General features: G+C 61.0%; 431 protein-coding genes, 8 tRNA genes, 6 pseudogenes and 2 riboswitches (2 of these 447 running past the window's edge). Of the genes and pseudogenes, 197 read left to right on the top strand and 248 right to left on the bottom strand.

What is annotated here, in order from left to right; genetic code table 11:
• A protein-coding gene (locus P7C00_RS22615) for a non-ribosomal peptide synthetase (protein ID WP_404937417.1) crosses the window boundary here: on the bottom strand, positions 1–1115 show its beginning. It extends 11902 nt beyond the left edge of the window; 1115 of the gene's 13017 nt are visible here — the first part of the coding sequence; its start codon is at positions 1113–1115; its stop codon lies off the left edge, out of view.
• A 374-nt stretch (positions 1116–1489) separates the two neighbouring features.
• Between P7C00_RS22615 and P7C00_RS22620 the strand changes: the two genes are divergently transcribed.
• Positions 1490–2038, top strand: coding sequence for an RNA polymerase factor sigma-70 (locus tag P7C00_RS22620; RefSeq protein ID WP_011062465.1), 549 nt, complete (start codon positions 1490–1492; stop codon positions 2036–2038).
• Positions 2039–2078: 40 nt separating this feature from the next.
• On the opposite strand, the gene P7C00_RS22625 is transcribed toward P7C00_RS22620, so the two are convergent.
• From P7C00_RS22625 to P7C00_RS22635, 3 genes are all read right to left on the bottom strand, one after another.
• Positions 2079–2432, bottom strand: a complete 354-nt coding sequence (locus P7C00_RS22625) for a hypothetical protein (RefSeq protein WP_404937418.1) — start codon at positions 2430–2432, stop codon at positions 2079–2081.
• 95 nt (positions 2433–2527) lie between these two features.
• Positions 2528–3322 carry a PhnD/SsuA/transferrin family substrate-binding protein gene (locus tag P7C00_RS22630; protein WP_346632119.1) on the bottom strand — a complete coding sequence of 265 codons (795 nt, stop codon included), beginning with the start codon at positions 3320–3322 and terminating at the stop codon, positions 2528–2530.
• Positions 3323–3418: 96 nt separating this feature from the next.
• The gene (locus tag P7C00_RS22635; RefSeq protein ID WP_346632120.1) at positions 3419–4042 is read right to left on the bottom strand and encodes a TetR/AcrR family transcriptional regulator; all 624 of its coding nucleotides are present in this window, start codon (positions 4040–4042) and stop codon (positions 3419–3421) included.
• 178 nt (positions 4043–4220) lie between these two features.
• On the opposite strand from P7C00_RS22635, the gene P7C00_RS22640 reads away from it, so the two are divergent.
• The 8 genes from P7C00_RS22640 (at position 4221) to P7C00_RS22675 (ending at position 13508) form a co-directional block, all read left to right on the top strand.
• Positions 4221–6011 carry an acyclic terpene utilization AtuA family protein gene (locus tag P7C00_RS22640; protein ID WP_404937419.1) on the top strand — a complete coding sequence of 597 codons (1791 nt, stop codon included), beginning with the start codon at positions 4221–4223 and terminating at the stop codon, positions 6009–6011.
• Positions 6012–6021: 10 nt separating this feature from the next.
• Complete coding sequence (locus tag P7C00_RS22645) at positions 6022–6891, top strand: SDR family oxidoreductase (protein ID WP_346632122.1); 870 nt, start codon at positions 6022–6024, stop codon at positions 6889–6891.
• A 3-nt stretch (positions 6892–6894) separates the two neighbouring features.
• Complete coding sequence (gene atuC / locus P7C00_RS22650; protein WP_404937420.1) at positions 6895–8511, top strand: geranyl-CoA carboxylase subunit beta; 1617 nt, start codon at positions 6895–6897, stop codon at positions 8509–8511.
• 41 nt (positions 8512–8552) lie between these two features.
• A complete protein-coding gene (atuD, locus tag P7C00_RS22655; protein WP_123727110.1) occupies positions 8553–9710 on the top strand; it encodes a citronellyl-CoA dehydrogenase in 1158 nt (385 codons plus the stop codon).
• Positions 9707–10504, top strand: a complete 798-nt coding sequence (locus P7C00_RS22660; RefSeq protein WP_404937421.1) for an enoyl-CoA hydratase/isomerase family protein — start codon at positions 9707–9709, stop codon at positions 10502–10504. The genes atuD and P7C00_RS22660 overlap by 4 nt, the downstream gene beginning before the upstream one ends.
• A gap of 57 nt (positions 10505–10561) precedes the next feature.
• Complete coding sequence (locus tag P7C00_RS22665) at positions 10562–12547, top strand: biotin carboxylase N-terminal domain-containing protein (RefSeq protein WP_404937422.1); 1986 nt, start codon at positions 10562–10564, stop codon at positions 12545–12547.
• 62 nt (positions 12548–12609) lie between these two features.
• A complete protein-coding gene (locus P7C00_RS22670; RefSeq protein ID WP_402894074.1) occupies positions 12610–13149 on the top strand; it encodes an exonuclease domain-containing protein in 540 nt (179 codons plus the stop codon).
• 74 nt (positions 13150–13223) lie between these two features.
• Entirely contained in the window at positions 13224–13508 is a 285-nt protein-coding gene (locus P7C00_RS22675; RefSeq protein ID WP_011062476.1) for a pyrimidine/purine nucleoside phosphorylase, read from the top strand.
• Between the two features lie 80 nt (positions 13509–13588).
• On the opposite strand, the gene P7C00_RS22680 is transcribed toward P7C00_RS22675, so the two are convergent.
• Complete coding sequence (locus P7C00_RS22680) at positions 13589–14392, bottom strand: MOSC domain-containing protein (RefSeq protein WP_346632126.1); 804 nt, start codon at positions 14390–14392, stop codon at positions 13589–13591.
• A 93-nt stretch (positions 14393–14485) separates the two neighbouring features.
• Positions 14486–15421, bottom strand: coding sequence for a chemotaxis protein CheV (locus P7C00_RS22685; RefSeq protein ID WP_102860937.1), 936 nt, complete (start codon positions 15419–15421; stop codon positions 14486–14488).
• 563 nt (positions 15422–15984) lie between these two features.
• Between P7C00_RS22685 and P7C00_RS22690 the strand changes: the two genes are divergently transcribed.
• From P7C00_RS22690 to P7C00_RS22700, 3 genes are all read left to right on the top strand, one after another.
• On the top strand, positions 15985–16422 hold the full coding sequence (locus P7C00_RS22690; RefSeq protein ID WP_346632128.1) for a hypothetical protein: 438 nt from the start codon (positions 15985–15987) through the stop codon (positions 16420–16422).
• Between the two features lie 535 nt (positions 16423–16957).
• Positions 16958–17851: a sensor histidine kinase gene (locus P7C00_RS22695; protein WP_404940070.1), complete on the top strand. Its 894-nt coding sequence runs from the start codon at positions 16958–16960 to the stop codon at positions 17849–17851.
• Positions 17848–18507 (top strand): response regulator, encoded by a 660-nt coding sequence (locus P7C00_RS22700; RefSeq protein ID WP_404937423.1) that lies wholly within the window; start codon positions 17848–17850, stop codon positions 18505–18507. The genes P7C00_RS22695 and P7C00_RS22700 overlap by 4 nt, the downstream gene beginning before the upstream one ends.
• Before the next feature lies 1 nt (position 18508).
• On the opposite strand, the gene yegS is transcribed toward P7C00_RS22700, so the two are convergent.
• On the bottom strand, positions 18509–19408 hold the full coding sequence (gene yegS / locus P7C00_RS22705; RefSeq protein ID WP_346632130.1) for a lipid kinase YegS: 900 nt from the start codon (positions 19406–19408) through the stop codon (positions 18509–18511).
• 435 nt (positions 19409–19843) lie between these two features.
• Here yegS and P7C00_RS22710 point away from each other — a divergent pair, with 435 nt between their 5' ends.
• From P7C00_RS22710 to P7C00_RS22770, 13 genes are all read left to right on the top strand, one after another.
• Positions 19844–21277, top strand: coding sequence for an undecaprenyl-phosphate glucose phosphotransferase (locus tag P7C00_RS22710; protein ID WP_404937424.1), 1434 nt, complete (start codon positions 19844–19846; stop codon positions 21275–21277).
• Positions 21278–22735, top strand: a complete 1458-nt coding sequence (locus tag P7C00_RS22715; RefSeq protein WP_404937425.1) for a mannose-1-phosphate guanylyltransferase/mannose-6-phosphate isomerase — start codon at positions 21278–21280, stop codon at positions 22733–22735.
• Positions 22736–22803: 68 nt separating this feature from the next.
• Positions 22804–23580 (top strand): polysaccharide biosynthesis/export family protein, encoded by a 777-nt coding sequence (locus P7C00_RS22720; RefSeq protein WP_346632133.1) that lies wholly within the window; start codon positions 22804–22806, stop codon positions 23578–23580.
• An 18-nt stretch (positions 23581–23598) separates the two neighbouring features.
• Positions 23599–25593, top strand: coding sequence for a lipopolysaccharide biosynthesis protein (locus P7C00_RS22725; RefSeq protein ID WP_346632134.1), 1995 nt, complete (start codon positions 23599–23601; stop codon positions 25591–25593).
• Positions 25593–26789: a glycosyltransferase gene (locus P7C00_RS22730; RefSeq protein ID WP_346632135.1), complete on the top strand. Its 1197-nt coding sequence runs from the start codon at positions 25593–25595 to the stop codon at positions 26787–26789. The genes P7C00_RS22725 and P7C00_RS22730 overlap by 1 nt, the downstream gene beginning before the upstream one ends.
• The gene (locus P7C00_RS22735; RefSeq protein WP_404937426.1) at positions 26773–28074 is read left to right on the top strand and encodes a cellulase family glycosylhydrolase; all 1302 of its coding nucleotides are present in this window, start codon (positions 26773–26775) and stop codon (positions 28072–28074) included. The genes P7C00_RS22730 and P7C00_RS22735 overlap by 17 nt, the downstream gene beginning before the upstream one ends.
• A gap of 2 nt (positions 28075–28076) precedes the next feature.
• Positions 28077–29294: a glycosyltransferase family 4 protein gene (locus tag P7C00_RS22740; RefSeq protein WP_346632137.1), complete on the top strand. Its 1218-nt coding sequence runs from the start codon at positions 28077–28079 to the stop codon at positions 29292–29294.
• Positions 29285–30385 carry a glycosyltransferase family 1 protein gene (locus tag P7C00_RS22745; protein WP_346632138.1) on the top strand — a complete coding sequence of 367 codons (1101 nt, stop codon included), beginning with the start codon at positions 29285–29287 and terminating at the stop codon, positions 30383–30385. Before P7C00_RS22740 ends, P7C00_RS22745 begins: the two co-directional genes overlap by 10 nt.
• Positions 30385–31803 (top strand): O-antigen ligase family protein, encoded by a 1419-nt coding sequence (locus P7C00_RS22750; RefSeq protein ID WP_404937427.1) that lies wholly within the window; start codon positions 30385–30387, stop codon positions 31801–31803. Before P7C00_RS22745 ends, P7C00_RS22750 begins: the two co-directional genes overlap by 1 nt.
• Positions 31800–32621, top strand: a complete 822-nt coding sequence (locus P7C00_RS22755; RefSeq protein ID WP_346632140.1) for an acyltransferase — start codon at positions 31800–31802, stop codon at positions 32619–32621. Before P7C00_RS22750 ends, P7C00_RS22755 begins: the two co-directional genes overlap by 4 nt.
• Positions 32622–32630: 9 nt before the next feature.
• A complete protein-coding gene (locus P7C00_RS22760) occupies positions 32631–34046 on the top strand; it encodes a lipid II flippase MurJ (RefSeq protein WP_346632141.1) in 1416 nt (471 codons plus the stop codon).
• A 16-nt stretch (positions 34047–34062) separates the two neighbouring features.
• Positions 34063–34989, top strand: coding sequence for a glycosyltransferase family 2 protein (locus P7C00_RS22765; protein ID WP_346632142.1), 927 nt, complete (start codon positions 34063–34065; stop codon positions 34987–34989).
• A 128-nt stretch (positions 34990–35117) separates the two neighbouring features.
• Positions 35118–35372 (top strand): hypothetical protein, encoded by a 255-nt coding sequence (locus P7C00_RS22770; protein ID WP_346632143.1) that lies wholly within the window; start codon positions 35118–35120, stop codon positions 35370–35372.
• 43 nt (positions 35373–35415) lie between these two features.
• Here the strand turns inward: P7C00_RS22770 and glp are convergent, their stop codons facing one another.
• Both glp and moaB read right to left on the bottom strand, forming a co-directional pair.
• Positions 35416–36603 carry a gephyrin-like molybdotransferase Glp gene (glp, locus tag P7C00_RS22775; protein WP_346632554.1) on the bottom strand — a complete coding sequence of 396 codons (1188 nt, stop codon included), beginning with the start codon at positions 36601–36603 and terminating at the stop codon, positions 35416–35418.
• 22 nt (positions 36604–36625) lie between these two features.
• Positions 36626–37165 (bottom strand): molybdenum cofactor biosynthesis protein B, encoded by a 540-nt coding sequence (gene moaB / locus P7C00_RS22780; protein ID WP_404937428.1) that lies wholly within the window; start codon positions 37163–37165, stop codon positions 36626–36628.
• Between the two features lie 284 nt (positions 37166–37449).
• Between moaB and P7C00_RS22785 the strand changes: the two genes are divergently transcribed.
• A complete protein-coding gene (locus P7C00_RS22785; protein ID WP_015636515.1) occupies positions 37450–37671 on the top strand; it encodes a YgdI/YgdR family lipoprotein in 222 nt (73 codons plus the stop codon).
• A 72-nt stretch (positions 37672–37743) separates the two neighbouring features.
• Here the strand turns inward: P7C00_RS22785 and P7C00_RS22790 are convergent, their stop codons facing one another.
• From P7C00_RS22790 to P7C00_RS22815, 6 genes are all read right to left on the bottom strand, one after another.
• Complete coding sequence (locus tag P7C00_RS22790) at positions 37744–38634, bottom strand: pseudouridine synthase (RefSeq protein ID WP_404937429.1); 891 nt, start codon at positions 38632–38634, stop codon at positions 37744–37746.
• A gap of 77 nt (positions 38635–38711) precedes the next feature.
• Positions 38712–39032 (bottom strand): transcriptional regulator, encoded by a 321-nt coding sequence (locus P7C00_RS22795; RefSeq protein ID WP_102860926.1) that lies wholly within the window; start codon positions 39030–39032, stop codon positions 38712–38714.
• A 40-nt stretch (positions 39033–39072) separates the two neighbouring features.
• Positions 39073–39519: a S24 family peptidase gene (locus tag P7C00_RS22800; RefSeq protein WP_404937430.1), complete on the bottom strand. Its 447-nt coding sequence runs from the start codon at positions 39517–39519 to the stop codon at positions 39073–39075.
• A gap of 111 nt (positions 39520–39630) precedes the next feature.
• Entirely contained in the window at positions 39631–39867 is a 237-nt protein-coding gene (locus tag P7C00_RS22805; protein ID WP_102860924.1) for a glutaredoxin family protein, read from the bottom strand.
• 69 nt (positions 39868–39936) lie between these two features.
• Positions 39937–40908 (bottom strand): acyltransferase, encoded by a 972-nt coding sequence (locus tag P7C00_RS22810; protein WP_346632147.1) that lies wholly within the window; start codon positions 40906–40908, stop codon positions 39937–39939.
• Positions 40909–40945: 37 nt separating this feature from the next.
• Positions 40946–42040 carry an acyltransferase family protein gene (locus P7C00_RS22815; protein WP_404937431.1) on the bottom strand — a complete coding sequence of 365 codons (1095 nt, stop codon included), beginning with the start codon at positions 42038–42040 and terminating at the stop codon, positions 40946–40948.
• Between the two features lie 212 nt (positions 42041–42252).
• Here P7C00_RS22815 and P7C00_RS22820 point away from each other — a divergent pair, with 212 nt between their 5' ends.
• Positions 42253–44208, top strand: coding sequence for a monovalent cation:proton antiporter-2 (CPA2) family protein (locus P7C00_RS22820; protein WP_404937432.1), 1956 nt, complete (start codon positions 42253–42255; stop codon positions 44206–44208).
• Between the two features lie 50 nt (positions 44209–44258).
• On the opposite strand, the gene P7C00_RS22825 is transcribed toward P7C00_RS22820, so the two are convergent.
• Positions 44259–45467, bottom strand: a complete 1209-nt coding sequence (locus P7C00_RS22825) for an ammonium transporter (RefSeq protein WP_346632555.1) — start codon at positions 45465–45467, stop codon at positions 44259–44261.
• A gap of 333 nt (positions 45468–45800) precedes the next feature.
• On the opposite strand from P7C00_RS22825, the gene P7C00_RS22830 reads away from it, so the two are divergent.
• The 10 genes from P7C00_RS22830 (at position 45801) to P7C00_RS22875 (ending at position 63112) form a co-directional block, all read left to right on the top strand.
• The gene (locus P7C00_RS22830; protein WP_011062506.1) at positions 45801–46115 is read left to right on the top strand and encodes a YqjD family protein; all 315 of its coding nucleotides are present in this window, start codon (positions 45801–45803) and stop codon (positions 46113–46115) included.
• Between the two features lies 1 nt (position 46116).
• Entirely contained in the window at positions 46117–46506 is a 390-nt protein-coding gene (locus tag P7C00_RS22835) for a phage holin family protein (RefSeq protein WP_123727081.1), read from the top strand.
• A complete protein-coding gene (locus tag P7C00_RS22840) occupies positions 46503–46844 on the top strand; it encodes a hypothetical protein (RefSeq protein ID WP_346632150.1) in 342 nt (113 codons plus the stop codon). The genes P7C00_RS22835 and P7C00_RS22840 overlap by 4 nt, the downstream gene beginning before the upstream one ends.
• Before the next feature lie 212 nt (positions 46845–47056).
• Positions 47057–48220: an EAL domain-containing protein gene (locus tag P7C00_RS22845; RefSeq protein WP_346632151.1), complete on the top strand. Its 1164-nt coding sequence runs from the start codon at positions 47057–47059 to the stop codon at positions 48218–48220.
• Positions 48221–48457: 237 nt separating this feature from the next.
• Complete coding sequence (locus P7C00_RS22850; RefSeq protein ID WP_123727079.1) at positions 48458–49789, top strand: deoxyguanosinetriphosphate triphosphohydrolase; 1332 nt, start codon at positions 48458–48460, stop codon at positions 49787–49789.
• Positions 49790–50556: 767 nt separating this feature from the next.
• Positions 50557–52278: a ShlB/FhaC/HecB family hemolysin secretion/activation protein gene (locus tag P7C00_RS22855; protein WP_404937433.1), complete on the top strand. Its 1722-nt coding sequence runs from the start codon at positions 50557–50559 to the stop codon at positions 52276–52278.
• Positions 52279–52379: 101 nt separating this feature from the next.
• The gene (locus P7C00_RS22860) at positions 52380–57338 is read left to right on the top strand and encodes a hemagglutinin repeat-containing protein (RefSeq protein WP_404937434.1); all 4959 of its coding nucleotides are present in this window, start codon (positions 52380–52382) and stop codon (positions 57336–57338) included.
• Positions 57339–57587: 249 nt separating this feature from the next.
• Positions 57588–58214 carry a response regulator gene (locus P7C00_RS22865; protein WP_404937435.1) on the top strand — a complete coding sequence of 209 codons (627 nt, stop codon included), beginning with the start codon at positions 57588–57590 and terminating at the stop codon, positions 58212–58214.
• Between the two features lie 43 nt (positions 58215–58257).
• Positions 58258–59976 (top strand): response regulator, encoded by a 1719-nt coding sequence (locus P7C00_RS22870; RefSeq protein ID WP_346632154.1) that lies wholly within the window; start codon positions 58258–58260, stop codon positions 59974–59976.
• A gap of 184 nt (positions 59977–60160) precedes the next feature.
• The gene (locus tag P7C00_RS22875; RefSeq protein WP_404937436.1) at positions 60161–63112 is read left to right on the top strand and encodes an HD domain-containing phosphohydrolase; all 2952 of its coding nucleotides are present in this window, start codon (positions 60161–60163) and stop codon (positions 63110–63112) included.
• Between the two features lie 3 nt (positions 63113–63115).
• Here the strand turns inward: P7C00_RS22875 and P7C00_RS22880 are convergent, their stop codons facing one another.
• Together P7C00_RS22880 and P7C00_RS22885 are read right to left on the bottom strand one after the other, a co-directional pair.
• A complete protein-coding gene (locus tag P7C00_RS22880; protein ID WP_346632156.1) occupies positions 63116–63598 on the bottom strand; it encodes a GAF domain-containing protein in 483 nt (160 codons plus the stop codon).
• The gene (locus P7C00_RS22885) at positions 63595–64485 is read right to left on the bottom strand and encodes an ATP-binding protein (protein ID WP_123727072.1); all 891 of its coding nucleotides are present in this window, start codon (positions 64483–64485) and stop codon (positions 63595–63597) included. The genes P7C00_RS22880 and P7C00_RS22885 overlap by 4 nt, the downstream gene beginning before the upstream one ends.
• 165 nt (positions 64486–64650) lie before the next feature.
• On the opposite strand from P7C00_RS22885, the gene P7C00_RS22890 reads away from it, so the two are divergent.
• Positions 64651–66972: a response regulator gene (locus P7C00_RS22890; protein ID WP_346632157.1), complete on the top strand. Its 2322-nt coding sequence runs from the start codon at positions 64651–64653 to the stop codon at positions 66970–66972.
• Here the strand turns inward: P7C00_RS22890 and P7C00_RS22895 are convergent.
• From P7C00_RS22895 to msrB, 3 genes are all read right to left on the bottom strand, one after another.
• On the bottom strand, positions 66956–67417 hold the full coding sequence (locus P7C00_RS22895) for a MarR family winged helix-turn-helix transcriptional regulator (protein ID WP_404937437.1): 462 nt from the start codon (positions 67415–67417) through the stop codon (positions 66956–66958). The genes P7C00_RS22890 and P7C00_RS22895 overlap by 17 nt on opposite strands.
• On the bottom strand, positions 67414–67899 hold the full coding sequence (locus tag P7C00_RS22900; protein WP_404937438.1) for a glutathione peroxidase: 486 nt from the start codon (positions 67897–67899) through the stop codon (positions 67414–67416). Before P7C00_RS22900 ends, P7C00_RS22895 begins: the two co-directional genes overlap by 4 nt.
• Before the next feature lie 102 nt (positions 67900–68001).
• Positions 68002–68394, bottom strand: a complete 393-nt coding sequence (msrB, locus tag P7C00_RS22905) for a peptide-methionine (R)-S-oxide reductase MsrB (RefSeq protein WP_123727068.1) — start codon at positions 68392–68394, stop codon at positions 68002–68004.
• 224 nt (positions 68395–68618) lie between these two features.
• On the opposite strand from msrB, the gene P7C00_RS22910 reads away from it, so the two are divergent.
• Positions 68619–69830, top strand: coding sequence for a pyridoxal phosphate-dependent aminotransferase (locus P7C00_RS22910; protein ID WP_123727067.1), 1212 nt, complete (start codon positions 68619–68621; stop codon positions 69828–69830).
• A 316-nt stretch (positions 69831–70146) separates the two neighbouring features.
• Positions 70147–71034 (top strand): protease HtpX, encoded by an 888-nt coding sequence (gene htpX, locus P7C00_RS22915; protein WP_016965069.1) that lies wholly within the window; start codon positions 70147–70149, stop codon positions 71032–71034.
• Positions 71035–71102: 68 nt separating this feature from the next.
• On the opposite strand, the gene P7C00_RS22920 is transcribed toward htpX, so the two are convergent.
• A complete protein-coding gene (locus tag P7C00_RS22920) occupies positions 71103–71768 on the bottom strand; it encodes a thiopurine S-methyltransferase (RefSeq protein WP_346632159.1) in 666 nt (221 codons plus the stop codon).
• Between the two features lie 102 nt (positions 71769–71870).
• On the opposite strand from P7C00_RS22920, the gene P7C00_RS22925 reads away from it, so the two are divergent.
• Complete coding sequence (locus tag P7C00_RS22925) at positions 71871–72638, top strand: class III extradiol ring-cleavage dioxygenase (protein WP_346632160.1); 768 nt, start codon at positions 71871–71873, stop codon at positions 72636–72638.
• A 98-nt stretch (positions 72639–72736) separates the two neighbouring features.
• On the opposite strand, the pseudogene P7C00_RS22930 reads toward P7C00_RS22925, so the two are convergent.
• Positions 72737–74444 (bottom strand): annotated as a pseudogene (locus tag P7C00_RS22930) (DEAD/DEAH box helicase).
• A gap of 386 nt (positions 74445–74830) precedes the next feature.
• Here P7C00_RS22930 and P7C00_RS22935 point away from each other — a divergent pair.
• Positions 74831–75622, top strand: coding sequence for a crotonase/enoyl-CoA hydratase family protein (locus P7C00_RS22935; protein WP_346632161.1), 792 nt, complete (start codon positions 74831–74833; stop codon positions 75620–75622).
• Between the two features lie 52 nt (positions 75623–75674).
• Here P7C00_RS22935 and P7C00_RS22940 read toward each other — a convergent pair whose 3' ends face one another.
• The gene (locus tag P7C00_RS22940; RefSeq protein WP_102860905.1) at positions 75675–76430 is read right to left on the bottom strand and encodes a spermidine synthase; all 756 of its coding nucleotides are present in this window, start codon (positions 76428–76430) and stop codon (positions 75675–75677) included.
• Positions 76431–76590: 160 nt separating this feature from the next.
• On the opposite strand from P7C00_RS22940, the gene P7C00_RS22945 reads away from it, so the two are divergent.
• Positions 76591–77937: a class II 3-deoxy-7-phosphoheptulonate synthase gene (locus P7C00_RS22945; protein ID WP_346632162.1), complete on the top strand. Its 1347-nt coding sequence runs from the start codon at positions 76591–76593 to the stop codon at positions 77935–77937.
• Positions 77938–78004: 67 nt separating this feature from the next.
• On the opposite strand, the gene P7C00_RS22950 is transcribed toward P7C00_RS22945, so the two are convergent.
• The gene (locus tag P7C00_RS22950; protein ID WP_404937439.1) at positions 78005–79219 is read right to left on the bottom strand and encodes a winged helix-turn-helix domain-containing protein; all 1215 of its coding nucleotides are present in this window, start codon (positions 79217–79219) and stop codon (positions 78005–78007) included.
• A 65-nt stretch (positions 79220–79284) separates the two neighbouring features.
• Complete coding sequence (locus tag P7C00_RS22955) at positions 79285–79506, bottom strand: DUF1127 domain-containing protein (protein ID WP_346632557.1); 222 nt, start codon at positions 79504–79506, stop codon at positions 79285–79287.
• 97 nt (positions 79507–79603) lie between these two features.
• On the opposite strand from P7C00_RS22955, the gene P7C00_RS22960 reads away from it, so the two are divergent.
• Positions 79604–80458, top strand: coding sequence for a LysR substrate-binding domain-containing protein (locus P7C00_RS22960; RefSeq protein ID WP_346632164.1), 855 nt, complete (start codon positions 79604–79606; stop codon positions 80456–80458).
• Here P7C00_RS22960 and P7C00_RS22965 read toward each other — a convergent pair.
• Entirely contained in the window at positions 80448–81197 is a 750-nt protein-coding gene (locus P7C00_RS22965) for a sulfite exporter TauE/SafE family protein (protein WP_346632165.1), read from the bottom strand. The genes P7C00_RS22960 and P7C00_RS22965 overlap by 11 nt on opposite strands.
• A gap of 105 nt (positions 81198–81302) precedes the next feature.
• Between P7C00_RS22965 and P7C00_RS22970 the strand changes: the two genes are divergently transcribed.
• From P7C00_RS22970 to P7C00_RS22980, 3 genes are all read left to right on the top strand, one after another.
• Positions 81303–82253, top strand: coding sequence for a LysR family transcriptional regulator (locus P7C00_RS22970; RefSeq protein ID WP_346632166.1), 951 nt, complete (start codon positions 81303–81305; stop codon positions 82251–82253).
• A gap of 75 nt (positions 82254–82328) precedes the next feature.
• Positions 82329–82790, top strand: a complete 462-nt coding sequence (locus P7C00_RS22975) for a MarR family winged helix-turn-helix transcriptional regulator (protein ID WP_404937440.1) — start codon at positions 82329–82331, stop codon at positions 82788–82790.
• Between the two features lie 214 nt (positions 82791–83004).
• On the top strand, positions 83005–83424 hold the full coding sequence (locus P7C00_RS22980; RefSeq protein WP_102880441.1) for an organic hydroperoxide resistance protein: 420 nt from the start codon (positions 83005–83007) through the stop codon (positions 83422–83424).
• 71 nt (positions 83425–83495) lie between these two features.
• Here the strand turns inward: P7C00_RS22980 and P7C00_RS22985 are convergent, their stop codons facing one another.
• Both P7C00_RS22985 and earP read right to left on the bottom strand, forming a co-directional pair.
• Positions 83496–84068, bottom strand: a complete 573-nt coding sequence (locus tag P7C00_RS22985; protein ID WP_007931398.1) for an elongation factor P — start codon at positions 84066–84068, stop codon at positions 83496–83498.
• Between the two features lie 48 nt (positions 84069–84116).
• A complete protein-coding gene (gene earP, locus P7C00_RS22990; RefSeq protein ID WP_404937441.1) occupies positions 84117–85250 on the bottom strand; it encodes an elongation factor P maturation arginine rhamnosyltransferase EarP in 1134 nt (377 codons plus the stop codon).
• Positions 85251–85374: 124 nt separating this feature from the next.
• Here earP and P7C00_RS22995 point away from each other — a divergent pair, with 124 nt between their 5' ends.
• Positions 85375–85770: a hypothetical protein gene (locus tag P7C00_RS22995; RefSeq protein WP_102860896.1), complete on the top strand. Its 396-nt coding sequence runs from the start codon at positions 85375–85377 to the stop codon at positions 85768–85770.
• Positions 85771–85772: 2 nt separating this feature from the next.
• Positions 85773–86255, top strand: a complete 483-nt coding sequence (locus P7C00_RS23000; protein WP_404937442.1) for a GreA/GreB family elongation factor — start codon at positions 85773–85775, stop codon at positions 86253–86255.
• A 6-nt stretch (positions 86256–86261) separates the two neighbouring features.
• On the opposite strand, the gene cysB is transcribed toward P7C00_RS23000, so the two are convergent.
• The 5 genes from cysB to P7C00_RS23025 all read right to left on the bottom strand — a co-directional run bounded on the left by cysB (position 86262) and on the right by P7C00_RS23025 (position 90217).
• Positions 86262–87236 (bottom strand): HTH-type transcriptional regulator CysB, encoded by a 975-nt coding sequence (cysB, locus tag P7C00_RS23005; protein ID WP_102860894.1) that lies wholly within the window; start codon positions 87234–87236, stop codon positions 86262–86264.
• 111 nt (positions 87237–87347) lie between these two features.
• A complete protein-coding gene (locus P7C00_RS23010; RefSeq protein ID WP_102860893.1) occupies positions 87348–87848 on the bottom strand; it encodes a universal stress protein in 501 nt (166 codons plus the stop codon).
• Between the two features lie 95 nt (positions 87849–87943).
• Complete coding sequence (locus P7C00_RS23015; protein ID WP_346632170.1) at positions 87944–88849, bottom strand: 5'-nucleotidase; 906 nt, start codon at positions 88847–88849, stop codon at positions 87944–87946.
• A 25-nt stretch (positions 88850–88874) separates the two neighbouring features.
• Positions 88875–89831 carry a putative 2-dehydropantoate 2-reductase gene (locus P7C00_RS23020; protein WP_346632171.1) on the bottom strand — a complete coding sequence of 319 codons (957 nt, stop codon included), beginning with the start codon at positions 89829–89831 and terminating at the stop codon, positions 88875–88877.
• Entirely contained in the window at positions 89831–90217 is a 387-nt protein-coding gene (locus P7C00_RS23025) for a thioredoxin (RefSeq protein ID WP_346632172.1), read from the bottom strand. Before P7C00_RS23025 ends, P7C00_RS23020 begins: the two co-directional genes overlap by 1 nt.
• Between P7C00_RS23025 and P7C00_RS23030 the strand changes: the two genes are divergently transcribed.
• Both P7C00_RS23030 and P7C00_RS23035 read left to right on the top strand, forming a co-directional pair.
• Positions 90216–90650: a PilZ domain-containing protein gene (locus tag P7C00_RS23030; protein WP_102860889.1), complete on the top strand. Its 435-nt coding sequence runs from the start codon at positions 90216–90218 to the stop codon at positions 90648–90650. The genes P7C00_RS23025 and P7C00_RS23030 overlap by 2 nt on opposite strands.
• A 140-nt stretch (positions 90651–90790) precedes the next feature.
• The gene (locus P7C00_RS23035) at positions 90791–91867 is read left to right on the top strand and encodes a 3-deoxy-7-phosphoheptulonate synthase (RefSeq protein WP_016967428.1); all 1077 of its coding nucleotides are present in this window, start codon (positions 90791–90793) and stop codon (positions 91865–91867) included.
• Between the two features lie 61 nt (positions 91868–91928).
• Here P7C00_RS23035 and P7C00_RS23040 read toward each other — a convergent pair whose 3' ends face one another.
• On the bottom strand, positions 91929–92210 hold the full coding sequence (locus tag P7C00_RS23040; RefSeq protein ID WP_011062548.1) for a GNAT family N-acetyltransferase: 282 nt from the start codon (positions 92208–92210) through the stop codon (positions 91929–91931).
• Positions 92211–92855: 645 nt separating this feature from the next.
• Between P7C00_RS23040 and oprI the strand changes: the two genes are divergently transcribed.
• On the top strand, positions 92856–93107 hold the full coding sequence (gene oprI, locus P7C00_RS23045; protein ID WP_003448337.1) for an outer membrane lipoprotei OprI: 252 nt from the start codon (positions 92856–92858) through the stop codon (positions 93105–93107).
• A gap of 127 nt (positions 93108–93234) precedes the next feature.
• Here oprI and P7C00_RS23050 read toward each other — a convergent pair whose 3' ends face one another.
• The 3 genes from P7C00_RS23050 to P7C00_RS23060 form a co-directional block, all read right to left on the bottom strand.
• The gene (locus tag P7C00_RS23050; protein WP_404937443.1) at positions 93235–94209 is read right to left on the bottom strand and encodes a L,D-transpeptidase family protein; all 975 of its coding nucleotides are present in this window, start codon (positions 94207–94209) and stop codon (positions 93235–93237) included.
• Between the two features lie 134 nt (positions 94210–94343).
• Entirely contained in the window at positions 94344–94637 is a 294-nt protein-coding gene (locus tag P7C00_RS23055) for a hypothetical protein (RefSeq protein ID WP_007931378.1), read from the bottom strand.
• Between the two features lie 56 nt (positions 94638–94693).
• Positions 94694–95299 (bottom strand): arylesterase, encoded by a 606-nt coding sequence (locus tag P7C00_RS23060; RefSeq protein WP_346632174.1) that lies wholly within the window; start codon positions 95297–95299, stop codon positions 94694–94696.
• Positions 95300–95309: 10 nt separating this feature from the next.
• On the opposite strand from P7C00_RS23060, the gene P7C00_RS23065 reads away from it, so the two are divergent.
• Together P7C00_RS23065 and P7C00_RS23070 are read left to right on the top strand one after the other, a co-directional pair.
• Positions 95310–95993, top strand: a complete 684-nt coding sequence (locus tag P7C00_RS23065; RefSeq protein WP_102860886.1) for an ABC transporter ATP-binding protein — start codon at positions 95310–95312, stop codon at positions 95991–95993.
• On the top strand, positions 95993–98497 hold the full coding sequence (locus P7C00_RS23070) for an ABC transporter permease (protein ID WP_404937444.1): 2505 nt from the start codon (positions 95993–95995) through the stop codon (positions 98495–98497). Before P7C00_RS23065 ends, P7C00_RS23070 begins: the two co-directional genes overlap by 1 nt.
• 33 nt (positions 98498–98530) lie before the next feature.
• Here the strand turns inward: P7C00_RS23070 and greB are convergent, their stop codons facing one another.
• The gene (gene greB / locus P7C00_RS23075; RefSeq protein WP_346632176.1) at positions 98531–99004 is read right to left on the bottom strand and encodes a transcription elongation factor GreB; all 474 of its coding nucleotides are present in this window, start codon (positions 99002–99004) and stop codon (positions 98531–98533) included.
• Positions 99005–99304: 300 nt separating this feature from the next.
• Here greB and P7C00_RS23080 point away from each other — a divergent pair, with 300 nt between their 5' ends.
• Complete coding sequence (locus P7C00_RS23080; RefSeq protein ID WP_317069484.1) at positions 99305–99934, top strand: response regulator transcription factor; 630 nt, start codon at positions 99305–99307, stop codon at positions 99932–99934.
• A 145-nt stretch (positions 99935–100079) separates the two neighbouring features.
• Here P7C00_RS23080 and P7C00_RS23085 read toward each other — a convergent pair whose 3' ends face one another.
• The 3 genes from P7C00_RS23085 to P7C00_RS23095 all read right to left on the bottom strand — a co-directional run bounded on the left by P7C00_RS23085 (position 100080) and on the right by P7C00_RS23095 (position 102645).
• A complete protein-coding gene (locus tag P7C00_RS23085; RefSeq protein WP_346632177.1) occupies positions 100080–100388 on the bottom strand; it encodes a class I SAM-dependent methyltransferase in 309 nt (102 codons plus the stop codon).
• A gap of 298 nt (positions 100389–100686) precedes the next feature.
• Positions 100687–101121: a DoxX family protein gene (locus tag P7C00_RS23090; RefSeq protein WP_346632178.1), complete on the bottom strand. Its 435-nt coding sequence runs from the start codon at positions 101119–101121 to the stop codon at positions 100687–100689.
• A gap of 102 nt (positions 101122–101223) precedes the next feature.
• A complete protein-coding gene (locus P7C00_RS23095) occupies positions 101224–102645 on the bottom strand; it encodes a transglycosylase SLT domain-containing protein (protein ID WP_346632179.1) in 1422 nt (473 codons plus the stop codon).
• Positions 102646–102880: 235 nt separating this feature from the next.
• On the opposite strand from P7C00_RS23095, the gene P7C00_RS23100 reads away from it, so the two are divergent.
• The 3 genes from P7C00_RS23100 (at position 102881) to P7C00_RS23110 (ending at position 105762) form a co-directional block, all read left to right on the top strand.
• Entirely contained in the window at positions 102881–103687 is an 807-nt protein-coding gene (locus P7C00_RS23100) for a TatD family hydrolase (protein ID WP_346632180.1), read from the top strand.
• A gap of 85 nt (positions 103688–103772) precedes the next feature.
• A complete protein-coding gene (locus P7C00_RS23105) occupies positions 103773–105254 on the top strand; it encodes a methyl-accepting chemotaxis protein (protein WP_404937445.1) in 1482 nt (493 codons plus the stop codon).
• A gap of 145 nt (positions 105255–105399) precedes the next feature.
• Positions 105400–105762, top strand: a complete 363-nt coding sequence (locus P7C00_RS23110; protein WP_346632182.1) for a terminase — start codon at positions 105400–105402, stop codon at positions 105760–105762.
• A 4-nt stretch (positions 105763–105766) separates the two neighbouring features.
• On the opposite strand, the gene P7C00_RS23115 is transcribed toward P7C00_RS23110, so the two are convergent.
• The 3 genes from P7C00_RS23115 to P7C00_RS23125 form a co-directional block, all read right to left on the bottom strand.
• The gene (locus tag P7C00_RS23115) at positions 105767–106564 is read right to left on the bottom strand and encodes an acyl-CoA thioesterase (RefSeq protein ID WP_404937446.1); all 798 of its coding nucleotides are present in this window, start codon (positions 106562–106564) and stop codon (positions 105767–105769) included.
• 111 nt (positions 106565–106675) lie between these two features.
• Positions 106676–107443 carry a CHAD domain-containing protein gene (locus P7C00_RS23120; RefSeq protein WP_404937447.1) on the bottom strand — a complete coding sequence of 256 codons (768 nt, stop codon included), beginning with the start codon at positions 107441–107443 and terminating at the stop codon, positions 106676–106678.
• Positions 107444–107586: 143 nt separating this feature from the next.
• Complete coding sequence (locus P7C00_RS23125) at positions 107587–107865, bottom strand: hypothetical protein (protein WP_213665776.1); 279 nt, start codon at positions 107863–107865, stop codon at positions 107587–107589.
• 221 nt (positions 107866–108086) lie between these two features.
• On the opposite strand from P7C00_RS23125, the gene P7C00_RS23130 reads away from it, so the two are divergent.
• Complete coding sequence (locus tag P7C00_RS23130) at positions 108087–109121, top strand: patatin-like phospholipase family protein (protein WP_404937448.1); 1035 nt, start codon at positions 108087–108089, stop codon at positions 109119–109121.
• Positions 109122–109149: 28 nt separating this feature from the next.
• Here the strand turns inward: P7C00_RS23130 and P7C00_RS23135 are convergent, their stop codons facing one another.
• The 6 genes from P7C00_RS23135 to kdpF (P7C00_RS23160) all read right to left on the bottom strand — a co-directional run bounded on the left by P7C00_RS23135 (position 109150) and on the right by kdpF (P7C00_RS23160) (position 117146).
• Complete coding sequence (locus tag P7C00_RS23135) at positions 109150–109845, bottom strand: response regulator (protein WP_404937449.1); 696 nt, start codon at positions 109843–109845, stop codon at positions 109150–109152.
• A gap of 103 nt (positions 109846–109948) precedes the next feature.
• Complete coding sequence (locus P7C00_RS23140) at positions 109949–112600, bottom strand: DUF4118 domain-containing protein (RefSeq protein WP_404937450.1); 2652 nt, start codon at positions 112598–112600, stop codon at positions 109949–109951.
• 74 nt (positions 112601–112674) lie between these two features.
• On the bottom strand, positions 112675–113220 hold the full coding sequence (kdpC, locus tag P7C00_RS23145) for a potassium-transporting ATPase subunit KdpC (protein ID WP_404937451.1): 546 nt from the start codon (positions 113218–113220) through the stop codon (positions 112675–112677).
• Complete coding sequence (kdpB, locus tag P7C00_RS23150; RefSeq protein ID WP_404940072.1) at positions 113217–115334, bottom strand: potassium-transporting ATPase subunit KdpB; 2118 nt, start codon at positions 115332–115334, stop codon at positions 113217–113219. The genes kdpC (P7C00_RS23145) and kdpB (P7C00_RS23150) overlap by 4 nt, the downstream gene beginning before the upstream one ends.
• 16 nt (positions 115335–115350) lie before the next feature.
• Positions 115351–117045, bottom strand: coding sequence for a potassium-transporting ATPase subunit KdpA (gene kdpA / locus P7C00_RS23155; RefSeq protein ID WP_404937452.1), 1695 nt, complete (start codon positions 117043–117045; stop codon positions 115351–115353).
• 11 nt (positions 117046–117056) lie between these two features.
• A complete protein-coding gene (gene kdpF, locus P7C00_RS23160; protein ID WP_016964080.1) occupies positions 117057–117146 on the bottom strand; it encodes a K(+)-transporting ATPase subunit F in 90 nt (29 codons plus the stop codon).
• Between the two features lie 343 nt (positions 117147–117489).
• Here kdpF (P7C00_RS23160) and eat point away from each other — a divergent pair, with 343 nt between their 5' ends.
• Both eat and P7C00_RS23170 read left to right on the top strand, forming a co-directional pair.
• Positions 117490–118854 (top strand): ethanolamine permease, encoded by a 1365-nt coding sequence (gene eat, locus P7C00_RS23165; protein WP_346632189.1) that lies wholly within the window; start codon positions 117490–117492, stop codon positions 118852–118854.
• 132 nt (positions 118855–118986) lie between these two features.
• Complete coding sequence (locus tag P7C00_RS23170) at positions 118987–119154, top strand: DUF2897 family protein (protein ID WP_016964082.1); 168 nt, start codon at positions 118987–118989, stop codon at positions 119152–119154.
• Positions 119155–119199: 45 nt separating this feature from the next.
• Here the strand turns inward: P7C00_RS23170 and P7C00_RS23175 are convergent, their stop codons facing one another.
• Together P7C00_RS23175 and P7C00_RS23180 are read right to left on the bottom strand one after the other, a co-directional pair.
• Complete coding sequence (locus tag P7C00_RS23175) at positions 119200–120051, bottom strand: urea carboxylase-associated family protein (RefSeq protein ID WP_404937453.1); 852 nt, start codon at positions 120049–120051, stop codon at positions 119200–119202.
• Positions 120052–120066: 15 nt separating this feature from the next.
• Positions 120067–120720 (bottom strand): GntR family transcriptional regulator, encoded by a 654-nt coding sequence (locus P7C00_RS23180; protein ID WP_404937454.1) that lies wholly within the window; start codon positions 120718–120720, stop codon positions 120067–120069.
• Positions 120721–120913: 193 nt separating this feature from the next.
• Here P7C00_RS23180 and P7C00_RS23185 point away from each other — a divergent pair, with 193 nt between their 5' ends.
• Positions 120914–121474: a TetR/AcrR family transcriptional regulator gene (locus P7C00_RS23185; RefSeq protein ID WP_346632192.1), complete on the top strand. Its 561-nt coding sequence runs from the start codon at positions 120914–120916 to the stop codon at positions 121472–121474.
• A 23-nt stretch (positions 121475–121497) separates the two neighbouring features.
• Here P7C00_RS23185 and P7C00_RS23190 read toward each other — a convergent pair whose 3' ends face one another.
• The 15 genes from P7C00_RS23190 to mtnA all read right to left on the bottom strand — a co-directional run bounded on the left by P7C00_RS23190 (position 121498) and on the right by mtnA (position 140630).
• Positions 121498–122292, bottom strand: coding sequence for an SDR family NAD(P)-dependent oxidoreductase (locus tag P7C00_RS23190; protein ID WP_404937455.1), 795 nt, complete (start codon positions 122290–122292; stop codon positions 121498–121500).
• A 203-nt stretch (positions 122293–122495) separates the two neighbouring features.
• Positions 122496–122825 carry a helix-hairpin-helix domain-containing protein gene (locus tag P7C00_RS23195; protein WP_346632194.1) on the bottom strand — a complete coding sequence of 110 codons (330 nt, stop codon included), beginning with the start codon at positions 122823–122825 and terminating at the stop codon, positions 122496–122498.
• A gap of 111 nt (positions 122826–122936) precedes the next feature.
• Positions 122937–124931, bottom strand: a complete 1995-nt coding sequence (locus P7C00_RS23200; protein WP_404937456.1) for a polysaccharide biosynthesis protein — start codon at positions 124929–124931, stop codon at positions 122937–122939.
• Between the two features lie 92 nt (positions 124932–125023).
• Entirely contained in the window at positions 125024–126043 is a 1020-nt protein-coding gene (locus tag P7C00_RS23205; RefSeq protein ID WP_404937457.1) for an MraY family glycosyltransferase, read from the bottom strand.
• A gap of 112 nt (positions 126044–126155) precedes the next feature.
• On the bottom strand, positions 126156–127118 hold the full coding sequence (locus P7C00_RS23210) for a UDP-glucose 4-epimerase family protein (protein ID WP_404937458.1): 963 nt from the start codon (positions 127116–127118) through the stop codon (positions 126156–126158).
• A gap of 376 nt (positions 127119–127494) precedes the next feature.
• Entirely contained in the window at positions 127495–127791 is a 297-nt protein-coding gene (gene ihfB / locus P7C00_RS23215; protein ID WP_072442827.1) for an integration host factor subunit beta, read from the bottom strand.
• A gap of 146 nt (positions 127792–127937) precedes the next feature.
• Entirely contained in the window at positions 127938–128219 is a 282-nt protein-coding gene (locus P7C00_RS23220; RefSeq protein ID WP_346632197.1) for a hypothetical protein, read from the bottom strand.
• A 205-nt stretch (positions 128220–128424) separates the two neighbouring features.
• Positions 128425–130119, bottom strand: coding sequence for a 30S ribosomal protein S1 (gene rpsA, locus P7C00_RS23225; RefSeq protein WP_007931318.1), 1695 nt, complete (start codon positions 130117–130119; stop codon positions 128425–128427).
• 121 nt (positions 130120–130240) lie between these two features.
• Positions 130241–130930, bottom strand: a complete 690-nt coding sequence (gene cmk, locus P7C00_RS23230) for a (d)CMP kinase (protein ID WP_011062580.1) — start codon at positions 130928–130930, stop codon at positions 130241–130243.
• A complete protein-coding gene (locus tag P7C00_RS23235; RefSeq protein ID WP_404940074.1) occupies positions 130927–133134 on the bottom strand; it encodes a bifunctional prephenate dehydrogenase/3-phosphoshikimate 1-carboxyvinyltransferase in 2208 nt (735 codons plus the stop codon). The genes cmk and P7C00_RS23235 overlap by 4 nt, the downstream gene beginning before the upstream one ends.
• Before the next feature lie 28 nt (positions 133135–133162).
• The gene (gene hisC / locus P7C00_RS23240) at positions 133163–134275 is read right to left on the bottom strand and encodes a histidinol-phosphate transaminase (protein WP_404937459.1); all 1113 of its coding nucleotides are present in this window, start codon (positions 134273–134275) and stop codon (positions 133163–133165) included.
• 10 nt (positions 134276–134285) lie between these two features.
• Positions 134286–135380: a prephenate dehydratase gene (pheA, locus tag P7C00_RS23245; RefSeq protein ID WP_007939916.1), complete on the bottom strand. Its 1095-nt coding sequence runs from the start codon at positions 135378–135380 to the stop codon at positions 134286–134288.
• Positions 135380–136465 carry a 3-phosphoserine/phosphohydroxythreonine transaminase gene (gene serC, locus P7C00_RS23250; RefSeq protein ID WP_346632199.1) on the bottom strand — a complete coding sequence of 362 codons (1086 nt, stop codon included), beginning with the start codon at positions 136463–136465 and terminating at the stop codon, positions 135380–135382. Before serC ends, pheA begins: the two co-directional genes overlap by 1 nt.
• A gap of 64 nt (positions 136466–136529) precedes the next feature.
• Positions 136530–139199: a DNA gyrase subunit A gene (gene gyrA, locus P7C00_RS23255; RefSeq protein ID WP_346632200.1), complete on the bottom strand. Its 2670-nt coding sequence runs from the start codon at positions 139197–139199 to the stop codon at positions 136530–136532.
• A gap of 354 nt (positions 139200–139553) precedes the next feature.
• Entirely contained in the window at positions 139554–140630 is a 1077-nt protein-coding gene (mtnA, locus tag P7C00_RS23260; RefSeq protein ID WP_346632201.1) for an S-methyl-5-thioribose-1-phosphate isomerase, read from the bottom strand.
• Between the two features lie 108 nt (positions 140631–140738).
• Here mtnA and P7C00_RS23265 point away from each other — a divergent pair, with 108 nt between their 5' ends.
• The 5 genes from P7C00_RS23265 (at position 140739) to P7C00_RS23285 (ending at position 145599) form a co-directional block, all read left to right on the top strand.
• The gene (locus P7C00_RS23265; RefSeq protein ID WP_404937460.1) at positions 140739–142070 is read left to right on the top strand and encodes a TRZ/ATZ family hydrolase; all 1332 of its coding nucleotides are present in this window, start codon (positions 140739–140741) and stop codon (positions 142068–142070) included.
• A 62-nt stretch (positions 142071–142132) separates the two neighbouring features.
• Positions 142133–142831, top strand: a complete 699-nt coding sequence (gene ubiG, locus P7C00_RS23270; protein ID WP_016964097.1) for a bifunctional 2-polyprenyl-6-hydroxyphenol methylase/3-demethylubiquinol 3-O-methyltransferase UbiG — start codon at positions 142133–142135, stop codon at positions 142829–142831.
• Positions 142832–142834: 3 nt separating this feature from the next.
• The gene (gene mupP, locus P7C00_RS23275) at positions 142835–143506 is read left to right on the top strand and encodes an N-acetylmuramic acid 6-phosphate phosphatase MupP (protein ID WP_346632203.1); all 672 of its coding nucleotides are present in this window, start codon (positions 142835–142837) and stop codon (positions 143504–143506) included.
• A gap of 56 nt (positions 143507–143562) precedes the next feature.
• Positions 143563–144303, top strand: coding sequence for a YciK family oxidoreductase (locus P7C00_RS23280; RefSeq protein ID WP_015636577.1), 741 nt, complete (start codon positions 143563–143565; stop codon positions 144301–144303).
• 369 nt (positions 144304–144672) lie between these two features.
• Positions 144673–145599, top strand: a complete 927-nt coding sequence (locus P7C00_RS23285; RefSeq protein ID WP_346632204.1) for a GGDEF domain-containing protein — start codon at positions 144673–144675, stop codon at positions 145597–145599.
• A 96-nt stretch (positions 145600–145695) separates the two neighbouring features.
• Here P7C00_RS23285 and P7C00_RS23290 read toward each other — a convergent pair whose 3' ends face one another.
• From P7C00_RS23290 to P7C00_RS23320, 7 genes are all read right to left on the bottom strand, one after another.
• Positions 145696–146448 (bottom strand): TenA family transcriptional regulator, encoded by a 753-nt coding sequence (locus P7C00_RS23290; RefSeq protein WP_371261283.1) that lies wholly within the window; start codon positions 146446–146448, stop codon positions 145696–145698.
• 77 nt (positions 146449–146525) lie between these two features.
• Complete coding sequence (locus P7C00_RS23295; RefSeq protein ID WP_404937461.1) at positions 146526–148985, bottom strand: EAL domain-containing protein; 2460 nt, start codon at positions 148983–148985, stop codon at positions 146526–146528.
• A gap of 207 nt (positions 148986–149192) precedes the next feature.
• On the bottom strand, positions 149193–151013 hold the full coding sequence (locus tag P7C00_RS23300; RefSeq protein WP_404937462.1) for an ABC transporter ATP-binding protein: 1821 nt from the start codon (positions 151011–151013) through the stop codon (positions 149193–149195).
• Positions 151006–151608 carry a DsbA family protein gene (locus P7C00_RS23305; RefSeq protein ID WP_346632561.1) on the bottom strand — a complete coding sequence of 201 codons (603 nt, stop codon included), beginning with the start codon at positions 151606–151608 and terminating at the stop codon, positions 151006–151008. The genes P7C00_RS23300 and P7C00_RS23305 overlap by 8 nt, the downstream gene beginning before the upstream one ends.
• A gap of 36 nt (positions 151609–151644) precedes the next feature.
• Entirely contained in the window at positions 151645–152586 is a 942-nt protein-coding gene (locus tag P7C00_RS23310; protein WP_346632208.1) for a rhodanese-related sulfurtransferase, read from the bottom strand.
• 102 nt (positions 152587–152688) lie between these two features.
• Positions 152689–152988: a BolA family protein gene (locus P7C00_RS23315; RefSeq protein WP_346632209.1), complete on the bottom strand. Its 300-nt coding sequence runs from the start codon at positions 152986–152988 to the stop codon at positions 152689–152691.
• 12 nt (positions 152989–153000) lie between these two features.
• Positions 153001–153516 (bottom strand): DUF2059 domain-containing protein, encoded by a 516-nt coding sequence (locus tag P7C00_RS23320; protein ID WP_042940787.1) that lies wholly within the window; start codon positions 153514–153516, stop codon positions 153001–153003.
• Between the two features lie 192 nt (positions 153517–153708).
• On the opposite strand from P7C00_RS23320, the gene P7C00_RS23325 reads away from it, so the two are divergent.
• Positions 153709–155103, top strand: coding sequence for a class II fumarate hydratase (locus P7C00_RS23325; protein WP_346632210.1), 1395 nt, complete (start codon positions 153709–153711; stop codon positions 155101–155103).
• 72 nt (positions 155104–155175) lie between these two features.
• Here the strand turns inward: P7C00_RS23325 and P7C00_RS23330 are convergent, their stop codons facing one another.
• The 3 genes from P7C00_RS23330 to pap all read right to left on the bottom strand — a co-directional run bounded on the left by P7C00_RS23330 (position 155176) and on the right by pap (position 159105).
• Positions 155176–156135 (bottom strand): DMT family transporter, encoded by a 960-nt coding sequence (locus P7C00_RS23330; protein ID WP_404937463.1) that lies wholly within the window; start codon positions 156133–156135, stop codon positions 155176–155178.
• A gap of 159 nt (positions 156136–156294) precedes the next feature.
• On the bottom strand, positions 156295–157479 hold the full coding sequence (locus tag P7C00_RS23335) for a thiolase family protein (RefSeq protein ID WP_102860833.1): 1185 nt from the start codon (positions 157477–157479) through the stop codon (positions 156295–156297).
• Positions 157480–157581: 102 nt separating this feature from the next.
• Positions 157582–159105, bottom strand: coding sequence for a polyphosphate:AMP phosphotransferase (gene pap / locus P7C00_RS23340; RefSeq protein WP_402893675.1), 1524 nt, complete (start codon positions 159103–159105; stop codon positions 157582–157584).
• A 148-nt stretch (positions 159106–159253) separates the two neighbouring features.
• Between pap and mnmC the strand changes: the two genes are divergently transcribed.
• From mnmC to P7C00_RS23365, 5 genes are all read left to right on the top strand, one after another.
• A complete protein-coding gene (gene mnmC, locus P7C00_RS23345; RefSeq protein WP_404937464.1) occupies positions 159254–161230 on the top strand; it encodes a bifunctional tRNA (5-methylaminomethyl-2-thiouridine)(34)-methyltransferase MnmD/FAD-dependent 5-carboxymethylaminomethyl-2-thiouridine(34) oxidoreductase MnmC in 1977 nt (658 codons plus the stop codon).
• Between the two features lie 202 nt (positions 161231–161432).
• Positions 161433–163205 carry an N-acetylglutaminylglutamine amidotransferase gene (locus P7C00_RS23350; protein ID WP_404937465.1) on the top strand — a complete coding sequence of 591 codons (1773 nt, stop codon included), beginning with the start codon at positions 161433–161435 and terminating at the stop codon, positions 163203–163205.
• 3 nt (positions 163206–163208) lie between these two features.
• Positions 163209–164954 (top strand): N-acetylglutaminylglutamine synthetase, encoded by a 1746-nt coding sequence (gene ngg, locus P7C00_RS23355; protein ID WP_402893682.1) that lies wholly within the window; start codon positions 163209–163211, stop codon positions 164952–164954.
• 121 nt (positions 164955–165075) lie between these two features.
• Positions 165076–166260, top strand: a complete 1185-nt coding sequence (locus P7C00_RS23360) for an osmoprotectant NAGGN system M42 family peptidase (RefSeq protein ID WP_402893685.1) — start codon at positions 165076–165078, stop codon at positions 166258–166260.
• Positions 166261–166345: 85 nt separating this feature from the next.
• Positions 166346–166573 (top strand): YheU family protein, encoded by a 228-nt coding sequence (locus P7C00_RS23365; RefSeq protein ID WP_025127101.1) that lies wholly within the window; start codon positions 166346–166348, stop codon positions 166571–166573.
• Positions 166574–166608: 35 nt separating this feature from the next.
• On the opposite strand, the gene P7C00_RS23370 is transcribed toward P7C00_RS23365, so the two are convergent.
• The gene (locus P7C00_RS23370) at positions 166609–166941 is read right to left on the bottom strand and encodes a YnfA family protein (protein WP_102860827.1); all 333 of its coding nucleotides are present in this window, start codon (positions 166939–166941) and stop codon (positions 166609–166611) included.
• A 64-nt stretch (positions 166942–167005) separates the two neighbouring features.
• A complete protein-coding gene (locus tag P7C00_RS23375; RefSeq protein ID WP_185073759.1) occupies positions 167006–167821 on the bottom strand; it encodes an SDR family oxidoreductase in 816 nt (271 codons plus the stop codon).
• A gap of 306 nt (positions 167822–168127) precedes the next feature.
• Between P7C00_RS23375 and P7C00_RS23380 the strand changes: the two genes are divergently transcribed.
• On the top strand, positions 168128–168280 hold the full coding sequence (locus tag P7C00_RS23380) for a DUF3309 family protein (RefSeq protein ID WP_003226960.1): 153 nt from the start codon (positions 168128–168130) through the stop codon (positions 168278–168280).
• A 61-nt stretch (positions 168281–168341) separates the two neighbouring features.
• On the opposite strand, the gene P7C00_RS23385 is transcribed toward P7C00_RS23380, so the two are convergent.
• From P7C00_RS23385 to P7C00_RS23430, 10 genes are all read right to left on the bottom strand, one after another.
• Positions 168342–169322, bottom strand: a complete 981-nt coding sequence (locus P7C00_RS23385; protein WP_404937466.1) for a fimbrial protein — start codon at positions 169320–169322, stop codon at positions 168342–168344.
• A 120-nt stretch (positions 169323–169442) separates the two neighbouring features.
• Positions 169443–169817, bottom strand: coding sequence for a hypothetical protein (locus P7C00_RS23390; RefSeq protein WP_404937467.1), 375 nt, complete (start codon positions 169815–169817; stop codon positions 169443–169445).
• A gap of 338 nt (positions 169818–170155) precedes the next feature.
• A complete protein-coding gene (locus P7C00_RS23395; RefSeq protein ID WP_404940076.1) occupies positions 170156–172657 on the bottom strand; it encodes a fimbria/pilus outer membrane usher protein in 2502 nt (833 codons plus the stop codon).
• A gap of 226 nt (positions 172658–172883) precedes the next feature.
• Positions 172884–173579, bottom strand: coding sequence for a fimbria/pilus periplasmic chaperone (locus P7C00_RS23400; RefSeq protein ID WP_404937468.1), 696 nt, complete (start codon positions 173577–173579; stop codon positions 172884–172886).
• A 102-nt stretch (positions 173580–173681) separates the two neighbouring features.
• The gene (locus P7C00_RS23405; protein WP_404937469.1) at positions 173682–174239 is read right to left on the bottom strand and encodes a fimbrial protein; all 558 of its coding nucleotides are present in this window, start codon (positions 174237–174239) and stop codon (positions 173682–173684) included.
• A 421-nt stretch (positions 174240–174660) separates the two neighbouring features.
• Positions 174661–176748 (bottom strand): LTA synthase family protein, encoded by a 2088-nt coding sequence (locus P7C00_RS23410; RefSeq protein ID WP_346632224.1) that lies wholly within the window; start codon positions 176746–176748, stop codon positions 174661–174663.
• 497 nt (positions 176749–177245) lie between these two features.
• Positions 177246–177437 carry a PLDc N-terminal domain-containing protein gene (locus P7C00_RS23415; protein ID WP_404937470.1) on the bottom strand — a complete coding sequence of 64 codons (192 nt, stop codon included), beginning with the start codon at positions 177435–177437 and terminating at the stop codon, positions 177246–177248.
• Positions 177438–177521: 84 nt separating this feature from the next.
• Positions 177522–178052, bottom strand: coding sequence for a hypothetical protein (locus P7C00_RS23420; protein WP_346632226.1), 531 nt, complete (start codon positions 178050–178052; stop codon positions 177522–177524).
• Between the two features lie 113 nt (positions 178053–178165).
• The gene (locus P7C00_RS23425) at positions 178166–178684 is read right to left on the bottom strand and encodes an ankyrin repeat domain-containing protein (protein WP_123726999.1); all 519 of its coding nucleotides are present in this window, start codon (positions 178682–178684) and stop codon (positions 178166–178168) included.
• Positions 178685–178781: 97 nt separating this feature from the next.
• Positions 178782–180620, bottom strand: a complete 1839-nt coding sequence (locus P7C00_RS23430) for a long-chain-acyl-CoA synthetase (protein ID WP_346632227.1) — start codon at positions 180618–180620, stop codon at positions 178782–178784.
• Positions 180621–181307: 687 nt separating this feature from the next.
• On the opposite strand from P7C00_RS23430, the gene P7C00_RS23435 reads away from it, so the two are divergent.
• Positions 181308–181586, top strand: coding sequence for a DUF3509 domain-containing protein (locus P7C00_RS23435; RefSeq protein WP_019093389.1), 279 nt, complete (start codon positions 181308–181310; stop codon positions 181584–181586).
• A 72-nt stretch (positions 181587–181658) separates the two neighbouring features.
• Here the strand turns inward: P7C00_RS23435 and P7C00_RS23440 are convergent, their stop codons facing one another.
• From P7C00_RS23440 to aroC, 3 genes are read right to left on the bottom strand one after another with little or no spacing between them, the layout of a single operon-like run.
• Positions 181659–182204 carry an acireductone dioxygenase gene (locus P7C00_RS23440; protein ID WP_346632228.1) on the bottom strand — a complete coding sequence of 182 codons (546 nt, stop codon included), beginning with the start codon at positions 182202–182204 and terminating at the stop codon, positions 181659–181661.
• Positions 182201–183358 (bottom strand): MFS transporter, encoded by a 1158-nt coding sequence (locus P7C00_RS23445; RefSeq protein WP_346632562.1) that lies wholly within the window; start codon positions 183356–183358, stop codon positions 182201–182203. Before P7C00_RS23445 ends, P7C00_RS23440 begins: the two co-directional genes overlap by 4 nt.
• Before the next feature lie 28 nt (positions 183359–183386).
• On the bottom strand, positions 183387–184478 hold the full coding sequence (gene aroC / locus P7C00_RS23450) for a chorismate synthase (protein ID WP_123726996.1): 1092 nt from the start codon (positions 184476–184478) through the stop codon (positions 183387–183389).
• Positions 184479–184620: 142 nt separating this feature from the next.
• On the opposite strand from aroC, the gene P7C00_RS23455 reads away from it, so the two are divergent.
• The gene (locus P7C00_RS23455; RefSeq protein WP_346632229.1) at positions 184621–185574 is read left to right on the top strand and encodes an alpha/beta fold hydrolase; all 954 of its coding nucleotides are present in this window, start codon (positions 184621–184623) and stop codon (positions 185572–185574) included.
• A gap of 98 nt (positions 185575–185672) precedes the next feature.
• Complete coding sequence (locus P7C00_RS23460; protein WP_346632230.1) at positions 185673–186464, top strand: hypothetical protein; 792 nt, start codon at positions 185673–185675, stop codon at positions 186462–186464.
• 52 nt (positions 186465–186516) lie between these two features.
• Here the strand turns inward: P7C00_RS23460 and prmB are convergent, their stop codons facing one another.
• Positions 186517–187425, bottom strand: a complete 909-nt coding sequence (prmB, locus tag P7C00_RS23465; protein WP_346632231.1) for a 50S ribosomal protein L3 N(5)-glutamine methyltransferase — start codon at positions 187423–187425, stop codon at positions 186517–186519.
• A gap of 240 nt (positions 187426–187665) precedes the next feature.
• Here prmB and P7C00_RS23470 point away from each other — a divergent pair, with 240 nt between their 5' ends.
• From P7C00_RS23470 to P7C00_RS23495, 6 genes and pseudogenes are all read left to right on the top strand, one after another.
• Positions 187666–188256 carry a cysteine hydrolase family protein gene (locus tag P7C00_RS23470; protein ID WP_346632232.1) on the top strand — a complete coding sequence of 197 codons (591 nt, stop codon included), beginning with the start codon at positions 187666–187668 and terminating at the stop codon, positions 188254–188256.
• Between the two features lie 129 nt (positions 188257–188385).
• Complete coding sequence (locus tag P7C00_RS23475; RefSeq protein WP_346632233.1) at positions 188386–188706, top strand: hypothetical protein; 321 nt, start codon at positions 188386–188388, stop codon at positions 188704–188706.
• A gap of 74 nt (positions 188707–188780) precedes the next feature.
• The gene (locus tag P7C00_RS23480) at positions 188781–189338 is read left to right on the top strand and encodes a Smr/MutS family protein (protein WP_103739899.1); all 558 of its coding nucleotides are present in this window, start codon (positions 188781–188783) and stop codon (positions 189336–189338) included.
• 77 nt (positions 189339–189415) lie between these two features.
• A complete protein-coding gene (gene folE, locus P7C00_RS23485; RefSeq protein ID WP_011062625.1) occupies positions 189416–189961 on the top strand; it encodes a GTP cyclohydrolase I FolE in 546 nt (181 codons plus the stop codon).
• 102 nt (positions 189962–190063) lie between these two features.
• On the top strand, positions 190064–190435 hold the full coding sequence (locus P7C00_RS23490) for a glutathione S-transferase N-terminal domain-containing protein (protein ID WP_404937471.1): 372 nt from the start codon (positions 190064–190066) through the stop codon (positions 190433–190435).
• A 42-nt stretch (positions 190436–190477) separates the two neighbouring features.
• A pseudogene (locus tag P7C00_RS23495) lies at positions 190478–190585 on the top strand (LysR family transcriptional regulator); the annotation flags it as partial.
• Between the two features lie 58 nt (positions 190586–190643).
• Here the strand turns inward: P7C00_RS23495 and P7C00_RS23500 are convergent.
• Both P7C00_RS23500 and P7C00_RS23505 read right to left on the bottom strand, forming a co-directional pair.
• On the bottom strand, positions 190644–191246 hold the full coding sequence (locus P7C00_RS23500; RefSeq protein WP_404937472.1) for a glutathione S-transferase family protein: 603 nt from the start codon (positions 191244–191246) through the stop codon (positions 190644–190646).
• A 10-nt stretch (positions 191247–191256) separates the two neighbouring features.
• Positions 191257–192423 (bottom strand): PLP-dependent aminotransferase family protein, encoded by a 1167-nt coding sequence (locus P7C00_RS23505; RefSeq protein ID WP_404937473.1) that lies wholly within the window; start codon positions 192421–192423, stop codon positions 191257–191259.
• 82 nt (positions 192424–192505) lie between these two features.
• Between P7C00_RS23505 and P7C00_RS23510 the strand changes: the two genes are divergently transcribed.
• The 3 genes from P7C00_RS23510 (at position 192506) to P7C00_RS23520 (ending at position 195280) form a co-directional block, all read left to right on the top strand.
• Positions 192506–192949, top strand: a complete 444-nt coding sequence (locus tag P7C00_RS23510; RefSeq protein ID WP_346632237.1) for a MarR family transcriptional regulator — start codon at positions 192506–192508, stop codon at positions 192947–192949.
• A gap of 291 nt (positions 192950–193240) precedes the next feature.
• Complete coding sequence (locus P7C00_RS23515; RefSeq protein ID WP_404937474.1) at positions 193241–194590, top strand: NCS2 family permease; 1350 nt, start codon at positions 193241–193243, stop codon at positions 194588–194590.
• Between the two features lie 63 nt (positions 194591–194653).
• Positions 194654–195280 carry a LysE family translocator gene (locus P7C00_RS23520; RefSeq protein WP_346632239.1) on the top strand — a complete coding sequence of 209 codons (627 nt, stop codon included), beginning with the start codon at positions 194654–194656 and terminating at the stop codon, positions 195278–195280.
• 146 nt (positions 195281–195426) lie between these two features.
• On the opposite strand, the gene uraH is transcribed toward P7C00_RS23520, so the two are convergent.
• On the bottom strand, positions 195427–195780 hold the full coding sequence (gene uraH, locus P7C00_RS23525; protein ID WP_221811274.1) for a hydroxyisourate hydrolase: 354 nt from the start codon (positions 195778–195780) through the stop codon (positions 195427–195429).
• A 425-nt stretch (positions 195781–196205) separates the two neighbouring features.
• Here uraH and puuE point away from each other — a divergent pair, with 425 nt between their 5' ends.
• The 7 genes from puuE to P7C00_RS23560 all read left to right on the top strand — a co-directional run bounded on the left by puuE (position 196206) and on the right by P7C00_RS23560 (position 203675).
• Positions 196206–197132: an allantoinase PuuE gene (puuE, locus tag P7C00_RS23530; protein WP_346632240.1), complete on the top strand. Its 927-nt coding sequence runs from the start codon at positions 196206–196208 to the stop codon at positions 197130–197132.
• Positions 197129–197644 carry a 2-oxo-4-hydroxy-4-carboxy-5-ureidoimidazoline decarboxylase gene (uraD, locus tag P7C00_RS23535; RefSeq protein WP_102860803.1) on the top strand — a complete coding sequence of 172 codons (516 nt, stop codon included), beginning with the start codon at positions 197129–197131 and terminating at the stop codon, positions 197642–197644. The genes puuE and uraD overlap by 4 nt, the downstream gene beginning before the upstream one ends.
• Before the next feature lie 99 nt (positions 197645–197743).
• The gene (gene alc / locus P7C00_RS23540) at positions 197744–198739 is read left to right on the top strand and encodes an allantoicase (protein WP_404937475.1); all 996 of its coding nucleotides are present in this window, start codon (positions 197744–197746) and stop codon (positions 198737–198739) included.
• A gap of 99 nt (positions 198740–198838) precedes the next feature.
• A complete protein-coding gene (locus P7C00_RS23545) occupies positions 198839–199342 on the top strand; it encodes an ureidoglycolate lyase (protein ID WP_102880511.1) in 504 nt (167 codons plus the stop codon).
• A 51-nt stretch (positions 199343–199393) separates the two neighbouring features.
• Positions 199394–200716: a urate hydroxylase PuuD gene (locus P7C00_RS23550; protein WP_346632242.1), complete on the top strand. Its 1323-nt coding sequence runs from the start codon at positions 199394–199396 to the stop codon at positions 200714–200716.
• 173 nt (positions 200717–200889) lie between these two features.
• The gene (locus P7C00_RS23555) at positions 200890–202248 is read left to right on the top strand and encodes a nucleobase:cation symporter-2 family protein (protein WP_346632243.1); all 1359 of its coding nucleotides are present in this window, start codon (positions 200890–200892) and stop codon (positions 202246–202248) included.
• A 641-nt stretch (positions 202249–202889) separates the two neighbouring features.
• Positions 202890–203675 (top strand): outer membrane protein OmpK, encoded by a 786-nt coding sequence (locus P7C00_RS23560; protein WP_346632244.1) that lies wholly within the window; start codon positions 202890–202892, stop codon positions 203673–203675.
• A 78-nt stretch (positions 203676–203753) separates the two neighbouring features.
• On the opposite strand, the gene P7C00_RS23565 is transcribed toward P7C00_RS23560, so the two are convergent.
• Positions 203754–204533, bottom strand: coding sequence for a FadR/GntR family transcriptional regulator (locus P7C00_RS23565; RefSeq protein ID WP_404937476.1), 780 nt, complete (start codon positions 204531–204533; stop codon positions 203754–203756).
• Between the two features lie 167 nt (positions 204534–204700).
• Here P7C00_RS23565 and P7C00_RS23570 point away from each other — a divergent pair, with 167 nt between their 5' ends.
• Both P7C00_RS23570 and denD read left to right on the top strand, forming a co-directional pair.
• Positions 204701–206011, top strand: coding sequence for an MFS transporter (locus P7C00_RS23570; protein WP_346632245.1), 1311 nt, complete (start codon positions 204701–204703; stop codon positions 206009–206011).
• 16 nt (positions 206012–206027) lie between these two features.
• Entirely contained in the window at positions 206028–207002 is a 975-nt protein-coding gene (gene denD / locus P7C00_RS23575; RefSeq protein ID WP_404937477.1) for a D-erythronate dehydrogenase, read from the top strand.
• Between the two features lie 44 nt (positions 207003–207046).
• Here the strand turns inward: denD and P7C00_RS23580 are convergent, their stop codons facing one another.
• Together P7C00_RS23580 and P7C00_RS23585 are read right to left on the bottom strand one after the other, a co-directional pair.
• On the bottom strand, positions 207047–208204 hold the full coding sequence (locus P7C00_RS23580; RefSeq protein ID WP_346632247.1) for a patatin-like phospholipase family protein: 1158 nt from the start codon (positions 208202–208204) through the stop codon (positions 207047–207049).
• Positions 208205–208254: 50 nt separating this feature from the next.
• Positions 208255–209187, bottom strand: coding sequence for a lipid A biosynthesis lauroyl acyltransferase (locus tag P7C00_RS23585; RefSeq protein WP_346632248.1), 933 nt, complete (start codon positions 209185–209187; stop codon positions 208255–208257).
• 122 nt (positions 209188–209309) lie between these two features.
• Between P7C00_RS23585 and minC the strand changes: the two genes are divergently transcribed.
• From minC to P7C00_RS23620, 7 genes are all read left to right on the top strand, one after another.
• Positions 209310–210047: a septum site-determining protein MinC gene (gene minC, locus P7C00_RS23590; RefSeq protein ID WP_102860793.1), complete on the top strand. Its 738-nt coding sequence runs from the start codon at positions 209310–209312 to the stop codon at positions 210045–210047.
• A gap of 200 nt (positions 210048–210247) precedes the next feature.
• Entirely contained in the window at positions 210248–211060 is an 813-nt protein-coding gene (gene minD, locus P7C00_RS23595) for a septum site-determining protein MinD (protein ID WP_011062650.1), read from the top strand.
• Positions 211060–211314 (top strand): cell division topological specificity factor MinE, encoded by a 255-nt coding sequence (minE, locus tag P7C00_RS23600; RefSeq protein ID WP_007898843.1) that lies wholly within the window; start codon positions 211060–211062, stop codon positions 211312–211314. The genes minD and minE overlap by 1 nt, the downstream gene beginning before the upstream one ends.
• 92 nt (positions 211315–211406) lie before the next feature.
• On the top strand, positions 211407–212042 hold the full coding sequence (locus P7C00_RS23605) for an RluA family pseudouridine synthase (RefSeq protein ID WP_015636609.1): 636 nt from the start codon (positions 211407–211409) through the stop codon (positions 212040–212042).
• 125 nt (positions 212043–212167) lie between these two features.
• Positions 212168–213457, top strand: a complete 1290-nt coding sequence (locus P7C00_RS23610; protein ID WP_077934615.1) for a M18 family aminopeptidase — start codon at positions 212168–212170, stop codon at positions 213455–213457.
• Between the two features lie 82 nt (positions 213458–213539).
• Complete coding sequence (locus P7C00_RS23615) at positions 213540–213746, top strand: hypothetical protein (RefSeq protein WP_346632574.1); 207 nt, start codon at positions 213540–213542, stop codon at positions 213744–213746.
• 79 nt (positions 213747–213825) lie between these two features.
• Positions 213826–215982: a mechanosensitive ion channel family protein gene (locus P7C00_RS23620; RefSeq protein ID WP_346632249.1), complete on the top strand. Its 2157-nt coding sequence runs from the start codon at positions 213826–213828 to the stop codon at positions 215980–215982.
• Between the two features lie 40 nt (positions 215983–216022).
• Here P7C00_RS23620 and P7C00_RS23625 read toward each other — a convergent pair whose 3' ends face one another.
• Positions 216023–216736 carry a UTRA domain-containing protein gene (locus P7C00_RS23625; protein ID WP_346632250.1) on the bottom strand — a complete coding sequence of 238 codons (714 nt, stop codon included), beginning with the start codon at positions 216734–216736 and terminating at the stop codon, positions 216023–216025.
• Positions 216737–217099: 363 nt separating this feature from the next.
• Here P7C00_RS23625 and P7C00_RS23630 point away from each other — a divergent pair, with 363 nt between their 5' ends.
• The 6 genes from P7C00_RS23630 (at position 217100) to P7C00_RS23655 (ending at position 222419) form a co-directional block, all read left to right on the top strand.
• Positions 217100–218167 carry an ABC transporter substrate-binding protein gene (locus P7C00_RS23630; protein WP_346632251.1) on the top strand — a complete coding sequence of 356 codons (1068 nt, stop codon included), beginning with the start codon at positions 217100–217102 and terminating at the stop codon, positions 218165–218167.
• A gap of 136 nt (positions 218168–218303) precedes the next feature.
• Entirely contained in the window at positions 218304–219110 is an 807-nt protein-coding gene (locus tag P7C00_RS23635; RefSeq protein ID WP_346632252.1) for an alkaline phosphatase family protein, read from the top strand.
• Entirely contained in the window at positions 219107–219952 is an 846-nt protein-coding gene (locus P7C00_RS23640) for an ABC transporter permease subunit (protein ID WP_346632253.1), read from the top strand. Before P7C00_RS23635 ends, P7C00_RS23640 begins: the two co-directional genes overlap by 4 nt.
• The gene (locus P7C00_RS23645) at positions 219939–220739 is read left to right on the top strand and encodes an ABC transporter permease (protein WP_123726966.1); all 801 of its coding nucleotides are present in this window, start codon (positions 219939–219941) and stop codon (positions 220737–220739) included. The genes P7C00_RS23640 and P7C00_RS23645 overlap by 14 nt, the downstream gene beginning before the upstream one ends.
• A complete protein-coding gene (locus P7C00_RS23650) occupies positions 220736–221725 on the top strand; it encodes an ABC transporter ATP-binding protein (protein WP_346632254.1) in 990 nt (329 codons plus the stop codon). Before P7C00_RS23645 ends, P7C00_RS23650 begins: the two co-directional genes overlap by 4 nt.
• A 40-nt stretch (positions 221726–221765) precedes the next feature.
• Positions 221766–222419 carry an HAD family phosphatase gene (locus tag P7C00_RS23655; protein WP_123726964.1) on the top strand — a complete coding sequence of 218 codons (654 nt, stop codon included), beginning with the start codon at positions 221766–221768 and terminating at the stop codon, positions 222417–222419.
• Positions 222420–222531: 112 nt separating this feature from the next.
• Here the strand turns inward: P7C00_RS23655 and P7C00_RS23660 are convergent, their stop codons facing one another.
• The gene (locus P7C00_RS23660; protein WP_346632255.1) at positions 222532–223494 is read right to left on the bottom strand and encodes an NAD(P)H-quinone oxidoreductase; all 963 of its coding nucleotides are present in this window, start codon (positions 223492–223494) and stop codon (positions 222532–222534) included.
• 138 nt (positions 223495–223632) lie between these two features.
• Between P7C00_RS23660 and P7C00_RS23665 the strand changes: the two genes are divergently transcribed.
• Both P7C00_RS23665 and P7C00_RS23670 read left to right on the top strand, forming a co-directional pair.
• Positions 223633–225717, top strand: coding sequence for a carboxy terminal-processing peptidase (locus P7C00_RS23665; RefSeq protein ID WP_346632256.1), 2085 nt, complete (start codon positions 223633–223635; stop codon positions 225715–225717).
• A 135-nt stretch (positions 225718–225852) separates the two neighbouring features.
• Positions 225853–227685, top strand: coding sequence for a bifunctional diguanylate cyclase/phosphodiesterase (locus P7C00_RS23670; protein WP_346632257.1), 1833 nt, complete (start codon positions 225853–225855; stop codon positions 227683–227685).
• Here P7C00_RS23670 and P7C00_RS23675 read toward each other — a convergent pair.
• The 5 genes and pseudogenes from P7C00_RS23675 to P7C00_RS23695 all read right to left on the bottom strand — a co-directional run bounded on the left by P7C00_RS23675 (position 227630) and on the right by P7C00_RS23695 (position 230337).
• Positions 227630–228052 carry a sel1 repeat family protein gene (locus tag P7C00_RS23675; RefSeq protein WP_346632258.1) on the bottom strand — a complete coding sequence of 141 codons (423 nt, stop codon included), beginning with the start codon at positions 228050–228052 and terminating at the stop codon, positions 227630–227632. The two genes, P7C00_RS23670 and P7C00_RS23675, sit on opposite strands and share 56 nt — an antisense overlap.
• The gene (locus P7C00_RS23680) at positions 228053–228424 is read right to left on the bottom strand and encodes a hypothetical protein (protein ID WP_003179080.1); all 372 of its coding nucleotides are present in this window, start codon (positions 228422–228424) and stop codon (positions 228053–228055) included.
• Positions 228421–228762 carry a helix-turn-helix transcriptional regulator gene (locus P7C00_RS23685; RefSeq protein ID WP_346632259.1) on the bottom strand — a complete coding sequence of 114 codons (342 nt, stop codon included), beginning with the start codon at positions 228760–228762 and terminating at the stop codon, positions 228421–228423. The genes P7C00_RS23680 and P7C00_RS23685 overlap by 4 nt, the downstream gene beginning before the upstream one ends.
• 114 nt (positions 228763–228876) lie before the next feature.
• Positions 228877–229332, bottom strand: a pseudogene (locus P7C00_RS23690) (YkvA family protein).
• 291 nt (positions 229333–229623) lie between these two features.
• On the bottom strand, positions 229624–230337 hold the full coding sequence (locus P7C00_RS23695) for an FKBP-type peptidyl-prolyl cis-trans isomerase (protein ID WP_346632261.1): 714 nt from the start codon (positions 230335–230337) through the stop codon (positions 229624–229626).
• A gap of 268 nt (positions 230338–230605) precedes the next feature.
• Between P7C00_RS23695 and P7C00_RS23700 the strand changes: the two genes are divergently transcribed.
• Together P7C00_RS23700 and P7C00_RS23705 are read left to right on the top strand one after the other, a co-directional pair.
• Complete coding sequence (locus P7C00_RS23700) at positions 230606–232414, top strand: di-heme-cytochrome C peroxidase (protein ID WP_404937478.1); 1809 nt, start codon at positions 230606–230608, stop codon at positions 232412–232414.
• On the top strand, positions 232411–233580 hold the full coding sequence (locus P7C00_RS23705; protein ID WP_404937479.1) for a catalase family protein: 1170 nt from the start codon (positions 232411–232413) through the stop codon (positions 233578–233580). The genes P7C00_RS23700 and P7C00_RS23705 overlap by 4 nt, the downstream gene beginning before the upstream one ends.
• 141 nt (positions 233581–233721) lie before the next feature.
• Here the strand turns inward: P7C00_RS23705 and P7C00_RS23710 are convergent.
• The 4 genes from P7C00_RS23710 to P7C00_RS23725 form a co-directional block, all read right to left on the bottom strand.
• Positions 233722–233798: transfer RNA gene (locus tag P7C00_RS23710), tRNA-Asp, on the bottom strand.
• Between the two features lie 19 nt (positions 233799–233817).
• Positions 233818–233893, bottom strand: a tRNA-Val gene (locus tag P7C00_RS23715).
• Between the two features lie 187 nt (positions 233894–234080).
• Positions 234081–234157 (bottom strand) — tRNA-Asp (locus tag P7C00_RS23720).
• A gap of 19 nt (positions 234158–234176) precedes the next feature.
• A tRNA-Val gene (locus tag P7C00_RS23725) sits at positions 234177–234252 on the bottom strand.
• Between the two features lie 160 nt (positions 234253–234412).
• Between P7C00_RS23725 and rdgC the strand changes: the two genes are divergently transcribed.
• The 3 genes from rdgC to sugE all read left to right on the top strand — a co-directional run bounded on the left by rdgC (position 234413) and on the right by sugE (position 236809).
• The gene (gene rdgC, locus P7C00_RS23730; RefSeq protein WP_404937480.1) at positions 234413–235333 is read left to right on the top strand and encodes a recombination-associated protein RdgC; all 921 of its coding nucleotides are present in this window, start codon (positions 234413–234415) and stop codon (positions 235331–235333) included.
• A 75-nt stretch (positions 235334–235408) separates the two neighbouring features.
• Positions 235409–236374, top strand: coding sequence for a bile acid:sodium symporter family protein (locus P7C00_RS23735; protein WP_346632264.1), 966 nt, complete (start codon positions 235409–235411; stop codon positions 236372–236374).
• A 117-nt stretch (positions 236375–236491) separates the two neighbouring features.
• The gene (gene sugE, locus P7C00_RS23740) at positions 236492–236809 is read left to right on the top strand and encodes a quaternary ammonium compound efflux SMR transporter SugE (RefSeq protein ID WP_016967450.1); all 318 of its coding nucleotides are present in this window, start codon (positions 236492–236494) and stop codon (positions 236807–236809) included.
• A gap of 63 nt (positions 236810–236872) precedes the next feature.
• On the opposite strand, the gene P7C00_RS23745 is transcribed toward sugE, so the two are convergent.
• The 3 genes from P7C00_RS23745 to P7C00_RS23755 all read right to left on the bottom strand — a co-directional run bounded on the left by P7C00_RS23745 (position 236873) and on the right by P7C00_RS23755 (position 241362).
• Positions 236873–238747, bottom strand: coding sequence for an MFS transporter (locus P7C00_RS23745; protein ID WP_404937481.1), 1875 nt, complete (start codon positions 238745–238747; stop codon positions 236873–236875).
• Between the two features lie 83 nt (positions 238748–238830).
• Complete coding sequence (locus tag P7C00_RS23750) at positions 238831–239982, bottom strand: TDT family transporter (protein WP_404937482.1); 1152 nt, start codon at positions 239980–239982, stop codon at positions 238831–238833.
• A 174-nt stretch (positions 239983–240156) separates the two neighbouring features.
• Positions 240157–241362, bottom strand: a complete 1206-nt coding sequence (locus tag P7C00_RS23755) for an MFS transporter (RefSeq protein ID WP_346632267.1) — start codon at positions 241360–241362, stop codon at positions 240157–240159.
• 92 nt (positions 241363–241454) lie between these two features.
• Here P7C00_RS23755 and P7C00_RS23760 point away from each other — a divergent pair, with 92 nt between their 5' ends.
• Positions 241455–242000 carry a TetR/AcrR family transcriptional regulator gene (locus tag P7C00_RS23760; RefSeq protein ID WP_346632268.1) on the top strand — a complete coding sequence of 182 codons (546 nt, stop codon included), beginning with the start codon at positions 241455–241457 and terminating at the stop codon, positions 241998–242000.
• 133 nt (positions 242001–242133) lie between these two features.
• Entirely contained in the window at positions 242134–245607 is a 3474-nt protein-coding gene (locus P7C00_RS23765) for a NahK/ErcS family hybrid sensor histidine kinase/response regulator (RefSeq protein ID WP_346632269.1), read from the top strand.
• Between the two features lie 12 nt (positions 245608–245619).
• Here the strand turns inward: P7C00_RS23765 and rmuC are convergent, their stop codons facing one another.
• On the bottom strand, positions 245620–246987 hold the full coding sequence (gene rmuC, locus P7C00_RS23770; protein WP_404940078.1) for a DNA recombination protein RmuC: 1368 nt from the start codon (positions 246985–246987) through the stop codon (positions 245620–245622).
• A gap of 175 nt (positions 246988–247162) precedes the next feature.
• Positions 247163–247486, bottom strand: a complete 324-nt coding sequence (locus P7C00_RS23775; RefSeq protein WP_404937483.1) for a sel1 repeat family protein — start codon at positions 247484–247486, stop codon at positions 247163–247165.
• A gap of 881 nt (positions 247487–248367) precedes the next feature.
• On the opposite strand from P7C00_RS23775, the gene P7C00_RS23780 reads away from it, so the two are divergent.
• From P7C00_RS23780 to P7C00_RS23790, 3 genes are all read left to right on the top strand, one after another.
• Positions 248368–248592, top strand: coding sequence for a hypothetical protein (locus tag P7C00_RS23780; RefSeq protein ID WP_123726946.1), 225 nt, complete (start codon positions 248368–248370; stop codon positions 248590–248592).
• A gap of 271 nt (positions 248593–248863) precedes the next feature.
• Entirely contained in the window at positions 248864–249346 is a 483-nt protein-coding gene (locus tag P7C00_RS23785; RefSeq protein ID WP_346632270.1) for a hypothetical protein, read from the top strand.
• A gap of 144 nt (positions 249347–249490) precedes the next feature.
• On the top strand, positions 249491–250771 hold the full coding sequence (locus P7C00_RS23790) for an outer membrane protein transport protein (protein ID WP_346632271.1): 1281 nt from the start codon (positions 249491–249493) through the stop codon (positions 250769–250771).
• 77 nt (positions 250772–250848) lie between these two features.
• Here P7C00_RS23790 and P7C00_RS23795 read toward each other — a convergent pair whose 3' ends face one another.
• The 14 genes from P7C00_RS23795 to cobO all read right to left on the bottom strand — a co-directional run bounded on the left by P7C00_RS23795 (position 250849) and on the right by cobO (position 262146).
• On the bottom strand, positions 250849–251400 hold the full coding sequence (locus P7C00_RS23795; protein WP_404937484.1) for a glutathione peroxidase: 552 nt from the start codon (positions 251398–251400) through the stop codon (positions 250849–250851).
• Positions 251401–251455: 55 nt separating this feature from the next.
• A complete protein-coding gene (locus P7C00_RS23800; protein WP_404937485.1) occupies positions 251456–251578 on the bottom strand; it encodes a hypothetical protein in 123 nt (40 codons plus the stop codon).
• Complete coding sequence (locus P7C00_RS23805; protein ID WP_404937486.1) at positions 251575–252777, bottom strand: MFS transporter; 1203 nt, start codon at positions 252775–252777, stop codon at positions 251575–251577. Before P7C00_RS23805 ends, P7C00_RS23800 begins: the two co-directional genes overlap by 4 nt.
• Positions 252778–252829: 52 nt before the next feature.
• Positions 252830–253234, bottom strand: coding sequence for a MarR family winged helix-turn-helix transcriptional regulator (locus tag P7C00_RS23810; RefSeq protein WP_123726941.1), 405 nt, complete (start codon positions 253232–253234; stop codon positions 252830–252832).
• A 71-nt stretch (positions 253235–253305) separates the two neighbouring features.
• Positions 253306–254037, bottom strand: a complete 732-nt coding sequence (locus P7C00_RS23815; protein ID WP_346632274.1) for an adenosylcobinamide-GDP ribazoletransferase — start codon at positions 254035–254037, stop codon at positions 253306–253308.
• A gap of 1 nt (position 254038) precedes the next feature.
• Positions 254039–254614 (bottom strand): histidine phosphatase family protein, encoded by a 576-nt coding sequence (locus tag P7C00_RS23820; RefSeq protein ID WP_404937487.1) that lies wholly within the window; start codon positions 254612–254614, stop codon positions 254039–254041.
• Positions 254611–255666 carry a nicotinate-nucleotide--dimethylbenzimidazole phosphoribosyltransferase gene (gene cobT / locus P7C00_RS23825; protein WP_404937488.1) on the bottom strand — a complete coding sequence of 352 codons (1056 nt, stop codon included), beginning with the start codon at positions 255664–255666 and terminating at the stop codon, positions 254611–254613. Before cobT ends, P7C00_RS23820 begins: the two co-directional genes overlap by 4 nt.
• On the bottom strand, positions 255663–256184 hold the full coding sequence (gene cobU / locus P7C00_RS23830; RefSeq protein WP_404937489.1) for a bifunctional adenosylcobinamide kinase/adenosylcobinamide-phosphate guanylyltransferase: 522 nt from the start codon (positions 256182–256184) through the stop codon (positions 255663–255665). The genes cobT and cobU overlap by 4 nt, the downstream gene beginning before the upstream one ends.
• A gap of 36 nt (positions 256185–256220) precedes the next feature.
• Positions 256221–257672: a cobyric acid synthase gene (locus tag P7C00_RS23835; protein ID WP_404937490.1), complete on the bottom strand. Its 1452-nt coding sequence runs from the start codon at positions 257670–257672 to the stop codon at positions 256221–256223.
• Complete coding sequence (gene cobD, locus P7C00_RS23840) at positions 257669–258661, bottom strand: threonine-phosphate decarboxylase CobD (protein WP_346632279.1); 993 nt, start codon at positions 258659–258661, stop codon at positions 257669–257671. Before cobD ends, P7C00_RS23835 begins: the two co-directional genes overlap by 4 nt.
• Complete coding sequence (cbiB, locus tag P7C00_RS23845; protein ID WP_404937491.1) at positions 258654–259562, bottom strand: adenosylcobinamide-phosphate synthase CbiB; 909 nt, start codon at positions 259560–259562, stop codon at positions 258654–258656. Before cbiB ends, cobD begins: the two co-directional genes overlap by 8 nt.
• Positions 259559–260209 (bottom strand): 5,6-dimethylbenzimidazole synthase, encoded by a 651-nt coding sequence (gene bluB / locus P7C00_RS23850; protein ID WP_123726934.1) that lies wholly within the window; start codon positions 260207–260209, stop codon positions 259559–259561. Before bluB ends, cbiB begins: the two co-directional genes overlap by 4 nt.
• Positions 260202–261524: a cobyrinate a,c-diamide synthase gene (locus P7C00_RS23855; protein ID WP_404937492.1), complete on the bottom strand. Its 1323-nt coding sequence runs from the start codon at positions 261522–261524 to the stop codon at positions 260202–260204. The genes bluB and P7C00_RS23855 overlap by 8 nt, the downstream gene beginning before the upstream one ends.
• A gap of 10 nt (positions 261525–261534) precedes the next feature.
• Positions 261535–262146 carry a cob(I)yrinic acid a,c-diamide adenosyltransferase gene (gene cobO / locus P7C00_RS23860; RefSeq protein WP_346632282.1) on the bottom strand — a complete coding sequence of 204 codons (612 nt, stop codon included), beginning with the start codon at positions 262144–262146 and terminating at the stop codon, positions 261535–261537.
• A gap of 79 nt (positions 262147–262225) precedes the next feature.
• Positions 262226–262459: riboswitch (cobalamin riboswitch) on the bottom strand.
• Positions 262460–262628: 169 nt separating this feature from the next.
• Here cobO and P7C00_RS23865 point away from each other — a divergent pair.
• Together P7C00_RS23865 and P7C00_RS23870 are read left to right on the top strand one after the other, a co-directional pair.
• On the top strand, positions 262629–263210 hold the full coding sequence (locus P7C00_RS23865; protein ID WP_346632283.1) for a hypothetical protein: 582 nt from the start codon (positions 262629–262631) through the stop codon (positions 263208–263210).
• Positions 263211–263280: 70 nt separating this feature from the next.
• Positions 263281–264600 carry a sorbosone dehydrogenase family protein gene (locus P7C00_RS23870; protein WP_346632284.1) on the top strand — a complete coding sequence of 440 codons (1320 nt, stop codon included), beginning with the start codon at positions 263281–263283 and terminating at the stop codon, positions 264598–264600.
• A 2-nt stretch (positions 264601–264602) separates the two neighbouring features.
• Here P7C00_RS23870 and P7C00_RS23875 read toward each other — a convergent pair whose 3' ends face one another.
• From P7C00_RS23875 to P7C00_RS23900, 6 genes are all read right to left on the bottom strand, one after another.
• Positions 264603–265265 (bottom strand): class I SAM-dependent methyltransferase, encoded by a 663-nt coding sequence (locus tag P7C00_RS23875; protein ID WP_404937493.1) that lies wholly within the window; start codon positions 265263–265265, stop codon positions 264603–264605.
• A 21-nt stretch (positions 265266–265286) separates the two neighbouring features.
• Positions 265287–265820: a C40 family peptidase gene (locus P7C00_RS23880; RefSeq protein WP_092311761.1), complete on the bottom strand. Its 534-nt coding sequence runs from the start codon at positions 265818–265820 to the stop codon at positions 265287–265289.
• Positions 265821–265984: 164 nt separating this feature from the next.
• Positions 265985–266605, bottom strand: coding sequence for a C40 family peptidase (locus P7C00_RS23885; protein ID WP_102860746.1), 621 nt, complete (start codon positions 266603–266605; stop codon positions 265985–265987).
• A 223-nt stretch (positions 266606–266828) separates the two neighbouring features.
• Positions 266829–267533, bottom strand: a complete 705-nt coding sequence (gene hda, locus P7C00_RS23890; RefSeq protein ID WP_007898944.1) for a DnaA regulatory inactivator Hda — start codon at positions 267531–267533, stop codon at positions 266829–266831.
• Positions 267534–267762: 229 nt separating this feature from the next.
• The gene (locus P7C00_RS23895; RefSeq protein ID WP_346632286.1) at positions 267763–268836 is read right to left on the bottom strand and encodes an AI-2E family transporter; all 1074 of its coding nucleotides are present in this window, start codon (positions 268834–268836) and stop codon (positions 267763–267765) included.
• Positions 268837–268874: 38 nt separating this feature from the next.
• Positions 268875–269924: a DUF2066 domain-containing protein gene (locus P7C00_RS23900; RefSeq protein ID WP_346632287.1), complete on the bottom strand. Its 1050-nt coding sequence runs from the start codon at positions 269922–269924 to the stop codon at positions 268875–268877.
• Between the two features lie 369 nt (positions 269925–270293).
• Between P7C00_RS23900 and purM the strand changes: the two genes are divergently transcribed.
• The 4 genes from purM (at position 270294) to P7C00_RS23920 (ending at position 273208) form a co-directional block, all read left to right on the top strand.
• Positions 270294–271352 carry a phosphoribosylformylglycinamidine cyclo-ligase gene (gene purM / locus P7C00_RS23905; protein ID WP_123726926.1) on the top strand — a complete coding sequence of 353 codons (1059 nt, stop codon included), beginning with the start codon at positions 270294–270296 and terminating at the stop codon, positions 271350–271352.
• 11 nt (positions 271353–271363) lie between these two features.
• Positions 271364–272014, top strand: a complete 651-nt coding sequence (purN, locus tag P7C00_RS23910) for a phosphoribosylglycinamide formyltransferase (protein ID WP_346632288.1) — start codon at positions 271364–271366, stop codon at positions 272012–272014.
• A gap of 8 nt (positions 272015–272022) precedes the next feature.
• Positions 272023–272736, top strand: coding sequence for a DUF3108 domain-containing protein (locus P7C00_RS23915; protein WP_346632289.1), 714 nt, complete (start codon positions 272023–272025; stop codon positions 272734–272736).
• A 283-nt stretch (positions 272737–273019) separates the two neighbouring features.
• The gene (locus P7C00_RS23920; protein ID WP_011062706.1) at positions 273020–273208 is read left to right on the top strand and encodes a hypothetical protein; all 189 of its coding nucleotides are present in this window, start codon (positions 273020–273022) and stop codon (positions 273206–273208) included.
• 102 nt (positions 273209–273310) lie between these two features.
• On the opposite strand, the gene P7C00_RS23925 is transcribed toward P7C00_RS23920, so the two are convergent.
• The 7 genes from P7C00_RS23925 to P7C00_RS23955 all read right to left on the bottom strand — a co-directional run bounded on the left by P7C00_RS23925 (position 273311) and on the right by P7C00_RS23955 (position 281536).
• Positions 273311–273850, bottom strand: a complete 540-nt coding sequence (locus P7C00_RS23925; RefSeq protein WP_025127007.1) for a DUF2058 domain-containing protein — start codon at positions 273848–273850, stop codon at positions 273311–273313.
• 26 nt (positions 273851–273876) lie between these two features.
• The gene (gene mazG / locus P7C00_RS23930) at positions 273877–274710 is read right to left on the bottom strand and encodes a nucleoside triphosphate pyrophosphohydrolase (protein WP_346632290.1); all 834 of its coding nucleotides are present in this window, start codon (positions 274708–274710) and stop codon (positions 273877–273879) included.
• 24 nt (positions 274711–274734) lie between these two features.
• Positions 274735–276978: a GTP diphosphokinase gene (gene relA / locus P7C00_RS23935; RefSeq protein ID WP_346632291.1), complete on the bottom strand. Its 2244-nt coding sequence runs from the start codon at positions 276976–276978 to the stop codon at positions 274735–274737.
• Positions 276979–277100: 122 nt separating this feature from the next.
• Complete coding sequence (gene rlmD, locus P7C00_RS23940; protein ID WP_346632292.1) at positions 277101–278453, bottom strand: 23S rRNA (uracil(1939)-C(5))-methyltransferase RlmD; 1353 nt, start codon at positions 278451–278453, stop codon at positions 277101–277103.
• Positions 278453–279355, bottom strand: a complete 903-nt coding sequence (cysM, locus tag P7C00_RS23945; protein WP_404937494.1) for a cysteine synthase CysM — start codon at positions 279353–279355, stop codon at positions 278453–278455. Before cysM ends, rlmD begins: the two co-directional genes overlap by 1 nt.
• Positions 279356–279471: 116 nt before the next feature.
• Positions 279472–280827: a histidine kinase sensor domain-containing protein gene (locus tag P7C00_RS23950; protein WP_404937495.1), complete on the bottom strand. Its 1356-nt coding sequence runs from the start codon at positions 280825–280827 to the stop codon at positions 279472–279474.
• Positions 280814–281536 carry a response regulator transcription factor gene (locus P7C00_RS23955; RefSeq protein ID WP_404937496.1) on the bottom strand — a complete coding sequence of 241 codons (723 nt, stop codon included), beginning with the start codon at positions 281534–281536 and terminating at the stop codon, positions 280814–280816. The genes P7C00_RS23950 and P7C00_RS23955 overlap by 14 nt, the downstream gene beginning before the upstream one ends.
• A 219-nt stretch (positions 281537–281755) precedes the next feature.
• On the opposite strand from P7C00_RS23955, the gene P7C00_RS23960 reads away from it, so the two are divergent.
• The 4 genes from P7C00_RS23960 to P7C00_RS23975 all read left to right on the top strand — a co-directional run bounded on the left by P7C00_RS23960 (position 281756) and on the right by P7C00_RS23975 (position 286491).
• Positions 281756–284509, top strand: coding sequence for a response regulator (locus P7C00_RS23960; RefSeq protein WP_346632295.1), 2754 nt, complete (start codon positions 281756–281758; stop codon positions 284507–284509).
• A gap of 63 nt (positions 284510–284572) precedes the next feature.
• Positions 284573–285562, top strand: a complete 990-nt coding sequence (locus P7C00_RS23965; RefSeq protein ID WP_346632296.1) for a 2-hydroxyacid dehydrogenase — start codon at positions 284573–284575, stop codon at positions 285560–285562.
• Positions 285563–285652: 90 nt separating this feature from the next.
• Positions 285653–286090 carry a hypothetical protein gene (locus P7C00_RS23970; RefSeq protein WP_110594717.1) on the top strand — a complete coding sequence of 146 codons (438 nt, stop codon included), beginning with the start codon at positions 285653–285655 and terminating at the stop codon, positions 286088–286090.
• A complete protein-coding gene (locus P7C00_RS23975; RefSeq protein WP_346632297.1) occupies positions 286087–286491 on the top strand; it encodes an META domain-containing protein in 405 nt (134 codons plus the stop codon). Before P7C00_RS23970 ends, P7C00_RS23975 begins: the two co-directional genes overlap by 4 nt.
• A gap of 74 nt (positions 286492–286565) precedes the next feature.
• On the opposite strand, the gene P7C00_RS23980 is transcribed toward P7C00_RS23975, so the two are convergent.
• Complete coding sequence (locus P7C00_RS23980) at positions 286566–287030, bottom strand: TlpA disulfide reductase family protein (protein ID WP_346632298.1); 465 nt, start codon at positions 287028–287030, stop codon at positions 286566–286568.
• Positions 287031–287169: 139 nt separating this feature from the next.
• Between P7C00_RS23980 and arsC the strand changes: the two genes are divergently transcribed.
• From arsC to P7C00_RS24015, 7 genes are all read left to right on the top strand, one after another.
• Positions 287170–287523 carry an arsenate reductase (glutaredoxin) gene (arsC, locus tag P7C00_RS23985; RefSeq protein WP_404937497.1) on the top strand — a complete coding sequence of 118 codons (354 nt, stop codon included), beginning with the start codon at positions 287170–287172 and terminating at the stop codon, positions 287521–287523.
• Positions 287520–288125, top strand: coding sequence for an NAD(P)H:quinone oxidoreductase (gene wrbA, locus P7C00_RS23990; RefSeq protein ID WP_123726916.1), 606 nt, complete (start codon positions 287520–287522; stop codon positions 288123–288125). Before arsC ends, wrbA begins: the two co-directional genes overlap by 4 nt.
• On the top strand, positions 288118–288540 hold the full coding sequence (locus P7C00_RS23995) for a DUF2069 domain-containing protein (protein WP_346632300.1): 423 nt from the start codon (positions 288118–288120) through the stop codon (positions 288538–288540). The genes wrbA and P7C00_RS23995 overlap by 8 nt, the downstream gene beginning before the upstream one ends.
• A 125-nt stretch (positions 288541–288665) precedes the next feature.
• Complete coding sequence (locus P7C00_RS24000; protein WP_346632301.1) at positions 288666–289337, top strand: DNA-3-methyladenine glycosylase I; 672 nt, start codon at positions 288666–288668, stop codon at positions 289335–289337.
• Between the two features lie 434 nt (positions 289338–289771).
• Positions 289772–290437 (top strand): histidine phosphatase family protein, encoded by a 666-nt coding sequence (locus P7C00_RS24005; protein WP_346632302.1) that lies wholly within the window; start codon positions 289772–289774, stop codon positions 290435–290437.
• A gap of 262 nt (positions 290438–290699) precedes the next feature.
• Positions 290700–292433, top strand: a complete 1734-nt coding sequence (gene arnT / locus P7C00_RS24010; protein WP_404937498.1) for a lipid IV(A) 4-amino-4-deoxy-L-arabinosyltransferase — start codon at positions 290700–290702, stop codon at positions 292431–292433.
• A 102-nt stretch (positions 292434–292535) separates the two neighbouring features.
• Positions 292536–294071, top strand: a complete 1536-nt coding sequence (locus tag P7C00_RS24015; protein ID WP_346632304.1) for a glycosyltransferase family 39 protein — start codon at positions 292536–292538, stop codon at positions 294069–294071.
• Between the two features lie 58 nt (positions 294072–294129).
• On the opposite strand, the gene ttcA is transcribed toward P7C00_RS24015, so the two are convergent.
• The gene (gene ttcA, locus P7C00_RS24020; RefSeq protein ID WP_346632305.1) at positions 294130–294954 is read right to left on the bottom strand and encodes a tRNA 2-thiocytidine(32) synthetase TtcA; all 825 of its coding nucleotides are present in this window, start codon (positions 294952–294954) and stop codon (positions 294130–294132) included.
• A 292-nt stretch (positions 294955–295246) separates the two neighbouring features.
• On the opposite strand from ttcA, the gene P7C00_RS24025 reads away from it, so the two are divergent.
• Together P7C00_RS24025 and P7C00_RS24030 are read left to right on the top strand one after the other, a co-directional pair.
• Positions 295247–295849, top strand: coding sequence for a Yip1 family protein (locus P7C00_RS24025; RefSeq protein WP_123726910.1), 603 nt, complete (start codon positions 295247–295249; stop codon positions 295847–295849).
• A gap of 151 nt (positions 295850–296000) precedes the next feature.
• Positions 296001–296495, top strand: coding sequence for a SprT family zinc-dependent metalloprotease (locus P7C00_RS24030; protein ID WP_346632306.1), 495 nt, complete (start codon positions 296001–296003; stop codon positions 296493–296495).
• A gap of 33 nt (positions 296496–296528) precedes the next feature.
• Here P7C00_RS24030 and P7C00_RS24035 read toward each other — a convergent pair whose 3' ends face one another.
• Both P7C00_RS24035 and P7C00_RS24040 read right to left on the bottom strand, forming a co-directional pair.
• Entirely contained in the window at positions 296529–297710 is a 1182-nt protein-coding gene (locus tag P7C00_RS24035) for a CaiB/BaiF CoA-transferase family protein (protein WP_346632307.1), read from the bottom strand.
• A 147-nt stretch (positions 297711–297857) separates the two neighbouring features.
• Entirely contained in the window at positions 297858–299189 is a 1332-nt protein-coding gene (locus P7C00_RS24040) for a dicarboxylate/amino acid:cation symporter (protein ID WP_346632308.1), read from the bottom strand.
• A gap of 332 nt (positions 299190–299521) precedes the next feature.
• Here P7C00_RS24040 and P7C00_RS24045 point away from each other — a divergent pair, with 332 nt between their 5' ends.
• Positions 299522–300520, top strand: coding sequence for an AraC family transcriptional regulator (locus P7C00_RS24045; protein WP_346632309.1), 999 nt, complete (start codon positions 299522–299524; stop codon positions 300518–300520).
• Between the two features lie 12 nt (positions 300521–300532).
• Here P7C00_RS24045 and P7C00_RS24050 read toward each other — a convergent pair whose 3' ends face one another.
• The 3 genes from P7C00_RS24050 to P7C00_RS24060 form a co-directional block, all read right to left on the bottom strand.
• Positions 300533–301879 carry an ATP-binding protein gene (locus P7C00_RS24050; protein WP_346632310.1) on the bottom strand — a complete coding sequence of 449 codons (1347 nt, stop codon included), beginning with the start codon at positions 301877–301879 and terminating at the stop codon, positions 300533–300535.
• The gene (locus tag P7C00_RS24055) at positions 301876–302553 is read right to left on the bottom strand and encodes a response regulator (RefSeq protein ID WP_123726906.1); all 678 of its coding nucleotides are present in this window, start codon (positions 302551–302553) and stop codon (positions 301876–301878) included. The genes P7C00_RS24050 and P7C00_RS24055 overlap by 4 nt, the downstream gene beginning before the upstream one ends.
• 120 nt (positions 302554–302673) lie before the next feature.
• Positions 302674–303276, bottom strand: a complete 603-nt coding sequence (locus P7C00_RS24060; RefSeq protein ID WP_102860716.1) for a hypothetical protein — start codon at positions 303274–303276, stop codon at positions 302674–302676.
• A 221-nt stretch (positions 303277–303497) separates the two neighbouring features.
• Between P7C00_RS24060 and P7C00_RS24065 the strand changes: the two genes are divergently transcribed.
• Entirely contained in the window at positions 303498–304274 is a 777-nt protein-coding gene (locus P7C00_RS24065) for a 4'-phosphopantetheinyl transferase (RefSeq protein WP_404937499.1), read from the top strand.
• Here P7C00_RS24065 and P7C00_RS24070 read toward each other — a convergent pair.
• Complete coding sequence (locus P7C00_RS24070; protein ID WP_404937500.1) at positions 304237–305847, bottom strand: ATP-binding protein; 1611 nt, start codon at positions 305845–305847, stop codon at positions 304237–304239. The two genes, P7C00_RS24065 and P7C00_RS24070, sit on opposite strands and share 38 nt — an antisense overlap.
• Positions 305844–306566: a response regulator gene (locus P7C00_RS24075; protein WP_346632313.1), complete on the bottom strand. Its 723-nt coding sequence runs from the start codon at positions 306564–306566 to the stop codon at positions 305844–305846. Before P7C00_RS24075 ends, P7C00_RS24070 begins: the two co-directional genes overlap by 4 nt.
• Positions 306567–307321: 755 nt before the next feature.
• Between P7C00_RS24075 and P7C00_RS24080 the strand changes: the two genes are divergently transcribed.
• Positions 307322–310216 (top strand): ribonucleoside-diphosphate reductase subunit alpha, encoded by a 2895-nt coding sequence (locus tag P7C00_RS24080; protein ID WP_346632314.1) that lies wholly within the window; start codon positions 307322–307324, stop codon positions 310214–310216.
• Between the two features lie 322 nt (positions 310217–310538).
• Here P7C00_RS24080 and flgE read toward each other — a convergent pair whose 3' ends face one another.
• From flgE to P7C00_RS24110, 6 genes are all read right to left on the bottom strand, one after another.
• On the bottom strand, positions 310539–311882 hold the full coding sequence (gene flgE / locus P7C00_RS24085) for a flagellar hook protein FlgE (RefSeq protein WP_346632315.1): 1344 nt from the start codon (positions 311880–311882) through the stop codon (positions 310539–310541).
• A gap of 29 nt (positions 311883–311911) precedes the next feature.
• Positions 311912–312643: a flagellar hook assembly protein FlgD gene (gene flgD, locus P7C00_RS24090; RefSeq protein WP_346632316.1), complete on the bottom strand. Its 732-nt coding sequence runs from the start codon at positions 312641–312643 to the stop codon at positions 311912–311914.
• Positions 312644–312658: 15 nt separating this feature from the next.
• Positions 312659–313102 (bottom strand): flagellar basal body rod protein FlgC, encoded by a 444-nt coding sequence (flgC, locus tag P7C00_RS24095; RefSeq protein ID WP_011062742.1) that lies wholly within the window; start codon positions 313100–313102, stop codon positions 312659–312661.
• 3 nt (positions 313103–313105) lie between these two features.
• The gene (gene flgB, locus P7C00_RS24100; protein ID WP_346632317.1) at positions 313106–313513 is read right to left on the bottom strand and encodes a flagellar basal body rod protein FlgB; all 408 of its coding nucleotides are present in this window, start codon (positions 313511–313513) and stop codon (positions 313106–313108) included.
• A 252-nt stretch (positions 313514–313765) separates the two neighbouring features.
• Positions 313766–314593: a protein-glutamate O-methyltransferase CheR gene (cheR, locus tag P7C00_RS24105; RefSeq protein ID WP_011062744.1), complete on the bottom strand. Its 828-nt coding sequence runs from the start codon at positions 314591–314593 to the stop codon at positions 313766–313768.
• Positions 314594–314637: 44 nt separating this feature from the next.
• Entirely contained in the window at positions 314638–315570 is a 933-nt protein-coding gene (locus tag P7C00_RS24110) for a chemotaxis protein CheV (RefSeq protein WP_102860707.1), read from the bottom strand.
• Between the two features lie 75 nt (positions 315571–315645).
• Between P7C00_RS24110 and flgA the strand changes: the two genes are divergently transcribed.
• From flgA to P7C00_RS24130, 4 genes are all read left to right on the top strand, one after another.
• Positions 315646–316407, top strand: a complete 762-nt coding sequence (gene flgA, locus P7C00_RS24115; protein WP_346632318.1) for a flagellar basal body P-ring formation chaperone FlgA — start codon at positions 315646–315648, stop codon at positions 316405–316407.
• Between the two features lie 151 nt (positions 316408–316558).
• Positions 316559–316876 carry a flagellar biosynthesis anti-sigma factor FlgM gene (gene flgM / locus P7C00_RS24120; protein WP_346632319.1) on the top strand — a complete coding sequence of 106 codons (318 nt, stop codon included), beginning with the start codon at positions 316559–316561 and terminating at the stop codon, positions 316874–316876.
• A 48-nt stretch (positions 316877–316924) separates the two neighbouring features.
• Complete coding sequence (locus P7C00_RS24125; protein WP_123726894.1) at positions 316925–317392, top strand: flagella synthesis protein FlgN; 468 nt, start codon at positions 316925–316927, stop codon at positions 317390–317392.
• A 96-nt stretch (positions 317393–317488) separates the two neighbouring features.
• A complete protein-coding gene (locus P7C00_RS24130) occupies positions 317489–318235 on the top strand; it encodes a flagellar brake protein (protein WP_265073600.1) in 747 nt (248 codons plus the stop codon).
• A gap of 57 nt (positions 318236–318292) precedes the next feature.
• On the opposite strand, the gene P7C00_RS24135 is transcribed toward P7C00_RS24130, so the two are convergent.
• From P7C00_RS24135 to P7C00_RS24150, 4 genes are all read right to left on the bottom strand, one after another.
• Complete coding sequence (locus P7C00_RS24135) at positions 318293–319663, bottom strand: MFS transporter (protein ID WP_346632320.1); 1371 nt, start codon at positions 319661–319663, stop codon at positions 318293–318295.
• Positions 319664–319736: 73 nt separating this feature from the next.
• Positions 319737–320978, bottom strand: coding sequence for a glutamine synthetase family protein (locus P7C00_RS24140; protein ID WP_404940080.1), 1242 nt, complete (start codon positions 320976–320978; stop codon positions 319737–319739).
• Positions 320979–321322: 344 nt separating this feature from the next.
• On the bottom strand, positions 321323–322012 hold the full coding sequence (locus P7C00_RS24145) for a sensor histidine kinase (protein WP_404937501.1): 690 nt from the start codon (positions 322010–322012) through the stop codon (positions 321323–321325).
• Positions 322009–323613 (bottom strand): response regulator, encoded by a 1605-nt coding sequence (locus tag P7C00_RS24150; protein WP_346632322.1) that lies wholly within the window; start codon positions 323611–323613, stop codon positions 322009–322011. The genes P7C00_RS24145 and P7C00_RS24150 overlap by 4 nt, the downstream gene beginning before the upstream one ends.
• A gap of 527 nt (positions 323614–324140) precedes the next feature.
• On the opposite strand from P7C00_RS24150, the gene P7C00_RS24155 reads away from it, so the two are divergent.
• The 3 genes from P7C00_RS24155 to P7C00_RS24165 are packed head-to-tail and all read left to right on the top strand — an operon-like array spanning position 324141 to position 328367.
• Positions 324141–326468 (top strand): hypothetical protein, encoded by a 2328-nt coding sequence (locus P7C00_RS24155; protein WP_404937502.1) that lies wholly within the window; start codon positions 324141–324143, stop codon positions 326466–326468.
• Positions 326459–327700: a hypothetical protein gene (locus P7C00_RS24160; protein ID WP_346632324.1), complete on the top strand. Its 1242-nt coding sequence runs from the start codon at positions 326459–326461 to the stop codon at positions 327698–327700. The genes P7C00_RS24155 and P7C00_RS24160 overlap by 10 nt, the downstream gene beginning before the upstream one ends.
• A 7-nt stretch (positions 327701–327707) precedes the next feature.
• Positions 327708–328367, top strand: coding sequence for a DUF1266 domain-containing protein (locus P7C00_RS24165; protein ID WP_404937503.1), 660 nt, complete (start codon positions 327708–327710; stop codon positions 328365–328367).
• A 13-nt stretch (positions 328368–328380) separates the two neighbouring features.
• Here P7C00_RS24165 and P7C00_RS24170 read toward each other — a convergent pair.
• Positions 328381–328457: transfer RNA gene (locus P7C00_RS24170), tRNA-Arg, on the bottom strand.
• Between the two features lie 295 nt (positions 328458–328752).
• On the opposite strand from P7C00_RS24170, the gene P7C00_RS24175 reads away from it, so the two are divergent.
• Positions 328753–328992, top strand: a complete 240-nt coding sequence (locus P7C00_RS24175) for a hypothetical protein (RefSeq protein ID WP_404937504.1) — start codon at positions 328753–328755, stop codon at positions 328990–328992.
• 23 nt (positions 328993–329015) lie between these two features.
• Positions 329016–329195 (top strand): PA3371 family protein, encoded by a 180-nt coding sequence (locus tag P7C00_RS24180; protein WP_346632327.1) that lies wholly within the window; start codon positions 329016–329018, stop codon positions 329193–329195.
• Here the strand turns inward: P7C00_RS24180 and phnN are convergent.
• Entirely contained in the window at positions 329170–329751 is a 582-nt protein-coding gene (phnN, locus tag P7C00_RS24185) for a phosphonate metabolism protein/1,5-bisphosphokinase (PRPP-forming) PhnN (RefSeq protein ID WP_346632328.1), read from the bottom strand. The two genes, P7C00_RS24180 and phnN, sit on opposite strands and share 26 nt — an antisense overlap.
• 378 nt (positions 329752–330129) lie before the next feature.
• Here phnN and P7C00_RS24190 point away from each other — a divergent pair, with 378 nt between their 5' ends.
• Positions 330130–330456, top strand: coding sequence for an Arc family DNA-binding protein (locus P7C00_RS24190; RefSeq protein WP_016968184.1), 327 nt, complete (start codon positions 330130–330132; stop codon positions 330454–330456).
• Positions 330457–330567: 111 nt separating this feature from the next.
• Here P7C00_RS24190 and mgtE read toward each other — a convergent pair whose 3' ends face one another.
• From mgtE to ltaE, 8 genes are all read right to left on the bottom strand, one after another.
• Complete coding sequence (gene mgtE, locus P7C00_RS24195) at positions 330568–332010, bottom strand: magnesium transporter (protein WP_346632329.1); 1443 nt, start codon at positions 332008–332010, stop codon at positions 330568–330570.
• A 410-nt stretch (positions 332011–332420) separates the two neighbouring features.
• Positions 332421–332497: transfer RNA gene (locus P7C00_RS24200), tRNA-Arg, on the bottom strand.
• 72 nt (positions 332498–332569) lie between these two features.
• Positions 332570–332646, bottom strand: a tRNA-Arg gene (locus P7C00_RS24205).
• Between the two features lie 107 nt (positions 332647–332753).
• A tRNA-Ser gene (locus tag P7C00_RS24210) sits at positions 332754–332844 on the bottom strand.
• Between the two features lie 62 nt (positions 332845–332906).
• Positions 332907–333095 carry a carbon storage regulator CsrA gene (gene csrA, locus P7C00_RS24215; protein ID WP_002554426.1) on the bottom strand — a complete coding sequence of 63 codons (189 nt, stop codon included), beginning with the start codon at positions 333093–333095 and terminating at the stop codon, positions 332907–332909.
• A 187-nt stretch (positions 333096–333282) separates the two neighbouring features.
• Positions 333283–334524: an aspartate kinase gene (locus P7C00_RS24220; RefSeq protein ID WP_102860691.1), complete on the bottom strand. Its 1242-nt coding sequence runs from the start codon at positions 334522–334524 to the stop codon at positions 333283–333285.
• A 97-nt stretch (positions 334525–334621) separates the two neighbouring features.
• Positions 334622–337246, bottom strand: a complete 2625-nt coding sequence (gene alaS, locus P7C00_RS24225) for an alanine--tRNA ligase (protein WP_346632330.1) — start codon at positions 337244–337246, stop codon at positions 334622–334624.
• A 146-nt stretch (positions 337247–337392) separates the two neighbouring features.
• Positions 337393–338397: a low-specificity L-threonine aldolase gene (ltaE, locus tag P7C00_RS24230; RefSeq protein ID WP_404937505.1), complete on the bottom strand. Its 1005-nt coding sequence runs from the start codon at positions 338395–338397 to the stop codon at positions 337393–337395.
• A gap of 221 nt (positions 338398–338618) precedes the next feature.
• Positions 338619–338789, top strand: a riboswitch (FMN riboswitch).
• A 121-nt stretch (positions 338790–338910) separates the two neighbouring features.
• On the opposite strand from ltaE, the gene P7C00_RS24235 reads away from it, so the two are divergent.
• The gene (locus P7C00_RS24235) at positions 338911–339420 is read left to right on the top strand and encodes a 6,7-dimethyl-8-ribityllumazine synthase (RefSeq protein WP_404937506.1); all 510 of its coding nucleotides are present in this window, start codon (positions 338911–338913) and stop codon (positions 339418–339420) included.
• 67 nt (positions 339421–339487) lie between these two features.
• Here the strand turns inward: P7C00_RS24235 and astE are convergent, their stop codons facing one another.
• The 14 genes from astE to acs form a co-directional block, all read right to left on the bottom strand.
• On the bottom strand, positions 339488–340498 hold the full coding sequence (astE, locus tag P7C00_RS24240; RefSeq protein ID WP_346632332.1) for a succinylglutamate desuccinylase: 1011 nt from the start codon (positions 340496–340498) through the stop codon (positions 339488–339490).
• Between the two features lie 12 nt (positions 340499–340510).
• Positions 340511–340798 (bottom strand): topoisomerase II, encoded by a 288-nt coding sequence (locus P7C00_RS24245; protein WP_102860686.1) that lies wholly within the window; start codon positions 340796–340798, stop codon positions 340511–340513.
• A 56-nt stretch (positions 340799–340854) separates the two neighbouring features.
• A complete protein-coding gene (gene astB, locus P7C00_RS24250; protein WP_346632333.1) occupies positions 340855–342201 on the bottom strand; it encodes an N-succinylarginine dihydrolase in 1347 nt (448 codons plus the stop codon).
• Between the two features lie 143 nt (positions 342202–342344).
• Positions 342345–343814: a succinylglutamate-semialdehyde dehydrogenase gene (gene astD, locus P7C00_RS24255; protein ID WP_346632567.1), complete on the bottom strand. Its 1470-nt coding sequence runs from the start codon at positions 343812–343814 to the stop codon at positions 342345–342347.
• Complete coding sequence (gene astA, locus P7C00_RS24260; protein WP_346632334.1) at positions 343811–344836, bottom strand: arginine N-succinyltransferase; 1026 nt, start codon at positions 344834–344836, stop codon at positions 343811–343813. Before astA ends, astD begins: the two co-directional genes overlap by 4 nt.
• Before the next feature lie 85 nt (positions 344837–344921).
• Positions 344922–345941: an arginine/ornithine succinyltransferase subunit alpha gene (gene aruF / locus P7C00_RS24265; protein ID WP_346632335.1), complete on the bottom strand. Its 1020-nt coding sequence runs from the start codon at positions 345939–345941 to the stop codon at positions 344922–344924.
• Positions 345942–346073: 132 nt separating this feature from the next.
• Positions 346074–347294, bottom strand: a complete 1221-nt coding sequence (locus tag P7C00_RS24270; RefSeq protein WP_404937507.1) for an aspartate aminotransferase family protein — start codon at positions 347292–347294, stop codon at positions 346074–346076.
• Between the two features lie 370 nt (positions 347295–347664).
• Complete coding sequence (gene argR / locus P7C00_RS24275) at positions 347665–348645, bottom strand: transcriptional regulator ArgR (RefSeq protein WP_102860681.1); 981 nt, start codon at positions 348643–348645, stop codon at positions 347665–347667.
• Between the two features lie 112 nt (positions 348646–348757).
• Complete coding sequence (locus tag P7C00_RS24280; RefSeq protein WP_011062773.1) at positions 348758–349522, bottom strand: ABC transporter ATP-binding protein; 765 nt, start codon at positions 349520–349522, stop codon at positions 348758–348760.
• Positions 349523–349545: 23 nt separating this feature from the next.
• Positions 349546–350658, bottom strand: coding sequence for a succinylglutamate desuccinylase/aspartoacylase family protein (locus tag P7C00_RS24285; protein ID WP_346632337.1), 1113 nt, complete (start codon positions 350656–350658; stop codon positions 349546–349548).
• A gap of 1 nt (position 350659) precedes the next feature.
• Complete coding sequence (locus P7C00_RS24290; RefSeq protein WP_404937508.1) at positions 350660–351358, bottom strand: ABC transporter permease; 699 nt, start codon at positions 351356–351358, stop codon at positions 350660–350662.
• Positions 351355–352044, bottom strand: a complete 690-nt coding sequence (locus P7C00_RS24295; RefSeq protein ID WP_016968104.1) for an ABC transporter permease — start codon at positions 352042–352044, stop codon at positions 351355–351357. The genes P7C00_RS24290 and P7C00_RS24295 overlap by 4 nt, the downstream gene beginning before the upstream one ends.
• Before the next feature lie 92 nt (positions 352045–352136).
• A complete protein-coding gene (locus tag P7C00_RS24300) occupies positions 352137–352913 on the bottom strand; it encodes an ABC transporter substrate-binding protein (protein ID WP_404937509.1) in 777 nt (258 codons plus the stop codon).
• A 612-nt stretch (positions 352914–353525) separates the two neighbouring features.
• Entirely contained in the window at positions 353526–355481 is a 1956-nt protein-coding gene (acs, locus tag P7C00_RS24305; RefSeq protein WP_346632338.1) for an acetate--CoA ligase, read from the bottom strand.
• Between the two features lie 411 nt (positions 355482–355892).
• Between acs and P7C00_RS24310 the strand changes: the two genes are divergently transcribed.
• The 3 genes from P7C00_RS24310 (at position 355893) to P7C00_RS24320 (ending at position 359304) form a co-directional block, all read left to right on the top strand.
• On the top strand, positions 355893–356156 hold the full coding sequence (locus P7C00_RS24310) for a DUF2790 domain-containing protein (protein WP_016968107.1): 264 nt from the start codon (positions 355893–355895) through the stop codon (positions 356154–356156).
• Between the two features lie 750 nt (positions 356157–356906).
• Positions 356907–358154, top strand: a complete 1248-nt coding sequence (locus P7C00_RS24315; RefSeq protein WP_011062780.1) for a ribonucleotide-diphosphate reductase subunit beta — start codon at positions 356907–356909, stop codon at positions 358152–358154.
• Positions 358155–358323: 169 nt separating this feature from the next.
• Positions 358324–359304, top strand: a complete 981-nt coding sequence (locus P7C00_RS24320; protein ID WP_404937510.1) for a hypothetical protein — start codon at positions 358324–358326, stop codon at positions 359302–359304.
• A 440-nt stretch (positions 359305–359744) separates the two neighbouring features.
• Here the strand turns inward: P7C00_RS24320 and P7C00_RS24325 are convergent, their stop codons facing one another.
• Entirely contained in the window at positions 359745–360560 is an 816-nt protein-coding gene (locus tag P7C00_RS24325; RefSeq protein WP_404937511.1) for a sulfite exporter TauE/SafE family protein, read from the bottom strand.
• A 113-nt stretch (positions 360561–360673) separates the two neighbouring features.
• On the opposite strand from P7C00_RS24325, the gene P7C00_RS24330 reads away from it, so the two are divergent.
• Both P7C00_RS24330 and P7C00_RS24335 read left to right on the top strand, forming a co-directional pair.
• Entirely contained in the window at positions 360674–361465 is a 792-nt protein-coding gene (locus P7C00_RS24330) for a helix-turn-helix transcriptional regulator (protein ID WP_346632341.1), read from the top strand.
• 106 nt (positions 361466–361571) lie between these two features.
• Positions 361572–361889, top strand: coding sequence for an XRE family transcriptional regulator (locus P7C00_RS24335; protein ID WP_346632342.1), 318 nt, complete (start codon positions 361572–361574; stop codon positions 361887–361889).
• On the opposite strand, the gene P7C00_RS24340 is transcribed toward P7C00_RS24335, so the two are convergent.
• Both P7C00_RS24340 and P7C00_RS24345 read right to left on the bottom strand, forming a co-directional pair.
• Complete coding sequence (locus tag P7C00_RS24340; protein ID WP_404937512.1) at positions 361871–362221, bottom strand: hypothetical protein; 351 nt, start codon at positions 362219–362221, stop codon at positions 361871–361873. The two genes, P7C00_RS24335 and P7C00_RS24340, sit on opposite strands and share 19 nt — an antisense overlap.
• A 14-nt stretch (positions 362222–362235) precedes the next feature.
• Entirely contained in the window at positions 362236–363294 is a 1059-nt protein-coding gene (locus P7C00_RS24345) for an MBL fold metallo-hydrolase (protein WP_346632343.1), read from the bottom strand.
• A 203-nt stretch (positions 363295–363497) separates the two neighbouring features.
• Here P7C00_RS24345 and P7C00_RS24350 point away from each other — a divergent pair, with 203 nt between their 5' ends.
• The 5 genes and pseudogenes from P7C00_RS24350 (at position 363498) to P7C00_RS24370 (ending at position 367654) form a co-directional block, all read left to right on the top strand.
• Positions 363498–364106: a TetR/AcrR family transcriptional regulator gene (locus P7C00_RS24350; RefSeq protein ID WP_346632344.1), complete on the top strand. Its 609-nt coding sequence runs from the start codon at positions 363498–363500 to the stop codon at positions 364104–364106.
• A gap of 172 nt (positions 364107–364278) precedes the next feature.
• Complete coding sequence (locus tag P7C00_RS24355; RefSeq protein WP_346632345.1) at positions 364279–365349, top strand: diguanylate cyclase; 1071 nt, start codon at positions 364279–364281, stop codon at positions 365347–365349.
• Positions 365350–365796: 447 nt separating this feature from the next.
• Positions 365797–366432 (top strand): annotated as a pseudogene (locus P7C00_RS24360) (PAS domain-containing protein); the annotation flags it as partial.
• 156 nt (positions 366433–366588) lie between these two features.
• A pseudogene (locus P7C00_RS24365) lies at positions 366589–367026 on the top strand (methyl-accepting chemotaxis protein); the annotation flags it as partial.
• Positions 367027–367114: 88 nt separating this feature from the next.
• Positions 367115–367654, top strand: coding sequence for a DUF1003 domain-containing protein (locus P7C00_RS24370; RefSeq protein WP_346632347.1), 540 nt, complete (start codon positions 367115–367117; stop codon positions 367652–367654).
• 7 nt (positions 367655–367661) lie between these two features.
• On the opposite strand, the gene P7C00_RS24375 is transcribed toward P7C00_RS24370, so the two are convergent.
• Positions 367662–368525, bottom strand: a complete 864-nt coding sequence (locus P7C00_RS24375; protein WP_346632348.1) for a LysR family transcriptional regulator — start codon at positions 368523–368525, stop codon at positions 367662–367664.
• 104 nt (positions 368526–368629) lie between these two features.
• Between P7C00_RS24375 and P7C00_RS24380 the strand changes: the two genes are divergently transcribed.
• Both P7C00_RS24380 and P7C00_RS24385 read left to right on the top strand, forming a co-directional pair.
• Complete coding sequence (locus P7C00_RS24380; RefSeq protein ID WP_346632349.1) at positions 368630–369343, top strand: CTP synthase; 714 nt, start codon at positions 368630–368632, stop codon at positions 369341–369343.
• Between the two features lie 2 nt (positions 369344–369345).
• Positions 369346–369669 (top strand): antibiotic biosynthesis monooxygenase, encoded by a 324-nt coding sequence (locus P7C00_RS24385; RefSeq protein ID WP_346632350.1) that lies wholly within the window; start codon positions 369346–369348, stop codon positions 369667–369669.
• Between the two features lie 46 nt (positions 369670–369715).
• Here the strand turns inward: P7C00_RS24385 and P7C00_RS24390 are convergent, their stop codons facing one another.
• Positions 369716–370051 (bottom strand): DUF2025 family protein, encoded by a 336-nt coding sequence (locus P7C00_RS24390; protein WP_102860665.1) that lies wholly within the window; start codon positions 370049–370051, stop codon positions 369716–369718.
• Positions 370052–370296: 245 nt separating this feature from the next.
• On the opposite strand from P7C00_RS24390, the gene P7C00_RS24395 reads away from it, so the two are divergent.
• Positions 370297–371424, top strand: a complete 1128-nt coding sequence (locus tag P7C00_RS24395; RefSeq protein ID WP_346632351.1) for a glycerophosphodiester phosphodiesterase — start codon at positions 370297–370299, stop codon at positions 371422–371424.
• Positions 371425–372105, top strand: a complete 681-nt coding sequence (locus P7C00_RS24400) for a helix-turn-helix domain-containing protein (RefSeq protein WP_404937513.1) — start codon at positions 371425–371427, stop codon at positions 372103–372105.
• On the opposite strand, the gene P7C00_RS24405 is transcribed toward P7C00_RS24400, so the two are convergent.
• On the bottom strand, positions 372083–372994 hold the full coding sequence (locus tag P7C00_RS24405) for a sterol desaturase family protein (protein WP_346632353.1): 912 nt from the start codon (positions 372992–372994) through the stop codon (positions 372083–372085). The two genes, P7C00_RS24400 and P7C00_RS24405, sit on opposite strands and share 23 nt — an antisense overlap.
• Before the next feature lie 155 nt (positions 372995–373149).
• Between P7C00_RS24405 and P7C00_RS24410 the strand changes: the two genes are divergently transcribed.
• Positions 373150–373467: a PepSY domain-containing protein gene (locus tag P7C00_RS24410; RefSeq protein WP_011062798.1), complete on the top strand. Its 318-nt coding sequence runs from the start codon at positions 373150–373152 to the stop codon at positions 373465–373467.
• Positions 373468–373549: 82 nt separating this feature from the next.
• Here the strand turns inward: P7C00_RS24410 and P7C00_RS24415 are convergent, their stop codons facing one another.
• A complete protein-coding gene (locus P7C00_RS24415) occupies positions 373550–375175 on the bottom strand; it encodes a HAMP domain-containing methyl-accepting chemotaxis protein (protein WP_346632568.1) in 1626 nt (541 codons plus the stop codon).
• Between the two features lie 273 nt (positions 375176–375448).
• On the opposite strand from P7C00_RS24415, the gene P7C00_RS24420 reads away from it, so the two are divergent.
• Entirely contained in the window at positions 375449–376471 is a 1023-nt protein-coding gene (locus P7C00_RS24420) for a transporter (protein ID WP_346632355.1), read from the top strand.
• Positions 376472–376714: 243 nt separating this feature from the next.
• Positions 376715–378325: an inorganic phosphate transporter gene (locus P7C00_RS24425; RefSeq protein WP_346632356.1), complete on the top strand. Its 1611-nt coding sequence runs from the start codon at positions 376715–376717 to the stop codon at positions 378323–378325.
• Between the two features lie 26 nt (positions 378326–378351).
• On the opposite strand, the gene P7C00_RS24430 is transcribed toward P7C00_RS24425, so the two are convergent.
• The 6 genes from P7C00_RS24430 to P7C00_RS24455 form a co-directional block, all read right to left on the bottom strand.
• On the bottom strand, positions 378352–379602 hold the full coding sequence (locus P7C00_RS24430) for a purine-cytosine permease family protein (protein WP_404937514.1): 1251 nt from the start codon (positions 379600–379602) through the stop codon (positions 378352–378354).
• Between the two features lie 183 nt (positions 379603–379785).
• Positions 379786–380760: a biotin-dependent carboxyltransferase family protein gene (locus P7C00_RS24435; RefSeq protein WP_404937515.1), complete on the bottom strand. Its 975-nt coding sequence runs from the start codon at positions 380758–380760 to the stop codon at positions 379786–379788.
• Positions 380757–381629, bottom strand: a complete 873-nt coding sequence (locus P7C00_RS24440; RefSeq protein ID WP_404937516.1) for an allophanate hydrolase subunit 1 — start codon at positions 381627–381629, stop codon at positions 380757–380759. Before P7C00_RS24440 ends, P7C00_RS24435 begins: the two co-directional genes overlap by 4 nt.
• Entirely contained in the window at positions 381626–382999 is a 1374-nt protein-coding gene (locus tag P7C00_RS24445; protein WP_404937517.1) for an acetyl-CoA carboxylase biotin carboxylase subunit, read from the bottom strand. Before P7C00_RS24445 ends, P7C00_RS24440 begins: the two co-directional genes overlap by 4 nt.
• Positions 383000–383009: 10 nt before the next feature.
• Positions 383010–383252, bottom strand: coding sequence for an acetyl-CoA carboxylase (locus P7C00_RS24450; RefSeq protein ID WP_011062806.1), 243 nt, complete (start codon positions 383250–383252; stop codon positions 383010–383012).
• A 95-nt stretch (positions 383253–383347) separates the two neighbouring features.
• The gene (locus P7C00_RS24455) at positions 383348–384106 is read right to left on the bottom strand and encodes a 5-oxoprolinase subunit PxpA (RefSeq protein ID WP_404937518.1); all 759 of its coding nucleotides are present in this window, start codon (positions 384104–384106) and stop codon (positions 383348–383350) included.
• Positions 384107–384293: 187 nt separating this feature from the next.
• Here P7C00_RS24455 and P7C00_RS24460 point away from each other — a divergent pair, with 187 nt between their 5' ends.
• Positions 384294–385211, top strand: a complete 918-nt coding sequence (locus P7C00_RS24460; protein WP_123726221.1) for a LysR family transcriptional regulator — start codon at positions 384294–384296, stop codon at positions 385209–385211.
• Positions 385212–385323: 112 nt separating this feature from the next.
• Here P7C00_RS24460 and P7C00_RS24465 read toward each other — a convergent pair whose 3' ends face one another.
• The 5 genes from P7C00_RS24465 to P7C00_RS24485 all read right to left on the bottom strand — a co-directional run bounded on the left by P7C00_RS24465 (position 385324) and on the right by P7C00_RS24485 (position 389435).
• Entirely contained in the window at positions 385324–385908 is a 585-nt protein-coding gene (locus P7C00_RS24465; RefSeq protein ID WP_346632362.1) for a PqiC family protein, read from the bottom strand.
• Positions 385905–387596, bottom strand: coding sequence for an intermembrane transport protein PqiB (locus tag P7C00_RS24470; RefSeq protein ID WP_404937519.1), 1692 nt, complete (start codon positions 387594–387596; stop codon positions 385905–385907). Before P7C00_RS24470 ends, P7C00_RS24465 begins: the two co-directional genes overlap by 4 nt.
• Positions 387589–388203 carry a paraquat-inducible protein A gene (locus P7C00_RS24475; RefSeq protein WP_346632364.1) on the bottom strand — a complete coding sequence of 205 codons (615 nt, stop codon included), beginning with the start codon at positions 388201–388203 and terminating at the stop codon, positions 387589–387591. Before P7C00_RS24475 ends, P7C00_RS24470 begins: the two co-directional genes overlap by 8 nt.
• Positions 388203–388811, bottom strand: coding sequence for a paraquat-inducible protein A (locus P7C00_RS24480; RefSeq protein ID WP_207166411.1), 609 nt, complete (start codon positions 388809–388811; stop codon positions 388203–388205). The genes P7C00_RS24475 and P7C00_RS24480 overlap by 1 nt, the downstream gene beginning before the upstream one ends.
• 189 nt (positions 388812–389000) lie before the next feature.
• Positions 389001–389435, bottom strand: a complete 435-nt coding sequence (locus tag P7C00_RS24485; RefSeq protein ID WP_346632365.1) for a multidrug/biocide efflux PACE transporter — start codon at positions 389433–389435, stop codon at positions 389001–389003.
• A gap of 89 nt (positions 389436–389524) precedes the next feature.
• Here P7C00_RS24485 and P7C00_RS24490 point away from each other — a divergent pair, with 89 nt between their 5' ends.
• Positions 389525–390379, top strand: a complete 855-nt coding sequence (locus P7C00_RS24490; RefSeq protein ID WP_346632366.1) for a LysR family transcriptional regulator — start codon at positions 389525–389527, stop codon at positions 390377–390379.
• Positions 390380–390420: 41 nt separating this feature from the next.
• On the opposite strand, the gene P7C00_RS24495 is transcribed toward P7C00_RS24490, so the two are convergent.
• From P7C00_RS24495 to P7C00_RS24510, 4 genes are all read right to left on the bottom strand, one after another.
• Complete coding sequence (locus P7C00_RS24495; RefSeq protein WP_346632367.1) at positions 390421–391677, bottom strand: RNA polymerase sigma factor; 1257 nt, start codon at positions 391675–391677, stop codon at positions 390421–390423.
• Positions 391677–392168, bottom strand: a complete 492-nt coding sequence (locus P7C00_RS24500) for an SRPBCC family protein (protein ID WP_346632368.1) — start codon at positions 392166–392168, stop codon at positions 391677–391679. The genes P7C00_RS24495 and P7C00_RS24500 overlap by 1 nt, the downstream gene beginning before the upstream one ends.
• A 26-nt stretch (positions 392169–392194) precedes the next feature.
• Positions 392195–392539 (bottom strand): YciI family protein, encoded by a 345-nt coding sequence (locus P7C00_RS24505; RefSeq protein WP_346632369.1) that lies wholly within the window; start codon positions 392537–392539, stop codon positions 392195–392197.
• 67 nt (positions 392540–392606) lie between these two features.
• Positions 392607–393041: a YybH family protein gene (locus P7C00_RS24510; protein ID WP_404937520.1), complete on the bottom strand. Its 435-nt coding sequence runs from the start codon at positions 393039–393041 to the stop codon at positions 392607–392609.
• A gap of 184 nt (positions 393042–393225) precedes the next feature.
• On the opposite strand from P7C00_RS24510, the gene P7C00_RS24515 reads away from it, so the two are divergent.
• Positions 393226–393711: a GNAT family N-acetyltransferase gene (locus P7C00_RS24515; RefSeq protein WP_404937521.1), complete on the top strand. Its 486-nt coding sequence runs from the start codon at positions 393226–393228 to the stop codon at positions 393709–393711.
• 94 nt (positions 393712–393805) lie between these two features.
• On the opposite strand, the gene P7C00_RS24520 is transcribed toward P7C00_RS24515, so the two are convergent.
• Complete coding sequence (locus P7C00_RS24520; protein ID WP_123726210.1) at positions 393806–394303, bottom strand: GNAT family N-acetyltransferase; 498 nt, start codon at positions 394301–394303, stop codon at positions 393806–393808.
• Between the two features lie 220 nt (positions 394304–394523).
• On the opposite strand from P7C00_RS24520, the gene P7C00_RS24525 reads away from it, so the two are divergent.
• Positions 394524–394676, top strand: coding sequence for a hypothetical protein (locus P7C00_RS24525; RefSeq protein WP_346632372.1), 153 nt, complete (start codon positions 394524–394526; stop codon positions 394674–394676).
• On the opposite strand, the gene P7C00_RS24530 is transcribed toward P7C00_RS24525, so the two are convergent.
• The 9 genes from P7C00_RS24530 to P7C00_RS24570 all read right to left on the bottom strand — a co-directional run bounded on the left by P7C00_RS24530 (position 394655) and on the right by P7C00_RS24570 (position 404322).
• The gene (locus P7C00_RS24530) at positions 394655–395347 is read right to left on the bottom strand and encodes a response regulator (RefSeq protein ID WP_123726209.1); all 693 of its coding nucleotides are present in this window, start codon (positions 395345–395347) and stop codon (positions 394655–394657) included. The two genes, P7C00_RS24525 and P7C00_RS24530, sit on opposite strands and share 22 nt — an antisense overlap.
• Positions 395344–398037, bottom strand: a complete 2694-nt coding sequence (locus P7C00_RS24535; RefSeq protein WP_404937522.1) for a DUF4118 domain-containing protein — start codon at positions 398035–398037, stop codon at positions 395344–395346. The genes P7C00_RS24530 and P7C00_RS24535 overlap by 4 nt, the downstream gene beginning before the upstream one ends.
• 60 nt (positions 398038–398097) lie before the next feature.
• Positions 398098–400170, bottom strand: coding sequence for a potassium-transporting ATPase subunit KdpB (gene kdpB / locus P7C00_RS24540; protein ID WP_346632374.1), 2073 nt, complete (start codon positions 400168–400170; stop codon positions 398098–398100).
• 12 nt (positions 400171–400182) lie between these two features.
• A complete protein-coding gene (gene kdpC / locus P7C00_RS24545) occupies positions 400183–400866 on the bottom strand; it encodes a potassium-transporting ATPase subunit KdpC (RefSeq protein WP_404937523.1) in 684 nt (227 codons plus the stop codon).
• A gap of 9 nt (positions 400867–400875) precedes the next feature.
• Positions 400876–402582, bottom strand: coding sequence for a potassium-transporting ATPase subunit KdpA (kdpA, locus tag P7C00_RS24550; RefSeq protein WP_346632376.1), 1707 nt, complete (start codon positions 402580–402582; stop codon positions 400876–400878).
• A gap of 13 nt (positions 402583–402595) precedes the next feature.
• Complete coding sequence (locus P7C00_RS24555; RefSeq protein ID WP_346632377.1) at positions 402596–402766, bottom strand: hypothetical protein; 171 nt, start codon at positions 402764–402766, stop codon at positions 402596–402598.
• Positions 402750–402848: a K(+)-transporting ATPase subunit F gene (gene kdpF, locus P7C00_RS24560; protein ID WP_016968152.1), complete on the bottom strand. Its 99-nt coding sequence runs from the start codon at positions 402846–402848 to the stop codon at positions 402750–402752. The genes P7C00_RS24555 and kdpF (P7C00_RS24560) overlap by 17 nt, the downstream gene beginning before the upstream one ends.
• Before the next feature lie 253 nt (positions 402849–403101).
• On the bottom strand, positions 403102–403590 hold the full coding sequence (locus P7C00_RS24565) for a GyrI-like domain-containing protein (protein WP_404937524.1): 489 nt from the start codon (positions 403588–403590) through the stop codon (positions 403102–403104).
• Between the two features lie 69 nt (positions 403591–403659).
• A complete protein-coding gene (locus tag P7C00_RS24570; protein ID WP_346632379.1) occupies positions 403660–404322 on the bottom strand; it encodes a LysE family transporter in 663 nt (220 codons plus the stop codon).
• Positions 404323–404600: 278 nt separating this feature from the next.
• Here P7C00_RS24570 and alaC point away from each other — a divergent pair, with 278 nt between their 5' ends.
• On the top strand, positions 404601–405812 hold the full coding sequence (alaC, locus tag P7C00_RS24575) for an alanine transaminase (RefSeq protein WP_123726204.1): 1212 nt from the start codon (positions 404601–404603) through the stop codon (positions 405810–405812).
• 102 nt (positions 405813–405914) lie between these two features.
• Here alaC and P7C00_RS24580 read toward each other — a convergent pair whose 3' ends face one another.
• Together P7C00_RS24580 and P7C00_RS24585 are read right to left on the bottom strand one after the other, a co-directional pair.
• Positions 405915–407267, bottom strand: a complete 1353-nt coding sequence (locus tag P7C00_RS24580; protein ID WP_047305702.1) for a GntP family permease — start codon at positions 407265–407267, stop codon at positions 405915–405917.
• A gap of 84 nt (positions 407268–407351) precedes the next feature.
• The gene (locus P7C00_RS24585) at positions 407352–407885 is read right to left on the bottom strand and encodes a gluconokinase (RefSeq protein WP_102860632.1); all 534 of its coding nucleotides are present in this window, start codon (positions 407883–407885) and stop codon (positions 407352–407354) included.
• A 215-nt stretch (positions 407886–408100) separates the two neighbouring features.
• Between P7C00_RS24585 and P7C00_RS24590 the strand changes: the two genes are divergently transcribed.
• Positions 408101–409132: a LacI family DNA-binding transcriptional regulator gene (locus P7C00_RS24590; RefSeq protein WP_148059758.1), complete on the top strand. Its 1032-nt coding sequence runs from the start codon at positions 408101–408103 to the stop codon at positions 409130–409132.
• 6 nt (positions 409133–409138) lie between these two features.
• Here P7C00_RS24590 and P7C00_RS24595 read toward each other — a convergent pair whose 3' ends face one another.
• Positions 409139–409759 (bottom strand): LysE family transporter, encoded by a 621-nt coding sequence (locus P7C00_RS24595; RefSeq protein WP_404937525.1) that lies wholly within the window; start codon positions 409757–409759, stop codon positions 409139–409141.
• A gap of 66 nt (positions 409760–409825) precedes the next feature.
• On the opposite strand from P7C00_RS24595, the gene P7C00_RS24600 reads away from it, so the two are divergent.
• Entirely contained in the window at positions 409826–410755 is a 930-nt protein-coding gene (locus P7C00_RS24600) for a LysR family transcriptional regulator (protein ID WP_346632381.1), read from the top strand.
• Here P7C00_RS24600 and P7C00_RS24605 read toward each other — a convergent pair.
• On the bottom strand, positions 410752–411669 hold the full coding sequence (locus P7C00_RS24605; protein WP_346632382.1) for a LysR family transcriptional regulator: 918 nt from the start codon (positions 411667–411669) through the stop codon (positions 410752–410754). The two genes, P7C00_RS24600 and P7C00_RS24605, sit on opposite strands and share 4 nt — an antisense overlap.
• Before the next feature lie 122 nt (positions 411670–411791).
• Here P7C00_RS24605 and P7C00_RS24610 point away from each other — a divergent pair, with 122 nt between their 5' ends.
• From P7C00_RS24610 to P7C00_RS24625, 4 genes are all read left to right on the top strand, one after another.
• Positions 411792–412223: a PACE efflux transporter gene (locus P7C00_RS24610; RefSeq protein WP_102860627.1), complete on the top strand. Its 432-nt coding sequence runs from the start codon at positions 411792–411794 to the stop codon at positions 412221–412223.
• Between the two features lie 100 nt (positions 412224–412323).
• Positions 412324–412956, top strand: a complete 633-nt coding sequence (locus P7C00_RS24615) for a glutathione S-transferase (RefSeq protein WP_346632383.1) — start codon at positions 412324–412326, stop codon at positions 412954–412956.
• A gap of 32 nt (positions 412957–412988) precedes the next feature.
• Positions 412989–413732 carry an NAD(P)-dependent oxidoreductase gene (locus P7C00_RS24620; RefSeq protein WP_346632384.1) on the top strand — a complete coding sequence of 248 codons (744 nt, stop codon included), beginning with the start codon at positions 412989–412991 and terminating at the stop codon, positions 413730–413732.
• A gap of 182 nt (positions 413733–413914) precedes the next feature.
• Positions 413915–414421, top strand: coding sequence for a hypothetical protein (locus P7C00_RS24625; protein ID WP_346632385.1), 507 nt, complete (start codon positions 413915–413917; stop codon positions 414419–414421).
• Positions 414422–414482: 61 nt separating this feature from the next.
• Here P7C00_RS24625 and P7C00_RS24630 read toward each other — a convergent pair whose 3' ends face one another.
• The 3 genes and pseudogenes from P7C00_RS24630 to P7C00_RS24640 all read right to left on the bottom strand — a co-directional run bounded on the left by P7C00_RS24630 (position 414483) and on the right by P7C00_RS24640 (position 417187).
• Positions 414483–415052, bottom strand: coding sequence for a methyl-accepting chemotaxis protein (locus P7C00_RS24630; RefSeq protein WP_404940082.1), 570 nt, complete (start codon positions 415050–415052; stop codon positions 414483–414485).
• Positions 415053–415070: 18 nt separating this feature from the next.
• A pseudogene (locus P7C00_RS24635) lies at positions 415071–415799 on the bottom strand (PAS domain-containing protein); the annotation flags it as partial.
• A 527-nt stretch (positions 415800–416326) separates the two neighbouring features.
• Positions 416327–417187 (bottom strand): LysR family transcriptional regulator, encoded by an 861-nt coding sequence (locus P7C00_RS24640; protein WP_346632387.1) that lies wholly within the window; start codon positions 417185–417187, stop codon positions 416327–416329.
• 97 nt (positions 417188–417284) lie between these two features.
• Between P7C00_RS24640 and gstA the strand changes: the two genes are divergently transcribed.
• Both gstA and P7C00_RS24650 read left to right on the top strand, forming a co-directional pair.
• The gene (gene gstA, locus P7C00_RS24645; protein WP_346632388.1) at positions 417285–417887 is read left to right on the top strand and encodes a glutathione transferase GstA; all 603 of its coding nucleotides are present in this window, start codon (positions 417285–417287) and stop codon (positions 417885–417887) included.
• Between the two features lie 324 nt (positions 417888–418211).
• Entirely contained in the window at positions 418212–418637 is a 426-nt protein-coding gene (locus tag P7C00_RS24650) for a GNAT family N-acetyltransferase (protein ID WP_346632389.1), read from the top strand.
• Between the two features lie 9 nt (positions 418638–418646).
• On the opposite strand, the gene def is transcribed toward P7C00_RS24650, so the two are convergent.
• The 3 genes from def to P7C00_RS24665 all read right to left on the bottom strand — a co-directional run bounded on the left by def (position 418647) and on the right by P7C00_RS24665 (position 420513).
• Positions 418647–419186, bottom strand: coding sequence for a peptide deformylase (def, locus tag P7C00_RS24655; RefSeq protein ID WP_346632390.1), 540 nt, complete (start codon positions 419184–419186; stop codon positions 418647–418649).
• A 2-nt stretch (positions 419187–419188) separates the two neighbouring features.
• The gene (locus P7C00_RS24660; RefSeq protein WP_346632391.1) at positions 419189–420133 is read right to left on the bottom strand and encodes a YihY/virulence factor BrkB family protein; all 945 of its coding nucleotides are present in this window, start codon (positions 420131–420133) and stop codon (positions 419189–419191) included.
• A gap of 188 nt (positions 420134–420321) precedes the next feature.
• Complete coding sequence (locus tag P7C00_RS24665; protein WP_102860617.1) at positions 420322–420513, bottom strand: CsbD family protein; 192 nt, start codon at positions 420511–420513, stop codon at positions 420322–420324.
• A gap of 212 nt (positions 420514–420725) precedes the next feature.
• On the opposite strand from P7C00_RS24665, the gene P7C00_RS24670 reads away from it, so the two are divergent.
• The gene (locus P7C00_RS24670) at positions 420726–421103 is read left to right on the top strand and encodes a hypothetical protein (protein ID WP_123726253.1); all 378 of its coding nucleotides are present in this window, start codon (positions 420726–420728) and stop codon (positions 421101–421103) included.
• Positions 421104–421169: 66 nt separating this feature from the next.
• Here P7C00_RS24670 and fadD1 read toward each other — a convergent pair whose 3' ends face one another.
• Complete coding sequence (gene fadD1 / locus P7C00_RS24675; protein ID WP_346632392.1) at positions 421170–422858, bottom strand: long-chain-fatty-acid--CoA ligase FadD1; 1689 nt, start codon at positions 422856–422858, stop codon at positions 421170–421172.
• Between the two features lie 338 nt (positions 422859–423196).
• On the bottom strand, positions 423197–424885 hold the full coding sequence (gene fadD2, locus P7C00_RS24680) for a long-chain-fatty-acid--CoA ligase FadD2 (RefSeq protein ID WP_346632393.1): 1689 nt from the start codon (positions 424883–424885) through the stop codon (positions 423197–423199).
• Positions 424886–425098: 213 nt separating this feature from the next.
• Here fadD2 and P7C00_RS24685 point away from each other — a divergent pair, with 213 nt between their 5' ends.
• Together P7C00_RS24685 and P7C00_RS24690 are read left to right on the top strand one after the other, a co-directional pair.
• The gene (locus tag P7C00_RS24685) at positions 425099–426043 is read left to right on the top strand and encodes an alpha/beta hydrolase (RefSeq protein WP_346632394.1); all 945 of its coding nucleotides are present in this window, start codon (positions 425099–425101) and stop codon (positions 426041–426043) included.
• A gap of 50 nt (positions 426044–426093) precedes the next feature.
• Positions 426094–426564 carry a MaoC family dehydratase gene (locus P7C00_RS24690; protein WP_011062855.1) on the top strand — a complete coding sequence of 157 codons (471 nt, stop codon included), beginning with the start codon at positions 426094–426096 and terminating at the stop codon, positions 426562–426564.
• 93 nt (positions 426565–426657) lie between these two features.
• On the opposite strand, the gene P7C00_RS24695 is transcribed toward P7C00_RS24690, so the two are convergent.
• From P7C00_RS24695 to P7C00_RS24710, 4 genes are all read right to left on the bottom strand, one after another.
• Complete coding sequence (locus tag P7C00_RS24695; protein ID WP_346632395.1) at positions 426658–427524, bottom strand: HlyD family secretion protein; 867 nt, start codon at positions 427522–427524, stop codon at positions 426658–426660.
• A gap of 10 nt (positions 427525–427534) precedes the next feature.
• The gene (locus tag P7C00_RS24700) at positions 427535–427741 is read right to left on the bottom strand and encodes a DUF1656 domain-containing protein (RefSeq protein ID WP_102860611.1); all 207 of its coding nucleotides are present in this window, start codon (positions 427739–427741) and stop codon (positions 427535–427537) included.
• Entirely contained in the window at positions 427728–429716 is a 1989-nt protein-coding gene (locus P7C00_RS24705) for an FUSC family protein (protein ID WP_404940084.1), read from the bottom strand. Before P7C00_RS24705 ends, P7C00_RS24700 begins: the two co-directional genes overlap by 14 nt.
• A 156-nt stretch (positions 429717–429872) precedes the next feature.
• A complete protein-coding gene (locus tag P7C00_RS24710) occupies positions 429873–430340 on the bottom strand; it encodes a PA2169 family four-helix-bundle protein (RefSeq protein ID WP_346632397.1) in 468 nt (155 codons plus the stop codon).
• A 216-nt stretch (positions 430341–430556) separates the two neighbouring features.
• On the opposite strand from P7C00_RS24710, the gene P7C00_RS24715 reads away from it, so the two are divergent.
• Positions 430557–430793, top strand: coding sequence for a DUF3820 family protein (locus P7C00_RS24715; RefSeq protein ID WP_025126856.1), 237 nt, complete (start codon positions 430557–430559; stop codon positions 430791–430793).
• 13 nt (positions 430794–430806) lie between these two features.
• The gene (locus P7C00_RS24720) at positions 430807–431997 is read left to right on the top strand and encodes an aminotransferase class V-fold PLP-dependent enzyme (RefSeq protein WP_404937526.1); all 1191 of its coding nucleotides are present in this window, start codon (positions 430807–430809) and stop codon (positions 431995–431997) included.
• Positions 431998–432107: 110 nt separating this feature from the next.
• Here the strand turns inward: P7C00_RS24720 and P7C00_RS24725 are convergent, their stop codons facing one another.
• From P7C00_RS24725 to zwf, 3 genes are read right to left on the bottom strand one after another with little or no spacing between them, the layout of a single operon-like run.
• Positions 432108–432773 (bottom strand): bifunctional 4-hydroxy-2-oxoglutarate aldolase/2-dehydro-3-deoxy-phosphogluconate aldolase, encoded by a 666-nt coding sequence (locus P7C00_RS24725; RefSeq protein WP_042940567.1) that lies wholly within the window; start codon positions 432771–432773, stop codon positions 432108–432110.
• 17 nt (positions 432774–432790) lie between these two features.
• Positions 432791–433504, bottom strand: a complete 714-nt coding sequence (gene pgl, locus P7C00_RS24730; protein WP_346632400.1) for a 6-phosphogluconolactonase — start codon at positions 433502–433504, stop codon at positions 432791–432793.
• Positions 433491–434960: a glucose-6-phosphate dehydrogenase gene (gene zwf / locus P7C00_RS24735; RefSeq protein WP_346632401.1), complete on the bottom strand. Its 1470-nt coding sequence runs from the start codon at positions 434958–434960 to the stop codon at positions 433491–433493. Before zwf ends, pgl begins: the two co-directional genes overlap by 14 nt.
• A 226-nt stretch (positions 434961–435186) precedes the next feature.
• On the opposite strand from zwf, the gene P7C00_RS24740 reads away from it, so the two are divergent.
• A complete protein-coding gene (locus P7C00_RS24740; RefSeq protein WP_170001736.1) occupies positions 435187–436047 on the top strand; it encodes a MurR/RpiR family transcriptional regulator in 861 nt (286 codons plus the stop codon).
• Positions 436048–436076: 29 nt separating this feature from the next.
• Here P7C00_RS24740 and P7C00_RS24745 read toward each other — a convergent pair whose 3' ends face one another.
• From P7C00_RS24745 to edd, 11 genes are all read right to left on the bottom strand, one after another.
• Complete coding sequence (locus tag P7C00_RS24745; protein WP_346632402.1) at positions 436077–436931, bottom strand: D-hexose-6-phosphate mutarotase; 855 nt, start codon at positions 436929–436931, stop codon at positions 436077–436079.
• A gap of 131 nt (positions 436932–437062) precedes the next feature.
• On the bottom strand, positions 437063–438412 hold the full coding sequence (locus P7C00_RS24750) for a carbohydrate porin (RefSeq protein ID WP_346632403.1): 1350 nt from the start codon (positions 438410–438412) through the stop codon (positions 437063–437065).
• 88 nt (positions 438413–438500) lie between these two features.
• Positions 438501–439661, bottom strand: a complete 1161-nt coding sequence (locus tag P7C00_RS24755) for a sn-glycerol-3-phosphate ABC transporter ATP-binding protein UgpC (RefSeq protein ID WP_346632404.1) — start codon at positions 439659–439661, stop codon at positions 438501–438503.
• 3 nt (positions 439662–439664) lie between these two features.
• Positions 439665–440510 (bottom strand): carbohydrate ABC transporter permease, encoded by an 846-nt coding sequence (locus P7C00_RS24760; protein WP_346632405.1) that lies wholly within the window; start codon positions 440508–440510, stop codon positions 439665–439667.
• Positions 440503–441411, bottom strand: a complete 909-nt coding sequence (locus P7C00_RS24765; protein ID WP_346632406.1) for a sugar ABC transporter permease — start codon at positions 441409–441411, stop codon at positions 440503–440505. The genes P7C00_RS24760 and P7C00_RS24765 overlap by 8 nt, the downstream gene beginning before the upstream one ends.
• Positions 441412–441572: 161 nt before the next feature.
• Positions 441573–442865: an ABC transporter substrate-binding protein gene (locus tag P7C00_RS24770; protein ID WP_346632407.1), complete on the bottom strand. Its 1293-nt coding sequence runs from the start codon at positions 442863–442865 to the stop codon at positions 441573–441575.
• A 116-nt stretch (positions 442866–442981) separates the two neighbouring features.
• Positions 442982–444241: an AGE family epimerase/isomerase gene (locus P7C00_RS24775; protein ID WP_346632408.1), complete on the bottom strand. Its 1260-nt coding sequence runs from the start codon at positions 444239–444241 to the stop codon at positions 442982–442984.
• Between the two features lie 225 nt (positions 444242–444466).
• Positions 444467–445936, bottom strand: coding sequence for an ATP-binding protein (locus tag P7C00_RS24780; protein WP_346632409.1), 1470 nt, complete (start codon positions 445934–445936; stop codon positions 444467–444469).
• The gene (locus tag P7C00_RS24785; protein WP_404937527.1) at positions 445926–446657 is read right to left on the bottom strand and encodes a response regulator; all 732 of its coding nucleotides are present in this window, start codon (positions 446655–446657) and stop codon (positions 445926–445928) included. Before P7C00_RS24785 ends, P7C00_RS24780 begins: the two co-directional genes overlap by 11 nt.
• 107 nt (positions 446658–446764) lie before the next feature.
• The gene (locus P7C00_RS24790) at positions 446765–447721 is read right to left on the bottom strand and encodes a glucokinase (RefSeq protein WP_346632411.1); all 957 of its coding nucleotides are present in this window, start codon (positions 447719–447721) and stop codon (positions 446765–446767) included.
• Complete coding sequence (gene edd / locus P7C00_RS24795; RefSeq protein ID WP_346632412.1) at positions 447718–449544, bottom strand: phosphogluconate dehydratase; 1827 nt, start codon at positions 449542–449544, stop codon at positions 447718–447720. The genes P7C00_RS24790 and edd overlap by 4 nt, the downstream gene beginning before the upstream one ends.
• A 223-nt stretch (positions 449545–449767) precedes the next feature.
• Between edd and gap the strand changes: the two genes are divergently transcribed.
• The 8 genes from gap to P7C00_RS24835 form a co-directional block, all read left to right on the top strand.
• A complete protein-coding gene (gap, locus tag P7C00_RS24800; RefSeq protein ID WP_102880664.1) occupies positions 449768–450772 on the top strand; it encodes a type I glyceraldehyde-3-phosphate dehydrogenase in 1005 nt (334 codons plus the stop codon).
• 15 nt (positions 450773–450787) lie between these two features.
• Positions 450788–451252, top strand: coding sequence for a methylglyoxal synthase (locus P7C00_RS24805; RefSeq protein ID WP_346632413.1), 465 nt, complete (start codon positions 450788–450790; stop codon positions 451250–451252).
• A gap of 75 nt (positions 451253–451327) precedes the next feature.
• A complete protein-coding gene (locus P7C00_RS24810) occupies positions 451328–451846 on the top strand; it encodes a sigma-70 family RNA polymerase sigma factor (protein ID WP_346632414.1) in 519 nt (172 codons plus the stop codon).
• A gap of 113 nt (positions 451847–451959) precedes the next feature.
• On the top strand, positions 451960–452931 hold the full coding sequence (locus P7C00_RS24815) for a FecR family protein (RefSeq protein WP_404937528.1): 972 nt from the start codon (positions 451960–451962) through the stop codon (positions 452929–452931).
• A gap of 119 nt (positions 452932–453050) precedes the next feature.
• The gene (locus P7C00_RS24820) at positions 453051–455669 is read left to right on the top strand and encodes a TonB-dependent receptor (protein WP_404937529.1); all 2619 of its coding nucleotides are present in this window, start codon (positions 453051–453053) and stop codon (positions 455667–455669) included.
• A 112-nt stretch (positions 455670–455781) separates the two neighbouring features.
• Positions 455782–456390 carry a biliverdin-producing heme oxygenase gene (locus P7C00_RS24825; protein WP_346632417.1) on the top strand — a complete coding sequence of 203 codons (609 nt, stop codon included), beginning with the start codon at positions 455782–455784 and terminating at the stop codon, positions 456388–456390.
• Between the two features lie 118 nt (positions 456391–456508).
• Positions 456509–456922, top strand: coding sequence for a YbaN family protein (locus tag P7C00_RS24830; protein WP_346632570.1), 414 nt, complete (start codon positions 456509–456511; stop codon positions 456920–456922).
• Positions 456923–457148: 226 nt separating this feature from the next.
• On the top strand, positions 457149–457517 hold the start of the coding sequence (locus P7C00_RS24835; RefSeq protein WP_346632418.1) for a methyl-accepting chemotaxis protein. The gene runs 1776 nt beyond the window's last position; 369 of the gene's 2145 nt are visible here — the first part of the coding sequence; it begins with the start codon at positions 457149–457151; its stop codon lies beyond the right edge, outside the window.

Raw genomic sequence — 457517 nt, forward strand, 5'->3', positions numbered from 1 at the left:
CAGCTCATCATCGCGCTGCCCTGCCCCGGCTCGGCACGGTTCTGCGCCAGGGCCTGGTCGTCCAGGTGCAGGGCCGGGATGCCCCGGCCGCGCACGCCACCGGCGACGAACAGAGTGGCTTCGGCCAGGCCGTAGGAAGCCAGGAAGTTGTCGCGACAAAAACCGCTGGCGCTGAATTTTTCGGCAAAGCGCTCCAGGGTGTCGAGGCGGATCGGCTCCGAACCGGAATAAGCCACGCGCCAGCCGCTGAGGTCGAGACGCTCCAGGGCCGATTCACTGACTCGCTCGCTGCACAGGCGGTAGGCGAAATCCGGGCCGCCGCTGATGGTGCCGCCGTATTCGCTGATCGCTTCCAGCCAGCGTACGGGCCGCGCCAGGAAGTAGGCCGGTGACATCAGCACACAGGGCACGCCGCTGAAAATCGGTTGCAGCAGGCCGCCGATCAAGCCCATGTCGTGGTACAGCGGCAGCCAGCTAACGATCACGTCGTCCGGGTTGAGGTCGATACCGAAACCGCGACGGATCAACAGCTCATTGGCCACCAGATTGCCGTGGCTGACCTGCACGCCCTTGGGCAGCGCAGTGGAACCGGAGGTGTATTGCAGGAAGGCGATGTCGTCGTCCTTAAGCTCAACCGCCTGCCAGTCTTCGGCCAGCCCGGCGTCCAGGGTGTCCACGCACAGCAGGTGTGGTGCGCCCGCGGCCTGCAGCGCGTCCATTTGCGCCAGCGACTCCCGCAGCCCGGCGCTGGTCAGCAGCAGACGCGGCTCGGCGTCGGCAAGGATCGAGATCAAGCGTTCCTGGTGATGACGACGGGTCGACTCCGGCGGATAGGCCGGCACCGCGATGACCCCGGCATACAGGCAGCCGAAAAACGCCGCGACGTAATCCGCACCACTGGGGAACAACAGGACCGCCCGATCCCCCTGCTCGGCATCGGCTTGCAGGGCGGCCGCAATGGTCCGCGCACGAAGGTCCAGATCCCGATAACTGAGGACCACGCTCTGCGCCTGCTCTTCGGCGAGGAAACGCAACGCCACTTGATCAGGTGCCAGGACTGCCCGGCGTTGAAGGGCTTGGGCCAGGGTACTGGGGAGTTCGAACGCGTCCGTCATGGGGTTTCCTGCCAGGATTATGCTTGCAATGGAGATCGGGCCTCGCTCTGCCATAACTTAAAAAACTATCTATAAATCAAATAGTTATAAGTAAATCATGGGCATCCGGAAGGCGCCGTGGCCGGGCCTGCTGCCCGGAATCTTTCTCCAATGAGAACGGATGACGTCTTGAAATAATTAGTCCGCATGCTGCCCTTCATGGCCCTGATCCACCCCATGAACGAGCAGCCGTTCTCAATCTGCACCGACAGAGAGCATTAGTTCTTTTTCTCAATTGACAATCATTATCATTCAGCCTAATTTGTCGCTCGATGTGTAGGACAGGTCGGATTTTTCTGACGTCCCACTTACCTCTTTGCAACAAGGTGATTTCCATGACGGAACAAGTATCCACAAGCAGGTGCGATTCACCGTTACTCCAGGCTTTTGTCGACAACCGTCTGATCCTGGTCAAGATCGCAGCCCGTATTACCGGCTGCCGATCCCGGGCTGAAGATGTGGTCCAGGATGCCTTTTTCCGCCTGCAGTCGGCGCCGCAAATCACCTCCTCGTTCAAGGCCCAGCTCAGTTACCTGTTCCAGATCGTGCGCAACCTGGCCATCGATCACTACCGCAAGCAGGCCTTGGAGCAGAAGTATTCAGGCACTGAAGAGGAAGGCTTGAATGTGGTCATTCATGGCGCTTCACCTGAAACCTCCCACATGAACTTTTCCACCCTGGAAAACATCGCCGAAGCCCTGACCGAGCTGCCCAGCCGCACGCGCTACGCCTTCGAGATGTATCGCCTGCACGGCGTCCCGCAAAAGGACATCGCCAAGGAGCTGGGGGTCTCGCCGACCCTGGTGAACTTCATGATTCGCGATGCCCTGGTGCATTGCCGCAAAGTCTCGGGCAACCGACCCGATACCTTCGCCCGCCGCTGACCTGCGACCAGCACCCTGCATCCCCTGGCTTGAGCCGTGTTCACACCTCAAGCAGGCCACTCTGGCCAAGCACCAGCAATGCCGCACGTTTGTGCAACAGATCGAATTCCTGCTGGCAGTACCGACAACGGTTATGCCCGGCACAGATGGGGGTGTGGGCGAATGCCGGGGGCGCTTGCGTGCCCGGCGGGTCCAGGTACAAAGCATGCACCTGCGCCGACAACCAGAATGCCAGCCGGTCCTGCCGGGCCTCCTCTACGGACTGGGCGTCGATGGGCGTCGGCCCCCGGGTACAGATCCACTCGAACAGCCGCTGCCGGCCGGCAACCTCGTCGATCACCGGCGCTCTGCCTGCGGATACAGCCTCGACACTCAGCGGATTCACAAGGGACATGGCAAGGCTCACCGTCAATGGGCATTCAACCAAGTGACGTGGGCCGTCAGGAGAAATTTAGGCGCGCTCCCCGCAGAACCGGGAAAACCCGGACCTCAGGCGTGGGGCACGGGCATCACGACGATGCGGTAGGGATCGAAGATTTTGCGCATCTGGCCGTTGTCCCGGAGTTTTTGCAGGAGCCCGGCAAAGTCTTCGGCGCTGATGGGCGCCTTGGGCCGGATCAGGGTGTAGTGGTGGTAGACCTGATCGATGCGCTGGGACACCAGCAACTGGCCGTTGCTCTGGGCATTGCGCGCCAGGAAGTCGCTGAGGTAGGAACGGGTCACCAGGGCGATGTCCGCCCTGCCCCGCAGCACCATCAGCAGGTTGCTGTCATGGGAATAGGTGAGCGTGGCGTTGTAGGTATCGGCCAGGTACTTGGGGTCGGCATTGAACTGGGCAAAGGCGTAGTGATAACCGCTGAACAGGGCCAGGCGCTTGCCCTTGAGGTCGGCAAAATACTCCTGGCCGCGGCCGGGCTCGCGCTGGGCAACAAAAATCTCCGCATCTTCCAGGCCCATGTCGACACTGGTATGGGCAATGTTCTGCCAGCCCCAGGCCGGATTCTCGAAGATCGCCAGGTCCACCCGACCTTGTTCGAAATCTCGGAAGCGCCGGGGAATCGAGGTGGGTACCAGAACGAACTGGTAGTCGTCCTGGGACTGGTTGAGGACTTCCACCAACTGCGGCAGCACACCGGTATCGGCACCGGTTTCAGGACGGACGGTATAGGGCGGAAAATGCGCCGCCGCGACCCGCACCAGCTGCGCCGAGGAGGCCGGACAGACCCAAAGTGTTGCCAGCGCCAGCAAGAGCATTCGCAAGGCTGACCGCAGCGGCAAGGACATCAAGGCAACACACCTCGGATAAAAGAAAGGGAATGCCGTAAAGCTAGGCGTTTTCGGGCGCTTCGACAATCTCGCGGCAGAGAATAAATCAGCGCCTCAATGATCCTTGAGCACCAACAGCAAGGCTTCCTGGGCCAATTGCTCCAAAGTCATGCTGCCCTGGGCGCGGAACCAGGTGGTGGTCCAGGACAACGCCCCGGTGAGGAAGCGCCGGGTGATGAACACATCTCCCTTGATGAATCCGGCGTCCTTGGCCTCGCCCAGCACCTGCAGCCAGATCTGTTCGTAGATGTCCCGCAATGCCAGGACCGCGGCCTGGCCTTGCGGAGACAGCGAGCGCCACTCATAGACCAGCACCGCCATGGCTTCGCCGCTGCCGCCCATGATCGATTGCAGTTCGCAGCGGATCAGCGCCAGCACTCGCTCGCGCACGCTGCCGGCCTCGGCCAGTTCGGCGCGCATCAAGGCAGTGTTGTAGTGGATGGTTTCCTGCATGACGGCGCGCAGGATGTCGTCCTTGCTCTTGAAGTGGTGGAAGATGCTGCCGGATTGAATGCCCACCGCGCCGGCCAGATCCCGCACCGTGGTGCGCTCGTAGCCCTTGTTGCGAAACAGGTGCGCGGCGGTCTGCAACAGCTTGCCCCGGGCGCTCTCGGGATCGGTCACTTGTCCGCTGGCGATCAGCTCGCGCACTACCTGCAAGGCTTTTTGCTCGTCCACCGGTGTTCTCCTACCGTCACTTCGTCAATAGCTCAGCCCGAAACCGGCTGTAGCGCGCGCAATTTAAGCCCCCTACTGCCACCAAGCAAGCGCTTGGGTCGAAGAATCCATTCGCCCATTTACAAACCAAGCGCTTGCTTGGTAGCCTCCTCGCAGTTCTTTTCTCGAGAGCCCTGCCATGACCAAGACCGTACGAATCGGCTGCGCCAGCGCCTTCTGGGGCGACACCAGCAGCGCCGCCGCGCAACTGGTGGAAGGTGGACGCCTGGATTACCTGGTGTTCGATTACCTGGCGGAGATCACCCTGTCGATCATGGCCGGGGCCCGCATGAAAGACCCGGACTCAGGTTACGCCACGGATTTCGTCGAGGTGCTCAAGCCGCTGCTGGCGTCGATCCATGAACAGCAGATCCGCGTGATCAGCAATGCCGGCGGGGTCAATCCCCACGCCTGCGCCAGGGCCTTGCGCACCGCCTGCGAACAGGCCGGGGTGCCGCTGAAGATCGCCGTGCTGCTGGGGGACGACCTGCAACCGCAGTTCAAGCAACTGGCCGGCGCCGGGATCAAGGAAATGTTCAGCGACGCCCCCTTACCACCGATGTGCGTCTCCACCAATGCCTACCTGGGTGCCCCGGGCATCGTCGAGGCCCTGGGCCTGGGGGCGGATATCGTGATCACCGGTCGCGGTGTCGACAGCGCGGTGGTCAGTGGCGCTCTGGTCCACGAGTTCGCCTGGTCCTGGCGGGACTACGACCGCCTGGCCCAGGCGGCCCTCGCCGGGCACATCATCGAGTGTGGCGCCCAGTGCAGCGGCGGTAACTTCACCGATTGGCGCGACGTGCCGGACTACGAACACATCGGTTTTCCCATTGTCGAGGTCGACGCCGACGGCGGGTTCGTGGTCAGCAAGGCCCCGGGCACCGGTGGGCTCATCAGTCCGCTGACGGTCGGTGAGCAGTTGCTGTACGAAATCGGCAATCCACGGGCATATCTGCTTCCCGATGTGGTGTGCGATTTCTCCCAGGTGCAGGTGCAGCAGTCAGCACCGAATGAAGTCCGGGTCCAGGGCGCCAAGGGCCTGCCCCCGAGCCACCAGTACAAGGTCAGCGCCACCTACCCGGACGGTTTCCGTTGCACCGCCAGTTGCCTGATGGCCGGGATCGACGCGGTGGCCAAGGCGCGCCGGGTCAGCCAGGCGATCATCGACAAGACCCGCGAAATGTTCAGCCAGCGCGGCTGGCCAGACTACAGCGAAGTCAACATCGAGCTGTTGGGCAGCGAGGCCACTTACGGCGCCCATGGCCGGCGCCAGGACAGCCGCGAAGTGGTGATCAAGCTGGCGGTGCGCCATCCGCACAAGGCGGCGCTGGTGCTGTTCTCCCGGGAGATTGCCCAGGCTGCCACCGGCATGGCTCCAGGGCTGACCGGCATCGTCGGCGGACGCCCCACGGTGTATCCGGTGATCCGGCTGTTTTCTTTCCTGCTGGACAAGGACACCTGCCACCTGGAAATCGACCTCGCCGGCCAGCGTCATCCCTGCGCCCTGCCCGAAGTCGACCGCCTGGACGCCAGCGCCCTGCCCGCCCCGCATTCACTGCCCAAACCCCAAGGCCGTCCCGACGCCAGCGTGCCCCTGGTCAAGCTGGCGGTGGCACGCTCGGGCGACAAGGGCAACCACAGCAACATCGGCGTGCTGGCGCGTCACCCCGACTACCTGCCGTGGATCGCTGAAGCCCTGACCCCCGAGGTGCTGGTGGACTGGATGGGGCATGTGCTGGACCCGGTCCACGGCCGTGTACAGCGCTGGTACCTGCCGGGCATCCATGGCCTCAACTTCCTGCTGGAAAACGCCCTGGGCGGCGGCGGTGTCGCCAGCCTGCGCATCGACCCACAAGGCAAGGCCTTCGCCCAGCAGTTGCTGGAAATCCAGATCCCGGTGCCCCAGCGCATCGCCGACGCCGTCAACTAAAGGAGCTGCCGTGGTGTACGACTCGATTTTCAAAGCGCAATTGTTCGCCGGCCAGACCATCATCGTCACCGGCGGCGGCAGCGGCATCGGCCGTTGCACGGCCCATGAGCTGGCGGCACTGGGCGCCCAGGTGCTGCTGGTGGGGCGCAAGGCGGAGAAACTGCAGAAGGTTGCCGGGGAGATTGCCGAGGACGGCGGCCAGGCTCATTGGCAAGCCTGTGACATTCGCGACGAGGAAGCAGTCAAGACCCTGGTGGGGCAGTTGATCGAGCGCTACGGGCCGATCCATGGCCTGGTGAACAATGCCGGCGGCCAATATCCGGCGCCCCTGGCTTCGATCAACCAGAAAGGTTTCGAAACCGTGCTGCGCACCAATCTGGTGGGCGGTTTCCTGATGGCCCGGGAAGTGTTCAACCAGTCTATGAGCCGCCACGGCGGCAGCATCGTCAATATGCTCGCCGACATGTGGGGCGGCATGCCCGGCATGGGCCACTCCGGCGCGGCGCGCTCGGGTATGGACAACTTCACCAAGACCGCCGCCTACGAATGGGGCCATGCCGGCGTCCGGGTCAACGCCGTGGCCCCGGGCTGGATCGCCTCCAGTGGCATGGACACTTACGAAGGCGCGTTCAAGGCCGTCATTCCCACCCTGCGCGAGCACGTGCCGCTCAAACGCATTGGCACGGAATCGGAAGTCAGCGCGGCCATCGTGTTTCTGCTCAGCCCCGGCGCGGCCTTTGTCAGTGGCAGCACCCTGCGCATCGACGGCGCCGCCAGCCTCGGCAGCCGCGCCTGGCCGTTGGCCAAGGCGCGCAACAGTGAGTCGTACAACGGTTTTCATCGGGCCTACCTGCCCGATGTGCTCAAAGGCGAGGACTGAGCCATGCCGGTGATCCTATCCCAGCTCGATCCCCACAGCCCGCAGTTCGCCCAGAACCGCGAGGCGATGCTGACAGGCCTGCAACAGTTGCAAACGCTGCAGCAGAACCTGCTGAACAAGGCGGCCGAGGCCAAGGCCAAGTTCGACAAGCGCGGCCAGTTGCTGCCCCGGGACCGCCTCAACTTGCTGCTGGACCCCGGAGCGCCCTTTCTTGAACTGGCCAGCCTCGCCGGCTACAAGCTGCACGACGACAAGGACGGCAGCCAGGCCGGCGGCGGCCTGATCGCCGGCATCGGTTATGTGTGCGGGGTGCGCATGCTGGTGGTGGCCAATAACAGTGCGATCAAGGGCGGGACCATTTCCCCCAGCGGCCTGAAGAAGTCCCTGCGCCTGCAACAGATCGCCATGGAGAACAAACTGCCAGTGGTGACCCTGGCGGAAAGCGGTGGCGCCAACCTTAACTACGCGGCAGAGATCTTCGTCGAAGGTGCGCGCAGCTTCGCCAATCAGGCGCGGATGTCGGCCATGGGCCTGCCACAGATCACCGTGGTCCACGGTTCGGCCACCGCCGGCGGCGCCTATCAGCCCGGGCTCTCGGATTACGTGGTGGTGGTGCGCGGCAAGGCCAAGCTGTTTCTCGCCGGGCCGCCACTGCTCAAGGCCGCCACCGGTGAAGTGGCCACCGATGAACAACTGGGCGGGGCCGAGATGCACGCCCAGGTCGCCGGCACTGCCGAGTACCTGGCGGAGAACGACGCCGACGGCATCCGCATCGTCCGCGAGATCGTCAGCTTGTTGCCCTGGAACGCCCAACTGCCGGTACAACCGGCCAGAACCTGGAGCGAGCCGCTGTACCCCATCGACGAACTGCTCGGCCTGATTCCCGACGATCCGAAAAAACCCTATGACGCCCGGGAAATCATCGCCCGCCTGGCGGACGGCTCGCAGTTCCTGGAGTTCAAGGGCGAGTTCGATGCCCAGACCCTGTGTGGCCACCTGCAGATCCAGGGCCAACCCTGCGGTTTTATCGGCAACAACGGCCCGATCACGCCCCAGGGTGCGAGCAAGGCGGCGCAGTTTATCCAGCTTTGCGACCAGAGCCGCACGCCCTTGCTGTTTTTCCACAACACCACCGGTTTCATGGTGGGTACCGAGTCGGAACAGCAAGGGGTGATCAAGCACGGCGCCAAGCTGATCCAGGCGGTGGCCAATGCCCGGGTGCCGAAGCTGACCATCGTCGTCGGCGGCTCCTATGGCGCCGGCAACTATGCGATGTGTGGCCGAGGCCTGGACCCGCGCTTCATCTTCGCCTGGCCCAACAGCCGTACCGCGGTGATGGGCGGCGCCCAGGCCGGCAAGGTGCTGCGCATCGTCACCGAGGCCAAGCATGCGAAGAGCGGCCAGGAGGCGGACCCGAAGATGCTCGACATGCTGGAACAGGTCACGGCGCAGAAGCTCGACAGCCAGTCCACCGCCTTGTACGGCAGCGCCAACCTGTGGGACGACGGCCTGATCGACCCCCGGGATACCCGCACGCTCCTGGGCTATCTGCTGGACATCTGCCATGAGGCCGATGCCCGGGTCTTGCAGCCCAACAGTTTCGGTGTGGCACGGTTTTGATAGGGCATTTCGCGGTCTGACCCCACTTGAGGAGAACAACAATGATCTTCACCCAGGAACACGAAGAGCTGCGGCGCACGGTGCGCCATTTTGTCGACCGCGAAATCAACCCCCATGTGGAGGAATGGGAGAAAGCCGGGCGCTTTCCCATCCACGAGATTTTCCGCAAGGCCGGCGAACTGGGGCTGCTGGGCATCTCCAAGCCGGAAAAGTTCGGCGGCATGGGCCTGGACTACAGCTATTCCATCGTCGCCGCCGAAGAGTTCGGCACCATCCATTGCGGCGGCATTCCCATGTCCATCGGCGTACAGACCGACATGTGCACCCCGGCCCTGGCGCGCTTCGGTTCCGATGAGCTGCGCGACGAGTTTCTGCGGCCGGCCATCACGGGCGAGCAGGTCGGCTGCATCGGCGTCTCCGAAGTCGGCGCCGGTTCCGATGTGGCCGGGCTCAAGACCCACGCCCGCAAGGACGGCGACGACTACGTGATCAACGGCAGCAAGATGTGGATCACCAACTCCCCCAGCGCCGACTTCATCTGCCTGCTGGCCAATACCTCGGACGACAAGCCCCACGTCAACAAGTCGCTGATCATGGTGCCGATGAACACCCCGGGCATCAGCCTCAGTTCGCACCTGGACAAGCTCGGCATGCGCAGCTCGGAAACCGCCCAGGTATTCTTCGACAACGTACGGGTGCCCCAGCGCAATCGTATCGGTCATGAAGGCGCCGGTTTCATGATGCAGATGCTGCAGTTCCAGGAGGAACGGCTGTTCGGCGCGGCGAACATGATCAAGGGCCTGGAGTACTGCGTGGACAGCACCATCGAGTACTGCAAGGAGCGCCGCACCTTTGGCAACCCGCTGATCGACAATCAGGTGATCCACTTCCGCCTGGCCGAACTGTCCACCGAGATCGAGTGCCTGCGGGCCCTGGTCTACCAGGCTACCGAGCAGTATGTGCGCGGCCAGGATGTGACTCGCCTGGCCTCCATGGCCAAACTCAAGGCCGGGCGCCTGGGCCGCGAGGTCAGCGACAGCTGCCTGCAGTACTGGGGCGGCATGGGCTTCATGTGGGACAACCCGGTGGCCCGCGCCTATCGCGATGTGCGCCTGGTTTCCATCGGCGGCGGCGCCGACGAGATCATGCTGGGGATCATCTGCAAACTCATGGGCATCCTGCCGGGGAAAAAGAAATGAACCCGCTCCCGGCCTGCCAGACCCTGCTGCTGGAACCGCGCAATGGTGTGCTGTTCATCACCCTCAACCGCCCCGAGAGCCGCAACGCCATGAGCCTGCAGATGGTGGCGGAACTGCGTACCGTGCTCGCCGCCGTGCGAGAGCGCCGGAGCATCCGCGCCCTGGTCCTGCGGGGTGCCGCTGGCCACTTCTGCGCCGGCGGCGACCTCAAGGACATGGCCGGCGCCCGCACCCGAGGCAGCGCTGCCTACCGTGAACTGAACCGGGCCTTCGGTGCGCTGCTCGAAGAAGCCCAGCAGACACCCCAGGTGCTGGTCTGCGTGCTGCAGGGCGCGGTGCTGGGCGGCGGCTTCGGCCTGGCGTGTGTCAGCGATATCGCCATCGCCGAACACAGTGCGCAGTTCGGCATGCCGGAAACCGGCCTCGGCCTGCTGCCGGCGCAGATCGCCCCCTTCGTGGTGCGGCGCATCGGCCTGACCCAGGCCCGACGCCTGACCCTGACCGCCGCTCGCTTCGACGGGGCCGAGGCCCTGCGCCTGGGCCTGGTGCACTTTGTCGAGGCTGATCCCCGAGCCCTGGAAGAACGCCTTGAACAGCAGTTGTCGCAGGTCCTGCGCTGCGCCCCCGGGGCCAACGCTGCAACCAAGGCCCTGCTACTGGCCAGCGTCGACCAGCCTCTGGGGCCCCTGCTGGATCAGGCCGCCGAAGACTTCGCCCAGGCCGTCACCGGAGCGGAAGGCCTCGAAGGCACCCTGGCCTTCGTGCAAAAACGCAAACCGGCCTGGGCCAGCTAACCCCTTGTAGGAGCCGGCTTGCCGGCGAACGCCCCCCACCGATTCCCGGGAGCCTGTATGCCCACCTTCAGCAAGATCCTGATCGCCAACCGTGGCGAAATCGCCTGCCGCATCCAGCGCACCGCACAGGCCCTGGGCTACCGCACCGTGGCCGTGTTCAGCGACGCCGACGCCGATGCCCTGCATGTGCACATGGCCGACGAAGCCATCCACATCGGCCCGTCCCCGGTGCAGCAGTCCTACCTCAACAGCGGCGCAATCCTCGACGCCGCCCGACGCAGCGGTGCCGACGCCATCCACCCTGGCTACGGCTTCCTCTCGGAAAACCCCGAGTTCGCCGCGGCCTGTGCAGCCGCGGGCATCACCTTCATTGGCCCCAGTGCCGCCGCCATCGAACTGATGGGCAGCAAGCGCCGCTCGAAGATCGCCATGCTCGAAGCCGGCGTGCCTTGTATCCAGGGTTACCAGGGCGAGGAGCAGGACGACGCCACTTTGCAGCGCGAGGCCGAGCGCATCGGCTATCCGCTGATGATCAAGGCCAGCGCCGGGGGCGGCGGACGCGGCATGCGCCTGGTGCAGCGTCACGAGCAACTGCTGGAACAGATCCGTACCGCTCGCTCGGAAGCCCTGCATGCCTTCGGCAGCGACGAGCTGATTCTGGAGCAGGCGCTGATCGAGCCCCGGCACGTGGAAATGCAGGTCTTCGGCGACCAGCACGGTCATTTGATCTATTTGGGTGAACGGGACTGCTCGATTCAGCGCCGCCATCAGAAGGTCATCGAAGAGGCCCCCTGCCCGGTAATGACCGAGGAACTGCGTCGGGCCATGGGCAAGGCGGCGCTCAAGGCCGGACGCGCGGTGAACTATGTCGGCGCCGGCACCGTGGAGTTCCTGCTGGACGCCCGCGGTCAGTTCTACTTCCTGGAAATGAACACCCGCCTGCAGGTGGAGCATCCGGTCACCGAACTGGTCACCGGCCTGGATCTGGTGGCCCTGCAGTTGCAAGTCGCTGCCGGCGAGCCGCTGCCCCTGACCCAGGAGCAAGTACAGCTCAACGGCCATGCCATTGAAGTGCGCCTGTACGCCGAGGACCCGGCGCAGAACTTCCTGCCCCAGACCGGCCAGGTTCTGCGCTGGGAGCCGGCGCCGGGGATACGCATCGACCACGGCTTGCAGGAAGGCCAATGGGTCAGTCCCTTCTACGACCCGATGCTGGGCAAGCTGATCGCCCACGGCGCCACCCGCGAGGAAGCCCGGCGCAAGCTGTTGCGCGGGGTCGAGGACTGTGTGTTGCTGGGGCTTGAGAGCAACCGTCGGCTGCTGGCCGGCTTGCTCAGGCACCCGGTATTTGCCAGTGGTCGGTTCAGCACCGGGTTCATCGCCGAACACTTTGCCGAGGACCCGAGCCTGCAACCGCAGCACCCCAGCCACGAGGAACTGGCCATTGCCGCTGCGCTCTTCTATCACCACAGCGCCAGCGCACACCGCTCAAACCTGAGCGCCTGGCGCAACAATGCCAGTGTGCCCCTGGGCTACCGCATCGGTCTGGATGACAGTCAATGGTCGTTGGAACTGAGTCCCTCGGCATCGGGCCTGCTGCACGTACAGCAGGGGGATGAGGTGTGGACAATCAAGGTCATGGCCGCCGATGGCCGCCGGGCCACACTGGAGGTCGCGGGCATTCGCCGGCACTACGCCTATCAACTGCACGACGGCGAACTCTGGCTGAGCAGCCGCCAGGGCAGCCTGCATCTGCAGGACCGCACCCATGCGCCGGTACAGGGTCAACTGGGCGCCGATTCCGGCACCCTCAAGGCGCCCATGGACGGGGCCATAGTCGACGTGCTGGTCAGTGAAGGCATGAGTGTCAGCAAGGGCCAACTGCTGCTGGTGCTGGAGGCAATGAAGATGGAACACCCGCTCAAGGCCGGGATCGACGGAGTGATCACCCGGGTCCAGGTCAACCTCGGGGACCAGGTGAAGAACCGGCAGATTCTGCTGGAGGTGGAGCAAGCCGGTCCCGCCTCGGAAATGGAGCACTAGGCGGATGCGTCAGCTTTGGCTACGCTCAAGCCTCATCAGGAGTTTGAAGGCTGGAATTTGCGATGCCCCACTGGCTGGTAATAGATCTGGAAGCCACGACGGATGAAGGGGGCTGGCCGGTAAGCGAGATGGAAATCATCGAAATCGGAGCCACCCTGGTCAATCGCCAGGGTCGGGAACAGGACCATTTCCAGCGTTTCGTCCGTCCCATGCGACGTCCGCGGCTGACGCCGTTCTGTCGCGAGCTGACCCATATCACTCAGGCCAATATCGACAGCGCAGCACCGTTGAGCGAAGTCTGGACCCTGTTCGAACGCTGGCTCGGCCAGCATCAGTCGCGCCTGGAGGGTTGGGCCAGTTGGGGCGACTATGACCGCAAGCAACTGCAACTGGAGTGGCACAACCAGCAACTGCACAGCCTGTTGAATGACGTCCCGCACATGAACCTCAAACAACGCTTTGCCAAGGCCCGGCGTCTGGAGCGCCCCCTGGGCCTGAATGCAGCCTTGCAACTGGCCGGCATGCAGTTCAACGGCCAGCAGCATCGAGCCCTGGAAGATGCACGCAATACAGCACGCTTATTGCCGCTGATTCTTCCATGATGGCGGCAGGTGACGGCCTTTGAGGCCTTGTGCATACTGGCCAACCTTTTTGACCCTTTCTTGAGGAATCGCCCATGTTTAAAGTCAACGAGTACTTCGACGGCACCGTCAAGTCGATTGCCTTCGGCACGGCCGAAGGTCCAGCCACCATTGGCGTCATGGCCCCGGGCGAATACGAGTTCGGTACAGCGCAACGGGAAATCATGCACGTGGTGTCCGGCGCCCTGACCGTGCGCCTGCCCGACAGCGCCGACTGGGAAACCTTTCCTGCCGGCAGCCAGTTCAACGTACCGGCCAACAGCAAGTTCCAGCTGAAAGTCGCCGTGGACACCGCCTACCTGTGCGAATACCGCGGTTGATTCACCTGCCACGGCTATCGCGCTGACAAAAAAAGCCCGTCTCCTAAAGAGACGGGCTTTTTTCATGGAGCCAAGAAACGCTATTCGAGGACGGTCACGGGCATCCCCACCTGCAATCGACCATTGCCGTCGTTGACCAGGTTCTGTCCGAACATCGCGCCGTCAGCCTGGGCGCGATACTTCTGCAAGGTGGCCAGGGGTTCGCGGTCGGCGCTGCGTTCACCAGTCTGTGGATCAATGGTGGTCAGGATGCAGCGCGAACACGGCTTGACCACACGAAACTCGACATCGCCAATCCGTATGCGCCGCCACTGGTCCTCGGCAAAGGCCTCGCTGCCTTCGATCACCAGATTGGGTCGAAAACGCAGCATCTCCAGAGGCCGACCCACCCGACCCGACAGGTCCTCCAGGGACGCCTGACCAATCAACAACAGCGGAAAACCATCGGCAAACGCCACTTGATCGTCGTCCCTGCCGTAACCGGCAGCGGTGCTCCGCGCCCGTTCCGCGGGCACCTGCACCAAGCGGGTAGGCTTGCCAATGAACTCACTGACCCAGGCGCCCGCCTCGTCCCCGGCATCGGGCACCCGCAGGCTGTCGTGCCAGATGGTGACGCCGCGCAGTGCGGCATCGGCCACCGGCAGGGGCACATCAAGGGTGGAAAACCCGGGAGCGCTGAGGGTCAGGCCACCCTGGTCATTGCACAGCGCCGAGAGCTGACTCATGCGCCCCACGGCACGCTGGGTGAGGAAGCGCCCGCTGGCCTCATCCACCAGCATCCAGCGGCGATCCCCCTCCAGACCGAGCTTGTCCAGGCCGATCTGTTGCAGGGTTTCGCCCCTGGCGGATTTCAACGGGTATCGATAAAGCGCGCTAAGACGCATGTCCAGCTCCCTGTGTGGGCAAAAAAGCTCACCCTATACCAGCGCTTCGACGAAACAAAGACGCAAGGGAAAAGCGGCCGGACATCCCCCGAATCAGACGCTGACTTCATCCAGCATCAAACGCTGACGGACCACGTCCACCAGTTTGTCCGGTTGAAACTTGGAGAGGAAGTTGTCGCAACCGACTTTCTTCACCATGGATTCGTTGAAGCTGCCGGACAAGGATGTATGCAGCACCACATAGAGCCCACGCAGTCGCGGGTCGTTGCGGATCTCGGTAGTCAGGCGATAGCCGTCCATCTCCGGCATTTCCGCATCGGTGAACACCATCAACAGCTTGTCGGTCATGTCGACCCCGGTATCGGCCCAGGCCTTGAGCATGTTCAGAGCCTTGAGGCCATCGCTGGCGATGTGCATCTTCACACCGAGCTGGCCGAGGGTATCGCGCAGTTGCGAGAGCGCCACATTGGAGTCGTCCACCAGCAGCACTTCGCGGCCGCGAGCACGCTCCAGCACGGGATCTTCCAGCTTGTCCCGGGAAACCTTGGCGTTGTAGGGCACGATTTCCGCCAGGACTTTCTCGACGTCGATGATTTCCACCAGCTGCTCGTCAACCTTGCTGATGGCCGTCAGGTAGTGCTGGCGTCCGGCGCTGGTAGGCGGCGGCATGATGGCTTCCCAGTTCATGTTGACGATGCGGTCCACGCCGCCCACCAGGAACGCCTGAACCGAACGGTTGTACTCGGTGACGATAATGGTGCTGTTGGGCCCCGGGACCAGCGGGCGCATGCCGATGGCCTGGGACAGGTCGATGACCGGCAGGGTCTGGCCACGCAGGTTGACCACACCGCAAACGAATGGATGGCGCTGCGGCATCAGGGTCAGCTTGGGCAGTTGCAGGACTTCCTGGACCTTGAAGACGTTGATCGCGAACAACTGCCGACCGGCCAGACGGAACATGAGGATTTCCAGGCGATTCTCACCCACCAGTTGCGTGCGTTGATCTACCGTGTCGAGAATGCCGGCCATTAATGACTCCTGGGCTTGTTCTGATGAATTCACTAAAGACTGATATCGGCGGGATTCGCCGTATCTTGACTCGCATGCAAATTGCCACACGAAAGCCATTGATGTCACATTAACATCATGCTTTACTGAGGCGGTCAATTCAGCAGCACGACTCTCCGACGACGCGACCTTGTTCGCGACGTGAAGTTCCCGCGCCTAAGGGTTTCCCCTAGCAACAATCAGGACCATCCTGATATTCGCAATATCCAATAGCCATTAATGTGACGCCATTCTCATTGCATGAACGGAGTCAGGCTTTTGTTTGTGATCGCAGAAAGGTGGCCCAGTACCCTTTCAAGCCCAAGCACCCACACCCATCAAGCCCCAGCGCACCTGCGCCGCATTGCTGTGGCCGGTATTCGGGCTGCTTGCGCAAGCGATGAACATCGGCTCTTACGGCCCCTTGCGAGCCCTGAAAAATATTCAGATTTATCTTATATACAAACGCAAAAAACGCGCCCTACCTTAAAACCGTTCAGCCAACGCCCTATCCCGTCATCGGACTCGAAGTCATGGAGATAAGCATGCTAAAGGACGGCCGCAAGTGCGCTCCCCCCCTGCCTGAGTTCCTGCTTGAAGCCCAGGCCCTGCTGGCTAAATCGGAAGATTGCCTGAGCCATCTGCACTTGATCAGGAATGACGAAGAGGCGATCAATTGCCTGCTCGCCAGCCTGCTGTGTCTGGCCCAGACAGCGGCTCGCCATTCCATCAGCCCGCTGGCCGAATTCGCCGTGCATATTCATGGCGTGCTGAAACCCACAGCACATCCGCTGGACCTTAACGACCCAATCCTCGACGCCTTGAAAAGCTGCCTGACCCTGATGGCCTGGCAACTGGAACTGATCGACCCGCACAACGGCCAACTCAATCTGGATGACAGCGAACAGGTCCTGCTGATCGATGAACTGACCGATCAAGTGGCGCAAAACTGCACCTGCGCTTATCCATCCTGCACCCATTGAAGTTGCACTTGTGCCGCTGGATGGCAGATAAAACCCGTAGTTACGATAGCCAGCCCGAAACATCAGTAAGACTTCAGGTTTCGGGTCAAATATCTGGTCGTTATTGAGTATTTCATACCCAAGAGCGACATCATCGATTCAATAACTTCAATTAGAGCCAGCCCCGGGACTTACTGTTCGGCCCCATATACGTGCCCGCAAAACCGTCCGCAACCCCCAATATCCTCGGCCTCTCCAAGGCCTATGGAGGACATGGAACAGACGTTCCGCAGGCCCATATTCCTGACTTTCAAGACATATATACCTGTGCGTATAAACGCGACCAACGATATCTTCGGTGGTATTATGTCGCCCATAAACGGACACAGTTAATGGCACTTTGATTCCAATGTCGGCAGTCACTACTCGGCTTGTACAAGACAAACAGACAAGGTTGATTGAAACCGGGTATTCAAATAGCACCGTTTCTCAAACAAGCCCCGTCATCCACCCCTGACCGGGCTCTCGCAGCGAACATTCATTGGCTCCATCCGCTATGTACGCCAGCCTCAAGTCACTCTTCTCTTGGCCCCTCTCCCGAGATCATCTGCGCTGGCTCAGCCTATTGCTGTGTTCCTGCTCGACCCTGGGCAATGTGCTGATCTATTGCCTGGGCCGGCCCCTGCCGCTGATCTTGCTGTTGCTCAATGTCGCGGCTCTGACCTGTATCTGGATGCAATACGGCTATTCGCGAAAGTCCATTCGCTTCCAGCCCCAGGAACTCGCCGAACGCCTGCTTGAGGTCAAGGAGAATGAGCGGCACCGCCTCAGCCGTGAACTGCACGATGACATCGGCCAGTTGCTGACAGCGGCAAAACTGCAGACCGACTGGCTCAAGCGGCGCCTGCCGGATGACCTGCAGGCATCCTGCGCGTTACTGGGCACCACCCTGGAAGAGACCCTGGCCAAGGTGCGTGACGTGTCCGCGATCCTCAATCCCCGGCAGTTGGCCAGCCTGGGACTGGAAGCCAGCCTGCGCGCCCACCTGCTCAAGACCCTGGAAAACACCTCGGTGCACTGGAGCCTGGAATGCCGCCAGCGCCTGTCGGGAATCCCGGAGGAAATGGCCGTCGCAGCGTTCCGCATCACTCAGGAGGCGGTCACCAACATGCTGCGCCACGCCCAGGCGAAAAACCTGCTGGTACGGGTGCAGCGACTGCCGGAAGGCCTTTCGCTGTTCATCAGCGACGATGGCCAGGGGTTCGCCCCGGCCAGCGATCCCGGCGCCCTGGGCCAGCGCGGCATGGCCGGGATGCAGGAACGAATCAGCCAGTTGGGCGGCCTGTTGCAGGTCACCAGCGAGGTCGACCAAGGCACCCAGATCGAAGCACTCTTTCCCTGGGCCCCTCGCACCCTGGAGCGGGCCAGCACGAATAAGGTTTCACATTGACCTGTAATTTACTCTTGGTGGATGACCACTCGCTTATCAGGGCTGGCGTGCGTGCCCTGGTCATGGACATTCCCGGATACGCGGTGATCGGTGAAGCCGATGATGGCGCACACCTGCTGGAGATGGTCGAGAAACTGCATCCGGACATCGTCCTGCTGGACCTGTCGATGAAACGCATTGGCGGTCTCGACGCCCTGCGCCGGCTCAAGGCGATGCGGCCCCAGAGCAAAGTCCTGATCCTGTCGATGCACACCGATCCCTCCCTGATCATGCAGGCCCTGGAATCCGGCGCCCACGGCTATTTGCTCAAGGACACCACTGCCACCGAACTCGAACATGCCCTGCAAGCGCTGCGCAACAACGAGCGCTACCTGAGCCCGGCCATTGCTCACACAGTGATCAACCAGGCGCTGACCCGGGCCCAGAAGCACCAGCCCCAGCCTGTGGAAAACCACAACCTGACGGCTCGCCAGCTGGAAATCCTGCGGCTGATCGTGCGCGGAAAATCCACCCGGGAGATCGCCCTGGGCCTGGGTTTGAGCATCAAGACCGTGGAAACCCACCGCTCACAGATCATGAAGCGCCTGCAGATCTTCGACGTCGCCGGGCTGGTGCTGTTCGCCGTGCGCGAGCGCATCATCAGCCTCGACGACTGACTCAGCGAGCGCCGCCGAGCAAAGGCGAATCTGCGGGCAAATGCACCTGCAAAGCCGCAGGGCGAGCAGTGAAACGCAAGGTGTCGCCCTGCAGCGGCTCGCCGTCGAGATTGATGTCCAGGCCTCTTGAGGCCTTGATCTCGACCCAGGGCAGGCGCGCGCGGACAAACATATTGTCGATCCCCAAGCCACCGGCCAGCAGGTTCTTCAGGGTACCTACCAGTTCCTGAGGCGCCGGCAGAATGCTGATATCCAGCAAGCCGTCGTCGGCCAGAGCTCCCGGGCAAAGCTCATGCCCGCCCCCCGCCTGCCGGCCATTGCCGATGCCCAGAGCCAGCAACTCACCACGCCAATGGAAATCCGGCCCCTGCAACTCGCCATAGGCCGCACTCAACTCGGCAAAGCGCGACAGCCCGGTGAACAGATAAGCGGCACCGCCAAGGACTTTCTTCAAGTCCTCAGAGGTGTTGGCGGTGACCTGGCTACCAAAGCCGCCGGTGGCCATATTGAGGAAAATCTGCCCGCCAACCTCCCCCAGGTCGACCGCCCGGGCCGGGACTTCCAGCAGGTCCAGGGCCGCTGCCGGGTCAAGGGGAACACCCGCAGCCCGGGCAAAGTCATTGGCCGTGCCCAATGGCAGCAGCACCAGACTGGCCGGGGCCGAGGCATTGGCCAGAGCTTCGGCAATGTCCCGCAACGTACCGTCGCCGCCTCCGGCAATCAGCCGGGTATGCCCCGCGTCCAGCGCCTCGTTCACCAGCCGCTGGGCATCTCCCGCCTCCCAGGTCAGGCGCACCGCAACCTCCCAACCGGCAGCGCGCTTGGCCTCGACCGCAGCGCGCACCTCATCGTTGAGAGCTTGTTTGCCGTGCAGTATCAACAGTGCCTTGCGCTCACTCATCAGCCATGACTCCGGTTATGGGTTCCTTGAAGGATGTTGACCTTGGGCACAGCGAAAAAAGTCTGTTCCATTGATTATTTTTTTGCCTAAGCCAGTCTGGTTCGTGCCTCCCGCTCATGACCGAGGTTAGCCTGACAACGAGGGAAATCTTCCATCGCTAGCCTGCTTTCGATTAGCCAGCCGCTGTTTCATGAGCTTTACTCAGCCAGGTCGTTTAGATGATGAAGTGCAGGCCATCGCGCTTACCGGTGCCCAGAGGCCCACCCGAGTACGCCGAAAACCCTGCCTGCGCCAATGAACACCTGCCACGACCATGGATGAGTCGGTGTGGTTTTTTCGGTGTCGGGAAGCACAACGGGAAGCAAGAAATAGTTTCGAACTTCCTGACGGTCCTTCCAGTCAACCGGTTTGCCTTGGATCGAGGGAATTGATCTTATGCGGTTGCAACCTGTAGACAGCCTGTTATTGACTCGTCCCAGCATGGTCGAGTACTTCCTGTTCGGCATACGCGTGGTCCATGGCGCAACCGCGATCATTCCGGGACTGTTGCTGCTCCTGCTGTCGAACACGGACCTCACCGTACTGAAAAGCGACCTGACCATCCTGCTGTTCTTCGGCGTCATCAGTGTCCTGATCTTCCAGGCCCTGGGAGTCTACGCCGAGTCGATTTTCAGCAACCGACTGCGCTTCCAACTCACCCTGTTTGCCTGGGCCTCTTCGTTTTGTGTGCTGCTGTTCATGCATCACTCGATGCAGATGTTCAAGGCCATCAATAGCCCCCAATTGCTCGCCTGGTTCATCGGCAGCTTTGTGTTGTTCGGAATCGAGCGCCTGGTTCTCCTGACCCTGTTCCAGCAACTGATGCTACGGGGGGTATTCCTGCAGAACGCGGTGATTCTCGGCGCCACGGAAAACGGCCAGCGCCTGGCGGAATACCTGGCCCAGCACCAGGACATCCGCTCGGGCGTCATCGGCTTCATCGATGACCGCATCGGCCGTCTGCCCAAGACCCTGTGCAATCTGCCGCTGCTGGGCAACTCCAGCGACCTGGAGCGCTTGATCCGCGAGGAAAAGGTCACCCAGGTCCTGGTGGCCCTGCCCTGGTCGGCGGAAAACCGCATGGCCTATGTCATCCGCGAGCTGCGCCGACTGCCGGTGAACGTGCTGCTGGTGCCCGACATGGTGGCCTTCCGACATGCCCACAACCGCATCACTGAAGTCGCCAACCTGCCGATGTTCAACGCTTCCGAAGTACCTCTGCGAGGCTGGTCACCCGTCTTCAAGCGCCTGGAAGACATGCTGCTGTCCACTCTGGCCCTGGTGCTGCTGTCTCCTGTGATGTTGCTGGTGGCCCTGGCGATCAAGCTGGACTCCAAGGGCCCGGTGCTGTTCAAGCAGAAGCGCTACGGCTACAACAACCGGCTGATCGAGGTCTACAAGTTCCGCTCGATGCACCAGCATTTGAGCGACGCCAACGCCGAGAAACAGACCACCCGTGGCGACCCGCGCATCACCCGGGTCGGACGAGTCATCCGCAAGACCAGCCTCGACGAGCTGCCCCAACTGTTCAATGTGTTCGCCGGCAGCATGTCCATGGTTGGCCCGCGGCCCCACGCTACGGCAACCAAGGCTGCCGGCATCCTCTTCGAAGAGGCGGTCAAGGAATACACCTCCCGCCACAGGGTGAAGCCGGGCATCACCGGGCTGGCGCAGATCAATGGTTACCGCGGCGAAACCGACACCCTGGAAAAGATCGAAAAACGTGTCGAATTCGACCTGGAATACATCGAAAACTGGTCAGTCTGGTTTGACCTGTACATCCTGTTCCGCACTATTCCGTCCGTCATCATGACCCGCGAGGCCTTCTGAATGAGCACACTCATTCCCTGCATCATTGCTGGCGGCGCCGGCACACGCCTGTGGCCGGTATCCCGCGAGGCGATGCCCAAACCCTTCATGCGCCTACCGGACGGCGAGAGCCTGCTGCAGAAGACCTTCGTGCGCGCCACGGCGCTCAAGGACGTCGGCCGCCTGCTGACGGTAACCAACCGCGAAGTGTTCTTTCGCACCCTGGATGATTACCGCCTGCTGAACAAAACCCGAGTCGATCTGGATTTCATCCTCGAACCCTTCGGGCGCAACACTGCGCCGGCCATTGCCGCAGCGGCCCTGCATGTCAGTCGCCTGTACGGCGATGATGCGCAGCTGCTGGTGCTGCCCGCCGACCACCTGATCAAGGACGTCCAGGCCTTTGCCGCGGCGGTGGACAGCGCCCGACAACTGGCCGAACAAGGTTGGCTGGTGACCTTCGGCATAGTGCCGACCCATGCTGAAACCGGCTTCGGCTACATCGAGAAAGGCCAGGGCCTGAACAGCGAGAGCTTCCAGGTCAGTCGCTTCGTCGAAAAGCCCGATGCCGCGACGGCCCAGCGTTACGTCGATGGCGGCCTGCACCTGTGGAACGGCGGGATGTTCTGCATGCGCACCGACGTGATCCTCCAGGAGCTGCGGGAATTTGTCCCGGAGGTGGTCAGCGCCGTCGAGCACTGCCTGGAGCTGAGCCATCGCAAGGAAGGCAAGCACGAACTGCAAGTGGAACTGGACGGCGAAAGCTTCGCCCTGGCCCCCGACATCTCCATCGACTACGCGGTGATGGAGCGCTCGAAGAAAGTGGCGGTGGTGCCTTGCCAACTGGGCTGGAGCGACATCGGCTCATGGCAGGCGGTGCGAGAACTGACCCCGGCGGACGAACACGGCAATCAGTGCAACGGCGAGACCGTGCTGCACGATGTCAGCAACTGCTACATCGACTCGCGCAAGCGTCTGGTGGGCGGGGTCGGCCTGAACAACCTGATCATCATCGACACCCCGGATGCACTGCTGGTGGCCGATGGCAACCGCAGCCAGGACGTCAAGCTGATCGCCCAGGAACTCAAGCGCCTGGGCCATGACGCCTACAAACTGCACCGCACCGTGACCCGGCCCTGGGGCACCTACACCGTGCTCGAGGAGGGACCACGCTTCAAGATCAAACGCATCATGGTCAAGCCCGAAGCCTCCCTGTCCCTGCAGATGCACCACCATCGCAGCGAGCACTGGATAGTGGTCAGCGGCATGGCCCGGGTGACCAATGGCGAGGATGAGTTCCTGCTCAACACCAACGAGTCGACCTTCATCAAGCCCGGTCGCACCCATCGGCTGGTCAATCCCGGAGTGATTGATCTGGTGATGATCGAAGTGCAGAGCGGGGAGTACCTCGGTGAAGACGACATCGTGCGCTTCAACGACATTTATGGACGCGCCCCCGCCGAACCCGGCAAAACCTGAAACAGCGCTTGACCCGTGAATCTGGCCCGACAGGGAGTTGTGACTATGCACGCCAGGAAGATCGCTCAATGAAGAGACTGCTGCTGATTTCCAGTATTTTCATGCTCTGTGCCTGCTCCATACCCGCGAAGGTGGAATTGCCTCCCAGTCAGGATCTGCAGGCTGCACACCGTGCCGGCGATGCCCTGGCCGGCCAGCCGCTGCCGCCCCAGCGGATTCGCCCGGGAGACACCCTGCGCATCGTCCGCAACACCGGCGAGGCGCCGTCGATCTCGGCCTTCACCGCCAACTCGATCTACGAACTGACCCTGTTCACCGTGCTCAACGACGGCACCTTTGCCTATCCCTACGCCGGGCAGATAAAAGCTGCGGGGCTGACCCCGCAACAGCTGACCCAGGTTCTGGAAAACAAGCTGAAGAACATCTACCAGGACTCGGCCCTGACGGTGAACATCAACCAGGCGCCGGGCAACACGGTGTTCGTCGGCGGCTCGGTGCGCAATCCGGCGTCCCTGCCGGTGACCGTGACCACCACCCTGGAACAGGCGATTGTGGGCGCTGGCGGCCTGCTGTCGGTGGGCGACAGCCGCAACATCGCGCTGCTGCGCGAGGGCGAGGACGGCCGCTACAAGACCTACTTTTTCGACTACCGAAAATTCATGATCGCCGGCAACGCCGGAGCCGCGCCGGTACTGCTGCAACGCGGCGACGTGGTCTTCGTGCCCAAGTCCAGCGTAGGCAACGGCATTGAATGGGTGGATGTGTACCTCAACCAGTTGATTCCGTTCACCAAGTCGATTGGTATCGGGGCGAGTTACGAAATCAATCGCCAGTCGGCCAACTGATCGCCAAGGACAGCACTCATGATCAATATCCGTTCCTTTCGCGATCTGCTGCGGTTGTTCTTCATCTTCAAGCGCGAGGTCAAGATCACCGTTCTGGTGACCTTCATCATCATCGTGCTGGGGGCTTTCTTGCTGCCCAACCGCTTCGAATCCACCGCCCTGCTGCTGGTCAAGCCCGGACGCGACACCAGCACCCTGCCGATCGAGATTGCCGACCGCCAGGCAGTAGTGGTTCCCAGCGCCCAGCGCGACCCGATCATCGATGAAGAGCGCATCCTCGCCGGCGAGCCCATTGCCCGCAAAGTGGCGCAGCAGTACCTCGACGACCTGTCCCGCCAGCCCCAGCCCGGCGGGTTCCTGGGCAGTGTGAAGAATGCCGTGAAAGGCGCGCTGGAAGGCCTGGTTGATCTGCTGCGAGGCACCCTGCAGTTGGTCGGTCTTGTGGAAAAGCAGACTCCGGTCGAACGCTTGACCGAACGCATGCTGAAAAACTTCAGCGTGACCCACGCCACAGGCTCTTCGGTGATGGAAGTGAGCTTCACCTGGAACGATCCGCAAGTGGCCCAGACGGTGGTCAAGAGCTGGATCGAGCATTACCAGCAGGAGCGTGCGCAAACCCTCGGCCGCAAAAGCCTGTACGCCTTCTATGAAACCGAAAGCGCCAGCACCAACCAGCGCATCCTCGGCTACAAGACGCAGATCGCCGACTACTTGAACCAACTGGGGGCGGTGAGCATCGACGAGCGCCTCAACGACATCTCGCGCAACCTCAATAACCTCAAGGGCGAGCACCTCAATACCACCCGGGCGGTGGCGTCCACCAAGAGCGGCCTGGACACCATCCAGAAACAGCTCAACAGCATGAAGAAAGAGATCAGCATCGGCCGCCAGATGAGTCTCAACCCCGATCGCCAGGATCTGCAGCAGCGGATCAACGCCAAACAGATCGAACGCCAGGAAATGCTCCGCACCTTCAAGGAAGGTGCGCCGCCGGTGCGGGCCATGGATACCGCCATTGCCAACCTGCAAGCCTTGCTGAAATCGGAAAACAGCACAGTGCAGCGCAGCGAGAACCTGGCGCCAAATCCGGTCTATACCCGCCTGCAGAACAGCTTCGCTGATCAACAGGCGAGCCTCAGCCGCCTGCAGACCCAGGCCGCCCAGCAACAGACCCAGTTGCTCAAGCTGGAACAGGACCGGCGCCAGGCCCTGGCCCTGGAGCCGGAACTGGCACGCCTGCAACGCGAACTCAGCGCGGCGGAAAAGAGCTTTGCGCTGTACAGCGACAGCACCGAGAAAGCGCGGATCGACCGCGAACTGGACCAGAGCCAGATCAGCAATATCGCGGTGATCGAAGAAGCCACTTTCAAGCCCAGCCGGGTCTTTCCCAAGAGCCTGAGCATGCTGCTGGCGGCCATTCCCCTGAGTCTGGCCGTGGGCCTGCTGGCGCTGTACTTCTTCTATCTGCTGGATCAGCGCATCCATGACGGCGACCAGATCGAAGAGCGCTTCGGGGTCAAGGTCTGGAGCAGCCTGCAGGACCTGGACAGCCACCTGCCGCAACGCAACAGCGCCTTTACCGCGAGCCTCTATCGGCTGTACGGCGTACTGCCCCTGGAGCGGGTCGCGGAACAGGGGCTGGTGATCGGCCTGACCTCGGCACGCCACGGCGAAGGGGTGAGTTTCGTCACCGGCCACCTGCGGGACCTGCTGCAGGAGCGCGGCCATCAGGTCCGGGTCAACGGCCCGGCCAAGGCCGCTCCCGGGGAAATCGTGCTGCTGGAAGCCTCCGGCTTCTTTTCCAACCAGGAGGCCTTTGTCAGCCTGCGGGAGGCCAACCTGATCGCTCTGATCGTCGAAGCCGAAACCACCACAGTGCCGGTGCTGCAGAACGCCCTGTCGATCCTCAATACCGCGTTCAAGCGGGTCGACGGCATCATCATCAACCGTCGACGCTTCGGCATCCCGGAGAACGTGCTGAATTTCATGGCGCGGATCAGGAGTCCAAGCTGATGCATATCGCCCTGCTGGCTCCCATGCCTCCCGAACAGAACGGCATCGCCGACTACGCCGCACACCTGCGCGCCGCCTTGGAGGGCCTGGGACTGCGGGTCAGCACGCCCCTGGCGGGAGTGGGCAACGACCCGGATCGGGCGGTGGAACGTGTGGCGCAAACGGACTGGCAGGGCATTGATCTGGTCCACGCCGAACTGGGGGGTGGCCGGCTGGCGGAGTTTCACGCCCTCAAGGCCTTGCGCCAGCGCTTTCCCAGCCTGCCGTTGAGCGCCACGGTGCACGACCCCGAGCGCCTGGTCTGGCGTCGGGCCCGCCTGCCCTGGCCACTGTCACTGGCGACACGGCTGCCCTCGCCCCTGCCGCAGATTGCCACGGTACTGACCGATCCGATCTGCCTGTACGAGGAACAGCAACTGGCCCGCAGCCTCAACCGGCTCATTACCCTGACCCACGCCGGTGGCGAGTGCCTGCGCCAGCGCATGGGGCTGCGAGCGGAGCAGATGGTGGTCATCCCCCACGGCAACCTGGCGATCCCCGCCCAGCCGCTGCCACCGCTGTCGCCCTTGAAGCTGCTGTATTTCGGTTTCATCTATCGCGGCAAGGGCATCGAGGACCTGCTGGACGCACTGGCCATGGCCTTCGCCCAGCAACCCGGGATGCGCCAGCGCCTGCGCCTGACCCTGGCCGGCGGCAGTGAGCCGGAAATGGCCTTCGGCAGTGCCGGCAGCTACCTCGAACAACTGCGCCAGCACATCCAGCGCCTGAACCTGCAGGACAACATCGATTGGCAGCTGGACCTGCCGGCCACGGATATCCCCAAGGTGATCCAGGCCCACCATGTGATGGTCCTGCCCTATCGGGAGTCGAGCAAGCTGAAGGTCCTGGGCAAGTTGCGCGGCACCAGCGGCGCCTTGTCCTGGGCGGTGGCATGCGGACGCGGGGCCATCACCTCCGACGCCCGCTCCTTCGCCGAAGAAGTGGCCCAGGACAACGGTGTGATCTTTCCCCAGGGCAACGTCGCGGCCCTGGCCGCCGAGCTCAGCCATTTGTGCACCAGCCCCGAGCGGGTGGAGCGCTGGGCCGAACACGCCGGGGTGATCGGTGCCCGACGGGTCTGGAGCCATACCGCCGAACGCTTTGCCCGAGTGTTCACGGATGCCTGTGGAGGCGCTGCACATGTATACGCTACGTAGATCGCGCAGCTTGCTGCTGGTACTGGCCTGCCTGGCCTGGCCAGCCCTGGCGGACAATAACCTGCGAGCACCGCGGCCGGTGGTGTGGAAGGACTTTCTCGGGGTCAACGCCCAGTTCCAGTACTTCTCTCCCAGCGTCTATCAGAAACAGATGGACCGTCTCGATGCCCTCGGCCTGAACTGGGTCCGCCTGTCGATTCACTGGGCAATGATCGAGCCCAGCGAGAACGACCTGCAACTCAACGCCCTGGATGGCGCGATGACGGCCATGCAGAGCCGCCACTACAACATCCTGGCCTACATGGTGGGCTCGGCCCCCTTCGCCGCCAACATTCCCCCTGGCGCCGCCCCTTCCGACCAGTACCCGCCCAAGGACTTCAATGTCTTCGCCCAGCGCATGCGCATGCTCGCCCAGCGCTATCCCCAGGTGAACACCTGGCAAGTGTGGAACGAGCCCAACATCGTCTGGCTGCCCAAGGAAGACCCGGCTGCCTACGACCGCCTGCTCGAAACCACCACCAGCGCAATCCGCTCAGCCATTCCCGGCAAGCCCGTGGCCACCGCCGGCATGGCCTATTACAGCCAGATGCGCAACACCCCGGGACTGATGCTCGAGGACCTGCTGGAGCAGGGCCTGGGTAACGAAAACCTGATCGCCGCCTACCACCCCTATTCCGAGTATCCGGAAGGCGATGACGCCACGGCCAAGGACTTCCTGGTGCGCGGCAACTTCCTCAATAGCGGCCTGCACAGCCAGGGCGTGCAACAGGTCTGGGCCACCGAATGGGGCTGGTCGAGCTACACCAGCGGCGAGCGCGAGATGCAGGCGATGATCGGCGTCAATGGCCAGGCCGACTACACACTACGACGCCTGGCGCTGATGGCGACCATGGACTATCAGCGAATCTTCCTGTTCAACCTCAGTGACCTCGATGCCCGCGCCAGCAACCGTGACCAGTCCTACGGCCTGGTGGACCTGGCGAGCGATCCCAAGCCGGTGTATGCCGCCCTCAAGCACTTTTTCGACGTCACCGGACCCAGCCTGGCCCCGGCCGACCCTCCGCAGTTGAACAATGCCCCGAGCGATCTGTACAGCATCGCCTGGACCCGGCCCGACGGCTCCCATGTCTGGATGTTCTGGAGTGCCAGCGGCGCCAGCCTGCAGATCCCCGGGCTCAATGCTGCTGCCCTGTACGACCCGCTGGCCGCAACCCGCACCGACTTGAGCGGGCAGCAAGGCGTCAGTGTGCCGTTGAAAACCAGCCTGCAACTCCTGGTGTGGTGAACATGAAGATCCTCTGGACCCTGCCCTACCTGCCCTGGCCCGCCACCAGCGGCGGCAAGACCCGGCAATACCACCTGCTGCGAGCCCTCGCGGCCCGAGGTCATCGCATTACTTTGCTGGTGCAGTCGAAAACCCCGCTGGACGAGGCCACCCGCGCCGCCCTGGAGCCCTGGCTGGAACGCCTGATCGTGCTGCCCCGGCGCCCCTTGCGCAGCCTCAAGACCCTGTTCTCGGTACTGTTCGCGCCCTATCCGATGCTGGCCGATATCAATGGCCTGGCGGGGCCGCTGCAACAGCGCTTTCGCCAACTGCTGGACGAGCACTGGGACGTGATCCAGATCGAGCACAGCTACAGTTTCCAGCCCTTTGAACAACCGCTGCAGCAACTGCAGCGGGACTTCGTCCTCACCGAGCACAATGTCGAATCGGCCCTGGGCGCCGCCAGCTATGACCGCCTGCCGGCCTGGTCGAAACCCTTCACCCTGTATGACCAGTGGCGCTACCGACGCTGGGAGCGTCGGGTGTTCCAACAGGCGACCCAGGTCATCGCGGTCACCGAACAGGATGCCCTGACCCTGGCCCGACTCAGCGGCAAGCCTGCCGCAGTGGTGGTCAATGGCGTCGACTGCGAACACTACGCCTCAGTCCAGCCGGACCTGACCAGCCAGCGCCTGCTGTTTATCGGCAACTACGAATACAGCCCCAACCTGGATGCCGTGGAATGGGCCCTGGAGGAGATCCTGCCGCGCCTCTGGGCGCTCAACCCGGACGTACGCTTCGCCATCTGTGGCTACGCCCTGCCGGACAGTTTTCGCCAGCGTTGGCCAGACCCGCGCATCGAGTGGCAAGGCTTCGTCCCCGACCTGCGGGACCTGCAACGACGCTCGACGCTGTTCTTCGCGCCCCTGCGCCAGGGCGGCGGCTCCAAGCTCAAGGTGCTGGAAGCCATGGCCGCCGGCTTGCCGGTGGTCACCACAGCCCAGGGCAGCTCGGGGTTGCAGGTGGAAAACGGCCGGCACTACCTGGGCAGCGAAGACCCCGGCGCCCTGGCGCAGATCCTCGCCGAAGCCCTCGCCGACCCCGAGCGCCTGCAACGCATAGGCGACGCCGGACGCGGCTACGTGTTGGCCGAACACGACTGGACCGTTGCCGCCGCCCAACTGGAAGCGGTCTACCAGCAACTCCCCTCAGCCAAGGAAGAAGTGTCCGTATGCGCATAGGTCTGGATTACCGCCCCGCCGCGGGCTACAGCAACACTGGAATCGGCCGGCAGAACCTGGCACTGGAAGAGGCCCTGCGAGCCAACCCCGAGGTCAGCCTGCAATTGTTCGGCGTGGCCCCCGAGGAGCATCCCCTGCGCCGTCGCGTGCACTGCCCCCGCTGGGGCGCGCCTTTGCAGGGGATCCATCGGCTGCCGGGGCGACTGCGCTTCGAGGGCGGCTTTCTCCCCGGCGCGCTGCGGGAGGCTGGCATCGAGCTGTACATCTGCAACTTCAACATGGGCCTGCCCCTGGGCAAGAAACCCCAGGAACTGCGCTATGTGCTGCAGCTGCATGACCTGTTCCAGCTGACCCTGAGCAACAGCCACGGTTCCCGGCTCAAGGAGCGGATCTACGGGCTCAGCGACGCGCTGTCCATCGCTCATTCGGTGAAGCAGGCGGATCGGATCTGGACGCCTTCGCAGTACACCGCCGACGCATTGGTGAAACGCTTCCCGGGAGCCCGGGACAAGGTCCGGGTATTGCCCAATCTGGTCACCGGCTTTCACGGTGAAGCCGCTGACATCAGCGACCTGCAGCTTCCCGAGCGCTACTGGCTGGCAGTCGGCACCCGCGAACCGCGCAAGAACATTCCCTGGTTCGTCGGTGCCTGGCAGGCCGCCCGCCAGCAGTCCCCCGAAGTGCCCGAACTGGTGCTGATCGGCGCTCCGGAGCACCTGCCCGGCGAGCTGCGAACGCTGCATGGCCTGCACTTTCTCAGCGATATCAGCGACCGCCAGCTACATGCCGTCTACCTCAAGGCTCTGCGACTGTGGCAGCCCTCCTACGCCGAGGGCTTCGGGCTGCCGGTGATCGAGGCCCTGAGCGTCGGCACCCCGGTGGCGGTGGCCAGCGGCTCGGCCCTGGACGAAATCACCCCGGCCACCAGCCCGCGCTTCTCCCCCACCGACAGCAACGCCTTGAGCCAGCTGATGGTGCAACTGGCCAGCGCCTCAACGGAAGATCCCGAGACACTCAAGGCCTGGGCCGACGGTTACGCCGAGAGCGCCTATCGCCAGCGCTTCGATGAACTGCTCGAGGAACTCAAGTAATGCCCATCGCTCTGCCAGTGGCGCTGACCTTCAGCCTGGTCTTCGGCGTGCTGATCTGGCTGCTGCCACCGTTGAAGGTACTGGTGCTGATGGTCGGCATCGCGGCAGCGGTGACGGTGCTCCGCCAGCCCATGCGCGGGCTGCTGCTGTTCGCCGTGCTGGCGACTTTCCTGCCTTACTCGACGGTGCAGATCGGCCTGCGCACAACGATCTCCGAAGCCCTGCTGCTATTGGTCTGGGCCAGTATTCTGCTGCATAGCCTGCTCTCCAATCTGCCGCCTGCCCCCAGGCTGCTGCGCACCGAAAAGCTGCTGCTGGCGCTGATGGCCTTCAGCGCCTTGCCGTTTGTCATCGGTCAACTGACGGTGCATGCCGACGGCAACGGGCCGGTGAACTGGGTGCGCTGGCTGCTCAACCTGTCGGCGCTGTTCCTGGTACGGCGCCTGCTGCAGGAACCCAAGGCTCGGGAGCAGTTGGTCGGCGGCTTGCTGCTAGGCACTCTGTTGCTTCTGCTGCTGTCGATTCCGATGTTTCTGAAAAACGGCAGCGCCACCGCCATGACCCCGATCCTGGAAAAGCTCGGCTACGGCGGTATCGAGGTGCTGGGGGACAGCCTCAGCGCCCTGGCCAATCGCATGGGCTCGCCCTGGATGCACCCCAACGTCACCGGCGGCGCCATGGCGCTGCTTCTGCCCCTGGCCTTCTGCTTCGGCCTGACCCGCAGCGGCTGGCAGCGCAACCTGGGGCTGGCCGTGGCCCTGCTTGGAGCGGCCGGGCTCTTGCTTTCCGGCTCCCGGGGCGCCTTGCTGAGTCTGTTGATCGTACTGATCTGGATGGCCCGTCAGCGCGTGCCCTATACCGGGCGCATGCTGATGGGCGGCTTGGTTCTCGGCGCCTTGCTGCTGATGTCCTACCCACCGCTGCAGGATCGCTTGCTGACCCTGTTCTCCTCCAACGATGCCAGTACCAGCGTGCGGGTCGACGAGTACTCGCACTTCCCCGCGGCCATGGCGATGTTCCCCTTCGGCATCGGCTTCAAGGTCGACCCTCCCGTGCCGGGCACTGGCCTGTGGGGCATCTCCAACCTGTGGCTGAACTTCATCTACAAGATCGGCGTACCCGGCATGCTGCTATTCGTCGCGGTGATCTGGAGCTGGTGGCGGGAAACCCGCGGCACCGGGCTGCAGGTCCGCTTGAACCGCGACAACGCTCTCTGGCTCGGCAGCGGCGCCGGTCTCAGCGCCGCCCTGATCAGCGGCCTGTTCGACCACTATTTCAGCTTTACCCAGGTGCTGATCGCTCTGTTCTGGCTGCTGCTGGGCCTCAATCTGCATGAAGCCAGGCGTTTGCGGCTCAAGGCCGGGGTACCCATGCCACGGGTTACTTCAGACTCCCTTCCCTCAGGAATCCGCCCATGAAACATCGCCTTTTCCACTCGCAGAACCTGAAGCAGGCACTGCCTGAATATGCGCACAAGATGGGCGTGAGCCTTGAGGAACTGGAGGCGGCCTATCAGTGGATGCTGGAAAACGACGTGGTGTTCGAACAACCGCTCAAGGGCAACGTGCTGACCTACATCAGCTACCTGAACATCGAGTCGAAGATCGAGCCGCCCTTGCCCCGGCGCTTCTATGCCTTGCTGGGCCGCGAGCTCAAAGGCGCATTGATCCCCATGTATGGCATCAACTGGCCGACCCTGCGCGACCGCATGCTGCGAGTCTGGGAGCAGGTCTACAACATCCTCATCTGCAAGATCCCCAGCCACACCCTGCGTCTGTTCTGGCTGCGCATGGGCGGCGCGAAGATCGGCAAGGGCTCCACCGTCTGGCGCAACACCGAGGTGCTTGGGGTCGACAGCCTGCGCATCGGCCAGGACAGCACCGTGGCCTGGCACTGCCAGCTGGATGCCCGAGGCGGGCTGATCATCGGCGACCATGTGACCATCGCCTCCCATGTACTGATCATCGCCGGCGGCCATGACCTCAAGGAGCCGGAATTCTGGGCCGTGGGCGGGCCGATCTATATCCATGACTACGCCTGGATCGCCAGCCGGGCCCTGCTGTCCTTCGGTGCCGAGATCGGTGAGGGCGCGGTGGTCGGCGGGCAGTCGGTGGTGTCCAAGCCAGTGCCGCCCTATGCCATCGTCAGTGGCCCGGACGCGGTCATCAAAGGCGAGCGCTGCCGCAACCTCAACTACAAAGTGGGCGGCAAAGGCCTGTTCACTTTGTTCCACTAGGCCACGCCCATGTTCGGCGCGACGCTGTGGCTGACTCTGGCAACGCTGACCGGACTGGCCGCCGGCTTTGCCCGGGAATGGCTGCTGGTGGCGGCCTGGGGCGCCGGGGGGCAGAGCGACGGATTCCTGGTGGCGATGTTCCTGCCCGAAGCCTTGCGCATGGCCCTGGCCGCAGGCCTGCTCAGCGCCGCCGCATTACCCCTGTATCAGCAACGCTCGGCCCCGGAACAGCAGGCCTGGCTCAGTGCCCTGACCCCGCGCCTGCTGCTGTGCGGGCTGTCACTGGCTGCGCTCCTGAGCCTCGGCGCGCCGTTGTGGGTCCGCCTGATCGGCCCCGGACTGGGCAGCGACGGCTACGCCCTGGCCAGCGGTGGCTTGCGCTGGCTGGCCTGGTGCGCTCCGGGGTTTGTCCTGCACAGCCTGTTCTGTGTGCCGCTGCAAGCCCGATCGCGCTTCGTCCTGGCCGGCCTGGGCTCGCTGCTTTTCAACGTGCCGCCGGTGATCTACCTGGCCAGCTTTCATCATGACTCGACCCCCGTCGGGCTGGCGGGCGCCTGCGTGCTGGGCAGCGTGCTGATGCCCACGGTGCTGCTGCCGAGCCTGCTGCGGGATGGCTGGCGCCCCTGGCGGATTCAGGGCGCTCCCGGCGCCGGTCGCGAACTGCTGCAACGGATCGGCCCACTGCTGAGCAGCAACCTGGCCAGCCAGGGCCTGGCCCTGCTGGAGCGCATGGCCGCATCGCTGCTGGGGGAAGGGGCGGTCACCTGGATCAACCTGGCGCGCAAGTTGATCAACCTGCCGCTGATTGCCCTGATGAGCCTCAACCAGGTGCTGCTCGGACTGATGAGCGGCAGCGCCGGCGAACAGCGCCTGGGCCTGCTGCGCAAGGGCCTGAGCAGCGCCACCCTGTTGACGATTCCGGCGGTGGTAGGGTTGATCGGCGCAGCGGCGGCACTGGTTCATCTGCTGCTGCCCAGCCAGGCCGCCGGCAGTCCCCTGCCGGAACTGCTGGCATGGTTTTCGGTGCCGCTGATGTTCGGCGCCTGGAACGCGCTGCTGGCCCGCTACGCCTACGCAGCGGGGGATACACGCATGCCACTGGCTTGCGAGCTCGCCGGCAGCCTGCTCAACGCCTTGCTGCTGGCCTTGCTGCCGTACTTCTTCGGCTTGATCGGCATCGCCCTGGCGGCCATCTGCGGCGTGATCCTCACCGGGTTGCTGCTGATGCGACGCCAGCAACTGCTGGGACTGGTGCCTTGGCGCAGCCATTGGCTGATCGGTATCGGCGGTATGGCACTGGCCGCGCTGTTCCTCCATCCGCTGACCTCGACCTGGTGGCAACTGGGATTGAGCAGCGCCTGTGGCCTGCTGCTGTTGCTGACCCTCGCGGCCTGGCTGCGGCCCTGGCGCCCGAACCTGATCTGAACCGGAGGGATGGACAATGTCGACACTGCGCGTGGCCTGTGTGATCCCGACCTACAACGGCCGTCAGGACCTGTCCCGGCTGCTGGACTCCCTGGACATCCAGAGCGCGGCGTTCGATACCCTGATCGTCGACTCCAGCTCCAGCGACGGCAGCTACGAGCTGGCGCTGGCACGCGGCCCCAGCGTGCTACGCATCGACAGCCGCGACTTCAACCATGGCGGCACCCGGCAACTGATGGTAGAGCGCAACGCCGACTACGACGTGTACGTGTTCATGACCCAGGACGCCTACCTGGAGGATGCCGAGGGCATCGCCCGCATCGTCGCGCCCTTCGCCGACCCGCAAGTGGGGGCGGTGTGCGGTCGCCAGCTGCCACACTTGAATGCCAGTCCCCTGGCCACCCACGCGCGGCTGTTCAACTACCCGCCGACCTCCCAGGTGAAAAGCCTGGCTGACGTGCCGACGCTGGGAATCAAGACCGCCTTCATGTCCAACTCTTTCTCCGCCTACCGGCGCGAGGCCCTGATGCAGGTCGGCGGCTTTCCCAAGCATGTGATCCTGTCCGAGGACATGTACGTGGGCGCCAGGATGCTCCTGGCGGGCTGGAAGGTTGCCTACGAAGGTCGAGCCTGTTGCCGCCACTCCCATAACTACAGCCTCAAGGAAGAGTTTCGCCGCTACTTCGACATCGGCGTGTTCCACGCCCGGGAGCCCTGGATTCGCCAGGCATTCGGCGGTGCCGGCGGCGAGGGCCTGCGCTACGTCAAGTCCGAGCTGCAGTTCCTCGGTCCGCGGCGCCTGCTGCAATGGCCGGGGTCGCTGCTGCGCAACGGGGTGAAACTGATCGCCTACAAACTCAGCCAGCAGGAACGCTATCTGCCCCTGGGCCTGAAGAAAAGACTCGGCATGTACAAGCGCTACTGGGACAGCCCCTACGCCTGAACTGCAGGTCCGAGTTTTAAAGCGAATTTCCTGACCGAAGAATGAGAATTGCCTGAATTGACCCTGCAGAGCCAATCAGTGACTGTGGATGCCAGGCGCTGACGCCTTACACAGGGAAGTGCACGGTCATGAACGACAAGGGGTTTTATCCACGAGGGCAATCACCGCTCAATCGCATCAAGGGCAGTTCCTGGCTGGCGGACCCACCGGCTCGGGACTTCGACTTGCCGCACTCGTCCGAGGCCTGCCCGACTCACTCCAGGCTGTTATCGATACTCAAGCGCCTGGCCTGGCTGACGCTCACGGCCTCGATACTGGCCGGCCTGGTGACCTGGGGTTTGCACAGCCGTTTCGGCCTGCTGCTGTTACTGCTACTGCGCTGAACCGCGGAGTGCGGGCCCGGTGCTGAACCGGGCCCGGGTCCGCTCAATCCAGCACTTCACTCAAGGGAATGAAGCTGACCCAATCGCCTTCCTCCAGGGTCCGCCCCTCCAGCACCTCTACCAAACCTTCGGCCCAGGCCGCACTACGCAGTACGCCCGAACTCTGGTTGCGATAGATGATCGCCCGCCCATTCTCCAGGCGTCCGCGCAAGTATTCGCGACGATTGCCAGGCTGGGGCCAGACAAAACCTGCCGGCACCTGGAAGCTCAATGGTTGCACCTGCTGCACGCCCTGGCGCCGCAACAGATAAGGCCGCGCCAACAGGGCGAAAGTCACCAGGGTCGATGCCGGATTGCCCGGCAGGCCAATCACCGGCACCCCACGAAAGTGTCCGAAGGTCAGGGGTTTACCGGGCTTGATTGCCAGTTTCCACAGGGCCAGCTCACCGGCTTCCCGCAGGGCGATGCCGAGAAAGTCCGCCTCCCCCACCGAGACCCCACCGGTGGAGAGGATCAGGTCCACATCCCCCAACTCCGCCAGGCGCTGACGGGTCGCGGGCAGGTCGTCGGGGAGGATTCCCGCATCCAGCACGTCACAACCCAGACGCTGCAACCAACTGCACAGCAGCACTCGATTGCTGTTGTAGATCTGCCCCGGACCAAGAGGCCGGCCAGGCTCCACCAGTTCGTCGCCGGTGGACAATACCGCCACCCGGACTCGACGCAGCACCTCCAGCTCGGCACATCCCAAGGACGCCGCCAGGCCCTGCTCGATGGGCCCCAAGCGCGTACCGGCCGCCAGGACCTGCTCACCCACGGTGGTTTCCTGGCCCTGGGGGCGGATGTTCTGGCCGACCTTCAGTGGCTCGGTAAAACGTACTCGCTGATCGTCCTGAACCTGGGCGTTTTCCTGCATCTCGACGCAATCCGCACCCGCCGGCAGCGGAGCGCCAGTGAAGATCCGGGCACAGGTTCCAGACTGCAAGGGTTCGGGGGACTGTCCGGCGAAAACTCGCTGGCTGACCGGCAAGGGCTCACCCTTCCAGTCCTCAAGGCGCAAAGCGTATCCATCCATGGCGCTGTTGGGCCAAGGCGGCAGATCCAGACTGGATACCAGCGCCTCAGCCAGTACCCGGCCTTCGGTGGCGGCCAACGGCAGCCGTTCACGCTCGACAATGGGCGCCGCCTCGGCCATGGCCAACAGGCGCTCCAAGGCCTCCTCCACTGGCATCAAGGCCCCCTGCTTGCCCGGCTTACCCACGGGATTCACAGGGCGCCGCCTGTTTCAGATGAGGGACGAAGTTGCACGGCCGATGCCGCGAGTCCAGTTGCTCGGCCAGTATCCCGTCCCAGCCGGTACGCACCGCATTGGTGGAGCCCGGCAGGCAGCACACCAGGGTGCCATTGGCCAGACCGGCCAAGGCACGGGACTGCACAGTGGAGGTGCCGATATCCGCCACCGATATCTGCCGGAACAGCTCGCCGAAACCATCGACCTGCTTGTCCAGCAGGCAGGCCACCGCTTCCGGAGTGCTGTCGCGACCGGTAAAACCGGTGCCGCCGGTGATCAACACCACCTGCACCACGTCATCGGCGATCCAGGTCGCGACCTGGGCGCGGATCTTGTACAGATCGTCCTTGAGCAACACCCGCGCAGCCAGACGATGGCCCGCGGCGCCCAGGCGCTCGACGAAGACCTGGCCGGAGGCGTCGGTTTCCAGGGTGCGGGTGTCACTGACGGTCAACACCGCAATGTTCAGGGCAGCAAAAGGTACATCAGCCTTGGCTTTCATAGGCTCGATCCAGAGGTAGGAGACACAGCCCGGTGTTATATCACAGCCCTTTGTTCCGACGCCGCTGCGGGGCCGGCATTCACCTTGCCCCGGACTTCCAGCGCAAACAGCCCAGGCATCGAGAAAGCCAGATCTCGGACGATCAGACACTGTGAGTTAAGCTGCAGCCGCCAACGCCTGCGATCCGCCCGGCAACGTGACAGAATGTCCCTGGCCAAGGAACTTGCAGGCGTTGTATACGTCTGAAGACCAGCACTCAAAAGTACTCATTTCGGAGACACACAATGACTCAACGGACCCTCGCCACTCTCATGCTCGCACTGGGCCTGGCCACTCTCGCCGGTTGCGCCTCGCCGACAGTGATCACCTTGAATGACGGTCGCGAAATCCAGGCCGTCGATACCCCTAAATACGACAAGGATTCCGGCTTCTACGAGTTTGAACAACTGGACGGCAAACAGACTCGCATCAACAAGGATCAGGTGCGCACTGTCAAGGAGCTGTAAGTCCGACAGTGGTTGTTTTGCTTCCATAAAACCCGCCTTTGGCGGGTTTTATTGTTTCTGCGAGACGGTTTTTCACCACTGCAGGCTGATGCGGCTTTCGAACTCGCGCTCCTGCCCGGTCAACGGATCGATGAAGCGCAAGCCCTGGGCCAGCAGCTTCAGTGGATTGTCATAGACGTCCTCGGCATCCTTGAGCACCTCGGGATAGAACGGGTCATTGCAGATCGCCGCTCCAAGGGCACTCATGTGTACCCGCAACTGGTGCTTCTTGCCCGTCACCGGGTACAAGGCATAACGCCACAGGTCGCCCTGCCTTTCCCTGACGTCGATGGCAGTTTCGGTATTGCTCGGCCCCTCTGCCTCCTGCATGCGGAAGAAGGGCTCCCCGTCCACCAATCGGCTTTTGTGCACCAGGGGGAAAGTCAGGTGTGGCAAGGCACCGGCAATGGCTTCATAGCGTTTCTCGATCTGCCGGGTGGGGAACAACGCCTGATAGGCCGAGCGACTGCCGGGATGGGCAGAAAAAAGCACCAGCCCCGCCGTGTGCCGGTCAATGCGATGCAGGGGCACCAGACTCGGGTTGTCCAGGTGGCGGATAAGGCGACGCAGCAAGGTCTGCTCGACGTACTCGCCCGCAGGGGTGACCGGAAGAAAATGCGGTTTATCCACCACCACCAGATGCTCGTCGGCATAGAGGATGGTCTCCTGCACCGGGATTACCTTCTCATCCGGCACCTCGCGAAAATAATGAATCCGCAAGCCTTCGCGATAGGCCAGGTCCAGACTGATGGGCTGGCCCTGCCCATCCAGCACCCGGCCGCGGGCAATACGATCCAGCCATTGTTCACGACTGATGGCCTTGAAGTGATCACACAGGCAATCCAGCACCGTCGGCCAGGAGCCGGGGGGCAGGTACAAGGTGCTGGCCTGGTGCTGTGCAGCGGAAAAGCTCGCGGAGGACATACAAAAGCTCGAAGGATCAATGCGAAGCGGCATTATCCAACAGCGACCCTCAGGAACCTAGAAGCAGTTTGCCCACCTCAGGCACAGGAGTGCTTGGCCTGGGCCGCTGCCTCGGTGAACTCCTTGAGCCAGCGCAGCACATCCACCGCCTCCCAGCGGCCCGGATCATAGAGGGCATAGAGCAAACCCTGATAACCCACCACATCCAACTGCCGGTGGTAACCCGCGCGCTGGAACAGCGCTTCGATCTCGGCAAAACAGGTATTGAAGTGCAGCTTGTTGAAAGGTGTCTTGCCCTCGGTGACCAACCCATCCAGGCGCAACTCAAGCACCGCCTCACGGAGCACATCGGTGGACATGCTGTTCACGCTGTTTTTCAGTTGTTCGACATTGACCATCATTTATTCCTTTAACGGTTTGAAGCGTCCGCCACATCCATCAGGGCTGCTTGCGCCCCACATAACTGACCACCCACAACACCACGCCCCAGATCTCGATCGAACCCAGGTCATCCAGCACCAGAGAAGGGATTGAAGGACGCGCCGCCTTGAGCAACAGACCACCACGAGGATCGGGGGCCAGCAGGCGCAGCGAATATTCATGGGCGCCTTGAGGACGTACCACAAGGTACTGGTCCACCACCGGGGTGGCCGAGCGATCAACAATCAGCCGGTCCCCAGGGTAGATGCCAAAGCCCAGCAGGTTGTCGTCGTCCACCAGCAGGCCGTGGATCTGAGGAGCCCCCAGACCCAGGGTCCGATCCAGGGAAAACCCGCTACCGGTGGGCTCATTGGCCAGGGAAGCGCAACCGCTGTCACCCAGTTCCAGAAAACAGGCTGGCAACGGCTGTGAGCGTTCGGTACCGGTCAGGAAAGTGAGAGACATGGCGAGACTCCTCGATAGCTGTATATGCATACAGTAAACGAATCGACGGATCTCGCCAATGAATTCCGACCACGGGCGACAGGCGGAAGCCCGGATGTTGCAAGCCAAGCGTCAGCGCAGGAACGCCACCACCTGCTCAGCGTCGAAGGGCCAGCCGAGCTCGGCGCCATTGTCCACCCGGCGCAGCACCGGGATGCGCAGGCCATAGCTTTCGAACAGCTCCTGACTCTCGGCAATGTCCACCAGCTCGACCATCAGGCCGTGCTCCACCAGAGGCATCAACTCGGCTTCGGCCAGCTCGCACAGATGGCAACCAAGGGTGCCGAACAATTGGCATTCAGGGGGCATGACAGTGCAACCGTAAAAGAACAGGCCATTATTCTAGGCCCGGTAGAAAAAGCCGTCGACCCGACATCTTCAGAGAATGAACCGTACCCGGCGGCTGGCCAGGATCAACAGCGGCGCCACGCCAAAAGCCAGTACCAGCACCAGCCCCGTCATCGGGTTGCCGTAAACCATTCCCAGCGCCAGGGCACCGTAGATGAACCAGGGGTGCACGTAGTACACCGCCGAAGACAGCTTTGCGGCGAAATTGCTTTCACTGCTCCGAACGTACACCAGCGGCAACAAAAACAGCGCCGGGGCGATCACCAGCAACGACAGGAGAAAATCGAAGTTCTGCTGGACGTCGGCCCGCAGGACAAAGTTCACCCCGGCCTCGGCCAGGATCACCCCCAGCCCCAGGATCAGCCAGCACCAGACGACGCGCCGGCTGAGGTGCTGCGCCAACTGATGCCGGGCACAGAGAAAGCCGATGGCCATGAACGGAAAGCCCATGAACAGGAAGTTGCGCGCGGTGTAGTCGTTCTGGTTGAAATGCTGGGCAAACTCGTTGGGCAACTGGAAGTACACCCGTGCGTACTGCAGGCACAGGCCGCTGAGGAAGGCCAGCAACGCCAGGCCGGCCAGGGGCGCAGAACGCCAGTTACGCAGCAACAGCAACACCACCCCGCCACCGAGCATGCCCAGCAGGTACCACAGGTGGAAATAGCCGATCAGCAACTTCTTCACTACTCCCAGTATCCCGCCCAGGCTGAGGATGGTCGCCGGATCGACGTATTGCGGGCTGTAGACCAGCATCCAGAACAAGTAGATCAACAGACCGCGCTTGAACCACTGAGCAAAGGAGTGACCGCCGCTAAGGGTCTGGTACAGGTAGTAACCGTTGATGATGAAGAAGGTCGGCACCGCCACCCGGAACAGGCCGTTGCACAGCACATAGCCCGCCCAGTTGTAGTTGCCCCCCAACAGTTTGCAGTGCAACGCCACCACCATCACCGCCAGCAGGACTTTCAGGGCATCAAGATTTGCATTGAGGACTTTCGGCATCGATGGCTACCCGAATAAGCAGGAACAACCCTGGCCGTTACACCGGATCGAAATGTTTACGCTGGGGCGCGGAGCTGAAGCGGCGTTTGCAGTAGGCCGTGGCGCGATCGAGGATCGGCTTCTCGTAGAACTGGTATCCCACCCAGCCATAACAGACCACTGCCGTCATCATCAGTACACAGAAGACCAGGTTGTCCACATAACTGGCAGGCCAGGAGCCGACCACCTGCCAGGCCCTGCCCACCACCCCCAACACCAGCAGATGAGATAGATAGATGGTGTAGGACATATCACCCGTAGCCGTCAGAAACCCAGGCATCCGGATCAACTGCCGCCGCTCCAGCAGCGCCAGGGACAGCACCAGCGTGCCAAACGTCAGCCCTACCGCCAGTACTCTTGGCAACCCCTCGGTGAAAAACAGCTGATAGCCATGGATCAGCGGCACCCCCACCAGCAACGCCGCGGCCAGCGCGCCCCAGACCAGCACCGTGGGCACCCTGGTGCTGTAGGGCCCATAGAAAAACAGCGCCAGGGCACTGCCGGCAATGAATTCCAGCGCATAGGGATGCAGCATGATCTTCAGCGCCGGGGAATAGTCCTGCCAGCTCTGCAACAGGTTGAAGACCACCAGCGCCAATGCCCACAGCAGCAGAATCAGCGGCAGGCGCCGCTCCTTGAAGAACAGGAACACCGTGAACATCAGGTAGAACCACAATTCGAACAGCAGCGACCAGGCCACCATCACCAGCAGCACCTTGTCATTGGGCAGCAGCAGGAACGACATCCATAGGTTCGAGCCGCCATGGCTGCTGTTCACCAGCCCCGGCTGCCACAGGTACACCCCCAGGGTGATGAAGAAATACAACCAATAGGTCGGGTAGATCCGTGACAGGCGATTGAACAGGAAGCGCTGGGTCTCGAGGCTCTTCTGGAAGCGTCCGCGGCTGACAATGACCATCACGAAACCGCTGATGACAAAGAACAGATCGACCCCGAGCTGGAAGAAGTCCAGCCATGCCGGCAACAGGATGTCGCCACCGGAATACTTGCTCTCCACCGACATCATGTGAAACAGCACCACGCCCAGTACCGCGATGCCCCGCAACCCTTGCAGCGAATACAGACGCTCCATAAATCTCTCCGGCTCCTCACTGGCAGGCACCTGCAGACCCGCCCGGGCGCAGCTTTTCTCAACAGGCCTTGAGCATAGCGAAGGCTCATGAATATGAGACATTCTCGATAAAGAATGACGTGAGTCAGAATCGTTTACCGCCAGCCGGGCGATCCTCGCGCCTTTTTGCCTCTAGGCTTTGCCCTGCCCGCCCCCTTGTCCGGAGATGCCCGTTGTTTGCCAATCTGCTGATCATTCTCGCTTCGTCACTGGTGGTCATTGCGCTGTTCCGGCGCCTGAGCCTGCCACCGGTCCTGGGCTATCTGTCGGTGGGACTGATGGTCGGACCCACCGCCCTGGACTGGGTCAATGACAGCGAGGACCTGCCGGACCTGGCGGAACTGGGGGTGGTCTTCCTGCTGTTTTCCCTGGGCCTGGAATTCTCCCTGTCGAAAATGCTCGCCCTGCGCCGCGTGGTGTTTGGCCTGGGCAGCCTGCAAGTGCTGTGCAGCGGCCTGATCCTCGGCGTGCTCCTGGCCTTGTTCGGCATGCCCCTGACCTCGGCGATGATGCTGGGTACCGGCCTGGCCCTATCGTCCACCGCCATCGTCAGCAAAGAGCTGACCAGCCTTGGCGAGATCTTCAGCAGCCACGGACAGAACGCCATCGGTGTGCTGCTGTTCCAGGACGTGGTGGCGGTGCTGTTGCTGACCCTGGTCCCGGTCTTCGCCGGCCACAGTGACCAGGCCTGGTACTGGGCCCTGCCCGCCACCCTGGGCAAGACCCTGGTGCTGTTCTTCGGCCTGCTGCTGGCCAGCCGCTGGCTGCTGCCCCGGCTGTTCCACGAAGTCGCCGCCTCCCACTCTGCCGAGCTGTTCGTGCTGCTGGCCCTGGTGATTGTGCTACTGACCGCCTGGCTCACCCACTTGCTGGGTCTGTCGCCGGCCCTGGGGGCCTTCCTGGCCGGCATGCTGCTGGGAGAAAGCCACTACCGGCACCAGATCGAAGCCGATATCCGTCCGTTCCGCGACATTCTCCTCGGGCTGTTCTTCGTCAGTATCGGCATGCTCATCGACCTGCAACTGTTCATCGACCACAGCCTGTTGATCCTCGGCCTGACCCTGGCCCTGCTGCTGATCAAGGGTTCGGTAGTGGCCGCCCTGCTCAAGCTGCGCGGCAGTGACGGCGAGACCGCCTGGCGCAGCGGCCTGGCCCTGGCCCAGGGTGGTGAGTTCTGCTTCGCCCTGATGGCGCAGATGCAACTGAGCCAGATGATCCCGTCGCAGATCAGCAGCCTGCTGCTGGCTGCCACCTTCTGCTCCATGCTGCTGACCCCGCTGCTGCTGCGCGCCGCCCCGGTAATCACTGCCCGCCTGCACCGCAAGCCCAACCAGGCCGCCCAACTGGAGGAAATCAGCGCGCAGAACGCCCAGTTGCAGGGCCACGTCCTGATCTGCGGTTATGGCCGGGTCGGCCAATCCATCGGACGTTTCCTGCGCCATGAGCAACTGCGCTACATCGCCCTGGACGATGATCCGGTGCGGGTCCAGGAAGCCTCGGCGGCGGAAAGCTGCGTGCATTACGGCGACTGCCGGCGAAGTGACCTGCTGGCGGCGGTTGGCCTGGAGCGGGCACGACTGCTGGTGATTGCGGTGGATAAGACCGACATCGCGCTGAATGTACTCAAGGCCGCGCGGCACCTGGACCGCAACGTGCCGATCCTGGTACGGACCCGGGATGACAGCCAGTTGGCGGAACTCAAGGCCGCCGGCGCCAATGAAGTGGTGCCCGAGCTGTTGGAGTCGAGCCTGATGCTGGCCTCCCACGCCCTGATCATGCTTGGCCTGCCAGAGCAACGGGTACAACGCACCGTGGACGAGGTGCGGCACAGCCGCTATCGCCTGCTGCACGGCTTCTACCATGGGGCGCAAAGCAGCACCCAGGACAATCACGAACCGCCCGCAGTACAGATGCACGCCGTGAACCTCGACGCCGACGCCCACGCCTGCAACCGGGTGCTGCAAGAGCTGGGGCTGGAAGCGCTGGGCGTGGATGTGCGCGGGATACAGCGCGATGGCCGCGATCTGCCCCTGGGCCAGACCTCGCGCCTGCAAGCCGGCGACCGGGTGCTGGTGTCCGGCACCCAGGCCGCGATCGAGGCCTGCGAAGCACGCCTGCTGGGCGGTTGAGGCCGTCCCGCCCTGGCCCCGAGCAGCTCGTTGCCAGGGCCCTTGGCCGCTCAGTCCTGGCTTACGGCACCGATCTTGTGCAGCGACAGGTCAGCGCCGTAGTACTCCTGCTCCTGGGTCAGGCGCAGCCCGCAGACGGCCTTGATCACGCCATACACGGCGAATCCGCCCAGCAGCGCCACCAGTACTCCGAGGCCGGTGCCCATCAACTGGCTGGCCAGGCTGACACCGCCCAATCCACCCAATGCACTCTGGCCAAAGATCCCGCAGGCAATCCCGCCCCACACACCGCACAGGCCATGCAGCGGCCAGACCCCGAGCACATCGTCGATCTTCCAGCGGCTCTGGGCGGCGATGAAGCACCAGACGAACAAGGCCCCGGCAATCGCCCCGGTGACCAAGGCGCCCACCGGATGCATCAGGTCCGAACCGGCACAGATCGCCACCAACCCGGCCAATGGCCCGTTGTGCAGGAAGCCCGGGTCATTGCGCCCAACGATCAACGCCGCTACGGTGCCGCCGACCATGGCCATCAGCGAGTTCACCGCCACCAGCCCGCTCACCCCTTGCAGAGTCTGGGCGCTCATCACGTTGAAACCGAACCAGCCGACAATCAGGATCCACGAGCCCAACGCCAGGAAGGGAATGCTCGACGGCGCGAACGCCACCAGCTTGCCGTCGCGATAACGGCCGTTGCGCGGCCCCAGCAACAGCACTGCCGCCAGCGCCAGCCAGCCGCCCATGGCGTGCACCACCACGGACCCGGCAAAATCATGGAAGCTGGCGCCAAAGCGCTGTTGCAACCAGGCTTGCACCCCGAAGTTGCCGTTCCACACCAGCCCCTCGAAGAACGGATAGACGAACGCCACGATCAGCACCGTGGCGCACAATTGCGGCACAAAACGCGCACGCTCGGCGATGCCACCGGAGATAATCGCCGGAATCGCCGCGGCGAAGGTCAGCAGGAAAAAGAACTTCACCAGACCGTAGCCGTGGTCGGCACTGATCACCGCCGCCGGTTGCAGGAAGCTCACGCCATAGGAGATCCAATAGCCTATAAAGAAATAGGCCAGGGTCGAGACGGCGAAGTCGCTGAGGATTTTCGACAGTGCATTGACTTGGTTCTTCTGCCGGACCGTGCCCACTTCAAGGAAGGCAAAACCGGCGTGCATGGCCAGGACCATGACCGCACCGAGCAGAATGAACAGGGTGTTGGAACCGTGGACCAGGGTGTCCACAGCGCTTTGCAGATTTTCCATGGAGTAGGCAGATCCGAAATCGGCCATCATCTCCCCGGCTCCACGGCCGGCCTTGCACCAAGTTGGCTCCGGGACGCGTCATCATGCGTAATCGGTGAACCGTTTTGGCGCGCCAGGGGCCGTACGCGAAACCACGGGAAGGCGATTGACCTGAGGTTGTGATTTTTTTGCCCAGGGTTTACGCGGGCTGCAGCGCCACCCTTGCTCGTTTTCGGCGCAAGCCTCACGTCTTGCGCACCAGGACAAAGCAAAAGCTGTACCAGACAATTACAGTGAACCTTCGCTCGGGGCTCACACTCATAGCTCACACACGCAATCAACGGAGAAACAACCATGGCCAGCAAAACGGCGAAGACGGCTCAAGAAGTACTAATGGCGGACTTTCAGGCACTGGTCAGTGACACGGAGCGTCTGCTGGAACACACCGCGACCCTGGCCGGCGACCAGGCCGATGAATTGCGCGAGCAGATCCACGACAGCCTGCTCAAGGCCCGGGAAACCCTGCAACTGACGGAGGACTCCCTGCGCCAGCGTGGCCAGGCTGCAGTCACCGCCGCTGAGGACTATGTGCAGAGCAACCCTTGGCAATCCGTCGGTATCGCTGCCGGCGTCGGCTTTCTCATCGGCCTGCTGGCGACGCGGCGCTGATATGGCTATCGGCGAATCCACTTCGTCCGGCAGCGGTCCAAGCGCGTCCTCGCGGCGCCTGGGGGCTGCTGTCCTGGGCCTGTTGCACAGCCACGTCGAATTGTTCGGCATCGAGTTGCAGGAACAGAAAGCGCGCACCGTAAGCCTGCTGCTGTTCGCCGGCCTGGCCCTGGTGTTTGCCCTGCTGTTGCTGGTGGGGTTGTCGGCGCTGGTGCTGATCCTGCTGTGGGACAGCTACCGCCTGGCCGGGATCATCGGCCTGTGCGTGTTCTATACCCTGGCGGCACTGTTCTGCGGCCTGCGCCTGAAGTCGGCGATCTTCGATGAATCCTCGCCCTTCCACGCCACGCTCGAAGAGCTGGCCAATGATCGGGAGCGCCTGCTGCCATGAAGTTGCCGGACATTCCGCAAAACACCTCACGCCGGGAAATGCGCAAGGTACTGATCCGCCTGCGCATGGAAATGCACCGCCAGGAAATCCGCCACGAGTCCCAGCAATTGCTGCAACCCCTGCAACGGGTCCGCGGCCTTGGGCAAAGCTGGCAGGAAGGCTTTGGCATCAAGCACGCGCCACTTTGGGGCGTGGCGGCGGTGACCCTGTTGGGGTTCATCACCGGCAAGGGTGCCAAGAGCGGCGGCACCAGCAGCCTCACCCGTCTGATACGCCTGGGCACCAGCCTGTTGCCACTGATCAGGCTGGCGCTGCAAGGCACCTCGCGCAAACCCTGAGCGACCAACAGCAACCGGCCTGCAAGCAGCCTCTGCTGATCTGGCTGCATTCTTGCTAAGCAACCCGGATCGGCCCCCTTACCCAGGGGCCGATCCAGGGTGTGTGAAAACGCCGTATTGCCGAAAACGGCAGTGTTCACACAGCCTGGAAGCCTGTCTGTCTACCCGACAGCCTCAGCTCCCTACCAACAAGACTCTGATAAGGAGGCCCTGTGATCGACGGGCAACCGCTCGCCTGCTTCCAGCCATTTATCGATACCGCTACCGGGCGCATCGCCGGGGTCGAAGCCCTGGGCCGCCTGCGCCAGGGCAATGGGCAACTGGCGTCGGTGGGGCCGCTGTTCGCCGATCCCCGCACCCCTTCCAGCGCCTTGCGCCGTCTTGATCGCCTGGTCCGCGACGACGCTTTGCGCCGCCTCCACGAAGCCCCGGCGGACTGGTTCCTGAGCCTGAACATTTCCCCACGCTGGATCAGTCGATTGCGGCCAGGCCAGCCATTGCCCAGCCTCAAGCAGTTGCAGCAAAACGATGTCGATCCACGGCGCATCGTCTTCGAGATCACCGAGCTGGGGGGCAACAGCCAGCGCCTGACGGAGGTGGTGGCGCGCTATCGCCAGGCGGGGGCGCGAATCGCCATCGACGATTTCGGCGCCGGCTACTCGCAACTGGACCGGGTACTGGCGCTGCAACCGGACATCCTCAAGCTCGACATGCGCCTGTTTCAGGCCGCTGCCCGGGGCGGGCCCAGCAGCGATGTGGTCAAGGCCCTGGCACAGATGGCGGAAAAAACCGGCTGCTGGATCATCGCCGAAGGAGTGGAAACCGAGGCCGAACTGGATTTCGCCCTGGAGTGCGGTTCCCGTTATGTACAGGGCTTCCTGTTTGCCCGGGCCGAGGAACAGCTGTTCGCCAGCGATGCCTTTGTCCAGCCCTTCGCCCGCCTGCGGGAGCGCTATGTGCGGCACAAGCTGGCCGAACGCAACCGCCTGATGCGCATGCGCCAGCAACTGGCAGAGCTGATGAACCTGTTGCAGGCCTGGGCCCAGGCTCAGGCCCCCATCAGCCAACTGCCCGCAGTGGAGGCCTTTCCCTGGCTGCTGCGTTTCTACCAGTGCGACCGTCACGGCACCCAACTGACGCCCAACCTGGAATGGCGCCACAACCGCTGGCAGGCCGACAGCAGCTACGTGGGCCACAACTGGTCCTGGCGCCCGTACTTCTATCACCTGCTGGCCGAAGGCTGGGAAGAGCGCCGCCTGACCCTGTCCAACACCTACCGCGACGCCACCAGCAACCAGTATTGCCTGACTGCCGGCCAGTTCTTCGACAACGGCCAGCGCCTGTTGCTGATCGATATCGACGCTGCCGGCCTGTAACCCCACCCCATCTGCCGGCGAGCGCGGCGACGTGATGGATGCACGACCTACGGGCCCTTTCGCCGGCAGCCGGCTCCTACAGGTGAGGCGCAGGCCAGGCCATTGCCGTGCAGGAGCTGGCTTGCCAGCGAAGGCGTCCGCCAGATGGATACATGAGCGCAGGCCATGCGCCTCTTGCGGCCACGCCCGGGAACCCGGAAGCTGGGCGCCTCAGTTTTTTTTCGGAGAGACCCCGCCTTGGATTGGCAGACCCTGCTCACCCGCGAACGCCTCGGAAAGCCAGTGCACAGCCCAGAAGAACTCGGCCGTAGCCCTTTCCATAAAGACCATGACCGCATCATCTTCTCCGGCGCCTTCCGCCGCCTGGGGCGCAAGACCCAGGTGCACCCGGTGTCCAGCAACGACCATATCCATACCCGCCTGACCCACTCCCTGGAAGTCAGTTGCGTCGGTCGTTCCCTGGGCATGCGCGTGGGCGAGACTCTACGTGGCGCCCTGCCCGACTGGTGCGAACCCAGCGACCTGGGGATGGTGGTGCAATCCGCCTGCCTGGCCCACGACATCGGCAACCCGCCCTTCGGCCATTCCGGCGAAGACGCCATCCGCCACTGGTTCCAGCAGGCCGCCGGACGCGGCTGGCTTGACGCCATGAGCGAGGCGGAGCGCCTGGACTTCCTCAATTTCGAAGGCAATGCCCAGGGTTTCCGGGTCCTGACTCAGCTGGAGTATCACCAGTTCGACGGCGGCACCCGGCTGACCTACGCCACCCTCGGCACCTACCTCAAATACCCCTGGACCGCGCGCCACGCCGACTCCCTGGGCTACAAGAAACACAAGTTCGGCTGCTACCAGAGCGAACTGCCGCTGCTGGAACAGATCGCCCACAAGCTGGGCCTGCCGCAGTTGGAGGAACAGCGCTGGGCCCGGCATCCGCTGGTGTACCTGATGGAAGCGGCGGACGACATCTGCTACGCCCTGATCGACCTCGAAGACGGCCTGGAGATGGACCTGCTGGAGTACGCGGAGGTCGAGGCCCTGCTGTTGGGGCTGGTGGGCGACGACCTGCCAGAAACCTATCGCCAGCTGGGCCCGGGGGACTCTCGCCGACGGCGCCTGGCGATCTTGCGGGGCAAGGCCATCGAGCATTTGACCAACGCCGCCGCCCGGGCCTTTGTCGAACAGCAGGACGCCCTGCTGGCCGGCACCCTGCACGGCGACCTGGTGGAGCACATGCACGGCCCAGCCAAGCGCTGCGTGCTCAACGCCAAGGACGTAGCACGGCGCAAGATCTTCCAGGACAAGCGCAAGACCCTGCACGAGATCGGCGCCTACACCACCCTGGAAATACTCCTGAACTCCTTCTGCGGTGCCGCACTGGAGCAGCACGGCGGCAAGACTCCGTCGTTCAAGAACCGGCGGATTCTCGATCTGCTGGGCAACAATGCACCGGACCCGAACTGGCCGCTGCACAAGTCGTTCCTGCGGATGATCGACTTCATCGCTGGCATGACCGACAGCTATGCCAGTGAAATGGCCCGGGAAATGACCGGGCGCTCAAGCCCGCAATGACCCTCCTCCATCAAGTGCCTGGCTGCGGCGCCAGGCACTTGATATGACCTGCAACATCCAATCGACAACTAAGGGATTCCCCTAGACGGGCCATCACAACAACGACCCGTGAACTTCGAATATGCGCCGAGACAGGGGGCAGCACACTCGTGATTCCGGGCATCTCACTCTGGAGCTTCACTATAAGGAATTCCCTGACAATCATTACTTCAATTAAAAACAGGCGAGACTAGAGCAACTACTCGAATAGAAAGAGCAACTAGCCATAAACACTCACCGCAGTCGTTAACGTTATTGCCCCGTCATCACAGAATTACACACTTCACCTGGATTCAACCAAACATCCTACCTTTCAAAAAACCTCATAATTCGCTGCACCCCTTGCCGATCAAGGCCGACAGGAAAATTTTGTTAGCCTTCTATGCATTTACAATTTACGTACAAATCGAGTTTTTGCTTTCGGATAGTCTCAATTTCATCCAGTAATTTCCCCGCTGACCACCCCCGGAAAAATTAATTTCACACTGCGCTGTAACGTTTCGACCAGCACTCACTCAACCCTTTTGTCATAACCTGAATTTGCACTGAAGCACCCGGCTCTCACTCAGGATTTGTCACTCTCGAGCACTTGAAGATTGGCCCCCGATATAGATATCGACGGCGCCTCATATTCACAGTGCAGAACTTAAAGCGACGTCACTAGTTGAGCCTCACCGATCGGCTTTTCTGTTGTTCGTCACTTGGTCTTTTTACAGTAAGGATGCCAAGTGCCCTATTCATCACGCACTGACCGCTCCCTTCTCGCCCACACCGGCAGGTGCCTGGGACTGGTACTGGGTCTGACCTGCCTGACCCCGGCCTTGGCCGACGACCTGCAACCAGGCCAGGAAGCCCTGCGCCTGCAGCAGCAACAGCAACGGGACCTGCAGCAGTTGCAACTGGAGCAGCGCCAGCGGCAGATGCAGCGCGGCAGCTTCAGCAGCACCCCGGCCACGCCCACCCTGCCGGAACAGACCGCCAGCGACAGCCGCTGCTGGCCCCTGAGCGGCACCCGCATCGGTGGCGTCAGTCTGTTCGCCAAGACCCGGCTCAATGACTACATCAAGCCGTACGTAGCGCCGTGCATGGGGGTCAATCAGATCAACCAGCTGCTGGCAGCCATCACCCGTCTCTACGTCGAGGCCGGCTACATCGCCAGCCGCCCCTACCTGGCCAGCACCCCGGCTGCCGGCCACAGCCTGGATATCCTGGTGGAAGAAGGCTACGTCGAAGCCATCGAACTGGCCGACCAGAGCCTGCCAGTCTCCTTGGGCGGGGCTTTCCCGGGCATGCTCGGCAAGCCCCTGAACCTGCGAGACCTGGAGCAGGGCCTGGATCAACTGAACCGCCTGCGCTCCCTGGACCTGACCGCCGACATCGCCCCAGGCAGCCAGCCCGGTGCCTCGCGGATCATCCTGCGTTCGCGCAGCAGCGCCGCGCGCTGGGGCCTCGGGCTGGGTGTGGATAACCTCGGCAGTGCCGGCACCGGCCGCGACCGGCAGTCGATCAACCTCAATCTGGACAGCCCGTTGCAGATCAACGACGCGCTGAACCTGAACTACAGCGACACCCTCAACCACGGCCCGCGCTACAGCCGCAGCGGCAGCCTGTTCTACTCGGTGCCCTACGGTTACTGGACCTACAGCCTGTTCGCCAGCCACGCCGAATACCGCGCCCCGCTCAAGCTGGCCCGCACCACCCTGTACAACAGCGGCCGCACCGATATGGTCAGCGGCCGCGCCGACCGGGTGCTGTGGCGCGACCAGAGCCACCAGCTCAGCGCCAACCTGCAACTGGCCTACAAGGATGTGGACAGCTACCTGCAAAAAGCCCACCTGCAGATCCAGAGCCCGACCCTGACCGTGGCCGAGGCGGGGCTCAACCTGTTCTGGCTCAACAGCGCGGTATGGAACCTGGATGTCAATTACGCCCAGGGCCTGACCTGGTTCGGCGCCGATCGCGACTCGCAACAGCTGCAACGCAACCTGCCCCAGGCGCAGTTCCGCAAGTACCGCGCCGGCCTCAGCCAATGGCGCAACGGCCAGTGGGGCGAGCAGCGCTGGCAATGGCAGAGCCAGCTCTCGGCCCAGTACAGCCCGGACCCGCTGCCGGCCATCGAGCAACTGCTGGGCACCGACGATTCTGCGGTGCGCGGCTACCGCATCAACAGTGCCTCCGGCGCCATCGGCGCGGTCTGGCGCAACACCCTGCGCCTACCCCTGAACAGCGACCTGCCGGTCAAGATCACCCCACGCCTGGGCCTGGACAACGGCTGGATCAAGGCCGAGCACGGTGCCCAGAGCCGCCATCTCGGCGGTGCCAACCTGGGCCTCAACCTGGCGTGGAAAAAACTCCAGGTCGACCTGGATTACCAACGCAGCCTCACCACCCCGCAGGGCTTTCGCACGGAGCCGGAAGTCTGGCTGGCCAGGTTCAGCCTGCAGATTTGATCAACCGCCGATTAGCCTGAAACACCCGATGAACCTGAGCACCACGCGCCGTTGCACCCAAGAAAGCAACGCCCGGCTCACCCACTCAGCACGAGGTTCTCATGCCTGACAACACTCATAGATTCAACCTTTCACCCCAGGGCACACTGCGCTGGACCATCGCCGGCCTGCTGCTGGTGTCCCATCTGCCCCTGGCCCTGGCCGGCGGAATCACCGTGGTCGAAGGCCCCGGCGGCACCCCACAGCTGCAAAACCAGGGTGGCGTACCCATCGTCAACATCGTCGCGCCCAATGCCGGCGGCCTGTCCCACAACCAGTTCCTCGACTACAACGTCGGGCAACAAGGCGTGGTCTTGAACAACGCCCTGCAAGCCGGGCAATCGCAACTGGCCGGGCAACTGGCAGCCAACGCACAGCTCCAGGGCCAGGCGGCCAGCGTGATCCTCAACGAAGTGATCAGTCGCAACGCCTCGCAACTCAATGGCGCCCAGGAAATCTTCGGCCGCGCCGCCGATTTCGTACTGGCCAACCCCAATGGCATCTCGGTCAATGGCGGCAGCTTCATCAACACCCCCAACGCCAGCCTGGTGGTGGGCCGCCCGGAACTGCAGGACGGCAAGCTGCAGGGTCTCGACACCCAGGGCGCCCGAGGCCAGCTGGATATCCACGGCGGCGGCCTGCGCAATGCCGAAGGCTCGATCAACCTGATCGCCCCGCGCATCGACAGCAAGGGCAGCCTCGCCGCCCGGGACCAGTTGAACGTGACCGTGGGCCGCAACCAGCTCGACTACCCCAGCGGCAAGGTGCTGAAGGTCGACCCGACCAGCCACACCCAGGATCAACGCATCGATGCCAGCCTGTTCGGCGCCATGCAGGCCGGACGGATCAACATCGTCAGCACCGCCGAAGGTGCTGGAGTCCGCGTGGGCGCCGTCCAGGTGGATGGCCGCGACGGAGTCAAGCTGAGCTCCGCCGGTGATCTGGACATCCGCGGCGAGGCCGTGGCCAACAGCCTCGACGCCACGCGCGCCGGCGTGCGCAGCCAGGGCGATATCGAACTCCACGGTGCCAAGGACCTGACCCTGGCCGCCACCGACGTCAGCGGCCGCAACGTCAAGCTCGATGCCGGGCGCAACCTTACCCTGAGCAGTATCGAAAGCCGCAAGCTCCAGGAAAAACGCCAGCAGTGGGACAAGAGCACCATCGGCATCACCTGGGAAACCTATGACCGTACCGAGACCGACAGCGATACGCGCCAGCACGGTAACAAGGTAGTGGCCCAGCATGACGCCGAGCTGAACTCCGGCGCCAATACCCAGATCCAGGGCAGCAGCGTCGAAGCCGGCAATCGCCTGAGTGCCCGCAGCGGCGGCGACATGCAACTGACTGCCGCCACCGAAACCCAGACCCAGCGCGACCAGGGCCAGCACCGCAAGCACCTGTGGAAGGAAAACTGGGACAGCGCCAGCAGCCAGCAGCGCAGCGTCACCAGCCAGCTCAAGAGCGGCAAGCAACTGCAACTCGACAGCCAGCAGAAATTGCGCCTTGAGGGCGCCGAGCTGCACAGCCAGGGCGACATCCAGCTGGCCGCCAAGGACGTCGACATCAACAGCGCCAGCCGTCGGCAGAGCCAAAGCAACCAGCAGTACTCCGGTGACCTGGTGGGCGGTGGTTTCTTCGGCAAGAACGCCGACGGCGACCAGGGCAAGACCGAGAACCAGGGCAGCAAGGTCAACGCCGACGGCAAGCTGATCGTGCGCGCCGACAGTGTGCGCATCAGCGGCAGCCAGGCCCGGGGCGGCACCCAGGCCAGCGTCATCAGTGAAAAGGGTTCGCTGACCATCGACGGCGTGCAGGACACCTCCCACCGCAACAGCCACAGCAAGGACAGCAAGTTCTTCGGTATCGCCAAGGATGAAAGCCGTCAGCAGCACAAGGACAGCACCACCGTCAGCAGCCAGGTGCGTTCGGACAGCAACCTCAAGCTGCAAAGTGCCGAGGACCTGACCATCAGCGGCTCCCAGGTCGCCGCTACGGGAGCACTGGACGCCAGCGCCAAGGGCACGATCAAGGTCGTCGCAGCCGAAGACACCCAGCACGACAGCAACAGCACCCAGAAGCGCGGCTTCGACGCTTACGCCAAGGAAAACGCACCGGGCACCGGCCAGTACCGGGCTGGGGTTCGCTACCAGGATGAGCAGCGCAACGACAGCAGCGACAGCACCCGGCAACAGGCCTCCAGCCTCACTGGCGGCACCCTGGCGGTCACTGCCGGCGAGGATCTCAAGGTGCAAGGCAGCGACCTTGCGGCCACGGCCGGCGATGCCAGCCTGAGCGGCAAGAATGTCCAGCTGCTGGCCGCGGACAATAAAACCCAGAAGCACAGCGACAGCACCACCACCGGTGGCGGCTTCTACTACACCGGCGGCCTGGATCGCGCCGGCAACGGCGTGGAAGTGGCCCACAACAGCAGCCAGGACAGCAGCAGCAAGAGCACTGCCCAGACCAGCAACATCGCTGCCAGCGGCAACCTGACCATCAATGCCGGCAACCGCCTGAGCACCGAAGGCGCCCAGGTCAAGGCCGGCGGCGCATTGCAGGTCAATGCCGCCGAGATCGACAATCAGGCCGCGCACAACAGCGAAAGCAGCAGCCACAAGGAGAACAACTGGGCGGTGGATGTCGGCGCCAACGTCGAATACAAGGGCGTCACCCGCCCCATCGAAAAGGCCATCCAGGGCGTGGCCCAGCGCAAGTTCCACCAGCCTGGGGTGCTCGATGCCCTGGAACAGCCCAATGTCGGGCTCGATGTGGATGTCAGCCACCAGAACCGCCAACGCAGCGAAAACGCCAGCACCGCAGTGGTCAGCCAGCTGAGCGGCGCCCAGGTCGCGGTCAAGGCCGACGGGCAACTCAAGGACCAGGGCACCCAGTACCGCGCCACCGACGGTGCCGTGCAGATCAGTGCCGGCAGCCTGGTAGCCAGTGCCGCCAGCGATACCCACAGCAGCAGCGAACAGGCCGTGGACGCCAAGGTTGGCGTGCGGGTCTACACCAACACCGGTGAAGACCTGAACATCCGCGCCAGTGGTGCCGGCGGCAGCAGCAACGTCACCAGCAGCACCGAGAAGGCCCAGGTCGGCAGCTACGCCGGCAGCCAGGGCGTGGACATCAAGGTCGGTGGCGATGCCAGCTTCGAAGGCAGCCAGTTCAATGGCGGCCTGGGCGGCGTCAACATCAAGACCGACGGCAAGCTGGCACTCAATCAGGCCAATGACCGCCAGAGCAGCAGCAACTCCAGTCTGCGTGGCGATGCCTCCCTGACCCTGGGCACCACTCCGGGTACCAGCGGCACCAACCTCAACGTCGGGGCCGGGTTGCAACTGGATCACAAGAGCCTCGAGCAGCAGGACAGCCAGGCGCGGGTCGCCAGCATCCAGGGCCAGGGACCGGTCAACCTCAAGAGTGCAACCGACCTGACGCTGCAAGGCACACAGATCGGCAACGCCGCACGTCCGGCCGGCGACATCACCCTGGACACCGGCGGCAAGCTCGACCTGCAAGCGGCGGTGGACACCCACCATAGCCAGGGCAGCAACCTCGGTGGCGGCTTCACCGCCGGTGGCAGCAAGACCAGCAGCGAGCAAAGCAGCGGCAAGAGCGTCAACCTCAGCGCCAACTTCAACATTGGCCGAGTCTCTGAAAACGACCAGAGCCAGCGCGGCGCCCAGCTCTACAGCCAAGGCCAGGTACTACTGGGCAGCGCAGCCGAGGGCGACAACGCCATTCACCTGCAGGGCACGCGGATCGACGCCGCCAAAGTGGTGCTGGATGCGGCCCAGGGCGGCATCTACCAGGAGTCGGCGCAATCCACCCAGGCTCACAACAACTGGGGCCTGACCCTGGGCGCCGGTGGCAGCATGGGCAAGACCACCCTGGCCGACGCCAGTGAGCACGACTCGCCGAAAGTCGATCGCGGGATCAATGCCCGGGTCAAGATCGACGTCGATCAGCGTCAGAGCACGACTCAGCACAACAGCCTGATCAAGGCCGATCAGGTGACCCTCAACAGTGCCGGCAACGTGCATCTGGCCGGCGCCAACATCGAGGCGCAGCGGCTCGACGGGGCCATAGGTGGCGACCTCAACATCGAAAGCCGTCAGGACCGGCTGCGTAACACCCAGGTCAACATCGACGCCAAACTGGACGTGGCGAAAAACCAGCCGGGGCTGGTGAGCAAGCTGGCCAAACCCGCCGGCCCACTCAAGGACAGCCTGCAGGCCAAGGCCGAAAAAGGCTTCGACAAGCACCGCGAAAAGCTGGAAAACGCCGTCGACAAAGGGGTGGAAAAGGTCAGTTCGGCCAAGGACAGCGTGGTCGCCAAGGCCAGCGACGCCAAGGAGCGCCTGGGGGAGAAACTCAGCCGCAGCGGCAGCTACGACGTCAACCCTGAACCACGCGGCGCCATTGGCAACGGCGTGGACAAGGCCAAGAACTACCTGGCCGACAAAGCCGACGCCGTGGGCAACCGTCTCTCCAGCCTGAAAGAGCGCTTCTGGCCAAAAACCAGCGACAGCTATTCGGTCAGCGAGAAGAACACCGCCGGCAGCAAGGTGGCCAATACCGCTGAAGGCGTGCTGTTTGGCGACAAGAGCGGTAATACCTCCTATACCCCGAGCTTGAAGCTGAACGTCAGCCACGAGAGCAAGAACCGCGTGGAACAGGCTTCGGGGATCAGCGCTCAACAGGGCGTCAACCTGAAGGTCGGCGGCGAAACCCAGCTCACCGGTGCCCGCATCGGGGCCAGCGAAGGTCGCGTCGAACTGGGGGGGTCCAAGGTCACCAGCACCGACCTGGCCGGCTCGGAATTACGCGTGGACGTCGGCGCCAATCTGTCCAAGTCACCGGTCAACGTTGCCCTGGGCAGCGCTGCCGAACTGACCCGTAAACAGGACGACGCCACCCAGAAGGACCAGTTGTTCAACCTCGGCCCGCTGCGTGTCGGCGGCCACAGTGACAGCCAGCTGCTGCAAGCCGGCATCGATCAGAAAACTCCATGAGGCCCAGGCCGCCCTCCTCGCGGGGGGCGGCCTGCGATGGCATTCACCAGCGCCTTTTAGCGGCCGTCCCCTACGGCCCGATGCACATCTATCCGACTTTAACTTCCCTTCACTGCCAACTGGCTGTAATACCTCCCCTTATTCGTTGTAGGACCCGTCTTAGATTGGGTTTTTCCACACTTTCGCAACTACTTCCACTCCCTCAGCTGGGCTACTGTTCGAACCTCCATTTACCGGCAGGAGACCAGCATGGGCTCAGTACTTATCGTTGATGATCACCCCGTCATACGCCTGGCCATTCGCATTCTGCTGGAACACGAGGGCTATAAAATCTTCGGGGAAACCGATAATGGAGTCGATGCCTTGCAAATGGTCCGCGAATGCGAACCGGATCTGGTCATACTCGATATCTGCATTCCAAAACTCGATGGCCTGGAGCTGCTGGAGCGCTTGAGCAACATGCCCAGGCCCTTGCGAATCCTGGTCCTCACAGCCCAGTCAGCGGCCTTGTTCGCCAATCGCTGCATGCGCGCCGGGGCCAGCGGCTATGTCTGCAAACAAGAAGATCTGAGTGAACTGCTCAGTGCCATCAAGGCCATCTGCAGTGGCTACAACTACTTCCCCAGCCAGGCGTTGCAAGTTGATCGGAGCGCTCTTGGTGCAACTTTGGAGTTGGCACAGTTCAATTCGCTGAATGATCGGGAGTTGATGGTGCTGAAACTTTTTGCAATGGGCCAAACCAATAAGGAAATTGCCACGGGCATGTTTCTCAGCAACAAGACTGTCAGTACTTACAAGAAGCGCATCATGCAAAAACTCGCCACCACTTCCATGAATGAACTGGTGGACATGGCCAAGCGCAATGAACTGATATGAAGCGCCAGATCCTGAAGCCCTGGCCTTGCCGAGCGCCCCGGCGATGATCGAAGTCCTGTGCTCGCCATTGGTCGTTATCACGCTGCTGGTCCTGCTGCTCGCGTCATGGCTGAACCAGGCCCGACTCCACCGACAACTGCGCAGGCTGCGGCAACAATCAGGGGCACTGGAACAGTCAGTGGCCGCCCTGGACACCGGCAAGCGCCAAGCTGAAGAAGCCAACCGGCGCAAAAGCCAGTTCCTGGGGCACATGGGCCATGAAATCCGCACTCCGCTGAACGCCTTCATCGGGCTGCTGGAGCTGATGCTGCAACGAACCGGGGCCCATTCGCGAAACCATGCCTCCCTGGAACTGGCCCTGGGCGCCGCCAGGGATTTGCGCGAGCTGCTCGGGGACCTGCTGGACATCAGCCGGATCGAATCCGGCCACCTGCAACTGAACCCAACCTGGAGCAGCCTGCGGGGCAGCGTCGATGGGGTGATGGGAGTGTTCCAGGCCCTGGCTCTCCAGAAGCACCTGGACCTCAACCTTGAGTTCAAGGCACCGGAGCCGGAACCCCTGGTGCTGATCGACGCCCTGCGTTTCAAGCAGGTGCTGGCGAATCTGCTGAGCAACGCGATCAAGTTCACCCACCAGGGTGCGGTGCAGGTCAGATTGCAACTGCAACCTGCGATGCGTGCGGGGCACTACGAGCTGAAACTGCAGGTGCTGGACACCGGCATAGGCATTCCCCGGGAGGAACGGCAACGGCTGTTGCAACCCTTTGCCCAGGTTGACCCGCACAGCCAGTCGCCCCGGGACAGTACCGGGCTCGGGCTGCCCATCAGCCATCAGCTGTGCCGGCAGATGGGCGGCAAACTGAGCCTGCACGGGCGCAGCGGCCCCGGCAGCGAAGCCCGGGTGGAGTTGCCCCTGGCCGGACGAGAGGGAGCTGCCGAGACCAGCCCGGCCAACGTGCCCCAGGCCAACCAGCTGCCTCTGGACATCCTGCTGGCGGACGACCATCGCGCCAGCCTGACACTGCTGCAGGAACAACTGGAATACCTCGGGCACCGGGTCACCTGCGCCGGGGATGGGCGGCAGGCTTATGAGCAATGGCAAAAAGGCGATTTCGACCTGCTGATCGTCGATTGCAACATGCCCTTGATGAACGGCTATCAACTGGCCGAGGCCATCCGCCGGAACGAAGCGCGGCAACAGCGGCCGGCGGTGACCCTGCTCGGTTGCAGCGCCAGCGACGATCCCCAGACAATCCAGCGCTGCCGCAATGCCGGCATGCACGACTGCCTGCTCAAGCCCCTGGACCTGAACCTGCTGGGCCAGAAGCTGGAGACACTCAAGGCGCTGCCCAGGGCGGACAGTTTCAGCATGTCGGTCCTGCGCACCCTGACCCGCAACCAGCCATTGTTTGTCTTGCGCATGCTCAAGGAGCTCCTGCAGTGCTGTCGCGAAGATCGCCTCGCCCTGGGGCTCATTCCGGCCGACGATCCCCAGGCGTTGCGGGCCCTGGCACACAAGGTCAAGGGCTCGGCGCAAATGGTCGGTGCCACCTCTTTGCAGGCCCGTTGCGAAGCCCTGGAGCGGGCCTGCCAGGACAATGCCGGGATCGATGCCAGCGCTGCAATCAACGCCCTGGACCTGGCCCTGCTGCGTTTTACCCAGTCCCTGCTGCAGCATCTGGATCAGCATCCGCAACAGGCGCCGGCCGCTTCCTCCCCTGCCGCGAATCCAGGGGGCTCAGACCTCGCGGATCGTCGATGATCAAGCCTCTTGCCAGGCACATATCAAAAGGCCAGTATTCCAGCGCCATGATTCACCTCCGCGAGGTCCGTGCCCACGGACTTCCCGACACCCTAATCTCCAGGCAGGGCCAAGGCAGAGAGTACCGGCCTTAACTATGCTTGGTTCCTGAGCCATGCCTGATGTGCCCTTGGAGAGAATTGGAATGCCGAGCACGCCACCGCCTGCACAACGTCGCTTTCCTCTTCATATCCATATCAGCGCGATGTTCACCCTGCTGCTGCTCCTGACTGGCGTAGTGCTGGGTATCTACAACTACCAACAGACCACCCGCATCATTCTGGGCAGCAGTGAAAAGCTCTTCCAGCGCATCGAACAGGATGTGCGCAGCGACCTGAAATCCACCTACAACCCCATACGCCACCTGCTCAGCCTGCTGGCGGACAGTCCGGCGGCCCAGGCTTCGAACCTGGAACAGCGCCTGGCGCTGCTCAGACCGTTCAGCCAGTCGTTGCTGGACAACCCGGACCTGGCCTCGCTGTACCTGGGATATGCCAATGGCGACTTCTTCATGGTGCGGCCACTGCGCAACGCCGAGATCAAGGACAAGCGCCATGCCCCGCCGGACAGTGCCTACGAAGTCTGGAGCATCGAGCGCAATGCCAGCAGCGGCCAGGTTCACTCCCAGTCGCTGTTCTATGACGCAGGGCTGTCCCTGATCGACCGCCTGGAACACTCCGACGAGCGCTACGACCCGCGAACCCGCGACTGGTTCTCCAGCGCCCGAAGCGATGCCGACCAGATCACCACCCGACCCTATGTGTTCTATTCCACCCTCAACGTCGGCACCACCCTGGCCCGGCGCAGCGGCAGAATGGCGGTGATCGCCGCCGATCTGACCCTCGAACAACTGTCGTCGACCCTGGCCAAGCACCGGGTCACACCGGCCACCGAGGTGGCGCTGCTGGATGACCAGGGCAACGTCGTGGCCTACCCCGAAAGCCACAAGCTGCTGCTGGAGCAACGCAGCGCGCGCCTGATCAAGGGCAACGACCTGAACCCGGTGCTCGATGCCCTGTTGCAGGGGCAGACCACTGACGGTCACTTGCAGGCCCTGGGACGCAACTGGATAGTCGCCAGCAGCCATATCGCCGAAGGCGGACCCGGCGGGCTGCAACTGGCGTTGCTGGTGCCCGAGGACGAACTGCTGGCCGATGCCTACCGCCTGCGCTGGCAAGGGGCCTTGATCACGCTGACCACCCTGCTGCTGTGCCTGCCCCTTGGCTGGCTGATCTCGCGCATTCTGGTGCGGCCACTGCACGCCCTGGTACAGGAGGCGGATGCCATCCGCAGCTTCAATTTCGACTACCCGGTGTCGCGGCGCTCGCCCGTGCTGGAGGTGGACCAACTGAGCCTGTCCATGGCCAGGATGAAGGAGACCCTGGCCAGTTTCTTCGAGATCAACGCCAGTCTGTCCGCCGAAACCCGCTTCGATCCCCTGTTGCAACGGGTGCTGTTCGAGACCGTGAAGATCGCCCAGGCCCAGGCCGGGCTGATCTACCTCTCGGAAAGCAAGGGTTCGCGCCTGGAGCCCTATGGCCTGATCATCGATGGGCAACTCCAGGACCTGCCGCGCTTCAATATCGCCACCAAGGACCTGACGGACCCGAGACTCCCGGACTGGCTGCATCAATTGACCGACAACGACAATGTGGTCACGACCCTGGGTTTCGAACAGGCCGGCAGCCTGCAAAGCGTGCTACTGGCCCTGGACAGTCCCAGCGCCCATCTGGTGGGCATCCGCTTGCGCAATCGGCACAACGAAACGGTGGGCATGCTCTTGCTGTTTCTGGTGGACAGCGGCACCGAGGCTGACCTGGACAAACTCAGCCCAGACCGTATCGCCTTTATCCAGGCCGTGTCCGCCACCGCCGCGCTGTGCATCGAGAGCCAGCGCCTGCAGAACAAGCAGAAGCAGTTGCTGGACGCTTTTATCCAGTTGCTGGCCGGTGCCATCGATGCCAAGAGTCCCTACACCGGCGGCCACTGCCAGCGCGTGCCGGCCCTGACCCTGATGCTGGCCGAAGCCGCTGCCGCCAGCCAGGACCCGAGGTTCGCCGCCTACCAACCCAGCGACGACGAGTGGGAAGCCTTGCATATCGCCGCCTGGCTGCATGACTGCGGCAAGGTCACGACCCCGGAATACGTGGTGGACAAGGCCACCAAGCTGGAAACCCTGAATGACCGGATTCATGAAATCCGCACCCGCTTCGAAGTGCTCAAGCGCGATGCCTGGATCGACTACTGGCGGGCCGTGGCCGAAGGCGCCGAGGCATCCACCCAGGCCGCCGAGCGCGACGCCCGCCTGCAGGTCCTGGATGAGGATTTCGCTTTTGTCGCGCGCTGCAATCTGGGGGCCGAGTTCATGGCCGAGGCCGACCAGCAGCGCTTGCAGAACATCGCCCAGCGCACCTGGAGCCGGACCCTGGATGATCGCCTGGGAGTTTCCTGGGAAGAGCAGCAACGCCAGGAGCGCACGCCAGCGCCCAGCCTGCCGGTGCAGGAGCGACTGCTGGCGGACAAGCCGGAACATCTGCTGGAGCGCAGTGCCGTGGAGATCATGGCGGCGGACAATCCCTGGGGCTTCAAGCTCCAGATGCCGGCCCACAAGTACAACCGTGGCGAGCTGTACAACCTGAGCATTCCCCGGGGCACGCTGACCGCCGAGGAGCGCTATGTGATCAACCACCACATCGTGCAGACCATCATCATGCTCGAGCACCTGCCCTTCCCCAGCCACTTGCAGAACGTGGCGGAGATCGCCGGCGGCCATCACGAGAAAATGGACGGCAGCGGCTACCCCAAACAGCTCAAGCGCGAGCAGATGAGCCTGCCGGCGCGGATGATGGCGATTGCCGATATTTTCGAGGCCCTGACTGCGGCAGACCGTCCCTACAAGAAGGGCAAGACCCTGAGTGAAGCGCTGAACATCATGGCCATGATGTGCCGCGACGCCCACATCGACCCGGAATTGTTCGAGTTGTTCATCCAGCAACGGATCTACCAGCGCTACGCCGAACGCTTCCTGGCGCCGCAGCAGGTGGACCCGGTGGATCAGGACGCACTGTTGCAGAAGGCGGGCTTGAGCGCCCGCTAGACGTCAGCAGTCGCTCAGGCGCAGGAAGATCGCTGCCAGTTGCTCGATCCCCGCCTGATCCGCCACGCTGAAGCGGGCCAGCTTGGGGCTGTCCAGGTCGAGCACGCCGATCAGCCGGCCATCCTTGAGCAACGGCACCACCAACTCGCTGTTGGAAGCACTGTCACAGGCGATGTGTCCGGCAAAGGCATGCACGTCTTCCACTCGTTGGGTCTGCAGGGTGGCCGCAGCAGTGCCGCACACCCCACGGCCAAAGGGAATCCGCACGCAGGCGATCTGGCCCTGGAACGGGCCGAGCACCAATTCCTGGTTGCGGTTGAGGTAGAACCCCGCCCAGTTCAGGTCATCCAACTGGCTGAACAGGAACGCCGAGAACTGCGCCGCATTGGCGATAAAGTCGCGTTCATCGGCCAACAGCGACTCCAGCTGTGCGCACAGCAACCCATAGCCATTGAGGCCTTGGCCGGCGCTTTGCAAATCGATCATGCTTTTTGCTCCAACAACTGCAAACCCACCCAATAGCGGGCAAATTGATAGGCACAACGGCCGTTACGGTTGCCCCGGCCCGTGGCCCAGCGCACCGCCAGAATGTCCAGGGCCTCGTCGCGCTGCCACTTCAGGCCCGCCTTGCTCGCCAGCTCGCCGATCCAGTGCTCCACCACATTGAGGAAGTGTTCCTGGGTGAAGGGGTAGAACGACAGCCACAGGCCAAAGCGGTCCGACAAGGCAATCTTGTCCTCCACCGCTTCGCTGGGGTGCAGTTCGCCGTCGACGCGCTTCCAGTTCTCGTTGTCGCTTTCCTTTTCCGGCACCAGGTGCCGACGGTTCGAGGTGGCGTACAACAGCACGTTTTCCGGAGCCTGCTCCAGGGAGCCATCGAGTACGCTCTTGAGCACCCGGTAGTCGCCCTCGCCGGCCTCGAACGACAGGTCGTCGCAGAACAGCACGAAACGCTGGGGCAGCTTGACCAGTTGCTCCACCACCCGCGGCAGGTCCGCCAGGTGATCGCGCTCGATCTCGATCAGCCGCAGACCGCCCTTGGCGTGCTCGGCCAGCAAGGCACGCACCAGGGAGGATTTACCGGTGCCACGGGAGCCCCAGAGCAAGGCATGGTTGGCCGGCAGGCCGTCGAGGAACTGCTGGGTATTGCGTGCCAACTGCTCGCGCTGCTTGTCGACCCCGATCAGATCGCTCAGGCGCATATCCAGGCTGACTTCCAGGGGCAGCAGGAAGCCGCTGCGGCCTTCACGCTGCCAACGGGCTGCCAGGCATTGGTTCCAGTCGATGCTCTGGCGCAAGGTGGGCAGCAGCGGTTCGATCCGGGCCAGGACAGCATCGGCACGTTCAAGAAATGCATTCAATCGGGCATCCACGACTTTTCCTCAGGCACGTTCAAGGTAATGATGCGTCACACAGACCAAACGCCGTCCTGATCAAAGGGTCTATCGCCTTATCAGCTGCTGCCAGGCCAGGCCGGCAACCAAAGATGATCAGCTATGCTTGCGCAGCGAAGGGAAACGAAAGTGGTTCAGCCCCCCATGGATATCAAGTTCACCAACCGCCTGTCCTATAAACAGGCACGGCTCACCGTGCTGGTGGGTTTCATTCTGGGGACCGCGCTCAGTCTGCTGCAAATCGGCATCGATTATGCCAGCGAAGATGCCTCCATCAATCGTGAAATTCAGTCACTGCTGGAAATCAGTCACAACCCGGCCTCACGCATTGCCTACAACATCGACTCCGAACTGGCCCAGGAACTGACCCTGGGCCTGCTGCGTTCCCCGGCGATCATTCGTGCGCAGCTCATCGACAACAACAATACCCTGTTGGCCAACGTCGAACGGCCCGCGCAACAGAGCCGTTACCGGGCCCTCAGCGACTTCCTGTTCGGTGCCGACCGGCAGTTCGAGGACCGTCTGTACCTCAGCCACCTGCCCGAGGAGTCTCTCGGCACCCTGCACCTGGACGTCGACACCTACGCCTTCGGCAGCCGCTTCCTGCGCCGTGCCGAGGTCACCCTGATCAACGGCTTCGCCCGTAGCCTGATCCTCACCGGGATTCTCCTGGCCCTGTTCTACGTGATGCTGACCAAACCCCTGGTGGGGGTAATCCGCGAGCTCAGCAGCCGTGACCCGCGCAGCCCGCAACAGACCAGACTGGAGTTTCCCCACGGCCACGAGAACGATGAAGTCGGGGTCTTGGTCAAGGTGGCCAACCAGCAGTTCGAGATCATGGCCACCGAGATCCAGCAACGACGCAATGCCGAGAACCGCCTGACCGAATACCTCGGACAGCTGGAAAACATCGTCTCGGCACGCACCACCGAACTCAAGGCCAGCAACGCCCGGCTCAGCCAGTCCAACGAGGAGCTGGAAGTCGCCCGGCGCACCGCCCTGGACATGGCCCAGGCCCGCGCTGCGTTCCTGGCCAACATGAGCCACGAGATCCGCACACCGCTCAACGGCCTGCTGGGAATGATCGCCCTGTCCCTGGACAGCCCGCTGAACCCCGAACAGCGCCAGCAACTGTCCATCGCCCACGACTCCGGCAAAGTCCTGGTGGAGCTGCTCAACGATATTCTCGACATGTCCAAGTTCGACGCTGGGCAGTTGGAGCTGGAGCGCATCCCCTTCGACCTCGGGGTGCTGGTGGAGGACACCGCCAACCTGTTGTCGCAGAACGCGGCAGCCAGCGTGGAACTGGCCTGCCTGATCGCCCCGGACTTTCCGGCCCTGGTGCTGGGGGACCCGATGCGGGTGCGGCAGATCGTCAGCAACCTGCTGTCCAATGCCCTCAAGTTCACCCGCTTCGGCCGGGTCGATGTACGCCTGAGCACCCTGGGCGACGGAGTGCGTATCGAGATCTGCGACACCGGCATCGGCATTGCCCAGGAAGCCCAGGTGCGGATCTTCCAGCCCTATACCCAAGCGGGCGCCGGTATCACTCGCCAATACGGCGGCACGGGGTTGGGACTGGCCCTGACCTACAACCTCTGCGAGGCCATGAACGGGCGCTTGAGCATCAGCTCGGAAGTGGGCTTCGGCAGTCAGTTCTGCGCCGATCTGCCGCTGCCGTGCCACACCCCGGCCGTTGCGCCACCGGCGCTGTCCGGCAAGATCATCGCCATCACCGACGCTGGCAGCGGCCTGGCTGAACTGCTGGGTTCCCTGCTGCCGACCTGGGGGCTCGACTACCAGCGCTACGACATCGAGGACTCGCTGGCCGGGCTCGACCCCGACCTGCTGATCACCGATTGCCCGGAATGCCTGTTCGGCCTGCGCCCGGCCATTACCGCGCCGATCCTGCTGGTGACCGCCTATGGCAGCTTCCTGCCCAGCGAAGAGGCCAGCGCCCTGGCGCCGCTGCAGCAACAGGCTCGCCCCCTGGCGCGCAATGCCTTGTATCAGACCCTGCGCCGCTCGTTGCTGGCGGAAACCATTACCCTCAATGACGCCCAGCTGGAAATGCCGGCGCAGATCCGCCGGGCAGACATCCTGCTGGTGGAGGACAACCCGGTGAACCAGCTGGTGGCTAAAGGCATGCTCAGCAAGCTCGGCTGCGCCGTGACCGTGGCCGCCCATGGCGCCGAGGCCCTCAACCAGCTGGAACACAACCGCTTCGACCTGGTGCTGATGGACTGCAACATGCCGGTCATGGACGGTTACGAGGCCAGCCGACAGATCCGTCGCAGCGGACGCTGGCCGGACTTGCCGATCATTGCCCTGACCGCCAATGCCATGCCCGAGGAGCGCGAACGCTGCCGGGTGGCGGGCATGAGTGACTACCTGGCCAAGCCATTCCGTCGCGAGGAACTGATCGCCCTGCTGGATCTGTGGGTGCCCACTACGACAAGGCTTTGATCTGCCGCAGCAAGTGATCGAGGCCGTCGCGCAACTGGTCCAGACTGTTGAGGTCGACCCCGCTGTCGCACAGCAGCGCCGCCTTGAGCGGCGGCACCTGATCCCGTAGCGCCAGGCCTGTTTCACTCAAGCTCAGGTGCACTTCCCGCTCATCACGCCCTGAGCGTTGACGCTGCACCAGTTGCAGCTGCTCAAGACGCTTGAGCAGCGGGGTCAGGGTGCCGGAATCCAGGGACAGACGCTCCCCCAGGGCCTTCACCGTTGGCTGCGGCACAGGCGCCGCCTGCCACTCCCACAGCACCAGCATCACCAGGTACTGCGGGTAGGTCAGGCCCAGACAGTCGAGCATCGGCTTGTAGCCACGAACCACCGCTCGCGAGGCAGCGTACAGTTTGAAGCACAGCTGGGAATCGAGTTTCAGTGAATCCACCGACAGGTCGTTCATTTGAGCAGGGCTTCAATCTCGCGGCTCAGGTCCTGAGGCTTGGTCGCTGGCGCGAAGCGCTTGACCAGCTTGCCGTCCTGGCCAATCAGGAACTTGGTGAAATTCCATTTGATGCCCTGGGAACCCAGGACCCCGGGTGCACGTTTCTTCAACTGGACGAACAGCGGGTGGGCGGCGGCGCCATTGACTTCGATCTTCTTGAACAGCGGGAAGCTGACGCCGTAGTTCAGCTCGCAGAACTCGAAAATCGCCCCTTCATTGCCCGGTTCCTGCTTGCCGAACTGGTTGCACGGGAAGCCCAGCACCACCAGGCCCTGGTCCTTGTAGGTCTGCCACAGCTCCTCCAGCCCCTTGTACTGGGGGGTGAAACCACACTTGCTGGCGGTGTTGACCACCAGCACAGCCTTGCCGGCGAAGTCCGCCAGGGTCTTCTGTTCACCCTTGATGGTGGTGCAGGGAATAGTCAGCAGCGAATCGGTCATGGCAGCAATTCCATTCAAGATAAGAGGCGGAAAAATAGCGCCCAATTAAATTGTGCGCAATTTAATTAATCGAAAGGCGACTCCGAAGAATCGCCCTGTTACTTAACGCGGAACCAGATCCAGGCACACCGAGTTGATGCAATAACGCAAGCCGGTGGGCGGCGGACCGTCCGGGAAAACATGGCCCAGGTGGGCATCGCATTTGGCACAGACCACTTCGGTCCGGATCATGCCGTGGCTCACGTCACGAATCTCGACCATGGCACTGTCGGCGATGGGTTCAAAGAAACTCGGCCAGCCACAACCGGAGTCGAATTTGGCCGTGGAGTCGAACAGCGGCTCATTGCAGCAGATGCAATGATAGACCCCATCGGTCTTGGTGCCGTTGTACTTGCCCGAGAAGGGGCGTTCGGTGCCCTTGAGCCGGCAGACGTTGTACTGCTCCGGATCGAGCATCGCCCGCCACTCTTCCAGGGTTTTTTCCAGCTTTTCCATGGTCCTTCCTCTGCAACGGAAAAAGCCCGATCTGTATCTTTTCCACGGATCGGGCGGCACGTATGATTGCGCCTCGTCAGACGCCAGTCTGGCAGCCGCGTTACACCCATTCAAACGGATTTTGCCGCAGCCGGTGCGGGCTACAGGCCGGTGTGACACGGCAGGATTCCCAGTACGGTAGTTCATCCTCCGCCTGGATCGTTCATTTTCGGGAACACATCGCCATGCAGGTCAGCAAATCGAACAAGCTCGCCAACGTCTGTTATGACATTCGCGGCCCAGTGCTCAAGCACGCCAAACGCCTGGAAGAGGAAGGCCATCGCATCCTCAAGCTGAATATCGGCAACCCGGCACCCTTTGGTTTCGAAGCGCCGGACGAAATTCTTCAGGATGTGATCCGCAACCTGCCCACCGCCCAGGGCTACAGCGACTCCAAGGGCCTGTTCAGTGCGCGCAAGGCGGTGATGCAGTACTACCAGCAGAAACAGGTGGAAGGCATTGGCATTGAAGACATCTACCTGGGCAACGGCGTCTCCGAGCTGATCGTGATGGCCATGCAGGCCCTGCTCAACAATGGCGACGAAGTGCTGGTCCCGGCGCCCGATTACCCGCTGTGGACCGCCGCGGTGAGCCTGGCCGGCGGCAACCCGGTGCACTACCTGTGCGACGAGCAGGCCAACTGGTGGCCGGACCTGGCCGACATCAAGGCCAAGATCACCCCGAACACCAAGGCCCTGGTGATCATCAACCCGAACAACCCCACCGGCGCCGTGTACCCCAAGGAAGTGCTGCTGGGCATGCTGGAACTGGCCCGTCAGCACAACCTGGTGGTGTTCTCGGACGAGATCTACGACAAGATCCTCTACGATGACGCTGTGCATATCTGCACCGCCTCCCTGGCGCCGGACCTGCTGTGCCTGACCTTCAACGGATTGTCCAAATCCTATCGGGTGGCGGGTTTCCGTTCCGGCTGGGTGGCCATTTCCGGTCCCAAGCAGCATGCGCTGAGCTATATCGAAGGCATCGACATGCTGGCCAACATGCGCCTATGCGCCAACGTGCCCAGCCAGCATGCGATCCAGACCGCCCTGGGCGGTTACCAGAGCATCAATGATCTGGTGCTACCGCCGGGCCGCCTGCTGGAACAGCGCAACCGCACCTGGGAGCTGCTCAACGACATTCCCGGTGTGAGCTGCGTGAAACCCATGGGCGCGCTGTACGCCTTCCCGCGGATCGATCCTAAGATCTGCCCGATCCACAATGACGAGAAGTTCGTCCTCGACCTGCTGCTCTCGGAAAAGCTCCTGGTAGTCCAGGGCACCGCGTTCAACTGGCCTTGGCCCGATCACTTCCGCGTGGTGACCCTGCCTCGGGTAGATGACCTGGAACAGGCCATCGGTCGGATCGGAAGTTTCCTCAAGTCCTACCGCCAGTAATCCGTACGACGCAGTGCGATCCTGACCCGATCGCACTGCGATTAATTCAGCAACACATCTTCACTGCCCTGCTCCACGCCCCTTCTATAAGCTTGCACTTTCCACCCTGCCCACTGTCACAAGGTCTGCGCCGAAGTCGGGGGTTGGCCGTGCCTGACAATCGCCTGTGACAATCCCCGATGAAGTTGCAAGGCGAGCGTCTAGCCCCGGGCCAAGCGACACAGTTTGAAATAGAAGCCGTATTGAATAGGCCGTTGCTGCACCTTATATACCCCGCAGTACGCTACATCTTTAGCTTGAGGAGATTTCTACAACCATGATGCGAATCCTGCTGTTTTTGGCCACTAACCTTGCGGTCGTGCTGATTGCCAGCATCACCCTGAGCCTTTTCGGCTTCAACGGGTTCATGGCGGCCAATGGGGTTGACCTGAACCTCAATCAGCTGCTGATTTTCTGTGCGGTCTTTGGTTTTGCCGGTTCGCTGTTCTCACTGTTCATCTCCAAGTGGATGGCGAAGATGAGCACCAGCACGCAGATCATCACTCAACCGCGCACCCGCCATGAGCAATGGTTGTTGCAAACCGTTGAGCAACTATCCCGCGAAGCCGGGATCAAGATGCCCGAAGTGGGTATTTTCCCGGCCTACGAGGCCAACGCCTTCGCCACCGGCTGGAACAAGAACGACGCCCTAGTGGCGGTCAGCCAAGGCCTGCTGGAGCGTTTCTCGCCCGATGAAGTCAAGGCCGTGCTGGCCCACGAGATCGGTCACGTTGCCAACGGCGACATGGTGACCCTGGCACTGATCCAGGGCGTGGTGAACACCTTCGTGATGTTCTTCGCGCGGATCATCGGCAACTTCGTCGACAAGGTGATCTTCAAGAACGAAGAAGGCCAGGGCATTGCCTACTACGTGGCGACCATCTTCGCCGAACTGGTTCTGGGCTTTCTCGCCAGCGCCATCGTCATGTGGTTCTCGCGCAAGCGGGAATACCGTGCCGACGAAGCCGGTGCCCGCCTGGCCGGCACCAACGCCATGATCGGCGCCCTGCAGCGCCTGCGCTCGGAACAGGGCCTGCCGGTGCATATGCCCGACACCCTGAACGCCTTCGGCATCAACGGCGGTATCAAGCAGGGCCTGGCTCGTATGTTCATGAGCCACCCGCCGCTGGAAGAGCGTATCGACGCCCTGCGTCGTCGCGGCTGATCAGCCAACCGGAAACACCCAAAAGGGCGACGCGAGTCGCCCTTTTGCATGGCGCGGGAAAATACCTGTCAGCGTCCGCCCTGCTTTTCCAGACGATAGACTCGCTCCACCAGCCGCGTGACTCCATTCTGGAGAAACTTCCAGCTCTCCCCAAGAATATCGCGCTCAACCTCTACCTCCAGCTGCCAAGTACTCCCGAGCCGCTGACGGACTTCATCGTCGAGTACCGCGAATGGTGGACCGTCCAACTGGGACTGATCGTAATCCATGGTAATCAACAGCCCCTTACAGCCCGCAGGTAGCAGAGCATTGAGGTGCGCGGCGTAGCGCTGACGCATTTCGGGGGGCAAGGCGATCATCGCGGCACGGTCGTACAGTGCGGTACAACCCGCCATATCCTCGGCAGCCAGGGTAAAGAAGTCGCCGCACCAGAGCTGGATCGGACCATGGGCATAGACCTTGAAGCCGCCTTGCTGGCTGAGCTGCGGTTCTAGATTGTGCTCGCGAAAGAAGTCCTCAACGGCCTTCTCCGCCAACTCGATGCCCAGCACCTGAAAACCCTGGTTGGCAAGCCAGATCAGGTCCAGGCTCTTGCCGCACAGGGGCACCAGCACCCGCGCGTCCGTGGGCAGGCCCAAACTCGGCCAGTACTGTTGCAGGTAGGGATTGACCTCTGCCAGGTGAAAGCCGATCTGATCGCGCTCCCAGCGCTTGTGCCAAAAGTCCGCGTGCATGAGAAGTCCTTAAAATTCGATCAAAAAGCGCTAAAACTTATATTAGATTTAGATCAATGATCTGATTGAAGATGGCGCATCTTAACCTTCAGGACCTTCTTCATGCTTCCCAGCCTGTTTATCTCCCACGGTTCCCCCATGCTGGCCCTGGAGCCCGGTGCCAGTGGTCCCGCCCTGGCCAACCTAGCGGCACAGCTGCCACGCCCCAAGGCGATCCTGGTGGTTTCAGCCCATTGGGAAAGCCAGGATCTGCGGGTCAGCGCCCACCCTCATCCGGAAACCTGGCATGACTTCGGCGGCTTCCCCGCCGCCCTGTTTGCCGTGCAATACCCGGCTCCCGGCGATCCTGAACTGGCGGCACAAGTGGTGGAGCTGCTCAAGGCCGACGGCCTGCCGGCGCAGCTGGACAACCAGCGCCCCTTCGACCACGGCGCCTGGGTGCCGCTGTCGCTGATGTACCCGCAAGCAGACATCCCGGTGATCCAATTGTCGCTGCCCAGTCGCCTGGGCCCCGCCCTGCAGACCCGCATCGGCCGTGCCTTGGCGAGCCTGCGGGAACAAGGCGTGTTGCTGATCGGCTCCGGCAGCATTACCCACAACCTGCGGGAACTGGACTGGCACGCTGGCCCGGAAAGTGTCGAACCCTGGGCCAAGGTCTTTCGTGACTGGATGATCGAAAAACTGGCGGCCAACGACGAAGCAGCCCTGCACGACTATCGGCAGCAGGCACCGAATGCCGTGCGCAGCCACCCGAGCGATGAACACCTGCTGCCGCTGTACTTCGCCCGAGGTGCCGGTGGCGAATTCAGCGTGGCCCACCAGGGGTTCACCATGGGCGCGCTGGGCATGGATATCTATCGCTTCGGCTGATAGCTCTCCGGCAAGCCGACGCCTGCAAATCCCAGGCAAAAAAAATCCCCGAACCAGTCGGGGATTTTTTATGCCTGATCAATCAGCCCGAGGGCGGATCAATCTTCGCGGTAGCGACGCAGCTTCAGCTGCTTGCCGGCAACGCGAGTGTCTTTGAGCTTGGTCAGCAGACGGTCCAGACCGTCTTCCGGCAGCTCTACCAGACTGAAGCTGTCGCGCACCTGGATGCGACCGATAGCCTCACGAGCCAGGCCACCTTCGTTGAGGATCGCGCCCAAGAGGTTCTTGGCGGCGATACCGTCACGAGCACCCAGTGCGGTACGGCAGCGCGCACGACCTTCGCCCAGAGGCATTGGCGCGCGACGCTCACGGTCACCACGATCTGGACGATCACCGGAACGCTCAGGACGATCACCACGTGGAGCGCTGTTGGGCACCAGTGGACGCTCTTTCTCGATGGCTGCCAGGTTCAGCGCTTGACCGTTGGTGGCCTTGCGCAGCAGGGCCGCGGCCAGGGCACGCGGGCTGCAACCGATATCGGCAGTCAGGCGATCCAGCAGCTCACCGTGGGTGGCTTCAGCGTCAGCTACCAGAGGCGACAGGCTGTTGGTCAGCTTCTTGATGCGAGCATCAAGAACAGCTTGGGCGTCCGGCAGGCGAACTTCGGCAACCTTCTGACCGGTCACACGCTCGATCACTTGCAGCATGCGGCGCTCACGCGGAGTCACCAGCAGCAGCGCACGACCTTCGCGACCGGCACGGCCGGTACGGCCAATACGGTGCACGTAGGATTCCGGGTCGTATGGCATGTCCACGTTGAATACGTGGGTGATGCGCGGTACGTCCAGACCACGAGCGGCTACGTCGGTCGCGACAACGATGTCCAGACGGCCATCCTTGAGGGAGTCGATGACGCGCTCACGCTGGTTCTGGGCAATGTCACCGTTCAGCGCAGCGGCCTTGTAGCCTTTGGCTTCCAGGGCACTGGCCAGATCCAGGGTCGCTTGCTTGGTGCGCACGAACATGATCAGGGCGTCGAAATCTTCAACTTCCAGCAGGCTCAGAACAGCAGAGGTCTTCTGGTCAGCGTGAACCAGCAGGTGAGCCTGCTCGATCGCGGTGACGGTCTGGGTCTTGCTCTGGATCTTGACGTGTTTCGGGTCCTTCAGGTGACGCTCGGCGATGGCCCGGATCGACTGCGGCAGAGTGGCCGAAAACAGTACGGTCTGGCGGGACTCAGGCATGGCCTTGAAGATGACTTCCAGGTCATCCATGAAGCCCAGCTTGAGCATTTCGTCGGCTTCGTCGAGAACCAGGTGGTTCACGGTGGCCAGGACTTTTTCGTCGCGACGCAGGTGGTCGCACAGACGGCCCGGAGTGGCGACAACGATCTGTGCGCCATTACGGATTGCTTTCAATTGTGGGCCCATCGGCGCACCGCCGTAGACGGCCACAACAGTCACGCCCGGCATTTGCTTGGCGTAGGTTTCGAAAGCGGTTGCAACTTGTAGCGCCAACTCACGGGTTGGGGCCAGGATCAGAGCTTGCGGCTCGCGCTTGGACGGATCAATGCGGTGCAGGATAGGCAGGGCAAAGGCAGCGGTTTTACCGGTACCGGTTTGCGCCTGACCAATCATATCGTGACCGGCAAGGATGATCGGGATCGACTGCTGCTGAATAGCCGAAGGCTCTTCATAGCCGGTAGCGACTACTGCAGCGACAATATTGGGATGAAGTTCAAGAGCGGCGAAGCCGCCGATTTCCTGGGTCATGGGTCTGCCTCTAAGTGCATCCGCAAAGACCCATGCTCCAAAGCTGCGCATGCCGTGTAAGACTCAAGAGTCACCCTGGCAGCTTTGTCGGCGGGGATTTGCGAAAACGATTGGATGAATGGATCGTCAAGGATAGTCCGCGCAGCGGACAAGCAGCCGAAGCTGACTTCGGGGAATTGCATTACCTAAACGTGGCCCGGCTAAAGGCCGGCGCGCACTATACCGGAATTACTCAAAAAAGGGAGTTTTTTTTATCGGAAAACTCCGCTGAACGCCCGATGGTCACGGGCTTTGCGCAGACTCGGACGGCGCGCTATTTTGCTCAGGCCCGCAGCTGTTGGTCGTAACGCTAAAACGATTCACCTTTGTGCTTGAAAGCCTTCCTGCACATTCCCTGCTTCCCCCATGAGGATCGCGCCCATGAATCAGCCCAGTGCCAGCCGTGTCAGCCGCGAACAACGCGGTCACCTGTTTCTAATCGGCCTGGACCGGGTCGCCAAGCGCAATGCCTTCGACCTTGAACTGCTCAACCAGTTGAGCCTGGCCTATGGTGAGTTCGAAGCCAGCAGCGAAGCCCGCATCGCCGTGGTATTCGGCCACGGCGAACACTTTACCGCGGGGCTGGACCTGGCCAATGTCGGCGCCACCCTGGCACAGGGCTGGCAGGCACCTCCCGGCGGCTGCGACCCTTGGGGGGTGTTCGCCGGACCGCGGGTAAGCAAGCCTGTGATAGTCGCTGTACAGGGTTACTGCCTGACCATCGGAATCGAACTGATGCTGGCGGCGGATATCAATCTGTGTGCCAGCAATACGCGCTTTGCCCAGATGGAAGTGCAGCGCGGCATCTTTCCCTTCGGCGGCGCGACCCTGCGCCTGCATCAACTGGCCGGCTGGGGCAATGCCATGCGCTGGTTGCTGACCGGTGACGAGTTCGACGCCCATGAAGCCCTGCGCCTGGGGCTGGTCCAGGAGGTGATGGCCAGTGAGGACCTGCTGCCCCGGGCCATTGAACTGGCCGAGCGGATTGCCCGGCAGGCGCCGCTGGGGGTGCAGGCAACGCTGATGTCAGCGCGTCAGGCCAGGCTTGAAGGCGAGACGGTGGCCGCTCAGGGCTTGCCGCCGCTGATACACAAACTGATGAACAGCGAGGACGCCAAGGAAGGCGTGCGGGCGATGATCGAGAAGCGGCCGGGGGTGTTCAAGGGGTGTTGAACAGGCCGGCCGGCAGATTGTCTTCGCCGGCGAGCCGGCTCCTGCAACAAGCTCATGTGGCGGGGCGAATGGCCTTGATCAGCGACTGCAGGGAATAGCCCAGGCGCGGGGCCAGGGCTTCGGCCCGAGCGGTCAGGCTCGGCAGGTCCAGGTCCTGCTCCAGGTCGGAGGGCACGATCAGGATCACATTGCCCTCCTTCACCGGCAGCTCCCAGTAGTGGCGGTGATAAAGGCCACGCAACAAGGCTGCCCCCAGGGGCTTGCCGTCATCGGTGGCCCACTGGTTGATCACCAGCCAGCCTCCGGGATTGAGGCGCTTCTGGCAGTTTTCCAGAAAGCCCCAGGCCAGATGGCCGACGCCCGGGCCGACATCGGTGTACAGGTCGACGAAGATCAGGTCGGCGGATTCGGCACTGTCCAGCAACTCCAGGGCGTCACCGACTCTTATATAAAGACGCGGATCATCGTCCAGGCCCAGGTACTCGATGGCCAGGCGTGGAACATCCGGGCGCAGTTCAATGGCTTCGACGTCTTCCAGAGGCAGGAACTTCAGGCAGGCCTGAGTCAGGGTGCCGGCGCCCAGGCCGAGAAACAGTGCGCTCTCCGGTGCCTCATGGCACAGGGCACCGATCAGCATGGCCCGGGTGTAGTCGTACTCCAGCCAGCTGGGATCGGCGGTGAACACGCAGCTTTGCTCGATGGCGTCGCCAAATTCGAGGAAGCGGTAGTCCGCCACTTCCAATACCCGAATCATGCCGAACTGGTCATGAACCTCGGCGAGCACACGCTCGACGCGCTCCTCAGTCATTTCATCTCCTAGTCGCGGGGCTCGCAATCGGGCCGGCGCGATAAACCAACCGCTCGGCAGCGAGCGGGAAAGGCGCGATTGTCGGCCAAGCGAGAGGAGCAGGTCACGCACTAATTTGCTGCTAACATGCCCCTCCCACCGTAAAGCACTCGAGTCCGCGATGAGCCAACCCTGGAGCCCCGACAGCTGGCGCGCCTTGCCGATCCAGCAACAACCCCAGTACCCCGACGCTGCGCATCTGCTGCAGGTCGAGCAAACCCTGGCCAGTTATCCACCGCTGGTGTTTGCCGGTGAAGCCCGGGAGTTGCGCCGCCAGTTTGCCGAAGTGACCCAGGGCCGCGCCTTCCTGCTCCAGGGCGGCGACTGCGCCGAAAGCTTTGCCGAATTCTCCGCCGCGAAGATCCGCGACACCTTCAAGGTGCTGCTGCAGATGGCCATTGTCATGACCTTTGCCGCCGGCTGCCCTGTGGTCAAGGTCGGACGCATGGCCGGCCAGTTCGCCAAGCCACGCTCGGCCAACGACGAAACCATCAATGGCGTGACCTTGCCGGCCTATCGCGGCGACATCGTCAACGGCATCGGCTTCGATGAAAAAAGCCGGGTGCCAGACCCGGACCGCCTGCTGCAGTCCTACCACCAGGCCACGGCCACCCTGAACCTGTTGCGGGCCTTCGCCCAAGGCGGCTTTGCCGACCTGCATCAAGTGCACAAGTGGAACCTGGACTTCATCGCCAACTCGGCCCTGGCCGAGAAGTACAGCCAGCTGGCGGACCGCATCGATGAAACCCTGGCCTTCATGCGTGCCTGCGGCATGGACAGCTCGCCGCAACTGCGCGAGACCAGCTTCTTCACCGCCCACGAAGCGCTGCTGCTCAATTACGAAGAGGCCTTTGTCCGCCGTGACAGCCTGACCAACGACTACTACGACTGCTCGGCGCACATGCTGTGGATCGGCGACCGTACCCGCCAGTTGGACGGTGCCCACGTCGAGTTCCTGCGGGGTGTGAATAACCCGATCGGGGTCAAGGTCGGCCCGAGCATGAACACCGAGGAACTGATCCGCCTGATCGACATTCTCAACCCGAGCAACGATCCAGGCCGTCTCAACCTGATCGTGCGCATGGGCGCCAACAAAGTCGGCGACCACCTGCCGCAACTGATCCGTGCGGTAGAGAGCGAAGGCAAGCAAGTGCTCTGGAGCTCGGACCCGATGCACGGCAACACCATCAAGGCCAGCAGCGGCTACAAGACCCGGGATTTCGCGCAGATCCTGACCGAGGTCAAGGAATTCTTCCAGGTGCATCAGGCGGAAGGCAGCTATGCCGGCGGCATTCATATCGAGATGACCGGGCAGAACGTCACCGAGTGCATCGGCGGCGCACGGCCGATTACCGAGGATGGCTTGTCGGATCGCTACCACACCCATTGCGATCCACGGATGAATGCCGACCAGTCCCTGGAATTGGCCTTCCTGATTGCCGAGACCTTGAAGCAGGTCAAACGCTAAGAGCGCTTTCGCAGGCGAGCCCGCTCCTACAAGGGCTGTGTAGGAGCGGGCTCGCCCGCGAAGCTCTTCACGCCAGCACCTCACGCAGTCGGCGCGCACCCTCACGCTGGCAATTGAGCTGAATCTGTTCCAACCCCAGCCAGTCGGCCATCTTTCGCAATTGCGCGGCCAATGCCCGGATTCCCTCTTCATCCAGACCGGGTTCCTCTTCATGCACCCCATGCACAGCCAGACGCCCCAGGGCCCGCTCCGCTCGCAGATCGACCCGAGCGGCAATCCGCTCGTGATGCAGGAACGGCAACACGTAATAGCCATAGACCCGCTTGTGCCGGGGCGTGTAGATCTCCAGCCGATAGCGGAAATCGAACAGCCGCTCGGTGCGGCTGCGCTCCCAGATCAGTGAATCGAACGGTGACAACAGCGCACTGGCCTCGACCTTGCGCGGCACCTTGACCTGCGGCAAGCAATAGGCCGGCTGACGCCAGCCCTGAACCTCGCAGACCAGCAACTCACCGGACTCCACCAGTTCGGCCAGTCGTGTACGGCTGTCGCCTGGATCGAGACGAAAATAATCCCGAAGGTCCTTTTCCGTGGCCACGCCCAAGGCGGTTGCGCCATGCAGCACCAGGCGGCGCTGGGCCTGAGCCTCATCCAGCAGCGGTTGCCGAAGGATCTGCGGTGCGATCACTCGCTCCGGCAAATCGTACAGGCGCTCGAAACCACGGCGCCCCGCCACCGTCACTTCACCGGCCGCGAACAGCCATTCCAGCGCATGCTTTTCATCGCTCCAATCCCACCAGGGCCCGGCACGTTCCTCACGGGTGGACAGACTGCCCGCGCCCAACGCTCCTTGCGCCTCAACCGCGGCCATTACCCGACGAACAGTGGCCTGGCGCTCCTGGCCAAAGCGCGTCAACTGGGAGTAGATGCCCTGCCCCTGCTTTGCCCTCTGCATCCGCCAGCGCATCAGCGGGTACATTGACATGGGCAGCAACGACGCCTCATGCCCCCAGTATTCAAACAACGTGCGTTGCCGGCCCTGACTCCAGGCGGCCTGGTCGAGCAACTGCTGTGGATAACTGCCAAGGCGGGAAAACAACGGCAAGTAATGCGCCCGCACCAACGCGTTGACCGAATCGATCTGCAGCAGGCCCAGGCGTTCTATTTGCTGATTGAGGCGTGCGGCCTTGATCGTTGCCGACGGCTGGCGCCCGCCGAACCCTTGGGCCGCCAGTGCCAGACGTCGAGCCTGCTTGAGAGAGAAAGAGCATTGTGCGGGCATGGGAGTTCTCCTTGTCTGCCCGCACGCTAGCGCACCGGGAACCAGCTTGTGTAGCGCTCTTGCGATTATTTATGCATGGGGTCGTCCCAGAACGGGCGGACCCTCTCGTGCTCGACATCGGCCCGAGTCAGCCCCATATCCTTCAACGCTTCATCGCTCAGCCTCGCCAGCATCCGGCGCTCGTGCCCGATCTCGTACCAGCGTACGGCCTTGTGCCATAACGCACTGGGCGAAAGCGCCTGAAATGACAGTTTGTGGACCAGCAAATAACCCTTTTGACCTTTCATCATCTTGCCCTCCAGTGGGGATGACGTCAGTGTCTGCTCGGGATTAAGATCAATCCAACGAATGTTTCTTATGTCATTCATCTCAGGATTTGATGGAATGTCCCAGTTCCCCAGCATCGACACCGAAGTTCTGCGCACCTTTGTCGCCATCGCCGATGAGGGCGGTTTTACCCGGGCCGGTGAACGGGTCAATCGCACTCAATCCGCGGTGAGCATGCAGATGAAACGTCTGGAAGAGGATGTGCTGCAACGCCAGTTGTTCCAACGTGACGGGCGCCAGGTCAAGCTCACCGCCGAGGGCCAGGTGCTGCTGGGCTATGCCCGGCGCATCCTGAAACTGCACAGCGAAGTGTTCAATACCCTGCGCGAACCGCACATGGTGGGCCTGGTTCGCATCGGCACTCCGGATGATTATGTGATGCGTTTTCTGCCGGGAATCCTGTCACGCTTTGCCCAAAGCTACCCGCTGATCCAGATCGAGGTGCATTGCGAATCGAGCAAACAGTTGCTGCAACGCCAGGATCTGGACCTGTCCATCGTCACCCGCGAGCCGGGCAGCGAGATCGGCCAGCTATTGCGCAAGGAGCGTTTTGTCTGGGCCGTTGCCCAGTGCTTCAATCCCCACGAGCAATCGCCATTGCCCCTGGCGATGTTCAACAGCGACTGTTTTTGCAGACTCTGGGCCTGCAACGCCCTGGACGCCGCCGGACTCGACTACCGGATTGCCTACAACAGCTCGAGCCTGGCGGCGCTGATGGCCGTGGTCAGTGCAGGGCTGGCGATCACCGCACAACTGGAAAGCCTGATCACCCCGGACATGCGCATTCTCGGTGAGGCCGAGGGGCTGCCCCAATTGCCCGAGGCGAGCATCATGCTGCTGCGCAACCTCAATACTCCCTCCCCCATCACCGAGTGCCTGGCGGAGCACATTGTCGAAGGCTTCAAACTTTAAAGGCCAGCATCACCGCGCACACCACCAGGAAACCGCAGAACAGCGCCCGCAGCAGACGCTCGGGCAACGCATGAGCCACCTTCACTCCCCAGCTGATGCTCAACAGGCCGCCTGCTGCCAATGGCAGACCGATCATCCAGTCCACTTGATGATGGAAGCCGTAGGTCACCAGGGTCACGCCGGTGCTCGGCAACGCCAGAGCCAGGGACAGCCCTTGTGCCACCACCTGGGTGGTGCCAAAGACGCTGGTCAGTATCGGTGTGGCCACAACCGCGCCACCGACCCCGAACAACCCGCCCATGGCGCCGGACGCTGCACCGAGAACGCCCAGCCACGGCCAGGAGTAGCGCATCCGGGCACCGGCCGGTGTGTCGGCCATGAACATCCGCAACAGGTTGTAGGCCGACAGCACCAGGAGAAAGGCGACAAAGCCAATACGCATCTTCTGGGCATCGATGCCCACCGCCCAGATCGAACCGAGCCAGGCGAAACAAAAGCCCATCACTGCCAGGGGCAAGGCATGGCGCAATTCAATCCGGTTGCGCTGGTGGTAACGCCACAGCGCCAGCATCACATTGGGCACCACCATCACCAGTGCCGTGCCCTGGGCAATCTGCTGATCCAGGCCGAACAACACCCCCAGCACGGGAATCGCGATCAAGCCGCCACCGATACCGAACAAACCGCCCACAGTGCCCAGAGCCGCGCCCAACAGCAGATACATCACTAACTCGATCAAAGCCGCTCTCCTCACCTGAGATCTGCATGCTACGCAGTCGGCCCTGGCACGGAAACGCACAGCAACGCACAATGGCTGTGCCGTTTCTGCATAAGCGCTCTGACCATGAATCCCAATACCCTCACCGACCAACTGGGGCTGTTTCTCGATGTGCTGGAAGCCGGCAGCTTTTCCGCCGCGGCTCGCCGTCATCCACTGACCCCCTCCGCCGTGGCCCGGCGTATCGACAGCCTGGAAAGTGCCGTGGGCACCACACTGTTCATGCGCACCACCCATGCAGTGGTTGCCACCGCCGCCGGCCTGGCCTTCGCCGAACGGGCCCGGCGCATCGTCGCTGAACTGCAACTGGCCCGGGCCGAGGCGGTGTCTCTGAGCCATGCGCCGGAAGGCCTGATCCGCATCGATGCCCCGGCCGCCTTCGGCCGCCGTCATCTGGCACCGGCGATCGCCGACTTCCTGGTGCGCTATCCCGGCCTGGATGTACAACTGCACCTGATCGACAGCTTCGTCGACATGCAGGGCTCGCACCTGGGCAAAGTGGACCTGGTCCTGCGGGCCGGGCAACGGGTGGATACCCGGATGGTGGCCACCTCCCTGGCCAGCATCGTACGCATTGCCTGCGCCAGTCCGTCCTACCTGAAGAGCCGTGGCACCCCGACTCACCCCGCTGAACTCAACCAGCACGACGGCCTCGACTGGGATGGCCTGGCACCGTTGTTCGCCTGGCGCTTTGAGTGGGACGGACAGGTGCAAAGTCATCGCCCGCAACGCATCCGCCTCAGCGCCAACAATGCCGAAGCCCTGCTTTCGGGAGCCTTGGCTGGGCTGGGTATTGCTCACTTGCCCACCTGGCTGGTGAGTGAATACCTGTTGCGCGGAGAGCTGGTGCCGTTGTTCTGTGATAACGGTCTGCCCAAGCCGGAAACCGCCGGCATCTATGCCTTACGCATGGAGCAGCATCCCAATGCCCGTAGCCGCCTGCTGTTGGAGTACCTGAAAAGTCGCTTCAGTCCGGTTCCGCCATGGGACCTGGCACTGCAGAGTGCAATGGGCTGACATCGACGAAAATTATCTGGCGCATTAAAGACTCGCCCGCTAGATTCAGGACCATTAACGACCAAGGCCCCCGACATGACCACCGATCGCTCTACCCCGGATACCTGCGAACAGTTGCTGTTGGACAACCAAGTGTGTTTCGCCCTGCACTCCACATCGCTGCTGCTGACCAAGGTCTACAAACCATTGCTGCAGCAACTGGGGCTGACCTACCCGCAGTACCTGGCAATGCTGGTGCTCTGGGAGCGCGATGGGCTGACCGTCGGCGAAATCAGCCAGCGCCTGCTGACCGACCCCGGCTCGCTGACGCCCTTACTCAAGCGCCTGGAAGCCGAGGGCCTGCTGAGCCGCACCCGCAGCCGGGAAGATGAGCGAGTGGTGATTGTCGAGCTGACCGAGCGGGGTCGTGCACTGCTGGGTCAGGCTCGGGAAATTCCCCAGTGCATCCTCGGCGCCAGCGGTCGGACGGTGCAGCAGTTGCGGCAGCTGCAGGAAGATTTGCAGGTGCTGAGGGGGCATTTGCAGAACAGTCTTTGAGGCTTCGCTGGCAAGCCAGCTCCTACAGTTGCGGCTGGTTTTTAGCAAAAATATATTTTTTTAAAATCAATGAGTTGAGCCGGAGCCAGAGCCTTAGGCAAAGGGCTGCGTAAAATTTATCTTGCGCACTAAATATTTGAGCGATACATTTATTTCGCACTTACTTAGCGCGCAAACAATTAGCGCAAAAATAACCCAGCACGAGGCTTTCACCATGCAGACTCTCTACACCGCAGTTGCAACCGCCACCGGTGGCCGTGATGGCCGCGCTGTTTCCAGCGACAACATCCTCGACGTCAAACTGGCCACCCCCAAAGAACTCGGCGGGGCCGGTGGGCAGGCGACCAACCCGGAACAGTTGTTCGCCGCCGGCTATTCGGCCTGTTTTATCGGCGCTCTGAAGTTCGTTGCCAGCCAGAGCAAGCGCAAGATCCCGGACAACGCCTCGATCACCGCCCATGTTGGCATCGGTCAGATCCCTGGTGGCTTTGGCTTGGATATCGATCTGCATGTCAGCCTTCCGGGCCTGGCTCAGGAAGAGGCGCAAAGCCTGGTGGATGCCGCACATCAGGTCTGCCCCTACTCCAACGCCACCCGTGGCAATGTTGATGTACGCCTGCACGTGAACGTCTGAAACGGTAAACGCCAGGCATAAAAAAGCCCGACTCAAGGTCGGGCTTTTTCATGTACAAGGTCGGGCCAGGATTAAACCTTGGCGCGGCCCTTGTAGGAACCGCCTTCGCGGGTATCGATCTCGATCATGTCGCCGATTTCGATGAAGTCCGCAACGCTCAGCTCGGTACCGTTTTTCAGTTTGGCAGGCTTCATCACCTTGCCCGAAGTGTCGCCGCGAGCGGAACCTTCGGTGTAGTCAACCTGGCGCACGATGGTGGTCGGCAGGTCAACGGAAACCAGACGGTCTTCGAAAAACACAGCTTCGCAAACGTCGGTCATGCCTTCTTCGATGAACGGCAGAACCGCTTCGATGTCTTCGGCGTTCAGCTCGTACATGGTGTAGTCGGTGGTGTCCATGAACGTGTAGGTGTCACCGCTGATGAACGACAGGGTCGCTTCTTTGCGATCCAGGATCACGTCGTCCAGTTTGTCGTCCGCACCGTAAACGGTTTCGGTCTTGTAACCGGTCAGCAGGTTCTTCAGTTTGGTCTTCATGATCGCGCTGTTACGACCGGACTTGGTGAATTCAGCTTTCTGAACCAGCCAAGGATCGTTGTCGATACGGATCACGGTACCGGGTTTGAGTTCTTTACCAGTTTTCATTGCGAATATCCGAATTTGGATGGGATTTACAAAAATCTAGGCCGCGTATCATATCCAATTTAGGTAAAACTGCACCAGCGCCGCAGCAAGATCGGCTTGCAAGCCTTGTTCCAGACACCATTGTTCGGCGTGCGCGGCGACTTCGGGCCAGTGTTGCAGCAGGTTTTTCCAGGCTTGGGCCATCGCCGCCTCGGTATTCCAGGCTTGCCACAGGGCCCGCACCGCCGCCTGGGCGTCAGGTGAAAGCGTCCGAGTGTACAAGGCGAGAAAGGCCTCGAGCTTGTCCAGGTGGATGTCTTCGTCCTGACGGTAGATATGCCAAAGCATCGGCCGCCCGGCCCATTGCGCCCGAACAAAGGAGTCCTCTCCACGCACCGCGTTGAAATCGCAGCACCACAGCAGACGGTCGTAATCTTCCTGGCGAACAAAAGGCAGGACCTGGACCGTCAGGGACTGCCGGATCTGCAGGCTGCCCACACTCAACGACACGTCTCCCAGCCAGCGCTGTACATCTCCCAGGATGCGCCCTTCGGGCACCAGCAAATGGGTCTGTTGCGTATCGAGTGCCAAGGCGTCGAGCCAGCTGCCAAGCCCGGCATTTTCATAGGCGAACAGCGATATCAAGCGACAATCAGTTGCAGGGGTCACCCCCAGCCCCTGGAGAAAATCCAGCTTGGCCTGACGATCCCGCTGGAAAGCCCGACGCCGCTCCAGCAATCCGGCTTCGCGCAGCAAACCACCCGTGCCGGCCTGGAACCCGGGAAAGAAGAAGTACTTCTGTACGCCACGAAACTTCACTGACGGCAAGCCGTGGCAGCCACTGACCCAGTCCTCGGCGCTCAGGTAATCCAGGTTCAGCCACAAGGGCGCACGCTGGCGCTCGGCCATCGCCTCCATATAGGCATGGGGCAACTGACAGGCAAACGCGGCGATCACCACATCGGCTGCAGCTTCAGGTTGCCACTGGGCCGGCCAGTGTCGTACCTCGACCCCATCCTGAATTTGGCTGTGTCGCTGGGAGTCGATCTCTGGACAGATCTTTTCAAAGGCCCGCAGATCATCGACCCACAAACGCACCGTGCATTGATGCTCGGCCACCAACTGTCGGGCCAGGCGCCAGGTCACGCCGATGTCGCCGTAGTTGTCGACCACGCTGCAAAAAATATCCCAGGAGGCTTTCATTCCAGTCCCCGATTGGCAAAGGCGCCGATTGTCCGCATAAATGCCCCTGCGCAGAAGAGCCAACCTCGATTAATCTTCATGCGACAATCAGCCCTCGCCCACTATCGCCCGCCAGGAGGCAACCATGTCCTATCGCCCGCCCGCTCGTCGCTCCTTGCGCATCAGCTTCAATGCCCTGGCGCTCAGCGGCAGCATTGCCCTGGGCCTGTGGCTGGGTTTTCTGGCGATTGCCCTGACCTGCTGGCTGGCCTCGCACTTTCTCTTCAGCCAGCAACTGGCCCCTGTAGCGCAAGCCGTGCAGCAATTGGCGAAGCCGCCGGTGGTTGCGCCGGAGCCGCCCAATCGGCTGTTCGAGCAGTATCAGGAAAACCTGCGCAAGAACGAAGAGTTGCAATCCCTGGATAACGCTCGTAGCAACCCGCGCAACCTGTCCAATCCCAAATGCCAGTTCTGGTTGCAACAGGACCAGACTGCCCCCAGCGAAAAGAGCCGGGCCAACGTCCTGCAGTTCTGTAATTGATCATGAATAAACAGTCTGTCTGCCAATTGATTCTGCAACAGCTCCGAGAGGATCTGGAGGTCGCGGTGCGCGCTGCGCAAACCGCCTACGAAACCGCCACTCACGAAGAGAATATCGCCGAGAACAAGTACGACACCCTGGGACTGGAAGCCTCCTACCTGGCGGCCGGCCAGGCTCGGCGGGTCGAGGAAATCCGTCAGGCATTGAATCTCTGGCAGAACCTGACTCTGCGATCCTACGACCCACAGGCCGGGATTCAGGTCGGTGCGTTGCTGGGACTAGAGGATGAAAACGGCCACGAACAATGGCTGTTTCTCGGCCCCGATGGGGCTGGCCTGAAAGTCTATGTGGTGGGTCAGCTGGTGACCGTCATCACCCCGCGGTCACCGCTGGGCAAGAGCCTGATGGGCAAGTTCGAGGGCGACGAGGTGGAGATCGTGGTGGCGGGCGCTCGGCAACAGTTCACTGTCACCGAGGTCCGCTAGCTGAAATCAGTGAACCGGCAGTTCGACGCCGTCGAACAGTTCTTCCAGTTCCTGCTTGTTATGGCATTGAATCGCCTTGGCCATGACTTCGCGCGTCAGGTGCGGGGCGAACTTCTCGATGAAGTCGCACATGAAGCCGCGCAGGAATGTACCGCGACGGAAACCGATCTTGGTGATGCTCGACTCGAACAGCTCGCTGGCGTCCAGTACCACCAGGTCATTGTCGAGCTTGGTATCGACCGCCATCTTGGCGACGATGCCCACCCCCAGCCCCAGGCGCACATAGGTCTTGATCACGTCGGCGTCAGCGGCGGTGAACACCACTTTTGGCGTCAGGCCACGATGGCTGAAGGCTTCATCGAGCTTGGAGCGGCCGGTGAAACCAAACACGTAGGTAACGATGGGGTATTCGGCCAGGGTTTCCAGGGTCAGCTTCGGCAGCTTGGTCAGTGGGTGGCCCTGAGGCACGACCACGCAACGGTTCCAGCGATAGCACGGCATCATCACCAGATCACCGAACAGCTCCAGAGCCTCGGTGGCGATGGCAAAATCCACGGTGCCGTCAGCGGCCATTTCAGCGATCTGCATCGGCGAGCCCTGGTGCATGTGCAGCGCCACATCGGGGTATTGCTTGATGAAGCTGCTGATCACTGGCGGCAGGGCGTAACGTGCCTGGGTGTGGGTGGTAGCGATGGACAGGGTGCCCTTCTTCTCGTTGGAGAACTCCTGGGCGATCTGCTTGATGCTTTCGACCTTGCGCAGGATCTCGCCGGCGGTGGTGATGATCCGCTCACCGGCCGGGGTCACGCGGGTCAGATGCTTGCCGCTGCGAGCGAAGACCTCAACCCCAAGCTCGTCTTCGAGCAGACGGATCTGCTTGCTGATACCCGGTTGTGAGGTGTAAAGGCTTTGGGCGGTAGCGGAGACGTTGAGGTCGTGGTGCGCCACTTCCCAGATGTAGCGCAATTGTTGAAGCTTCATATGAATCCCTCAAAGCAGGTAGACGCCACGGGTATCAGCGACGGTATATAACTATATTAATGGTCAGGAGAATAAATCTAGAACTTTTATTCAGAATTTTCCATTCCGCCCTCAGACATCCCCCTGACGCCGACGCTGCACCAGAGGCACCAGATAAACCGGCACTTTGGCCAGTTGCAAAACCCGTGCTGCCGTACGCCCCAAAGGGGTTTGCGCACCGCCCCCGTGGCTGTGACTTCCTACGATCAGCAAATCCACCGAGAGTTTCGCCGCCTGATCCAGAATCACCTGGGATGGGTCCCCTTGAAGCACTCGCACCGACTGGATCAAGGTCAGGTCCTGCATGCCCTCCCCCAACTCCTCGCGAAAACTGTCCAGCACCCGCTGCTCGATATTGGCCATTACCGTGCTCAAGCCCTGGCGGTGAAACTCGTTCAAGGACTGCTCATCCAGATAGCTCTGCAACACCGATTCGGCAAATAGCCCCATGGGTTCCACTGCGTGCACTACATGTAAGTCGGCATTGAACGTTCGAGCCAGCTCCAGGGCATGCTGCATGACAAAGGGCGCATACAGACCGAGGTCGGTGGCATACAGCATCGAACGAATCATATGACCTCCTCAACTGCCAAGATGGCGGAGATTGATTCAGCTTAGCAGTGCCTGGAACTGTGGGAGGTTCGACGCAAAACCGGGGATTTTAGGGCTCAATCCCTGGCTTCGTTGCTGATGCCGTGGGGCACGTGACCGGTGGCAACCACTTCGCGGGCCAACTCGCAGTGCCCCGCCTGGTCGTCGAAAAAAACATCGGCGGCAAAGGCTTCAAGAAAGGCGGCTTTCTCCAGGCCGCCCAGGAACAAGGACTCGTCCAGACGAATGTCCCACTCGCGCAAAGTGCGGATCACCCGCTCATGGGCCGGCGCCGAACGCGCAGTGACCAAGGCTGTGCGAATCGGGCAGGCATCGTTGGGAAACTCGCCCTGAAGCAGATTGAGTGCCGCTAGAAATCCCTTGAACGGGCCACCCGGCAATGGTTCCCGGGCCGACTGCTGCTCACTGGCCTGAAAGGCCTCCAGGCCACCGGCTTGATAGACCCGCTCCGAATCATCGGAAAACAGCACAGCGTCACCGTCGAAGGCGATGCGCAACTCGCCATTGGCGGCACGCCGAGCGCCGCCGGAGAGGATGGTCGCGGCAGCAAACCCAGCCTCCAGAGCACTGCGTACGTCGTCGGCATGGGTAGAGAGAAACAGATCGCTGCCAAAGGCCGCCAGATAAGGATAGGGACTGCGACCGCCGACGAACGCCGCACGAGAAATACCCAGACCGTAATGCTGGATCGAGTTGAACACCCGTAGACCCGTGTCGGCACTGTTGCGTGAAACCAGCACCACCTCGACCCGCGCACGCCCCAGACTGGCATTGAAACTGAGCAGCTTCTTCACCAGGGGGAAGGCATCGCCCGGCTCGAGGATCTCCTCCTCGTGTTCGATCTGGTACTGCCTGTAAGCCTCGACACCCTGGGCCAGATAGACCTTATGACTGTCGCTCAGATCGAATAGCGCCCGTGACGAAATCGCCACCACCAGCTTGCCATCCAGGCCCTTTGCCATATTCCGTCCCCTTCAGGTAATCCGCTCAAGCGTGATGCCGATCGATGAAACTCAAGGCCTGGTACAACGCCTGGATTTTCGGCAGCTCACAGCCAGCGGCCCTGGCTGCCGCCAAAGGTGCGGCATAAATGGCTGCCAACTCCAGAGGGCGCTGGTGCAGGAAATCATGGTACATGCTCGGCCAGTAATCGGGCATGTGCTCGGTGGACTTGAACAGTTGCTGAGCGTAGGCATCTGGAATGACATGGCCACAAGCCGCAGCCCCCTGCAGCACTTCCTGCATGAGGTCCTGAATCAACTCGCGACTGTCCGGATCGGCCATCAGCGGCGTAGTACTGGCCTTGAGCAGCACCGACAGACCGTTGTAAGGCACATTCCACACCAGCTTCTGCCAACGCGCCTGATGCAGGTTGCCCATGGCCTGGGAATCAAGCCCGGCTGCACGAAACAACGCCGCCCCTTCTTCGACAATAGTCTGGCTCAACGCCGGATCAGCGCTTGCCGGACCACTGTGGTAGCCCAAATTGACCGCACCGAGAGCCTGGTGCTCAATCTGGCCGGGACCCGCCCGATGAACACAGATAAAGCACAAGCCACCCAATAGATGCAGCGACTCAGGAAGCACGGCGCGCAGGCCATCTTCAACGTCCAGGCCGTTCTGCAGTAACAGAACCTTGGCATCAGGCGCCGCCGCTTGAATGATCGCCGGCGCCAACTGGACATTGCTGGTGGTCTTGGCCCCCACCAGCAGCCAATCACAAGGCGGCATCTCCTCAGCGCTGGCGTACGCCTGAACCGGTTTCAGGCTCAACGCCCCGTGCTGAGCGCTGTTGACCTGCAGCCCCTGCTCCACCACCGTCGAGAACTCGCTGCGTAATAGAAAGTGCACGTCGAAACCGGCGCGTGCCAGCATCACCCCGTAAAAACCTCCGATCGCTCCGGTCCCGATAATGCCCACACGCGGTTTACGACCTGCATCCATCAAGGCAACTCCTCTGGTATTCGATTAAGCGCCTGACGCAGGCCCTCAGAGAGCTCCTTGTACGTCAGCCGCGACTGCAACGCCCCATAAAACTCACCGTCGCTCACCACGAACAGGGCCGGCAGGTGAAACACCTGATAGCGCTCCACCGCGCCTCCGCTGTCAGCGGCATCGACCCAGCACAACCGATCGACCGGCAAGCCCAGCCCCGGCAGTTGCGCCCGCGCCCAACGGCAACTGGAGCAGCCGACGCTGGTGAAAAGCACCAGGGAAACGCCGTCCAGGCCCAGCAATTGCTGGTCGATATCGAAGTCTGTCAGTTCCAATTCGACCACTATACTGGGGGAAACAATGTCAATTGGACGACACTCGGAGTCTGCGGTCATGGGACGTTTTTTGCCTCATCCTGATGATGTTCCGGTTGAGCTGACCCTGCGTAAATACGCCTGCATTTCCCGTCAGCGTTTGCACACTATCAGCCTCGGTGGCATGGCGTGCAATTACCACCGTGCCTGGCGCCACGGCACCGCACTTGAAGTGTATATGCCGACGCTGGGGGAAAATGCGCGCTACAACGGCTATGTCGCCTGGTGCCTGAAGCGCAAGCGCGGCTACCTGGTGGGCATCGCTTTCGTCGATGAACAAACGCTGTTCGGCGCCCGCATGGGCGAACAGGTGTGCCAGATCGCCCGATACTGCCGCCTGCATGAACCTCAGAGCGAACAACAATGCATCGAGGCCCTGGCTCTGAATTGGGTCGAGCAGCACGCAGAGGACTATTCCGAGGACCGCGTGCACCAGGCTTTTGTACAGCCTTAGCCCAATAAAACCGCCGCCAGCCCATTGTAGAGTCACCGGGTAACGCGCTAAGGTTCCGCTCCCCGACGCGCCCAAATCCGCTGTGCTCCGCCGCGCGGGGATCGCTGGCGGCCGGCACCCGTGACCTGACGAGTAACACGATGGCTGATTTACCGATCAACGACCTTAACGTCGCCTCCAACGAGACCCTGATCACCCCTGATCAACTCAAACGAGACATCCCGCTGAGCGACACCGCCTTGCGCACAGTGACCAAGGGTCGCGAAGTGATTCGCAACATCCTCGACGGCACTGATCACCGTCTGTTCATCGTCATTGGGCCCTGCTCAATCCACGACATCAAGGCAGCACACGAGTACGCAGAACGTCTCAAGGCCTTAGCAGCGGAAGTCTCCGACACTCTCTATCTGGTAATGCGGGTGTACTTCGAGAAACCCCGTACTACTGTCGGCTGGAAAGGCCTGATCAACGACCCTTACCTGGATGACTCGTTCAAGATTCAGGACGGTTTGCATATCGGGCGGCAACTGTTGCTGGACCTGGCTGAAATGGGCCTTCCTACCGCCACTGAAGCCCTTGACCCGATCTCCCCGCAATATCTGCAGGACCTGATCAGTTGGTCGGCCATCGGTGCCCGCACCACCGAATCCCAGACCCACCGGGAAATGGCTTCCGGCCTGTCGTCGGCCGTGGGCTTCAAGAATGGCACCGACGGTGGCCTCACCGTGGCGATCAACGCGCTGCAATCGGTATCCAGCCCGCATCGTTTCCTGGGGATCAACCCACAAGGCGGCGTATCGATCGTCACCACCAAAGGCAATGCCTACGGCCACGTGGTGCTGCGTGGCGGCAATGGCAAGCCGAACTATGACTCGGTGAGTGTCGCTGTCTGCGAGCAAGCCCTGAGCAAGGCCAAGATCAAGCCGAACATCATGATCGACTGCAGCCATGCCAACTCCAACAAGGATCCGGCGCTGCAACCTCTGGTAATGGAGAACGTCGCCAACCAGATCTTGGAAGGCAACCAGTCGATCATCGGCCTGATGGTGGAAAGTCATCTGAACTGGGGTTGCCAGGCGATTCCCAAGGACCTGTCGGACCTGCAGTACGGCGTATCGATTACCGACGCCTGCATCGACTGGGAAAGCACCGAGAAAACCCTGCGCAGCATGCACGCCAAGCTCAAGGACGTACTGCCAAAACGCGATCGCAGCTGATCCTTTTCGCCAGATACAAAAACGCCGGGCCAAGCCCGGCGTTTTTCATGGTCGGCCCCGATCAGAGCTTTGCGGCGTGACGCTGATGGCGTTCCATGTAGCGTTCTACATAAGAGCAGGATGGAATCACTGTGTAGCCCATACGCTCGGCATACTCCAGCGCCTGCTCAGTCAGTGCCGCGGCAATGCCGCGCCCACGCAATGCGTTGGGCACGAAGGTGCGGTAGATATCCAGGGTTTGCTTACCCAGGTCCATATAGGTCAGGTAGGCACGATGACCGTCCACATTGGTCTCGAACTGATGACCAGCCTGGTCATGGTGGATGGACAACGCCTCGCTCATCACTACTCCTTGCGGGTCTGGAATGCTGACCCCTACCTTACCGATGTTTTTCCGGCGAAGGAACAACTTACGCCACCTCGTGCCTGTCGGACGCCGCGAAGAAGGCATCGCTCTTACATCACGAGCACGTTACAAAATAGTAGGCGCCCTTGGCATAAATGCTCAAGCCATGCTCGTCACAGATCAGCGCAAAATGCCCTCAGCAAGCCTTGCAGAAACCACCGTCAGGCCCAGTGCAAAAATGCGTTGAGGCTATACATCGCCGGATGCTGAAACTTAAGACGAGCGCCGCCTCTTAAAGTCACCGGCAAGATGGACAAAGATAGGTCAAGGCTAGGCAGATTCTGAAGAAAAGTGCCATCGACACAATATAGACCGACTTTAGCCTAGACTCCGAAACAGCGCATGGAAAAGTCCAAGACCAATGCTGGCAAACAACCAGCCCCCTCTGACAGAGCCTTGCCGCTGAATATTTTTTATACAACCGCTTCAAAAGTTGCTCGAAAAAGAATCACCGCCTAGAATTTTTTTTGCTTCTTGCGCTACGTCAGTTTACTTACTACAAGTAATGGGTAGTATGTACGCCGGCTATTTCCTCACTCTGAGGTGATAGCTACTAATAGAAAGTCCTTGAAGGGGAACACGATGAACAACGTTCTGAAATTCTCTGCTCTGGCTCTGGCCGCAGTTCTGGCTACCGGTTGCAGCAGCGTATCCAAAGAAACCGAAGCTCGTCTGACTGCTACTGAAGACGCAGCAGCTCGTGCTCAGGCTCGTGCAGACGAAGCCTATCGTAAAGCTGATGAAGCTCTGGCTGCTGCTCAAAAAGCACAACAGACTGCTGACGAAGCTAACGAGCGCGCTCTGCGTATGCTGGAAAAAGCTAGCCGCAAGTAATAGTCCCTCGGGATTGTTATCAAGCCGATCCATTTTTTGGATCGGCTTTTTTATTGCCTGGGATTTTCCACAGGCAATAAAAAACCCGTCGATACCGGCAGGTATCAACGGGTTGTTGTTCTATCCCTTACTGCTGCAGATCGAACGGAGCGCTGGACAACGATGTTGCAGGCGCCGTGGTCGGTATTGCGATCTCCACTGGCAAGCCATCTTCGGCCGCCACTACATCCCTGACCACATCCCAGTTCATGCGCAGGTTGTTGGCCAGATCTTCGCGCTTGAGCAAGGCATTGATCACCGCAGTGTGCTTGTCGACCACTGAAGGATTACCCTTGTCATCCAAAGGTGTATGCGCCTCCAGATAGACTTTGCCATCGCTGATACCGAACTTGTACGGATCGTTGATGATACGCACGGAAGTTCCTACCGGAACCATGCCGGCCATTTCCAGCACGTTGTTGTTGAGCATGCGGAAACAGCCATGGCTGGTGCGCATGCCGATGCCGAACTTCTTGTTCGAACCGTGGATCAGGTAACCGGGCGTACCCAGGGTGAACTTGAACGGCCCGAGCGGGTTGTCCGGCCCTGCCGGCACGACGCTCGGCAGCGGATCACCGTCCGCAGCATGTTCGGCTCGGATTGACGCCGGCGGAGTCCAGGTTGGATTCGGGGTTTTCGCAGTAATGCTGGTATGCGCGATCGGCGAGCCCCAGCCCTCACGTCCAATGCCCAACGGGAAGGTGTAAACCACATTCCGCCCCTTGGGGAAGTAGTAAAGACGATACTCCGCCAGGTTGATCACAATGCCCTCACGGGGCCCGGGGGGCAGGATGAAACGGGTGGGCAGGATGACCTCGGTGCCCGCACCGGGCAACCAGGGGTCGACTCCCGGGTTGGCCGCCACCATCTCCAGATACCCCAGGTCATAAGCAGTACCCAGGTCGGCGAAGGTGTCTTCGTACTTGGCCTTGATCACCTGCACCTGGCCGACGATGTCGTCACCGGGCGGTGGTAGAGGCAATTCCAATGCTGCAACGGGACCGACCACACACAATGCGGCAAGTGTCAGGCAGCGGGTGACGGCGGGGAGGCGCGGCAACATCCGGATAATCCTTCGCATGAACAACGAGTGATAGAAACGCGATTGTACACCCCGCCCTCTGGCTGCGGGAGCCAAGCGGGAGACACAAGCACAGACACATGAAATCCCTGTCGAAACGGTCCGCTATCGACCGCCTACAGCTCGAAGCGCAACTCAGGCCAGATCGGCGGGGTGCCACGCTTTTGCGACTCCAGGATTGCCCGACACAAAGGGCAGAGTCGCTGATCCTGGAAAATCGTCCGATCCACACTCGACCAGCGCGGCTGCGCGGGCAACAAAGTGCCGCACAACGTCCGGTCGGCGGAACCGCCCAACTCCAGCTGACGCGTCACCAGATGCACTCGAACTTCCTGGCAGGCGAACAGGTCAAGCTGTTCATCAGGCTCGATCAGTTGATAGGCAAACAGGGACCAGGCGGGACGCGGCATCGGGGGCTCCAAATCGGGGGCGCCACATTAGCCGAAACACTGCCGCTAGAAAAGCGTCAAAGCAGCGGTTTTAGCGTCGGCCAGACATTTTCCAGCAACTTGTCCTGAGCCGCTGCTGCAGGGTGCAGACCGTCTGCCTGCATCAGCTCGGGATGACCACCGACCCCATCAAGAAAAAACGGCACCAGCGCCACCTTCTTGTCACTGGCCAACTGGCTATAAACCTGGGCGAACGCCTGTGTGTAGCGCACACCATAGTTGGGCGGCAATTGCATGCCCAACAGCAGCACCTTGGCTCCACCGGCCTGGGCACTGTCGATCATCGACGCAAGATTTTGTTGCAATTGCTGAGGCGGCTGACCGCGCAGGCCATCGTTGCCGCCCAACTCGAGGATCACCACCTCAGGCTTATGCTCTGCAAGCAGCGCCGGCAGCCGCGCCAGGCCACCGGCACTGGTGTCGCCACTGACCGAGGCGTTGACCACTTTGTCGGTGAAACCCTGGTCCTTGAGCCGCTTATCCAACAGAGCCACCCACCCTTCGCGGGTATCCAGGCCGAAAGCCGCACTGATACTATCGCCCACGATCAGGACCGTACCCGCCGCTGCGTTCTGGGCCATGCACATCAAGGCCAGGCCGGCACTCAAAAACCATACACGCATCGGATTCTCCATGGGCGCAAGCATTCTCACTGCGCGGAACCTTAGCAAAGTGGTTCCCAGCGCGGAAGGTGAACTGACCATCCTTCATGAACTCAGTCTGGAGCTGAACCAGGGCGACAGTCTGGCCATAGTCGGCGCCTCAGGGTCTGGAAAATCCACACTGCTCGGTTTGCTGGCGGGACTCGACCTGCCCAGTAGTGGTGAGGTCACCCTCGCCGGCCAAGCCTTGAGTCGCCTGGATGAAGATCAGCGGGCACGGGTCAGGGCCGAGCACGTTGGGTTCGTGTTTCAATCCTTCCAGTTGCTCGACAGCCTCAACGCCCTGGAAAACGTCATGCTCCCTCTGGAGCTGGATGGCCGCCGCGACGCCCGTGAGCGCGCCACCGAGCTGCTGCGACGGGTCGGCCTCGGCCAGCGCCTGAGCCACTCGCCCCGCCAGCTTTCCGGCGGTGAGCAACAACGAGTGGCCATCGCCCGGGCCTTTGCCGCCGAACCCGACGTGCTGTTTGCCGACGAACCTACCGGCAACCTCGACAGCCACACCGGTGAACGCATCAGCGACCTGCTGTTCGAGCTCAACAAGGAGAGCGGCACGACCCTGGTGCTGGTGACCCATGATGAACGCCTGGCCCATCGTTGCCGGCGCCTGATCCGTCTTGAAGCGGGCTTGCTGGTCGCCCCTCTGGAGCCTTGATGGCACGTCTGCCGCTGTTGCGCCTGTTCAGCCTCGCCCTGCGTCAGCTGTTGCGCGATGCCCGCGCCGGGGAGTTAAGGGTGCTGTTCTTTGCCATGCTGGTGGCTGTGGCGGCAAGCACCGCCATTGGTTATTTCGGTGCCCGCCTGAACGGAGCCATGCTGCTGCGGGCTACTGAATTCCTCGGGGCTGACCTGCTTCTGGAGGGCAGCTCGCCGGCACGCCCGGAACAGACCGACAGCGGGCGGGCACTGGGACTCGATCATGCGCGCATCGTCGAATTCTCCAGCGTTATCGCCACCGACAATGGTATTCAACTGTCGAGTATCAAGGCAGTGGACAGTGCCTACCCACTACGCGGCCAGCTCAAGAGTGCGCCAGCGCCCTACGGCGTTGAAGAGCCCGGAGGAGGTCCAAAGGCCGGCGAAGCCTGGGTCGAATCACGCCTGCTGACCGCGCTGAATCTGAAGATCGGCGACAGCATCGACGTCGGTACGCAGCCCCTGCGCCTGGCGCGGGTCCTGACCTATGAGCCCGACCGAGCCGGCAACTTCTATAGCCTGACGCCTAGAGTGCTGATCAGCCTGGATGACCTGCAAGCCACTGGCGTCGTTCAGCCGGGCAGCCGGGTCAGCTACAAGGAGCTCTGGCGCGGCCCGGCGCCGGCTCTTGAGAGCTATCGCCAACTGATCAAGCCGGGCCTGGCGGCCAACCAGCGACTACAGGATGCCCGCGATGGCAACCAGCAGATTGGGGGGGCCTTGGGCAAGGCTGAGCGTTACCTGAACATGGCTAGTCTGGTGGCCGTGTTGCTATCCGGGGTCGCCGTCGCCCTATCGGCCAATCGTTTCGCAGCCCGGCGCTTCGATGCCAGCGCATTGCTACGCTGCCTCGGCCTATCGCGGCGGGAAACCATGCTGCTGTTCAGCGTGCAATTGGGACTTCTGGGGCTCCTGGCCAGCCTCTGCGGCGCACTGCTGGGGTGGTTGGCCCAACTTGGCCTGTTCTATCTGCTGCATGACCTGCTGCCCAGCGATGTGCCTCCAGGAGGCCTGTTCCCGGCCATCGCCGGCATCGGCACCGGGCTGGTAGCCCTGGCAGGGTTTGCCCTACCCCCTCTGGCCGCCTTGGGGCGGGTCCCGCCACTTCGAGTGTTACGCCGTGACCTGCTGCCCATTCCTTCCAGTACCTGGATGATCTACGGCACCGCACTTTTTGCCCTGGGCCTGATCATGTGGCGCCTGAGCCTGGATCTGATCCTGACCTTTGCCCTGCTCGGCGGCGGCCTGATAGCGGCGCTGGTACTGGGCGGGTTACTGCTTTTGGTGCTGCAAAGCCTGCGGCGCCTGCTGGCCCGTTCTTCCCTGCCCTGGCGACTGGGGCTTGGCCAGTTGCTGCGGCATCCCTTGGCGGCGGCCGGACAGTCCCTGGCCTTTGGACTGATTCTGCTGTCCATGGCACTGATCGCCCTGCTGCGGGGCGAACTGCTGGATACCTGGCAGAACCAGTTGCCGAAGAATGCCCCCAATTACTTTGCACTGAATATCCTTCCCGCCGAAAAACAGGCTTTTAGCGAACGCCTGGTACAACTTTCTGCCCCTTCAGCGCCGCTGTATCCGGTAGTTCCAGGACGCCTGGTGAGCATCAACGGTGAGCCTGTAAGGGAGATTGTCAGTAAGGACTCCAGTGGCGACCGTGCGGTACAGCGCGACCTGAGCCTGACCTGGGCCGCCGACCTGCCGGCCGGCAACCGCATCACCGAAGGCGACTGGTGGTCAGCGCAGCCCGCCGGTGATGTGCCCGGCGTATCGGTAGAGGCCAAGGTTGCACAAAGCCTGAAACTGAAACTGGGAGACCAACTGACCTTCACCGTCGCGGGCGTTAATCGGGAAGCCCGGGTTACCAGCCTGCGCAGCATCAACTGGGACAACTTCCAACCGAACTTCTTCATGATCTTCCAGCCAGGCACCCTGAAAGACCTGCCTGCCACCTATCTGACCAGCTTTTATCTAAGTCCGGGACACGACCAGCAGGTCATCGAGCTATCCAGGGCCTTTCCAGCGGTGACCATTCTTCAAGTGGAGGCCTTGCTGGAGCAACTGCGTAGCATCCTGGCCCAGGTCACTCTGGCGGTGGAGTATGTATTGCTGTTTGTCCTGGCGGCGGGAATGGCAGTGCTGTTTTCCGGCCTGCAGGCCACATTGGACGAGCGCATTCGCCAAGGCGCGCTGTTACGCGCCCTCGGTGCCGAGAGGCGGTTGCTGGTCAAGGCACGGCGGATCGAATTCGGTCTTCTAGGTGCAGTCAGCGGCCTGCTGGCGGCCCTGGGTAGCGAATTGGTCAGCCTGGTGCTTTACCGGTTCGCCTTCGACCTGCCCTGGCACCCACATCCCTGGCTGTTGCTGCTGCCGCTGATCGGTGCCCTGCTGGTGGGCGGGGCCGGCGTTTTTGGTACCCGCCGGGCGTTGAACGCCAGCCCATTGAGCGTCCTGCGCGAAGGATGAAGAGCAACAGCTCGCCAGTACAGGCTGGCGAGCCTACTTCACATAGTCGATCTGATTGATCCACCAGCAGGTCTCGCCTGCCGGGGTATGGACGATGGCCTCATCACCCACTTCCTTCTTCAACAGCGCCCTGGCCATTGGCGAGTCGATGGAAATGTAGTCCTTGCGCAGATAAATCTCGTCGTATCCGACGATACGAAAGCGCTTGATCTCCTCAGCCTCGTTTTCCACCTCCACCCAGGCACCAAAGAACACCCGCCCCTCTTGCTCTGGCGCGTAGGAAACCACCTTCATGTCTTCCAGCCGCTTGCGTATGTAACGCACCCGGCGATCAATCTCCCGCAAGAGTTTTTTGTTGTACTGATAGTCCGCGTTCTCACTGCGGTCACCCAGTGAAGCGGCCCAAGTGACCTTCTGGGTGATATCCGGGCGTTTCTCCCGCCACAGATAATCCAACTCCTGCTTCAGAGCGTCGTAACCATCCTGTGTGATGAGCTTGGTACTCAATTGGCTTGTCACCTTCCAGCCTTGTACATGCTGTTCTGTTTTTGAATGAACCAATGCACTCGGCCTGTCGTGGGAGGCTGTTGCGCCCCCCTCAACCAGCCCGGCAGCACTATCAGATTTGTCCGATTTAGATTTCAGAGAGGTCAGCCAATCATAGGGCCAAACAGCTGGGGCTTACGTCACAAGACACACTTCAAGCATCAGTGTTTGCACCCAGCGCACAGTACAACGTGAAACCTACTTATCCAAAGCACCCGCCAACACTGACCAACACCTCTAAAAACAAAGGGAACGCACTAAATGGGCAACATCATTATCGTCGATGACCACCCTCTGATTCGACTGGCCATCAGGTCGGTGCTGGAACCCCACCATCACACCATCGTCGCCGAAGCCGACAACGGTGCGGACGCAGTGCAACTGGTGCGAAAGCACATGCCGGACCTGTTGATCCTCGACCTGGGTATACCCAACCTGGACGGCTTTTCGGTCATCGCCCATATCAAGTCCGCGGACCTGCTTGTAAAAACCCTGGTCCTGACTTCCAGTGATTCGAAGAACTTCGCCCTGCGCTGCCTGCAAGCTGGAGCAGCGGGTTTTCTGTGCAAGACCGAAAACCTTCACGAACTGGCCAATGCAGTTAAAGCCATTCTGTCCGGGTACAGCTACTTTCCGGAAGACACCATCAATATCCTGCAGCAGAACACCAATGCCGCCAGCCAGGAAAGCGTGTTGATCTCGCGCCTGACCGATCGCGAGATCACGGTCCTGAAGCTCCTGGCCACCGGCCTCAACAACCAGCAGATTGCCGACGCTCTGTTGATCAGCCACAAGACCGTCAGTACCTACAAGGTTCGCTTGCTCAAGCGCTTCAACATTTCCAACCTCGTGGCGCTGGCCGACCTGGCAAAACGTAACGCCGTAGTTTGAACACCAAACCGTTGTCGCTTCATTAATAACCGGCCGTAGCTGCAACTGGGAACTTCCCAATCAGTGCCTGTGTAGGTGGAGTCACGATCTGAATACGGCGCAGTTCAGCAGCAGACTGTACAGCGCCGTCGGAACCGCTCTGCAACTAGCGGCGAATGATCAGCCCTTGACGGGCGACACGGGTCAGTTGCTTGATGACTTCAGCGGCATCCGCTGCACTGGGGGCCGGAATGACCGCCAGATCAAAGCTGTCGCTGGCAAAACGCGCCAATGACTCGCCCTCTTCGACAAACTGAATCAAAAAGGCAGACGGGCCCGGGGAACGCCGTGGCCAGCCGTCGAGATAACGCAACAATGTAGGTTGGTGTTTGCCGCCAAGAAGGATTTTCGGGTTGCGCTGGGAAAGACTCGCCGTGATCGGCGCAAGACGTACAAGGGGGCGTGGTGCATTCATCGTATTGTGTCTCTGCCTCAAGTTTCTGCCGGGCAGGTGAGAGGCAACACCGAACCAGCGCTTTAGCGGTATTTCGAAGCCAGACTATAGCTTCTATCAGTGATCTTTCGACTCACTTGGCGCCCCGCAAGTAGCTGTTTAAATCGGCGCATAGGCAGCATCCTAGAGAAGCCGACAGGTCAGTGTCAAGATTTCCCAGCAACGAAAAAGGCCTGCATTGGCAGGCCTTGAAAATTTTCCTGGCAGTTGATCCAGAGCCTCCGGAGACCGCCTTGGCAGATGAATCAAGCCCATCAGGTCACTTGGTTATTGCTGCATCCACAGACAACTTGCCAGCCCCTTCGAACAGGACCGCGACAGTACCGCCCAGCAGAGCCAGGGCGAACTCATAACCGTTATTGGCCATGAACAAACCGTTGCCGATATGCACCGAGAAGATCGCCACCAGCAAGGTGAAGGACAAGCCCAAGGCTGCCGGACGCGCAAGCAGACCAATCACCAGCGCCAAGCCAGCGAAGAACTCGGTACCACCTGCCAACAACGCCATCAGATAGCCAGGAGCCAGGCCTATGCTTTCCATCCACTGAGCCGTTCCCGCCAGACCACCACCCCCGAACCAGCCAAAGAGTTTCTGCGAACCGTGGGCCGCAAAGATGATGCCGACGAAGATCCGTAAAACGGTCAAGCCGTAACCGGCGCGAGTACTCAGTAGGTTTTTGATCAGTGTGCTCATGTTCTGTAGTCCTGTGTAAGGTGGGGAAGTTGGTCGCCATATTAATCAGTTTTTATCATGTTAAAAGCGCAAAAAACCCAAGATAAAAATCAGTTTTTTCGATCATTTTCGAGACACAACTTTTCGTTCCGGAGGCTCCAGAGAGTCTCGCTCGCGGTCAAACGCCAGATAGTATTTATTGACGCTATTAACATAGCTGACCGCGCCCATGCCCACCTGCTCCATGGCAATACGCTCAACCTGGAAGAACCATTGATTGGGATTCAATCCGCGGCGCCGGGCCTCGCTGCGCATTCCCTGTACCCGTTCCGGGCCCATATTGTAGGCCGCCAGGACGAACGCCATACGCTCGCGCTCGTTGAGCTTGGGGCTGGCGAAGAACTTGCGGCGGATCATCGCCAGGTACTTGGCCCCGGCCTGAACATTGTTGTCCAGCGACTGGATATTGTTGACCCCGACCCGCTGCGCCGCCGAAGGGGTGATCTGCATCAGTCCGGTTGGGCCGCTGCCGCTCCTGGCGTTGGGCTGCAACGCCGACTCCTTGAAGGCCAGGGCCGCCAGATTCAGCCAGTCCATACCCTGCTCCCCTGCATGCTTCTGCAGCACCGGCCGAAGCTTTTCCAGGCGCTGTCGATCGGCACGAGCCAGGGGGTAATGCACCTGGTATTGGCGGCGGTAGATGCGCAGGAAGGCTACATCCTGGTCCGCCGGGGTTTTATAGGTCTTGAGGAAACGATCGATGCTTGCCCGCAACATCGAGGCATCGCGCCGAACAAACCAATGCTCCTCTCCCGGTTCACTGATCTTCAATTGCTTGTCAAAACGCAACTTGGGCAGGATCTTGCTCCAACGCTCGGCAATCGGCTGCTCGACAATGGTCAGGTGAAAGATCCCGCCCTGGACCATTTCCAGCACATCCTCCACCGCCAGACTGGGGTCCACCCACTCGACCTTGATCGGCGCCAGCTTATGCAGTGCCAGTTTCTGATTGATCTGGCTCACCGCGTCCCCGGCGGCGCTGCCGGTGGTCAGGGTCAAGGTCTTGCCGGACAACTGTTCGATACGCGTATAACGACGCTCGCCCTTGATCCCCACCAACAGTAAGGGAACATTGCTGACGATCGGGTCGCTGGAACTGACCGCATGCCCTGGCTGGGCCTCCAACAATTCCCCGGGTGCTACCAGGTCCCCTTCTCCTCGCTGCAAGGCGCCCAGCAGTTGATCCTTGGCTTTGGGGATGATCTTGAGGCTGATTTCCTGGCCGTCACGGGCATGGCCGTTGAGATACTGCTCGAACGAGCGCAGACGATGGTACTCGACGCCAATGGCCTGGCCCTGGACTTCACCGGAACTATTGCGGCTCTGATTGACCAGTACCCGCAGCACACGACTGCTGCGGATCTCCGCCAGGTCGCGGACCTTTCCCGCAGTCTGGGTTTCCGACGGCCCGGCCAAGCGCGCCACGGCCGGCATTGGCAGCAACAACGTCAGGCACAGCGCGAGCAATATCGAGGGTCGGGTCATCCGTTCTCCGCAAAGAATACTGTTCAACCCTTCGTCGTTTTTTGAAGAATTGATCGACAGAAACAGAGCGCCATGAGCACTGGCAGGGTGCGAAAGACAAGCGCAATGACAGCAAAAAGCCTGGACATCACGTTCTTCCGGCAGCAAAAGACAGCGTTAACTCGTTGTAGTTCTTGGTTTTTCTTATAAATCTACAGCTCTGATATGCTTTCCGGCCGCAGGCGGAGATAGCACCATGCAACTCATCGATATCGGCGTCAACCTGACCAATCCCTGTTTTGCCGAAAAACACCAAGCTGTTCTCGATCGTGCTTATGAGGCTGGGGTCTGCCAATTAATCCTGACCGGAACCAGCGTCGAAGGCAGCGAACAGGCCCTGGAACTGTGCCAGCAACTGGACAGCAACGGGCAGCGGCTGTTCGCTACCGCGGGCCTGCACCCTCACTCTGCCAGTGACTGGAATACCGACAGCTCCCGGCGTCTGCGTGCACTGCTCAGCGAGCCACGGGTACGTGCAGTGGGCGAATGCGGACTGGACTTCAATCGCGATTTCTCCCCCCGCCCACAACAGGAAAAAGTCCTGGAAGAACACTTGGCCCTGGCGGCCGAGCTGCAACTGCCGGTGTTCCTCCACGAGCGCGACGCCAATCAGCGTCTGCTGGATATCCTGCGGGACTTTCGTGACCGTTTGCCAGCAGCCGTGGTGCATTGCTTCACCGGTGAACAACGGGCGCTGTTCAGTTACCTTGATCTTGACCTGCACATCGGCATTACCGGCTGGATCTGCGACGAACGCCGGGGCACCCACCTGCACCCACTGGTGCGCAACATCCCCCGCGGGCGTCTGATGCTGGAAAGCGATGCCCCCTATCTGCTGCCGCGCAGCCTGCGTCCAAAACCGAAGAACGGCCGTAACGAACCGGCCTACCTGACTGAAGTATTGAGGGAAGTGGCACTGCACCGGGAAGAGACCCCGACAGACCTGGCCAACCACAGCACCGCCTGCTCCAGAGCTTTCTTCCGCTTGCCAGAGATTGCTTGACTCATATCAAGATTTTTCCGAGATCATGGCGGCACAATACTGGCACCTTGCCAATACTGTTTCGCTCAATCAGAGAAGACCTTCTATGGGTGCCTGGCTTAGCAATATCTCGTTGAAATACAAATTCTGGGCGGTCAATGCGGTCGCCTTTGTGACCACCTTGTTATTGGTGCTGTACGCCGTGCAACTGGAGCAGCAGGCACGTAGCCAGACCGCCCAAGCCGCCGCCCATAGCCAGGCCCTGCTGCTCAATGCCTGGCCTGCAGGACAGCCCCTGGCCACCGATGAACACCTACTGACTTTCTCCCAGGGACAGACGCCCAGTTTCAACGACCAGGCGTTGCCCGAGCTGAACGGCGCCAACGGCTGGATCGAGATCAACCACATGCCGCTGTTCGGTGCCAACCCGTTGCTGGGCGCCGAAGTCGTCCATCGCGCCGACGGCCAGCAGGTCGCAGTACTGGCCCATGCTCCAAGCCTGGCCCAGGTTTTCAGCGACCGCTTCACCAACTATGCGGTGGCCGTATTCATCCTGATGTTCGCCATGCTCTGCGCCTCGCAGTTGCTGATTCGCTTTCTCCTCAGCCAGCTCAATACCCTCAAAGACGTCATGCTGCATGTTGAGAAGACCGGCGACCTGTCTGCCCGCGTACCGCTGTCCTGTAAGGACGAAGTGGGCCAGATGGCCAGCGCCTTCAACGCCATGCAGGCCGGTTATCAACGGGTGGTGAATACTGTGGCCAATACCGCTCGCCAGTTGGATCAGGGCGCCGCGCGCCTGGCCTCGAGCATGAATGATGTACGCCACGGCATGCTCGGCCAGCAGAGCGAAACCGATCAGGCCGCCACTGCCATCAACGAGATGTCCGCCACCGTCTACCACATTGCCCAGCATGCGGGTGCCACTCGGGACCTGTCGCAAACCGCAGACGCCCTGGCAGGCACCGGCCATGAAGTGGTCGGCCGAGTGCAAAAATCCATAGCCGGGCTGTCCAGTGGCGTGCAGCAAACCGCCGAGATGATTCAGAAACTCGCCGAGGACAGCCAGAAGATCAACGGCGTGGTCAACGTCATCCACAGCATCGCCGAACAAACCAACCTGCTGGCGCTCAACGCTGCCATCGAAGCCGCCCGAGCCGGTGAAATGGGCCGCGGCTTTGCCGTGGTGGCAGATGAAGTACGCAACCTGGCCAAGCGCGTACAGGCTTCCACCGACGAAATCACCGGCATGGTATCCGCCCTGCAAGCCGGCACCCGCGATGCGGTGGACTTCATGCAGGAAAGCTCGTTCAAGGCCGACGACTGCGTGCAGCAGGCACAGGAAGCCGGGGCGGCACTGGCGGAAATTACCGGTGCGGTGGCACAGATGCGCGAAAGCAACACTCAGATCGCCGTCGCCGCAGAACAACAAAGCCAGGTGGCCGAAGAAATGAACCGAGCGGTGGTCAGCATTCGCGATGTCACCGAAAACACCGTGCAACAGACCGTTGCTTCCGCCACCACCAGCAGTGAACTGGCGACCCTGGCCGGCGAATTGAGCAAGGCCATCGGCCAGTTGAAGCTCTGATCCGGCAGGATAAGCGACCGCCCCATCGCAACCACTTGCCCCCCAACCCACTGGCTATCGAACCGATAGCCAGTCTTGATTCGCCGCCAAACCGACTGCGCCCTATTCTTGGTTCATGAGTTTTCAAGCACTAAGGATGATCATCATGGGCAAACGTCACCCCAACCTCCCCGCCTGGCAATGGCGCGTCTACCCACAAAACCATCAGCATCCGACCAACCTGGTTTTGCACCTGATTGCCGTCCCCCTGTTTATCGTCGGTTTTCTGTTGATTGCTTCGGGAGTGTTCTCCCTGAGTTTCCTGAGCCTGGCCATTGGCGTGCTCGGAGTGCTGGCTGCCCTGGGTTTGCAGCGTCATGGCCATAGCCTGGAGGCACAAGCTTCCGAGCCCTTCAGTGATCGTAAAGATGCGGTACAACGCCTGCTGGTGGAGCAGTTCGTGACCTTTCCACGCTTTGTCCTCAGCGGTGCCTGGTGGCGTGCCTGGCGGCAACGCCACCGTCACTGAAGGCTCAGGCGAAGATGGTTACCGTCTGCCGGCTCAGGGCAATCAGTTGTCCCTCAGGACTCCACAACGCTGCGGCGGCGTGCCCGTAACCATCCCGGGCATGCTCGATTTCCACCCGGTACTTGCACCAGTCCAGGGTGCTGACTGACAACAACGGCTGGACGAATTCGATGGTCCAGGTCAGGGTGCTGCCCGCCGCAGGCTTGTTCAAATGCGGCAACAGGGCCGGCGGCCAGGCATCCACCAGCGCCAGGATATGCGCCTCGGTCACTGGTTCCTCCTTGACATCCCCACGCAGGCGTACCCAGCCCCCCATGTCCCGGGAGCGGTTGCCAGTGAAGGGCATGCCGCCGATGCTCCAACGCATTGCCAGATGACGCATGAATTCCGGCGTCACGCCCTTGATGTAGGGCAGTTCCTGGCACTCATCCCAATGCTTCATCTCAGGCGCCGGTAGGGCGCCAACACTGACCGCAGACTCACGGGAAGCGCCAAAACTGCCCTGCACCAAGGTCACCACTTGGCCGTCCTGCACGGCGCGTCCCAGCACCTGGCTGACAGCCTTGCCTTCGCGCAGCACATCCACTTCAAAACTGACCGGTACATCCGGTGACACTGGGCCGACAAAGGTGACCGCCAGGGAGCGTACCGGCCGGTCCTGCGGGACCTTTTCCCGCATCGCTTCGTACTGCAAGGCAACCACCAGGCCACCAAAACTGGCGCGCCCCTGAGCCCACTCGGCCGGAATGGTCAGCGCCTGGGGTTGGCCGCGTACGGCCTCAAGCAAATCGTAAAAACGCATGAAAACCTCGGGGGGGGCAAAAAATAGACTCAGGGATCTTAACCAGCGTCGTAGAGCCGCACAGCCACTATTCCGGCCAAAGCTGCGGACAGATAAGCCGCACAACAGCGATCAGTTCCTGAAGCAAGCGCCGTGAAGCTTGTCCAGCACCTGGTCGGCGCGGGCCTGGGACTGGAGCATGGTTTTACGCCAAGTGGCTACACAGGGCAGCAAGTCCATCTGCTGTTCGGCCTGAGCCAGCCATTGCCAGCAATCATGCCAATCGCCCAGTGCTCCCTGGGCTGCCTTGAGGCGTTTCATGGCTTGGGGTGGCAAACGATCCAGTTCCGGGTAGGCATCGGCGGCGTAGCGCACACGCTTGATCAACAGTCGCAGGCGATGACGATCATGGGCAGGATCGCGCAACGCCTCTCCCAGGACTTTCCACTGCTTGGACAAGCGCTTTTCAATCTTTCCCCGTAAACCACGCAGCAGCCCCTGCCGCTCGGAAGCCCGTAGAAACCGCGGAAACGCATCCAGTACCAGGAACAACTGCGCCAACTGCGGCCCTGCTGCTATCGCCGAATACTCCCCGTCCAACTGGGCAATGCGATGCTCGGCGGCAGCATGCAGACCATGCTGATGCAGATAGGCCGCCAGCACTTCACGGTCACGAATCGGCGTCGTCAGCTGTCCGACCGCACTGGCCGCGGCCTCCAACTGCTCGACACCGGGCAAACCGCGCAGTGGACGCAACAAGCTGCGCAAGCGGCGCACAGTAATACGCAAATCGTGCAGTGCCTCGGTATCGGTGACGGCAGACAATCGCGCCTGACAAGCCAGCAAGCTCACTTCCAGGCTCAGGATCTGAGCCACCAATCGATCAACCAAGGCAGACATCTGGCTTTCCCCAACACGGCTCACAAGCCCGACATGGGCTTATCCGACTCAAGAATGGCACCCCAGGCCCAAGAACGGCATTGCGCCAGGTCATTGGGGTCCGGGGTGGTGATTGACCGCTTCAGCGTAGCGGCTGGCGCGGCTCAGCGCCCGGCGCGGGACTCACGAATATAGAAACGCGCCTTCTCGGCTTTCTTGGTGCAACCTTCAAAGGCTTCGAATTGCTGCTGAGTCTTGGCGCCGGTCAGCAACGACAAGGCCTTGGAGTAACTCACAGTGCCGGCGAAGCCTTCGGCCTTGGCCAGGTCCAGTTCGTGCCAGGCGGCGTCCAGCTGAGTGCCGCAGCTGTCGCGGTAGGCGGTCTTGCCTGCACAACCGGTCAGTACCAATGCCATCAGGGGCAAGCAGATCCAGGCTTTCATCAATGACACCTCAAGAAAAGAAAACAGTCGTACAGGTTAAGACGATCACAGCGTAAAAAAGTGCCTGACTCATCCCTTGGAAAATATAGCCGCAGGAGCATAGCCGCACGGCCCGAGACCCCCTAGGAAAAAACACCGGGCAGGTCCGGCCTCGCATCAGCAATTGAACCCCGGGGCGCTATGGGTGCATTGTTGCAACCTGTTTGGCGAAGGGACGAATCATGAACAAACGTGTCGCTTTGGTCCTCGGCTCGGGGGGCGCTCGCGGGTACGCCCATATCGGGGTCATCGAGGAAATCGAAAGACGCGGGTATGACATCGCCTGCATCGCCGGTTGCTCCATGGGCGCCGTGGTGGGCGGCATCTACGCCGCAGGCAAGCTCGCCGAGTATCGGGAGTGGATCGAAAGCCTGGATTACCTCGATGTACTGCGCCTGGTGGACGTGAGCTTCCGCCTAGGGGCGATTCGCGGCGAGAAAGTCTTTGGCCAGATCCGCAAGATCGTCGGTGACGTGAATATCGAAGACCTGCGCATTCCCTACACTGCAGTAGCCACCGACCTGACCAACCAACAGGAAATCTGGTTCCAGGAAGGCTGCCTGCATCAAGCCATGCGCGCGTCCGCAGCCATCCCCAGCCTGTTCACCCCGGTGATGCAGGGCAACCGCATGCTGGTGGACGGCGGTCTGCTCAACCCGCTGCCGATCGTGCCGGTGGTCTCCAGCCATTGCGACCTGATCATCGCAGTCAACCTAAACTCCACCAACCAGCGCCATTATCAGTTGCCGGTGATCCAGCGCCCACCGGCGTTCAAAAGCCGCTTCGACAGCCTGATCAACTCCCTGGGTTCGCACTTGCCGTTCCGGCGCAAACAGGCCGAGCAACTGTTGCTGCTCGAACAGGAAGCCTTCAAGAGCAAAGCCGCCGAGATCAATCCCTGGGTCGAGGGTGCCGAACCGGAATCCCAGCAACCGGCGGCTGCACCAGAAACTGACGGTGCCCCAAAGTCCGCCAGCGGTTCGTTCATCATCGACAACGTCGGTCCGGCCTCGCTACTGGACTTGGTGAACCAGAGCTTCGAGGTGATGCAGACGTCCCTGGCCCAGTACAAGATCGCCGGCTACCCACCGGACATATTGATCAACGTGCCCAAGCGCGTGTGCCGGTTCTTCGAGTTCTACAAGGCCCCGGAACTGATCGCCCTGGGTCGGGAAATCGCCAGCGACACCCTGGACCGCTACGAACAGGAACAGTAGCAAGCCCCTATATTCCGGGCCCTGAGGCTCAGGGCTCTCCCCCCAAGAGACGGTAGCCAACCCCCGCCTCGGTAACGATGAACCGTGGCTGGGTCGGATCATCCGCCAGTTTCTGGCGCAAATGCCCGACCACGATCCGCAGGTAATGGCTGTCCTCAGTGTGGGTCGGCCCCCAGATGTCCTTGAGCAGCTGCTGCTGGGTGATCACCCGCCCGGGGTGTCGTGCCAGTTGCGCCAGCACGGCGTACTCCTTGCGCGTCAGGGCCACTTCCTGGCCATCCAGCAGTACCCGACGGTAGGCCAGGTCCACCGTCAGCGGCCCCACCTGCAATGCCGCTTCCTGTACCTCCCCCGCCGGCGCCTGGCGCAACAGGGCGCGGATGCGTGCCAGGAACTCCTGGATGCCGAAAGGCTTGGTCACATAATCGTTGGCGCCACCGTCCAGGGCTTCGACCTTCTGCACCTCGCTGGCACGTACCGAGAGCACCAGCACCGGTACCGTCGACCACTCGCGAAACTCGCGCAGTACCTGCTGGCCATCCATGTCCGGCAGCCCCAGGTCGAGCACCAGCAAGTCGGGCTTGTTCAGCGCCGCCTGGGCCAGGCCCTCGGTACCGGTACCGGCTTCAATCACTTTGTATCCTTGGGACGCCAAGCTGATGCGCAGGAACTTGCGGATCTGCGGCTCGTCGTCGATGACCAGGATGGTCGCGGTCTGGCTCATGGTTTCAATTCAAGACAAATAAGAGGCAAAAGAGTAGCGCAAGGCTGCTCCGGTAATCCGGGTAGCGCTTGCGGTGCGAGGCGTGACTGCGTTCTACAGGTATTCACAGATCCTGCTCAAGCTCCGGCTGGGTTTGCAATGGCAAGTGCAAGGCGATGCAAGTGCCATGGCCGTCAATACCGTCGGCGACACTGATATGCCCGCCGTGGGCGCCAACCATGCCCTGACAGATCGCCAGCCCCAGTCCCGTTCCGTGCCCGCCCCGATCGCCACGGGCAGCGGTGTAGAACATGTCGAAGATCTTCGCCCGCTCGTCCTCGGGAATCCCCGGGCCCTCATCGCTGACGGCAAAACTCAATTCGTGCTCATCGGCACTGACCTTGAGTTGCAGGCGACCCTGGTTTGGCGAAAAGCGCGCTGCGTTCTCCAGGACATTGACCAGTGCCTGCTCGATCAGGGCGGCATGCACATGGAGCAACGGCAGGTCTGGTGGCAATTCGGTGCTCACCTGCAGCGGCGCCAGCACCGCACGCAGGCGGTTCAGGGCACTGCCGACTATGTCCCCCGGCGCAACCCAGTCGCGAGCCAGTTTCAACGCGCCATGGCCGAGCCGGGTCATGTCCAGCAAGTTCTGGATGTAGCGATCCAGGCGCTCGGCCTCATCCCGGGTGCCTTCCAGGAGTTCTCGCCGGTCTTCCAGGGGAATCGCCTCCCCCAGCGCCAACAGGCTGTCGATGCTGCCGCGCATCGAGGTCAGCGGTGTGCGCAGATCGTGGGACACCGAGGCCAGCAAGGCACTGCGTAACTGCTCGGTTTCACCGTGCAGTCGCGCCGCCTCCAGATCCTCCGCCAGGCGCGCCCGGGCCAGCGCCTGGGCCAGGGGCTGGCTGAGGGCGGTGAGCAAGCGGCGCCGCTGGCCACTGAACTCTTCGCCTTCCCTGGGACACACACCCAACAAACCCAAGGGGCCGTCGTCCACCGACAATGGCCACCACCACCAGCGCCCGAAGGGCAAGGTCCCGGTTCCCAGCCCCGCGGGCTGATCGTGCTGCCAGGCCCAATCGGCCGCCGCACGTTCAGCCTCGGAGAACTGCGGCGAGCCACCGGTTTCGACTTTCCAGCCGCCTTGCCCGTCGCGATTGAGCAGACAGATACGCAACTCGTCACGCCCATTCAGGTGCTGAGCTGCAGCACTGATCACCGCTTGCCGGTCAGTGGCAGCGGTGAGCTTGCGCGACAGGTCCAGCAGTTCACCGGTTTCCTCCTGGGTCTCGCGCAGGGCCTGCAATTGCCGCCGCTGGCGCGCCGCAAGGTTGCCGGTGAGCGCGGCCATGAGCAGGAAAAACAGCAAAGTCAGCACATCCTCTTCACGCTGGATGGCAAAGGAGAAACTCGGCGGGATAAACAGAAAGTCATAGCTCAGGAACGACAGCGCCGCGCAAGCCAGGGCCGGCCCCAGGCTGCTGCGCACGGCCACCAGCAACACCGCGGCAAGAAACACCAGAGAGATGTTCGGCAACGGCAGCACACTGGCCACCCCCCAGGCCAGGGCACTGGCCAACACGGTCGCCAACAGCGCCAGGGCATAGTCGAACCACAGCAGCGAGTGCTTGGCCCGCAAGCCCGGCTGATGGGGTTGCGGCTCGCTGTCCAGGACATTGATTTCCAGGCCATCGGCATTACGCAAGAGGCGCGCCGCCAGGCCGCCACCAAACCAGCGCCGACGCCAGCGGCGGCTGGATTGCCCCACCAGCAACAAACTGGCGCGGCGTTCGCTGGCGTGCTGGATCAGGGTTTTGGCCACCTCGCCAGCCCGCAGCAGGACCACCTCCCCTCCCAGGCGCTCCGCCAGTTGCTGCGCCGCCTGCAAGCGCAGACGCGACTGCTCGTCCCGCAGCCGACCGTTGTCCACATGCACCAGGCTCCAGGGCAGATGCCGACGCTGAGCCACACGACTGGCATGCCGCACCAGGCGCTCGGCCTGGGCATCGCCGTCAATGCCCACCAGCAAACGTCCACGCACCGCCGGGGCCGCTTGCCCCAATTGGCGATAGCCCAGGGCCAGGTCGTTATCCACCTGAGCCGCAGCGGTCTGCATCGCCAACTCCCGCAACGCGGTGAGATTGGTCTGGGTGAAAAAGGCGTCGATGGCCGCCCGCGCCTGCTCCGGTACATAGACCTTGCCGTCCCGCAGGCGCTCCAGCAGCTCTCGCGGCGGCAGGTCCACCAGCAGCAATTCGTAGGCTTCCTGCAGCACCCAGTCGGGCAGCGTCTCGCGGACCTGGACTCCGGTGATGCCACGCACCTGATCGTTGAGGCTCTCCAGGTGCTGGACATTGACCGTGGTGAACACGTCGATACCCGCCGCCAGCAGCTCCTGGATATCCTGCCAGCGCTTGGCATGCCGGCTGCCCGGAGCATTGCTGTGGGCCAGTTCGTCCACCAGTACCAGCTTGGGCCTGGCCTTCAACAGGCCGTCCAGGTCCATCTCTTCGAGCAGCACCCCGCGGTATTCCGAGCGTACCAGGGGCTGCTGTGGCAAGCCGCTGAGCAGCGCTTCGGTTTCGGCACGACCATGGGTTTCCACCACCCCGGCGAGCACTTTGACCCCTTGGCGCATTTGCGTGTGGGCGGCCTGGAGCATGGCGTAGGTCTTGCCGACGCCGGGAGCGGCGCCAAGAAAGACCTTGAGCCGGCCGCGGCCATCCCGGGGCAGATCAGCAAGCAGCGCGTCGGCGCGGCCGGAATCACTCATGGGTTATCTCTCTGCAACAAAACATTCAGTTCAATCCGCACTCTAGACGCTGTCACCCATACCAACAGCAGCGGTTACAGATTCTCCAGGGCCTGATTCAGGGCCAGTACATTGACCACCGGCGGCCCCACCAGCGGCCGCTCGGTATGAGCCTGCACCAGCGCCTCTAGCTTGGCCGCCGGCAGATTGCGCGCCGCCGCGACCCGCGCCAGTTGATAGTCAATTGCCTCGGGTGGCAAGTGCGGATCAAGGCCACTGCCAGAGGTGGTCAGCAAGGCCAGTGGCACCGGCCCTTGACCTGGCACCTGGAGCTTTTGGGCATCGTCGATCACCCGCGTGGCCAAGGCCGGGTTGCTCGGCGCCAGGTTGCTGGCACCACTGGACACCGTGGCAAAGGCTCCCGCCGATGGGCGTGGATGAAACCAGGCATCGCCAACAAAATCCTGGGCGATCAGGGCCGAACCACGCACCTTGCCCTTGGCATCACGCACCAGGCTGCCATTGGCCTGGTCCGGGAATGCCACCTGGGCCACGCCGGTGACCACCAGTGGATAGGCCACGCCGGTAATCAGTGTCATCAACACAATCAGGCTCAAGGCCGGACGCAATACGCTAGTCATTTCTCTATCCTCGATTCATTCAATGCCGCAGGCGGGTTACACAGGTGCAAGGCGGTCAGCAGCATGTCGATCAGCTTGATCCCGACAAAGGGCACTACTATCCCGCCCACACCGTAGATCAGCAGGTTGCGCCGCAGCAGGTGGGCGGCACTGGCGGCCTGGACCCTGACCCCGCGCAACGCCAGAGGGATCAGCACCACGATGATCAGGGCGTTGAATACGATCGCCGAGAGAATCGCGCTCTGCGGGCTGGTCAGGTGCATGATGTTGAGCACACCCAGCTGTGGATAAATCGCCGCGAACAGCGCCGGCAGAATGGCAAAGTACTTGGCGACGTCGTTGGCGATGGAAAAGGTGGTCAAGGCGCCACGGGTCACCAGCAGCTCCTTGCCGATCTGCACCACGTCCAGCAGCTTGGTCGGATCACTGTCCAGGTCGACCATGTTGGCCGCCTCGCGGGCCGCCTGGGTGCCGTCGTTCATCGCCATGCCGACATCGGCCTGGGCCAGTGCCGGGGCGTCGTTGGCACCGTCGCCGCACATCGCCACCAGGCGCCCGTCGTTCTGCTCATGACGGATGCGCGCCAGTTTCTTTTCCGGCGTGGCTTCGGCCAGTACGTCGTCGACCCCGGCTTCGGCAGCGATGGCGGCAGCGGTCAGCGGGTTGTCGCCAGTCACCATGACAGTGCGAATCCCCAGCTTGCGCAACTCGGCGAAACGTTCGCGGATACCCGGCTTGACCACATCCTTGAGGTGAATGGCCCCGAGCATCCGGCCTTCGCCGCAGACCAGCAGTGGAGTACCCCCGCTCTGGGCGATCTTGTCGATTTCCCGGGACAGGGCCGGCGCCAGGTCGCTGCGTTTGAGGCCGACAAAGTTCAGCACCGAATCCACCGCCCCCTTGCGATAGATCCGGCCCTGGTAATCGACGCCGGACAGGCGGGTTTCCGCACTGAATGGCACAGCAGTCAAGACTTCACTGGCCGGTTCAGGCTGTGGATAAAGTTCACGCAGGTACTCGACGATGGATTTGCCTTCGGCGGTGTCATCCGCCAGGGAAGCCAGCAATGCCGCTTCGGCCAGTTCTCGTGCGTTCACGCCGGGAGCGGGATGAATGGCGCTGCAACGACGGTTGCCGAAGGTGATGGTGCCGGTCTTGTCCAGCAACAACACGTGCACATCCCCCGCGGCCTCCACTGCACGCCCGGATTTGGCGATCACATTGAGGCGTACCAGGCGATCCATCCCGGCAATACCGATGGCCGACAGCAGGCCGCCGATGGTGGTGGGAATCAGGGTCACCAATAGCGCCACCAGGAACACCAGCGGCAGGCTGCCATTGGCGAAGTGGGCGAAGGGCTGCAGGGTCACCACCACCAGCAGAAAGATCAGGGTCAGGCCGATCAGCAGGATATCCAGGGCCACTTCGTTGGGGGTCTTCTGGCGCTTGGCGCCTTCCACCAGGGCGATCATGCGATCCAGGGTCGACTCGCCGGGATTGCTGGTGATACGCACCAGCAGCCAATCGGAAACCAGCCGGGTGTTGCCGGTCACCGCTGAGCGATCGCCACCGGACTCGCGGATCACCGGCGCCGACTCACCAGTGATCGCCGCCTCGTTGACCGCGGCAATGCCCTCGATCACCTCGCCGTCTCCCGGGATCATTTCCCCGGCTTGGACCCGCACCACATCGCCTTTGCGCAGGTTGATCGCCGGCACCACCTGAAAGGTGCCTTCGCTGGTGCGACGACGAGCACTCAAGCCTTCGCTGCCGGCCTTGAGGCTGTCGGCCCGGGCCTTGCCACGACCCTCTGCCAGGGCTTCGGCAAAGTTGGCGAAGAGCACGGTGAACCACAGCCAGAGGGCAATCTGTGCCGCGACGAACGTCGGTACCGAAGTATCCGGCACGAAACACAGCACGGTGGTCAGGATCGCCGTCAACTCCACCACCAACATCACTGGCGAACGTTGCAACTGGCGAGGGTCGAGCTTGACGAAGGCCTGAATCAGCGCTGGGCGCCACAGGGCAGAGATCGCGGTACTCGAAGATTCGGCCTGGGTGCGCTTGGCCTTGGCGGCCGAATCAACAGCCTTGTTCGAGGCTGGAACATGCATATTCATCATCAGGTCCTCAGAAGCCCATGCTCAAGTGTTCAGCGATTGGGCCCAACGCCAGGGTCGGCAGGAAGGTCAGGCCGCCCACCAGCAAAATGGTCACGGTCAACAAAGCCACGAACAACGGGCCGTGGGTGGGAAAGCTGTTCTGGCCGATGGGTGCGGTTTTCTTCAGCCCCAGGCTGCCAGCCAGGGCCAGCACCGGCAGGATGTAGCCGAAACGTCCGATCAGCATGCCCAGGCCCAGCATCAGGTTATGGAAGGGGCTGTTGGCACTGAAGCCGCCAAAGGCCGAACCGTTGTTGGCGCTGGCCGAGGTGTAGGCGTACAGCAACTGGCTAAAACCGTGGGGTCCTGGGTTGCTGATGGCGGCGGCCGGGCCAGGCAGGCTGGCGGCCAGGGCACCGAGAACGAGAACGCCAATGGGCATCACCATCAGGGTCACCACCAGCAATTGCACTTCCTTGGCCTGAAGCTTCTTGCCCAGGTACTCCGGGGTGCGACCAATCATCAGCCCAGCCAGGAATACCGCGATCAACACGTTCAGCAACATGCCGTAGAGGCCGGCGCCAACCCCGCCGAAGATCACCTCACCCACCATCATGTTGATCAGCGCCACCATCCCGCTCAGGGGATTCAGGCTGTCATGCATGCCGTTCACCGAACCGTTGGACGCGGCCGTGGTGGTCACCGACCAGAGCACCGTGGCGGTCGTGCCGAAGCGCGCTTCCTTGCCTTCCAGAGGCGCCGCCTGCTCCACCGCAGCATTCTGCAGCGCCGGGTTGGGTTGATACTCCGCCCACAACGAGGTGGCGCCGCCAATCAGGAACAGGGCAAACATGCAGGCGATGATGGCGCGGCTCTGGCGCAGATCCTTGACGTAGTGGCCGAAAGTGAACACCAGGGCCACGGGAATCAGGATGATCGACACCAGTTCGAACAGATTGCTCCAGGCGCTGGGGTTCTCGAACGGGTGAGCCGAGTTGACACCGAAGAAGCCACCGCCGTTGGTACCCAACTGCTTGATGGCGATCTGGCTCGCCGCCGGACCCAGGGGAATCACCTGGTCGTTGCCTTGCAGGGTCAGGGCATCCACGTAGTGGGCAAAGGTCTGGGGCACGCCCTGCCAGACCAGGAACAGCGCCAGCAGCAAACACAGCGGCAGCAAGCCATAGAGGGTCGCACGAGTCATGTCGACCCAGAAGTTACCCAGGGTGCGCACCGAACGCCGGCCAATGCCGCGGCACAAGGCAACCAGCACCGCCAGCCCGGTGGCGGCGCTAACGAAGTTCTGCACGGTCAGGCCGACCATCTGGCTGAGGTAGCTCAGGGAAGCCTCACCGCTGTAGGACTGCCAGTTGGTGTTGGTCATGAAACTGACGGCGGTGTTGAATGCCAGGGTCCATTCCTGTCCCGGAAGATTCTGCGGGTTGAGCGGCAGATGATCCTGGAACAGCAGGATGGCAAACAGCAGGACAAAACCCGCCAGGTTGAAGGCCAGCAAGGCCAAGGTGTATTTCTGCCAGCTCTGCTCGTCCTGTGGATCGACCCCGGAAATCCGGTAGCACGCATGCTCCACCGGCCCCAGGACCGGGGTCAGCCAGGTGCGCTGGCCTTCCATGACCTTGTAGTAGAAACGTCCCAGCCAAGGCGCGGGCAATAGCACCAGGGCGAAGAAGGCGAGGAGCAGCCAATAGTCATAACTGTGCATAGCCGCAGCTCCTAGTTCCGATCCGCGCGCAGCAGCGCAACCAGTAGATAAACGAACAGGCCCACTGCCAGTAGCAGTGACACCGCATCCAGAATGTTCATGGAATGTCTCCGAGGTACGGCGATTGCCGCGAATGCAGCCATTGTCCGCAGGGTGCCTGTAAAGGAACGAGATCGACGGGGTGGGCGGCCCATAAAGAAAGCGTAAAGACTGGCTTTATGCGGCGTTTACCCGGGCGGCTGGAGGACGGTACCGGCAGCACCGATGCTCCCTTGCCCCAATGGGAGGCACCGGGATGCACCAGACTGATATCGATCGACGACAAAAAGCTGGGAAACATCCTCGATACGACAGCTTTCCTGGCTTTACGACGGCCGTCACGAGACTGGCATAGGCGCTGCACAGACCAGTCCCGAGCACTTCCAACCGTTCAGGGAGCAACCGATGAACACACAACTCAAGCCCACTTTGGGCACGTTGCATTTATGGGGTATTGCGGTCGGTCTGGTGATTTCCGGGGAATACTTCGGCTGGAGCTATGGCTGGGGCGTGGCCGGTACCCTTGGTTTCCTTGTGACCTCTTTACTGGTCGCCACCATGTATACCTGCTTTATATTCAGTTTCACCGAGCTGACCACGGCCATTCCCCATGCTGGAGGCCCCTTTGCCTACAGCCGGCGCGCCTTTGGTGAGAAAGGCGGCTTGATTGCCGGGTTGGCCACCCTGATCGAGTTCGTCTTTGCGCCTCCGGCCATTGCCCTGGCCATTGGCGCTTACCTGAATGTGCAGTTTCCGGCGCTGGACCCCAAGCATGCCGCGGTGGGTGCCTACCTCGTCTTCATGGGCCTGAACATTCTCGGGGTGAAACTGGCGGCCACCTTCGAACTGGTGGTCTGCGTACTGGCGGTGGCTGAGCTACTGGTATTCATGGGCGTGGTAGCACCGGCCTTCAGCTTCAGCAACTTCGCCCTCAATGGCTGGGCCGGAGCCGACACCTTCGGTGCCCCGGCGATTGCCGGGATGTTCGCCGCCATCCCCTTCGCTATCTGGTTCTTCCTGGCCATTGAGGGCGCGGCCATGGCCGCCGAAGAAGCCAAAGACCCCAAACGCACCATTCCCAAGGCCTATATCAGCGGCATCCTGACCCTGGTACTGCTGGCCATGGGGGTGATGTTCTTCGCGGGTGGCGTAGGTGATTGGCGTACCCTGTCAAATATCAACGACCCGCTGCCCCAGGCGATGAAAGCCGTGGTGGGTGACAGTTCCGGCTGGCTGCACATGCTGGTATGGATCGGCCTGTTTGGCCTCGTGGCCAGCTTCCACGGGATCATTCTCGGATATTCACGGCAGTTCTTTGCCCTGGCCCGTGCCGGTTATCTGCCTGCATCCCTGGCCAGGCTGTCACGTTTCCAGACGCCGCACCGGGCGATCATCGCCGGCGGCTTGATCGGTATCGCCGCGATCTACAGCGACGGCCTGATCAACCTGGGCGGCATGACCCTGACCGCCGCTATGATCACCATGGCGGTATTCGGCGCCATCGTGATGTACATCATGAGCATGCTCAGCCTGTTCAAATTGCGCCGGGCCGAACCGGACCTGCCACGCAGCTTCCGCGCCCCGGGCTACCCGCTGGTACCCGCCATCGCACTGGCCCTGGCGCTGGTGTGTCTGGTGGCCATGGCCTGGTTCAACGCACTGATTGGCCTGATCTTCCTCGGCTTCATGGTGCTGGGTTTCATTTACTTCCAGCTCACCGCACAACTGCGGGCCGATGCCCCGGCGGATGCCATGCTCACCGGTTTGTAAGCATAGAGCGCTACTGGCCAGAACAATCAGGCATACAATGGAACCAGTGCGAAACGCTTTAACTCAAAGCATTACAGGCAGTCCCGAGGGCGAACCTTCGCCCTCGGGAAACTGCCGTTCAAGGAGAGCCCTATGCCCTGGTATGCCTGGTTGATTCTGGTGGTTGCTATCGGTTCGATCGTCGGCGGCTTGATGATGCTGCGCGACACCGCCAACAAGGTGGAGCTGACTGATGAGCAACGTAAACGCGTAGCCGAACGCAACGCGGAAATGGATGCCAAGGAAGCGCGGGATCGTTGAGCCCGTCAGCCCCTTCGTCCAACGCTGAAGGGGCTGTTCAAGGCTCTACTTTTCCCATTCGGCCTTGGCGATGTGCAAGCCGTGCTGACCGTTGTAGGCCGCCCGTTCCGGCTGGCTCCAGCCTTCGAGCAGTAACTCTTCGAGACGATAGATTTCCACCCCCAGTGGACGGCACACACTCAAAGGGTCCTGAGCCTCGGGGCCCCACATAGGCAAGGAAAGATCGCCCCCCGGGCAGGTCGACAGTGCACACAGCAGGTCGATTTCGGCAAAGAACTCCAGATAGTCACCCTTCTGCGCCGGGCAGGCCTTCATGAAATACATGTCGTCATGATTAAGGCCGGTGCACTGAAAAATATTCAATACGTCATGTACGTCGAACTCGGTCAGGCCATGGGGCAGGACCGCCCGCGTCAGGTTGGAATGGCAGTGATGATGAAAATCCTCGCCTGTAAGCATTCGATTCACATAAGGATCGCAACGGGTGCCCAATAAATCGTGCAGGCGCCCGCCATGCTCGTCGATGCCATAATTCGCCAGGCTGTCATCGGTGATCGTGACCAGTGGCCGTAAGAAAGGCAGGTTCGACCAGAGCCGATCATGGGTGCTGACATGGGCTCCCTGGAGTTGCCGAGTACGTGCGGCCCATAGACGTTCCCGCGGGTCATTGGCATTCCAGACGTTGAAGTCACCCACTTGCGGGCCTGCCGGCGTGGTCACTCGAAACACATGACCGGCGGGCACCTTCCAGGCCCGGCCGGTACGGATCGGAACCTCGAACTGCTCAATCAGCGTACGTTGTGCCCGGTTATCACGGATACGTTCATAAAAGGTCGTATCCACCTGCAGCGCCGAACCTTTGCTGACCTGATAAGCCGCTGGATAGTCTTTGTACATGGGTATGGCCCTCACTCAGTGACGGAAGGATTGACTGAACATATTCAGCAGCAGGCGCTCGGAGTCATCCAGGTATGCCTCCATTGCCTCGCCGGCGCGGGCCTTGTCACCCTCCACCAGCCATTGGTAAATCTGCCGGTCACGAACCAGCCAGGGCGCCTGGAACAACGCTTCATCCGGCGCCGCACAAAACACCAGACGCAATTGCGCCACTACATTGGTGAAAAACTCATCGAACAGGGGGGAATCCAGTAGCCCCACCACCTGCTGATGAAAGCGCAAACCATGGGTACCGACAGCACGCCAGTCCTCACGCTCCCTGGCCAGTTCGGCCGCCTCGATGGCATCGAGCATCCGATCGGTCTGGCTCTCACTCAGCGGCCTTGCACTGGCGATCGCCTGCAACTCCAGAGTCCGACGCACTCGGAACAGATCCCTTACCTCATCACTGCTCAGGCGTCTGACCACAACGCCCTTATGACGGACATAGTGGGTCAACCCCTCCTGGCCCAAGCAGTGCAAAGCTTCACGTATGGTGTTGCGGGAAGCGTTGTAGATGTTGACCAACTCGCTCTCCACCAACGGCATGCCAGGCGACAGGCGACCACCGATAATGTCCCCACGCAGCTCCACCCTAATCTGGTCTGCCAGGGATAAACCGCTGCTCATGGAAATACCTCGAGTATTGTTCAACAATTCGTGATCAAACCTTAGTCACTTATCGTGCCAACTCCTGATAACCCTTCCACACCCTCCATACCTGTCGGAAAGCTGTAAATACGCAAAAAACCCCACTGATAAGTAGGGACAAGATCTGATGATCCTTGGTTAAAATAGCGCTCTAGTTGTGGAGGTTTCTCAAATGCGTTATTCAGCAGACCATAAAGCTCAGACACATCAACGCATTATCAAAGAAGCTTCGGAACGTTTTCGTCGTGATGGAATAGGGGGAACAGGTTTACAACCCCTGATGAAGGCCCTGGGCTTGACCCATGGTGGTTTCTACTCCCACTTCAAGTCCAAGGATGATCTGGTAGAAGAAGCCCTTTGCGCAGCAGCACAAGACCTTGACGCCCACTGCGCAGCACTGTTCGCACAAGAACAGCCTTTGCAAGCGTTTATCGACAACTATCTTTCCGAGTGGCACCGCAGCTCACCTCATCAAGGCTGCCCCCTACCAACCATGAGCTCGGAACTCGGTCAGCGCGGCCAACCCAGCCCCACAACCGATGCTGTGCTCAATGCCAGGCTCGCCCAAGTGGAAGCGACCCTGCAAGGTGGAGATAAGGCGCAACGCAGCCTGATGATCATGTCGACCCTGGTGGGAGCGTTGATGCTATCGCGCAGCGTGGAAAATCCTGAACTGGCGGTACAGATACTGGAGGTCGTCAGTGAGGGCCTGAAGAAACAGGAGCGGGAATAATACAATCCGCTCCAAGCTCCCCCTTACTTGTAACGCGCGGCGGCACTGTTCCTGGAAAGATTGGGAGCCAAGGCCAGTCGTGCGGCCACCAGCGCTTGCCAATCCGCCGGGTCGGGAAGCGAAGGCAGCGTGATCAACTCTCCCTGGTCGAAACCACTCAATGCCGCGTCCACCATCTCAGCCGCCTCCATCACCATCTCTGGCGGGATGGCCGTTGCATCCAGGCCTGAACGCTCCCAGATCTCGGTACGGGTAACCCCGGGCAAGACCGCCTGAACCTGAACGCCACTGTCTTTCAACTCAGTCTGCAGCGACTGAGTCAGACTGAGCACGTAAGCTTTGGTAGCACTGTAAGTTGCATTGAAGCGCTCAGGGATTAACGCCACCACCGAGGCAATATTGATGATCGCCCCTCGCCCAGCCGCGGAAAAACTCGTCGCGGCCACTCCAGCCAGACGAGTCAAGGCCAACACATTGAGCTGGATCATGCGCTCCATCTGATCCAGATCGGCGCCGGCCAAAGGCCCGTTGGCAGCCACGCCCGCATTGTTCAGCAGCAAGCTGATGCCTGGGTCTTCACGCAACCGTTGCTCTACCTTCAACAGGTCATCCTTGAGCGTCAGATCCGCCTTCAATACCTCAACCTGAACCTGATACCTAGTACTGAGGGCTGCGGCCGCCGCCCGCAAACGGCCCTCATCCCTGGCGACCAGTAGCAAACCGAAACCCCGCGCAGCCAAACGTTCAGCGTAAATTGCACCGATACCGGATGACGCACCGGTAACCACCGCCGTACCTTGGGATCGAACCGAACTCATAGCAGTACTCCTGACAATACTTGAAAGTAATGAACGCCTCCGATTGGAAGATCCGGCGAACGAAAAAACATTACACCTATAATATTTTTACGACACCATGAAAAAAATCTAACCCAGTGATACAGATTCACTGCAGGCTCCAAATCCACCCTGAAATGCAGAAGGCCGGTCAGTGACCGGCCTTCGACTGCTACTGGATCAGGTCAGTTGACGACGAGCTTGTCTCGATTGCGCTCCAGAATAGTCTTGCCGATACCTTTGACCTCCAGCAGTTCATCCACCGAAGCAAAGGGACCGTTCTCTTCACGATAAGCGACAATCGCCTTGGCCTTGGCCTCGCCAATACCAAAAAGCTCGCGCTGCAGGACAGCCATATCGGCAGTATTAAGGTTGATTTTGCTGACTTGAGGTGTTGCCTGCTCTACTGCCTCAGGAGCTGCAGCTTGCGCCTTGACGACAGGCGCTGCTTGAGCTGCGAGCGAAAGGCTGGCTAGAAAGGCAAAGATCAGCGAGAAGAAATAAGAGTTACGCATAGTGACGCTCCATGACATCGAGTAAGGAAAGCAGCTTTTCCGAAGCTGCCTTCCAAACCTAGGTGATGCCGCAGGCAAGTCAAAAGCAGGAGGGTTACCGGTTGTGTAGATTCAAGGCTTAAGACGCCGTTGTTGATAAACCCAGTCGACGATTTCACCGTCCGGTGTATAACCACTCACCGTCTCACGAAGCAGTTGTCGAACTCTTGCATAATCATCTGACTCAAGCGCAGCAAGGAGTTCGCTGAGCTTGGCCTTGAGCACATCCCAAGACAGATGATCCTCATTAGCGCTCATGATCATTGGGTGTTGCGTGGCCACTACGTTGTCACCAATCAGCAACTCTTCGTAAAGCTTTTCACCGGGACGAAGGCCGGTGAACTCGATGGCGATATCGCCGTGAGGATTTTTTTCCGAGCGGATGCTCAGCCCGGATAGATGAATCATTTTTTCTGCCAACTCGACAATTTTCACTGGCTCGCCCATATCCAGCACAAATACATCACCGCCCTGCCCCATCGATCCAGCCTGGATCACCAACTGAGCGGCCTCCGGAATAGTCATGAAATAACGCGTAATCTTCGGATGAGTAACCGTTAACGGACCACCTGATTTGATCTGTTTGTGGAACAGTGGAATGACCGAGCCTGAGGAGCCCAATACATTACCGAAGCGCACCATGGTGAAACGAGTTTTATTTACCCTCGAAATATTTGAAGAGTCATTGAACAACACTGGCGCCACTTCTTCGCTCAACGCCTGAAGAGTGAGTTCCGCCAAACGCTTGGTGCTACCCATTACGTTAGTTGGGCGAACAGCCTTATCAGTGGAAATCAGTACAAAGTTAGCTACGCCGGATTGCAACGCGGCCTGCGCGGTATTGAGCGTACCCATCACATTATTAAGCACGCCTTCGGCAATATTATGCTCCACCATAGGTACGTGCTTATAAGCAGCAGCATGATAAACCGTCTCGACACTCCAGGTTTTCATGACAGACAACAGCTTTTCGTAGTTACGCACAGAGCCTAAGATCGGGAGCAGTTTTACAATACGCGCCTCTCTCGACACACGCTGTTCAAGCTCAGACAAAATACTGTATAGATTGAACTCACTATGATCGAGCAGTATCAGAGTGGTGGGGCTCAAGGACAGAATCTGTCGACAAAGCTCGGATCCAATAGAGCCCCCCGCACCTGTCACCAGAACAGTTCTCCCTTTTATACAGTGCGCTAACAAATCGCCTTGAGCAGGCACAGAGTCACGTCCAAGCAAGTCCGCGATGTCTACCTCTTGAATGTCATCGACCTTCACTCGTCCGCTGGCCAAATCCATGAAACCAGGAACACTTCGAACATGAAGGGGGAAACCTTCCAGATAACCCAGAATCTCTCTGCGGCGACTACGAGTGGACGAAGGGATAGCCAGAAGTATCTCTTCCGCACCTGTTTCGTCGATCATCTGTTGCAAATGCTTGGGTTTGTATACTTGTAGTCCCGCGATCATCCGGTCAGCGATGCTGCTGTCATCGTCGATAAATGCCACCGGACGCATCAGTCGCCCCAATCGCAACGCTGCTACCAGCTGATTGCCCGCCGCGCCTGCACCATAAATGGCTACCTTGGGTAAACCATCATCCCGATTGGTGAACGGCACATGCTGGGCTGTAGTGAACCAATCCCCCAGAAAGTACTGGCGCATAGCAAGCCGAAGCCCACCGATCATTACCATACTCAACCACCAATAGTTGAACACGATTGAGCGTGGCACCACAGTTTGATGATTGCTATACAGATAAACGACCAAAGCAAGAACCAAGGCCGACAGCGTCACAGCCTTAACTATTGCAATAAGGGCATCGTTACCAAAATAGCGCATGACCGCACGATACATTCCGAACCGTACAAACAAAGGTATGGCAACGACGGGTGCGCTAGCAAAGAGCCAGAAATGCACAATAAAGGGATTGTTCAGGTCATCAAAGCCCAACCGAACGACAAACGCCATCCATAACGCAGTCCACACCAAAAAAATGTCGGTGATGACTTGCAGGACTCGCTTCTGTCGACGTGGAAGCCTTAACAGACATGTTCGTATTTTATCCATAATCTCTTTTTTCGAACCCCGGCCTCTTGCCTCGATCTATGTTACACACTGATGCGGAGCACTCACTTCCCTACCCCTGGCATCGAGCCTTATCAGCCGGTTTTCTCCAACTCCCCCGCATGAAACCGGATAGCAAGGACCACCAAAGGCGCATAAGCCAGCACCAGTCCAATACTACCATCCAAGTCGAAAAGCCCCACGCACATGGCAATTGGCAGCAGCCAAAGGACGTTGATGACCATGACTGCCAGAGTCACCGGCAGATGTCGACCAAACTGACGGGAGGCAAACTGATAAGCATGGCTACGATGAGCCTCATAAACTTTATCTCCACGTAACAATCTACGAATCAGAGTAAAAGTCGCATCAACGATGAATACTCCAAGAAGAATCAACCAAACCCAAAGAAAACGTGAGGAGGTCCAAGCAGCCTGTACTGAAAACACACCTAAAATAAGCCCGAGAAAACCACTGCCCGCATCTCCCATAAAAATGCGCGCGGGAGGAAAATTCCAATAAAGGAATCCCAATACTGCTACGGCTAATAGCAGTGGCATCCAGATCAACGATATGTCTCCGGCCAACCAATAGATAACGCATGCGCCAAGACATGCGCTCACTGCCTGCACGCTAGCTATTCCATCAATACCATCCATGAAGTTATATAGATTAAGCATCCAGACTAGATAGAAAACAGCGAAAAAATGACCAACCCATGAAAGGTTGAAGTCAACCCCCAGCAACTGTACAGGAGGCAAACCACCCAGCCAGGCCAACGCCCAAATCGAGGCAAAAAAATGAGCAAGTAGCCTCCAACGTGCGGCTATATGTCCATGATCATCCAGAAAACCAATCACAGCAGTCAGCGCACCCGCTCCCCATAGAGACCAAATATACGGCCAAGGCACATCAGCAATAAAAGTCAGAAGAGGACTGGCTACAAGAAAACTCAAGACAATTGCAACCCCGCCCCCTCTTGGGGTAGGCACCGAATGAGAGCTACGGTTATTGGGAATATCCATCAGGCTGCGGGCTAGCGCATAGCGCCGTAGCACCCAAGTCAACAAAAGCGAAATGCCGAGCACCGCCAACATCAACCACCAGATTGCCATGTATATTTTTTTCCCTAATTCAAAACAAGAGAGCAACTACAACTAGAACTAGAACTGCTCAATCTAAACAATGAAAAATCTCATGAATAACACTCTTGATATGCACGAAGAGTCAGGAGTGACTGTCAAGAAAATGCTTGGCCGTAAGACTAAGCGCGACATCTACAGATATAGGTGGAGTCCACCCCAGTAACTCGCGATTCTTAGCGATATCAACTTGAAGCGAGCCGCACAATCGTTGAGACAGGGCTTTTTTCCCAAAAATGGCCGCACCAAACTTCAAAAACCCACTCGGCACAGGCAACAAGCGAGCAGACCGCCCTAGTGCAGTTCCCATTTTTTCCAACAACACAGTTGTTGACAGATCATCACCGTCACTAACCAAAAATGTCTGATTTGCGGCTTTGGGATGGTCAATGCACGTAACAATCAGGTCTACCAAGTTACCCAGCGCAACTAAACTGCGGCGATTATGTATAGCACCAAAAGGTAAAGGAACACCTCTATACAACCATTGCATCATACTCAAGAAGTTCGCCTTAACCCCAGGACCATATACAAGCGTAGGGCGAATGATCACTACTTCCATTCCAGTTTGAGATGCGATGGTCATAAGCCCCTTTTCCGCTTCCATCTTGGAAATTCCGTAGGGATCCACCGGAGCTGGCTCAATATCTGCTGTGTAGGGAGCATCAAGCGAAGTCTCCTCACCGTTCACTTTTATGGAGCTAATGAATATCAAACGACGCACCCCTCTTTGCGCAGCTTGTCGCGCAAGATTCAGCGTTCCGTCAACATTAACTTTCCGAAATTCAGCGAGAGGATCAAGAGAGGAATCATGCATTACATGAACACGAGCAGCCGCGTGTATTACGACATCACAATCCAACAGGGCCTGAGCCCAGTCCGTAAAGCCATCAATCTGATCAATCTGAGCAGTGAGCGTAGTGGATAGCAGCCCTTGTACTGGCTTACGTACTGCCAAGGTTAGCTTCTGAGTTGAAATCTTAGACAAGCATTCATGAACAGCTCCTCCCACAAAACCGGATGCTCCTGTCAAAAGGATCCTGCTCATTTCCTACTATACCTTCTTAAACTGGCGCCACAGGATAGTATCTGAAGCACTCGAAAAGCGGCATTATGCGCTTATAGAGCCCTGACGATCCACATCCAGTAGCAAAAAATCCTCGCAACCTTATAAAAATTTAGCGAAGCACCAAGCTTTTACAAAACACACACCAACAAATCAAATAAAAGTTCTACTTAAAAACACACTAAAAAAACAACCCAACACATACATCAATCTATAAAACACCGAAATACTTTAGAAGAACCAGAGCTCCATATAACAACTTTCAAAAAACTTTATTCATTAAAAAACACCAATAAACGCACTAAAGAAGCTAACTTTAAGTAAAATCAGAATGGTGATGACTCCTTAGCCTACAGACTCAGAGCCCATCCCCCTCCTCTTCATTTACTCGATCTCGAAGCTCCTTACCCGGTTTAAAATGGGGCACAAACTTCCCATCCAAGCTAACTGACTGACCCGTTTTTGGGTTCCGACCTACCCGAGGAGCGCGATAGTGAAGCGAGAAGCTACCAAACCCTCGAATCTCAATCCGATCCCCAGTAGCCAAACACTGAGACATTTGCTCAAGCATCGTCTTGATGGCCAACTCGACATCCTTGGATGACAGCAGCCCTTGATGGGTGACAATTCGTTCGATCAACTCCGACTTCGTCATATTTTTCCCTTCTTTTTCAAGCAGCTAGGTCAGTGCTCAAAAGGTTTTAGCATGCCCTGAAGGTTTTGAACAGCCCAAGCGCTGAGTTGCTAACACAAACTTCTTTTGCCACTGGTAGAGACCCAGATACAAGAATCCAAGCCTCTCTATCGACACATCACGAGCATCGTACGTGTGAGGTACCCCGCTGGATTCCAGCCGAACGGATAATCTCCCTCCTCGTCCCTGGCGTCGCTCGACTTGGTGATAACTCTGTAACCACTAGCCTGACACTCACTCGCAGCACGTGCGTAGCACTTCTCCCAACCCGACCCCAAACCTGAACAATCGATCTCGATACCACTGCCCCCACGAACAGCATAGGTTTTTACATTGGCCGTACAGCCAACCAATAGAAGAACCAAAACAACCACACCCAGCCTGCTCATACTCTTCCTTATGCCATGCCAGCCCTTGCTACTCGAATGGTGCACTTCCAAAGTAAAGCCTAGCTCCAAATATGCAGCCGCCCCACTCAAGAAAGAGACAACTCACGGCATGTGTTGGTTTCCCACATGGAGAACTCTCAAACTAACGATTTTTGAGCAAAAAAAAGAGCGACCGAAGTCGCTCTTTTTTATGGTCTGACAGAACTTAGTTCTGCTTTTCCATCTGTGCACGCAGCAGGTCGCCCAGAGTGGTAGGACCAGCAGCGATATCAGAAGCAGCTGGCTTGTCGCGCAGGCTCTGGATAGCTTCTTTCTCGTCTTCAACGTCTTTCGACTTGATCGAGAGCTGGATTACACGGCTCTTACGGTCAACGCTGATGATCTTGGCTTCAACTTCTTCGCCTTCTTTCAGAACGTTACGAGCATCTTCGATGCGGTCACGGCTGATTTCGGAGGCTTTCAGAGTAGCTTCGATATCGTTAGCCAGGGTGATGATGGCGCCTTTGGCGTCAACTTCTTTTACAACACCCTTAACGATTGCGCCTTTGTCGTTCTCTTGTACGTACTCGGAGAACGGATCGCTTTCCAGTTGCTTGATACCCAGGGAGATACGCTCACGCTCTGGGTCAACAGACAGGATAACGGTGTCCAGCTCGTCGCCCTTCTTGAAGCGGCGTACGGCTTCTTCGCCCACTTCGTTCCAGGAGATGTCGGACAGATGAACCAGACCGTCGATGCCGCCGTCCAGACCAATGAAGATACCGAAATCGGTGATCGACTTGATGGTACCGGAGATTTTATCGCCCTTGTTGAACTGGCCAGAGAAGTCTTCCCATGGGTTGGACTTGCACTGCTTGATGCCGAGGGAGATACGACGACGCTCTTCGTCGATGTCCAGAACCATAACTTCCACTTCGTCGCCAACTTGTACGACTTTCGAAGGGTGGATGTTCTTGTTGGTCCAGTCCATTTCCGAAACGTGTACCAGACCTTCAACGCCTTCTTCCAGCTCAGCGAAGCAGCCGTAGTCGGTCAGGTTGGTTACACGAGCGGTAACGCGGGTGCTTTCTGGGTAACGAGCCTTGATAGCGACCCATGGATCTTCGCCCAGCTGCTTCAGGCCCAGGGAAACACGATTGCGCTCGCGATCGTATTTCAGAACCTTGACATCGATCTCGTCGCCAACGTTGACGATTTCGGAAGGATGCTTGATACGCTTCCAAGCCATGTCGGTGATGTGCAGCAGGCCATCGACGCCGCCCAGATCAACGAATGCGCCGTAATCGGTGAGGTTCTTGACGATACCTTTGACTTGCTGACCTTCCTGCAGGGATTCCAGCAGAGCTTCACGCTCAGCGGAGTTCTCGGCTTCGAGGACGCTACGACGGGAAACGACAACGTTGTTGCGCTTCTGGTCGAGTTTGATGACTTTAAACTCGAGCTCTTTGCCTTCCAGGTGCGTGGTGTCGCGCACTGGACGGACGTCAACCAGAGAACCTGGCAGGAACGCACGGATGCCGTTAACGTCGACAGTGAAGCCGCCTTTAACCTTACCGTTGATAACGCCCTTGACCACTTCTTCGGCTGCGAAGGCTGCTTCCAGAACGATCCAGCATTCAGCGCGCTTGGCTTTTTCACGGGAGAGCTTGGTTTCACCGAAGCCGTCTTCAACCGAGTCCAGAGCAACGTGAACTTCATCACCAACATTGATGGACAGTTCGCCAGCATCGTTGTAGAACTGCTCAAGCGGGATAAGCGCTTCAGACTTCAGACCAGCGTGAACGGTTACCCAACGCGCTTGGTAGTCGATGTCGACGATAACACCGGTGATGATGGAGCCTGCCTGAAGGTTCAGGGTTTTTAGGCTTTCTTCAAAGAGTTCCGCAAAGCTTTCGCTCATTTTAATTCCTGTTGATAAGGGCGAAGAATCCGCCCATCTGCCACATCCCAGACAATGTGGGTTACGTTCATATAAAAGAAAGATCGCAGGACTATGACTGGTCCCCCGCGATCTTCCTTGTTCACCCGGCGATATCGCGAATGGCGATCTCGCTCAAGATGCGTTGCAACACCTGATCGATGGACAACTCCGTGGAATCCAGCTGTATGGCGTCAGCCGCCGGCTTGAGCGGGGCTACCGCTCGCTGGGTGTCGCGCTCGTCGCGCGCACGTATCTCATCTAGCAGACTCGACAGACTAACACCATCGACTTTTCCCTTCAACTGCAAGTAGCGCCGACGAGCGCGCTCTTCGGCACTGGCAGTCAGGAAAATCTTCAATGGAGCATCAGGAAACACCACGGTGCCCATATCGCGACCATCCGCAACCAGGCCCGGCGGCTCCTGGAATGCGCGCTGGCGCTGCAACAAGGCATCACGCACAGCCGGCAGCGCTGCCACTTGAGACGCCCAGGCTCCAACCTGCTCATTGCGCAGGTCGTCGGTCACATCATCGCCCTCGAGGATGATCCGCTGTGGGTGATTTTCAGTGGCACCGAGAAACTGCACATCCAGATGAGCCGCCAACAGCTTCAGCGATTCTTCGTTAGTCAGGTCAACACCATGATTGCGTGCAGCGAAAGCCAGCAGCCGATAAAGAGCCCCGGAGTCCAGCAGACACCAACCCAGATGCTTGGCCAGCTTGCCAGCAATGGTGCCTTTACCTGAACCACTTGGCCCATCAATGGTGATCACGGGCGCCTTGATATTCACGACTGAGCCTCTTGCGCGACACGAATCCCCACCTGCGCGCACAACGCAAGAAAGTTCGGGAACGAGGTAGCAACGTTCGCACAGTCATGGATACGAATCGGCGCATTGGCGCGCAACGAAGCAACGCTGAATGCCATGGCGATACGGTGATCACCATGACCATGCACTTCACCACCGCCAATCTGGCCACCATCAATGATGATGCCGTCAGGAGTCGGCTCACACTTGACTCCCAAGGTCAGCAAACCATCAGCCATTACCTGGATACGATCGGACTCCTTGACCCGCAGCTCTTCCGCGCCACGCAGCACAGTACGCCCTTCGGCGCAGGCGGCAGCCACAAATAGCACAGGGAATTCGTCGATCGCCAATGGCACCAACTCTTCAGGAATCTCGATCCCCTTGAGCTTGGCGGCACGTACATGCAAATCGGCGACCGGCTCACCGCCGACTTCGCGCTGGTTTTCCAGACGAATATCAGCCCCCATCAGGCGCAGGATATCGATCACGCCAGTACGGGTCGGGTTGATGCCCACATGCTCCAGCACCAACTCGGAGCCTTCGGCGATGGAAGCAGCTACCAGAAAGAACGCCGCAGAAGAAATGTCCGCGGGGACTTCGATATGAGTCGCCTTGAGCTTACCGCCCGACTCAACGGAGGCGGTTGCGCCATCAACATTCACCGAGTAGCCAAAACCACGCAGCATACGCTCAGTATGGTCGCGGGTCGGCGCTGGCTCAGTGACTGTGGTCTTACCCTCAGCATACAAGCCAGCCAGCAGCAGACAGGACTTAACCTGAGCACTAGCCATTGGCAAGGTGTAGGTCAACCCTTTGAGCTGGTGACCACCACGAATCACCATCGGCGGGCGACCTTCGGCCGCCGTCTCGATCACCGCACCCATTTCCCGCAGCGGGTTGGCCACGCGATTCATCGGACGCTTGGAGAGCGAGGGGTCCCCTGTCAAGGTGCTATCGAAGCTCTGTGCAGCCAGCAGACCGGAGAGCAGGCGCATCGAAGTACCGGAGTTACCCAGATAGATCGGGCCCGGCGCCGGCTTCAAACCGTGTAGACCAACACCATGAATAGTCACACGCCCATGGTGCGGACCTTCGATGACCACTCCCATGTCGCGGAAGGCCTGCAGCGTCGCCAGAGCATCCTCACCCTCGAGGAACCCCTCGACTTCGGTGGTACCTTCAGCCAGGGAGCCAAGCATGATCGAACGGTGGGAAATCGATTTGTCGCCCGGTACACGAATCCGCCCAGACAGGCGGCCACCAGGATTTGCCAGGAAAATCAGATCGTTGGAGTTCATAGCGTCCACATAGGCCCGGCGGGCCAGGATTTTACCGAAATGCTCGCGGGCAACCCGGGCGCGAGTGAATACGCCCAATAACTGATGCCCGTCCCCTGCATCAACCGCGTCGCGCAAGGCGTCGAGGTCGTTGCGAAATGTATCGAGTGTGCGCAGAACTGCTTCGCGGTTGGCGAGAAAGATGTCATGCCACATGACCGGGTCGCTGCCGGCGATTCTCGTGAAATCGCGGAACCCGCCCGCAGCGTAACGGAAGATGTCGAGATTTTCACTGCGCTTGGCCAAGGAGTCGACCAGACCAAATGCCAGCAAGTGCGGCAGATGACTGGTCGCGGCCAGGACTTCGTCGTGGCGCTCGACCTGCATGTGCTCAACATCTGCTCCCAACTCACGCCAAAGCTTGTCGACAAGATCCAGCGCGGCAGGATCGGTTTGCTCCAGAGGCGTCAGAATCACTTTGTGACGACGGAACAACTGCGCATTGGAGGCCTCGACGCCGCTCTGCTCGGAGCCGGCAATCGGATGCCCCGGGACGAACCGCGTCGGCATGCCTGCAAAGGCCACCTGCGCCGCACGCACCACATTGCCCTTGGCACTGCCGACGTCAGTCAGCACAGCCGCCCCCAGATCCATTCTGGCCAACAGTGCCAGCAGTTTTTCCATGGCCAGGATCGGTACTGCGAGCTGAATCACATCGGCGCCCTGGCAAGCCAGAGCCAAGTCTTCTTCACAGCGATCCACTACCCCCAGTTCAACCGCCAACTGGCGAGACTGCGGGTCCAGATCGACACCAACCACTTCGCGGCATACACCACTTTCACGCAACCCCTTGGCAAAGGAGCCGCCAATCAACCCCAGGCCGATCACCACCAGGCGACCGATCATAGGCACAGCAGATTGCATTGGAATGACATCAACCACGAGCCAGAACCTTGGCCAAAGCCTCAAGGAAGCGAGTATTTTCCGCTGGCAAGCCAATAGTGACGCGCAGATGGTTCGGCATCCCGTAGTTAGCCACCGGACGCACGATCACACCTTCGCGCAACAACCCCTGGAACACTGGCGCGGCTTCACGCCCCAGGTCCACAGCGATGAAATTGCCCTTGGAAGGGATCCAGCTCAAACCCAGACCACGGAAACCCGCCTCCAGCTGCTGCATGCCCGACTCATTCAAACGACGGCTTTCAGCCAGATAATCCGCATCCTGCAGCGCGGCGCAGGCCGCCGCCAAAGCCAGGCTGTTGACGTTGAACGGCTGGCGGACTCGGTTCAGGACATCCGCCACCACCGAGGTCGAGAGTCCATAACCGACCCGCAGGGCCGCCAGGCCGTAGGCCTTGGAGAAGGTCCGCGATACCAGCAGGTTCGGGTAGGCCGCCAGGAAGTCCAGACCGTCCGGCAGGTCACTGCCTTCGGCATACTCGATATAGGCCTCATCCAGCACTACCAGCACATGGGCCGGCACGTCCTGAAGAAACTCATCCAGCTCCTCGGCACCGAACCAGGTCCCCGTCGGGTTGTTCGGATTGGCGATGAACACCACACGGGTCTGCTCATCGATAGCCTTGAGCATGGCCGGCAAGTCGTGCCCCCATTTGTTGGCGGGAACGACTTTTGCCTGAGCACCGACTGCTTGGGTAACGATGGGGTAGACGGCAAACGCGTGCTCACTGAACACCGCATTCAGGCCTGGCGCCAGATAGGCGCGAGCCACCAGCTCCAGAATGTCGTTGGAACCGTTACCCAGGGTCACCTGCTGGATCTCCACGCCGCAGCGCTCGGCCAACAGAGACTTGAGAGCAAAGCCGTTGCCATCGGGGTAACGAGTCAGTTCCGCCAACTCGTCGCGAATCGCCGCCAGCGCCTTGGGACTGGCGCCCAGCGGATTTTCATTGCTCGCCAGCTTGACGATGGTGGCCGGATCGATGTCCAGCTCACGGGCCAGTTCGTCCACGGGCTTGCCCGGAACGTAAGGCGAAAGTTGTTGCACGCCTGGTTGTGCCAGTGCGAGGAAGTCGCCACTCATTGTTAAAGCCTCAGAGAACCGCTTTCGGGTAGGAACCCAGCACCTTGAGTGCCACTGCTTCCTGACTGATCTTCTCCAGCACACCCTTGACCAACGGATCACGGTGGTGGCCGACGAAGTCGATGAAGAACACATAGGTCCATTTGCCACTGCGCGAAGGTCGGGTCTCGATTCGCGTCAGGTCGATACCGTTGTCGTGGAACGGCACCAGAAGCTCGTGCAATGCGCCCGGCTTGTTGCTCATGGACACGATGATGGAAGTCTTGTCGTCGCCGGTAGGCGGCACTTCCTGATTGCCGATCATCAAGAAGCGCGTGGAGTTGTCCGGACGATCTTCAATCTTCTCCGCCAGACGAGTCAGCCCATAAAGGCCTGCAGCCATGTCGCCGGCGATGGCTGCCGAATTCCACTCGCCCTTGACCCGCTTGGCCGCTTCGGCGTTGCTGGATACCGCCACACGCTCGACATTCGGATAGTGCGCGTCCAGCCACTTGCGGCACTGGGCCAATGATTGGGCGTGAGAGTAGATACGGCTGATGCTGTCAGTTTTAGTGTTTTCACCCACCAGCAAATGGTGGTGAATACGCAGCTCGACCTCTCCGCAGATCACCATGTCGTGCTCGAGGAAACTGTCGAGGGTGTGGTTGACCGCACCCTCAGTGGAGTTTTCCACCGGCACCACACCGAAGTTCACCGCACCAGCAGCCACTTCACGGAACACTTCGTCGATCGCAGCCATCGGCTTGCTGATCACCGCATGGCCGAAATGCTTCATCGCCGCGGCCTGAGTGAAGGTGCCTTCAGGACCGAGGTAGGCCACTTTCAGCGGCTGCTCCAGGGCCAGGCACGAAGACATGATTTCGCGAAACAAACGCGCCATCTCTTCATTGCCCAGCGGCCCCTGGTTGCGCTCCATCACCCGCTTGAGCACCTGAGCCTCACGCTCCGGACGATAGAATACCGGCACTTCGCCTTCTGCCAGGGAGGCCATCTTGACCCGGGCGACTTCCTGGGCGCACCGCGCACGCTCACTGATCAGTTCCAGGACCTTCTCGTCCAGGGCGTCAATGCGCAGGCGCAGGGCCTTGAGTTCTTGCTCAGACATCAGCCATGTTCCTTCTCGAACTCCGCCATGTAGGCCACCAGCGCATTGACTGCGTTGATGTCCACGGCGTTATAGATGGAGGCGCGCATGCCGCCCACCGAGCGATGCCCCTTGAGATTTAACAGGCCACGAGCCTCAGCACCCACCAGGAACGGCTTGTCCAGACGATCGTCCGCCAGGCGGAAAGGCACGTTCATCCATGAGCGATCGGACTTGTTGATCGGGTTGCTGTAAAGACCGCTGGCGTCGATGAAGTCATACAGAGTGCGCTGCTTGGCCTCGTTGAGCTTGGCAATGGCTTGCACCCCACCTTGCTCCTTGAGCCATTCGAACACCAGACCGGACAGGTACCAGGCCAGGGTCGGCGGCGTGTTGTACATCGAGCCGTTGTCTGCCGCGACCTTGTAGTCAAGCATGGTCGGGCACAGAGAACGGGCACGACCCAACAGGTCTTCGCGAATGATGTTCACCAGGATGCCGCTGGGGCCAATGTTCTTCTGCGCGCCGGCGTAGATCATGCCGAAACGGGAGATATCCACAGGGCGCGAGAGGATGTCCGAAGACATGTCGGCCACCAGGGGAACGTCGCCGGTTTCCGGGATCCAGTTGAACTCCAGGCCACCGATGGTTTCGTTCGGCGCGTAGTGCACGTAGGCGGCGTCTTTCGACAACTGCCATTCGTTCTGACCGGGAATCGCAAAGTAGTCATAAGGCTTGGCAGTGGCCGCAACATTGACCTGACCGTAACGAGAGGCCTCTTCAATGGCTTTCTGCGACCAGATACCGGTGTCGATATAGTCGGCCTTACCGCCTTCAGGCAACAGGTTCAGTGGAATCTGGGCAAATTGCTGACTGGCGCCGCCTTGCAGGAACAGCACTTTATAGTTCGAGGGGATATTCAGCAGGTCACGCAGATCCTGCTCCGCCTTGGTGGCGATGGAGACAAACTCATCGCTGCGATGACTCATCTCCATGACTGACAGGCCCTTGCCATGCCAATCCAGCAATTCGGCCTGGGCACGCAACAGGACAGCTTCAGGTAGCGCAGCGGGACCTGCGCAGAAGTTATAGGCTCGTTTGCTCACATCCACTCTCGCTATGCATTCACGGTAGCGGACAGAGCAAACACTCTGCCCTGCTACGATTTATTTAGTCTTTCGACTCTTCTTCGCCTGCGGCGTCTGCCTGTTGGCCATCGGTTGCATCATCCGGCTCGGCTACCGCATCCAGCACGGTGCCCTCGAATTCAGCGCCCTCTTCACCTTCGTACTCTTCGCCTTCGATCTCCGATGGCTCCTGCACCCGCTCCAGGCCCACCAGGGTTTCATCGCTGGCCAGCTTGATCAGAGTCACGCCCTGAGTGTTACGGCCCAGGCTCGATACTTCGTCGACACGGGTACGAACCAGGGTGCCCTGATCGGAAATCAACATGATCTCCTCACCGTCCAGTACCTGAACCGCGCCTACCAGGCGACCGTTACGCTCGTTACTGACCATGGCGATAACGCCCTGACCGCCACGCTTGTACTCAGGGAATTCGCTGATGGCGGTGCGCTTGCCGAAACCACGCTCGGAAGCGGTGAGGATCTGGCTGCCCTCCTCCGGAATCAGCATGGAGATCAGCTTCTGGCCTTCAGCCAAGCGCATGCCGCGAACACCGCGAGCGGTACGACCCATGGCGCGTACGTCGGACTCCTTGAAGCGAGTCACTTTGCCACCATCGGAGAACAGCATGACTTCACGCTCGCCATCGGTAATGGCAGCACTGATCAGCACGTCACCTTCGTCCAGCTCCAAAGCGATCAGACCGACGCTGCGCTGACGGCTGAAGGATTCCAGCGGGGTCTTCTTCACAGTGCCGTTGGCGGTAGCCATGAAGATGTAGTGACCTTCGGTGTATTCCTCTACCGGCAGCATGGTGGTGATGTACTCACCATCGTCCAGCGGCAGCAGGTTCACCAGCGGACGGCCGCGAGCAGCACGGGATGCTTCAGGAATCTCGTAAGTCTTGAGCCAGTACACCTTACCCTTGCTGGAGAACAGCAGCAGCGTGGTGTGGCTGTTGGCTACCAGCAGGTGAGCGATGTAGTCCTCATCCTTGACGCCAGTGGCCGATTTGCCTTTACCGCCACGACGCTGGGCCTGATAGGCAGCCAGCGGCTGGGTCTTGGCATAGCCGCCGTGGGAGATGGTCACTACACGCTCTTCTTCCGGGATCATGTCGCCCAGAGTCAGGTCCAGGCGCGCATCGAGGATCTCGGTGCGGCGCACATCGCCGTATTCGGCGCGGATCACTTCCAGCTCTTCGCGGATCACTTCCATCAGGCGCGTGGCGCTGTTGAGGATGCGGATCAGTTCACCGATCTGGTTGAGAATCTCCTGGTACTCGGCCAGCAGTTTTTCGTGCTCAAGGCCGGTCAGGCGGTGCAGACGCAGTTCCAGAATGGCTTGCGCCTGCTCCGGGGACAGGAAGTACTTGCCATCGCGCAGACCGTATTGAGGATCGAGGTTTTCCGGACGGCAGGAGTCTGCACCGGCACGCTCGACCATGGTCATCACCGCGCTGGACTCCCAAGGGGTGCTGATCAGCGCTTCCTTGGCTTCCGACGGCGTTGGCGAGGCCTTGATCAGGGCGATGACCGGGTCAATGTTGGACAGGGCAACGGCCTGACCTTCAAGGATATGGCCACGCTCACGCGCCTTGCGCAGCTCGAATACGGTACGACGGGTCACCACTTCGCGGCGGTGACGAACGAAGGCTTCCAGCAGATCCTTGAGATTGAGGATCCGCGGACGGCCGTCAATCAGCGCCACGATATTGATGCCGAACACGGCTTGCAGTTGGGTCTGGGCGTAGAGGTTGTTGAGGATCACCTCAGGCACTTCGCCGCGACGCAGCTCGATGACCACGCGCATACCGTCCTTGTCGGACTCGTCCCGCAGCTCGGTAATGCCTTCGAGCTTCTTCTCTTTCACCAGCTCGGCGATCTTCTCGATCAGACGGGCCTTGTTCAACTGGTACGGCAGCTCGGTGATGACGATCTGCTGGCGGCCACCGACTTTGTCGATGTCTTCGATGATCGAGCGGGCACGCATATAGATGCGTCCACGGCCAGTGCGGTAGGCCTCGATGATGCCTTCACGACCATTGATGATCGCCGCGGTCGGGAAGTCCGGACCGGGGATGTACTGCATCAGCTCGTCGACGGTCAGCTCGGGGTTGTCGATCAGCGCCAGGCAACCGTCGATGACTTCACCGAGGTTGTGCGGCGGAATGTTGGTCGCCATGCCCACGGCAATGCCGCTGGAGCCGTTGACCAGCAGGTTGGGGATCTTGGTCGGCATGACCGCCGGGATCATCTCGGTGCCGTCGTAGTTCGGCACCCAGTCCACGGTTTCCTTGTGCAGGTCGGCCAGCAGCTCGTGCGCCAGCTTGGTCATGCGCACTTCGGTGTATCGCATGGCCGCCGCGTTGTCGCCGTCGACCGAACCGAAGTTACCCTGGCCGTCTACCAGCAGGTAGCGCAGGGAGAATGGCTGGGCCATACGAACGATGGTGTCGTACACCGCGGTATCACCGTGAGGGTGATACTTACCGATCACGTCACCGACAACACGGGCAGATTTCTTGTACGGCTTGTTCCAGTCGTTACCGAGCTCGCTCATCGCGTACAGCACACGCCGGTGCACGGGCTTCAAGCCATCGCGCGCATCAGGCAGTGCCCGCCCGACGATTACGCTCATCGCGTAGTCGAGGTAGGACTGTTTCAGCTCGTCTTCGATATTGACCGGGAGGATTTCTTTGGCCAGTTCGCCCATGAGAAGCCTGATTCCTTTTTCTGGTGAAACTTCGTCACATCCATATGGGACGAACGAAGCTCGCCGCTGCAGGCCTAGTGCCATGCACCGACTTACGACAAATCAACAAGTTATGCCATGGATTTGCGCAGTGAAGGCAGTCGCATCGGACCGCCTTGGAAACCGCCGGATGTTATCACAATCGCCGCCACGCACCTATCCCCCTGACGCGCATGGAGCATAGTTAGTTGACCGGTGACAGCCTGATAAGAGACGAGAGAGGCTCAGAGGCCAAATTCGCACACATTTATGTGTTTTTTCTGACCCGACGGCCCGCCTCGGCGGGTCATAGAGAGCAACGTTCGAGGCCGCACATCAATGCAAGCGCTTACGACACATCAATTGCGCCATTTTTGCCGTGTCAGGACGCTCGACAATGCCCTTTTCGGTGACGATGGCGTCGATCAGGTCCGCAGGCGTCACATCGAATACCGGATTGAAGACCTCCACATCCGCCCCCACCCGCTTGCCAGCGAGCTCCAGCAACTCTGCGGCGTCGCGCTCCTCGATGGGAATGTCATCTCCACTCGCCAGATTCAAGTCGATGGTCGAACTGGACGCCACCACCATGAAGCGCACTCCGTGATGCATGGCATTGACCGCCAGTTGATAGGTGCCGATCTTGTTCGCCACATCGCCATTGGCGGCGATTCGGTCAGCACCGACAACGACCCAGGTCACACCTTTGGTCTTCATGATGTGGGCGGCGGCGGAGTCGGCGTTCAAGGTCACAGGAATGCCCTCACTGGCCAATTCCCAGGCCGTCAGGCGCGACCCTTGCAGCCAGGGACGAGTTTCATCGACATGAACTCGCTCCACCATGCCTTCCAGCCAAGCCGCACGAATCACCCCCAAAGCCGTACCGAAGCCGCCGGTCGCCAGAGCGCCTGTATTGCAGTGGGTCAACAAGGCTTGGGGATTGCCCTGATGCCGGCGAATCAAATCCACACCCAACTGGGCCATGGTCAGGTTGGCCTCACGATCACTCTCATGGATCGACATGGCTTCGGCTTCCAGCGCCGCCAGCGGCTCAGCCTGGTCCCTGACCCGACCCAGACGCTCGCGCATGCGATTCAAGGCCCAGAACAGATTGCCACCGGTCGGGCGAGACTCCGCCAACAGGGCGAAATCCGCCTCCAAAGCGGCGAGCCAATCGCCGCCTGCGACAAAGCGCGCACGAGCCGCCAAAACCAAACCATAAGCTGCGCTGATGCCAATGGCTGGAGCGCCGCGCACCACCATTGAACGAATCGCCTCGGCGACCCCGGCCACGCTGTCGCAGGCAACCCAGGTCTCCTCGAAGGGCAGGTTCCGCTGATCGAGCAGGTACAGAGTGTTATCCCGCCAATCAATGGCCTTGACCTTCTCCGCAGCCAACAGACGATCGCGCATCCCTCACCCCGCACTCATGAACAAAAGCCGCGGATTATAGCGATCCCCCCGCCAAGACGCTCGGGTATACTTCGCCATCCTTTATATGAAGCCTTGGACCGATATTCGATGCCGAACCGTGAGACTGCGCTCGACCTGCTGCTGTTACCGACCTGGTTGGTACCGGTGGAGCCAGCCGGCGTCGTCCTCAAGGAACACGGCCTGGGCATCCGCGACGGGCGCATCCTGTTCATCGGCCCGCGAGCCGAGGCGCTGAGGTATCGCGCCACCGAAGTCCGCGAACTGCCTGGCATGCTGCTCAGCCCGGGACTGATCAATGCCCACGGGCATGCAGCCATGACACTGTTTCGCGGTCTGGCCGACGATCTGCCGCTGATGACCTGGCTGGAAAAGCATATCTGGCCTGCCGAAGCCAAGTGGGTGGATGAAGCCTTCGTCCGAGACGGTACCGACCTGGCCATCGCCGAGCAGATCAAAGGCGGTATCACCTGTTTCTCTGACATGTACTTCTATCCGAAGGTTGCCAGCGAGCGCGCTCACAACAGCGGCATACGTGCCCAGATCGCCATCCCGATCCTCGACTTCCCCATTCCTGGTGCCCACGACGCCGACGAAGCCATTCGTCAGGGCGTCGAACTGTTTGGCGATCTCAAGCATCATCCAAGGATCAAGATCACCTTCGGCCCCCATGCGCCCTATACCGTAGGCGACGAGAATCTGGAAAAAGTCCGGATGATCGCCGAAGAACTCGACGCCCCGATCCACATGCATGTACATGAAACCGCGTTCGAAGTGCAGCAATCCCTGGAGCAGCGTGGCGAGCGCCCCCTGGCCCGCCTGGCTCGACTGGGCCTCCTGGGGCCGCGCTTCCAGGCCGTTCATATGACCCAAATCAGCGATGACGACCTGGCTTTACTGATAGAAACCAACACCAGCGTCATTCATTGCCCGGAATCCAACCTGAAACTGGCCAGCGGCTTTTGCCCGGTAGAGCGCCTGTGGCAGGCCGGGGTCAACGTCGCGGTGGGTACCGATGGTGCGGCCAGCAACAACGATCTGGACCTGCTGGGGGAAGTTCGTACCGCCGCCCTGCTGGCCAAAGCCGTGGCTGGTTCGGCAACCGCCCTGGATGCCCATCGCGCCCTGCGCATGGCCACCCTGAACGGCGCCAGAGCCATGGGACTGGAAAGCGAAGTAGGCTCTCTGGAAATCGGCAAGGCCGCAGACATGGTGGCCTTCGACCTGTCCGGCCTGGCCCAGCAACCGATTTACGACCCAGTGTCGCAACTGATCTACGCCACTGGCCGGGACTGCGTGAAACACCTGTGGGTCGCCGGCAAGCAACTGCTGGATGACCGGCGCCTCACCCGCCAGGACGAACAACAGCTGAGCGCCACTGCCCGCGGCTGGGGCCAGCGCATCAGCGGCCATACCCAATAACCCGGACCTTGAGCGGACGCTTGAGGCCCAACAGAGAATTTCTTAGCTTTGGAGTATCACTCATGAGCAACGTCGACCACGCTGAAATCGCCAAATTCGAAGCCCTGGCCCATCGCTGGTGGGACCGCGAAAGCGAATTCAAGCCCCTGCACGACATAAACCCGCTACGGGTCAACTGGATCGACGAACGGGTCGGACTGGCCGGCAAGAAGGTGCTCGACGTCGGCTGTGGTGGCGGCATCCTCAGCGAGGCCATGGCCCAGCGCGGTGCCACCGTGACCGGGATCGACATGGGCGAAGCCCCTCTGGCAGTTGCCCAGTTGCACCAGCTGGAATCCGGCGTGAATGTCGAGTACCGGCAGATCACCGCCGAAGCCCTGGCCGAGGAGATGCCCGAGCAGTTCGACGTGGTCACCTGCCTGGAAATGCTTGAGCACGTCCCCGACCCTTCGTCGGTGATCCGCGCCTGCTTCCGCATGGTCAAGCCCGGCGGTCAGGTGTTTTTCTCCACCATCAACCGCAACCCCAAGGCTTACCTGTTCGCCATCATCGGTGCGGAATACATCATGAAACTGCTGCCTCGCGGCACCCATGATTTCAAGAAATTCATCCGTCCTTCGGAGCTCGGCGCCTGGAGCCGCTCTGCCGGCCTGACCGTCAAGGACATCATCGGCCTGACCTACAACCCCCTGACCAAGCACTACAAACTGGCAGCGGACGTTGACGTCAACTACATGATCCAGACCCTGCGAGAGGAGTGAGACATGGCCATCAGAGCCGTTCTTTTCGATATGGATGGCACCCTGCTCGACACCGCGCCCGACTTCATCGCAGTCTGCCAGGGCATGCGCCGTGATCGCGGCCTGCCGCCGATTGCCGACCAACATATCCGCGACGAAGTCTCGGGCGGCGCCAAGGCCATGGTAGCCGTGACCTTTTCCATGGACCCGGAATCCCCGGGGTTCGAGGAGTTGCGCCTGGAGTTCCTTGAGCGCTACCTCAAGCATTGCGCCGTGCACAGCAAACTCTTCGACGGCATGGCCGAGCTGCTGGCCGATATCGAAAAGGCCAATCTGATCTGGGGGGTGGTGACCAACAAGCCGCTGCGCTTCGCCGAGCCGATCATGCAGCAACTGGGACTGGCCGAACGCTCGGCGCTGCTGATATGTCCCGACCATGTGAAAAACAGCAAGCCCGACCCCGAGCCGCTGATCCTGGCATGCAAGATGCTCGAGCTGGACCCGTCCACCGTGCTGTTCGTAGGCGACGATCTGCGGGATATCGAATCCGGCCGCGACGCGGGCACCAAGACCGCCGCCGTGACCTACGGCTACATCCATCCGGACGATAATCCCCGGCACTGGGGCGCCGACGTGGTGGTCAACCATCCGCTGGAGTTGCGCCAGGTTCTGGATAACGCATTGTGCAGCTGCTAAACGGCAGCATTCCCGGCTAAGCGCCGGAGACGATCGAATTTCTGTTGAGGCCTTTTATGTTTGATTATTCCGCTCGCCCCGAACTGCTCAAGGACCGGGTCATTCTGGTCACCGGCGCCGGGCGTGGTATCGGCGCTGCCGCCGCCAAGACCTTTGCCGCCCACGGCGCCACCGTACTCCTGCTGGGCAAGACCGAAGCCAACCTGACCGAGGTCTACGACGCCATCGAAGCGGCCGGCCATCCCCAGCCGGCAGTGATTCCGTTCAACCTGGAAACTGCCCTGCCGCACCAGTATGACGAACTGGCGGCGATGATCGAGACCGAGTTCGGCCACCTCGACGGCCTGCTGCACAACGCCTCGATCATTGGCCCACGCACACCGCTGGAGCAGCTGTCGGGGGAAAACTTCATGCGAGTGATGCAAGTCAACGTCAACGCCATGTTCATGCTGACCAGCACCCTGCTGCCGCTGCTCAAACTGTCCCAGGATGCTTCGGTGGTCTTCACCTCCAGCAGCGTCGGCCGCAAGGGACGGGCCTATTGGGGCGCCTACGGCGTGTCCAAATTCGCCACCGAAGGCCTGATGCAGACCCTGGCCGATGAGCTGGATACCGTGGCTCCGGTCCGGGCCAACAGCATCAACCCGGGCGCCACCCGCACCAGCATGCGTGCCCAGGCCTACCCGGGCGAAAACCCCAGCAATAACCCGACACCGGAAGAGATCATGCCGGTCTACCTGTATCTGATGGGCCCGGACAGCACCGGAATCAACGGCCAGGCTTTCGACGCGCAGTAATCCCCTCCCGTTCGTCGCGACAGAATACTGTCGCGACGTCTTGGCAAGCCCCGATCCCCGCGGGTTTCAAGCCAAACAAATGTCAATCAAGGTGAGCCGCTTTCTCGCAGACTCACCAACCAATTGAATTCAAACAAGTTTTATTCGTGTGAACCGAATGGCACGAGTTTCGCTCTAAGAACACTCAACCCACGGCGTATTGACACTGTGGAAAACGGCTTGTGCCGAGGGCTTTCTAGCCAAAGGTGAAGCGGCATAAAATATGCGCGATTGTCCTACGGGACTGAAGGAACAGTATGACGCGCAGCTCTGAGCCGCTCTCACCTAGGCAGAAACACCGTACATAGTGCTCAGGGGGCTCAAGCTCAGATGAAAACACCGACCCAGACCAACGCAATTGACTTCGATAGCGCCAAATTGCAACGCCTGGGCTTTGGCCAGCAGACGCCGCTGATCAAACAACCCGTCAGCCTCGGACAATTGCGCCAGCAACTGGGACTGCAACTGCAAACCAGCCTTGAGCCGCAACGCATCCTCGGCCTGTTCTTTCGCGAAGTGCAACGCCTGGTCCCCCTCGACGCCCTGCATTACCAGCATTCCCCCAGCGATCTGCGCCTGGAATTCGGCCAGCGCGGGCACCACTCCATCAGCTACAGCCTGAGCCACGAAGGCCAGCCCATGGGCGAGCTGGTCTTCCGCCGCAACCAACGCTTCAGCGATACCGAACAGGGTCACCTGGAGTCGTTGCTCTCTACCCTTTTGTACCCGATGCGCAACGCCTTGCTGTATCGCGCCGCAACCCGCAGCGCCCTGCGCGATCCGTTGACCGACACCGGCAACCGCATCGCCATGGACCAGACCCTGCAACGGGAAATCGAGATGGCTCGCCGCCACTCGCTTCCACTGTCCCTGCTGATGCTGGACATCGACCATTTCAAGCGCATCAACGACAGTTACGGCCACAGCACCGGCGACGAAGTGCTCAAGGCCGTTGCCGCCTCGATCAAGGGGCAATTGCGCAATGTGGACATGGTGTTTCGCTTTGGCGGGGAAGAGTTTCTGATCCTGCTTTCCAACACCGGGCGCGACGCGGCGGCAATGGTCGGAGAACGACTGAGAAATGCCGCCCAAGCCCAGGAGTACTGGGCTGATGGCAAACTGATCGAACTCACCGTCAGCCTGGGCTGTTCGACCCTGTTGCCGGGTGAGTCCGCAGAGAGCCTGCTGCGCCGCGCCGATAGCGCGCTGTACGTGGCCAAACGGGAAGGACGCAATCGACTGGCAATGGCGGGCTAGGTACCAGGCCCCGCCCCTGCCATATCAATCACGGGCAACTCCACCACCACGGGCCGCTATCGCCCGTGACAATCGACCTGCCCGCCAAGCCCCGACTTACCCCTCAGCCAGTGCGAGACGCTCGCGGGTCACCGTGGTCTTTTCCTGCTGCATGCAGCGCTCCAGGAACAGGTACATATAGTCATAGCTCTTGCAGATGGCCTGGCGCAGCTCAACCTGCAGGGCCTTGCTCGGATTCAAACCCGCCAGGGTGACGATAATTTCCAGGGCTTCCCAGGGATGGGCATCATCGTACTGGGCATGCATCTTCAGCCACTTCATAGCGCGCTTGCGGTCTTCTTCCGGGAACGCGGCGGCATAGATGCCGTTGGAACAGACCAGGGCCGACCATTCGCCCGTCGCCCCTTCGATGGCGTAATTGGTAGCGGCGATAGCCACGATCAGCGAATCCGCCGAACTGGTGTGCCAGCACCAGTGACTCAGGGCGTGCAGTTCCGGCGGCACTTGCTGAGCTTGCAAGTCCTCCAGGGTCACACCATGGGCTCGACTCCAATGCACCCAGTAATCGGCATGATTGAGCTCGACACGAATGTTGCGCATCAGCCAGCGCCGCGCCATGTCTTCGCCGGGATGACGGGCAAAGCGAGTCTTGGTCAGGTTCTGCGCCATATACAGGGCGAACTGTTCAACCACAGGCCAGCCGCCGATCAGGTACTGCCGCATGACTTTGGCACTGAGTTTGTTGTCGCGCATGCGCTGATACAGCTCATGCTCCACCACACGGCGCTTGCTCTCGCTGCAGTCCTGGATCAATTGCTGGGTCCAGGCGGGGTAGCTGGCAGCTTCCATGAGCGGACCGGTTCGGTTGAATGTGTCGATCACTGTCGGGCTCCTTTTGATTGTGATGTGCGGATCCAAAAGAGGTTTCAACGGAACGTGCCGGGCGCCTTGAACAACAAAGGCTGTGGCCGCACGGGTCGACACTGCAGGCTGTCACAGGTAAACAATTGCGGGCGTTCAATAATGTAGCCTTGAGCATAATCCACGCCGATCTCAAGCAGGGCCTGCTCGATCTGCGGTGTTTCAACAAACTCGGCAATCGTGCGCTTACCCATGACATGCCCGATGTGGTTGATCACCTCGACCATGGCGCGGTTAATCGGGTCGTCCAGCATATCCTTTACGAAACTTCCATCGATCTTGAGGAAGTCTACAGGCAAATGTTTGAGATAAGCGAACGACGACATTCCCGCACAAAAGTCATCCAGGGAAAAATGGCAGCCCAAACCCTTGAGTTCATTTATAAAACGGATCGCGCTGCCCAAATTGGCAATTGCGCTGGTTTCAGTAATTTCAAAACAGATCATCTTCGGCGGCACGCCATAGACAACGAACTGCTCTCGCAGGAAGTCGAGAAACTCGTCGTCGCCAATGGTGATGCCCGAGAGATTGATCGCACACATGGCCATCGGCCCTTCCCGGCCCTCGGCAATGCACTGAGCGATGATCTTGAAGACGTTCTGCACCACCCAGCGATCCAGGGAGGTCATCAGGCCGTAACGCTCCGCCGCAGGAATGAAGCTGTCCGGCAGGATCATCCGACCGGCCTCGTCGTGCAGACGCAGAAGAATCTCCACGTGGCCACCATCGTGCTCGGTACGACCTAGAGCGGTGATTTCCTGGGAATAGAGACAGAAGCGGTTTTCCTCAAGGGCCATATGCAGCCGCTGAACCCAGGCCATCTCGCCGAATCGCAGGGACAATTCCGAATCGTCGGCATGGTAGACCTGCACCCGGTTGCGACCTTTCTCCTTGGCCATGTAACAAGCCATATCCGCTGCCCGCAACGATGCCTCAAGCGTGGTGGGAGTCTGGGCGATATGCACCAGCCCAATGCTCACGGTGGTCACGAATGGCCGGCCCTTCCAGACGAAATGCAGGTTCTGCACAGTCTGGCGCAGCCCTTCGGCAATCTTCTCCGCGGCCTCCGGCGAGCAGTTCTCCAGGAGAATCCCGAACTCGTCCCCTCCCAATCGGGCCAGGGTGTCACCTTCGCGCAGCCCCGACTGCAGCAACGCACAGATGTGCCGCAGCAACTCATCCCCAGCAGCATGGCCACAGGTGTCGTTGACCAGCTTGAACTGGTCCAGATCCAGAAACATCAGCGCATGCCGGGCGGGCTGGCGGATCAGGCTGTGCAACGCCTGCTCCAGGCGGAATTCGAACTCCCGGCGATTGGCCAGACCGGTCAAGGCATCGTGGGTCGCCTGCCAGGATAGATTGGCGATGTACTGCCGCTCCTGGGTCATGTCGTGCAACACCAGTACCGTGCCACTGACCTTCCCGGCATTGCGGATCGGCGCCCCCACCAGAGTCACCGAAACCGTACTGCCATCCAGCCGCTGGATCAGCTTGGAATGCTCGCTGCCACCACTGAGCTGACCACTGAGGATGTGTTCGATCAGAGTGAAGCCGTCGGCCTGGGCGTTTTCGTCCAAGAGATTGAACAAGGCCGCCAGGGGCAGCCCCACCGCCTGCTCGGCCTTCCAGCGAGTCAGTTCTTCCGCCGCTGGGTTCATATAGGCAATGGCGCCCTCGACATCCGTGGTGATCACCCCGTCACCAATGGACTGCAAGGTGATCTGCGCGCGCTCCTTCTCCAGTTGCAACGCGTCGGCAAAGGCATGCCGTTGGGCCAGCAACTTGTGGGTGCGCAGCAACGCCAGGGCAATCAGGATCAGCGCCGTGGCCAGGTTGGTCACCAGCAACAGACGCAGGATGACCCGCGACCCCTCCCCCAAAGCATCGCTGAAAGCCTTTGCTGCGGGAGTGACGCCATCGTTGATGGCAAAGATCTGGCTCTTCCAGCGCTGCACATCGCCTTCACCGGCGCTGTTGCTGCTAATCCCCTGGTGCATCTCTCGGGCCACGGTATCGAGCTGCAGCAGGTAGCCGTCCCCCACAGTCCACAGATCGATGGCTTTTTCCAGGTAACTAAAATGACGGAAGTTGAGGTACAGCCAGATCAGGCTGGGGACGTCATCCGGGTGATTGCCCCCCTTGAGAATCCCCAGGCGCGCAGCCTCCAGGTCCGGCGGCTGGCGATCCAGGGCCACCCGCAGCTCATGCCCGCCCTGGGGTACGGCTATGGCGTTCTGGTACTTGAGGAAGGTGCCTTCGTCGCGGCTGTCGGCATACAGATTGAGGTAGTAGATGGCGTCTTTCTGGCCTTTGGACCACAGGCTCTCACCGGCAACATAGCCACGCACTGCCGACAGGACATACAGGCTGAGGCCGCCCAACAGCGCTTGAAATAACACCACGGCGATAAAGGGCCAGACGATGCCCAACAACCGCGGCGTTGCGAAAGTCCGCTTTTGCTTCATGAGGGTCCTTGCTTGCGCACTGCCAAATGAACACCCAGTAGTCCCGTCTCAGACAGCACAGATTAGGCTAATTTCCATGGATCCGACGCAGGCTGAGCAGCGTCCGGACCGAACCTTCACGGGGAAACGGCCGCTCTTTCACGCTGAAACGGTTATTCCACCAGGAAATTCAAGCACTAAACACAGAAACCCGGACAAAACTCAAGACTATCGAACCTGCTGCAAATGCCCGTATAGCTTGGCATAAAGACCACCATCGGCAATCAGCTGCTGATGGTCGCCATCTTCGGCAATCTGCCCGCCATCGAACACCAAAACCCGGTCAGCCTGTTTAACCGCCGAAAGGCGATGAGCAATGATCAGCGTAGTCCGCCCCCGCAGAAAACGCGTCAAGGCCTGATGCAGGTTGTACTCGGTGGCGGCGTCCAGGGCGGACGTGGCTTCGTCGAGAATCACCACCTTGGGTTCGGCCAGCACCATCCGCGCAATAGCCAGGCGCTGGCGCTGTCCACCGGAAAGGCGCACACCGGAACGCCCGACCACACTGTCCAGGCCCAGGGGCAGAGCCCTGACGGTGGGTTCCATCTGGGCAATTTCCAGGGCCTGCCAGCAAGCGCTGTCACTGCGCTCGCGGCCCATGGTCAGGTTGGCGCGAATCGTGTCGTTGAACAGCGCAGGATGCTGCAGCACCACCGCGACGTTATCCCGTACCGTCTCCAGGCCGATTTCCTGCTGAGTGGCACCGCCAAAGCGGATCACTCCGGTCTGCGGCGTATACAACCCCAGCAACAGCTGCACCAAAGTACTCTTGCCCCCGCCGCTGGCACCGACAATGGCCACTTTCTCGCCTGGGGCAATAGACAGGTTCAGGTTGTCCAGCACCCGCTCATCGCCATAACCGAAGCTCAGGCCGCGGACTTCGATGCCGACGGTTTCGCGCCCCTGGAACGGATCCACGCCACCGCTGTACTGCGGCTCATCGGCCCGCGCCAGCAACTCGTTGATCCGGGTCAGGGCCCCGCCCGCGGCGTAATAGGCGTATTGCAGATTCAGCAACTGTTCTACCGGGCCGATCATGAACCACAGGTAGCTGAACACCGCCAGCATCTGGCCGATGGACAGGTCGGAGAACAGCACTGTGAGCATTGCCGCCGCACGAAAAATGTCGATGCCGAACTGGAACAGCAAACCGCTGGCCCGGCCCGAGGCGTCGCTTTTCCACTGTGAGGCTACGGCGTAGTCCCGCACCTCCTCGGCACGCTGGCCCAAGCGTCCAAGAAAGTAGCCCTGGCGGTTGCCGGCGCGGATCTCCTGAATCGCCTCCAAGGTCTCGGTCAGGGCCTGGGTGAAGCGCGAAGTGCTGTCGTTTTCCAGCTTCTTCAGGTGTTTGACTCGCTTGCCCAGTTGCACCGTGGCAAAAATCACCAACGGGTTGAACAGCAGGATCAGCAGGGCCAGCTTCCAGTGCATCCACATCAGAATGCCGGCCGTGCCCACCAGGGTCAGCATGGCCACCAGGAATCGGCTCAGGGTTTCACCGACAAACTTGTCCACCGTGTCCAGGTCGGTGACCAGATGCGTGGTGACCGTGCCTCCCCCAAGGCTTTCGTACTCACCCAGGGAAATGCGCTTGAGCCGTTCAATCAGACGCACGCGGATCCGATAGACGATGTCCTTGGCCAAACCGGCAAACAACCGCGCCTGGACCACGTTGAACACCAGAGCGGAGCAACGCAGGATCAGGGTGACCAAAAGCATCAGCCCGATATAGCCCGCCGCACTTTGCCAGCCATCGGGCAGCAGGCGGTTCATCACTTGTAATGCGCCATCGCCATGGCCCAGCAGCACCTCGTCCACCAGCAACGGCAGCAACAGCGGAATCGGCACACTGCACAGGGTCGCCAGCACGGCCACACCATTGGCGATCCACAGCGACTTTCTGTGTTGCAGGGCCAGACGACGGATTTCCCCCCAGCTCAGACGATCTACGGTTTTAGCGGGGGCGCTTGAATCGACCGGATCAGGCACAGGCGGCGCGCTCCAGCCAGCGTCCCAGCAACGGCGACAACTCGCTCAGCGGCTGATAGCCGTTGGTCAGCAAGGCCAACTGGCCGTTGCGCTCCGCCAGCAAGGTGGGAAATCCGGCAATCCCCAGGTCCTGGACCCAAGTGAAATCCGCCGCCGTGGCAGCATGCTGCTCGGCGCGGTCGAAGGCTTCGGCGAACTCGATCCGCGGAACCCCAGCCTGCTCCGCCAACTCCACCAGCACGCTGGCCAGGGTGACATCGCGGCCTTCGACATAAAACGCCCGCTGGATCAGCCCCAGCAGTTTCCAGGCACAGTCCGGAGCCAGGCTGCGGGCGGTGACGATGGCCCGACAAGCCGGCTCGGTGTCATAGACAAAGCCATCGGGCAAGGCTGCGTCGAAGGTAAACGGCTGGCCGGTGGCCTGATGGACCGCCTGCCAGTGTTCAAGGATGTAGCGCCGGGTATTGGGCTCCAGTGCCGCGCCGCTGCCGGTGCGCAAGCCGCCCACCACCAGATGCAACTCGACTCCGGCAGCCTGGGCCTGCTCTGCCAGGGCCTGGGCCACGGGCGCAAAGCCCCAGCACCATGAACACATCGGGTCCATCACATAGAGCAGGCGGGCAGACATGGCTCAAGCCTCGGAAGGTGATTGCTTGTAGTTGTAACCAATCGGGTGCGGCATGTTGCGGGCCTTGGCCAATTCGATCTGTTTCTGCCGATCGATGGCGCTGCGGCGAGTCTTCTCGCTCAGCTTGTCCCAGCAATGAGGACAACTGATCCCCGGCACATAGTGTTCGCTAGCCCGATCCTCGACGCTCACCGGAGTGCGGCAGGCATGACATTGATCGTAGTCGCCTTCGCTCAGGTCGTGGCGCACCGTGACCCGGTTATCGAATACGAAGCAGTCGCCCTGCCATTTGCTCTCTTGCTGCGGCACCTCTTCGAGGTACTTGAGGATCCCGCCCTTGAGGTGGAACACCTCGTCGAACCCTTCGCTGAGCATATAGCTCGATGCCTTCTCGCAACGGATGCCACCGGTGCAGAACATCGCCACCTTCTTGTGCTTGCTCGGGTCGAAGTGGGCTTTGATGTAATCGGGGAACTCGCGAAAGCTGGTGGTCTTGGGGTCGATGGCGCCTTCGAAGGTGCCGATGGACACTTCGTAATCGTTACGGGTGTCGATCAGCAGCACTTCGGGGTCGCTGATCAGGGCGTTCCAGTCCTGTGGCTCGACATAGGTCCCGACTTTCTTGTTGGGATCGACGCCGGGCACACCCAAAGTAACGATCTCTTTCTTCAACTTGACCTTGGTGCGGTAGAACGGCTGCTCATCGCAGTACGACTCTTTGTGATCGATATCGATCATGCGCGGATCGTTCTTCAGCCAGGCCAGCAGCCCGTCGATGCCTTCGCGGCTGCCGGATACCGTGCCGTTGATGCCTTCTTCAGCGATCAGCAGGGTGCCCTTGATGCCGTTGTCCAGCATGGCCTGCAGCAGGGGCTCGCGCAGGCTGACGTAATCTTCGAGGGTGACGAACTTGTACAGTGCCGCCACGACAATGGGTTGTGTCATGGGAAATCTCCAGGTGGCTACCCTCGTAAAGGGTGAACCGGATGCAAAAAAAAACGCGCCGGCATAAGCGGCGCGTTGCGGATTCTATCAAAAAAACCGCGATTAATGCTGACTGCCTCCGGCGCAGGTAGGCGAAGCCGGAGCCACACCGATCTTCGACCACTCCTCGGGCGTGTAAGTGTGCAGCGCCAACGCATGGAACTGGCCCATCAGCTCACCCAGGGTGGCGTAGACCTTCTGATGGCGCTTGACGCTGTTGAGGCCGGCGAACTGCTCGCTGACCAGTACCGCCTTGAAGTGGGTTTCCAGGCCACGGCTGTGCATGTGGCTTTCATCCAGCACTTGCAGGTGCTCGGGCTGCAATGCCCCGAGCGCCGACTCGATACGTTGTTGCATGGTCATTGCGGACTCCGCTTACTTCTTCTTCGCCGGTGCTGCCTTAGGCTCGAGCTCGGCGGTCATGTCGGCCAGCAGCTTGTTCACCACTGGTACCGCGCTTTCCAGCTTGGCCTGGGTCATCTGCGCCGATTGCTGAGTCAGCTGGGGCATTTTCTCCAGGACTTTCTTGCCCAGTGGCGACTGGTAGAACGCCACCAGGTCCTTGAGCTCGGATTCGCTGAAGTTGCTGGTGTAGAGCTTGACCATGTCCGGCTTCAGCTTGTTCCAGCCAATGGCCTGATCCAGGGCGGCATTGGCTTTGGCCTGGTAGGTTTCCAGCAGGGCACGTTTGGATTCCGGGGCTTTGGTCTGCTCAAAGCGCTGGGCGAACATTTGCTGAACTTGCATGTACACCGGAGTACCGAGCTTGTCCGCATGGGCCAGGGTCAGGAAGGCCTCGGCACTGGCGTTGTGGCTGGCGGTATCGGCAAGAACCTGGCCGCTGGCACACACCAGAACAACCGCGGTACAGATGGCACGAAAACGGGTCATCGAGTTTCCTATCTAGCAGGCGAGGTAAAACCCCAAGGGCGACCATTCTGCGCCTATTAATCCGCGTCCCTCAACCCCACCCCCTGACGCCCCCTGGTTTTGCCCGGGTGGCGGGCGGAAAAACCCCATTCACGGAACCCGAGCCGCAGATCAGGGCCTAAACTGGCCAGTCAGACTTGGAGGAATGCCACGATGAATCGAATCGAAACCGACAGCCTGGGTCAGGTTGAAGTCCCGGAAGAAGCCTATTGGGGCGCACAGACCCAACGTTCGCTGGTCAATTTCGCCATCGGCAACGAGCGCATGCCTCTATCCGTGCTGCATGCCCTGGCCCTGATCAAGAAAGCCGCCGCCCGAGTCAACGATCGCAACGGCGACGTGCCCGCCGACATCGCCCGCCTGATCGAACAGGCCGCCGACGAGGTGCTGGCCGGCGAGCATGATGACCAGTTCCCCCTGGTGGTGTGGCAGACCGGCAGCGGTACCCAGAGCAACATGAACGTCAACGAGGTGCTGGCCGGCCGGGCCAACGAGCTGGCGGGCAACCCCCGGGGCGGCAAATCCCCGGTGCACCCCAACGATCACGTCAATCGCTCGCAAAGCTCCAACGACTGCTTTCCCACCGCCATGCACATCGCTGCCGCCCAGGCCGTGCAGTTCCAGTTGCTGCCGGCGATCAGCGAACTGTCCGGAGGCCTGGCCGAACTGTCGGCCCGACACATGAAGCTGGTGAAAACCGGCCGCACCCACATGATGGATGCCACCCCGATCACCTTTGGCCAGGAAATTTCCGCCTTTATCGCCCAACTGGGATACGCCGAACGAGCCATCCGCGGCGCCTTGCCTGCGGTGTGCGAGTTGGCCCAGGGCGGCACCGCCGTGGGCACCGGACTGAACTCGCCCCACGGCTTCGGTGAGGCCATCGCCGCCGAACTGGCCGCCCTTTCCGGCCTGCCCTTCGTCACCGCCCCCAACAAGTTCGCCGCCCTGGCCGGCCACGAACCGCTGACCAATCTGTCCGGCGCGCTGAAAACCCTCGCCGTGTGCCTGATGAAAATCGCCAACGACCTGCGCCTGCTGGGCTCGGGACCGCGAGCGGGACTGGCGGAGGTCAAACTGCCGGCCAACGAACCGGGCAGCTCGATCATGCCCGGCAAGGTCAATCCAACCCAATGCGAAGCGCTGTCGATGCTGGCCTGTCAGGTGATGGGCAATGACGTGGCAATCGGCTTTGCCGCCAGCCAGGGCCATCTGCAGCTGAACGTGTTCAAACCGGTGATCATTCACAACCTGCTGCAATCGATCCGTCTGCTGGCCGATGGCTGCAGCAACTTCCAGCATCACTGCATCGCCGGACTAGAGCCCGATCCACTGCAGATGGCCGAGCACCTGGAACGAGGCCTGATGCTGGTGACCGCGCTCAATACCCACATCGGCTATGACAAGTCCGCCGAAATCGCCAAGAAGGCCTATGCCGAGAACCTGACCCTGCGCGAAGCCGCACTGGAGCTGGGCTACCTGACCGATGAGCAGTTCGACGCCTGGGTGCGACCGGAAAACATGCTGGAGGCTGGGAAACAGGGTTAGCGCGGCGTATTTTTCGCTGGCAAGCCAGCTCCTACCGCCACACTTCTGTAGGAGCTGGCTTGCCGGCGAAGCTCACCCCGCAGCGATCCGCTGCCGCCGGGCGCGCAACCCTGCCATCAACGACGGCCCCAACGCCGTCAGCGCCGAACCCAGTACCACCAGCAGCGCCCCGCCATAACCCAGGCCATTGATCTCCTCGGCGTGCACATACTCCGGCCAGACCCAGGCCGCCCAGGCCACCGCGGCAAAAGTCACCAAAGGCGTAATGGCCAGAGTCGCACTGACCCGCGACGCCTCCCAATGGGCCAGGGCTTCGGCAAAGGCGCCATAGGCGATCAAGGTATTCAGGCAACAGGCCAGCAACAGCCAGCCCTGCAACGGACTCAGCTCCAAGGCCTCCAGCGGATGCACCCACGGGGTGAGCAACAGTGCGCAGAACAGGTAGATCACCATCATCACCTGCAATGAGCTCCACACGCTCAACAACTGCTTCTGGCCCAGGGCGTAAAAGGTCCAGACCGCCGAAGCCGCGAGAATGGTGAGAACGCCAGCGGTGTAGTCACTCAGGGAGGTCAACAGCTCGGTCAGTCGCTGATTGAAAAACAGCCCGAAACCGAGCAAGAGCACCAGCAGTCCCAGGCCTTGCCCCAGGCTGAAGCGTTCCTTGAACACAAAGACACTGGCGATCAGCAACAGGATCGGACCCATCTGCACCACCAGTTGCGCAGTGCCCGGGCTCAGCAGGTTCAGGCCCATCAGGTACAACACATAGTTGCCCACCAGACCGCAGACCGAAATCGGCACCAGCCACACACCCTTGGGACCGAGCGCGCGCCAGCGCGGCAAACGCCCCACCGCCGCCAGATAGAAAAACAGACAGCCGCCGGACACCAGCAGGCGAAACCAGGTCACGGTCACCGGGTCCATCACCAGCAGCACTTGCTTGAGCTTGATGGGCAGGATGCCCCACAACAACGCGGTCAATAAGGCGAGGAACAAGCCATAAACCCAACGACCGGACGAGACATGCATGCGAACCCCACAAAGCCTGACGAGCAAGGTCCACATTCTAGGCCCGGGCCAGGGGCCGACACAGAGACAGTTGGCAGCAAAGCGCAAACAAGATTGTGCAGGTCGTAAAAAGCACAGGCCGTCCCCCTTAGGAGCCGGCCTGCCGGCGAAGCTCGAAACCTAGCGCACGGCTTCGAACAGCCCCGTCGCCCCCATCCCGCCCCCCACACACATGGTGACGATGCCGTACCGCAGGTTGCGCCGCTGCAACTCACGCACCAGATGCCCCACCTGACGGGAACCGGTCATGCCAAACGGGTGGCCAATGGCAATCGAACCGCCATTGACGTTGTACTTGGCGTTATCGATCTCCAGCCGATCGCGGGCATACAGGCACTGGGACGCGAAGGCCTCGTTGAGTTCCCACAGGTCGATGTCATCCACTGTCAGGCCCTTGGCCTTGAGCAGCTTGGGCACCGAGAACACTGGGCCAATCCCCATCTCGTCCGGCTCGCAGCCGGCCACGGTAAAGCCGCGGAAGAACGCCTTGGGCTTGAGTCCCAGGGCCAGGGCTCGTTCCAGGCTCATCACCAGGGTCATTGAGGCACCATCGGACAGCTGCGAAGAGTTGCCCGCCGTCACCGAACCATCCTCGGCAAACACCGGCTTGAGCGCCGCGAGGTTCTCCAGAGTGGTGTCGGGGCGGTTGCAATCGTCACGATCCACCACGCCGTCAACCATCTGCACCTGCCCGGTGTTCTTGTCCTCGACCTTGTACTTGACCGTCATCGGCACGATCTCGTCGCTGAACAGTCCATCAGCCTGGGCCTGGGCAGTACGTTGCTGACTTTGCAGGGAGTAGAGGTCCTGAGCCTCGCGGCTGACGTTGTAGCGCCGAGCTACCACTTCGGCGGTCTGGCCCATGGGGAAGTAGATGCCCGGCACCTGCTCCTTGAGCAGCGGGTTGATCAGGTTGTCAGTATTGACGCTCTTCATGGTCAGGCTGATGGACTCGACGCCACCGGCAACGATGATGTCGCTGCAGCCGGAGGCAATCTGGTTGGCAGCGATGGCAATCGCCTGCAGGCCTGAAGAGCAGAAACGGTTGAGGGTCATGCCCGCAGTACCGGTGCCCAGAGCAGAGAGCACGGCGACATTACGACCGATATTGAAACCCTGGGCGCCTTCATTGGAGCCGGCACCGACGATGCAATCCTCGACACTGGCCGGGTCAATGCCGTTGCGGGCGAGCAGCGCATTGACGCAGTGAGCGGCCATGTCATCCGGACGGGTCTGGTTGAACTTGCCCCGAAAGGACTTGGCCAGGCCAGTCCGTACGCTGTCGACGATCACCACTTCACGCATGACGCACCTCATTGTTGTTGTCGGCTGGAAGAGCATCGAGCATAGATCCCCCTCCTCTCCCACCGCGACAATCATTCACTGGGCGTATGCGCGACCATCGGTCTACTTCTTGTCCTTCTTCTGTTTCTTGTCGTGCTTGTCGGAACGCTCGAACGCGGCCTCAAGTGCCCGGTTGATGGTGCGCAGAACCTTGACCCGGGCCCAGCGTTTGTCGTTGGCCTCCACCAGCGTCCAGGGCGCCACTTCGGTGCTGGTGCGGTCCACCATGTCGCCGACGGCAGCGCGATAGTCACCCCACTTGTCGCGGTTGCGCCAATCGTCCTCGGTGATCTTGAAGCGCTTGAAGGGAATCGCCTCCCGTGCCTGGAAACGCTCCAGTTGTGTGTCCTTGTCGATGGCCAGCCAGAACTTCACCACGATCACCCGGGCATCGGCCAACTGCTCCTCGAAGTCGTTGATCTCGCTGTAGGCCCGCAGCCAGTCAGCGGGCTGACAGAAGCCCTCGACCCGCTCCACCAGCACCCGGCCGTACCAGGAACGGTCGAAGATGGTGAACTTGCCGCGCGCCGGAATATGCCGCCAGAAACGCCAGAGGTAGGGCTGCGCACGTTCGTCTTCAGTGGGCGCGGCAATCGGCACGATGCTGTACTGGCGCGGGTCCAACGCCGCCGCGACCCGGCGAATGGCGCCGCCCTTGCCGGCAGCGTCATTGCCTTCGAACACCGCCACCAGGGCGTGCTTGCGCATGCGCTTGTCCCGCAGCAAACCGGCCAGACGCGCCTGTTCGGTAATCAACTGTTCCTCGTAGTCGTCCTTGTCCAGGTGCTGGGTCATGTCCAGGCTGTCCAGCAGACTGAGCTGATCCACCGCGGTCGGTAACGGTGCGGCGTTGACCTGCACCGGCATCAACGGCTGACGGCTCAAGGCATTCTGCAGCCCTTCCAGAAGGATCCGGCCCACGGTCAGGCTGCGGTAGTGAGGATCGACGCCCTCGATCACATGCCAGGGCGCATAGTCTCGACTGGTGCGGCGCAAGACCCGCTCGCCGTACTTGACGAACTTGTCGTAGGTTTGCGACTGCTGCCAATCCAGCGGGCTGATGCGCCAGCTGTGCAGCGGGTCATCCTGCAAGGACTTGAGGCGGTCCTTCATCTGTTTCTTGGACAGGTGAAACCAGAACTTGAAGATCAGCGCGCCTTCATCGCAGAGCATCTTTTCCAGGCGTTCGGCGCCATTGATTGCCTGGTCCAGGCGCGGGTCCTTGATCTCGCCATGTACCCGGCCCTGGAGCATCTGGCTGTACCAGTTGCCGAAAAACACCCCCATGCGCCCCTTGGCCGGAAGCATCCGCCAGTAGCGCCAGGCCGGAGGCCGGGCCAGTTCTTCATCGGTCTGCTGGTCGAAGGTGCGCACCTCGATCAGACGCGGGTCCATCCATTCGTTGAGCAACTTGACCGTCTCGCCCTTGCCCGCGCCCTCGACGCCGTTGATCAGCACTATCACTGGAAACTTGGCCTTCTGGCGTAGCTCGAACTGGGCTTCGAGCAAGGCCTCACGCAGGGCCGGCACCTCGGCGTCGTAGGTTTCTTTGTCGATGGCGTGACCGATTTCAGCGGATTCGAACATGGGCGGCTTCCTTCCAAGAATTGTCCAAGACTAGCGGATGGACCTCGGCCAAGGAAAACAAATCCCTGAACCCGCCACGGCTTGCCGTGGATCAGGCACGGGGCCGGTGATCGGCTAGAATGGCCGCCTTGCGCCAAACGAGCCGAACATGACACCTGAACAGCCCCACGCCCAGCTCGACTGGGACGACCAAGGACGCCCGCGCTCGCGGGTCTTCGATGATGTGTACTTCTCCAGCGAATCGGGCCTGGATGAAACCCGTCATGTGTTCATCGAACAGAACCGCCTGCGGGAGCGCTTTGCCGCGTTGAAGCCCGGCGAGAGATTTGTCATCGGTGAAACCGGCTTCGGTACCGGGCTGAATTTTCTCTGCGCCTGGCAGTTGTTCCAGGAGCAGGCACCGGCCACTGCCCGGCTGCATTTCGTCAGCGTCGAAAAGTACCCCTTGAACCCTGCAGATCTGCAACGGGCCCTGGCCCTGTGGCCGGAACTGGCGAACCTGACACAGCAACTGCTCAAGCACTACATCGCCGTGCACCAGGGCTTCCAGCGCATCGCCCTGGAGGGCGGCCGGGTCATCCTGACCTTGCTGATCGGCGATGCCCTGGAGCAGCTGCCGCAACTGGACGCCCAGATCGATGCCTGGTTTCTCGACGGCTTCGCCCCGGCAAAGAACCCCGACATGTGGACCCCGGAGCTGTTCGCGGAACTGGCGCGCTTGGCCGCACCGGGCTCCACCATCAGTACCTTCACCAGCACCGGCTGGGTACGACGCCTGTTGAACGGGGCGGGCTTCAAGATGAAGCGCACTCCGGGCATCGGCCACAAGTGGGAAGTGCTGCGGGGCGAGTTCCTCGGCTGGCCCGAAGACACCCCACCGCCGGCCCGGGCCAAGCCCTGGTTCGCGCGCCCGGAGCCCCAGACCAGGACCGCCCTGGTGATCGGCGGCGGACTGGCCGGTTGCGCCAGCGCCGCCAGCCTCGCCGCCCGTGGCTGGCAGGTGCAACTACTGGAGCGCCACGACCAACTGGCCCAGGAAGCCTCGGGCAATCCACAAGGGGTGCTCTATCTCAAGCTCTCCGCCCACGGCACCGCGCTGTCGCAAATGATCCTCAGCGGTTTCGGCTACACCCGGCGCCAGCTGGAACACTTGCAACGTGGCCTGGACTGGGATGGCTGCGGGGTCTTGCAACTGGCCTTCAACCCCAAGGAAGCCGAGCGCCAGGCGCAGTTGGCCGCAGCCTTCCCCAGCGACTTGCTGCATGCGCTCGACCAGCCACATGCCCAGGCCCTGGCCGGCATCGGCCTGGACCACGGCGGCCTGTTCTATCCCGAAGGTGGCTGGGTGCATCCGCCCGCCCTGTGCCAGTGGCAGGCCAAGCATTCGCAGATCCAGGTCATGACTCACCAGGAAGTGCTGGAGTTGCGGCGGGTCGACCAGCAATGGCAAGCCTGGGACGGCGAACGAATGCTGGCCAGTGCGGCAGTGGTGATCCTCGCCGGTGCCGCCGAAATCAAACGCTTCCCGGCCAGCACCGAATTGCCCCTCAAGCGCATCCGCGGGCAGATCACCCGCCTGCCACAAACCGAGCACAGTCAGAGCCTGGCCACGGTGGTCTGCGCTGAAGGCTATGTGGCCCCACCGCGACAAGGGGAACATACCCTGGGGGCCAGCTTCGACTTCAAGAGCCAGGACCTGACGCCGACCACTGCCGAACATGCCGGTAACCTTGCGATGCTGCGAGAAATTTCCAGCGACCTGCTGCAACGCCTGAACGCCGAACAGTTGCCCCTGGACAGCCTGCAAGGCCGCGCGGCCTTCCGTTGTACCAGCCCGGACTACCTGCCCATCGTCGGTCCTCTGGCGGACCCGCAAGCGTTCGCCGAAACCTACGCCGCCCTGGGCAAGGACGCACGTCAGGTGCCGGACCTGCCCTGCCCCTGGCTCGACGGCCTGTACATCAACAGTGGCCATGGTTCTCGCGGCTTGATTACCGCGCCGTTGTCCGGCGAACTGCTGGCCGCCTGGCTGGAAAACGAGCCGCTGCCACTGCCCAGGAGCGTGGCCGAAGCCTGCCATCCAAACCGCTTCGCCCTGCGTCGCCTGATTCGCGGCAAGGCCTGATCCTCTGCGACGGCCTTCATTGTTGAAGGCCGTCGATGACCATTGAATAGCACTCAGAATCACCTCCCGCCCCCATTACCACCCGTCGACTTATAACCGATCGGTCTAAAACTCCCGAGTTATGCACAGGTCAGTTTCCAGGTAGCCGCCCTTTTGGCGACTGCGGATTGACTCTCCCCAACGGAAAAACCGGTAAGGACTTATGTGCGGATTAGCTGGCGAATTACGCTTTGATCATCAACCTGCCGACCTGGCAGCGGTTGAACGAATCACTCACCACCTGGCCCCCCGTGGCCCCGACGCCTGGGGCTTTCACAGCCAGGGCCCGATCGCCCTCGGCCATCGACGCTTGAAAATCATGGACCTGTCGGATGGCTCGGCGCAGCCCATGATCGACAACCAGCTGGGGCTGTCCCTGGCCTTCAACGGCGCCATCTACAACTTCCCCGAATTGCGCGCCGAGCTGGAAGCCCAGGGCTATGCCTTCCATTCCGGCGGCGACACCGAAGTGCTGCTCAAGGGCTATCACGCCTGGGGTGCCGACCTGCTGCCCAAGCTCAACGGCATGTTCGCCTTCGCTATCTGGGAGCGTGATGCCCAGCGCCTGTTCATCGCCCGCGACCGCCTCGGGGTCAAGCCTTTGTACCTGTCGCGCACCGGCCAGCGGCTGCGCTTCGCCTCGGCCCTGCCGGCCTTGCTCAAGGGCGGCGATATCAAACCGATCCTCGACCCGGTGGCACTCAATCACTACCTGAACTTCCACGCCGTGGTCCCGGCACCGCGCACCTTGCTGGCGGGCATTGAAAAGCTGCCGCCGGCCACCTGGATGCGTATCGAGGCAGACGGCCGTACCGAACAGCAGACCTGGTGGGCCCTGCCTTACGGCCCCCACGCCGACGAGTGCAACCTGACCCTGGAAGACTGGCGCGACCGGGTACTGGACAGCACCCGTGATGCCGTGGCCATTCGGCAACGGGCGGCGGTAGACGTCGGTGTGCTGCTCTCTGGCGGTGTCGATTCCAGCCTGCTGGTAGGCCTGCTGCGGGAGGTGGGGGTGGACGATCTCTCGACCTTCTCCATCGGTTTCCAGGATGCCGGCGGCGAACGGGGCGACGAGTTCCAGTACTCGGACCTGATTGCCAAACACTACGGCACCCGACATCACCAATTGCGCATCGACGAGCACGAAATCATCGAGCAACTGCCCGCGGCTTTCCGTGCCATGAGCGAGCCGATGGTCAGCCACGACTGCATCGCTTTCTATCTGCTGTCCCGGGAAGTGGCCAAACACTGCAAGGTGGTGCAAAGCGGCCAGGGTGCCGACGAACTGTTCGCCGGCTATCACTGGTACCCGCAAGTGGACGGCGCCAGCGATCCCTATAGGGCGTATCGCGATGCCTTCTTCGACCGCAGCTACGACGACTATGCCGCCACCGTGCAACCCCAGTGGCTGATCGAGCATGACGCCGCCGGCGACTTCGTCCGCGAGCATTTCGCCAAGCCCGGCGCCGATGCGCCTGTGGATAAGGCCTTGCGCCTGGACAGTACGGTGATGCTGGTAGATGACCCGGTCAAGCGTGTGGATAACATGACCATGGCCTGGGGCCTGGAGGCGCGCACCCCCTTCCTCGACTACCGCCTGGTGGAGTTGTCGGCCCGGGTCCCGGCACGCTTCAAGCTGCCGGACGGCGGCAAGCAGGTACTCAAGGAGGCCGCACGCCTGGTGATCCCCAGCGAAGTGATCGATCGCAAAAAAGGCTACTTCCCGGTGCCGGGTCTGAAACACTTGCAGGGCGACACCCTGAACTGGGTGCGTGAACTGCTGCTGGACCCGAGCCAGGATCGCGGCCTGTTCAGCCCGGCCATGCTCGATCGCCTGCTGACCGATCCCCAGGGCCAGTTGACACCCCTGCGCGGCTCCAAGCTGTGGCAGTTGGCGGCCTTGAACCTGTGGCTCAGCGAACAAGGAATCTGACCGATGAAAGCTCACGCCACGGCTTACAGCCAACGTCTGCTGCGCGGTCAGGCGCCGTCCTATGAACGGCTGCAGGCACGCTTTGCCGAAGACGGCAGCGAACCCGGCGATGAACCCATCGCCGTGCATTGCGGCTGGGGCCGACTGCTGATCGGCCATACCTTTCCCAACCCCACCCGCCTTGCCGAGGAGTTGCTCAACGAGCGTCCCGGCGAGCGCGACATCGCCTTGTATGTGGCGGCGCCGCAACAGGTGCTCGGGCTGGAACCGGCGCAACTGTTCCTTGACCCTTCCGACACCCTGCGTCTGTGGTTCAGCGACTACCGCCAGGCCACCCGGGTGTTTCGCGGCTTCCGTATCCGCCGGGCCCAGAGCGAATCCGACTGGCAGGCCATCAATCAGCTGTATCAGGCACGCGCCATGCTGCCCATCGATCCGAAGCTGCTGACTCCGCGCCATCAGGGCGGTCCGGTGTACTGGCTGGCCGAGGACGAAGACAGCGGCGCGGTGATCGGTAGCGTCATGGGCCTGAACCACCACAAGGCCTACCAGGACCCGGAGCACGGCAGCAGCCTCTGGTGCCTGGCGGTGGACCCCGATTGCAGCCGCCCGGGGGTGGGTGAAGTGCTGGTGCGGCACCTGATCGAACACTTCATGAGCCGCGGCCTGAGCTACCTCGACCTGTCGGTGCTGCACGACAATCGCCAGGCCAAGAACCTCTACGCCAAGCTGGGTTTTCGCACCCTGTCGACCTTCGCCATCAAGCGCAAGAACGGCATCAACCAGCCGCTGTTTCTCGGCCCCGGCCCCCAGGCAGACTTCAACCCCTATGCCCGGATCATCGTCGAGGAGGCCCATCGCCGTGGTATCGACGTGCAAGTGGACGACGCCGACGCCGGACTGTTCACCCTCAGCCACGGCGGCCGCCGGGTGCGTTGCCGGGAATCGCTGAGCGACCTGACCAGTGCCATCAGCATGAGCCTGTGCCAGGACAAGAGCCTGACTCACAAGGTGCTCAAGGGTGCCGGTCTGAACCTGCCCGCCCAGCAATTGGCGGGCAACGCCGACGACAACCTGGAGTTTCTCGACGAGCACCAGCGGGTGGTGGTCAAACCGTTGGATGGCGAGCAGGGACAAGGCGTGGCCGTGGACCTGAGCACCATCGAAGAGGTGCAGCAAGCCATAGACAACGCCCGCCGCTTTGACAGCCGAGTGCTGCTGGAAAGCTTCCACGAAGGCCTGGACCTGCGCATCCTGGTGATCGGCTTTGAAGTGGTGGCCGCAGCCATCCGTCGTCCCGCCGAGATCATCGGCGACGGTCGGCATTCCATTGGCGCCTTGATCGAGGCCCGCAGCCGCCGACGCCAGGCGGCCACTGGCGGGGAAAGCAAGATCCCCCTGGACCAGGAAACCCAGCGCACCCTGCATGCCGCTGGTTACGACTACAACAGCGTGCTGCCGGCCGGCGAGCGGCTGTTCGTCCGGCGCACTGCCAACCTGCACACCGGCGGCACCCTGGAAGACGTCACCGGCATCCTCCACCCAACCCTGGCCGACGCCGCCATCCGCGCGGCCCGCGCCCTGGACATTCCGGTGGTCGGCCTGGACCTGATGGTGCCGGCAGCAGACCAGCCGGAATACGTGTTCATCGAAGCCAACGAGCGCGCCGGGCTGGCCAACCATGAACCCCAACCCACGGCCGAACGTTTCATCGACTTGCTGTTTCCCCACAGCCAACCCGCGCCCTGATCCTTCGCCGGCCAGCCGGCTCCTACCTTCTTGTAGGAGCTGGCTGGCCAGCGAAAGCCCTCTTCAGGCCCCTTACTCCCTCATCGAAACCATCGATGGCCTTTTCTCATCAGGAGTTTCCATGACCCGTCAGATTCCCGAACCGGACCTCGCCTACCTGCAGAAAGTCCTCCTGGAAATGCTCGCCATTCCCAGCCCCACCGGTTTTACCGACACCATTGTGCGCTACGTCGCCGAACGCCTGGAAGAGCTGGGCATCCCCTTCGAAATGACCCGGCGCGGCACCATCCGCGCCACCCTCAAGGGCCAGAAGAACAGCCCCGACCGGGCTGTCTCGGCGCACCTGGACACCATCGGCGCCAGCGTCCGTGCGGTGAAAGATAATGGCCGCCTGATCCTGGCACCCGTGGGCTGCTGGTCCAGCCGCTTTGCCGAGGGCAGCCGGGTCAGCCTGTTCACCGACAACGGCGTACTGCGTGGTAGCGTGCTGCCGTTGATGGCTTCCGGGCACGCCTTCAACACCGCGGTGGACGAGTTGCCTATCAGTTGGGACCACATCGAACTGCGCCTGGACGCCTACTGCACCACCCGCGCCGATTGCGAATCCTTAGGCATAGGCGTGGGTGACTTTGTCGCCTTCGACCCGTTGCCGGAGTTCACCGAAAGCGGCCACATCAGCGCCCGGCACCTGGATGACAAGGCCGGTGTCGCCGCCCTGCTGGCAGCGCTCAAGGCCATCGTCGACAGCGGCGAGGCGCTGATGATCGACTGCCACCCGCTGTTCACCATCACTGAGGAAACCGGCAGTGGTGCGGCGGCAGCCCTGCCTTGGGATGTCAGTGAGTTCGTCGGCATCGACATTGCTCCGGTCGCTCCAGGCCAGCACTCCAGCGAGCACGCAGTGAGCGTGGCGATGCAGGACTCCGGCGGCCCTTACGACTATCACCTGTCCCGCCACCTGCTGCGTCTGGCCGCCGAGCACGAACTGCCGGTGCGCCGCGACCTGTTCCGCTACTACTTCAGCGATGCCCATTCGGCAGTCACTGCCGGCCATGACATCCGCACCGCGCTGCTGGCCTTCGGTTGCGATGCTACCCACGGCTACGAACGAACCCACATCGATAGCCTGGCGGCACTCACTCGCTTGCTCAGTGCCTATATCCTCAGCCCGCCGGTATTCGCCAGCGATGCACAGCCGGCCCAGGGCTCCCTGGACCGCTTCAGTCATCAGCTGGAACACGACACACAGATGGAGAGCGACACTCGGGTGCCCTCGGTGGACAGCCTGGTGGGCAACAGGTCCTGAACCGCGATCAGGGGTTTGTGCGCGCTACAACTGGCGGCACGACCCCGGGCGCAGTAGCATCCGGGATTGTTTTTCGGAGGCCCCCATGCTGATTCCCCACGACCAACTTGAAGTCGACACCCTGACCCGTCTGATCGAAGACTTCGTCACCCGCGAGGGCACCGACAACGGCGATGAGACGCCTCTGGAAACCCGCGTGCTGCGGGTTCGTCAGGCCTTGAGCAAGGGCCAGGCAGTGATCGTTTTCGATCCGGACAGCGAGCAGTGCCAATTGATGCTCAAGCACGACGTGCCCAAGGAGTTGTTCGACTGAGGCCTGGACCGGCCCAAACCTTTGGGCCGGGATGCTCAACCATTGGAAAAGCGCGGGCCGAACAGAATCACACTGGCCCCGATCACGCATAGCAGCAGCCCCAGCCAGTCCGATCCCAGGGGCCGCACCCGCTCCACCACCGCCAGCCAGCCAATGGATGCCACGATGTAGATGCCTCCGTAGGCGGCATAGGCGCGCCCGGCATAAGTGGCTTCGACCTTGGTCAGCAACAGAGCGAACAGGGTCAGGCTGATCAGGGCGGGAATCACCCAGAGAGCACTCTTGCCCTGGCGCAACCACATCCAGAAGGCATAGCAGCCGGCGATTTCAAACAGCGCGGCGAGGAAGAACCACAGGTAGTTGAGCATGCAAGGTCTCGTCAGGATTGCCAGGTGCCGGCAACCCTAACGAGGCCGTGGTGGTGGGGCAAGCTTAGTTGGCGCCTTGTTTGGCCTTGGCGCGCATCTTGTCCGCCATCAGGGTCATTTCGTCGTACAGCGCCTGAGGGTTTTTCTGCTTCAGGGCCCAGGCCATGCGCCCCTGCTCGTGGGGCAGGATCATGAACTGGCCGGCGTTGACCTGAGTGTGGATGTAATCGGCAATCTCGGCGGCGGTAATGGGTGAGCTTTCCAGCAACTTGCCCACCTGGGCCTTCATCGCCGGGGTCGGGCCACGGAAGGAATCCAGCAGGTTGGTCTGGAAGAACGACGGGCAAACCACATGCACGCCGATTTCCTGTTGCGCCAGCTCCGCCAGCAGGCTCTCGGAAAGCGCCACCACGCCCGCCTTGGCCACGTTGTAGTTGCTCATGGCCGGCCCCTGCATCAAGGCGGCCATGGAGGCAATATTGATGATCTTGCCCTTGCTCTGCTCCAGCAACGGCAGGAAGGCCTTGCAGCCCTTGACCACCCCCATCAGATTGATCGCGATCTGCCAGTCCCAATCCTCCAGGGACAACTCACTGAAGAAACCGCCCGAAGCCACACCGGCGTTGTTGACGATGATGTCGATGCCGCCGAACTTGACCTCACAGGCCTGGGCAAAGGCCGTCAGCTGGCTGTAGTCACGCACATCACAACGCTGCACGAAGCCTTCGCCACCGGCTGCGCGTACCTGCTTCAGGGTTTCCTGCAGGCCCGCCTCGCTGACATCGGACAAGGCCAGCCGCCAGCCTTCACGGGCCCAGCGCAAAGCGATTTCGCGACCCAGGCCGGAGCCGGCGCCAGTGATCATCATGCGATTTTGCATAAGAGTTGCCTTGTTGTTCCGGGGAAGATGAGCCGCAGTGTAGCGAAGGCCCTGGCGCCACCCACGCACCATCAGGGTGCTGAATGCCCCAGGCAAACCAATGACTTGGTGAACACTACGGCGCCAGCAGCAGGCAACCTTGCCAGGTTTAAAGGAAATAACACTGGAAGCGGAAAACATTAAAAAAACTTGGAATTTTCTCGATAGGCGCGGAGTCGGATTTATTAAGCGGTTCGTTTTCTGCGTAAAACGAACTTGTCCTTGAACGACTCTGTTGTTCAACCGTACTCCAATAAGGAAACAGCCATGGGCACCATTCTGATCATCATTCTGATTCTGCTGCTGATTGGCGGCCTGCCAGTATTTCCGCACTCCAGAAGTTGGGGTTACGGACCTTCAGGGATTATTGGCGTGGTCCTGGTGGTGCTGTTGGTGTTGCTGCTGCTTGGCAGAATCTAAATAGCTGAATACAGCCACTAGAGTGAATACAGGCCGCTTTCACTAGCGCAACTGCAGCGGCCTATTCATAAATTAAAGTAACGACGGCATTGGCCTTGACATGCCCCCCCGTTACCAACGCATCGGTTTGCACGTAGCGAGCGGTCAGAGGAATGGCGACCCGCTCCTCGTCCTGATTGGTGGGTACCGCAGTGAGGTTGCTACGGACCCCGAGCGGCTGCGGGACGCTACTGCTGGTGTCGCCTTTAAACAACTGAATGCCAACACCCGTTGCCATCTCGGCGCCTGTGCCGTTGAGCAAAATGTCGGACTGCCTGTGTGGACTATCGATGAGATAAGCGACCTTTACGCCCTTGTCGCACTTGAGGTCAATCGAGAAGGCCTTGGCACCCGTAGCGCTGCCAATCTGGGTGAACGACTGCTGTCTGGCCGTGGGCAGCAAGATGTTGTCTACAGGCCTGTCGGGACGGCAGCCGATGTTTTTTTGCGTGAGGGTGAAGTTACTGAGATCGATCAGGTTACTTCTGAAATCGGAGTACCAGATCTCCATTTTCAGGTTTTTCGTGTTACCAGAGGTGATGGGGCCGGTTTTTATCAGCTCAAAGGTGAAACGGTGTGGAACATTAAACTTCTTGTTGAACTCGAAACCACGACTTAGCGACTCGATTCTTCTCCTGCCGATATAGGTCCCGTCTGGGGAATTGGCCTCCGGAGGGCTGAACCAAAACACCCGGACGCCGACACCAGGAATACCGGTTGAAAATACGTTGTTACCGGTATCCACCCCCACACCCATCAACTCCATGCTCATGTTGAAACTCGAGATGGATCCACATGTGACAACGAAGCTGCCCCCTTTGATCTCATCCTTGAAAATAGTGGTGCCTATAGGGGCATCACGGGGTATCGAGCGCTCCAAGAGCCTGTAAGGGGTTTCCTGAGCTGTTCCACTGCAGATTGCCGCCCAAGCTGTACATTGCCATAGCGAACAAGCGCTCAGCAGCGCAGCCGGCAATACCGCTGCTCGTCTCAACCGAGTCATAAACTGCCTCTCTGCCCCATATTTGCACACAGGGTAATCAGGGTTATAGGTGGCGCCATGACACAACGCCGGGGTTGACCAACTAATCACGCTTATCTGAAAACTCACCGTCACGATGACCTAGGGTTCTGCTATCGTCCCCACCGAAACGGTTATTGCCTTAGCGCTCCCCTGTAAAGGCACCTGTCTCTGCACGCCTGTCTGTTTGAGTTGCTGATCCGACACCTGACAAGCCAACTTCAACTGCTGGTAGTAGTCCTCTTTGCTGAAGACTCCAGCATCAATGCCGTAGGGTGCGATACAACTACAGTGGTTCTCAGCTTCACGTATTTCCTTTGTATAGATCTCCGTATCAACCGGTACATCCCAGGGGATCGTTTGGCTGATATCGCTGATTTCGGTCTTGCCCATTCCGGGAGTCGGCTCACTGCAGATAGCCGCCCAGACTGGACTGGCCATTAGCAACAAACTCAGCGGCAACAGCGCTCTTTTCATCCGAACATCTCTACTAATCAGAATAAAAAGCTTCAAGGAGCACACGAAGACTCCGCGGGCCGAGGACCGTGCCCGGGCGAGTGAACTCGGCCCGCTTGACCGTCGGCAATGGAATGGTGTCAATCGGCTTGTCCACTTTGCAGCCACTATTCATCGCGGTGTAGCCCATGCTCGGGAACACAATCTGGTTACTTAAATGGTTGTGGTAATAAATCGCGACCCGGTTCCTCCCTTACACGTTCCTGCCCAAGCCATTGCGTAAAACGATAACAACCCAATGCCCAAAACACTCTGGCACAAGGCTTTCCAAGGCCTGCATAGAATGCGCTGAGCCATGATCATCCTCCCGCCTGGCTTGTGCTCAAGAGCTTGCAAGGTAGTTTCAGTAATTCGTAGTACTCGTCCTTGGCCGATTTATCGGTGCTTATGTTGTAAGGCGCCAGACACTGCTGATCCGCCCCGCTCCCCCACTTGATCAACAGCTGTCCACTCCCCTCCAACCCTCGGAGAAAGGTCCGTCCACTCTGTCCAACTTGAGTCAGGGAGGCTCCCGCGGCATCGAGCACCTGCGCACCCATGGGGATAGGCTCGCCGTCGTCACGTACCAGCTTGATCAGGGTTGGCCGCCCCACCAGCGTCGGATAACGCAGCATGACCACGGCTCCCGCCCGGGGGGCCACTTGTTGCGAGGTCATTTCAAGCTCCACATCCCGTGAAGTGCCCTTGGGGTCCAGTGCCACTTCGTTGCGGCGATAAGGCGTCAGGCCGGCGACCACCGCGTAGCCGTTATCGGCGACTCGCGCATTGGTGCTGCTGAGCACCTGAGCGCCCTCGGCGCCGGTCGCTTCGAGCACCGCGATGGTTTCGCCCTGGTTCGCAGTGGCGTTCACCCCGCCTGGATGCGCCACTAACGTGCCCTGCATGCCGAGGTTGGCCTGACGATAGTTTTCCCCGCGGCTGGCCCCGAGGTTATAGCTGGCATGGGCAGTGTCATAACGCAGGTTGCCACCGTAGTTGTTGCTGCTCTGCCCCTCGTAGCTATCACGGGAGCCATACAGGCTGTAGCCAAGCTCGCCCTGGTCACCGGCACTGCCGCTCAGGGAGTTGTTGATGCCGTAGTTGCGATTACCGTCGTAGCGGATCGACGAACTCAGGTAAGGCGAGTACCGGGTGCGTCCCAGAGGCACGCTGAAGCTCAACAGGTATTGATTGTCCATGCGCCCGCTGCCACTGCGGGTACGACTGGCGCTGAGGTTGAAGCTGCCCCAGTTGAAACCGTTGGAGTAGCCCACCTGATAGGTGATGTCGCTGCCCTGATCACGGTTCCAGTAGTTCTGTGCCATACCGGAAAAAGCGAGGTAACCAAGACGCTCGCCCAGGGGTTGGTTGAGGTTCAATTGCACCCGGCTGCGTTGCTTGAACAGGTGGCTGGGTGTCTCGGTGCTGCGCAGGCGGGCAAACTCACCGAAGTTCAGATAGCCCTCGCTGGAAAACCGGTAGGCCGCCACGCTGAAGTTGGTGGACGTAGCTTCAATGAGCTTGTTGTAAGTCAACCGCAGGCTTTGCCCGCTCATCTGCGCCTGAGTGTCAGGCAGCGAATCGTTCAAGCCCGATGCCTGGGAATGAGTCACGTCAGCGGCCACAGCTCCCAGCGCAGTGCTCAAGGCGACTCCTCCCAACAAGGCTCGATAATCCTGCGCGACAATCCCGCCGCCATAGCCTGTCAGCAGGTTGGACAGGCCGCGCTGATAGCTGCCCTGAAGGAAGGTGGGAGGCGTGTCGAGACTCTGATCGCGATAGCGCCCGGCACTGAGGCTGAAACGCGAACTGTCGGGGCGCAGCAACTGCGCCACTGACGCGTAAGGCACGATAAAGTTCTTGGTCCGCCCATCGGCCTCGGTAATGGTGACGTTGAGGTCACCGGCATAACCGGAGTTGTACAGGTCGTCGATCGCAAATGGGCCAGGGGGCACCGTGGTTTCGTAGAGCAGGCTTTCACCCTGACGCACACTGACCTTTGCCGTAGTATCTGCAACGCCCCGCACCACAGGGGCAAAACCGCGCATGGAGTCGGGCAGCATTCGCTCATCACTGCTCAACTGCAATCCGGTGTAGGGCATGCTGTCGAAGAAGTTGCCAGGGGTGTAGAACTCCCCCAGGGTCAACTGCGCCTGGAGTGCCGTCATGTCCCGCTGTACATAGCTGCTCAGCGCGCTGTAATGACTGCGCCGGCCGCTGGCGGATGAATCGTTGTAGGTGTAGGAACCGTTGTGCCGCAAGCGCCAATCCCCCAGATTGACTCCTCCATTGAGGCTGCTATAGAACTGGCGACTGATCTGCCCACTGGAACGGTTGTCGTTCAAATTGCTGCTGTAACCGAGAAAAGCGGCATTGACCCCTGAGTCCCAGTCCTTGGGTGATACATAACCACGCTTGGTCTGGCTCAAGTACAGCTGGGAAATGGACAGATCGACCCGCAACTCCGACATATCCACATCGAAACGGCTATGGGCCGGCAGATCATCAGGACCCAGACATTCAGAGGAGAGGGCACGCGCCGCTTGCTCCACGGGCAGCCTGGCAAAGTCCATCCCCAACTGTTCCAGTACGCCTGGCGGCAGACAGGGCTGTACCTTCAAACCGTCAGTGGAGGTCCTGAACAGGATCTCCTGACGCCCCACCCAGTTCTGGTTCAGGTAAAGGTCAAGCCGGTAAGTGCCCGGTGTCAGGGGGTTGCCGCGCTCAAACTGCGACAGGTCCACAGACTGTCCCCGACTGTTATCAAAGAACGCAGGGTTGAACTGGATCAGTTCCTCTGCCTCACTGATTGCACTCAGCATTCCCGACAACAGCGTCGCACCTCCAAAAATGACTTCCGCGCGCAGAGCAAAACGGCCGCACCTCGTGCGCAGGAGGCGGCTAAGCGATAAGAATGGGGGGGGAGACAAAGCGCTCATTACACCTTTCCAGACGTTAAGCACCATGCGCCAGTGCTGACGAAATCACGGCTGTCGTAGTAGCGCGAAGGAAGTTGACCAATGCAGAACCAAGCGCCCGGAATGGCTCCTAGGGCTCAAGCGGGGTTTCGCGACGAACCGAAGTTCCGTAGTCGTTGATCCACTCGTAAACCACACTGCCCCGGCCCCCAGGAGGAGACGGTGTTTGCCCTAGCGTGAAGTCAGCAGAGGATTTCGGTGCCAGCATCCGGCTTTGTGCACTCAGACTTGGGCCACTCTTGAGCTTCACATCCACCGAGTTGAAGGAAACGTGAAAGGCCGAGTCATTGCGTACCCTCAGTACGGTCTCAGCACCTGACTTGACCAGGCTCCAACGGAGTTTTTCCGCCGCGTCCATGGCACTTCCCGACAGTTGTGCGGGACGAAAAAACAACTTCAAACGAGTACGAAACGCCAATTGCATGTGGTTGCTGACCTGCCCGGAAGCCAGTGGCGGAACATCCAGCAGGTTGAGCCAATACACCGATTCACGATCCTGTGGGATACCCGGTTGAGGGATGTAGGCGATGCGCAGGGTTTGCCCCTTTCCCTGGTTGATACGGGCCATTGGCGGCATGACCACAAACGGCACGTCCACATCATCAGGCTTGGAATCCGGATTGCCTTCGTCGATCCAGACTTGCACCAGTGCAGGTTGCTCACCCTTATTGCTGAGTCCAAGACTGACTTCACGCTCCTGAGCCGGATAGATGATCCGCGTTCCACTCACTACCACGTTGGCTTGCACCTTCAGGGGCAGCAACACAAGGGCACAGCAGAAACACAGCAGAAACAAAAAATGGCGGGGCATGGCTATCATCACTCGTTGCGCGGAGCCCCGGGGCCTGAACCCCGGGACGACCTTTCCTCACTCAAAAACCATGTCCAGTACAACGTTTGCAGCGACTGGACCACCGGTGGTGTTATCAACACCGGCCAGGTACTGGGCGTAGAAATTCAGCGTCGCGTCTTTGCTGTCCTTATCAACATTCACTTTCTGGATATCGTCAGGAGTGATGGTGTTCAGGTTGAGAGCCCGCTGTTGGCTGTCCAGCAATTGCACCTGAACGTTTGAAGCGGTTTCCTCGCCAGAGTAGGTGTTGATCAAAGCGCCGCTCAGCGCATCCACTTTCGTCAAGTCGGGCTTGAACCAGACCCCCACCGTACTGCCGGAGCAACCGGTGAACTTGAGCTTGAAGGGGGTCAACCCCGCAACAGTGCCCTTTTCAGCCAGTACACTTGAACCGACAGGGGGCAGATCGACCTTGTGAACGTAGGTACCACTTGCGGTGTTTTCGACGGAGCAGGTTTCGGTGCTGATAAACCCCGTAAATTCCAACCTCACGTCGACTCCATCAGCCCAAGCAGTCCCCGCAGCCGTCAAAAGACCCGAAGCGATACCCGCTGCCACAAATAGCTTTTTCATTCCTCTCTCCATTTACCAATCTTCGTGGCGCATTGCTGATCGCACCATTCAAGAACCGATGCTGCGTGCCTGATCTAGAGCGTTATCCGTATCTGTCTGGGCCGAAGCGGGAGGGATCATTACAGTCTGTTGGGATAGCCGATATGAGATGAATCCTAAAACCCGAGAAACTTCCCAAGTTCGACCAAGAAATCGGCTGTTAACGTAGGAATTTTTCCCAGGAAACATAAGGAAATTCTTAAAACTGGGCAGATGATCTCTTGCAAAACCGATGCGAAATCCTTGGACGGAACACGTCTGCGAACACCGCCTGTTTTCGCTGCAAAAAAAAACACCCCTCATTGAGGGGTGTTCAGTGTGCCGCGAGTCGGGCCCAGTCAGTCCGCCAGCCCTCTGAAAGGATTGGCGGGAGACCTGCGGATCAATCCGGCTTGCCGTTGACCACGCCAGCGGTATTGTCTATCAAGCTCTTGGTCGCGGTCTGCAGGAAAGACTCCAGCTTCTGCTTGAGCTGCGCTTCATCCGCGGCCTCGGGAATCAACTCGCCCCCTGGAGTGGCGCCCAGTTCGTATTTATACAGACGTGGCGGCATTTCCTTGGGCAGCACCAGCACTCGGTCAGCAGTCAGTAACGCTACGGTCTGATCACTGCCCGAAGGCTTGATCACGCCAAAACCCTTGTCGCCTTCCGGCAGATTGAGCAGGTCGCGCCCCCAGCACTGATGCAGCACATCGCCACCGAGACGGCCCATGATGGTGGGCACTATGTCGATCTGAGTGCCCACGGTGTGGTCACGCTGGCCGAATTTTTCCTGGATGCCCGGCGCAATCATCAGCAGCGGTACATTGAAACGCCCCAGGTCCATTTCGGTGATCTGCTGCTCATTGCCGAAACCGTGATCGCCGACCACGACGAACAGCGTCTCCTTGAAGTAGGGTTCCTTGCTCGCCTTCTCGAAGAACTGGCCCAATGCCCAGTCGGAGTAGCGCATGGCAGTCAAGTGCTCATTGAGGCTGCCGCGATCGGTCACCTTGTCCACCGGCAATGGCGTCGGCAACGCATACGGGGTGTGGTTGGACAGGGTCTGCAGCAGGGCGTAGAACGGCTCTTTGCCTTCACGAGCCTTCAGCTCTTCCAGACCACGGTTGAACATGTCCTGGTCGGACACGCCCCAGGTCGGGTCGGAGAACACCGGATTGACGAAGTCATTACGACCAATGAAGTTGGTCATGCCCTGGTTGCTGAAGAACCCCGACTGGTTGTCCCAGGCAAAATCACCGTTGTAGACATACACATCGTCATACTTGCGGGCGCTCAGCAGCTGCGGCAGTCCAGACAGCTTGTGGCTGCCTTCCGGGGTCTGCATCAGGTATTCGAAGCCTGGCAGGTTGGGGAAGCAAGCCATGGTGGCGAACATGCCCTGGTGGGTATGAGTGCCGTTGGAGAAGAAGCGGTCGAACAGCAAGCCTTGCTTCGACAGCTTGTCGAAGTACGGAGTGATCTCCCCTGGACGTCCCAGCGCGCCCACCGAATGCCCGGCGAAGCTTTCCATCAGGATCACCACGACGTTCTTGATCGGCAGGGTCTTGTCCGCATCCGGCGTGTAGTTACGGCGTACGGCGGCAATATCCCCATCCACCAGTTTGTCGCTCGGCACCAGCAGCATGTCGCGCACTGTCTGTTGAGCCAGAGGCTGGGGCAAGGTCGCCTTCCAGATATTGGTGCGATCCTCGGACATCCGATCCTTGGCCGCCGCCATCAACTGCAGCGTGCCATTAAGGCCCAACTGGTTGGCGAAGTTCGATTCGGTGGTGTAGACATCGCCCCAACGCATCGGCGGGCCCTGGCGCAGGGTGCCACGGGCAGCCACTACACAGATCAGCAGGCAGACCACGAATACCGCAATACGTGCATACCAGGGGGCAATCTGGCGTGTGCCGACATTGCCACCGCTGAACGGCCCACGAGGCCGAGTAGCACGGTCGGCACCCTTGAACGCCAGGCTGAGGATCCAGGTCCCCACGGCCCAGGCCAGCAGGTAGCGGACCACTGGGAAACCGTACCAGAGCATGCTCATCACGGTTTTCGGGTCTTCCTTCACATACTGGAAGACCAGACCGTTGAGACGCTGGTGGAACTCACGGTAGAAATCCATCTCCATCAGGCCGAGGAACAGCGCAATGCTGGAGGTCACCGTCAGCCAGAAGCGCAGCAACCCGCGAGCCGCCATAGCCCGGGCACTGAGCATGGCCAGCACCAGCGGTACGCTGAGGTAGACCACCAGCCGCAGGTCAAAACGCAGGCCATTGGCAAACGCTTCGAGGAACGTCGAAGCCGGGGTGTCGAGAATCATCTCGCGGTTGTAGATCAACAGCGCGACGCGCAACAAAGAAAACATCACCATCATGACCAGCGCGCACAGCAGCGTGTAGGCCAGATGGGATTTGACGGTCGGTTGCAGCAGGCGATTCGAGGATCGCTGCTGACTCAGGGCATCCGAGTTTGCCATGTCGTTTTAGGACCCATTGGAAGTTTAAGTTGCAAGAATACAGCTGCGTTCTGCCCTCTTATTGCCACCTGAGCGGCGGGGGAATACGCGGTGCGCAAATGGTGCACGATCACTGGAGGCATTGCCATTGATTAGTGGACAGTACCGCCAAACCCACCACCAATGGCTCTGGATCAACAGATTGCAGGGGGAGATGACAGGCTAAAAAGCGCCGGCGGATTGTCTTAGAGACTTTGTGAAAATTTCGTTCAACGCATGTTTAGTCACACAAAAAAGGGCCTGACCAGGCTGTGTGAAACGTCGCGAGTGAAGGCAAGACAAGGCAAAAACAGGCGAGGAACGGCCGGGGTCGCGTTCGACTTTAGGGGGCCTAAATGAGCTTCCGAGCCTGTTTTTAACGCAGTATTGCCAAACGCAGTAGTTTTCACACCGCCTGTGACGGCCCTTCTTTTCCCTCGCCCGCAATGACTCCGGGTCTGTTTGTCACACGTCCTGGTTCAGAGCCTGACGTTGCCTCGAGGACCGGCAATGGCCCAGATGATCAGCCCAAGGACGGGAAGGAAGATGATCAACAACACCCAGATAATCTTCATCCCGGTTTCGGCGCCGCTTTTCAGAACGTTGATGATGGCCCAGATATCCAGGGCCAGAATGATCAGGCCAATCAGGCCATTGAAGGTGGAACCCATGGTGTCGCTCCCAAATGAAGGTATGCCTCTTTAGGATAGTCGCGCTGAATCAGGGTTCCGCTTTATTCCACCGCAAATGCGGATTCAGACGTGCACAGCAATCTTCAGCGCTTCCAGAGCCGGCGCCGCGACAATGCCGACCTCGGCACAGAGTTCAAGCACTCGTGGCACATCATTGCCGTAGACCAGCACCATCTGCAGCTCGTCATCCAGCAACTGGCTGAAGTTCATCAGCACGTAACCGCCATTTTCCGGATTCATGCTGCCCATCTGGATCTGGATGCGGTTCAGGGCTGTCAGCGCTTCGATCTTGGCCAACTGCTTGGGCTTGATATTGAAGGTCACGTCCTTGCCGAAAGAGGCAACGATCTGGGCGAACAGGTCGACGTAGGTATCAGCCTGAAACAGCACGGTCTCCGGCAGGCTGCCCACCACCACCCATTCGCCCAGGGGAATGGGGAAGCTGTCGTCGTAGTTGATGTCCGGATTGGCCGCCAGGAACCCCTGGGGATCAGCATAGGCCTGGGCCGCTTCATCGGCGATCTGCTGAATCTCGGCGTCGCCCATGCACCCGGAGCTGATTTTGCTGATGAGTTCGATAAGGGCGGTTTTCATGGGCGCATCCTGAAGGCAAGGAAATTTCGAGGGCGCGAAGGATAGCCTAAAGTGGACGGCCAGACCTATCACCGAGACGAAGGCCCTGCGCCCTCGCCTCCTTCCCCTCGGCCTCAGGCCAGAAGTTTTTCCAGTTGTGCGGTGGTGTCCACGGCGCCCATGGTCTTGGCCGCCTCCAGGGCACTGACACCATTGGTATCCCGAGCCTTGGGATCGGCCCCCTGGCTGATCAGGTAGGTAACGATCTCCGTGCGGTTGAACATCGCCGCCATCATCAGCGCAGTACGACCGTCAAACGATGAGCCTTCCACTTGAGCTCCGCCTTCCACCAGAGCCTTGACCACTGCCAGGTCGCCCTTGAAGGCGGCGCCGGCAATCGGGCTCTGGCCATTGTCGTTGCGGATCTCAGGATCGGCCTTGTGCTTGAGCAGCACTTGCACTGCATCCACATGCCCGTGATAGGCGGCCAGCATCAGCAAGGTGTCACCCTTGTGATTGCGCAGGTTGACCGGCAGGCCACTGCCCGCCAGCTTGTCGAGCATCTGTGCATCGCCCTGGCGGGCCACGTTGAATACCTGCTCGACAAACTGGGCGGCCTCATCTTCAGTCATCTGGCGGCTTTTGTCGGTCATCGGAAACTCCAGGTTCGGTCAATCGGAAAGGCCCTAGTTTCCCCAAGCCGGCCGCGGCCTGTCATCCCTTTTTTCCCAAGAGCCGCCATAGGCAGAATCAATAACGCAGACGCCCGCCCTGGATCTCCGCAAAAATCTGCGGGGTCAATTGCACATAGGTGTCCGCCCCAGGAAGCCAGGCATAGACCGGATCGTCGCCGGTTCGTTCGAGGTCGAATGCCTGCTCCTTGAGTCGACTCTTCTGGTACTTGAAGGTGCCAGTAGTGTCCATTTTCACCTTGATCCGCAGGAACAGCGGCACCGCGTAAGCCGGAAGCTGCTGCCTGGCGAATTGCAGCAAGGCACTGAAATCCAGGGTCGCCAGAGACTCCGCCGGGGTAATGGCCACCATCCCCGCACGACCGTTGGTGTTGTGGATTTCGACGCCATAGGCCACCACCTCGGCAATTTGCGGGTGCCCCAGCAGAATGTTCTCCACCTCGGTGGTGGAGACGTTCTCGCCCTTCCAGCGATAGGTGTCTCCCAGCCGATCGACGAATTGCACATGGCCAAACCCGATGTCCCGCAGCAGGTCACCGGTATTGAAGTAGCAGTCGCCCTTCTCGAACACGTCCTTGAGGATCACCTTGAGGTTCTTTTCCGGATCGGTGTAACCGTCCAGCGGCGCCTTGTCGTCGATCTTCGCCAGTAGCAGGCCCTGTCCACCCTTGGCCACTTTCTGCATGAAACCCTGGCTGTTGCGCAACGGCGCCCCGGTATCGTGGGCGTACTCCACCAATGCCCAGGGGATCAGGGAAAAACCCACGGTGTTGTCGAAGTTGAGGATATTGCTGAAACCGATATTGCCGTCGCTGGCCGCATACAACTCACACACATGACCCACACCAAAACGTTGCTTGAACTCGCTCCAGACTCCCGGACGCAGGCCATTGCCGATCATCTTCAACACCCCATGCTCGGTATCCCGGGCAGTGCTGGGCTGATCGATCAGGTAGCGACACAACTCACCGACATAACCCACAGTCGTCGCCTTGAACCGACGCGCATCGTCCCAGAACTGACTGGCGCTGAACTTGCGGCGAATGGCGAACCCCGAGGCGCCGGTAATGGCCGAGCCCCAGCAGACGCACAGCCCGGTGGCGTGGTACAGCGGCAAGGTGCAATACACCACGTCGCCGGGCTGCATATCCAGGGCAATAGTGCCGAAGCCGGCAGAGGTGCGCATCCAGCGCCCATGCTTGAAAATCCCCGCCTTGGGCAGCCCCGTGGTGCCGGACGTATAGATGTAGAAGCAAGGGTCGTTGAAAAAGATGCGCTGGGCCTGTACCAGATTGTCCGCTGGATAACCGGCGCTCTCGGCCATCAGATTGACCAGGCCGTCCGGAGTCGGTCCGGGGTCGGCGAAGGTGTCCTGATCGGCCACGAACCAGGTGCGAGCCGGATCGATATCCACTTGATCGCGCACCGCGGAAAAAGCCGCCAGCAACTCAGCGCCGACCATGATTCCCACCGGTTTGACCAACTCCAGGCTGTGCACCAGCACGCTTTGGGTCTGAGCGGTGTTGAGCATCGCGCAGATCCCGCCAAGCTTGGCCACCGCCAGCACCGTGACCAGCAACTCAGGACGATTTTCGATGAAAATCGCCAGCACATCGCCCTTGCCGATGCCCTGTTCCCGCAGGTAGGCAGCGATGCGGTTGGCCCATTGATTGACCTGGGAATAACTGAGTACCCGATCGCCATACAACAAGGCCGGCCCCTCGGGATTGCGCAGGGTCGCCTGCTCGAAACTCCAACCCAGTCCGCAGGGTTGGTCAGGCTTGTCGATGTTCCCCGCCTTCATGCCTCGCACCACCCGAGGCAGCGCCTTGGCAATGGACGGCACCTTTCGCAGCATCATGCCCCAGGTAATCATGTCGCTCTTGTGCTTATTCATGGTTGCTCCGGTTCGACAGCAAAGGTCTGTGCCCAGCCAGGCCGGCCGGGTGTTGGCAACACAGCCGGCACAAGGCTCAACCGGGGTTGGCGACCCAGGGTTCGGCAACCGGCAAGCGAAGACTGCGGGGATAACCCGCAAAGGGATAAAGGCAGGGCAAGCACAGCGCTGCTGAGAGCACCGGCATTAATAATGCGGTGGGACCATTCATGGAGGGCGTCCTATGTTCTTATTATCCGTCGGGCAGGATCGCTGGATCACGCCACTACACATTCCATGTCGCAGAGACACCTTTCAAACCTGTTCGGCTGGGTCGCCGATGCAGCGTTGAAACAGCGTCACTGGCTGGAAAATACGTCAGCCGTTGCGGGCCTGTACACGGAGTTTTTGCAAACTTTTGTATCTCCCCACCGGTTATCTCCAAGGCCCTCCAGCCTCATCCATAAACGATTGAATTTTCTCTCAAGGCCAGCGGTCATAACACCGTAGCCACGCCCACGGCCAATCGCCGCCAACCTGCAAAATGCAGGATGCACGATGGCCATTCATGCAATTTGCACGAAACCGAAATATCCTTTAAATCATAACTAATTGATTTAAAAGGACTTTATAAAAAAACAATACTGGCACAATCGCTGCACCTATCACTCCACGCTTTCTCTTCAAGAGCTAACGGAGCTGATAGACATGAGCCTGATCCAAGAAAAATTTTCCTCCCTGTTCTCCAACTTCGAAGTGACCACCCAACCCCGTCCAGACGGTGGCATCCTGCTCACCCTGCGCAACAGCGAAGGCAAACAGTTCAAGCGTTCGATTTCCTACGCGCAGCTGCATGCCGCCGACCAGCTGTCCTGGGTCATCAGTGCAATTCGTCGTGATTTGGCCGAACAGGCCAGTGAGTTGCCGCAGATTTCCATGCTGCAAAGCCAAAACCGCTTTGCCTTGCCGACTTACCACTCCGCCTAAGCCACCTTCGGCTTCCTGCTCGGGCCGGCCCCACCTTGCGTGGGGCCGGCCCGTTGACGTTGAGCTTCCCGCTCAATCGTCCAGGCGTGGGAACTGACTGGCGATAGCGTCTCCGGTCAGGTTGGCCGCCCAGCCTTGGGGATTGTTGAACAGGCGGATGGCTACCAGGTGCGGCTCCTCCCCCATATCGAACCAATGAGCAGTGCCTGCCGGTACCGAAATCAGGTCGTTCCTTTCGCAAAGAACGGCATAGACATAGTCGTCGATGTGCAGAGAAAACAGCCCGCGTCCAGCGACGAAAAACCGCACTTCATCTTCGCCATGGCGATGCTCGTCGAGAAAGCTGGCACGCAGCTCGACTCGTTGTGGATGGTCACGGTTGAGGCTGATCACATCAACGCTGACATAACCCTGCTCGGTCATCAGCCGATCGATCTGCTCCTGATAGGCCGCTATCACCTCCTCCTGACTGACCCCCGGCTCGATCCGTGTCGAGGTTTGCCAACGATCGAAGCCAATCCCCTGTTCGGCCAGGGTCGCAGCGATATCGTCGAAGTGGGTCAGAACCTTGTTCGGCAGGTCCGGGCTGGATACGTGGTAGACGGACAGGCTGCTCATAACGGCAACTCCTCTTGCATGCGGGTGGCAATGATAACGGCTGCGGCCAGGGCGGCGACGCTAGCAATACTAAAGGTCAATGTGGCGCCCAGGGCGTTCCAGCTGTAGCCGGAATACAGGGCCCCCAAGGCGCCTCCGGTTCCAGCCAGGGCGGCGTACAACGCCTGGCCCTGACCCTGCTGACGAGCGCCGAAGCTGCGTTGCACGAAATGAATGGCTGCGGCGTGAAAACTGCCGAAGGTCGCCGCATGCAGCACCTGCGCCAACAACAGCACCCCGAGATGTTCCGCCAGGCCGCCCAACAGCAGCCAGCGCAAAGCCGCCAAGAGGAAACTCGCCAGCAACACCCGGCGCACGGAAAACCGCGCCAGAATCCGGCTCATGGCCAGGAACATCAGCACCTCGGCCACCACCCCCAGGGCCCAGAGCATGCCGATCAGGCCACGGGTATAGCCCAGGCGCTCCAGGTGCAGGGTCAGGAAGGTGTAGTAAGGGCCGTGGCTCATCTGCATCAATGCCACACACAGATAGAAGGCCAACACACCGGGACTGCGCAACTGCTTGATAAAGCCTTCCCCGGCCAGCCGCGGCCCCTGCACCGCAGGCTGGGCGTTGGGCACCCACAGGCTGCTGAGCACGATGCCGCCCATAATCGCCACCAACGCCGCCGGATAGATATCCAGGCTCAACCACTCGAACAGGCGCCCCAAAGCCACCACGGTAAGAATGAAACCGATGGAGCCCCAAAGACGGATCTGGCTGTAGCGTGAGGTCTGCCCCTGCAAGTGCGCCAGGGTGATCACTTCGAACTGCGGCAGGACTGCGTGCCAGAAAAACGCGTGCAGGGCCATGACCATGGCCAGCCAGGCGTAGCTCTTGTCGACGAAGATCAGGGAAAAACAGATCAGGGTGCAGATTGCACCAAAACGCACGATCGCCAGGCGCCGGCCGGTGTAGTCCCCCAGCCAGCCCCAAAGGTTGGGCGCCACGCAGCGCATGAGCATGGGAATGGCCACCAGTTCGCCGATCCGCGCGCTGGAAAAACCCAGGTGATCGAAATACAGCGCCAGAAACGGCGCCGTCGAGCCCAGCAGGGCGAAATAGAATAGGTAGAAACTGGAAAGCCGCCAGTACGGCAGCGCCGCCACGGTCATCAGACCGTAGCGACTGGCAGAACCGCCATTACAGCTGGCCCAGTACCGGCGTGCTGACGCGCACGTCGGCGTTCTGGCCGCGGTGACGCAGCAGGTGATCCATCAGCACGATGGCCATCATGGCTTCGGCAATGGGAGTGGCGCGAATGCCCACGCAAGGGTCGTGACGGCCCTTGGTGATCACGTCCACCGGATTGCCATCAACATCGATGGAGCGGCCTGGCGTGGTGATGCTGGACGTCGGCTTGAGCGCCAGGTGGGCAACGATCGGCTGCCCCGAGGAGATACCGCCAAGAATGCCACCGGCGTTATTGCTGAGGAAACCTTGCGGGGTCAGCTCGTCACGGTGCTCGGTGCCGCGCTGGGCGACGCTGGCGAAACCGGCGCCGATTTCCACGCCCTTGACCGCATTGATGCTCATCAACGCGTGGGCCAGTTCGGCATCCAGACGATCGAAGATCGGCTCGCCCAGGCCCGGCATCACGCCTTCGGCGACCACGGTGATCTTCGCTCCCACGGAATCCTGATCCCGGCGCAATTGGTCCATGTAGGCTTCCAGCTCTGGAACCTTATCCGGATCGGGGCTGAAGAACGCGTTGTCCTCCACCGAATCCCAAGTCTTGAACGGAATCTCGATCGGGCCCAACTGACTCATGTAGCCGCGCACCACGATGCCCTGGCTGGCCAGGTATTTCTTGGCGATGGCCCCGGCCGCCACGCGCATGGCGGTTTCCCGCGCCGAGCTGCGACCGCCGCCACGGTAATCACGAATGCCGTACTTGTGGTGGTAGGTGTAATCGGCGTGAGCCGGACGGAACAGATCCTTGATCGCCGAATAGTCCTTGGACTTCTGGTCGGTATTGCGGATCAACAGGCCAATGGAACAGCCAGTGGTCTTGCCCTCGAACACCCCGGAAAGGATCTCGACTTCATCGGGTTCCTGGCGCTGGGTGGTGTGACGGCTGGTGCCGGGCTTGCGCCGGTCCAGATCACGCTGCAGGTCTTCCAGGGACAGCTCGAGGCCCGGCGGGCAGCCGTCGACAATGGCGACCAACGCCGGACCATGGCTTTCGCCCGCGGTGGTGACAGTGAACAGCTTGCCGTAGGTATTGCCGGACATGCGGGGAGCTCCGTGAAATCAGCCGAAATAACTCAATCAGGATTACTGAAGGGCGCAAGTATACGCAGGCTACCCAACTAGTTCATCCTCGAACCTTCTGCCCCTGGCCGAGTCCAACCGGCACCTTATCCATGATGGCGTGATGATGCTGCGAGTCCTTCTCTTGAGCCTTTCCCTGTTCACCGGCCTGGTCAACGCGGCCGTCCTGCAACGCCCCGTAAGCCTGGAGACCGGCCACGGCGAGCTGTATGGCTCGATGCTGCTGCCCAAATCTGCGCAGCCGGTGCCGGTGGTGCTGATCATTTCCGGTTCCGGCCCCACCGACCGCGACGGCAACAACCCCGACGGCGGGCGCAACGACAGCCTCAAGCGCCTGGCCTGGGTGCTGGCCAAGCACAACATCGCCAGCGTGCGCTACGACAAGCGCGGTGTGGCTGCCAGCCTCGCGGCGACCCCGGATGAACGCAACCTGACCCTCGACGCCTATGTGGCCGACGCCGTGGCCTGGGGCAAGCAGCTCAAGGCCGACCCGCGCCTGGGCCAACTGATCGTGTTGGGACACAGCGAAGGTGCTCTGATCGCCAGCCTCGCCGCCCGCCAACTGGACGCCGCCGGGGTGATCTCCATCTCCGGCACCGCCCGGCCCGTGGATCAGGTGCTGCGCCAGCAACTGAGTTATCGCCTGCCGCCGGCGCTGATGGTGCGCAGCAATGAACTGCTGGACAGCCTCAAGGCCGGTCAGGTCGACAACGATGTGCCGCCGGCCCTGCAAGTGATCTTCCGCCCCAGCGTGCAACCCTATCTGATCACCCTGTTCCGCGAGGACCCGGCCGCCGCTTTCGCCCGCCTGAAAATGCCGGCGCTGATCATCCAGGGCAGCAACGATATCCAGGTCAGCATCGACGACGCCCGGGTGCTCAAGGCGGCGAAACCGGATGCTCAACTGACCTTGATCGATGGCATGAACCATGTCCTGCGTATCGTACCCAACGATCTCAAGCGCCAATTGGCGTCCTACAAGGACCCGCAATTGCCACTGGCGGCGGAGCTGGGCCGATCCATCATCAGTTTTATTGACGGACTTCACACCCGTTAGGCTGTTTTTACCCTCCAGTCCTGAAAAAAACGGCCGATAAGCCTTTGCCGGCCGTTCGATTGCTGTCGGCGCGCAGCGATTGGACAGGACTTGCCGTTATGACTGATACCTCGAATTCACCCGCCACCGAGCAGGAAGCCGCCGTACCGGAAGCGGCGCCGTTGCCGTGGGCGGATGTCCAGGCCGAACATCACAAGATGCTGCGCCTGGCGCCCCTGCAGACCGATCGCGCCACCGGCGGACGCCCTTTGCGTTTTGTCGAGTTCGGTTATGCCGAACGCAACAACAAAGAGCACAGCCTGCTGCGCATGACCATCAGCCTGCCCGGCCAGCGCGTGCGCAAGGAACAGAATCACCTGGATGTCTGGGTCGAGCACGACACCCACCGGGTGCATTTCGAGCCCGAAGGCGGACTGCAGATCGAACCGCTTAACCGTGGCATCGGGCGCTTCCTGCTGGCCCAGGCCGCGCAGTGGGCTCAGAAGAAGTGGCCGCACTACCGGGTGGACGGCTTCGACCTCGCCAACAAGGACGCCCTCAATGAGGACACTCGCCTGCGTCGCGATCATGTGCTGCGAACCCAGGGCTTCGACGTGGTGTATGCCGATGCCCAGCATCTCAAGGGCAGCGTCAAGGATGTTCAGGTGGGCGAGCTGCTGAGCCAGTGGAACACCGAGAAACTGCAGTTCGTGGAGATACTGGAAGCGGCGCAGATGCTCCAGCAGGCCGAGCAGAACCTGGAAGAGCTGGAAGTCAAACTGCGCAAGCAGGAAGAGAAAGTCACCAAGTACAAACGTGAAGACACCGGTCTGCGTTTCACCATCACCTGCCTGGTGGCCTTCGCGGTTTTCCAGGCGGGTCTGCTGATCTGGATTGCGACTCACCGCTGAGTCGCAACCTCTTCAAGACTCAAGGCCCGCCTTGCGCGGGCCGGCAAATGGCTCAGGCGCGAGCGACAAACAATGCCTGGTGCTCGCGGCACTGCTCCGCAGTGAGCATGAACACACCGTGACCGCCGCGTTCGAAGTCCAGCCAGGCGAAGTCGACTTCGGGGTACAGCGCCTCGACATGCACCTGGCTATTGCCCACTTCGACAATCAGCAAGCCTTTCTCGGTCAGGTGATCAGCAGCCTGGGCCAGCATGCGCCGCACCAGATTCAGACCATCATCGCCACAGGCCAGGCCCAGCTCGGGCTCATGCTGGTACTCGTCCGGCATGTCGGCAAAATCTTCGGCATCGACATAGGGCGGGTTGGAAACGATCAGGTCGAAGCGCTGCCCCGGCAAGCCATCGAAACCATCGCCCTGAACGGTGAACACCCGCTCATCGACACCGTGGCGCTCAATATTCTGGTTGGCCACTTCCAGGGCCTCGAAGGACAGGTCGGCCAGCACCACTTCGGCCTCGCGGAACTCATAGGCACAGGCGATGCCGATGCAACCGGAGCCGGTGCACAGATCGAGAATCCGCGCAGGCTCAGTGCCCAGCCAGGGTTCGAAGCGTTTCTCGATCAACTCGCCGATGGGCGAGCGAGGAATCAGCACACGCTCGTCAACGATGAACGACATGCCGCAGAACCAGGCCTCACCCAACAGATAGGCTGTGGGCACGCGCTCTTCGATACGGCGCTTGAGCAGGTGCTGAAGGTGGACCAGTTCATCGTCTTCCAACGCGCAGTCCAGGTAGCTGTCGGCGATTTCCCAGGGCAGGTGCAAGGCTCCTAGCACCAATTGGCGGGCCTCGTCCCAGGCGTTGTCGGTACCATGGCCGAAGAACAGATCCTCCCCATGAAAGCGGCTGACAGCCCAGCGGATATGGTCACGCAAGGTGCGAAGGCGGGAAGTGATCACGGGACAGACTCCTGAAAAAACGACCGGCAATTCTAACAGCCAAAGCGCCTGCCGACGACGAATGAAAAGCCACCCCCGTACAATCGCCCGACAGACCGCTTTTGGCCCGGGAAGCCCAATACCTTGCCCCTCTTGACAAGGCTGCAGGCCAACAACGGCGCACCTTACGTTAGTAGCGATTCACAGAAGCGCTCCGCCAGAGGACAATGTCGCAAAAGCCCCACTCACAGGAGCCCCAGAATGTCCGTTCCAAAGACGATGTTTCAACTCAGCGGTCGTGGTTATGCAGCGGCCAACTTGAGCCACGCGACCCTTGTGATCATCGACGCCCAGAAAGAGTACCTTAGCGGCCCCCTGGCCCTGTCCGGCATGGACAAGGCAGTGGCCAACATCGGCCAACTGCTGGCCGCCGCCCGGGCTGCCGGCCGGCCCATCGTGCATGTACGCCATCTCGGCACCGTCGGCGGCCTGTTCGACCCTCAGGGCGAGCGCGGCGAATTCATCCCCGGCCTTGAGCCCCAAGGCGACGAGACCATTATCGGCAAGCTGCTGCCCAGTGCCTTTCACGGCACCGAACTGGAAAAGCGCCTGCAGGATCTGGGCTCCCTGGACCTGATCGTCGCCGGCTTCATGAGCCACTCCAGCGTCAGCACCACCGTACGTGCAGCGAAGAACCTGGGATTCCGTTGCACCCTGGTGGAGGACGCCTGTGCCACCCGTGACCTGCCCTACAAGGGCGGCATTCTCAGCGCCGAGCATGTTCAGCAGACTGAAATGGCGATCATGGCCGACAACTTCGCCACTCTCGCCCAGACCGCAAGCCTGACCTGACCAGCCTTGGTGAGCGGCTGGCGGGCCGCTCATCCATAAACGCCTCGCATTTGCAGCAATTGCCTTAGCCTCAGGAACCACCCGGTCAACTCCCGGTCGAAGGGCCGATACCCATTGAGGAAGGTCGGAATGAAGATATCCGATGGTTTTGACGCACGCCGATTGCGGCCCAAAAGCCCGCGAAACTGGCGCCTGCGCCTGGGGGCTGGATTCTCTGCATTGCTGGCGACCTTCGGCGTGCTGCTGGCCCTGGCTGGGACCGCAAGCCTGCTGGGACGCGCTCCGGCGTTGGGAGAGCTCAACGCCAGCCCACTGGGCTCGGCGCTGATCCTGCTGATCGGCCTGGTACTGCTGTATGTCGGTGTGCGCCTGTGGCGGCGTTGCCGGCGCCGCATGCGCCAGCCCCTGGCGCTGAACATGGCGCCGCACCTGATGAAAAAACACGACTGACAATCCTGGGTGCGATTTGCGCGCCTTAAGGTGTTCCGAGTTGGGTAAACTAGCCGCCCTTCGCGGAGGCTGACATGCAAGACGACGATTTTTCCCTATTCAAAAACGAGATCCGCGGCGTCAAGCCGATCAAGCACGATCGGGCCGACACAGGCAAACCCAAGGCCGACCGGGCACAGATCGCCAAGCTGCGCCAAGCTGCCACTGTGCGTAGCGAGACCACGACCGTGGACGGGCTGTCCGATCAGTTTGTCATCGATGTGGGGCCTGAAGATGAGCTGATGTGGGCCCGCGACGGGGTCCAGGAAAGCCAGATGCGCAAGCTGAAAATCGGCCAGATTCCCTTTGAAGGCAGCCTCGACCTGCACGGCATGACCGTGGAAAAGGCCCGGGAAACCCTCTGGGCGTTTCTCGCCGAAGCCACCAAGTTCGAAATCCGCTGCGTGCGCGTTACCCACGGCAAGGCCGTGCGCCTGGACGGTAAGCGCCCCATGATCAAAAGCCACGTCAACACCTGGCTACGCCAGCATCCGCAGGTGCTGGGCTTCACCTCCTGCCAGGCCAAACATGGCGGCACCGGGGCGCTGTACGTGATGCTCAAACGCACCATGATGGAAGGCCGCGACGAATAAAGCCGCTGCGCCAAGCTTGCAGCGCCGTGTCCGCCACCGTACCCTTGCCCTTTGCGTAAAATCCCACAGGTAGTTTCATGTCCCTGGAACAGAATTACACCGCGATCCTCGGCCAACTGGGCGAGGACGTCTCCCGCGAGGGCCTGCTCGACACGCCGAAGCGTGCCGCCAAAGCCATGCAGTACCTTTGCCGCGGTTATGCCCAAACCCTGGAAGAGGTCACCAACGGTGCCTTGTTCAGCTCCGACAACAGCGAAATGGTGCTGGTCAAGGACATCGAGCTCTACTCGTTGTGCGAACACCATCTGCTGCCATTCATCGGCAAGGCTCATGTTGCCTACATTCCCAGCGGCAAGGTCCTGGGACTGTCGAAAGTCGCGCGCATCGTCGACATGTATGCTCGCCGCCTGCAGATCCAGGAAAACCTCAGCCGGCAGATCGCCGACGCCGTCCAGCAAGTGACCGGCGCCCTTGGGGTTGCCGTGGTGATCGAGGCCAAGCACATGTGCATGATGATGCGCGGTGTGGAGAAGCAGAATTCGTCGATGATCACTTCGGTGATGCTGGGTGAGTTCCGCGAAAATGCCGCGACCCGCAGCGAGTTCCTCAGCCTGATCAAGTAACAGGCCCTGAGCAGAAAAGCCGGCGTTGATCGCCGGTTTTTTTTCGTCTGGCAAAAATCAGGTAAGCTGCCGCCCCTTCATTCATGGGCAAGAGGCAATACCGTGATCGTCAAAGCGCTGCGAGTCGGCCTGGGCCAACTCATCATTTTCATCGACTTCATCACCCGCCCGCGCAAGCAGAAGCGCACTGCCGCTGCTCAAGCGCAAGTCGAACAGGCCGCCAAGGGCCTGACCCTGTATCAGTTCCACGCCTGCCCGTTCTGCGTGAAGACCCGCCGTACCCTGCACCGCCTGAACGTGCCAGTAGCGCTGCGCGACGCCAAGAACAATGAGCAGGATCGCCAGACCCTGCTGGAGCAGGGTGGCAAGATCAAGGTGCCGTGCCTGCGTATCGAAGAGAATGGGCAGACCACCTGGATGTATGAATCCAAAGTGATCATCGACTACCTGAACCAGCGCTTCTCGGCTGCTTGATGCCCTCCCCCGGGCTGTTGTCCCGGGCCGATGCAACAGCACGTCAACCGCGAGATCGGCCTGATCCGCCGCCGCGGCCAGCAACTGAGTCCTGCCGCGCAGCGCTGTTATGAACTGCTGGGCCAGTCTTTGACGAACAGCGCGAATTGATGCCCCCCATAAAGCACTGAACCGGCACAAGGCCGGTCCAGTGGGCAACGCCCCTCGCTCAATCGAACATCGCCACATGCCGAGGATGGCTTTGCACCCGTTGCATCCAGGCCTGGATGGCCGGGTAGCGAGTCAGGTCGAAGCCGCCTTCATGGGCCACGTGGGTATAGGCATAGAGTGCGATGTCGGCAATGGAATAGTGCTCGCCCACCAGATATGGCGTACGGCTCAATTGTTTCTCCATCACATCCAGCGCCTTGTAGCCACGCTTGTGCAGCTTCAGGTACTCGTCCCGGCGTTCTTCGGGCAGGCCCTCGTACTGTTCAATGAAGCGCGCCACGGCGATGTAGGGCTCGTGGCTGTACTGCTCGAAGAATTGCCATTGCAGGACCTGGGTACGCAGGCGCGGTTCGCTGGGAAGGAACTCGCTGCCGTCGGCCAGGAAGTTGAGAATCGCGTTGGACTCCCACAGGCAGGTACCGTCTTCCAGCTCCAGTACCGGAATCTTGCCGTTGGGATTCTTCGCCAGGAAAGCTTCGGTCTGGGTATCGCCTCCGAGAATGTCCACTGCCTGCCACTCATAAGGCAGCCCTAGAAGACTGAGCATCAGCTTGATCTTGTAGCAGTTGCCCGAACGGTAATCGCCATAAACCTTGTACATGGCCCTCCCCTTAGGCTGCCTCTGCAGCCTGTGCTTGACGTATTACGGTGGCCAGCCGCTTGAGGCCTTCGTCCAGCCGTGCCGGATCGATATGGCTGAAATTCAACCGCAGATGCCCATGATTGCGCTCCGGTTCAGAGAAGAACGGTTCGCCGGGCATGAAAGTCACGTCTTGTTCCAACGCTGACTTGAGCAAAGTGCGGGTATCCAGGGGTTGTTTCAAGCTCAACCAGAAAAACAGACCACCCTGGGGCACCTGCCAGTCAGCCAGATCGGCAAAATGAGTTTGCAGCGCGACCTGAAAGGCATCACGGCGCAGACGATAGAAACTGCGCAGTTCACCCAAGTGCTGCTGGAACTGATCGCTGCCTATCCACTGCATGGCCTGCCACTGGCCGACACGGTTGGTATGCAGGTCCGCGGACTGTTTCAGGCGCAGCAGATGGGGGAACAGGTCCGGACTGGCGATCAGATACCCAACCCGCAATCCCGGGAGCAGGGTTTTCGATACGGTGCCCGTGTAGATCCAACTGGCCTTTTTCAAGCGGCTGACAATGGGTGTCGCGCTGCCACCGTCGAAGGTCAGCTCGCGATAGGGCTCGTCCTCGATCAGGGTCACGCCGAACTCGTCCAGCAGGGCCGCCACCGCCTCACGCTTGGCTTCGCTATAGCGCACTGCCGAAGGATTCTGGAACGTCGGGATCAGGTAGACGAATGCTGGACGATACTGTTCCAGGCGGGTGCGCATCTGCGCCAGATCCGGACCATCGGCCTCCAGTGGCACCGTCAGGCAGTCGGCACCAAACAACTGGAAGATCTGCAGGGCGGCCAAATAGGTTGGAGCTTCCAACAGGATCTGGGTGCCCTTGTCGATGTACAGCTTGGCCGCCAGATCAAGAGTCTGCTGGGAGCCGCTGACCACCAGGACCTGGCTCGCTTCGCAAGGCACGCCGAGCTTGCGCGCCTCGCCAGCCAGGGCTTCACGCAACTGCGGCTCGCCTTCACTCATACCGTACTGGCCCATGGACAAGGGCATGTCTTGCCACTGCACCTTGGGCAGCATCACCTCGGCCGGCAGCCCTCCAGCGAACGACATCACTTCCGGGCGCTGGGCCGCGGCAAGGATTTCACGGATCAAGGAGCTTTTGAGGCGCGATACACGTTCGGAGAAGGCCATGGAGGTCACCGCTAGCAAAGGTCGGAGGAAATACGTCAAACTGCTTGACCGAAATTACGCCGGTTTTCGCAGATACGTCAATATGCTTGACCTTAAAAGCCAGACCTCGCAACAAGCCGCCATGGAAGCCTTCTTCTTTGGCTATCAGGCCTTTACCGCCAAGGCCGACGAAATGCTCGAGCGCCGCGGCTTGAGTCGCGTGCACCAGCGCATCGTGTTTTTCATTGCCCGCTACCCCGGCCTGAGCGTGAAAGAACTGCTCACGCTGCTGGGGGTGAGCAAGCAGGCGCTGAATACGCCCTTGCGCCAACTCATGGAAATGCACCTGGTAGACAGCGTCGCCCCGGCCAGCGACAAACGAAAACGCCTGTTGCAACTGACCGACGATGGCGTGCGCTTTGAACACTCCCTGCGTCGCGAACAAGTGAAACTGCTGCAACGGGCCTTCGCCGAAGCCGGAGAAAGTGCGGTCAATGGCTGGCTGGCAGTAAACCAGGCACTGGCGGGAAAACCTGTAGACGACTGATAACCCCTTCCTCTCGGCGCGCCCTCCCAGGCCGCCGAGCAGGCGCTGCCCACCTTCCGCGCTATCAGGCATAAAGACCTGACGTGATATAGCCAAGTCCTCAGATTTTTCGCACACAAAACCAAAAACATTATTTGCTTTCTTTGTATACAAAAGCATAATTCGCCACGTGTGAGTTCTTGACCCGCAGGTCAACAAACCCCACAAGCCCTGCCTGCCTCAAAGAGCCGCTGCCCACCCTCCCGTGCCCGGCTCTGGAAAAAACAATAAAACTCTTGAGGAGTACTCGCTGTGGAAAGCCGCAAATCCGAAGCCTCTCCGCTGGACCTCTCGCCCTCGCTGAACAGCGGCTGGCTGGAGCGCATCTTCAAACTCAGATTGCATGGCACCACGGTGAAGACCGAGCTGATTGCCGGTCTGACAACCTTCATCACCATGGCTTACATCATCTTCGTCAATCCCAACATCATGGCCGACGCCGGCATCGATCACGGCGCCGCCTTCGTTGCCACCTGCATCGCCGCCGCCCTGGGCTGCCTGCTGATGGGCCTGTACGCCAACTGGCCGGTGGGCCTGGCCCCGGGCATGGGCCTCAACGCCTTCTTCACTTACACCGTGGTCGGCACCATGGGCTACAACTGGGAAACCGCCCTCGGCGCGGTATTCATCTCCGGTGTGCTGTTCATGATCCTGACCTTGTCGCGGATTCGTGAATGGCTGCTCAACAGCATTCCGGTGAGCTTGCGCTTCGCCATGGGAGCCGGTGTCGGGCTGTTTCTCGGGCTGATCGGGCTGAAAACCGCCGGCATCATCGTCGATAGCCCGGCCACCCTGATCAAGCTTGGCTCCCTGCGTGAACCGGGCCCGCTGCTGGCGGCCATCTGCTTTCTGATGATCGCGGTGCTCAGCTACCACCGAGTATTCGGTGCAATCCTCATCAGCATCATTGCCGTGACCCTGGCCGGTTGGGGACTGGGGCTGGTGCACTACAACGGCATCCTGTCCACCCCGCCGAGCCTGGCGCCCACCTGGATGGCCATGGATATTGCCGGGGTGTTCAACGTCAGCATGATCAGCGTGGTCCTGGCCTTCCTCTTCGTGCACATGTTCGACACTGCCGGCACCCTGATGGGCGTGGCCCAGCGTGCCGGTCTGGTGAATGCCGACGGCAAGATCGAAAATCTCTCGCGCGCCCTCAAGGCTGACAGTGCTTCTAGCGTCTTCGGTGCAGTGGTCGGGGTGCCACCGGTGACCAGCTACGTGGAAAGTGCCGCCGGTGTGGCCGCTGGCGGTCGGACTGGCCTTACCGCCGTCACCGTGGGTGTGTTATTTATTGCCGCCATGTTCTTTGCTCCGCTGGCAGGCATGATCCCTGCTTACGCTACCGCGGGTGCCTTGATCTATGTCGCGATGCTGATGATGGGAGGCATGGCCCATATCAACTGGGACGAAGCCACTGACAGCATTCCGGCGATTGTCACGGCAATCATGATGCCGCTGACCTTTTCCGTCGCCGACGGCATTGCCCTGGGTTTCATCACCTATGTGGTACTGAAGGCCGGGACGGGCAAACACAAGGAAATCTCCATCAGCCTGTATGTGCTGTGTGCGATCTTCATCGCCAAGTTCATTTTCTTGTAAGTCGCACCTGGTCCTACCCGCCCCATCCCTTCGGATGGGGTTTTTGTGCATATGGAGAATCTAATGAGTGTGGAAACCTGGCTGCTGTTCAGTGGCGCTGCCTTGGTAGTGATCCTGATCCCGGGTCCCTTGTCGTTGCTGATGATCAGCAACAGCCTGAACTATGGCCTGCGCCGCTCATACCCGGCCTTTCTCGGCGGGGTCTTGGCCTCGATCTGCCTGTTGAGCGCATCAGCGTTGGGCCTGGGTGCACTGCTGCTGGCTTCGGAGCAACTGTTCAGCGCCCTGAAGATCGTCGGCGCCCTCTATCTGTTCTACCTCGCCTGGCAGAGCTGGCAGCAATCGCGGCAGCCGTCCCACGGCGCCGTGGTGCCGGAAGTCGCACCGAAACCGCGCTTTCACGCACTGTTCGGGCGCGCTTTTGTCCTGGGAGCCAGCAACCCTAAGGACATTCTGTTCTTTGCCGCATTCCTGCCGCAGTTTCTCAGTGCCCAGCAGCCTTTCCTGCCACAACTGCTGATCATGATCGCTACCTGGACCTTGCTGGACCTGACGTGCAAGCTGGCCTACGGCCTCGGTGCCCATGGCGCCGCGCGTTACTTGCGCAGCGGCAAGGGCCAAAGCTGGTTCAATCGCATCAGTGCCGGGCTGTTCACAGGGGCTGGAGCCGCATCCCTGTTGAGCCGTTAAGCGCTTCGCCGACAAGCCGGCTCCTGCAACGGTCAGCCAGGATCCGACGTGCCGGAGACGACTTTTTAACCGGCGAAAAAAAGCCCGCAGTGTGAGCGGGCAAGGACCAAAGAAGCTATTTGCGCAGGATTCTTGGGGGGAAAGTCCTAGCTTCCTCTGTAGGTCGAATAGCTGTAAGGCGAGATCAGCAGCGGCACGTGGTAATGCTCCTGCTCGGCACTGATACCGAACCGCAGTACTACTACATCAAGGAAAGCCGGCTGTGGCAGTTGTACACCCCGGGCGCGGTAGTAATCGCCAGCGTGGAAATGCAGTTGGTAAACCCCGGAACGGTAGTCATCGCCCTGCAGCAGCGGCGCATCGCAACGGCCATCGCTGTTGGTCAGGGTGCTGGCGACCAACTCCAACTGCGCCCCTTCAACCCGATACAGCTCGACCTTGATAGCGCTGCCGGGGCAGCCGTGTGCGGCATCCAAAACGTGTGTAGTCAAACGTCCCATTGATTCTGCGTGCCTGACGCAACTGCTGCGCCCAGGCCTCGCGCCTCCCGGAGTCAGTGATTGAAAGAGGACCGCGGCGTTTCGACGGGTGAAAGGCTGCGGCGAGGTCATGATTAAGACATTTTTCAAAAAAATTGTACACAATAATAATCGCAAATATTCACTCGCGCACTGCCCCACCCGGGAGCCTGTGGATTGACCTCAACACCACAGCAACAGACGACTTGCCATCCATTAGCTGACCATCCAGGCAAGTTTCTTGCAGGTGTAGGCCATAGCGATAAAAGCAGAAAAATGCAAAAAATCAGGCTTACAAAGTGAATATAAACTTGTATACAATCAGCCCATCGCAGTGACGCTCACCTGGGTTACCGGCTTCAGGTTCCGCCACGCCACCCTTATCACGAATAAGAAGGAAGACTGCAGTGAGCGCTGACTACCCTCGCGACCTGATCGGTTATGGCTCTACCCCCCCTCATCCTCACTGGCCGGGCAATGCCCGTGTCGCCCTGTCCTTCGTGCTCAATTACGAAGAGGGCGGCGAGCGCAACATTCTTCATGGCGATAAGGAATCGGAAGCTTTCCTGTCGGAAATGGTTTCAGCGCAGCCGCTGCAGGGCGAGCGCAACATGAGCATGGAATCGCTGTACGAGTATGGCAGCCGCGCCGGCGTCTGGCGGATCCTCAAGCTGTTCAAGGAATTCGACATTCCGCTGACCATCTTTGCCGTAGCCATGGCCGCTCAGCGCCATCCGGACGTGATCCGCGCCATGGTCGAGGCTGGCCATGAGATCTGCAGCCACGGCTACCGCTGGATCGACTACCAGTACATGGACGAAGCCCAGGAACGCGAGCACATGCTCGAAGCGATCCGCATCCTTACCGAAATCACCGGTGAACGCCCCCTGGGCTGGTACACCGGTCGTACCGGCCCGAACACCCGGCGCCTGGTAATGGAGGAAGGCGGCTTCCTCTATGACTGCGACACCTACGACGACGACCTGCCCTACTGGGAACCCAACAATCCCACTGGCAAGGCGCATCTGGTCATCCCTTACACCCTGGATACCAACGACATGCGTTTCACCCAGGTCCAGGGCTTCAACAAGGGCGACGACTTCTTCCATTACCTCAAAGATGCCTTCGATGTGCTCTACGCCGAAGGTGCCGAAGCCCCGAAGATGCTTTCCATCGGCCTGCACTGTCGTCTGATCGGCCGCCCGGCCCGCCTGGCATCCCTCAAGCGCTTCATCGAATACGTCAAAGGTCACGAGCAGGTCTGGTTCACCCGTCGTGTCGATATCGCCCGCCACTGGCAACAGACCCATCCTTACCAGGGAGCGGCGCAATGACTGCTTTCCAGAGCCTCAAGCCATCGACCCTGAGCCGTGAGGCCTTCGTCGAGGCTTTCGCCGACATCTATGAACATTCGCCATGGGTCGCTGAAAGAGCCTACGACCTGGGGGTTGACGCCTCCGTCGACCAGATTGAAGGCCTGCACCAGCGCATGAGCGATATCCTGCTGAGCGCCGATCACGCCAGCCAGTTGGCACTGATCAACGCTCACCCGGACCTGGCCGGCAAAGCCGCCGTCCAGGGCCAGTTGACCGAAGCCAGCACCAACGAACAGGCTGGCGCCGGCATTCACCAATGCACAGCCGAAGAGTTCCAACGGTTCACCGAGCTGAACGATGCCTACAAGGCCAAGTTCAAGTTTCCCTTCATCATGGCGGTGAAAGGCAGCAACCGGCACCAGATCCTCGCAGCGTTCGAAACCCGTATCCACAACTCGGTGGACACCGAGTTCAAGTGCGCGCTGGCAGAGATCAACAAAATCGCATTGTTCAGATTGCTGACCCTGTAGCGACTCGCTCCTGAGGATAGCCCCGAGAATCTGGATACCTCCTGCTACTCCCGGTTCTGCGTGCATCCCCAGCCACCTATTTCAAGGCAGACAAGAAGAATGAAAGCTTACGCCGTCCCTTTCGAGAAGTTCGTCAACCTGGCCGACGCCCGCCTGGGCACCAAGATCATCTCGGTCACCGATGACTGGTTCGCTGACGCGAACCGCCTGTTCCAGCCAACCCCGGCTGTATGGAAGGAAGGCGTGTTCGATGATAACGGCAAGTGGATGGATGGCTGGGAATCCCGTCGCAAGCGCTTCGAAGGTTACGACAGCGCAGTGATCCGCCTGGGCGTGCCGGGCTCGATCAAGGGCGTGGACATCGACACCTCATTCTTCACCGGCAACTTCCCGCCATCGGCATCTCTGGAGGCCTGTTTCCTGAGCGAAGGCGAACCTGGCGAAGACACCCAGTGGGTCGAAGTACTATCTGCTGTCGAGTTGCAAGGCGACAGCCATCACTACCACGAGATCAACAACGACCAGCCGTTCAGTCACCTGCGCTTCAACATCTATCCGGATGGCGGTGTAGCGCGTCTACGGGTCTACGGCACGCCGTACCGCGACTGGTCGGCCATCGCTGACAACGAACAAGTCGACCTGGCTGCGGCTCTCAACGGTGGTCGTGCCCTGGCCTGCTCCGACGAACACTTCGGACGCATGGGCAACCTTCTCAATCCGGGTCGCGGGATCAACATGGGCGACGGCTGGGAAACTGCTCGTCGTCGCACTCCCGGCAATGACTGGGTGATCGTCGCTCTGGGCCACGCCGGCGAAATCGAGAAGATCATCGTCGATACCCTGCACTTCAAGGGCAACTACCCGGACAGCTGCTCGATCCAGGGCGCATTCGTCAAGGGCGGCACCGACAGCCAGATCGAAACCCAGAGCCTGTTCTGGCGTGAACTGCTGCCCAGCCAGAAGTTGGAAATGCACGCCGAGCACAGCTTTGCCGAGCAGATCAAAGCCCTGGGCCCGATCACTCATATCCGTCTGAACGTGTTTCCAGACGGAGGCGTCAGCCGCTTGCGCCTCCTGGGCAAGGTCGCGAAATAAGGTAGCCCCTCCATCGCAGGCAAACCCGCGTCTTTAGGAGCGAGCTGGCTCGCGATGACCGCAGAACAGACAAAACAAACTCAAGATAAGAAGAACAGCATGCGCACATTGATGATTGAACCCCTGAGCAAAGAAGCCTTCGCCCCTTTCGGTGACGTGATCGAAACCGATGGCAGTGATCACTTCATGATCAACAATGGTTCGACCATGCGCTTCCACCGCCTGGCGACGGTTGAAACCGCCCAGCCGGAGGACCAGGCGATCATCAGCATCTTCCGCGCCGACGCGCTGGAAATGCCGTTGACCATCCGCATGCTGGAACGCCATCCGCTGGGCAGCCAGGCCTTCATTCCGCTGCTCGGCAACCCCTTTCTGATCGTGGTCGCGCCACTTGGCGATGAACCTGTATCAGGCTTGGTCCGCGCCTTCGTCAGTAATGGCAGGCAGGGCATCAATTACCATCGCGGCGTCTGGCACCACCCGGTGCTGACGATCGAAAAGCGGGATGACTTCCTGGTGGTTGATCGCAGTGGCAAAGGCAATAACTGCGATGAGCATTTCTTCAAAGAGGATGAGTGTTTGATCCTCGCCCCCCACCAATAAGAGAAGGTCTGATCACCCGACAACAAGGGTGACAGGCAAGAGGTAAAGACTGTGGAAGCACATCTGTTGGAATGGCTCAACCTGAGCGTGCGTTGGGTACATATGATCACTGGTGTGGCCTGGATCGGCGCATCGTTCTACTTCGTCTGGCTGGAGAACAACCTCAATCGCGTCAACCCCAAGGACGGCCTGTCCGGCGACCTCTGGGCGATTCACGGTGGCGGTATCTATCACCTGGAAAAATACAAACTGGCCCCGCCCTCGATGCCGGAGAACCTGCACTGGTTCAAGTGGGAAGCCTACTTCACCTGGATGTCGGGGATTGCCCTGCTGTGCCTGGTGTTCTACTACAACCCGATGCTCTATCTGGTTGCCCCCGGCAGCGGCCTGACCGGTCCTGAAGGCGTGGCCATCGGTATCGGTGCATTGATCGCCGGCTGGTTCGTCTACGACTTCCTCTGCGATTCGCCATTGGGCAAGAAACCCGCCCTGCTCGGCTTCATCCTGTTCGTTCTGCTGATTGCCGCCGCTTACGGCTTCAGCAAAGTGTTCAGCGGCCGTGGCGCATACCTGCATGTGGGCGCCATCATCGGCACCATCATGGTGGGCAACGTGTTCCGCATCATCATGCCGGCCCAGCGCGCACTGGTGGCGGCGATCGCGGAAAACCGCACACCGGACCCAACCCTGCCGGCCAAGGGTCTGCTGCGTTCGCGTCACAACAACTACTTCACCCTGCCTGTGCTGTTCATCATGATCAGCAACCACTTCCCGAGCACCTACGGCAGCCAGTACAACTGGTTGATCCTGGCCGGGATCGCGGTCCTGGCGGTGTTGGTCCGTCACTACTTCAACACCCGGCATGACAGCCACAAGTTCGCCTGGACCCTGCCCGTTGCTGCATTGGGCATGATCTGCCTGGCCTACGTGACCGGCCCGACGCCAGCCCCCAGTGCCCCTGAAGTAGCCAAGGCCGCCGGCCAGATCGAGTACCAGCCTCTGCCGGAAACCGCCCTGGGCGGTGGCGCCAAACCTGCGGCGCCAGCCAGCGCAGAAGCCCCGGCGGCTCCAGCGGCTCCAGCGGCAAGTCCGGCACAGGCATCCAGCGCCGGTCCGGCCTTTGACAAGGTGCACAGTGTGATCCAGGAGCGCTGCGCGGTTTGCCATTCGGCCAAGCCCACCAGCCCCCTGTTCAGTGCCGCACCAGCCGGGGTGATGTTCGATACCCCTGAACAGATCCGCCTGCAAGCCGCACGTATCCAGGCCCAGGCAGTCACCAGTCAGATCATGCCTTTGGGCAACATCACGCAGATGACCCAACAGGAACGTGAACTGATCGGTGCCTGGATTGCCCAGGGGGCCCAGACCAACTGATCAGCGCCTGTCGCCAGGCCGATTCGCGAGCAAGCTCGCCCCTACAGAACCGGACTCATCTGTAGAGGCGGGCTTGCTTGCCATCAGCCGATCAAGATTTGCCTGCTACAGACACGTTGCGCACCAAGATGCAGCGGTTAAATCACAAGAATAAAAAAGACCCGAGGTATTGCATGTCCGATTCATCCGAACAGTGCGTCCCCGATGCGCCCGCCATTGCGCGCTTGCCTTTCCTGCAACTGATCCTGGTAGGACTGCAACACGTTCTGCTGATGTATGGCGGTGCAATTGCGGTACCGCTGATCATCGGACAGGCCGCGGGCCTGAGTCGTGAAGAAATCGCCTTCCTGATCAACGCCGACCTGCTGGTAGCGGGGATCGCCACCATCGTCCAGTCCTTCGGTATCGGCCCCATGGGCATTCGCATGCCAGTGATGATGGGGGCCAGCTTCGCCGCCGTGGGCAGCATGGTGGCCATGGCCGAGATGCCTGGCATCGGCCTGCAGGGGATCTTCGGCGCCACCATTGCCGCAGGGTTCTTCGGCATGCTGATTGCGCCCTTCATGTCCAAGGTGGTGCGCTTCTTCCCGCCTCTGGTCACTGGGACGGTCATCACCTCGATCGGTCTGTCACTGTTTCCAGTGGCGGTGAACTGGGCCGGCGGCGGCAGCGCTGCCGCGCAATTCGGGTCCCCCATCTATCTGGCTATCGCCGCGCTGGTGCTGGGCACTATCTTGCTGATCCATCGCTTCATGCGGGGCTTCTGGGTCAATATTTCCGTGCTGATCGGCATGGGGCTGGGCTACGTACTCTGCGGTCTGATCGGCATGGTGGACCTCAGCGGCATGGCCCAGGCACCCTGGCTGCAGATCGTCACCCCGCTGCACTTCGGCATGCCCGAGTTCCATCTTGCCCCCATCCTGTCCATGTGCCTGGTGGTGGTGATCATCTTCGTCGAGTCCACCGGGATGTTCCTGGCCCTGGGCAAGATCACCGGCCAGGACGTCACTCCGCGCATGCTGCGTCGCGGTCTGCTCTGTGATGCCGGTGCGTCCTTCTTCGCCGGCTTCCTCAATACCTTTACCCACTCCTCCTTCGCCCAGAACATCGGCCTGGTGCAAATGACCGGAGTTCGCTGCCGTTCCGTGACCATCGTGGCCGGAGGCCTGCTGATTGTCCTCAGCCTGCTGCCCAAGGCGGCCTTCCTGGTGGCTTCGATTCCTCCGGCGGTGCTGGGCGGCGCAGCGATTGCGATGTTCGGCATGGTGGCGGCTACCGGAATCAAGATTCTCCAGGAGGCCGATATCGCCGACCGGCGCAATCAGTTGCTGGTGGCCGTGAGCATCGGCATGGGCCTGATCCCCGTGGTGCGTCCCGAGTTCTTTGCCCACCTGCCCCTGTGGATGAGCCCCATCACCCACAGTGGCATCGCCATGGCGACCTTGAGCGCCTTGCTGTTGAACCTGCTGTTCAACATCCTCGGTGGCACCGAACGGGCCGCCGGCAATGCCCGGGAAGCGCATCAGCACTGAGTGGCAACCGGGGCGTCAGATTGGCGCCCCGAGCCTGGTTTTACCGTTCATGCTTGAGTGCAGCGACTGCCCGGACCATGGCCGCCCCTGCCCAAAACACGCTGCGCCTTGAAAATAAAAACAAACAGGGAGCAACCATCATGCAGCCTGCACAGGCTAACCCCACCCTGACCGCTGGACGGTCATTGGCGCCCCGAAATGCCTCGAGTTGCCGGCGGCCTTCGCTCTGCTATTGCCTGCCGTCGCCGAGGCCTTGCTGAAATGATCGGCAAGCCTGCCCCAAAGTGGCTGCAAGTGCTCTGTTGCGGAGCACTTGAGCCCTGCCGTGGGAGCCAGTATTCTCCGCGGCCACGCAAATTCGGTCTAAAAAAAAGCCCGGATGAAAAACCTGACCTGAAGGCCAACTTATCCCGGTCCAGACAGGTAACAAGGCGCACGAAATCAATGTTGGAAATACTCTCGGACGACTGTATCTATACAGCCGGACGGGAGTTTTTTGCTTTTTTTCGGCCTTGGCTCAGCTCTTGCTAACAGCAACAAAGCTGACCGATCGGATGGTTTTTTACAGCAAAGAAAAAAGGCGCCAAACCAGAGCGCCGAGCCAAAAAAAACGTGGAACTACCTACTTTGGGAGCAACCGAATGAAACCGATGTGCACACGCCTGATGCTGGCTGCCGGCCTGCTGGCCGGGGGGCAGGCCATGGCTGGCGACCTGCTGCAATGGCAGAACAACAGCCTGACTTACTTGTACGGCAAGAACTTCGAGGTCAACCCGCAGATTCAACAGACGGTGACGTTCGAGCACGCCGACGCCTGGAAGTACGGGGACAACTTCTTTTTCCTCGACCGGATCTTCTACAACGGCAAGAAAGACGGCAACGTCGGCCCGGACACTTATTACGGCGAGTTCAGCCCACGCCTGTCGTTCGGCAAGATCTTTGACCAGAAGTTTGAGTTCGGTCCGATCAAGGATGTGCTGCTGGCCTTCACTTACGAATTCGGCGAAGGCGATAACGAGTCCTACCTGATAGGTCCGGGTTTCGATCTGGCAGTGCCGGGCTTCGACTACTTCCAGCTGAACTTCTACCAGCGCCACACCGAGGGCAGCCGCCCGGGTGACAACGTCTGGCAGATCACCCCAGTGTGGTCCTACACCATTCCCGTGGGCCGCTCGGACATCCTGATCGACGGTTTCATGGACTGGGTGGTGGACAACGACCAGAACGCCAAGGGCACCTACCACGCCAACCTACACTTCAACCCACAGGTCAAATACGACCTGGGCAAGGCACTGAACTGGGGCGCCAAGCAACTGTACGTCGGTTTCGAGTACGACTACTGGAAGAACAAGTACGGCATCGAGGATTCGCGCAACTTCGAGACCAACCAGGACACCGCCAGCCTGTTGGTCAAGTACCACTTCTGATACTCCGTGAGACGGCCGGCCCTCATGTTCCGATGAGCGCCGGCCACTCAGGCTGATGGGACAGCGCGATGCTACCTATCAGGCAAGACGTGATCCGGAGTCCCGCCAGAATGCCGGATCGGCACTCTTGAGCCGTTCCACCGCATTGTGGATGTGGCTCAGCGCTGCCTGCCGCGCCCCTTCGACATCACGAGCGGCAATGGCCCCATAGACCGCGAAATGCTCATCGCGCACCGAATGCGCCAGATCCCGGCGCCGCTCCTCGTTGGAACGGGTAATGCGAATCGCCTCCTTGATGAACTGAGCAATGAACTCATGCAATGAGGGATACAGCGGATTGCCGGTGGCCTGGGAAATCGACAAGTGAAAGGCCAGGTCCTGCTCCACGCCGTCCTGGCCGGCCTGCTCGGCCACATCGATGGCCAGCAGCGCCTGGTGGATCGCCTGCAGTTGCTCGGGGGTGTGCCGCTGCGCCGCCAGCGCCGCCGCCTCGCCCTCGATACCACGTCGCAACTCAGTGACTCGGAGCACGGCCTCAATCGACCCGCGTACATCCAGATCGATAGTGAAGGCCTTGATATGCGCGCCCTCACTGACCACGGTGCCGCTACCTTGGCGCACCTCCACCAGCCCGGCCGACTTCAAGCGCGAAATCGCCTCGCGGATGACTGTGCGACTGACACCGAAGCGCTCGCACATGACCGGCTCGGTGGGCAGCCGCGAACCGGGCAGGGCCTCGCCACTGGCGATATGTGCCTTGAGTGCCGCGGTCACTTGATCCGCCAGGGTGCCCTTGGCCGCATCCTTGAGCGTCGCCATGGAATCGACGGCGAGGGAAGAGTTGTCAGGCTTGGACATGGGTATCTCTGTATTCAAAGTGACTAACGGTACTGCATTTCATGCACGCCGTCCCGCTCGGTGTCGGGCCATTGAATTCGTATGATGTATTATGATATCTAAGACAACTCAGCAAGTCCGATAAAAACAAAATCACCCAAATACAAGAAACAAGGATGGGTAAAGACATGACTGAATCACTGTCGCAAACTGCCGCCCGCTCCCCCACCGCCTCGTTTGAAGACCTGGCCTATCGCAAAGTCGCCTGGCGCATCCTGCCGTTGCTGTTGCTGTGCTACCTGGTGGCCTATCTGGATCGGGTCAACGTCGGCTTCGCCAAGTTGCAGATGTCCGAAGACCTGCAATTTTCCGAAGCGGTCTACGGCCTGGGCGCGGGGATCTTCTTCATCGCCTACTTTCTGGTGGAAATTCCCAGCAACCTGATCCTGCATCGGGTTGGTGCGCGCCTGTGGATCGCTCGCATCATGATCAGCTGGGGCATCATTTCCTCATGCATGGCGTTCGTCAGCACCCCCACCTCCTTCTATGTCATGCGCTTTCTGCTGGGCATCGCCGAAGCCGGGTTCTATCCCGGTGTCATCCTGTATCTGTCCTATTGGTTCCCCTCCAACCGCCGCGGCAAGATGTACGCACTGTTCGCCACCGCAGTACCACTTTCGGGCTTGATTGGTGCACCTCTATCCGGTTGGATCATGAGCGCCCTCAATGGCCACCAGGGCTTCGCGGGGTGGCAATGGATGTTCTTCCTCGAAGGCCTGCCTTCGATTCTGGTGGGCGGCCTGGTGATCTATTGCCTCAGCGACCGTATCGCCGACGCCGGCTGGCTGACCCGCGAAGAAAAAAGCCTGCTGCAGACCCGGATCGAGGCCGAGACCGACGGCCACCAGGTTCACAGCGTCAGGCAAGTGTTCGGGCAACCCCGGATCTGGCTGCTGACCGCCATCTACTTCTGCATGATCGCCGGCTTCTACACCGTTGGTTTCTGGCTGCCCTCGCTGATTCGCCAGGCCGGGGTCAGCGACGTGTTCGAGGTCGGCATGCTCACGGCGATCCCCTATGCCGCTGCAGCGCTGACCATGGTGCTGATCTCCCGCAGCGCCGACCGCTTGCGCGAACGCCGCTGGCATTTGGCGCTGACCGCCGTACTTGGCGGCATCGGCTTGATGATTTCCGCCACCTGGAGCGACAACTTCACGGTATCGATGATCGGCCTGACCCTGGGTGCCATGGGCGCTTTCAGCACCCTGCCGCTGTTCTGGAGCCTGCCCACGGCCTTTCTCGGCGGCACGGCGGCCGCCGCCGGCATTGCCCTGATCAACTCCTGGGGCAACCTCGCCGGTTTCGTCTCGCCCTACCTGATGGGTTTTCTCAAGGACCTGACCCAAAGCACCACCATCGGCATGTACGTCATGGCCAGCGCGTTGTTCATCGGCGCCCTGCTGGTCTTCAAGATCCCCGGAAAACTCGTCAATCGCTGAACAGTTGGAGCCACTCATGAATATTCTTGTTACCGGCGCGGCCGGCTTTCTCGGACGGCGGCTGATCGAAGCCTTGCTGCAACGGGGCACACTCACCGACCGTCACGGCCAATTGCAACCCATCAAGCGCATTACCGCATTCGACCGGGAACCCCTGCAGGGCCTCGATGACCCACGGGTGCAGGTCAAAGGCGGAGACATTACCGATGAACAGGTGCTGGCCAAACTGATCGACGCCGACACCGATAGCATCTTTCATCTGGCCGCCGTGGTCTCCAGCCAGGCGGAAGGCGATTTCGAACTGGGCATGCGGGTCAACTTCAGCGCCACCCAAGGTCTGCTGGAACGGGCGCGCCAGCTGGGCTCCTGCCCAAAGTGGGTGATGACCAGTTCTGTGGCCGTCTTCGGTGGGCAACTGCCGGATAACGTAGACGATGATCAGGTCTGGGCTCCGCAAAGCTCCTATGGAACCCAGAAAGCCATGAATGACCTGCTGCTCGCCGATTACAGCCGACGCGGCTTCGTCGATGGCCGCAGCCTGCGCATGCCAACCATCGTGGTGCGGCCAGGCAAACCGAACCTGGCGGCGTCCAGCTTCGCCAGCGGTATCATCCGAGAACCCCTCAGCGGCCAGGCCAGCGTCTGCCCGGTGCCCCTGGATACCCGACTCTGGTTGATGTCTCCCGCCCAGGCCATTGCCAACATGATCCATGGCCATGAACTGGCCGCGCAGCACTTGAGTCAGGGCCGAGTGATCAACATGCCCGGCCTGTCGCTGACCGTGGCGCAGATGATCGACGCGCTGCGGGAAGTGGCGGGCGACGAGGTTGCCCAGCGTATTCAGCTACGCCCGGATGCCAACATCGAACGCATCGTCGGCTCCTGGCCGGGAGCGTTCAGTGCCGGATATGCCCGCGAACTGGGCTTCACCGCGGACGAGGATTTTGTCGGTGTGATCCGCCAGTTCATCCAGGATTACCTGCCTGACTGACCTCAAGCTGCGAAGGCCCCGGGCTCATCGGCTGGGTCCGGGCCTCAACCCTTCAGGCCCAGAAACCGCGCCAACTCCTCGCCCTTGGCCAGGGCGTCGCTGCGCCCCAGTTCGATCAGCTCGCTGCAATACGCCGCCTCGAACAGCAAATAGCTCAGGACCCCGGCACCACTGGTCCGAGTGGCCCCCGGCCCCCGCAGGAACAAGCGCAATGCTGCTGGCAACTCCTGCCGATGCCTTGCCGCGATCTCGTCGATCGGCTGACTCGGGGCGATCACCAGCACTTCCACCGGAGCAATACCCAAGCCACGATCCGCCGAACTTCCGGGTAACAGCCGACTGAAATGATTGAGCCGTTCCAGCAGTTCGATATCGCTTTCCAGGCTGTCAATGAAGGTGCTGTTGAGCATATGGCCACCGATCTGCGCCAGAGTCGGCTGCTGCCCGGTATAAGCACGCTGCAGGGTGGCGTCCGGATCGTTGCCCCGCGGGTTGCCACTGACCCCCACTACCAGCACGCGGCTGGCGCCCAGATGCAACGCCGGGCTGATGGGCGCCGACTGGCGCACAGCACCGTCGCCGAAATACTCCTGGTCGAGCTTCACTGGCGCGAACAGCAAGGGGATCGCCGCACTGGCCAGCAGGTGGTCCACCGTCAGATGCGTGGGAACGCCGATGCGCCGATGACGCAGCCAGGGATCGATCACCCCGCCACCTTGATAAAAAGTCACCGCCTGTCCGGATTCGTAGCCGAAGGCCGTCACCGCTACCGCATGTAACTGCCCTTGGGAAATGGCCTGATTGATGCCCGAAAGATGCATGTGCTGATTAAGCAGCTCGCGCAGCGGCGAGTTGTTGATCAGCGCCACTGGCACCTGTGCACCAAGCCCCAACAGACTGTGGCCGACAAAACGACTGGCCTGGCGAATCACTCCCGGCCAATCGCTGCGCATCACCTGATCGCTGCGGAAGCTGCGCCAGAATGCCGTGAGACGCTCGATGGCGGCGGGAAAGTCCGTGGCCCCACTGGCCAGACTGACCGCATTGATGGCCCCGGCAGAAGTGCCGACGATCACCGGGAACGGATTGCGCGCGCCGGGCCCCAGCAGCTCGGCAATCGCCGCCAGCACGCCCACCTGATAGGCGGCACGGGCACCGCCGCCGGAAAGAATCAAACCTGTGATCGGTTGCGCAACACTCATCAACTCACTCCATCCGTGGCGCACAAGATCCGGCAATCAATGCCAGGCGGTCAACCGCGCTTCTTGTAGAGCTTGGGCTCGCCCGGCGGCCGACTCTTGAAGCGTCGATGGGCCCAGAGGTACTGCTCGGGACAGGCGCGCAACGCACTTTCCACCCACTGGTTGATCCGCAGGCAATCCTCTTCTTCAGTGGCACCGGGAAAATCTGTCAGGGGTGCATGAATCACCAGGCGATAGCCACTGCCATCGGCCAGGCGCTCCTGGGTGAAAGGCACGACCAGTGCCTTGCCCAGGCGGGCGAACTTGCTGGTGGCGGTCACGGTAGCCGCCTGGATGCCGAACAGCGGCACGAACAGGCTCTGCTTGGCGCCGTAGTCCTGGTCCGGTGCATACCAGATGGCCCGACCGGAGCGCAGCAGCTTGAGCATGCCGCGCACGTCCTCTCGCTCCACGGCCAGGGAATCCAGGTTGTGCCGCTCGCGGCCACGACGCTGAATGAAATCGAACAGCGGGTTCTTGTGTTCGCGGTACATGCCGTCGATGGTGTGCAGCTGACCCAGCAGCGCCGCGCCAATTTCCAGGGTGGTGAAGTGCAGGGCCATGAGAATCACCCCATGACCTTCGCGTTGGGCCTGTTTGAGGTGCTCCAGCCCTTCGACATGGGCCAGGCGCGCCAGGCGCTGCCTGGACCACCACCAACTCATGGCCATTTCGAAGAAGGCGATCCCGGTGGAGGCGAAGTTCTCCTTGAGCAGGCGCTTGCGCTCCGCGGCGGATTTTTCCGGGAAACACAGCTCCAGATTGCGTCGGGCGATAGACCGTCGATCGCCGGCCACTCGATACATCAGCGCCCCCAGGGCACGGCCGATTTGCAGGAGCGCAGGATAGGGCAGCTGGACGATCAGCCATAACACGCCAAGCCCCAGCCACAGCGGCCAGAAACGTGGAGACAAGAATGCAGCTCGAAAACGCGGGCGATCCATTACAGATTCCGGGACAGACAACAAGGTCGCGCATTCTACATCGGTTCGACCTGGCTTGCGGGGCGCGGGCGATCTCGTTATAAGTCTCGGCACTTTTAGTGACAAGCCGCCTTCTGCAGACCATGAGCCAAACCGAATCGCTAGACCAAGATCCTGTGTTCCAGTTAAAGGGCAGCATGCTCGCCATCACGGTGCTGGAACTGGCCCGCAACGACCTTGAAGGCCTCGATCGCCAACTGGCCGCGAAGGTCGCCCAGGCGCCGAACTTCTTCAGCAACGCTCCACTGGTACTGGCGCTGGACAAGCTGCCTGCTGCCGAGGGTTCGGTGGATCTGCCAGGGCTGATGCGTGTCTGCCGCCAGCACGGTCTGCGCACCCTGGCGATTCGCGCCAGTCGGATTGAAGACATTGCAGCGGCCATTGCCGTCGATCTGCCAGTGCTGCCACCTTCCGGTGCCCGGGAGCGCCCTCTCGACCCACCGGAAAGCGAGGTCAAGAAAGTACCGGAAAAGCCGCCTGAACCGACCGTCAAGCCGACCCGCATCATCACTTCGCCAGTACGCGGCGGACAGCAGATTTATGCCCAGGGTGGCGATCTGGTAGTGGTGTCCTCGGTCAGCCCCGGCGCGGAACTTCTCGCCGATGGCAATATCCATGTATACGGCCCAATGCGTGGTCGGGCCCTGGCTGGCGTCAAAGGTGACACCAAGGCTCGGATTTTCTGTCAGCAATTGAGCGCTGAACTGATCTCCATCGCTGGTCAGTACAAGGTTTCCGAAGACCTGCGGCGCGACCCCTTGTGGGGCTCTGGAGTCCAGGTCAGCCTGTCGGGTGACGTGTTGAACATCACACGTCTTTAACGGATACTGCCGCATTTTCCAAACATCTCTAAAACGTAGCGATTACGGCTCAAACGAAGTAGGAAATTGGCAATCAGCAGTGTTTATCGACGATAAATGCTGCCGCTGACCGAGCTCCAGCCAAGGCTGTCCGACTGCAGTAGTTTTCAAGAGATGTTTTTCAGGGGCTAAAAGTCCTTTTTCCTTAGGGGTGAAACACCTTGGCCAAGATTCTCGTGGTTACATCCGGCAAGGGTGGTGTGGGTAAAACCACCACCAGCGCCGCTATCGGTACCGGCCTCGCTCTGCGCGGTCACAAAACAGTCATCGTCGACTTCGACGTCGGCCTGCGTAACCTCGACCTGATCATGGGTTGCGAGCGTCGCGTGGTGTATGACTTCGTCAACGTGGTGAATGGCGAAGCCAACCTGCAGCAAGCCCTGATCAAAGACAAGCGCCTGGAAAACCTCTACGTACTGGCCGCCAGCCAGACCCGCGACAAAGACGCACTGACCCTGGAAGGCGTAGAAAAAGTCCTGATGGAACTCAAGGAAACCTTCGAGTTCGTGGTCTGCGACTCCCCTGCCGGTATCGAGAAAGGCGCGCACCTGGCGATGTACTTCGCTGATGAAGCGATTGTCGTGACCAACCCTGAAGTGTCTTCGGTCCGTGACTCCGACCGTATGCTCGGCCTGCTGGCCAGCAAGTCCCGTCGCGCCGAAAAGGGCGAAGACGCGATCAAGGAACACCTGCTGCTGACCCGTTACAACCCGGAGCGCGTCAGCAACGGCGAAATGCTCGGTGTTGAAGACGTCAAAGAAATTCTCGCAGTGACCCTGCTGGGCGTGATTCCGGAATCCCAGGCCGTGCTCAAGGCTTCCAACCAGGGCGTGCCGGTGATTCTCGACGACCAGAGCGATGCGGGCCAGGCCTACAGCGACGCAGTCGACCGTTTGCTGGGCAAAACCGTGGAACACCGGTTCCTTGATGTCGAGAAGAAGGGATTCTTCGAGCGCCTGTTTGGAGGTAGATAATGAATCTTTTTGACTTCTTTCGTGCCAGCAAAAAGGTCAGCACCGCGTCGGTAGCGAAAGAGCGTCTACAGATCATCGTGGCGCATGAACGCGGCCAGCGCAGCACCCCTGATTACTTGCCCGCCTTGCAGAAGGAACTGGTGGAAGTGATCCGCAAGTACGTCAATATCGGGTCCGACGACGTGCACGTCGCTCTGGAAAACCAGGGCAGTTGCTCGATCCTGGAACTCAATATCACCCTGCCTGATCGCTGATTGATCCGACGGGAGCCACGGCGGCTCGCTGGCCTCATGCAGTGCATGGAGGTTGGCGAGCCGCCGTTGGCGTTTGTTACGAGGCTGTTTTAATGCCGTTGTCGAATATCCACATCCTGCATCAGGACCCCGCGGTTCTGGTGGTGAACAAACCCACCCTGCTGCTTTCAGTCCCCGGTCGCGCCGACGACAACAAGGACTGCCTGATCACTCGCCTGCAGGAAAACGGCTACCCCGAAGCCCGTATCGTCCACCGGCTGGATTGGGAAACCTCGGGCATCATTCTCCTGGCCCGGGACGCTGATACCCATCGCGAACTGTCGCGACAGTTTCATGACCGCGAAACCGAAAAAGCCTACACCGCCCTGTGCTGGGGCCAGCCGGAACTGGACAGCGGCAGCATCGATCTGCCCTTGCGTTATGACCCGCCAACCAAACCCCGGCATGTGGTGGACCACGAATTCGGCAAGCACGCCCTGACCTTCTGGCGAGTGCTGGAGCGCTGCGGCGACTGGTGCCGGGTCGAGTTGACCCCCATCACCGGCCGCTCTCATCAGTTGCGGGTACACATGCTGTCCATCGGCCATCCGCTGCTGGGTGACGGCCTTTATGCCCACCCACAGGCACTGGCGGCCTGGCCCCGCCTATGTCTGCACGCCAGCATGCTCAGCTTCACTCACCCGCAGACTGGCGAGCGCCTGCGCTTCGAGTGCCCCGCGCCGTTCTGACACTCCCCACTGTAGGAGCCGGCTTGCCGGTGATGTCGCCCCGGCGCCTGTTCTTCGCCGGCAAGCCGGCTCCTACAAGGCCCGCCTATACGTTAAACTCGCGCCACTGCTGTCTGGAGCTACTTATGCGCGAAGAGTTGAACCAAGGCCTGATCGACTTCCTCAAGGCCTCCCCTACCCCTTTCCATGCCACTGCCAGCCTTGTTCAACGCCTGGAAGCGGCGGGTTACCAGCGCCTAGACGAGCGCGAGCCGTGGACCACCGAAGCCAACGGCCGCTATTACGTCACCCGCAATGACTCCTCCATCGTCGCCTTCAAGCTGGGCCGGCATTCGCCACTGCAAGGTGGCATCCGCCTGGTGGGCGCCCACACCGACAGTCCCTGCCTGAGGGTCAAGCCCCAGCCTGAACTGCAGCGCCAGGGTTTCTGGCAGCTAGGTGTGGAAGTCTATGGCGGCGCACTGCTGGCCCCCTGGTTCGACCGTGACCTGTCGCTGGCCGGCCGCGTGACCTTCCGCCGCGATGGCAAGGTGGAAAGCCAACTGATCGACTTCAAGGCGCCGATCGCGATCATTCCCAACCTGGCCATCCACCTCAACCGTGAAGCCAATCAGGGCTGGGCGATCAACGCGCAGAACGAACTGCCGCCGATCCTGGCCCAGTTCGCCGGCGATGAGCGGGTGGATTTCCGCGCGGTCCTGACCGACCAACTGGCCCGCGAACACGGCCTGAACGCCGATGTGGTGCTGGACTACGAGCTGAGTTTCTACGACACCCAGAGCGCCGCGGTGATCGGCCTGCACGGTGACTTCATTGCCGGTGCTCGCCTGGACAACCTGCTGTCCTGCTACGCCGGGCTGCAGGCCCTGTTGACGGCCGACAGCGAGGAAACCTGCGTACTGGTGTGCAACGACCATGAAGAAGTCGGCTCCTGCTCGGCTTGCGGCGCTGATGGTCCGATGCTCGAACAGACCCTGCGCCGCCTGCTGCCCGAAGGCGACGAGTTCGTCCGCACCATCCAGAAGTCGCTGCTGATTTCCGCAGACAATGCCCACGGCGTACACCCCAACTACGCCGACAAGCACGACGCCAATCACGGCCCGAAACTCAATGCCGGCCCGGTGATCAAGGTCAACAGCAACCAACGCTACGCCACCAACAGCGAAACTGCCGGTTTCTTCCGCCATCTGTGCATGGCCGAGGAAGTCCCGGTGCAGAGTTTCGTGGTGCGCAGCGACATGGGTTGCGGTTCGACCATCGGCCCGATCACCGCCAGCCACCTGGGAGTGCGCACCGTGGACATCGGCCTGCCTACCTTCGCCATGCACTCCATCCGTGAACTCTGTGGCAGCCACGATCTGGCCCACCTGGTAAAGGTCCTGAGCGCCTTCTACGCCAGCCACGAACTGCCCTGAGTTGTAACCGCGGGGCCCCTCAGGGGGCCCCGCCGGTTTCTGATACACATCAACCCGGGTCGCGACAAAGCGACCTAGACTTATGAGTACTCTTCCTGACAAGGCCGTCGCCATGATCTCGATGTCTTCGTTCCACTCCATGCTCATCCCGATTCTCACGGGCATGATTCTCCTGGCCATCGGCTTCAACTTCCGGGACAAGAACCTCGGCGTGTTCAGCATGTGGATCGGCATGCTGCTGATTCTCGGCACCGTGGTTTACAAAATCCTCGCCAAACTGGCGGAATAAATGCAGCGCTCGCCCTCGCATTGAATTTGGCGGCCTCGTACACTCGGTCGATCCGACTTTCTCCGAGGTTGACCGCCCAGTGTTCGCTCGTCTTTTCGCCCTGCCCTGCTATGTGCTTGTCTGCCTGCTGACCTTCCTGCCCCTGAGCAGTGCGCAGGCGGTTGGCCTGCCGGGCCTGCTGGGCAACCAGAGCAAACCGCAACCACAAGCAGAAGAGCCGCTGGGGCAGTCTTTGGACGAGGTGATCAAGTCCCTGGAGAACGACCAGCAACGAGCCAAGCTGCTGGCTGATCTGAAAAAGCTCCGGGATGCCACGAAAAAAGCCCAGCCCGCCACTGAAGAAGGCGTGCTCGGCCTGATTGGCGGCACCCTGTCGAGCCTGGAGAAACAGTTCTCCGGCGCTGATAGCCCCTTGACCCGCTGGACCGACGAGTTCGATCAAGCCCAGGAAGAACTGTCGGCACTGATGCTGCCAGCCAGCCAATGGTTGCCGATCATCTTTGCCTTTGCCCTGATCCTCATGGTCTGGAGCCTGCTGGCCGCCGCGCTGATCTGGCTCAGCCATCGGGTACGCCTGCGTTTCGGTCTCACCGACGAACTGCCCCAGCACCCCAAGACCTGGGACTTGCTGCGTTTCGCCCTGCGCAAGCTCGGCCCCTGGCTGATCGCTCTGCTGATCACCGTCTACATGACCTACTCCCTGCCCTCGTCATTGGGCAAGGACCTGGCCATGGTTCTCGCCTACGCCCTGGTGGTGGGCACCTGTTTTTCGGCGATCTGCGTGGTGGCGTTTTCCGTGCTCGATGGTCCGCACCGTCATCGTGCCCTGTATATCCTGCGCCGCCAGGCGTTCCGGCCGCTGTGGTGGATCGGCAGCTTCGCCGCGTTCGGCGAGGCCCTGAGCGACCCACGGATGGTGGCCAGCCTTGGCCAGCACCTGGCCCACACAGCAGCGACTTTCGCCAATGTCATGGCGGCGCTGTCCACCGGGGTGTTCATCCTGCGCTTCCGCCGGCCGATCGCGCACCTGATCCGCAATCAGCCGCTATCCCGACGCCTGACACGCCGCGCCTTGAGCGACACCATCGAAATCATCGGCACCTTCTGGTATCTCCCCGCGCTGGTGCTGGTGGGCATTTCGCTGTTCGCCACCTTCGTTTCCGCCGGCGACACCAGCACGGCCCTTCGCCAGTCACTGTTGTGCACGGTGCTGCTGGTGCTGTGCATGGTGATCAACGGCCTGGTTCGGCGCCACGCCCTCAAGCCCCAGCGTGGGCACAAACGCCATGCGCTGTATTCCGAACGGCTGAAAAGCTTCTTCTATACCCTGGCCCACCTGGCGGTTTGGCTGGCATTCATCGAGCTGGGCCTGCGGGTCTGGGGCATGTCGCTGATCCGCTTCACCGAAGGCGACGGCCATGAAGTCAGCGTCAAGCTGTTCAGCCTCGGCGGCACCCTGATCTTTGCCTGGCTGATCTGGATTCTCAGCGACACCGCGGTGCATCACGCACTGACCCGCTCGCGCAAGGGCCTGGCCAACGCCCGCGCACAGACCATGATGCCGCTGATCCGCAACGTGCTGTTCGTGACGATTTTCATCATCGCCACCATCGTCGCCCTGGCCAACATGGGCATGAACGTCACGCCGCTGCTGGCCGGTGCCGGTGTCATCGGTCTGGCCATCGGCTTTGGCGCCCAGTCCCTGGTGGCAGACTTGATTACCGGTCTGTTCATCATCATCGAGGACTCCCTGGCCATCGATGACTACGTGGATGTCGGCGGTCATCTGGGCACCGTCGAGGGCCTGACCATACGCACCGTGCGCCTGCGGGACATCGACGGCATCGTGCACACCATCCCGTTCAGCGAAATCAAGAGCATCAAGAACTACTCCCGAGAGTTCGGCTACGCGATCTTTCGCGTGGCGATTCCCTACAACATGGAGATCGACGACGCGATCAAGCTGATGCGCGATGTTGGCCAGAAGATGCGTACCGATCCCTTGCAACGACGCAACATCTGGTCGCCGCTGGAGATCCAGGGAGTAGAGAGTTTCGAGTCCGGCAGCGCCATTCTCCGAGCCCGCTTCAAGACGGCTCCGATCAAGCAATGGGAAGTGTCACGGGCGTTCAACCTGTCCCTCAAGCGTCACCTGGACGAAGCCGGACTGGACCTGGCCACCCCGCGCATGAGCATCCAGGTGATTACCCCCGGAGGCACGCCGGAAACACAATGATTTGTGTAGGAGCCGGCTTGCCGGCGAACGGCACTGGCGTCTAAAGAACGTCAACGCCAACATGAATCGCGTCATGCCGCCAGAACTCCAGATCGCAATCGATCAGCCGCTCATGCTGGTCATAGTTGACCCGGGCGATGCGCAGCCCGGGGCTGCCCACCGAGACCTTCAAGGCCGCCGCCGCTTCCGGCTGCAATGACGTGGGCACGATCTCGAAGCGCACCCGTCCATAATGCAGGTCGTAATGCCGGGCATAGAGCTCGGTGATCGACTGGTTCAGGTCCAGCTCAAGAATCTTCGGAAAGTACTTGGGGTTCAGGTAGTGCTCGACATACAGCACCAGGCGCTCATCGATGCGCCGCGCCCGGCAGATCTGGATCACGCTGGACAGCGCCGGTAATTGCAGCCAGGCGCAGACTGCCGCCGAAGCCGGTTGCAGGCGCGCCGAGATCACCTCAGTGGAAGGCACTCGTCCCTGGGCACTGACCATGGCGTGGAAATGACTACGCTGCATCAGGTTGTAGGCCAGGCGCGGCGGCGAAACAAACCAGCCACGGCGCTCCTCACGGTAGATCTGCCCCTGGGCCTCCAGTTGCAGCAAGGCCTCGCGCACAGTGATGCGGGTAGTGGCGAACAACTCGCTGAGCTTGCGCTCGGCCGGCAGCTTGCTCCCGGGTGCCAACAGGCCATGGGCGATCTGCTCCTGCAGGACCTGGCCGATGGCTGTCACCGCTTTGGTTGCATCAATACGCATCAACGTTACCTATCTGGACTAGACCAGCACTGTTTCAGGGCAGCGCAGGGGCCGGGGCAGTGCTCTGCATCCGTGTCGAAAGCCTAGGCAATGCATATGACTGATAGATGACAAAGCCACTGAGCAGGTCTCTGACAAACTTGCAAATTACCCGCCAGAACCTTGCAGAACGGGTGTTTTGGCATGGTCTACGCTTATTTCGCAGCCCCGGACCTGCACACGAATCCAGGTGCCGACCGCAGGCACCGACATCAAAGTGTCATCCAACACGCCTAAATTGGCTCAGGTATTGCTGACCTAGACCAACCCATCGCAAGACTGTCGATAACAACGCAGCGTTGAACACACCCAAAGGAGCTTCGGATGAAACAGCTTTTCCTGGCATCACTGTTAGGCTCGACCATTGCCCTGTGCACCGCCGCCATGGCCGCTGATAACGACCTGAAAACCCTTGAAGCCGCTGCCAAAGCGGAAGGTGCCGTGAACAGCGTCGGCATGCCCGACGACTGGGCCAACTGGAAAGGCACCTGGGAGGACCTGGCGAAAAACTACGGCCTCAAGCACATCGACACCGACATGAGTTCGGCCCAGGAAATCGCCAAGTTCGCCGCGGAGAAAGACAACGCCAGCGCCGACATCGGCGACGTTGGCGCCGCCTTCGGCCCGATCGCAGTCAAACAGGGCGTAGCCCAACCTTACAAGCCGAGCACCTGGGCTCAGGTCCCGGATTGGGCCAAGGACAAGGACGGCAACTGGGCGCTGGCCTACACCGGTACCATCGCCTTCATCGTCAATAAAAAGCTGCTGCACGGCTCTGATGCACCGAAGAGCTGGGCCGACCTGGAAAAAGGCAAGTACAAGGTTTCCATAGGTGACGTGAGCACCGCCGCACAAGCCGCCAACGGCGTGCTGGCTGCCGCCATTGCCAAGGGCGGTGACGAGAAGAACATCCAGCCAGCGCTGCTGATGTTCGCCGAAATTGCCAAGCAAGGCCGCCTGTCCCTGGCCAACCCGACCATCGCCACCATGGAGAAAGGTGAGGTGGAAGTGGGCGTGGTCTGGGACTTCAACGGCCTCAGCTACCGCAACAAGATGGTCAACAAGGATGACTACGAAGTGCTGATCCCATCCGATGGCTCGGTCATCTCCGGCTACACCACCATCATCAACAAATACGCCAAGCATCCCAATGCCGCCAAACTGGCTCGCGAGTACATCTTCAGCGATGCCGGTCAGACCAACCTGGCACGCGGCAATGCGCGCCCGATCCGTGCCGAGCACCTGACCCTGCCGGCGGACGTCCAGGCCAACCTGCTGCCCAACGAACAGTACAAGCACGTGACCCCGATCAAGGACGCCGACGCCTGGGAGAAAACCTCCAAGTCCCTGCCGCAGAAGTGGCAGGAAGAAGTGATCATCAACATGCCGTAATGCTGCATCAGTCGTAGGAGCCGGCTTGCCGGCGAAGGCCTGTACGAGCGTGCAGATACCTTCGCCGGCAAGCGCAACGCCGCCCGGCCACTCCTACAGGTTCCATGCGTTGCCTGATCCCGGAGTTCTCCCGCTCATGAAGCACAACGTCATCCTTGTGGTGCTCGACGGCCTCAACCACGAAGTTGCCCGACACGCCATGGGCCACCTGCAAGCCTACGTCGGCGCAGGCCGCGCCGCCCTGTACAAGCTGCAATGCGAATTACCGGCCCTGTCCCGCCCCCTGTACGAATGTATCCTCACCGGTGTCACGCCGATCGACAGCGGTATCGTACACAACCAGGTCTCGCGCCTGTCCAACCAGCGCAGCATTTTCCACTATGCTCGCGATGCCGGCCGCTCCACTGCCGCCGCGGCCTATCACTGGGTCAGCGAGCTGTACAACCGCAGCCCGTTCAATGCACCACAGGACCGGCACACCGCCAACCCCGATCTGCCGATCCAGTACGGCCACTTCTACTGGAGCGATCACTACCCCGACGCCCACCTGTTCGCCGATGCGGAGAGCCTGCGCCTGCGGTACCAACCGGACTTTCTCCTGGTACACCCGATGAACATCGACGACGCCGGGCACAAGCACGGCCTCGACAGCACCCAGTACCGCAACAGCGCGCGTTCGGCTGACATCATTCTCGCCGACTACCTGCAAGGCTGGCTCGATGCCGGCTACCAGGTTTTGGTGACTGCCGACCACGGCATGAACAACGACCGCTCCCACAACGGCCTGCTGGCCGAGGAGCGGGAAGTCCCGCTGTTCGTTCTCGGCAATGCCTTCAGTCTCGATGCCAACGCCACGCCGAAACAGACCGAACTGTGCGGCACGATCTGCCAGTTGCTCGGCGTGCCCCATGACAAACCCTTCTGCCGGGAGCTGTTGCAGTGAATTCAGTCACCCGTGGCAAATGGCTGGCGGCCCTCTGTCTAGTGCCCTTTGCCCTGTTTTTCATCGTGTTCCAGATCGCCCCGCTGGTGTGGGTACTGATCAACAGCCTGCAGTCGGAAGAGTTCGGCTGGGGCCTGGCCAACTTCAGCAAGATCTTCAGCTCGAAGTTCTACCTGCAGGCGATCCAGTACAGCCTGGAGATCAGTTTCTGGTCCAGCGTGTTCGGCATCATCATCGCGGTACTGGGCAGCTACTCGCTGCGCCGGGTCGACTCCAGACTGCGCAACTTCGTCAACGCCTTCGCCAACATGACCAGCAACTTCGCCGGTGTGCCCCTGGCCTTTGCCTTCATCATCCTCCTGGGGTTCAACGGCACCATCACCATCATGCTCAAGCAGTCGGGGATCATTCAGGACTTCAACCTGTACTCCAAGACCGGGCTGATCATTCTCTACACCTACTTTCAGATTCCCCTGGGTGTGCTGCTGCTGTACCCGGCCTTCGACGCCCTGCGCGAAGACTGGCGTGAATCCGCCGCGCTGCTGGGGGCCAACGGCTGGCAGTTCTGGCGCCACATCGGTCTGCCCGTGCTGACCCCGGCATTGCTGGGCACCTTCGTGATCCTGCTGGCCAACGCCCTGGGCGCCTATGCCACGGTCTACGCCCTGACCACCGGCAACTTCAACGTGCTGCCGATCCGCATTGCCGCCATGGTTTCCGGGGATATCTCCCTGGACCCGAACATGGCCAGCGCCCTGGCGGTGGTGCTGGTGGCCCTGATGACCCTGGTAACCATCGTCCATCAGTTGCTGTTGAAGAGGAGCTACCATGTCTCGCGCTGAACCCGGCTCCGCCGCTCTGTACCACCGGGTGGTGGTCTACCTGCTGTTCGCCATCCTGTTGCTGCCACTGCTGGGGACCTTTGTCTACTCCATCGCCAGCAGTTGGTCAGCCACCATCCTGCCCAGCGGCTTGACCTTCAAGTGGTACCTGCAACTGTGGAGCGACCCGCGCTTCCTCAATGCCTTCGGCCAGTCGCTGCTGGTTTGCGTTGGGGCGCTGGTGCTTTCAGTGGTGCTGATCCTGCCGCTGCTGTTTGTGGTGCACTACCACTTTCCCAAGCTCGACGCGCTGATGAACATCCTGATCCTGCTGCCCTTCGCGGTGCCGCCCGTGGTGTCTTCAGTGGGCCTGCTGCAACTCTATGGCTCAGGCCCCTTCGCCATGGTTGGCACGCCTTGGATTCTCATCGGCTGTTATTTCACTGTCGCCCTGCCATTCATGTACCGGGCCATCACCAACAACCTGCAAGCGATCAACCTGCGGGACCTGATGGACGCCGCCCAACTGCTGGGCGCCAGTACCTGGCAGGCGGCCTTTCTGGTGGTGCTGCCAAACCTGCGCAAAGGTCTGATGGTGGCGCTGCTGCTGTCCTTCTCCTTCCTGTTCGGCGAATTCGTGTTTGCCAACATCCTGGTGGGCACCCGCTATGAAACCCTGCAGGTCTACCTGAACAACATGCGCAACAGCAGCGGCCACTTCACCAGCGCCCTGGTGATCTCCTACTTCTTCTTTGTGCTGGTTCTGACCTGGGCCGCCAACATCTTGAACAAGGACAAAAGCCAATGAGCTTCGTCAGCGTCCAACACCTGCAAAAGAACTACGCAGGCACCACGGTGTTCAGCGATATCAATTGCGAGATCCAGAAAGGTGAGTTCGTCACCCTGCTGGGCCCGTCCGGCTGCGGCAAGTCCACCCTGCTGCGCTGCATCGCCGGGCTGACCCCGGTGGACGGCGGCAAGATCTTTCTCGATGGCCAGGACATAGTGCCCTTGAGCCCGCAGAAACGCGGGATCGGCATGGTGTTTCAGAGCTACGCGCTGTTCCCCAACATGACCGTGGAACAGAACGTCGCCTTCGGCCTGCGCATGCAGAAGGTCAACGCCGATGACAGTCGCAAGCGGGTCCTTGAAGCCTTGCAACTGGTGGAGCTCAACGACTTCGCCAATCGTTATCCACATCAACTGTCCGGTGGCCAGTGCCAGCGGGTGGCCCTGGCCCGCTCACTGGTGACCCGGCCGCGCTTGCTGTTGCTGGACGAACCGCTGTCAGCCCTGGATGCGCGTATTCGCAAGCACCTGCGTGAACAGATCCGCAACATCCAGCGGGAACTGGGGCTGACCACGATTTTTGTCACCCATGATCAAGAGGAGGCCCTGACCATGTCCGATCGGATCTTCCTGATGAACCAGGGCAGGATTGTCCAGAGCGGCGATGCCGAGACGCTCTACACAGCGCCCGTGGATGTATTCGCAGCAGGTTTTATTGGCAACTACAACCTGCTGGACGCCGAAAGTGCCAGCAAGCTGCTGCAGCGCCCGGTCAGCGGGCGTATCGCCATTCGCCCGGAAGCCATCGAACTTGGCAGGGAGGGCCAGCTCGATGCACTGGTTCGCAGCCACAGCCTGCTGGGCAATGTGATTCGCTACCGGGTCGAGGCTCGCGGCGTGGAGCTGGTGGTGGATGTTCTCAACCGTTCGGCCGATGACCTGCACGCTGACGGCCAACGTCTGGCACTGACCATCGATCCTGCCGCCCTGTGTGAGGTAGCCTGACGGCTTTCACGCAATTGATCCTGAAGAGAGAGCTGCACTGATGGCCTTGGCAATTTTTGATCTGGACGAAACCCTGATTCACGGCGACTGCGCCACCCTCTGGAGCGCACAGATGGGCCGCCTTGGCTGGGTCGACAGCGAGTCGTTCATGCGTCGCAACAACGAACTGATGGACGCCTACAGTCATGGCAAGTTGGCCATGGAGGAGTTCATGAGCTTCAGCCTGGAACCCATGGCGGGACGCACCCCGGAAGAGGTAGCGCACCTGGTGGAGCCTTGGGTGGAAGAGGTGATCGAGCCGATCATTTTCAGTGAGGCGTGCACCACCATTGCGGCCCACCGCAAGGCCGGCGACCGGATTCTGGTGATTTCCGCCTCGGGCACCCATCTGGTGAAGCCGATTGCCGCTCGCCTGGGCATCGACGAAGTGCTGGGGATTGAGCTGGAAGTGCTGCACGGCGTGTACAGCGGTCACACCCTTGGCACCCTGACCTACCGCGAAGGCAAGATCACCCGCTTGCTGGAATGGCTGGACGCCGAAGAAGAAAACCTGGAAGGCGCAACGTTCTACTCCGATTCGCGCAATGACCTGCCGCTGCTGCTGCGGGTCGACCATCCCCAGGTAGTGAACCCCGACCCGGTACTACGCGAGCACGCACAAAAGGCCGGCTGGCCGATCCATCACTGGAAATAATCCCCCTCCCGAAATTCGTTGGCTGCCAGCTTGTGTAGGAGCTGGCTTGCCAGCGAACAGCCCCAAAAGCCTGGAGCAAGGTTCGCCAGCAAGCCGGCCCCTACCACAGCAATCACCTCAGGCTGGAGTCGATCACCAGCACCAGCTTGCCCGAGACCTGATTGGTCGCCAGCTCGGCAAAAGCCGCTTCCGCATCCTGAATCGGGAAGGTCTTGGCCAATTGCGGGCTCAGACGCCCTTCGCTGAACAGCGGCCAGACATTCTGCCCAAGGTCGCTCAACAGGTCGGCCTTGAACTGTTCATTGCGGCTGCGCAGGGTCGAACCCAGTAACTGGATACGCTTGGCCAGCACTTGAGCCAGGTCCAGTTGCGCTTCACGCCCCCCCATCAGGCCGATCAATACCCAGCGTCCATCCAGGGCCAGCAGTTTGAGATTGTTGGCTGCATAATTGGCACCCACCGGGTCGAGAATCACATCGAAAGGCGCAAAATCCCGCAGCGCCTCAAGGCCATCGGTACGCACCACACCGCCTTGGGCGCCCAAGCTCTCGCAGTAGGCCAGGCGATCCGCGGAACCAACGCTGACCCAGCACGGATTGCCGAATGCCTTGCACAGCTGGATGGCGGCCGAACCGACGCCGCTGGCCCCCGCGTGCAACAGCACCTTCTCGCCAGGCTTGAGCGCCGCCAGTTGGAACAGATTGAGCCAGGCCGTGCTGTAGACCTCGGGCAACGCCGCGGCCTCGGCCAGGGACAGCCCCTCGGGCACCGGCAGTACATGGCGTGCATCAACCACCACTTCCTCGGCCATGCCGCCACCGGCCAGCAGCGCACACACCCGATCACCGATCTGCCAGGAAGAACCCGGCCCCACTTCGCTGATAATCCCGGAGCACTCCAGGCCCAGGATCGGGCTGGCTCCCGGAGGGGGCGGATAGAGACCTGCACGCTGCAACAGGTCGGCCCGATTGAGCCCCGCAGCCGCCACCCGAATGCGAACTTGCCCTACATCACAGGCAGGACTTGGCTCTTCAACCCACTCCACATGACCTTCAACGCCTTGCAATGCTTTCACAGTGCCTCCATAGTGAGTCTGGACTGAGCCCGGAGCGGTAGCACCGGGCTTTTTGCATTATGCGACCGGTCCTTATGGAACCGGCGACTTCAAAGACGGCCTAATATGCGTTATCAATTGCCCCCGCGTCGAATCAGCATGAAGCATTTGTTCCCCAGCACCGCCCTCGCCCTATTCATTGGTTTCGGCCTTCTGCCGATGTCGACCAATACGTTCGCAGCCAATAGCTGGGATCAACTTCAGCCCGATCGCGATGAGGTAATTGCCAGCCTCAATGTTGTAGAACTGCTCAAACGCCACCATTACAGCAAACCGCCGCTGGATGATGCGCGCTCAGTGATCATCTACGACAGCTACCTGAAGCTGCTGGACCCATCGCGCAGCTACTTCATGGCCAGCGATATCGCGGAGTTCGACAAATGGAAAACCCAGTTTGACGACTTCCTCAAGAGCGGCGACCTGAATGCCGGTTTCACCATCTACAAGCGTTATCTGGACCGGGTCAAAGCGCGTCTGGACTTCGCCTTGGCGGAACTCAACAAAGGCGTCGACAAAATTGACTTCAACGCCAAGGAAACCTTGCTGATCGACCGCAAGGACGCCCCTTGGCTCAAGACCACCGCAGAGCTCGACGACCTGTGGCGCAAACGCGTCAAGGACGAAGTGCTGCGGATGAAAATCGCTGGCAAGGAGCCCAAGCAGATTCAGGAGACGCTGACCAAGCGTTACAAGAATCAGCTGGCGCGCCTGGACCAGACCCGGGCCGAAGACATCTTCCAGGCCTACATCAATACCTTCGCCATGTCTTACGACCCGCATACCAACTATCTTTCGCCGGATAACGCGGAAAACTTCGACATCAACATGAGCCTGTCGCTGGAAGGCATCGGCGCCGTGCTGCAGAGCGACAACGACCAGGTCAAGGTCGTGCGCCTGGTGCCAGCAGGCCCGGCGGACAAAACCAAGCAGGTAGCTCCCGCAGACAAGATCATCGGTGTCGCCCAGGGCGACAAGGAAATGGTCGACGTAGTGGGCTGGCGCCTGGACGAAGTGGTCAAACTGATCCGTGGCCCGAAAGGCACCCTGGTACGCCTGGAAGTGATTCCGGCCAGCAATGCGCCAAACGACCAGACCAGCAAGATCGTGCCTATCACCCGCGAAGCGGTGAAGCTCGAAGACCAGGCGGTGAAGAAGTCGATCCTCAACCTCAAGCAGGATGGGAAGGACTACAAGCTCGGGGTGATCGAGATCCCGGCCTTCTACCTGGACTTCAAGGCCTTCCGTGCTGGCGATCCGGACTACAAGAGCACCACCCGTGACGTGAAGAAACTGCTGACCGAGTTGCAGAAAGACAAGGTTGACGGTGTAGTCATCGACCTGCGCAACAACGGCGGCGGCTCTCTTCAGGAAGCCACCGAACTGACCAGCCTGTTCATCGACAAGGGCCCGACCGTGCTGGTACGCAACGCCGATGGCCGTGTGGATGTGCTCGAAGACGAAAACCCCGGCGCCTTCTACAAAGGCCCGATGGCACTGCTGGTCAACCGTCTCTCGGCCTCGGCCTCGGAGATCTTCGCCGGCGCCATGCAGGACTACCACCGGGCGCTGATCATCGGTGGCCAGACCTTCGGTAAAGGTACAGTGCAAACCATTCAGCCACTGAACCATGGCGAGCTGAAACTGACCCTGGCCAAGTTCTATCGGGTTTCCGGCCAGAGCACCCAGCATCAGGGCGTTCTTCCGGATATCGGTTACCCGTCGATCATCGACACCAAGGAAATCGGCGAGAGCGCACTGCCTGAAGCCATGCCATGGGACACCATTCGCCCGGCCATCAAACCGGCAGTGGATCCGTTCAAGCCGTTCCTGGCCCAGCTCAAGGCCGAACATGAAAATCGTTCGGCGAAGGATCCGGAGTTTGTGTTCATCCGCGACAAGCTGGCCCTGGCACAGAAGCTGATGGCGGAAAAAACCGTCAGCCTCAACGAAGCGGATCGTCGGGCACAGCATGCCGACATCGAAGCCAAGCAACTGGCTCTGGAAAATGCTCGTCGCAAAGCCAAGGGTGAAGAGCCGCTCAAAGAGCTGAAAAAAGAAGACGAGGATGCACTGGCTGCTGCCGAGCCGGACAAAACCAAGCCGGAAGACGATGCCTACCTGAGTGAGACCGGGCGCATTCTGCTGGACTATCTGAAGCTCAACACCTCGGTGGCCAAGCACTGAAGATGATGGCAATTTAATTCGATCGCTCCTCGGATCGTCATTAAACAGTCATCATTCTGTCGTGAAATGAAGGACCGGGCGCCGCTCTTGAATCAGGAGCGGTGCCCGGTCCTTTTTTTATCGATAGAGATCGCCATGACCACGACCGAACAGCTGAGTGCATTGAGTTCAATCCTGGCTCAAAGCGGTTTGCACAGCCTGTTCCAACCGATCATTTCTCTCTCGCAGCGACGCATCCTCGGATACGAAGCCTTGAGCCGCGGCCCCTCCAACAGCCCCCTGCACTCACCGGTCGCCTTGTTTGCCGTGGCCCGCCAGGCCGGGCGCCTGAGCGAACTGGAGATCGCTTGCCGCCACAGCGCCTGCAAACGCTTCAGCGAGCAGCAGTTACCCGGCAAGCTGTTCCTTAACGTATCTCCGGAGTCTCTGCTGGAGGCGGCCCACCAACCCGGCCGTACCCTGCAACTGCTGCAAGACTTTGGCATTCCTCCGAGCCAGGTGGTGATCGAACTCACCGAACAGACCCCCATCGACGACTTTCAGCTATTGCACAATGCCCTGCATCACTACCGGGACATGGGATTTTCCATCGCCCTGGATGACCTCGGCGCCGGTTACTCCAGCCTGCGCCTGTGGTCCGAGCTGCGGCCAGACTATGTAAAGATCGACCGGCACTTTATCGATGGCATCCATCAGGACGCGCTAAAACGCGAATTCGTCGGCTCGATCCTGCAGATTGCCAAGGCATCCCGCGCCCAGGTGATCGCCGAAGGGATTGAGATGCACGAGGAGCTGGCGGTGCTCAGTGAAATGGGTGTCGATCTGGTCCAGGGCTACTTGCTGTGCCGACCGCAGGAACAACCGCCCCGGGATGCCCGGGCGATGATGCCCAAGCATGACCACACCAGCGTGGCACTCAACGATGAAGGCAGTGACCTCAGCGCGCTGCTCAACGAACAGCCCGCCGTGGCCCGCAACACCCCGACAGCCAACGTGCTGGAAGCCTTTCGCCGGCAAGCCAACCTCAACTCTCTGGCGGTCCTCGACGAACAGGGCCAACCCTGCGGGATCGTCCACCGGCATTCGCTTTCGGATGCCCTGCTCAAGCCATTCGCCACCGATCTTTTTGCCCGCAAACCCATCAGCCGCCTGATGAATGACGACTTCCTCGCCGTCGAACTCAGCCAGTCCCTGCAACAGGTGAGCCGCCTGATCACCAGTCGCGCTCGGCAACGCATCGAGGAGGACTTCATCATCACCCTGAACGGGCACTACCTGGGGCTGGGACGGGTAATCGATGTGCTCAAACTGATCACCGAATTGAAAATCCAGCAGGCGCGCTATGCCAATCCCCTGACCCTGTTACCGGGCAATGTGCCCATCCAGCAATGCCTGACCCGCCTGCTGCAGCAAGGGCGCGAGTCAGTGATCTGTTACGTGGACATCGACAGCTTCAAGCCCTTCAACGATATCTACGGTTATGGCCGTGGCGATGAAGTGCTGCTGTGCCTGGCCCAATGCCTGAATGATCGGGTCGATCCGAGTCGTGACTTCGTCGGGCATATTGGCGGGGATGATTTCTTGCTGGTGCTCGGACCTGAAGACTGGCAAAGGCGCCTGAACCAGCTGCTGGACGACTTTCACAGTCAGTGCCGGCGCTTCTACCGCAGCGAACACCTGGAGGCTGGCTGTTTTGTCGCCCCCAACCGTCAAGGAGTGCGTCAGGAGTTCCCCCTGCTGTCACTGTCCATCGGCGTCGTGCACTTGTATCCACAGGCCTGTGGACAACTGGACTCCAGCCAATTGGCAGAGCTGGCGTCCCAGGCCAAGCATCATGCCAAGAATGTTCAGGGTTACAGCATCCACGTGATCGACAGCCTGGAAGCTGCAGCCCGCATGGGAAGCGAGGCGCTCAAGGAACCGATGCGGGATCAGGATGCGAAGACTGATTCAGCTGCGTCAGCTTGAGCTCCGCCAGGGGATGCCCGGCCTTGGCCGAGAGCGTCCACCAACGGCTCGCCTCGGCAGCATCAGGAGCCTTGCTGGCGGAGCCGGCGAGGCTGATCACCCCCAGTTGATAGGCGGCCTTACCGTCACCGGCCAACGCCGCCAGGCGCAGCAGACGAATGCCCTCCTCCCGCGCCCCAAGCCCCTGTCCACGAAAGGTCAGGATGTGTCCGTAGAAACTTTGCGCGTCGACATCCCCCAGATTGGCCATGCGCGCGAATTGCCCCTCCATCCAGCGCCAACTGCGGGGTTCACGGATAAACCACGGCCAATGAAACAACCGGCGCGCCAGCCAATAGCTGAGTCGTGCCTTGAGTCGCCAGAACATTCAAGCCTCCGCTGATTCGGGGTATTCGTACTCGAACACGCGCACCACTTCCGAAGCGTGCCATGAAGCAGCGGCCACGCCATCGGACGGCCCGGAAAAACGTCCCAAACGCTCCACACACTCAAAGAATCCGGTACGAGGCAAACGGCTGGCCCCTTGGCTGATCACCAATGAGCTGCGCAATGGCTGTTCGGCCCGGGCATCCAGGGCCGCCAGATGCTCCAGCGCGGCCGTCAGGGTTTGCATGGCCGGGCTAGGCAGCTGCAATCGCTCCAGCAATGCCCGGTAGGTTAAAAGATGGCGTTGACGACGGGCTTGATCCAGCTCACCCAACAGCCCATCCCAGTGCTGACGACTGATCCTTACACTCACGATTGCTCCCTCCACCCCGGCACCGTCAACTCCCAGGCCAGGCTGCGGCGAATCGCAGCGTCGGGTTGACGCTCGCCACTTTCAATGAGGGCCAGGTAAGACGGACTGATACCTACTTTGCGGGCCAGCGCCTCAATGGCGATGCCCTTCCCTTCGCGCAGATTGCGTAATTGATCCAGGCCCGGAAGACTCTGGGCTGGTGGCGCCGCCTGAGAGGTTGCAGCGGCGTACGGTAGTTGTTCGGTGAGACCTGCGGCTGTCAATAAAGCTTGATACTGAGCCCACGGCAGAACCGCATATTCGGGCTCGCCATCGCGTTCAATAATCTGAATATCCATTACTACCCCGTAGGACAACGACTCTTACCGAGTCGGACTTTTCCCTTGAAGTGTAATCCTAACAGCGGCGGCGGTCGCGGGGAGCATGATTGTTGAGGGAGCGAGTGAATCGCCTCAGTTTTTCCGTGGCCCTTCCAGTTGCAGCTGTTCCGGTGTATCCGGCAGGCGCTCGACCACAGCCAGCTTTTCCGGCATCTGGCGATTACGCCAGGCCCGGAAGGCGCCAAGCTCGTCGTCCAGGGTCTTCATCAACCACGCCAGCACGGCGATGTCGTCAAGCATGCCCAATACCGGGATGAAATCGGGGATCGCGTCCACCGGGCTGAGGAAATACATCAACCCCGCCACCACCGATAGCTAAGCCTTGGCGCTGACGGCGCGATACTCCCCTCGCCAGTAAGCCAGGCACAACGCCTGGAGCAGGCGCAGGTCCTCCTTGACCTTGCCCAGGCGACCACCTTGGCTAGCCCCCTTGCTGGCCACGGCGAACAACAGCGTCGGTAAACGGCCACGGCTCAGCAACCGACCAGCCAAAGGCAGGAAGCGGGCAAAACTCCAGGGTGCTTTCATCATCACTCCACTGAAATGTTATCCACACAAATTGTGGATAACCTTGTGAACAGAGCTATTTTTCACGGCTGAAAGCCCCGTTTCATAAGGGCTTAACTCAGATCGGGCGTTTTTTACTCACATAAAAAAACCCATAATTTCATTGACTTGGCAGCCCTCACAGACTACCCACCGCAGATACCCAGTTCTGACCGCCTACGATCGCGCCGGTTCGGACTATTTACCAGCAACGTCCCGCAGAAACGACAACGCCCCGTAAGAACGGGGCGTTGCTTCAGGCGCTGAGACAGGTTACTTGGCGGCGTCCTGCTTGGCTGGATCCTTGATACCCAGCAGCTCCAGTTCAAATACCAGAACCGAGTTGGCCGGGATCGACGGGCTTGGGCTTTGCGCGCCGTAGGCCAGGTCGCTAGGGATGTACAGCTTGTACTTCTCACCCACGTGCATCAATTGCAGGCCTTCAACCCAGCCTGGGATAACGCCGCTGACCGGCAGATCGATCGGGCTGCCACGCTCTACCGAGCTGTCGAATACAGTGCCGTTGGTCAAAGTACCGGTGTAGTGAACAGTGACCACGTCAGTCGGCTTGGGCTGAGGACCGTCAGCCTTCTTCAGCACTTCGTACTGCAGGCCGGAAGCGGTGGTAGTCACGCCGGTTTTCTTGCCGTTTTCCTCGAGGAATTTCTTGCCGGCAGCAGCCGACTCTTCGCTCATCTTGGCCATGCGCTCTTCAGCACGCTTTTGCAGCGCGGCGAAGGCTTCAACCAGTTCGTCATCCTTCAGCTTCTGTTCTTTCTTGCCGACGGCATCTTCAATGCCCTGGGCTACCGCTTTGGAATCCAGATCATCCATGCCTTCCTGGGCGAGACTCTTGCCCATGTTCAGGCCGATACCGTAGGAAGCTTTTTGCGCCGGGGTTTTCAGCTCTACGCTGGTCTGCGAATCACAACCCGCAAGTACCAGGCTAACCAGGGCCACCGCCGCCGCCAACCGATGCTGTTTCATGCTATTTCCTTGTTCATGCGCCTAAAGGGCAATCGAATAAAGCCGCGAGCTTATCAGGCGACCACGACCAATGGCTACCGGCGTAAGAGTAGTAAATGTCCGATAAGTTCACGTCTTTAAACACGTTTTGTACGTTGGGGAACACCCTGCCCATGCGGCTCCGTGAGGCACCGGAACGAGCGCGAATAACCATAGCGCAAGTAATGGCTACTTGCCGCGTCAGAGACGCTCAGGCATAAGGAAAGCAAATTCGACAAGGACGTACATCTTGCGCCTCATCTACCGTGTATTGCTGTTGATTGCCGTGTTGATCGGCATAATCCTGGCCGTAGTCCTGTACTACATCGCCAACCCCAGGCTTCCCGACTACGTGCCCGTCGAGCAGGTGCACTATCTGGAGCAGTGGGATGCCGCCGACCGCCAGACCTACTATTTCACTCCCCAAGGCACTCAGGTCAAAGGCCTGCGCTATGAATGGTTCACCGCCCTGGAGCTGCCCTTCTCCAAGCAGTCCTTCGCGGCGCCGGAGTACCTGGCGCGCTTCGGCTTCCTGGTGGAGCCTGGACAGAAAGCCACGACGCAGAATCCCGGCAACCTGCCAGTAGGGTTCGCCCGGCACCAGAACCCAGGCAGCCCGGAACAGTACCTAGACATCACCTGCGCCGCCTGCCACACCGGGGAACTGCGCTTCAACCATCAGGCACTGCGGATCGATGGTGGCTCGGCGCAACACGTCCTGCCCTCCAGCGTGCCAACCCTGCGTGGCGGCAGTTTCGGCCAAGCGCTGGTAGCCAGCCTGGCCACAACCTATTACAACCCATGGAAATTCGAACGTTTCGCCCGCAAAGTGCTGGGCGCAGACTATGACGCGCAACATGAACAACTGCGCAAGGACTTCAAGGCCTCGTTGGACACCTTCCTCCGAGTAGCCTGGAACGATACCCATCGAGGCCTCTATCCCACCGAGGAAGGCCCGGGTCGCACCGATGCCTTCGGCCGCATAGCCAACGCCAGTTTCGGCGACGCCATTTCTGCGCAGAACTATCGGGTCGCCAACGCCCCGGTGGATTACCCACAACTGTGGGACATCTGGACCTTCGATTGGGTGCAGTGGAACGGTTCGGCGCAGCAACCCATGGCCCGCAACATCGGCGAAGCCCTAGGGGTCGGCGCCACCCTCAATCTGTTCGACAGCGACGGCCAGCCACTCACCGGCGATGCCCGCTACCCGTCCAGTGTGCGGGTTCGCGACCTCAACCATATAGAAGAAACCTTGCAGCGTCTGAAGCCTCCCACTTGGCCGGAGGCACTGCTGGGCACTGTCGATAAACCCTTGGCTGCCAAGGGCCGCAGTCTGTTCGCCAGCCACTGTGCCGGTTGTCACCTACCAACCGTGAGCGAGAGCAATGGCCGACCAGTGCAGCAACTGAAGATGCTCCCGGTCTCGGTGATTGGCACCGATCCGAACTCCGCCAGCAATATCGCCGACCTGCGCTATGACCTGAGCGCCCTGCAATGGGATACCGCCGAACTGGCCAAGTCCAACGTCGAACTGCACCCGACACCCACTGAACCACTGGACCTGCGCCAACTCTCAGCCGCAAAGGGCCTGGCCTACATCACCGCCTTCGTCGAGGAACGTGCCTACCGCGATGCCAAGGTCTCCCCCGAGGAACGACCACGGCTGGATGGCTATGGCCTGCCGATCGGCGTGCGGGAGCTGCGTGCCTACAAGGCCCGGCCACTGGCTGGGGTCTGGGCAACACCGCCTTATCTGCACAACGGCTCGGTGCCCAACCTGTATCAACTGCTTTCGCCGCAATCTGAACGCTCCACCACCTTCTATCGAGGCACCTTCGAATACGATCCCAAGCACTTGGGCTATCGCCCGGAAGCCTTCAAGAACGGCTTTGAATTCGATACCCGCATCAGCGGCAACCACAACAGCGGCCACGAATTCCGTGCCGGGCAGCGTGGCAACGGCGTCATCGGCCCTCTGCTGCAACCTGAAGAACGCTGGGCACTACTGGAATACTTGAAAGTGCTGGGCGGACCGCTGGAGTCACAACTGCCATGAAACTCGATCTCGCAAGAAAACGACCGTCCCTGCTGGGCAGGCTCTGGCTACGCCTCGGCGCATTACTGGGCAAGACTCTGTTATTGCTGGCCGGTATCGGCCTGTTGGGCTGGGCCCTGGGCAGCGCCTGGTTTGCCTGGCAGCACCGTGGCCCGGTGGCGGTACAGGAGCAGATTCCCGCCGATGAAGCCGCACGCACCCAGGACATCATCCAGACCGCCGTACGCATCGTCGATCAGCATCGTGAAGGCACTCGCTACCTGCGCGATGCCCATGCCAAGGCTCATGGCTGCGTGAAAGCCGAGGTCCAGGTGCTCAAGGAGCTGAATTCGGAACTGCGCCAGGGCGTGTTCACCACCCCCGGCCAGACCTGGCAAGCGACTGTGCGTTTGTCCAACGGCAATGCCTATCCGCAGTTCGACAGCATTCGCGACGCCCGCGGCATGGCGATCAAACTGCTGGATGTTCCTGGGCAACAGCTGATCCCTGCGGAATCAGCGCGACGCGAGCAGGACTTCGTGATGTTCAATCATCCGAACTTCTTCGTCAGCGATGTAGCGGAATATCAACAGAACATTGCCGCCCAGGCGGATGGCAAGAAAGTCGGCGCCTTCTTCCCAGCCTGGGATCCTCGCAGTTGGCAGATCCGCCATCTGTTCATCGCCCTGGACACGCTGTCGCCAGCACCGACCAGCCCGACCCAGACCACCTACTTTTCGGTCTCGCCCTACAAGTTCGGTAACGCCAACGCCAAGTTTCGGGTCATGCCAGACCCGGACAGTTGCCCGGCCTACAGCCTGCCAGCGCAGAACCAGGACCTGCCCAACTTCCTGCGCAGCGCACTGATCCAGCAGCTCTCCAGCGATCGGATGCCCGCCTGCTTCGTGTTGCAGATCCAGCGCCAGGATCCGAGCCGGTTCATGCCGATCGAAGACACCAGCATCGAGTGGAAGGAAAGCGAAGCACCGTTTGAAACCGTGGCCCGATTGACGATCCCCGCCCAGGACTTCGACACTCCGGCGCAAAACCTGGCCTGCGACAATCAATCCTTCAATCCATGGTTCGGTATTGAGGCCCATCGCCCTATCGGTGGTATCAACCGCTTGCGCAAAGCGGTGTACGAAGCTGTCAGTGACTACCGGCACAGCCGTAACGCCGAGCAGTAAGCCCAGAAACAAGAAAAGCGGCCTGCGGGCCGCTTTTTTGGGTGCCGGATTTACCCATCGCCAAACCCCAGACAGCAAAAAGCCCGCGTTAGCGGGCTTTCTGTGGTGACCTGGCGTTCAGTGTTCCAGGTTACCTGGATATGGCGCAGCGGACGGGACTCGAACCCGCGACCCCCGGCGTGACAGGCCGGTATTCTAACCGACTGAACTACCGCTGCGCGTAGCGTTGAAAGTAAGTGGTGGGTGATGACGGGATCGAACCGCCGACATTCTGCTTGTAAGGCAGACGCTCTCCCAGCTGAGCTAATCACCCTTTACCTTCGTTGCGGGGCGCATTATGCCACAGAAATTCTTAAAGTGTTGATTTAGTTGATAATTTTATCAAAAAAATCTGAATTCCCATGAAATGCCGCATTACCCACAAACTCTTTACAGCAAAAAGCCCGCGCTAGCGGGCTTTCTGTGGTGACCTGGCGTTCAGTGTTCCAGGTTACCGAATATGGCGCAGCGGACGGGACTCGAACCCGCGACCCCCGGCGTGACAGGCCGGTATTCTAACCGACTGAACTACCGCTGCGCGTAACACTGAATGCGAATGGTGGGTGATGACGGGATCGAACCGCCGACATTCTGCTTGTAAGGCAGACGCTCTCCCAGCTGAGCTAATCACCCTTCACGTTCGGTGTGGCGCGCATTCTACGGAGCAGACCCCACTCTGGCAAGCACTTTTTATAATAATTTTTTCAGGCCTTCCAAAGGCTTAGCGAAGGGTTGGCCTGAGCAGCAGCGAAGAGAATAATGCCCTCCTTTGTATAAAGGAGAGATTCACCCCATGTGGTTCAAAAACCTGCTGATCTATCGCCTGACCCAAGATCTGCCTTTTGATGCTGAGGCGCTGGAAACTGCACTGGCGACCAAACTGGCGCGCCCCTGTGCAAGCCAGGAGTTGACCACTTACGGTTTCGTCGCCCCTTTCGGCAAAGGTGAAGAGGCCCCGCTGGTGCACGTCAGCCAGGACTTCATGCTGGTAGCAGCGCGCAAGGAAGAACGCATCCTGCCTGGCAGCGTGGTGCGCGACGCGGTAAAGGAAAAGGTCGAAGAGATCGAAGCCGAACAGATGCGCAAGGTCTATAAGAAGGAGCGCGACCAGATCAAGGATGAAATCATCCAAGCGTTCCTGCCCCGTGCCTTTATCCGCCGCTCCTCGACCTTCGCCGCCATCGCCCCGAAACAGGGGCTGATTCTGGTCAACTCCGCCAGCCCCAAACGTGCCGAAGACCTACTCTCCACGCTGCGTGAAGTCCTCGGCACCCTGCCGGTACGTCCACTGACCGTGAAGATTGCTCCGAGCGCGATCATGACCGACTGGGTCAAGACCCAGAAAGCCGCCGACGATTTCTTCGTCCTCGACGAGTGCGAGCTGCGCGACACCCACGAAGACGGCGGCATCGTGCGCTGCAAGCGCCAGGACCTGACCGGCGAGGAAATCCAGCTGCACTTGAGCACCGGCAAGGTGGTCACCCAACTGTCCCTGGCCTGGCAGGACAAACTGTCCTTCATGCTCGACGACAAGATGGTGGTCAAGCGCCTGAAGTTCGAAGACCTGCTGCAGGATCAGGCGGAACAGGACGGCGGCGATGAAGCCCTCGGCCAGCAGGACGCCAGCTTCACCCTGATGATGCTGACTTTCGGCGATTTCCTGCCGGCGTTGTTCGAAGCCCTGGGTGGCGAGGAAATTCCGCAAGGCATCTGACGCCTTGCCCGGATAACCGCTGCGCACTAGACGCCACCGCCTTCGGTGGCGTTTTCACATAATAAGGAACAGGTCATGCGCGCACTGGCTGCACTGAGCCGCTTTGTCGGCAACACCTTCGCTTACTGGGTACTGATCTTTGCCGTGTTGGCATTCCTCCAGCCGACCTGGTTCATCGACCTCAAAGGCGCGATTGTGCCCCTGCTGGGCCTGGTGATGTTTGGCATGGGACTGACCCTGAAGCTCGAAGACTTCGCCGAAGTGGCCCGTCATCCGTGGCGCGTCGCCCTGGGAGTAGTCGCGCACTTCGTAATCATGCCCGGGGTGGCCTGGCTACTCTGCCAGGCCTTCCATCTGCCGCCGGAAATCGCCGTCGGCGTGATTCTCGTGGGCTGCTGCCCCAGTGGCACCTCGTCCAACGTCATGACCTGGCTGGCCCGGGGCGACCTCGCCCTGTCGGTGGCCATCGCCGCAGTCACCACCCTGCTCGCGCCACTCTTGACCCCTGCGCTGATCTGGTTGCTGGCTTCGGCCTGGCTGCCGGTGTCCTTCATGGAGCTGTTCTGGTCGATTCTGCAAGTGGTGCTGCTGCCTATCGTGCTGGGCGTGCTTGCCCAGCGCCTACTGGGCCATCGGGTACAGCATGCGGTGGAAGTGCTGCCGCTGGTTTCGGTGGTCAGCATCGTCATTATCGTCACTGCCGTGGTGGCGGCCAGCCAGGCAAAAATCGCCGAATCCGGGCTGCTGATCATGGCGGTGGTGATGCTGCACAACAGCTTCGGCTACCTGCTGGGCTATTTCACCGGTCGACTCTTCAAGCTGCCACTAGCACAACGCAAATCCCTGGCACTGGAAGTCGGCATGCAGAACTCCGGACTGGGTGCCGCCCTGGCCAGCGCCCACTTCTCTCCCCTGGCGGCAGTGCCCAGTGCCCTGTTCAGTGTCTGGCATAACATTTCCGGGGCCTTGCTCTCGACCTACTTCCGCCGCATGAGTGACGAGAGCGAGCAAAAACTGGAAACACAACGGGTCGGCGACTGAGCCGAAAATTGATCGACCGATCAGTACTGAGCAGTATACTGCGCAGCGCGAGGACGACCTCGCACTCAATCGAGTGACTTATTCGTGGGGACGACCCCATCAACCGATGAGGTCAGCATGTCCTGGATCATTTTGTTGTTTGCCGGTTTGTTTGAAGTGGGCTGGGCTGTGGGCCTGAAATACACGGACGGCTTCAGCCGTCCGTTACCCACCGCCTTGACCATCCTCGCCATGGCCATCAGCCTGGGTCTGCTGGGTCTGGCCATGAAGGAGCTGCCTCTGGGCACGGCCTACGCTATTTGGACCGGGGTCGGTGCCATTGGCACGGTGATCGCCGGGATCATCCTGTTCGGCGAGTCCATGGCCCTGGTGCGCCTGGCCAGCGTAGCGCTGATCATTGCCGGTCTGGTGGGCTTGAAAGTCAGCGCCAGCTGATAGTCAGGTCGCAGAAATAAAAACGCCCGCAGCATTGCGGGCGTTTTTGTGTCCGTCAGAGCATTAACGACGGCTGCCGCGCAGTTGCCCCACCATGGCCTGTAGCTGCGCCGGTTCGGCGGCTTCCACCGCCACGCTCGACCCGGCCACCAGGGTCACTCGTGACCAGAAACGATGGAAGAAACCCTTGCTCGGGTCGCGGCTGAAGAAGCTGCCCCACAGCCCCTGCAAGGCCAGGGGAATCACCGGCACCGGGGTTTCTTCGAGAATCCGTGTCAGGCCGCCCTTGAACTCGTTGATCTCACCATCGGCAGTCAGCTTGCCCTCGGGGAAAATGCACACCAATTCGCCATCGCGAAGATACTGGGCAATCCGCTTGAAGGCTTTTTCATAGATTTCCAGGTCTTCATGCCGGCCGGCAATGGGGATGGTCCCGGCGGTACGGAAGATGAAGTTCAATACCGGCAGGTTGTAGATCTTGAAGTACATCACGAAGCGAATCGGCCGACGTACAGCGCCGCCAATCAACAAGGCGTCAACAAAGGACACGTGATTGCACACCAACAAGGCAGCCCCCTCATCGGGGATCTGCTCCAGATTGCGATGCTCGACGCGGTACATGGAATGGCTGAGCAGCCAGATCAAGAAACGCATGCTGAACTCGGGCACCACTTTGAAGATATAGACGTTGACCGCAACGTTCAGCAGCGACACCACCAGGAACAGGTGGGGAATGGTCAGCTTGACCATGCTCAGCATGACGATGGAAACAATCGCCGATACCACCATGAACAGCGCATTGAGAATATTGTTGGCGGCAATTACCCGGGCCCGCTCATTCTCCGGAGTGCGGGACTGGATCAGCGCGTACAGCGGCACTATATAGAAGCCGCCGAAAACCCCCAGTCCCAGCACGTCGAACAACACCCACCAGGCATGCCCAAAACCCAACACTTCAAGCCAGCCATGACCATTGACACTTTCCGGGATTCCACCGGAATGCCACCACAACAGCAGGCCGAACACCGTCAGGCCAAAGGAGCCGAACGGCACCAGGCCGATCTCTACCTTGCGCCCCGAAAGCTTCTCGCACAGCATCGAGCCCACCGCGATACCCACCGAGAATATGGTGAGAATCAGGGTCACCACCGTCTCGTCACCGTGCATCCATTCCTTGGCATAGGCAGGAATCTGAGTCAGGTAGATCGCCCCGACAAACCAGAACCAGGAGTTGCCGACAATCGACCGCGACACCGCCGGTGTCTGCCCCAAGCCTAGACGCAAGGTGGCCCAGGACTGACTGAAGATGTTCCAGTTCAGGCGCATATCGGGGGTTGCAGCAGCAGCCCGTGGAATGGCCCGACTCGCCAGGTACCCCAACACCGCGACGCCAATGATGGCGAACGAGACGATGGGGGCGTAATGAGCCGAGGACATCATGATCCCGGCGCCGATGGTCCCTGCCAGGATTGCCAGGAAAGTCCCCATTTCCACCAGGCCATTGCCACCCACCAGCTCCTCTTCACGCAAAGCCTGGGGCAGGATTGAATATTTCACCGGGCCAAACAGCGCCGAATGGGTGCCCATGGCAAATAGCGCCACCAGCATCAGCCAGAGATGGTCGAAGACGAACCCCACAGCCCCCACGGTCATGATCGCGATCTCCCCCAGCTTGATCAGGCGAATCAGAGCATCCTTGGCAAACTTCTCACCGAACTGCCCGGCCAGGGCCGAGAACAGAAAGAACGGCAGGATGAACAGCAAGGCACAAAGGTTGACCCAGATCGAGCGATCACCTTCGATGCTCAGCTTGTAGAGAATGGCCAGGATCAACGACTGCTTGAAGATGTTGTCGTTGAAGGCGCCAAGGGATTGCGTGATGAAGAACGGCAGGAACCGCCGCTTGCGGAGCAAGGTGAACTGCGAAGGGTGACTCATCTTCCATGTCCCTGAGTGGCGTGGATACTGTTATTGGAATGTCGAATATCGATCCAGGCCACAACCTTACCTATCTTTGGCGATTATTTCCGTAAGCCCGCAATGCATGGCGAAACAAACAGCTCGCCTTTATAGGCCCCCTGGACCGTGCGCCTGGCCACGATCAGCCACATCAACGCCAGGGCCGCTACCAATACCGCGCCGAATACGTTGAAGAATCCCAGGAGCAAAGTGCTACCCAACTTCAAGGTGGCCAGCGAATACACCCCCAGCGGGAAGGTGAACCCCCACCAGCCGAGGTTGAAGGGGATGCCTTCACGCAGGTAGCGTCGGGTGATCAACACCGCCATCAACATCCACCACAAACCAAACCCCCACAGCGTCAGCCCCGCCACCAGCCCCAGGCCGGCAGCAATCTCACCGACGCCGGGCAGGCCATTGGCGGCAAAGATCGCCGGTGCATCGCCCCCCAGCACCAGCATGCCCAGTGCACCGGTGCCGATCGGGCCCAGGGCCAACCAGCTCGAGGCTGCCATGCTTTCATGGGGCAGTTTATGCAGGGCCATGCGCAACAGCAGGATGGTCAGGATGCTGAACGCCACCGGCAGTGAAAAGGCCCACAACACGTAGCTGGTACTGAGCATCACCAACTGCGCGTGAGCATCCTGCAGATGCGGCGCCAGCAGGCCACCGCTGGCCGCAGCCACTTCGGCCGCCACCACAGGCAACAGCCAGACAGCGGTCATCTGATCGATGCTGTGCTCCTGACGAGTGAACATCATGTAGGGAATCAACACTCCACAGGCCAGGGACATGGCCACGTCCAGCCACCACAACACCTGCGCCAGGTGCACCACCGCCTCACCCCAGCGGGGAACACCGAACAACAGCAAGCCGTTGATGATGGTTGCCAACCCCATGGGAATGGTGCCGAAGAACATCGAGACCGTTGAGTGACCAAAGATTCGCCGCGCCTCATCGAAGAACAGCACCCAACGGGCGGCATACATCACCGTGAAGAGCACGAACAGGGCAATGGTCAGCCACCAGAATCCTTCGGCCACCTGATGCAGGCCTGGAACCTGAGCCGGCCACTGGGCCAGCGCCAGGGCCAGAACCCCGGTGCCCATGGTGGCGGCGAACCAGTTGGGGGTGAATTGGCGAATGGCTTCGCGGGGGTGTTGCAGATGACTCAAGGGCCGGCGGCCGGCTTTGACGCTGTGGGTGCATGGCATGACGTGTCTCCTGTCCTCTGATGAGGTGGAGCCCATGGTAGAACCTAATCGAATATCTATATAACGGGTAATTTCTCTATCTGTTATCTACTGAATAGATATTAAGTCCGAGGCGCTGCCTTCAAACTCGATCATCAGTACCCAGGATGCTCTTTCAGTGGATGGGCCACAGGCTCAATTCCCAGGTGCCGTGCAACAAGGCGGCACCGGGCGACGCAGCAGTACCAGAAGAGCGCCGAGGGATAGCAGGATCAGCACGGCCCCATAGCCATCGGTAGTCGCAATCAGGCCGAAGCTGCGGGTCAGGTTGCCCGCCAGCAATGCCGGCAGACAGAACGCCAGATAACTCAGCACATAAAACGCCGACATCAGGCCCGCGCGCTCGTGGGGCAAGGCCAGGGGCACCACGCTGCGCAGCGCGCCAAGAAATCCGGCGCCAAAACCGCTGCCCAGCACCAGGGTGCCAAGGAAGAACAGCATCAGGCTGGCACTGTGCACTGCGCCGAGGATCAGCATCATCCCCACCGCCAACAACCCGGCCCCCAGGCGCAGGACCTTGTCCGCCGGTCGCTGGCGCAGAGAAAAGATCATGACTGCACCACTGAGGGTCAGCACCGCCACCAGAGCGCCGCCGATCAGGTTCGAGGTAGACCCGGTAGCGGCGCGCACCAGGGATGGGGCCAAGGACAGATAAAAGCCACCCACAGCCCATACCGCCACATCCACCGGCAATGCCAGCCATAACGCGCGCCGCGCTTGCGGCGGTACATGCAATGTGGGCCGTAATGAGGCCCAGGCACCAGATTGCGGACTGACACTTTCCGGCAAGCGCCAGACATACAGGGCCTGGACCACGAACACCCCTAACAGCAACCAGTAACTGAGCTGCAGCGGCAACGGCGCGAACTCCACCAGCAAGCTGGCGCCCATGGCGCCGCACGCCATGCCCAGAAGGGGCGCAACACTATTGACCAATGGGCCTTGCTGGCGATCGGTATCCAGCAACGCGGCGCCGAGCACGCTGGTGGCCATGCCAGTGGCAAAGCCCTGCATCACCCTTGCAGCAATCAGCCACTGCACCCCGCTTTCATTGATAAACAGCAGCATCGCCAGGACATTGAGGAGCAAGGCGGCAAAGATCACCGGCCGCCGCCCCAGGTAGTCCGACACAGACCCCACCGTCAGCAGGGCGGCCAGCAGACTCAGGGCATAGACCCCGAACACCAGGGTCAGCATCGCCGGAGAAAAATGCAGGGTTTCCTGGTAAAGGTGATAGAGCGGTGTCGGCACGCTGGAGGCCGCCAGAAAACTGAGCAAGGTAATGGCCAGAAACACCAAACTGCGACGGCTGGACACACAGGTGTCGATAGCACCGGACATAAGCACGCTCCACTAAAGCTAATATTTTGCTTTTGTGCAGTGTGCTACCGCCCCGAGCTTAAAGCAAATTCTTTGTGTTAAGGTTCGTTCCCATGGCTATTAAAGAAGCTTTACGCCCAGGCGGCCGTAGCGCCAGGGTTCAGGAATCCATCCATACGGCAGTCCGCCAGCTCCTTGAAGAGCAGGACCGCTCGTCCTTGACCGTGCCGCAGATCGCCACTCGCGCCGGCGTCACCCCCTCGACCATCTACCGACGCTGGGGCGACCTGTCGACCCTGCTGGCCGATGTTGCACTGGCACGCATGCGTCCGGACAGCGAACCGGCCAACACCGGCAGCCTGCGGGGCGACCTGCGGGCCTGGGCCGAGCAGTATCTGGATGAAATGAGTTCGGAGCCCGGACGCAACATGATGCGCGATGTGCAATGCAGCGCGACTCCAGGCTATTGCGTGACTATCCTCAGCGCTCAATTGCAGACTCTCCTCGAACGCTATCAGGACAGTGAAGAACGCCTGCCGGACATCGATCGCCTGCTGAACCTGATCGTCGCGCCGACCGTGTTTCGCATCCTGTTCTCCGCCACGCCACTACCGGTGTCGGAACTCCATGAAATGATCGAGCTCGCCCTGCAACCCTAGCCCGCCCGAACGACCGTCCGGCCCTGCGACATCAGACCGCGCTGATACCTTGGTCGACACTGACGTCAACTCAACATCGTGCCAGACTGTCTGGCCGGGCTGACGTGCCCGGTGTCCTTGCTTCGGAGTTTCCATGTCGTTGTCCAGCGGGCTGATTGCCGCCGTTGCCCTGGCCTATATGGCCATCATGTTCGCCATCGCCTTCTACGGCGACCGTCGCAGCGCGCCCCTTCCGCCGCGAGTGCGGGCCTGGGTGTACAGCCTGTCGCTGGCCGTCTATTGCACCAGCTGGACCTTCTTTGGCGCCGTGGGCCAGGCCGCCGAACAGCTCTGGGCCTTCTTGCCGATTTATCTGGGGCCCATCTTGCTGCTGGTATTCGCCCCCTGGGTCCTGCAGAAGATGGTGATGATCAGCAAGCAGGAGAACATCACCTCCATTGCCGACTTCATTGCCGCCCGATACGGCAAGTCCCAGTCCCTGGCAGTGGTCGTAGCCCTGATCTGTCTGGTGGGGGTGCTGCCCTACATCGCCCTGCAACTCAAGGGCATCGTGCTCGGAGTCAACCTGCTGATCGGTGCCGGAGCCGACGCCATGGGCACTCGCGCCCAGGACACGGCGCTGATCGTGTCGCTGATCCTGGCGTTGTTCACCATTGTCTTCGGCACCCGCAACCTCGACGCCACCGAACACCACCGGGGCATGGTGCTGGCGATTGCCTTTGAATCCCTGGTCAAGCTGTTCGCCTTTCTCGCCGTCGGCGCCTTCGTGACCTTCGGCCTGTATGACGGCTTCGACGACCTGTTCAACCAGGCCATGCTGGCGCCGCGCCTGGAGCAGTACTGGAAGGAAACCATCAATTGGCCATCGATGGTGGTACAAACCGGGGTGGCGATGATGGCAATCATCTGCCTGCCACGACAGTTCCACGTCACCGTGGTGGAAAACATCGAGCCTCAGGACCTGCGCCTGGCCAAATGGGTATTTCCAGCCTACCTGGCCCTGGCCGCACTGTTTGTGGTGCCCATCGCCCTGGCCGGACAGATGCTCCTGCCCAGCAGCGTACTGCCGGACTCCTTCGTTATCAGCCTGCCTCTGGCCCAAGCTCATCCCGCCCTGGCCTTGCTGGCGTTCATCGGTGGCGCCTCGGCCGCCACCGGCATGGTGATCGTGGCCAGCGTGGCGCTGTCGACCATGGTCTCCAACGACATGTTGCTGCCCTGGTTGCTGCGACATAAAAACGCCGAGCGCCCCTTTGAAGTGTTCCGTCACTGGATGCTTTCGGTGCGCCGAGTCAGCATCGTGGTCATCCTGTTGTTGGCCTATGTCAGCTATCGCCTGCTGGGCTCCACCGCCAGTCTGGCCACCATCGGCCAGATTGCGTTCGCCGCCGTGACTCAACTGGCGCCGGCCATGCTCGGCGCGCTGTACTGGAAACAGGCCAACCGTCGAGGGGTGTTTGCCGGACTCGCCGCCGGCACCTTTATCTGGTTTTACACCCTGGTTCTGCCCATCGCTGCCCACAGCCTGGGTTGGTCCCTGAGCAGCTTCCCTGGCCTGGCCTGGCTGCATGGCAATCCGCTGTCCCTGCCGATCACACCGCTGACCCAGGGCGTGGTGCTGTCCCTGGCCGGCAACTTCACCCTGTTCGCCTGGGTCTCGGTGCTGTCACGCACCCGGGTTTCCGAACACTGGCAGGCCGGGCGCTTTATCGGCCAGGAAATCAGCGGTCGCCTCAGCTCACGTTCGATGCTGTCAGTGCAGATCGACGACCTGCTGAAACTGGCCGCGCGCTTTGTCGGTGAAGAGCGCGCCCGCCAAAGCTTCATCCGCTTCGCCTATCGTCAGGGCAAAGGCTTCAACCCGAACCAGAACGCCGACGGCGAATGGATCGCCCACACCGAACGCCTGCTGGCCGGTGTCCTCGGCGCCTCCTCGACCCGAGCCGTGGTCAAGGCCGCCATCGAAGGTCGGGAGATGCAACTCGAAGACGTGGTACGCATCGCTGACGAAGCTTCCGAAGTGCTGCAGTTCAACCGCGCGCTGTTGCAGGGCGCAATCGAAAACATCACCCAGGGCATCAGTGTGGTGGACCAGTCGTTGAAGCTGGTGGCCTGGAACCGTCGTTATCTGGAGCTGTTCAATTACCCCGAAGGCCTGATCAGCGTCGGCCGGCCGATTGCCGACATCATCCGCCACAATGCCGAGCGCGGCCTGTGCGGCCCCGGCGAAGCGGAGGTCCATGTCGCCCGACGCCTGCACTGGATGCGTCAGGGACGGGCCCATACCTCCGAGCGGTTGTTCCCCAATGGCCGGGTCATCGAGTTGATTGGCAACCCGATGCCCGGCGGCGGCTTCGTCATGAGTTTCACCGACATCACCCCGTTCCGCGAGGCCGAGCAGGCCCTGACAGAGGCCAACGAAGGCCTGGAACAACGGGTAGCCGAACGTACCCATGAACTGTCGCAACTCAACGCTGCGCTGACCGAAGCCAAGGGCACGGCGGAAGCGGCCAACCAGTCCAAGACGCGCTTTCTGGCGGCCGTCAGTCACGACCTGATGCAACCCTTGAACGCCGCGCGGCTGTTCTCCGCCGCCCTTTCTCACCAGGACGACGGACTCTCTGTCGAAGCCCAGCAGCTAGTACAGCACCTGGACAGCTCACTGCGCTCTGCCGAAGATCTGATCAGCGACCTGCTGGATATCTCGCGCCTGGAAAACGGCAAGATCACCCCCGATCGCAAACCCTTTGCCCTCAACGAGCTGTTCGACACCCTGGGGGCGGAATTCAAGGCGCTGGCCCAGGAACAGGGCCTGCAATTCCGGGTGCGTGGCAGTCATCTACGGATCGACAGTGACATCAAGTTACTGCGGCGGGTCCTGCAGAATTTCCTGACCAACGCCTTCCGTTATGCCAAGGGCCCGGTCCTGCTGGGAGTGCGTCGCCAGGGCGACTCATTGAGCCTGGAAGTCTGGGATCGAGGACCGGGTATTCCTCAGGACAAGCAGCAGGTGATCTTCGAAGAGTTCAAGCGCCTGGACAGCCACCAGACACGCGCCGAAAAAGGCCTGGGACTGGGCCTGGCAATCGCCGACGGCCTGTGCCGGGTCCTCGGCCATCCGTTGCAGGTACGCTCCTGGCCCGGCAAGGGCAGTGTATTCAGTGTCAACGTACCCCTGGCCCGCAGTAGCGTCGTCGTGCCGGGCAAGGCGGTCGAACTCAATGGGCAGTCCCTCAACGGCGGGCAGGTGCTCTGTGTGGACAACGAAGACAGCATCCTGATCGGCATGAACAGCCTGCTTACGCGCTGGGGGTGCCAGGTCTGGACCGCCCGCAACCGCGAGGAGTGCGCAGCGCTGCTCAAAGAAGGCATCCGCCCGCAATTGGCGCTAGTGGACTATCACCTGGACGATGGCGAAACCGGCACCCAGGTCATGGCCTGGCTACGCACCCAGTTGGGTGAGCCGGTGCCGGGAGTGGTGATCAGTGCCGACGGACGCCCGGAAATGGTCGCCCAAGTGCACGCGGCAGGATTGGACTATCTGGCCAAGCCCGTGAAACCGGCAGCCTTGCGTGCCCTGTTGAGTCGTCACCTACCTCTGGGCTGAGCCAATGCCGGGCTACTCCGGCAACTCCAACTCTCGCCCTTCGGCATCGGTCATGGCCCGTTCCAGCAAATCTGCCGGCAAGCTTTTGCTGGCCCTGGCCCCCAGCAACTTGAGCTGCTCACTGCGACTGACCAGATTGCCCCGACCTTCGGTGAGCTTGTTGCGCGCGGCGGAATAAGCCTTGTCCAGTTGCTGCAGACGGTTGCCGACTTCATCCAGATCCTGGATGAACAGCACGAACTTGTCATAGAGCCAGCCCGCGCGCTCGGCGATTTCCCGGGCATTCTGACTCTGACGTTCCTGCTTCCACAGGCTGTCGATCACCCGCAAAGTAGCGAGCAAGGTAGTCGGGCTGACAATGACGATGTGTCGGTCAAACGCTTCCTGAAACAGGTTGGGCTCGGCTTGCAGGGCTGCCGAGAATGCCGCTTCGATGGGTACGAACAGCAGCACGAAGTCGAGGCTGTGCAAGCCTTCCAGGCGCTTGTAATCCTTGCCGGCCAAGCCTTTGACGTGGTTGCGCAAGGACAGCACATGCTGCTTCAGGGCCGCCTGGGCAATCTGCGGATCGTCGCTACCGACATACTGCTGGTAGGCCGTAAGGCTGACCTTGGAATCCACCACCACCTGCTTGTCACCCGGCAGCATGATCAGCACATCGGGCTGGAAGCGCTCGCCGTCCGGCCCTTTGAGGCTGACCTGGGTCTGGTATTCGCGCCCCTTCTCCAGGCCGGCGTGCTCCAGTACCCGCTCAAGAATCAGCTCACCCCAATTGCCCTGGGTCTTCTGCCCCTTGAGGGCACGGGTCAGGTTGGTGGCCTCATCACTCAAGCGCAGGTTCAGTTGCTGCAAACGCTCCAGCTCCTTGGCCAGGGAAAAGCGCTCGCGGGCCTCGGCCTGATAACTCTCCTCGACCCGTTTTTCGAACGACTGGATGCGCTCCTTGAGCGGGTCCAGCAACTGCCCAAGCCGCTGCTGGCTGGTCTCGGCGAAACGCTGTTCGCGCTCATCGAAAATCTTGCCCGCCAGCTCGGCGAACTGGGCCCGAAGTTCGTCCCTGGAACCTTGCAGATCGGTAAGGCGCTGCTGGTGGCTCTCCTGCTGCTCCCGAAGTTCGGCCTGTAACGAAGCAGCCTGGGCGTCCAGACGCCGCAATTCGTTCTCTTTGGCGGCACGCTCCAGGTTCCAGGCGTGAGCAGCATCGCGGGCGTTGTCTCGCTCAATCTGCAGCAACTCGACCTCTCGACGCAGGGCCGCCAGGTCCGCTTGCTTCAGTGCATTGGCCTGGCTCAGGTCGCTGACTTCATCGCGGCTGGCATCCAGCTGCGCCATGAGCCCTTCCTGGGCCATCTGGGCCGTGGCCAGGCGCTCTTCCAGCAGGGATAGCTCGGACTGGCTGGAACTGGCGCGACGCTGCAGTTGCCAGGCCAGCACCAGTAACGGCAACGCCGCTCCCGCCAGGCCAAGCAGCAGGCTGGTCAAGTCCATAGCCATAACAATTCCTGTCAACGAAATAAGGAATGAAGGTTAACCAAGCCACCGAGCGTTGGACAGCTCAGTCTTCGATACGGCCCAGTTCCAGTTGAGCACGACGGTCACCGGCGCGGGCTGCCTGGCGCAACAGGTCGTGACCGATACGCCGATCCCGAGCGTTGCCACACTCGCGGCACATCAACTGACCCAGGCGACTTTGCGCCGCGACCACGCCTTCCCGGGCCGGCTGCTTGAGCAAACGTCCGGCAAAATGCTTGACGTTGGGGTTGCGCCCCAGGCGCGGGCTGTCCAGCAACCACAGAGCAACACGCAAGGAGAAGCGCTTGGGTTCGGTAACACTGTCAGGAGGGGCGGTAACAGAAGGTGATACTGAGCGAAACTTCATAAAGCACTGTGGGGCAGATCGGAAGGCGCGCCACTCTACTCCTTTTTTCGCTCGGGTAAAGTCCAAAAGAGCCAGCACGCCCGTCCTAGAGCAAGCGCTTGGGACAATCCACAGAAGCTGTGGATAAGTCAGTGGACAACCCCTCCACAACCCTCCCAAAGCCCCATGAGACGGGCCCTGCAGTCAAACTGACGATTTTTTCACCAGTAAAAAAATACGATGTTTATCATTGACTTAAATTCTCGAGACAGGCTATAGGGCAAGCCTTGGGGAAGGTGACAACAGGGTGACACGCTGCGCGACAAGTGTGCACAACCGGGCGAAAATTAACGCCAGTAACGCACCGTTTTCGTACACGCCACAAAGACAACGGTTACACAGTAGTCATGGAGCAGTTTCGCCACTCACCAAACATTTTTCCTAGCACACTTGCATTCCTCGCTTCAACTCAATAGAATCCTCGCCGTTAGTACCAAGCTGAAAGTCAATTCTGGTCGAACAAGTCCCGCCGACACCCTCTCCAATTGAGAGAACATTGTCGAATACCAAGGACCGACCACCTCGCTGGTTTCCAGGTAAAACTCATACTGACATCGCCCTTGAAACGAAATCAAAGGCAATGCCCGAGCCATTTACTCTGACCGAACCAACCTGCAAATTGATCAGGATCTCCACCCTGGGCCCAGAACCTTTGCCCCTGCTGTGTTGCCTGCCCTCCTAAGTACCTACCTGCCAGCCCTAGCGCAACCTTATTAAAGCGCTGCAACTGGCTGCTTTGTTCCAGTCAGGTTCTTCGTTTGACCAATGGTGGTCGACGTTACTGGAACGTTTTAACGTTGCACGGTTCTTAACCGTGTCATTTGTAGGAACACCTAATAATTATGTCTACTCAAATCCAGACTCAGGATGCCATTCGCACCCTCACCCACGCTTTTGCACCCTTGAACTGCCTGATCATGGCCGCTCGCAAAGGCTGCTTCAGTTTCACCCTGGTCAACGAACACGGCATCGCACGTCACAGCGAACGTCTGTACCCCGATCAGTATTCCAGCGCTGAACCGCTGCAGGCAGTGATCGAACGTACTCGTCAGGCCCTGGTGGCCTGATACACCAGAGCGCTAAAACCTCAAAAGCCTCGCTTGATAGCGGGGCTTTTTATTGCCTGTTATTTGCCCATTTGCCACTTCATCCAAAGTACCAATGGATATAAGGCTTATAACAAGAGAACGGAAATATTTTAAAAACAGTCCTTTACAGCATAGATATGACACTACACTTCAACTCAGGCGGCCTGAGCCGCTTCCGGCAAACCTGATCCTTTTATCGCTGCCAAGCTCCTTCAGGTTTAGCCGGTCACTTTCACTCTTCGAGGGCATTATGGGTATCGCCGCCAGCGAGTTGTGCCGCTATGTCATACGCCCGACCCTGATGTATCTGGGCAGTCATAGCAAAACCGCTGAAACCTTGTTGCTGGGCATTGCTGCCAGCCAGTCGGCGCTGGGCTCGGCCCTGCACGATCGCCGCGGCCACGGCCTGTATCGCATCACCGAACTGCGCCACCAGGACCTCTGGGATCACTACCTGGCGCTGGACCCGGAGCGGGCCAGCCTGGTTCGCGGACTGGCCAGCCAGCACGCTTTCCTCAGTGGCCCGCACCTCGAATTGACCGTCAACCTGCGTTACGCCACCGCAATCGCCTGGTTGCTGGTGGAGCAACAACACACCCCGCTCCCCGCTGCCGACGATCTGCTCGGCATGGCTCGTATATGGAGGAAGACCTTTCAACCACAAGGACGTTTGAGAGATTTCGCCTGCGCTTGGCAAACCTGTGTTTCACCGCTGAGCCAGGTCGCCTGCTGACAACGACCATTACAAAGTCGGAGAAAAACCCAAATCTTGGTCGGATTGTCCTACAAAACCGCTCTAAATCAACTGTTACAGCCTATAGCGCCCAGACCAAAATGTTGGTAATTTTCGCCTCGGTGATCATCAGGAGTTCTAATAATGAAAAAAGTAATGCTCAAATCCACCATAAGTCTCGCGGTTGCACTTGCCTCAACCCAACTCTTCGCCAGCGGCTTTGCTCTTAACGAACAAAGCATCAGTGGCATGGGGACCGGTTTCGCGGGTCGTTCTTCTTCTGCCGAAGATGCAAGCACTGTTTATGGCAACCCTGCCGGTATGTCCCTGCTGAAACGCGATCAAGTTACTGTCGGCGCAGCGGCAATCGATGCCAAGACCAACCTGAAAAACGTCAAGGGCGGCCCACCCGGCGGCACCAGCGACGGCGACATGGTTCCGTTCACCAGCGTTCCCATGGGGTTCTTCGTCAAACAACTGGGTAACGGCTGGGCATTGGGTCTGGGGGCCTATGCACCTTTCGGCCTCGTTACCAACTATGAGTCCAGCTCTGCCAGCCGTTATTACGGTGACAAGAGCGTAGTCAAGGTCGTGACTCTGCAACCGACCGTCAGCTACGCCTTCAATGACATGGTGTCGATTGGCTTTGGCCCGACCATCAACCGCCTGAGCGGTGAACTGACTTCTGCTACGCCATTTCCAAACCCTGCACTCTTCGGCCGCAATGACGGCAGCGTGAAGATCAAGGGAGACGATACCGCCATCGGTTACAACGTCGGCATTATCGTTCAGCCTACCGACACCACTCGTCTGGGTCTGACTTACCACTCGAAGGTCAAGTACAAGCTCGAAGGCCACACCAACATTGCCGGCCCTGGCTTCGGTCCTTTCAATGGCGGCCGTTACGATGCCTCGCTGGATATCACCACCCCGGAAGTCGTCGACTTCTCGGTCACCCAGAAACTGGATGACCAGTGGACTGTCTATGCAGGTAGCACCTGGACTCGCTGGAGCCGCCTGAAAGACATCACCGTGAACAACGAAGGCGTTCCTGCTCTGCTCGGCGGCTCTAGGGGCCCGATCGGCACCATCACCGAACCACAGAACTGGCACGACACCTGGGCCTCGGCTGTAGGTGTTTCCTACAAGGTCAACAAAGAGTGGGTCCTGCGCAGCGGCCTCTCGGTTGACCAGGCGCCAACCAACAACACGGATCGCTCCGTACGTATCCCTACCGGTGACCGTAAGGCGATCAGCTTTGGTGCTGGCTACAGCCCGACTGAAGACCTGACTCTCGACCTGGCGGTTTCGTACCTGAAGGAAGAGGACGTCAACGTTAACAGAACTGGCAAAGGCAATGCCTACAGCGCGACCTACCAGAACAGCGCATGGGGCTACGGCCTGGGCGCTACCTACAAGTTCTAACGAACTCTGGGGCACGCAGTTTCAAGCCAATAAAAAACCCGCCTCTGCGGGTTTTTTATTGGCCGATGAATGCGGAATCAGGACTTCGACGCCAAAGCCTTCTCCACCGCCTCGATGAATTCCGGGTTATCCGGCTTGGTCAGACTGGAAAAGCTGGCAATCACATTGCCCTGGCGATCCACCACGTACTTGTAGAAATTCCACTTCGGCGCATTGCTCTGCTGCGCCAGTACCTTGAACAGATGCACTGCATCCGTCCCTCGAACCTTCTGCGGCTCGGTCATGGTGAACGTCACGCCGTAATTGACGTAACAGACCTTGGCGGTTTCAGCGCCATCCTTGGACTCCTGCTTGAAATCATTGGACGGCACGCCCACCACTTCCAACCCCTGATCCTTGTAACGCTGATACAGCGCCTCAAGGCCTTTGAACTGAGGGGCGAACCCGCAGAAACTCGCGGTATTGACCACCACTAGCGGCTTGCCGGCAAAGCGCTGGCACAGATCGATGGATTCCTTGGCATGCAACTTGGGGACAGAGCCCTGCAACAACGCCGGGCAGTCTGCAGCCCAAGCCGAGCCTGCGAAGGTTGCGAGTAATGCCGGAACAACAAACCAGCCCTTAGCCATGTCCAGTGTCCTTGAATAGTGGTCAGGCAACGACGTTACTCGCCCCCTCGCCCGCCTAGCAAGCACCCATGCCCAACTGCATCAGCGCCAGCCCGCTGCGGTGCCAGCCCCACCAGGCCAGCAGCAACAACAGGATGCCAACTCCCAGGCCGGCCGCCCAACCCAGCCATGAGCTCATGCCGCACTTGCCTGCAAGCGCGCCACCGGACGCTCACGCACCGGCCAGTTGAGCGCCGCAGCCAGCAAACTGAGAAGAATCGCCACCTGCCAGATCAAGTCGTAACTCCCGGTACGGTCATACACCACTCCTCCCAGCCAACCGCCGAGGAAGGACCCCAACTGGTGGAACAGGAACACAATACCGCCGAGCATGGACAAGTTCCTGACCCCGAACAAGGTAGCCACTGTGCCATTGGTCAAAGGCACGGTGGACAACCAGAGAAAGCCCATGGCCATGCCGAACAGGTAGGCGCTGGCCTGCGTCACGGGCAACCACAGGAACAGACCAATCACCACCGCCCTCAACAAATACAGGCCGGTAAGCAGGCGTGGCTTGGACATCCGCCCTCCCAGCCAGCCGGCGGTATAGGTACCGAAGATATTGAACAGGCCGATCAGGGCCAGAACCGTTGTGCCGACAGTGGCCGGCAGGTGTTGATCCACCAGATAGGCCGGCAGATGCACACCAATGAACACCACCTGGAAGCCACAGACGAAAAAGCCGAACGCCAGCAGCCAGAACCCCGAATGAGAACAGGCCTCACGCAATGCCTCGGACAGGCTCTGCTCATGCCCCAGCACCGGTAGGGGCTTGTCCTTGAGCATGCTCACCAGCGGCACAATCAGTGCTACCAGCAATCCCAGTACCAGCAGCGCCATCGACCAACCCAGCCAGCCAATCAGGCCCAGGGTCCCCGGCAGCATGGCGAACTGACCGAAAGAGCCAGCGGCACTGGCGATCCCCATGCCCATGCTGCGCTTCTCCGGCGGTACTGCCCGGCCGACAACACCGAGAATCACCGAGAAGGAGGTGCCCGACAATCCAATGCCAATCAGCAACCCCGCACTCAAGGACAGCGTCAGGGCCGAATCAGACAGCCCCATGAACACCAGTCCCACGGCATACAGCACGCCACCGATCAACACCACCCTGGCGGCGCCAAAACGGTCGGCCAGGGCTCCGGTAAAGGGCTGCGCCAGGCCCCAGATCAGGTTCTGCAAGGCAATGGCAAAGGCGAATACTTCACGCCCCCAGCCGAACTTTGCACTCATGGGCGGCAGAAACAGGCCGAAACCATGCCGAACCCCCAGCGACAGCGCCAGGATCAATGCGCTGCCGAGAAGTACCCAGCCGCTGGTGCGCCACATCGATGACATTTTTATTCTCCAAGTACGGGTATATACCCGCTTATATTCGAACGAAGCACCGTCAGGCGAGTTCGTTCAGCAAGGCCAACAAGGTTTCACGCTTCTCCACCCCAAGCCGATCGATCAGCCGCTGCTGGGCTGCCTCCCAGGCCGGCAAGGCCGCCACCAAGCGCTCATGTCCGGCATCGGTCAGTTGCACCAGACGGTTGCGCTGGTCGTCACCTTCCATCAACCGGACCAGACCCGCAGCCTCCAGCACCCGCACATTACGCCCCAGCGTACTGCGGTCCAGGCCCATGGCATCCGCCAGGCTGGAAATGCTCGGCTGATCGAGGCGCAGCAGGTTGTTCAGCAAAGAATACTGGGCAACATTGATCCCGAAGCCGTCGAGGGCGCCGTCGTAATACCTGCTGACGCCACGAGCGGCACGACGCAGGTTGGTGCACAAACACTGAGAGGGAAGCATGATGCGTGTATATACCCGCGACTAATCCAAGGCAAGAAATTTCAGAAAAAAACAGCCACTGCAGGCCTTGCTCAAAGAACCACCAGCGCCAGCAGTACAGCCGTTTCCAGCAACTCCAACAGAGCCCCCGCTGTATCGCCGGTAGTGCCGCCCAGGCGCCGGATCATCAACTGACGCAACCAGAAGAACAGCACCACCGCCAGCAGCACGGCCCAAAGCCCGCTGTAGCCACCCAGCAGCAAACAGACCAGCACACTCAAGCCCAGCACCTGCCGCCCTGCCAGTGGCGGCAGATGATCGGCCAGGGCCTGCCCCAGGCCACCCGCACGCACATATGGCGTGGAGAGGAACAACCCCAGCAATGAGGCACGCCCAATCAGTGGCGCCAGCAACAAGGCAAAGCCCTGCTGCTGCTCGATCAACGCTACCAGCGCGGCGAACTTGAGCAACAGCACGAGCAACAGCGTCACCACCGCGATGGGCCCGCTTCGGGGGTCCTTCATGATGCTCAGGGTGCGCTCTCGATCACCGAAGCCCCCCAGCCAGGCATCGGCACTGTCTGCCAGTCCATCCAGGTGCAATCCCCCACTGAGCAAGACCCAAGCGCTCAGCAGCAACGCCGCGTGTACCAGCAAAGGGGTGCCAGCGAGCACGGCGTCCAGCAGCCACAACAGCACACCGAACAACAGACCCACCAAGGGATAGAACAGCAATGAGCGTCCCATTTCTTCAGGCTGGGGCATACCCGGCAGGCGAATGGGCAGGCTGCTGAGAAACTGCAGGGCAATCCAGAACGGCAGCATCTCAGCCCTCCTCGCTCAATTGCCCCGTGGAGGCAACTTTCAAGCTGAACAACGCACCGTGACCGACTTCCACATTCAGCAACTGCTCTCGGGGCAGCCCACGTGCCCGGGCCAGCAACAGGCGCATCACCCCGCCATGGCTGATCAACAGCACCCGCTGCCCGGCACAATCGCGCTGCAAGCCCTCGATCGCACCCAGCACCCGTCGGGAAAAGTCCACCACGGGTTCCCCCTGGGGCGGAGTAAAGCTATAGGGGTCGGACCAAAATAGGCCCAGATCATCGGCATTGGTTTCCATCAGCGCCGCTGCGCTCTGCCCCTCCCAAGCGCCAAAATGCAGTTCCTGTACATCAGGCTGCAGAAGCAGGGGCAACTGCAACTGCGCAGCCAGTTGCTCGGCAAAACGCGAGCACCGCTGCAAGGGTGAACTGACGATCAGATCCCAACCCCCGCGCCCCTGAACCCCATCACGCATCTGTTGCCAGCCCCGCGCTGTCAGGGCGTCGTCCAGACTGCCACGCAAACCACCGCCCAGCTCGGTTTCACCGTGGCGCAACAGGTCCAGATGCAGGGTCATGCCGGCCGGTCCGCCACGGCCGCCTCGGCGAAGGTCGCCATCTGCCCGTGCAGATCACAGGCCAGGCGCAGTAACGGCACCGCCAGCGCAGCACCGCTGCCCTCCCCCAGGCGCAAGCCCAGGTCCAGCAACGGGTCGGCTTGCAGAGCACTCAGCACATGCCGGTGTCCCGGCTCGGCTCCTTGATGCGCAAACAGCAGCCATGGACGGCACGCCGGATTCAGGCGCACCGCCACCAGCGCCGCGACACTGCAGATAAACCCATCAACCAGCACTGCGATTCCTTCCTGAGCGCAGGCCAGATAGGCCCCTACCAACGCAGCCACTTCAAAACCACCGAGATTGAACAGCGTCTGCAAGGCATCGTCGCGGGACCTTGCATGCAGGGCCAAGGCCCGCTCGATGACCTGAGCCTTGTGGTTGACCCCTTCGGCATTCAAACCCGTCCCCGGCCCGGCCAACTGCGCCACCGGAATGTCCAGCAACGCACAGGCAATGGCACTGGCTGCAGTGGTGTTGCCAATGCCCATTTCACCGCCGATAAACAGTTGGGCACCCTCGGCACGGGCGCGCAACGCACTGTCACGGCCCGCTTGCAGGGCCAGCTCACCCTGAGCCGGGGTCATGGCCGGCCCCTGGACAAAGTTCTGCGTACCGGCACCGAGATTAAGGTGGCGCACACCCGGCAGGCTCAATCCGAAGGCCACTGTCCCCAGGTCCACCACCTCCAGTTGCGCACCCAGTTGCCGTGCCAGCACGCTGATCGCTGCACCGCCGCTGACAAAGTTCAGCAGCATCTGCCCTGTCACTTCCTGTGGGTAGGCGGATACGCCCTCGGCGACCACCCCGTGATCCCCGGCGAAAATCGAAATCCACAACCGCTCAAGGCATGGCTTGAGCTGTCCTTGCAAACTGGCCAGACGCACCGCCAAGGGCTCCAGTTGACCAAGGGACCCGGCCGGCTTGGTCAATTGCTGCTGACGCTCCAGGGCTTGCTCGACCATCCGGGCATCGACCGCCTTACACGGGTTCAGCCACCAGGAGTTACTCATAACGCAGTTCCTTTCAAAGTCAGGGGCAGACCGGCCACCGTCAGCACCACACGCTGACAACGTTCGGCCAGGGCTTGATGCAGCCAACCGGCTTCATCCACGTAGCGGCGAGTCAATTCGCCCAGGGGCACGACACCCATTCCAGTTTCGTTGCTGACAAAAATGATCTCCCCCGGCAGCGTCGCCACACACTGCAACAAGGCCTCACGTTCGATGGCCAAGCGCTGCTCGTCCTCGAGCATCAGCAGATTGGTCAACCACAGGGTCAGGCAATCCACCAGCAGGCAACGCCCGGTGCCAGCGGCCTGCTGCAGCACCCGGGCCAGCTCCAGCGGCTCTTCGATCAATCTCCATTGGGACGGGCGGCGCTCACGATGATGGGCAATACGTTGATTCATCTCGCCATCCAGGGGCTGGCTGGTGGCGATGTAGATCACCTCAAGGGCGCTGTCAGTGGCCAGTTTTTCCGCCAGGCGACTCTTGCCGGAGCGGGCACCGCCGAGAATCAGTTGCAGCATGCTTGAGCACCTTTGAAAAGTAAGTCCACCGTGGCGCTACAGGCCACAGAGTTTGAGCAGTGCGGCGGTATCCAGATGATGCTCCACCAGGTCCGCCAGACGCTCGATATCGCGTTCGCGCAAGGCGTGGTAATCCACCTCCTGCACATCCTGCAGACCCGCCCAACGCAACAGTGCACCACAGGCTGTCGGAGCCTCGAACAGACCATGCAGATAGGTGCCGAGGATCTGCCCATCGACGCTGCAAGCGCCATCACTGCGATCGTCCTCCAACTGCACCGCAGGCTGCTCCAGGGCCGGGCCGCGAGTGACGCCGGCGTGAATTTCATAGCCACTGACCGGCGCAGTCTCCAGGGTCAAGCAGCCGCTGACGTTACGCAGCTGCTTCTCTGCTTCGAGCACGGTCTCAAAATCCAGCAAGCCCAGGCCCGGGCTGGAGCCCGCCGCGCCCTCCAAACCCAGTGGGTCGTGCAACTGCTTGCCAAGCATCTGCAGTCCACCGCAGATCCCCAGCAGCTTGCCGCCATAACGCAGGTGCCGGGCGATGGCCCGGTCCCAGCCGTTGGCTCGCAGATAGGCCAGATCGCCGCGTACGCTTTTCGAGCCGGGAAGAATGATCAGGTCCGCGGCGGGAATCACCTGCCCTGGGCCGATGAACTGCAAGTCCACCTGAGGATGCAGACGCAACGGATCGAAATCCGTGTGATTGCTGATGCGCGGCAGCACCGGCACCACCACCTTCAGCACTTGATCGACCTTGCCGGCCTGGCGCTGGTCGATGCCGTCCTCCGCCTCCAGATGCAGGTCCATGACATAGGGCAGCACGCCGATCACCGGCTTGCCGGTACGCGCCTCCAGCCAGTCCAGCCCAGGCTGCAAGAGCGCCAGGTCACCGCGAAAACGATTGATGATGAAGCCCTTGACCCGCGCCTGCTCGCTGGGCGAAAGCAGCTCCAGAGTTCCCACCAGATGGGCGAACACCCCACCACGATTGATATCGGCAATCAGCAGCACCGGACAGTCCACCGCTTCGGCAAACCCCATGTTGGCGATATCGCCAGCCCGCAGATTGATCTCGGCCGGAGAGCCGGCCCCCTCCACCATCACCACCTCATAAGCGCCTCGCAGACGCTCATGGGAAGCCAGAACCGCCTGCATGGCGATGGCCTTGTAGTCGTGATAGGCCACGGCATTCATGGTGGTGACGGCCCGGCCGTGAATGATCACCTGGGAACCGGTGTCGCTGTTGGGCTTGAGCAGCACCGGGTTCATATCGGTGTGGGGCGCCAGATTGGCCGCCTGGGCCTGGACCGCCTGGGCCCGTCCGATCTCACCACCATCGGCGGTCACCGCACTGTTGAGCGCCATGTTCTGCGGTTTGAACGGCACCACGCTGACGCCCCGGCGCAACAGCCAGCGACACAGGGCGGTCACTAACGTGCTCTTACCGGCATCCGAGGTGGTGCCCTGTACCATCAGCGTGCTCATGGATAGTCCTTGCGATAAGCCTGCAGCGCCTGTTCCAGGCGCGCCCAATCGGCATCGTCGGCGGGCAGGCCGAAGCGCAGACTGCTGTTGTGGGCAAACAGCCGCAGGAGAATGCCGCGCCGCGCCATGAATTGATAAAGCCGCTCGGCCTCGGCGGTGATCAGCCATTGGAACAGCGCACAGCCGCCTTGGGGCTTGAAGCCATGCTGCTCCAGGACTTCACTCAGACGCTCACTGGCCGCCTCACTGCGCAGACGTTGCCGGGCATGGCCCTCGACATCCCGCAGACAGGCCTGCCCCAGCACCCGGGTAGGCCCGCTGACCGCCCAGGGGCCAACCTGCTCCGCCAACAGCCTGAGCAACCGGCGCTCGGCCAGGACAAAGCCCAGGCGTACTCCGGCCAGCCCGAAGAACTTGCCGAATGAACGCAGGACAATCAGCCCCACCTGATGGGCATGCCGGGCCAGGCTCAGTTGCGGGGTGTTATCCATGAAGGCTTCATCCACCACCAACCAGCCACCGCGCTGGGCCAAGCGGGCGTGCCAATCCAGCAGGCGCTCCGGCGTCAGGCTCAAACCGGTGGGGTTGTTGGGGTTGACCACCACCAGCACATCGAGGCTGTCGAGAAAGAAATCCACTTCCTGCTCCAGTACCTCACGCACCCGATAGCCACTGCGCCGCCAGGCCTCGGCGTGCTCGGCATAACAGGGCGACAGGACCCCAACCTTGCCCGCCCGCCGCAGCCGCGGCAGCAGTTGGATCGCCGCCTGGGAACCGGCCACCGGCAACACCTCACTCGCGCCGTAGTAGGCGCAGGCCGCTTGCTCCAGGCCATCATCGGTTTCTGGCAGGCGCGCCCAGGCACGCAGGGGAATGGGCGGCAGAGGAAATGGCCAGGGCGCCAATCCGCTGGACAGATCCAGCCAGGCCTCTTCGGCGATTCCGTGTTCCTGGGCCGCCTTGCGCAACCTTCCACCGTGCTCAAGCATAGAATTCAGCCCCCAGGCACAGAAACAACAACCACAGCCAGACACCTCGCTGCACCAACTGCCAGCCGCGATCGATGGAGTCGGCACTCGCCGGCTCGCCTTCGCCCAGTTGCGGGCGCTGGTGCAACTCACCGTGATAAATCGCTGCGCCGCCCAACTCGACCCCCAGGGCACCCGCTCCAGCCGCCATCACCGGGCCGGCATTGGGACTGTCCCAGGTCGGGCCCTGGCGCCACCAGCATGTGAGCGCCAGGCGGGTCTTGCCCAGCAAGGCATAGGTCAGGGCCACCAGCCGTGCAGGAATGTAATTGAGCAGGTCGTCGATTCGCGCCGCCGCCCAGCCGAAACGCTCAAAACGCTCGTTGCGATAACCCCACATCGCATCCAGAGTGTTGCTCAGACGATAGAGCACCACCCCTGGCGCACCGGCCACGGCGAACCAGAACAAGGCGGCGAACACGGCATCGCTGCCGTTTTCCAGCACCGATTCAGTGGCTGCCCGCGCCACTTCGGTGGCGTCCAGCTCACGAGTCTCACGGCTCACCAGAAAGCCGACCCGATGCCGGGCTTCATCCAGGTCGTCACTGCGCAAAGCCTGAGCCACCGGCTCGACGTGCTCGCCGAGGCTGCGAAGACCCAGGGCGCAATACAGTGCAACGATCTCCACCAGCCAACCGATGTAGGGCAGCCAGGACAGGGCCGTGGCCAACAGGGTCAAGGGCAGCACCGCCAGTACCCAAGCCGTGACCCCATGGCTGCGCCAGCCTCGGCCGGCGGCGTTGAAACGTTGCTCGATACGATCCGCCACACGGCCAAAGGCCACCAGCGGATGCCAGCGCTTGGGTTCGCCCAGCAGCGCATCCAGCGCCACCCCGGCGACACTCAGCAACGCCACACTCATTGACTCACTCCCCAGTAATTCTCATACAGCAACTCACTCAATGGCCGGGGTTGCGCCCAGCCCTGCAGCGCCAGCATCGGCGCCGGATAGAACTCGGTAACCGGTCCCAGGCACAACACGGCCAAGGGTTTGGCGCCGGCGGGTAATCCCAGCAGGTCGGCCAGGGCCTGGGGCTCGAACAGCGAAACCCAGCCCATGCCCAGGCCTTCGCTGCGGGCCGCCAGCCAAAGGTTCTGAATGGCACAGGACAGCGAGGCCAGGTCCATTTCCGGCAGGGTCCGCCGTCCAAAGACATGCCGCTCGCGCCCATCCATCAACGCCGCCACCAGCACCTCGGCACAGTCATTGATGCCTTCGACCTTGAGCTTCATGAACTCGTCGGAACGCTCCCCCAACGCCTCGGCAGTGCGCACCCGCTCCTCCTCCACCAACTGCTGGATTCGTCCACGCAGTGGTCGATCGCTGATACGGATAAAGCGCCAGGGTTGCATCAACCCGACACTGGGCGCCTGATGCGCCGCTTCCAGCAAACGCTGCAGCAGCTCGGGCGCGACACTGCCACCGGCGAAGTGACGCATGTCCCGGCGTTCGGCAATGGCGCGATAAACCGCCTCACGCTCCGCCGCAGAAAACCCCTGCTCACTCACCTGCCACGCCCTCTGCAGAAGCCGGCACGAACAACGCCGCCACCGCCGCCGGATTGGACGGAAAGTAAAAGTGCACATAGGAGGCAGTCATCCGCCCATCGCGATACACCGCTTCCGCACCACGACCACCATTGGGACTGATGCCACGGGCAATCGGCTCGAGTTGCGTGCTGGTCAGGGAATGATGATAGGTGTGGCCACGCAAGCTGCCCTCCGGCAACTCCACCGCTTGCAAGGCCAGGGCCGCCAGGCGTTTTTGCATCACGGCATCGCCGGGCAGCAACCCCAAGAGATTGGCACGCAGCCCTTCGACGTCGGTCAGGGAGTCCAGCAAATACAGCATGCCACCACACTCCGCGAGCAACGGCTTGCCCGCACCATGGTGAGCACGAATAGCGCCCAGCATCGCGGTGTTTTGCGCCAGTGCCTGATGGTGCAATTCGGGGTAGCCACCGGGCAGGTACAAACTGTCCGCCTCCGGCAACTCGGTGTCATGAATCGGCGAGAAGAAGCTCAACTGCGCGCCCATGGCCCGCAACAGATCCAGGTTGGCGCCATAGGTAAAGGCAAACGCCTCATCCCGCGCTACGGCGATTCGCACACCCGCCAGCAAAGGCTCGCAGGGCTCCGGCGTGGGTGCGGCAAAGCTCACTGCCGGCGGCAGTGCCACTTGGCAACTGCTGGCCAGGGCTGCAGCGGCGGCATCAAGACGCAGGTCCAGATCATTCAGTTCGCTGGCCTGCACCAGCCCCAAATGGCGGCTGGGCAGCTCGATGTCAGTCTCCCGGGACAAGGCTCCATACCAGCGCAGTCCCTCGGTGAGGCTGCCTTCAAGCAACTGCGCGTGACGCAAGGTGCCTACCCGGTTGGCCAGCACCCCAGCGAACGGCAGGTCCGGCTGATAGCGGGCCAGTCCCAGGGCCAGCGCACCAAAGGTCTGGGCCATGGCGGTGCCATCGATCACCCCCAGCACCGGGACTCCGAAATGCCGTGCCAGATCCGCGCTGGAGGGCGTGCCGTCGAACAGCCCCATGACCCCCTCGATCAGAATCAGGTCCGCTTCGCCCGCAGCCTCCCAAAGCAAGCGGCGGCTTTCTTGCTCCCCGACCATCCACATGTCCAGCTGGTACACCGGAGCACCGCTGGCTCGCTCAAGAATCATTGGATCGAGAAAATCCGGACCGCACTTGAATACCCGTACCTTGCGCCCCTGGTTGCGGTGCAAACGGGCCAATGCCGCGGTCACGGTGGTCTTGCCCTGGCCGGAAGCCGGCGCGGCGATCAATACCGCCGGGCAATGACGAACATCGGTCATGAATTCACACTCACAGCTCAACACCTTTCTGCGCCTTGATACCGGCCTGGAACGCATGCTTGATCATGCCCATTTCAGTGACGGTATCCGCCAGCTCGATCATCTCCGGCTTGGCGCCGCGGCCGGTTACCACCACGTGCTGCATGGGGGGACGGGCCTGCAGGTCACTGAGCACCTGATCCAGATCCAGGTAGCCGTGCTTGAGGGCGATGTTCAACTCGTCGAGTACTACCAGGCCAATCTCCGGGTCGTTCAGCAGCTCCCTGGATACCGCCCAGGCCGCTTCGGCCGCAGCAATGTCGCGCTGGCGATCCTGGGTTTCCCAGGTGAAACCCTCACCCATCACGTGAAACCGCACCTGCTCTGGAAAACGCCGGAAGAACAACTCTTCGCCGGTGCTGTTACGGCCCTTGATGAACTGCACCACGCCGCACTGCATACCGTGGCCCATGGACCGCGCCAGCATGCCGAAGGCCGAACTGCTCTTGCCCTTGCCATTGCCGGTCAGCACCAGCAACAAGCCACATTCGTTGGGCGAGTTGGCGATGCGCTCATCGATCACGGCTTTTTTGCGCAACATGCGCGCCAGATGGCGTTCGTCACGATCGGGGGATTCACTCATGGGGCAGCTCTCCGTTGGGGCTGGGGAACGGCGGGCAGGAAAAGAAAGAGACGGCGCTAGCCTGGCATCGCCCACCGTGATGCCGTTGGATGGATCAGGCCGGTCTCCGGGCTCATGAGGGGCATCGCTGCCGGGCTGCGCGCCTTCCCATGTCATCGACACAGTGGCATCTGGCACAGCCTTGACTCATCTACCGTTGCGGGGGCAGCGCCGGAATCGTTGCCGTGTCCATCGCTGGAACAGGCACTGACCGGCTTCCCTGTTTCACTCTGTCGACCACGGGCCACAGAGCACCTGAAACAAGTCGCGAAGGTTAGAGGGTTGGGGGTGGAGCGTCAATTAAAGCCGGCCGTCGCACATCGCACAAAACTGCACTGCATCAACAAACTGGCGCCAATCTTGTGCCACACTCAGAGCAATGATATCAAATAGCCACATTCCGGGACCCAGGTCCTGCCACACAACAATAAGGGGTGAGTTCGATGCAAGGCATGATCATCAGCAATCCAAAGCTGGAATTCCTGCGCCCGATGCTGGAACGCTGGTTCGATTGCATTGACCGCTACAACGCAGTCCGCGGCGATAACGAAACCCCGTACTGGTTCGATGAAAAGGCCAACCTGGGATTACTCTCCGCGGCCGCCTGGATGGCGGAGATGATCAGCCTGGAACACAGCCCCAGCAAGAAGCAGCAGGAGGAAGGTGCTCGCAACGCTCGTACCGACCTGTATCTGGCCACCAAGGACGAACGCGCTTATATCCAGACCACTCAGCGCTGGCCACGGGTCAACAGCCTGCACCTGACCCAGCCATTGCTGGACATTGCCAGTGACGCCAAAAAGATCAGCTATCCCAGCGACCTGAGGCTCGGCTGCCTGTTTGTAGCCCCGCAAAAAGCCCAGCACAGCGCCTCTCCCGAAGAACTTCAGGACATGCTGGACGAGTTGCAAAAGGAGCACTGCTGCGCCGTAGCCTGGTACTTCCCCTACGCCTACCGCAAGCTGCATAACGAAAGCGGCCACTACCATCCGGGTATTGCCGTACTGTTCAAGGAGGCCCGCTGATCAGGCGGAACCATCGACTGGCTATGCTCCTCTATGACTACGACGTTCGTGCACTCATAGGGAAATCAGCATGCTCAAGCTTCAACACACCTTGCTTATCGTTATCGCCGCCGGCCTCACCGCCTGCGGCGAAACCTCCAGCCTGCAAGTCTCAGACGGCACCGGACCGAACCCCAAGCTGCCGGAACCCAATCCCACGCTGATCCCCACGGTCAATATTGCCCCTGCCATCGGCTGGCCCCAAGGCGCAAAACCCACGGCCGCAGCCGGCACCCAGGTTGCCGCCTTCGCCGAAAACCTCGACCACCCACGCTGGCTGTATGTATTGCCCAATGGCGATGTATTGGTAGCTGAAACCAATGCACCACCCAAGCCGGATGACAGTCAGGGCATTCGTGGCTGGATCGCCGGAAAAGTAATGGGCCGAGCCGGCGCAGCCGTCCCCAGCGCCAATCGCATTACCCTGTTGCGGGACCAGGATCACGACGGCGTGGCGGAAACCCGCAGCCTGTTCCTGGAGAACCTCAACTCCCCCTTCGGCATGACCCTGGTGGGCAATGATCTATATGTGGCGGACACCGACAAGCTGCTGCGCTTCCCCTATCAGAACGGTGACACCCACATCAGTGCAGCCCCCACCAAGGTGCTCGACCTCCCCGGCGGCACACTCAACCACCACTGGACCAAGAACGTCATCGCCAGCAAGGACGCAAGCAAGCTTTATGTCACCGTCGGCTCGAACAGTAACGTTGGGGAAAATGGCCTGGATAAAGAAGAAGGCCGTGCGGCCATCTGGGAAGTGGATCGGGCCAGTGGCAAGCATCGCCTGTTCGCCACCGGCCTGCGCAACCCCAATGGCCTGGCCTGGGAGCCGGTCAGCGGAGCGCTATGGACCGCAGTCAATGAGCGCGACGAAATCGGCAGCGATCTGGTTCCGGATTACATCACCTCGGTCAAGGACGGGGCTTTTTATGGCTGGCCCTTCAGTTACTACGGGCAACACGTGGACGTGCGGGTCAAGCCACAAAACCTCGAGCAGGTGACCAAGGCAATCGCTCCGGATTACGCCGTGGGCCCACATACGGCCTCACTGGGCCTGACCTTCGCCGAAGGCAGCAAACTTCCCGCCCCCTTTACAGAAGGCGCCTTCATCGGCCAGCACGGGTCCTGGAACCGCAAGCCCCACAGCGGCTACAAGGTGATATTCGTGCCTTTCAGCGCGGGCAAACCCCAGGGACAACCAATCGACGTACTCAGCGGCTTTCTCAATGCCGATGAAAAAGCCCTGGGGCGCCCGGTCGGGGTAGTCATCGATCAGCAAGGAGGCCTATTGGTCGCCGATGATGTCGGCAACAAGATCTGGCGGGTATCCGCCGCCAAGGCGCCCTGAGTTCAGCGCTTGCGGCACAGGGTCAGGCCATCCCCCAGGGGCAGCAGTGACAAGTCGATGCGCGAGTCATCCTTCAAGGCACGATTGAGCGCCTGGATGGCTCGGGTATCCTCACTGGCGGCATTCGCCTCCAGCACTCGCCCGCTCCATAGCGTGTTGTCGAACACCACCAGCCCCCCAACTCGCAGCAAACGCAGGGCGAACTCCAGGTAGGCCGGGTAATTGGCCTTGTCCGCATCGATAAAGATCAGATCGAAAGACTCAAGCGGGCCCGCCTGCTCCAGGCCAGCCAGGGTCTCTAGCGCAGGCGACAGGCGCAGGTCAATACGCTGGTCGACTCCCGCCTCCTTCCAGTAACGACGGGCGGTGGCATTGTAGTCACCGGGAATGTCACAACAGGTCAACGAACCGTCGTCGGGTAGCGCCTGAGCCATGCACAAGGCGCTATAGCCGGTGAAGGTCCCGACCTCGAGGATCCGGCGAGCACCGGTGAGCTTGATCAGCAGCGCGAGGAACTGCCCTTGTTCCGGCGCCACTTGCCAGCGCGCATTGGGCAGCGCCTGGGTTTCGTCACGCAAACGACGCAATAGGGGCGTCTCACGCAGTGAAACGTCCAGCAGGTACTGATAAAGGGCATCGTCGAGGTTGAGAGTACGAGCAGTCACGAGCACCTCGACAGGGAAGGCTTATGGATTGTGCGCCAGATGTTCCGGCTGCAGTACACGCTTGGCGCTCAGGTAGGCCTTCTGCCAATAGGCCTTGGACAGACTGTCGAGCTTAACGGTGCCACCTGTGGCCGGGGCGTGCACGAAACGTCCTTCGCCAACATAAATCCCGGCATGGCTGACCTGAGAACCGCCATTGGTGGCAAAGAAGATCAGGTCACCGGTCTGCAAGGCATTCTTGCCCACATCCGGCGCCTGCATGCCAATCATTTCCCGAGTCGAGCGCGGCAAGGAAATACCCGCCGCATCACGGTAGACATAACCAATCAGACCGCTGCAATCGAATCCGGAGTCCGGAGTATTGCCACCCCAGCGATAAGGCGTGCCTACCAGGCCCAAGGCGCGAAACAGCACGTCTTCGGCAACCGGAGAAAAAGCCTGGGAGGAGTTGAATACCGGAGCACGTACCACAGGCGCCGGAGGCGGTGTACGGCTGGCGCAGGCACTGAGCAGTGCAGCGAGGGCAATAAGCGCAAAACGGGCCGAGGTCGACATAAGCTGAACAATCCTGATCGGGATGCGGCTTTCTCTGCCGTGGTACTGAAAACAAAACCGCGTAAGCAGGGCTTACGCGGTTAGTTTCAACAATAGATCAGGATTCTAGCGTCTACACGCCAAACTTCAAGTAAGACTTTAACTTCGCCCTACAAATAGTCTGCTTATTTACGTGCAGTGACTACAGTCGGCGCCATGGCGAGGGCTCGCTTGGCTTCGATGAAGGTCTTGCTCCAGTAGCTGTCACCCAGGCTATCGACCCGCACGCCACCACTGCGACGACTGCTGGAGTGGATGAACTGATCATCCCCCAGGTAGATACCGGCGTGGCTGACGCGCCCACGGCCATTGGTGCTGAAGAACAGCAGATCACCCGGCTTGAGGTTGTTGCGTGCGACCAGAGGAGCCTTGACGTTGATCATTTCGCGAGTGGAACGCGGCAGGTTCATGCCCGCCTCTTCGCGAAACAGATAACCGATGAAACCGCTGCAATCGAAGCCGGCCTCCGAGGTACCGCCGAAACGGTAACGGGTACCGATCAAGGACATGCCGCGCTCGAGGATGCTGTCAGCCAGAACTGGCAACTGGTAAGGCTTGCTGTCAGAGAACTCTGCCAGTTCCTTTTCAGTTGCCAGCTCTTCCTGGTAAACAGCGGAAGACTGGTTTTTTGCGGAGACTTGAGCCTGTTGCACGGGCTGCTGCTGAGACACCGGAGTGTGAGAAGCGCAACCAAACAACAGGGTAACGAGTGCGAGAGGCACGAGGGGTGCGAAGCGATTTAGCATGGGCACGACCGTGGCTTGAAATAAAAGAAGACGCGACTATGCCTTCTATCGCCCTCATTTGCAAATTCAATCGATCAGAATGTGACTTATGAGTTTCTTCCGTACATCTAAGGCTTTAAGCCCATTTTAAGTTCGCCCGCCTCTGGAAACCCTTCCAAAGGTGCGTTTTCTGGCGCCTGAAATATGCCGAACGCATCCCAGGGAAACTCTGCAGGCCCCGGTTTTACCAGCCTAGGGTCTCTTTCAGGAAGGGAATGGTCAGTTTGCGCTGAGCTTGCAACGAGGCCTGATCAAGACGTTCGAGCAGCTCGAAAAGAGCACTCATGCTGCGAGTGCCGCGAGTCAGAATAAAATGCCCGACTTCATCGGTCAGGTGCAGTCCACGACGGGACGCACGCAGTTGCAGGGCACGCAATTTATCTTCATCGGAGAGCGGACGCATCTGGAAGATCAGCGCCAGGGTCAGACGGGACTTCAAGTCCGCCAGCTTCACTGGCAACTCTCGGGGCGAGGTCGAGGCCGCGATCAGCAAACGTCGACCACTGTCGCGCAAGCGATTGAACAGATGGAACAGTGCCTCTTCCCAATCCGCTTTGCCGGCCACCGCCTGCAGATCATCCAGGCAGACCAGTTCGTACTGTTCAAGGTTGTCGAGAATCTCGATACCACGATCCAGCAACTCTGCCAGCGGCAGATAAACCGCAGGCTCCCCCAACTGCTCGAAACGCAAACACGCCGCCTGCAGCAAGTGAGTACGGCCTACGCCGTCCTTGCCCCAGAGATAGATCAGGCTTTCGGTCCAGCCGGCGTCGGCTTCGCATAGGCGCTCGACGTAGCCGAGTGCAGCGGCATTGGCGCCTGGGTAGTAGTTGATGAAGGTGGCGTCATCACGCAGACGCACACCTAGGGGCAGCTGAATCGGTTTCATGCTGACTGAACAGTTCCAAAGGAACCGTTAGTGGCCTCTGTGTAAAGTTTGCAAAGTTTATACCCGTGACGCCGAGCGCACAATGCAGCAGACCACAAGCAAAATCAAAGGTTTGCGTCAGTCGAAACGGGCTGAAGGGGATTCTTTGACAGCCTGGACAGCAGCAGGTCGATAGTCATGAAGGAACGCCCGCCCGGGGCGCCCCTAATCATCTAGCCCTTCGCCACCCTTACAGTTCGGGGTCTTCAGCACCACTGTAGAGGTCCGAGTCCTTGTACAGGTCGTGCACATGGCGTACCAGCACCATGATCACTGCCGCCACTGGCAGAGCCAGCAGCACCCCGGTAAACCCGAACAGTTCGCCACCAGCGAGGATGGCGAAGATTACCGCCACTGGGTGCAGACCAATCCGGTCCCCCACCAGCAACGGCGTCAGCACCATCCCCTCCAGCGCCTGCCCCACCATGAATACCGCAACGATGCCGAGCATCGGGTACAGGTCGCCACCAAACTGGAACAGACCGGCAATCAGCGCCGCGCCAATACCTATGACAAAGCCCATATACGGCACGATCGCCGCCAAACCGGCAATCAGCCCAATCAACAAGCCCAATTCGAGCCCTACCAGCATCAGCCCTGCCGCATAGATCACCCCGAGAGCCAGCATCACCAGCAATTGCCCGCGGACAAACGCCCCCAGCACCTCGTGACATTCACCCGCCAGGGACATCACCCGCTCCTCGCGATTGCGCGGCAACAGGCTACGGATCTTGGCCATCATCAGGTCCCAGTCCCGCAACAGGTAGAAGCTGACCACCGGGATCAGCACCAGGTTGGCCAGCCAGCCGATCAGCGCCAGACCCGAAGCGGTGGCCTGGCTCAGCACCACACCCACAATGTCCGTGGTCTGCCCCATATGCTCGCTGATGGCAGCCTTGACCTTGTCGAACTTCCAGAAGCCATCCGCCAGCCCCAACCGGGACTGCACCCAGGGCATTGCCGAGTGCTGTACCCAGTCGAGCATCTGCGGCGCCAACTCATACAATCGCAGCAACTGCTTGGCCAGCATCGGCACCAGTACCAGCAGCAGTGTCATCACAATCAGAGTGAACAGCGCAAACACAGCCACCACGCCCCAGGTACGGGACAGCCCCCATTTTTCCAGGCGATCCACCAGCGGGTCGAACAGATAGGCCAACAACAGCGCCACCAGGAACGGACTCAGGATCGGGTGCAGCAGGTAGACCAACCCACAGACCAGGAGCACTCCACCCAACCAGACCCAACGACGCGTATCAGCCATAAACCACTCCTGCTTCTATATAGAAGGAAATCAACCTGCTACCAACGAAAGCGCAACTGCGCCTGTGTCGCCGCAGCAGCGGCTGGCGCCGAGCCTTGCGCACCTTGCACAGGCACCTGAGGCGCCAGCGCCTCACCAGCCGGAATCTCTTGCAGCTTGGCCAGGGACAACTGCGCCCGCAGTTGCTCCGCGCTGCCGTTGACCCGATAGACGACCCGGTCACCGTCGATACTCTGCAACTGCGCACCGAAAGGCTCCAAAAGGTGCCCCAAGGCTGCGTAGTGCTCCAGGGTCATGCCCTGCACTTCGAGCAACTGCTCGCTGGAAACACCAGGACGGGTAACGAAACGCGGCGCCAGACGCTGACTCACCGCAAGCAATACGCCATCCGCCAAAGCAGCGGTATCAGCCCCCTGAACGGTGCCCTGCTCTTTCTGATCGCCGAGCCACAACCGCCACTTGGCCTGCCATTGGCCGCCCTCTTCACGAGCATGTACCGCCAACAGCGCATCTGCACCATAGCGCTCAGAAGCTTCACGCAGCGGAGCCGGATCGGCGCCTTCAAGATTCGGCGCCGTCGCGACAATCTGCTCATCCAGGTCGCCAAGAGGCAAACGCAAAGGCAAGCCACGATGCTGAGCTGCTCGCCGCAGGGGCGCGGCACTGGCCTGTCCATCCCCGACCAGGCTGGAGCCCTCGGTTGAATCACTCAGCCACCAGCCAAGGATCGACGGCCGGTTGCTACCCCACAACGACAGCCCCGCCTGGCGCAGGGCACGATCGGTGCTGACCGGATCGAAGTCCACCTGCAAGCTTTCCGGCGGCCCGGCGTCATAACCATACTGGCTGATGATCTGCTGCGGGTCCTTGCGGATCGCAGCCAGACCGGGCCCTTGTGCAGCCTTGGCGTCGCCAGTGAGGCGCAGCACCAGGGTTTCAAGTGCTCGCTGGGTGGCCTGGTCGCGCTCTTCGGGCGACTGACTGCTCACCGGCTCACGCACCTGATACAAGCCATTGAGGGTTTCGGCATGACTCGCCAGGCTGACCAATGACAAACAGCCCACAAATAGAAATTTACCCAGACGCATGGAAGATTCCCGACGACAAAAAACGATTGAAACAGCACCCATGAACCGCTGCGAGCAAGGCTGTGACCACAAGCCCCGGCAAAACATTCACCCGTCGCCCGATTGTTTTCGCACTGTCATAACGATAGCCACTTGAGCGCTATACCTTATACAGGCATGGGCAGGAGCACCAACACGGCCAATCGCGGTTTTTTTAACAGGATATGCCTCTACCCGTCGGCCCGAGGATGGCCGCTGCCCCTCAAGCCTGATAAAATCGCGCGCCTTCGCAGACCGGCATCAGCTGGGCACCCTGAAACCCTTTTGCAGTGTTTCGGCAGGCTCTCTGGTTCGGTCGATACCCCTGAATCCCCCCTAAAGGCCTGGATCATGAGCAAGCAACCCTCCCTGAGCTACAAAGACGCCGGTGTAGACATCGACGCCGGTGAAGCATTGGTCGAACGCATCAAGAGCGTCGCCAAGCGCACTGCGCGCCCGGAAGTCATGGGCGGCCTGGGCGGTTTCGGCGCCCTCTGCGAAATCCCGGCCGGCTACAAACAACCTGTACTGGTTTCCGGTACTGACGGCGTCGGCACCAAGCTGCGCCTGGCCCTGAACCTGAACAAGCACGACAGCATCGGCATCGACCTGGTGGCCATGTGCGTCAACGATCTGGTGGTTTGCGGCGCCGAACCGCTGTTCTTCCTCGACTACTACGCCACCGGCAAGCTCAACGTCGACACCGCAGCCCAGGTAGTGACCGGCATCGGCGCCGGCTGCGAACTGTCCGGCTGCTCCCTGGTGGGCGGCGAAACCGCTGAAATGCCAGGCATGTACGAAGGCGAAGACTACGATCTGGCCGGCTTCTGCGTCGGTGTGGTGGAAAAGGCCGAGATCATCGATGGCTCGAAAGTCGCCGCCGGTGACGCCCTGCTGGCCCTGCCATCTTCCGGTCCGCACTCCAACGGCTACTCGCTGATCCGCAAGATCATCGAAGTTTCCGGTGCCGACATCGAAAGCATCCAACTGGACGGCAAGCCACTGACCGACCTGCTGATGGCCCCGACCCGCATCTACGTCAAACCACTGCTCAAACTGATCAAGGACACCGGCGCGGTCAAGGCCATGGCCCACATCACCGGCGGCGGTCTGCTGGACAACATTCCACGGGTACTGCCAAAAGGCGCCCAGGCAGTGGTCGACGTCGCGAGCTGGCAGCGTCCAGCGGTCTTCGACTGGCTGCAAGAGAAAGGCAACGTCGACGAGCACGAAATGCACCGCGTACTGAACTGCGGCGTGGGCATGGTCATCTGCGTCGCCCAGGACCAGGTCGAAAACGCCCTGAACGTTCTGCGTGAAGCCGGCGAGCAGCCTTGGGTCATCGGCCAGATCGCCACCGCAGCCGAAGGCGCGGCCCAGGTCGAGCTGAAGAACCTCAAGGCCCACTGATGCAAGAGCGGATGTCGCCGACCTGTGATGTTGTGGTGCTGCTGTCCGGCACCGGCAGTAACCTGCAAGCCCTGATCGACAACGCGCGGACCGACGACAGTCCGGTTCGCATCGCTGCCGTGATCTCCAACCGCGCTGACGCCTATGGCCTGCAGCGCGCCAAGGAAGCGGGTATTGCTACCCGCTTCCTCGATCACACCACCTTCGAAGGCCGCGAGGCCTTCGACCAGGGGTTGATCGAGCTGATCGATACCTTCCAACCGAAACTGGTGGTACTGGCCGGGTTCATGCGCATTCTCAGCGCTGGATTCGTCCGTCACTACCAGGGCCGTCTGTTGAATATCCACCCTTCGCTGCTACCCAAATACAAAGGGTTACACACTCATCAGCGGGCGCTGGAGGCCAAAGACACCGAGCACGGTTGCAGTGTGCACTTCGTCACCGAGGAACTCGATGGCGGGCCTCTGGTCGTACAGGCTGTGATCCCGGTAGAGTTGCACGACTCGCCGCAAAGCCTGGCGCAGCGAGTGCACGTCCAGGAACACCGGATTTACCCCATGGCCGTACGCTGGTTTGCCGAAGGTCGGCTGACGCTTGGCGATCAGGGTGCTTTACTGGATGGTCAATTACTGGCCGCCAGCGGCTATTTGATTCGAACCTAGGAGATTTTATGCGTCGCGCCCTGCTCTTCGCTTGTGCTCTGTTCGCCCTGCCGGTTGTGCAGGCAGCAGACCTTCACCCGTTCTCCGCCAGCTATACCGCCGACTGGAAGCAGTTGCCCATGAGCGGCACGGCTGAACGCAGCCTGGAAAAAACCGCCAATGGCGCGTGGAAACTCAGCTTCAAGGCATCGATGATGATCGCCAGCCTGAGTGAAGAAAGCACCCTGACCCTGGACAAGGACACTCTGGTGCCCCAGTCCTATCACTTCGAGCGTGGCGGTCTGGGCAAGGCCAAGAAAGCCGACTTGGACTTCGACTGGAACGCGAAGATGGTCACCGGCACCGATCGCGGCGATGCGGTCAAGCTGCCCCTGAACACCGGAATGGTGGATAAATCCACCTATCAACTGGCCCTGCAGCACGACGTGGCCGCCGGCAAGAAGACCATGAGCTATCAAGTGGTCGATGGCGGCGAAGTCGATACCTACGACTTCCGCGTCCTGGGCTCGGAGAAGGTCGACACCAAGGCTGGCCAGATCGATGCGATCAAGGTCGAGCGCGTACGCGACCCGACACAAAGCAAACGCATCACCGTGATGTGGTTCGCCAAGGACTGGGACTACCTCCTGGTACGCCTGCAACAAGTGGAAACCGACGGCAAGGAGTACAACATCATGCTCCTTAACGGCACGGTCAACGGCAAAACCGTCAAAGGCGGCTGAGTCACCACAGAATCAAAGCCCCGCACATGCGGGGCTTTTTTTGTCCTGGATCTACCTGTCAGCCCCACCCAGGGGCTCTGGCGCAATGCATCAAAGATGAAACTTTTGTCATGAAACTTCCGCCACTGCGGCGAAATGTCACGGTTTTCGCGGGCTGCAGGATTGTCGCCGATCCTGCAAGGGTCTGTTGCAGATCCAGGCAATTTACTTAGCAAGCTAACAAAATATATAACAGAGTCCTGCACACGCCTTGCTGCAGATCAACAGAGATTGGAGCTAGCAGATGACTGTAAAAGTAACTGAACGCGACGATTCACATATGTCCCATGAAGGCGTAGCCGCGGGTGTACGGATCTGGGATGTGCATCAACAAGACATGCTGGTGGGCATGTTCCATTCCGAGAGCGACGCCCACAGCTACAAGGCTGAGCTGGAAAAACTCGAGCAGAACCGCGCACCCCAGAGTTCCTGACTCAACGTCAGCGCAAGAGCGCCGGGATCTCCACGCGGATCCCCGCCCGCCCCCCATAAACGACAAACCCCGCCATGAGCGGGGTTTGTCGTTACTGGAGGCTTACCACATCAGATCATCAGGGATCTGATAGGCCGCGTACGGATCATCCTCATCCGGCGCCTCTGTAGGGGTATTGAGCTGCACGATACGCCGCGGGTCACGCTCCTGGATCTTCAGCGCCGCCTCCCGCGGAATCACCTCGTAACCGCCGCCATGGTGAACGATGGCCAGGGAGCCACTGCTGAGTTTGTTGCGCATCAGGGTGTTCACCGACAGACGCTTGACCTTCTTGTCGTCGACGAAGTTGTAGTAATCCTCGGTGGTCAGCTTGGGCAGACGCGAAACCTCGATCAGTTGCTTGACCTGGGCCGCACGAGCCTTCTGCTCGGCCTTCTCCTGCTGCTGACGATTGAGCTCCTGGTCGCGCTTGACCTTCTCGGCCATGGCTTCCTGAGCTGCACGCTGCTGGGAATCGTCAAGCTCGATCTGGCCTTTATGGGCCAGGCGCTGCTGCTTCTGCTTGTCTTTGCTGACCTGCTTGGCCTGCTTTTGGTTGACCAGCCCTGCTTTGAGCAACTGGTCGCGAAGGGAAAGGCTCATGGTGCTTACTCACTTAGGCAACGGCCTCAGCCGCAGCTGGGCAAATTCTTTTCCTGACGTTTGGCTTCGCCCCACAGGGCATCCAACTCTTCGAGGGTGCAATCTTCCACGGGACGACCGGTATCGCGCAATGCCTGCTCGATAAATCGAAAGCGTCTGTCGAACTTGGCATTGGCACCCCGCAGCGCGGTTTCCGGATCGACCTTGAGGTGCCTGGCCAGGTTAACCACGACAAATAGCAGGTCGCCAATTTCATCGGTGATCGCCGCAGGGTCGTTGTCAGCCATGGCCTCCAACACTTCATCCAGCTCTTCACGGACCTTGTCCACCACCGGCAGGGCTTGCGGCCAATCGAACCCGATCTGGGCCGCACGCTTCTGCAACTTGGCGGCGCGAGACAGAGCCGGCAAGGCCACTGGCACATCGTCCAGCAGAGACAGCTGCTGCGGAGCATCGGACTTCTCTGCACGCTCCTCGGCCTTGATCTGCTCCCAGCGCTCCTTGACCTGTTCTTCATCGAGCCGCGGGATGTCCAGCGGTGCATACAGGTCCCCAGTGGGAAACACATGGGGGTGACGACGGATCAGCTTGCGGGTGATGCTGTCCACCACCCCATCGAATTCAAAGCGCCCCTCTTCCCGGGCCAGTTGGCTGTAGTACACCACCTGGAACAGCAGGTCTCCCAACTCGCCCTGCAAGTGGTCGAAGTCGCCGCGCTCGATAGCGTCGGCCACTTCATAGGCCTCTTCCAGGGTATGAGGGACGATGCTGGCGTAGTTCTGCTTGATGTCCCAAGGGCAGCCGTATTGCGGGTCCCGCAGGCGCGCCATCAGGTGGAGCAGGTCTTCAAGGCTGTACATCAGTTCATCCATTTCATGCGGGCATCACGGGGTTCGATTGCGCCGGGTCTCGATGATGTTCGGCAACTGGGATATGCGCCCCAGCAAACGTCCCAATGCATCCAGGCCCGGAATCTCGATGGTCAAGGACATCAACGCCGTGTTGTCCTCCTTGTTCGACCGGGTGTTGACCGCCAGTACGTTGATGCGCTCATTGAGCAGTACCTGGGACACGTCACGCAGCAGACCGGAACGGTCGTAGGCACGAATGATGATATCCACCGGATAGGTGAGCACCGGCACCGGGCCCCAGCTGACCTGAATGATCCGCTCCGGCTCGCGACCAGCCAGCTGTAGCACCGAGGCGCAATCCTGACGGTGAATACTGACGCCTCGACCCTGGGTGATGTAACCGACGATCGCATCCCCCGGCAGCGGCTGGCAGCAACCTGCCATCTGCGTCATCAAGTTGCCCACGCCCTGGATCTGGATGTCGCCGCGCTTGCCCGGCTTGTAGCCGGCGGCCTTGCGCGGGATCAGCTCCAGCTGTTCATTGCCGCGCTCCGGCTCCACCAGTTGCTGAGCCAGGTTGACCAGTTGCGCCAGACGCAAGTCGCCCGCGCCCAAGGCGGCGAACATGTCCTCGGCAGTCTTCATGTTGGCCTTCTCGGCCAGTTTGTCGAAGTCCACCTGAGGCAGGCCGAGACGGTTCAGCTCGCGTTCCAGCAAGGTCTTGCCGGCGGCGACGTTCTGATCACGGGCCTGCAGCTTGAACCAATGGACGATCTTCGCCCGCGCCCGGGAAGTGGTGACGTAGCCCAGGTTCGGGTTCAGCCAATCGCGACTCGGGGTGCCGTGCTTGCTGGTGATGATCTCCACCTGCTCGCCGGTCTGCAGGCTGTAGTTGAGCGGCACGATGCGCCCATTGATCTTCGCGCCCCGGCAGTTGTGACCGATCTCGGTGTGCACCCGATAAGCGAAGTCCAGCGGCGTGGCGCCCTTGGGCAGGTCGATGGCGTGTCCGTCGGGAGTGAAGATGTACACCCGGTCCGGTTCGATATCCACGCGCAACTGTTCGGCCAGGCCACCGATATCCCCCAGTTCCTCGTGCCATTCCAGCACCTGACGCAGCCAGGAGATCTTCTCTTCGTAATGGTTGGAGCCGGACTTGACGTCGGTGCCCTTGTACTTCCAGTGGGCACAGACCCCCAGCTCCGCCTCCTCATGCATCGCATGGGTACGGATCTGCACTTCCAACACCTTGCCCTCGGGGCCGATCACCGCGGTGTGCAACGAGCGGTAGCCGTTCTCCTTGGGGTTGGCGATGTAGTCGTCGAATTCCTTGGGAATGTGCCGCCACAGGGTATGCACGATGCCCAGCGCGGTGTAGCAATCGCGCATTTCCGGCACCAGCACCCGTACTGCACGTACGTCGTAGATCTGGCTGAACTCCAGCCCCTTGCGCTGCATCTTGCGCCAGATGGAGTAGATGTGCTTGGCCCGCCCGCTGATGTCGGCGTTGACCCCGGTAGCCTTCAATTCGTTCTGCAGCTGGTTCATCACATCGCTGATGAAGCGCTCGCGATCCAAGCGCCGTTCATGCAGGAGCTTGGCGATCTGCTTGTATTGCTCGGGCTCCAGGTAACGGAAGGACAGGTCCTCCAGCTCCCACTTGATATGGCCGATGCCGAGGCGGTGAGCCAGCGGCGCATAGATATCGAAGACCTCCCGCGCAACTCGGTTGCGCTTCTCTTCGTCGGCGCTCTTCACCGCACGAATGGCGCAGGTCCGCTCGGCCAGCTTGATCAATGCCACTCGCACATCATCAACCATGGCCACCAGCATCTTGCGCAGGTTTTCCACCTGGGCCTGAGTACCGAGCACCAGGGATTGACGAGGGCTGAGACTGGCAGTGATGGCAGCCATGCGCAGCACGCCATCGATCAGTTTGGCCACCACCGGACCAAAACGCTGGCTGACCGCCGGCAGCTGGATCTGGCCCTCGCGGACGCCACGGTACAGTACCGCGGCGACCAGGGAGTCCTGATCCAGTTTGAGGTCGGCAAGGATCTCGGCGATCTCCAGGCCCGTACTGAAACTCGACACGTCCTCGGCGCTGAGATTCTTCGTCGCTATGTGTTGCAACTCAGCCTCGCGAGCGAACTCGCAGGCTTCTTTCAAGGCTTCACGGTCCAGTGCCATGTCGACGCTGACCGTATGATCGAGCCATGCCTCGAGATTGATACTGCCGTCGGTGTTGATCGGCTGGTGCGCTCTCACCTGTACCATCTTGCTTTACCTTCCCTACGACGCACATTCAATGCGTCAAATCGCTGACCTTCAACGCTCGGGCGCAGCTCGCAGGGCCAGCGAACCACACCTGAAAGATCAGTCGGATTAGACAAGCCATCCTAGCTCGCTTCGAATAACGCCATGGCCTCGACATGCGCCGTCTGAGGAAACATATCGAGGATCCCGGCACGTTTTAACCTATAGCCCTGCTTGATCAGTTCGACTGTGTCACGAGCCAAAGTTGCCGGATTGCATGACACGTACACCAACCGCTTGGCACCCAGGGTCGCCAACTGGCGGACCACCTCGAAAGCACCGTCGCGGGGTGGGTCCAAGAGTACCGCAGAAAAGCCTTCATCAGCCCACTCGGCAGCACTCAGAGGTTGGGATAAATCGGCTTGAAAAAAGCGCGTGTTATGCAAATTGTTGCTGGCAGCATTTTCAGCGGCCCGCGCCACCATGGTCGCCACGCCTTCCACTGCCACCACTTCCCGCACATGCCGGGCCAGCGGCAAGGCGAAGTTGCCCAGCCCGCAGAACAGATCCAGCACCCGCTCCTGAGCTTGCGGCGCGAGCCACTCCAGGGCCTGGGCGACCATCGCTTCATTGACTCGCGCATTGACCTGGACAAAGTCCCCCGGCCGATACGCCAGGTGCAGGTCCCAGGTCTCCAGGCGGTAGCCCAGAGCCTGCGATGGATCAAAGGGTTGCGGCTCGCCTTCACCGTGCAGCCACAATTGCGCCTGATGGAAATCGCAGAAGTCCTTGAGGATCCCAAGGTCGCTGTCGGACAACGGCGCCATGTGGCGCAACAGCACCGCCAGGGCCGAACCGCTGAACAACTCCACATGCCCCAGTGCCTGAGGCTTGCTCAAGCGTCGCAGCATGGCGGGCAAGCGGTTCATGACAGGTTGCAAGGCCGGTACCAGCACCGGGCAATCGTCGATGGCGACGATGTCCTGGCTACCCGCCGCGCGGAAACCCACCTCAAGTTGCTTGCCTTTGGCGTCCCAGCGCACCGCCACTCGGGCGCGGCGTCGATAGCCGAATTCGGGACCGCTCAAGGGGGCAGCCCAGGCCTCGGGCTCGACACCCGCGACTTTGGACAACTGCTCGGCGAGCATGCGCTGTTTCAGGGCAAGCTGTTCGGCATGAGGCAGGTGCTGGACACTGCAACCGCCGCAGCGCCCGGCATGGGCGCAGGCCGCCGGGCGACGCAGATCACTGGCGTTGAAGATGCGCTCGGCACGGGCCTCCACTACTTTGCCGTGGCTGCCCAACACCCGAGCTTCGACCTCTTCACCGGCCAGGGCACCGCTGACAAACCAGGTACGCCCTTCGACAAAGGCAATGCCACGGCCGTCGTTGGCCAGACGCTGAATCGTCAAACGCTGCTTCTTGCCCACCGGAATCTGCGGGGCCCGGCTACCGCCCGCAGGCTGGAAGCGCAGGCCTCTCTCGTGCTTAGCCATCAGTTGGGCGCATCGAAAATGCCGGTCGACAGGTAACGATCGCCACGGTCACAGATGATCGCGACCATGACCGCGTTTTCCACTTCCCGGGACAGGCGCAGCATCGCTGCCACCGCACCACCGGAAGACACGCCGCAGAAGATGCCCTCTTCCCGGGCCAGGCGCCGGGTCACGTCTTCAGCTTCGCTCTGAGCCATGTCGACGATGCGATCGACCCGATTGGCCTGATAGATCTTCGGCAGGTATTCCTCGGGCCAGCGGCGAATGCCGGGAATGGCCGAGCCTTCCATCGGCTGCAGACCCACGATCTGCACCTGAGGATTCTGTTCTTTCAGATAGCGCGAAGTGCCCATGATGGTGCCGGTGGTGCCCATCGAGCTGATGAAGTGAGTGATGCTGCCCTGGGTCTGGCGCCAGATTTCGGGACCGGTGCCGGTGTAGTGGGCTTCCGGATTGTCGCCGTTGGCGAACTGATCGAGCACCTTGCCACGGCCTTCAGCCTGCATCCGCTCGGCCAGGTCACGGGCGCCTTCCATGCCCTCTTCCTGACTGACCAGGATCAGCTCGGCACCATAGGCGGTCATCGCCGCCTTGCGCTCGGCGCTGGAGTTGTCGGGCATGATCAGGATCATCTTGTAACCCTTGATCGCCGCAGCCATGGCCAGGGCGATACCGGTGTTGCCCGAGGTCGCTTCGATCAGGGTATCCCCGGCCTGGATCTGCCCACGCAACTCGGCGCGGGTGATCATCGACAGTGCCGGACGGTCCTTGACCGAACCCGCCGGGTTATTGCCCTCGAGCTTGAGCAGCAGGGTATTGCTGGTGGCGCCGGGCAGGCGCTGCAAACGAACCAGCGGGGTGTTGCCGACGCAATCGGCGATGGTTGGGTACTGCAAGGTCATGGCGTATTCGCAATCCAGACTGCGGGGGCGCCTATCATACCGGCAAACGCCCAAGCGCCATATCACGCAAAGTGCGGGACTTATGGCTTATTGATATAAGGCGGCGCAGGGCCGGTTCAGGCCGCCAGCAACTGCATATGAATACGCAGGCCATGGGCCGTGTTTTGCGCCCACAGCCGACCTCCCTGGCGCCCCACCGCATTGCGCGCAATGCTCAGGCCGAGACCGAACCCCCCATCCCCCGGTCGCGATCCGTCCAGCCGGATAAAAGGCGCGAAGATCCGTTCCAGATCCTCTTCGGCCACACCGGGTCCCTGGTCGTCCAGCCACAAATGCCAATACTCAGCGTCACGTCGACCATCGAGGATGACCAGAGCCCCGGGCGGTGAATGTCGGATGGCGTTGCGCAAGATGTTTTCCAGGGCCTGGGCCAGGGTATTGAGATGCCCGCGCACCCAGCAATCAGCCGGTAGGTCACAGCGCAACTGCGCTGGGGACCAGCCGCTTTCAAAGCAGGCGTTCTCGCTGAGCATCTCCCACAAGGCCTGGACCTGAATCTGCTCCTCAGGCAGCGGCGCCCGCTCAGTGTCCAGCCAGGCCAATTGCAGGCTGTCCTCCACCAGACGCTGCATACCGTCGACTTCCCGAGACAGGCGTTCACGCAATGCCCCCAGGTTTTGCTCGCTGTCGCAAGCCACCCGCAGGCGACTCAAGGGAGTGCGCAACTCGTGGGACAGGTCCCGCAGCAACTGCTGCTGAACAGCCACGGTGCTTTGCAGCCGCTCGGACATCTGATCGAACGCTCGTCCCAATTCCCCCAACTCGTCCTTGCGCTCAGTGGTCTGGGTGGATAGCCGAACATTCAACTGCTCCGCACGCCAGGCATTGGCCTGCTCTCGCAACTGATTGAGCGGCACCACCAACAAACGGTACAGACCCACACACAGCAGCAGCGTGAACAGTCCGGGGATCACGCCATTGGTGATCACGCGCCAGAACACCCGGTATCGCCCGGGCATGAAGCGCTGTGGCAGCTCGATGACCAGGCTGCCAAGGAACGGATCATCGGGGAACGGAATTTTCAGCCAGGGCAACCCACGGCTGTGCCGGCTCACTGGCCAATCCGCCCCTCGCAGGAACGTCAGGCGCTGAGCCTCGGCCGGTGTCAACGGGTAGCTGCTCAGGGCTTGCAGATCGCTGCCGATGACGCCGACCCAAGTGCTCTCACGGCCGGCCATCTCCTGGATCCAGGCATCGACACCGGCATGCTGGCCAACCTTCCAGGCCTGTTCCGCTTCCTGTGCGTAATTGCGCAAGGTGGCCCGGGCTTCATCGGCGAGGTACAGGTTCTTCTGCTCCACATAACGCCCCCAGGACCAGCTCAGCCAGATCATCAACAGACAGAACGCCACCAGCAGGCAGGCCAGCTTCCAGAACAGCGAGTGCCGACCCGGCAGATCAGACCAGCTCATCGAAGGCACTCAGCACATAGCCCTTGCCCCACACCGTGCGCACTTCACGCTCGCTGTAGCCCAGCGCCTTGAGCTTGCGGCGTATCTGACTGACATGCATGTCCAGGCTGCGATCATGGGCCGCGTACCCGCGTTGCAGCACATGTTGATAAAGGAAGGCCTTGCTCAGCACCTCATCGACGTTGCGGTGCAGGGTTTCCAGCAGGCGGTATTCGCTACGGGTCAGACCCGCCCAGCGCTCGGCAAAAAACACGTCACACAGCTCGTCATCAAAACGCAGGCTCTGGATGCTGCTGCTGAGTTTCGGCGGTGTCGGCCGCTGATCCAGGGCCACTCGCCGCAGGATGGCTTCGATGCGTACCCGCAGCTCGGCCATGCTGAAGGGCTTGGGCAAATAGTCGTCGGCACCCAGGCGGAATCCACTGATGCGATCGGCCTCTGCTCCCAGGGCCGACATCAGCAGCACTGGCGTGGAGTGACTCTGGCGAAAGTGGGTCAGCACCGCCAGGCCGTCCATGCCCGGCAGCAGGATGTCCATCAACACCACATCAAAGGCTTGCCGACGCGCGATGCCCAAACCTTCCTGGCCGTTCTGGCACCAGGTCACGGCAAAGCCGCAGCGCCCCAGCTGCTCATGCACATAGGCACCGAGCACCGGGTCGTCTTCAATTGCCAGGATACGGGGAGGCTCAACAGCTACGGGAGTCATTAGCTTCTGCAAGTCATTCTCAGTTGGGCAATTATTCAAGATTGCCCGGATCGCGGCAACCAGCGCCTTGGTCGTAGCCCCTCTATCCACCCTCCGGCTGTCGGCTAACCGTCTGCAATTTGCCAAGATCAGCCTCCAGCAAATCGTTACACTGCGCAGGTGGCGCATCACGGACGTGCCCGTCGACCTTTCAAAACAGCGTGGAAGCAGGAGAGTTGCGTGCTCAAGAAACTGGGAATCAAAGGCCGCGTACTGTTGCTGACCTTGCTGCCCACCAGCCTGATGGCTTTGGTACTGGGCGGCTATTTCACCTGGATGCAGCTCTCCGACCTGCAGACCCAACTGCTGCAACGCGGCGAAATGATCGCCGAACAGCTGGCTTCCCTGGTGGCACCGGCAATGGGCAACCGCAACTCGCCGATGCTCGAACGCATCGCCACCCAAGCCCTGGAACAGCAGGACGTGCGCGCGGTGTCATTCCTTGCCCCCGATCGCACGCTCATGGCCCACGCCGGCCCCAGCATGCTCAATCCACCGCCCAGCGGTAACAGCACCCACATGATGCAGCGCAGTGGTAGTGACGCGACCCGCTACCAACTGCCGGTGTTCGGCCGCCACCGCAATCTGGCCGGTGATCTGATCCCCGATGAATCAGACCGCTTGCTGGGCTGGGTGGAACTGGAGCTGTCCCATAGCGGCATGCTGTTGCGCGGTTACCGCAGCCTGTTCGCCAGCCTGCTGTTGATCGCCGCTGGCCTGGCCGGTACTGCCCTGCTGGCGGTGCGCATGGGACGGACCATCAACAACCCACTGACTCAGATCAAGCAGGCCGTGGCGCAACTCAAGGACGGCAACCTGGAAACCCGGCTGCCGCCCCTGGGCAGCCAGGAGCTGGATGAGCTGGCTTCGGGTATCAATCGCATGGCCAGCACCCTGCAAAATGCTCAGGAAGAATTGCAACACAGCATCGATCAGGCCACCGAAGACGTGCGCCAGAACCTGGAAACCATCGAGATCCAGAACATCGAGCTGGATCTGGCACGCAAGGAGGCCCTGGAGGCCAGCCGTATCAAGTCGGAATTCCTGGCCAACATGAGCCATGAGATCCGCACGCCCCTCAACGGTATTCTCGGCTTCACCCACCTGCTGCAGAAAAGTGAGCTGACACCGCGCCAGCTGGATTACCTGGGTACCATCGAAAAGTCCGCCGACAGCCTACTGGGGATCATCAACGAAATCCTCGACTTCTCGAAAATCGAAGCGGGCAAACTGGTGCTCGACAGCATTCCGTTCAACCTGCGGGACTTGCTGCAGGACACCTTGACCATCCTCGCGCCAGCAGCCCACGCCAAGCAGCTGGAACTGGTGAGCCTGGTCTATCGGGATACGCCTTTGTCCCTGGTGGGTGATCCGCTGCGGCTCAAGCAGATCCTCACCAATCTGGTGAGCAACGCCATCAAGTTCACCCGCGAAGGCACCATCGTCGCCCGGGCGATGCTGGAAGAAGAACACGAAGACAGCGTGCAACTGCGCATCAGCATTCAAGACACCGGCATTGGCCTGTCGAACCAGGATGTTCGCGCTCTGTTCCAAGCCTTCAGCCAGGCCGACAACTCGCTGTCGCGGCAACCCGGTGGCACCGGGTTGGGGCTGGTGATCTCCAAGCGCCTGATCGAACAGATGGGCGGCGAAATCGGCGTCGACAGCACTCCGGGCGAAGGCTCGGAATTCTGGATCAGCCTGAACCTGCCGAAAACCCGCGACGACGCCGAGGACCTGCCTGGTCCCCCATTGCTGGGGCGACGCGTAGCGGTACTGGAGAATCACGAACTGGCCCGCCAGGCCCTGCAGCACCAACTGGAAGACTGCGGCCTGGAAGTGACCCCGTTCAACACCCTGGAAGCCCTGACCAACGGCATTACCGGCGTGCATCAAAGCGACCAGGCCATTGACCTGGCGGTGCTCGGCATCACCACCAACGACATGTCTCCCGAGCGCCTGAGCCAGCACATCTGGGACCTGGAGCACCTGGGATGCAAAGTCCTGGTGCTGTGCCCGACCACCGAACAGACGCTGTTTCACCTGTCGGTGCCCAACCCCCACAGCCAGTTGCAGGCCAAGCCGGCCTGCACCCGCAAACTGCGTCGTGCCCTGTCCGATCTGGTCACCCCGCGCCGGGCCCGCAGCGAGCCGGAGGAAAGCCTCTCCAGCCGTGCTCCGCGGGTCCTGTGTGTCGACGACAACCCGGCCAACCTGCTGCTGATCCAGACCTTGCTGGAGGACATGGGCGCCAAGGTGCTGGCAGTGGACAACGGTTACGCAGCGCTAAACGCGATCCAGAACGAACCGTTCGATCTGGTGATGATGGACGTGCAGATGCCGGGCATGGACGGCCGACAAAGTACCGAGGCGATCCGCCAATGGGAAAGCGAGCGCCATGGCACGCCACTGCCCATCGTGGCCCTGACCGCCCATGCCATGGCCAACGAAAAGCGCGCCCTGCTGCAAAGCGGCATGGACGATTACCTGACCAAGCCCATCAGTGAGCGGCAACTGGCCCAAGTGGTACTGAAGTGGACCGGACTGGCCTTGCGCAATCAGGGTCCGGAACGGGCCAATGAACGCTCGGAACTGAGCCTGGAGCTGCAAGTGCTGGATCAGGACGAAGGCCTGCGCCTGGCGGCCGGCAAGGCTGATCTGGCGGCGGACATGCTGGCCATGTTGCTGGCGTCCCTGGAGGCCGATCGCGAGGCGATCAACGCCGCTCGCGCAGCCAATGACCACAGTGCCCTGATCGAACGCGTCCACCGCCTGCACGGTGCCACCCGATATTGCGGAGTGCCACAGTTGCGCGCGGCCTGCCAGCGCAGCGAAACCCTGCTCAAGCAGGAAGACGTCAAAGCCTTTGCCGCTCTGGATGAACTGGACCACGCCATCGGACGTCTCGCCGTCGAAGCGCGGATCAACGCCTGATCCAGGGCAAGACCTGCCCGGCGCCTGGCCTGCATGCTGGGCGCCCCGACCAAGGATGCAAGCATGCGTACGATTCTTTTCAGCAGCCAGAACTACGACCGTGAAAGTTTTCTCGGCGCCCACTTGCCCACGGGTATCGAACTGCAATTCCAGGCCGCCCGCCTGAGCCTGGACACCGCAGCCCTGGCCGAGCGCCATGAAGTGGTCTGCGCCTTTATCAACGACGACCTGAGCGCCCCAGTGCTGGAGCAGCTGGCCGCCGGCGGTACCCGGCTGATCGCCCTGCGTTCAGCCGGCTACAACCATGTCGACCTGCCTGCCGCCAAGCGCCTGGGCCTGGATGTGGTCCGAGTTCCGGCCTACTCGCCCCATGCCGTGGCGGAACATGCGGTGGCCCTGATCCTGGCGCTGAACCGACGCCTGCATCGAGCCTACAATCGCACCCGTGAAGGCGATTTCACCCTTCACGGCCTGACCGGCTTCGATCTGGTGGGCAAGACCGTGGGCATTGTCGGCACCGGACAGATCGGCGCCACCTTCGCTCGCATCATGGCCGGCTTCGGCTGCCAGTTGCTGGCTTACGACCCCTTTCCCAATCCTGCCGTCGAGGCCCTCGGGGCCCGCTACCTGAGCCTGTCGGAGCTACTGGCCCAGGCGCAGATCATCAGCCTGCACTGCCCCCTCACCGACGACAGTCGCTACCTGATCAACCAGGACAGCCTGGCGCACATGCAGCCCGGGGCAATGCTGATCAATACCGGGCGCGGTGGACTGGTGGATACACCGGCGTTGATCGAAGCACTGAAGAGCGGTCAACTGGGCTATCTGGGCCTGGACGTCTATGAAGAGGAAGCCCAGCTGTTCTTCGAGGACCGTTCCGACCTGCCCTTGCAGGATGATGTGCTGGCCCGGCTGCTGACCTTCCCCAATGTGATAGTCACCGCGCACCAGGCCTTCCTGACCCACGAGGCTCTGGCGGCCATCGCCGACACCACCTTGCACAACATTGCCAGCTGGGCTGCGGGCCAGCCGCAGAATCAGGTCCATGGCTGAAATCCCGGCCACGGCCTGATCGAAGGTCGCCTGCCCGCAACCTGCGGCGCAGGGGCCCGTGCTAGCATACGCGGCAGATTTGGAGGACCCATGGTCGAACACGATTTCCGCTACAACCTGATGAACCCGCAACACACCCTGATCGAATGTCGCGCCCTGGTACCGGGTCGCTATCAAGTCACCGGCAACGGTGGTTCGATCCGTACCGACGACGTGCTGCTGGTCACGCTCAAGGGCAGCAAGGACCTGTCCATGCGCCTGACAGTGGACACAGTCCGCCACCTGATCAATCCGGTCGGCCAATGGGTCGCCGTGGCCCGTGGCCCGGTATTCGGCGAACTGGCGATTCATCAATGGCAAGTCAACTGCGACAGCTGCGCAGCAGAGCTGAACTTCGAGTTTGCAGTGGATGCCAAGCTCGGCACCAAGGCCCAGAAACCTGCCGCCAGCGCACGAATTGCCGAGCTGGGCTGGGCCAGTGAGGGCGAACGTCACCTCTGCCCGAAATGCCAGCAGGCCGGCCAATGAAACGCCTGGCGCTGACTGCGGCACTGGGGGCCGGCCTGATGGGCTGCGCCGCCGAGCCGCTGAAGCTGCAGCAGGATCGCAGTTACGTCCTGGAATGGATTGGCGAGCGGCCACTGATCGACTACAGCCACCTGACCATCACCTTGGGTGAAGACGGCCGCGCCTATGGCAATGGTGGCTGCAACCACTGGTTCGCGCCTTACACACTGGACGGCGAAAAGCTCAGTTTCGGCAAGGTCGGCAGCACCCGCAAACTCTGTGCTCCAGCATTGATGGAGCAGGAACGGCGCTTCCTCCAGGCCTTGGAAAGCGTAGAGCGCTGGGATGTTTCGCCGATCGAGCAAGTACGCTTCTGGCCTGCCGAAGGCAAGCCGCTGCGCTGGTGGCTGGAAGAAGGCTGATCCGACCCGGGACAGATTGCCCCCAATTCCTGCGGCCGCCGACACTATCAGCGGCTGCAGGCATCATTACCCCATCAATGACCGCGTAGAGCCTGCAGTTTTGCCAATACGCCCGCTGCGGTCTGCTCACCCAGCAGTTGCTCACGTACCTTGCCCTTGTCGTCGATGATGTAGGTCACCGGCAGCGCCTCGCTGCGTGGCAAATCGAAGAGTTGCTCAGGATTCTGCGCCAGCACCGTGAACTTGATCCCCAGTTTCTCGCTGGCGCTCTTGAGTTCCTCACCCTGTACATTGTCAAAATTGACCCCCAGTACAGTGGCCGACTGCCCTTTGAGCTGCTCGTTCAGGGCATTCAACTCGGGCACTTCAGTGCGACAAGGCCCGCACCACTCCGCCCAGTAGTTGAGCACCAGCCATTGCTTGTCGATGCGCTCGGCGGCGACTTTCTGGCCGTATTGGTCGACCCCGTAGTCATTGCCACAGCCGCCCAGCAGCAGGGTTGTAATGATCGCCAATGCTGCCGCCAATTGCCTTGCCATGCGCTGTTTCCTGTCTTGAAAGGTGTCTTGAAAAATAACTACCGACCCAGGGCCGATGCGACCTATCGACTCCCAAGGTTCAGGAGAGCCCGTCGCGCGGGTAGAATAGCCGCCACCTTACGCAAGATGCGACCCGCACATGACCGATCTGACGCTTTATCACAACCCGCGCTGCTCGAAATCCCGCGGTGCGCTGGAACTTCTGGAACAACGCGGCCTGGCGCCGACCGTGGTCCGCTACCTGGAAACCCCACTGGACGCCGCCCAGTTGCACCGCCTGCTGGGCAAGCTGGGCATCAGCGCGCGCCAGCTGTTGCGCACCGGCGAGGATGAGTACAAAGACCTCAACCTGGCGGACACCAGCCTTAGCGAAGAACAACTGATCGCTGCCATCGTCCAGCACCCGAAACTCATGGAACGGCCGATTCTCGAAACTGCCGACAAGGCCATCATCGGGCGCCCACCGGAAAATGTGCTGGAGATTCTGCCTTGAGCGCGCCGTACATCCTGATCCTGTATTACAGCCGCAACGGTTCGACCAACGAGATGGCCCGCCAGATCGCCCGAGGTGTCGAACAGGCCGGCCTGGAAGCGCGCCTGCGCACTGTCCCGGGAATTTCCACCGAGTGCGAAGCCGTGGCACCGAGCATTCCCGAAAGCGGAGCGCTGTATGCCAGTCTCGACGACCTGAAGCACTGCTCGGGCCTGGCCCTGGGCAGCCCGACCCGCTTCGGTAACATGGCAGCCCCGCTAAAGTACTTTCTCGACGGCACCAGCAACCTCTGGCTGACCGGTGCCCTGGTGGGCAAGCCCGCCGGCGTCTTCACCTCCACCGCCAGCCTGCATGGCGGCCAGGAAGCCACCCTGCTGTCGATGATGCTGCCGCTGTTGCATCACGGCATGTTGATCACCGGCCTGCCCTACAGCGAGTCAGCGTTGCTGGAAACCCGCGGCGGTGGCACCCCCTATGGCGCAAGCCATCATGCCGGGGCGGACGGCAAGAGCCCGCTGGACGAGCATGAAATTGCCCTGTGCCGGGCCTTGGGCCTGCGCCTGGCGAAAACCGCTCAGCAATTGGAGAACGGCCGTGGCTAAGAAGCCGAAGATCCTGCCTGCAGTGGAGTGGCTGGAACCTCGGGTCCGGATAGCCCGGATCCTCAGCCTGATCTGTTTTTTCGGCCTGGTAGGCCTGCTCTGCGTTTACTACCTGCTGGTAGCCGACCTCCACGGCGCCCGGCCCTGGGTGATCCTGCTGATCGAACTGGTGCCCCTGTTGCTGATGGCACCGGGCATGCTCAGCGGCAGTGCCCGCGGGCACTCGTGGATGTGCTTTGTGGTCAACCTGTACTTCATCAAGGGGGCACTGGCGGCCTACGACCCGAATCGTCAGCTGTTCGGCCTGCTGGAAATGTTCGCCAGCCTGGCGGTGTTCACCTCGGCACTGCTCTACGTACGCTGGCGCTTCCAGCTCAATCGCCGGCTCGCCGGCGAAGGTGCCGATCCGGCCTGACGCCCCGCAGCCCTCTGGCTCCCCCGGGCATGACATCGCCCGGGGAGCTTGCATCGCCGTTTCGGCGCCCCCACCTTGGTCAGCAGACTTTTTGACCGATACTCCCGAACCAACCCGGAGCAGGCATGCACGATTACAAATGGTTGAACGAATATTGTCTTAATCGCTTTGGCTCCGCCGCAGCCCTCGAAGCCCAGCTGCCGACGCCGGCGAGCCACGACTACCTGCGCTCGTTGAGCGCTGATCGCTACTTGTCGACCCTGGCCTTGCGAGTCTTTCGCGCCGGGTTGAAGCACAGCCTGGTAGATGCCAAATGGCCGGCGTTCGAACAAGTGTTCTTTGGCTTCGATCCGGACAAAGTGGTGCTCATGGGCGCCGAGCATCTGGAGCGACTGATGCAGGACACGCGGATCATTCGCCATCTGGGCAAACTCAAGAGTGTGCCGCGCAATGCCCAGATGATCCTCGATGTGGAAAAACAGCACGGCAGTTTCGGCGCCTTCATTGCCGACTGGCCAGTTCAGGACATCACGGGGCTATGGCAATACCTGGCCAAGCATGGCAACCAGATGGGAGGGCTTTCCGCCCCGCGCTTCTTGCGCATGGTGGGCAAGGACACGTTCATCCCCACTTGGGACGTCGTGGCGGCACTCAACGCCCAGAACATTGTCGACAAGGTGCCCAGCAGCAAGCGTGACCAGGCCCTGGTTCAGGAAGTGTTCAACCAGTGGCAGCAGGAAAGTGGCCGACCACTGTGCCAGCTGTCAGCGATGCTGGCCTACACCGTCAATCACTGATCCCCCCCCTTTCATCAACGTGGCTCTCTGCCCGGTACAACGGGCAGAGGAACACCCCGCTCTCAAGCGCCTCCATCTCAAGCTGACAATAAGCTGAACTAAACGCGGTTTTTTTCTTCCGCTGTTTTTTATCGGATAAAGTTCGCTGCGCACTTGCCACAACGATAAGAACGATAGATAGACGGTTTCTGTAGCCACACTCTGCTGGCCAATAGACGGGCATGGCCTGACAACAAAGCACTGATCAGGCCAACAACCTGAACAAAGGCTGTCAGGTTTAAAAGAACTGCCGCCATACATTCGTTTTTTTCACATTGCTTTCACTCTCCGCCCACTTGGCCCGACCTAAATTGGCCCCAGTTGCGGCGAGGATGCCGGTGAGCGCATGCCGTTCTTTTCAGAACACCTGGCAACAACCTAATCAGGTAAACGACGTGGTCAATACGGCTGAATCCGGTACTGGCGGCAAGACAATCCGCAGCTTGCGAATCTTGGCTGGCGCCTGTGGGGCAGCCCTGGTAACTCTCGTCTGCGGCTTTGTCCTGTGGCCAGCCACGCCACTGGACCTGGGTGTCGACAACCAGATGCAGCAAGCCGGCTTCTATCGCCACTGGCAAAGCGGCGAGGTAATTGCCCTGGTGCGGCATGCCGAGCGCTGCGACCGCTCCGCCAATCCCTGCCTGGGGCCTGTTGACGGCATCACCCTATCCGGAAGCCGCATAGCAAGCGACCTGGGCCGGGCGTTCCGCACCCTGGGCATGGCCTCCACCGATGTCATCAGCAGCCCGGCAACCCGAACCCGGCAAACTTCGGAGTTCATGTTCAACCGGCCGGTGCAGACCCAGGACTGGCTGAGCAACTGCGGCGAACACTTCGAAGAACAGATCAAGGCGCACAAGTTGTTCAAGCGCAACCTGATCCTGATTACCCACAGCGATTGCATCAGCGACCTGGAAAGCCAGTTGGGCTTTGAACATGCACTGGCCAGCAAGTACGCCAGCTCGCTATTTGTCACCCTGAACGTGGACGGAACCATGGAAGTAATGGGCATTATCAATGCCGCAAGCTGGCGAAAAACTCTTGAGCACCTTATCGAATAAGCTGTAACTATTTTTAACAACATCTCAACAGACTTTACTCGGGAAGTAGACACACTCTCTCGCTAACTATTTGACCTTATAAGTCCTTGCACTAAGAGAGCGCCCCTCTCACTTACAAGAAGCCCCATCAAACAGGCGCAGCCAAGTATATTTTTTTTAAGACTTGAGAAAACTGAGTATTCGACAACAATTTACCGTTCATCAGTGATACCTAATGAACGTAACAAGCCACCGCTTTCGACAAATGACTTAGAGGACACAAATGCAGCGCACTTTACCGCCCCAAGCTTATGGAACAAGCACCACGCCTTCCGGCTATACCCTGGGCGGGAGTGCAACCAGCGGCATCCAACGCTGGGCAATACCCTTCTTGCTGCTGGCCTTCGCACTGTTCTACCTGCTGCCACTGACCAGCCACGGCCTTTGGATTCCGGATGAAACCCGCTACGCACAGATCAGCCAGGAGATGCTGCTCAGCGGGGATTGGGTGTCTCCGCACTTCATGGGCATCCGCTACTTCGAAAAACCCATTGCCGGCTACTGGATGATCGCCATCGGCCAGGCAGTGTTCGGTGACAACCTGTTCGGGGTACGTGTTGCCTCGGCCCTGAGCACCGGCCTCAGCGTACTGCTGGCTTACCTGATCACTCGCCGGATCTGGAGCGACCCGCGCAAGAGTTTTGCCGCTGCCCTGCTTTATATGAGCTTCGGCCTGATCGCCGGGCAAGCCGGGTACTCCAATCTCGATCCCCAGTTCACCTTGTGGGTCAACCTCAGCCTGGTGGCACTCTGGTTCGCCCTGGGCAGCCAGACCCTGCGCGGCCGGTTGCTGGCTTGGGGCACCTTGGGCGCCGCCTGCGGCATGGGCTTCATGACCAAGGGGTTCCTGGCCTGGTTGCTGCCAGTGCTGATCGCCCTGCCCTACATGCTCTGGCAACGACGCTTCGGCGAGTTACTGCGTTATGGCCTGGTGGCGGTGCTGGTGGCGATTGCCATCAGCCTGCCCTGGGTGTTGAGCATCCATGCCCATGAACCCGATTTCTGGCGGTTTTTCTTCTGGCATGAACATATCCGTCGCTTTGCCGCCGAGAATGCCCAGCACACTCGCCCCTGGTGGTTCTACCTGCCGCTGCTGGTGGTCTCGAGCCTGCCCTGGGCCGCCTTGCTGCCCGGCACTCTGATTCAGGCCTGGAAGGACAAGCACCAGGCGGCCACCGGTTACCTGCTGCTGTGGTTGCTGCTGCCGTTGGCGTTCTTCAGCCTGAGCCGCGGCAAGCTGCCGACCTACATCATGCCCTGCCTGCTGCCCTTGGCCGTGCTCATGGGCCACGCACTGATCCAGTGGATCAGCGCAGGCAAGACCCGGACTGTTCGCCTCAACAGCCTGCTCAACCTGCTGATCGGCGTCGCTGCACTGGTAGCGCTGGTGGTGATCCAGATCACGCGGCCGGTGTACGGCCACGACGAAATGCTCAGCCTGTCCCTGGTGTTCATCATGCTCATGGGCTGGATCATCGCCAACCTGCTGCCGGCCTCCCGGCCGCTCAACTACTGGGCAGCACCGGCACTGGGCATCTGGCTGCTGGTGGCGCTGCTGCCTGCGGGAATGCCCGGCTTGATCGTGCACAACAAGATGCCGGACCAGTTCATCAAGGAGCACCTTGCGGAACTCAAGCAGACCGACCGCCTGCTGAGCAACGACCTGGGGGCTGCCTCAGCGCTGGCCTGGCGCCTGCAGCGCTCGGACGTGGCGCTGTACAACACCGAGGGCGAATTGAAATACGGTCTGGCCTATCCTGAGTCGGCCCAGCGCAAGGTCAGCATGGCCGACGTCGGCCAATGGGTCAGTGACGCGCGAAAACAGGGATCGGTGGGTGTGGTAATGCGGGTCAAGGACGTACTGGAGAACGAAGAAGTCGCCCTGCTTCCACCGGGGGGCAAGCGCTACGAACAAGGCAACATGCTGATCCTGATCCTACCGGCCGCTCAACCCTGACCTGCCTGCCTTGACACCTGCCTGAGAGCGTCAGCGTCGACCACCGTCGGCGCTGGCGCTTCTTGCACCTTCCTCCCACATACAGCCTGCAGAAATCCGCCCATGAAAAGCTGCAACAGCGAACGCAAGGCCCTGGCCCTGCTTCTGGGCGTCAGCGCCCTGATCCTGCTCCTCGGCCTGGGCTCCCGTGAGCTGTGGGGGGCGGAAACCCGCTGGGCCAACATTGCCTTGCAGATGCTGCAGAGTGGCGACTACTTCGACCCCTATCTCAAGGGCGCCCCCTATTACGACAAACCCCTGCCGTCCTACTGGCTGATCACCGCCAGCGCCTGGCTGACCGGAGGCCTGGGGCACTGGTCGCTGCGGCTGTCCTCGGTGCTCGCCGGATGGCTGAGCATCTGGCTGGTGTACCTGCTTGGCGAGCAACTGTTTCACAAGGGCACCGGGCTGATCGCCGGCTGGATGCTGGCCACCACCTTCTACTTTGCATTCTGGGCACGGGTGGCCACCGCGGACATTCTCACCGTGTGTGGAGTGCTGGCAGCGGTGTGGTGGTACTGGCGAGGACCCGAAGATACCCGCCTGAGTCGCTATTGCCTGTTCTTCCTGCTGTTGGCGGCGACTTCACTGCTCAAGGGATTGATCGGTTTCGTCCTGCCGGGGCTCATCCTGCTGCCACACCTGCTGAGCCAGGGACGCTGGAAGCGTCACCTCAATCCACGCCTGTGCCTGGCGTTGCTGATGGCTGCCCTGCTGTACATGGTGCCGTTCGTGCTCTCGCACCTGTATGGCGCCCCGACCTACGGTGAAAGCGGGCTGAGCTTGGTGTTCCGGGAAAATGTGCAGCGTTTCTTCGACCCTTTCGACCATGTCGGGCCGATCTATACCTACCTGATCTACCTGCCGGCCTACACCTTGCCCTGGGCACCCTGCTGGGTACTCGCCCTCTGGGTAGCGGCGCGTCACTGGCGCCAGCTACAACCCAATGAGCGCTGGCTGGTCTGGGCTCTGGGCTTGTTGTTTCTGTTTTTCACTGCCAGCGGCAGTCGGCGCAGCTATTACGTCCTGCCTCTGGTGCCCTTCGCCCAACTATTAGGAGGCTGGTGGCTGAACCGCCACCTGCTACAACGACGCGCCAGCGGCAAGCACAGCGAACGCAACTGGACCATAGGCTTTGCCAGCGCAGCGCTGGTCCTGCTGCTGGTGCTGGGGGTGGCCTATCCCTGGAGCAATGGCGGAGGCGGTGTCATCCAGTTCGGCACGCAGGTCAGGGCCGAGGCAAGCCGGATTGCCCCCTGGAATCAATGGCGGATGGTGATGGTCGAGGTGGATAACAAAGTGCCGCTGTACCTGCAGAATCAGGGAGCGCCCTTCTATTACGTCGCCGAAACCCAGGACTTCCCTCGTTCCGGCACCAGCGCGGACTTCATGGCCTGGCTGGACAGGACCAGCGGCCAGCATTGGGACCCCCAACGCACTCTGATCCTGGTGCGACAGAGTCAGAACGAACCGTCGATGCTCAGCTACTTGGGCAAGGATCATCAGCTGATCCGCACACTGCCGACCAACGGTGAGCGGCTGGCGAAAAAAAAATCCGAGGGCAGTGTCGCCTTCATTCCGCAGGCCCCCGGGGCCTGAAGCGCCTCGCCACGCCGGATAGCAACCGGCATGGAGATGGAAGCTCAGCGAGAACGGATCAGAGATTCACCACATTGACGAAACGCGGCGTGGCGCTGTCGTCGATGCGCAGGTTGGTGAAGTCGAACAGATTGCGATCCGCCAGTTGCGAAGGGATCACGTTCTGCAGGCCGCGGAAAATGCTCTCAGTACGCCCCGGGCTCTTGCGCTCCCACTCCTGGAGCATTTCCTTGACCACCTGACGTTGCAGGTTCTCCTGGGAACCGCAGAGATTGCAGGGAATGATCGGGAATTGCTTGAGGTCGGAGTAGGCCTGAATGTCCTTCTCGCTGCAGTAGGCCAGCGGGCGGATCACCACATTGCGCCCGTCATCGGCCAGCAGCTTGGGCGGCATGGCCTTGAGCGAACCGTTGTAGAACATGTTGAGGAAGAAGGTCTCGACGATGTCGTCACGATGGTGACCGAGGGCCATCTTGGTGGCACCAATCTCATCAGCGAAGGTGTACAGGGTGCCACGACGCAGGCGCGAGCACAGTGAGCAGGTGGTCTTGCCTTCCGGTATCAGTTCCTTGACCACCGAGTAAGTGTCCTTCTCGACGATGTGGTACTCGATCCCCAACTCCTTGAGGTAGGCCGGCAGTACATGCTCGGGGAAACCGGGTTGCTTCTGGTCCATGTTCACCGCGACGATCTCGAACTTGATCGGCGCCACCTTCTGCAGGTGCAACAGCACGTCGAGCATGGTGTAGCTGTCCTTGCCGCCGGACAGGCAGACCATGACCTTGTCGCCCTCTTCGATCATGTTGAAGTCGGCGACCGCTTCGCCCGCCTGTCGGCGAAGGCGTTTCTGCAGTTTGTTCTGGTTGACCGTAAGAGTGCCCATGGCGCTTGGAATCCGCGAGGTATGTGACGAAAAGCCGGACATTTTACGCAAAAACCCCGGTCCCTTGAAAGCGTCGCAACGCAGCGCTCCCCGGGGCTGCGGTGACAGACACACCCGCGATTACACTGGGGTTTTACAGCGCGATTTGCTCTAAAGGTGCGCACATCTGACGAAAACTCCTCCCTATACTGCGACATAAGGTCGCATGCATATATAGACCTATACTGACTGTGCCACTTGGCTGTAAGCGCTCCGTTGGGGGGCGATGGCAACAATAAAGGAGTGACTGACCATGATTCATCATGTCGTAGGACTCTTCACCCACCCCGATCAGGAATGGCGAGACATCCGTGGCGATGCAGAGGAAAGCATCAGCCACATGTACCTGACCCACACGCTGATTCTGGCAGCGATCCCCGCCATCTCGGCCTTTATCGGCACCACCCAGGTCGGCTGGGTCATCGGCAACCGCGCGCCGGTGATGCTGACCATGGAAAGCGCCCTGTGGATGACCATCATGTCGTACCTGGCCATGCTCGGCGGCGTGGCGGTGATGGGGGCCTTCATCCACTGGATGGCCCGGACCTATGACGCCAGCCCGAGCCTGGCGCGCTGCGTCGCTTTTGCCACCTACACCGCGACACCGCTGTTCGTCGGCGGCCTGGCGGCGCTGTATCCCCATATGTGGCTGGGGATGATCATCGGCACGGCGGCGATCTGCTACACGGTGTACCTGCTCTACGTCGGGCTCCCGACTTTCATGAACATCCCGTCGGACGAGGGATTCCTGTTTTCCAGCTCGGTCCTGGCGGTAGGACTGGTGGTGCTGGTAGCGATCATGGCCTTCACCGTGATTGTCTGGGGCCTGGGCGTCGGCCCCGTGTACACCAACTGACGCCGCACCAATAATAATCCTCCATCTGCCAACACAGGCCGCCGCAAGGCGGCCTTCTTAATGGACGCGATCCGACGACCATTCGGCGCCTGGACGATTCGGATTCGCCGGTCTTTGCGGCATACTCAGCCACTCTGGAGAGCCGTTAAGCATGCCCGAGCAACTCAATACCCGCGTCGAAGACTGTTTCCTACTCGCTGAATCCTTTTTCAAACGTCCTTTCAAACGCCCGGTGGTCAGCCTCAAATTACGAGGCCAGAAAGCCGGGGTCGCCCATTTGCACGAAAACCTGCTGCGCTTCAATCCGCAGCTGTACCGGGAAAACAGCGAAGACTTCCTCAAGCAGACCGTGGCCCACGAAGTCGCGCACCTGATCGCCCATCAGTTGTTTGGCGAACGCATTCAGCCCCACGGTGAGGAATGGCAACTGATCATGCGCGGGGTGTATGAACTGCCGCCCAATCGTTGCCACACCTATGACGTCAAACGCCGCAGCGTGACCCGCTACATCTACCGCTGCCCTTGCGCCGAAAGCGATTTTCCGTTTTCGGCGCAACGCCACAAGCTGGTGGCTCAGGGGCGTCGCTACTTGTGTCGACGCTGTCGGCACACCCTGGTCTACAGCGGAGAAACCAGGGTCGAGTGATGGCGCCAACGTGCTTCGCCGGCAAGCCGACGCCTACGCGATGATCTGGTTGCGCCGCAGCTCCTCGATACGCTCAGCGCTGTAACCAAGCTCCGCCAGCACCTGATCGGAATGGGCGCCCAGCCTGGCGCCGATATGCCGCGGCTCGGGCAAACCCTCGGAGAACTTCAGCGGACATGCCATCTGTGCCTGGAGGCTACCGTCTTCCCGGGGGACCTGGCTTACCAGTTGCCGGGCCTGCAATTGGGGATGCTCCACCGCCTCGGCCAAGCTCAGCACTGGTTCGACACAAGCGTCGAGCCCGGCGAACAACTGGCAAAGCTCGGCGAAGTCGTGTTTCTCGAACTCGATCTGCAAGGCCTGCTTGAGGGCCCTTTGCTGCTCGGGCAGGGGGGACAAGCCCTGGGCTGCCAGTTCCGGCCGCTCCAGGGCCTGACACAGCTGCTGCATGAACACCGGCTCCAGGCTGCCCACCGATAGCCAACGACCATCCCGGCTGCGGTAGTAGTCGTAGAAGCTGCCACCATTGAGCACCTGTTGCTCCATCCCCGGCTCAACCCCGCAGGCCAGGTAACCGGCTCCGGCCATGGCGTTCAGGCTGAACACGCAATCGGTCATGCTGATATCCAGGTGCTGGCCCTGCCCGCTGTGCTGCCGGGCGATCACCGCCGCCAGCAGGCCGATCACGCCGTGCAGCGAGCCCCCGGCGATATCCGCCGCCTGGATGCCCAGAGGCAACGGGCCCTGGTCGCGACGCCCGGTCTGGCTGGCGAGCCCGGCCAGGGCCAGGTAGTTGATGTCGTGGCCGGCGCGGTCCTTGTAGGGCCCGGTCTGACCATAGCCGGTAATGGAGACGTAGATCAGCCGCGGATTGATCGCCTTCAAGGCCTCGTACCCCAACCCCAGGCGCTCCATCACGCCCGGGCGAAACTGTTCGAGAACGATGTCATGATCCTGCAGCAGTTGCCGGATCACCTCCAGCGCCTCGGGCCGCTTGAGGTCCAGGGCCAGGCTGCGCTTATTGCGGTTGAGATAGGCGTGACTGGCGGATACGCCGTGATCGTGGGGCGGTAGCACCCGCAGCAGGTCCATGCGAGTCGGCGACTCGATGCGCAGCACCTCGGCCCCCATGTCCGCCAGCAGCAGCGAGGCGAACGGCCCCGGCAACAGGGTGGAGAAATCCAGTACCTTGAGTGACGCCAACGGCCCTTGCATGTGCCCTCTCCTCTTGATCGACTGCCTCAGAGTAGGCAGCCGCGAGCAGCGCAACAATTACCACAACGGTCAGCCGGACTGACCGTTGCGCTCAATCTCCAGGCAATAAAAAACCCGCCGCAGCGGGTTTCTTATATTCAGCAAGACTTACTTGATGCTCGGCGCCGGACCTTCGGCCACACCCAGATCGTCGGTTTCACGGGTGTCGGTGATCGCACGGCCACCAGACGCCAGCTCGACCTGCAGTTTGTCTTCGTCCAGCTCCTTGACCCACTTGGCGACTACCAGGGTAGCCACGGCATTGCCCACCAGGTTGGTCAGGGCACGGGCTTCGGACATGAAGCGGTCGATACCCAGAATCAGCGCCAGACCAGCCACCGGCAGGTGACCCACGGCCGACAGGGTAGCGGCCAGAACGATGAAGCCACTGCCGGTGACACCCGCAGCGCCTTTGGAGGACAGCAGCAGCACTAGCAGCAGGGTGATCTGGTGAGTGATGTCCATGTGGGTATCAGTTGCCTGGGCAATGAACACCGCGGCCATGGTCAGGTAGATCGAGGTACCGTCCAGGTTGAAGGAGTAACCGGTAGGAATCACCAGGCCGACCACCGACTTCTTGGCACCCAGGCGCTCCATCTTGATCAGCATGCGTGGCAGGGCCGATTCCGAGGACGAGGTGCCCAGCACGATCAGCAGTTCTTCGCGGATGTAGCGGATCAGCTTGATCACGCTAAAGCCGTGGGCGCGGCAGATGGCCCCCAGGACCACCAGCACGAACACCACGCAGGTGATGTAGAAGCAGATCATCAACTGGCCCAGTTGCACCAGGGAGCCGACGCCGTAGGCACCGATGGTGAAGGCCATGGCACCCAGCGCACCCAGGGGCGCGAGCTTCATGATCATGTTGATGATGTTGAACATCACGTGGGCGAAGCGGTCGATGAAGTCCAGCACCGGCTTGCCGTAGGCACCCAGGCGATGCAGGGCGAAACCGAAGATCACCGAGAACATCAGCACTTGCAGGATGTCGCCGTTGGCGAAGGCACCGACGATGGTCGACGGGATCACGTTGAGGATGAAGCCGACAATGCTCTGGTCATTGCCCGCAGTCACATAGGCCGCGACTTTCGAAGCATCCAGGGTCGAGGCGTCGATGTGCATGCCTGCACCCGGCTGCACCACGTTGACCACGATCAGGCCGATCAGCAGGGCAATGGTGGAGACGATTTCGAAGTACAGCAGCGCGTAGCCGCCAGTCTTGCCCACCGATTTCATGTTCTGCATGCCGGCGATACCACTCACCACGGTGCAGAAAATGATCGGCGCAATGACCATCTTGATCAGTTTGATGAACCCATCACCCAGGGGCTTGAGGGCCACGCCGGTCTGAGGATAGAAGTGACCGAGCAGGATGCCGATGGCGATGGCAACGATCACCTGGAAATACAGGGATTTGTACAGTGGCTGACGAGTCGTCATTGCAAAGTTCCTCAAGAGCCCCGGTATGCAGCGTCCGTCGATGCATGCGGTGCCTAAAGTGCGAACCCTCCTGCGCTGGAGGGATTTGTTGTGTCGAGCTGCGTGCTGGCAGATCTTCCGGCTCTATCGCAAAGCCCGTGCCACCTTGTAAAAAAGCCCTACAGGCCTTTAGACATCAGGGGTCGAGCCGATCTTTGCATCCCTTGCACCCGGCGCAGCTGGCGGATTTCCGCCCATCTACCGAGTCTCGTCCTACAATTTGGCGGATATCCGCCTTGTTCCCTCATGGGGGGCTGGCTAACATCCGCCACTCAATGGACGGACCAGCCTTCATGCGCGAACGCACCATCGCCAGCCACTTTGCCCGTGCCGCCTTAGGCGGTGCACGTCGTCGCGGCTACGATTACGGGCCGCTGCTGCAGCAGCTGGGCATTGGCCCCGAACTCCTGAGCCAGCCCAAGGCACGCATCGCCCCCGAGCAATTCACCTGTCTGCTGCAGCAACTGTGGCTGGCGTTGGACGATGAGTACCTGGGCTTCGGCCATGGCCCCAGTAAACGCGGAACCTTTGCCATGATGTGCCACGCGCTGATCCACTGCCGCACCTTGGAAAAAGCGCTCAATCGCGGCTTATTATTTTATAGCTTGTTTGCGCAAGCTCCGCGCCTTCGTCTGACGCGTGAAGGGGATATGGCTCGCCTGAGCCTGGATGATTCTGAGCTATGGGACCCAGAGCATTTTCTCAGCGAAAGCCTGCTGGTGATCTGGCATCGTCTGGGCAGCTGGTTGATCGGCCAGCGCATACGTCTTGAGCAAGCCTGCTTCAGCTACCCGAAACCCGAACACGGCGCGGAATACGATTTGCTGTTCCCCTGCCCACTGCTGTTCAGCCAGGAACACAGCAGCCTGCTGTTCCACAGTCGCTACCTGGGCATGCCGCTGTTACAGGATGAACGTACCCTCAAGCACTTCCTCGAGCGCTCCCCCGCCGACCTTTTGTCACGCCCGGACCAGGGCGACAGCCTCAGCAGCCAGTTGCGGCATCTGCTCAGCCGTGACCGGGAGCGCTGGCCCGACCTGGAAAGCGTTGCCCAGCACCTGCACGTCAGCCCACAGACATTGCGCCGCCATCTACGAGAAGAAGGTTCGAGCTTTCAGGAGCTGAAGGATGAACTGCGCCGCGACATCGCCATCTACCACCTGGGGCGGGCCGACCTGTCATTGCAACAGATCGCCGAGCAACTGGGCTTTTCCGAACCCTCGGCCTTTCATCGGGCATTCAAGAAATGGACTGGCCTGACCCCAGGCGCCTATCGCGCCCGGGAGCAGTAGCGAAAGCGCCCTTTACAGCGCCGGGAAGTGAATCCTGAAGGCCGCACCGCCCAGGGCAGAGTCCCCCAGGGTCAACTGTGCACCGTAACTTTCGATGATGTCCTTGACCACCGCCAGGCCTATGCCCTGCCCTGGATGCTGGCGATCAAGACGCTCACCACGCTGGAGAATCCGTGCCCGCTGATCCGGCGGCACGCCAGGACCATCGTCCTCAACACACAGCTCAGAACCGTCCAGAGTCTCGCGCACACTGATGCGCACCGAACTCAGGCACAGGCGGTAGGCGTTCTCCAGCAGGTTGCCAAGCAACTCCAGCAAGGCACCCTGCTCGATCGGCACATAGCAGCGCTCGGGCAAATCGAAGGACACGCGCACCTGCTTGTCGCGATAGACCTTGTCCAGGGTGTCGCACAAGCTTTGCAGAACCGGTCGCAGACGCACTTGATGGCGCACCAGGCCACTCTTGCGCAAGCTGGCACGCTGCAACTGGTAGCTGATCTGCTGGCTCATGCGTTCGATCTGCGTCTGCAGGACCCAGGCCTGCTCCCGATCCTGAGGCCGCTGCGCCATGTCCTCGCTGACCCCTTGCAACACCGTCAGCGGGGTTTTCAGGCTGTGGGCCAGATCATCCAGGGAGTCCCGGTAGCGACTGCGCTGCTCGCGCTCGCTTTGCAGCAGACGGTTCAAGGAACCGGTCAGGCGCAACAGCTCCCGCGGATGCTCCTCACTGAGACTTTGGCGGGTACCGCTCTCGATCTGGTCCAGCTCCTGACTCAAGCGCCGCAGGGCCTGCAAGCCCCAGGTCAGCCCCAGCCAGAGCAATGCCAGGAGCACCAGCAACGCCGCACCAAAGCCCAGATAGAGGTTTTCCCTGACCCCTTCCAGAGTCTGCTGGTACTCACGCACCGGCTGCAGTGCAACGATACTGAAGGCCGCGTTCTTGCCCCCCAGCAACTTGATCTCGACGTCGTAGACGAAGAACTCCTGGCCATTGGCTTCACGGATTCTGGCGAACTCGTTACCGCGCCCGTCGTACCGCGGTCGGTAATTGATGTTCTCTTCCTGAGTGGCCCGGGAACGCCAGACCAGGTGCCCCTCTCGGTCATAGATGTAGCCCAGCAAGCGACTGTCGGCGAGATTGAAGCGCTCGTCCGGCAGTTGCGCGGGCATCTGCAGGCGATTGTTTTCAATCCGCGCCGCTGAAATCAGGGTGGTGACATCGGAAGCCAGGCGCTGCTCGATGGAGTCCTGCAGCGCCAGGCTGAAGGCCCCCTGCATGGCCGGCAGCAACGCCAGCATGAACAGCACCGCCAGGGTGGTCGCCGCCAGCATCAGCCGCAGGCGCAGCGATCGAATCATCGGCAGCGCTCGTTGAACAAGTAGCCCAGGCCGCGCACCGTATCAATCGGCTTGAAGCCCGACGGACCTTCCAACTTGCGCCGCAGCCGCCCCACCAGCACCTCGATGACGTTCGGATCACGCTCGTCATCGTCCGGGTACAACTGCTCCATCAGCCGGTCCTTGGCCACCACCTGCTGGTGATGGCGCATCAGGTACTCGAGGATCCGATATTCGTAGGCGGTCAGGGCCAGGGGCTGCTCATCCAGGGACGCCTGCTTGCGGTTCAGGTCCAGCAGCAACGGGCCAGCAATGATGGTGGACTGGGTAAAACCACTGGAGCGCCGCAACAACGCATTGAGCCGTGCATCCAGCTCTTCGAACTGAAACGGCTTGACCACATAATCGTCGGCACCGGCGGCCAGGCCTTCAACCTTGTCCTGCCAGTTGCCGCGGGCGGTGAGGATGAGGATCGGAAACGTCTTGCCACGGGCACGTAGCTGGCGGATCAGATCCAGTCCGCCCATGCCGGGCAACCCCAGGTCGATCACCGCCAGATCGTGATTGAACTGCTCGGTCTGATACAACGCCTCTTCGGCGTTCGCCACAGACTCGACCACATGGCCACTGTCGGTGAGGCGGGTTTGCAGGTGATGGCGCAACAGCGCCTCATCTTCGACGACCAGCAACTTCATAACGCTCTCCCAGGCAAAATTCGACATCTCCAAGGGCGCCCCTGCGCCCTGACGATCAATGCGCCAGCGCCGGACCGTGCCCAAGGCACGATCCGGCGCGGTTCAGGCCAGGCCGCTTATTTAGAAAGCGTAGTTGGCCGACAGATAAGTCTGGGCGCTGCTGGTAAGGCTCAAAGAACCTTGCTTGCTGCCGCCCCGCTCGCTCATCTCGGTCCCGGCATTGCTGCGCAGGTAACGGTAGCCGAGCTCCACCGACGTGTTTTGTGAAACCTGCTGCAGGACACCAGCCTGCACTCCCACCGCGTAACCGATGTCACTGTCGCGGCTGAAGCCCGGGGACTCCTGGGTCAGCTTGGTCAAGCCGGCGGTAGCGCCGCCAAACAGCTTGGTGCTGCTGGTCACCGGCAGGAACATATCGTAACTGCCCAGCAGGTTTTGCTGACGCAGTTTAATGCCATTGTGAGAGCCGGAAACGTAATCGTAAGTGGCGTAGTAACGGCCCTGGTCATTCTGTTGACCGAAGCGCACACCCCAGGTGTTGTCCTTGCCGATCACACCATCGGCGTTCGGGTGGCCGAGATTGCTGTTGAGCTGGCTGGATTTTTTAACCTTGTCGCTGGTCTGGCCGTAGGTCAGGCTGGCGAAGTTGCTGTCAGCGGCTTGGACGGCGGCGCTGGCGCCGAGAACGGTAAAGGCCAGGATCAGTTTTTTCAATGAAGTCATAGGAAGTTTCCTTTGCGCTATTGGCTTTTTGGGTACGGGGCTAGAGTAAACAGCCCGCCCTGAACTCCCCCTGAACACACTCTTAACCTCACCTGAACCAGATCCATCTGGCTGTCTTGAGGCGTTTTACCTGCACAACGGCTCTCGCCTAGCCTTCTGAGTCCCCTCTCTGCGCCACACACCGCTACCCTCGAACTCTTCAACCCGGCAAACTAGCAGCCATGAATGCACTCCCCCCTCTCCCCGCTTGCTGTACCTCTCTGGATGCGTCCTGGCCCCTGCCGGAGGCATTGCCCCATACCCTTTGGCTGAGCACTCGGTTCAATCCCGGGCACTTGGCTGCAGATGATTTCCAGCGCAGCGGCATTGAAGCGCCACCAAGCATCCAGCGCTCGGTAGCCAAGCGCCAGGCCGAGTTCCTTGCCGGCCGCCTGTGTGCCCGGGCCGCCCTGTGGCAACTGCAGCGCATGGATTGGGTTCCCCCGATCGGGGCCGACCGGGCGCCGATCTGGCCCGAGCATATCTGCGGCTCTATCACCCATAGCACTGGACGCGCCGCCGCCATTGTCGCCGACAAACAGCACTGGCGAGCCTTGGGGCTGGATTTGGAAACACTGCTGAGCAATGAGCGCGCCGCCAATCTGGCGCAGCAGATCCTCACTCCGACGGAACTGCAACGCCTGGACCTGTTGCCCCCCGCATTGCACGCCCTGGCGGTGACCCTGACCTTCTCGATCAAGGAAAGCCTGTACAAGACCCTGTATCCGCTGGTGCAGAAAAACTTCTACTTCGAGCACGCCGAGGTACTGGAATGGTCCCCCGAGGGCCAGGTCCGAGTGCGTCTACTGACGGACCTGAACGAAGAATGGCACCACGGCAGTGAGCTACAGGGGCAGTTCGTGGTCGAGGGCGACCAGTTGCTCAGCCTGATCGCCATCAAGGCTGCTCCCCCGACAATTGTCAGCGGGGTTCCTGCTGCCGGGGCCAGCTCAGGCTGAAGCAGGCGCCCCCGAGGCTCTTGCTCTTGCTGATCAGGGCCCGGCCATCGTGCCAATGGATGATTCGCCGCACAATCGACAGCCCCAGCCCATGGCCGCCGGAAGCCCGGGTACGGCTGTCATCCAGGCGCAGAAAAGGCGTGAAGATCTTTTCCCAGGCACTTTCCGGTACGCCGGGACCGTCATCCTCCACATCCACCCGACAGCGCAACTGGCCCACCTGATAACTGACGGTGACCTGGGATTCCGCATGGCGCATGGCATTGCTCACCAGATTCTGCAGCGCTCGGTGCAGATAGCGCGGCTCAGCCTCGACCCAGGCGCCGTCGCACTCGGCCGCGGACAGGCACAGCCCACGCTGGACCTTGAGGTTGGCCCGCAAGGGCGCCAGCTCGCTGATCACTTGGTTGATCAGCGCATCCAGATCGATACGCTGGAAGTTCAAGGCCGGCGAGCCCTGTTCCAGGCGGGCATAGGTGAGCATCTCGTCCACCAGCCGATCCAGATCCTGAATATCGTTGTCCATGCCGTCCAGGTACTTCTGCCGTGCCTGATCGGTACTTGCCGAAGCAATCATCTCCAGGCCGAAACGCAACCGAGCCACCGGTGTACGCAACTCATGAGAGACCGCCCGCACCAGTTCGCGCTGGATCGCCAGCAAGCGCTGCAGATGCTCGGCCATGCCGTTGAATGCAGCCGCCAGGCGCCCCACCGAATCCACGCCACGAGCCGGCACGCGGGTTTCCAGGCTGCCCTTGGCAATCTTCGTGGCTGCCGATTCCAGGCCGCTGAGACGTCGCTCCAACTGGCGCACCAATAAATAGACGATCAGGCCAATCAAACTCAGGCCGAGCACGGCAATCAGCACCAGCCATTGCGGCGGATAAGGGTTCATCTGATACAGCGGGCCGATTTCCAGGACCCAGGGCGTACCCACCAGCCCCGCGAATACCCGGATCGAGTCACCGCCCTTGCCCAAGGCCATCACCGTATCGCCCTCGGCCACCCGCCGGCGCTGGTCATCATCCATATCGGCAGCATCCTGGGTGGACAGGTGCATGTCGAAACCAAAACCCTTGGCCTTCTTTAACGCCGCCAGGCGCTCGGGCTGCTCCGCCACCGGATACCGTACCAACTCGTCCGCCAGCAGATAGATGGTTGCCCGGGCCAGTTGCTCGCTGATCTGTTGCACTTCGGCACTGAGCAGCAACTGCTCCTTCTCACTAACCAGGCGATAAACCCGGGCGGCGAAGGGCCCGGTCTGCTCCACCAGCGCCTGCCCCCGCAGGACTCGGCCACGCTGGCTGCTGTCCAGGTCGGTCTGGCTGAAGGTCTTCAGGCGCAGGGGAATCCCCAACAACCGCTCCCACACCGCCAGCGCGCGGCGACGCTCGATTTCGCTCATGGGCTTGAGGTTGTCCGCCATCAGCGAGAAGGTGCCGTGGGCCAGTCGTTCGCGGTACTGCTCGCTGCGCACTTCGTTGAGCAGGTGCAGAGCCAGCACCCCCAGCAGCGCCACCAGGATCAGCGCGGCGCACATGCCGCCATAGATACGCAGGAAGATGGAGTTCACGAGGGCAAGTCGGCGGCGGCTTCGGGAACGAACAGATAGCCCTTGCTGCGAATGGTCTTGATCAGTCGAGGGTGCTCCGGGTCGTCGCCGATCTTGGGCCGGATGCGCGAGATGCGCACATCGATGGAACGATCCTGGCCGTCATAACCTATGCCGCGCAGAGCGGTGAAAATTTCCTCACGGGACAGTATTCGCCCGGCGTTCACCACCAGCAGCCACAACAGATCGAACTCGGCACTGGTCAGCTCGATGCCGACATCGCTCAGCCATGCTTCGCGCAGGGCATTGTCCACCACCAGGGGACCGAATTGCAGGCGCCGGGTTTTCTCCTGGGCAGGCTCCGGTGCCTCGCTGCGCCGCAGCAAGGCCTGGATCCGCGCCAGCAACAAACGCGGGCGCACCGGCTTGCAGACATAGTCGTCGGCCCCCAGGTCCAGGCCCATGACCTGATCCATGTCATCGGTACGGGCGGTGAGCATGAGAATTGGCCCGTCATAGCGAGCCCGGACCTTGCGACAGATACTCAGGCCGTCTTCGCCGGGCAGCATCAGGTCGAGAATCACCAGGTCTGGCTGCTCGGCAATGATCCTGGCTGCAGCCCGAGCGCCGTTGCCCTCGATGGCCACCTGCAAGCCGTTGCTCTCCAGATATTCACGGGTCAACTCAGCCAGACGCTGGTCATCCTCGACAATCAGTACCTGCCAGGCTTCTTGCTCCACGCTCGACCTCTTTTATTGCCAGCACTCACTGGAAGGAAGGCACCCGTCTTTTTGTCATGAAAAAGACGGATAACCGGCCATGGAAAACGCCGTCAGCACCCCATGAACCGCGACGGATTGTAGCAACCGGGATCGCCCCACACACAAGCGACTAAAACGACTCGGTCAGGGGGATTTTTTGTGATAGGGTTCGCGCCCGCAAAAATCCGCCCAAGGCAATTTCCGGCGGTAAAAAACAGTGACAAACGGTTCCATGCACTAGGACTGCGGCCTCCGCGAGTTTTACCCAGTCCATACACAATTTACGCACAACCTTATCCACAGGCAGCACGTTGCAATCAGCCCCCCAAACGCATTATCTTGTAGCCCGCCGGCCAAAAACACCTATATCTAGGGTTTTACGCAAAAAACCAAACACAATTCAGACAAGAAACTCAAGCCCTTTTCTTGCCCCGTTTGGTGGAACCAATCGCTGTTTCAGAAGACCAAGACCGCGCGTGCGGATGGCATCGTTTTCCACCCTGTCCAGGAGAAAGCGGTACGGGTGTTGCAGCAACAAGACTGTCACCCACCAGGAATAAGGTGCCGAGCCCAGGCTCGACACCATGACTTCGGCATGGAAGCGGCGCCAACAGCCCCCTTCCTGAACTGTCCCGAAGTCGTTATGCCCGGCCTCTGCCGGCTGTAGTGCTTCAGGACGGAACGGTGGGCACCTCATTGGTGCCCAAACAAACATAGAGAACGTGGAGACACCCATGCAAACCGACACAACTCGCGAGAACCCGCAGGCCAATGCGCCGCAGGCCGCCGATTCCAATCTGGATCTGTCTGCTACCGCCCCTGGCCAATTGCGCGTGATCAAGCGTAACGGCACTGTCGTTGCTTACACCGATGACAAGATCACCGTCGCTATCACCAAAGCGTTCCTCGCAGTTGAAGGCGGCACCGCCGCTGCCTCGTCGCGAATCCACGACACCGTGGCGCGCCTGACCGAACAGGTTACCGCGACCTTCAAGCGTCGCATGCCTTCGGGCGGCACCATCCACATCGAAGAGATCCAGGACCAGGTAGAGCTGGCCCTGATGCGCGCCGGCGAGCAGAAAGTTGCCCGTGACTACGTGATCTACCGCGACTCGCGTGCCAAGGAACGCGCCACTCGCTCCACCGGCGAAGAGCCGGTACAAGCCCACCCATCGATCCGCATCACCCGCGCCGATGGCAGCTTCGCTCCTCTGGACATGGGCCGTCTGAACACCATCGTCAGCGAAGCCTGTGAAGGCCTGGAAGAAGTCGATGGCGATCTGATTCAGCGCGAAACCCTGAAAAACCTCTACGACGGCGTGGCCCTGAAAGACGTCAACACCGCCTTGGTGATGACCGCCCGCACCCTGGTCGAGCGCGAGCCGAACTACTCGTTCGTCACCGCCCGCCTGCTGATGGATACCCTGCGTGCCGAAGGCCTGGGCTTCCTCGAAGTGGCCGAAAGCGCCACTCACCACGAAATGGCCGACCTGTACGCCAAGGCACTGCCAGCCTACGTCGCCAAGGGTATCGAGTTCGAATTGCTGAACCCGGTACTGGCTGAGTTCGACCTGGAAAAACTCGGCAAGGCGATCAACCACGAGCGCGACCAGCAGTTCACCTACCTGGGCCTGCAAACCCTGTACGACCGTTACTTCATCCACAAGGACGGTATCCGCTTCGAACTGCCGCAGATCTTCTTCATGCGCGTAGCCATGGGCCTGGCGATCGAAGAGAAGCAGCGTGAAGACCGCGCCATTGAGTTCTACAACCTGTTGTCGTCCTTCGACTACATGGCTTCGACCCCAACCCTGTTCAACGCCGGCACCCTGCGTCCACAGCTGTCGAGCTGCTACCTGACCACCGTTCCAGACGACCTGTCGGGCATCTACGGCGCCATCCACGACAACGCCATGCTGTCGAAATTTGCCGGCGGCCTGGGCAACGACTGGACTCCGGTTCGTGCGCTGGGCTCGTACATCAAGGGCACCAACGGCAAATCCCAGGGCGTCGTGCCGTTCCTGAAAGTGGTCAACGACACCGCCGTTGCCGTTAACCAGGGTGGCAAGCGCAAAGGCGCTGTGTGTGCCTACCTGGAAACCTGGCACATGGACATCGAAGAGTTCATCGAGCTGCGCAAGAACACCGGTGATGATCGTCGTCGTACCCACGACATGAACACCGCCAACTGGATCCCTGACCTGTTCATGAAGCGTGTCTTCGATGACGGCAAGTGGACCCTGTTCTCGCCGTCCGAAGTACCGGATCTGCACGACCTGACCGGCAAGGCCTTCGAAGAGCGCTACGAGTACTACGAAGCCCTGACCGAGTACCCGGGCAAGGTCAAACTGTTCAAGACCATCCAGGCCAAAGACCTGTGGCGCAAAATGCTCTCCATGCTGTTTGAAACCGGCCACCCATGGCTGACTTTCAAAGACCCGTGCAACCTGCGCAGCCCGCAGCAGCACGTGGGCGTGGTCCACAGCTCGAACCTGTGCACCGAGATCACCTTGAACACCAACAAGGACGAGATCGCCGTTTGCAACCTGGGCTCGATCAACCTGCCGAACCACATCGTCAACGGCAAGCTGGACACCGCCAAACTGGAACGCACCGTGAACACCGCCGTGCGCATGCTCGACAACGTGATCGACATCAACTACTACTCGGTGCCGCAAGCGAAGAACTCCAACTTCAAGCACCGTCCGGTCGGCCTGGGCATCATGGGCTTCCAGGACGCGCTGTACCTGCAGCACATCGCTTACGGTTCCGACGCTGCCGTCGAGTTCGCCGACAAGTCCATGGAAGCGGTCAGCTACTACGCGATCCAGGCTTCCTGCGACCTGGCCGACGAGCGCGGCGCCTACGAGACGTTCCAGGGTTCGCTGTGGTCCAAAGGCATCCTGCCGCTGGATTCGCAACAGATCCTGATCGAGGCCCGTGGCCAGAAGTACATCGATGTGGACCTCAACGAAACCCTGGACTGGGCGCCGGTACGTGCCCGCGTGCAGAAAGGCATTCGTAACTCCAACATCATGGCCATCGCACCGACCGCGACCATCGCCAACATCACCGGCGTATCGCAGTCGATCGAACCGACCTACCAGAACCTCTACGTGAAATCGAACCTGTCGGGCGAATTCACCGTGATCAACCCGTACCTGGTTCGCGACCTCAAGGCTCGCGGCCTGTGGGACTCGGTCATGATCAACGACCTGAAGTACTACGACGGTTCAGTGCAACAGATCGAGCGCATCCCGCAAGAACTCAAAGAGCTCTACGCGACCGCCTTCGAAGTGGAAACCAAGTGGATCGTCGACGCTGCCAGCCGTCGCCAGAAGTGGATCGACCAGGCTCAGTCGCTGAACCTGTACATCGCCGGCGCCTCGGGCAAGAAGCTGGACGTGACCTACCGCATGGCTTGGTACCGTGGCCTGAAAACCACCTACTACCTCCGCGCCCTGGCCGCCACCAGCACCGAGAAATCCACCATCAACACCGGCAAGCTGAACGCTGTTTCCAGCGGCGGCAACCACGGTGACGACTCGGTCCTGGCTGCGCCAGCCGGTCCTGCTCCAGTGCCGAAGGCTTGCGCCATCGACGAGCCGGATTGCGAAGCCTGCCAATAAGCTGAGCTGACAGGCGCCTATGGCGCCTGTGCCAACCCCCGATAGGCCTCCGGCTTATCGGGGGTTTTCTTTTGCCCCCAACAAAACCGCAGGAGCCGGCTTGCCGGCGAAGAAGCCCCCCGAGCGCTGCACAAGCTTCAAGGATGCCTTCGCTGGCAAGCCAGCTCCTACACAAGCCAGCCCGCCTGCACACCTGCACAGGAACGCCCTGCTCAAACCAGTGCACCTCCAGGAACCTGCCGTCGATAACGAACATGGGCAAGCGGGCATAAAAAAGCCCCTCATCGAGGGGCTTTTTGTACAGCGCTCAAGCGAACCAGCATCAGGTCATCTGGATGATGGTCTGCATGATGGTGCTCTGGGTGGAGATGGTCTTGGCGTTCGCCTGATAGTTGCTCTGAGCCTTGATCAGGTTCACCAGCTCATTGGTCAGGTTAACGTTGGACTCTTCCAGGGAGTTGGACTGGATCGCTCCCAGGGTGCCGGTCTTCGGAGCGTCATAACCTGGAATACCGGACGAGTAGGTCTCTTTCCACTGAGTGCCGCCTACCGGCTGCAGACCTTGCTCGTTGGTGAAGCTGGCCAGGGAAATCTGACCGATCGCCTTGGTCTGCTCGTTGCTGAAGTTGGCCAGCATTACACCGGTGCCATCGATGGTCAGGCTGCTGATCTGGCCAGTGGAGTAGCCGTTCTGCGCGATGATCGAGCGAGTGCTTTCGCCGAACACCGAACCGGTTTTGGTCATGTCGATGCTGACGCCGTTCGGCGCTGGCTTGGCACCGTTAGGAGTGAACACGCCATTGGTGACGGTACCCGGAGTCCAGGCAGCAGCCGACATGACAATGCTGTTACCGGTAATGGTGTACGGCGTGGTCCCAGGCGCAGCTGGCGGGGTCATGCTGCTGAGCTTGCCCGACGAGTCGAACTTCATGGTGATCGGCGACTGGTTGGCCATGGTGAATGCAGTACCGTCCGGATTGCGACCATCAATCAGCGTGTAGGTTTGCCACTCATTGGCGTTCGGCGTCTTGATCATGTACTGATCCATGACGTGCTTGTTGCCCTGAGTGTCATACACCGGAGTACTGAACGACTTGGTGTAGGTGGTGTTGTCGGTCGGATTGAACACATAAACCGGAGCGGTCGAAGCCACATTGATCGGAGTCGAATCGGAATTCAGGTTGATCGTCGAGGAGATCGAGTCGGTTGGCTTGGGCGACAGGTTCGAGGTATCGATCCGCAGGTCGGTCAATACACCGTTGATGATCTTGCCGTTGGCATCTACGGCATAGCCTTGCAGGCGCGCAGTGCCATCACTGTTGGTGATGAAGCCTTCCTTGTCGGTCTTGAAGGTACCGGCACGGGTGTAGGTCAGCGAGCCGTTGGTGCTGAGCACGAAAAAGCCCTGCCCCTGAATGCCCATGTCCAGCACGTTGCCAGTGTTGCTGATATCACCGTTGGTGAACTGCTGGGAAACGTTGGACAGGCGTACGCCGTTACCAATCACCTGGGTGCCGCTGCCCAGCTTGGTGGCCGAGTAGACGTCGGAGAATTCTGCGCGGGAAGATTTGAAACCGGTGGTCGCGACGTTGGCGATGTTGTTGCCGGTGACGTCCAGCTGTTTGTTGGCAGCGTAGAGACCGCTAAGGCCGATATTGAAAGACATATTCCACTCCTTGTGCCGGTTAGTCGGCTCTAGATACCAATGGTTTGTACTTTGGACAGGGCAATCGGGCTGCTCAGTCCTGCCAGGTTCAGCATCAACTCTCCGCCGGTCTGGCTGATGGTGACGCTGTTGACTGTCGCCGGCAGATAAGTGATCAGGTCAGTGCCCTTGCCGTCGATGGTGGTGCTGGCCTTGAAGGTGTAGTTACCCGGGGCCGCCTTGGTGCCGTCGGTCTTGGTGCCATCCCAGACAAAGCTGGCGTTGCCGGCCTTCTGGCTGCCCATGTCGATGGTCTTGACGGTGTTGCCATCCTTGTCGGTGATGGTCACTTTGACCGAGCTGACGCCAGCCGGAACGGTCACCGAACCGGTCATGCTCTTGCTGGTGTCCACCTGAGTGGTGCCGGACTGGACGATCACCGAGCGACCTACCAGGGACGAAGCCTGCAGAGCCTGAGACGATTTGTAATTGCCAGTGATGGAGTTCACCGAGGTATTAAGGGTCGTGATCCCTTCCAGGGTAGAGAACTGCGCCAACTGGGCAACGAACGCACTGTTGTCCTGAGGATCCAGCGGGTTCTGGTTGTTCAGCTGGGTCACCAACAACTTGAGAAACGCGTCCTTGCCCAGGGCCTGCTTACCGGTGGTGCTGTTCGTCGCTGCCGCCAGGCCGTCGGCGCTGGTGGTGTTCGCGGTCTTCTTCGACGAGTTGGCCAGTACATCCTTAAGGGATGGGCCGCTGGTGGTATCCGTAACGCTCATTGGCTTCGCCCCTTATCACTGACCCAGGGTCAGGACCTTCTGCATCATGGTTTTGGCGGTGTTCATCATTTCAGCGTTGGTCTGGAACGAGCGACTGGCGGAAATCATGTCGGCCATTTCTTCCACCACGTTGACGTTGGGGTAGTAGACGTAACCTTTGGCATCCGCAGCCGGGTGGTTCGGTTCGTAGCGAGCTTCCAGATTGCTCTGGTCTTCCACTACACCCAGCACCTGTACGCCTTGGCCTGCAGCGTCCTGGTTCTGGAACAGCGAATCGCTGCCACCGCTCTGGGCGCCCTGAAACATGGTGGCAAACACCGGGTGACGAGCGCGGTAAGTCTGGTCGATGCTCGACGACACGCTCTCGGCGTTGGCGATGTTACTGGCGACGGTGTTCAGACGAGTGGTCTGAGCGCTCATGCCACTACCGGCAATATTGAAAACACTGGCAAGGGACATGGATTACTCTCCGCGCAGGGCTGCAACCAGCCCTTTGAATTTGCTGTTGAGCAGCGTGAAGCTGGCTTGGAAGTCCACCGAGTTCTGTGCGTAGCTCGATTGCTCCAACTGAGCATCCACGGTGTTCTGGTCGATCGAAGGTTGCATCGGCGTGCGATACAGCAGCGACTCGTCGCCACTGCCCAGGCCCTGGGCTTCGATATGCCGGGTATTGGTCATGTTCAGCGCGAAGCTGCCGTTCTTGGCCTTGTCGTTCTGCTCGGCGAGCACAGCGGAGAAGTCCAGGTCCCGAGCCTTGTAGTTCGGGGTGTCGGCGTTGGCGATGTTGTTGGCCAGCACTTCGGCACGCTTGGCGCGAAAGCCAAGAGCTTGTTCGTGAATACCGAGCGCTTTATCGAAGCTGATGCTCATGTCGGAAACCTTCGGGTGACCTGATTTTTCGTAACCTTGACTTAGCAAGCTACGTGCCAAGTCAAGGAGCCCCGTAAATCAAGGGCTCTACGGCAGCGGCAAGGCGGCAATGCCAGAAAAGCGGCAATGGATTTCCGCGAAACGCCGGCAAAGCGGCAATCGAGCTGCCGCTTTTAGCCCAGCCACCCGATAAAATGACGCCCACAAAAAAGGAGGCCCTGAGGCCTCCTTTTTTATTGCCGCAACAATCAATCACTTCGCCTGGTAGATGATCCCCGGGCTGCATTGCACCATCTGATAATGATCCGGCAGACCATTGAGCGCTTCGGAAGCGCCCAGGAACAGGTAACCGCCAGGCTTCAGAGTGCTGTGAATGCGCATCAGGATGTCCTTCTTGACCTCGGCCGAGAAGTAGATCAGCACATTGCGACAGAACACGATGTCGAACTTGCCTAGGCTGGCGTAGCTGTCCAGCAGGTTGAACGAGCGAAACTCCACCCGACTCTTGATCGGTGCCTTGACTACCCAGCGCCCCGGCCCTTTAGGGTCGAAGTAGCGCTGCAGGCGCTCGGCCGACAAACCACGGCCAATGGCCAGGCTGTCGTATTCGCCGGTCTTACAGTTATTGAGCATGGTCCCGGACAGATCGGTAGCAACAATCTGCACCCCCATCTTCAACTGGCCCATGTTGCTGCGCTCGAACTCATCGATGGACATCGACAAGGAATAGGGTTCCTGCCCAGACGAGCATGCCGCCGACCAGATCCGCAGGCGCTGATTGGGGCTGGCCTTGATGGCCTCGGGAAGCACCTTGTTCTTCAACACTTCGAAGGGATAGGTGTCACGAAACCACAAGGTTTCGTTGGTCGTCATCGCATCCACCACCATCTCGCGCAATCCGCTGCGCGGCTGGGTCTGAATCCGCTGAACCAGCTCACCCAAGGTTTTGATGCCTTGCTGCTCCATCAGTTTGTTGAGACGGCTCGAGACGAGATATTGCTTGTTTTCCCCGAGCAAAATACCACAGGCTTTTTCCAGGAAGACCCGGAACTGTTCAAAATCCAAATTACCCGTAGACAATGCTGCCGCCTCTTAAATCTTATGTTCGCCAGGGGCTGATGCCCTCAGCTGTGGTCTGCTGCTTTGATCCGGTCGACTACCCGGGATGCCAGGTCATCAGGACGGAACTTGGCAAGGAAGTCATCGGCACCGACCTTCTTCACCATCGCCTGATTGAACACCCCTGACAACGAAGTATGCAGGATGATATGCAGCTTTTGCATGCGTGGATCGCTACGTATCTCGGCCGTGAGGGTGTAACCGTCCATTTCGGGCATCTCGATGTCGGAAATCATCATGAGGAATTCCTCTTCCGGCTTCTTGCCCTCATCCACCAGCTTGCGCAGGTAGTCCAGCGCCTGCCGGCCATCGTTCAGCGCCACCACCTCGACACCCACAGTCTGCAGGCAGCGAGTAACCTGTTTACGCGCCACTGACGAGTCGTCAACGGTCAGCACTCGCAGGGATACAGCCTTGTGCTGAGTTTCGACGTCCACCACGCCCACCGAGATCGACTCGGAAGTGGGGGCGACTTCCGCCAAAACCTTTTCAACGTCGATGATCTCGACCAACTGGTTGTCCACCCGAGTTACCGCCGTCAGGTAGTGATCGCGACCAGTCCCTTTGGGCGGCGGATGGATCTCTTCCCAGTTCATATTGACGATACGCTCCACCGAGCGCACCAAAAACCCCTGGGTCTTGGTGTTGTACTCAGTGATGATGACGAACGGATTGCTTTGATCCTGCAACCCACCCGAACCTGTGGCCATTGCCAGATCCAGGATCGGAATGGTCGCCCCTCGAATATTCGCGACACCGCACACCACAGGGTTGGATTTGGGCATCAGGGTCAGCTTGGGGCATTGCAGCACCTCGCGAACCTTGAATACGTTGATCCCGTAGAGTTGCTCGCCGTCCAGACGGAACAGCAGCAACTCCAGGCGATTCTGCCCAACCAATTGCGTGCGCTGGTTTACCGAATCCATTACACCAGCCATGCCCAGACTCCCCAAAGCTTTAAGATCCGACGCACGCTCATCACTAAACGGCACGGCGCTTGCTTTTTAACTGTTATGAACGCCAAAACGACATTTTTCCGACGCCTGACATCCCCCTACCGCGCATTGCTTTGTGGGTTGTCGGCGCTGTGTATCCTAAACCCTGGCGGCCCTGCCGTTGCTGATTCGGTCACCCTGCCTGATCTACTTATCGGCGTCACTCAAGGGTTTCTTGAATTCACGGTAGAAGACTACCTGGCCACCAGTCAAACGGAAGGACGCTACGAAATCCAAGTCAACCAATTGGATCCGCGTATGCGCATGCCCGCCTGCGACAAGGAATTGACAGCGAGCCTGGAAAGTCCAGCACAGCCGCTGGGACGGGTCACGGTCAAGGTACGCTGCGAAGGCGCCTCCCCCTGGACCGTATTCGTGCCAGCCCAGGTCAAGCTGTTTCGCGAAGTGGTCACCACTTCACGCCCACTCAAGCGCGCCGGGATCATCGAGCCGGAAGACGTGGTGTTGCGTGAGAGAGATATCAGCCTGAACAATCAGGGCTACCTGACCTCCGTGGACCAGGCCATTGGTCAGAAACTTGTCCGACCAATGGTCGCCGACCAGCTCATTACCCTGGGGCACCTGGAACAGGCTGAAGTGGTGCGCAAGGGCGATCAGGTGGTGATTTCGGCACGTAGCGGCACCCTGAACGTGCGGATGCCGGGGGAGGCACTGTCCAATGGCGGCATGAGCGAGCAGATCCGGGTCAAGAACCTAAACTCGCAGCGAGTGATCAAGGCACGCATCACCGCACCGGGGCAGGTGGAAGTGGCAATGTAGATAACTGGCGCTCGACTCGCTCGTTCCCTAAACTGTGGCCGATAAAGGGTCGCAGATACCTGCGCTGGCTTGTCGACAATCGAGCCTAAAGTTTTTCAGGGTATGGCCGAAAACATGGCAAGCGTCCAAATACCCAGAGGTTTTCTTCATCATGGTCATCGACTTCAGCCGTTTAAACAGCTCCCCTTCACTGACAGGCAGTACGCGTACCAGCGCCAGCAAGGAAACCGGTGATGCCGGCAAATCCGCTCCGCTGACGACTGCAGCCGAGACCAGCAAAAGCGGGGAATCGGTACACCTCAGCAATGAGGCTCAACAGTTGCAGAAAATCACCGACAAGCTGCGCGATCAGCCTGCTGTCGACAAGGCCCGAGTGGCCGAGTTGAAGCAAGCCATTGCCGATGGCAGCTATAAGGTCGACAGCAACCGTATAGCCAGCAAACTGCTCAACTTCGAAGCCCAGCGCTAGCCACAGGCTTGCGCCAGGCTTTTGGACGCTTAATCCCCAAGGCCAGCCATGCACGACACCAATTTACTGCAACTGATCAATGACGACCTTGCTCCAGCTCAACAACTGCTGGAGCTGCTCAGAGCCGAATCCATTGCCCTGCACGGCCGCGACATGCCGTTGCTGGAGGATATCCTGGCGCAGAAGCAGGCCCTGGTCATATTGCTGGAACAGCATGGCCGTAAGCGCACAGAGATCCTTGCCAGCCTGAACCTGCCGAGCAATCGTGCAGGCCTCGAGCAACTGGCCAGTCACTCCAGCCTGGGCGACCAACTGCTCGAGCAGGGCAATCTGCTGACCCAGTTGCTCGCCGACTGCCAGGCCACCAACGAACTCAATGGCCGCTCGATCCAGATTCAACAGGCCACCACCGCCAACCAGTTGAAAATCCTCAACGGCGGTGAACCCCCAGCACTTTATGACGCCCGCGGCTCTACCTCTATGCTTGCGAAGCCCCGCCCACTCAGTCAGGCTTAAGCCCCAAAAATGAGTGCGCGCTACCAAGCCGTGAAACATACTGGCAAAATGCCAGATCCTGCGTGTAGTTGTATTTTGTCTGGAGATTGATGAACCGTGTTCAACGCCTCAAACGCGGAAGATGCTCCGCAGCCACCTAAGGTGTTCACCACTGCGTTGGAAATTTCCTCCAACCTGCGGCTGCTGCAAGAGAGCCACGACCCGCTGATCATCACTTTCCATGAGCGCAGTCAGCGCTTCCAGAGCTACCTCGTGGAAGTGGACCGCGACAGCAACATGATTGCCCTTGATGAAATGATCCCTCGCGACGGTGAGCGATTCATGCTGGCAGGCGAGCCATTTCGCGTTGAAGGCTTTCATGAAGGCGTGCGCATCGCCTGGGAAAGCAACGGCCTGCCGACCCTCGATGAGTCCAATGGCGGGCGCTGCTACCGGACCACGCTGCCGGACGAAGTGGTTTACCACCAGCGCCGCAACGCCTTCCGGGCTGCACTCAAGCTGGCGCAACTGGTCGACATCGAACTCAGCGGCGAAAAACTCAAGTCCCCTCTGACCGGCAAGCTGCTGGATATTTCCGCTACCGGCTGCAAGTTGCGCTTCGACGGCGATATCTCTTCGCGCCTACAACTGGGTCAGGTGTACGAGCGCTTTATTGCCGCCCTGCCCTTCGGCAGCATGACCGCCCCGGTCGAACTGCGTTACCTGCATCACGAGGAGCGTATCGACACCACCTTCGCCGGCGTGCGCTTTCACAACATGAGCGGCCTGGTGCAGCGTCAGGTAGAGCGCTTCGTCTATCAGTTGCAGCGTGAAGCGCGGCGCTTCGACAAAGACGACCTCTGAACCCCACGCATCAATGAAAACGGGCAGTGCCTTGCGGCAACTGCCCGTTTTTCGTTTCTAGGGTCGAGCCCCACTCAGATGATCCCGAGCACAATCGTCGGGCGACGCCTCATCCGACGCTTCCGGCGTCTCAGGCTCCGCTGCAGGCACAGCATCCGGAGCGGGCGTGGTCTGCATCTGATCCTGCACCACCTGCTCATCCACCCGTGGATCGAGAGCCGCCACCAGAGGTGAGCTGGACATGCTGTCCGGCATGGCGACGTGATGCAGCGGCGCATCATCCACCTGATGCAGATTGGTCACCGCCTTCGGCCGGATCCTCCAGACCAGGACCAGGGCAAAGAAACTGAAGAAGGCATACAGCATCTGACTGCCGAACAACTTCATCAGCACCCCGGCCGCCAACGGACCGATGCTCGCCCCCACGCCATACGTCACCAACAGCATCGCCGTCAGCGACACTCGACGATCACTTTCCACGTGGTCATTGGAGAAAGCCACCGCCAGCGGATAGAGGCAGAACTGCACCAGGGAACAAAGGAACCCGAGAATAAAGAGCATCTCCAGGGGAACCGACGGCAGGATCGCCAGAGGCAGGGCCACCACCGCCAGGAACAGTGCGAAACAGCGAATCAGCAACGCCCGATCATAGCGATCGGACAACCAGCCCAATGGCCACTGCACCACCAGACCGGCAAAAATACAGCTCCCCATGAACAGACCGACCTGCTCGGTACTCAAGCCCTGCTGCGACGCATAGAGCGGCGCAAGGCCATAGAACGAACCCACGATCAACCCCGACCCCAGCACGGTACTCAGAGACTGGGGTACTCGCTTGATAAAGAAGCGCGGCTCCATCGGCGCCGGATGCAAAGGCGCCGGGTGAATACGCCGGGTCATGGCCACCGGCACCAGGCACAGGGCAAAGCACAGGGCCACCAGCATCAATAGTTCCAACCCCAGGGCCGGGTGCATGACCAGAATCAACTGCCCCAGCACTAACCCCAGGTAAGAGGCGATCATGTAGCCACTGAACACCAGACCGCGCTGATTGGCGTCGGCCTGCTCGTTGAGCCAGCTTTCGATGACCATGTACTGGCACATCATCCCTAGGCCGACGATCATCCGCAGCACCAGCCAGGCCGGCAGCCAGTCCACCAAGCCGTGCCCGAGCACCGCCGCACCAACGATCCCGGCACAGGTAGCGTAGGCGCGGATATGCCCGACCCGGGCAATCAACCGATGCCCCAGCTTGCCCCCCAATACCAGACCGAAATAGTTGGCCGCCATCAAGGCCCCCACCCACAGGCCATCGACATGGTCGGCGGCCAGGCGAAGAGCCAGATAAGTGCTGAGCAGACCCGAGCCGATCAACATCATCAGCGAGGCGAAATAAAGCGCTCGAAAGGATTTCCAGATTTGGCGCATCGGCGTTCCGAGCGGCTCCTTGAATGAGGTGCAGGGCCCTTGGCAAATCAGGACCCGACCAGCGACGGTTCGGTTATGCCTGGGCCGCTAACACACGCCGCTCCCAGGGAGTGATTTCATCAAAGAAGCTGGTCAACTCCATGGTCTTCGAAGCGATGTAGCCTTCGATGAACTCGGTGCCGAACAGTTCCCTTGCCAACTGACTACGTTTCAGACGCTCCAACGCCGCATGCAAGGTACAAGGCAGCGACAGATTGTCCGGAACCTCGAACTCACCCTGGATAGCCGCCGCGGGCTCCAGCTCGTTCTCGATCCCGTGCAAGCCCGCTGCCAGGCTCGCCGCAATCGCCAGGTACGGATTGGCGTCCGCGCCCGGCAGGCGATTCTCCACCCGCCGCGCCACCGGCGAACTGGCCGGAATACGTAGCCCCGCAGCCCGATTGTCATGGGACCAGCAAGCATTGTTCGGCGAAGCGTAAGGATGGCACAAGCGCTGATAGGAGTTCACGTTGGGCGCGAACAATGCGGTGAGGTCCGCCAGCCCGGCCTGTAGCCCGCCGATGAAATGGCGGAACATCGCCGTCGGCTGCCCGGTGTCATCGCTGAAGACGTTACGCCCACTGCCGATCTCCACCAGGCTCTGGTGAATATGCATTGAGCTGCCCGGCGTATGAGCCAGGGGCTTGGCCATGCAAACCACGATCAGCCCGTGCTTGAGGGCCACTTCCTTGAGCAGGTGCTTGAACAGGAAGGTCTGGTCTGCCAGCAGCAGCGGATCGCCGTGCAACAGGTTGATCTCGAACTGGCTGACGCCCATTTCATGCATGAAGGTATCGCGAGGCAAGCCCAGGGCCGCCATGCACTCGTAGACTTCCTTGAAGAACGGCCGCAGGCCGTTGTTGGAGCTGACACTGAATGCCGAGTAGCCCTCCTCCCGTCGACCGTCCAGGCCTACCGGAGACCGAAAAGCCTGTGCCGGATCGTCATTGGCGGCGAACACGAAGAATTCCAGCTCAGTGGCCACCACCGGCGCCAGCCCCAGGGCCGAATAGCGTGCGATCACCTGCTTGAGCTGGCCGCGGGTGGAGAGTCGCGAGCTTTCGCCACTGAGCTCATCCGCATCACAAATGGCCAGTGCCCGTGGTGTCTGGCTCCAGGGCAGACGATGAATCTGCCGAGGGTCGGCATTGAGCGCCAGGTCGCCGTCGTCGCTGCCGTAAAACCGTGCCGGCGGATACCCGCCCATGATGCATTGCAGTAGCACCCCGCGAGCCATCTGCAAACGCCGCCCTTCGAGAAAGCCCTCGGCGGTCATCACCTTGCCCCGCGGCACGCCATTGAGATCCGGAGTGACGCATTCAATCTCATCAATGCCCGTCAATCGCTCGGCGAGTGAACTGTGGCCATCGGTTGTCATGACTCAATCCTTGTTGTTATACGAGCCGCGAACGGCGACCCGTACAAAATACGCATCACCCGTTCAGGATTTCAAGCAGACAAGAATAAAATCCCGGGAGGGCACGAACTCCCGGCGAGCAACCCACACGTCATGGCCGGGACCGATCTTGAAAAAGAAGAAGGCAATAGCCCCTGATAGGGCCTGGCCACCCTGATAACACCTGGCCGCCGCAGTCTTCGGCGACCACGCCGATCAGGCACTCAAGGCAAGTACAGCTTGAACAGCCCGCCGCCCAATGGGCCGCCGTTGCTGATACGGGTGTGCCCGCACACGCCATTGCGCTGATGCAGCTCGGCAATGCGTCCGGCGAAATACAGCCCCAGCCCGGTGCTGCCGCTGCTCTGATTGATGCCCTGCACATAATCGGCCTGACGCTCGATCATCGCTTGCGGGTAGCCGTCGCCGTCATCGTTGATGGACAGCACCACCTGCCCCTCTTCGTCACTGACCGTGATCAACAGTGCATGGCGGGCGTAACGCAGCGCGTTGTTGATGCAGTTGGCCAACACCGAGGCAATCAGCTCTCGATCGAAAAAGCCCAGAGGACTCAAGGGGTCGACCTCATAGGTGGCAGAGACTCCACGACTCCTGAACACATCCTGATGGCTCACCAGTTGCGCTTCGATGAAATCATCCAGCTCGTGGTAGGCCGGCTGCAGCGGCAACTGGTTGACCCCCAGCTTGTACAGCCCCAGGAGCTGCACCAGCATGCCGTTGAGGTGAGCGAAGTGGTAATCGATCACCCCCTGTTCGGGCGCCAGGTGCGCCTCGGGCAGACGGGCCTGCCACTGGGCATGGGCCTGCATCAGCATGGCCAGTGAGTTTTTCATGTCATGGACGGTGGAGGCAATCACCGTGGAGAAATCGAGCGCCTGTTGCTCTTCGTTCATTCGCCAAACGCCTTGCTTCGCAGCTTCTGGTAGCGCGGATAACGCGCGTCGGTATCGGGCATCATGCCGACCATTTTCAGGCACGCCTGGCATTCTTCCAGGAGCGCCGCGTCTGTATTGGGGTCAGTGCCGTGCAACAGCGACTGCGCCATGTTCAGGGCAATACTGATGTTCTTCGGCTGCATGGCCAAAGCCTTGCGAAACAGCTCCCGAGCCTCGCTCAGATTGCCCGCCTTGTAACTGCGCACGCCCTGGCGGTTGATGTCGGCCGCTGCATTGGACGAACTGAGAATAGTCGGATCGTCGGTGAGCTTGGCGATGTTCTGCATGACCTTCGGATCGTCGCCGTAGATTTCCGCACAGTTTTTCAACATCGAGGCACCGGCACTGGCCTGCCCCAACATCTGCAGTTGCTTGGCCACCAGCAATGCCGCTTCAGGACTCATGAACTGCTCCATGCCGTCCAGGCGCATCAGCGCCTGCTCGGTGAGTTTCTCTGCGGTTTCCGCATCATTGAGCAGCAGGCTGGTGGCCTTCATCAGCCGCGCACGAATCTGCAATCCAGGGTCGGTGGGGTTTTCCTTGGCCACCGCACTCAGGGTCTGGTTGATCTCCAGGCGAGTGCGGGTGTCCAGGCCCTTTTCACTGCCCTTGCTGATCAAGGCATGGGCCAGGCCAAGATTGCTTTCCGGATCCTTGAAGCGCGACTGCGCGCCCTGAGATACAGCCTGCCGATAGGCCCTGGAAGCACTGTCGAAGTCTTCGTTGGCCATGGCCAGCTTGCCCAGCAGCGCCTGACGACGCACCGCCAACGGCGATAGGCGCACTGCCTCTTCCAGCACATTCTGGGCACGCTTGGTGTCGCCTTCGGCCACCAGCACATCCGCCAGTCCGTCATAGAGCCCCGGCATCATCGGGAAAGCCTTGAGGGCCTTTTCATAGACAGCCTTGGCTTCGCCTACCTGCCCGCGCTTGAACAGCAGGCGCCCCAGGCCGACGTAGGCCCAGGGCAACGGCCGGTCCGCCAGAATACTGTTATACAGGCGCTCCAAAGGCTCGTTCTGATGCATGTCGCGCAGGGCATCGGCCCTATAGCGCAGGCACAACGGCGCGTAACGCGGGTCCTGCTTGCACAGAGCGACGCAGGCGTTGAGCACTTCCACCGGTTTGCCCCGATCAAGGGCCTGAAGAATGGGCTTGAGCAGGGTCTTGCGCTGTTGCAGGCGCTCCAGGCGCTGGGCCAGGCCGGAACGGTTGAAGGGCTTGGTCAGATAGGCATCGGGCTCATGCTCGAGGGCGCTGAGTACCATGGCCTGACTGCTCTCGGCAGTGACCATGAGAAACACGCTCTCATGACTGATGAGCTTTTCCAGCATCAGGTCTTCCAGCACCTGCTGGCCGTTTTTCTTGCCGTCGCCCAGATGGTAGTCCTGGAGGATGAAGTCATAGCGCTTCTGCGCGCACATGCGCAGGGCCTGTTCGCCAGTGTCGGCGGTGTCCACGTCCTTGACGCCCAGCTCACGCAACATCGAACGCACCGAACTGCGGAAGTCCGAGAAATCATCGACGATCAAAAAGCTCTTTTGGTGGTACGCCAGCATCGAAGATTCCAGGCAAGTAAGAAGATCAATCCAGGGACAGCAGGACCCACCCGGCTTCGCAGCCTGTTTTTGGCGCGCAGATAATAGCTGCTGGCCACGGGCTATCAAGCACTTTCAAGTCGACCTGTGATGCAGATCGCTACTTGGGAACACAATTGTCCACTGAAGTTATCGGCCGAATTCGCCATTCCCTTAAAGTGGCCGGACAGCATTTGCTGCCTGATGTAAAAAGTCCTGGCCCAGCGCTGAAAAACACTTTGGCTGCGTGTTGAAACCTTGGATTCTGAAACATCACCTGATAGCGTGCTGCGCCTCAAAGCCTCGATCGTTTTTGCTCCGCAATACCGGCCCTGCAAGCAGGGCCGGCCAGCCGGCAAAGGTTCCATCAGTCGCAAGCCCCACAGGCTTGCAATCCGGGTGTCGAAGGATCGGCATGACGCCCGACGGCGGTATCATCGACGAGCAAATGCCGGTCTGCCAGGCAGCGCATCATGGGATGCGCAGGTCATTATCAAATGGAGTTAACGATGGCGCATGACAGCAGTGCGATAACCGGGATTGAACTGGAACAGTTCATGGACCGCCTTGAGGCACAGCAACAGGACCAGGAAACCGATACCCTGCTGGCCCAGTTGCAAGCACAGCCGCTGCGGGCCGACTCCCTGGCCTCGATCGACCGCCTGCACACGCTATGGATGCAGGCCGGTGATTCAGCCGCGGCCCGGGCCGTTATCGCAGAGGATGGCAATGCTCTGCTGCAAGCCGTGCATGAGCCCGCCCGCGCCGAGTTGACAATGAACCTGGCCATCCTGCGCTTGCGAGTCGCCAGTTATCTGGACGACGACACAACCTTGCTTGAGGTGCTCGAGCAACTCAACCAGATGGCCACACAAACCCTGGACTTCAATGTCGAGCACTATCGTCGCTACCGAATCTTCGACGAGCTGGAACAGGGTCGCCTCGAAGTCGCATTGAAAACCATCGAAGTGCGCTATGCCCTGACCTTGGGCAATCCTGCCCGTGTAGCGTTGCGTGCCTGGGATGCTGCCGACCAGTATCAACGCCGCGCCCGCGTCCTGGCCTTTCACAGTCGTGATGAAGAAGCCCGTAGCGCCGCGCTGGAAGCCGTCAACGCCGTACGCACGGCCGGTCCCGACCAAGACATCGATGAAGGCGACTGGCTGTGGCTGGGCAACTCGCTGATCGAGATCATCCCGTTGCGCCTGGCGCTGTTCGAACAACCCATCGCCCAATTGACCTCAGGCCTCTCGCTGCCCCAGCGCCGCGAGTGGGAAGTGCGTACTGCGCGCCTGGCCGCCCGCGCCCTGCACGCCCAGGGCGACCTGGCCGGAGCCTTAAAGGTCTGCAATGCCGCCGCCCTGAGCCTGGATTCTGACGGCGGCAACAATTTTATCGAGTACGAACTGCCCTGGCTGATGGAAGCCGGACGCATCGACGAAGCGGGGTTTCGAGCCTTCATCGACATCTACGACAGGCAAACCGAACTCTGGCCAGCTACCGCCCGCCTGGTTCTCGACCGCCTGCAAGATCCCGAAGAGCGCAGTGCCTGGTGGCCGATCTGCGTGATGCGTGCCTGTATTACCGAGGAAGCACTGCAGAGTTTTCTCGAGGCGCTGCCGAACATCGAAACCACCGAGTCCGATACCACCCCACTGCTGGCCGCCCTGCACCAGGCCATGGAAGATCTGGAGACACGCGACTCACTGTTTGCCGAAGCTCGCGCCGAAGCCCTGCGGCGTACCCCCGAGCAGCCCTGGATCACCCGCCTGGCCGCCGTGCATGACGCAGAGCGCGGCCTGATCGACGCAACCACCGAAGCCAGCCTGCTGCAAAACGCCATCCAGGCAGGCCGTATGCAGGACAACCGCAGCGCGTTCTCGCTGTTTGCCGCTCGGGTCAACAGCCTGGGGGTGATCGAGGCACTGAAAGCGCCGAAGCCGGTGCTGTCCTGCGGCAAATACGCCTACAACTATGCGTTGAGCATCGAAGACCTGGCAGAGACTGAAGCCGACAAGCTGCCCAAGGACGCCCGGGACCAGGCCTATTCGTTGCTGCGCGAAGCGCAGAAAGACGCCTACGAGCAGGGCCAGGCCCACATGGAACGCTATTTCGCCAGCGGCAGCGGCCACCCCTACGATGCCTGCGCGCACCTGTACTCCATGCTCTGCAACAACCTGGCGATCAACTATCGCTACTACAACCAGATCCGCTACGAAGACGCCATCGAGCTGCACGCGCGCGGCATCGCCGCCAGCCCGTTCGCCGAACACTACAACGGCCTGCTCAGTGCACGTATCAGCCTGGAGGATCTGCCCGGCATCATCGATGCCGCAGAACAGCTTTGGCATTACTCGGCGGAGTTCGGCTACAGCCGCCACGACCCGAATGAGTACGTCGCCTCCGTGGTGTACGCCCTGTACAAGCTCGATCGCGACAACGAAATCCTCATCTGGCTCGAACGCCTGCTCAAGTGGCAGGAAGAGCAAGGTGTCAGCGATCGGCAACTGGACAGCTCGGCGCTGTTCGCCCGGATTCAGGTCGCGCGCTACCTGGCCCATGCCCATCCCGACAACGCCGACAGCCTCTGGCAGCGTTACGAGCCAGCAGTGCTGACCCTCAACGAAGTCTCGGTCATGTCCAGCTCGGTGGACTTCCTCAAGGCCCGTGGCCGCACCGCCGAAGCCATTGACTACTGCGCACGAACCCTGGCGCTGTGCACCCCGGACGATGACTACGACATCAGGTGCCGCGCCCGGATCGAGGAGATCCTGAGCGAGCTGCAAGCACCGGCTCAACCGGCCGGCAAGAAAAACTGGTGGCAGATATGGAAGTAAGCGCCGACAAACGCAGCCCCAGCTACGCCCCACGCAACCTGCTGAATGCCGATGAACTGAAACGCGGCATCACTCAGCGCAGCCTGGGGCGCGGCGACGAGGATGGGGTGCAGGGTTGGCTGCTGAATCACTTCTATCGCCACCTGGTGGGCAACTTCGAACCTGCGCGGCGCATCCAGACCCTGGATGACGCCTGTGCGGCATTGGGTAGTGACGCGCCGCCGGCCTGGGTAAGCGGGTACTTCGACAGCGCTGCCAAGGTACAACTCGAAGACGCCGCCAAGACCGTGGCGGCGCTGGTATGGGTCGACCCGCTGGAGCCATTGCTGTTGCAGCAGGAAGCGCAACTGGTGGAGTTCCTGACCTCGCGTAAAGGCACGGCACTGGAGGGCAAGCTGGAGCGCATCACTTGCCCGCAGGCCCTGGCACTATGGGAAAAAGAGCACGCACAGATGGCCGCCCGGGTCGATCAGGGCTGGCGCCAGAGCTCTCCCGACGCCCTCAATGTGGCGGTCTCCTGCGCCGAACACACCTGGGTCGAACTGCGCCCGGAAAGCCCGTTGCTACGGGCTGAAATGGCCTTCGAAAGCTATGTGATGCGCCACTGCCTGGGACAATTCGCCAACCGCCGAGCCTTGACCGGCGGCTACGGTGAACGCTACGCCGAAGCCGTGGAGCAACAGGGCATGCGCGTGTTCAGTCTGCGTGATGCCCAGGGCCAGCCTCACATCACCGTCAGCCTGATCATCCAGGACGACGGCGTACTGACCGTGGAGCAAGTCAAAGGCAAGCAGAACCGCCCGCCCATCGAGCGCTACTTCCAGGACCTGCTGCGCCTCCTCAACACCCTGGACACCGACCTGCAGACGCCAGCCGACTGCATTGCCATCGGCATCGTGCGCACCGATGCCGGCTGGTTGCGTATCGAGGAAGTCAGCGATGCGCAAGCCCAGACCCGCCTGGTGGCTCGCTACCCGCAACTGTTCTACCGACTGGACGCCCCGTCGGCCATGGTCGAATGGCTGGTGGCGGCCCGCCAGTCCAACTTGCTGCTGGAAGTTGCCCCCCAGGCGCCATCGGTCAAGTACGCCACCCGCCATATCTTCAAGAAAAGCCCCTGGCCACAACGCCACGCCGACGACCCGCTGTATCGGACCGAAGGCGTGCCCTGGACGGACATGTCTCCTCCCCAGGCCGAGGAAATCGCAGCCTGGCAGGCCAGAAACCGGTGAAACGCACATGATGACGATAATTGCCGTAGCCTTCGGCGCCTGGCTGGTGTGGCGCTACTTTCGCCGCCAGTCGCCTACGTCTCTGGTGGTGTTCACGCCACGCAAACGCTGGGCACTGAGCCTGGCCCAACCCATGGTGGATGCCACCGGGATGACCGGCTTCTTCGATCCCGAGACCACCCATTTCATGGATCAGGCGAAAGCCTCCCTCAGGGCCCCGCTGCTGCACCAGATCGGCTTTCGCAGCAACGCCACGAACGACGAAGTCCGCGAACACTTGAACAGCACCCTGGAACGCCAGTGGTTCCGGGTTGACCTGCACGACCTGAACGCCACCGACGACCCGCGAGCAGCAATGGCCTTCGCCTGCGTGCGCAGCGCCTTCTTTGTCCGCTGCGCGATGTTGATGGGCTGGATCGACACAGAGAGCGGATGGAGGATCATGCTCCTCAATGCCCAACGAGCTCAGGATTGCTTCAGCGACTGGGAAGACTTCGGCAGAGCCTTCATGCTCGGGCGCAGCCAATGGATCGCGGCGTTCAGGGCCGACTCTCTGGGTGAGGTGTTCAATGAAGCAAGCCTGAGCCGGCTGCTCATGCCCGGTAGCGGCATCTGGGCTGGGGTTGCCTGGCAGGGCCTGCCGGCGTTGTTGCCTGTGGCGGATTGAGACCGCGAAGGGATGGTGTCCCAGGGCAGGTTCGAACTGCCAACCTTCCCCTTAGGAGGGGGATGCTCTATCCAATTGAGCTACTGAGACAAAACTGCAAGCGCCTGATACTTCACGGCGCGTAGGACGGCGTGCATGTTAACGGCCAAGGCCGCATTTGTCATGTTATCCATAGGGCTTTTTGCACGAGCCGTCAGGAGCGATCCGCTCACTCGGGGTCTCATCGTGCAAATTGCATCACCGCAAAAAGCCATCATTGCAAAATGCAATTCATCGACATCTAAAATCCACCTCAAGTTATTGTTTTTAAAGAGTTTATCTACAGTTAAACTCTTGGCACGCAGGCTGCTTTATCAGTGGATAAAACACTGCGGAGATGACGCCCATGAACAGCGCCCTGTTTCTCTTGAATGCGATCGCCATTGCCGTACTGGTGGCTTTTCACTTTCAACCTGCAGACAACGCTGGCCCTGCCGGACTGTCCAGCGCTCGTTACAACCAGCACCCGACACCGCAGCTGGCAGTCATGAACGCCCAGGGCGAGCCTCGCAGCGTGACCAGGGTTACCCAGGAAAAGACACTGCAGCAACCAGCCGCCACGCCAACCGAACGCTGGATTTTTTAAGACCAAGACTTCAGGAGCCTTCTATGTCCACCGCAGCCAAAAGCCTGCTTATTCTGACGTTGCTCAGCGCTATCGCCGCCTTGCTGCTGCCGGAAGCCCCCCAGGCCAATGCAGCTCTGATCATCTGCGGCTCAATGTTCAGCCTATTCCTGTTGGCGCTGTTGGCCGGGCGCAAGATCAAGTTCGACCCGGTATTGCGCTGACCCCCTTCTCGCTCAGTATGACCAGCAGCCCCTCCAGGGTTGTCGTCAACTCACCCGAATTGTCTAGACGCACGACCTGCTCCTCATCCAGCCAGGCAGCAGTGGCAAATTTTTCATTGCGCTGCAGGCGACGCTCTATCTCCGGCAGGCTTTCCCTGCCTCTACGCAGCAGGCGACGGCGCAATACGTCGGTATCGACCATCAGAACTATCGGAATTAAATCAGGATAACGCTCCCGCGCTTGAGGCAAATGACCTCTAGAGCCGTTGACCAGCACATTCTGCCCCTGCGCCAGCCAAGCATCGATCTGCGCGGGAATGCCATAACCCAGACCATTGGCTCGCCAAAACAAGGCAAAATCGCCCCGAGCCACCCGTCGCTCAAACTCCTCGGCAGTGACCCCCAACGCCTCCTCGCCCACCGACTCGGCCGAGCGCGTGATCACCCTTCTTACAACCTCACATCCCAACGCACTTAAAGGCTGCCTGGCCGCATCAATCAGGCTATCCTTGCCGGCCCCTGAAGGCCCCATCAAATAAATCACTCTACCCGGCATAGGCTGCCGCTCCGGACAGCACAACTAGTAAATCGGCCATTTGCCACTATCCTCTAACAGGTAGGGATTACACTCTCACCCGCATAGCATGCACCTTCGCCCGTGCACTGACACTCCCGTCGAATGGGAGAATGCGGCCAACAACGCGGGCCCGGCGATCTTTTCAAACCAGTCCGCATTTCTGATAATTGGTGCTGGCATAACGCCTTTATCCAGTTCAATATTTGTCACAGAATTGACGCCAAGGATCTGGCAATTTTGAGGCATGATGCGGGCCTCTTAACAATTCAGGTTGAACATTTGGCAATCAGGCTTGTCCTAAAAGACAGCCCGCGGCCAATTCCGAGAACCGCTCCCCTGAACTAACCGGTTAAATATATGCGCCCATTGAAACAGGCAATTTATTCCAGCCGTACGGCTGACAAGTTCGTCGTACGTCTACCCGACGGGATGCGTGAACGCATTGCCGAGGTGGCTCGCAATCATCACCGCAGCATGAACTCCGAAATCATCGCGCGCCTGGAACAGAGTCTTATTCAGGAAGGTGCCTTGGGTGAAGAGTTGAGCATGCGCCTGGATAGCCCTGAGCTGTCCTTGCATGAACGCGAACTGCTTCAACGCTTCCGTCAACTCTCTCATCGCCAGCAGAACGCTTTGGTTTCGCTGATCGCCCATGACGCCGAAATGGCCGCAGACGCCAACTGATTTCACCCTGAAAGCTCAAGCCAGCCTAGCCGCTGGCTTTTTTTTGCCTGCGATAAAAGCAACGAAGCGCCATAAAGGCGCTTCGCGAATAAACCGATGTGCGAGGCTGGCTCAGAGCAGGAAGATCGTCGCCAAACCAAGGAAGATGAAGAAGCCACCGCTGTCGGTCATGGCAGTAATCATTACGCTGGCCCCCATTGCCGGGTCACGCCCCAAGCGCGCCAGCGTCATGGGAATCAGAACCCCCATCAGGGCCGCCAACAGCAGGTTCAGGGTCATCGCGGCGGTCATCACCACTCCCAACGACCAACTCCCGTAGAGCATGTAGGCGACAACACCGATCACCCCACCCCAGACCAGACCATTGATCAGGCCTACTGCCAGTTCCTTGCGCATCAGGCGTGAAGTATTCCCAGTACTCACCTGGTCCAAGGCCATGGCCCGGACAATCATGGTGATGGTCTGATTACCCGAATTGCCGCCGATACCCGCAACAATTGGCATCAGTGCCGCCAGGGCTACCAGCTTTTCGATAGAGCCTTCGAACAGACCAATCACTCGAGACGCGACGAACGCGGTAATCAGATTGATTGCCAGCCAGGCCCAACGGTTGCGCAGGGACTTCCAGACCGAGGCGAAGATATCCTCCTCTTCCCGCAGACCGGCCATATTGAGAACTTCGGTCTCGCTCTCCTCACGAATCAGGTCGACCATTTCGTCAATGGTCAAACGGCCGATCAGCTTGTCGTTCTTGTCAACCACCGGGGCCGAGATCAAGTCATAACGCTCAAATGCCTGAGCCGCATCGTAGGCATCTTCATCCGGATGAAAGCTCACCGGGTCGCTGGCCATGACTTCCGCGACCTGCTTGTCCGGATCATTGACCAACAGACGCTTGATCGGCAGGACACCCTTGAGCACGCCGTCGTAATCCACCACAAACAGCTTGTCGGTATGGCCCGGTAGCTCCTTGAGACGGCGCAGGTAGCGCAGAACCACTTCAAGACTGACATCCTCTCGAATCGTCACCATCTCGAAGTCCATCAGCGCACCGACCTGCTCCTCGTCATAGGAGAGCGCAGAGCGAACTCGCTCACGCTGCTGGCCGTCAAGGGCTTCCATCAACTCATGGACGACGTCTCGCGGCAGCTCGGGAGCCAGATCAGCAAGTTCGTCGGCGTCCATCTCCTTGGCAGCAGCCAGGAGCTCGTGATCGTCCATGTCGGCGATCAGGGTTTCACGTACGGAATCGGATACTTCGAGAAGGATGTCGCCGTCACGCTCGGCCTTGACCAACTGCCAGACGGTCAGGCGCTCTTCAAGAGGCAAGGCTTCAAGGATGTAGGCAACGTCGGCAGAGTGCAGATCATCGAGCTTGCGCTGCAATTCGACGAGATTTTGCCGATGGACCAGGTTCTCGACCCGATCGTGATGGTGACCTTCCTGACGGTGCGTCAGGTCTTCAACCACCCGCTGGCGCTGCAGCAGCTCAACGACTTGAGCGAGGCGGTCTTGCAGGCTTTCCTGCGTTTTCTTTACTTCTACTTCGGTCATAGGCGAACTCCACTCCCAGCAGAGGAGCACGCCGGAAGGATCAATCAGTCAGTTCATGATTGTGAAAACGGGATACTGAGTAACTACTGGGTAAGTCCATGGAGGTATTCCACAAGCCCCGGCGGGGCTGACGGGCGCAATGATACACCGCTTGGCAGTTTTAAACGTTAAAAAATCGCGGCAAGAACAAGCGCTTGCGGCATAAACCTGAGTAGTGTCCGAATCTATGAAACTGCGACGCCCCGGCAGAAAAAGAAAACACACACCGGGAGAAAAAAGTTCGGCGACAGGCAGAGCATTCGACTTCCGAAGACCAAAGCCGTTCCAGCCGGACGAGCAAGAAGAACGACAAATAAATAAAACGCAGAAAGCAAAAAGCCCGCATCTTTCGATGCGGGCTTTCTGGTGTATGGTGCACTCGACAGGATTCGAACCTGTGACCGCTCGGTTCGTAGCCGAGTACTCTATCCAGCTGAGCTACGAGTGCATTTTGTGTTTTTAGACCAGACCACAACTGGCTGAAGCCAAGTTAACTACATTGCTGCAACTAACTCTTAAATGGTGCACTCGACAGGATTCGAACCTGTGACCGCTCGGTTCGTAGCCGAGTACTCTATCCAGCTGAGCTACGAGTGCATTTGTTGCCGCGCATTATAGGCCGTTAAATCTTTTTGTAAAGCACTTTTTCTAGTAATTTCAACAACTTACAGAAGAAGCCAGATTACAACGTACTAAACAAATAATGGCGGAGAACGGGGGATTCGAACCCCCGACACCCTTTTGAGGTGTACTCCCTTAGCAGGGGAGCGCCTTCGGCCACTCGGCCAGCTCTCCGCAACACGGGGCGTATATTAACCAGCTTTCTCCCCGTTTGCAAACAAAAAAAACGATAAAAATTAATGGCTTGGTTCTTCGTCCTTCTCTTTCTTTATCCGCAGGTAAATTTCCTCACGGTGAACCGCCACTTCTTTGGGGGCGTTGACACCAATACGCACTTGATTACCTTTGACGCCGAGCACGGTCACAGTGATCTCGCCATCACCAATGATCAGGCTTTCTGCGCACCGACGAGTCAGAATCAGCATACCTTTCTCCTCACGCATTACATTTTCAGGGACTACAGTCTGCAAAAAAAAGGGTGTCGGCCTACAACCTGGTCGGCTGCAGTCCTACACGCCTAAGTATTGACTAGCACGGGCAAAAGAACAGTTTCTGCCGTGCCGATCAAAAACACAAAGGGCGCGGTCAGACCGCGCCCCTTTCAAACACCTATCACTCGCCCTGGCGGGCTGGAGCGTCAAGCTCGAACGCGGTGTGCAACGCACGCACTGCCAACTCCAGGTACTTCTCTTCGATCACCACCGAAACCTTGATTTCGGACGTGGAGATCATCTGGATGTTGATACTTTCCTTGGCCAGGGCTTCGAACATGCGGCTTGCCACACCCGCGTGGGAGCGCATGCCAACACCAACGATCGAGACCTTGGCAATATTGGTATCACCGACCACCTCACGGGCGCCGATCTCACGGGCGGTGTTTTCCAGCACAGTCTGGGCCGCCAGGTAGTCATTGCGGTGCACGGTGAAGGTGAAGTCGGTGGTGTTATCGTGCGAAACGTTCTGCACGATCATGTCGACTTCAATGTTCGCCGCACTGATTGGGCCGAGAATCTTGAAGGCCACGCCAGGATTGTCTGGCACGCCACGGATAGTCAGCTTGGCTTCATCGCGGTTGAAAGCGATGCCGGAAATGATCGGCTGTTCCATGGATTCCTCTTCATCAATAGTAATGAGGGTGCCCGGACCCTCCTGAAAGCTGTGCAACACGCGCAGCGGAACGTTGTACTTGCCAGCAAACTCGACCGCGCGGATCTGCAGCACCTTGGAACCGAGGCTAGCCATTTCCAGCATCTCTTCGAAGGTGATCTTGTCCAGGCGCTGAGCCTTGGGTACCACACGTGGATCAGTGGTATAGACGCCATCTACATCGGTATAGATCTGGCACTCGTCAGCCTTCAGGGCCGCTGCCAGCGCCACACCGGTGGTGTCGGAGCCACCACGACCCAACGTAGTGATGTTGCCGTGCTCGTCAACGCCCTGGAAACCGGCAACCACAACCACACGCCCGGCCTTCAGGTCACCACGAATCTTCTGATCATCGATCTGTAGGATTCGTGCTTTATTGTGAGCGCTATCGGTAAGAATGCGCACCTGGTTGCCGGTGTAGGACACCGCCGGAATACCACGCTTGATCAACGCCATGGCCAGCAACGCAATGGTCACTTGCTCGCCGGTGGAGACGATCACATCCAGCTCACGGGGAACCGGTTTGGCTTCGCCACTGATCTGCTTGGCCAGATCGATCAGGCGATTGGTTTCGCCGCTCATCGCCGACAGCACGATCACCAGGTCATCGCCGGCTTCGCGGAACTTCTTCACCTTGTCGGCGACCTGCTCGATCCGCTCGACAGAGCCGACCGAAGTGCCTCCAAATTTCTGTACGATCAAAGCCATTTTCTAAGCCGCCTCAGCCCGTAAAGGGGCGCCCGTTAATCAATCAAACTGCACAGCGCAAGGGCCCGCCACTAGACGACGGGCCCGGCTCGGCGCCTTAAATACCCTGTTCGACAAATGGCACGGTCAGGGCCAGTGCCCCATCCAGCGCAGCAGCATCAACACCACCGCCTTGAGCCATGTCTGGACGACCACCACCCTTCCCACCCACTGCCGCAGCGGCTTGTTTCATCAAATCACCGGCTTTGAGTTGGCCAGTCAGGTCCTTGGTTACACCCGCAACCAGTACGACCTTTTCCTCATGGACACTGCCGAGCAGGATCACTGCGCGGCCGAGTTTGTTTTTCAACTGATCCACCAGCGCCAACAGCGCCTTGCCGTCCTGGCCGTCAAGACGCGCAGCCAGCACTTTCACGCCCTTGACGTCTGCCGCTTGAGCGGACAGATCATCACCCGCCGCACTAGCTGCCTTGGCCTGCAGTTGCTCAAGCTGCTTCTCCAGCAGACGATTGCGCTCCAGCACGGCCGACAGTTTGTCGATCAGGTTGTCACGGCTGCCCTTGACCAGGGTCGCCGCTTCCTTGAGTTGTTCTTCCGCAGCGTTCAGGTACGCCAAGGCCGCAGCACCGGTGACCGCTTCGATACGCCGTACGCCGGAAGCCACACCGCCTTCGCTGGTGATTTTCAGCAGACCGATGTCGCCGGTACGGTTGGCGTGGATACCGCCGCACAGCTCAACCGAGAAATCACCGCCCATGCTCAGTACGCGCACACTGTCGCCGTACTTCTCGCCGAACAGCGCCATGGCCCCCTTCTTCTTGGCGGTATCGATGTCGGTCTCTTCGGTTTCCACCGCCGTATTCTTGCGAATCTCGGCGTTGACGATGTCTTCCAGGGCCTTGATCTGCTCGGGCTTGATCGCTTCGAAGTGGCTGAAGTCGAAACGCAGGCGCTGACTGTCCACCAGCGACCCCTTCTGCTGTACATGCTCGCCCAGTACCTGGCGCAGTGCGGCGTGCAGCAAGTGGGTGGCCGAATGGTTCAGCGAAGTGGCGTGACGCACGTCGGCATCGACCTGAGCTTCAACCGGAGCACCCACAATCAGGCTGCCCGACGCCAGTACGCCGTGGTGCAGGAACGCACCACCGGTCTTGGTGGTGTCGCGCACATCAAAACGTGCACTGCCAGCCTGCAGGTAACCGCAGTCACCGATCTGTCCGCCGGACTCGGCGTAGAACGGAGTCTGGTCAAGAACCACAACCCCTTCTTCGCCTTCATTAAGTACGTCGACCGATTGCCCTTCTTTATAGAGGGCGACCACTTTGGCCGAACCGCTGGTGGCGTGATAGCCGGTGAACTCGGTGGCCACATCGACCTTGACCAGACTGTTGTAGTCCATGCCGAAGGAGCTGGCGGAACGGGCACGTACACGCTGGGCTTCCATCTCGCGCTCGAAACCTTCCTCATCGAGGGTCAGGCTGCGCTCACGGGCGATGTCACCGGTCAGGTCCATGGGGAAACCGTAGGTGTCGTAGAGCTTGAACACCACGTCGCCCGGCACTACCGAGCCTTCGAGTGCCGCCAGATCCTGTTCGAGGATCTTCAGGCCCTGCTCCAGGGTCTTGGCGAACTGCTCTTCTTCAGCTTTCAGCACGCGTTCGATATGCGCCTGCTGGGATTTAAGCTCTGGGAAGGCTTCGCCCATTTCGGCCACCAGGGCCGCGACGATCTGGTAGAAGAAGCTGCCCTTGGCCCCCAGCTTGTTGCCGTGACGGCAGGCACGACGAATGATCCGTCGCAGCACATAACCACGACCTTCGTTAGACGGCAGCACGCCGTCGGCAATCAGGAAACCGCAGGAACGGATGTGGTCGGCCACCACTTTCAGCGACGCCTGGGCATCATTGGTGCAACCAATGGCCTTGGCTGCCGCGTCCAGCAGGCTCTGGAACAGGTCGATTTCATAGTTCGAGTGCACATGCTGCAGCACTGCGCTGATCCGCTCCAGGCCCATGCCGGTGTCCACCGACGGCGCCGGCAGCGGGTGCAGAACGCCATCGGCGGTGCGGTTGAACTGCATGAACACGTTGTTCCAGATTTCGATGTAGCGATCACCGTCCTCTTCAGGCGAGCCGGGTGGGCCGCCCCAGATATCGGCGCCGTGATCGTAGAAAATCTCGGTGCAAGGGCCGCACGGGCCAGTATCGCCCATGGTCCAGAAGTTGTCGGAAGCGTAAGGCGCGCCCTTGTTGTCACCGATGCGCACCATACGCTCGGCCGGCACCCCGACTTCCTTGGTCCAGATGTCGTAAGCCTCGTCGTCGCTGGCGTAAACCGTGACCCAGAGCTTTTCCTTCGGCAGGTTCAGCCACTTGTCGGAGGTCAGGAAAGTCCAGGCGAAAGTGATGGCGTCACGCTTGAAGTAGTCACCGAAGCTGAAGTTGCCCAGCATTTCGAAGAAGGTGTGGTGACGAGCGGTATAACCGACGTTTTCCAGGTCGTTGTGCTTGCCGCCGGCGCGGACGCACTTCTGGCTGCTGACAGCGCGGGTATAAGCGCGCTTTTCCTGACCCAGGAAGCAGTCCTTGAACTGGTTCATCCCCGCGTTGGTGAACAGCAGGGTGGGGTCGTTGCCTGGGATCAAAGAGCTGGAGGCTACACGGGTGTGGCCTTGCTCTTCGAAGAAGCGAAGGAAGGCTTCACGGATTTCTGCGCTTTTCATTAGGTTCTTCCACGGAGACTGCGGCCAAAGGCCTGTGCGCAACGTCAACAGACGAAACGACGGCAAAGGGCCGCATTATATCGGCGTTAATCACTTGGTACAGCGTGTTTGTACGATACAAACAGTCAATTGGACGGAGAACACTGTCAGTTACGGGAAAACTCGGCAAAAGTGCTCACCACTTGTTCGATTTGCCCGGAACTGACATTCAAATGGGTTACCAGGCGCAGCCGTGACGCGGCGCTGAGGCAGATCCCTCGCTCGGCGGCGAACGCCTTGAGGGCTTCCGCCCGTTCCCCCATCTGCACATACACCATATTGGTCTGCACCGGTTCGACACTGAAGCCCGCCTGGCTCAGCCCCTGTGCCAGCAACTGCGCATTGGCATGGTCATCCGCCAGACGCTGTACCTGATACTCCAGGGCATACAGCCCCGCTGCTGCCAGCCCACCGGCCTGGCGCATGCCACCGCCGACCATCTTGCGCAGGCGCCGCGCCTTGTCGATCAGCTCACGAGAGCCGCACAACACCGAGCCCACTGGCGCACCGAGGCCCTTGGACAGGCACACCGATACTGAATCGAAGTGTTCGGTGATCACCCGGGCATCCACCCCCAGCTTCACCGCCGCGTTATACAGCCGTGCACCATCCAGGTGCAGGGCCAACCCCCGCTTACGGGTAAAAGCCCGAGCCTGGGCCAGGTAAGCCAGGGGAAGCACCTTGCCCTGCATGGTGTTTTCCAGGGCCAGCAAGCGCGTGCGGGCAAAATGAAAGTCATCGGGCTTGATCGCGGCCGCCACCTGATCCAGGTCCAGGGAACCGTCGGCCTGAAGCTCCAGCGGCTGAGGCTGGATCGATCCCAGCACCGCGGCGCCACCCCCTTCATATTTATAGGTATGGGCCTGCTGGCCGACGATGTACTCATCGCCTCGCTCGCAGTGGGCCATCAAGGCCAGCAGATTGCTCATGGTGCCGGAAGGTACAAACAGGGCAGCGGCGAATCCCAAGCGTTGTGCCAGTTCCGCCTCCAGCTGATTGACCGTCGGGTCTTCGCCGTAGACATCGTCTCCGGTACGGGCGCAAGCCATGGCCTCGAGCATGCCCGGGGTCGGCTGGGTCACGGTGTCACTACGAAGATCGATCACGCTCATCACATCTGGCTCCGGCTACGGGGGACCGCAAGGTCCGCGCTAAACAGGGGGAATTCCCTTTCGAAACGAATTACTGCGGCCCCACGGACGATTAATCAAGCAGCAACTGTAGAAAACCTTGCGCCACAGGGTGAAAAATCCGATGAACATTATCCAAAAGACGCAATGCTTCCCCGCCAAATCTGTGTTAAAAACTCACCGCCCGCGAAAAACTCGCGGGCAATCGTTCTCAGGGCGGGGTGTAATTCCCCACCGGCGGTAATTGCGCGCAATGTGCATAGCCCGCGAGCGCTTGGCGATGCCCGTGGCAAGGCCACAGGTGACGACAAGGTCAGCAGACCCGGTGTGATTCCGGGGCCGACGGTCATAGTCCGGATGAAGAGAGAACGGGATTGGCGCCAAAGGGCCGTTGTCGGACAGCTTGTGGGAAATCCACGGCCGTTCTGCGCGCACCCTTAAATCCCATTCGATTCATATACGCCCTGTTTTTCATACAAACAGGAGTCAGAACAGATGCAACCCACCGCAATCGATAGCAAAAGCAAACACCACCCCAACGAGCGCGTCGCCTTTATCCAGGCCTGCTGGCACAAGGAAATCGTCGATCAGAGCCGCCAGGGTTTCGTCGCGGAAATGCTCGCCCAGGGTTATCAGGAAAGCGATATCGACTTCTTCGAAGTCGGCGGCGCCTTCGAGATTCCTCTGCACGCCAAACTGCTGGCCAAGTCCGGTCGCTACACCGGCATCGTCGCCGCGGGCCTGGTAGTGGACGGCGGCATCTACCGTCATGAGTTCGTCGCCCAGTCGGTAATCAGCGGCCTGATGCAGGTGCAGTTGGAAACCGAAGTGCCAGTGTTCTCCGTGGTGCTGACCCCGCATCATTTCCATGCGGGTGAAGAGCATCAGAAGTTCTTCTTCGAGCACTTCGTGCACAAGGGTCAGGAAGCAGCGAAGACCTGCGCCGATACCCTGCAGAAGGTTCGGGCCCTGCGCCGCAATGAGCAGCATGCGGTTGCCGTTTAAGCGATAAGAGCATCGCCGGCAAGCCCGCTCCTACAGAGTTGTTCAGGAGTCGGCCTGCCGGCGAACCTCAGGCCAGGCCGTCAGCCGTGGTCGGCACAATCAGAATCCCTGCACGCAGGCCGTTCTTGACCTTAGGGTTGGGAAAAATGATCCGCGCGCCCTCTTCCTCGATGACCCAACGGGTCTGGGCGATATCCTCGGCCAGCAGGTAACCCACTTCCAACTCGGAAAAGTTCTCGACGTCCGCCGGCAAATGCAGGTGGAAGCTGTCGCTGTGCTTGATGATTTCCCGCGCCACGCTGAACAGTTGCAAACCGTCGAGACTGTCCTGCTCCGCTCCAGGCTCGGTGCCTTCGATGATGTGCTTGAGACGGGTTTCCAGGCGCTCGACATTGACGCCCTGGTTCTGCCCGAATGGCCGCGCCTTGCCCAGTTCCAGCGTGAAGGACTCGGCCCCCAGTTGATCGTAGGTGTAGGCACTGAAGACGATGGAAGGCTTGTTTTGCAGCAGCACCGCCTCCATGCCGGCGGCCCGCAGGCGCGACAGTTCACGGCGCGAATGCCGGCGCCCGTCCTTCCACGGATAGAGGGCAAACTGCTCGATCTTCGAACCACGAATCGCCGTGTGCAGATCGTAGTGCAGGCGTTCGCGATCCGGCAGGTTGAAGAAACTTGCCGCCAGACGCTCCAGCTCGCAAGCCCGCAGGGCTTCGAAACCACTGCTCAACTCATGCCGGCCGTTGAACAGCCGATTGACGTCCTGCTCGACGAATCGCTCGCCACGGCGCATGGCCTCGGGGTTGCCGAACAGGAACAGAATGCGGGCCCTGGGCTTCAAGTCGCCCCGGGCAATGTCATGCAACAAACGGTCGAGCAGCTCGATGGGAGCCGTCTCGTTGCCGTGGATACCGGCGGACAACAACAGGTCCAGACCGTTATCCCGAGCTTCGGGCGGCCGTACTTCCAGGGCGCCCTCGCTCAGCCAGCGCATGCGCACGCCGTCGACAGTCAGTTGAGTCTTCTCTGCCGGTTCACGGCCGGCGAGGGTCAGTTCAAGCAGTTTGCCGAGGGCGAGCATAAAGCGGCTTCCTTAGTGAGCGTGACCGCAGTCAGGGCCATGCACGTGATCATCTTCACCAGCGTCGGCCGGTTCCATTTCCAGTTGCAGGCTGACCAGGTTGGTGGCCAGCGGACGCAGCAGCAGGCTGGCGTATTCGGCATCGCCCTCTTCCACGTCCACGCCGATCAGCAATTGGCCACGGCCGTCCTGCTGGATCCACACTTCCTTGCCCTGCCACAGCACCGCGAAGCGGGTGCAGGAGGTTTGCAGTTGGGTGCCGTCGGTGTCTTCAAGGATCAGTTGCAGGGTATCGCTCATGGGGTCGTTCTCATCTGGGGTGAAGCGGAGCGCCCGGATCAGCCGGGCGCGGGCTTTCAATTGATCTGGAAGGGATAAACCGCGCCCAGTTTAAGGATTTGCGTCAGTTCATCCAGTGCCGTCCGGCATTCAAGCAACAGCTGCGGGTCCGCCAGATCACTTTCACTGAGGCGGTCGCGGTAGTGCTTGCCGACCCATTGGGTCAGGGTGTCGTACAACGGCGCGGTCATGATAACCCCAGGATTGACTGCCGCCAGCTCGGTTTCATTAAGAGCCACCCGCAGACGCAGACAAGCCGGGCCACCGCCGTTCTGCATGCTCTGCTTGAGATCGAAAACCTTCACTTCACGGATCAGGCCACCCGAGCTGGTGAGGCTTTGCAGGTACTGCCAGACCCGCTCGTTGCTGCGGCACTCTTCCGGCACGATCAGCAGCATCGAACCATCGGCACGGGACAGCAGTTGGCTGTTGAACAGGTAGGAGCGCACCGCATCTTCCACCGTCACCTGCGAACGCGGTACACAGATCGACTGGAAATTGCCGCCGCGCTTGCCCAGTTTGCCCTGCAGTTCAGCGAGCATCTTCTCGGTCTCGAGGAAGGCATCCTCGTGATAGAACAGCACCTCGCCATTGCCCACGGCGATCACGTCGTTGTGGAACACGCCCTGGTCGATCACCGAAGGATTCTGTTGGGCATAGACCACACCCTCCTCGCTCAGGCCATGCAGACGCGCCACGGCTTGCGAGGCTTCCAGGGTCTGACGCGCCGGGTACTTCTGCGGTGCCGGGTAGCGGTTGTCGAAGGCGCTGCGACCGAAGACGAAGAACTCGACACCGGCCTGGCCGTAATCACGGCAGAAACGGGTGTGATTGGCCGCGCCTTCATCACCGAACTGCGCCACCGCCGGCAACGCCGCGTGATGGGCGAAATGTTTCTGGTCGGCGAACATCGCCCCCAGCACGCGACTGGTGGTCGGGTGCTCGATGCTGCGATGGTACTTGCAGTTGAGGTTGGCGGCGGTGAAGTGCACACGACCGTCAGCCGTGTCGGCGCTTGGGCTCACCGTGGCGGCATTGGCCACCCACATGCTCGAAGCGGAGCAACTGGCCACCAACAACGGCATCGCCTGCTTGGCGGCTTGCTGAATGACTTGCGCATCGGTCCCGGCAAAACCCAGGTTGCGCAAGGCCGCGACATCGGGCCGCTCTTGCGGAGCGAGCACGCCTTGCTGAAAGCCCATTTCCATCAGCGCTTTCATTTTCGCCAGGCCTTGCAGCGCCGCTTCCTTGGGATTGGAGCCCTGCTGGCTGTTGCTCTGGGAGGCGACGTTACCGTAGGACAAACCGCCGTAGTTATGGGTCGGCCCCACTAGACCGTCAAAATTGACTTCATAGGATTTCATCAGCGAGGCTCCACGAATCTGTTTGTTATAGGCATCGGTTCAACACAGGGCGAGCGTTTCGCGCTCGTTCGCCGGCCAGCCGGCTCCGACACAGATCTGCAGGAGCCAGCTGGCGGGCGAAGAGACCATAAAGGCCTCTCGAATCAGGACAAGCGCACACCCGGCGTCAACGCACTCGGCAGCACCAGGCTCGGGGTTTCCAGGGAAGCCACCGGATACGCGCAGTAATCCGCCGCGTAATAGGCACTGGCCCGATGGTTGCCCGAAGCCCCGACGCCACCAAAAGGCGCGCTGCTGGCGGCACCGGTCAGCTGTTTGTTCCAGTTGACGATCCCGGCACGGCTCTCCAGCCAGAACTGCTGGTAACGCTCGGCAGAATCCGACAACAGACCGGCAGCCAGGCCGTACTGAGTGTTGTTGGCCTCGGCAATGGCCCCATCGAAATCAGCGTAGCGGATCACTTGCAGCAAAGGTCCGAACAGCTCTTCATCAGGACGCTCAGCCACCGCCGTGACATCCAGGATGCCCGGGGTCAGCAAGGCAGCCTGAGCCTGGGGTTGAGTCATTTCCAGCAAGGCTACGGCGCCATTGGCCAGCAACTGTTGTTGCGCGTCCATCAGCGCACGGGCGGCGCCAAGGGAGATCACCGACCCCATGAAGGGCGCAGGCTGTTGATCGTAGCCACCCACATCGATGGTCGCGCTGACCGCCACCAGGCGCGCCAGCAAGGCATCACCCCAGGCCCCTTGCGGCACCAGCAAGCGGCGAGCACAAGTGCAGCGCTGACCGGCAGAGATGAAGGCCGACTGAATAATGGTGTAGACCGCTGCATCCAGGTCGGCGACCTGATCCACCACCAGCGGGTTGTTGCCGCCCATTTCCAGAGCCAGGATCTTGTCCGGACGCCCAGCGAACTGCTGGTGCAGATGATTGCCGGTGCGGCTGGAGCCGGTGAAAAACAGGCCATCGATACCTGGGTTGGCGGCCAGGGCGATACCGGTTTCCCGGGCGCCTTGCAACAGGTTGAGGACGCCCGCCGGAAGACCGGCTTCGATCCAGCACTGGACCGTCAGCTCGGCCACTTTCGGCGTCAGCTCGCTCGGTTTGAACAGCACGCTGTTGCCCGCCAGCAGCGCAGGAACGATGTGCCCGTTAGGCAGATGCCCGGGGAAGTTGTAAGGGCCGAACACCGCCACCACGCCGTGGGGCTTGTGCCGCAGCACCGCCGTGGCATCGCCCAACGGGCCGCTCTTCTCGCCGGTACGCTCGCGGTAGCTCTGCACCGAGATAGCAATCTTGTTGACCATGCTGGTCACTTCGGTGGCAGCTTCCCACAGGGGCTTACCGGTTTCCTCACCGATGCAGCGAGCCAGTTCGTCGGCACGCGCCTTCAGGCTGGCGGCAAACGCCTCCAGCACACTGATGCGCTCTTCCAGCGAACGCTTGGCCCAGGCTGGAAACGCCTGGCGAGCCGCCTGCACGGCGCTTTCCACTTGCGCGGCAGTGGCGCCGTTACCGGACCAGATAACCGCCTGGGTCACCGGATTGACCGAGGTGAAGGCTTCGCCCTGGCCAGCCAGCCATTGGCCGGCAATGTACAGCGTGCTCATTATTTCGACTCCCGAGAAGCAGACAGCGGAACCGCGCGGACCTGGTCGCCGGCGTTGAGTTGCAAGCGCTTGGCGGTCAGTGGATCAACCACCAGGGTGCCCGCAGCGAAGCGTGCAGGCGCCGCAGTGATGCGGCAGTCCTCGCGTTTACGGTTGTGGATCAGGAACGGCGTGGCGTCGTCGCCCGGGGTGCCGATGGCCAGCACCAGTGCCTGGCTGTCACGCACCGCGCGGATCTTGCTGGTCTCGCACTCCACCGCCGGGCCGGCGTCGAAGATGTCGACATAGCCCTGGTAGCTGAAGCCCTCGCTCTTGAGCATGGCCAGGGCCGGCTCGGTGTCGGTGTGGACCTTGCCAATCACATTGCGTGCATCCTCGGACAGGAAGCAGGTGTAGAGCGGGAACTTGGGCATCAGCTCGGCGATGAACGCCTTGTTGCCGACCCCGGTCAGGTAGTCCGCCTGGCTGAACTCCATCTTGAAGAAGTGTCGACCCAGGCTTTCCCAGAACGGCGAGCGGCCCTGCTCATCGGACATGCCGCGCATCTCGGCAATGATCTTGTTGCCAAACAGTTGCGGGAACTCGGCGATGAACAACATCCGCGCCTTGGCCAGCATGCGGCCGTTGAGGCCGGTGCGGTAATCGGCGTGAAGGAACAAAGAGCACAGTTCGGAGTTGCCGGTCAGGTCGTTGGCCAGGAACAGCGTGGGAATCTCACGGTAGATATTCAGCTCCTGGGAGGCGCTGACCGTCAGGCCGACCCGAAAGTTGTACCAGGGCTCACGCAAGCCGACGGCACCGGCAATGGCGGAAATCCCCACCACCCGGCCATTGTCGTCTTCCAGCACGAACAGGTAGTCCGCATCGCCGCGTCCGGCTTCACCGCGAAAGGTCTTTTCCGCCCAGCCAACCCTGTGGGTCAGGCGCTCTTCGTTGGCCGGCAAGGTGGTGAGGCCGGTGCCGGTGCTGCGGGCCAGGTCGATCAGCGCGGGTAAATCGCTGCTGCGTACGGGACGAACGATCATGCTATCTCCTCAAACACAGGCCGCTGGCGGCCTGCGCGAAACTCGCTGCTTTCTAGGCATGCTTTCCAGGTCGTGAAAGCAGGGGTTAAACCGCCACCAGGCGCACGCTGGCACCTTCGCCGACGCCCAGGGCTTCGGCCGTTTGCAGATCCAGGGTCACCGGTTTGCCCGGGGCGTAATCCAGCTCCAGCAACACGGCGCGGTAATCCTGCAACTGACCGTTGGACACCAGGTACTGGCGACCGCCGCCCTTGAGCGCCTCGCCAATCTTCACCGGTACCACGCGGCTCTGGGCAATGGAGCGAATCCCCGAAACCCGTGCATGCAAGGTAGGACCACCGTCGAAGATGTCGATGTAGTGATCGGTTTCAAAACCTTCGCGCATCAGGATGTCAAAGGTGATCTGCGCCCGCGGGTGCACCTGGCCCATGGCTTCCTGGGCGGCGTCCGGCAGCAGCGGCACATAGATCGGGTAATGGGGCATCAGTTCGGCAAGGAAGGTCCGGCTCTTCAGGCCGCACAGGCGCTCGGCCTCGGCATAGTTGAGGTCGAAGAAGTTACGCCCGATGGCGTCCCAGAACGGCGAATCGCCGTGCTCATCGCTGTAGCCGACGATCTCGGTCACCACCGAATCGGCGAAACGCTCCGGATGGCTGGCGACAAACAGCAGGCGGCCCCGGGAGTTGAGCTCCGACCAGGGCGACCCCACCAGTTCCGGCACCACATAGAAACTGGTCAACAGGCTGTTGCCGGTCAGGTCGTGGCACTGGGACAGGACGTGAATCTTGTTGTGGATCTTCAGCTCGCGGGACGCATGAACGAAGGTTTCGTTGCGAAAGCTGTAGAACGGCTCGGAATAGCCGGCAGAAGCGACGATGGCCGAACAACCCACCAGCTTGCCGCTGTCGGTGTCCTCAAGGACGAAGAAGTAGCTTTCTTCACCGTTGAAACTTACTTCAGCCGCGAACGAAGCCTCACTTGCAGCGATCTTGTCGCTCAGGCGATCCACATCATCGGGCAAGGAGGTGACACCAATCGGGCTGTCTGCAGCCAGACGCTGTACCTCGCCCAGATCAGCCATTTGCGCGGGGCGCATCACCAGCATGGTGTCACTCCTTACTCTAAAACAGGTCGGAAACCGTCCGACTCAGGGAAAAAAATGCCGGGACAGCCCGGCACAGGAATTAGGCTCGACGCCGGCCACTAAAGCCGACGCCGAGGAGTACTGCTACCTGGATCAGGCTTGAGTCAGTTTCGCTACGGCGCGCTCGAAGCGGTCCAGGCCGGCGTCGATATCGGCATCCTCGATCACCAGGCTCGGAGCAAAGCGCACCACGTCCGGACCGGCTTGCAGAATCATCAGGCCTTCTTTCTCGGCGGCGTTGAACACATCCTTGGCCTTGCCCTTCCAGGCTTCGCTGAGCACACAACCGAGCAACAGGCCCAGGCCGCGGACTTCAGTGAACAGGCCGTACTTCTCGCCGATCTGCAGCAGACGGGTCTTGAAGTGGTCGTGCTTGGCCTTCACACCATTGAGCACCTCGGGAGTGTTGATCACATCGATCACCGCCTCGGCCACGGCACACGCCAGCGGGTTACCGCCGTAGGTGGTGCCGTGGGTGCCAACCACCAGGTGCTTGGCCAGCGCTTCGGTGGTCAGCATCGCCGCGATCGGGAAACCGCCGCCCAGGCTCTTGGCGCTGGTGAGGATGTCCGGGGTCACGCCGTAATGCTGGTAGGCGAACAACTCGCCGCTGCGGCCCATGCCGGTCTGTACTTCGTCGAATACCAGCAGCGCGTTGTGCTGGTCGCACAGCTCGCGGGCGCCTTGCAAGTAGGCCAGCTCAGCCGGCAGCACGCCGCCTTCACCCTGGATCGGCTCCAATACCACCGCGCAAGTCTTGTCGGAAACCGCCGCCTTCAAGGCTGCCAGGTCGTTGTATGGCACATGAGTGATGCCGGTGATTTTCGGACCGAAGCCGTCGGAATACTTCGACTGGCCACCGACGTTCACGGTGAACAGGGTGCGACCGTGGAAGCTGTTCAGCGCGGCGATGATTTCGTACTTCTCGGCACCGAAACGATCGTGAGCCACACGCCGGGCCAGCTTGAAGGCGGCCTCGTTGGCTTCTGCACCGGAGTTACAGAAGAACGCGCGCTCAGCGAAAGTGGCGTCGATCAGCTTGTGGGCCAGACGCAGAGCCGGCTCGTTGGTGAACACGTTGGACACATGCCACAGTTTATTGGCCTGCTCGGTCAGAGCCCCCACCAGCGCCGGATGGGCGTGGCCCAGTACGTTGACCGCGATGCCGCCGGCGAAGTCGATCAGCTCCCGTCCCGACTGATCCCAGACTCGAGACCCCGCGCCGCGCACAGGAATGAAAGCCGCAGGTGCGTAGTTGGGAACCATCACCTGGTCGAAATCGGCGCGTTGCACCGGAGCTTGCTCAACGGACATCGAAGTCTCCTGAAGAGGAACACCCGCCTGAAACTGGCGAGCGATGGAGGGATTGTAAGGACAGTTTTGTGCCCGGCCTTGTCGCCAAGCGACAACTTCTTATAGCGCCAACCCCGGTTTTACGCGGGTTTATGGCAATGCGACAAATAGCGTCGCAAAGGCGCAGTTTAAACTGCGCGCAGGCTCAGCGGCAGATTTGCCGGGCAATTTTCCCGAGGTAATTACCCAGGTAGTTATTCACATAGCTATCCAGATAGCTGCGTGGCGAGCGGACCCAAATCCCGAAAAGGTTATCGGCGTTACGCCAACAAGGTGGCGCGAGTGGGTTGCCTGGGGGATTCGCCGGCAAGCCGGCTTCTACAGGACGGGGTCAGCCGCGTTCGGCTGGCACGGAGGAGAGTTCGAACGGGCTGCTGCTGCGCCGTTGATTGCGATCTTCACGGGGGGTGGCGCCAAAGAAATTGCGGTAGGCGCTGGAGAAGTGCGGACCGGAGGAGAAGCCGCAGGACAGGCCGATCTGAATGATCGACTTGCTGGTCTGCATCAACATCTGTCGCGCCTTGTTCAGGCGCAGTTCCAGGTAATACTGGCTGGGCACCCGATTCAGGTACTGCTTGAAGATCCGCTCCAACTGACGTCGGGACACACAGACATGCTGGGCAATCTCGTCGGTGGTCAATGGCTCTTCGATATTGGCCTCCATCAGCAGCACTGCCTGAGTCAGCTTCGGATGGCTGGAGCCCAGACGGTTCTGCAGCGGAATACGCTGACGCTCGCCGCCCTCGCGGATGCGCTCGACCACCAGCTCTTCCGAAACCGCACCGGCCAGCTCTGCACCGTGATCCCGCGCCAGCACCGCCAGCAACAGATCCAGCACCGACATGCCGCCACAGGCCGTCAGGCGATCACGATCCCAATCGAACAGATGACTGGTGGCAATCACCTTGGGGAAGCGTTCGGCAAAATCATCCTGCCAGCGCCAGTGCACCGCAGCCCGATAACCATCGAGCAGACCCAGTTGGGCCAGCGGGTAAACCCCGGCGGACAGCCCCCCAATTACACACCCGGCACGCACCAACTGCTTGAGGGCGCTACTGAGGGTCGAACTCATCGGTGCCGGTGGCTCATCGGCCAGCAGGAACAACTTCTGACAACCTTCAAGCTTGCCCGCCCAAGGCTCCCCCGGCAGTTGCCAGGCACCTTCGACCGGCGCTTCGGCCTGCAGGAATGCCAGCTCATAAACCACGTCCGGGTGCACCCGCTGGGCAACACGCAAGGCCTCCTCGGCCAGCGCCAGCGTCAAGGCTTTAGTGCTGGGCCAAATCAGGAAACCAATTCGATGGGCAGTCATGGCGGGCAATCCGAAACGAAAACAGTGTTAGAAGCCAAGGGCGGCAGCACCAAGTTAGACCATCTGGCGCGCGGTGCGCAGCATGACCTAATTTGGTGCATAACGGCAGCTATTACTTGAGGCTGCCGGAGAGGAATTGTTGCAAACGTTCTGATTGCGGGTTCACCAGCACTTCCCGCGGGTTGCCGCTTTCTTCCACCACGCCTTTGTGCAGGAACACCAACTGGTTGGAGACTTCACGGGCAAAGCCCATCTCGTGAGTCACCACCACCATGGTCCGGCCTTCCTGGGCCAGGGCCTGCATGACCTTCAACACGTCACCCACTAGCTCTGGGTCCAGGGCCGAGGTCGGCTCGTCGAACAGCATGACTTCCGGCTCCATGGCCAGTGCCCGGGCGATAGCCACGCGCTGCTGCTCACCACCGGACATGTGTCCCGGGTAGGCATCCTTGCGGTGCGCCACACCCACCTTGGCCAGGTAATGCTCGGCCTTCTCGCGAGCCTCGGCCTTGGACACGCCCAGCACATGCACCGGTGCTTCCATGATGTTTTCAATGGCGGTCATGTGCGACCACAGGTTGAAGTGCTGGAACACCATCGACAGGCGCGAACGCATGCGCTGCAGCTGCTTGGGATCGGCAGCCTTCAGCGCGCCGTCCTTGTTGGCCACCAGCTTCAACTCTTCGTTGTTCAGCAGGATCTTGCCGGCATGGGGCTGCTCGAGCAGGTTGATGCAGCGCAAAAAGGTACTTTTGCCCGAGCCACTGGAGCCGATGATGCTGATCACATCGCCAGCTGCGGCCTTCAGGGACACGCCCTTGAGCACTTCGTGACTGCCATAGCGCTTATGCAGGTCTTGGACTTCAAGTTTGTACATGCGGTCGGTTCTCACAAAAACAGTCAGTCGTTGAGCAAGCGCCCGTGACGCAGCGCTTCGCGCCCCGCCACCTTGGCCAGCCAGAAACCGGGTTGGGCATAACGCAGCCGCTCAACGGCGAACAACACGCCGCTGGTGCCAGCACACACCGTACTGACCCGATCGGATAGGGGATCAATCACTTCAAAAATCGGTTCGCCCACTTCTACCCAGCTCCCGGCCGGACGCAGAAAGCTCACCACGCCAGGGTGCGGCGCATACAGCAATTGGGTGCCTTCAAATGGCATGGCTTCGCAGGCTTCATGCGCGGGCGCAGGCCACTCACCGGCAATCAACCCCTGTTCGGCGAGAAACGCCAGGATGCCGGCAGCATGCGCCTCGGCCTGAGGACGCCCTGTGTCGGCCTGACCGCCCAGCTCCAGAGTGGTGGCCAGGCAGGCCAGGGGAATCTGCGCCTCGGGAAACTGTTGCGACAGACGCAACCAGGGCAGCGAACAGGCCTCATCGAACGAGCTGCCACCGGAATCTTCCGCCAGCAACCCGACCTTCACATCCAGGTGCGCCGCCAGGGAACGCCACTGCGGCCAATGCTGCGGCAAGGCGTACATATGCAGCGCCGCCTCGGTATCGCAATGCAGGTCCAGCACCACATCCGCCGTACAGGCATGACTCAGGAGCACCCGCTGCATGCCCTGCAACTGGCTTGCAGCCGGTGGCAACTCGGACAGCACCTCGCTCATGGCCTGACGGATCAAGCGCACATTGGCGTGAGGATCGTCCCCCAGACGCCCTTCCAGGCGCTGGGCCACAGGCCCGCTCAACTCGACAAAGTCGCGGTTGAAGTTCTTGCCGCTACCGGCTTCGAAACGTCCCTGGTGATTGCCTTGCAGCAACTGCCCCAACCCCAGCGGATTGGCCACGGGCACCAGTTCGATAACACCGTTGAGGGCACCTTCGGCTTCCAGTTCGGCCAGGCGCTTCTTCAGCTCCCAGGCGGTGCGCATGCCGGGCAACTCGTCTGCATGCAGACTGGCCTGGATATAGGCCTTGCGCTCGCCACTGCCGAAACGGAACACCGAGATGCTGCGCTCGCTGCCCAGGTGGCTCCAGGGCAATGGATGATCGATACGTTGCATATCAGTGCTTCCGCGGTGCCAGGTAGCGCAGCCAGCGGCCTTCGGCCAGCTTGAACAGGCGTACCAGGATGAAAGTCAGGCACAGATAGAACACGCCCGCGGTGATATAGGCCTCGAACGGCAGGTAGTACTGCGCATTGACCGTGCGCGCCGCGCCCGTGATGTCGATCAAGGTCACGATGGACGCCAGACTGGTGGTCTGCAGCATCATGATCACTTCGTTGCTGTACTGCGGCAGAGCCCGGCGCAGGGCCGATGGCAGGAGAATGCGGCGATACATCTTGTAGCGCGACATGCCCATGGCCTTGGCCGCCTCGATCTCACCGTTAGGCGTGGCCTTGAGGCTGCCGGCGATGATTTCTGCGGTGTAGGCGCTGGTGTTGACGGCAAAGGCCAGGCAAGCACAGAAAGTTGCGCTGGACAGCCAGGGCCAGAGGAAACTCTTACGCACCGCTTCAAACTGGGCCAGGCCGTAGTAGATCAGGAACAACTGCACCAGCATCGGCGTGCCACGGATCACATAGGTGTAGAGCCAGGCGCTCATGTTCACCAATGGCTGCTTGGACACCCGCATCAGGCCCAGGGGCAAGGCCACCAGCAAGCCGAAGAACAGCGACAGTGCCAACAGTTTCAGAGTGGTCAGCAAGCCGCTGAAGTACAGCGGCAAGGCGTCATAGATGACGTTGTAGTCGAAGATCATAGATCAGCCGCCCTTACGCCTACCGAGTAGCGCTTCTCAAGGTGACGCAATGCCAGCAACGAGACACTGGTGATCACCAGGTACATCGCCGCCACTGCGAGGAAGAAGGTGAAAGGCTCGCGAGTGGCGTCTGCCGCCTGCTTGGCCTTGAACATCATGTCTTGCAGTCCCACCACCGAAATCAGTGCAGTGGCCTTGGTCAGAACCAGCCAGTTGTTGGTGAAGCCGGGAATCGCCAGGCGAATCATCTGCGGCACCATCACCCGGAAGAACACCTGGAAGCTGCTCATGCCGTAAGCCATGCCCGCCTCGGCCTGCCCCTTGGGGATCGCCATGAAAGCGCCACGGAAGGTTTCCGACAGATAGGCACCAAAGATAAAGCCCAGGGTGCCGATACCGGCGGCCAGCGGATTGAGGTCGATGTAATCGTCGTAGCCCAGCAGCGGTGCCACACGGTTCAGCAAGTCCTGGCCGCCGTAGAAGATCAGCAGGATCAGCACCAGATCGGGAATGCCACGAATCACCGTGGAATACAGGTCGCCGAGCCAGGCCAGCCAGCGCACCGGCGAGAGGCGCAGCGCGACCCCGATCAGACCCAGAACAATGGCCAGGGCCATGGACGACAAGGCGAGCTGAAGCGTCAGCCAAGCGCCATCGAGGATGACAGCCCCGTAGCCTTTCAACATGATTCAGGTCCTCGAAAATTGGGATGAAAAAATGGCGCAAACTTCAGAGATTCTGCTGCTTGCGCCATCTCGGACTGACTGTTTCGACGGTCTTACTTACCGTAGATGTCGAAGTCGAAGTACTTGTCCTGGATTTGCTTGTACTTGCCATTCTCACGAATGGCAGCGATGGCGGCGTTGATCTTGTCCAGATCGGCCTTGTCACCCTTGCGCACAGCGATCCCTACGCCGTCGCCGAAATATTTGACGTCAGTGAAGGCCGGACCGACGAAGGCGAAGCCCTTGCCGGCGTCGGTTTTCAGGAAGCCGTCATTCAACAGCGTAGCGTCCGCCACGGTGCCGTCGAGGCGACCGGCCGCCACATCCAGATAGATTTCGTTCTGCGAGCCGTAAGGCTTGATCTGTGCACCCAGCGGCGCCAGGACTTCACGAGCGAAACGCTCGTGGATCGAGCCACGCTGCACACCGATATTCTTGCCTTTGAGCTCAGCCAGGCCATCGCTGACCTGAGTACCGGACTTCATCACCAGACGGGCCGGAGTGTTGTAGTACTTGTTGGTGAAGTCCACGGACTTCTTGCGATCATCGGTGATCGACATGGACGAGAGAATGGCGTCGATCTTGCGCACTTTCAGCGCCGGGATCAGGCCATCGAACTCCTGCTCGACCCATACGCACTTGACCTTCATCTCTTCGCACAGGGCATTGCCGATATCGTAGTCGAAACCGACGATGCTGCCGTCCGGCGCCTTGGAGGCAAACGGAGGGTAAGCCGCTTCGATACCAATTTTCAGGGGCTTTTCATCGGCGAAAGTCGGCAGGGACAGCACGGACAGTGCCAGGGCGCCAAGAAGCACGAGTTTCTTCATCTTAGAACTCCATCGGTAAAGGGCGAAAACGGCAGAGTGAGCGACAGCCCAATATGCGAATGGGTGGAACCTGAATTGCCGCGCTGCGTCCCGGGAAGCCCGCAGAGGACTCACACACAGGCAACGACGAGCGAGTGACCGGCATTCTAACGACAGGCTGGAAGCCGATATTTCCTCAATGCGACAACAAATTACAGAAGCATTGAGAATGCCGGGGCAGCACATTGACAGCTCTTCAAATCTATGCAAGAGCAAAAGACAGTAAACCGATCTATGTTGCAAATTGCGGGCCTATTATTCGCAAAGCCTTCTATTCCGGCAAGCGCAGCGTGATGACTTATTTTTTATATGGATATAAAAGGCCCTAAAATGGGGCTAGGCGTTTCCCATGGCCCCGAAAATGAGCGCGGGGTTACATCTTCGACAACATCGGTAACATTCGGATACGCCTGCCGGAAATATCCGATATTTATTCGCCCCTCTTCGCTGGCAAAGCAGCCGCCGCAACAACCACGCAGCCCCGCAGGAATCAGCTTGCCGGCGAATCGTGTGACCACAAAAAAGCCCCGCCCGGCACAAGGCCGGGCGGGGCTGGATGACTCGGAATCCGCCTCAGGCGACGTTCATGGTCTTGTGGGTATCAATCAGATGCTGCACCACACTTGGGTCGGCCAAGGTGGAGATATCTCCCAGACCGTCGTACTCCGCCGTAGCAATCTTGCGCAGGATTCGCCGCATGATCTTCCCGGAACGAGTTTTCGGCAGGCCCGGTGCCCATTGGATGACATCCGGCGAGGCAATCGGACCGATCTCCTTGCGCACCCAATTCTTCAGCTCCAGACGCAGGGCTTCGCTCGGCTCTTCGCCACCATTGAGGGTCACATAGACATAGATGCCCTGGCCCTTGATGTCGTGAGGCACACCCACCACCGCCGCCTCGGCGACTTTAGGGTGAGCAACCATGGCGCTTTCGATCTCGGCGGTACCCATGCGGTGCCCGGACACGTTGAGCACATCGTCCACTCGACCCGTGATCCAGTAGTAGCCGTCTTCATCGCGACGGGCGCCGTCACCGGTGAAGTACATGCCGCGGAAGGTCTTGAAGTAGGTGTCGACGAAACGATCGTGATCGCGGTACAGGGTCCGCGCCTGGCCTGGCCAGGAGTCGAGGATCACCAGATTGCCCTCGGCCGCGCCTTCGATGATGTTGCCCAGGTTGTCTACCAGGGCCGGCACCACGCCGAAGAACGGACGCGCTGCAGAACCCGGCTTCAGGGCATGAGCGCCCGGCAGCGGGCTCATCAGGGTGGCGCCGGTTTCGGTCTGCCACCAGGTGTCGACGATCGGGCAACGGGATTGACCGACGTTCTTGTAGTACCAGTCCCAGGCTTCCGGGTTGATCGGCTCGCCCACCGAACCCAGCAGGCGCAGGCTGCTGCCGTCGGCGCCTTCGCAGGCGGCGGTGCCCGAAGCCATCATGGCGCGGATCGCAGTCGGGGCGGTGTAGAGGATGTTGACCTTATGCTTGTCGACGATCTTCGCCACCCGGGTCACGTCCGGATAGTTGGGCACGCCCTCGAACAGCACGGTGGTGGCGCCGTTGGCCAACGGGCCATAGACAATGTAGGTGTGACCGGTGACCCAACCGACGTCGGCGGTGCACCAGTAGACTTCGCCCGGACGGTAATCGAACACCCGCTCATGGGTCAGCGACGCATAGAGCAAGTAACCGCCAGTGGTGTGCTGCACGCCCTTGGGCTTGCCGGTGGAGCCAGAGGTGTAAAGGATGAACAGCGCTTCTTCGGCACCCATCTCTTTCGGTGCACAGACGCTGCCGGCCACCTTCATCAGGTCTTCGTACCAGATGTCGCGATGCTGGTTCCACTTGATGTCGCCACCGGTGCGCTTGCACACGATGACTTTCTGGATGCTGCTGGTTTCCGGGTTGGTCAGGGCGTCGTCGACATTGGCCTTGAGCGGCACCTTCTTGCCGGCCCGGATGCCTTCGTCGGCAGTGATCACCACTTTCGAGCGGCAGTCGATAATGCGACCGGCCAGCGCCTCAGGCGAAAAGCCACCGAATACCACCGAATGGATCGCGCCGATACGGGTACAGGCCAGCATGGCCACCACCGCTTCGGGGATCATTGGCATATAGATAGTCACCACATCGCCGCGGTGCACGTCCTGGCCACGCAGGGCGTTGGCGAACTTGCAGACTTCTTCATGCAGTTCGCGGTAGGTGATGTTGCGGCTTTCGGCAGGATCGTCGCCTTCCCAGATGATCGCGATCTGATCGCCACGTTCGGCGAGATGGCGATCCAGGCAGTTATAGGAGACGTTCAGGGTGCCATCGGCGAACCACTTGATATCCACGTGGTGGTCGTCGAAGGAGGTCTGCTTCACCGTGGTAAAAGGCTTGATCCAGTCGAGACGCTTGGCCTGTTCGCGCCAGAAACCGTCCGGGTTCACGACCGACTGCTGGTACATGGCCTTGTAGGTCGCCTCGTCAGTCAGCGTATTGGCCAAAACCTCGGGACGAACGGGATACAGAGAAGCCGCACTCATCTTTCTTACCTCGGTGACATAGTTGTTTTTGTATGACCCCGTTGTAGCCGGGGGGCGCCTATAGAACCATTCGACGATGGTAGTAACAACCCCCTGCGAAATACCCCGATATTTGCCGCAACCCTTCAAGAACGCTGCTTACAGCGATATTCACCGCGGATAAAAATGTTCAAACAGACCTCCAGACAGGCCTTTTTCGGGGATTGTTACAAAAACCGTCAAAGGTGTTTATCAAAAGTACGCCTATATGGTCGCAGGCCCCGGGCCTAAAATCTGCCTCGCCAAACAGGCAATCTGATTAACCAAGTTGCAGCCCCCACGAAGGCAGTTAATCAAACTTCTACTCAAGTTCCACACGCAGCCCCACAAAGGCTGCGTGACCCCACACGACCTTAGAAAGGTAAAACGCAAATGAAAGCTTTATTAGTTCTGGCCCTCAGCAGTCTGTGCGTTACAGCGATGGCTGATGAGATCCCGACTGATGTCGCCCAGCAGCAAGTACCGGTAGAGGAATACACTTACTCCACCGACCTGGATATCGCCAAAGTTATCTCCATGAGCGAAGTTCCAGAAGTATGCGAAGTTGTACCAGCGCGCATGGAATATGAAGACTCCCACGGTCAGCGGCATATTCTTCAATACCGCGTAATGGGCAACGGTTGCTCTAACGGCTAATAACCAAGTTCATTGCATAGCCCCTGATGACTGCCGGCCGCAAGAAATCCCTCTTGCGGCAAAGATGCCCGACAACGACCCGCCCAAGGGCCGTGAAAGGCTTCACTTTGACGACGTGCGAGCACGGCAATCGCACGCACTTTTCCTGCTGCGGTTGATGGCCTGCTCATGGCACTGCCAACGACCTTTCGCGCCTCTCGGCTGACGACTTCGGCGAGGGCAGTCCTGCCAACCTTGAAGAGCTCTGCCAGGAGATTTTCAGCGACAAAACCGGACGATTCGAGTTGTGTTCAAAACCCGAAAAAGGCTTGCAAAAACACAACATCTAGTAAAATTGGCTATTTTTTGGCCACTTCCGGATAAATTTTTCGAACCTGAAAAAAAATCTTCAACGGCCAAAGCCTTGTAAACCCGCGCTTTGCTCTCAGTCCCCCTCCTTCTTGGGCACGCCTGCGCCCATCGGTCGCCCCACGACCCCGAAAATATCCTTATAATGCGTCCTCAAAACGGGCCCGCAACATTCCCTTACCGGATGAAAACGACCTGCTGAATCCCGCGCCGGAGCCGACACCCTCAGTTCCGCCCGACAGCAGCTTCAAGGCACCCGAACACGTATTTCTGTTTATTGCCTGCGTTCACTGCTGCAACAAACGATTTCTAATGATTTAACGCGGCCAGTAGCGCCGTGTGAAAAGCCAACCCTTTTGTTTTCACACGGGCATCTGGCCCTCAAGCAGGAGACGACACGTCATGCTGAGCTGGGACGAATTCGACAAAGAAGAAGGCGAAGTTGCAGTCAAAGGCGCCAACGCCGGCCACGCTACTGAAGCCAACATGGACCGCCTCGACAGCGCTGGTGGTGCCGCCGCTCTTGAAGCCCGCGCCGTGACCGCCAGCGACTCCGCTGCCGTTGCCCGCGCCAAGGCGTCCCTGGACCAGCTCGACATCGCCGAAGGCCTGGCCGAACTGGAAGGTTCTTCCGCCCGTGTCGCCGTTGACGAAAAACGCATGATCAACTGCCGCGCCGACCTCAACCAGTTGGTACCGTTCAAGTACGACTGGGCCTGGCAGAAATACCTCGACGGCTGCGCCAACCACTGGATGCCGCAAGAGGTCAACATGACCGCCGACATCGCCCTGTGGAAAAACCCGGAAGGCCTGACCGACGACGAGCGCCGCATCGTCATGCGCAACCTGGGCTTCTTCTCCACCGCCGACTCCCTGGTTGCCAACAACCTGGTACTGGCCGTGTACCGCCTGATCACCAACCCGGAATGCCGCCAGTACATCCTGCGCCAGGCGTTCGAAGAGGCGATCCACACCCACGCCTATCAGTACTGCATCGAATCGTTGGCCATGGATGAAGGCGAGATCTTCAACATGTACCACGAGATTCCATCGGTCGCGAAGAAAGCTGCCTGGGGCCTGAAGTACACCCGTTCGATCTCCGATCCGAAGTTCGAAACCGGCACCGTCGACACCGACAAGGAACTGCTGCGCAACCTGATCGCCTACTACTGCGTTCTGGAAGGCATCTTCTTCTACTGCGGCTTCACCCAGATCCTGTCCATGGGTCGCCGCAACAAAATGACCGGTGTCGCCGAGCAGTTCCAATACATCCTGCGCGACGAATCCATGCACCTGAACTTCGGCATCGACGTGATCAACCAGATCAAGATCGAAAACCCGCACCTGTGGGATGCCGAGATGAAGGAAGAAGCCACCCAGATGATCCTCCAGGGCACCCAACTGGAAATCGAATACGCTCGCGACACCATGCCGCGCGGCGTACTGGGCATGAACGCGGCCATGATGGAGGACTACCTCAAGTTCATCGCCAACCGTCGCCTGTCGCAGATCGGTTTGAAGGAAGAGTACCCAGGTACCACCAACCCGTTCCCATGGATGAGCGAGATCATGGACTTGAAGAAAGAGAAGAACTTCTTCGAGACCCGCGTGATCGAGTATCAGACTGGCGGTGCATTGAGCTGGGATTGATTCCCGGATCAATGAAACAAACAAGAAGCCCTGACTTGGTCAGGGCTTTTTTATTGGCCGCGCAAATCCGCACCCGCTTCTTGTACAAAACCCGGTTCATTAAAGTACGTGCAGGCTCCAAGACCTACCGTTATAAAGTCCCCTCCCCCGCTTAAGGATCAAAGCGCTCATGAAATTCGATACCGCCTACTGCATCAGCCTCGACGAAAAGTTGTCGATCTATGACGTGCGGGATCTGAACTTCGATGAAACCCTGGTCTTCGACTCGGCCAAGGAAAGTTTCCAGTGCCCCAACGATGACTGTCGCGCAGCGTTCGATGCCGCCAATCAACTGGGCACCTTCAATGCCAAGAACGTCAATTACATCCGCACCCCGCATTTCAAGAACCTGCCCAGCACTCTTCATATACAAGGCTGCCCTTACGGGATCAGCAAAAGCCCTGGCAGCATCGAAGGAGCTGCAGTCGAGGATGATCGCGAGGAGCACTTCCCTTCGGAGCTGCTGCTGACCCGCCGCGAATACCTGCGCCGACCGGCCACCCCTGCAGCAGCACCGCAGACGCCTGGAAACAACCCGCCAGTGACGCCTGCCAGCTTGCAAACGCCCCACGCCGGGCGCGATACAACCCCGGACAAGACCAGCGTCTTCGCCCACCCGGTGGAATGCTTCGTATCGAATATCGACGATAAGGAACTGCTCAAGCGCATGCCGTTGAAGATCGGCGAGCACACCGCGTCCTACGCCTCGTTCTTCAAGAAAATCGAGTACCTGCTGGATAACAAGGGGCTGATCTACTGGGGCAAGATCAAGGAAATCAAGGACTACACCCAGAGCTTTCGCATCGACTTCGAGCACAAGGTCTGGTTCAAGGAAGAGGGCGAAGCCAAGAAGAAGCCCTATTCAGTCAACGTCTACCTGAGCAAGAAACTGGTCGACAACTACCGCAAGCGCAAAGCCTTCCTCGAAGAGCTCAAGGGCGCCATCGACAGCCAGCGTGAGTTGTACTGCTTCTTCTATGGCGTCACCCCGACACTCAAGCAGGTGCCGAGCAAGAAAAATCCCGAAGCAACCTTCGGAGTGTTCAGCGCCAATATCGAGAACCTGGACCATTTCGTGATTCGCGAGGCACCAGGCCTGGAAGCGAAATAGCCCCCTGCGGTTTCACCGCTTGGGCAACGCCAGGGCCACTCCCTCGGATGCTTCCTGAGCACCTCATACCGCAGCACCGACCACTCCGTGCCATCGCAGGCCCCTGGAGCGTCCCGTTGAGCGCCAGGTCACGATGCAATTTCTGGTAGACATAACGCCCCGTGACCTCCTGGGGAGAGTGGGCGCTGATCTCCAGCACAATCGGCATCTTGCCCAGGGCTGCGCTGAAAACTTCGCGAGAACTTGCAGCCTGCACAGCCGACAGATAGATCGAAAGCCACAGGACGCCGAAGATCTGGCATATCAATCCGTTGAACATGGGAACTCCCTTGTATGAAAAAGCCGGCAACGCGCTCATCCAAGCCAGAGCCAGCGTTGCGCATCGGGCAATTTGGACCTGCGGCCAAGGACAGTCGAGCCACCAAGCGTGATGCTCCCTATCACTTCAGGCACATGCTGAGCAGCACCAGCAACAACAGGCCGATGTACACCCGGGCATGCATACGGTCGGGAATTCTGCCAATCCAGGGAGTGGCCAGGCGGATGCCCAGCAACGAGCCGAGGGTCAGTACCGAGAACGCCAGCAGATCCACATAACCGACGAACCAGGGTCCGAGATCGAACGGGCTGAAACGGGCCAGGCCCATGTAGGTGACAGTTCCCGCCAACGCCACAGGCACGCTCAGAGGATTGGCCATTGAGGTGGCCTGGGTCATGGTCAGACCGCAACGGCGCAATAGAGGCACCGTCATGACACTGCCGCCTACGCCGAGAAAGGTGGCGACAACACCTATTCCTACACCGCCAAAGAGCGTTTCGCGGGCGCCAAGGAGGCGCGCTTTCTGCCCTTGCGACGGTTCAAGAAAACCGCGTCGCAGCAGGCAGTCGGCAATGGTGATCCCCAGATAGGCGATAAAGGCATAACGAATCACTTCGCCACTGACCCACATGGCCGCCGCCGCCCCCAAGATCGCCCCCAGACCTATATAGCCCCCCAGAGGCCACAGATAGTGGCGAACAAGATTGCCCGCACGCTGATGTCGACGGCTAGCGACCAGGGCATTGACGATCATCACGCAAGTCGAGGTAGCCACCGCGACATGCATCGCCGACTGCCCTGCTGCCGAGTCCGCGCCCTGGCTGCCCAGCAACATCCAGTACAGCAGCGGCACCACTACAAATCCGCCGCCAAAGCCGAACAGCACGGCGCTGATGCCCGTCATGCAACCAAAAAATGCCAGCAGTAGATAGAACATCGGACCACGCTCGTCTTTGCAGAAGACCTGGACGATAGAGCTTCACCGCTTGGCCGACTTCAGCAAGTCAGCCAATAATGTTTGCGTTTACGCCAAACACGGAACGACTCGGCATGCGCAACATCTCCATCGATCAACTGGATCAGACACCGCGTCCGGTACTGGCCATCGGAACCGACTACGCCGACGGCCAACGCCTGCCCCGCCACCGCCATCGGCGGGCACAGCTGCTGTATGGCGCTACCGGGGTCATGCAGGTGGGTACCGATCAGGGCAACTGGGTAGTACCACCGCAACATGCGGTGTGGATCCCGTCCGGGGTGGAGCATGAGGTGCTGATGCTCGGAGTCAGTACCCGCAGCCTGTATATCGAACCTGCCGCGGCGCCCCTGGATAACAGCGGCTGTCGAGTCGTCAGCGTCTCGCCATTGTTGCGCCAACTGCTTCTGGAGGCCGTAGAGATTCCCCTGGAATACGATCAGGGCGGGCGTGACGGATTGCTGGTCGAGCTGCTGCTGCATGAACTGCAACGCAGCACTGCGCTACCGCTGCATATCCCCCTGCCGGCTGATGGCCCGCTACTGGAGTTGTGCCAGGCCTTTCTCGGACAGCCCGATATTCACCAATCCCCGGAGCACTGGGCGGATCGGTTGCACGTCAGCCTGCGCACTTTCAATCGCGTCTTCCGCCAGCAAACGGGTATGAGCTTCATTCAATGGCGACAACGAGCCTGCGTGATCCTGGCCCTGGCGCGGCTGGCAGCCGCGGAGCCCGTGACACGCATCGCCCTGGATTTCGGCTATGACAGCCCCGGTGCATTCTCCACCATGTTCCGCCGAGTGCTGGGACAGTCCCCCAGTACCTACCTGAACAGGGCGGACCCGCCCCCGGGAAAAACCTTGTGACCAAAGGCGCGTGCCGAGAGCAAAAATCAGTTTGATCCGGGAATAAAACAACTGTACAAATAACCAGTATAAAGCCAACTTCCTGCCTAACCTCCCGGAGAAAACCATGGCCTCTCTAGCGATGAAAATCACCCTGGAACGTATCGCCCTCTATCAATTCACTCCGCAGCACTGTGCCCAAGCCCGGGACATGCTGGATTGGGACATGGATCGACTGTCCCGTGAGTCCGCAGTCTCGGTGCAAGCCATCCAGCGCTTCGAAGCCGGTTACGAGGTGCGTGACGTGACCCGCCTGGCACTGGCGTTCTGCCTTGAAGCTCAAGGGCTGGTGTTCTTTCCCGGCTTCACTCCCGGCCGCGGCATGAATATCAAGGGCGCTACCCCCAATCCCATGGAACGCCCTGACTACGCAATGATCGAGTGATCCAGTGCCTTGAGCAGTTGCCCGCACAAGTCCGGCACTGAAAGCTGGGTCGAATCCAGGCGAACAAGCGGACAGCCCAGGGTTTTGATCCAGGTTTCATGGCGCCGCAGACTGCGGGTTCCGTGACCACCCTCGTCGTAGCCGGCGGCCCAGGTGAGAAAAGTCTGGGTCGCGGCATGACGCTCGCCCCCCTCGAAAATCTGCTCGCCGTAGCGCTGGAATTCCCGGACACGCAAGCGCTGCAAGCGAACCTCCGGGTCCAGTTGCACAAAGACCGCCAGAGTGAAACTGGGGATCAGCACATCCCCCCAACCACAAAGGGAGCCGGACATGGATCAGGAAATGATTACGCGGATTCGACAGCCGCCTGTTCGGGGGCGCCTTCCACCTCCAACCACCAGGCCCCGCCCCGCTGAGGCTGAGCCAGGTTGAAGGCTTCGCCCATTTGCGGCGTGGTGATATTGATACTGCGCTCCCAGGCCAGGGCCAGGATACGGTCGAAGGGTTCATGCCAAGCATGCATGGCCAGGTCAAAGGTGCCGTTGTGGATTGGCAGCAACCAGCGCCCCTGCAGGTCGATGTGAGCTTGCAGGGTTTGCTCCGGCTGCATGTGAACATGGGGCCATTCGACGTTGTAGGCACCGGTTTCCATCAGCGTCAGATCAAAGGGCCCGTACTGCTGACCAATACGCTTGAAACCGTCGAAATAACCGGTATCGCCGCTGAAGAAGATCCGCGTCGCGGCGTCGATCATGACCCAGGACGCCCACAAGGTGTGGTTGCCATCGAACAACCCGCGACCGGAAAAGTGCTGCGACGGCGTAGCGATAAAGCGGATGCCCTCGACTTCGCACCCCTGCCACCAATCCAGCTGCCGGACCTTCGCCGCGGGTACCCCCCACTTGATCAGGGTATCTCCCACTCCCAGCGGGGTGAGGAAGTGCCGGGTCTTGGCTGCCAGAGCCAGTACTGTCTGGTGGTCCAGGTGATCGTAGTGGTCATGGGACAGGATCACCGCCTCGATCTCGGGCAAAGCCTCCAGGCTGATGGGGGGCTGGTGAAAACGCTTGGGACCGGCCCATTGCACCGGGGACGCACGTTCGGCAAACACCGGGTCAGTGATCCAGAACTTGCCACGCATCTTCAACAGCACCGTGGAGTGCCCAAGACGAAACACGCTGTGATTGGGGGCCGCCTGCAGTTGCTCGCGGGTCAGCGGCTGTACAGGGATAGCTCCGGCCGGACGGGTATTACGCGGTTTGTGGAACAGCATGTTCCAGAAAATCTGCAGGGTTTTACCGAAACCGGCGCGATGTACCGGAGCATGGTTACGAAAGGCGCCCTGTTCCTGGCGGGAAGTTTCCTGGCGGGGGGGGCGTGTGACGCTGGACGAAACAGTGGCCATGATTGAAATGACTCCATTGGAATGCGGCAGGTTCCGACGTTGTTCTGCGGGACGATCTACTGGCCAAGGCACGCAAGCATCAGCCGCCAATCATCGTTCTCAAGAAGAACTACACTACACAGTGTAGTTTCTACATTGCAACAGGATTAAGACGAAGTAGACTGCCGACTGATTTCAACGCCGACCCTGACCGAACCCAACTTATGACAGCCCCGAAGCGCCTCACCGACCTCAAACGCAATGCCATCATCCAGGCGGCGATCAGCGAATTCCGCGCCAGCGGTTTCGAAATCACCAGCATGGACAAGATCGCCGCCACGGCCGGGGTTTCCAAGCGTACGGTGTACAACCACTTCCCCAGCAAGGAAGAGTTGTTCGCCGAAATTCTGCATAAGCTCTGGACCAGCACCAGCGCCCAATCGGAGGTCAGCTACCGCAGCGACCAGCCATTGCGCGAGCAGTTGCAAAACGTTCTGCGAGCCAAGCTGCAACTGCTGGCCGACAACAACTTCCTCGACCTGGCCCGAGTCGCCATCGCCGCCACCATCCACTCCCCCGAGCGAGCACAGAACATGGTGGCGCGACTCGGCGAACGGGAAGAAGGCCTGACCCTGTGGATCCGCGGGGCGCTGGCTGACGGCCGCCTCAAGCCCCTGGACCCGGAGTTCGCCGCGCAACAGATGCACGGGCTGCTCAAGAGCTTTGCCTTCTGGCCGCAGATCACCATGGGCCAGCCGACCCTGACAGAGGACATGCAAACCCGGGTCATCGAGTCGGCGCTGGACATGTTCCTGACTCACTACCAGGCATGACCCTGCTTGCGCTCCTGTCACACGACGTTCCCGGCCACTGTTAAATGGCTTCGAAGGACACTGATTATTCCCACTGGAATAAATGACAATATTCACCAAACTGATCCGATAAACGGCCAAGCCGCAAAAAACACCACAAGGTGTTTCAGTACAGAATCCGGTGCAGGAATTTATGGAAAACCAACGCGGCAAGGGGCTGTCATTTGCCCGACGCATCTATTGGCCAAGGATCATCGGCCTGAGTATCGGCGGCATCAGTGTCCTGGCCGCACTTTACCCCCTGGCACCGCCTGACTGGATATGGGCCCTGCTGTTGTTCCACGGCCTGATCTGGCCCCATCTGGCGTATCAGCTTTCCACCCGCTCGGACTTTCCCTACCGGGCAGAACGCCGCAACCTGTTGTATGACTCACTGCTGGGGGGATTCTGGGCGGCAACCATGCAATTCAATCCCCTGCCGGCAGTCACCATCCTCTCGATGATGACCATGAACAACGTCGCCGCAGGCGGCTTGCGCCTGTTCATTCGTGGCGGCCTGGCCCAATGTGCCGGGATACTGCTGTCCTGGGCGCTGATCGGGGCCAACTTCAGTGCGCAGATCAGCCCGCTGCAGATCTATGCCTGCCTGCCCATGCTGACCCTCTACCCCCTGGCCGTGGGCATGGTCTGCTATCGACTGGCGATCAAACTGTCCGAACACAAGCGCGCCCTCAGCGCCCTGAGCCGCACCGACAGCCTTACCGGCCTGCTCAACCACGGCTCGTGGAAAGACCTGTTGCACATCAAGTTCCACAAGTGTCAGCAGCAGCAGATGGAAGCCAGCATCGCCTTGATCGACATCGACCACTTCAAAGCGATCAACGACACCTACGGGCATATTGTCGGCGATACAGTGCTGCGCCATTTGAGCAATGAACTACGCCGCAACCTGCGCCATGACGATCTCGCCGGTCGCTACGGTGGCGACGAGTTCTGCGTGATCCTGCCACGCATGAGCCGGCAACAGGCCCTTGATGTGATGGAGCGCCTGCGCCAGGTCTTCAATCAGTACCGGCATCCAGAAGTGCAGGAACTGAAGGTCAGCCTGAGTATCGGCCTGGCGGCTTTCGACTCAAGCTTTCCAGACCCTGCAGGCTGGCTCGATGCGGCGGACAAGGCCCTGTATCTGGCCAAGAACAGCGGGCGCAACCGTACGGCCAGCAATGACTGCGAAGCCCATTTCTCTCCCGCGCAAATGGCATAAAAACCGTCAAAACTTATACAAAAAGGAAGTAAAAAATATTTTTGTACAAGTTTATTTGGATTTTTCTTCATGACTGACATCATAATGCCGCCACTTTGCAGCAGCGGATAACCCCTTCGGCACCGCTGTCAGCCAAGTCATCCAATCCAACTAAATCGATTCGCAGCCGTTACGTATCCTCTTGATGCGGCCAGCGACGTTCGCCCGAAATGTCGCCCGCTTCACCGCTGCGAAATTATCTGTCAGTCATGGAACGCTGACATTGAGCAGATAATGCCGATCGCCGGGGAGCTTTCGGCATACCGGCGCACTCCATAGGGATCGACGCGACGTTTCTCCCACAGAGCACCTGCCAACATGCTATTCAACCGTCACAACAAGACCATCGATTCCCTGAACCAGACCATCGCCGAACAATCCCGCCTGCTGGACGCCATCGACCGCTCCATGGCGGTGATCGAGTTTGACCTCCAGGGCACGGTGCTCCGAGCCAACGACAACTTCCTGAAGACTCTGGGCTATCGGCAAGATCAGGTGATCGGCCAGTCTCACCGACTGTTCTGCCTCCCGGAATACGCTCGCAGCGCCGACTACCAGCAATTGTGGACCCGCCTGAAAAACGGCCAGTTCGAATCCGGCACCTTTGAGCGGGTTGGCGCCGCGGGCCAGAGCCTGTGGCTGGAAGCCAGCTACAACCCGATCCGCGATGCCTCCGGCACGGTGTACAAAGTGGTCAAGTACGCCCTTGACGTCACCGCCAGGGTGCAAGAGGAAGTCGAGGCCCGGAACAAACTGGAGGCCATCGACCGGGCCATGGCGGTCATCGAGTTCAACCTCGACGGCAGCATCATTGGCGCCAACGCCAACTTCCTCAGCCGCATGGGCTACAGCCTAGCGGAGATCAAGGGCAAGCATCACCGGATGTTCTGCAAACCCGAGCTGATCAGCAGCAGCGCCTACCAGGACTTCTGGAATCGCCTGAACAGGGGGGAGTTCTTCAACGGCCGCTTCGAGCGGATCGACAGGCATGGGCGCACGCTGTGGCTGGAAGCCAATTACAACCCGGTCTATGACGCCAGCGGACGCCTGTGCAAGGTGGTCAAGTACGCTGCAGACGTGACTCAGCAGGTAGAGAAGCATGAGCAGGACGCCCAGAGTGCGAGCCAGGCGTATCACATCTCGGTGGAGACCCGGAAAGTCGCCGAACAAGGCACCGGGGTGATCCAGCAGGCTGCCAGCGAGATGCGCCAGATCGCCCATAACATCGAGGACTCTTCCTCGCTGATCGCCCGCCTCGGCGAACGTTCCGAGCAAATCACCGCCATCGTCAACACTATTCGCGGGATTGCCGATCAGACCAACCTGCTGGCCCTCAACGCTGCCATCGAGGCCGCCCGGGCCGGAGAACAGGGCCGAGGTTTTGCCGTGGTAGCCGACGAAGTCCGGCAACTGGCGGCACGCACCAGCGGCTCGACGGCGGAAATCTCCAGCATGATCGACATGATCCAGAACGAAACGCAGCAAGCGATCAAGAGCATGGACGGCACTCGTGAACGAGCTGCCAAGGGCGTGCAACTGGCGGATCAGGCCGGGACCGTGATCCTGCAGATTCGCGATGGCGCCAGTGACGCGGTGCAAGCGGTCAGCATGTTCGCCAACGAACGCGACGTGCTCTGAGGGTGGTTTTCCCGACGTCGATAATGACGTCGGGCCTGGCCTTGAGGACTATAGTGGCCTGACGTCCCAACGCCTGGCGGAGGCCATCATGAGTTCCAGCGACACCCCGGAAAAAACCACCCCAATCGTCGACCATCTGCGCTTTCACCGTGCCCACGCCCACCTCGCTCCGACCTTTGGCAACGACACCTTTGCCTTGAAGGCGGAAGCCTTTGCCCGGTTCTTTGGTACCCCGACCTTTCTCGGTGCACAGACCCTGATCGTAGTGATCTGGATTGCCCTCAACCTCACTGGCGTGACCCAGTTCGATGTCTACCCCTTCATCCTTCTGAACCTGGCCTTCAGCCTGCAAGCAGCCTACGCCGCACCGCTGATCCTCCTGGCCCAGACCCGCCAGGCCGCACGGGACAAGGCCCAATCGGACGCAGATGCCCAGCACCGCGAAGCCCTGGCCATCGCTAACAGTGAACGCCAGGCCCAGGCCGCGCAGACCACCAGCCAACTGCTGGAGTTGCTGGAGCAGAACACCCGGCTCACGGAAATGACCAAGCAACTGACCGAACGCATCGAGAACCTGACCAGCGAGATGCACGCGCACTTTGTGCACAAGGATCAGCCCGACACCTGAGCCCCGCTCATGGCCAGCGCAGATGGCGTGCCAGTTCATCAAACAGAGTCACCACCGAACGCAGGGCCCGGCAATCCGGACGGGTCAGCAGCCACAGAGCTGTGTCATGGCCCAAGGGTTCACTCAACGCCTCCAGACCGCCACTGCCCATGAGAAAATCCGGCAAGGCTGCAACGCCGAGGCCGGCCCTTACCAGTTCGGTCACCGCGAGCATGCTGTTGCAGCGATAGCTGGGCTGCACGCCAGGCCAGCGCTGACGGCGCCAGGCCACGGTGGGATGGTCGGGGAGAAAATCATCCGGGGCGATCCAGGCCACCTTCGACAGGTCGCTACAGTCCACCCGTTGCTTGTACGCCGGGCTCGCGCACAGCCGATACGACACCGCTCCCAGGCAACGTCCCACCAGATGTTCCGGCGGTGTTGCGGTCAGACGCACCGCTATGTCCGCATCACGCCGATTGAGGTTGGCGAAATCATTGGACGTACAGAGTTCGATCACCAGCGCCGGGTAGTTCGGCATGAATTGCGCCAGGGCCGGCAGCAGCAGACCTTGCAACACCGAATCTGTGCAAGTCAGGCGCACTGTGCCGCTGATCACCTCTCCTCCCTGGGCCACGCCGATCCGCGCGGCCTCCAAGGCCTGCTCCGCCTGTTCAGCCTGCTGTGCCAGGGCCTGAGCCAGGCTGGTGGGCAGATAGCCAGCGCGGCTCTTGTCGAACAACTGCTGCCCGAGCCCGGCCTCCAGCCGGCGCACCGCACGAAACACCGTGGAAACATCCACCTTGAGCAGGGCCGCGGCGCGAGCCAGGGAGCCGCCACGGACCAGGGCGAGAATCAGTGACAGGTCGGGATAGTCCAGCTGATAGTGCATGGCTGCATTGATCACTTGGTGAAACGCCAATATTGATTGCGTGATCGCCAATCTATAGTGGCTCCAGGCAGTCGACAAGTCAGCGCCACAACCGGAGAGGCCACATGCACCCAGCCCGATCTACAGCCACCATCCGCATCGCCCTGGTAGGGGATTACGACCCACAGATCACCGCACACCAGGCCATTCCCCTGGCCCTGGAGCGCGCCGCGACCGATAGCGGGGTCAGGGTGGTCTACCAATGGCTGGCCACGCCGGAGCTGACCCACGAGCAACAGCTCAACGGCTTCGACGGAATCTGGTGCGTGCCTGGCAGTCCCTACCGCCACATCGACGGTGCCCTCTTGGCGATCCGTGTGGCCCGGGAACAGCAACGGCCCTTCCTCGGCACCTGCGGCGGCTTTCAGCACGCAGTGCTGGAATATGCCCGCAACGTGCTGGGCTGGAGCGACGCCGAGCACGGTGAGATCACCCCTCATGCCCAGCGCGCGGTGCTCACCCCCTTGAGCTGCGCCCTGGTGGAAGCCCACGACCGAATCCAGCTGCAAAGCGGCAGCCGGATCGCCCAGGCCTACGGCACTCCGAGCATCGAGGAAGGTTATCGCTGCCGCTATGGGGTCAATCCGGACTTTGCGGCCCCGCTGCTCAGTGGTGCGCTGCGCCCTACCGGCCACGACAGCGACGGCGACTTGCGCGCCGTGGAACTGGAGGGGCATCCATTCTTCGTTGCCACACTGTTCCAGCCCGAGCGCGCCGCCCTCCAAGGCCGTACGCCGCCCCTGGTGACAGCCCTGCTCAACGCTTGCCTGGAGGCGTAAGGATGATCGGCCAGACGCCCGCCCCACCCTATTACGCAGTGATCTTCAGTTCCCAGCGCCGTGAAGCCGATCCCGCCTATGACCAGGCGGCCGAACACATGGTCGAGCTGGCTCGCCAACAACCGGGATTCCTTGGGGCCGAATCGGCACGGGGTGAGGATGGCTTCGGTATCACCGTGTCCTACTGGACCTGCGAGGCGGCGATCCTGGCCTGGAAGCAACACGCCGAACACCGCGCCATCCGCGAGCGTGGTCGCAACGACTGGTACCGGTACTTTCATACCCGAGTAAGCAAGGTCGAGCGGGCCTACAGCTTCGGCATTTGAAGCAAGCCCCTGAGCCGCTCCGGATGCGGCTCAGGGCAAGCACGGGTCAGCCCTGGGCGGTCGACAGCAGGCTGCGCACCGCCTGGATTTCCGGTAGATCGCTGCGACGCATGTAAACCCGCAGCGGTTCGCTGATGTTGATCCGGTCGTCGATGTTCTGATCCAGCAGCAACTGGATCTGCTCGCGCTTGAGGCTCATGGCCTGATCGGACACCGGCGCCCAGACAAATTCATTGGCCGGCACTATGGCGTCATCCGCCACATCCATGCCGAAGGAGTCTTCGCTGAAACGCACGATGTAGCGACCGGTCTTGCGATTGAAGCCGACAAAGCCCTTGAGCTGATCGGCAGCCTGGCAGATGAGTTCGGAGGTGATGCTCATGGTAAACCTCACTGTAAGTCCCATGGGACGGGTGATCGATGGTCTACACGCGAGGCAAGGAAGGGGCTGTTTTCGGGCTTCCCTCTGATGGGGAAACTGCAGCGCCCAAGAGTACTGCAAAGCACCGGAGAAAACCGCGAAAGATGCGTATGAGAAGGATTTATGTCGCTCTGGAGATAGCACAAGCGTCATTGAGTTGCTAAAAGATATCTCCTTGTACTTGCCTCCACGAAAGGATTTCGAGCATGCCAGCGACCTTCCCCCCTTGTGCCCTGATGTTGGCCCTGATGCTCGGTTGCGGCCTGGCCCAGGCCACTGAACAGCCCGATCCAGACGCGCTTGCCGCTCGCCAGGGGATCCCGCAGCCGGCGGTGATCGCCCACCGAGGTGCGTCTTTCGATGCCCCCGAGTCCACCGCGGCGTCCTACAGGCTGGCCCGGGACCTGGGCGCCGACTACCTGGAGATGGACCTGCAGCGCAGCAAGGACGGTGTGCTCTTCGTCTTGCATGACAACAACCTGCAACGCACCACCGACGTGGCGCAGAAATTCCCCGAACGCAAGGACAGCCCGGCCAACGCCTTCACCATGGCCGAACTGAAAACCCTCGACGCCGGCAGCTGGTTCAACCAGGCCCATCCGGACCGCGCCCGCCCGGGCTTCGCCGGCCTGAAGATCCTCACCCTGGACGAGATCATCGACATCGCCCTGGGCAATCCACAACACAAACCCGGACTCTACATCGAGACCAAGGAGCCCCAGCTGTTCCCCGGCATCGAGCACGATCTCAAGGAAAAACTCCAGGACCGTGGCTGGCTGAGCCCGGCGGGCTCCAAGCTGGCGAAAAGCGAGCTGGCAGTGGGCCAGGGCAAAGGCAAGGTCGTGCTGCAGACCTTCGACAAACACAGCCTGGAGTTGCTGCACAAGGAAATGCCCAAGGTGCCGAAAATCCTGTTGCTGTGGGTGGCTCCCGGCAGCATCGAGCCAGCCTCCGGGCAGACCTTCGCCAGCAGCGGCGAAACCGACAAGGCCGCTTTTTATGCCAAACAGCAACCCAAGGACCAGGCCGAGTTCAAGCGCTGGGTCGACTTCGCCAAGACCCAGGGTGCCATCGGCACCGGTCCCTGCGCAGCGTTGACGGCTGGCGGCGATCAGAGCTATGCGGATCTGGTGCAACCCTGGATGAATCAGTACACCCACGACCAGGGCCTGCTGGTGCACGTCTACACCATCGATGAACCGGTGGATTTCAACAAGGTCATGGAGGCCGGGGTCGATGGCATCTTCACCAACCGCAGCGCCGAACTGCTCAAGTATTTCAAGCGGCCGGCCAGCGCCAGCGTGGCCCAGTTGCTGGAGGCCAGCGGTTACTGAATGTCCGCTTCACACTGGAGCGGCGAACTCTGGCTGGGCCATGACTTCGGTCTGATCCACGGGGTGATGGGGCGCACCACGCCCCACGCTCACTATGCCCATCAACTGATCATTGCCCCCCAACAGCCGGTCACCGTGGAACTGGACGGTGTCCGACTCAGTGGTCACTTCCTGTTGATCCAGGCCCTGCGCCGCCACGCCATCATCCAGGCCCCCGACCGGGCCTTCACGGTCTACGCCGAGCCACTGCGCATCGCGGCCCAAGACCTGCAGCTCTGCGTCAGCCGTATCGAGCCGTCACTGCCCGGCCTGGAAGCGGCGCTGCGCAGTTGTCCGCGCCAGCCCATTGCCGACCGTCGTGTGGCACGGGCGCTGCTGGCCCTGGACGCCGCCCTGGAGGGCAAGGTGGCAGCGACGCAATTGGCAGCCCAGGCCCATGTGTCTCTGAGCCAGCTGGAACGGTTGTTCGCCCGTGATGTAGGCCTGCCGGTACGGCGCCTGGTGCTGTGGCGACGTCTGCGTCTGGCCATGGCCCTGTTGCTGGAGGGGCAGGCCATGGCCCAGGCGGCCCACGGCGCCGGGTTCGCCGACACCGCGCACTTCTCCCGCACCTTGAAGGCACTGTTCGGCGTCACCGCCGGGCAGGCCCTGAAAACCCTCAGGCCCCGCCTGCTGGATTGACCGGGCGCCTCAACGCCTCGGGCACCTTGGGCTCGGCGGCATAGCGTTGGGCCTTGAATGGCTCCAGCAACTGCGGCCAGTAATCCACCGGATAGTCCGGACGGCTACCGATGCCCAGGTCGCCCTGGCGCATCGGGTAGTCATGCCGATAGAACGCGGTTCCCAACAGCCAGTCCCAGAGATTGAAGAAAAGACCGAAATTCACATCACCGGCGCGGCCGTACTTCATATGGTGAAAGCGATGCACCGGCGCCCAGGCAAACACCAGGCGCAGCAATCCCAAGCGCATATCGACATTGGAATGCTGCAACAGCAACTGAATGGCGATGGCCAGGGCCAGCAACTCTGCCACTGGCAGCGGGATGCCCAGTACCAACAACGGCAGCAACCCCGCCGTCGCTTCCAGCAGTTGGTGCAGGGGATGCTTGAGCAGACCGTTGAAACCGTACATGCGCAGCACACTGTGGTGCACCGCATGCAGGCGCCAGAGCCAGGCCCAGCGATGGCTGGCGTAATGAGCCAGGGTGATCCCGCAATCGGCGATCACTATTGCCAGCAACAGTTGGCCCCAGAGCGGCCAGTCCCCAGGCCACAGGCCGTCATGGGCCAACAGCGCCACCAGCCCCGGCAATGCGAGCAGGCCCAGGGCATTCAGACCCTCATTGACCAGGGCATGCAGACTGTCCCGCAGGCGGTCACCCTGGGAGCGATTCCATGCCGGCTCATAAGGCAGGACCCACTCCACCAGGAAAGACACCAGGAGCGCAGCCGCAAACAGCACCAGCAACCCACTCGCAGAAGCCTCTCCCGCACTCATCCAGCACACCGCACCACCGATGAATCCACCAAAGAACAAGGGGGCATACAACCACGCAAGCCATCGTTTCATTCACTGAGTCTCCTAGAAGGGAGACACCAGCTTGGGCCCCGCCCCCGCCCTCTGGCTTGAACAAACGGCGCAACCACTGACCTGAATTAAGGGTGAATTAAGTTGCAGTGGCTAACCTGTGTCCATCGAAACCCATCACCCCAAGGAATCAACCCATGACCAAGTTCTCCGCTCTGTTCGCCGCTGCCGCCCTGACCCTGACCGCCGGCCTGGCCCAGGCCGATGTCCGTCCGGACCTGATCCCGGGCCTGCTCAAATCCGGCGCCATCATGGACCTGGAAAAACTCAACCAGGCGGCCCTGGCCCAGCACCCGGGCACCACCGCCGCCAGCATCACCGACACCGAGCTGGAGCAGACCGCGACAGGCGCCTACGTCTACCAGGTGGAACTGCGTGACAGCAAAGGCATCGAGTGGGACGTGGACCTGGACGCCAAGACCGGCAAGGTTCTGAGCAACAAGCAAGACAAGTAAGCCCCCGCACACAGCACAAGGCCGCGCCCCGTTTCGGGAGCGCGGCCTTGTGCTTTGGGGCCCGCATACAGGGTGAGCGACCTCAGGCGCCGAGACGCGCCGTGACTTCGTTCAACTGTCCCGACAGGCCGTGCAGGTTGCGGCTCGCCGCTTCGGTACGCTGGACGTTGTCGAGGTTGGTACTGGCAATCGAAGTGATCTCGGTCAGGTTGCGCGAGATGTCCTCGGCCACCGACGTCTGCTCCTCGGCGGCAGTGGCGATCTGCCGATTCATGTCGCGGATCGCTTCCACCGCTTCGGTGATGCGCTCCAGCATTGCACCGGCCTCGGTCACCTGCTGCACACTCTGCTCGCTGCGGGACTGGCCGCTCTCGATGGCCTGGGCCGCATCCACCGCACCGGTCTGCACGCTCTGGATGATCTGGTTGATCTCGATGATGGACGCCGCAGTACGCTGGGCCAGGCTGCGCACCTCATCGGCGACCACGGCAAAACCGCGCCCCGCCTCACCGGCCCGGGCCGCTTCGATGGCAGCGTTGAGCGCCAGCAGGTTGGTCTGCTCGGCGATCCCCTGGATCACTTCCAGGACCTTGCCGATACGCCCGCTGTCGGCCTCCAGACGGCGGATCACCGTGGCCGTGTTGGCAATCTCGCCACGCATCTGGGTGATGCTGTGGATCGTGCTCTGCATCACCTGCTCGCCCTGCTGCGCCGACTGGTCGGCATCATCCGCGGCGCGCGCAGCATCGGCAGCGTGGCGCGCCACTTCCTGGGCCGTGGCGGACATCTCGTTCATCGCCGTCGCCACCTGATCGGTGCGGTTGAACTGCTCGTTGGTGCCCTGGGACATCAAAGTGGCAATGGAGTTGAGCTCGCCGCTGGAGCTGTCCAGGTCCGAAGCGCTGCGCTGCAGACTGCTGAAGGTCTGGGCCAGGAAGTCACGCAGGGTGTTGGCAGCAGCCGCCAGCCTGCCCAGTTCGTCCTGGCGATCGCTGGCCACCCGGTCGGCGAACTGACCACGGCTGAGCTGGGCGACGTAGTCGATCAACTGGCGGATCGGCTGCACCAGGCTGCGGTTCACCAGCCACAGGCTGAGCAGGCCGATCAGCAAACCGGAAGCCAGCATCACCAGGATGCCCAGCCACACCGTACGATCGGCCGCCGAGCTGATGTCCCGGGACTGCTGGTCACTGTGCTTGCGCAACTCGGTCACCAACTCGCTCATCTGTTCGCTGGTGGCACGGTCCACGCCCTTGACCGCAGCGTCGCCGGCACTCGGGTCGGCGCCTGCGGCCACATAGGCGTCACGGCCTTTCTGATAGGCCGAGCCGAGCGAACGGTGCTCCTCGGCCAGGCGCTGTGCCCGGTTCTTGAGGCCCGAATCCAGGCCAGGCGTCTGGGCCAACTGGCCGAGGATGTTCTGCACATCCCGCTGACGATCTTCGAACTGCTGCCAGTACTTGTTCAGTTCCTGGGGCTGCTTGCCCCGCAGCAACACGTTCTTCCACTCCTGCACCTGGCTCTTGAACTGCAGGTTGGCCTCGTCGATCAGCTGCGAACTGCGCAGCGGACCTTCGATCAGCTCGCGATAGCTCTGCACGCCACCGGACAGCAAGTGAAAACACGCCAGGGCGATCAACAGCATCGCAAACAGGCTACCGCTCAGCAGGGCAAGAATTTGCGCTCTCAGGGATTTTTGCAAAAACATCGAGAAGATCTCATGGCAGGGATAGAGCAGGCCCACTAAGGGCATGCGTAGGTCCGAACTTCCCTGTCAGGAGCATTCGAGGAAAATCGAATGCGTATTGCATGTGAGCGTGATCGGCATCCGCGATCCATTCTTGAGCGCTGCCGACCACTGGTATGGCGCCGCGGATTGTGCACTTTGAAACGTCACAAAACTGTCAAAAAGCCTTGCCATGATGAGGCCCAAGTGAACCTGTAAAACCCGCGCCAGGTACTGTCCCTCCTGCGAGACCCCATGAACCACAGCATCGACCAGAGTCACCGCGATTCCGATCTGTTTGGCCTGCTCTACGGTTTTAGCTTTCGGCCCGGCGAACGGGGTCATGAACTGGATTCAGCCAAGGCCCTGCAAGCCCTGCAACAGCCGCGCAACAGCGACGAATTCCTCTGGTTGCACCTGAACCTGGCCCACGCCGCCTGCGAGCGCTGGATGAAGGCCCACTTGCAATTGCCCGAGGAGTTCTTCGAAGCCCTGCACGAAGGGTCGCGCTCGACCCGCATCGAACACGTCGACTCGGCGCTGCTGGCGGTGGTCAACGATGTGGTGTTCAACTTCAGCAGCATGGTGTCCTCGGACATCTCCACCCTGTGGGTCTGCGTACGCAGCAACCTGATCATCAGCGCCCGCCTGCAACCCCTGCACTCGGTGGACAAGCTGCGCTCCTCGGTCAAGGCCGGCGAACGCTTTCGCTCGCCCCTGGAACTGCTGGTGCACCTGCTGCGCGACCAGGGCGAAGTGCTGACCCAGATCGTGCGTAAAACCAGCCTCAGCGTCGACCAGATCGAAGACCAGTTGCTGGCGGCCCGGGTCTCCAGCAACCGAGCCGAACTGGGGGCCATGCGTCGGGTACTGGTGCGTCTGCAACGGCTGCTGGCCCTGGAACCGGGCTCCCTGCTGCGTCTGCTCAATCGGCCGCCGCAATGGTTGCAGAAGGAAGACGTCAAGGAGCTGCGCAAGTCCACCGAAGAGTTCGCCCTGATCATCAACGACCTCACCGCCCTCGGGGAGCGGATCAAACTGCTGCAGGAAGAGATCGCCGCCAACCTCAATGAACAGACCAACCGCACCCTGTTCACCCTGACCGTGGTCACGGTCCTGGCCCTGCCGATCAACATCATCGCCGGCTTCTTCGGCATGAACGTGGGTGGCATTCCCTTTTCCGGCGACCCGGAGGGCTTCTGGATTCTGGTGGCGCTGGTGGCCACCTTCACCGTGATCGCCGGGCGCTGGGCCTTCCGTAAACGCCAGGACTACTGAAACACTCCCTGTAGGAGCCGGCTTGCCGGCGAAGGCGCGCCCAAGGTCGACGGCTGGCTCAGGGACCTCTTCGCTGGCAAGCTAGCGCCTACGCGATGATTGCGATGGCCGCGATGATGGCGGCGGACTCGAACGGATCAACGGAGCCACTCAATCGCGCAAACCATGACCTGAGGCAGTCTCCTTGTAACAATTGGCAACGATCATGGGCGACACTCTCTCCCGCAACAGGATTGTCCAGTAATGGCCACCCCTTCCCTGACTGCCGCTTCCCCCAGCCTCGACGTCAAACCGCAACTGGATAAAAAACCCGGCCCCTTCACCCTGGTAGTGTTTTTCGCAGTGCTGGCCATGGGCTTGCTGTTCACCGCCTACAGCCTGGTGCATGACATGCACGAACTGGGCACCACGGTCACCACCTGGACCCCGTTCCTGCTGCTGGGTGTGGCCTTGCTGATCGCACTGGGCTTCGAGTTCGTCAACGGCTTCCACGACACCGCCAACGCCGTGGCCACGGTGATCTACACCCATTCGCTACCACCGCAGTTCGCGGTGGTCTGGTCCGGCATGTTCAACTTCCTCGGGGTGCTGCTGTCCAGTGGCGCGGTGGCCTTCGGCATCATCGCCCTGCTGCCAGTGGAACTGATTCTGCAAGTGGGCTCCTCGGCCGGCTTCGCCATGATCTTTGCCCTGTTGATCGCCGCCATCCTGTGGAATCTGGGCACCTGGTGGCTCGGGCTGCCAGCCTCTTCGTCCCATACCCTGATCGGGTCGATCATCGGCGTCGGTGTGGCCAACGCCCTGATGCACGGCCGCGACGGCACCAGCGGCGTGGACTGGAGCCAGGCCACCAAGGTCGGTTACGCCTTGCTGTTCTCGCCACTGATCGGCTTCGTGTTCGCCGCCCTGCTGCTGTTGGCCCTGCGCCTGTTCGTCAAGAACCGCGCGTTGTACAAGGCCCCCAAGGGTGACGCGCCACCGCCGTGGTGGATTCGCGGGCTGCTGATCCTGACCTGCACCGGGGTGTCCTTCGCCCACGGCTCCAACGACGGCCAGAAAGGCATGGGCCTGATCATGCTGATCCTGGTGGGCACCTTGCCCATGGCCTATGCCCTGAACCGCACCATGCCCGCCGACCAATCGCTGCAGTTCGCCGCAGTGGCCGAAGTCACCCAGCAAGCCCTGGTGAAAAGCGCACCGCAAGCGGCACCCACCGACCCTCGTGCCGTGCTCTCAGAGTACATGCGCAGCAAAGAGGCGACACCTGAACTGGTTCCGGCCCTGGCCGCCCTGACCGGCGCCATCGGCGCCGAGGTCAAGGGTTACGGCTCGCTGGCCAAGGTTCCCGCCGAAGCCATGGGCAACGTGCGCAACGACATGTACCTGACCAGCGAAGCCATCCGCCTGATGGACAAGAACCAAGTCGGCCATTTCGACCAGGACACCCGGGACAAGCTGCAACTGTTCAAGCAGCAGATCGACAACGCCACGCGCTTTATTCCGCTGTGGGTGAAGATTGCCGTGGCCATCGCCCTGGGCCTGGGCACCATGGTCGGCTGGAAACGCATCGTGGTCACCGTCGGCGAGAAGATCGGCAAGACCCACCTGACCTACGCCCAGGGCGCCTCGGCGGAAACCGTGGCCATGCTGACCATCGGCGCGGCGGACATGTTCGGCCTGCCGGTATCGACCACCCACGTCTTGTCCTCGGGGGTGGCCGGAACCATGGTGGCCAATGGCGGCGGGTTGCAGATGCGCACCATCCGCAACCTGGCCATGGCCTGGGTCCTGACCTTGCCGGCGGCGATCCTGCTGTCGGGCAGCCTGTACTGGCTGTTCACCCAACTGTTCTGATCAGCGCCCGCTTGCCCGTCGCCCTGTCAGCCGACGGCGGGCAAGCGGCCCCGCAAGCGAATGGCCAGCCCGGCCTGCAAGGCAAACGCCAGGACCCCGGTCAGCGGTGCCGAGAAACTGGCCAGGCCGCCCCCCGCCCACATCAGCATCAGCCCCAGGGCCGTGCCACCGAACCAGGCCGTCAGCCCCACCGGGTTGAAGGCCGCCACGCGATCAATCGCCGCCACGTCGGTACGCCCCAACAGAATCTGCGCCAGGGCCACGCCGACCCAGGCCACGACAAAGATCCCCTGATAGGCCAGGGCCTTGAGCAGGTAGGCGAACACATCCGCCAGCATCAGGCCGTAGACGATGATCCCCACCGCCACCGCCCACATCAGGTAGGAACCGCGCAGACCGAAACGACCGAAGAACGCCTGCATGTTCAAGGTCGCCAGGTAGTAGTTGGCGGTGTTGATCCGGGTTTGCGTGGCCCAGACGAACAACAGCCCCCAGAGCCCCATCAACTGCAAGATCGCCATCACCACCGAGACTTCATTGAGCGCGCCGTCATGGGGAATGCTGCTCACCAGGTAGATCCCCGCCGCGCCGTTGAGCAAAAAGGTCACCGCGTAGAACGGCATGCCGAAGCTCCAGCGACCGTGATAAGCGGCGTCTGCCGGCTTGCCGAAACGTGCGTAGTCGAAGGTGAACAGCATCAGGATCCACACCCCCATGTAGGCTACGAAGCAATCCCACCAGCCTGTGCTGCTGGGATTGGCCGGGCCGAAATCCAGCCATTGCGGCTGGTAGCCATAACGGCTGATGGACAGGCCCACGGCGAACAGCAAGCCCCCCAGATACACCGGCAACAGCACACCGTTGAGCTTGTCCAGCCAGTGCTGCACGCTGCCCAGGATCAGCGGCACGCTGTACAGCACCACCACCAGCGCCGCCAGCGGATACAGCAGTTGCGGGTACAGGTGGTTGAGAGCCACGGCGATCACCGACCCTTCGAACACTGCGTAGTAGATCGCCGTGGAGAAGAAAATCAGGGTCGCCAGGCAGGCTCCGGTGCTGCCGAACAACAACCGTGAAAACAGCGCCACCGAGAGCCCGCTGCGCATGGCGAAGCGGCTGAGCACAGTGTTCACCAGGCCATAACTGAGCACCGACAGGAGCATGCCGATCAGTGCATTGCGGGTGCCGTAAGACAGGGCCAGGGAAGCGCCGACGACGATGTAGAACATCGCGCTGCACACCGCCCACCAAGCCATGGTCAGGGACAGTCGTCCCATACGCGCCTCGCTTGGGACGGCAACGCTGGCCGGGTCCTGCCCGGTTTGATTCGATTGCGATAAAGCTGCCATTGGCGTGAACTCCAGAACCAATCAAGGGTTGAAGCGCGGGCAGCCGTCACCGCACCGAAGTGCGGCGTTGGCGTACCTTTTGGCATGGCCCGCGCGATGCGGCGGGCAGAATCAGGAAGGGAAGAGCTTGCTCAGACAGCTGAGCTTTTTCTTATAGGAGCGCCGGGCTTGCAGCGCTTCTTCGAGGGTCACCGCCACAAAGCGGGCCTTCTGGTTGGGCTGCATCTGGCCGATCAGGTCGAGGTCGGCGCTGATCACCGTGCCGATCATGGCGTAGCCGCCACCGGACACCGCGTCCCGGTGCAGGACAATGGGTTCAAGCCCTGCCGGCACCTGGATCGAACCGATGGGATAGCAACTGTCGACGATGTTCGACGGATCGGAACCGGCACCGAACGGCTGCTCCCGCGGCTGGAAGCTCAGAGCGCTACCGCCCTTGAAGCGATAGCCGATGCGGTCGGCTTCCGAACCCACGGTCCAGGGTTCGGCGAAGAAGCTGACCTTGGCCGCGTCGCTCAAGCGTTCGTAGTACAGGCCCGGCACCACCCGCAGGCTGATTTCGCCCCCCAGGGATTGGCGCAACGCCATAGGCAAGCTGGCACCGGGACAGCTTTTGCCGCTGGCGACACCCACCGGCAGCTCATCCCCAGCCGCCAAACGCCGCCCCTGAAAACCGCCCAGGGCGCCCAAGGCATAGGTCGAGCGACTGCCCAGCACCAGCGGCACATCGATGCCACCGGCCACCGCCAGGTAGGCTCGGGCCCCGGCCTTGGGAAAGTCGAAACGCAGCACTTGCCCGGCCTTGACCGCAAAGGCGGTGTCCAGGTGCATGTCCACACCATCGAGTTTGGGCGTCATATGGGCGCCGCAAACCGCCACCAGGGCATCGGCGCTGAACGCAAGCTCCGGCCCGAGCAGCGTGCACTCTAGCCCGGCCGCGCCTGCCGGGTTGCCCACCAACTGGTTGGCCGCGCTCAGGGCGTACTGGTCCAAGGCGCCAGATGGCGGAATCCCCAGGTGATAGAAACCTTCGCGACCCAGGTCCTGCACCGATGTGGCCAGGCCCGGTTTGATGACCTTGATCATGCCAGCACCTCCTGCAGCGACTTGGGATAGCCGACCGGGTCGGCTAGAAAGGCATCCAGGGAAAACTCCACCTCGCGAATACGCAGGTCGAAGCGCCCGGCCTCGACTTCGGCCACCGCTTGATCGTAAGCCTCGCGGTCGATGGGCTTGAACTGCACGATGTCCCCCGGGCGGAAGAACACCATGTGCGCCTTGAGGTAAGCCAGTTGCTGCTGCGGGTCGTAGATGGGGGCCGGAGTGACGCCGAACATCTGGTAGCCGCCGGCACCGCGCACCGAGTAGATGCAGCCGAAACAGCCGCCATGGCCCAGGGTCAGTTTTGGCGTATCGGTGCGCGGCCGCAGGTACTTGGGCACCTGTAACTGCCGCTCACGCTCAACCATCTGGAACATGAACGGCAGCCCGGCAACAAAACCCACCATGGAGACGAACCAGGGCGCACCGCTGTGGGCGGCGATAAAGGCATCGACGTCCGCCAGACCGTTGATCCGCGCTGCGTACTCCAGGTCCGTGGCGCTGGGGTCCTGGTGCCGGTCACGAAAGCGCATCAGGGTTTCATGGGTCCAGGGGTCGCTGTAGAGCACCGGGATCTCGATGATCCGGGTGTGCAGGCTGCGCTCGGCCACCGCCCCGGCCTCGGCCTGCTGCACCGCCTCCAGCAGGGTGTGGGGGGCGATGCGGTCCGGGTCGAAACGGATCTGGAACGAGGCATTGGCCAGGCACACATCCAGTACCCCATCCAACTCCAGGCGCTCCACGGCGCGAGTCACCGCCATGCCCTTGAAGAAGGCTTCCAGGGACATACTGTCGCTGACTTCGGCGAACAGGTGCTCGTCGGCACCAAAGCTGTAGCGGATCGGCTGGCTCATGCGACACCTCCGGCGCGGCGCTCGGCCAGCCAGGTTTCCAGGGTTCCCGTGTGAAAATCGGCCTGCTGCAACCAGGGTTCGGCCAGCAGTTCACGGTGCAGCGACAAGGTACTGGCCATGCCGGTCAGGGTGGTGTGTTCCACGGCCAGACGCGCCCGGGCCAGGGCCTCGCCGCGGTCACGCCCGTGGACGATCAGCTTGGCCAGCAGCGAGTCGTAATAAGGCGGCACAGCATAGCCCGGGTACAAGTGACTATCGACCCGCACCCCCGCCCCTTCTGGCCAGATCAGTTGCTCGACCTTGCCCGGGCTGGGGAAAAAATCCCGCGCCGGGTCTTCGGCATTCAAGCGCATCTGCAAGGCCGCGCCATTGAGCTGGATATCGCTCTGGCGCAGGCCCAGGGGCTCGCCCCCGGCGATGCGCAACATGGCCTGGACCAGATCGATGCCGGTGATCAGTTCGCTGATGGGGTGTTCCACCTGAATCCGTGTGTTCATCTCGATAAAGAAGAACTCGCCGGTGCTGTCGTCGTAGAGGTATTCCAGGGTGCCGGCGCCTTGGTAGCCCAAGGCTTCGGTGAGGCGCACGGCGCTGCTGCACAATTGCTCACGCTGCTCGGCACTGAGGACCGGCGACGGTGCTTCTTCGAAGATTTTCTGCCGCCGCCGTTGCAGCGAGCACTCGCGCTCGAACAGGTGCACTGCGTGTTGGCCATCGCCCAACACCTGAACTTCGATGTGCCGCGCACGGCCAATGAAACGCTCCAGGTACACCGCGCCATTGCCGAAAGCCGTCTGGGCTTCCCGTTGCGCCCGAGGGAACTCCTCGGCCAATTGCGCCGCATCCTGAGCCAGGCGAATCCCCCGCCCGCCACCGCCGGCACTGGCTTTGATCAACAGCGGAAAACCCACGTTTTCAGCGGCCTTGAGCGCGGCGTCCAGGTCGAAGAGTTCACCCGGGGAGCCCGGTACCACCGGCACTCCCGCCGCCTGCGCGGTGCGCCGGGCTTCGGCCTTGTCGCCCATGCGGCGGATGGTTTCGGCGCTGGGCCCGACGAAGATTGCTCCGGCCTTGACCACCGCCTCGGCGAAGTCGGCGTTCTCGGAAAGAAAGCCATAGCCCGGATGCACCGCATTGGCACCGCTGGCCTGCAAGGCACCGAGCAGGGCCTGGACATTCAGGTAGCTCTTGTCGGCCCGGGCCGGGCCAATGATCTGCACTTCATCGGCCATGCGTGCGGCCATGGAATCGGCATCTGCCTCGCTGCACGCGGCAACGGTGGGAATCCCCAGGGCCTTGGCCGCACGAATGATGCGCACGGCAATCTCGCCACGGTTGGCCACCAGTAATTTGTTGATTGATCCAGTCATGCCCCGGCCCTCACTGTTCGAGCGTCGCGACGACCTGACCCGGTTCCACCGGATCACCGTCTTCCACCAAAAAGGCACTGACTTGACCCGCGCTCCCGGCGGTCAGTTCGGAAAACTGCTTCATGACTTCAATCAGGCCGATCACGGTATCGGCGCTGACGGAATCGCCGACCTCGACGAAAGGCGCCGACTCCGGGGTGGCCTTGCGATAGAAGGTGCCCGGCAAGGGGGTGATAACACTGTATTCGGCCATGTCTGTTCCTTTTGGAATAGTTGTAGAAAGGCAGGCAAAAAAATCAAAACCAGATGAAACCCGCGTCTGCGCGCGGTGCTTCGTGTCGATGCGCCTCAGCGCGGTGCGCGCACCTCGATGCCGGCCTGATCCAGCGCCGTGCGGGTGGCCTCCACCAGATCCAGGGCGCCGGGGGTGTCGCTGTGCAGGCAGATGGAGTCGAACTCAAGGAACAGATCCTCACCTTCGACGGTACGCACCAGGCCGGTCTGGCAGGCGCGCAGCACCTTGGCCGCCACGGCCGCCGGGTCCAGGGCGCGCACCTGGCGGGTGAAGACGATGGAACCGCTGAGGTCGTAATCACGGTCGGCGTAGAACTCGCGGATCACCGGCTGGCCGAGCTCCTGGGCGATGCGCCAGATCACCGAATTGGGCATGCAATACAGCAGCAGCTCGGGCTCCAGCTTGCGCAGGTTTTCCACCAGCAACCGCGCCGCTTCCTCGTCCCGGGCCAAGTGCATGTAGAGCGCACCGTGGGGCTTGATGTGTTGCAACTTCACACCTTGCACCCGGGCCATTTCCCGCAGGGCGCCAAGCTGATAGAGCATGTCGTCCACCAGTTCCTGGGCCGGTGCGTTGATGTGCCGGCGGCCGAAACCTACCAGGTCGCGGAACCCCGGATGAGCACCGATAGCGACCCCCAGGCGCTTGGCCTGTTCGATGGTGCGGCGCATGGTACCGGGGTCGCCGGCGTGAAAACCGGTGGCGATATTGGCCGAGCTGATATAGCCCATCAGCTCGTTGTCGACGCCGTCGCCGATGGTCCAGGGACCGAAGCTCTCGCCCATGTCCGAATTGAAATCCACTGCCTGCATCACTGTTGCTCCAACTCTTGTGACTTCGTGCAGTGAAAATTAGAGCGGCCTTGACCCCTTGGGAAGATCTATTATCAGATAGAGCATCTTCTGAAAAACAGATAAAGCTTTGTTAGGAGCGGGCAGCCGGCAGCGAGGTCGCTTTCGCCGGCAAGCCGGCTCCTACAGAGGTGATGGGGAATGGAACATGTCGTTGACCTTGCGCCAGGTGCGCTACTTCGTGGCCACTGCGGAGATCGGGCAGATCTCCCAGGCGGCGATCCACTTGAATATCTCCCAGTCGGCGGTGACCACCGCGATCAAGGAGCTTGAAGCGATGCTCGCGGTGCAGTTGTTCGTGCGCTCGGCCCAGGGCATGAACCTGACCGACGCCGGGCGGCACTTTCTCAACCGTGCCTATGTGATCTTGCGCAGTGTAGAGGATGCGCTGAACAGCCCGCTGCCGGACTACCGGGCCAGCGGTGTGCTGCACCTGGCGGCCAGCTACACGGTGATCGGCTACTTCCTGCCACACCACCTGCAACGCCTGGAGCACTGGCACCCGGACGTCACCATCGAACTCCACGAGCAGGAGCGCCAGGCTATCGAGCAAGGGTTGCTGGAGGGGCGTTTCGACATGGCGGTGGTGCTCACCGCCAACCTGACCCACCCGGACATCGTCTCGGAAACCCTGTTCAACTCCGAGCGCCGGCTGTGGCTGCCGGCGCACCATCGGCTCTGCGAACGGGCCAGCGTCAGCCTGGCGGACGTGGCTGAAGAGCCGTTCATCCTGCTCACCGTCGACGAAGCCGAACAGAGTGCCATGCGCTATTGGGAACAGGCCGGCCAGCAGCCCAATGTGCGGGTGCGCACCAGCTCGGTGGAGGCCGTGCGCAGCATGGTGGCCAACGGCAGCGGCGTGGCGATTCTTTCGGACCTGGTGCACCGGCCCTGGTCCCTGGAGGGCAAGCGCATCGAGACCCTGAGCCTGAGCGACGCGGTGACCCCCATGAGCGTGGGCCTGGCCTGGCACCGCGAACGGACTTTCACCCCGGCGATGCAAGCCTTGCGCGACTACTTTCACGACGCCTTCCTGGCGCCCCAGCAACTCTCGGCCCGGCGCTGAGGTCTTGCCCAGTCTGTAACAGCTACCGAGCCCGTGCAACTGCGAAAAGGGCCACAGGACCTGTAGTGATCCAAGAGCGACGCCGCCTGCCGCAGTGGCTACACACGTTTACTCAAGGGCAGGTCCAGCGTTGCGCGGTGCTGGCGATCTGTCCGGCCAACTGGGCGATGGCCTGTTGATGAGCCTGCACCAGACTGCCCAGTTCGACACCCGCCGGCTGGCGGATCTGACTGCTGCAGGTCAGGCTGCGTGCCGGACCGCCCTCGCCCCGCAAGCGCAGGCTCCAGACCACATCGATCAGCGCGTAACGCCCGGGCAGGGATTCGAAACGCCGCACATCGGTCTGCAACGACAGCACCGGGCGCCCGGGTTGCTTGGGCAAGCCTTCAAGGTTGCGGGTGCCGAGCTTCTGCTCCATCTGGCTGGCCAGGGCGTCGTGGAACTCATCCACCAGGGGCGCGCTCCAGCGCTGGGTTTCCAGGATCGCCAGGGTGCCGCTGTCCTGGCGCACCACCAACTGCGGCTGATCCACCTGGACCGGAATGCGCACCGTGGACATCTCGAACTGCAGGCTTGTGTTGCGTGCCGCAGCGCTGCCTTCAGCCACCGGCGGCATCAGGGTGTAGTAATGGGTAGGCGCAGAGCTGCAAGCGGCAAGTCCCAGGGTCAGGCTCAACAACAAGGCAGGTTTTTTCATGGCTGGGCTTCCGGTGCGGATTCGCGAACAGAGGAGGATGGCGACTGGTAGGCATCCGGTTGGTTGTCTTTGAGGCGACCGCGAATCAACGCTTCAGGATGACGGCCGAGGAAGTCGCTGAGCACCCGCACCGAACGGGCGGTGCGCTGCACTTCCTCCATGGCCTGGCTGAGTTTCTGCCGCTGTGGCGAGTCCTCGGAGAAGCTCTCGTTGGCACTGGCCAGGGTCTTCTTCGATTGCTCCAGGGTGTCGCGCATCTGCGGCAGCACTTGGCCGTTGACCTGTTTCAGGGTCTTCTGCATCTCCGCCAGACTGCCGTCGAGGTTGGCGGCGATGGAGTCGATCGGCAGCTTGCTGATCTTGTCCACCACGGCCTGCAGTTGTTCCTGCAACTTGTCCATGCTGCCCGGGATGGTGGGGATCTCCAGCGGCCGTGCGGCGGGGTTGTAGGCCACCGGCTTGGCGTTGGCGACAAAATCCAGGGAGATGTACAGCTGGCCGGTCAGCAGGTTGCCGCTGCGGGGCTGGGCCCGCAGGCCGTTCTTGACGAAGGCGCCGATCAGTTGCGCGGAGCGGGCGTCGTCTTCACCGCCGGTCTGCTTCACCAGTTTTTCATGGGCCTTGCCCAGGCGCTCGGGATAGATCACCGCCCCTACCAGGGTCGGGAAATACTTGCGCTGTTCGTCGTAGTCCAGGTCCATGGACACCACCTTGCCGATGTTCACCCCGAGGAATTCCACCGGGGCATTGAGCGACAGGCCACGCAGGGCCTGGTCGAAGCGCATGCGGATGTAATAGGGCGCACCGTCCGGCGGGGCCAGCGCCGTATCCTGGTCACCGAACAGGGTGTATTCGGCATTCTCCTCGGCCGGCTTGGCGTTGGGGCTGTACTTGGGTTCGACAAAGGCAATGCCGCCGGCAAGGATCGAGGACACCGACTCGGTGTTGACCTTCAAGCCGTTGGCGCCCAGGGTCACATCCACCCCGCTGGCGTTCCAGAATCGGCTGTCGGTGGTGACGTACTTATCATTGGGCGAGTTGACGAAGATCTTCACGTCCACGCCCTTGCCGCTGTTGGCCAACTGGTAGGACACCACCTGCCCCACCTCGATGCGCCGGTAGTAGACCGGCGAACCGATGTCCAGGGAGCCGAGGTCGTCGGTGTGCAGGGTGAAGCGCTTGCCCTTTTGCCCGTAGGTAATGGGCGGCGGGGTTTCCAGGCCCTTGAAGCTGTCCTTGCGCTTCTCCGACCTGCCGGCATCGGCGCCGATAAAGGCCCCGGAGAGCAAGGTATCGACCCCGGAAACGCCGTTGGCGCCAATGCGCGGGCGCACCACCCAGAACATCGAGTCGTCGGCGGTGAAAGGTTCGGCGGACTGGTCCAGCTCGACCTTGGCCAGCACCTTGCGGCGATCATCGCTCAAGGCGATGGAGGTCACCTTGCCGATCACCACGTTCTTGTACTTGACCTGGGTCTTGTTGGCTTCCAGGCCCTCGGCAGTCTGGAAGCTGATGGTGATTTCCGGCCCGGCCGACAGCGAGTTGTGGACCACCATCGACAGCCCCACCAAAGCCGCGACAATGGGCACCAACCACACCAGCGAGACATTGAAACGCCGCGTACGCAGCGCCGGAGCGCCGGGAGCCGGCTGGGAACCTGCAGTCTTGGAACCTGGATGATCAGACATCTTCAACCTCTACATCCCAGATAAGCCGGGGATCGAAACTCATGGCCGCCAACATCGTCAGCACCACCACCAAACCAAAAAACAGAATGCCCATCCGCGGATCGATGGAACTCAGGGCCCGAAACTGCACCAGGGCCGCCACCAGGGCCACCACCAGAACATCGAGCATCGACCAATAGCCGATCACCTCGATAAAACGGTACAGCCTGGCACGCTCGCGCTGGGCCCAGAGGCTGCGGCGCTGGCAGGTCACCAGCAAGGTGCCGAGGACAAAGAATTTAATGCAGGGCACCACTACGCTGGCGATGAAAATCAACAGGGCAATGTCCCAGGAGCCGTGCTTCCAGAACTCCACCACGCCGCTCATGATGGTGTTTTCACTGGCACTGCCAAAAATACTGGTGTGCATCACCGGCAATAGGTTGGCCGGGATGTAGAAGATCAGGCTGGCCACGAGAAAGGCCCAGGTTCGCGCCAGGCTGTTGGGCTTGCGCGCATGGACCACGGAGTCGCAACGGGGGCACTGGTGCTCGGATTGCTCGCAGACCTGGCCGCAGGTGTGGCAGAGCATCAGTTGATAGTCCCGGGCGTAAGGGGGCGGACTCATCAGTAGCGCCCCTCCAGGTCATCCCAGAGATAGCGGATGTCCTTGCCGGAAATCAGGATGATCAGCACCGTCAGCATGGCCAGGGCCCAGAGCCCGAGGCCAGGGTGCACATCGAGCATGCCTGCCAGCTTGACGATGGCCACCAGAATTCCCAGCAGGCACACCTCGAGCATGCTCCACGGCCGCAGGTGCTCCAGGGCTCGCATGCAGGCCTTGAAGCCTGGCGCGGCGCGATCGAAATTGGCGAACCCCAGCACCCAGCACAGCAGAATGATCTGCAGGCACGGCGCCAGGATGATGGTCAGGCCAGTGATCGCCGCAATCAGGCTGATGCGACCCTGAGCCAAGGCTTCTACCGATTGCCAGAGGGTCGCTTCGTTGCTCAGGCCTTCGAGGCTGATCTTGATCACCGGAAACAGATTGGCGAAGACGAACAACAACCCGGCGGTAATCGACAGGGCGAACAGCTGCTGCACGTTCATGTAGCGGGCACGGGCCAGCACCGCGCCACAGCGCGAGCACTGAGCGGCCTGGCCTTTGCCGAGCGGCACGGATTCGTACAGCGAATCGCAGTGTTCGCAGATGATCCAGTTGCGGGAAATAGTCATGGTCTTCAGATAGTCGGGAGGGCTGCAGGTTCAGTGACGGCCTCCAGCGGACGCACATTTTCAGAAAAACTCGAGGACGGTGTCCAGTTCTGTCTGAAATCAGGTCGCAGACCTCTACGCCATAATAGGCCCCCCGTGGGTTTTCGCCGGCCACAACCTGGGCCGGCGACTATCACCGAGACCTTCGGCTCAATGAGCCAGACGCTGTTGCAGCCACTTGTCCCGCAGTACGTCGTAGGTCCAGTGGTAGAGGTAGGTGTAGGGCAGAAAGAACAACAGCACGCCGATATCGAGGATGAACGCCTGCAACAGGCTGATATTCAACCACCAGGCAATCAGCGGTACACCCACCGCCACCAGACCGCCTTCGAACAGCAGGGCATGCAGGACCCGGGTCCAGCCATTGTGTGCAAGCTGCAGACGCTTGAGCAGACGATCGAACAGACCGTTGAACACCACGTTCCAGATCAGCGCCAAAAGGCCGATGCCGATAGTCACCAGGCCCATGTCAGCCATGGGTTTGTCCATGATCCAGGACAGCAGCGGCGTGCAGATCAGCACGGCCAGCAGTTCAAAACCTACAGCCTGGAAAATACGTTCGGTAAGGGATTTGTGCAGGCTCATTGCCGTGCTCCTTGAGTGAATGTGTTGGCGATCTTCCAGGATCAGGCCGATACTTCATAATCAATAACCATCGACCAAGGCGATAGTTCATGGCCTCACACGAAGTGCTGCTGGCGTTCGTCCAGGCAGCGACCCAGGGTTCCTTTTCCGCCGCCGCCCGCAAGCTGGGCAAGAGCCAGTCCACCATCAGCGCGGCGGTGGCCAGCCTGGAAATCGACCTCAATGTGCAGTTGTTCGATCGGGCCAGTCGCAAGCCCGGCCTGACGCCCGCCGGGCATGTGCTGCTGCAGCGCGCGGAGGAGATCCTTGCGGCCACCAGCCGCCTGGAAATGGCCGCCAGCCAATTGTCCCGGGGAGTCGAGGCGAAACTCACCGTGGCCCTGTCCGACACCTATCAGTCGGATCGCTTTGAAAGCTGCCTGAGCGCCTTCGAGCAGCGTTACCCGGACCTGGAACTGGAATGCCTGATCGCCGAATGCGAAGACCTGATCGCTCTGGTGCAAAGTGGCCGGGCGCACATCGCCTTTGCCGAGATGCAGGCCGATTACCCGGCGGACCTGGAACACAAGACCCTGGATGAACAGGGTGAAATGTCCCTGTACGTATCCCGCAAGCATCCTCTGGCCCGACTGGAGCACGTCGATCAGGAAGCCCTGCGCCAGCACCGAGAACTGCGCCTGGCAACAGTGCTCAACCCCTACGACAGCCGCACCCAGGGACGGGTCTGGTCAGCGCCCAGCTACCTGATGCTGCTGGAAATGGCCCAGGGCGGTTTTGGCTGGGCGCCGTTGCCGAGCTGGCTGGTGGACGGCTTTGGCGCCGGTAAATTGCAGGAACTGAAAGTACGCGGTTGGCCGCGCACGGTGGCGGTGGATGCCCTCTGGTCGCGCCTGCATCCGCCCGGGCCGGCAGGGAGCTGGCTACTGGGGCGGATGCTGGAGTGAGGCAGTTCGAGTCTGCGCCCCTGTAGAGCGCCCCTGCAAAACTACACCGAGCTGGGGGCCAACTGGGCCAGGCGAGCTTCGAGAAAACGCCGTTCCGGAGCTTGCCGGGTCAGGGCCAAGGCTCTTAGGTAGGACTCCCGCGCCGCCTCGACCTGCCCCAACTGCCGGCAGAAGTCGGCATGGGCGGCGTGGAGCAGATGGTAATCCTGCAAGTCGCCACGCCGCACAATGGCCTCCACCTGCTCCAGGCCGACCGCGGGGCCATCACGCTTGGCCAGGGCCACGGCACGGTTGAGTTCGATCACCGGCGAAGGCTGCAGCCGCAGCAAAACGTCATACAGACCGACGATCTGCGGCCAATCGGTCTGTTCGGCGCTGGGAGCCTCGGCATGCACCGCTGCAATCGCCGCCTGCAGGCAATAGGCCCCGCCGTGTCCGCTGCGCAGCCCGCGCTCCACCAGGGCACAGCCTTCGTCCATCAAGGCCCGCTGCCACAGGGAGCGGTCCTGCTCATCCAGCAGGATCAACTCGCCAGTGCTGGAGAGTCGCGCCCCACGTCGGGACTCGTGCAACAGCATCAGGGCCAGCAGGCCCAGTACTTCCGCCTCCGGTAACAGTTCCAGGAGCAGGCGTCCCAGGCGTATCGCTTCACGGGTCAGGTCCTCACGGGTCAACTCGGCCCCCATGGACGCCGAATAGCCTTCGTTGAACACCAGATAGATCACTCGCAAGACACTGTCCAGGCGCTCGGGCAACTCGTCCAGCGCCGGTACCTGATAGGGAATCCCGGCGTCGCGGATCTTCGCCTTGGCGCGCACGATACGCTGGGCGATGGTGGCCGGCGTGACAAGAAAGGCCCGGGCGATTTCCTCCGTGCTCAGGTCGCAGATTTCCCGCAGGGTCAGCGGCACCTGGGCGTCTGCCGCCAGCGCCGGGTGGCAACAGGTGAAGATCAACCGCAGGCGATCGTCTTGCACGTCCTCACCGCTCCAGTCGTGCTGTTCAAGTTGCTCCAGCTGGTTGACCAGCGCCGCCTGGGAAGCGGCGAAACGCGCCCGTCGGCGCAAGGCATCGATGGCCTTGAAACGTCCGACGGACACCAGCCAGGCCCGAGGATTGTCCGGCACGCCGTCCCCTTGCCAACGCTCCACGGCGACAAAGAAGGCCTCGTGCAAGGCCTCTTCAGCCAGGTCGAAATCCCCCAGCAGGCGGATCAGGGTGGCGAGAATGCGCCGCGATTCCTCGCGGTAGACCCGCGCCACCAGGACCTGCACGGCCTCACCGGATTGACCCGGCATCAGTCCGGCATGCCTTGGGTCACCAGGGCCACCAGACGCTCCAGGCTCTCCCCCCACCCCTGATGAAAGCCCATGGCTTCGTGGGCCTGCCGATCGGCTTCACTCCAATGCATGGCGCGGGCGGTGTAGAGCGTCTTGCCGTCCTGCTCCTCGAAGGTCACTTCAGCGGTCATGAACGGCTTGCCCGAAGGAATCCAGCCAGGCACATAGGCATCGGTGAACACCAGGCGCGACGGTGCCTGGATCTCCAGGAACACCCCCATGGTCGGGTATTCGGTGCCGTCCGGCGCCCGCATCAAAGTGCGAAACTGGCCACCGACCCACAGGTCCATTTCACACTCCGGGGTGGTCATGCCGTGCGGCCCCCACCATTGCGCCAGCAACGCCGGCTCGGTCCAGGCGCGAAACACCTTGGCCCGTGGCGCATCGATCAAGCGGCTGATGGACAGTTCATGCTCGGCGGCCTGGCGGCCCACTGTTGAAAAGGTCATTGGCAAACTCCTGCTTATGCTTGTTATCAGGGATTGAGTTCACGCACCGGACGCACTTCGACACTGCCGACCCGGGCCGCCGGAATGTTCCCCGCCACCTGGATCGCTTCATTCAAGTCTCTGGCCTCGATCAGGTAGAAACCGGCCAGTTGCTCCTTGGTTTCGGCGAACGGACCATCGGTGATGGAGAGCTTGCCGCCACGCATGCGCACCGTGGTGGCGGTCTGTATCGATTGCAACGCCTCGGCGGCAAGCATCCGCCCGCTGCCCTGGACCGACTCGGCATAGGCCAGGCACTCGGCGTCCTTGGGGCTCTCGGGCAGGCTGTGCAACAACTGTTCATCGCTGTAGACCAGACAGAGGTATTTCATGGGTGTCTCCGGGTTCGGGCTGATCAACTATGGTTGCTGTTTTGTCCTTTGGCGAACCGCCCGATCATCAGGGTTGCAGATCGAATCGGGTGGTCCCGGTCAGCATGTCGAACGGCGCCGACCAGTGTTCATGCACCACCTGCCATTGCCCGCCGCGCAGCTCATAGGCGGCGCTCACCCGCATCCAGCAGGCCTTGGTCTGCCCTTGGGCATCGGTGCCCCCGCAATGGGCCAGCCAATGGGCGAACGCCAGCTCCTCGGCGGCCCGCACCCGCAGTTGGTGGAACTCGAAGATGCCCGGGCCCGGGCAGGCCTGCATGCAGGCTTGCCAATGTTCACGGTAGGCGGCCTTGCCCGAATACTGCAGGGCGCCGACGGCGTCGAAAGAGACAATGTCCTCGGCGTAAAAACTGACGATACGCTCGATGTCCCTGGCGAGCACCGCCTGCTGCCAATGGTCGATCAGGCTGCGGATCTGCGCTTCACTGGATGGGTTGTGCATGGCAAAAACTCCTCAAGGGTGGAATCAACCGGCACCGGGCAGCCCCTGCAAGAGCGCACTTGAATGCTCGGTTCACCCTTAGTCGTCTGGCCACCCAGACAATCGACAACCTCGACAAAAAATTTTCCCGCTGAATCAAAATCGCTAGAATCCGCCCCCTTCCCTCCCCTGGACAGTCTCCCCAGTGACCACTCGTCTCGTGCCTTATGAACAGCTCGACAGCCATCAGCGTGCCCAACTGCTGAGCCTTGAAGTACGGCCTGAACAGAGGGCGTTTTCCGGGGATATCCATGGCGCCCTGTACACCCTGGGCAACGCACCGGCAGGCGCCATCAAAGGCTTCGCCCTGCTCAGCGACGAACGGCCGGTGGCTTTCCTGCTGCTCAAGCACGCGCCTTGCCTGCCGGCCTGGGCCGAGGCCGACCACGCCACCCTGCACGCTCTGCAAGTGGACCTGCCGCTCCAGGGCCAGGGACTGGGCACCGCCTGCCTGCAAGCCCTGCCTGGCGCCGCGCTCCAGGAGTGGCCGCAGCTCAAGGGCCTGATGCTGGCGGTGGATGCCGACAACCAGGCCGCACTCCAGCTCTATCTCAAGCTGGGCTGGGTCGAAAATGGCCAGGCCTGCAAAGGCCGGATGGGATATGAGCGCAGGATGGTTCTGGCGTTTTGAGTTCAGCACTTCAACTCAAGGGCACTCCTGCTTGGCAGCCCCCTGAAAAGACCCTACGCAGGCGCCCCTTGTTCATCAGGGGTATGCCTGGGACTTACAACCCCCGCACCATCTCATGCCAGGCCATGCCGCCGTGGTCCGACGCCGAAGCCTTGATGTAGACGAAGCCAAAGCGCTCATAGAGCGGCACATGGCGTTCCTTGCACATCAGGTGGATACGCGCCTTGCCCTGCTCGGTCATGCGTGCAATGAAGGCTTGCAACAGTTGCCGGGACAAGCCCTGGCCCTGGAAATCGGGATGCACCACCACCGACATGATCACCACTTCGGAGCCGGCCGGGTCGTGGCCGATCAGTTCCTTGAAGGCTTCGTCGGCCATCTGCACCTCGAAGGTGGCACCGGAATTGATGAAGCCGGCCACTGCGCCATCCACCTCGGCGACGATAAAACCCTCGGGCCAGGTAGCGATGCGGGTAGCGATCTTTTCCCGGGTCGCGGCTTCGTCGCCTTCATAGGCCAGGGTCTCGATGGCGAAGCAAGCATCCAGGTCGGTGGGCAGGACGGTACGGATCAGTGGGGTCGAAGCTGTCATGGGCGGTAACCTGAAGACGGTGAAGGATGGCCGATTCTAGCAAGAGTGGCGTTATGGGGAGTCTTGCGTATGCCCCGCATAGGGATAGTCGGGGCCGCCGTAAAGCTTTCATATAAACCCTGGCAAGGGCGGCGCCCAGGGATTATCTATCTGATCCCCGACGCCTCCGACCGGCCCCATCAAGCTGGTCCTGCCGCGTCTTGCCCACAGGACCTTCCCCATGAGCAACATTCAGATCGGCCTTCTTGTGCTGTTCAGCATCACCGCCTTCGGCTGCATTACCTTGTACATCGATTTTGTGCATGAGCGGCGCCGCGGCAAAAAAGCCCTGAGCGGCACCACAAGGCAGGATCACAGCCCGACCAGGCGATAACCCACCTGCAACTCGGTGATCAGATGCTGGGGCTGAGCCGGATCGGCCTCCAGCTTCTGCCGCAGATGCGCCATGTGCACCCGCAGGTAATGGGCGCGGTCGACATAGTCCAGGCCCCAGACTTCCAGCAGCAACTGACGATGGGTCAGTACCCGGCTCTGGCCACGGATCAGGGCGCAGAGCAGACGGTATTCGATGGGGGTCAGGTGCACCAACTGCCCTTCGCGGCGCACCTCATGGGTGGCCAGATCGACTTCGATGGTGCCAAAGGCCACCTTGCTGGTGGCCGCCGCCGCGCCGCTCTGGCCATGGCGCCGCAGTTGCGCACGAATCCGCGCCAGCAACTCCGGCACGCCGAACGGCTTGACCAGATAGTCGTCGGCCCCGGCATCCAGGGCGGCGACTTTCTCGTCTTCGCGGTCCCTGGCCGACAGCACCAGGATCGGCACCGCCAGCCAGCCTCGCAGTTCACTGATCAGTTGCTTGCCATCGCCGTCCGGCAGGCCCAGGTCGACGATCACCAGGTCCGGCTGGCGACTGGCAGCATGGATCAGGGCGCGCTTGACGCTGTCGGCCTCGAACACCTGGAAACCTTCGTCCTCCAGGGCAATGCCGACAAAACGGCGAATATTGGCTTCGTCCTCGACAATCAGGATGCGTGGGCTGCTCATAGGGCTTCCATCGATGGCGGTTGTCCCGCCGGCAAGGTGATGACAAAACTCAGCCCGGCGTCGGCGTGAGGCTGGGCCTCGATACGCCCGCCATGGGCTTCGACAATACGTTTGGCCAGGGCCAGCCCCAGGCCGATCCCGGCCACCGCGGACTCTTGCTGGCCACGGCTGAAGGCCTCGAACAGGCTGTCCGGGGAGCTGCCCTTGGGACAGCCCGGACCGGAGTCGCTGACCTGCAGGATGATCTGCTGGTCCACCTGGCGGGCAGTGATCTGCACCAGGGTCCCGGCCGGGGTGTACTTGGCAGCATTGTCCAGCAGGTTCACCAGCACCCGTTCCAGCAACAATGCGTCCACGTCCACCAGAGGCAGATGCGGCGCCATGGTCACCCGCAGTTCATGTCCGGCCAGGGGCTCGCGCAACTGGCGCAGGGCGCTGCCGACAATCTCCTCCAGAGAGTTCCACTGACGCTTGAGGCGCACCCCGCGCTCCTGCATTCGCGCCATGTCCAACAGGTTCTCGATCAGGCGCTGCATGGAAGTGGCTTGATCATGGATGCCATGCAACAGCTCGGGCAACGGACCATTCGGAGCATGGGGCAACGCGGCATCGGCGGCCCCGATGATGGTGGTCAGCGGCGTGCGCAAGTCATGGGAAATGGCGGCGAGCAAGGTGTTGCGCATGCGTTCGCCTTCCATCTGCACCACGGTGCTCTGCGCCACTTCGACGTAATGCACCCGTTCCAGGGCGATTGCCAACTGGCTCATGCAGGCCTCCAGCAGGCGCTGTTCCTCGGGTTCCTTGAGGCGTTCGGCGTCTGCCAGCTCCAGCACCAGCACACCGCGCACTCGCATCGGCGCCTTGAGCGGCAGGTAGCAGCCCTTGGCCGCCGCCAGGGTATCGGTGCCGCTGCCTGCCGGCTGATCGTGGTCATAGGCCCACTGGGCAATGCTTTCATCGATCGTCAGGGCATTGGCATTCAAGGCTCGCACGCGATTGTCCGCATCCGGCAGCGCCAAGCCGACCCGGGCCTCGAACACCCCGCTGAAGGTGCGCAGGGCCACGGCGCAGATCTGCTCCTCGGTCAGTGCCGCCGATAGCTCCCGAGCCAGCCCGGCCAGGGAGGTGGCGCGGCGCTCACCTTCGGCGGCGGTGCGTGCCTGGTGGCGCAAGCGTGCGGTGAGCTGGCCGGTGATCAGGGCGATGCCGAGCATCAGGGCAAAGGTGAAGAAATACTGGGTGTCGTTGACGGTGAAGGACCACACCGGCTGGACGAAGAAGAAGTCGAAACACAGCACCGCCAGCATCGCCGCCCAGACACCCGGGCCACGCCCGAAACGCAGGGCCACCAGAACCACAGTGAGCAGGAACAGCATCACCACGTTGGCCGGGTCGAACACCTTCAGCAGCAGCGCCGCCACTGCAGTGGCGGCGAAACACGCGAGGCTGGCCCACAGATAGGCCGGCGCTCGACTCGGGGACAATCCGGCCTCTGGCTTGTCGGCAGGTACCGGGCGCCGGCTCAAGGGCCCGTTGGCGATCACGATCTGGTCGATTTCCGGGTGCTGGCGGCTGATGCGATCGCTCACCGACTGATGCCAGAACTGCCAGACCTTGCGCGGGTAATGGCCCAGCACCAGGCGGTTGGCATTGTGCTCCCGGGCACAGGCCACCAAGGCCTCGGCCACGTCCATGCCAGGCAGGGTCGCGGTCTCTGCGCCGAACTCGGCGGCCAGGGCCAGGGTCTTCATCGCCGCCGCATAACGGCTGGCGCCGTGGCCACGGCGTTGCGCCGAAGCCACATGCACGACGATCCAATCGGCCTCGAGCTTCTGCGCCAGGCGCGCCGCTTCGCGTACCAGGCGTTCGTCCGCCGGATCACCGGCGATCCCCACCAGCAGCCGCTCCCGGGCCGGCCACAGGGCATTGATCGAACGCTCGCGGCGGTAGTCGCGCATTTGCGCATCGACCCGGTCGGCGGTGCGGCGCAGGGTCAGCTCGCGCAGGGCCAACAGGTTGCCCTTGCGAAAGAAATTGCGTGAAGCACGTTCGGCCTGGGGCCCCATGTAGACCTTGCCGTCCTTGAGCCGGCGTAGCAGGTCATCCGGCGGCAGGTCGATCACCAGCACTTCGTGTGCTTCATCGAACAGGTGATCCGGCACCGTCTCGCGCACGCGGATGCCGATGATGCCGCTGACGATGTCGTTGAGGCTTTCCAGATGCTGGACGTTGAGGGTGGTCCAGACATCGATCCCGGCCCGCAGCAGTTCTTCCACATCCTGCCAGCGTTTGGGATGCCGGGAACCGGGGACGTTGCTGTGGGCCAGCTCGTCCACCAGCAACACCGAGGGACGCCGCGCCAGGGCCGCGTCCAGGTCGAATTCGGGCAAGGCATAGTCGCGGTGCATCAGGCTGTGACGCTCCAGCACCTCCAGGCCTTGCAGCAGTTCGGCGGTTTCCCGCCGGCCATGGGTTTCCACCACCCCGGCCACCACGTCGCGGCCCAGGGCCACTTCGCTGCGGGCGGCGGTGAGCATGGCGCAGGTCTTGCCGACCCCAGCGTTGGAACCGAAATAGATCCGCAGTTTGCCGCGCTGGGCCGCCTGTTCGTCCTGTTGCAGCTTTTCCAGCAGCGCATCGGGATCGGGGCGCCCGTCGCGGGGCGGGGGACTTGCATCAAGCACAGTCATGAGCTTCCTTAAATGAACAATGCGGCGCCCCGGGGGAGCGCCGCATTGCCAGTCCTTGCGTCAAACCAGGCCGAGCCCGGCCAGCAGCATGTCGATCAGCTTGATCCCGGCAAAGGGTACCAGCACCCCGCCCAGTCCGTAGATCAGCAGGTTGCGGTTAAGCAAGGCCGCCGCGCCGATGGACCGATACTTCACCCCCTTGAGTGCCAGGGGGATGAGGAACACGATGATCAGTGCGTTGAAGATCACCGCGCTGAGGATCGCCGAGTTCGGGCTGTTGAGGTGCATCACGTTCAACGCCGCCAACTGCGGGTAAGTAGCGACGAAAGCGGCCGGTACGATAGCAAAATACTTGGCCACGTCGTTGGCCACGCTGAAGGTGGTCAAGGCGCCGCGGGTCATGAGCATCTGCTTGCCCACTTCCACCACCTCGATCAGCTTGGTCGGGTTGCTGTCGAGGTCGACCATGTTGCCCGCCTCTTTCGCCGCCTGGGTGCCGCTGTTCATCGCCACCGCCACGTCGGCCTGGGCCAGGGCGGGAGCGTCGTTGGTGCCGTCGCCGGTCATGGCCACCAGCTTGCCCTTGGCCTGATAGTCGCGGATCAGTTGCAGCTTGTCCTCGGGACGGGCCTCGGCGAGAAAGTCGTCGACCCCGGCTTCCACGGCAATCGCCGCCGCGGTCAGGCGGTTGTCACCGGTGATCATCACGGTCTTGATGCCCATGCGCCGCAGTTCGGCAAAGCGCTCCTTCATCCCGCCCTTGACCACGTCCTTGAGTTCCACCACGCCCAGGGCCTGGGCGCCGTCGCTGACCACCAGCGGCGTGCTGCCGCGCCGGGAGACTTCATCGACCTTGGCCTGCAAGGCCGGTGGAAAGCTGCCGCCCAAGGCCTCGATATGCCGGCGAATGGCATCGGCGGCGCCCTTGCGGATGCTGCGTCCGTCCGGCAGGTCGACGCCGCTCATGCGGGTCTGGGCAGTGAACTGCACAAAGCTGGCGCCCAGGGCGTTGATGTCACGGCCACGAATGTCGAACTTCTGCTTGGCCAGCACCACGATGCTCCGGCCTTCAGGGGTTTCGTCCGCCAGGGAGGCCAGTTGCGCGGCGTCTGCCAGCTCGCTGTCCTTGATCCCCGGCGCCGGCAGGAAGGCGCTGGCCTGACGGTTGCCCAGGGTGATGGTGCCGGTCTTGTCCAGCAGCAGCACGTCGACGTCCCCGGCGGCTTCCACGGCGCGTCCCGAGGTGGCGATGACATTGGCCGACATCATCCGGCTCATGCCTGCCACGCCGATGGCCGACAACAGGCCGCCGATGGTGGTGGGGATCAGGCACACCAGCAACGCCACCATCACCGTGGCGCTGATCACGCTGCCGGTGCCGCTCATGGCCACGGCGAAGATCGAGTACGGGCTCAGGGTCACGATCACCAGCAGGAACAGCAGGGTCAGGCCCACCAGGAGAATGGTCAGGGCCACTTCGTTGGGGGTCTTCTGACGCTTGGCCGATTCCACCATGGAGATCATGCGGTCCAGGAACGACTCGCCGGGGTTGACGCTGATGCGCACCACCAGCCAGTCGGAAAGCACCTTGGTGCCGCCGGTGACCGAGGAGAAGTCGCCCCCGGCCTCGCGGATCACCGGCGCCGATTCGCCGGTGATGGCGCTCTCATCCACCGTGGCCACGCCTTCGATGACCTCGCCATCCAACGGCACCAGATCCCCGGCTTCGATCAGCACCACCATGTCCTTGCGCAGTTCGCTGGCGGCCATGGGCAGCCAGGCAGCACCATGCTTGGGCTGCTGCAACAGCTTGGCCAGGGTCTGGCGCTTCATGCCCTTGAGGCTTGCGGCCTGGGCCCGGCTGCGGCCCTCGGCCAGGGCTTCGGCAAAGTTGGCGAACAACACGGTGAACCACAGCCACAGGGTGATGCTGAGGATGAAGCCACTGGAGGCCTCGCCTTCACCGCCCAGGGACTGGAACCACAGCAGAGTGGTGAGAATGCTGCCCAGGTAAACCACGAACATCACCGGGTTCTTCCACTGCGCCTGGGGCAGCAGCTTCTTCACCGCATCCAGGCACGCCGTCAGCAACAGCCCACGGTCGAACAACGCTATACGAGGGTTCTTACTCATGATCGGTATCTCTTACTCACTGACCGCAAGGGGCGAGGCATGCACGGGTGCCAGGGCATCCAGCGCGAGATTGAGTTGCAGCACATTGACCCGGGGCTCGCCCAGCAGGCCGAAGGTGCGGCTTTCGCTGTGGTCCTGCAGTAGCGCCTGCAGATCGGCCAGCGGCAGGTTGCGCAGGCGGGCCACCCGGTTCAATTGCAGCTGGGCGTTGGCCAGGGAGATGTGCGGGTCCAGGCCGGAAGCCGAGGCGGTCACCGCGTCCACCGGCACCGGCATGTCCGCTTTCAGGCCGTTGAGCTGGCGGTAGGCGCTGACCCGTGCGGCCACGCTGTCCAGCAGCTTCTGGCTGGTAGGGCCCAGGTTGCTGGCACCACTGGCCCCGGCGTTGTAGGGCTGGGGCACGCTCTTGCTCGGGTCCAGCGGATCGCTGCCCAGCGTCATGCTCGGCCGGCCCTGGAAATACTCCGGGCGACTGAAGGACTGACCGATCAGTTTTGAGCCCACCACCAGGCCGTCACGCTGCACCAGGCTGCCCTGGGCCTGAAACGGGAACAGCAGGTTGGCCAGCACGGTGGTCGCCAGCGGATAGGCCAGCCCGGTCAGCAGCATGAAAAACACCGCTGCCACCAGCACTGGGCGCAACAGGCCCTTGAACAGCACCGCAGTGGCGCCTTGGGTTTGCATTTGCGTCGTCATCACAACCCCTTACTTGTAGGTCTGGCCGGCCAGCAACTGCAGTTGCTCCACCAGCGGGCCGAGCGCGAGGGCCGGCAGGAAAGTCAGGCCACCGACCACCAGCACCACGAACACCACCAGGAACATGAACAGCGGTGTAGCGGTGGGAATGGTGCCGGCACCGGCCGGGATGTTCTTTTTCGCCGCCAGCGAACCGGCCACGGCCAGCATCGGCAACATGGTGAAGAAGCGTCCCATGAGCATCGCCAGACCGATGGTGGTGTTGAAGAACGGCGTGTTGGCATTCAGCCCGGCAAACGCCGAACCGTTGTTGGCGGTACCCGAGGCGTAGGCGTAGAGCACCTCGCTGAAACCATGGGGGCCAAGGTTGTTGAGGCTGTTCAGGGTGTCCGGCCACAGCGCGGCCAGGGCGGTGAAGCCGAGGATGCAGATCGGATGCGCGAGCACCGAGAGCATCACCAGCTTGATCTCCCGGGCCTCGATCTTCTTGCCGAGGAATTCCGGACTGCGGCCGATCATCATGCCCACCAGGAACACCGTCAGCAGGGCGTACTGGATCAGGTTGATAAAGCCCACGCCGTCGCCGCCGAACACGCAGTTGAGCATCATCTGCGCCAGGGGCACGAAGCCGCCCATGGGGGTCAGCGAGTCATGCATGGCGTTCACCGAACCGGTGGTGGCGCCCGTGGTGGTGGTAACGAACAGCGCGGTGTCGGCGATGCCGAAGCGCAGTTCCTTGCCTTCCATGTTGCCGCCGCTCTGGGTTGCCGACAGTTGCTGGTCGGCACCGACCTGGGTCAGCAGCGGATTACCACCCTGCTCCGCGGTGAAGACAATGGTCAGGAAGCCGACGAACATCACCAGGAAGGTGCCGAAGAACACCCAGCCCTGACGCCGACGCAACAGCATGCTGCCGAAGGTGTAGGTCAGTGCCGAAGGGATCAGCAACATGCTGAGAATGTGCAGGACGTTGGTCAGCGGCGTCGGGTTCTCGAACGGGTGGGCGGCGTTCATGCTGAAGAAGCCGCCACCGTTGGTGCCGATGTGCTTGATTGACTCGAAGCTGGCCACAGCGCCGACGATCAGTTGCTGCTGGGCGCCTTCCAGGGTGGTGGCCAGGGCCTGGGAGTTGAGGGTCTGCGGCATGCCCTGCCAGACATAGACCAGGGCCATGACCAGGCACAGCGGCAGCATCACCCGGTACAGGGTGCGGGTGAAGTCGACCCAGTAGTTGCCGATATCCGCCGAGCTGGAACGGCTCAGGCCGCGAATGAAACCAGCCGCGGCGACAACGCCTGCGGTAGCGCCGACGAACATCAGGAAGGTGATCACCGCCATCTGGCTGAAGTTCGACAGGCTGCTTTCTCCTGAGTACGCCTGCCAGTTGGTGTTGGTGATAAAGGACGCGGCGGTGTTGAACGCCAGGTCCGGGGTCTGTGCCGCCAACCCCAGGGGGTTGAGGGGCATGACGGTTTGCAGACGCAGCACCAGGTAGCCCAGGAGCATCATCGCCGCGTTGGACAGCAACAGCGCCGAGCCATAACGGGCCCAGCCCATGGTTTCGCCGGGGTCGATCCCCAGCAGGCGGTAGGTGGCCCGCTCGGGCAAGGCGTGGCCACGGCCATTGAAGACCCGGGTCAGCCATTTGCCCATGAGTACGGCGAGCCCGGTCATTACCCCGAGGATCACCGCGTATTCCAGCACAGTACTCAACATGTCGATGCTCCGTTCAAATCTTGCCCATGGCGACGATGACCAGGGCCGTCAGTACAAAGAACCCCAGGGACAGGCCCACGAAGATCAGGTCGTACATGGCTGGTTTCCTTTCTCGAGAATGCCCGGACGGGCGAATGAAAATGCCGGGGAAGCGCTGGGTGCGGTCATCAGAATTTCTCGGCACGGATCAGCGCGTAACCCAGGTAGACGAACAGCAGCACGGCGCAAAAGCCGCTGGCGCCGTAGATGAATTCCAGTGTCAGCAAGGCAGCTCCCCTTAATCCATTGAGGCGGCGCCGCAACCGCAGACAGCGGCCCGGGGCGCAACCGGTCAGGCGCCCGGCAATGGGCACCGGCAGGGAGTCGGGAACGAGCCGTCCGCCGCTCTCCTCTGCGCCACGCAGGTTAGGTGAGGGCGTATCAAGGTCGGACACTGATTGCAGGGGACGGTGTTAAGACGGCGTATAGATTGCGGCCAAGGCAGGGAGAATCGGGGGCCGGCCAGCGCCCCCGAGGGGATCATTCACTTTTGAGCGGCAGCCAGACCTCCACCACACCGCTGCCGGTATCAGGGTTGAAATCGGCACTGTAGCGCTCGAATTCCGGGGCATCGGCCGCTTCGCGACCGGACTGGGGCAGCCAGGTCTTCCAGATGTAGTTGAAGGTCTGTGGCAAGTCCTGCAAGGAACCGCCGTGCTCGAACACCGCATAGTTCTGCGGCTGCACCTCGATCCAGCGATAACGCTCGGGCAGGTCGTCGAGCTTGCTGATCTCGACCCCGGCCAGGTATTCGAAGCTGCCCTGGTCATCGGGGTTGCAGCAGACGCCGTAGGTCAACTCATTCACTTGCCCCGGCACTTTGCCGATGTGGGGGATGAAGCGCTCCCAGAGCTGGCCGATGTCCTGGCCGGCACCAGGGGTAAACCGCTCGCTGAAGCCGGCGATCAGCAGAAAACGCTCTCTTTCGAAGCGCGGTTCTGGACCCGCGCCCTGTTTTTGCTCATCCATGAATGCCACTCCTGCCGCAGAAAAGATGGGTACGGCAGCAAGTATAGAAGCCAATCGTCAGGGCCAGGATCAGAGCGCCGGAAGGTCGGCCACCCCGGCGCCGAGGATGAACTCCTGATAACCGGATAGGATCACGTACACCGCGAAATAGCAGAAGATCGCTGCAGATGCCAGATAGGAGTAGCGCAACAGCTTGTCCCCCAGCAACTTGCCGCCCTGGGTCGCGGCCAGGCACAGGCCCAGGGTCCAGACCAGCCCGGCGCAAAAGAAGCCAGCCAGGAACAACCCGGAGTCGGCAACCGTGCCACCACCGGATCGGGCAATCAGGGTGCCTCCCACGGCGGCAAACCAGAGGATCGCACTGGGGGAAGACATGGCCAGGAAGATCCCGCGCAAGAACTCCTTGCGCGGCGAACCGCGGTCCGCCTCCCCAGCCGTGGCCAATGTCGCGCTGTGATGAATGGCGGCATAAATCATCTTCGCCGCGAAATACACCAGCAGCGCCGAACCACCGATCCACAGCACCCAGCGCACCGTTTCGTACTGCAGCAGCACGGTCATTCCGGCCAGGGCCAGCAGCGCATAAATCAAGTCTCCGACGCAGGTCCCGAGGCCCAGGCAAAAGCCCTGAAAATAGCCGCGCTGCATGGCCAGGGTGATCATCGCGATATTGGCCACGCCGATGTCCAGGCACAGCGAAAGGCTCAGCAAAAAGCCGCTGGTAAACTCCATCATTCATCCCGTTTGACGCTGTTGTTCGAAGAGCTGCCGCGCGGCGTCAGATCCGCCGGAACGGATCAGGCAGAGGCCGGGCGCCGTCCTTGCAGGCAAAAAGCGTGCACGTTATAGCGGCAAACCCGACAGCCCGGCAAACCGCCCGGAGCGCAAAAATATTTTTCCGCTCCTCTGGACAAGCCCGCGCCAGCGCCTTTATCGTCTGCCCCGCAGGCCACCGCAGTGGCCAACGTCGCTCGGACGGTTCCGGGCGCTTACGTCTTTTCGAGGCAACAATGGCCGAACAAGGTTCGCCGCGCCGCTTTGCGCGCATCGATCGTCTCCCCCCTTACGTTTTCAATATCACTGCCGAGCTGAAGATGGCTGCGCGTCGGCGCGGCGAAGACATCATCGACTTGAGCATGGGCAACCCCGACGGCGCGACTCCGCCGCACATCGTCGAAAAACTGGTTACCGTTGCCCAGCGTGAGGACACCCACGGCTACTCCACCTCCAAAGGCATTCCACGGCTGCGCCGGGCGATTTCCCGTTGGTACAAGGATCGCTACGAGGTCGATATCGACCCGGAAAGCGAAGCCATCGTCACCATCGGTTCCAAGGAAGGCCTGGCGCACCTGATGCTCGCCACCCTGGACCAGGGCGACACGGTGCTGGTGCCCAACCCCAGCTACCCGATCCACATCTACGGCGCGGTGATCGCCGGCGCCCAGGTGCGCTCGGTGCCGCTGGTGCCCGGGGTGGACTTCTTCGCCGAGCTGGAGCGGGCCATTCGCGGTTCGATCCCCAAGCCGAAAATGATGATCCTCGGCTTTCCCTCCAACCCCACCGCCCAATGCGTGGAGCTGGACTTCTTCGAACGGGTGATCGCCCTGGCCAAGCAGTACGACGTGCTGGTGATCCACGACCTGGCCTACGCCGACATCGTCTACGACGGCTGGAAAGCCCCGTCGATCATGCAAGTGCCCGGGGCCAAGGACATCGCGGTGGAGTTCTTCACCCTGTCCAAGAGCTACAACATGGCTGGCTGGCGTATTGGCTTCATGGTGGGCAACCCGGAGCTGGTCAGCGCCCTGGCGCGGATCAAGAGCTACCACGACTACGGCACCTTCACCCCGCTGCAGGTAGCAGCAATCGCGGCACTTGAAGGCGACCAACAGTGCGTACGCGACATTGCCGAGCAGTACCGGCAACGGCGCAACGTGCTGGTCAAGGGCCTGCATGAGCTGGGCTGGATGGTGGAGAACCCCAAGGCCTCGATGTACGTCTGGGCCAAGATTCCCGAGGCCTACGCGCACCTGGGCTCCCTGGAGTTCGCCAAGAAGCTGCTGGCCGAAGCCAAGGTCTGCGTGTCCCCGGGGGTGGGTTTCGGTGAATACGGCGACGATCATGTGCGCTTTGCGTTGATCGAGAACCAGGACCGGATTCGCCAAGCGGTGCGTGGTATTCGCGGCATGTTCCGCGCCGACGGGCTGGTGCAGAAAAGCTGAGATGCTTTCAGCCACAAAAAAACCGCAGTGATGCGGTTTTTTTGCACTCGCGTTTCACCGACAACCTGCTCCCTGCAGGAGCCGGCTTGCCGGCGAAGCCGTTTAAACCACCAACGACAACAGCAGGATAAAGATCAGCCCCACCACCGAGAGGATGGTCTCCATCGCCGTCCAGGTCTTGAAGGTCTCGGCTACGGTCATGTTGAAGTACTGCTTCACCAGCCAGAATCCGGCGTCGTTGACGTGGGACAGGATCAGCGAGCCGGCGCCGGTGGCCAGCACCAGCAGTTCGCGGTTGACCCCGGGGATCATCCCCACCACCGGCACCACGATGCCCGCGCCCGTGATGGTCGCCACAGTGGCCGAACCGGTGGCAATACGAATCACCGCCGCCACCAGCCACGCCAGGAGGATCGGCGAGATCTGCGCGTTGACCGCCATATGACCGATCACATCGCCCACGCCGCTGGTCACCAGCATCTGCTTGAAGCCGCCGCCGGCACCGATGATCAGGATGATCGCGGCCGTAGGCGCCAGGCTGGCGTCGAGCAGGCCGAGGATCTGTTTGGAGCCGATGCCCTGCTTGTAGCCAAAGGTGTAGAGCGACAGCAGCAAGGCCAGCAGCAAGGCACTGATCGGGTGGCCGATCATGTCCATCCAGATGCGGAAGAAATGCCCGTCCGGCAGCGCCACGTCGGCGAAGGTCTTGAGCAGCATCAGGAACACCGGCAGTAGCACGGTCAGCAAAGTCACGCTGAAGCTCGGCAGGTTCTGCGAGGTATTTTCACGGGCCAACTGGTCGACCAGCTCCTGGGACGGATGACCCGGGATGTATTTGGCGATGAAGGTGCCGTAGATCGGACCGGCAATGATGGCGGTCGGCAGGGCAACGATCAGGCCGTAAAGAATGGTTTTGCCAATGTCGGCGCCGAACACGCCGATGGCCAGCAGTGGCCCCGGATGCGGTGGCACCAGGCCATGGACCGCCGAGAGGCCGGCCAGCAGAGGAATGCCGATCTTGATCAGCGACACCCCGGTGCGCCGGGCCACAATGAACACCAGCGGGATCAGCAGCACGAAGCCGATCTCGAAGAACAGCGGGATGCCCACCAGGAACGCGGCGAACATCATCGCCCACTGCACCCGCTCCTTGCCGAACGAACGGATCAGGGTCTGGGCGATCTGATCGGCGCCGCCGGACTCGGCCATCATCTTGCCGAGCATGGTACCCAGGGCCAGGATGATGCCGACAAAACCGAGCACGCCACCAAAACCGTCCTGGAACGCCTTGATGATCTTGTCCACCGGCATGCCCGACGTCAGGCCGAGGAACCCCGCAGCGATGGTCAGGGCAATAAAGGGATGCAGCTTGAATCGGGTGATCAGTACGATCAGGCCGATGATAGTGACCACTGCATCAACCAGCAGATAGGTCTCTTGGGACATGCCAAACATGGGATTGCCTCCGGTTTGTTGTTTTTATTAAAGCGTTAAAAACAAGGGCCGAGTGGGATAGCGCTACCTATTTCGAGCCAGCACTTAATGTGAAGGTTCAAGGCCATGCTCCAGCCACCATTGGTTGGCCAGTTCGGCCAGGCGCTGGACGCTCAGGGTGCTGGCATCCAGGGCCAGGGTGAGCGGCTCCCCCACGGGGGATTCGAGGGTGGCGAACTGACTGTCGATCAGAGTCGAAGGCATGAAATGCCCCGGCCGGTGTGCCACGCGATCGGCGGCCACTGCTGGTGTCAGTTCGAGGAAGATAAAGCCCAGGCCGGGGGTGGCGGCGCGCAGGCGCTCGCGGTACTTGCGCTTCAGGGCCGAGCAGGTCAGTACCGGACGCTGACCGGCGGCCAGGGTACGACGCAATTCATCGCAGAGGCTGTCTAGCCAGCCGGCACGGTCGTCGTCGTCGAGGGGAATGCCGGCGCTCATCTTGGCAATATTGGCGGCAGGGTGGAACGTATCGCCTTCAATGGCCGTGGCGCCGCTGCGCTGGCACAGGGCCTGACTGACGCTGGATTTGCCACAGCCGGCAACACCCATGATGACCAGGGCGGTAATAGATTGACTCATGTAACACCTCAGCGCGCAGACAGCGCTACCTTCGCTAGTTCTAGTTCTAGTACAAAAACAGTGTCTGCCGACGCCTTCTTGTCATTTTTGTGGGTTGCCGCTTATATAGTCCGCCAAACCAAAGAGCGAGGGTCAGGCACACCTCGCTCACGCATTGCAGCTGTTTCAGGACAGCGCTACCTTAGTGACTTGAATTTTGTTTGGCAAGCCGTCTGATGACCACTCATAAAAACGATAAAAACTCCCGTACCACGGGGCGCCCTACCCTCAACGAAGTGGCACGACTGGCCGGTGTCAGTCCGATCACCGCCTCACGCGCCCTGCGCGGTGTCAGCAGCGTGGCCACCGAACTGGTGGAAAAGGTGCAAAAGGCCGCGCTGGAGTTGAACTACGTGGTCAACTCCGCCGCCCGCGCCCTGGCCTCGGCCCAGAGCCAATCGGTGGTGGTGTTGGTGCCGTCGCTGTCCAACCTGCTGTTCATCGAAACCCTGGAAGCCATTCATCAGGTCCTGCGACCCAAGGGCTTCGAAGTGTTGATTGGCAACTACCACTACTCCAGGGATGAAGAAGAGAACCTGCTACGCAACTACATGACCTACCAGCCCCGGGGTCTGCTGCTGACCGGTTTCGACCGTACCGAGAGCGCCCGGCGGATGATCGAGGCCAACAACATCCCCTGCGTTTACATGATGGACCTGGACTCCGGTGCCGGACTCAACTGCGTGGGCTTTTCCCAGTTGAACGCCGGCGAGACCGCCGCCCAGCATCTGATTTCCCGTGGCCGCAAGCACCTGGCCTACGTCGGCGCACAACTGGATCAACGCACCCTGCTGCGGGGCGAAGGTTTCCGTCGCGCCCTGCAAGAGGCCGGGCTGTACAACCCCGATCTGGAACTGCTGACCCCTCGCCCATCCTCCGTGGGCCTGGGCGGCGAACTGTTCCTGCAACTGATGCAGAGCCAGCCGCAGGTCGACGCCATCTTCTTCGGCAACGACGACCTGGCCCAGGGCGCGCTACTGGAAGCCATGCGCTGCGGGATCAAGGTCCCGGAACAAGTCGCGGTGCTGGGTTTCAACGACCTACCGTCCTCGGAGCACATGGTGCCGCGCCTGAGCAGCATCAGCACCCCAAGGGAAGCCATTGGCCGCCGCGCAGCCGAGCAGATGCTGACCCTGCTGGCCGGCAACAGCGTGGCCGAGCCCGTGGTGGACATGGGCTTCGAGCTGCGGGTACGGGAAAGCACCTGAGGCGTTTCAGGGCTGCATGCTCAGGACACTGAGCAACAGCCCGAACCCCACCAGCACCACACCGAATACCTGATCGATACGGCGCTTGTACCCCAACAATCGCCTGGCTATGGCCGGTGCCGAGAAAAACAGCGCCACCGCCACGAACCACAATACGTGGGCCAGGACAATGATTGCGCCGTAGCCGATCTGCACCGGCAACACCGTGCCCGGCTGGATCACCTGCATAAACAGGCTGAGAACGAAAATCATCGTCTTGGGGTTCAGCGCATTGGTCAGAAAGCCGCTGCGCAGAGCCGCCCAGGACGATATCTCGAGACTCGCCGTCCCTGCCTCTTGCGGCCCCTGGTCAGAACCGCGCAACAGCTTGACCCCCAGATAGATCAGATAAACCGCCCCGGCAATCTTCAGCCCGGTGAACCACAGCAGCGACTGCTGCAACAGCACCCCCACCCCCAGTAGGCTGTAGCCGATATGCAGCATGACCCCAAGCCCGATCCCCAGGGCGGTGAACACGCCGTGGCGGCGCGAGAGCATCAGGCTGTTGCGCGTCACCAAGGCAAAATCGGCTCCGGGACTGAGCACCGCCAGAATGGTGATGGTGATTACGACTAACAGTTCAGTCACGTTGCATACGCCTTGGTTATAGAATCAGGCGCTACTGTATGGGGATCGGCACGGGAACAGCCAACGATGAAAACTGACACTCTCAGTGATAAAAACTCACAGACATCACGCCGTCGCCTGCCTCCCCTCAGCGCCTTGCGCTGCTTCGAAGCGGCGGCACGCCTGGAAAGCTTCACCCGGGCCGGCACCGCTCTGCACCTGACCCATGGCGCCATCAGCCGCGCCGTGCGCGCCCTGGAAGAGGACCTGGGCACGGCGTTGTTCGAACGCCGCAGCCATCGGGTATTTCTGACGCCGGCCGGAGCCGAACTGCTGCACAGCGTGACCCAGGCCCTGGACCTGATCGAGAACACTGCCAGCCGCCTGCGGGCACCGAACCCCGAGGCGCCGCTGGTGCTGTCCTGCGAACCGACCCTGCTGATGCGCTGGCTGATCCCACGCCTGCCGGCGTTCCAGGCCGCCCACCCGGAGATATCGATCCAGTTGCTGGCCGGCGGCGGGCCTTTCTCGTTCAACACTGGCATCGACCTGGCGATTCGCCGCAACGATTTCGCCTGGAACGACGAAACCCAGGCTCACTGGCTGTTCGACGAAGCCATTGGCCCCGTCTGCCGACCGGACAAACAGCCTGACTGGGCCCCTTCGCCAAGCGGCCAGCCGACCTTGCTGGAACAGGCCCCGCGCCTGCACAGCGCCACCAGGCCGCAAGCCTGGGAGCAGTGGCTGCAACGGCGGCAACTGCCTGCTTCCCCGGCTCCCCAGGAGCAAGTCTTCGAGCATTTCTACTTCAGCCTGCAAGCGGCGGTGGCGGGCCTGGGGCTGGCCATCGCCCCCTGGCAATTGGTGCGCGATGATCTGGCTGGAGGATTGCTTTGCGCCCCTTTCGACTTCGTCGCCGACGGCAGCGCCTATTACCTGTTGTCCGCCCAGGCGATCAGCGACGACTCGGCGGCCGGTCACCTGCTGCGCTGGTTGCGTGAACAGGCCCTGGGCTAAACCCCGGGGCCGGACAACGGTCCCAGCGCCGGATCTTCGCCACTGAGCAACTGCACCAGGGCCAGCGCGCCCTTCTGCAGAGGCCGGTTCTTCAGCCACACCCCATGCACCGGCAATGACAAACCGTTGTCGAGGTTCTTGAACTTCAGCCGCTGCAGGCGCCCGGCCGCCAGCAGCGGCTGGATCACTGACAAGGGGAAATTGCCCCAGCCGATGCCGGCTTCCACCATGTGCAGGGCCATGGCCAGGCTGTCGGTGCGCCACAGCGACTCGCCCACCAAGGGCCGGGTATCGCTGATGGGCAGGTCGCGACTGGCCACCACGACCTGACGGACCCGGATCAGCTCCTCCAGGTACAACGAGCCATCGCTGGCCACAAACACCGGATGTCGCGGCGAGATACAGGCAATCACCCGCTCACTGCCGATGTACTGGAAATACTCCAGGGCATTCACGCTCAAGCCGGCAAAAGCCACGCCCACACTCACCCGCCCACTGTGCAGCAGCTGCAGCACATCATCCTGGGGGGCACTGAGCACCTCCACCTCCAGCAGCGGATAGCGCTCGGCAATCAGCTTGATGGCGGCCAGTACTCGCTGCTTGTCGATGTCATCCACCACGGCGATCGACAGCTTGCTCTCCAGGCCCAGGGACAGCTCGATGGCGTGCACCTGCAACTGCTTGAGCTGGTCGGCGATCAGCCGCGCATGGGGCGCCAGAGACAGGGCCAGGGGCGTCGGCACCGGCTCGCGATGGCTGCGATCAAACAGGGCATAACCCAGTTCGGCCTCAAGGTTGGCAATGCCCATGCTCACCGCCGAAGGCACCTTGCCCAAGGAGCGGGCCGCCGCAGAAAAGGAACCGCGCTCGAGCACGGCGAGAAACAACTGGATGCTGTCACTGGAGAAATTCATGGGTGCAACCTATCAGCAAAACTGAAAGCTTCCGACTTTTTCTGTCATCGCCATTGAAGCTATCTTTCGCGCCCTGCGCCAGTCCAGCCCTGGCCATTGACATTCAACACCGAGGAGTCTCCATGCAAGGCGTCAAACGCAAACTGGTCTACGTATCCCTGTTCGAGGTATTCGGCATGACCTTCTCGGCCCTCGGCCTGGCCCTGCTGTCCGGCACATCCCCCAGCAGCACCGGGCCGCTGGCCGTGGTCATCACCAGCATCGCGGTGACCTGGAACTTCATCTACACCACCCTGTTCGAACGCTGGGAAAGCCGCCAGCCGTCACGCACCCGCACCGTCAAACGGCGCATCGCGCATGCCGTGGGCTTCCAGTTGACCCTGATCGTGTTCCTGATCCCGCTCATCGCCTGGTGGATGAACATCAGCCTGGTGCAGGCCTTCCTCCTGGACCTGGCGCTGATCCTGTTCATCCCCTGCTACACCTTCGCCTTCAACTGGCTGTTCGACCGGGTTTTCGGTCTGCCGGCTTCGGCCCTGCCCGATCCGGCCTGAAGCCAAGCAAAACACCCCTGGAGGCAATTTGACCGTCGCCGAGAACCTGGCTCACTGATAGATTCCCATGGCCAACCTGTGCCACGAACAAGGAAGCGTCATGGGAACCCCCTATAGAATTCTCGGTAAAGCCTCGTCCATCAACGTCAGGAAAGTCTTGTGGACCTGTGAAGAGCTGGACCTTTCCTACCAGCAGGAAGATTGGGGCAGCGGCTTCCAGTCGACCCACAGTCCCGAATTTCTCGCCCTCAACCCCAACGCCCAGGTCCCAGTGCTGATCGATGACGCCGGGGCCCTGTGGGAGTCCAACAGCATTTGCCGCTACCTGGCCAATCTGCATCCCGGCAGCGGCCTGCTGCCCCTCGCCCCGCGGGCCAGGGCCCTGGTGGAACAGTGGATGGACTGGCAGGCCACCGAACTCAATCCGGCCTGGAGCTACGCCTTCATGGGCCTGGTGCGCCAGCATCCAGACTGCCAGGACAGCCGGCGCATCGGCGCCAGCCTGCTGGCCTGGAACGGCAAGATGGCAATTCTTGAACAGCAGCTTGAAAGCACCGGGGCCTATGTGCTCGGTGAAGCCTTCAGCCTGGCGGACATCGTCCTTGGCCTCTCGGTCAATCGCTGGAAGATGACCCCCATGGAACACCCGGACTTCCCCGCTGTGGCCGCCTACTACGAACGCCTCAGCCTGCGTCCAGGCTTCCTGCTGCATGGACGCAACGGCACCCCCTAGGCCACCCCTTCTCAGCCCACCGGAGACTCGACATGGATGGACTCAACGTACTACTGACCGGCGCCTGCGGCAGGATCGGCAAAGTGTTTTTCCAGGGTTCCCAGGAACGCCATCGCTTCACCCTCACCGACCGCGTCGAACCGGACTTCGACATCCCCGCCCCCCACCGCTTCGTACGCCTGGACCTCGATGACCCGCAAGCCATCGGCCGCCTGCTGCCAGGGATCGACGTGATCGTGCATCTGGCCGGCATCCCCCACGCCAGTGCCAGCTTCGACGAACTGCTGCCCAACAACATCCTCGCCACCACCTACCTGTTCGAGGCAGCAGTGAACGCTGGTTGCCAGCGCCTGGTGTTCGCCAGCAGCGCCCAGACCATCGAGGGCTACCCGGTGGACCGGCAGATCACCCCGGGCATGCCGGTGATGCCGGCCAACCTGTACGGCGTGAGCAAATGCTATGGCGAAGCCCTGTGCGCCTTTTATGCGGCCCGGCGCGGGCTGTCCTGCATCGCCCTGCGCATTGGTGCGTTCGAGGACCCGCAACACCACGAACTGACCACCACCCGCGACCTGAGCGCCTGGCTCAGCCCTCGGGACGCCGTGCAACTGCTACAGCGAGCGGTGGAAACCCCTGGGGTGCAGTACCTGATCGGCCATGGCATATCCAACAACCGCTTCAAGCGCCTGGACCTCAGCGAAACCACCCGGGTCCTGGGGTACCAGCCGGTGGACGATGCCTTCCAGGAGCATTTCGGCATTCCCATCACTTACTGAGACACTGATCGCCCCCCCTCGGCAAACAGGCGGGCGGCAATTGCCAGGAAGCGGCAAGACTTGTCCGCTTACTGGCCACCCGCCGACAGTTATTCTCCTAACCCATTGATATTCATGGACCAAAGTATCGGCATGAAACTTGCTAAAACTTCAGTCTAGTTCTCTCACACAGGTTCCCGATCATGTTGGTCAACGCCCAGAAATCCGTTTCGGTGCAGCCCACCTCGCGCACCGATATGGACCCGACCACCGCTGCCGCCAGCGCGCTGTACAGCGGCATGCTGCAGCAGGCCCAGAACTCCGTGACCGTGCCGACGTCCCAGTCCAGCCTGCAAGGCAATACCGTGGACGACAACGTCAATGCAGCGTTCGCCAAGACCCGTGTCCTGCTCCAGGCCACGCCGCCCGCCACCAGCACTCCACAGGCCAACAGCGCCACGGAAACCGGTGCCCTGAGCGAGTTCAAGGACTACATGAGCAAGACGCCCGAACAGCGTCTGCGTGACAGTATCCTCAAGGATATGGGTCTGACCGAAGAAGATCTGAAGAACCTGCCACCTGAGCGGCAACTGACGATCAACCAGGAAATTGCCCAGCGCCTGCAAGACAAGATGCAGTTGGCCAAGGAAGAGAAAGAGGCCAAGAACAGCGCCAAACCGATCGACGAGAAGTTCCTCGCGTCGTTGTAACAGTGACAACAAAAAAGGGTTCCCATGGGAACCCTTTTTTGTGTCCGAGGTAAAACCGCGACTACAACTGCAAGGTCGAGTTGAACTGGCTGATGGCATCCACCACATGCCTTGAGCCCTGCTGAATCTCCAGGATCACCTCCCCCGCCTCATTGGCCAGCTCGACCCCAAGTCCGGTGCGACTCAGGCTCGACTGCATGCTGGTGACCGCGCTCATGGACAGGTCGTGGTTCTTGCGCACCACCTCGACGATCTCCACCGTTGCCTGGCTGGTGCGTGCCGCCAGGCTGCGCACCTCGTCCGCCACCACCGCAAACCCCCGCCCATGCTCGCCGGCCCGGGCCGCCTCGATGGCCGCATTGAGCGCCAGCAGGTTGGTCTGGTCGGCAATCCCGCGAATGGTCTGGACGATGGTGCCGATGATCTCCGACTGTTTGCTGACCGCATCGATGCTGCGGGCGGCTTCATTCAGGTCGTGGGAAATCTGCTGAATGATTTCCACCGTCTGTTGCACCACCTCCGACCCTTTCTGGGCGCAGGCATCATTCTGCACCGAGGTGCTGTGGGCCGATTCGGCGGCGGATTGCAGGGTAGTCACTTGCTGGGTGATATCACTGGCGAACTTGACCACCTTGTACAAGCGGCCCTTGGTGTCGAACAGCGGGTTGTAGGAAGCCTCGAGGAACACGGTCTGGCCGTACTTGTTTTCCCGCTCGAAACGGTGGGAGTGGTATTCGCCACGGTTCAACGAGGCCCAGAACTGCTTGTACTCCGAAGACTCGGCTTCAGAGCGATGACAGAACATGCTGTGGTGCTGACCGAGGATCTCGTTCAGGGAGTACTGCATGGTCTTGAGGAAGTTGTCGTTGGCGGCAACTATCTTGCCGTCCGGGGTGAATTCGATGATTGCCATGGAACGGCCAATGGCGTTCAGCAGGCTCTGGTTTTCATGTTCCAGATGGATGCGCTCGGAGATGTCCGAGGCCACCTTGATCACACTCCTGACCCGACGGTCGGCATCGAACACCGGCATGTAGCTGGCTTCGAGCCAGATCTCCTGGCCGCGCTTGTTCAGCCGCAGGAAGGTGCCGCTGACAGGTTCACCCCGGCCCAGATCACGCCACAACTTGGCGTACTCCTCACTGCGATAGAACTCTTCCTCGCAGAAGATCCGGTGATGCTTGCCGCGTATCTCCTCCACGGAATAGCCCATGGCCTTGCAAAAATTATCGTTGGCGTCGAGCACGATGCCATCGGGAGAGAACTCGATCATCGCCATGGAATGGCTGATCGCCGCCAACTTGGCATTGGCCTCGGTCAACGCACAATTAAAGCGCTCGATCTCTAGCAGGTCAGCCTTGTGATGTAGGTTAAACATGGTTGTATCACCTTCAACGCTGTCTTTTGATTGACGGAAGTTTCTAGTCTTTCAACTGAGCCACCACAACGTTCCATAAACAGGGCAAGCGCCTCTCTCCATGTGAGAAAGGAAGTGTCAGGTGATAAATGATGTTTAATCGGAGAGTCCATGTTGCAACGCTCTTATCAAGCCATCCTTTTCTTGATGACCCGTTGCCGGGTCCGACCTAACAAAGAAAAGAAACTCCATCTAATTAAATGCTCCTGATCCTGCGGTGCCTCTAGTTGCGCACTCTCGTCTTTATTCATGAATTCAATTTCGTGCTCGGATGAACATTCCACAAACACCCGTTATAAGGCTGAAAACATCACGAGACCGTGGTTCACAAAGCGCCCGATACGCTTTTTCACAATTGAGCATAGACAGCCGCCGACTCTATGCAAGGCCACCAGTCAGTCTGTTTTCACAACTTTTAAATGCTTCTCAGCCTTCACGAAAAGTATCAAGCAAGACATAAATATGACTCGCCAGGAACAGTTCGCCGACTAGACCCGAGCGAGCATCTGTACAAAGGCCTGAACCAGCCCGTGTGACTCCCGCCCCGGCGCCGCTACCAGGGCGAACTGCCGCTCGATCGGGCAACTCAAAGGCAGCACTCGCAATCCCTGGCGCTGTTCCGGCAAGGTACTCTCCGGCACCAGGGTCACCCCCAAGCGTTCGCGCACCAGGCTGAATGCGCTATTCCACTCGCGCACTTCGATCCGCACATCTGCCAACGGCATTCCGGCTTCGACCGCCAGGCTGCGGGCATTCACCGAGCAGCCGCCAGTGGCCAGGACAAAGGGCTGCGCCAGCAAGGCTTCAAGCTCGATGGTCGGGGCCTGCCAAGGATGGTCCTGAGGCAGCACGGCCACCCACGAATCGACACCCAGCACCCACGAACGACGCTCGGGCGCCGGATTCAGTACCACTCCCAGATCCACCAACTGCGCCTCCAACAGGGCTTCGACTTCATCGTCGCTGACCTCCAGTTGCACCACCTCGATCCCCGGGTGCAGTTGCTTGAAACGTCGCAGCACCGGTGGCAGGAAGCTCGCCAGGACCATGGGAAAGCCCGCCAGGCGCAAACTGCCCTGGAGGATGCCCCGGGCCGTGTCCACTTGCCGGCGAACCTGGGCCAGGGCTCCGAGCATCACCCGGGCCTGCTCCAGCACCTGTAGGCCGATTGCCGTGGGCAGCGCCTGGCGGCTTTCACGGATGAACAGTTGCACGCCCAGCATGTCTTCCATCTGGGCCAAGGCCTGACTGGCCCCGGACTGGGTCATGCCCACCTGCTCGGCGGCCCGGGTGATGGTGCCGCATTCGGCTATCGCCACCAGCAGGCGCCAATGCATCAGGTTCATCATGGCAGTAGCTATCCTTATGGCGATTTTCTGAAAGATTAATTTTACCCATGCAGGTGTCGCCCCGACACTGGCTCCAACACTCACCAGAGACCTGCCGATGAAACTCTACTACGCCCCTCAAGCCTGCTCCCTGGCCTCCCATATCGTACTGCGGGAACTGCAACTGCCGTTCGACGCCATCCGTGTCGACAATCGCAGCAAGCGCACCGCCGACGGTCAGGATTTCCTCGTCATCAACCCCAAGGGCTACGTGGCCGCCCTGCAACTGGACAACGGCGAAGTGCTCACCGAAGGCCCGGCAATCCTGCAATACCTGGCCGACCTCAAGCCCGAGGCCGGATTGGCGGCGGCCAATGGCAGCTGGCAACGGGTACGCCTGCAGGAAACCCTGAACTTCATCACCAGCGAAGTTCACGGGATCATGGGCTGGCTGTTCAACCCAGGGCTCGATGACAGCGTGAAGGAGGTGTTCCGGCAGAAGCTGTTCAAACGCTTTGCCCTGCTGGAGCAGACCCTGGAGCGCCAGGATTATCTGCAAGGCGGTCAGTTCGGCATCGCCGATGCCTATCTGTTCACCGTGCTGCGCTGGACTGCGCTGTTTGCCATCGATCTGGGAGCCTGGCCGGCGCTGGTAAAGTTCCAGGCTCGGGTCGAGCAGCGGCCGGCGGTGCGGGAGGCGTTGGCAATAGAGCTGGCGTAGGTTCGGTACAAGAAATGGAGAAGTCGCGCTGAGCAGACAGAACGCGCGCCTGCCATTTTAGAAGGGATAAAACGAAGCCCGCGTTGCGGGCTTCGTCAAATTGATCAATGGCCGAAGATGTTCACTTCGGTTTTCTTGGCCTTTTTCTCGGCGCGTTTCTCGTCAGCGCTCTTTGCCGGTTTCTTCTTGGCATTTTTCTTGGCGTTCATACCTTTGGACATGATCTTCACTCCACTGTTGCGGGATAGGATTCAGGTATAGCACCTATAGCTGCCGGGGGTTCCTTTATAATCTGCCGCTCCCTGTTGCAAACCCGGAAAGCCCATGTCCAGCCTCCAGATCAGCCGCCTTGCCGAGGCCGCGCGCCCCTTGCTGAACAAGTTCTATCGCCAGCACCAGTCGCCCATGCGGGCCTCGTCCGCAGGTCAGCTCTGGGTGGTCAAGAACGATGGGATCGTCGCCGGGATGAGCCTGACCCCGGTGGCCCAGGGGCATTGGCTGACGGGTTTGTACGTCGCCCCCGAGCGACGCGGCCAAGGGCTGGCCGGGCAGTTGGTGGAGCAGGCCCTGAGGCAGGTCGAAGGACCGGTCTGGCTGTTCTGCCACCCGGACCTGGAAACTTTGTATCAGCGCATGAGTTTTTCCACCGATACCCGATTACCCCAGCCCCTGGCCGAACGACTGGCTCGCTACCAACGCAGCAAACCGCTGCTGGCCATGGGGACCGACAGCGGCCGCCTGGGCCCGTAGGCTTGGGCGTTACTCGTCAGTGTTGGGATCGAGCTCGGGAAACAGCACCTCGGTGAAACCGAACTTGCTGAAATCAGTGATCCGCGACGGGTACAACCGCCCGATCAAGTGATCGCATTCATGCTGCACCACCCGGGCATGAAAGCCCGAGGCCACACGCACGATAGGCTCGCCCTTGGGGCTGAAGCCTTCATAGCGAATATGCTGGTAGCGCTGCACCGCGCCCCGCAGCCCTGGCACCGAGAGACAGCCCTCCCAGCCCTCTTCCAGTTGCGGACTCAAGGGCGTGATCAAGGGATTGATGAGGATGGTCTGAGGCACTGCCTCCGCCTCCGGATAACGTTCGCTGTGCTCGAAGCCGAAGATCACCAGTTGCAGATCGACACCGATCTGCGGTGCTGCCAGGCCAACGCCACCGACACTTTCCATGGTCTGGAACATATCGTCGATCAGTTGCCACAACTCCGGGCTGTCGAACATCTCGGGCGGCACCGGGGGCGCAATACGCAGTAGGCGTTCATCGCCCATTTTGAGGATTTCACGGATCATGTTCAGGCTTCGTCAGTGGTCGGATGGAGCGAGTGGTCCCGGCCCAGTCCCGATACGTGTTGTTTATCGCCGGGCCCGTCAAAGTCCTTTTCGCCAGGTTCCTTGCCTTCGGCCGACATGTGTTCGATCACCGCGTTCATCTCCGCCCCCAGCAACAGCACAGCAGCAGAGATGTAGAAGTACAGCAGCAACACGATGATCGCGCCGATACTGCCATACATGGCGTTGTAGTTAGCGAAGGTTTTCACGTAGTAGGCAAAGCCCAGGGACGCGACAATCCATACCACCACCGCCAGCACCGAGCCCGGCGTGATGAAGCGAAACTTCTGCTTCACATCGGGCATCACGTAATACATCAGGGCCACCGCCACCATCATCAGCAGCACGATCACCGGCCAGCGCAGGATGGTCCACAAGGTGACGATGAACTCTTCCAGGCCCACCTGCCCGGCCAGCCAGGTCATCACCTGGGGCCCCAGTACCATCAGGGCCGCAGCGGCCAGAAGCATGCCGGCAATGCCCACGGTGTAGAACACCGACAGCGGGAAGCGCTTCCAGATCGGCCGGCCCTCGACCACATCGTAGGCAGCGTTCATTGCGCTCATCATCAGGCGCACGCCCGCCGAGGCGGTCCACAGGGCGATGACGATACCCACGGAGAGTAATCCGCCCTTGGACTGTTGCAGTTGATCGATCACCGGATTCACCTGCTCCAGGGCCTGGGGCGGCAGCACCAGCTCCGATTGCAGGCGCAGCCAGGTAAAGAAGTCCGGCAGATGCAGGAAACCGATCAGGGCAATAAGAAACAGGATGAAGGGGAACAGCGAGAACAGCATCTGGTAGGCCAGCGCCGAGGCATAGGTGGACATCTCGTCCGCGATGAATTCATTGACCGTGCGGATCAGCACACGGTGCAAGGGCAAACCTTTGAGGTCCGGAAAAATCATAGCGTCTCCTTTCGCCGCAAAAAGGTTGAAGTCGATAGCGACTCAGGGGGCGTTTTCTACAACAAATTAGCCTAGTTGGCGAACCGCAACCATTCGGACGGGCTGATTACGGGTTCTCGACAGCAGCGCACACATGAAAACGGCCATCCGTGGATGGCCGCTGCGGTGCATCATCGTGGGCCTCGTACTCAGGCCTTGTCGATGGTCTTTTTCACTGCATCCTTGGTCTTGCCAAGGGCTTGCTGGGCTTCGCCTTTCTTCTCCTGCAGCTTGCCCTCTGCCTGCAGCTTGGTGTTGTCGGTGGCCTTGCCGACACCTTGCTTGACGTTGCCGATGGCTTCGTTGGCCAGACCTTTTGCCTTATCCGCTGTGCTGCCCATGGTATTTCTCCGTAGAACATTCATTGATCGAACAAAGAGGATTTACGTCGTTACCCAAGGTTGACTCGTGGCCGTTGCGCAGAGTTTCAATTATTTTTCGTCGGGCATTTCATCCCAGGCCCGAGGTTGCCCTTTATGTTTGTCGGGCAACCCGGGAGAATGCTCGACCTGTTCAGGCCAAGCACTGAAGATCCAATCCCCGTAGGAATGTTATGAAACTCGATAAAAAGCAGGCCATTGCCCGTAGAAACCAGGAACTGGGCGGTGCGGTGCTGGGCGTCAACAACTGCCATTTCGCGGAGCTGAACCGCAATCGCAATATCTGGTGGTTCGATATCCTGGTGACCCGCCTGGCCATTGGTCAGTACGAATGGGTGCACCTGCTCCTGCACACCCCGGACACCAACCAGTTGCTGCACCTGAAAGTGCCGACCGTATTCCTGCGGGAAAAGATGGAAGGCCTGGTGATCCGCAATGAAGGCAAGCGCAAGGCCGCCCTGAGCCTGGAGTTGAGTGCCGACAAGGACTCCTTCCTCAAGGACGTGCGCCCGGCCGGCACCGGCGTGGACTTCTCCCAGTTCCAACAGTAAGCCGGCGCAACTCACGCCCCATGAAAAAGCCCCGCACTGGCGGGGCTTTTTCATGGGGGCTGAGAATTATTTCTTCAAGCCGAGCTTCTTCAACTCTTCATCCCGCAGCTCGCGACGCAGGATCTTGCCGACGTTGGTGGTCGGCAGGGCATCGCGGAACTCCACCGCCTTGGGCACCTTGTAACCGGTGACATTGGCGCGCATATGTTCCATCACCTGCTCCTTGGTCAAGGTGACCCCTGGCTTGGCGACAATGAAGATCTTGATGGTCTCGCCGGACTTTTCGTCCGGTACGCCGATCGCCGCGCACTGCAGGACGCCCGGCAGGGAAGCCAACACGTCTTCCAGCTCGTTGGGGTACACGTTGAAACCCGAGACCAGGATCATGTCCTTCTTGCGGTCGACGATGCGGATATAGCCATCCGGCTGAATCAGGGCGATGTCACCGGTCTTCAACCAGCCTTCGCTGAGGACTTCGTCAGTGGCGTCCTGACGCTGCCAGTAGCCCTTCATTACCTGCGGGCCCTTCACGCACAGTTCACCCACTTCCCCCAGGGGCAGCTCGTCGCCGGCGTCGTTGATCACCCGACACAGGGTTGAAGGCACCGGAATACCGATGGTACCGATCTGGATGTTCTGGATCGGGTTGACCGTGGCCACCGGACTGGTCTCGGTCATGCCGTAGCCTTCGCAGATCGGGCAATTGGTGACCGACTTCCAACGCTCGGCGGCCGCCAGTTGCAGGGCCATGCCCCCGGACAGGGTGACTTTGAGCGCGGAAAAATCCAGCTTACGGAACGCTTCGTTGTTGCACAGGGCAACGAACAGCGTGTTAAGACCGACAAAACCGCTGAACTTCCACTTCGACAGTTCCTTGACCATCGCCGGCAGGTCCCGCGGGTTGCTGATCAGGATGTTGTGGTTGCCCATGAGCATGATGGCCATGCAATGGAAGGTGAACGCATAGATGTGGTACAGCGGCAGCGGAGTGATGAGGATCTCGCAACCTTCATTGAGGTTGGAGCCCATCAGCGCCTTGCACTGCAGCATGTTGGCCACCAGATTGCGGTGGGTCAGCATCGCGCCCTTGGCCACGCCGGTGGTGCCGCCGGTGTATTGCAGAACCGCCACGTCGCCGCTGGCAGGGTTGGCTTCCTGTACTGGCTGGCCGTGGCCCTTGCTCAGCACATCATTGAACTTGACGGCCTGAGGCAGGTGATAAGCCGGTACCATCTTCTTCACGTACTTGACCACACTGTTGATCAGCACACGCTTGAAGGTCGGCAAAAGGTCCGCCACTTCGGTGACGATCACGTGCTTGACCCCGGTCTTGGGGACCACGGTCTCTGCCAGGTGAGCCATGTTGGCCAGGCAGACCAGGGCTTTGGCTCCGGAGTCGTTGAACTGGTGCTCCATCTCCCGCGCGGTATACAGCGGGTTGGTGTTGACCACGATCAGGCCGGCGCGGATAGCACCGAATACCGCAATCGGGTATTGCAACAGATTGGGCAATTGCAGGGCGATTCGATCGCCAGGCTGCAAATCGGTATGCTGTTGCAGGTACGCGGCAAAGGACCCGGACAGTTCGTACAGCTCACCGTAAGTGATTGTCTTGCCGAGGTTGCTAAAGGCCGGTTTGTTAGCGAAACGTTGGCAGGATTGCTTCAACACCGCCTGAATATTCGGATACTCGTCAGGATTGATATCGGCAGCAATCCCAGCTGGGTACTTATCCTTCCAAAAGTCTTCGATCATGGAAGCCCACTCCTCAGCAACGCGAATTCATCACCGCATTTGATGCGATTATTATTTGTCTGTGTTTTTTATTGGTGTCTATTGTTGGTGAGTCTGGCTTTTACTTAGGCCGAGAAGTCACAAAGCGCGCCGAGAGTAGCAGCTTTGGAAAAGGCCGCCTAGAGCCAAAGAAGGCCTGAATAGTCACATTTTTGACTCAAGACCATTTAATAGTCATTTTTAGAGTAAAAATTCTACAACCTTGAATTCCGCTCTGGCACGGGGCTTTGCGCCCCATGAATGCATCGCGGGCAAGCCCGTTGAGCCAACAGGCTTGCCCGCGATGTAGAAATCCAGGGTCAGGCGATGTCGCGCAGCTCGCGACGCAGGATCTTGCCCACAGGCGTCATCGGCAGAGACTCACGCAGGACGATGTGCTTGGGCACTTTGTAACCCGTGAAATTCTCCTTGCAATAGGCCTTGAGCTCTTCAAGGCTGACCCCCGCCTCACGGGGCACCACAAACAGCTTCACCGCCTCGCCGGAACGCTCGTCCGGCACCCCGATCACCGCACAGTTGGCGACCTTGGGGTGAGCCATGACCACATCCTCGATCTCGTTGGGGTAAACGTTGAAACCCGAGACGATGATCATGTCCTTCTTGCGATCGACGATGCGCACGAAACCATCGGGATCGATCACCGCAATATCGCCGGACTTGAACCAACCCTCGGCATCCAGCACTTCGGCCGTGGCTTCCGGCTTGTTCCAGTAGCCCTTCATGATCTGTGGCCCCTTGATGCACAGCTCACCACGCTCGCCAAGCGGCTGCTCCACCCCTTGGTCGTCGATGACTTTCAGGGTAGTACCCGGAACGGGCAGGCCCACGGTGCCCAGGCGCGATCGGTCGCCATAGGGGTTGGTACAAGCTACCGGCGAGGTCTCGGTAAGACCGTAACCTTCGGTGATCCGGCAGCCGGTGAGTTTCTGCCAGCGCTCAGCCGTGGCCTTGACCAGCGCGGTGCCACCGGAGTTGGTCAGCTTGAGGTTGGAGAAGTCCAGGTTCTTGAACTCCGGATGATCCATCAAGGCCACGAACAGCGTGTTGAGCCCCAGCAAGGCGGAAAAACGCCAGTTCTTCAGTTCCTTGATAAAGGCACCGATATCCCGCGGATTGCTGATCAGCACGTTGTGGTTGCCCGTGACCATCATGCACATGCAGTTCGCGGTGAAGGCATAGATGTGGTACAGCGGCAGCGGCGCGATCATCACTTCCTGCCCTTCACGCCACTGGGTATGACCGTCGGGCCCGTGCTGGCCGAGGCAGGCCCGGGCCTGCTGCATGTTGGCCACCAGGTTGCCGTGGGTCAGCATCGCGCCTTTGGCCAGACCGGTGGTACCGCCGGTGTACTGCAGCACGGCGACATCATCGAGCCCCACCTGCAGCGGCTTGATTCCCTGGCCACGCCCCAGACGCAGGGCACTCTTGAAGGAAATGGCCTGAGGCAGGTGATAGGCCGGAACCATCTTCTTGACCTTGTCCACCACTGTATTGACCAACCAGCCCTTGGCGGTGGGCATCAGGTCACCCATCTTGGCCTCGATCAGGAACTGGATCTCGGTATCCCCCAGGACTTCCTGGACCTTCTGCCCGAAGACATTCAGATAGACCAGGGCCCGGGCTCCTGAATCCTTGAACTGATGACGCATCTCACGGGCGGTGTACAGCGGGTTGGTGTTGACCACCACCAGACCGGCCCGCAGGGCACCGAAGACCGCGATCGGGTACTGCAGGACGTTGGGCATCTGCACCGCAATACGATCCCCCGGAACCAGATCGGTATGGCTTTGCAGATATCCGGCAAAGGCCGCGCTGTAGCGTTCCAGCTCGGCGTAGGTCAGGGTCACCCCCATATTGCTGAAGGCCGGGCGATCAGCAAATTTCTTGCAGGAACGCTCAAACACCTCGATCACCGACTTGAAGGCCCCCAGGTCAATCTCGTTGGGGACGCCGGCGGGGCGTTTATCATTCCAGAAATCAGGTTGCATTATTCTTGTCCTCTCATTACCTGAACGGTCCGGGCCGCCTCTGTAACGCTGTCAGCGGCGGGGCTCCTCGGACGTTAGCAGCTATGGCGATTCAGGCAAATATGCGCAAGTGTGTCATTAATTTTGTGAATCTTGCTTCCAACAGGCCGGCGAATCAGACGCACACGCGGCGATACGCTATAAAGTGCAGCGTCTTCGTGCAAAGGAATCGCCATGACCCACGACACGTTCTGGTTGACCACGAGTGATCACCAACGCCTCTTCGTCAACCTATGGCTGCCCGAGAGTCCGCTCAAGGCGGTGATCCTGCTGTCCCACGGCATGGCCGAGCACAGCGGGCGTTATGCCCGCCTGGCCACTGCCCTGTGCGCCGAGGGTTATGGAATCTATGCCCCGGATCAGCGCGGCCACGGTAAAACCGCGGAACACGGCGTCCTCGGCCACTATGCGGACCAGGGTGGCTGGAGCAAGGTGGTCGGCGACCTGGCCAGTCTCAACCAGCACATCGGCCAGCAACACCCCGGCACGCCCATCGTATTGCTGGGCCACAGCATGGGCAGCTACATCGCCCAGGCCTACCTGCAACATCACAGCGCCAGCCTCCACGGGGCGATTCTCAGCGGCTCGAACTTCCAGCCGGTGGCCCTGTACCGCGCCGCCAACCTGATCGCGCGGCTCGAACGCTGGCGCCAGGGCGGCCAGGGACGCAGCGCACTGATCGAGTGGCTGTCGTTCGGCTCCTTCAACAAGGCCTTCAAACCCAATCGCACGGCCTTCGACTGGCTCAGCCGCGATCCGGACGAAGTCGACAAGTACGTGAACGACCCGCTGTGCGGCTATCGCTGCACCAACCAGCTGTGGATCGACCTGCTGGGTGGCCTGCAGCAAATCAGCAAGATTTCCAATCTGACGCAGATCGATCCCGGCCTGCCATTGTTGGTCATGGGTGGAGAATGTGATCCGGTGAGCGATGGCAAGCGTCTCAAGGATCTGGCCAACGCATTGCGCGAGGCCGGCAGCCAGTGCCTGCAGCTCAATATCTACCCGCAGGCACGTCATGAGCTGTTCAACGAAAGCAACCGTGATCAAGTGACCCACGACGTACTGGCCTGGCTGGACCAAGCGCTGCAACACCGCCGGCCTCCCCGGTCGGAGTAAGCGACGGCGCGGTCAGTGCGTTCATCTACCTGTCAGAGGATTTCAGCAACATGACCCAGGTTACCAACACCCCTTACGAAGCCCTGGAAGTCGGTCAGACCGCCCAGTACAGCAAGACCGTCGAGGAGCGTGACATCCAGCTGTTCGCCGCCATGTCCGGCGACCACAACCCGGTGCACCTGGATCCCGAGTTCGCCGCCGCCACCATGTTCAAGGAGCGCATTGCCCACGGCATGTTCAGTGGCGCCCTGATCAGTGCCGCCGTGGCCTGCGAACTGCCTGGCCCGGGCACCATCTACATCGGCCAGCAGATGAGCTTCCAGAAGCCGGTGAAGATTGGCGATACCCTGACCGTACGCCTGGAAATCCTCGAGAAACTGCCGAAATTCCGTGTACGCATCGCCACCCGCGTGTTCAACCAGCGCGACGAGCTGGTGGTGGACGGCGAAGCCGAGATCCTCGCCCCACGCAAGCAACAGACCGTGACCCTGCCGACCCTGCCGGCCATCACCATCGGCTAAACCCCGCCCCACGCAATCCCGCAGGAGTCGGTTTGCCGGCGAAGGCTTTGCTCGTGTCATGGCTTGCCAGTACATTCGCCGGCAAGCCGGCTCCTACCGTTTGCTGCCCTCCTCGACCTGCACGCTGGCGGTCATGCCGGCGCTCAGGTTGATGCCTTCAGGCACCTTGTCCAGTTTGATCCGCACCGGGATCCGCTGGGCCAGGCGCACCCAGTTGAAGGTCGGCTCCACTTCCGCCAGTAGTTGCCCGTCAGGGGTGGCGTTGCGGTCGGTGATCCCCCGGCTGACGCTTTCCACATGGCCCTGCAGGGCATCGCCGGCACTCATCAGCCAGACCTTTACCGGGTCGCCGACCTGGATTCGCGGCAGTTTGGTTTCCTCGAAATACGCCTGGACGTAGAACGTCGAATCATCGATCAGTGCCATCACTGGCTGCCCGGCATTGACGTAGTTGCCCTCGGCCAGGCGCAGGTTGGTGATATGTCCGTTACGGGGCGCGTGCACCTGACTGCGGGCCAGATTGAGTTCTGCGACCTTGGCCTCGGCCTGGGCCTGACGCAGTTCACCCCGGGCAATGCCGGCGTTGATCTGGGCGTTCTCCCGCAGCTCGGCGCTGATGGCCTGCGGACCAAGGGCTGCACGGCGACTGGCCTCGTGCTCGCGCAGACTCAACTGCTGCTGACGGGTCTGAACCACGGCCTGGGCCTTTTCCAGGGCCGCCTCGAACCGGTCGCGGTCGATGCTCAACAACAAGTCTCCGGCCTTCACCTGCTGGTTGTCCGCCACCTTGAGCTCGCGCACCCAGCCGGATACGTCCGGGGCCACGATCACCACGTCGGCGCGAATCCGCGCATCCCGGGTCCAGGGCGTAAGCATGTAGTACTGCCACAGGTGATAACCGGCGAAGATCGCCACCGCCACCAGGCACAGGGTAAACACGACACGTACAGGTGTACGCATAATCAACTCCTCATAAAGGTCCCAGGACCACAGTGATCACCGTCAACACACAGACGTACAGGGCACAATCGAACAGTGCTTCATGCCAGATCCAGCGCCCCAGCCCAGTGACCCGCACCAGCACCCGCAGGACGCCAGTGACCACCAGCGCCAGCACCACATAAATCAGGAACGGGCTGAGCAGCACCCCGCCCAACGACCACTCACGCAGCCCCATGACTGTCCTCCTGCTGCCGGCACCAACTGCGCCAGCTGTTTTGCAATTGCAGCACCGCACCCTTGGCCAGCTTCAGCGCGTCACTGGGTGGCTGCCGGTCCAAAGCCTCGAGCAAGGCCGCACTGGGCGCCGCCAGGGCTTCCTGGCGCCGACCGGCCGGGCCCTCTTCGAGGATGCGTTGCAACTGCTCGAAATACTCCCGTTGCGCCGCACTCACCGGCACCTGAGCCACCGCCAGGCTCAGGCGCAAATGCATCAGTTCATCGCCGATGTCCAGGCCTAACAGACCATCGTCCCAGCGACTGCGGGCCGGCTCCGGCAACTCCGGGTAATGCCGGGCCAGTTGCAGCAGGCGATCGGCCATGCGCCCGCCGAACCAGCTTTCCGCGCCTCGCAGGTTGCGCCGGGTCAAACGCACCAGATCACTCAGGGTCGCCGCCAACAGGCGCCGGCCATGCCAGGCCGGGTTACGCAGGATCAACAGGTGGAAGGCCAGGACCGCAGCGCCCACCCCCAGCACCATGGCCTGGGCGTTATTGAAGAAGCTGGCGACATCGAAACTCATGCGGTTCATCGGCGAAATCAACACGATGAAATGCAGGCAGAACGAAGTGGCAGTGGCGCCTATCTGTGGCTTGGCCATGCCCAGGGCGCCGAAGAACAGCGGCACGCCCATGGCCATGGCCAACATCGCAAAGCCGCTCCATTGAGGCAGGAGGATCTGCCCCACCAGGAACGCCGCCGGAATCGCCAGGAAGATTCCGCGCATGAAGCTCATGCCAATCTGCGCGCCGTTCTCACGGCTGGCGAACAGGCTGCAGACCACGCACGTCAGGAGCATGGCCCCGGAGGCTGCAGGCCAGGCAGTGGCCATCCAGAAGCTGGCCACCGTGAGAAACGCCAAGGCACTGCGGGCACCGAATACCAGGGCCAGCGACAGATCACGATGGGGAGTCAGGGTTGCCGGTTGCTCCACCGGCGCCCGCCCTTCCTGCACCGCGCCCAGGGCATGGGTTGCCGCCAGGGCGGTGTCCAGCAACAAGGCAAAACGCGCCAGGCAAAAGCTCTGCGCCGGACTGACCTGAAGATCATGGGAAGCCTCCTGCAGGCGTGGACGCAGCGCCTGTAGATCAGCTTTGTCGGCCGCCGCCAGGGCCTGCTGAACCTGATCCATCCAGGGCTGGAGTTGCCGGGCTTCGTCGGCGTCCAGTTGTTTCCACTGGCGCCGCACCGAACGGGAAATCCGCAACAGCATCAGCAGCTTCTGGCTCAGGCCGCTGATGGCCCGAGCGCGCTGTCGCCCCAAAGGGCCTTCGAACCAGGCGTGTTCACGCTGGGAATCCACGGCGACGATGCGCCCGAGAATTTCCAGCAGGCCCTTGCGCGCCAGGGCATCGCCGGTCAGGGTCGCGCGGGCCGCCTGCATGCCACTCTGCCAGGCGCTGCGGGCCTGCTCGGCCAGTTGGCGCTCTACCCGCATCGGCCAGATCAGGGCACTGCTGGCAGTGGCGCAGATGATCCCCAGGGAGATCTCCGTGCAACGGGCCACCGCCTGATCGAACACCCCCAAAGGATGACTGATGGCAGGCAAGGCAATGATCGCCACGGTGTAGCCGGCCAGCACAAAGGAGTAGGACCAGGCACTGCGCAACAGGGTCGAACTGGCGGTGCACACGCCCAGCCACAACGCCAGGGCCAGCAGAAACAGCCAGGGAGTCTGGGCGAACAGCCCCATGAACAGCACCGACATGAGGGTGCCAATCAGGGTTCCCAGCAGCCGTGCCAGGCCCTTCTGCAGCACCATCCCGGACAACGGCTGGGCAACGATGAAGGCAGTCATCAGGGCCCAGGCCGGCTGCTCCAGGCCCCAACGCAACGCCAGCCACAGCGCCAGGCCGCCACCAAGCAGAGTCTTGATCGCGAACTGCACGGCAGCAAGGCTGGGAGCAAGCAAGGCCTGCAAGGTAATGGGCAAGAACAAGGACTCTCGGTGGGACTGAATAACCATAGTCGGGATCGCCACGAGTGGGCGCGAACTAATTATTAGCTAGCTAACTAATTCACGTCCAGCACTAAATCGTGGGCATAAAAAAACGCCAGACTGGCTGGCGTTTTTGACAGGCTTTAACGGTTACGAACGGGCACGGGCCTGGTTGCGCAAGGCTTTGACCTGATCATGATTGCGTTGCACGCCGTGGTACTGGCGCTCCACCACATCACGAATACCCACCAGGTTGTGCTTGCTGATTTTCTCCAGCGCCTCTTTATAGGACTTCAAGGCATGGTCTTCACCACGCTCGGCCTCGTTGAGCACCGACTCCTCATCCTTGCCGGTCACCAGTGACTTGAGGTCGACCCAACGACGGTGCAGATCGCCGCTGACGCTGGTGGAGGTTTCCGGATCGCCGCCCATGGAACGCACCACGGACTGCAGTTCTGCCGCGGCTGTAGCGCAATCGGTGGAGCGCTTGATGAACAGCGCCTTGAGTTCTGGGTGCTTGATGTCTTCGGCACAGGTCTTGAACCCCTCCTGACCATCCTTACTGGTCTCGATCAGGCTGTTGAGCACCGAAATTGCTTCTTTATTCAAGTCAGTCATTTTCTGGTTCCTTGCGGGTTAGGAGAGTTGAGTTAACTGCTGAGCTAACCGTTGCACCCGCCATGCCAGACTTTGAATTTATATTTTTTACTTAATTTTCAATAACTTAATTTTTATTGAAAAATCTGTATCCGCGTTATTTGCATGATCTGTCATTTGGCCTGCATGCAGAATGCCTGTATTTTCCAAGGCGTTCGAATCACACAAAGTTGCGCCATGACCCCCGAGACACTTGAACTGCTGATCACCCGGGAAATGCCCTTCGGCAAGTACAAGGGCCGCATCCTGGCCGACCTGCCCGGCCCCTATCTGAATTGGTTCGCCCGCGAAGGCTTTCCCAAGGGCGAGCTTGGCGGCCTGCTGGCCCTGATGCAGGAGATCGATCACAACGGCCTGTCCGACCTGCTGGACCCGCTGCGCGCCAAACACGGCAAACCCAAGCCCCGTCACTGAAAAAGAGCCCACCATGCCAAGGACTGCAGCAACGCTTGCCCACGACGAAGACCATTGGCGCGCGATCGCCCGGCAATTCGACATCGACCCCGGACCGATCAATCTGGAGAACGGCTATTTCGGGCGCATGACTCGCAAGGTGGCCGAGGAGTATCAACACAATATCCAGTGGGTGAACCGCAGCAACTCGGTGCATGTGCGTCAGCGCTTCGAACAGATCGAGGCCCTGCAGATCCGTGACCAACTGGCAGACCTACTGGAAGCCCCGGAGAATGCCGTGGCCCTCACCCGCTGTGCTTCCGACGCCCTGCAATCCTTGATCCGCAACTACAACCGCCTGCAACCCGGCGACCAGGTGCTGCTCAGCGACCTGGAGTACGACACGGTGAAAAGCGCGATGCGCTGGCTGGCCCGTCACCGGGGTGTGGAAGTGATAGAGATCGAGCACCAGCACCCTGCCAGTTTTGACAGCCTGCTCGACACCTATAAAAGCGCGTTCGAACGTTACCCGCGACTCAAGCTGATGCCGCTGACCTATGTCACCCATCGCAGCGGACTGGTCATGCCAGTCCAGGCGATTGCCGCCGCCGCCCGGGAACACCAGGTCGACATCATTCTCGACGGTGCCCATGCCCTGGGGCAGATCGAATTCGACCTGCCCCGGCTGGGCATCGCCTTTGCCGGCTTCAACCTGCACAAATGGATCGGTGCGCCACTGAGCCTGGGCTTTATCTATATCCACCCGGAACGCCTGGAGGATATCGACCCGGACATGGGCGAGTTCCACTTCCCCGCCGACGACATCCGGGCTCGAACGCCCTACAGCACACCCAACATCCCGGCGCTGATGACCTTGCCCCTGGTGTTCGAGGAACATCGAGCCATGGGCGGTTCCGCGGCCAAGGGCGCACGCCTGAACTACCTGCGCGCGACCTGGACCGAAGCAGTCCGCGAGACGCCAGGGATCGAAATCCTGACCCCGCAAGATCCGCGCCTGTGCTGCGCCATCAGCGCCCTGCGCTTTACCCGCCACACCAACCAGCAAGCCCTGGTGGAGCGCCTGCTGCGCGACTACAACCTGTTCGCCGTGACCCGCACCGGTGCCGGTTTTGGCCCCTGCATCCGCATCACCCCGGGGCTGGTGACACCTATTGAGCATATCCAGCACTTGATCGAAGCCCTGGGCGAATTGGCCAACCCATGACTCTTCCCCCTTGCGCGAAGGGGGGAGTTTTTCTCCAGGCAAAAAAAAACGGTGCACCGACCAAGCGCACCGTAAAGCCGTAGAACACACCAACGAATCGGGTAAAGACTTCAGTCCAGCAGAGACAGGGCCTCGGCCGTGCACTCTTGAATCCGTGCCCAGTCGCCGTTCTTGATCCACTCGGGATCGAGCATCCAGCTACCGCCCACGCACATCACATTCTTCAAGGCCATGTAGCTCTTGATATTGGCCGGGCCGACGCCGCCTGTCGGGCAGAATTTCACCTCGCCGAACGGACCGCCCAGGGCCTTGATCGCCGCCACGCCACCGCTGACTTCAGCCGGGAACAGCTTGAAGCGGCGATAACCCAGGGCATACCCCTCCATGATCCCGGAAGCATTGCTGATCCCCGGCAACAGCGGGATCGGGCTGGCCACACTGGCCTGCAACAGGTCACGGGTGATGCCCGGGGTGACGATGAACTGCGAACCCGCCGCTTCGGCCGCTGCCAGCATCTGCGGATCGAGCACGGTGCCGGCACCGGTCACCAGTTCCGGACGCTGCTCGCGCAGGATCTGGATGGCCTTGAGGCCGAACTGCGAACGCAGAGTCACTTCCAGGGCCGTCAGGCCGCCTGCCGCCAGGGCGTCTGCCAGTGGCAGCACATCCTGCTCACGGGCAATGGTGATCACCGGCAGAATCCGCGCCTTGGCGCAGAGGCTGTCGATCAGGGCAACTTTGTCCGCCATGGAAACGGTCGGGGGTAGGTTTGTCATAGCGGCTGATCCTTGGCTCATGGGCACCAGTAAATCTCTAACGGGGTTTGCAGGAAGGCGCGAATCGGCATTTCGGCAACAGCGTCACCGGCCAGTGCGGCACTCAGGGTGGTCAGCTTGGACTGACCGGAAATCGACAACAGCTGATTGCGGGCCGACGCCAGCAAGGCCCGGCTCATGCTCAGGCGCTGATGGGGCACGGTCGGTGCCAGCATTGGCCAGCAGCGACGGGTGCCATCGACCAGAAGCGCTTCGGCCAGGTTCGGGCTGTTGGGGAACAGCGAGGCGGTATGACCGTCATCGCCCATGCCCAGCACCAGCACATCGATACCCGGCAACTCGGACAACAGACGATCCGCCTGCCGCGCCGCTTCTTCCAGGTTGGCCGCAGCGCTATAGAGGCTGAGGAAGCTGGCCTTGGCCACCGGCCCCTGGAGCAGATAGCGCTTGAGCAGGCCGGCATTGCTGTCGGCATGTTCCACCGGCACCCAACGCTCGTCCGCCAGAGTAATCAGCACCTTGGACCAGTCCAGCTCCTGCTTCACCAGGGCCTGGAAAAACGCCACCGGGCTACGGCCACCGGACACCACCAGGGTCGCGTTGCCGCGGGCGGCAATAGCCTCGCGCAGCAGCTCGGCCACTCTCAGTGCCTGGCCTTCAGCCAACAGGGTCGGGCTGCGGAATTCGTGGGTTGCTACACCCGCCGGCAGTTGCAAATCAGATATCGCCATACCAAGACCTCCCGTCCCGCGTGATCAGTGCAATGGAGCTCATCGGCCCCCAGGACCCGGCCGCATAGGGCTTGGGTGCATCACCGGATTTCTTCCACCCGGCGATCAACTGGTCACACCACTTCCACGCGGCTTCGATTTCATCTTTGCGGACAAACAGGTTCTGATTGCCGCGCATCACTTCCAGCAACAACCGCTCGTAGGCATCGGGAATCCGCGCACTGCGATAGGTATCGGAAAAATTCAGCTGCAACGGACCGCTGCGCAGTTGCATGCCCTTGTCCAGGCCTTGTTCCTTGGTCATCACCCGCAGGGAAATACCTTCGTCCGGTTGCAGGCGGATGATCAGCTTGTTGCTGATCTGCAGGCGCTGCTCGGGGGCGAAGATATAGTGCGACGGCTCTTTGAAGTGGATGACGATCTGCGACAGCTTCTGCGGCATGCGCTTGCCGGTGCGCAGGTAGAACGGCACTCCGGCCCAACGCCAGTTGCGGATATCGGCTCGCAGGGCAACGAAGGTTTCGGTGTCGCTCTGGGTGTTGGAGTTTTCTTCCTCCAGGTAACCCGGAACCGATTGGCCCTCGCTGTGACCGGCAATGTACTGGCCACGCACCACCTGGGTGGTCAGGCCTTCCGGGCTGATGGGCGCCAGGGCCTTGAGCACCTTGACCTTCTCGTCACGGATGCTGTCGGCGGACAGGTCGGCCGGCGGGTCCATGGCGATCAGGCACAGCAACTGCAGCAAGTGGTTCTGGATCATGTCCCGCAGCTGGCCGGCCTTGTCGAAATAGCCCCAACGGCCTTCGATGCCAACCTTCTCGGCCACGGTGATTTCCACGTGGGAGATGTAGTTCTGGTTCCACTGGGTTTCGAACAGGCTGTTGGCGAAACGCAGGGCGATCAGGTTCTGCACCGTCTCCTTGCCCAGATAGTGGTCGATCCGATAGATGCGATTTTCCGGGAAGAACTGGGCCACCGCGTCGTTGACCTTGCGCGACGAATCCAGGTCCGAACCAATGGGCTTTTCCAGGACCACGCGAGTGTGCTGGTTGAGCCCGACCCTGGACAGGTTCTCGCAGATCGCGCCATACACCGCCGCCGGGGTGGCGAAGTAGGCGATCAGGCGCTGTTCGCTGCCAGCGCGCTCGGCCAGGGCCACGTAGTCCTCGGCCTTGAGGAAGTCCACATGCAGGTAGCTCAGGCGAGCGAGAAAAGTCTGCAGGACGGCGCTATCGATGTCCTTGTCGCCGACGTACTTGCGCAGCTCGGTTTCGATATTCGCCAGGTGCTCTTGCTCGGTGCCCGGCTCACGGGCCAGGGCCAGAATCCGCGTGTCGTCATGCAACAGACCGGCGGCATCGAGTTGGTACAAGGCAGGAAACAGCTTACGCAGCGCCAGATCGCCCAGCGCGCCGAACAAGGCAAAAGTGCAGGGTTCAACCGTTATCGAAGGCATGATGTTTGTTCTTTTATCAAGTTAAGCTACAAATACCTTTTTTCAAGGCATCACTCAAGGAAAAATGTAGTAATAAACACAACATTTTTACAAAATACAGATTCCAGGTGGTGGTCGATCCAGGCCATCAGTAGGATAGGCCACCTCTCAACTTCGCATTGCAGGCGCTTGTCGCGGCTCTGCCGCTGCGCCTGACTAGCCGATCTAGGAAACTTTAATGGACCGAGTGCGAAATCTTCTGGAGCAGATCCAGAACCGCCTTGAAGAACTGAACAAGGCGGAACGTAAAGTCGCTGAAGTCATCCTGCTCAACCCGCAGCAGGCGACTCGCTTCAGCATCGCTGCGCTGGCCCAGGCCGCTTCGGTCAGCGAGCCGACGGTCAATCGCTTCTGCCGCTCGTTCGGTGTCAGCGGTTACCCGGAACTCAAGCTGCAACTGGCCCAGAGCCTGGCCAGCGGCGCCGCGTACGTCAGCCGCGCCGTAGAGGCCGACGACAACCCGGAAGCCTACACACAAAAGATCTTCGGCAGTGCCATTGCCTCCCTGGACAGCGCATGCCAGGCCCTGGACCCGAACCTGATCAGCAAGGCCGTTGACCTGTTGATTCAGGCTCGGCAGATCCACTTCTTCGGCCTCGGTGCCTCGGCCCCGGTGGCCATGGATGCACTGCACAAATTTTTCCGCTTCAACCTGGCAGTGACGGCCCATGCCGACGTATTGATGCAGCGCATGATCGCCTCGGTGGCCCACACCGGCGAATTGTTCGTGATCATTTCCTACACCGGCCGTACCCGGGAGTTGGTGGAAGTGGCGCGCATTGCCCGAGAAAACGGCGCTTCGGTGCTGGGGCTGACCGCGGAAAACTCGCCGCTGGCCAAGGCCAGTACCTTGAGCCTGAACATTCCGCTACCGGAAGACACCGACATCTACATGCCGATGACGTCGCGGATCATCCAGCTCACCGTGCTTGATGTGCTGGCCACCGGCATGACCCTGCGCCGCGGCGTGGACTTCCAGCCGCACCTGCGCAAGATCAAGGAAAGCCTCAACGCCAGCCGCTATCCGGTGGGCGACGAGTTCAATTGAGGTAGTTCCGTTCGCCGGCAAGTCGGCTCCTACACCGCAGCGCGCGCCTGCAGACTCAGGTGCGCCTGCTCCCCCGGCGCCAGGCATAGGCTGTCGGTGCCCCCGGCAGCCGCTTCGACACAGACGAACCGCGACACCTCGTTCCAGCTCACCCCCAGCAAGGGCCGAGTGCCGGGATGCCAGACCACGGTGTCAGCATCGTCACCGGTATCAATGCATAACTCACGCTGCCAGGCGTGATCCTTGAGCTGCAACTCCCCTTCGTGCTGGAACACCCGCTGGCACCCGCCCTCGACCCGCAACTCGCCCTGCTGCTGACAGACCTGGCGGTTCAACTGGTCGTACCCCTGGGCACCATCAAGCCCAGACAGCGCTACCTCGCCGACATCACCAATACGCCAGTAGGCGTGCAAAGCCTGACTCAACTGACAAGGTTCACTGTCCTGATGCTCGGTGCTCAGACGCAGATCCATGCTTTGCCCCAAGTGCGCGTGCAGGTCGACCTTCCAGTCGCACAACTGCAATTGCCAGTGCAGGCGCACACCGTCGTCAGCGCTGCTGCTGTCCAGCAACTTCCAGTCCAACAGCCGCGCCCAACCGTGGGACGGCCAGGCATTTTCGCTGGGATGGCGCCCGTACCAGGGCCAGCAGACCGGCACCCCACCGCGAATTGCCCCCACTTGCGGCCACTTCGCAGCGCACCACAGCCAGGGCTTCTGCCCGGCCGGCTGAAAGTGCAGCAGCTGTGCGCCCTGGCGACTGAACACCGCCTGGCACAGCGGATGATCGATCACCAGCACATCGCGCAGCTGATAGCGCTCCCAGGCGAACACCGGGCGTTCGCGCAAGGATTTGAAAAAGCGTTGTAGCGGATGCTCATGCATGGGCCGCGGTCCTGAAAATCACTGCTGTCTCGATATTCATCAGGGGGACTGCGCCATCCCCACAAAAAAAAGCGGACGGCCCAGGCCATCCGCAAAATGCGCACATAGAGAAGGAGCTTATCGCAACAGCCCTAGAACACCGACTGAATTTTCAGACCGGCCACCAACGCGTTATCCACTTCATCCACACCGCCCGGGTGAGTGATGTACTGCAGGTTGGGGCGCACGGTCAGCCAGTTGGTGACGTGGAAACCGTAGTTGATCTCGTAGTTGTATTCCGTGTCGCGCAGCGGCATGTACAGCGCATTGTCATAGTTGCTGATGCCGTTGTCCTCGTTGATCAACTGGGCGTTCTTGCGCACATCGTCATTGACGTGGATACGCGCAAAACCGATGCCCACGTCATCCTTCGGACGCGCATCGAACGGCCCCTTGTACACGAACATCAACGACTGGTAGTTGTCGACGACGTTGGTGTCCTTGTCATGGAAAGTGGCGTTGGCGGCGATGTTCAGACCACGGGAAGCATCACCATTGTGCGTGGTGAGTTGCTGCTGCCCGACGAACCAGTAGCCGTGCTTGCTGTTGTGCACGCGATAGGCATCACCCGTGTCCGCGGCATCCTGACCGTTGACGTCCTTGCGCACATCATTGGCATCGGCCGTGCTCTTGTAGTAACCGACGCGGTACTCGCCCGGCAGGCTGTTGAGCTTGGGCGACCAGACCAGTTCCACCGGCAATACGGTGCCCTTGGTACCACTGCCGCTGAGCTTGAAGCCGTTGCCGTGCTCCAACTGCGACGGGTTCTGGTTGTAGGCGCCGATCTGCGCGTACAGCTCGGGAGTGATGTGGTACTTGATGCGCAGGGCCGCCTGGCTGACCGGCCAGTTGTACCAGATGCCGGTGGCCCAGTTGCCCACCTGGGAGCCACAGAAGGCCAGGTTCTGGAAATCGCAGGGAAAGGTGTTGAAGTCTTCGCCTTCGCCGAAGTAACCGGCCTTGACGTCCAGCTTGCCGTCGAGGAACTGGTGCTGAATCCACAGTTGGGTCAGACGGACCATATGGCCACGACCGTAAACCTCCTGGGAAGAGCTCAGGGTGCCGGCACGCGGGTCGCCGATGCGGTCGTTGGAAATGTTCTGACCGTTACGGTTGGTCAGTTGGATCTTGGCCTGGGTGTTGTCCCAACCCAGCAGTTTCTGCAGATCGAACGCCACGCCGAGGCCGAACTGGTCGCTGTAGCGCCCGGTCTTGTCGTCGTTGTAGCCGCCATGCAGGTTGGCGCCCATTTCACCGACGTAGTCGGCCTTGATGTCGATCCCCTGTTCGATCAGCTTGGTGCGCTCACCGCCCCAGTCGCCGGTCATCCACTTGGAGTCGGCGCTGAACGCCTCGTCAGCCATGGCATGGGCCGACAGGACCAATGCCGCAGCCGCTGACAACTGGCAAAGCAGCCGGGTATTGCTGTGTTGCTTTTTCATCCCTACATCCTCGTCTTTATTGTTATTAACGATTTATCCAACGCGGTTTACAGCGGGTGCGACGGATGACAGGCCATCCGCCACGGATTCAACGTCCCTTGAACTGCGCCACATTGCCGCTTCGGGGCTCGGACACAGGCGCGCCGGCCGTTCCCAGGCGCTCGCCACTCTGGGCATCGAACAGCAGCACTCGGGCCGGATCGAACTGCAGTGTCAGGGTTTCCCCGGCCTCGGGCGCCTGATCCGGAGCCAGGCGGCAGCAGACCTTGGTGCCATTGAGCGTGACGAACACCAGGGTGTCGGGACCGGTGGGCTCGATCACCTGGACCTCGGCGCGCAGGGTCGGCAAACCGTTGGCTTCGGCGGGAGCCAGGGAAATCTGCTCCGGACGAATGCCGAGGATCACTTCACGGTCTTCAAGCCCCGCGTCCTGCATACCCAGAGGCAGCTCGCAACGGGCCTGGCCACTGTCCAGCAGGGCCAGCAGGCGGCCTTCCTTGCGTTGCAGGCGCAGGGGGATGAAGTTCATCGGCGGCGAACCGATAAAGCTCGCCACGAACAGGTTGGCCGGGTCGTTGTAGATCTGCTTCGGGGTCCCGAACTGCTGGATGATCCCGTCCTTCATCACCGCCACCTTGTCACCCAGGGTCATGGCTTCGATCTGATCGTGGGTGACGTAGACCGTGGTGGTCTTCAGGCGCTGGTGCATCAGTTTCATTTCGGTGCGCATCTCGACCCGCAGCTTGGCGTCGAGGTTGGACAGCGGTTCGTCGAACAGGTAGATCTTCGGCCGCCGCGCCAGCGCCCGGCCCATAGCCACCCGCTGCTGCTGGCCACCGGAGAGCTGGCCCGGCTTGCGGGTCAGCAGGTGCTCGATCTGCAGCAGCTTGGCCACCCGCGCCACCTCCGCGTCGATCTCGGCGCTGGGCATCTTGCGGATCTTCAGGCCGAAGGCAATGTTGTCGCGCACGCTCATGGTCGGGTACAGCGCGTAGGACTGGAACACCATGGCGATGTCACGGTCCTTGGGGCTCATGCCGCTGATGTCGGCATCATCCACCAGGATCGCCCCGCCGCTGATGTTCTCCAGCCCGGCGATGCAGTTCATCAGGGTGGATTTACCGCAGCCGGACGGGCCGACGAGGATCAGGAACTCACCGTCGTCGATCTTCAGCTCGATGTTCTTCAGGGTGTCCGGCAGGCCGGCACCGTAGGTCTTGTTGACGTTGCGTAATTCGAGAGTTGCCATGCTTTACCCCTTGACCGCGCCGGACGTCAGCCCGCGCAGGAAATACTTGCCGGCGAAGATGTAGACCAGCAGTGTCGGCAGCCCGGCGATCATCGCCGCCGCCATATCAACGTTGTATTCCTTGGCCCCAGTGCTGGTGTTCACCAGGTTGTTCAGGGCCACGGTGATCGGTTGCGCGTCGCCGCTGGCAAACACCACGCCGAACAGGAAGTCGTTCCAGATCTGGGTGAACTGCCAGATCAGGCAGACCATGATGATCGGCACCGACATCGGCAGCAGGATCTTGCCGAAGATGGTGAAGAACCCGGCGCCGTCCAGGCGCGCCGCCTTGACCAGGGCATCGGGGATGCTCACGTAGTAGTTGCGGAAAAACAGCGTGGTGAAGGCCAGGCCGTAGACCACGTGCACCAGCACCAGACCGGTGGTGGTGTTGGCCAGGCCGAACTTGCCAAGGGTGAACGAGGCCGGCAGCAGCACGGTCTGGAACGGCAGGAAGCAGCCGAACAGCAGCAGGCCGAAGAACAGCTGGGAGCCGCGAAAGCGCCACATCGACAGCACGTAGCCGTTCATTGCACCGATGAACGTGGAGATCAGTACCGCCGGCACGGTGATCTTCACCGAGTTCCAGAAGTAGCCGCCCACGGTGTCCCAGGCCTTGATCCAGCCGATGCCGTCCACCACCTGAGGCCAGCTCAGCAGGTTGCCGGTGCGGATGTCTTCCGGGGTCTTGAAGCTGGTGAGCAGCATCACCACCAACGGAATCAGGTACACCGCCGCCGCCAGCAACAGCGTGGCGTAGATGGCGATCCGACTGAAATTCAGGGTTGGCTTGGCGAGGGAGTTATTCATGGCGCTTGCCTCGCAGTTCGGAGTACAGGTACGGCACCAGAATGGTCAGCACGGCCCCCAGCATCAGCATGGCACTGGCGGAACCGATGCCCATCTGGCCACGGCTGAAGGTAAAGGAATACATGAACATCGCCGGCAAATCGGAGGAGTAGCCCGGGCCACCCGCGGTCATCGCCGCCACCAGATCGAAGCTCTTGATGGCGATGTGGGCGAGGATCATGAAGGCACTGAAGAACACCGGGCGCAGGCTCGGCAGGACGATCCTCAGGTAGATGGTCGGCAGGCTCGCACCGTCCACCTGGGCAGCGCGGATGATCGACTGGTCGACACCCCGCAGGCCGGCCAGGAACATCGCCATGACAAAGCCCGAGGCCTGCCACACGGCGGCAATCACCAGGCAATAGACCACCCGGTCCTGATCCACCAGCCAGTCCAGGCGAAAGCCTTCCCAGCCCCAGTCACGGAGCATCTTGTCCAGGCCCAGGCCAGGGTTGAGCAGCCACTTCCAGGCGGTGCCGGTAACAATCATCGACAGTGCCATGGGGTACAGGTACACGGTGCGAATGAAGCCTTCCTTGCGGATGCGCTGGTCCAGCAACACCGCCAGGAACACCCCCAGCACCAGGCTGATGGCGATGAACATGCCGCCAAAGAGCGCGAGGTTCTTGCTCGCCACCCACCAGCGGTCGTTGTCCATCAAGCGCAGGTACTGCTGCAGGCCGACCCACTTGTAGCTCGGCATGAAGCTGGAATTGGTAAAGGACAGAATGAACGTCCAGATGATGTAGCCATAGAACCCCACCAGCACGATCACCATGCTTGGCGCCAGCACCAGCTTGGGCAGCCAGCGCTGCAGTGCGTCCAGGGGTGAGGCCTTGCTGAAAACCGCCACAGAGCTCATCGCAATAACCCGGTTGAAGAAATGGAACCTCTGCCTGCAGGAACCGGCTCGCCAGCGAACGGCACGACACGATGTACCGGGCACGGCGCTTCGCCGGCGAGCCGGCTCCTACACAGGGAGAGGTGGACAACGGGCCGCAGGCGAACCTGCGGCGCCGGACCTTACTGCGCGGCCTTGACCGCCGAGGCCAGTTGCGCACTGGCCTTGGCCGGGTCCGCATCCTTGTCGTTCATGAAGTTGGTCACCACGTCGAAGATCGCGCCCTGCACCGCCAGGGAAGTGGCCATGTTGTGCGCCATGCTCGGCTGCAGGCCGCCGGTCTTCTCGTCGGCCAGGAAATCCTTGGCCGCGGCTTGCGCACAGGAGTCGAAGCCCTCGGTACTCATGGCATTGAGCATGTCGGTACGTACCGGGATCGAGCCCTTGTTGATGCTGAAGACCTTCTGGAAGTCCTTGCCCAGGGCGACCTTGGCCAGGTCTTGCTGAGCGGCGATATCACCTTTGCGATCGGCCTTGAGCTTGAACACCGCCAGGGAGTCGATGTTGTAGGTGAAAGCCTTGTCGGTGCCCGGGAACGGCACGCACTGGTAGTCCTTGCCGGCGACTTTCTTCGCCGCCGTCCATTCACTCTTGGCCCAGTCGCCCATCATCTGCATGCCGGCCTTGCCGCCGATCACGTCAGCGGCAGCGATGTTCCAGTCACGCCCGGCGCGGTTGGGGTCCATGTAGCCGGTGATCTTCTTCAGCTCGGTGAAGGCCTTGGTCATTTGCGCGCCGGAGAGGGTTTTCTGGTCCAGGTCCACCAGGGCTTTCTTGTAGCCCTCAGGGCCCATCACCGACAGCACCACATCTTCGAATACGGTGCTGTCCTGCCACGGCTGACCTCCGTGGGCCAGGGCAATGAAGCCCGCAGCCTTGAGCTTGTCGCCAGCGGCATAGAACTCTTCGAGGGTGGTCGGAGCCTTGTCGATCCCGGCCTTCTTGAACACTTCAGGGTTGATCCACAGCCAGTTGACCCGGTGGATGTTCACCGGCACCGCGACGTAGTCACCTTCGTACTTGACGGTATTGGCCACCTTGGACGACAGCAGGCCGTCCCAGTTTTCCGCCTTGGCCACGTCCTTGAGGGTGTCGGTGCTGAGCAAGCCGGTGCTGCCCCACTCCTGGATGTCCGGGCCCTTGATCTGTGCCACACCCGGTGGGTTGCCGGCCACGGCGCGGCTTTTCAGCACGGTCATCGCGGTCGAACCGCCACCACCGGCGACGGCGCCGTCCTTCCAGGTGAAACCGTCTTTTTCCACTTGGGCCTTGAGCACATCGACGGCGGCTTTTTCACCACCCGAAGTCCACCAGTGGACGACTTCCACGGAACCTTTGGAATCGGCGGCGAGGGCACTCAGGGGAAACAGAGAGGCAAGGGAAATGACAGTGGCGAGGCGAGAAATCGCATTCATTTGAAGTACCTTTCTTGTTGTTATGCATGCAAGTCTGGTGCTTGCGCTGCACACGAGTCTAAACAGCCTAGTCGAACGTTCGGGTAACGAAGCGACGGGGAAATGTCACGACATGGTTACACAAGGCCCGGAACAGACGCTTGGGCCAAAGCCGAGGCCATGCTCGGCGCCAGGGGCAGACGCGGAATCAGCACGGCTTGCCAGGCGTGATAGAGGTCCGGCTTGCCGCCCCAGATTTCGGCGGCCGGGCGGTTGTCGCTGCCCAGTTCGTGATGCCAGCTACCCTGTTGGCGATCGATGAAATGCACTTCGCAGAACTCCCAGAAAAGCCGGTACCAGGTCTCGTACTGCTCTTGGCCGGTGCGCCTGAGCAAGGCGCTGGCGGCGGCGCTGGCCTCGGCGTGAGTCCAGTGCAGACGCTGGCGAACCACCGGCCGGTTGTCCCAGTCCAGGGTGTAGACAATGCCCGGGGCACCGTCCACGTCCCAGCCGTAGCGACAGTTACTCTCGAACAAGCGCTGCGCATCCAGCGCCAGCCAACCCGGAGTCAACATGCCGGCCTGGACCCGCGATGCCTCCAGGTGCAACAGCAGGCGCGCCCACTCGAAACCGTGGCCCGGCGTGGTGCCGAAGGGACGGAAACCGTCGGCGGGGCAGGCCTGGTTGTAGTCCCGCACAGGCTGCCAGGACGGATCGAAATGCTCGATCACCATGAAGTCATTGGCTGCGGCGTGCTGATGGATCAGCCGTTCGACGATGCGCAGCGCGCGGTTGAGCCAGCGCGGGTCCTGGGTGACATCGGCCAGGGCCAGGAAGGCCTCGGTGGCGTGCATGTTGCTGTTGGCGCCGCGATAGGCTTCCTGCTCGCTCCAGTCGCGGTTGAAGGACTCGCCCATGGCGCCCTCCTCCTCGCTCCAGAAATGCCCGTCAATGACCCGGATCGCCTCCGCGAGCAGGGCTTCGGCACCGGGCCGCCGCGCCACCACTGCGGAGCTGGCGGCCAGGGCGACAAAGGCATGCAGATAGGCGGCCTTGGTGCTGTTGCCATCCGCGTGACCGGCCACGGCGAACCAGCCACCGTGCTCGGCATCACGCAACGGGCCCATGAGGGCGGCGATGCCGTGGTCCACCAGCCCAGCGTAACCCGGCAAGCCCTGGATATGGGCCATGGCAAAACTGTGGGTCATGCGCGCGGTGTTCATGGTTTCGGCCAGGGCGCCGACGGGCAGGCAGCCCTGGGCATCGAGGTTGCCGAAGCCTTCGGCGAGCCGTGAAACCTTGGCGAAATCCAGCAGGCGCAGGCCTTCGGCGGCGAGCCAGGAATGGTGAGCGGGCGCGTTCAGCCAACTGCGTAGCGGCAGGGGAAGAGAGTCCATGGGTGACCTGTTGTTGTTTTTATCGAAGGCTTGAGTCTAATCAAGCCGCCGGCAACCGCAGGTAACGAAGGGCCCGCACAATGTCACCAAACGGTGACATTACTCTCAGTCCCGTAGGAGCCGGCTTGCCGGCGAAGAGGCCCTTGATTCCTGTGCTGCCCTTAAGGACGCCTTCGCTGGCAAGCCAGCTTCCTGCACAAGCCAGCGCTTACACCGGCCGGTAGGTCAGTCGAAGGTCCGGGGCAGGTACAGGGTTACCCGCAGGCCGCCTTCGCGCAGGTTCTGCAGGCTGACTTCGCCGCCATGGCTGTGGGCAATGTTGCGCGCAATACCCAGGCCCAGGCCGTAGCCCTGCTGCTGGCCGGCAAGACGGAAGTGCGGTTCGAAGACTTGCTCCAGACGTTGCTCCGGTACGCCGGGGCCTTCGTCGTCGACATGCAGGACAAAGCCGCTGTCGTCGTCTTCGATGTGCAGGTGAGCGTTCTGTCCGTACTTCAGGGCATTGTCGATCAGGTTGCCCATGCAGCGCTTGAGCGCCAGGGGCTTGCCCGGGTAGCTAGCCAGGGCCCGGCCCTGCTGGGTCACGCGGCCATTGCCGTTGGGTGCCAGATAAGGCTCTACCAGGCAGTCGAGTACCTGATTGAGGTCCACCGGTTCGATGTTCTCGTGGATGTCGGTGTCCTTGACGCATTGCAGCGCGCCTTTGACCAGCAGCTCCAGTTCGTCCAGGTCGCGACCGAACTTGGTTTGCAGTTGCTCGTCCTCCAGCAGTTCCACCCGCAGGCGCAGGCGGGTAATGGGGGTGCGCAGGTCATGGGAGATGGCGCTGAACAGCTGGCTGCGCTCGGTCAGGTAGCGACTGATGCGTTCGCGCATGCTGTTGAAGGCCCGGCCCACCTCCACCACTTCACTGCCGCCGCCCTCCGCTACCGGCTCGACATCCGCCCCCAGGGACATGTCCCGAGCCGCCCGGGCCAGGCGCTTGAGGGGCCGACTCTGCCAGTGCACCAGCAGGCCGATGAACAGCAGCAGAAAACCGCTGGTAAGAAGGATGAACCACACTTGCTGCGCCGGCAGGCCCTGTTCTTCGAGGCTGGTGTAGGGCTCGGGCAGGAGCGAGGCGATGTACAGCCATTCTCCCGGGGCCATCTGGATCTGGGTCACCAGCACCGGTGGGTTCACCGGCTCAAGGGTCAGGGCGTAATGGGCCCAGGAGCGGGGCAGTTCGTCGAGTTTGAGGCCGCCATTGAAGATCCGCAGATCATCGGGGCTGACAAAGGTCACGGAAATGTCCGCGTCGTTGCCCAGGGACTGGCGCAACACTTGCTCCACCGCCTGCAATACCGCCTCTTTACGCGGGGTGGCGGGCAGCACCTGCATGCCCAGGGGCTTGTCATTGAGGGTCACGACAAAACGAGTACCGCCCATGCTGCGCAATTGGTCGAGCACCAAGGGGCGATAAGCCACCGGCAGCGAACGCAGGTAGCTGACGCTGGCGGTCATCGAGTGCGCAAGGCTGCGGGCGCTGGTCACCAGGCCCTCGAGCTGGGTGGCGCGCAATTGTGAAACCCAGATCACGCTGGACAGGGCCTGGGCAAACAACACCGCCAGCAAGGTCAGCAGGAGCATGCGCCCCAGTAGAGAGCGGGGCATCGGCACCCGTCGCAATACCCCGCGCAACGCCTCAGTGACCATTGCCGGCAACCACATTGGCTGCCAATTGATAGCCACTGCCACGCACGGTACGGATCAGCCGCGGCGGCTTTTCCGTGTCCCGCAGACGCTGGCGCAGGCGGCTGACGGCCATGTCGACGATGCGGTCCAGGGGCATCAGGTCGCGCCCGCGGGTGGCGTTGCCGATGGTGTCGCGATCGAGGATTTCCTGGGGGTGGTCGAGGAACAGCTTGAGCAGGGCGAAGTCGGCGCCGGAGAGGATCACCTCCTCGCCGTCGTTATGAAACAACCGATGACTGATCACATCCAGGCGCCACTCGTCGAAGCACAACACTTCGCCGGCAACCCGCTCCTGAGCGAACTGGGCGCGGCGCAGCAGGGCCTTGATCCGTGCCTGCAGTTCGCGGGGGCTGAAGGGTTTGCCCAGATAGTCGTCGGCCCCCAGCTCCAGGCCGATGACCCGGTCGGCCTCGTCGGAACTGGCGGTGAGCATGATGATCGGCACCTGACTGCGCCGTGGATGCTGACGAATCCAGCGGCACAGGCTGAAGCCGTCTTCGTCGGGCAGCATCACGTCGAGGATCACCAGGTCGCTGGGCGCCTCGCTCAGGGCCTGGCGAAAGCTGGCGCCATCGGCGGTGGTGCGCACCTGGAAACCGCAGCGGCTGAGGTAGGTGTCCAGCAGCTCGCGAATTTCCTGATCGTCGTCAACCAACAAAATCGACTTACTGACTGAACTCACCGGGGCCGTCCTTATTGTTAGGCAGGGAGCGCGATTATGCCTGATGGTGGGAGGCCTGTTACGGCCTCTTCGCCGGCAAGCCGGCTCCTACACCCTGCTGCCAGGCGTCAACCCTGGGCCTGTTCCAACGCCACGCCGGCGCCGGTCAGCCCGGAATAGGGCGCGGTCACCAGCCACACCGGGATGCCCTTGAAGTAATCGCTCATGCAGCCCTTGTCGGCAAAACTCTTGGCAAAGCCGCTGTGGATGAAGAAGTCGGCGAAACGGGGAATCACCCCGCCGACGATATACACCCCGCCCCGAGCGCCCGTGGTCAGTACATTGTTGCCCGCCACCCGCCCCAGCCAGCAGCTGAACTGCTCCAGCACTTCCCGGGCAATCGGGTCGCCGGCCAGCCCGGCAGCGGTGATGGCTTCCGGGGTATCGAGGCGCGGCTCATGGCCGTCCACCGCGCAGATCGCCCGGTACACCCGAGGCAATCCACTGCCGCTCAGAGCGGTCTCGGCGCTGACATGGCCAATCTCATCGTGAATGTGCTGCCACAGTTGGGTTTCTCGCGGGCTGCTCAAGGGCAGGTCGACATGGCCGCCCTCCCCCGGCAAGGCCATGTAGCGGCCGTCACCGAAATTCAGCAGGGTGCCCACCCCGAGGCCAGTGCCCGGCCCTATCACCACCGCCGGACGCAAGGGTTCGGCGACTCCTTCGCAGACCACACGAAACTCATCGGGCTGCAAGCGGGTCATGCCCAGGGCCATGGCCGAGAAGTCGTTGACCAGCAGCAACTGCTCCACCTGCAAGGTCTGGCAGAACGCCTGGCGGCTCAGGCGCCAGTGATTGTTGGTAAAGCGGAACTCGTCGCCGCTGACCGGACCGGCCACCGACAGGCATACCGAACCGATGGAACCCAGGGCCAGGCCCTGGTCTTGCAGGTACGCCTTGATGGCGTCTTCCGGGCAGCGATAGTCCGCCGTTGCGTGGACCTGGATCGCGTCCAGTTGCTGGTCCTTCCACAACGCGAACCGCGCGTTGGTGCCACCGATGTCACCGACCAGGGCCAGTTTCAATTAAGCGTCTCCAGAGCAGAGGTAAAGGCGCTGGCGCCCTGCTCTGCCGAGCTGAAGGCCATGCGCATGAAAGCGAAGAGTTCGCGGCCGGTACCGACGTTGTTGCCCAACAGGCCCTTGGCCGGCTCGCGAGCTGCGAATTCTGCGGCGTCCACCTTAAGCTCAAGGGTGCCCTTGACGCCATCCACACGAATGATATCGCCATCCAGCACCCGAGCCAGGGCCCCACCCACCTGGGCTTCCGGGCTGACATGGATCGCCGCCGGGATCTTGCCCGAGGCGCCGGACATACGCCCGTCGGTGACCAGCGCGACCTTGAAGCCTCGGTCCTGCAGCACACCGAGGAAGGGCGTCATCTTGTGCAGCTCGGGCATGCCGTTGGAGCGCGGGCCCTGGAAGCGCATCACCGCGACGAAATCTTTCTCCAGCAGTCCGGCCTTGAAGGCATCGGCCAGGTCCTGCTGGTCCTGGAACACCACGGCCGGGGCTTCGACGACCTGATGCTCGGGAGCCACCGCGGAGACTTTCATCACCCCGCGGCCGAGGTTGCCTTCCATGACCCGCAAGCCGCCTTCCGGGGAGAAGGCCCGAGCCACCGGCCGCAGGATGTTTTCGTCGAGGCTTTCGATCGGGCCGTCGCGCCATACCAGTTTGCCGTTATCGAGGAACGGCTCCTGGGTGTAGCGGCTCAGGCCGGGGCCGGCCACGGTATTGACGTCCTCGTGGAGCAGGCCGGCTTCCAGCAGCTCGCGGATCAGGAACGACATGCCGCCCGCTGCCTGGAAGTGGTTGATGTCGGCCTTGCCGTTGGGATAGACGTGGGACAGGGTCGGCACCACCTCGGACAGGTCGGCCATGTCCTGCCAGGTCAACTGGATACCTGCCGCCTGGGCGATGGCTGGCATGTGCAGAGTGTGGTTGGTGGAACCGCCCGTTGCGTGCAGGGCAACGATGGAGTTGACCAGGCAACGCTCGTCGACGATTTCGCCGATGGGCATGAAGCTGCCGCTCTGCTTGGTCAGGCGCGTGACCTGCTGCGCAGCTTCGTAAGTCAGCGCATCACGCAGCGGCGTGTTGGGGTTGATGAACGAAGCGCCCGGCAAGTGCAGGCCCATGACTTCCATCAGCAACTGGTTGGTGTTGGCGGTGCCGTAGAAAGTGCAGGTGCCCGGACTGTGGTAGGACTTCATTTCCGACTCCAGCAGCTCCTCGCGGCTGGCCTTGCCTTCGGCATAACGCTGGCGCACATCGGCCTTCTGCTTGTTGGAAATCCCCGACACCATCGGCCCGCCCGGAACGAAGACCATCGGCAGATGACCGAAGCGCAGGGCCCCCATCATCAGGCCCGGGACGATCTTGTCGCAGATCCCCAGCATCAGCGCGGCGTCGAACATGTTGTGGGACAGCGCCACTGCGGTAGACAGCGCAATCACCTCACGGCTCGGCAGGCTCAGTTCCATGCCCGCCTCGCCCTGGGTCACGCCATCGCACATGGCCGGGGTGCCGCCAGCGAACTGGCCCACCGAACCGATCTCCCGCAGGGCTTTCTTGATCTGCTCGGGGAAATGTTCGTAAGGCTGGTGGGCCGACAACATGTCGTTATATGACGAAACAATTGCCACATTGGCCGCGTTCATCATCCGCAGGCTGTGTTTGTCGTCGGCGCCACAACCGGCCACGCCATGGGCGAAGTTCGCACACTGCAGCTTGCCCCGCTGCGGGCCGTCGCTGGCGGCGCCCCGGATCAAAGCGAGATAGGCCTGGCGAGTGGCGCGACTGCGGGCAATAAGCCGTTCGGTGACCTCAAGAACGCGGGGATGCATGTGTAGAACTCCAGGCTAACGGATGTGGCGACCTGTTTGTCTATGCTGATCAGAAGCGTCGCCAACCAGGGACGGCGGAGGACTTTCCTGACCATTTGGACCAGTTGATTCAGGTCACTCGTTGTAGATAAGACAAAATATTGCCACTAAAAAGGCTTGTTTTCTATTTCTATGCGAATAATCTTGTAATTCCAACAACAAATTTAACGACAGGCGTTTGCACATGACTCTTCGAATCGCAATCAATGGTTTTGGCCGTATTGGCCGTAACGTCCTGCGCGCACTCTATACCCAAGGCTATCGTCAGGATCTGCAGATCGTCGCCATCAACGATCTGGGAGACAGCGCGATCAATGCCCACCTGCTGAAATACGACACCGTCCACGGCACTTTCGACGCCGAAGTCCAGCACGACCAGGAAAGCCTGACCGTCAACGGCGACCGCATCGCCGTCAGCGCCATCCGCAACCCGGCCGAACTGCCCTGGGCCGCGGAAAAGATCGACGTGGTCTTCGAATGCACCGGCCTGTTCACCGACCGTGCCAAGGCTGCCGCCCATCTTACTGCCGGCGCGCGCAAAGTGATCATCTCGGCCCCGGCCAAAGGCGCCGACGCCACCGTGGTCTATGGGGTCAACCACGACATTCTGCGCCAGTCGCACCAGGTCATTTCCAACGCTTCGTGCACCACCAACTGCCTGGCCCCGGTGGCCCAGGTGCTGCATCGCGAGCTGGGGATCGACAACGGCCTGATGACCACCATCCACGCCTACACCAACGACCAGAACCTCACCGACGTCTATCACAGCGACCCCTATCGCGCCCGCTCGGCCACCCAGAACATGATCCCGAGCAAGACCGGCGCCGCTGAAGCCGTCGGCCTGGTACTGCCGGAACTGGCGGGCAAGCTGACCGGCATGGCGGTACGGGTACCGGTGATCAACGTATCCCTGGTGGACCTGACCGTGACCCTCAAGCGCGACACCACGGCCGAAGAGGTCAACGCCCTGCTCAAGAGTGCCAGCCAGCATTCGAAGATCCTCGGCTACAACACCCTGCCGCTGGTCTCCAGCGACTTCAATCACAACCCGCTGTCGTCGATCTTCGACGCCAACCACACCAAGGTCAGCGGCGGTCGCTTGCTCAAGGTACTGGCCTGGTACGACAACGAGTGGGGCTTCTCCAACCGTATGCTGGATAACTGCCTGGCCCTGTGCAACGCGGAATAAAACGGATATTCGTCGATGATCGGTATCAGTTTCACGCAAAAGACCATGGCGGCGCGCAAGCGCATCGCCCTGGTCGCTCACGACCACTGCAAGGTCTTTCTGCTGGACTGGGCCGAGCGACAGAAGTCACGACTGGTCGAACATGAACTGCTGGCCACCGGCACCACCGGGCTGCTGCTGAGCAAACGCCTGGGACTGCCGGTGGAAAGCATGATCAGCGGCCCTCTGGGCGGCGATCAGCAGTTGGGCGCGCAGATCGCCGAACAGCGGGTCGACCTGCTGGTGTTCTTCTGGGACCCCTTCGAACCCCAGCCTCACGATCCGGATATCAAAGCCCTGCTGCGCGTGGCGGCGGTATGGAACATTCCCGTGGCCTGCAACGAGTGCAGCGCCGACTACCTGCTCAGCAGCCCACTGATGAGCCAGGCCCACGAACACCGGATTCCCGACTACCAGGCGTACCTGGCCGCTCGGGGATAAAATCACACAAGGCTTGACCATTGACGTAGATGACAATCATTATCATCTGCTGCAAAAAATGGATCAGGCCTTGCTGTGAGTCAATCGCACTTCAACCACGTCTTCCTCACTCAACGAATTTCTCTGCTGCGAACGCTGGAGCGGATGGTCAACAACCACAGCACCGCCGAAGACCTGCTGCAGGAAACCTATCTGCGAGTGACCCGCGCGCTCAGCGAGCGACCGATCACCCACCTTGAGCCTTTCGTGTTCCAGACCGCACGCAACCTGGCGCTCGACCACCTGCGGGCGCGACGCATCCAGGGCCGCACCCTTATGGAAGATGTGCCGGCGGAGGTGGTGGAGAACGTCGCCGCGCCCGTCAGCAGCGCCGAAGACGCCGCCCACGCCGAACAATTGCTGGAGCGCCTGAACCTCAGCCTCGGCCAGCTCAGCCCGCGCCAGCAGCAGATCTTCATCCTCAGCCGCCTGCACGGCCACAGCTATCAGGAGATCGCCGATGAGCTCGGGGTTTCGCTGAGCACGGTGCAAAAGGAATTGAAACTGATCATGGCCATCTGCATCGGCGTCGCCGAACGTCTCGACGGCCAGTGAGTTTCAACCGCTGAGCAGAATGACTGCGTCAGCCCCAGGCCTTTGTTAACCTTGGCCGGCTTTCGCTCTCTCTTGAAAAAACAGCTGCGCACAGACGCCGCCGAGGAACACCCGTGACGGATTTTCACAGCGCCGAGCCGCCCAACCCTGCCGGCTCGCACTCAAGCACCCTTGCCATGGATCAGGCGCTGGATTGGCTGATCGAGCTGGAACATCCGAACGAGGAACAAGTGCGCCAGTTTCACCAGTGGCTGGCGGCTTCACCGCTCAATGCCCAGGCCTTCGAGAAGGCCCAGGCCATCTGGAACGGCCCCCAAGTGGCACTCTGTGCCCAGGCCCTGGCCACCCCCGCGCCGAAGGTTTCACGCCTGGCCCGCCTGCGCCCTCATTGGAAGCCACTGGCCACTGCCGCGGTGCTGGTGCTGGGGCTGTTCAGCTTCAGCAACCTGCCCCTGCGCCTGCAGGCCGACCACCTGACCCTGGTCGGTGAACGCCAGCGCCTGCAACTGGAAGACGGCTCGAAGGTCCTGCTCAACACCAACTCGGCGTTTTCCAGCCAGATCGACGATCACCAGCGTGTGGCCCGGCTGTACCAGGGCGAAGCCTTCTTTGAGATCCCGGCCACGCTCGGCCTGCCCCTGGAACTGGACGCTGGTCCGGTCCGGGCCAGCGTGCGCGACACCGCCTTTGCCGTGCGCTATCTGGACGGCGTCGCCCAGGTCCAGGTGCAGCGCGGCGATATCGACCTGCGGGCGACCCATGCCGACCAGCGCATTCGCCTGAAGGCCGGAGAAAGCGTACGCGTTGGCCCTCAGGGTTTTGAGCACCCGGCCAAGCTCGATGCCGGCAAGGACCTGGCCTGGGTCGAGGGTCGCCTGGTGTTCGAGAACTGCCCCCTCAACCAGGTGCTGGCGGAACTGCGACGTTATTACCCGGGCTGGATCGTCAATAACAACGAGCAGCTGGCGAATGTTGCCGTCACCGGCAACTACCGCCTGGACCAGCCCCTGGATGTGTTGCGCTCCCTGGCCCATATCACCTCGGCGCAGCTCTCGGAATTCCCGGCGCTGGTGATTCTCAACTGAGAATAATTATTTTTACGCGATAGCCATGGGTCATACGTCTCGTTATAGCCAATGCAACTGATTCGCATTTTGAATGCGTATCTGCACCTATAAGATTCGTGCGACCCGGAGCGCTCTCGATGTCCCCTCGCCTCAACAGCCGATCCTCTGTTCCCTGTACCCGCCTGCAGAACTGCACCCTGTCGCTGCTCACCGCGGCGATCCTGCTGGCCGGCGCTCACGCCACTCCTGTCATGGCGGCCGATGCCCCGGCGCCTTCCAGCCAGCGCATGGGCAACTACAACTTCGCCATTGCCCAACAACCGCTGGTCTCGGCGCTCAATGCCTTTACCGCAGTCACCGGCTGGCAAGTGGGCCTGCCCGCCGAGCTGGCTGCCGGCGTTGCCTCCCCCGGCGTACGCGGCTCGCTGCCGCCGGAAAAGGCCCTGGATCGGCTGCTCGGCGGCACCAACCTGAGCTACCGCAAGCTGGGCAACAACAGCATCGTTCTGGAGAAACGCAGCGGCGCCAACGTGGTGAACCTGCAGCAAGTGACCATCAGCGCCACCCGCCAGGAGCAGGACATCAGCTCGGTACCCAGCACCGTGAGCGTGCAGACCCGGGAAGAACTCGACCGCCAGAACGTCAACACGATCAAGGAGCTGGTGCGTTACGAGCCTGGTGTTTCGGTGGGCGGTGCAGGCCAGCGCGCCGGTATCAGCGGCTACAACATCCGAGGTATCGACAGCGACCGGATTCTCACCCAGGTGGACGGCGTGGAAGTGCCGGATCACTTCTTCAGCGGCCCTTATGCCAAGACCAACCGCAACTACGTCGACCCGGAAATCGTCAAGCGCGTGGAAATCCTCCGTGGCCCGGCCTCGGTGCTCTACGGCAGCAGCGCCATCGGTGGCGCGGTCAGCTACTACACCCTGGACGCCGACGACATCATCAAGCCCGGCCAGGATTTTGGTGCGCGCCTGAAGACCGGCTACAGCTCGGCGGACGAAAGCTGGCTGAAATCCGCCACTGTCGCCGGCCGGGCCAGCGATTTCGACGGCCTGTTGCACCTGAGCCAGCGCGACGGCCACGAAACCGAGTCCTATGGCAGCAACAACGGCACCGGTCTGAACCGCACTGCCGCCAACCCGGAAGACGCCCGCACCACCAACGTCCTGGCCAAGCTCGGCTGGAACTATGCGGACGACGCACGCCTGGGCCTGACCTACGAGAAGTACAAGGACGACCGCGACACCAACCAGAAAAGTGCGGTGGGCGGCCTGTTCCTCAATGGTGTTGGCCAGAACTGGTATCGCTCGCGCGTCGGCAACGACACCATCAGCCGCGAACGCTTCGGCCTGGAAAACAGCTTTGCCCTGGAGTCGCCCATCGCCGATCGGATCAAGTGGAGCCTGAACTACCAGATCGCCAAGACCGACCAGACCACCTCCGAACGCTATAACCCGGTGTCGATTTTCAGCCCGGTGGCCCGTGACGTGCAGCGCGAGCGGAAAACCCTGTACCAGGAAAAACAATGGGTGTTCGACGCTCAGTTGGACAAGGCCTTCGCCCTGGGTGAAACCGATCACCAGTTGACCTACGGCACCACTCTCAAGCAGCAGAAAGTCACAGGCTCGCGCTATGGCACCGCCAGCTGCCTGGCCGTCGGTGCCGGCTGCACCGCGGTTGGCGCGCCGAGCCCTTCCGCCGGCGACAGCGTAAAGAAGTCCAGCGACTTCCCGGACCCGACCATCAACACCTACAGCCTGTTCGCCCAGGACCAGATCAGCTGGAACGCCTGGACCTTCACCCCTGGCCTGCGCTACGACTACACCCAGCTCAAGCCGAAACTGACGCAGGAGTTCCTCAATGTCGCCAACCCCACCGGCAACTTTCCGGTCAGCGACGACAAGAAGACCTGGCATCGGGTTTCGCCCAAGTTCGGCCTGACCTACAGCTTCGACGAGCACTACACCGCCTACGGCCAGTACTCCGAGGGCTTCCGCACGCCGTCGGCCAAGGCGCTCTACGGCCGCTTTGAAAACATCACCACCGGGTACATCGTCGAGCCCAACTCCAACCTCAAGCCAGAAACCAGCAAAGGTTACGAAACCGGCCTGCGAGGCAATTTCGACGCCGGCTCCTTCGATGTCTCGGTGTTCTACAACCAGTACCGCGACTTCATCAACGAAGACGCCATCACCGCCGGCGCGCTGCAATCGGTGATCCAGAGCAACAACATCAAACACGCCACCATCAAGGGCGCCGAAGCCAGGGGCCGTCTCAACCTCGATGCCTTCGGTGCACCACAGGGCCTGTACAGCATCGGCTCGCTGGCCTACGCCTACGGTCGCAACAATGACAACGGCGAGCCGATCAACAGCGTCAACCCGCTCAAGGGCGTGTTTGGCCTCGGCTACGACCAGGACAACTATGGCGCGCTGCTGAGCTGGACCCTGGTCAAACGCAAGGACCGGGTCGACAACAGCACCTTCAAGGCCCCGGATGGCCGCACCAGCAGCGGCCAGTTCAAGACACCGGGCTACGGCATCCTCGACCTCAGCGGTTTCTACAAGGTCACCGACGACCTGACCGTGAACGCCGGCCTGTACAACCTGACCGACAAGAAATACTGGAACTGGGATGACGTGCGCGGCTACGACAGTGTCGGTGAAGCCGGGCAGACCGCACCCGCCAACCTCGACCGCCTGACCCAGCCCGGCCGCAACTTCTCGGTCAACCTGGTGTGGGATATCTGACGCCATACCGCCTCACTGCTCTTTTTCATCCAGGGCAGTGAGGATTTTTTACTGTGTCGCGTCTTCTTGTTCGTCTAGTCACTAAGTGCCTCTCATTCTCAAGGACATCTGCATGACCTCCCAGGATTCCTCCCAGCGTCATCACCTGCGCTCCCAGCGTCTGAACCAGATCACCCACGAGCCCCATTCCAAGCTCGACGCCCTGGTCAAGGCCCACGCACCGTTTGAAACCCAGGGTGCCTTCGCTCGCTTCGTGGTAGCCCAGTACCTGTTCCAGTCGGAGCTGGTGGAGCTGTACAACGATGCCGAGCTGATCAAGATCGTCCCCGATCTGGCCGAGCGCTGCCGCGCCGAAGCGGCCAAGGCCGACCTGGCAGACCTGGACACCGAGGTCCCGGCACCGGTAGCCGGCGCAGTGCGCAACCCGAGCAAGGCCGAAGCCCTGGGCTGGATCTTCGTCTCCGAAGGCTCCAAGCTCGGCGCCGCATTCCTGATCAAGCGCGCCGTGGGCCTGGGCCTGAGCGAAACCTTCGGTGCCCGTCATCTGGGCGAGCCGGCTGGCGGTCGTGCCGAAGGCTGGAAGACCTTCACCCGCATCCTCGACGGCCTGGAATTCACCGCCGAAGAAGAAGCCGCAGCGGAGAAAGGCGCCCTGGATGCCTTCAACCGCTTCACCGTACTGCTTGAACAGGCTTACTCCAGCGCTGCACAACCGGCCTGACCCCCTGTAGTTGCAAGCAGGTGGCGCGCCAGGCGTGCCCCCTGCCCGCAGCGGTATTTTGTCGGCCACTGCCATTCCCGGATTGAGCCGTACGGCGCGTTACCTCATCATCGAAACCATGACCCCCACTCGCCCCTCCTCGTCGAAAATATCCCGCCTGCTGTTTGGCGCGCTGGCTTACATCAGCCTGGCTATCGGCCTGATCGCCATCGTCGTACCGGGTCTGCCCACCACCGAATTCATCCTCCTGGCCGCCTGGGCCGCTACCAAGAGTTCGCCACGCCTGAGTGCCTGGATGGAGAGCCACCGGCTGTTCGGCCCGATCCTGAGCAACTGGCGCAACGGCCGGATTGTCAGCCGCAAGGCCAAAATCAGCGCCACCCTCAGCATGCTGCTGTGTGCCGGCCTGATGCTGACCCTGCTCAACCATCACTGGACGATGTACGCCGCCATCGCCGGCATGACCCTGGGCAACCTGTGGATCTGGTCGCGCCCCGAAGCCTTGCCGCAAACCTGCCCCCCGCCCCTGTAGCAGCCGGCTTGCCGGCGAAAGCCACCTGAGAATATGCATCAACTTGGCGGCCCTCTTCGCCGGCAAGCCGGCGCCTGCACGACGAAGGCCTGCGCCCTACCGTTCGTCGGCTAAAACTCACGCAAAAGCCGGCCAAGCCGATGTTCCGGACATGGCGCTGAATGGACTTGGCGACCGGAATCAGCCGATTCCGTGCTTTCCATCCGTCCTTTCGCGAGATCGCCCCATGTTCGACTCTCTCTCCATCCGCCTGAAAATCGTGCTGTTGTCCGGACTGTGCCTGTTGGGCGTGGTGGCGCTGATCGTCGGCATGAACCTCTATCAGAGCCAGCAGAACAACCAACTGGTGAACACGTCCAGCACGCGGATGCTGACAGCCGGAGTCGAGGACCTGCTGCAGGCCAAGGCAGCCGAACAAGCCGCGCGCATTCAGAAAACCTTCGGCGAAAGCCAGCTGGTGATCACCGCCCTGGCGGATCAGGTCCGGGACCTGCGAGACCTGGCCAACAAGCGCGGCCTGGATGCCCCGGCCCTGCGTGAAGAACTCAACCGCAGCCTGAAAACCGCCTTCGAGCGCAACCCCAAGGTGCTCGGC

This window comes from Pseudomonas sp. JDS08PS003, from assembly GCF_045013505.1.
Taxonomy (GTDB): domain Bacteria; phylum Pseudomonadota; class Gammaproteobacteria; order Pseudomonadales; family Pseudomonadaceae; genus Aquipseudomonas; species Aquipseudomonas protegens_B.

Excerpts from the sequence above, each read along its gene's own strand:
- P7C00_RS22620 (WP_011062465.1), top strand. The coding sequence starts at position 1,490 with ATGACGGAACAAGTATCCACAAGCAGGTGCGATTCACCGTTACTCCAG.
- P7C00_RS22625 (WP_404937418.1), bottom strand. The coding sequence starts at position 2,432 with ATGTCCCTTGTGAATCCGCTGAGTGTCGAGGCTGTATCCGCAGGCAGA.
- P7C00_RS22630 (WP_346632119.1), bottom strand. The coding sequence starts at position 3,322 with ATGTCCTTGCCGCTGCGGTCAGCCTTGCGAATGCTCTTGCTGGCGCTG.
- P7C00_RS22640 (WP_404937419.1), top strand. The coding sequence starts at position 4,221 with ATGACCAAGACCGTACGAATCGGCTGCGCCAGCGCCTTCTGGGGCGAC.
- atuC (WP_404937420.1), top strand. The coding sequence starts at position 6,895 with ATGCCGGTGATCCTATCCCAGCTCGATCCCCACAGCCCGCAGTTCGCC.
- atuD (WP_123727110.1), top strand. The coding sequence starts at position 8,553 with ATGATCTTCACCCAGGAACACGAAGAGCTGCGGCGCACGGTGCGCCAT.
- P7C00_RS22660 (WP_404937421.1), top strand. The coding sequence starts at position 9,707 with ATGAACCCGCTCCCGGCCTGCCAGACCCTGCTGCTGGAACCGCGCAAT.
- P7C00_RS22665 (WP_404937422.1), top strand. The coding sequence starts at position 10,562 with ATGCCCACCTTCAGCAAGATCCTGATCGCCAACCGTGGCGAAATCGCC.
- P7C00_RS22670 (WP_402894074.1), top strand. The coding sequence starts at position 12,610 with ATGCCCCACTGGCTGGTAATAGATCTGGAAGCCACGACGGATGAAGGG.
- P7C00_RS22675 (WP_011062476.1), top strand. The coding sequence starts at position 13,224 with ATGTTTAAAGTCAACGAGTACTTCGACGGCACCGTCAAGTCGATTGCC.
- P7C00_RS22680 (WP_346632126.1), bottom strand. The coding sequence starts at position 14,392 with ATGCGTCTTAGCGCGCTTTATCGATACCCGTTGAAATCCGCCAGGGGC.
- P7C00_RS22685 (WP_102860937.1), bottom strand. The coding sequence starts at position 15,421 with ATGGCCGGCATTCTCGACACGGTAGATCAACGCACGCAACTGGTGGGT.
- P7C00_RS22690 (WP_346632128.1), top strand. The coding sequence starts at position 15,985 with ATGCTAAAGGACGGCCGCAAGTGCGCTCCCCCCCTGCCTGAGTTCCTG.
- P7C00_RS22695 (WP_404940070.1), top strand. The coding sequence starts at position 16,958 with ATGTACGCCAGCCTCAAGTCACTCTTCTCTTGGCCCCTCTCCCGAGAT.
- yegS (WP_346632130.1), bottom strand. The coding sequence starts at position 19,408 with ATGAGTGAGCGCAAGGCACTGTTGATACTGCACGGCAAACAAGCTCTC.
- P7C00_RS22710 (WP_404937424.1), top strand. The coding sequence starts at position 19,844 with ATGCGGTTGCAACCTGTAGACAGCCTGTTATTGACTCGTCCCAGCATG.
- P7C00_RS22715 (WP_404937425.1), top strand. The coding sequence starts at position 21,278 with ATGAGCACACTCATTCCCTGCATCATTGCTGGCGGCGCCGGCACACGC.
- P7C00_RS22720 (WP_346632133.1), top strand. The coding sequence starts at position 22,804 with ATGAAGAGACTGCTGCTGATTTCCAGTATTTTCATGCTCTGTGCCTGC.
- P7C00_RS22725 (WP_346632134.1), top strand. The coding sequence starts at position 23,599 with ATGATCAATATCCGTTCCTTTCGCGATCTGCTGCGGTTGTTCTTCATC.
- P7C00_RS22730 (WP_346632135.1), top strand. The coding sequence starts at position 25,593 with ATGCATATCGCCCTGCTGGCTCCCATGCCTCCCGAACAGAACGGCATC.
- P7C00_RS22735 (WP_404937426.1), top strand. The coding sequence starts at position 26,773 with ATGTATACGCTACGTAGATCGCGCAGCTTGCTGCTGGTACTGGCCTGC.
- P7C00_RS22740 (WP_346632137.1), top strand. The coding sequence starts at position 28,077 with ATGAAGATCCTCTGGACCCTGCCCTACCTGCCCTGGCCCGCCACCAGC.
- P7C00_RS22745 (WP_346632138.1), top strand. The coding sequence starts at position 29,285 with ATGCGCATAGGTCTGGATTACCGCCCCGCCGCGGGCTACAGCAACACT.
- P7C00_RS22750 (WP_404937427.1), top strand. The coding sequence starts at position 30,385 with ATGCCCATCGCTCTGCCAGTGGCGCTGACCTTCAGCCTGGTCTTCGGC.
- P7C00_RS22755 (WP_346632140.1), top strand. The coding sequence starts at position 31,800 with ATGAAACATCGCCTTTTCCACTCGCAGAACCTGAAGCAGGCACTGCCT.
- P7C00_RS22760 (WP_346632141.1), top strand. The coding sequence starts at position 32,631 with ATGTTCGGCGCGACGCTGTGGCTGACTCTGGCAACGCTGACCGGACTG.
- P7C00_RS22765 (WP_346632142.1), top strand. The coding sequence starts at position 34,063 with ATGTCGACACTGCGCGTGGCCTGTGTGATCCCGACCTACAACGGCCGT.
- P7C00_RS22770 (WP_346632143.1), top strand. The coding sequence starts at position 35,118 with ATGAACGACAAGGGGTTTTATCCACGAGGGCAATCACCGCTCAATCGC.
- glp (WP_346632554.1), bottom strand. The coding sequence starts at position 36,603 with ATGCCAGTGGAGGAGGCCTTGGAGCGCCTGTTGGCCATGGCCGAGGCG.
- moaB (WP_404937428.1), bottom strand. The coding sequence starts at position 37,165 with ATGAAAGCCAAGGCTGATGTACCTTTTGCTGCCCTGAACATTGCGGTG.
- P7C00_RS22785 (WP_015636515.1), top strand. The coding sequence starts at position 37,450 with ATGACTCAACGGACCCTCGCCACTCTCATGCTCGCACTGGGCCTGGCC.
- P7C00_RS22790 (WP_404937429.1), bottom strand. The coding sequence starts at position 38,634 with ATGTCCTCCGCGAGCTTTTCCGCTGCACAGCACCAGGCCAGCACCTTG.
- P7C00_RS22795 (WP_102860926.1), bottom strand. The coding sequence starts at position 39,032 with ATGGTCAATGTCGAACAACTGAAAAACAGCGTGAACAGCATGTCCACC.
- P7C00_RS22800 (WP_404937430.1), bottom strand. The coding sequence starts at position 39,519 with ATGTCTCTCACTTTCCTGACCGGTACCGAACGCTCACAGCCGTTGCCA.
- P7C00_RS22805 (WP_102860924.1), bottom strand. The coding sequence starts at position 39,867 with ATGCCCCCTGAATGCCAATTGTTCGGCACCCTTGGTTGCCATCTGTGC.
- P7C00_RS22810 (WP_346632147.1), bottom strand. The coding sequence starts at position 40,908 with ATGCCGAAAGTCCTCAATGCAAATCTTGATGCCCTGAAAGTCCTGCTG.
- P7C00_RS22815 (WP_404937431.1), bottom strand. The coding sequence starts at position 42,040 with ATGGAGCGTCTGTATTCGCTGCAAGGGTTGCGGGGCATCGCGGTACTG.
- P7C00_RS22825 (WP_346632555.1), bottom strand. The coding sequence starts at position 45,467 with ATGGAAAATCTGCAAAGCGCTGTGGACACCCTGGTCCACGGTTCCAAC.
- P7C00_RS22830 (WP_011062506.1), top strand. The coding sequence starts at position 45,801 with ATGGCCAGCAAAACGGCGAAGACGGCTCAAGAAGTACTAATGGCGGAC.
- P7C00_RS22835 (WP_123727081.1), top strand. The coding sequence starts at position 46,117 with ATGGCTATCGGCGAATCCACTTCGTCCGGCAGCGGTCCAAGCGCGTCC.
- P7C00_RS22840 (WP_346632150.1), top strand. The coding sequence starts at position 46,503 with ATGAAGTTGCCGGACATTCCGCAAAACACCTCACGCCGGGAAATGCGC.
- P7C00_RS22860 (WP_404937434.1), top strand. The coding sequence starts at position 52,380 with ATGCCTGACAACACTCATAGATTCAACCTTTCACCCCAGGGCACACTG.
- P7C00_RS22865 (WP_404937435.1), top strand. The coding sequence starts at position 57,588 with ATGGGCTCAGTACTTATCGTTGATGATCACCCCGTCATACGCCTGGCC.
- P7C00_RS22870 (WP_346632154.1), top strand. The coding sequence starts at position 58,258 with ATGATCGAAGTCCTGTGCTCGCCATTGGTCGTTATCACGCTGCTGGTC.
- P7C00_RS22875 (WP_404937436.1), top strand. The coding sequence starts at position 60,161 with ATGCCGAGCACGCCACCGCCTGCACAACGTCGCTTTCCTCTTCATATC.
- P7C00_RS22880 (WP_346632156.1), bottom strand. The coding sequence starts at position 63,598 with ATGATCGATTTGCAAAGCGCCGGCCAAGGCCTCAATGGCTATGGGTTG.
- P7C00_RS22890 (WP_346632157.1), top strand. The coding sequence starts at position 64,651 with ATGGATATCAAGTTCACCAACCGCCTGTCCTATAAACAGGCACGGCTC.
- P7C00_RS22895 (WP_404937437.1), bottom strand. The coding sequence starts at position 67,417 with ATGAACGACCTGTCGGTGGATTCACTGAAACTCGATTCCCAGCTGTGC.
- P7C00_RS22900 (WP_404937438.1), bottom strand. The coding sequence starts at position 67,899 with ATGACCGATTCGCTGCTGACTATTCCCTGCACCACCATCAAGGGTGAA.
- msrB (WP_123727068.1), bottom strand. The coding sequence starts at position 68,394 with ATGGAAAAGCTGGAAAAAACCCTGGAAGAGTGGCGGGCGATGCTCGAT.
- P7C00_RS22910 (WP_123727067.1), top strand. The coding sequence starts at position 68,619 with ATGCAGGTCAGCAAATCGAACAAGCTCGCCAACGTCTGTTATGACATT.
- htpX (WP_016965069.1), top strand. The coding sequence starts at position 70,147 with ATGATGCGAATCCTGCTGTTTTTGGCCACTAACCTTGCGGTCGTGCTG.
- P7C00_RS22920 (WP_346632159.1), bottom strand. The coding sequence starts at position 71,768 with ATGCACGCGGACTTTTGGCACAAGCGCTGGGAGCGCGATCAGATCGGC.
- P7C00_RS22925 (WP_346632160.1), top strand. The coding sequence starts at position 71,871 with ATGCTTCCCAGCCTGTTTATCTCCCACGGTTCCCCCATGCTGGCCCTG.
- P7C00_RS22935 (WP_346632161.1), top strand. The coding sequence starts at position 74,831 with ATGAATCAGCCCAGTGCCAGCCGTGTCAGCCGCGAACAACGCGGTCAC.
- P7C00_RS22940 (WP_102860905.1), bottom strand. The coding sequence starts at position 76,430 with ATGACTGAGGAGCGCGTCGAGCGTGTGCTCGCCGAGGTTCATGACCAG.
- P7C00_RS22945 (WP_346632162.1), top strand. The coding sequence starts at position 76,591 with ATGAGCCAACCCTGGAGCCCCGACAGCTGGCGCGCCTTGCCGATCCAG.
- P7C00_RS22950 (WP_404937439.1), bottom strand. The coding sequence starts at position 79,219 with ATGCCCGCACAATGCTCTTTCTCTCTCAAGCAGGCTCGACGTCTGGCA.
- P7C00_RS22955 (WP_346632557.1), bottom strand. The coding sequence starts at position 79,506 with ATGAAAGGTCAAAAGGGTTATTTGCTGGTCCACAAACTGTCATTTCAG.
- P7C00_RS22960 (WP_346632164.1), top strand. The coding sequence starts at position 79,604 with ATGTCCCAGTTCCCCAGCATCGACACCGAAGTTCTGCGCACCTTTGTC.
- P7C00_RS22970 (WP_346632166.1), top strand. The coding sequence starts at position 81,303 with ATGAATCCCAATACCCTCACCGACCAACTGGGGCTGTTTCTCGATGTG.
- P7C00_RS22975 (WP_404937440.1), top strand. The coding sequence starts at position 82,329 with ATGACCACCGATCGCTCTACCCCGGATACCTGCGAACAGTTGCTGTTG.
- P7C00_RS22980 (WP_102880441.1), top strand. The coding sequence starts at position 83,005 with ATGCAGACTCTCTACACCGCAGTTGCAACCGCCACCGGTGGCCGTGAT.
- P7C00_RS22985 (WP_007931398.1), bottom strand. The coding sequence starts at position 84,068 with ATGAAAACTGGTAAAGAACTCAAACCCGGTACCGTGATCCGTATCGAC.
- earP (WP_404937441.1), bottom strand. The coding sequence starts at position 85,250 with ATGAAAGCCTCCTGGGATATTTTTTGCAGCGTGGTCGACAACTACGGC.
- P7C00_RS22995 (WP_102860896.1), top strand. The coding sequence starts at position 85,375 with ATGTCCTATCGCCCGCCCGCTCGTCGCTCCTTGCGCATCAGCTTCAAT.
- P7C00_RS23000 (WP_404937442.1), top strand. The coding sequence starts at position 85,773 with ATGAATAAACAGTCTGTCTGCCAATTGATTCTGCAACAGCTCCGAGAG.
- cysB (WP_102860894.1), bottom strand. The coding sequence starts at position 87,236 with ATGAAGCTTCAACAATTGCGCTACATCTGGGAAGTGGCGCACCACGAC.
- P7C00_RS23010 (WP_102860893.1), bottom strand. The coding sequence starts at position 87,848 with ATGATTCGTTCGATGCTGTATGCCACCGACCTCGGTCTGTATGCGCCC.
- P7C00_RS23015 (WP_346632170.1), bottom strand. The coding sequence starts at position 88,849 with ATGGCAAAGGGCCTGGATGGCAAGCTGGTGGTGGCGATTTCGTCACGG.
- P7C00_RS23020 (WP_346632171.1), bottom strand. The coding sequence starts at position 89,831 with ATGGATGCAGGTCGTAAACCGCGTGTGGGCATTATCGGGACCGGAGCG.
- P7C00_RS23030 (WP_102860889.1), top strand. The coding sequence starts at position 90,216 with ATGGGACGTTTTTTGCCTCATCCTGATGATGTTCCGGTTGAGCTGACC.
- P7C00_RS23025 (WP_346632172.1), bottom strand. The coding sequence starts at position 90,217 with ATGACCGCAGACTCCGAGTGTCGTCCAATTGACATTGTTTCCCCCAGT.
- P7C00_RS23035 (WP_016967428.1), top strand. The coding sequence starts at position 90,791 with ATGGCTGATTTACCGATCAACGACCTTAACGTCGCCTCCAACGAGACC.
- P7C00_RS23040 (WP_011062548.1), bottom strand. The coding sequence starts at position 92,210 with ATGAGCGAGGCGTTGTCCATCCACCATGACCAGGCTGGTCATCAGTTC.
- oprI (WP_003448337.1), top strand. The coding sequence starts at position 92,856 with ATGAACAACGTTCTGAAATTCTCTGCTCTGGCTCTGGCCGCAGTTCTG.
- P7C00_RS23050 (WP_404937443.1), bottom strand. The coding sequence starts at position 94,209 with ATGTTGCCGCGCCTCCCCGCCGTCACCCGCTGCCTGACACTTGCCGCA.
- P7C00_RS23055 (WP_007931378.1), bottom strand. The coding sequence starts at position 94,637 with ATGCCGCGTCCCGCCTGGTCCCTGTTTGCCTATCAACTGATCGAGCCT.
- P7C00_RS23060 (WP_346632174.1), bottom strand. The coding sequence starts at position 95,299 with ATGCGTGTATGGTTTTTGAGTGCCGGCCTGGCCTTGATGTGCATGGCC.
- P7C00_RS23065 (WP_102860886.1), top strand. The coding sequence starts at position 95,310 with ATGGGCGCAAGCATTCTCACTGCGCGGAACCTTAGCAAAGTGGTTCCC.
- P7C00_RS23070 (WP_404937444.1), top strand. The coding sequence starts at position 95,993 with ATGGCACGTCTGCCGCTGTTGCGCCTGTTCAGCCTCGCCCTGCGTCAG.
- P7C00_RS23080 (WP_317069484.1), top strand. The coding sequence starts at position 99,305 with ATGGGCAACATCATTATCGTCGATGACCACCCTCTGATTCGACTGGCC.
- P7C00_RS23085 (WP_346632177.1), bottom strand. The coding sequence starts at position 100,388 with ATGAATGCACCACGCCCCCTTGTACGTCTTGCGCCGATCACGGCGAGT.
- P7C00_RS23090 (WP_346632178.1), bottom strand. The coding sequence starts at position 101,121 with ATGAGCACACTGATCAAAAACCTACTGAGTACTCGCGCCGGTTACGGC.
- P7C00_RS23095 (WP_346632179.1), bottom strand. The coding sequence starts at position 102,645 with ATGACCCGACCCTCGATATTGCTCGCGCTGTGCCTGACGTTGTTGCTG.
- P7C00_RS23100 (WP_346632180.1), top strand. The coding sequence starts at position 102,881 with ATGCAACTCATCGATATCGGCGTCAACCTGACCAATCCCTGTTTTGCC.
- P7C00_RS23105 (WP_404937445.1), top strand. The coding sequence starts at position 103,773 with ATGGGTGCCTGGCTTAGCAATATCTCGTTGAAATACAAATTCTGGGCG.
- P7C00_RS23110 (WP_346632182.1), top strand. The coding sequence starts at position 105,400 with ATGGGCAAACGTCACCCCAACCTCCCCGCCTGGCAATGGCGCGTCTAC.
- P7C00_RS23115 (WP_404937446.1), bottom strand. The coding sequence starts at position 106,564 with ATGCGTTTTTACGATTTGCTTGAGGCCGTACGCGGCCAACCCCAGGCG.
- P7C00_RS23120 (WP_404937447.1), bottom strand. The coding sequence starts at position 107,443 with ATGTCTGCCTTGGTTGATCGATTGGTGGCTCAGATCCTGAGCCTGGAA.
- P7C00_RS23125 (WP_213665776.1), bottom strand. The coding sequence starts at position 107,865 with ATGAAAGCCTGGATCTGCTTGCCCCTGATGGCATTGGTACTGACCGGT.
- P7C00_RS23130 (WP_404937448.1), top strand. The coding sequence starts at position 108,087 with ATGAACAAACGTGTCGCTTTGGTCCTCGGCTCGGGGGGCGCTCGCGGG.
- P7C00_RS23135 (WP_404937449.1), bottom strand. The coding sequence starts at position 109,845 with ATGAGCCAGACCGCGACCATCCTGGTCATCGACGACGAGCCGCAGATC.
- P7C00_RS23140 (WP_404937450.1), bottom strand. The coding sequence starts at position 112,600 with ATGAGTGATTCCGGCCGCGCCGACGCGCTGCTTGCTGATCTGCCCCGG.
- kdpC (WP_404937451.1), bottom strand. The coding sequence starts at position 113,220 with ATGACTAGCGTATTGCGTCCGGCCTTGAGCCTGATTGTGTTGATGACA.
- kdpB (WP_404940072.1), bottom strand. The coding sequence starts at position 115,334 with ATGCATGTTCCAGCCTCGAACAAGGCTGTTGATTCGGCCGCCAAGGCC.
- kdpA (WP_404937452.1), bottom strand. The coding sequence starts at position 117,045 with ATGCACAGTTATGACTATTGGCTGCTCCTCGCCTTCTTCGCCCTGGTG.
- kdpF (WP_016964080.1), bottom strand. The coding sequence starts at position 117,146 with ATGAACATTCTGGATGCGGTGTCACTGCTACTGGCAGTGGGCCTGTTC.
- eat (WP_346632189.1), top strand. The coding sequence starts at position 117,490 with ATGAACACACAACTCAAGCCCACTTTGGGCACGTTGCATTTATGGGGT.
- P7C00_RS23170 (WP_016964082.1), top strand. The coding sequence starts at position 118,987 with ATGCCCTGGTATGCCTGGTTGATTCTGGTGGTTGCTATCGGTTCGATC.
- P7C00_RS23175 (WP_404937453.1), bottom strand. The coding sequence starts at position 120,051 with ATGTACAAAGACTATCCAGCGGCTTATCAGGTCAGCAAAGGTTCGGCG.
- P7C00_RS23180 (WP_404937454.1), bottom strand. The coding sequence starts at position 120,720 with ATGAGCAGCGGTTTATCCCTGGCAGACCAGATTAGGGTGGAGCTGCGT.
- P7C00_RS23185 (WP_346632192.1), top strand. The coding sequence starts at position 120,914 with ATGCGTTATTCAGCAGACCATAAAGCTCAGACACATCAACGCATTATC.
- P7C00_RS23190 (WP_404937455.1), bottom strand. The coding sequence starts at position 122,292 with ATGAGTTCGGTTCGATCCCAAGGTACGGCGGTGGTTACCGGTGCGTCA.
- P7C00_RS23195 (WP_346632194.1), bottom strand. The coding sequence starts at position 122,825 with ATGCGTAACTCTTATTTCTTCTCGCTGATCTTTGCCTTTCTAGCCAGC.
- P7C00_RS23200 (WP_404937456.1), bottom strand. The coding sequence starts at position 124,931 with ATGGATAAAATACGAACATGTCTGTTAAGGCTTCCACGTCGACAGAAG.
- P7C00_RS23205 (WP_404937457.1), bottom strand. The coding sequence starts at position 126,043 with ATGGCAATCTGGTGGTTGATGTTGGCGGTGCTCGGCATTTCGCTTTTG.
- P7C00_RS23210 (WP_404937458.1), bottom strand. The coding sequence starts at position 127,118 with ATGAGCAGGATCCTTTTGACAGGAGCATCCGGTTTTGTGGGAGGAGCT.
- ihfB (WP_072442827.1), bottom strand. The coding sequence starts at position 127,791 with ATGACGAAGTCGGAGTTGATCGAACGAATTGTCACCCATCAAGGGCTG.
- P7C00_RS23220 (WP_346632197.1), bottom strand. The coding sequence starts at position 128,219 with ATGAGCAGGCTGGGTGTGGTTGTTTTGGTTCTTCTATTGGTTGGCTGT.
- rpsA (WP_007931318.1), bottom strand. The coding sequence starts at position 130,119 with ATGAGCGAAAGCTTTGCGGAACTCTTTGAAGAAAGCCTAAAAACCCTG.
- P7C00_RS23235 (WP_404940074.1), bottom strand. The coding sequence starts at position 133,134 with ATGATCGGTCGCCTGGTGGTGATCGGCCTGGGGTTGATTGGCGGCTCC.
- hisC (WP_404937459.1), bottom strand. The coding sequence starts at position 134,275 with ATGAGTGGCGACTTCCTCGCACTGGCACAACCAGGCGTGCAACAACTT.
- pheA (WP_007939916.1), bottom strand. The coding sequence starts at position 135,380 with ATGTCTGAGCAAGAACTCAAGGCCCTGCGCCTGCGCATTGACGCCCTG.
- gyrA (WP_346632200.1), bottom strand. The coding sequence starts at position 139,199 with ATGGGCGAACTGGCCAAAGAAATCCTCCCGGTCAATATCGAAGACGAG.
- mtnA (WP_346632201.1), bottom strand. The coding sequence starts at position 140,630 with ATGCGCGATCGTCTGTTGGCTGCGGAGAAGGTCAAGGCCATTGATTGG.
- P7C00_RS23265 (WP_404937460.1), top strand. The coding sequence starts at position 140,739 with ATGCCGAACCGTGAGACTGCGCTCGACCTGCTGCTGTTACCGACCTGG.
- ubiG (WP_016964097.1), top strand. The coding sequence starts at position 142,133 with ATGAGCAACGTCGACCACGCTGAAATCGCCAAATTCGAAGCCCTGGCC.
- mupP (WP_346632203.1), top strand. The coding sequence starts at position 142,835 with ATGGCCATCAGAGCCGTTCTTTTCGATATGGATGGCACCCTGCTCGAC.
- P7C00_RS23280 (WP_015636577.1), top strand. The coding sequence starts at position 143,563 with ATGTTTGATTATTCCGCTCGCCCCGAACTGCTCAAGGACCGGGTCATT.
- P7C00_RS23285 (WP_346632204.1), top strand. The coding sequence starts at position 144,673 with ATGAAAACACCGACCCAGACCAACGCAATTGACTTCGATAGCGCCAAA.
- P7C00_RS23290 (WP_371261283.1), bottom strand. The coding sequence starts at position 146,448 with ATGGAAGCTGCCAGCTACCCCGCCTGGACCCAGCAATTGATCCAGGAC.
- P7C00_RS23295 (WP_404937461.1), bottom strand. The coding sequence starts at position 148,985 with ATGAAGCAAAAGCGGACTTTCGCAACGCCGCGGTTGTTGGGCATCGTC.
- P7C00_RS23305 (WP_346632561.1), bottom strand. The coding sequence starts at position 151,608 with ATGTGTTCATGGTGCTGGGGCTTTGCGCCCGTGGCCCAGGCCCTGGCA.
- P7C00_RS23310 (WP_346632208.1), bottom strand. The coding sequence starts at position 152,586 with ATGACACAACCCATTGTCGTGGCGGCACTGTACAAGTTCGTCACCCTC.
- P7C00_RS23315 (WP_346632209.1), bottom strand. The coding sequence starts at position 152,988 with ATGACCATGCAACAACGTATCGAGTCGGCGCTCGGGGCATTGCAGCCC.
- P7C00_RS23320 (WP_042940787.1), bottom strand. The coding sequence starts at position 153,516 with ATGACCCGTTTTCGTGCCATCTGTACCGCGGTTGTTCTGGTGTGTGCC.
- P7C00_RS23325 (WP_346632210.1), top strand. The coding sequence starts at position 153,709 with ATGAATCGAATCGAAACCGACAGCCTGGGTCAGGTTGAAGTCCCGGAA.
- P7C00_RS23330 (WP_404937463.1), bottom strand. The coding sequence starts at position 156,135 with ATGCATGTCTCGTCCGGTCGTTGGGTTTATGGCTTGTTCCTCGCCTTA.
- P7C00_RS23335 (WP_102860833.1), bottom strand. The coding sequence starts at position 157,479 with ATGCGTGAAGTGGTGATCGTCGACAGCGTACGGACTGGCCTGGCCAAG.
- pap (WP_402893675.1), bottom strand. The coding sequence starts at position 159,105 with ATGTTCGAATCCGCTGAAATCGGTCACGCCATCGACAAAGAAACCTAC.
- mnmC (WP_404937464.1), top strand. The coding sequence starts at position 159,254 with ATGACACCTGAACAGCCCCACGCCCAGCTCGACTGGGACGACCAAGGA.
- P7C00_RS23350 (WP_404937465.1), top strand. The coding sequence starts at position 161,433 with ATGTGCGGATTAGCTGGCGAATTACGCTTTGATCATCAACCTGCCGAC.
- ngg (WP_402893682.1), top strand. The coding sequence starts at position 163,209 with ATGAAAGCTCACGCCACGGCTTACAGCCAACGTCTGCTGCGCGGTCAG.
- P7C00_RS23360 (WP_402893685.1), top strand. The coding sequence starts at position 165,076 with ATGACCCGTCAGATTCCCGAACCGGACCTCGCCTACCTGCAGAAAGTC.
- P7C00_RS23365 (WP_025127101.1), top strand. The coding sequence starts at position 166,346 with ATGCTGATTCCCCACGACCAACTTGAAGTCGACACCCTGACCCGTCTG.
- P7C00_RS23370 (WP_102860827.1), bottom strand. The coding sequence starts at position 166,941 with ATGCTCAACTACCTGTGGTTCTTCCTCGCCGCGCTGTTTGAAATCGCC.
- P7C00_RS23375 (WP_185073759.1), bottom strand. The coding sequence starts at position 167,821 with ATGCAAAATCGCATGATGATCACTGGCGCCGGCTCCGGCCTGGGTCGC.
- P7C00_RS23380 (WP_003226960.1), top strand. The coding sequence starts at position 168,128 with ATGGGCACCATTCTGATCATCATTCTGATTCTGCTGCTGATTGGCGGC.
- P7C00_RS23385 (WP_404937466.1), bottom strand. The coding sequence starts at position 169,322 with ATGACTCGGTTGAGACGAGCAGCGGTATTGCCGGCTGCGCTGCTGAGC.
- P7C00_RS23390 (WP_404937467.1), bottom strand. The coding sequence starts at position 169,817 with ATGAAAAGAGCGCTGTTGCCGCTGAGTTTGTTGCTAATGGCCAGTCCA.
- P7C00_RS23395 (WP_404940076.1), bottom strand. The coding sequence starts at position 172,657 with ATGCTGAGTGCAATCAGTGAGGCAGAGGAACTGATCCAGTTCAACCCT.
- P7C00_RS23405 (WP_404937469.1), bottom strand. The coding sequence starts at position 174,239 with ATGAAAAAGCTATTTGTGGCAGCGGGTATCGCTTCGGGTCTTTTGACG.
- P7C00_RS23410 (WP_346632224.1), bottom strand. The coding sequence starts at position 176,748 with ATGGCAAACTCGGATGCCCTGAGTCAGCAGCGATCCTCGAATCGCCTG.
- P7C00_RS23415 (WP_404937470.1), bottom strand. The coding sequence starts at position 177,437 with ATGGGTTCCACCTTCAATGGCCTGATTGGCCTGATCATTCTGGCCCTG.
- P7C00_RS23420 (WP_346632226.1), bottom strand. The coding sequence starts at position 178,052 with ATGAAAACCGCCCTTATCGAACTCATCAGCAAAATCAGCTCCGGGTGC.
- P7C00_RS23425 (WP_123726999.1), bottom strand. The coding sequence starts at position 178,684 with ATGACCGACAAAAGCCGCCAGATGACTGAAGATGAGGCCGCCCAGTTT.
- P7C00_RS23430 (WP_346632227.1), bottom strand. The coding sequence starts at position 180,620 with ATGAATAAGCACAAGAGCGACATGATTACCTGGGGCATGATGCTGCGA.
- P7C00_RS23435 (WP_019093389.1), top strand. The coding sequence starts at position 181,308 with ATGAGCCTGATCCAAGAAAAATTTTCCTCCCTGTTCTCCAACTTCGAA.
- P7C00_RS23440 (WP_346632228.1), bottom strand. The coding sequence starts at position 182,204 with ATGAGCAGCCTGTCCGTCTACCACGTATCCAGCCCGGACCTGCCGAAC.
- P7C00_RS23445 (WP_346632562.1), bottom strand. The coding sequence starts at position 183,358 with ATGACCGTGGCGGCGCTGCCGTACTGGCGGCTTTCCAGTTTCTACCTA.
- aroC (WP_123726996.1), bottom strand. The coding sequence starts at position 184,478 with ATGTCCGGCAATACCTACGGCAAGCTGTTCACTGTCACCACCGCGGGC.
- P7C00_RS23455 (WP_346632229.1), top strand. The coding sequence starts at position 184,621 with ATGATGCTGCGAGTCCTTCTCTTGAGCCTTTCCCTGTTCACCGGCCTG.
- P7C00_RS23460 (WP_346632230.1), top strand. The coding sequence starts at position 185,673 with ATGACTGATACCTCGAATTCACCCGCCACCGAGCAGGAAGCCGCCGTA.
- P7C00_RS23470 (WP_346632232.1), top strand. The coding sequence starts at position 187,666 with ATGTCCGTTCCAAAGACGATGTTTCAACTCAGCGGTCGTGGTTATGCA.
- P7C00_RS23475 (WP_346632233.1), top strand. The coding sequence starts at position 188,386 with ATGAAGATATCCGATGGTTTTGACGCACGCCGATTGCGGCCCAAAAGC.
- P7C00_RS23480 (WP_103739899.1), top strand. The coding sequence starts at position 188,781 with ATGCAAGACGACGATTTTTCCCTATTCAAAAACGAGATCCGCGGCGTC.
- folE (WP_011062625.1), top strand. The coding sequence starts at position 189,416 with ATGTCCCTGGAACAGAATTACACCGCGATCCTCGGCCAACTGGGCGAG.
- P7C00_RS23500 (WP_404937472.1), bottom strand. The coding sequence starts at position 191,246 with ATGTACAAGGTTTATGGCGATTACCGTTCGGGCAACTGCTACAAGATC.
- P7C00_RS23505 (WP_404937473.1), bottom strand. The coding sequence starts at position 192,423 with ATGGCCTTCTCCGAACGTGTATCGCGCCTCAAAAGCTCCTTGATCCGT.
- P7C00_RS23510 (WP_346632237.1), top strand. The coding sequence starts at position 192,506 with ATGCTTGACCTTAAAAGCCAGACCTCGCAACAAGCCGCCATGGAAGCC.
- P7C00_RS23520 (WP_346632239.1), top strand. The coding sequence starts at position 194,654 with ATGAGTGTGGAAACCTGGCTGCTGTTCAGTGGCGCTGCCTTGGTAGTG.
- uraH (WP_221811274.1), bottom strand. The coding sequence starts at position 195,780 with ATGGGACGTTTGACTACACACGTTTTGGATGCCGCACACGGCTGCCCC.
- uraD (WP_102860803.1), top strand. The coding sequence starts at position 197,129 with ATGACTGCTTTCCAGAGCCTCAAGCCATCGACCCTGAGCCGTGAGGCC.
- alc (WP_404937475.1), top strand. The coding sequence starts at position 197,744 with ATGAAAGCTTACGCCGTCCCTTTCGAGAAGTTCGTCAACCTGGCCGAC.
- P7C00_RS23545 (WP_102880511.1), top strand. The coding sequence starts at position 198,839 with ATGCGCACATTGATGATTGAACCCCTGAGCAAAGAAGCCTTCGCCCCT.
- P7C00_RS23555 (WP_346632243.1), top strand. The coding sequence starts at position 200,890 with ATGTCCGATTCATCCGAACAGTGCGTCCCCGATGCGCCCGCCATTGCG.
- P7C00_RS23560 (WP_346632244.1), top strand. The coding sequence starts at position 202,890 with ATGAAACCGATGTGCACACGCCTGATGCTGGCTGCCGGCCTGCTGGCC.
- P7C00_RS23565 (WP_404937476.1), bottom strand. The coding sequence starts at position 204,533 with ATGTCCAAGCCTGACAACTCTTCCCTCGCCGTCGATTCCATGGCGACG.
- P7C00_RS23570 (WP_346632245.1), top strand. The coding sequence starts at position 204,701 with ATGACTGAATCACTGTCGCAAACTGCCGCCCGCTCCCCCACCGCCTCG.
- denD (WP_404937477.1), top strand. The coding sequence starts at position 206,028 with ATGAATATTCTTGTTACCGGCGCGGCCGGCTTTCTCGGACGGCGGCTG.
- P7C00_RS23580 (WP_346632247.1), bottom strand. The coding sequence starts at position 208,204 with ATGAGTGTTGCGCAACCGATCACAGGTTTGATTCTTTCCGGCGGCGGT.
- P7C00_RS23585 (WP_346632248.1), bottom strand. The coding sequence starts at position 209,187 with ATGGATCGCCCGCGTTTTCGAGCTGCATTCTTGTCTCCACGTTTCTGG.
- minC (WP_102860793.1), top strand. The coding sequence starts at position 209,310 with ATGAGCCAAACCGAATCGCTAGACCAAGATCCTGTGTTCCAGTTAAAG.
- minE (WP_007898843.1), top strand. The coding sequence starts at position 211,060 with ATGAATCTTTTTGACTTCTTTCGTGCCAGCAAAAAGGTCAGCACCGCG.
- P7C00_RS23605 (WP_015636609.1), top strand. The coding sequence starts at position 211,407 with ATGCCGTTGTCGAATATCCACATCCTGCATCAGGACCCCGCGGTTCTG.
- P7C00_RS23610 (WP_077934615.1), top strand. The coding sequence starts at position 212,168 with ATGCGCGAAGAGTTGAACCAAGGCCTGATCGACTTCCTCAAGGCCTCC.
- P7C00_RS23615 (WP_346632574.1), top strand. The coding sequence starts at position 213,540 with ATGAGTACTCTTCCTGACAAGGCCGTCGCCATGATCTCGATGTCTTCG.
- P7C00_RS23625 (WP_346632250.1), bottom strand. The coding sequence starts at position 216,736 with ATGCGTATTGATGCAACCAAAGCGGTGACAGCCATCGGCCAGGTCCTG.
- P7C00_RS23630 (WP_346632251.1), top strand. The coding sequence starts at position 217,100 with ATGAAACAGCTTTTCCTGGCATCACTGTTAGGCTCGACCATTGCCCTG.
- P7C00_RS23635 (WP_346632252.1), top strand. The coding sequence starts at position 218,304 with ATGAAGCACAACGTCATCCTTGTGGTGCTCGACGGCCTCAACCACGAA.
- P7C00_RS23645 (WP_123726966.1), top strand. The coding sequence starts at position 219,939 with ATGTCTCGCGCTGAACCCGGCTCCGCCGCTCTGTACCACCGGGTGGTG.
- P7C00_RS23650 (WP_346632254.1), top strand. The coding sequence starts at position 220,736 with ATGAGCTTCGTCAGCGTCCAACACCTGCAAAAGAACTACGCAGGCACC.
- P7C00_RS23655 (WP_123726964.1), top strand. The coding sequence starts at position 221,766 with ATGGCCTTGGCAATTTTTGATCTGGACGAAACCCTGATTCACGGCGAC.
- P7C00_RS23665 (WP_346632256.1), top strand. The coding sequence starts at position 223,633 with ATGAAGCATTTGTTCCCCAGCACCGCCCTCGCCCTATTCATTGGTTTC.
- P7C00_RS23670 (WP_346632257.1), top strand. The coding sequence starts at position 225,853 with ATGACCACGACCGAACAGCTGAGTGCATTGAGTTCAATCCTGGCTCAA.
- P7C00_RS23675 (WP_346632258.1), bottom strand. The coding sequence starts at position 228,052 with ATGTTCTGGCGACTCAAGGCACGACTCAGCTATTGGCTGGCGCGCCGG.
- P7C00_RS23685 (WP_346632259.1), bottom strand. The coding sequence starts at position 228,762 with ATGGATATTCAGATTATTGAACGCGATGGCGAGCCCGAATATGCGGTT.
- P7C00_RS23695 (WP_346632261.1), bottom strand. The coding sequence starts at position 230,337 with ATGAAACAGCATCGGTTGGCGGCGGCGGTGGCCCTGGTTAGCCTGGTA.
- P7C00_RS23705 (WP_404937479.1), top strand. The coding sequence starts at position 232,411 with ATGAAACTCGATCTCGCAAGAAAACGACCGTCCCTGCTGGGCAGGCTC.
- rdgC (WP_404937480.1), top strand. The coding sequence starts at position 234,413 with ATGTGGTTCAAAAACCTGCTGATCTATCGCCTGACCCAAGATCTGCCT.
- P7C00_RS23735 (WP_346632264.1), top strand. The coding sequence starts at position 235,409 with ATGCGCGCACTGGCTGCACTGAGCCGCTTTGTCGGCAACACCTTCGCT.
- sugE (WP_016967450.1), top strand. The coding sequence starts at position 236,492 with ATGTCCTGGATCATTTTGTTGTTTGCCGGTTTGTTTGAAGTGGGCTGG.
- P7C00_RS23745 (WP_404937481.1), bottom strand. The coding sequence starts at position 238,747 with ATGAGTCACCCTTCGCAGTTCACCTTGCTCCGCAAGCGGCGGTTCCTG.
- P7C00_RS23750 (WP_404937482.1), bottom strand. The coding sequence starts at position 239,982 with ATGCCATGCACCCACAGCGTCAAAGCCGGCCGCCGGCCCTTGAGTCAT.
- P7C00_RS23755 (WP_346632267.1), bottom strand. The coding sequence starts at position 241,362 with ATGTCCGGTGCTATCGACACCTGTGTGTCCAGCCGTCGCAGTTTGGTG.
- P7C00_RS23760 (WP_346632268.1), top strand. The coding sequence starts at position 241,455 with ATGGCTATTAAAGAAGCTTTACGCCCAGGCGGCCGTAGCGCCAGGGTT.
- P7C00_RS23765 (WP_346632269.1), top strand. The coding sequence starts at position 242,134 with ATGTCGTTGTCCAGCGGGCTGATTGCCGCCGTTGCCCTGGCCTATATG.
- P7C00_RS23775 (WP_404937483.1), bottom strand. The coding sequence starts at position 247,486 with ATGAAGTTTCGCTCAGTATCACCTTCTGTTACCGCCCCTCCTGACAGT.
- P7C00_RS23780 (WP_123726946.1), top strand. The coding sequence starts at position 248,368 with ATGTCTACTCAAATCCAGACTCAGGATGCCATTCGCACCCTCACCCAC.
- P7C00_RS23785 (WP_346632270.1), top strand. The coding sequence starts at position 248,864 with ATGGGTATCGCCGCCAGCGAGTTGTGCCGCTATGTCATACGCCCGACC.
- P7C00_RS23790 (WP_346632271.1), top strand. The coding sequence starts at position 249,491 with ATGAAAAAAGTAATGCTCAAATCCACCATAAGTCTCGCGGTTGCACTT.
- P7C00_RS23795 (WP_404937484.1), bottom strand. The coding sequence starts at position 251,400 with ATGGCTAAGGGCTGGTTTGTTGTTCCGGCATTACTCGCAACCTTCGCA.
- P7C00_RS23800 (WP_404937485.1), bottom strand. The coding sequence starts at position 251,578 with ATGAGCTCATGGCTGGGTTGGGCGGCCGGCCTGGGAGTTGGCATCCTG.
- P7C00_RS23805 (WP_404937486.1), bottom strand. The coding sequence starts at position 252,777 with ATGTCATCGATGTGGCGCACCAGCGGCTGGGTACTTCTCGGCAGCGCA.
- P7C00_RS23810 (WP_123726941.1), bottom strand. The coding sequence starts at position 253,234 with ATGCTTCCCTCTCAGTGTTTGTGCACCAACCTGCGTCGTGCCGCTCGT.
- P7C00_RS23815 (WP_346632274.1), bottom strand. The coding sequence starts at position 254,037 with ATGCTGCCGTTCTGGATTGCCCTGCAGTTTCTCAGCAGCCTGCCCATT.
- P7C00_RS23820 (WP_404937487.1), bottom strand. The coding sequence starts at position 254,614 with ATGACCCTGCATCTGGACCTGTTGCGCCACGGTGAAACCGAGCTGGGC.
- cobT (WP_404937488.1), bottom strand. The coding sequence starts at position 255,666 with ATGAGTAACTCCTGGTGGCTGAACCCGTGTAAGGCGGTCGATGCCCGG.
- cobU (WP_404937489.1), bottom strand. The coding sequence starts at position 256,184 with ATGCTGCAACTGATTCTCGGCGGTGCCCGCTCCGGCAAGAGTCGCCTG.
- P7C00_RS23835 (WP_404937490.1), bottom strand. The coding sequence starts at position 257,672 with ATGAGCACGCTGATGGTACAGGGCACCACCTCGGATGCCGGTAAGAGC.
- cobD (WP_346632279.1), bottom strand. The coding sequence starts at position 258,661 with ATGCTTGAGCACGGTGGAAGGTTGCGCAAGGCGGCCCAGGAACACGGA.
- cbiB (WP_404937491.1), bottom strand. The coding sequence starts at position 259,562 with ATGAGTGTGGCGTTGCTGAGTGTCGCCGGGGTGGCGCTGGATGCGCTG.
- P7C00_RS23855 (WP_404937492.1), bottom strand. The coding sequence starts at position 261,524 with ATGACCGATGTTCGTCATTGCCCGGCGGTATTGATCGCCGCGCCGGCT.
- cobO (WP_346632282.1), bottom strand. The coding sequence starts at position 262,146 with ATGAGTGAATCCCCCGATCGTGACGAACGCCATCTGGCGCGCATGTTG.
- P7C00_RS23865 (WP_346632283.1), top strand. The coding sequence starts at position 262,629 with ATGCAAGGCATGATCATCAGCAATCCAAAGCTGGAATTCCTGCGCCCG.
- P7C00_RS23870 (WP_346632284.1), top strand. The coding sequence starts at position 263,281 with ATGCTCAAGCTTCAACACACCTTGCTTATCGTTATCGCCGCCGGCCTC.
- P7C00_RS23880 (WP_092311761.1), bottom strand. The coding sequence starts at position 265,820 with ATGTCGACCTCGGCCCGTTTTGCGCTTATTGCCCTCGCTGCACTGCTC.
- P7C00_RS23885 (WP_102860746.1), bottom strand. The coding sequence starts at position 266,605 with ATGCTAAATCGCTTCGCACCCCTCGTGCCTCTCGCACTCGTTACCCTG.
- hda (WP_007898944.1), bottom strand. The coding sequence starts at position 267,533 with ATGAAACCGATTCAGCTGCCCCTAGGTGTGCGTCTGCGTGATGACGCC.
- P7C00_RS23895 (WP_346632286.1), bottom strand. The coding sequence starts at position 268,836 with ATGGCTGATACGCGTCGTTGGGTCTGGTTGGGTGGAGTGCTCCTGGTC.
- P7C00_RS23900 (WP_346632287.1), bottom strand. The coding sequence starts at position 269,924 with ATGCGTCTGGGTAAATTTCTATTTGTGGGCTGTTTGTCATTGGTCAGC.
- purM (WP_123726926.1), top strand. The coding sequence starts at position 270,294 with ATGAGCAAGCAACCCTCCCTGAGCTACAAAGACGCCGGTGTAGACATC.
- purN (WP_346632288.1), top strand. The coding sequence starts at position 271,364 with ATGTCGCCGACCTGTGATGTTGTGGTGCTGCTGTCCGGCACCGGCAGT.
- P7C00_RS23915 (WP_346632289.1), top strand. The coding sequence starts at position 272,023 with ATGCGTCGCGCCCTGCTCTTCGCTTGTGCTCTGTTCGCCCTGCCGGTT.
- P7C00_RS23920 (WP_011062706.1), top strand. The coding sequence starts at position 273,020 with ATGACTGTAAAAGTAACTGAACGCGACGATTCACATATGTCCCATGAA.
- P7C00_RS23925 (WP_025127007.1), bottom strand. The coding sequence starts at position 273,850 with ATGAGCCTTTCCCTTCGCGACCAGTTGCTCAAAGCAGGGCTGGTCAAC.
- mazG (WP_346632290.1), bottom strand. The coding sequence starts at position 274,710 with ATGTACAGCCTTGAAGACCTGCTCCACCTGATGGCGCGCCTGCGGGAC.
- relA (WP_346632291.1), bottom strand. The coding sequence starts at position 276,978 with ATGGTACAGGTGAGAGCGCACCAGCCGATCAACACCGACGGCAGTATC.
- rlmD (WP_346632292.1), bottom strand. The coding sequence starts at position 278,453 with ATGGCTAAGCACGAGAGAGGCCTGCGCTTCCAGCCTGCGGGCGGTAGC.
- cysM (WP_404937494.1), bottom strand. The coding sequence starts at position 279,355 with ATGACCTTGCAGTACCCAACCATCGCCGATTGCGTCGGCAACACCCCG.
- P7C00_RS23950 (WP_404937495.1), bottom strand. The coding sequence starts at position 280,827 with ATGAGCTGGTCTGATCTGCCGGGTCGGCACTCGCTGTTCTGGAAGCTG.
- P7C00_RS23955 (WP_404937496.1), bottom strand. The coding sequence starts at position 281,536 with ATGACTCCCGTAGCTGTTGAGCCTCCCCGTATCCTGGCAATTGAAGAC.
- P7C00_RS23965 (WP_346632296.1), top strand. The coding sequence starts at position 284,573 with ATGCGTACGATTCTTTTCAGCAGCCAGAACTACGACCGTGAAAGTTTT.
- P7C00_RS23970 (WP_110594717.1), top strand. The coding sequence starts at position 285,653 with ATGGTCGAACACGATTTCCGCTACAACCTGATGAACCCGCAACACACC.
- P7C00_RS23975 (WP_346632297.1), top strand. The coding sequence starts at position 286,087 with ATGAAACGCCTGGCGCTGACTGCGGCACTGGGGGCCGGCCTGATGGGC.
- P7C00_RS23980 (WP_346632298.1), bottom strand. The coding sequence starts at position 287,030 with ATGGCAAGGCAATTGGCGGCAGCATTGGCGATCATTACAACCCTGCTG.
- arsC (WP_404937497.1), top strand. The coding sequence starts at position 287,170 with ATGACCGATCTGACGCTTTATCACAACCCGCGCTGCTCGAAATCCCGC.
- P7C00_RS24000 (WP_346632301.1), top strand. The coding sequence starts at position 288,666 with ATGCACGATTACAAATGGTTGAACGAATATTGTCTTAATCGCTTTGGC.
- arnT (WP_404937498.1), top strand. The coding sequence starts at position 290,700 with ATGCAGCGCACTTTACCGCCCCAAGCTTATGGAACAAGCACCACGCCT.
- P7C00_RS24015 (WP_346632304.1), top strand. The coding sequence starts at position 292,536 with ATGAAAAGCTGCAACAGCGAACGCAAGGCCCTGGCCCTGCTTCTGGGC.
- ttcA (WP_346632305.1), bottom strand. The coding sequence starts at position 294,954 with ATGGGCACTCTTACGGTCAACCAGAACAAACTGCAGAAACGCCTTCGC.
- P7C00_RS24025 (WP_123726910.1), top strand. The coding sequence starts at position 295,247 with ATGATTCATCATGTCGTAGGACTCTTCACCCACCCCGATCAGGAATGG.
- P7C00_RS24030 (WP_346632306.1), top strand. The coding sequence starts at position 296,001 with ATGCCCGAGCAACTCAATACCCGCGTCGAAGACTGTTTCCTACTCGCT.
- P7C00_RS24035 (WP_346632307.1), bottom strand. The coding sequence starts at position 297,710 with ATGCAAGGGCCGTTGGCGTCACTCAAGGTACTGGATTTCTCCACCCTG.
- P7C00_RS24040 (WP_346632308.1), bottom strand. The coding sequence starts at position 299,189 with ATGACGACTCGTCAGCCACTGTACAAATCCCTGTATTTCCAGGTGATC.
- P7C00_RS24045 (WP_346632309.1), top strand. The coding sequence starts at position 299,522 with ATGCGCGAACGCACCATCGCCAGCCACTTTGCCCGTGCCGCCTTAGGC.
- P7C00_RS24050 (WP_346632310.1), bottom strand. The coding sequence starts at position 301,879 with ATGATTCGATCGCTGCGCCTGCGGCTGATGCTGGCGGCGACCACCCTG.
- P7C00_RS24055 (WP_123726906.1), bottom strand. The coding sequence starts at position 302,553 with ATGAAGTTGCTGGTCGTCGAAGATGAGGCGCTGTTGCGCCATCACCTG.
- P7C00_RS24060 (WP_102860716.1), bottom strand. The coding sequence starts at position 303,276 with ATGACTTCATTGAAAAAACTGATCCTGGCCTTTACCGTTCTCGGCGCC.
- P7C00_RS24065 (WP_404937499.1), top strand. The coding sequence starts at position 303,498 with ATGAATGCACTCCCCCCTCTCCCCGCTTGCTGTACCTCTCTGGATGCG.
- P7C00_RS24080 (WP_346632314.1), top strand. The coding sequence starts at position 307,322 with ATGCAAACCGACACAACTCGCGAGAACCCGCAGGCCAATGCGCCGCAG.
- flgE (WP_346632315.1), bottom strand. The coding sequence starts at position 311,882 with ATGTCTTTCAATATCGGCCTTAGCGGTCTCTACGCTGCCAACAAACAG.
- flgD (WP_346632316.1), bottom strand. The coding sequence starts at position 312,643 with ATGAGCGTTACGGATACCACCAGCGGCCCATCCCTTAAGGATGTACTG.
- flgC (WP_011062742.1), bottom strand. The coding sequence starts at position 313,102 with ATGTCCCTTGCCAGTGTTTTCAATATTGCCGGTAGTGGCATGAGCGCT.
- flgB (WP_346632317.1), bottom strand. The coding sequence starts at position 313,513 with ATGAGCATCAGCTTCGATAAAGCGCTCGGTATTCACGAACAAGCTCTT.
- P7C00_RS24110 (WP_102860707.1), bottom strand. The coding sequence starts at position 315,570 with ATGGCTGGTGTAATGGATTCGGTAAACCAGCGCACGCAATTGGTTGGG.
- flgA (WP_346632318.1), top strand. The coding sequence starts at position 315,646 with ATGAACGCCAAAACGACATTTTTCCGACGCCTGACATCCCCCTACCGC.
- flgM (WP_346632319.1), top strand. The coding sequence starts at position 316,559 with ATGGTCATCGACTTCAGCCGTTTAAACAGCTCCCCTTCACTGACAGGC.
- P7C00_RS24125 (WP_123726894.1), top strand. The coding sequence starts at position 316,925 with ATGCACGACACCAATTTACTGCAACTGATCAATGACGACCTTGCTCCA.
- P7C00_RS24135 (WP_346632320.1), bottom strand. The coding sequence starts at position 319,663 with ATGCGCCAAATCTGGAAATCCTTTCGAGCGCTTTATTTCGCCTCGCTG.
- P7C00_RS24140 (WP_404940080.1), bottom strand. The coding sequence starts at position 320,978 with ATGACCGCCGAGGGCTTTCTCGAAGGGCGGCGTTTGCAGATGGCTCGC.
- P7C00_RS24145 (WP_404937501.1), bottom strand. The coding sequence starts at position 322,012 with ATGAACGAAGAGCAACAGGCGCTCGATTTCTCCACGGTGATTGCCTCC.
- P7C00_RS24150 (WP_346632322.1), bottom strand. The coding sequence starts at position 323,613 with ATGCTGGCGTACCACCAAAAGAGCTTTTTGATCGTCGATGATTTCTCG.
- P7C00_RS24155 (WP_404937502.1), top strand. The coding sequence starts at position 324,141 with ATGGCGCATGACAGCAGTGCGATAACCGGGATTGAACTGGAACAGTTC.
- P7C00_RS24160 (WP_346632324.1), top strand. The coding sequence starts at position 326,459 with ATGGAAGTAAGCGCCGACAAACGCAGCCCCAGCTACGCCCCACGCAAC.
- P7C00_RS24165 (WP_404937503.1), top strand. The coding sequence starts at position 327,708 with ATGATGACGATAATTGCCGTAGCCTTCGGCGCCTGGCTGGTGTGGCGC.
- P7C00_RS24175 (WP_404937504.1), top strand. The coding sequence starts at position 328,753 with ATGAACAGCGCCCTGTTTCTCTTGAATGCGATCGCCATTGCCGTACTG.
- P7C00_RS24180 (WP_346632327.1), top strand. The coding sequence starts at position 329,016 with ATGTCCACCGCAGCCAAAAGCCTGCTTATTCTGACGTTGCTCAGCGCT.
- phnN (WP_346632328.1), bottom strand. The coding sequence starts at position 329,751 with ATGCCGGGTAGAGTGATTTATTTGATGGGGCCTTCAGGGGCCGGCAAG.
- P7C00_RS24190 (WP_016968184.1), top strand. The coding sequence starts at position 330,130 with ATGCGCCCATTGAAACAGGCAATTTATTCCAGCCGTACGGCTGACAAG.
- mgtE (WP_346632329.1), bottom strand. The coding sequence starts at position 332,010 with ATGACCGAAGTAGAAGTAAAGAAAACGCAGGAAAGCCTGCAAGACCGC.
- csrA (WP_002554426.1), bottom strand. The coding sequence starts at position 333,095 with ATGCTGATTCTGACTCGTCGGTGCGCAGAAAGCCTGATCATTGGTGAT.
- P7C00_RS24220 (WP_102860691.1), bottom strand. The coding sequence starts at position 334,524 with ATGGCTTTGATCGTACAGAAATTTGGAGGCACTTCGGTCGGCTCTGTC.
- alaS (WP_346632330.1), bottom strand. The coding sequence starts at position 337,246 with ATGAAAAGCGCAGAAATCCGTGAAGCCTTCCTTCGCTTCTTCGAAGAG.
- ltaE (WP_404937505.1), bottom strand. The coding sequence starts at position 338,397 with ATGAGCGTGATCGATCTTCGTAGTGACACCGTGACCCAGCCGACCCCG.
- P7C00_RS24235 (WP_404937506.1), top strand. The coding sequence starts at position 338,911 with ATGCAACCCACCGCAATCGATAGCAAAAGCAAACACCACCCCAACGAG.
- astE (WP_346632332.1), bottom strand. The coding sequence starts at position 340,498 with ATGCTCGCCCTCGGCAAACTGCTTGAACTGACCCTCGCCGGCCGTGAA.
- P7C00_RS24245 (WP_102860686.1), bottom strand. The coding sequence starts at position 340,798 with ATGAGCGATACCCTGCAACTGATCCTTGAAGACACCGACGGCACCCAA.
- astB (WP_346632333.1), bottom strand. The coding sequence starts at position 342,201 with ATGAAATCCTATGAAGTCAATTTTGACGGTCTAGTGGGGCCGACCCAT.
- astA (WP_346632334.1), bottom strand. The coding sequence starts at position 344,836 with ATGATCGTTCGTCCCGTACGCAGCAGCGATTTACCCGCGCTGATCGAC.
- aruF (WP_346632335.1), bottom strand. The coding sequence starts at position 345,941 with ATGCTGGTGATGCGCCCCGCGCAAATGGCTGATCTGGGCGAGGTACAG.
- P7C00_RS24270 (WP_404937507.1), bottom strand. The coding sequence starts at position 347,294 with ATGTCCGTTGAGCAAGCTCCGGTGCAACGCGCCGATTTCGACCAGGTG.
- argR (WP_102860681.1), bottom strand. The coding sequence starts at position 348,645 with ATGACTGCCCATCGAATTGGTTTCCTGATTTGGCCCAGCACTAAAGCC.
- P7C00_RS24280 (WP_011062773.1), bottom strand. The coding sequence starts at position 349,522 with ATGTACAAACTTGAAGTCCAAGACCTGCATAAGCGCTATGGCAGTCAC.
- P7C00_RS24285 (WP_346632337.1), bottom strand. The coding sequence starts at position 350,658 with ATGCAACGTATCGATCATCCATTGCCCTGGAGCCACCTGGGCAGCGAG.
- P7C00_RS24290 (WP_404937508.1), bottom strand. The coding sequence starts at position 351,358 with ATGATCTTCGACTACAACGTCATCTATGACGCCTTGCCGCTGTACTTC.
- P7C00_RS24295 (WP_016968104.1), bottom strand. The coding sequence starts at position 352,044 with ATGTTGAAAGGCTACGGGGCTGTCATCCTCGATGGCGCTTGGCTGACG.
- P7C00_RS24300 (WP_404937509.1), bottom strand. The coding sequence starts at position 352,913 with ATGAAGAAACTCGTGCTTCTTGGCGCCCTGGCACTGTCCGTGCTGTCC.
- acs (WP_346632338.1), bottom strand. The coding sequence starts at position 355,481 with ATGAGTGCGGCTTCTCTGTATCCCGTTCGTCCCGAGGTTTTGGCCAAT.
- P7C00_RS24310 (WP_016968107.1), top strand. The coding sequence starts at position 355,893 with ATGAAAGCTTTATTAGTTCTGGCCCTCAGCAGTCTGTGCGTTACAGCG.
- P7C00_RS24315 (WP_011062780.1), top strand. The coding sequence starts at position 356,907 with ATGCTGAGCTGGGACGAATTCGACAAAGAAGAAGGCGAAGTTGCAGTC.
- P7C00_RS24320 (WP_404937510.1), top strand. The coding sequence starts at position 358,324 with ATGAAATTCGATACCGCCTACTGCATCAGCCTCGACGAAAAGTTGTCG.
- P7C00_RS24325 (WP_404937511.1), bottom strand. The coding sequence starts at position 360,560 with ATGTTCTATCTACTGCTGGCATTTTTTGGTTGCATGACGGGCATCAGC.
- P7C00_RS24330 (WP_346632341.1), top strand. The coding sequence starts at position 360,674 with ATGCGCAACATCTCCATCGATCAACTGGATCAGACACCGCGTCCGGTA.
- P7C00_RS24335 (WP_346632342.1), top strand. The coding sequence starts at position 361,572 with ATGGCCTCTCTAGCGATGAAAATCACCCTGGAACGTATCGCCCTCTAT.
- P7C00_RS24340 (WP_404937512.1), bottom strand. The coding sequence starts at position 362,221 with ATGTCCGGCTCCCTTTGTGGTTGGGGGGATGTGCTGATCCCCAGTTTC.
- P7C00_RS24345 (WP_346632343.1), bottom strand. The coding sequence starts at position 363,294 with ATGGCCACTGTTTCGTCCAGCGTCACACGCCCCCCCCGCCAGGAAACT.
- P7C00_RS24350 (WP_346632344.1), top strand. The coding sequence starts at position 363,498 with ATGACAGCCCCGAAGCGCCTCACCGACCTCAAACGCAATGCCATCATC.
- P7C00_RS24355 (WP_346632345.1), top strand. The coding sequence starts at position 364,279 with ATGGAAAACCAACGCGGCAAGGGGCTGTCATTTGCCCGACGCATCTAT.
- P7C00_RS24370 (WP_346632347.1), top strand. The coding sequence starts at position 367,115 with ATGAGTTCCAGCGACACCCCGGAAAAAACCACCCCAATCGTCGACCAT.
- P7C00_RS24375 (WP_346632348.1), bottom strand. The coding sequence starts at position 368,525 with ATGCACTATCAGCTGGACTATCCCGACCTGTCACTGATTCTCGCCCTG.
- P7C00_RS24380 (WP_346632349.1), top strand. The coding sequence starts at position 368,630 with ATGCACCCAGCCCGATCTACAGCCACCATCCGCATCGCCCTGGTAGGG.
- P7C00_RS24385 (WP_346632350.1), top strand. The coding sequence starts at position 369,346 with ATGATCGGCCAGACGCCCGCCCCACCCTATTACGCAGTGATCTTCAGT.
- P7C00_RS24390 (WP_102860665.1), bottom strand. The coding sequence starts at position 370,051 with ATGAGCATCACCTCCGAACTCATCTGCCAGGCTGCCGATCAGCTCAAG.
- P7C00_RS24395 (WP_346632351.1), top strand. The coding sequence starts at position 370,297 with ATGCCAGCGACCTTCCCCCCTTGTGCCCTGATGTTGGCCCTGATGCTC.
- P7C00_RS24400 (WP_404937513.1), top strand. The coding sequence starts at position 371,425 with ATGTCCGCTTCACACTGGAGCGGCGAACTCTGGCTGGGCCATGACTTC.
- P7C00_RS24405 (WP_346632353.1), bottom strand. The coding sequence starts at position 372,994 with ATGAAACGATGGCTTGCGTGGTTGTATGCCCCCTTGTTCTTTGGTGGA.
- P7C00_RS24410 (WP_011062798.1), top strand. The coding sequence starts at position 373,150 with ATGACCAAGTTCTCCGCTCTGTTCGCCGCTGCCGCCCTGACCCTGACC.
- P7C00_RS24415 (WP_346632568.1), bottom strand. The coding sequence starts at position 375,175 with ATGTTTTTGCAAAAATCCCTGAGAGCGCAAATTCTTGCCCTGCTGAGC.
- P7C00_RS24420 (WP_346632355.1), top strand. The coding sequence starts at position 375,449 with ATGAACCACAGCATCGACCAGAGTCACCGCGATTCCGATCTGTTTGGC.
- P7C00_RS24425 (WP_346632356.1), top strand. The coding sequence starts at position 376,715 with ATGGCCACCCCTTCCCTGACTGCCGCTTCCCCCAGCCTCGACGTCAAA.
- P7C00_RS24430 (WP_404937514.1), bottom strand. The coding sequence starts at position 379,602 with ATGGGACGACTGTCCCTGACCATGGCTTGGTGGGCGGTGTGCAGCGCG.
- P7C00_RS24435 (WP_404937515.1), bottom strand. The coding sequence starts at position 380,760 with ATGATCAAGGTCATCAAACCGGGCCTGGCCACATCGGTGCAGGACCTG.
- P7C00_RS24440 (WP_404937516.1), bottom strand. The coding sequence starts at position 381,629 with ATGAGCCAGCCGATCCGCTACAGCTTTGGTGCCGACGAGCACCTGTTC.
- P7C00_RS24445 (WP_404937517.1), bottom strand. The coding sequence starts at position 382,999 with ATGACTGGATCAATCAACAAATTACTGGTGGCCAACCGTGGCGAGATT.
- P7C00_RS24450 (WP_011062806.1), bottom strand. The coding sequence starts at position 383,252 with ATGGCCGAATACAGTGTTATCACCCCCTTGCCGGGCACCTTCTATCGC.
- P7C00_RS24455 (WP_404937518.1), bottom strand. The coding sequence starts at position 384,106 with ATGCAGGCAGTGGATTTCAATTCGGACATGGGCGAGAGCTTCGGTCCC.
- P7C00_RS24460 (WP_123726221.1), top strand. The coding sequence starts at position 384,294 with ATGTCGTTGACCTTGCGCCAGGTGCGCTACTTCGTGGCCACTGCGGAG.
- P7C00_RS24465 (WP_346632362.1), bottom strand. The coding sequence starts at position 385,908 with ATGAAAAAACCTGCCTTGTTGTTGAGCCTGACCCTGGGACTTGCCGCT.
- P7C00_RS24470 (WP_404937519.1), bottom strand. The coding sequence starts at position 387,596 with ATGTCTGATCATCCAGGTTCCAAGACTGCAGGTTCCCAGCCGGCTCCC.
- P7C00_RS24475 (WP_346632364.1), bottom strand. The coding sequence starts at position 388,203 with ATGAGTCCGCCCCCTTACGCCCGGGACTATCAACTGATGCTCTGCCAC.
- P7C00_RS24480 (WP_207166411.1), bottom strand. The coding sequence starts at position 388,811 with ATGACTATTTCCCGCAACTGGATCATCTGCGAACACTGCGATTCGCTG.
- P7C00_RS24485 (WP_346632365.1), bottom strand. The coding sequence starts at position 389,435 with ATGAGCCTGCACAAATCCCTTACCGAACGTATTTTCCAGGCTGTAGGT.
- P7C00_RS24490 (WP_346632366.1), top strand. The coding sequence starts at position 389,525 with ATGGCCTCACACGAAGTGCTGCTGGCGTTCGTCCAGGCAGCGACCCAG.
- P7C00_RS24495 (WP_346632367.1), bottom strand. The coding sequence starts at position 391,677 with ATGCCGGGTCAATCCGGTGAGGCCGTGCAGGTCCTGGTGGCGCGGGTC.
- P7C00_RS24500 (WP_346632368.1), bottom strand. The coding sequence starts at position 392,168 with ATGACCTTTTCAACAGTGGGCCGCCAGGCCGCCGAGCATGAACTGTCC.
- P7C00_RS24505 (WP_346632369.1), bottom strand. The coding sequence starts at position 392,539 with ATGAAATACCTCTGTCTGGTCTACAGCGATGAACAGTTGTTGCACAGC.
- P7C00_RS24510 (WP_404937520.1), bottom strand. The coding sequence starts at position 393,041 with ATGCACAACCCATCCAGTGAAGCGCAGATCCGCAGCCTGATCGACCAT.
- P7C00_RS24520 (WP_123726210.1), bottom strand. The coding sequence starts at position 394,303 with ATGACAGCTTCGACCCCACTGATCCGTACCGTCCTGCCCACCGACCTG.
- P7C00_RS24525 (WP_346632372.1), top strand. The coding sequence starts at position 394,524 with ATGAGCAACATTCAGATCGGCCTTCTTGTGCTGTTCAGCATCACCGCC.
- P7C00_RS24530 (WP_123726209.1), bottom strand. The coding sequence starts at position 395,347 with ATGAGCAGCCCACGCATCCTGATTGTCGAGGACGAAGCCAATATTCGC.
- P7C00_RS24535 (WP_404937522.1), bottom strand. The coding sequence starts at position 398,037 with ATGACTGTGCTTGATGCAAGTCCCCCGCCCCGCGACGGGCGCCCCGAT.
- kdpB (WP_346632374.1), bottom strand. The coding sequence starts at position 400,170 with ATGAGTAAGAACCCTCGTATAGCGTTGTTCGACCGTGGGCTGTTGCTG.
- kdpC (WP_404937523.1), bottom strand. The coding sequence starts at position 400,866 with ATGACGACGCAAATGCAAACCCAAGGCGCCACTGCGGTGCTGTTCAAG.
- kdpA (WP_346632376.1), bottom strand. The coding sequence starts at position 402,582 with ATGTTGAGTACTGTGCTGGAATACGCGGTGATCCTCGGGGTAATGACC.
- P7C00_RS24565 (WP_404937524.1), bottom strand. The coding sequence starts at position 403,590 with ATGGATGAGCAAAAACAGGGCGCGGGTCCAGAACCGCGCTTCGAAAGA.
- P7C00_RS24570 (WP_346632379.1), bottom strand. The coding sequence starts at position 404,322 with ATGGAGTTTACCAGCGGCTTTTTGCTGAGCCTTTCGCTGTGCCTGGAC.
- alaC (WP_123726204.1), top strand. The coding sequence starts at position 404,601 with ATGGCCGAACAAGGTTCGCCGCGCCGCTTTGCGCGCATCGATCGTCTC.
- P7C00_RS24580 (WP_047305702.1), bottom strand. The coding sequence starts at position 407,267 with ATGTTTGGCATGTCCCAAGAGACCTATCTGCTGGTTGATGCAGTGGTC.
- P7C00_RS24585 (WP_102860632.1), bottom strand. The coding sequence starts at position 407,885 with ATGAGTCAATCTATTACCGCCCTGGTCATCATGGGTGTTGCCGGCTGT.
- P7C00_RS24590 (WP_148059758.1), top strand. The coding sequence starts at position 408,101 with ATGACCACTCATAAAAACGATAAAAACTCCCGTACCACGGGGCGCCCT.
- P7C00_RS24600 (WP_346632381.1), top strand. The coding sequence starts at position 409,826 with ATGAAAACTGACACTCTCAGTGATAAAAACTCACAGACATCACGCCGT.
- P7C00_RS24605 (WP_346632382.1), bottom strand. The coding sequence starts at position 411,669 with ATGAATTTCTCCAGTGACAGCATCCAGTTGTTTCTCGCCGTGCTCGAG.
- P7C00_RS24610 (WP_102860627.1), top strand. The coding sequence starts at position 411,792 with ATGCAAGGCGTCAAACGCAAACTGGTCTACGTATCCCTGTTCGAGGTA.
- P7C00_RS24615 (WP_346632383.1), top strand. The coding sequence starts at position 412,324 with ATGGGAACCCCCTATAGAATTCTCGGTAAAGCCTCGTCCATCAACGTC.
- P7C00_RS24620 (WP_346632384.1), top strand. The coding sequence starts at position 412,989 with ATGGATGGACTCAACGTACTACTGACCGGCGCCTGCGGCAGGATCGGC.
- P7C00_RS24625 (WP_346632385.1), top strand. The coding sequence starts at position 413,915 with ATGTTGGTCAACGCCCAGAAATCCGTTTCGGTGCAGCCCACCTCGCGC.
- P7C00_RS24640 (WP_346632387.1), bottom strand. The coding sequence starts at position 417,187 with ATGATGAACCTGATGCATTGGCGCCTGCTGGTGGCGATAGCCGAATGC.
- gstA (WP_346632388.1), top strand. The coding sequence starts at position 417,285 with ATGAAACTCTACTACGCCCCTCAAGCCTGCTCCCTGGCCTCCCATATC.
- P7C00_RS24650 (WP_346632389.1), top strand. The coding sequence starts at position 418,212 with ATGTCCAGCCTCCAGATCAGCCGCCTTGCCGAGGCCGCGCGCCCCTTG.
- def (WP_346632390.1), bottom strand. The coding sequence starts at position 419,186 with ATGATCCGTGAAATCCTCAAAATGGGCGATGAACGCCTACTGCGTATT.
- P7C00_RS24660 (WP_346632391.1), bottom strand. The coding sequence starts at position 420,133 with ATGATTTTTCCGGACCTCAAAGGTTTGCCCTTGCACCGTGTGCTGATC.
- P7C00_RS24665 (WP_102860617.1), bottom strand. The coding sequence starts at position 420,513 with ATGGGCAGCACAGCGGATAAGGCAAAAGGTCTGGCCAACGAAGCCATC.
- P7C00_RS24670 (WP_123726253.1), top strand. The coding sequence starts at position 420,726 with ATGAAACTCGATAAAAAGCAGGCCATTGCCCGTAGAAACCAGGAACTG.
- fadD1 (WP_346632392.1), bottom strand. The coding sequence starts at position 422,858 with ATGATCGAAGACTTTTGGAAGGATAAGTACCCAGCTGGGATTGCTGCC.
- fadD2 (WP_346632393.1), bottom strand. The coding sequence starts at position 424,885 with ATGCAACCTGATTTCTGGAATGATAAACGCCCCGCCGGCGTCCCCAAC.
- P7C00_RS24685 (WP_346632394.1), top strand. The coding sequence starts at position 425,099 with ATGACCCACGACACGTTCTGGTTGACCACGAGTGATCACCAACGCCTC.
- P7C00_RS24690 (WP_011062855.1), top strand. The coding sequence starts at position 426,094 with ATGACCCAGGTTACCAACACCCCTTACGAAGCCCTGGAAGTCGGTCAG.
- P7C00_RS24695 (WP_346632395.1), bottom strand. The coding sequence starts at position 427,524 with ATGCGTACACCTGTACGTGTCGTGTTTACCCTGTGCCTGGTGGCGGTG.
- P7C00_RS24700 (WP_102860611.1), bottom strand. The coding sequence starts at position 427,741 with ATGGGGCTGCGTGAGTGGTCGTTGGGCGGGGTGCTGCTCAGCCCGTTC.
- P7C00_RS24710 (WP_346632397.1), bottom strand. The coding sequence starts at position 430,340 with ATGACTGACTTGAATAAAGAAGCAATTTCGGTGCTCAACAGCCTGATC.
- P7C00_RS24715 (WP_025126856.1), top strand. The coding sequence starts at position 430,557 with ATGACCCCCGAGACACTTGAACTGCTGATCACCCGGGAAATGCCCTTC.
- P7C00_RS24720 (WP_404937526.1), top strand. The coding sequence starts at position 430,807 with ATGCCAAGGACTGCAGCAACGCTTGCCCACGACGAAGACCATTGGCGC.
- P7C00_RS24725 (WP_042940567.1), bottom strand. The coding sequence starts at position 432,773 with ATGACAAACCTACCCCCGACCGTTTCCATGGCGGACAAAGTTGCCCTG.
- pgl (WP_346632400.1), bottom strand. The coding sequence starts at position 433,504 with ATGGCGATATCTGATTTGCAACTGCCGGCGGGTGTAGCAACCCACGAA.
- zwf (WP_346632401.1), bottom strand. The coding sequence starts at position 434,960 with ATGCCTTCGATAACGGTTGAACCCTGCACTTTTGCCTTGTTCGGCGCG.
- P7C00_RS24745 (WP_346632402.1), bottom strand. The coding sequence starts at position 436,931 with ATGCATGAGCATCCGCTACAACGCTTTTTCAAATCCTTGCGCGAACGC.
- P7C00_RS24750 (WP_346632403.1), bottom strand. The coding sequence starts at position 438,412 with ATGAAAAAGCAACACAGCAATACCCGGCTGCTTTGCCAGTTGTCAGCG.
- P7C00_RS24755 (WP_346632404.1), bottom strand. The coding sequence starts at position 439,661 with ATGGCAACTCTCGAATTACGCAACGTCAACAAGACCTACGGTGCCGGC.
- P7C00_RS24760 (WP_346632405.1), bottom strand. The coding sequence starts at position 440,510 with ATGAATAACTCCCTCGCCAAGCCAACCCTGAATTTCAGTCGGATCGCC.
- P7C00_RS24765 (WP_346632406.1), bottom strand. The coding sequence starts at position 441,411 with ATGAGCTCTGTGGCGGTTTTCAGCAAGGCCTCACCCCTGGACGCACTG.
- P7C00_RS24770 (WP_346632407.1), bottom strand. The coding sequence starts at position 442,865 with ATGAATGCGATTTCTCGCCTCGCCACTGTCATTTCCCTTGCCTCTCTG.
- P7C00_RS24775 (WP_346632408.1), bottom strand. The coding sequence starts at position 444,241 with ATGGACTCTCTTCCCCTGCCGCTACGCAGTTGGCTGAACGCGCCCGCT.
- P7C00_RS24780 (WP_346632409.1), bottom strand. The coding sequence starts at position 445,936 with ATGGTCACTGAGGCGTTGCGCGGGGTATTGCGACGGGTGCCGATGCCC.
- edd (WP_346632412.1), bottom strand. The coding sequence starts at position 449,544 with ATGCATCCCCGCGTTCTTGAGGTCACCGAACGGCTTATTGCCCGCAGT.
- gap (WP_102880664.1), top strand. The coding sequence starts at position 449,768 with ATGACTCTTCGAATCGCAATCAATGGTTTTGGCCGTATTGGCCGTAAC.
- P7C00_RS24805 (WP_346632413.1), top strand. The coding sequence starts at position 450,788 with ATGATCGGTATCAGTTTCACGCAAAAGACCATGGCGGCGCGCAAGCGC.
- P7C00_RS24820 (WP_404937529.1), top strand. The coding sequence starts at position 453,051 with ATGTCCCCTCGCCTCAACAGCCGATCCTCTGTTCCCTGTACCCGCCTG.
- P7C00_RS24825 (WP_346632417.1), top strand. The coding sequence starts at position 455,782 with ATGACCTCCCAGGATTCCTCCCAGCGTCATCACCTGCGCTCCCAGCGT.
- P7C00_RS24830 (WP_346632570.1), top strand. The coding sequence starts at position 456,509 with ATGACCCCCACTCGCCCCTCCTCGTCGAAAATATCCCGCCTGCTGTTT.